The 461373-nt window shown below is 31.6% G+C and carries 399 protein-coding genes, 3 tRNA genes, 1 pseudogene and 1 riboswitch (2 of these 404 cut by a window edge); of the genes and pseudogenes, 179 read left to right on the forward strand and 224 right to left on the reverse strand.

The features are described 5' to 3' along the window. Positions 1 to 72, reverse strand: partial view of a carboxypeptidase-like regulatory domain-containing protein gene (locus J1D01_RS04185; RefSeq protein WP_372936320.1) — the beginning only. The gene continues 732 nt to the left of window position 1, outside the view; only the first 72 of its 804 coding nucleotides appear in the window; its start codon is at positions 70 to 72; its stop codon lies off the left edge, out of view. Positions 73 to 194: 122 nt separating this feature from the next. On the opposite strand from J1D01_RS04185, the gene pepE reads away from it, so the two are divergent. Next, positions 195 to 902, forward strand: coding sequence for a dipeptidase PepE (gene pepE, locus J1D01_RS04190; RefSeq protein ID WP_421149941.1), 708 nt, complete (start codon positions 195 to 197; stop codon positions 900 to 902). A 32-nt stretch (positions 903 to 934) separates the two neighbouring features. Here the strand turns inward: pepE and J1D01_RS04195 are convergent. Both J1D01_RS04195 and J1D01_RS04200 read right to left on the reverse strand, forming a co-directional pair. Further along, a tRNA-Gly gene (locus tag J1D01_RS04195) sits at positions 935 to 1007 on the reverse strand. Positions 1008 to 1057: 50 nt separating this feature from the next. Next, on the reverse strand, positions 1058 to 1483 hold the full coding sequence (locus tag J1D01_RS04200; RefSeq protein ID WP_372936316.1) for a GNAT family N-acetyltransferase: 426 nt from the start codon (positions 1481 to 1483) through the stop codon (positions 1058 to 1060). A 124-nt stretch (positions 1484 to 1607) separates the two neighbouring features. Here J1D01_RS04200 and J1D01_RS04205 point away from each other — a divergent pair, with 124 nt between their 5' ends. Continuing rightward, entirely contained in the window at positions 1608 to 2375 is a 768-nt protein-coding gene (locus J1D01_RS04205; protein ID WP_421149942.1) for a M48 family metalloprotease, read from the forward strand. Between the two features lie 69 nt (positions 2376 to 2444). Here the strand turns inward: J1D01_RS04205 and J1D01_RS04210 are convergent, their stop codons facing one another. Further along, positions 2445 to 2849, reverse strand: a complete 405-nt coding sequence (locus J1D01_RS04210) for an ankyrin repeat domain-containing protein (protein WP_372936312.1) — start codon at positions 2847 to 2849, stop codon at positions 2445 to 2447. 252 nt (positions 2850 to 3101) lie between these two features. On the opposite strand from J1D01_RS04210, the gene gpmI reads away from it, so the two are divergent. The 6 genes from gpmI to J1D01_RS04240 all read left to right on the forward strand — a co-directional run bounded on the left by gpmI (position 3102) and on the right by J1D01_RS04240 (position 7940). Further along, positions 3102 to 4619, forward strand: a complete 1518-nt coding sequence (gpmI, locus tag J1D01_RS04215) for a 2,3-bisphosphoglycerate-independent phosphoglycerate mutase (RefSeq protein ID WP_372936310.1) — start codon at positions 3102 to 3104, stop codon at positions 4617 to 4619. A 119-nt stretch (positions 4620 to 4738) separates the two neighbouring features. Next, on the forward strand, positions 4739 to 5143 hold the full coding sequence (locus tag J1D01_RS04220; protein WP_421149943.1) for a BT0820 family HAD-type phosphatase: 405 nt from the start codon (positions 4739 to 4741) through the stop codon (positions 5141 to 5143). 45 nt (positions 5144 to 5188) lie between these two features. Further along, a complete protein-coding gene (map, locus tag J1D01_RS04225) occupies positions 5189 to 6007 on the forward strand; it encodes a type I methionyl aminopeptidase (RefSeq protein WP_372936306.1) in 819 nt (272 codons plus the stop codon). A gap of 1 nt (position 6008) precedes the next feature. Further along, complete coding sequence (locus J1D01_RS04230) at positions 6009 to 6791, forward strand: DUF3050 domain-containing protein (RefSeq protein WP_421149944.1); 783 nt, start codon at positions 6009 to 6011, stop codon at positions 6789 to 6791. A gap of 6 nt (positions 6792 to 6797) precedes the next feature. Further along, positions 6798 to 7562, forward strand: coding sequence for a class I SAM-dependent methyltransferase (locus tag J1D01_RS04235; protein WP_421149945.1), 765 nt, complete (start codon positions 6798 to 6800; stop codon positions 7560 to 7562). A gap of 9 nt (positions 7563 to 7571) precedes the next feature. Next, positions 7572 to 7940, forward strand: coding sequence for a DUF423 domain-containing protein (locus J1D01_RS04240; protein ID WP_372936302.1), 369 nt, complete (start codon positions 7572 to 7574; stop codon positions 7938 to 7940). Positions 7941 to 7942: 2 nt separating this feature from the next. Here J1D01_RS04240 and J1D01_RS04245 read toward each other — a convergent pair whose 3' ends face one another. Then, positions 7943 to 8920, reverse strand: a complete 978-nt coding sequence (locus J1D01_RS04245) for an FAD:protein FMN transferase (RefSeq protein WP_372936300.1) — start codon at positions 8918 to 8920, stop codon at positions 7943 to 7945. A 2-nt stretch (positions 8921 to 8922) separates the two neighbouring features. Beyond that, entirely contained in the window at positions 8923 to 9300 is a 378-nt protein-coding gene (locus tag J1D01_RS04250) for a Na(+)-translocating NADH-quinone reductase subunit F (protein WP_372936298.1), read from the reverse strand. Between the two features lie 89 nt (positions 9301 to 9389). Between J1D01_RS04250 and J1D01_RS04255 the strand changes: the two genes are divergently transcribed. The 6 genes from J1D01_RS04255 (at position 9390) to J1D01_RS04280 (ending at position 16491) form a co-directional block, all read left to right on the forward strand. Further along, a complete protein-coding gene (locus tag J1D01_RS04255) occupies positions 9390 to 10544 on the forward strand; it encodes a hypothetical protein (protein WP_421149946.1) in 1155 nt (384 codons plus the stop codon). Positions 10545 to 10588: 44 nt separating this feature from the next. Beyond that, positions 10589 to 11377: a hypothetical protein gene (locus tag J1D01_RS04260; RefSeq protein ID WP_421149947.1), complete on the forward strand. Its 789-nt coding sequence runs from the start codon at positions 10589 to 10591 to the stop codon at positions 11375 to 11377. A gap of 101 nt (positions 11378 to 11478) precedes the next feature. Further along, positions 11479 to 12066, forward strand: coding sequence for an RNA polymerase sigma factor (locus J1D01_RS04265; RefSeq protein WP_421149948.1), 588 nt, complete (start codon positions 11479 to 11481; stop codon positions 12064 to 12066). A gap of 1 nt (position 12067) precedes the next feature. Then, positions 12068 to 12802 carry a tetratricopeptide repeat protein gene (locus J1D01_RS04270; RefSeq protein ID WP_421149949.1) on the forward strand — a complete coding sequence of 245 codons (735 nt, stop codon included), beginning with the start codon at positions 12068 to 12070 and terminating at the stop codon, positions 12800 to 12802. 22 nt (positions 12803 to 12824) lie between these two features. After that, positions 12825 to 16013, forward strand: coding sequence for a CHAT domain-containing protein (locus J1D01_RS04275; protein WP_421149950.1), 3189 nt, complete (start codon positions 12825 to 12827; stop codon positions 16011 to 16013). A 28-nt stretch (positions 16014 to 16041) separates the two neighbouring features. Continuing rightward, entirely contained in the window at positions 16042 to 16491 is a 450-nt protein-coding gene (locus J1D01_RS04280) for a Na(+)-translocating NADH-quinone reductase subunit F (RefSeq protein WP_421149951.1), read from the forward strand. 65 nt (positions 16492 to 16556) lie between these two features. Here J1D01_RS04280 and nqrF read toward each other — a convergent pair whose 3' ends face one another. The 6 genes from nqrF to J1D01_RS04310 form a co-directional block, all read right to left on the reverse strand. Next, positions 16557 to 17867, reverse strand: a complete 1311-nt coding sequence (nqrF, locus tag J1D01_RS04285) for an NADH:ubiquinone reductase (Na(+)-transporting) subunit F (protein ID WP_421150198.1) — start codon at positions 17865 to 17867, stop codon at positions 16557 to 16559. A gap of 4 nt (positions 17868 to 17871) precedes the next feature. Next, positions 17872 to 18591 (reverse strand): NADH:ubiquinone reductase (Na(+)-transporting) subunit E, encoded by a 720-nt coding sequence (gene nqrE, locus J1D01_RS04290; protein ID WP_421149952.1) that lies wholly within the window; start codon positions 18589 to 18591, stop codon positions 17872 to 17874. 65 nt (positions 18592 to 18656) lie between these two features. Further along, complete coding sequence (locus J1D01_RS04295) at positions 18657 to 19304, reverse strand: NADH:ubiquinone reductase (Na(+)-transporting) subunit D (protein ID WP_421149953.1); 648 nt, start codon at positions 19302 to 19304, stop codon at positions 18657 to 18659. 3 nt (positions 19305 to 19307) lie between these two features. Beyond that, complete coding sequence (locus J1D01_RS04300) at positions 19308 to 20057, reverse strand: Na(+)-translocating NADH-quinone reductase subunit C (RefSeq protein WP_372938089.1); 750 nt, start codon at positions 20055 to 20057, stop codon at positions 19308 to 19310. A gap of 2 nt (positions 20058 to 20059) precedes the next feature. Further along, positions 20060 to 21268, reverse strand: a complete 1209-nt coding sequence (locus J1D01_RS04305; protein ID WP_421149954.1) for an NADH:ubiquinone reductase (Na(+)-transporting) subunit B — start codon at positions 21266 to 21268, stop codon at positions 20060 to 20062. Further along, positions 21268 to 22623, reverse strand: a complete 1356-nt coding sequence (locus J1D01_RS04310) for a Na(+)-translocating NADH-quinone reductase subunit A (protein WP_372938087.1) — start codon at positions 22621 to 22623, stop codon at positions 21268 to 21270. The genes J1D01_RS04305 and J1D01_RS04310 overlap by 1 nt, the downstream gene beginning before the upstream one ends. Positions 22624 to 22784: 161 nt before the next feature. Here J1D01_RS04310 and J1D01_RS04315 point away from each other — a divergent pair, with 161 nt between their 5' ends. Then, positions 22785 to 24029, forward strand: coding sequence for a DUF5103 domain-containing protein (locus tag J1D01_RS04315; RefSeq protein WP_372938086.1), 1245 nt, complete (start codon positions 22785 to 22787; stop codon positions 24027 to 24029). Between the two features lie 86 nt (positions 24030 to 24115). Continuing rightward, positions 24116 to 24502 (forward strand): Co2+/Mg2+ efflux protein ApaG, encoded by a 387-nt coding sequence (gene apaG, locus J1D01_RS04320; protein WP_421149955.1) that lies wholly within the window; start codon positions 24116 to 24118, stop codon positions 24500 to 24502. Positions 24503 to 24705: 203 nt separating this feature from the next. Here apaG and J1D01_RS04325 read toward each other — a convergent pair whose 3' ends face one another. The 4 genes from J1D01_RS04325 to J1D01_RS04340 all read right to left on the reverse strand — a co-directional run bounded on the left by J1D01_RS04325 (position 24706) and on the right by J1D01_RS04340 (position 27715). Further along, a complete protein-coding gene (locus J1D01_RS04325) occupies positions 24706 to 25263 on the reverse strand; it encodes a carboxymuconolactone decarboxylase family protein (RefSeq protein WP_421149956.1) in 558 nt (185 codons plus the stop codon). A gap of 64 nt (positions 25264 to 25327) precedes the next feature. Further along, positions 25328 to 25891: a TetR/AcrR family transcriptional regulator gene (locus tag J1D01_RS04330; RefSeq protein ID WP_372937735.1), complete on the reverse strand. Its 564-nt coding sequence runs from the start codon at positions 25889 to 25891 to the stop codon at positions 25328 to 25330. A 113-nt stretch (positions 25892 to 26004) separates the two neighbouring features. After that, positions 26005 to 26997 (reverse strand): DUF6695 family protein, encoded by a 993-nt coding sequence (locus tag J1D01_RS04335; RefSeq protein WP_421149957.1) that lies wholly within the window; start codon positions 26995 to 26997, stop codon positions 26005 to 26007. Then, positions 26990 to 27715 carry an NRDE family protein gene (locus tag J1D01_RS04340; RefSeq protein ID WP_421149958.1) on the reverse strand — a complete coding sequence of 242 codons (726 nt, stop codon included), beginning with the start codon at positions 27713 to 27715 and terminating at the stop codon, positions 26990 to 26992. The genes J1D01_RS04335 and J1D01_RS04340 overlap by 8 nt, the downstream gene beginning before the upstream one ends. 249 nt (positions 27716 to 27964) lie before the next feature. On the opposite strand from J1D01_RS04340, the gene pruA reads away from it, so the two are divergent. Then, the gene (gene pruA / locus J1D01_RS04345; RefSeq protein WP_372937738.1) at positions 27965 to 29593 is read left to right on the forward strand and encodes an L-glutamate gamma-semialdehyde dehydrogenase; all 1629 of its coding nucleotides are present in this window, start codon (positions 27965 to 27967) and stop codon (positions 29591 to 29593) included. 234 nt (positions 29594 to 29827) lie between these two features. Here pruA and J1D01_RS04350 read toward each other — a convergent pair whose 3' ends face one another. The 8 genes from J1D01_RS04350 to J1D01_RS04385 all read right to left on the reverse strand — a co-directional run bounded on the left by J1D01_RS04350 (position 29828) and on the right by J1D01_RS04385 (position 37436). After that, complete coding sequence (locus J1D01_RS04350; RefSeq protein ID WP_372937739.1) at positions 29828 to 30646, reverse strand: enoyl-ACP reductase FabI; 819 nt, start codon at positions 30644 to 30646, stop codon at positions 29828 to 29830. A 90-nt stretch (positions 30647 to 30736) separates the two neighbouring features. Then, complete coding sequence (gene recN, locus J1D01_RS04355; protein ID WP_421149959.1) at positions 30737 to 32389, reverse strand: DNA repair protein RecN; 1653 nt, start codon at positions 32387 to 32389, stop codon at positions 30737 to 30739. A 20-nt stretch (positions 32390 to 32409) separates the two neighbouring features. Then, the gene (locus J1D01_RS04360; protein ID WP_421149960.1) at positions 32410 to 33297 is read right to left on the reverse strand and encodes a DUF4835 family protein; all 888 of its coding nucleotides are present in this window, start codon (positions 33295 to 33297) and stop codon (positions 32410 to 32412) included. Then, a complete protein-coding gene (gene coaBC, locus J1D01_RS04365) occupies positions 33290 to 34501 on the reverse strand; it encodes a bifunctional phosphopantothenoylcysteine decarboxylase/phosphopantothenate--cysteine ligase CoaBC (RefSeq protein WP_372938212.1) in 1212 nt (403 codons plus the stop codon). Before coaBC ends, J1D01_RS04360 begins: the two co-directional genes overlap by 8 nt. Before the next feature lie 172 nt (positions 34502 to 34673). Continuing rightward, positions 34674 to 35003 carry a DNA-directed RNA polymerase subunit omega gene (locus J1D01_RS04370; protein ID WP_372938211.1) on the reverse strand — a complete coding sequence of 110 codons (330 nt, stop codon included), beginning with the start codon at positions 35001 to 35003 and terminating at the stop codon, positions 34674 to 34676. Between the two features lie 11 nt (positions 35004 to 35014). Next, positions 35015 to 35869, reverse strand: a complete 855-nt coding sequence (locus J1D01_RS04375; protein WP_372938210.1) for an outer membrane protein assembly factor BamD — start codon at positions 35867 to 35869, stop codon at positions 35015 to 35017. 174 nt (positions 35870 to 36043) lie between these two features. Next, complete coding sequence (gene dapA / locus J1D01_RS04380; RefSeq protein ID WP_421149961.1) at positions 36044 to 36916, reverse strand: 4-hydroxy-tetrahydrodipicolinate synthase; 873 nt, start codon at positions 36914 to 36916, stop codon at positions 36044 to 36046. Next, a complete protein-coding gene (locus J1D01_RS04385; protein ID WP_372938208.1) occupies positions 36909 to 37436 on the reverse strand; it encodes a DUF6913 domain-containing protein in 528 nt (175 codons plus the stop codon). Before J1D01_RS04385 ends, dapA begins: the two co-directional genes overlap by 8 nt. Before the next feature lie 58 nt (positions 37437 to 37494). Here J1D01_RS04385 and J1D01_RS04390 point away from each other — a divergent pair, with 58 nt between their 5' ends. Both J1D01_RS04390 and J1D01_RS04395 read left to right on the forward strand, forming a co-directional pair. Then, positions 37495 to 38250, forward strand: a complete 756-nt coding sequence (locus tag J1D01_RS04390) for a 5'-nucleotidase C-terminal domain-containing protein (RefSeq protein ID WP_421149962.1) — start codon at positions 37495 to 37497, stop codon at positions 38248 to 38250. A gap of 1 nt (position 38251) precedes the next feature. Further along, the gene (locus tag J1D01_RS04395; RefSeq protein WP_421149963.1) at positions 38252 to 39166 is read left to right on the forward strand and encodes a metallophosphatase; all 915 of its coding nucleotides are present in this window, start codon (positions 38252 to 38254) and stop codon (positions 39164 to 39166) included. 55 nt (positions 39167 to 39221) lie between these two features. On the opposite strand, the gene J1D01_RS04400 is transcribed toward J1D01_RS04395, so the two are convergent. From J1D01_RS04400 to J1D01_RS04430, 7 genes are all read right to left on the reverse strand, one after another. After that, on the reverse strand, positions 39222 to 39986 hold the full coding sequence (locus tag J1D01_RS04400) for a hypothetical protein (protein WP_421149964.1): 765 nt from the start codon (positions 39984 to 39986) through the stop codon (positions 39222 to 39224). Between the two features lie 86 nt (positions 39987 to 40072). Next, entirely contained in the window at positions 40073 to 42067 is a 1995-nt protein-coding gene (gene ligA / locus J1D01_RS04405; RefSeq protein ID WP_421149965.1) for an NAD-dependent DNA ligase LigA, read from the reverse strand. Between the two features lie 87 nt (positions 42068 to 42154). Beyond that, positions 42155 to 45247 (reverse strand): T9SS type A sorting domain-containing protein, encoded by a 3093-nt coding sequence (locus J1D01_RS04410; protein ID WP_421149966.1) that lies wholly within the window; start codon positions 45245 to 45247, stop codon positions 42155 to 42157. Between the two features lie 266 nt (positions 45248 to 45513). After that, positions 45514 to 46251 carry a LytR/AlgR family response regulator transcription factor gene (locus J1D01_RS04415; RefSeq protein WP_421149967.1) on the reverse strand — a complete coding sequence of 246 codons (738 nt, stop codon included), beginning with the start codon at positions 46249 to 46251 and terminating at the stop codon, positions 45514 to 45516. Continuing rightward, positions 46238 to 48025, reverse strand: coding sequence for a histidine kinase dimerization/phosphoacceptor domain -containing protein (locus J1D01_RS04420; RefSeq protein WP_421149968.1), 1788 nt, complete (start codon positions 48023 to 48025; stop codon positions 46238 to 46240). Before J1D01_RS04420 ends, J1D01_RS04415 begins: the two co-directional genes overlap by 14 nt. Positions 48026 to 48067: 42 nt before the next feature. Next, complete coding sequence (gene prmC, locus J1D01_RS04425) at positions 48068 to 48946, reverse strand: peptide chain release factor N(5)-glutamine methyltransferase (protein WP_421149969.1); 879 nt, start codon at positions 48944 to 48946, stop codon at positions 48068 to 48070. Beyond that, positions 48925 to 49416 (reverse strand): GNAT family N-acetyltransferase, encoded by a 492-nt coding sequence (locus tag J1D01_RS04430; protein WP_421149970.1) that lies wholly within the window; start codon positions 49414 to 49416, stop codon positions 48925 to 48927. Before J1D01_RS04430 ends, prmC begins: the two co-directional genes overlap by 22 nt. A 47-nt stretch (positions 49417 to 49463) precedes the next feature. Between J1D01_RS04430 and J1D01_RS04435 the strand changes: the two genes are divergently transcribed. Genes J1D01_RS04435 through J1D01_RS04450 form a run of 4 tightly spaced genes read left to right on the forward strand, consistent with a single transcriptional unit; the run spans position 49464 to position 52146 of the window. Continuing rightward, a complete protein-coding gene (locus J1D01_RS04435; protein WP_372938634.1) occupies positions 49464 to 49925 on the forward strand; it encodes a hypothetical protein in 462 nt (153 codons plus the stop codon). 3 nt (positions 49926 to 49928) lie between these two features. Next, entirely contained in the window at positions 49929 to 50933 is a 1005-nt protein-coding gene (gene ribD, locus J1D01_RS04440; RefSeq protein ID WP_421149971.1) for a bifunctional diaminohydroxyphosphoribosylaminopyrimidine deaminase/5-amino-6-(5-phosphoribosylamino)uracil reductase RibD, read from the forward strand. Continuing rightward, complete coding sequence (locus J1D01_RS04445) at positions 50926 to 51534, forward strand: HAD family hydrolase (protein ID WP_421149972.1); 609 nt, start codon at positions 50926 to 50928, stop codon at positions 51532 to 51534. Before ribD ends, J1D01_RS04445 begins: the two co-directional genes overlap by 8 nt. A 3-nt stretch (positions 51535 to 51537) precedes the next feature. Beyond that, on the forward strand, positions 51538 to 52146 hold the full coding sequence (locus J1D01_RS04450) for an IMPACT family protein (protein WP_372938631.1): 609 nt from the start codon (positions 51538 to 51540) through the stop codon (positions 52144 to 52146). On the opposite strand, the gene J1D01_RS04455 is transcribed toward J1D01_RS04450, so the two are convergent. Continuing rightward, the gene (locus J1D01_RS04455) at positions 52143 to 52547 is read right to left on the reverse strand and encodes an acyl-CoA thioesterase (protein WP_421149973.1); all 405 of its coding nucleotides are present in this window, start codon (positions 52545 to 52547) and stop codon (positions 52143 to 52145) included. The two genes, J1D01_RS04450 and J1D01_RS04455, sit on opposite strands and share 4 nt — an antisense overlap. A 186-nt stretch (positions 52548 to 52733) precedes the next feature. On the opposite strand from J1D01_RS04455, the gene dnaA reads away from it, so the two are divergent. From dnaA to J1D01_RS04470, 3 genes are read left to right on the forward strand one after another with little or no spacing between them, the layout of a single operon-like run. After that, positions 52734 to 54161, forward strand: coding sequence for a chromosomal replication initiator protein DnaA (gene dnaA / locus J1D01_RS04460; RefSeq protein ID WP_421149974.1), 1428 nt, complete (start codon positions 52734 to 52736; stop codon positions 54159 to 54161). Positions 54162 to 54173: 12 nt separating this feature from the next. After that, positions 54174 to 54635 carry a low molecular weight protein-tyrosine-phosphatase gene (locus J1D01_RS04465; protein ID WP_421149975.1) on the forward strand — a complete coding sequence of 154 codons (462 nt, stop codon included), beginning with the start codon at positions 54174 to 54176 and terminating at the stop codon, positions 54633 to 54635. Beyond that, a complete protein-coding gene (locus J1D01_RS04470; RefSeq protein WP_421149976.1) occupies positions 54628 to 55338 on the forward strand; it encodes an SAM-dependent methyltransferase in 711 nt (236 codons plus the stop codon). Before J1D01_RS04465 ends, J1D01_RS04470 begins: the two co-directional genes overlap by 8 nt. Here J1D01_RS04470 and J1D01_RS04475 read toward each other — a convergent pair whose 3' ends face one another. The 5 genes from J1D01_RS04475 to dapF all read right to left on the reverse strand — a co-directional run bounded on the left by J1D01_RS04475 (position 55339) and on the right by dapF (position 59352). Continuing rightward, the gene (locus tag J1D01_RS04475; protein WP_372937156.1) at positions 55339 to 55989 is read right to left on the reverse strand and encodes a peptidoglycan-binding protein LysM; all 651 of its coding nucleotides are present in this window, start codon (positions 55987 to 55989) and stop codon (positions 55339 to 55341) included. It abuts the gene before it with no gap. Between the two features lie 109 nt (positions 55990 to 56098). Then, positions 56099 to 57013: a DUF2279 domain-containing protein gene (locus J1D01_RS04480; RefSeq protein WP_421150199.1), complete on the reverse strand. Its 915-nt coding sequence runs from the start codon at positions 57011 to 57013 to the stop codon at positions 56099 to 56101. Continuing rightward, positions 57010 to 58056, reverse strand: coding sequence for an endolytic transglycosylase MltG (gene mltG / locus J1D01_RS04485; protein ID WP_421149977.1), 1047 nt, complete (start codon positions 58054 to 58056; stop codon positions 57010 to 57012). The genes J1D01_RS04480 and mltG overlap by 4 nt, the downstream gene beginning before the upstream one ends. 1 nt (position 58057) lies before the next feature. After that, complete coding sequence (locus tag J1D01_RS04490; protein ID WP_076696970.1) at positions 58058 to 58582, reverse strand: GNAT family N-acetyltransferase; 525 nt, start codon at positions 58580 to 58582, stop codon at positions 58058 to 58060. Beyond that, on the reverse strand, positions 58579 to 59352 hold the full coding sequence (gene dapF, locus J1D01_RS04495; protein WP_421149978.1) for a diaminopimelate epimerase: 774 nt from the start codon (positions 59350 to 59352) through the stop codon (positions 58579 to 58581). Before dapF ends, J1D01_RS04490 begins: the two co-directional genes overlap by 4 nt. A 150-nt stretch (positions 59353 to 59502) precedes the next feature. Here dapF and J1D01_RS04500 point away from each other — a divergent pair, with 150 nt between their 5' ends. The 3 genes from J1D01_RS04500 to J1D01_RS04510 all read left to right on the forward strand — a co-directional run bounded on the left by J1D01_RS04500 (position 59503) and on the right by J1D01_RS04510 (position 63233). Further along, positions 59503 to 60909: a Do family serine endopeptidase gene (locus J1D01_RS04500; RefSeq protein ID WP_372937152.1), complete on the forward strand. Its 1407-nt coding sequence runs from the start codon at positions 59503 to 59505 to the stop codon at positions 60907 to 60909. A 138-nt stretch (positions 60910 to 61047) separates the two neighbouring features. Continuing rightward, positions 61048 to 62496: a glyceraldehyde-3-phosphate dehydrogenase gene (locus J1D01_RS04505; RefSeq protein ID WP_421149979.1), complete on the forward strand. Its 1449-nt coding sequence runs from the start codon at positions 61048 to 61050 to the stop codon at positions 62494 to 62496. A gap of 116 nt (positions 62497 to 62612) precedes the next feature. After that, positions 62613 to 63233, forward strand: coding sequence for a tRNA (guanine-N1)-methyltransferase (locus J1D01_RS04510; protein ID WP_421149980.1), 621 nt, complete (start codon positions 62613 to 62615; stop codon positions 63231 to 63233). Positions 63234 to 63324: 91 nt separating this feature from the next. Here J1D01_RS04510 and J1D01_RS04515 read toward each other — a convergent pair whose 3' ends face one another. The 16 genes from J1D01_RS04515 to J1D01_RS04590 form a co-directional block, all read right to left on the reverse strand. Continuing rightward, the gene (locus J1D01_RS04515) at positions 63325 to 63990 is read right to left on the reverse strand and encodes an SCO family protein (protein ID WP_372937149.1); all 666 of its coding nucleotides are present in this window, start codon (positions 63988 to 63990) and stop codon (positions 63325 to 63327) included. Next, positions 63987 to 64616 (reverse strand): toxin-antitoxin system YwqK family antitoxin, encoded by a 630-nt coding sequence (locus J1D01_RS04520; RefSeq protein ID WP_421149981.1) that lies wholly within the window; start codon positions 64614 to 64616, stop codon positions 63987 to 63989. Before J1D01_RS04520 ends, J1D01_RS04515 begins: the two co-directional genes overlap by 4 nt. Position 64617: 1 nt before the next feature. Next, positions 64618 to 65364, reverse strand: a complete 747-nt coding sequence (locus tag J1D01_RS04525; protein WP_421149982.1) for a YHYH protein — start codon at positions 65362 to 65364, stop codon at positions 64618 to 64620. Between the two features lie 61 nt (positions 65365 to 65425). Continuing rightward, complete coding sequence (locus J1D01_RS04530; protein ID WP_372937146.1) at positions 65426 to 65947, reverse strand: EF-hand domain-containing protein; 522 nt, start codon at positions 65945 to 65947, stop codon at positions 65426 to 65428. 25 nt (positions 65948 to 65972) lie between these two features. Then, the gene (locus tag J1D01_RS04535) at positions 65973 to 67424 is read right to left on the reverse strand and encodes a CotH kinase family protein (RefSeq protein WP_421149983.1); all 1452 of its coding nucleotides are present in this window, start codon (positions 67422 to 67424) and stop codon (positions 65973 to 65975) included. 28 nt (positions 67425 to 67452) lie between these two features. Beyond that, complete coding sequence (locus tag J1D01_RS04540; RefSeq protein ID WP_421149984.1) at positions 67453 to 69183, reverse strand: carbohydrate-binding domain-containing protein; 1731 nt, start codon at positions 69181 to 69183, stop codon at positions 67453 to 67455. Further along, positions 69170 to 69898 carry a DUF2490 domain-containing protein gene (locus J1D01_RS04545; protein WP_421149985.1) on the reverse strand — a complete coding sequence of 243 codons (729 nt, stop codon included), beginning with the start codon at positions 69896 to 69898 and terminating at the stop codon, positions 69170 to 69172. Before J1D01_RS04545 ends, J1D01_RS04540 begins: the two co-directional genes overlap by 14 nt. Before the next feature lie 15 nt (positions 69899 to 69913). Next, entirely contained in the window at positions 69914 to 70516 is a 603-nt protein-coding gene (locus tag J1D01_RS04550; RefSeq protein WP_372938642.1) for a DUF4956 domain-containing protein, read from the reverse strand. 5 nt (positions 70517 to 70521) lie between these two features. Continuing rightward, on the reverse strand, positions 70522 to 71271 hold the full coding sequence (locus J1D01_RS04555) for a polyphosphate polymerase domain-containing protein (RefSeq protein WP_372938641.1): 750 nt from the start codon (positions 71269 to 71271) through the stop codon (positions 70522 to 70524). A 116-nt stretch (positions 71272 to 71387) separates the two neighbouring features. Continuing rightward, positions 71388 to 72653, reverse strand: coding sequence for an arylsulfotransferase family protein (locus J1D01_RS04560; RefSeq protein ID WP_421149986.1), 1266 nt, complete (start codon positions 72651 to 72653; stop codon positions 71388 to 71390). An 18-nt stretch (positions 72654 to 72671) separates the two neighbouring features. Continuing rightward, positions 72672 to 72998: an EF-hand domain-containing protein gene (locus tag J1D01_RS04565; RefSeq protein WP_372938115.1), complete on the reverse strand. Its 327-nt coding sequence runs from the start codon at positions 72996 to 72998 to the stop codon at positions 72672 to 72674. A 98-nt stretch (positions 72999 to 73096) separates the two neighbouring features. Beyond that, on the reverse strand, positions 73097 to 74908 hold the full coding sequence (locus J1D01_RS04570; RefSeq protein WP_421149987.1) for an FAD-binding protein: 1812 nt from the start codon (positions 74906 to 74908) through the stop codon (positions 73097 to 73099). Beyond that, the gene (locus J1D01_RS04575; RefSeq protein WP_421149988.1) at positions 74892 to 75533 is read right to left on the reverse strand and encodes a ferric reductase-like transmembrane domain-containing protein; all 642 of its coding nucleotides are present in this window, start codon (positions 75531 to 75533) and stop codon (positions 74892 to 74894) included. Before J1D01_RS04575 ends, J1D01_RS04570 begins: the two co-directional genes overlap by 17 nt. A 10-nt stretch (positions 75534 to 75543) precedes the next feature. Next, positions 75544 to 75759: a 4Fe-4S dicluster domain-containing protein gene (locus J1D01_RS04580; protein WP_372938118.1), complete on the reverse strand. Its 216-nt coding sequence runs from the start codon at positions 75757 to 75759 to the stop codon at positions 75544 to 75546. Positions 75760 to 75971: 212 nt separating this feature from the next. Then, entirely contained in the window at positions 75972 to 76133 is a 162-nt protein-coding gene (locus J1D01_RS04585) for a hypothetical protein (RefSeq protein ID WP_372938119.1), read from the reverse strand. 89 nt (positions 76134 to 76222) lie between these two features. Continuing rightward, on the reverse strand, positions 76223 to 76507 hold the full coding sequence (locus tag J1D01_RS04590; protein WP_372938120.1) for an EF-hand domain-containing protein: 285 nt from the start codon (positions 76505 to 76507) through the stop codon (positions 76223 to 76225). A 185-nt stretch (positions 76508 to 76692) separates the two neighbouring features. On the opposite strand from J1D01_RS04590, the gene J1D01_RS04595 reads away from it, so the two are divergent. Next, complete coding sequence (locus J1D01_RS04595) at positions 76693 to 77748, forward strand: sensor histidine kinase (protein ID WP_421149989.1); 1056 nt, start codon at positions 76693 to 76695, stop codon at positions 77746 to 77748. Further along, positions 77745 to 78416: a LytR/AlgR family response regulator transcription factor gene (locus tag J1D01_RS04600; RefSeq protein WP_421149990.1), complete on the forward strand. Its 672-nt coding sequence runs from the start codon at positions 77745 to 77747 to the stop codon at positions 78414 to 78416. Before J1D01_RS04595 ends, J1D01_RS04600 begins: the two co-directional genes overlap by 4 nt. Positions 78417 to 78467: 51 nt before the next feature. On the opposite strand, the gene guaB is transcribed toward J1D01_RS04600, so the two are convergent. The 3 genes from guaB to J1D01_RS04615 all read right to left on the reverse strand — a co-directional run bounded on the left by guaB (position 78468) and on the right by J1D01_RS04615 (position 83874). Beyond that, positions 78468 to 79940: an IMP dehydrogenase gene (gene guaB, locus J1D01_RS04605; RefSeq protein ID WP_421149991.1), complete on the reverse strand. Its 1473-nt coding sequence runs from the start codon at positions 79938 to 79940 to the stop codon at positions 78468 to 78470. Positions 79941 to 80059: 119 nt separating this feature from the next. Further along, on the reverse strand, positions 80060 to 82822 hold the full coding sequence (locus tag J1D01_RS04610; RefSeq protein WP_421149992.1) for an outer membrane beta-barrel protein: 2763 nt from the start codon (positions 82820 to 82822) through the stop codon (positions 80060 to 80062). Between the two features lie 188 nt (positions 82823 to 83010). Continuing rightward, a complete protein-coding gene (locus J1D01_RS04615; RefSeq protein WP_372936537.1) occupies positions 83011 to 83874 on the reverse strand; it encodes a hydroxymethylglutaryl-CoA lyase in 864 nt (287 codons plus the stop codon). Positions 83875 to 83971: 97 nt separating this feature from the next. Here J1D01_RS04615 and J1D01_RS04620 point away from each other — a divergent pair, with 97 nt between their 5' ends. Beyond that, positions 83972 to 84892, forward strand: coding sequence for a spondin domain-containing protein (locus J1D01_RS04620; RefSeq protein ID WP_421149993.1), 921 nt, complete (start codon positions 83972 to 83974; stop codon positions 84890 to 84892). A 95-nt stretch (positions 84893 to 84987) separates the two neighbouring features. Next, positions 84988 to 86913: a T9SS type A sorting domain-containing protein gene (locus tag J1D01_RS04625; RefSeq protein WP_421149994.1), complete on the forward strand. Its 1926-nt coding sequence runs from the start codon at positions 84988 to 84990 to the stop codon at positions 86911 to 86913. On the opposite strand, the gene J1D01_RS04630 is transcribed toward J1D01_RS04625, so the two are convergent. Continuing rightward, positions 86906 to 87940 (reverse strand): quinone-dependent dihydroorotate dehydrogenase, encoded by a 1035-nt coding sequence (locus tag J1D01_RS04630; RefSeq protein ID WP_421149995.1) that lies wholly within the window; start codon positions 87938 to 87940, stop codon positions 86906 to 86908. The two genes, J1D01_RS04625 and J1D01_RS04630, sit on opposite strands and share 8 nt — an antisense overlap. Before the next feature lie 121 nt (positions 87941 to 88061). On the opposite strand from J1D01_RS04630, the gene pepT reads away from it, so the two are divergent. Then, positions 88062 to 89300, forward strand: a complete 1239-nt coding sequence (pepT, locus tag J1D01_RS04635; protein WP_421149996.1) for a peptidase T — start codon at positions 88062 to 88064, stop codon at positions 89298 to 89300. 61 nt (positions 89301 to 89361) lie between these two features. Then, positions 89362 to 90273 (forward strand): cysteine synthase A, encoded by a 912-nt coding sequence (gene cysK / locus J1D01_RS04640; protein WP_421149997.1) that lies wholly within the window; start codon positions 89362 to 89364, stop codon positions 90271 to 90273. 73 nt (positions 90274 to 90346) lie between these two features. Here cysK and yajC read toward each other — a convergent pair whose 3' ends face one another. From yajC to nusB, 3 genes are all read right to left on the reverse strand, one after another. Continuing rightward, positions 90347 to 90634: a preprotein translocase subunit YajC gene (yajC, locus tag J1D01_RS04645; protein WP_372936549.1), complete on the reverse strand. Its 288-nt coding sequence runs from the start codon at positions 90632 to 90634 to the stop codon at positions 90347 to 90349. Between the two features lie 8 nt (positions 90635 to 90642). Then, positions 90643 to 91119 (reverse strand): DUF1573 domain-containing protein, encoded by a 477-nt coding sequence (locus J1D01_RS04650; RefSeq protein ID WP_372936551.1) that lies wholly within the window; start codon positions 91117 to 91119, stop codon positions 90643 to 90645. An 86-nt stretch (positions 91120 to 91205) separates the two neighbouring features. Continuing rightward, positions 91206 to 92150, reverse strand: coding sequence for a transcription antitermination factor NusB (nusB, locus tag J1D01_RS04655; protein ID WP_421149998.1), 945 nt, complete (start codon positions 92148 to 92150; stop codon positions 91206 to 91208). A 208-nt stretch (positions 92151 to 92358) separates the two neighbouring features. Here nusB and J1D01_RS04660 point away from each other — a divergent pair, with 208 nt between their 5' ends. Then, on the forward strand, positions 92359 to 94116 hold the full coding sequence (locus tag J1D01_RS04660; RefSeq protein ID WP_372936555.1) for an ABC transporter ATP-binding protein: 1758 nt from the start codon (positions 92359 to 92361) through the stop codon (positions 94114 to 94116). Between the two features lie 154 nt (positions 94117 to 94270). Beyond that, a complete protein-coding gene (locus J1D01_RS04665; RefSeq protein ID WP_372936557.1) occupies positions 94271 to 94660 on the forward strand; it encodes a PUR family DNA/RNA-binding protein in 390 nt (129 codons plus the stop codon). Between the two features lie 48 nt (positions 94661 to 94708). Here J1D01_RS04665 and J1D01_RS04670 read toward each other — a convergent pair whose 3' ends face one another. Continuing rightward, positions 94709 to 95917 carry a PDZ domain-containing protein gene (locus J1D01_RS04670; protein WP_372936559.1) on the reverse strand — a complete coding sequence of 403 codons (1209 nt, stop codon included), beginning with the start codon at positions 95915 to 95917 and terminating at the stop codon, positions 94709 to 94711. Positions 95918 to 96175: 258 nt separating this feature from the next. Between J1D01_RS04670 and J1D01_RS04675 the strand changes: the two genes are divergently transcribed. The 4 genes from J1D01_RS04675 to J1D01_RS04690 are packed head-to-tail and all read left to right on the forward strand — an operon-like array spanning position 96176 to position 99766. Beyond that, entirely contained in the window at positions 96176 to 97366 is a 1191-nt protein-coding gene (locus tag J1D01_RS04675; protein WP_421149999.1) for a pyridoxal phosphate-dependent aminotransferase, read from the forward strand. Then, positions 97366 to 98379: a UDP-N-acetylmuramate dehydrogenase gene (gene murB / locus J1D01_RS04680; RefSeq protein ID WP_421150000.1), complete on the forward strand. Its 1014-nt coding sequence runs from the start codon at positions 97366 to 97368 to the stop codon at positions 98377 to 98379. Before J1D01_RS04675 ends, murB begins: the two co-directional genes overlap by 1 nt. 56 nt (positions 98380 to 98435) lie before the next feature. Then, positions 98436 to 98966 (forward strand): RNA polymerase sigma factor, encoded by a 531-nt coding sequence (locus J1D01_RS04685; protein ID WP_372937042.1) that lies wholly within the window; start codon positions 98436 to 98438, stop codon positions 98964 to 98966. An 11-nt stretch (positions 98967 to 98977) separates the two neighbouring features. Beyond that, positions 98978 to 99766, forward strand: a complete 789-nt coding sequence (locus J1D01_RS04690) for an anti-sigma factor domain-containing protein (RefSeq protein ID WP_372937041.1) — start codon at positions 98978 to 98980, stop codon at positions 99764 to 99766. An 80-nt stretch (positions 99767 to 99846) separates the two neighbouring features. Here the strand turns inward: J1D01_RS04690 and aqpZ are convergent, their stop codons facing one another. Beyond that, positions 99847 to 100533 (reverse strand): aquaporin Z, encoded by a 687-nt coding sequence (aqpZ, locus tag J1D01_RS04695; protein WP_372937040.1) that lies wholly within the window; start codon positions 100531 to 100533, stop codon positions 99847 to 99849. A 140-nt stretch (positions 100534 to 100673) separates the two neighbouring features. Here aqpZ and J1D01_RS04700 point away from each other — a divergent pair, with 140 nt between their 5' ends. From J1D01_RS04700 to J1D01_RS04725, 6 genes are all read left to right on the forward strand, one after another. Further along, on the forward strand, positions 100674 to 100877 hold the full coding sequence (locus J1D01_RS04700) for a membrane or secreted protein (RefSeq protein ID WP_076700272.1): 204 nt from the start codon (positions 100674 to 100676) through the stop codon (positions 100875 to 100877). A gap of 6 nt (positions 100878 to 100883) precedes the next feature. Beyond that, complete coding sequence (locus J1D01_RS04705; protein ID WP_421150001.1) at positions 100884 to 101996, forward strand: glycosyltransferase; 1113 nt, start codon at positions 100884 to 100886, stop codon at positions 101994 to 101996. Next, positions 101987 to 102532 carry an RNA polymerase sigma factor gene (locus J1D01_RS04710; protein ID WP_372937038.1) on the forward strand — a complete coding sequence of 182 codons (546 nt, stop codon included), beginning with the start codon at positions 101987 to 101989 and terminating at the stop codon, positions 102530 to 102532. Before J1D01_RS04705 ends, J1D01_RS04710 begins: the two co-directional genes overlap by 10 nt. 120 nt (positions 102533 to 102652) lie before the next feature. Beyond that, positions 102653 to 103531, forward strand: coding sequence for a lipoyl synthase (gene lipA, locus J1D01_RS04715; RefSeq protein WP_372937037.1), 879 nt, complete (start codon positions 102653 to 102655; stop codon positions 103529 to 103531). 2 nt (positions 103532 to 103533) lie between these two features. Further along, a complete protein-coding gene (gene gap, locus J1D01_RS04720) occupies positions 103534 to 104550 on the forward strand; it encodes a type I glyceraldehyde-3-phosphate dehydrogenase (RefSeq protein ID WP_421150002.1) in 1017 nt (338 codons plus the stop codon). 64 nt (positions 104551 to 104614) lie between these two features. Further along, positions 104615 to 106822, forward strand: a complete 2208-nt coding sequence (locus J1D01_RS04725) for an ATP-binding protein (RefSeq protein ID WP_372937035.1) — start codon at positions 104615 to 104617, stop codon at positions 106820 to 106822. Here J1D01_RS04725 and lpxK read toward each other — a convergent pair. After that, on the reverse strand, positions 106812 to 107822 hold the full coding sequence (gene lpxK, locus J1D01_RS04730) for a tetraacyldisaccharide 4'-kinase (protein WP_421150003.1): 1011 nt from the start codon (positions 107820 to 107822) through the stop codon (positions 106812 to 106814). The genes J1D01_RS04725 and lpxK overlap by 11 nt on opposite strands. 53 nt (positions 107823 to 107875) lie before the next feature. On the opposite strand from lpxK, the gene J1D01_RS04735 reads away from it, so the two are divergent. From J1D01_RS04735 to J1D01_RS04745, 3 genes are all read left to right on the forward strand, one after another. After that, positions 107876 to 108970 (forward strand): Nif3-like dinuclear metal center hexameric protein, encoded by a 1095-nt coding sequence (locus J1D01_RS04735; protein WP_421150004.1) that lies wholly within the window; start codon positions 107876 to 107878, stop codon positions 108968 to 108970. Positions 108971 to 108973: 3 nt separating this feature from the next. After that, positions 108974 to 109753, forward strand: a complete 780-nt coding sequence (locus J1D01_RS04740) for a zinc ribbon domain-containing protein (RefSeq protein ID WP_421150005.1) — start codon at positions 108974 to 108976, stop codon at positions 109751 to 109753. A 285-nt stretch (positions 109754 to 110038) separates the two neighbouring features. Then, positions 110039 to 111007 (forward strand): tetratricopeptide repeat protein, encoded by a 969-nt coding sequence (locus J1D01_RS04745; protein ID WP_421150006.1) that lies wholly within the window; start codon positions 110039 to 110041, stop codon positions 111005 to 111007. Here the strand turns inward: J1D01_RS04745 and rsmG are convergent. After that, complete coding sequence (gene rsmG, locus J1D01_RS04750) at positions 111004 to 111633, reverse strand: 16S rRNA (guanine(527)-N(7))-methyltransferase RsmG (RefSeq protein ID WP_372938742.1); 630 nt, start codon at positions 111631 to 111633, stop codon at positions 111004 to 111006. The two genes, J1D01_RS04745 and rsmG, sit on opposite strands and share 4 nt — an antisense overlap. Before the next feature lie 146 nt (positions 111634 to 111779). Between rsmG and J1D01_RS04755 the strand changes: the two genes are divergently transcribed. Both J1D01_RS04755 and J1D01_RS04760 read left to right on the forward strand, forming a co-directional pair. Beyond that, a complete protein-coding gene (locus J1D01_RS04755; protein ID WP_372938741.1) occupies positions 111780 to 112877 on the forward strand; it encodes a fatty acid desaturase family protein in 1098 nt (365 codons plus the stop codon). A 35-nt stretch (positions 112878 to 112912) separates the two neighbouring features. Further along, a complete protein-coding gene (locus J1D01_RS04760) occupies positions 112913 to 114097 on the forward strand; it encodes a pyridoxal phosphate-dependent aminotransferase (RefSeq protein WP_421150007.1) in 1185 nt (394 codons plus the stop codon). 60 nt (positions 114098 to 114157) lie between these two features. Here J1D01_RS04760 and J1D01_RS04765 read toward each other — a convergent pair whose 3' ends face one another. The 3 genes from J1D01_RS04765 to trkA form a co-directional block, all read right to left on the reverse strand. Then, positions 114158 to 114418 carry a hypothetical protein gene (locus J1D01_RS04765; RefSeq protein WP_421150008.1) on the reverse strand — a complete coding sequence of 87 codons (261 nt, stop codon included), beginning with the start codon at positions 114416 to 114418 and terminating at the stop codon, positions 114158 to 114160. Positions 114419 to 114621: 203 nt separating this feature from the next. Beyond that, positions 114622 to 116115 carry a TrkH family potassium uptake protein gene (locus J1D01_RS04770; protein WP_372937867.1) on the reverse strand — a complete coding sequence of 498 codons (1494 nt, stop codon included), beginning with the start codon at positions 116113 to 116115 and terminating at the stop codon, positions 114622 to 114624. Between the two features lie 9 nt (positions 116116 to 116124). Continuing rightward, positions 116125 to 117474, reverse strand: coding sequence for a Trk system potassium transporter TrkA (gene trkA / locus J1D01_RS04775; protein ID WP_372937868.1), 1350 nt, complete (start codon positions 117472 to 117474; stop codon positions 116125 to 116127). Between the two features lie 203 nt (positions 117475 to 117677). Here trkA and ubiE point away from each other — a divergent pair, with 203 nt between their 5' ends. Both ubiE and J1D01_RS04785 read left to right on the forward strand, forming a co-directional pair. Beyond that, positions 117678 to 118406, forward strand: a complete 729-nt coding sequence (gene ubiE / locus J1D01_RS04780) for a bifunctional demethylmenaquinone methyltransferase/2-methoxy-6-polyprenyl-1,4-benzoquinol methylase UbiE (RefSeq protein WP_421150009.1) — start codon at positions 117678 to 117680, stop codon at positions 118404 to 118406. A 2-nt stretch (positions 118407 to 118408) separates the two neighbouring features. Continuing rightward, positions 118409 to 119137 carry a porin family protein gene (locus J1D01_RS04785; RefSeq protein ID WP_372937870.1) on the forward strand — a complete coding sequence of 243 codons (729 nt, stop codon included), beginning with the start codon at positions 118409 to 118411 and terminating at the stop codon, positions 119135 to 119137. A gap of 31 nt (positions 119138 to 119168) precedes the next feature. Here J1D01_RS04785 and J1D01_RS04790 read toward each other — a convergent pair whose 3' ends face one another. Next, complete coding sequence (locus J1D01_RS04790) at positions 119169 to 119891, reverse strand: TrmH family RNA methyltransferase (protein ID WP_421150010.1); 723 nt, start codon at positions 119889 to 119891, stop codon at positions 119169 to 119171. Between the two features lie 274 nt (positions 119892 to 120165). On the opposite strand from J1D01_RS04790, the gene J1D01_RS04795 reads away from it, so the two are divergent. The 3 genes from J1D01_RS04795 to accD all read left to right on the forward strand — a co-directional run bounded on the left by J1D01_RS04795 (position 120166) and on the right by accD (position 125049). After that, positions 120166 to 122685 carry a BamA/TamA family outer membrane protein gene (locus tag J1D01_RS04795; RefSeq protein ID WP_421150011.1) on the forward strand — a complete coding sequence of 840 codons (2520 nt, stop codon included), beginning with the start codon at positions 120166 to 120168 and terminating at the stop codon, positions 122683 to 122685. A gap of 130 nt (positions 122686 to 122815) precedes the next feature. Beyond that, positions 122816 to 123883, forward strand: coding sequence for a class II fructose-bisphosphate aldolase (gene fbaA, locus J1D01_RS04800; RefSeq protein ID WP_372936650.1), 1068 nt, complete (start codon positions 122816 to 122818; stop codon positions 123881 to 123883). Positions 123884 to 124188: 305 nt separating this feature from the next. Then, positions 124189 to 125049 (forward strand): acetyl-CoA carboxylase, carboxyltransferase subunit beta, encoded by an 861-nt coding sequence (gene accD / locus J1D01_RS04805; protein WP_372936652.1) that lies wholly within the window; start codon positions 124189 to 124191, stop codon positions 125047 to 125049. Between the two features lie 28 nt (positions 125050 to 125077). Here accD and J1D01_RS04810 read toward each other — a convergent pair whose 3' ends face one another. Beyond that, complete coding sequence (locus tag J1D01_RS04810) at positions 125078 to 126187, reverse strand: PAS domain S-box protein (protein WP_421150012.1); 1110 nt, start codon at positions 126185 to 126187, stop codon at positions 125078 to 125080. 180 nt (positions 126188 to 126367) lie between these two features. Between J1D01_RS04810 and rpsO the strand changes: the two genes are divergently transcribed. The 6 genes from rpsO (at position 126368) to rpe (ending at position 132956) form a co-directional block, all read left to right on the forward strand. After that, entirely contained in the window at positions 126368 to 126637 is a 270-nt protein-coding gene (gene rpsO, locus J1D01_RS04815; RefSeq protein WP_372936656.1) for a 30S ribosomal protein S15, read from the forward strand. 199 nt (positions 126638 to 126836) lie between these two features. Further along, on the forward strand, positions 126837 to 129083 hold the full coding sequence (locus tag J1D01_RS04820) for a polyribonucleotide nucleotidyltransferase (RefSeq protein WP_421150013.1): 2247 nt from the start codon (positions 126837 to 126839) through the stop codon (positions 129081 to 129083). 150 nt (positions 129084 to 129233) lie between these two features. Continuing rightward, positions 129234 to 130598: a glycosyltransferase gene (locus J1D01_RS04825; protein ID WP_421150014.1), complete on the forward strand. Its 1365-nt coding sequence runs from the start codon at positions 129234 to 129236 to the stop codon at positions 130596 to 130598. Positions 130599 to 130801: 203 nt separating this feature from the next. Continuing rightward, positions 130802 to 131665: a sigma-70 family RNA polymerase sigma factor gene (locus J1D01_RS04830; protein WP_027137161.1), complete on the forward strand. Its 864-nt coding sequence runs from the start codon at positions 130802 to 130804 to the stop codon at positions 131663 to 131665. A 170-nt stretch (positions 131666 to 131835) separates the two neighbouring features. Further along, positions 131836 to 132243 carry a BLUF domain-containing protein gene (locus J1D01_RS04835; RefSeq protein ID WP_421150015.1) on the forward strand — a complete coding sequence of 136 codons (408 nt, stop codon included), beginning with the start codon at positions 131836 to 131838 and terminating at the stop codon, positions 132241 to 132243. Between the two features lie 50 nt (positions 132244 to 132293). After that, complete coding sequence (rpe, locus tag J1D01_RS04840; RefSeq protein WP_421150016.1) at positions 132294 to 132956, forward strand: ribulose-phosphate 3-epimerase; 663 nt, start codon at positions 132294 to 132296, stop codon at positions 132954 to 132956. A 149-nt stretch (positions 132957 to 133105) separates the two neighbouring features. On the opposite strand, the gene J1D01_RS04845 is transcribed toward rpe, so the two are convergent. The 39 genes from J1D01_RS04845 to J1D01_RS05035 form a co-directional block, all read right to left on the reverse strand. After that, complete coding sequence (locus J1D01_RS04845) at positions 133106 to 133525, reverse strand: CBS domain-containing protein (protein ID WP_372936665.1); 420 nt, start codon at positions 133523 to 133525, stop codon at positions 133106 to 133108. 80 nt (positions 133526 to 133605) lie between these two features. Further along, positions 133606 to 134442: a zinc-dependent peptidase gene (locus J1D01_RS04850; protein WP_372936667.1), complete on the reverse strand. Its 837-nt coding sequence runs from the start codon at positions 134440 to 134442 to the stop codon at positions 133606 to 133608. Between the two features lie 209 nt (positions 134443 to 134651). Further along, the gene (locus J1D01_RS04855) at positions 134652 to 135416 is read right to left on the reverse strand and encodes an SDR family NAD(P)-dependent oxidoreductase (RefSeq protein WP_372936669.1); all 765 of its coding nucleotides are present in this window, start codon (positions 135414 to 135416) and stop codon (positions 134652 to 134654) included. A gap of 43 nt (positions 135417 to 135459) precedes the next feature. After that, positions 135460 to 136746 (reverse strand): MFS transporter, encoded by a 1287-nt coding sequence (locus J1D01_RS04860; protein ID WP_372936671.1) that lies wholly within the window; start codon positions 136744 to 136746, stop codon positions 135460 to 135462. Positions 136747 to 136800: 54 nt separating this feature from the next. Continuing rightward, positions 136801 to 137508 carry a FadR/GntR family transcriptional regulator gene (locus J1D01_RS04865; RefSeq protein ID WP_421150017.1) on the reverse strand — a complete coding sequence of 236 codons (708 nt, stop codon included), beginning with the start codon at positions 137506 to 137508 and terminating at the stop codon, positions 136801 to 136803. Positions 137509 to 137728: 220 nt separating this feature from the next. Then, entirely contained in the window at positions 137729 to 138646 is a 918-nt protein-coding gene (locus J1D01_RS04870) for a polysaccharide lyase family 7 protein (protein ID WP_421150018.1), read from the reverse strand. 92 nt (positions 138647 to 138738) lie between these two features. Then, a complete protein-coding gene (locus J1D01_RS04875) occupies positions 138739 to 140232 on the reverse strand; it encodes a PKD domain-containing protein (RefSeq protein WP_421150019.1) in 1494 nt (497 codons plus the stop codon). A gap of 22 nt (positions 140233 to 140254) precedes the next feature. Then, positions 140255 to 141463, reverse strand: coding sequence for a hypothetical protein (locus J1D01_RS04880; protein WP_421150020.1), 1209 nt, complete (start codon positions 141461 to 141463; stop codon positions 140255 to 140257). 13 nt (positions 141464 to 141476) lie between these two features. Next, the gene (locus J1D01_RS04885; RefSeq protein ID WP_421150021.1) at positions 141477 to 143030 is read right to left on the reverse strand and encodes a RagB/SusD family nutrient uptake outer membrane protein; all 1554 of its coding nucleotides are present in this window, start codon (positions 143028 to 143030) and stop codon (positions 141477 to 141479) included. A 6-nt stretch (positions 143031 to 143036) separates the two neighbouring features. Next, positions 143037 to 146264, reverse strand: coding sequence for a SusC/RagA family TonB-linked outer membrane protein (locus tag J1D01_RS04890; RefSeq protein ID WP_421150022.1), 3228 nt, complete (start codon positions 146262 to 146264; stop codon positions 143037 to 143039). 420 nt (positions 146265 to 146684) lie between these two features. After that, entirely contained in the window at positions 146685 to 148220 is a 1536-nt protein-coding gene (locus J1D01_RS04895) for a RagB/SusD family nutrient uptake outer membrane protein (protein WP_421150023.1), read from the reverse strand. 24 nt (positions 148221 to 148244) lie between these two features. Beyond that, positions 148245 to 151301 (reverse strand): SusC/RagA family TonB-linked outer membrane protein, encoded by a 3057-nt coding sequence (locus J1D01_RS04900; RefSeq protein ID WP_372937889.1) that lies wholly within the window; start codon positions 151299 to 151301, stop codon positions 148245 to 148247. A 428-nt stretch (positions 151302 to 151729) separates the two neighbouring features. After that, positions 151730 to 152104, reverse strand: coding sequence for a cupin domain-containing protein (locus tag J1D01_RS04905; RefSeq protein WP_372937888.1), 375 nt, complete (start codon positions 152102 to 152104; stop codon positions 151730 to 151732). Between the two features lie 10 nt (positions 152105 to 152114). Further along, positions 152115 to 154391 carry a heparinase II/III domain-containing protein gene (locus J1D01_RS04910; RefSeq protein ID WP_421150024.1) on the reverse strand — a complete coding sequence of 759 codons (2277 nt, stop codon included), beginning with the start codon at positions 154389 to 154391 and terminating at the stop codon, positions 152115 to 152117. Between the two features lie 22 nt (positions 154392 to 154413). Then, entirely contained in the window at positions 154414 to 155004 is a 591-nt protein-coding gene (locus J1D01_RS04915) for a hypothetical protein (protein ID WP_421150025.1), read from the reverse strand. 211 nt (positions 155005 to 155215) lie between these two features. Next, positions 155216 to 156145, reverse strand: a complete 930-nt coding sequence (locus tag J1D01_RS04920; protein ID WP_421150026.1) for a polysaccharide lyase family 7 protein — start codon at positions 156143 to 156145, stop codon at positions 155216 to 155218. Between the two features lie 109 nt (positions 156146 to 156254). Continuing rightward, positions 156255 to 158561: a chondroitinase-B domain-containing protein gene (locus tag J1D01_RS04925; RefSeq protein ID WP_421150027.1), complete on the reverse strand. Its 2307-nt coding sequence runs from the start codon at positions 158559 to 158561 to the stop codon at positions 156255 to 156257. A gap of 89 nt (positions 158562 to 158650) precedes the next feature. Next, positions 158651 to 159619 (reverse strand): T9SS type A sorting domain-containing protein, encoded by a 969-nt coding sequence (locus J1D01_RS04930; RefSeq protein ID WP_421150028.1) that lies wholly within the window; start codon positions 159617 to 159619, stop codon positions 158651 to 158653. A gap of 225 nt (positions 159620 to 159844) precedes the next feature. Then, positions 159845 to 162535 carry a chondroitinase-B domain-containing protein gene (locus J1D01_RS04935; RefSeq protein WP_421150029.1) on the reverse strand — a complete coding sequence of 897 codons (2691 nt, stop codon included), beginning with the start codon at positions 162533 to 162535 and terminating at the stop codon, positions 159845 to 159847. A 191-nt stretch (positions 162536 to 162726) separates the two neighbouring features. Continuing rightward, the gene (locus J1D01_RS04940; protein ID WP_421150030.1) at positions 162727 to 164139 is read right to left on the reverse strand and encodes a hypothetical protein; all 1413 of its coding nucleotides are present in this window, start codon (positions 164137 to 164139) and stop codon (positions 162727 to 162729) included. A gap of 77 nt (positions 164140 to 164216) precedes the next feature. Beyond that, on the reverse strand, positions 164217 to 166172 hold the full coding sequence (locus J1D01_RS04945; RefSeq protein WP_421150031.1) for a hypothetical protein: 1956 nt from the start codon (positions 166170 to 166172) through the stop codon (positions 164217 to 164219). Positions 166173 to 166387: 215 nt separating this feature from the next. Beyond that, complete coding sequence (locus J1D01_RS04950) at positions 166388 to 167428, reverse strand: LamG-like jellyroll fold domain-containing protein (protein ID WP_421150032.1); 1041 nt, start codon at positions 167426 to 167428, stop codon at positions 166388 to 166390. An 18-nt stretch (positions 167429 to 167446) separates the two neighbouring features. After that, complete coding sequence (locus J1D01_RS04955; protein ID WP_421150033.1) at positions 167447 to 169888, reverse strand: C10 family peptidase; 2442 nt, start codon at positions 169886 to 169888, stop codon at positions 167447 to 167449. A gap of 56 nt (positions 169889 to 169944) precedes the next feature. Next, entirely contained in the window at positions 169945 to 171954 is a 2010-nt protein-coding gene (locus J1D01_RS04960; protein ID WP_421150034.1) for a C10 family peptidase, read from the reverse strand. A 93-nt stretch (positions 171955 to 172047) separates the two neighbouring features. After that, positions 172048 to 172941 (reverse strand): LamG-like jellyroll fold domain-containing protein, encoded by an 894-nt coding sequence (locus J1D01_RS04965; protein ID WP_421150035.1) that lies wholly within the window; start codon positions 172939 to 172941, stop codon positions 172048 to 172050. Positions 172942 to 172974: 33 nt separating this feature from the next. Beyond that, positions 172975 to 174480, reverse strand: a complete 1506-nt coding sequence (locus J1D01_RS04970; protein ID WP_372937382.1) for a RagB/SusD family nutrient uptake outer membrane protein — start codon at positions 174478 to 174480, stop codon at positions 172975 to 172977. A gap of 4 nt (positions 174481 to 174484) precedes the next feature. Further along, positions 174485 to 177922 carry a SusC/RagA family TonB-linked outer membrane protein gene (locus J1D01_RS04975; RefSeq protein ID WP_421150036.1) on the reverse strand — a complete coding sequence of 1146 codons (3438 nt, stop codon included), beginning with the start codon at positions 177920 to 177922 and terminating at the stop codon, positions 174485 to 174487. 25 nt (positions 177923 to 177947) lie between these two features. Beyond that, entirely contained in the window at positions 177948 to 179165 is a 1218-nt protein-coding gene (locus J1D01_RS04980) for a FecR family protein (protein WP_421150037.1), read from the reverse strand. 144 nt (positions 179166 to 179309) lie between these two features. Further along, a complete protein-coding gene (locus J1D01_RS04985) occupies positions 179310 to 181862 on the reverse strand; it encodes a M14 family zinc carboxypeptidase (protein ID WP_421150038.1) in 2553 nt (850 codons plus the stop codon). Between the two features lie 109 nt (positions 181863 to 181971). Further along, positions 181972 to 182550, reverse strand: a complete 579-nt coding sequence (locus J1D01_RS04990) for an RNA polymerase sigma factor (RefSeq protein WP_421150039.1) — start codon at positions 182548 to 182550, stop codon at positions 181972 to 181974. A 514-nt stretch (positions 182551 to 183064) separates the two neighbouring features. Further along, positions 183065 to 183688 carry a CatB-related O-acetyltransferase gene (locus J1D01_RS04995; RefSeq protein ID WP_421150040.1) on the reverse strand — a complete coding sequence of 208 codons (624 nt, stop codon included), beginning with the start codon at positions 183686 to 183688 and terminating at the stop codon, positions 183065 to 183067. A 5-nt stretch (positions 183689 to 183693) separates the two neighbouring features. After that, a complete protein-coding gene (locus J1D01_RS05000; protein ID WP_421150041.1) occupies positions 183694 to 184944 on the reverse strand; it encodes a S41 family peptidase in 1251 nt (416 codons plus the stop codon). Between the two features lies 1 nt (position 184945). Beyond that, the gene (locus J1D01_RS05005; protein ID WP_421150042.1) at positions 184946 to 186085 is read right to left on the reverse strand and encodes a serine hydrolase domain-containing protein; all 1140 of its coding nucleotides are present in this window, start codon (positions 186083 to 186085) and stop codon (positions 184946 to 184948) included. 49 nt (positions 186086 to 186134) lie between these two features. Beyond that, positions 186135 to 186731 carry a hypothetical protein gene (locus J1D01_RS05010; RefSeq protein ID WP_421150043.1) on the reverse strand — a complete coding sequence of 199 codons (597 nt, stop codon included), beginning with the start codon at positions 186729 to 186731 and terminating at the stop codon, positions 186135 to 186137. Positions 186732 to 186840: 109 nt separating this feature from the next. After that, positions 186841 to 187485, reverse strand: coding sequence for a hypothetical protein (locus tag J1D01_RS05015; RefSeq protein ID WP_421150044.1), 645 nt, complete (start codon positions 187483 to 187485; stop codon positions 186841 to 186843). Positions 187486 to 187570: 85 nt separating this feature from the next. Next, complete coding sequence (locus J1D01_RS05020; protein ID WP_421150045.1) at positions 187571 to 188440, reverse strand: SDR family oxidoreductase; 870 nt, start codon at positions 188438 to 188440, stop codon at positions 187571 to 187573. Between the two features lie 11 nt (positions 188441 to 188451). Continuing rightward, on the reverse strand, positions 188452 to 189558 hold the full coding sequence (locus J1D01_RS05025) for a serine hydrolase domain-containing protein (RefSeq protein ID WP_372936870.1): 1107 nt from the start codon (positions 189556 to 189558) through the stop codon (positions 188452 to 188454). A gap of 100 nt (positions 189559 to 189658) precedes the next feature. Further along, a complete protein-coding gene (locus J1D01_RS05030; protein WP_421150046.1) occupies positions 189659 to 191428 on the reverse strand; it encodes a tetratricopeptide repeat protein in 1770 nt (589 codons plus the stop codon). A gap of 291 nt (positions 191429 to 191719) precedes the next feature. Continuing rightward, positions 191720 to 191793 (reverse strand) — tRNA-Arg (locus tag J1D01_RS05035). A gap of 82 nt (positions 191794 to 191875) precedes the next feature. On the opposite strand from J1D01_RS05035, the gene J1D01_RS05040 reads away from it, so the two are divergent. The 6 genes from J1D01_RS05040 to J1D01_RS05065 all read left to right on the forward strand — a co-directional run bounded on the left by J1D01_RS05040 (position 191876) and on the right by J1D01_RS05065 (position 196100). Then, positions 191876 to 192511, forward strand: coding sequence for a Crp/Fnr family transcriptional regulator (locus tag J1D01_RS05040; RefSeq protein ID WP_372936868.1), 636 nt, complete (start codon positions 191876 to 191878; stop codon positions 192509 to 192511). Between the two features lie 59 nt (positions 192512 to 192570). After that, positions 192571 to 193128 (forward strand): YeeE/YedE family protein, encoded by a 558-nt coding sequence (locus tag J1D01_RS05045; protein ID WP_421150047.1) that lies wholly within the window; start codon positions 192571 to 192573, stop codon positions 193126 to 193128. A gap of 3 nt (positions 193129 to 193131) precedes the next feature. Then, entirely contained in the window at positions 193132 to 193545 is a 414-nt protein-coding gene (locus J1D01_RS05050) for a DUF6691 family protein (protein ID WP_372936866.1), read from the forward strand. Continuing rightward, the gene (locus J1D01_RS05055) at positions 193546 to 194337 is read left to right on the forward strand and encodes a sulfite exporter TauE/SafE family protein (RefSeq protein ID WP_421150048.1); all 792 of its coding nucleotides are present in this window, start codon (positions 193546 to 193548) and stop codon (positions 194335 to 194337) included. A 78-nt stretch (positions 194338 to 194415) separates the two neighbouring features. Then, complete coding sequence (locus tag J1D01_RS05060) at positions 194416 to 195825, forward strand: MBL fold metallo-hydrolase (RefSeq protein ID WP_421150049.1); 1410 nt, start codon at positions 194416 to 194418, stop codon at positions 195823 to 195825. Positions 195826 to 195833: 8 nt separating this feature from the next. Beyond that, positions 195834 to 196100 carry a heavy-metal-associated domain-containing protein gene (locus J1D01_RS05065; RefSeq protein ID WP_372936863.1) on the forward strand — a complete coding sequence of 89 codons (267 nt, stop codon included), beginning with the start codon at positions 195834 to 195836 and terminating at the stop codon, positions 196098 to 196100. A 1-nt stretch (position 196101) separates the two neighbouring features. Here the strand turns inward: J1D01_RS05065 and J1D01_RS05070 are convergent, their stop codons facing one another. From J1D01_RS05070 to J1D01_RS05105, 8 genes are all read right to left on the reverse strand, one after another. Then, complete coding sequence (locus tag J1D01_RS05070) at positions 196102 to 196377, reverse strand: ATP-dependent Clp protease adaptor ClpS (protein ID WP_372936872.1); 276 nt, start codon at positions 196375 to 196377, stop codon at positions 196102 to 196104. Between the two features lie 30 nt (positions 196378 to 196407). Further along, a complete protein-coding gene (gene prmA, locus J1D01_RS05075; RefSeq protein ID WP_421150050.1) occupies positions 196408 to 197241 on the reverse strand; it encodes a 50S ribosomal protein L11 methyltransferase in 834 nt (277 codons plus the stop codon). A 107-nt stretch (positions 197242 to 197348) separates the two neighbouring features. After that, entirely contained in the window at positions 197349 to 198098 is a 750-nt protein-coding gene (gene tpiA, locus J1D01_RS05080; protein ID WP_372936861.1) for a triose-phosphate isomerase, read from the reverse strand. A gap of 50 nt (positions 198099 to 198148) precedes the next feature. Then, a complete protein-coding gene (locus J1D01_RS05085; RefSeq protein ID WP_421150051.1) occupies positions 198149 to 198634 on the reverse strand; it encodes a TlpA family protein disulfide reductase in 486 nt (161 codons plus the stop codon). A gap of 54 nt (positions 198635 to 198688) precedes the next feature. Further along, a complete protein-coding gene (locus J1D01_RS05090; protein ID WP_421150052.1) occupies positions 198689 to 199765 on the reverse strand; it encodes an ABC transporter permease in 1077 nt (358 codons plus the stop codon). Between the two features lie 22 nt (positions 199766 to 199787). Then, the gene (locus J1D01_RS05095; RefSeq protein WP_421150053.1) at positions 199788 to 201095 is read right to left on the reverse strand and encodes a BT_3928 family protein; all 1308 of its coding nucleotides are present in this window, start codon (positions 201093 to 201095) and stop codon (positions 199788 to 199790) included. Between the two features lie 66 nt (positions 201096 to 201161). Further along, positions 201162 to 201518 carry a four helix bundle protein gene (locus J1D01_RS05100; protein WP_421150054.1) on the reverse strand — a complete coding sequence of 119 codons (357 nt, stop codon included), beginning with the start codon at positions 201516 to 201518 and terminating at the stop codon, positions 201162 to 201164. Between the two features lie 29 nt (positions 201519 to 201547). Then, complete coding sequence (locus J1D01_RS05105) at positions 201548 to 202093, reverse strand: DUF1599 domain-containing protein (protein ID WP_421150055.1); 546 nt, start codon at positions 202091 to 202093, stop codon at positions 201548 to 201550. Positions 202094 to 202197: 104 nt separating this feature from the next. On the opposite strand from J1D01_RS05105, the gene folP reads away from it, so the two are divergent. Genes folP through J1D01_RS05125 form a run of 4 tightly spaced genes read left to right on the forward strand, consistent with a single transcriptional unit; the run spans position 202198 to position 205311 of the window. Further along, the gene (gene folP, locus J1D01_RS05110; RefSeq protein WP_372936855.1) at positions 202198 to 203019 is read left to right on the forward strand and encodes a dihydropteroate synthase; all 822 of its coding nucleotides are present in this window, start codon (positions 202198 to 202200) and stop codon (positions 203017 to 203019) included. A gap of 1 nt (position 203020) precedes the next feature. Beyond that, on the forward strand, positions 203021 to 203701 hold the full coding sequence (locus J1D01_RS05115) for a hypothetical protein (protein ID WP_421150056.1): 681 nt from the start codon (positions 203021 to 203023) through the stop codon (positions 203699 to 203701). Between the two features lie 36 nt (positions 203702 to 203737). Continuing rightward, entirely contained in the window at positions 203738 to 204523 is a 786-nt protein-coding gene (gene cdaA / locus J1D01_RS05120; RefSeq protein ID WP_421150057.1) for a diadenylate cyclase CdaA, read from the forward strand. Next, positions 204523 to 205311 carry a DUF3667 domain-containing protein gene (locus tag J1D01_RS05125; RefSeq protein WP_421150058.1) on the forward strand — a complete coding sequence of 263 codons (789 nt, stop codon included), beginning with the start codon at positions 204523 to 204525 and terminating at the stop codon, positions 205309 to 205311. Before cdaA ends, J1D01_RS05125 begins: the two co-directional genes overlap by 1 nt. Positions 205312 to 205313: 2 nt before the next feature. On the opposite strand, the gene J1D01_RS05130 is transcribed toward J1D01_RS05125, so the two are convergent. Both J1D01_RS05130 and truA read right to left on the reverse strand, forming a co-directional pair. Then, positions 205314 to 207080, reverse strand: a complete 1767-nt coding sequence (locus J1D01_RS05130) for an ABC transporter ATP-binding protein (RefSeq protein WP_421150059.1) — start codon at positions 207078 to 207080, stop codon at positions 205314 to 205316. Then, complete coding sequence (gene truA, locus J1D01_RS05135; protein WP_372938394.1) at positions 207073 to 207822, reverse strand: tRNA pseudouridine(38-40) synthase TruA; 750 nt, start codon at positions 207820 to 207822, stop codon at positions 207073 to 207075. The genes J1D01_RS05130 and truA overlap by 8 nt, the downstream gene beginning before the upstream one ends. Before the next feature lie 389 nt (positions 207823 to 208211). Between truA and J1D01_RS05140 the strand changes: the two genes are divergently transcribed. Continuing rightward, positions 208212 to 208718, forward strand: a complete 507-nt coding sequence (locus J1D01_RS05140) for a metallophosphoesterase family protein (protein WP_421150060.1) — start codon at positions 208212 to 208214, stop codon at positions 208716 to 208718. Between the two features lie 87 nt (positions 208719 to 208805). Continuing rightward, positions 208806 to 209234: an FKBP-type peptidyl-prolyl cis-trans isomerase gene (locus J1D01_RS05145; RefSeq protein ID WP_421150061.1), complete on the forward strand. Its 429-nt coding sequence runs from the start codon at positions 208806 to 208808 to the stop codon at positions 209232 to 209234. 137 nt (positions 209235 to 209371) lie between these two features. On the opposite strand, the gene J1D01_RS05150 is transcribed toward J1D01_RS05145, so the two are convergent. Continuing rightward, positions 209372 to 209782 (reverse strand): DUF4293 domain-containing protein, encoded by a 411-nt coding sequence (locus J1D01_RS05150; protein WP_372938678.1) that lies wholly within the window; start codon positions 209780 to 209782, stop codon positions 209372 to 209374. 199 nt (positions 209783 to 209981) lie between these two features. Here J1D01_RS05150 and rho point away from each other — a divergent pair, with 199 nt between their 5' ends. Beyond that, positions 209982 to 211631 carry a transcription termination factor Rho gene (gene rho / locus J1D01_RS05155; protein WP_421150062.1) on the forward strand — a complete coding sequence of 550 codons (1650 nt, stop codon included), beginning with the start codon at positions 209982 to 209984 and terminating at the stop codon, positions 211629 to 211631. A gap of 68 nt (positions 211632 to 211699) precedes the next feature. Here the strand turns inward: rho and J1D01_RS05160 are convergent, their stop codons facing one another. The 5 genes from J1D01_RS05160 to proS all read right to left on the reverse strand — a co-directional run bounded on the left by J1D01_RS05160 (position 211700) and on the right by proS (position 215787). After that, positions 211700 to 212461, reverse strand: a complete 762-nt coding sequence (locus tag J1D01_RS05160; protein WP_421150063.1) for a helix-turn-helix domain-containing protein — start codon at positions 212459 to 212461, stop codon at positions 211700 to 211702. 45 nt (positions 212462 to 212506) lie between these two features. Continuing rightward, positions 212507 to 213649, reverse strand: coding sequence for an MFS transporter (locus tag J1D01_RS05165; RefSeq protein ID WP_421150064.1), 1143 nt, complete (start codon positions 213647 to 213649; stop codon positions 212507 to 212509). 198 nt (positions 213650 to 213847) lie between these two features. Then, positions 213848 to 214099, reverse strand: a complete 252-nt coding sequence (gene rpsT, locus J1D01_RS05170; protein WP_372937707.1) for a 30S ribosomal protein S20 — start codon at positions 214097 to 214099, stop codon at positions 213848 to 213850. 24 nt (positions 214100 to 214123) lie between these two features. Next, a tRNA-Glu gene (locus J1D01_RS05175) sits at positions 214124 to 214195 on the reverse strand. 113 nt (positions 214196 to 214308) lie between these two features. Beyond that, a complete protein-coding gene (gene proS, locus J1D01_RS05180) occupies positions 214309 to 215787 on the reverse strand; it encodes a proline--tRNA ligase (protein WP_372937708.1) in 1479 nt (492 codons plus the stop codon). 99 nt (positions 215788 to 215886) lie between these two features. On the opposite strand from proS, the gene J1D01_RS05185 reads away from it, so the two are divergent. The 7 genes from J1D01_RS05185 (at position 215887) to J1D01_RS05215 (ending at position 223336) form a co-directional block, all read left to right on the forward strand. After that, positions 215887 to 217062: a hypothetical protein gene (locus tag J1D01_RS05185; protein WP_421150065.1), complete on the forward strand. Its 1176-nt coding sequence runs from the start codon at positions 215887 to 215889 to the stop codon at positions 217060 to 217062. Positions 217063 to 217090: 28 nt separating this feature from the next. Next, the gene (locus J1D01_RS05190; protein WP_372937710.1) at positions 217091 to 218623 is read left to right on the forward strand and encodes an OmpP1/FadL family transporter; all 1533 of its coding nucleotides are present in this window, start codon (positions 217091 to 217093) and stop codon (positions 218621 to 218623) included. Between the two features lie 182 nt (positions 218624 to 218805). After that, complete coding sequence (gene folE / locus J1D01_RS05195) at positions 218806 to 219483, forward strand: GTP cyclohydrolase I FolE (protein WP_372937711.1); 678 nt, start codon at positions 218806 to 218808, stop codon at positions 219481 to 219483. A gap of 36 nt (positions 219484 to 219519) precedes the next feature. Then, positions 219520 to 221001 (forward strand): cysteine--tRNA ligase, encoded by a 1482-nt coding sequence (gene cysS / locus J1D01_RS05200; protein ID WP_421150066.1) that lies wholly within the window; start codon positions 219520 to 219522, stop codon positions 220999 to 221001. Between the two features lie 40 nt (positions 221002 to 221041). Beyond that, on the forward strand, positions 221042 to 221263 hold the full coding sequence (yidD, locus tag J1D01_RS05205; protein ID WP_421150067.1) for a membrane protein insertion efficiency factor YidD: 222 nt from the start codon (positions 221042 to 221044) through the stop codon (positions 221261 to 221263). A 29-nt stretch (positions 221264 to 221292) separates the two neighbouring features. Continuing rightward, a complete protein-coding gene (locus J1D01_RS05210) occupies positions 221293 to 222249 on the forward strand; it encodes a bile acid:sodium symporter family protein (protein ID WP_421150068.1) in 957 nt (318 codons plus the stop codon). A gap of 307 nt (positions 222250 to 222556) precedes the next feature. Then, the gene (locus J1D01_RS05215) at positions 222557 to 223336 is read left to right on the forward strand and encodes a sulfite exporter TauE/SafE family protein (protein WP_421150069.1); all 780 of its coding nucleotides are present in this window, start codon (positions 222557 to 222559) and stop codon (positions 223334 to 223336) included. Positions 223337 to 223529: 193 nt separating this feature from the next. On the opposite strand, the gene J1D01_RS05220 is transcribed toward J1D01_RS05215, so the two are convergent. Further along, entirely contained in the window at positions 223530 to 224990 is a 1461-nt protein-coding gene (locus J1D01_RS05220) for an aminoacyl-histidine dipeptidase (protein WP_421150070.1), read from the reverse strand. Between the two features lie 176 nt (positions 224991 to 225166). Here J1D01_RS05220 and J1D01_RS05225 point away from each other — a divergent pair, with 176 nt between their 5' ends. Continuing rightward, positions 225167 to 226234, forward strand: a complete 1068-nt coding sequence (locus tag J1D01_RS05225) for a DUF3810 domain-containing protein (protein WP_421150071.1) — start codon at positions 225167 to 225169, stop codon at positions 226232 to 226234. A 1-nt stretch (position 226235) separates the two neighbouring features. On the opposite strand, the gene J1D01_RS05230 is transcribed toward J1D01_RS05225, so the two are convergent. Continuing rightward, positions 226236 to 227042 carry a DUF6503 family protein gene (locus J1D01_RS05230; protein WP_421150072.1) on the reverse strand — a complete coding sequence of 269 codons (807 nt, stop codon included), beginning with the start codon at positions 227040 to 227042 and terminating at the stop codon, positions 226236 to 226238. A 61-nt stretch (positions 227043 to 227103) separates the two neighbouring features. Between J1D01_RS05230 and J1D01_RS05235 the strand changes: the two genes are divergently transcribed. The 9 genes and pseudogenes from J1D01_RS05235 (at position 227104) to J1D01_RS05275 (ending at position 236361) form a co-directional block, all read left to right on the forward strand. After that, entirely contained in the window at positions 227104 to 227898 is a 795-nt protein-coding gene (locus tag J1D01_RS05235) for a TrmH family RNA methyltransferase (RefSeq protein ID WP_421150073.1), read from the forward strand. A gap of 96 nt (positions 227899 to 227994) precedes the next feature. Continuing rightward, positions 227995 to 229227 carry a M48 family metallopeptidase gene (locus tag J1D01_RS05240; RefSeq protein ID WP_421150074.1) on the forward strand — a complete coding sequence of 411 codons (1233 nt, stop codon included), beginning with the start codon at positions 227995 to 227997 and terminating at the stop codon, positions 229225 to 229227. 138 nt (positions 229228 to 229365) lie between these two features. Then, a complete protein-coding gene (locus J1D01_RS05245; protein WP_421150075.1) occupies positions 229366 to 229923 on the forward strand; it encodes a hypothetical protein in 558 nt (185 codons plus the stop codon). Between the two features lie 59 nt (positions 229924 to 229982). Then, entirely contained in the window at positions 229983 to 230573 is a 591-nt protein-coding gene (locus J1D01_RS05250) for a hypothetical protein (RefSeq protein WP_421150076.1), read from the forward strand. A gap of 42 nt (positions 230574 to 230615) precedes the next feature. Continuing rightward, positions 230616 to 230840, forward strand: a pseudogene (locus tag J1D01_RS05255) (M48 family metalloprotease); the annotation flags it as partial. Between the two features lie 216 nt (positions 230841 to 231056). Further along, positions 231057 to 234386 carry a caspase family protein gene (locus tag J1D01_RS05260; protein ID WP_421150077.1) on the forward strand — a complete coding sequence of 1110 codons (3330 nt, stop codon included), beginning with the start codon at positions 231057 to 231059 and terminating at the stop codon, positions 234384 to 234386. 248 nt (positions 234387 to 234634) lie between these two features. Next, a complete protein-coding gene (locus J1D01_RS05265; protein ID WP_421150078.1) occupies positions 234635 to 235021 on the forward strand; it encodes a hypothetical protein in 387 nt (128 codons plus the stop codon). Between the two features lie 12 nt (positions 235022 to 235033). Further along, positions 235034 to 235564, forward strand: coding sequence for a hypothetical protein (locus J1D01_RS05270; protein ID WP_421150079.1), 531 nt, complete (start codon positions 235034 to 235036; stop codon positions 235562 to 235564). 170 nt (positions 235565 to 235734) lie between these two features. Then, positions 235735 to 236361, forward strand: coding sequence for a hypothetical protein (locus J1D01_RS05275; RefSeq protein WP_421150080.1), 627 nt, complete (start codon positions 235735 to 235737; stop codon positions 236359 to 236361). 726 nt (positions 236362 to 237087) lie between these two features. Here the strand turns inward: J1D01_RS05275 and J1D01_RS05280 are convergent. Both J1D01_RS05280 and J1D01_RS05285 read right to left on the reverse strand, forming a co-directional pair. Further along, complete coding sequence (locus J1D01_RS05280; protein WP_421150081.1) at positions 237088 to 237321, reverse strand: hypothetical protein; 234 nt, start codon at positions 237319 to 237321, stop codon at positions 237088 to 237090. Positions 237322 to 237342: 21 nt separating this feature from the next. Beyond that, positions 237343 to 237621, reverse strand: a complete 279-nt coding sequence (locus J1D01_RS05285; RefSeq protein ID WP_421150082.1) for a carboxypeptidase-like regulatory domain-containing protein — start codon at positions 237619 to 237621, stop codon at positions 237343 to 237345. Between the two features lie 818 nt (positions 237622 to 238439). Here J1D01_RS05285 and J1D01_RS05290 point away from each other — a divergent pair. After that, positions 238440 to 240188 (forward strand): DEAD/DEAH box helicase, encoded by a 1749-nt coding sequence (locus J1D01_RS05290; protein WP_372936786.1) that lies wholly within the window; start codon positions 238440 to 238442, stop codon positions 240186 to 240188. 192 nt (positions 240189 to 240380) lie between these two features. Then, entirely contained in the window at positions 240381 to 241151 is a 771-nt protein-coding gene (locus J1D01_RS05295) for a carboxypeptidase-like regulatory domain-containing protein (protein WP_421150083.1), read from the forward strand. A 5-nt stretch (positions 241152 to 241156) separates the two neighbouring features. On the opposite strand, the gene J1D01_RS05300 is transcribed toward J1D01_RS05295, so the two are convergent. Beyond that, positions 241157 to 241807, reverse strand: a complete 651-nt coding sequence (locus J1D01_RS05300) for a TrmH family RNA methyltransferase (protein WP_421150084.1) — start codon at positions 241805 to 241807, stop codon at positions 241157 to 241159. Between the two features lie 39 nt (positions 241808 to 241846). Here J1D01_RS05300 and J1D01_RS05305 point away from each other — a divergent pair, with 39 nt between their 5' ends. Both J1D01_RS05305 and J1D01_RS05310 read left to right on the forward strand, forming a co-directional pair. Further along, positions 241847 to 243079: a tetratricopeptide repeat protein gene (locus J1D01_RS05305; RefSeq protein WP_421150085.1), complete on the forward strand. Its 1233-nt coding sequence runs from the start codon at positions 241847 to 241849 to the stop codon at positions 243077 to 243079. Then, the gene (locus J1D01_RS05310) at positions 243079 to 243753 is read left to right on the forward strand and encodes an SIR2 family NAD-dependent protein deacylase (protein ID WP_421150200.1); all 675 of its coding nucleotides are present in this window, start codon (positions 243079 to 243081) and stop codon (positions 243751 to 243753) included. Before J1D01_RS05305 ends, J1D01_RS05310 begins: the two co-directional genes overlap by 1 nt. A gap of 3 nt (positions 243754 to 243756) precedes the next feature. Here J1D01_RS05310 and J1D01_RS05315 read toward each other — a convergent pair whose 3' ends face one another. Both J1D01_RS05315 and J1D01_RS05320 read right to left on the reverse strand, forming a co-directional pair. Continuing rightward, entirely contained in the window at positions 243757 to 244995 is a 1239-nt protein-coding gene (locus J1D01_RS05315; protein WP_421150086.1) for a glycosyltransferase, read from the reverse strand. 10 nt (positions 244996 to 245005) lie between these two features. Continuing rightward, positions 245006 to 245479: a heme-binding domain-containing protein gene (locus J1D01_RS05320; RefSeq protein WP_372936776.1), complete on the reverse strand. Its 474-nt coding sequence runs from the start codon at positions 245477 to 245479 to the stop codon at positions 245006 to 245008. Between the two features lie 49 nt (positions 245480 to 245528). Here J1D01_RS05320 and J1D01_RS05325 point away from each other — a divergent pair, with 49 nt between their 5' ends. From J1D01_RS05325 to J1D01_RS05335, 3 genes are all read left to right on the forward strand, one after another. Continuing rightward, positions 245529 to 246098, forward strand: a complete 570-nt coding sequence (locus J1D01_RS05325) for an adenylosuccinate lyase (RefSeq protein ID WP_372936774.1) — start codon at positions 245529 to 245531, stop codon at positions 246096 to 246098. Between the two features lie 93 nt (positions 246099 to 246191). Then, positions 246192 to 247535, forward strand: coding sequence for an adenylosuccinate lyase (purB, locus tag J1D01_RS05330; RefSeq protein ID WP_421150087.1), 1344 nt, complete (start codon positions 246192 to 246194; stop codon positions 247533 to 247535). Positions 247536 to 247544: 9 nt separating this feature from the next. Beyond that, positions 247545 to 247751, forward strand: coding sequence for a hypothetical protein (locus J1D01_RS05335; protein ID WP_372936770.1), 207 nt, complete (start codon positions 247545 to 247547; stop codon positions 247749 to 247751). 60 nt (positions 247752 to 247811) lie between these two features. Here J1D01_RS05335 and J1D01_RS05340 read toward each other — a convergent pair whose 3' ends face one another. From J1D01_RS05340 to J1D01_RS05355, 4 genes are all read right to left on the reverse strand, one after another. Continuing rightward, positions 247812 to 248354 (reverse strand): DUF4252 domain-containing protein, encoded by a 543-nt coding sequence (locus J1D01_RS05340; RefSeq protein WP_421150088.1) that lies wholly within the window; start codon positions 248352 to 248354, stop codon positions 247812 to 247814. A gap of 17 nt (positions 248355 to 248371) precedes the next feature. Further along, entirely contained in the window at positions 248372 to 248959 is a 588-nt protein-coding gene (locus J1D01_RS05345; protein ID WP_372936766.1) for a DUF4252 domain-containing protein, read from the reverse strand. Between the two features lie 115 nt (positions 248960 to 249074). Next, entirely contained in the window at positions 249075 to 249557 is a 483-nt protein-coding gene (locus tag J1D01_RS05350) for a hypothetical protein (RefSeq protein ID WP_372936764.1), read from the reverse strand. Next, positions 249544 to 250053, reverse strand: coding sequence for an RNA polymerase sigma factor (locus J1D01_RS05355; RefSeq protein ID WP_421150089.1), 510 nt, complete (start codon positions 250051 to 250053; stop codon positions 249544 to 249546). Before J1D01_RS05355 ends, J1D01_RS05350 begins: the two co-directional genes overlap by 14 nt. Positions 250054 to 250200: 147 nt before the next feature. Between J1D01_RS05355 and J1D01_RS05360 the strand changes: the two genes are divergently transcribed. The 3 genes from J1D01_RS05360 to J1D01_RS05370 are packed head-to-tail and all read left to right on the forward strand — an operon-like array spanning position 250201 to position 253924. Further along, positions 250201 to 251721, forward strand: a complete 1521-nt coding sequence (locus J1D01_RS05360) for a S41 family peptidase (protein WP_421150090.1) — start codon at positions 250201 to 250203, stop codon at positions 251719 to 251721. A 12-nt stretch (positions 251722 to 251733) separates the two neighbouring features. Then, positions 251734 to 253215, forward strand: a complete 1482-nt coding sequence (locus J1D01_RS05365) for a S41 family peptidase (RefSeq protein ID WP_421150091.1) — start codon at positions 251734 to 251736, stop codon at positions 253213 to 253215. Beyond that, a complete protein-coding gene (locus J1D01_RS05370) occupies positions 253208 to 253924 on the forward strand; it encodes a diphthine--ammonia ligase (RefSeq protein WP_421150092.1) in 717 nt (238 codons plus the stop codon). The genes J1D01_RS05365 and J1D01_RS05370 overlap by 8 nt, the downstream gene beginning before the upstream one ends. A 94-nt stretch (positions 253925 to 254018) precedes the next feature. Here the strand turns inward: J1D01_RS05370 and J1D01_RS05375 are convergent, their stop codons facing one another. After that, a complete protein-coding gene (locus J1D01_RS05375) occupies positions 254019 to 255890 on the reverse strand; it encodes a TonB-dependent receptor plug domain-containing protein (protein WP_421150093.1) in 1872 nt (623 codons plus the stop codon). Positions 255891 to 255957: 67 nt separating this feature from the next. After that, a riboswitch (cobalamin riboswitch) is annotated at positions 255958 to 256177 on the reverse strand. Positions 256178 to 256382: 205 nt separating this feature from the next. On the opposite strand from J1D01_RS05375, the gene J1D01_RS05380 reads away from it, so the two are divergent. The 7 genes from J1D01_RS05380 to J1D01_RS05410 all read left to right on the forward strand — a co-directional run bounded on the left by J1D01_RS05380 (position 256383) and on the right by J1D01_RS05410 (position 262854). Then, positions 256383 to 257531, forward strand: a complete 1149-nt coding sequence (locus J1D01_RS05380; RefSeq protein WP_421150094.1) for an ABC transporter substrate-binding protein — start codon at positions 256383 to 256385, stop codon at positions 257529 to 257531. Then, a complete protein-coding gene (locus tag J1D01_RS05385; RefSeq protein ID WP_421150095.1) occupies positions 257532 to 258563 on the forward strand; it encodes a FecCD family ABC transporter permease in 1032 nt (343 codons plus the stop codon). Then, entirely contained in the window at positions 258563 to 259357 is a 795-nt protein-coding gene (locus J1D01_RS05390; RefSeq protein WP_372935603.1) for an ABC transporter ATP-binding protein, read from the forward strand. The genes J1D01_RS05385 and J1D01_RS05390 overlap by 1 nt, the downstream gene beginning before the upstream one ends. 75 nt (positions 259358 to 259432) lie before the next feature. Continuing rightward, positions 259433 to 260818 (forward strand): DNA recombination protein RmuC, encoded by a 1386-nt coding sequence (rmuC, locus tag J1D01_RS05395; RefSeq protein WP_421150096.1) that lies wholly within the window; start codon positions 259433 to 259435, stop codon positions 260816 to 260818. A 181-nt stretch (positions 260819 to 260999) separates the two neighbouring features. Beyond that, the gene (locus tag J1D01_RS05400; RefSeq protein WP_372935607.1) at positions 261000 to 261614 is read left to right on the forward strand and encodes a transcriptional regulator; all 615 of its coding nucleotides are present in this window, start codon (positions 261000 to 261002) and stop codon (positions 261612 to 261614) included. Continuing rightward, the gene (locus J1D01_RS05405) at positions 261611 to 262312 is read left to right on the forward strand and encodes a DUF3307 domain-containing protein (protein WP_372935609.1); all 702 of its coding nucleotides are present in this window, start codon (positions 261611 to 261613) and stop codon (positions 262310 to 262312) included. The genes J1D01_RS05400 and J1D01_RS05405 overlap by 4 nt, the downstream gene beginning before the upstream one ends. Positions 262313 to 262317: 5 nt before the next feature. Beyond that, positions 262318 to 262854: an acyl-CoA thioesterase gene (locus J1D01_RS05410; protein WP_372935611.1), complete on the forward strand. Its 537-nt coding sequence runs from the start codon at positions 262318 to 262320 to the stop codon at positions 262852 to 262854. 44 nt (positions 262855 to 262898) lie between these two features. On the opposite strand, the gene carB is transcribed toward J1D01_RS05410, so the two are convergent. Together carB and rpmH are read right to left on the reverse strand one after the other, a co-directional pair. Continuing rightward, entirely contained in the window at positions 262899 to 265751 is a 2853-nt protein-coding gene (carB, locus tag J1D01_RS05415) for a carbamoyl-phosphate synthase large subunit (protein WP_372935613.1), read from the reverse strand. A gap of 113 nt (positions 265752 to 265864) precedes the next feature. After that, on the reverse strand, positions 265865 to 266026 hold the full coding sequence (gene rpmH, locus J1D01_RS05420) for a 50S ribosomal protein L34 (protein WP_027878648.1): 162 nt from the start codon (positions 266024 to 266026) through the stop codon (positions 265865 to 265867). 208 nt (positions 266027 to 266234) lie between these two features. Between rpmH and J1D01_RS05425 the strand changes: the two genes are divergently transcribed. Both J1D01_RS05425 and J1D01_RS05430 read left to right on the forward strand, forming a co-directional pair. Then, complete coding sequence (locus J1D01_RS05425) at positions 266235 to 266813, forward strand: DUF2892 domain-containing protein (protein WP_372935615.1); 579 nt, start codon at positions 266235 to 266237, stop codon at positions 266811 to 266813. Between the two features lie 189 nt (positions 266814 to 267002). Beyond that, positions 267003 to 268127, forward strand: coding sequence for a PepSY-associated TM helix domain-containing protein (locus J1D01_RS05430; RefSeq protein ID WP_421150097.1), 1125 nt, complete (start codon positions 267003 to 267005; stop codon positions 268125 to 268127). On the opposite strand, the gene J1D01_RS05435 is transcribed toward J1D01_RS05430, so the two are convergent. The 4 genes from J1D01_RS05435 to J1D01_RS05450 are packed head-to-tail and all read right to left on the reverse strand — an operon-like array spanning position 268128 to position 271205. Further along, positions 268128 to 268622 carry a phospholipase D-like domain-containing protein gene (locus J1D01_RS05435; protein ID WP_421150098.1) on the reverse strand — a complete coding sequence of 165 codons (495 nt, stop codon included), beginning with the start codon at positions 268620 to 268622 and terminating at the stop codon, positions 268128 to 268130. 39 nt (positions 268623 to 268661) lie between these two features. Beyond that, on the reverse strand, positions 268662 to 269582 hold the full coding sequence (locus tag J1D01_RS05440; protein ID WP_421150099.1) for a phospholipase D-like domain-containing protein: 921 nt from the start codon (positions 269580 to 269582) through the stop codon (positions 268662 to 268664). 1 nt (position 269583) lies between these two features. After that, positions 269584 to 270504: a lytic transglycosylase domain-containing protein gene (locus J1D01_RS05445; protein WP_372935648.1), complete on the reverse strand. Its 921-nt coding sequence runs from the start codon at positions 270502 to 270504 to the stop codon at positions 269584 to 269586. Positions 270505 to 270539: 35 nt separating this feature from the next. Further along, on the reverse strand, positions 270540 to 271205 hold the full coding sequence (locus J1D01_RS05450) for an alpha/beta hydrolase (RefSeq protein WP_421150100.1): 666 nt from the start codon (positions 271203 to 271205) through the stop codon (positions 270540 to 270542). A gap of 121 nt (positions 271206 to 271326) precedes the next feature. Between J1D01_RS05450 and J1D01_RS05455 the strand changes: the two genes are divergently transcribed. After that, entirely contained in the window at positions 271327 to 271623 is a 297-nt protein-coding gene (locus tag J1D01_RS05455; protein ID WP_372935623.1) for a GNAT family N-acetyltransferase, read from the forward strand. 63 nt (positions 271624 to 271686) lie between these two features. Here J1D01_RS05455 and J1D01_RS05460 read toward each other — a convergent pair whose 3' ends face one another. Beyond that, on the reverse strand, positions 271687 to 272070 hold the full coding sequence (locus J1D01_RS05460; protein WP_372935625.1) for a hypothetical protein: 384 nt from the start codon (positions 272068 to 272070) through the stop codon (positions 271687 to 271689). Positions 272071 to 272175: 105 nt separating this feature from the next. Then, positions 272176 to 273510: a tRNA (N(6)-L-threonylcarbamoyladenosine(37)-C(2))-methylthiotransferase MtaB gene (gene mtaB / locus J1D01_RS05465; protein WP_372935627.1), complete on the reverse strand. Its 1335-nt coding sequence runs from the start codon at positions 273508 to 273510 to the stop codon at positions 272176 to 272178. A gap of 85 nt (positions 273511 to 273595) precedes the next feature. Here mtaB and J1D01_RS05470 point away from each other — a divergent pair, with 85 nt between their 5' ends. Further along, a complete protein-coding gene (locus J1D01_RS05470; protein ID WP_421150101.1) occupies positions 273596 to 275215 on the forward strand; it encodes an ABC transporter substrate-binding protein in 1620 nt (539 codons plus the stop codon). On the opposite strand, the gene J1D01_RS05475 is transcribed toward J1D01_RS05470, so the two are convergent. The 3 genes from J1D01_RS05475 to J1D01_RS05485 form a co-directional block, all read right to left on the reverse strand. Further along, positions 275212 to 275544, reverse strand: coding sequence for a hypothetical protein (locus J1D01_RS05475; RefSeq protein ID WP_372935631.1), 333 nt, complete (start codon positions 275542 to 275544; stop codon positions 275212 to 275214). The two genes, J1D01_RS05470 and J1D01_RS05475, sit on opposite strands and share 4 nt — an antisense overlap. Positions 275545 to 275650: 106 nt before the next feature. Continuing rightward, complete coding sequence (locus J1D01_RS05480) at positions 275651 to 276826, reverse strand: GlmU family protein (protein WP_372935633.1); 1176 nt, start codon at positions 276824 to 276826, stop codon at positions 275651 to 275653. 145 nt (positions 276827 to 276971) lie between these two features. Beyond that, complete coding sequence (locus J1D01_RS05485; RefSeq protein WP_347925314.1) at positions 276972 to 277223, reverse strand: type B 50S ribosomal protein L31; 252 nt, start codon at positions 277221 to 277223, stop codon at positions 276972 to 276974. A 160-nt stretch (positions 277224 to 277383) separates the two neighbouring features. Here J1D01_RS05485 and J1D01_RS05490 point away from each other — a divergent pair, with 160 nt between their 5' ends. From J1D01_RS05490 to J1D01_RS05520, 7 genes are all read left to right on the forward strand, one after another. After that, positions 277384 to 277917, forward strand: a complete 534-nt coding sequence (locus J1D01_RS05490) for a DUF4199 domain-containing protein (RefSeq protein WP_421150102.1) — start codon at positions 277384 to 277386, stop codon at positions 277915 to 277917. Positions 277918 to 277960: 43 nt separating this feature from the next. Then, complete coding sequence (locus J1D01_RS05495) at positions 277961 to 278908, forward strand: glycosyltransferase family 2 protein (RefSeq protein ID WP_421150103.1); 948 nt, start codon at positions 277961 to 277963, stop codon at positions 278906 to 278908. A gap of 110 nt (positions 278909 to 279018) precedes the next feature. Further along, positions 279019 to 280749, forward strand: coding sequence for a phospho-sugar mutase (locus J1D01_RS05500; RefSeq protein ID WP_421150104.1), 1731 nt, complete (start codon positions 279019 to 279021; stop codon positions 280747 to 280749). Continuing rightward, positions 280749 to 282608, forward strand: a complete 1860-nt coding sequence (locus J1D01_RS05505; protein ID WP_421150105.1) for an ABC transporter ATP-binding protein — start codon at positions 280749 to 280751, stop codon at positions 282606 to 282608. Before J1D01_RS05500 ends, J1D01_RS05505 begins: the two co-directional genes overlap by 1 nt. Positions 282609 to 282903: 295 nt before the next feature. After that, positions 282904 to 283446, forward strand: coding sequence for an RNA polymerase sigma factor (locus J1D01_RS05510; protein ID WP_372935644.1), 543 nt, complete (start codon positions 282904 to 282906; stop codon positions 283444 to 283446). 33 nt (positions 283447 to 283479) lie between these two features. Beyond that, positions 283480 to 283971, forward strand: coding sequence for a hypothetical protein (locus tag J1D01_RS05515; protein WP_421150106.1), 492 nt, complete (start codon positions 283480 to 283482; stop codon positions 283969 to 283971). A gap of 16 nt (positions 283972 to 283987) precedes the next feature. After that, positions 283988 to 284431, forward strand: a complete 444-nt coding sequence (locus tag J1D01_RS05520; RefSeq protein ID WP_421150107.1) for a hypothetical protein — start codon at positions 283988 to 283990, stop codon at positions 284429 to 284431. A 28-nt stretch (positions 284432 to 284459) separates the two neighbouring features. On the opposite strand, the gene J1D01_RS05525 is transcribed toward J1D01_RS05520, so the two are convergent. From J1D01_RS05525 to J1D01_RS05540, 4 genes are all read right to left on the reverse strand, one after another. Further along, on the reverse strand, positions 284460 to 285554 hold the full coding sequence (locus tag J1D01_RS05525) for a WD40/YVTN/BNR-like repeat-containing protein (protein ID WP_372937135.1): 1095 nt from the start codon (positions 285552 to 285554) through the stop codon (positions 284460 to 284462). Positions 285555 to 285832: 278 nt separating this feature from the next. Then, complete coding sequence (locus J1D01_RS05530) at positions 285833 to 286330, reverse strand: Spy/CpxP family protein refolding chaperone (RefSeq protein WP_372937136.1); 498 nt, start codon at positions 286328 to 286330, stop codon at positions 285833 to 285835. Continuing rightward, positions 286323 to 286652, reverse strand: coding sequence for a hypothetical protein (locus J1D01_RS05535; protein ID WP_372937137.1), 330 nt, complete (start codon positions 286650 to 286652; stop codon positions 286323 to 286325). Before J1D01_RS05535 ends, J1D01_RS05530 begins: the two co-directional genes overlap by 8 nt. Positions 286653 to 286692: 40 nt before the next feature. After that, positions 286693 to 287271, reverse strand: coding sequence for an RNA polymerase sigma factor (locus tag J1D01_RS05540; RefSeq protein WP_421150108.1), 579 nt, complete (start codon positions 287269 to 287271; stop codon positions 286693 to 286695). Positions 287272 to 287351: 80 nt separating this feature from the next. Here J1D01_RS05540 and J1D01_RS05545 point away from each other — a divergent pair, with 80 nt between their 5' ends. The 8 genes from J1D01_RS05545 (at position 287352) to J1D01_RS05580 (ending at position 301073) form a co-directional block, all read left to right on the forward strand. Beyond that, positions 287352 to 288563 (forward strand): RsmB/NOP family class I SAM-dependent RNA methyltransferase, encoded by a 1212-nt coding sequence (locus tag J1D01_RS05545; RefSeq protein ID WP_421150109.1) that lies wholly within the window; start codon positions 287352 to 287354, stop codon positions 288561 to 288563. Between the two features lie 3 nt (positions 288564 to 288566). Further along, positions 288567 to 290387, forward strand: a complete 1821-nt coding sequence (locus J1D01_RS05550; RefSeq protein ID WP_421150110.1) for an endonuclease — start codon at positions 288567 to 288569, stop codon at positions 290385 to 290387. A gap of 67 nt (positions 290388 to 290454) precedes the next feature. Further along, complete coding sequence (locus tag J1D01_RS05555) at positions 290455 to 291315, forward strand: fructosamine kinase family protein (RefSeq protein WP_421150111.1); 861 nt, start codon at positions 290455 to 290457, stop codon at positions 291313 to 291315. A 112-nt stretch (positions 291316 to 291427) separates the two neighbouring features. Next, complete coding sequence (purL, locus tag J1D01_RS05560) at positions 291428 to 295165, forward strand: phosphoribosylformylglycinamidine synthase (protein WP_421150112.1); 3738 nt, start codon at positions 291428 to 291430, stop codon at positions 295163 to 295165. Positions 295166 to 295205: 40 nt separating this feature from the next. After that, positions 295206 to 297230, forward strand: a complete 2025-nt coding sequence (locus J1D01_RS05565; protein WP_421150113.1) for a tetratricopeptide repeat-containing sensor histidine kinase — start codon at positions 295206 to 295208, stop codon at positions 297228 to 297230. 5 nt (positions 297231 to 297235) lie between these two features. Continuing rightward, complete coding sequence (locus tag J1D01_RS05570) at positions 297236 to 297868, forward strand: response regulator (protein ID WP_421150114.1); 633 nt, start codon at positions 297236 to 297238, stop codon at positions 297866 to 297868. A 9-nt stretch (positions 297869 to 297877) separates the two neighbouring features. Continuing rightward, positions 297878 to 298429: a hypothetical protein gene (locus J1D01_RS05575; RefSeq protein WP_421150115.1), complete on the forward strand. Its 552-nt coding sequence runs from the start codon at positions 297878 to 297880 to the stop codon at positions 298427 to 298429. Positions 298430 to 298481: 52 nt separating this feature from the next. Further along, entirely contained in the window at positions 298482 to 301073 is a 2592-nt protein-coding gene (locus tag J1D01_RS05580) for a choice-of-anchor Q domain-containing protein (RefSeq protein WP_421150116.1), read from the forward strand. A gap of 156 nt (positions 301074 to 301229) precedes the next feature. Here J1D01_RS05580 and ppdK read toward each other — a convergent pair whose 3' ends face one another. The 4 genes from ppdK to pflB form a co-directional block, all read right to left on the reverse strand. After that, positions 301230 to 303959: a pyruvate, phosphate dikinase gene (ppdK, locus tag J1D01_RS05585; protein WP_421150117.1), complete on the reverse strand. Its 2730-nt coding sequence runs from the start codon at positions 303957 to 303959 to the stop codon at positions 301230 to 301232. 287 nt (positions 303960 to 304246) lie between these two features. Further along, positions 304247 to 305749, reverse strand: a complete 1503-nt coding sequence (locus J1D01_RS05590; protein ID WP_421150118.1) for a DUF3360 family protein — start codon at positions 305747 to 305749, stop codon at positions 304247 to 304249. Between the two features lie 152 nt (positions 305750 to 305901). Next, positions 305902 to 306624, reverse strand: a complete 723-nt coding sequence (gene pflA, locus J1D01_RS05595; RefSeq protein ID WP_421150201.1) for a pyruvate formate-lyase-activating protein — start codon at positions 306622 to 306624, stop codon at positions 305902 to 305904. A gap of 97 nt (positions 306625 to 306721) precedes the next feature. Next, positions 306722 to 308947, reverse strand: a complete 2226-nt coding sequence (gene pflB / locus J1D01_RS05600; protein ID WP_421150119.1) for a formate C-acetyltransferase — start codon at positions 308945 to 308947, stop codon at positions 306722 to 306724. A 414-nt stretch (positions 308948 to 309361) separates the two neighbouring features. Here pflB and J1D01_RS05605 point away from each other — a divergent pair, with 414 nt between their 5' ends. From J1D01_RS05605 to J1D01_RS05635, 7 genes are all read left to right on the forward strand, one after another. Continuing rightward, positions 309362 to 311131, forward strand: coding sequence for an AMP-dependent synthetase/ligase (locus tag J1D01_RS05605; RefSeq protein ID WP_421150120.1), 1770 nt, complete (start codon positions 309362 to 309364; stop codon positions 311129 to 311131). Between the two features lie 171 nt (positions 311132 to 311302). Continuing rightward, positions 311303 to 311743, forward strand: a complete 441-nt coding sequence (locus tag J1D01_RS05610) for a MarR family winged helix-turn-helix transcriptional regulator (RefSeq protein WP_372936966.1) — start codon at positions 311303 to 311305, stop codon at positions 311741 to 311743. A gap of 15 nt (positions 311744 to 311758) precedes the next feature. After that, positions 311759 to 314167, forward strand: a complete 2409-nt coding sequence (locus tag J1D01_RS05615) for a 3-hydroxyacyl-CoA dehydrogenase NAD-binding domain-containing protein (RefSeq protein ID WP_421150121.1) — start codon at positions 311759 to 311761, stop codon at positions 314165 to 314167. A 51-nt stretch (positions 314168 to 314218) separates the two neighbouring features. Then, positions 314219 to 315409, forward strand: coding sequence for an acetyl-CoA C-acyltransferase (locus J1D01_RS05620; protein ID WP_372936968.1), 1191 nt, complete (start codon positions 314219 to 314221; stop codon positions 315407 to 315409). Positions 315410 to 315428: 19 nt separating this feature from the next. Beyond that, a complete protein-coding gene (locus J1D01_RS05625; protein ID WP_421150122.1) occupies positions 315429 to 317240 on the forward strand; it encodes an acyl-CoA dehydrogenase family protein in 1812 nt (603 codons plus the stop codon). Positions 317241 to 317330: 90 nt separating this feature from the next. Further along, positions 317331 to 318971 (forward strand): M1 family metallopeptidase, encoded by a 1641-nt coding sequence (locus J1D01_RS05630; protein WP_421150123.1) that lies wholly within the window; start codon positions 317331 to 317333, stop codon positions 318969 to 318971. 3 nt (positions 318972 to 318974) lie between these two features. Then, positions 318975 to 319550: a YdeI/OmpD-associated family protein gene (locus J1D01_RS05635; RefSeq protein ID WP_421150124.1), complete on the forward strand. Its 576-nt coding sequence runs from the start codon at positions 318975 to 318977 to the stop codon at positions 319548 to 319550. Here the strand turns inward: J1D01_RS05635 and J1D01_RS05640 are convergent. From J1D01_RS05640 to J1D01_RS05655, 4 genes are all read right to left on the reverse strand, one after another. Beyond that, a complete protein-coding gene (locus J1D01_RS05640) occupies positions 319547 to 320431 on the reverse strand; it encodes a carbohydrate kinase family protein (RefSeq protein WP_372935321.1) in 885 nt (294 codons plus the stop codon). The two genes, J1D01_RS05635 and J1D01_RS05640, sit on opposite strands and share 4 nt — an antisense overlap. A gap of 11 nt (positions 320432 to 320442) precedes the next feature. Further along, positions 320443 to 321720 carry a glycosyltransferase gene (locus tag J1D01_RS05645; protein WP_372935319.1) on the reverse strand — a complete coding sequence of 426 codons (1278 nt, stop codon included), beginning with the start codon at positions 321718 to 321720 and terminating at the stop codon, positions 320443 to 320445. A gap of 18 nt (positions 321721 to 321738) precedes the next feature. Continuing rightward, complete coding sequence (locus tag J1D01_RS05650) at positions 321739 to 323832, reverse strand: HAD-IIB family hydrolase (protein ID WP_372935317.1); 2094 nt, start codon at positions 323830 to 323832, stop codon at positions 321739 to 321741. A 350-nt stretch (positions 323833 to 324182) separates the two neighbouring features. Further along, entirely contained in the window at positions 324183 to 324860 is a 678-nt protein-coding gene (locus J1D01_RS05655; protein WP_372935315.1) for a Crp/Fnr family transcriptional regulator, read from the reverse strand. Positions 324861 to 324965: 105 nt separating this feature from the next. Between J1D01_RS05655 and J1D01_RS05660 the strand changes: the two genes are divergently transcribed. The 12 genes from J1D01_RS05660 (at position 324966) to J1D01_RS05715 (ending at position 339087) form a co-directional block, all read left to right on the forward strand. Then, complete coding sequence (locus J1D01_RS05660) at positions 324966 to 327341, forward strand: heavy metal translocating P-type ATPase (protein ID WP_421150125.1); 2376 nt, start codon at positions 324966 to 324968, stop codon at positions 327339 to 327341. A gap of 171 nt (positions 327342 to 327512) precedes the next feature. After that, entirely contained in the window at positions 327513 to 327713 is a 201-nt protein-coding gene (ccoS, locus tag J1D01_RS05665; protein WP_372935311.1) for a cbb3-type cytochrome oxidase assembly protein CcoS, read from the forward strand. 2 nt (positions 327714 to 327715) lie between these two features. Beyond that, positions 327716 to 329914 (forward strand): cytochrome-c oxidase, cbb3-type subunit I, encoded by a 2199-nt coding sequence (gene ccoN, locus J1D01_RS05670; protein WP_421150126.1) that lies wholly within the window; start codon positions 327716 to 327718, stop codon positions 329912 to 329914. A 21-nt stretch (positions 329915 to 329935) separates the two neighbouring features. Beyond that, on the forward strand, positions 329936 to 330121 hold the full coding sequence (locus J1D01_RS05675; protein ID WP_372935308.1) for a CcoQ/FixQ family Cbb3-type cytochrome c oxidase assembly chaperone: 186 nt from the start codon (positions 329936 to 329938) through the stop codon (positions 330119 to 330121). Further along, a complete protein-coding gene (locus tag J1D01_RS05680; protein ID WP_372935306.1) occupies positions 330118 to 331047 on the forward strand; it encodes a cbb3-type cytochrome c oxidase N-terminal domain-containing protein in 930 nt (309 codons plus the stop codon). The genes J1D01_RS05675 and J1D01_RS05680 overlap by 4 nt, the downstream gene beginning before the upstream one ends. Positions 331048 to 331104: 57 nt before the next feature. After that, positions 331105 to 332529 carry a cytochrome c oxidase accessory protein CcoG gene (gene ccoG, locus J1D01_RS05685; RefSeq protein WP_372935304.1) on the forward strand — a complete coding sequence of 475 codons (1425 nt, stop codon included), beginning with the start codon at positions 331105 to 331107 and terminating at the stop codon, positions 332527 to 332529. Between the two features lie 178 nt (positions 332530 to 332707). Next, complete coding sequence (locus tag J1D01_RS05690; RefSeq protein WP_372935302.1) at positions 332708 to 333154, forward strand: FixH family protein; 447 nt, start codon at positions 332708 to 332710, stop codon at positions 333152 to 333154. Between the two features lie 2 nt (positions 333155 to 333156). After that, a complete protein-coding gene (locus J1D01_RS05695; RefSeq protein ID WP_421150127.1) occupies positions 333157 to 333858 on the forward strand; it encodes a sulfite exporter TauE/SafE family protein in 702 nt (233 codons plus the stop codon). Between the two features lie 138 nt (positions 333859 to 333996). Further along, entirely contained in the window at positions 333997 to 334671 is a 675-nt protein-coding gene (locus tag J1D01_RS05700; RefSeq protein ID WP_372935298.1) for a TetR/AcrR family transcriptional regulator, read from the forward strand. Next, positions 334671 to 336338, forward strand: a complete 1668-nt coding sequence (locus J1D01_RS05705; protein ID WP_421150128.1) for a peptidase domain-containing ABC transporter — start codon at positions 334671 to 334673, stop codon at positions 336336 to 336338. The genes J1D01_RS05700 and J1D01_RS05705 overlap by 1 nt, the downstream gene beginning before the upstream one ends. 2 nt (positions 336339 to 336340) lie before the next feature. Next, the gene (locus J1D01_RS05710) at positions 336341 to 337693 is read left to right on the forward strand and encodes an HlyD family secretion protein (RefSeq protein WP_372935294.1); all 1353 of its coding nucleotides are present in this window, start codon (positions 336341 to 336343) and stop codon (positions 337691 to 337693) included. A 2-nt stretch (positions 337694 to 337695) separates the two neighbouring features. Continuing rightward, positions 337696 to 339087 (forward strand): TolC family protein, encoded by a 1392-nt coding sequence (locus tag J1D01_RS05715; RefSeq protein WP_421150129.1) that lies wholly within the window; start codon positions 337696 to 337698, stop codon positions 339085 to 339087. An 83-nt stretch (positions 339088 to 339170) separates the two neighbouring features. Here the strand turns inward: J1D01_RS05715 and J1D01_RS05720 are convergent, their stop codons facing one another. Continuing rightward, complete coding sequence (locus J1D01_RS05720) at positions 339171 to 340001, reverse strand: universal stress protein (RefSeq protein ID WP_421150130.1); 831 nt, start codon at positions 339999 to 340001, stop codon at positions 339171 to 339173. 19 nt (positions 340002 to 340020) lie between these two features. Next, positions 340021 to 341385, reverse strand: coding sequence for an oxygen-independent coproporphyrinogen III oxidase (gene hemN, locus J1D01_RS05725; RefSeq protein WP_421150131.1), 1365 nt, complete (start codon positions 341383 to 341385; stop codon positions 340021 to 340023). Between the two features lie 213 nt (positions 341386 to 341598). Here hemN and J1D01_RS05730 point away from each other — a divergent pair, with 213 nt between their 5' ends. From J1D01_RS05730 to J1D01_RS05750, 5 genes are all read left to right on the forward strand, one after another. After that, positions 341599 to 342225 carry a YceI family protein gene (locus J1D01_RS05730; protein WP_421150132.1) on the forward strand — a complete coding sequence of 209 codons (627 nt, stop codon included), beginning with the start codon at positions 341599 to 341601 and terminating at the stop codon, positions 342223 to 342225. Positions 342226 to 342238: 13 nt separating this feature from the next. Beyond that, positions 342239 to 343399, forward strand: a complete 1161-nt coding sequence (argE, locus tag J1D01_RS05735) for an acetylornithine deacetylase (RefSeq protein WP_372935283.1) — start codon at positions 342239 to 342241, stop codon at positions 343397 to 343399. Between the two features lie 57 nt (positions 343400 to 343456). Then, positions 343457 to 344629 carry an LETM1-related biofilm-associated protein gene (locus J1D01_RS05740; RefSeq protein ID WP_421150133.1) on the forward strand — a complete coding sequence of 391 codons (1173 nt, stop codon included), beginning with the start codon at positions 343457 to 343459 and terminating at the stop codon, positions 344627 to 344629. Between the two features lie 146 nt (positions 344630 to 344775). Continuing rightward, a complete protein-coding gene (locus J1D01_RS05745) occupies positions 344776 to 345018 on the forward strand; it encodes a type II toxin-antitoxin system ParD family antitoxin (protein WP_372935279.1) in 243 nt (80 codons plus the stop codon). Further along, positions 345015 to 345317, forward strand: a complete 303-nt coding sequence (locus J1D01_RS05750; RefSeq protein WP_421150134.1) for a type II toxin-antitoxin system RelE/ParE family toxin — start codon at positions 345015 to 345017, stop codon at positions 345315 to 345317. Before J1D01_RS05745 ends, J1D01_RS05750 begins: the two co-directional genes overlap by 4 nt. Before the next feature lie 147 nt (positions 345318 to 345464). Here J1D01_RS05750 and J1D01_RS05755 read toward each other — a convergent pair whose 3' ends face one another. The 7 genes from J1D01_RS05755 to J1D01_RS05785 all read right to left on the reverse strand — a co-directional run bounded on the left by J1D01_RS05755 (position 345465) and on the right by J1D01_RS05785 (position 351098). Then, entirely contained in the window at positions 345465 to 346220 is a 756-nt protein-coding gene (locus tag J1D01_RS05755; RefSeq protein ID WP_372935329.1) for a LytR/AlgR family response regulator transcription factor, read from the reverse strand. A 10-nt stretch (positions 346221 to 346230) separates the two neighbouring features. After that, the gene (locus J1D01_RS05760; RefSeq protein ID WP_421150135.1) at positions 346231 to 346560 is read right to left on the reverse strand and encodes a 2TM domain-containing protein; all 330 of its coding nucleotides are present in this window, start codon (positions 346558 to 346560) and stop codon (positions 346231 to 346233) included. A gap of 2 nt (positions 346561 to 346562) precedes the next feature. Next, positions 346563 to 346877 (reverse strand): 2TM domain-containing protein, encoded by a 315-nt coding sequence (locus tag J1D01_RS05765; RefSeq protein WP_372935273.1) that lies wholly within the window; start codon positions 346875 to 346877, stop codon positions 346563 to 346565. Positions 346878 to 346889: 12 nt separating this feature from the next. After that, positions 346890 to 348236: a histidine kinase gene (locus tag J1D01_RS05770; protein ID WP_421150136.1), complete on the reverse strand. Its 1347-nt coding sequence runs from the start codon at positions 348234 to 348236 to the stop codon at positions 346890 to 346892. Between the two features lie 26 nt (positions 348237 to 348262). Further along, positions 348263 to 348886 (reverse strand): tetratricopeptide repeat protein, encoded by a 624-nt coding sequence (locus J1D01_RS05775; RefSeq protein WP_421150137.1) that lies wholly within the window; start codon positions 348884 to 348886, stop codon positions 348263 to 348265. Between the two features lie 198 nt (positions 348887 to 349084). Beyond that, entirely contained in the window at positions 349085 to 349813 is a 729-nt protein-coding gene (locus tag J1D01_RS05780; protein ID WP_372935267.1) for an energy transducer TonB, read from the reverse strand. Between the two features lie 280 nt (positions 349814 to 350093). After that, entirely contained in the window at positions 350094 to 351098 is a 1005-nt protein-coding gene (locus J1D01_RS05785) for a sugar kinase (protein ID WP_421150138.1), read from the reverse strand. A 216-nt stretch (positions 351099 to 351314) separates the two neighbouring features. Between J1D01_RS05785 and J1D01_RS05790 the strand changes: the two genes are divergently transcribed. Both J1D01_RS05790 and J1D01_RS05795 read left to right on the forward strand, forming a co-directional pair. After that, entirely contained in the window at positions 351315 to 353603 is a 2289-nt protein-coding gene (locus J1D01_RS05790) for a type IA DNA topoisomerase (RefSeq protein WP_372937783.1), read from the forward strand. Continuing rightward, entirely contained in the window at positions 353590 to 354183 is a 594-nt protein-coding gene (locus J1D01_RS05795) for a pseudouridine synthase (RefSeq protein WP_421150139.1), read from the forward strand. The genes J1D01_RS05790 and J1D01_RS05795 overlap by 14 nt, the downstream gene beginning before the upstream one ends. A 56-nt stretch (positions 354184 to 354239) precedes the next feature. Here the strand turns inward: J1D01_RS05795 and J1D01_RS05800 are convergent, their stop codons facing one another. Both J1D01_RS05800 and J1D01_RS05805 read right to left on the reverse strand, forming a co-directional pair. Beyond that, positions 354240 to 354869 (reverse strand): hypothetical protein, encoded by a 630-nt coding sequence (locus J1D01_RS05800; RefSeq protein ID WP_421150140.1) that lies wholly within the window; start codon positions 354867 to 354869, stop codon positions 354240 to 354242. Between the two features lie 3 nt (positions 354870 to 354872). Beyond that, a complete protein-coding gene (locus tag J1D01_RS05805) occupies positions 354873 to 355367 on the reverse strand; it encodes an RNA polymerase sigma factor (RefSeq protein WP_372937786.1) in 495 nt (164 codons plus the stop codon). Positions 355368 to 355553: 186 nt separating this feature from the next. Between J1D01_RS05805 and J1D01_RS05810 the strand changes: the two genes are divergently transcribed. Further along, positions 355554 to 357707, forward strand: a complete 2154-nt coding sequence (locus J1D01_RS05810; protein WP_421150141.1) for a TonB-dependent receptor — start codon at positions 355554 to 355556, stop codon at positions 357705 to 357707. Positions 357708 to 357717: 10 nt separating this feature from the next. Here the strand turns inward: J1D01_RS05810 and J1D01_RS05815 are convergent, their stop codons facing one another. From J1D01_RS05815 to J1D01_RS05830, 4 genes are all read right to left on the reverse strand, one after another. Further along, complete coding sequence (locus J1D01_RS05815) at positions 357718 to 358722, reverse strand: sugar kinase (protein ID WP_421150142.1); 1005 nt, start codon at positions 358720 to 358722, stop codon at positions 357718 to 357720. Between the two features lie 61 nt (positions 358723 to 358783). Further along, positions 358784 to 360043: an NRAMP family divalent metal transporter gene (locus J1D01_RS05820; protein ID WP_421150143.1), complete on the reverse strand. Its 1260-nt coding sequence runs from the start codon at positions 360041 to 360043 to the stop codon at positions 358784 to 358786. Positions 360044 to 360243: 200 nt separating this feature from the next. Continuing rightward, the gene (locus J1D01_RS05825; RefSeq protein WP_372938290.1) at positions 360244 to 361041 is read right to left on the reverse strand and encodes a lysophospholipid acyltransferase family protein; all 798 of its coding nucleotides are present in this window, start codon (positions 361039 to 361041) and stop codon (positions 360244 to 360246) included. Positions 361042 to 361096: 55 nt separating this feature from the next. Continuing rightward, on the reverse strand, positions 361097 to 361717 hold the full coding sequence (locus J1D01_RS05830) for an NUDIX hydrolase (protein WP_372938291.1): 621 nt from the start codon (positions 361715 to 361717) through the stop codon (positions 361097 to 361099). 23 nt (positions 361718 to 361740) lie between these two features. On the opposite strand from J1D01_RS05830, the gene J1D01_RS05835 reads away from it, so the two are divergent. Beyond that, positions 361741 to 362445 carry a peptidylprolyl isomerase gene (locus J1D01_RS05835; RefSeq protein WP_372938293.1) on the forward strand — a complete coding sequence of 235 codons (705 nt, stop codon included), beginning with the start codon at positions 361741 to 361743 and terminating at the stop codon, positions 362443 to 362445. Here the strand turns inward: J1D01_RS05835 and J1D01_RS05840 are convergent, their stop codons facing one another. Both J1D01_RS05840 and J1D01_RS05845 read right to left on the reverse strand, forming a co-directional pair. Beyond that, entirely contained in the window at positions 362446 to 363048 is a 603-nt protein-coding gene (locus tag J1D01_RS05840; RefSeq protein ID WP_372938292.1) for a trimeric intracellular cation channel family protein, read from the reverse strand. Next, positions 363048 to 363794: an RDD family protein gene (locus tag J1D01_RS05845; RefSeq protein WP_421150144.1), complete on the reverse strand. Its 747-nt coding sequence runs from the start codon at positions 363792 to 363794 to the stop codon at positions 363048 to 363050. The genes J1D01_RS05840 and J1D01_RS05845 overlap by 1 nt, the downstream gene beginning before the upstream one ends. A 92-nt stretch (positions 363795 to 363886) precedes the next feature. Here J1D01_RS05845 and J1D01_RS05850 point away from each other — a divergent pair, with 92 nt between their 5' ends. The 6 genes from J1D01_RS05850 to J1D01_RS05875 all read left to right on the forward strand — a co-directional run bounded on the left by J1D01_RS05850 (position 363887) and on the right by J1D01_RS05875 (position 370205). Continuing rightward, the gene (locus J1D01_RS05850; RefSeq protein WP_372937500.1) at positions 363887 to 364864 is read left to right on the forward strand and encodes a stage II sporulation protein M; all 978 of its coding nucleotides are present in this window, start codon (positions 363887 to 363889) and stop codon (positions 364862 to 364864) included. After that, on the forward strand, positions 364851 to 365792 hold the full coding sequence (locus J1D01_RS05855) for a hypothetical protein (protein WP_421150145.1): 942 nt from the start codon (positions 364851 to 364853) through the stop codon (positions 365790 to 365792). Before J1D01_RS05850 ends, J1D01_RS05855 begins: the two co-directional genes overlap by 14 nt. Continuing rightward, positions 365785 to 366531: a DUF4129 domain-containing protein gene (locus J1D01_RS05860; RefSeq protein WP_421150146.1), complete on the forward strand. Its 747-nt coding sequence runs from the start codon at positions 365785 to 365787 to the stop codon at positions 366529 to 366531. The genes J1D01_RS05855 and J1D01_RS05860 overlap by 8 nt, the downstream gene beginning before the upstream one ends. After that, positions 366528 to 367724 (forward strand): DUF4350 domain-containing protein, encoded by a 1197-nt coding sequence (locus J1D01_RS05865; RefSeq protein WP_421150147.1) that lies wholly within the window; start codon positions 366528 to 366530, stop codon positions 367722 to 367724. Before J1D01_RS05860 ends, J1D01_RS05865 begins: the two co-directional genes overlap by 4 nt. A 3-nt stretch (positions 367725 to 367727) precedes the next feature. Then, entirely contained in the window at positions 367728 to 368801 is a 1074-nt protein-coding gene (locus J1D01_RS05870; RefSeq protein WP_421150148.1) for an AAA family ATPase, read from the forward strand. Positions 368802 to 368873: 72 nt separating this feature from the next. Further along, positions 368874 to 370205 carry a DUF58 domain-containing protein gene (locus tag J1D01_RS05875; protein ID WP_421150149.1) on the forward strand — a complete coding sequence of 444 codons (1332 nt, stop codon included), beginning with the start codon at positions 368874 to 368876 and terminating at the stop codon, positions 370203 to 370205. A gap of 4 nt (positions 370206 to 370209) precedes the next feature. Here J1D01_RS05875 and J1D01_RS05880 read toward each other — a convergent pair whose 3' ends face one another. Both J1D01_RS05880 and J1D01_RS05885 read right to left on the reverse strand, forming a co-directional pair. Continuing rightward, positions 370210 to 371442 (reverse strand): OmpP1/FadL family transporter, encoded by a 1233-nt coding sequence (locus J1D01_RS05880; protein ID WP_421150150.1) that lies wholly within the window; start codon positions 371440 to 371442, stop codon positions 370210 to 370212. 10 nt (positions 371443 to 371452) lie between these two features. Further along, complete coding sequence (locus tag J1D01_RS05885; protein WP_372937507.1) at positions 371453 to 372778, reverse strand: DUF4270 family protein; 1326 nt, start codon at positions 372776 to 372778, stop codon at positions 371453 to 371455. 262 nt (positions 372779 to 373040) lie between these two features. On the opposite strand from J1D01_RS05885, the gene J1D01_RS05890 reads away from it, so the two are divergent. From J1D01_RS05890 to J1D01_RS05900, 3 genes are all read left to right on the forward strand, one after another. After that, on the forward strand, positions 373041 to 374024 hold the full coding sequence (locus J1D01_RS05890; protein WP_421150151.1) for a Kelch repeat-containing protein: 984 nt from the start codon (positions 373041 to 373043) through the stop codon (positions 374022 to 374024). 409 nt (positions 374025 to 374433) lie between these two features. Beyond that, on the forward strand, positions 374434 to 375234 hold the full coding sequence (locus J1D01_RS05895) for a sensor histidine kinase (protein ID WP_372937171.1): 801 nt from the start codon (positions 374434 to 374436) through the stop codon (positions 375232 to 375234). Beyond that, the gene (locus J1D01_RS05900) at positions 375231 to 375944 is read left to right on the forward strand and encodes a LytR/AlgR family response regulator transcription factor (RefSeq protein WP_372937170.1); all 714 of its coding nucleotides are present in this window, start codon (positions 375231 to 375233) and stop codon (positions 375942 to 375944) included. Before J1D01_RS05895 ends, J1D01_RS05900 begins: the two co-directional genes overlap by 4 nt. Positions 375945 to 376018: 74 nt before the next feature. Here J1D01_RS05900 and J1D01_RS05905 read toward each other — a convergent pair whose 3' ends face one another. Continuing rightward, a complete protein-coding gene (locus tag J1D01_RS05905) occupies positions 376019 to 376498 on the reverse strand; it encodes a Dps family protein (RefSeq protein WP_372937169.1) in 480 nt (159 codons plus the stop codon). Between the two features lie 102 nt (positions 376499 to 376600). Between J1D01_RS05905 and J1D01_RS05910 the strand changes: the two genes are divergently transcribed. Further along, entirely contained in the window at positions 376601 to 377533 is a 933-nt protein-coding gene (locus tag J1D01_RS05910; RefSeq protein WP_372937168.1) for a hydrogen peroxide-inducible genes activator, read from the forward strand. Between the two features lie 48 nt (positions 377534 to 377581). Here J1D01_RS05910 and J1D01_RS05915 read toward each other — a convergent pair whose 3' ends face one another. The 7 genes from J1D01_RS05915 to J1D01_RS05945 all read right to left on the reverse strand — a co-directional run bounded on the left by J1D01_RS05915 (position 377582) and on the right by J1D01_RS05945 (position 382699). Further along, complete coding sequence (locus J1D01_RS05915; protein ID WP_421150152.1) at positions 377582 to 378583, reverse strand: hypothetical protein; 1002 nt, start codon at positions 378581 to 378583, stop codon at positions 377582 to 377584. After that, on the reverse strand, positions 378558 to 379601 hold the full coding sequence (locus J1D01_RS05920; RefSeq protein WP_421150153.1) for a cytochrome-c peroxidase: 1044 nt from the start codon (positions 379599 to 379601) through the stop codon (positions 378558 to 378560). Before J1D01_RS05920 ends, J1D01_RS05915 begins: the two co-directional genes overlap by 26 nt. Positions 379602 to 379662: 61 nt before the next feature. After that, a complete protein-coding gene (locus J1D01_RS05925; protein WP_421150154.1) occupies positions 379663 to 380460 on the reverse strand; it encodes an MbnP family protein in 798 nt (265 codons plus the stop codon). Positions 380461 to 380584: 124 nt separating this feature from the next. Beyond that, on the reverse strand, positions 380585 to 380899 hold the full coding sequence (locus J1D01_RS05930; RefSeq protein ID WP_421150155.1) for a hypothetical protein: 315 nt from the start codon (positions 380897 to 380899) through the stop codon (positions 380585 to 380587). Positions 380900 to 381054: 155 nt separating this feature from the next. After that, positions 381055 to 381252 (reverse strand): hypothetical protein, encoded by a 198-nt coding sequence (locus J1D01_RS05935; protein WP_076699917.1) that lies wholly within the window; start codon positions 381250 to 381252, stop codon positions 381055 to 381057. A 133-nt stretch (positions 381253 to 381385) separates the two neighbouring features. Continuing rightward, positions 381386 to 382186 (reverse strand): TIGR00266 family protein, encoded by an 801-nt coding sequence (locus tag J1D01_RS05940; protein WP_372937163.1) that lies wholly within the window; start codon positions 382184 to 382186, stop codon positions 381386 to 381388. 57 nt (positions 382187 to 382243) lie between these two features. Then, positions 382244 to 382699: a DUF4442 domain-containing protein gene (locus J1D01_RS05945; RefSeq protein ID WP_421150156.1), complete on the reverse strand. Its 456-nt coding sequence runs from the start codon at positions 382697 to 382699 to the stop codon at positions 382244 to 382246. Between the two features lie 158 nt (positions 382700 to 382857). Here J1D01_RS05945 and J1D01_RS05950 point away from each other — a divergent pair, with 158 nt between their 5' ends. From J1D01_RS05950 to J1D01_RS05965, 4 genes are all read left to right on the forward strand, one after another. Further along, positions 382858 to 383304 carry a DUF4870 domain-containing protein gene (locus J1D01_RS05950; RefSeq protein WP_421150157.1) on the forward strand — a complete coding sequence of 149 codons (447 nt, stop codon included), beginning with the start codon at positions 382858 to 382860 and terminating at the stop codon, positions 383302 to 383304. A 146-nt stretch (positions 383305 to 383450) separates the two neighbouring features. Then, positions 383451 to 383789, forward strand: coding sequence for a PadR family transcriptional regulator (locus tag J1D01_RS05955; RefSeq protein ID WP_372937160.1), 339 nt, complete (start codon positions 383451 to 383453; stop codon positions 383787 to 383789). After that, entirely contained in the window at positions 383789 to 385558 is a 1770-nt protein-coding gene (locus J1D01_RS05960) for a PspC domain-containing protein (protein ID WP_421150158.1), read from the forward strand. Before J1D01_RS05955 ends, J1D01_RS05960 begins: the two co-directional genes overlap by 1 nt. Positions 385559 to 385667: 109 nt before the next feature. Next, entirely contained in the window at positions 385668 to 386396 is a 729-nt protein-coding gene (locus J1D01_RS05965; RefSeq protein WP_421150159.1) for a head GIN domain-containing protein, read from the forward strand. Positions 386397 to 386476: 80 nt separating this feature from the next. Here J1D01_RS05965 and J1D01_RS05970 read toward each other — a convergent pair whose 3' ends face one another. The 6 genes from J1D01_RS05970 to J1D01_RS05995 all read right to left on the reverse strand — a co-directional run bounded on the left by J1D01_RS05970 (position 386477) and on the right by J1D01_RS05995 (position 392579). Continuing rightward, the gene (locus J1D01_RS05970) at positions 386477 to 387064 is read right to left on the reverse strand and encodes a YceI family protein (RefSeq protein WP_372935447.1); all 588 of its coding nucleotides are present in this window, start codon (positions 387062 to 387064) and stop codon (positions 386477 to 386479) included. A 120-nt stretch (positions 387065 to 387184) separates the two neighbouring features. Next, positions 387185 to 388450 (reverse strand): hypothetical protein, encoded by a 1266-nt coding sequence (locus J1D01_RS05975; protein WP_421150160.1) that lies wholly within the window; start codon positions 388448 to 388450, stop codon positions 387185 to 387187. A 38-nt stretch (positions 388451 to 388488) separates the two neighbouring features. Then, positions 388489 to 389073, reverse strand: a complete 585-nt coding sequence (locus J1D01_RS05980) for a YceI family protein (RefSeq protein WP_372935450.1) — start codon at positions 389071 to 389073, stop codon at positions 388489 to 388491. Positions 389074 to 389226: 153 nt separating this feature from the next. After that, on the reverse strand, positions 389227 to 390555 hold the full coding sequence (fucP, locus tag J1D01_RS05985; protein WP_372935452.1) for an L-fucose:H+ symporter permease: 1329 nt from the start codon (positions 390553 to 390555) through the stop codon (positions 389227 to 389229). A gap of 44 nt (positions 390556 to 390599) precedes the next feature. Next, positions 390600 to 391379, reverse strand: coding sequence for an SDR family oxidoreductase (locus J1D01_RS05990; RefSeq protein WP_421150161.1), 780 nt, complete (start codon positions 391377 to 391379; stop codon positions 390600 to 390602). Between the two features lie 153 nt (positions 391380 to 391532). Then, positions 391533 to 392579, reverse strand: a complete 1047-nt coding sequence (locus J1D01_RS05995; RefSeq protein WP_372935456.1) for a GntR family transcriptional regulator — start codon at positions 392577 to 392579, stop codon at positions 391533 to 391535. Between the two features lie 150 nt (positions 392580 to 392729). Here J1D01_RS05995 and J1D01_RS06000 point away from each other — a divergent pair, with 150 nt between their 5' ends. The 4 genes from J1D01_RS06000 to J1D01_RS06015 are packed head-to-tail and all read left to right on the forward strand — an operon-like array spanning position 392730 to position 398964. Then, a complete protein-coding gene (locus J1D01_RS06000; RefSeq protein WP_372935458.1) occupies positions 392730 to 394835 on the forward strand; it encodes a bifunctional aldolase/short-chain dehydrogenase in 2106 nt (701 codons plus the stop codon). Between the two features lie 44 nt (positions 394836 to 394879). Continuing rightward, positions 394880 to 396160: a sugar isomerase gene (locus J1D01_RS06005; protein ID WP_372935460.1), complete on the forward strand. Its 1281-nt coding sequence runs from the start codon at positions 394880 to 394882 to the stop codon at positions 396158 to 396160. Between the two features lie 8 nt (positions 396161 to 396168). Then, positions 396169 to 397542 (forward strand): FGGY-family carbohydrate kinase, encoded by a 1374-nt coding sequence (locus J1D01_RS06010; protein ID WP_421150162.1) that lies wholly within the window; start codon positions 396169 to 396171, stop codon positions 397540 to 397542. 24 nt (positions 397543 to 397566) lie between these two features. Then, the gene (locus J1D01_RS06015; protein ID WP_372935463.1) at positions 397567 to 398964 is read left to right on the forward strand and encodes a purine-cytosine permease family protein; all 1398 of its coding nucleotides are present in this window, start codon (positions 397567 to 397569) and stop codon (positions 398962 to 398964) included. Positions 398965 to 398974: 10 nt separating this feature from the next. On the opposite strand, the gene J1D01_RS06020 is transcribed toward J1D01_RS06015, so the two are convergent. The 32 genes from J1D01_RS06020 to J1D01_RS06175 form a co-directional block, all read right to left on the reverse strand. Further along, on the reverse strand, positions 398975 to 401191 hold the full coding sequence (locus tag J1D01_RS06020) for a GH92 family glycosyl hydrolase (protein ID WP_421150163.1): 2217 nt from the start codon (positions 401189 to 401191) through the stop codon (positions 398975 to 398977). Between the two features lie 29 nt (positions 401192 to 401220). Then, the gene (locus tag J1D01_RS06025; protein ID WP_421150164.1) at positions 401221 to 402879 is read right to left on the reverse strand and encodes a hypothetical protein; all 1659 of its coding nucleotides are present in this window, start codon (positions 402877 to 402879) and stop codon (positions 401221 to 401223) included. Between the two features lie 24 nt (positions 402880 to 402903). Beyond that, positions 402904 to 405207, reverse strand: a complete 2304-nt coding sequence (locus J1D01_RS06030; RefSeq protein WP_421150165.1) for a family 20 glycosylhydrolase — start codon at positions 405205 to 405207, stop codon at positions 402904 to 402906. Between the two features lie 10 nt (positions 405208 to 405217). Beyond that, on the reverse strand, positions 405218 to 407257 hold the full coding sequence (locus tag J1D01_RS06035) for a right-handed parallel beta-helix repeat-containing protein (RefSeq protein WP_421150166.1): 2040 nt from the start codon (positions 407255 to 407257) through the stop codon (positions 405218 to 405220). Positions 407258 to 407341: 84 nt separating this feature from the next. Continuing rightward, on the reverse strand, positions 407342 to 408871 hold the full coding sequence (locus J1D01_RS06040; RefSeq protein ID WP_421150167.1) for a sulfatase-like hydrolase/transferase: 1530 nt from the start codon (positions 408869 to 408871) through the stop codon (positions 407342 to 407344). A 4-nt stretch (positions 408872 to 408875) separates the two neighbouring features. Beyond that, on the reverse strand, positions 408876 to 411203 hold the full coding sequence (locus tag J1D01_RS06045) for a GH92 family glycosyl hydrolase (protein WP_372935475.1): 2328 nt from the start codon (positions 411201 to 411203) through the stop codon (positions 408876 to 408878). Between the two features lie 34 nt (positions 411204 to 411237). Further along, positions 411238 to 412719 (reverse strand): sulfatase family protein, encoded by a 1482-nt coding sequence (locus J1D01_RS06050; RefSeq protein ID WP_421150168.1) that lies wholly within the window; start codon positions 412717 to 412719, stop codon positions 411238 to 411240. A gap of 2 nt (positions 412720 to 412721) precedes the next feature. Next, a complete protein-coding gene (locus J1D01_RS06055) occupies positions 412722 to 414587 on the reverse strand; it encodes a beta-N-acetylhexosaminidase (protein ID WP_421150169.1) in 1866 nt (621 codons plus the stop codon). A gap of 3 nt (positions 414588 to 414590) precedes the next feature. After that, positions 414591 to 415379 carry an SGNH/GDSL hydrolase family protein gene (locus J1D01_RS06060; protein ID WP_421150170.1) on the reverse strand — a complete coding sequence of 263 codons (789 nt, stop codon included), beginning with the start codon at positions 415377 to 415379 and terminating at the stop codon, positions 414591 to 414593. Between the two features lie 3 nt (positions 415380 to 415382). Then, complete coding sequence (locus tag J1D01_RS06065) at positions 415383 to 416819, reverse strand: glycoside hydrolase family 30 protein (protein WP_421150171.1); 1437 nt, start codon at positions 416817 to 416819, stop codon at positions 415383 to 415385. An 11-nt stretch (positions 416820 to 416830) separates the two neighbouring features. Next, positions 416831 to 419521: a glycoside hydrolase family 3 C-terminal domain-containing protein gene (locus J1D01_RS06070; RefSeq protein ID WP_421150172.1), complete on the reverse strand. Its 2691-nt coding sequence runs from the start codon at positions 419519 to 419521 to the stop codon at positions 416831 to 416833. A gap of 11 nt (positions 419522 to 419532) precedes the next feature. Next, positions 419533 to 421107, reverse strand: a complete 1575-nt coding sequence (locus J1D01_RS06075) for a sulfatase family protein (protein ID WP_421150173.1) — start codon at positions 421105 to 421107, stop codon at positions 419533 to 419535. Further along, positions 421107 to 422501, reverse strand: coding sequence for a sulfatase (locus J1D01_RS06080; protein WP_421150174.1), 1395 nt, complete (start codon positions 422499 to 422501; stop codon positions 421107 to 421109). The genes J1D01_RS06075 and J1D01_RS06080 overlap by 1 nt, the downstream gene beginning before the upstream one ends. After that, positions 422501 to 424834, reverse strand: coding sequence for a glycosyl hydrolase family 95 catalytic domain-containing protein (locus tag J1D01_RS06085; protein ID WP_421150175.1), 2334 nt, complete (start codon positions 424832 to 424834; stop codon positions 422501 to 422503). The genes J1D01_RS06080 and J1D01_RS06085 overlap by 1 nt, the downstream gene beginning before the upstream one ends. Positions 424835 to 424848: 14 nt before the next feature. Then, positions 424849 to 426624, reverse strand: a complete 1776-nt coding sequence (locus J1D01_RS06090; RefSeq protein ID WP_421150176.1) for an arylsulfatase — start codon at positions 426622 to 426624, stop codon at positions 424849 to 424851. 9 nt (positions 426625 to 426633) lie between these two features. Next, a complete protein-coding gene (locus tag J1D01_RS06095) occupies positions 426634 to 427959 on the reverse strand; it encodes a sulfatase (protein WP_421150177.1) in 1326 nt (441 codons plus the stop codon). Between the two features lie 30 nt (positions 427960 to 427989). Then, positions 427990 to 429570: a sulfatase gene (locus J1D01_RS06100; protein ID WP_421150178.1), complete on the reverse strand. Its 1581-nt coding sequence runs from the start codon at positions 429568 to 429570 to the stop codon at positions 427990 to 427992. 12 nt (positions 429571 to 429582) lie between these two features. Beyond that, positions 429583 to 432177 (reverse strand): glycoside hydrolase family 3 C-terminal domain-containing protein, encoded by a 2595-nt coding sequence (locus J1D01_RS06105; RefSeq protein ID WP_421150179.1) that lies wholly within the window; start codon positions 432175 to 432177, stop codon positions 429583 to 429585. 19 nt (positions 432178 to 432196) lie between these two features. Then, entirely contained in the window at positions 432197 to 433591 is a 1395-nt protein-coding gene (locus J1D01_RS06110; protein ID WP_421150180.1) for a glycoside hydrolase family 30 protein, read from the reverse strand. A gap of 7 nt (positions 433592 to 433598) precedes the next feature. Next, positions 433599 to 435197, reverse strand: a complete 1599-nt coding sequence (locus tag J1D01_RS06115) for an alpha-L-fucosidase (RefSeq protein WP_421150181.1) — start codon at positions 435195 to 435197, stop codon at positions 433599 to 433601. A gap of 30 nt (positions 435198 to 435227) precedes the next feature. Further along, the gene (locus J1D01_RS06120; protein WP_372938155.1) at positions 435228 to 436763 is read right to left on the reverse strand and encodes a sulfatase-like hydrolase/transferase; all 1536 of its coding nucleotides are present in this window, start codon (positions 436761 to 436763) and stop codon (positions 435228 to 435230) included. 36 nt (positions 436764 to 436799) lie between these two features. Further along, the gene (locus tag J1D01_RS06125) at positions 436800 to 439100 is read right to left on the reverse strand and encodes a DUF5703 domain-containing protein (protein WP_421150182.1); all 2301 of its coding nucleotides are present in this window, start codon (positions 439098 to 439100) and stop codon (positions 436800 to 436802) included. A gap of 21 nt (positions 439101 to 439121) precedes the next feature. Continuing rightward, positions 439122 to 440678, reverse strand: a complete 1557-nt coding sequence (locus J1D01_RS06130) for a sulfatase (protein WP_421150183.1) — start codon at positions 440676 to 440678, stop codon at positions 439122 to 439124. Positions 440679 to 441025: 347 nt separating this feature from the next. Then, complete coding sequence (locus tag J1D01_RS06135; RefSeq protein ID WP_421150184.1) at positions 441026 to 442204, reverse strand: PNGase F N-terminal domain-containing protein; 1179 nt, start codon at positions 442202 to 442204, stop codon at positions 441026 to 441028. Beyond that, positions 442201 to 444432 carry a GH92 family glycosyl hydrolase gene (locus J1D01_RS06140; protein WP_421150185.1) on the reverse strand — a complete coding sequence of 744 codons (2232 nt, stop codon included), beginning with the start codon at positions 444430 to 444432 and terminating at the stop codon, positions 442201 to 442203. Before J1D01_RS06140 ends, J1D01_RS06135 begins: the two co-directional genes overlap by 4 nt. Before the next feature lie 13 nt (positions 444433 to 444445). Then, on the reverse strand, positions 444446 to 446782 hold the full coding sequence (locus J1D01_RS06145; protein WP_421150186.1) for a family 20 glycosylhydrolase: 2337 nt from the start codon (positions 446780 to 446782) through the stop codon (positions 444446 to 444448). Between the two features lie 9 nt (positions 446783 to 446791). After that, positions 446792 to 447802: an isoaspartyl peptidase/L-asparaginase family protein gene (locus J1D01_RS06150; RefSeq protein ID WP_372937346.1), complete on the reverse strand. Its 1011-nt coding sequence runs from the start codon at positions 447800 to 447802 to the stop codon at positions 446792 to 446794. 12 nt (positions 447803 to 447814) lie between these two features. Further along, positions 447815 to 448930, reverse strand: a complete 1116-nt coding sequence (locus J1D01_RS06155) for a family 10 glycosylhydrolase (protein ID WP_421150187.1) — start codon at positions 448928 to 448930, stop codon at positions 447815 to 447817. Between the two features lie 13 nt (positions 448931 to 448943). Beyond that, positions 448944 to 450014: a carbohydrate-binding family 9-like protein gene (locus J1D01_RS06160; protein ID WP_421150188.1), complete on the reverse strand. Its 1071-nt coding sequence runs from the start codon at positions 450012 to 450014 to the stop codon at positions 448944 to 448946. A 6-nt stretch (positions 450015 to 450020) separates the two neighbouring features. Beyond that, complete coding sequence (locus J1D01_RS06165; protein ID WP_421150189.1) at positions 450021 to 450989, reverse strand: glycosidase; 969 nt, start codon at positions 450987 to 450989, stop codon at positions 450021 to 450023. Further along, complete coding sequence (locus J1D01_RS06170; RefSeq protein ID WP_421150190.1) at positions 450961 to 452907, reverse strand: sodium:solute symporter family protein; 1947 nt, start codon at positions 452905 to 452907, stop codon at positions 450961 to 450963. The genes J1D01_RS06165 and J1D01_RS06170 overlap by 29 nt, the downstream gene beginning before the upstream one ends. Then, entirely contained in the window at positions 452907 to 455159 is a 2253-nt protein-coding gene (locus J1D01_RS06175) for a GH92 family glycosyl hydrolase (RefSeq protein ID WP_421150191.1), read from the reverse strand. The genes J1D01_RS06170 and J1D01_RS06175 overlap by 1 nt, the downstream gene beginning before the upstream one ends. Before the next feature lie 126 nt (positions 455160 to 455285). Between J1D01_RS06175 and J1D01_RS06180 the strand changes: the two genes are divergently transcribed. The 4 genes from J1D01_RS06180 to J1D01_RS06195 form a co-directional block, all read left to right on the forward strand. Further along, positions 455286 to 456359, forward strand: coding sequence for a sensor histidine kinase (locus J1D01_RS06180; RefSeq protein ID WP_372937189.1), 1074 nt, complete (start codon positions 455286 to 455288; stop codon positions 456357 to 456359). A gap of 47 nt (positions 456360 to 456406) precedes the next feature. Continuing rightward, positions 456407 to 457114 (forward strand): LytR/AlgR family response regulator transcription factor, encoded by a 708-nt coding sequence (locus tag J1D01_RS06185; RefSeq protein ID WP_372937190.1) that lies wholly within the window; start codon positions 456407 to 456409, stop codon positions 457112 to 457114. Between the two features lie 453 nt (positions 457115 to 457567). After that, the gene (locus tag J1D01_RS06190; RefSeq protein ID WP_421150192.1) at positions 457568 to 460879 is read left to right on the forward strand and encodes a SusC/RagA family TonB-linked outer membrane protein; all 3312 of its coding nucleotides are present in this window, start codon (positions 457568 to 457570) and stop codon (positions 460877 to 460879) included. Between the two features lie 19 nt (positions 460880 to 460898). Beyond that, positions 460899 to 461373 carry the 5' end (the start) of a RagB/SusD family nutrient uptake outer membrane protein gene (locus J1D01_RS06195; RefSeq protein WP_421150193.1) on the forward strand. It continues 1223 nt past the right edge of the window, so the window shows 475 of its 1698 coding nt (coding positions 1–475); its start codon is at positions 460899 to 460901; the stop codon falls past the right edge of the window.

The raw sequence follows: 461373 nt of genomic DNA on the forward strand, positions 1-461373 counted from the left end.
TCTATCTATATTTTGTGCTTCAACAAAAAAAGTGATTAACAATAAACTAGATAAAAAAATTACTTTCTTCATATGGTTTGGTTTGAATTATAAAGTTCGGTTTATTATCTTAATTAAATTTAAAAATGGTTCTAAACTTTTGTTAAATCATAGAATTAACTAGTTTTACCTAAATACCTTATTTTACAAAACAAATGAAAAACATTCTTATTGCTAGTACCTCAACCATTCACGGCAGTGGTTACTTAGAATATATTTTAGATGAACTAGCTATTTTCTTTAAAGATACTGAAGAAATTTTATTTATCCCATATGCAAGACCAAGTGGTATTTCTTATGATGACTACACAAAAACTGCTAAAAATGCCTTTAAAAAAATAAATAAAAAAGTAAAAGGCATTCACACCTATAACAACCCTGCTGAAGCTATAAAACAAGCCAAAGGTATTTTTGTAGGTGGCGGTAATACCTTTGTTTTAACTAATAACCTTTATAAAAATAATTTAATTAATGCATTACAAAAAGCTGTAAATAATGGCACACCTTATTTAGGTACTAGTGCAGGCAGTAATATTTGTGGGTTAACCATTAAAACAACCAACGACATGCCTATTGTATACCCACCAAGTTTTGATGCTTTAAAATTAGTTCCTTTTAACATTAACCCACATTATTTAGACCCTGATAGCAATAGTAAACATATGGGTGAAACTAGAGAAACTAGGATAAAGGAATTTCATTATTTTAATACCCCTCCTGTTGTTGGTTTAAGAGAAGGTAGTTGGTTACATGTAAAAAATGATTCTATTCTTTTAAAAGGAAAACTAACTGCAAGAATTTTTAAGGTAAATGAACTACCTTATGAAGTTGAACCTGGCACAGAACTAAATAACTTAAAATAAAAAAGTCTCATTTAATAAATGAGACTTTTTAGAGCGGGAGACCAGGTTCGAACTGGCGACATTCAGCTTGGAAGGCTGACGCTCTACCAACTGAGCTACTCCCGCCTTTGTGGGTACAAATATAAATAAACTGTTTTATTATATGCAAAAAAAACCTACAACTTTTTTAAAAAATGATACCCTAAAATTTTAAAGCCTTCATTAAAATAAAATTTGTGAGACGCACTATTTGATACATAGGTATTTAGCTCCATAACTTCGTAACCTTTATCTCTTACATAATTGTAAATCCAATCAAAAAATTGCTTACCTAATCCTTGATTTCTGTAATTCTCATCTATATAAACATGATCTGGCTCAACACTTCTTCCTGAATAATGCCTAGTACAAAACCACAAACCACAAACTCCAACCAATTTTTCATTATCATAAATAACTGCGCATTCATAGTTATTAGAAATCATTTCTGAAAAACGTTGTTTTAAAATGGTTTCTGAAATTCTACCTTCATTAAGTTTTGAAACCAATGGTATTACAGAGTATATTTTTTCTTTCTCTAGAATTTTGAAGATATATGCCATTAGATTTTTTTTAAACAAAAATAAGTGACTTTTAATAAAATAAAGTGTCTAAATTAAACTTACAAGTTAAATTTAACACTAAAACTGAGTAAATTTTGTAAGTTTAGTACCTACACATTATAATATGAGAGGAAGAAATCTTAAAATTAGATTAATAATAGGAGCTGCTATTGCTATATTTTTTGTAATAAAAAGATGTAGTCAAAGAGAAGTTAATCCATATACAGGGCGTACCCAAACTATTTCTATGAATGCTAATGAAGAAATTGCTATTGGTTTACAAAGTGCCCCCCAAATGGCAGAACAACATGGTGGTTTATATCCTAATAACGAATATCAAGCATTTGTTGATAATGTTGGCAACAAATTAGTTAATAATAGTATTGCTAAAGAAACACCTTATAAATATGAATTTCATTTACTAGCAGACGCTAACACAATTAACGCTTTTGCGCTTCCTGGAGGACAAATTTTTATAACTTATGCGCTATTTTCTAAATTAGAAAATGAAGATCAATTGGCTGGAGTTTTAGGTCATGAAATAGGTCATGTTTTGGGCAGACATAGTGCAGAGCGTATTGCCGAAAGCGAATACTGGCAGGGTTTAGCTACAGCAGGTTCTGTTGGTGCAGATATGGGGGGCTTAGTTAGTGGTATTGGGCAACAAACTTTACTTACAAATGGTAGAGATGATGAGTTAGAAAGTGATGATTTAGGAGTGCTCCTTATGTTAAAATCTGGTTACAATCCTGAAGAAATGGTTGGAGTTATGGAAATTCTAAAAGCCGCTGCTGGCCCAAATAGAGTACCTGAGTTTCAAAGCACACACCCAGATCCTGATAATAGAATTAAAAAAATAAGAGAAGCTATAAATAAATATAAGAACCAATAAAAAAAGCCTCGGAAACCGAGGCTTTTTTTTGACTAACTAACTCAAAATAATTATATAAAATTATTATAATTACTTTTTCTTTTTCTTCTTTAAACTTTCTTTAATAATAGCAGCAGCTTCATTAGCCCCATGTAATTCGGCATATTTAAGCGCTGTATAATTTCTATTAGAACATCTCAATTTTAAATTTGCCCCTTTTTCAATTAAAAGCTTTAAAATTTCTGTTCTGTTAAATTTTGCTGCATACATTGCTGGGGTCATTCCGTTAGAGCGTTGATTAATATCTGCTCCTCTTTCAATTAGTTTCTTTACCGTATCAAAATCGCCTTTAGCAATAGATACACAAAAAGAATTTACTTTAAAAAAATACTCAACAGAACTATTGTTATCAATAGTTGAAGTGGCAGAATTTGCATTAACCGAAACAACGGTAACACACAAAGCAAGTGCGGTGGTAATGATTGTTTTTTTCATGATGAAAGATTTAAAAGTTTGATTAATATGATTCGTTTCTTGATATACTAAAGAGACGATTATTTTTTGACATTGTTACACCTTTTCTTTTTTATAACACTTTTTTAACGTTCATTTCACAAACTATTAACGAAAACGTTTTCTTTGATAACTTTAATAAAAAGCTAGAAAAATTAAGGTTTTTCAGCGTTTTTTATACACTTAATTAGAGCTAACTTCTGTATCTTTGTATAGTTTTAAAATTTATCAAAAATGAACAAAAAAGTTATCTTAATGATACTTGATGGATGGGGAAACTCTCCTGATCCTAAAGTTTCGGCAATAGACCATGCCAATACACCTTTTATAGATTCTCTTTACACCAAATACCCCTACGCTACTTTAAGAACTGACGGACTTCATGTTGGGCTTCCTGAAGGACAAATGGGAAATAGCGAAGTTGGACACATGAACCTAGGTGCCGGTAGAATTGTGTATCAAGATTTAGTAAAAGTTAATTTAGCCGTAGAAAACAAAACACTAAATAAAGAAAAAGTACTAGTTGATGCTTTTAAATACGCCAAAGAAAACAACAAAGATGTTCATTTTTTAGGGCTGCTAAGTGACGGTGGTGTTCATTCTCATATTAACCATTTATTAGGTTTAGTTGATGCCGCTAATGATTTTGGTATTGAAAACTCATACGTTCATGGATTTACAGACGGTAGAGATGTTGATCCTAAATCTGGAGCTGGTTTTGTAAAAACATTACAAAATCATATTAAAAACACAAACACCCAAATAGCAAGTATTTCAGGGCGTTATTATGCCATGGATAGAGACAAACGTTGGGAACGTATTAAATTGGTCTATGATGCGCTTGTAAATGGCAGTGGCGTAACTTCAACAGATATTATTGGTACTATTGAAAATAACTATGCAAATGATGTAACCGATGAATTTATTAAACCAATAGTAGCTGTAAATGATAATAATGAACCTGTTGCTACTATTAAAGAAGATGATGTGATTATCTTTTTTAATTTTAGAACAGACCGTGGGCGAGAATTAACCGAAGCTTTATCGCAAACTGATTTTCCTGAGCATAATATGAAAAAACTTAAATTATATTATGTTACGCTCACAAATTATAATGACACTTACAAAAACATTAACGTAATTTTCAATAAAGAGAATTTAACAGAAACTTTAGGCGAAGTTTTAGAAAAGAACAACAAGAAACAAATAAGAATTGCTGAAACCGAAAAATACCCACACGTAACATTCTTCTTTTCTGGCGGACGTGAAGAACCTTTTAAAGGCGAAAAACGCATTTTAAGAAACTCTCCAAAAGTTGCTACTTACGATTTAAAACCAGAAATGAGTGCTTACGAATTACGTGATGCATTAGTGCCAGAATTAGAGAAAGGTGATGTAGATTTTGTTTGTTTAAACTTTGCAAATGGTGATATGGTTGGACATACCGGTGTTATGGAAGCTGCCATAAAAGCCTGTGAAGCTGTTGATGAATGTGTTAAAGATGTAGTTACAACTGCCTTAGAAAATGATTATACAACCCTTTTAATAGCAGATCATGGAAATTGTGAAACCATGATTAACCCTGATGGCACACCAAATACCGCTCACACAACCAACCCTGTACCTGTTATTTTAATTGATAAAGAATTAACAGAAATTAAAGATGGTATTTTAGGTGATATGGCACCAACCATTTTAAAACTTATGGGAGTTAAACAGCCAGAAGCTATGACACAACACGCTTTAATATAGTTACAAACTCCTCATTATATAATTAAAAACCTCGCTTATTTGCGGGGTTTTATTTTTACTTTAATATCAAAAAAATCTCTCATAAAAAATATTGTATTTTTGTGTAAACTCAAGTCTAAATGAATTTCAGCAAACACTTAATTATTGCAGTAGATTTTGATGGTACCATTGTAGAAGATGCTTACCCAAGTATTGGTAAACCCAAGTTATTTGCTTTTGAAACTCTAAAAAAACTGCAAGATAAAGGTCATAGACTTATTTTATGGACATATAGACATGGCTCTAAACTTGATGAGGCTGTAAATTTTTGCAAAGAAAATGGCATTCATTTTTATGCTATAAATAGTAGCTTTCCCGAAGAAAACTTTAATAATGATGTAAGCCGAAAAATTCATGCAGACATTTTTATTGATGACAGAAACTTTGGTGGTTTCCCCGGCTGGGGAGAAATTTATCAACAATTAACAAATGCTACGCCTCCTAAATTTCAAAAGAAAAAAGGATTTTTAGGATTGTTTAAATAATCTTTTTTTACATATTTAGAGTATCTTTGCCATTATTTTTGAAGTATGATAGTAATAAAAACTAAAGAAGAAATTGAGTTAATGCGCGAAAGCGCACTAATAGTATCTAAAACATTAGGTGTTTTAGCTAAAGAAATAAAACCCGGTGTTACCACTTTACAATTAGATAAAATTGCCGAAGAACATATAAGAGACCATGGTGCAGAACCCGGTTTTTTAGGGTTATATGATTTTCCTAACACGCTTTGTATGAGTCCTAATGAGCAAGTAGTTCATGGTATTCCCAATGGTACACCCCTAGAAGAAGGTGATATTATTTCTATAGATTGTGGCGCACTAAAAAATGGATTTTATGGAGACCACGCCTATACTTTTGCTGTTGGAAATATAGATTCTGAAACTGAAAAACTATTGAAAGTTACCAAAGAATCACTTTATGTTGGTATTAGAGAATTTAAAGCTAATAACCGAGTTGGTGATGTAGGTTACGCTATTCAACAATACTGTGAAGCTCATGGTTATGGTGTTGTTAGAGAATTAGTTGGTCATGGTTTAGGTAAAAAAATGCATGAAGATCCTGAAATGCCAAACTATGGCAGACGCGGAAAAGGAAAAAAATTTATTGAAGGTATGGTAGTTGCAATTGAACCTATGATTAATTTGGGAACACACCGAATTAAACAACATAGAGATGGTTGGACCATTACTACTTTAGATAATAAACCCAGTGCCCACTTTGAGCATGATGTAGCTTTAGTTGATGGTAAACCAGAACTACTTTCAACCTTTGCCTATATATACGATGCCTTAGGAATTGAAAGTGATGAAGAAGCTGAATTTAGACAAGAAGCTTTAGTATTATAAAATGAACAATATAAAACTATTAGAAAACGAATTACAACCATTACTAACTCAACTCAATAATCATAGACTTTACAATAATTTAAAAACTATAGACGATGTAAAAATCTTTATGGAACACCATGTATTTGCTGTTTGGGATTTTATGTCGTTATTAAAAGCACTTCAAAATAAATTAACTTGTACAACTTTCCCTTGGATTCCCGTTAAAAACCCATCTACTGCACGTTTTATAAACGAAATTGTATTGGGTGAAGAAAGTGATGTAAATGAGAATGGGGAAGCTAAAAGTCATTTTGAAATGTATTTAGATGCTATGAAGCAAGTTGGGGCTAACACTAGTCAAATTAAAAGTTTTGTTAATTTTGTTACAAAGGGCATACCTCTAAAAAAGTCAGCTCAATTAAGTGAACTTAATAATGAAACTTTTAAGTTTACAGAATTTACTTTTAATGTAATTGCTTCAGAAAAAACACACCTAATAGCTTCGGCATTTACTTTTGGTCGAGAAGATGTAATTCCTGATATGTTTTTTCAGATTATAAATCAGTCGGAAACAAATCATAAATCATACAGTAAATTAAAATATTACTTACAACGTCATATTGAATTAGATGGTGACGAACATGGTCCTCTTTCATTAAAAATGATTGAAGAGCTTTGTGGAACCAACCAAAACAAATGGGAGGAAACAAAAAACATAGCTGCACAAGCTATAAAACAACGTATTGCTCTTTGGGATAATATTGCCAATTTAATAGAAGCCAATAAGATTATTGAAGTCTAAACTCTTTTGAAATCACTTTTTAAACTTATACTAAATTTAATTCCGAGACCTATTTTAATTAGGTTAAGTTACCTAGTTAGACCAATTTTAGCGTTCATATTAAAAGGAAAAAAATACACCGACCCCATTGATGGTAAAAGTTTTAAATCCTTTTTACCATACGGTTATGGTAACCAACGCAATAATGTACTATCACCCTCTACCCTTTCATTAGAAAGACACAGATTACTTTGGTTATATTTAAAAAATGAAACCAATTTTTTTACTTCGCCTAAAAAAGTGCTTCATTTTGCACCAGAACAAGCATTTTATAAAAGGTTTAAAAAAATGGAAAATTTAGATTATGTTACTACAGATTTAAATTCGCCTTTAGCCGATGTAAAAGCCGATATTTGTAACCTTCCTTTTGAAAATAATGAGTTCGATATTATTTTATGCAATCATGTTTTAGAGCACATTCCTGATGACACCAAAGCCATGGAAGAATTATTTAGAGTTTTAAAAGTAGGTGGCATGGGTATATTTCAAATACCACAAGATTTATCAAGAACAACTACTTTTGAAGACAACAACATTACAGATAAAAAGGAACGCGCTAAAATATTTGGACAATATGATCATGTTAGGGTGTATGGACGTGATTACTTTGATAAACTAAGAAGCATTGGTTTTAAGGTAAAAGAAGTTGATTACACCTTGCAATTTACTCAACAAGAAATTGAAAAATATTGTTTAGCTAAAGGAGAAATAATTCCAGTTGTTTACAAATAACTTAAAACCATGACTCAAAATATTGTTATTATTACTGGAGCCCTATTTGGTATGCTATCAGTAGTTTTTGGTGCCTTTGGCGCACATGCTTTAAAAAAAACATTATCTAATGAGCAATTAAAAAGTTTTGAAACTGGTGTAAAATACCAAATATATCATGCTTTAGTGTTACTAATGTTAGGGTTTAATTTTGATTATTGCACACAAGCTATGTATTGGTGCTTTACTTTAGGCATCATCTTTTTTTCATTTAGTATTTACGGATTGGTTTTAAGCGATGCTAAAGGAAATAAATTACGTTTTTTAGGTCCTATTACACCTTTAGGTGGTTTACTTTTAATTATTGGATGGGGACAAATTATAATTAATCTTTTATAGAATTATTCCTCTGGAAAACCATTTAAAGCTAAAGTTTCAAAGTCTTTATTTTCATTTTCAAAAATTAAAAACACTTTAAGTTCTGGATGTGATTTTAAAAATGATTTCACCCTATCAATACCCATGGCTTTAAAAGCAGTAGCATAGGCATCAGCCGTCATACAGTCATTAGCAATTACAGACACGCTTAACAAATTGGTTTTACTTGGGTACCCTGTGTTGGTATCAATTATATGAGAGTATCTATTGCCATTTTCATCTATTTTAAATTTTCTATAAGTGCCTGAAGTTGCCATGGCAGCATCTTTTAATTTAATAGCTTTTAAAATAGATTGTTGTCCGTCAAAATGAGGTTTTTCTACACCAAGTGTCCACGGTAATTGTTTTTCAGCATTTTCGCCTTTTACTCTAATTTCTCCACCAATTTCAACTAAGTAATTATTTACATTTTTACTTTCTAGAAACTCTCCTACAACATCAACACCGTAGCCTTTAGCAATGGCGTTAAATTCTAAATAAATATTTGGGTTAGTTTTTTCAATTGAATTTTCATGTCTTTGGGTTTTGTTAAAACCAACAAACTGCATTAAACTATCAATTTTTAAACTATCTACTTTTTTTATGGTGTGGTCTGCTCCAAAACTCCATGCGTTTACAATGTTTCCTATGGTTGGGTCAAAAGCACCATTTGTTTCATTAAAAATCACTTTTGAAGCATCATAAACCCTGATAAAATGAGAATCAATCTCAATACTCTCATTTCGGTTTAATTTTGAAATATCAGAATTTACTTGATAAGTAGATAATGATTTGTTTAATACATAAAACAAACTATCAAACTCTTGTTGAAAATTTATTTCAGAATCATAAATTACAGAATAGGTGGTACCAAATACAGACCCCGTTATTTTGGTGTTTTTAATATTCTGAGCACAAGAAGTAAATAATACCCCTAAACAGATAAATACAATTTTCTTCATAATTAATTTAAGTGTGTGTCTAAAACTTGTATTCCGTTGTACTCTAACAAGTATTCTTCATTTAAATATACGGGTAAACTTTCTCCTTTGGGGTTCCCCAAGCCAACTCCTGCATATAATACTTTAGCTTCATGTTCTCTAGCGTGTTTTTTAAAAGATTCCATCCAAACAACATCATAATTATTTGGGTTATCTGGCAGTAACACAGCTTTTACTATAACAAAATAATACTGGCTATTCTTATCAATACACACAAATTGCGGATGCTTTTTAAGCTTACTATTAACAGCTATAAACTCAAAACCACGTTGCTCTAAATCTTTACCAACATGATTCATTGCCAAATTATGTAACTCTTGTTCTGTAAGTGGTTTACTCATACTGCAAATTTACATTTTTTAAAAAAAGATGATGACATTTTTATACAGTTTCGATGTGTAGGTATAAAACGATATTAAATCTAGTTATTATGAAAACTTTATGCCGCCTCCTAACATTAACATTATTAATTTTTTCTTGTGGAAATAAGCAAAACAAAAATGATTTTACTGATGCTGATTTTGAACCTAATTCTTTTTTTAATAAAGAAATGGTAAATAATTACGAACCTACTAATAAAGTAAATAAACCAACTAATACGCAAAACAAATTAAAAGGATACAAAGTAATGAGCAAACAGTTTGGTATTCCTGTTGGAGTAATGCCAATACCAAAAGACTGGAAAGTAAAACATGAAAATAAAGAAGGGCTTTTATTTGAATCTGATAATGGTGTAAAAGTCTATGCAGAACGTTTTATATCATACTTTTATTCAAATAATCAACAACTTAATTATTTTACTCAACAAAGTGGTAGACCTATAGCACCTGTAAAAAACATAAACAGGGTAGTAAGTGAAGATATTTTACCTCATGCTGAATCTCAAGGATTAAAATTAATAAACCAATATCCCTTACCTAAATTGGCACAATTTGATAAACGCTTTGATAGTTACTTATTTAAAGGCTTACCAGAAAACAAACAGTATGAGTGTATTGCTACAGAATGGGTAGATAAAAACGGGGAGAAATCAATTGGTATTATTCGCTATTTCACAAATCAATATCCAACTACTGGAGGAATGGATTGGGGATACACTTTAAATGCTATGGGTGCACCTGCACAAGAATACGAAACAGCTAAGAAAGCATTCATTAATGCATTGGTTAATTTTCAAATTAATCCGCAATGGGTACAAACCAGTAACAATTACTATTCACAAAAAACAAAACAAAGTAGCGAGCAACACCAACAACGAATGGCTGCCATAAGAGCCCAAAGTCAATATAATAGAAACATTGGAAACACCTATAGTTCTATTAACGACAGTAGTTTTGAAAGCTGGAAACGTAGAAATGCTATGAATGATGCAGGACACTCAAAAACTATAAACAATGGCATTTGGGAACGCACTACAGTTACTAACCCTAATACCTCACAACAATATTACGTACAAGGACAAGACAATCATTATTGGATGAATCAAAATAACGAGTACATAGGTACAAATAATTCATTATACAACCCCAATATTGATAATTCTATGAATAATCAAGAATGGACGCAATATGATGTAGAAAATTAATTATAGAAAACACAGCCTTTGTAAAACATTAAAAAAACATAAAAATGAAAGCATTAAAAATTTACAGTATTCTAGCCTTATTAATACTACTAATATCATGTAGTAATGATGGTGAAAATAACGAAAATAATAATTTAATAGGTTTTTCAACTGCTGATAATTGCCCTGAATTACCCATAGGTCCTACGTCTGCATATTGGGAATATGCCAAAGGAAATGCAATTCCTTTAAATAAAGTACCTGTACTTAAAAACCCTCAGGCAGCCTTTTCTTATGCTCATAGCAACACATCACTCCCCCCATTAACACTAACACCCCCACAAGGTTATACTGCTTTTGATTATACAAACCCTAATACAAACCCGTTTGGGGTAAATGTTATTAGAAATGATGGTGCTGCCGTTTGGAGATATGTTCCTATTTCAACTTATCCTGCTAATTTTTCAGATTCAAATATTTTAGATATTGAAGTTAATAATGTTACCGCAGCTTTTGGCTTTAATAGCAACTATAACATACTTTGTGAAGCTACTCCAAAAGTTTTTAGTGAAAACGGTATTGCTAGAGTTTTTAGAGCCAGAACTATACAATTTAATAACACCATAGCGCTAGTTTGGATTGCCGCCACATACGTTGAGAGCTTAGGAACTGTAAGCGTAGCATCATCTGTGTCTGCTGGACCAGTGAATGAATACGACACCTTAGTTACCGATATATTTTTACCTCTTAGTTTTCAGTTATTAATAAGTGATAGAGAATCTTTGTCTGATAGAGATAATGATGGTGTTCCTGATATTTATGATACCGCTCCAGACAATCCAAACATTCAGTAAATACATTAAATATTGAATTACTCAAAGTTTGAAATTATTTAAAGTAAACTTATTTGTTTCAAAATGAAATAATTGTATATTTCCCATGTATAGTTATTAACATGGGGGATTCTAATAACAAGATTCAATTCACAGAGCATCTTATAGCACAAATTAAAAAAAACAACTCAGCCACATTAAAAGAGTTGTATATATTAAATTATCCTAAAATTGAAAACTTTGTTTTAAAAAATAATGGTAATAAAGCTCAAGCTAAAGATCTGTTTCAAGAGGCCTTTATTGTTTTTTGGAAAAATATAAAAGAGGATAAGTTTACAATTCAAAGTAATTCAAGTTTGCATGCTTATTTATACACCATTTCAAAAAATAAATGGATGGATTATTTACGTTCTAGTAGCTATAAAAAAACTGTAAATGATTCAACAATTATTGAATTTAATACTACTGATGAATATTTAACAGATAATGATGATGACATTTTAAAAGAAAAACGATTAGAAAATATAATGCTTGCGTTTAAAGATTTAGGAGAACCCTGTAAATCATTATTAAAAATGTTTTATTATGAAAAAAAATCTTTAAGCTACATAGCAGAAGTTATAAATGTTAAAGAAAATACCATAAGAAACAAAAAGTATCGCTGTATGAATACATTACGTAACATGGTATTAGCTTCAAAAAAGAATTAAATTGAATAATAGCAAAGACATATCAGAAGAATTAATTGAAACCGTTGAGCGTTACTTAAACAAATCAATGGATAAAACGGATCTACAAGATTTTGAAAAAAAACTTGAAGATTCAAATTTTAGAACTTTAGTAAATGACATTAAAGAAATAATTCTTGGAATAGAAACCTATGAGTTAAAAGAGCAACTCAATGAGTTTCATAAAGAAATTGATGCAAAGCCAAAAACATATATTACATCTAAACTTAGGTTTTTACATTTAAAAAGAATAGCGGTAGCTGCTGTATTAATAATATCCTTAGGTAGTTTATGGTATTTCACTAGTAACACTAATACCAGACTATACAATAAATATTTTACACCAGACCCTGGATTACCAACAACCATGAGCAGCACTTCTAATTTTGATTTTTATGATGCAATGGTAAATTACAAACATGGCGACTATGATGTAGCTATTAGTAAATGGAAAACATTAGCTGAAAAAAAACCTAATAACGATACACTTAATTACTTTTTAGGCGCCGCTTATCTTGCCATAAAAAAAGAAACCCAAGCTATTCCCTTTTTAGAAAAAACAGTACAATCTAAAACAGATTTCTATTTAAAAAATGATGCTTATTACTACTTAGGACTTGCCTATTTAAAAGAAGGTAATATAGAATTAGCCATTAAATACTTAGAATTAAGTAAAAAAGAAGTTAGCACAGAAATTCTTTCTAAGCTAAAAAAATAAAAATTCAATAAAAATGTTAAGATTGCAAAAAATACAGGGATGGGTTTTATTCATTCTATTACTTAGCATACTTAATATTGGTGCTCAAAATTTAGAAACTAACTTAAAAACAATACACACATTAATTGAATTAGATTCTTTACAAAAAGCTGAATCTGCTATAAATTCAAATATTCAACATTTAAAAGAAACAAAAAATTACGAAGCATTATCTCATTACATTTTTATAATAGGGAAAATTGATGTTTTAAGAAAAGACTTTAACAAAGCAAGTTTTAATAGCAATGAATTATTGGTTTTTATTTCACAACACACATCTAATTCAAAAACACTTTATCTAGCAAACCTAGAATATTCAAAACTATGTTTAGATGTTGGTAACCTACCCAGAGCCTATAAATTTGCAGAAAAAGCTAAAGCATTTGCTAAAAAAACTTCAAACCCAAATTATTTACTAGAAAGTGAGTATTATTTAGCCGATTATAGCATGAAATTAGGGCAAATTAATGTTCTAAAAAAACATATTCTTAAAGCAGAAAATATATTAAAAAACAACCCAAATAAAGAATTTAAAATAACCGCTAGAGTATACAATTTACTTGGAGCGCTTATGTTTTTTTCATCTAAACAAGATAGCGCTCTACATTATTTTGACAAAGCCCTAAAATATATTCCAAATTTAGAAGAAAATGCCGAAAATAAATTTTATCTACCTGCGGCCATACAGGGTAATATGGCATTAATAAAGCTTAATCAAGGAAAACCTTCTGAAGCAAAACCCTTAATTCAATCCTCTATAAAACTATCAAAAGGTTTTCTAAGCAACTCAAAAAATCATCCTTTAGAAAACAGAGTAAAACGAAATTTAATTATTGGTTTTAGTACACTTAACGGATTACATTTTGATTTAGGAGATTTTGAAAAAGCCAACCTTATATCAGATCAGGCCTATAATTATACAAAAAAACATTTTCCTGAAAATTCTCAAGAATTCTTTATGGCTGCTTTAACACTAGCTGAAGTGAAAATTCAAAAAAGAGATACTAAAAGTGCCTTACATTTTTTAGAAATAGCTAAAAACAGTTTAGAAAAAATATCTGGAGATAATTTTCAATTAAAAGCATTTTTAAATGGAGAATATGCAAACGTGTACTATATGAATAAGGAATTTGAAAAAGCCTTAGAATACAGAGAATCTAGCAACATTAATTACACAAAATCAAACCCTAACTCTTTAGACCCCAACAAACTATACAACACCATGAATTTGGCAATTTCTTATTCGGAAATAGGAAAAAAAGATAAAGCTATAAAAACAACCAAAGATATTTATAACTATATTTTAAAAACAAAAGGCGAACAAGATTATTTTACCAATGCCTTAATGCTTACCTTTTCTAGAGTATATTTTAACTTAAAAATGTACCAAGAAAGCCTAAATTGGAGTAATAAAAGTATAAAACTTTATAACGAAAATGCTTCAAAACAAAACATAGATAAAATTTATTTTGAAGAAAACAAAGCCGAAATATATAGCTTAAATGCCCAAGCCAAATATTATTTAACCACAATAAAAGACAGCTTATTCTTAAAAAGCCTTTTGCCTATTGTTGATGCTGCTATTGAAGCACTTAAAGAAAGAAAAACAACCATTACCTCTTTTAATGATGTTAGTAATTTAATTGAAGACAACAAAAAAGTGTTCAGTTTTGCAAAAAAAATAAACCTAGAATTATACAACTTAACCCATAATATTTCTTATTTAGAAAACACTATAAACCTACATGAATCAGCCTTATACAACAGAATTAGAGCAAGATTAAACGCTAATCCTAATATTTCTTTTTCAGGAATACCAAAACATATAGCTACTAGAGAAAAAACACTGTTACAAGCTTTAAAAAACAAAGACACTAATGTAGACTCTATTACAACAAACACTTATAAATGGCATACCTTTTTAGATACACTTAAAACGCAATATCCTAAATACTATAAAATGCGCTATGCCATTATTGAAAAGCCAATAAACAAATTATATCATAAAACTCCAGAAAACACTACTGTAATAAGGTATCTATTTATAGATGAAAATTTATATGCTTTTGTACTTTCTTCAAAAGAAAAGAGTCTTATTAAATTAAATTCAGACAACCTCGAAGATTCTATTTTAAAACTATCTAAGAATCAATTTAATATTGAAAATACAAGCACAAAATTATTTAAGTTATACCAAGAACTCTGGCAACCCATTAAAAACAAAATAACTACAGATAAAGTTATAATAATTCCAGATGGCTATCTATTCAATTTAAGTTTTGAAAGTTTAACACCAAATAAAATAAGTACATTTAAAGATTTAGCAACAAATAGTCTTTTAGCAAAACACAATATATCATACAATTACAGCTTATTATTAATTGGCAATAAAAAAGTAATTAATTACGATAAAGATTTTATAGCATTTGCCCCAGAGTTTAATGCAAAAATGAAAAAAGATTACAGCATTACAATTACAGATTCTATTTCTATTGATAAAACCTACTTAAGCTTACTACCACAACCCTTTAGTGTAGATTTAGCCAAAGAATACTCTAAGTATTTTAATGGTAATTATTTTATAAATGAAAATGCCTCTAAACAAGTATTTAAAAATGAAGCTAACGAACATAAAATTATACACATAGGTACACATGCAGAATCTAATAATATTACACCAGAATTGTCTCGACTAATTTTTGCCAAAACCAATAAAAACCAAGACAACTCACTATACACTTACGAAATTTATAACCAAAGCTTAAACTCTAATTTAGCTATTCTAACAGCTTGTGAAACAGGAAAACCAACCTACCAAGCAGGTGAAGGCATGATATCTCTTGCACATGCTTTTAATTATGCAGGTAGCGAAAGTATTTTAACTAGTTTATGGAAAATAGATGAAAAATCTAGTGCAAAAATTGTAGAGCTTTTTTTTGAGAACATAAAAAAAGGAATGTCTAAAGATGTGGCACTTAAAAATGCAAAATTAAGCTATATAGCTAAAGCCAAAGGTAGAATAATTTCTCCTGAGTATTGGGCCGGTTTAGTACTTATTGGAGATACAACTCCTATAGCTTTAAACTCAAGCTCAAACTTGTTATATTGGGTTATTATAATATGTATTGTGTTGTTGATTTTAGTAATTAGTTTACGTACAAAAAGAAAATAAAAATTATTTTTTTGTAACTTAACGTTCTATGGAAACCACACCACGTTTAGAAAAAGCCATTAAAAAGCTTTATATCGCATTTCATAATAACACGCTTAATCCTGAATGTTGTAAGCAATGTGCAGTTGGTAATATTTTAAATAATACAGATAACTGGAAACATTTGTCTGATTTTCATGGGAGTGTTACACTAAATTACGTTGGAAAAGTCCATCAAAACCTAGGAAGAAAATTTAATGGATATACTCCTCTAGAATTATTACAAATTGAAGCTATATTTTTAAAGGCTTGTGGATATGAGTTACCTATTCATTTTAAAAATAAAAAGCCAAAAAACCCAACTGATAAAGATAGATTATTTAAAGGGTTATGTGCTGTAATTGAGTATCTATGCTCTTTAGACGGTGTAAAAAATGTAATGAATTACACCAAACTTTTTGAAAACCTGCATAGTAAAACAAAGTGTAAACTAATATAACAATTAAAAAAATTCATAAAAAAACCAACTCTAATTGAGTTGGTTTTTTTATGAATTCTTAGAGATTAACCTCCAAAATCATCAAATCTTATATTCTCATCTGGGATACCAAAATCTTCTCCCATTTTCTGAACCGCTTTGTTCATTAAAGGAGGTCCACAGAAATATAATTCAATATCTTCTGGAGTTTCATGATGATTCAAATAATTATCAATCACACAATTGTGAATAAATCCTACAAAACCATCACCTTCTTCATCATTAATATCTTTTTTAACTTTCCAATTATCTTCTGGTAAAGGCTCTGATAAAGCTAAGTAAAACTTAAAGTTTGGAAAATCTCTTTCTAATTCTCTAAAGTGTTCAATGTAGAACAACTCACGTTTAGAACGACCTCCATACCAATACGTTACTTTACGACCGGTTTTTAAAGTTTTAAACAAATGGTATAAGTGTGAACGCATTGGCGCCATACCAGCACCACCACCAACGTATAACATTTCTGCATCACTCTCATTAATAAAGAATTCTCCGTAAGGCCCAGAAATAGTTACTTTATCACCCTGTTTCCTAGAGAAAATATATGAAGATGCTATACCAGGGTTTACATCCATCCAACCATTTTTAGCTCTATCCCAAGGTGGAGTTGCTATACGTACATTAAGCATAATTTCACGTCCTTCTGCTGGATAAGAAGCCATAGAATAGGCACGCTCTACTACTTCATCGTTTTTCATTACCAGTGGCCAAAGACCAAATTTATCCCATTCAGCTTGAAATTTATCTGGTGTTTCGTGCTCTTCGGGATGTGCTGTAATATCTATATCAGAATACTTTATTTCACAAGGAGGAATTTCAATTTGAATATAACCACCTGCTTTATAGTTCATATCCTCAGGAATTTCTACAACAAACTCTTTAATAAATGATGCTACATTGTAGTTTCTTACAACAGTTGCCTCCCATTTTTTAATACCAAACACTTCTTCTGGAATGGTTATATCCATATCTTGTTTTACCTTAACTTGACATGCTAATCGGGCACCTTCTTGTAATTCTTTTCTTGTAAAGTGAGGGGTTTCTGTAGGTAGAGCCTCTCCGCCTCCACTTAACACATGACATTCACATTGAAGACATGTACCACCACCACCACAAGCAGATGGTAAGAAAATTTTATTTCCTCCAAGTGTAGATAATAAACTTCCCCCAGAAGGTACTTCTATTTCTTTTTCTTTATTTATAGTTATTTTAACAGGACCTGAAGGTGCTAATTTCTGTTTTACAACCAATAACAGTACAACCAATAATAATATTATTATTAAAAAGGCTATTACTGTAACTAAAATTGTTCCTGCCGTACTTGCTGCTAATAAAATCATACTACTCAATTTCTTTAATTGTGTTATCAGCTAATGCTTTTGTTTCCTTTATGTTTTTATCTACTTCAGCTTTAGCTGTAGTTTCTTCTTGTTTACTATCATCACCTCCGGTTAGCATTCCTCCAAAACTCATAAAACCAATAGCCATTAACCCTGTTATTATGAATGTAATTCCTAATCCTCTTAACGCTGGCGGAACATTTGAATATCTAATTTTTTCACGTATGGCTGCAATAGCAAGAATTGCTAAAAACCAACCAATACCAGACCCTAGACCATAAACTGTTGCTAAGCTTATGGTTGGAATTTCACGAGACTGCATAAATAAAGATCCTCCTAAAATAGCACAGTTAACAGCTATAAGTGGTAAAAAGATACCTAATGAATTATATAATGATGGAGAAAATTTCTCAACTATAATTTCTACTAATTGTACCATGGTAGCAATAGTAGCAATAAACATAATAAAAGAAAGGAAACTTAAATCATAATCTGCATATTCTGCTCCTAACCATTCTAAAGCACCAGGTTGTAAAAGATACTGATCTAATAACCAGTTTAAGGGTACTGTTATTGCTAATACAAAGATTACTGCTGCACCAAGCCCAACAGCTGTTGCAACTTTTTTAGATACAGCTAAGTAAGAACACATTCCTAAGAATGTTGCAAATACCATGTTATCTATAAATATCGATTTGAAAAATAACTCTATATATTCCATATTTTTTTAGTTTACGGTTTTTAACTTATTTAACAGTTAAATAAAAACCGGTTCCTGCATACTTTTTAATGATCTTCTATTAATGCTTTGTTTCTAGTACGTTGTACCCATATTATTATACCTACAACAATTAATGCCATAGGAGATAATAACATGAATCCGTTATTTTCATAACCAATTGCATACAATCCTGTTTTTTCAATTGGATCGCCCAATACTTTAAATCCTAATAAGGTTCCTGAACCTAAAAGTTCTCTAAAGAATCCAACAATTACAAGTATTAAACCATAACCTGCTGCATTTCCAATACCGTCTAAAAAAGATTTCCACGGTCCATTTCCTAACGCAAACGCTTCAAAACGTCCCATAATAATACAGTTGGTAATTATTAATCCAACAAATACAGAAAGTGTTTTACTTAACTCATAAGCATAGGCTTTTAAAACCTGATCTACTATAATTACAAGAGCTGCAACTACAACCAATTGAACTATAATTCTAATTTTTGAAGGAATAATATTTCTCATAAGAGAAATTACTACGTTTCCTATACCTAAAACTGCCATTACAGAAATAGCCATTACAATTGATGCTTTTAACTCTGCAGTAATTGCTAAAGCCGAACATATACCTAATACCTGAATAGTTATTGGGTTATTATCTGCTAAAGGATCTGTGATTAACTTGGCGTCTTTTTTTGATAAAAGTCCCATAAATTAATTATTTTTTAAGTTTTTGAAGAAAGGTACGTAAAGCTTTAAATCGCTTTTTATCATTGCAGAAACACCATTTCCTGTAATTGTTGCTCCTGCAATAGCGTCAACTTCATTATCTGTTTTATCGGTATTTTTAGGGTCTGCATTTCCTTTAGCCACATCTATACCTTTAAAATTACCTGATGCATCTAATAGGTGCTCTCCTATAAAATCATCCATAAAGAAACGTTCTTTAATATTAGCTCCTAATCCAGGTGTTTCTCCTGCATGATCAAAAAAGGCTCCTTGTACTATCATATTCTCATCCATAGCAACATATGCCCAAATAGCATCCCAAAGCCCTTTTCCTCTAATTGGAGCTATGTAGAATGTTTTTCCATCTTTCTCACCTTCAAATAATGGCAAGCGTCTAACTTTACCTTCATTTGCTTTTGCTTGTTCTTTTTTTACATCAATTAAATAAGCTTCATCATCTTCACTTACTTTATCTCCTTCAATGACCAATTGTTTCTTAATATATTTCTTAAACAAATCCGATGCTTCAGAAGTAGAAACAAAAACTGCACTACTCTCATCATTTTCATTTACACCCATAGCGTATAGAATATTTTGTTGTTTTTCTATACGTTGATTTTCTTTAATTGTGGGTTTTAATGAAGATGCTGTAAAAGCTAATAAAGACCCAACTATTAATACCATACCAATAGCAAATAGTATAGTGTATGAATTTTTATCTGTTCTATTTTCCATGGTTATGCCATTTTTGCTTTTAAACGTTTCATTCTTTTCTTAACATTTCCTTGAACTACGTAATGATCAATAGTTGGTGCAAATACATTCATTAATAGTATTGCTAACATAACGCCTTCTGGGTATGCAGGGTTGAATACACGAATCATAATTGAAATAAAGCCAACTAAGAAACCATAAATCCATTTTCCTTTATTTGTTTGTGAGGCTGTAACAGGGTCTGTAGCCATAAACACCGTACCAAAAGCAAAACCACCAATTAATAAGTGATGCCACCAAGTTGTACTCATTAACCCATAAAACTTACTGCTTTCTGTTATAACACCAGCGTCTACAACCCAATTGAAGATTAACCCCATAGCTATAGCACCTAAACAAGATGATAGCATGATTCTCCAACTACCTATTTTAGTGAAGATTAAAAATAAACCTCCTAACAGTATTAGTAAGGTTGATGTTTCACCAACAGAACCTGGTATAAATCCTAGAAACATATCCATAACACTATAACCAACGTCATTGTTTTGTGCTAAAGTACCTAAAATAGTTTCTCCTGAAATAGCATCTGGAGTTCCTGCTCTTTCTACCGCTTCATGTACCCAAACTTTATCTCCACTCATCCAAGTAGGATATGCAAAGAATAAAAATGCTCTTATGGTTAAGGCAGGGTTTAAAATGTTCATTCCTGTACCTCCAAATACTTCTTTACCAATAACAACACCAAAAGCAACTGCTACTGCTAACATCCAAAGTGGAATATCTATAGGCACAATTAATGGTACTAACATACCTGTAACTAAGTAACCTTCTTCTACTTCATGTTTCTTTATAATTGCAAAAAGGAATTCAATTCCTAATCCAACACCATAAGACACTACTACTAAAGGTAGGATTTTAACTAATCCTACTAAGAAGTTATCTAGTGTCCAGAATTCAGCACTTAAAAACCCAGCAGAAACTGCTTCTATATCTCCAATTGCTAAATAATGTTGATAACCAGCGTTAAACATACCAAATATTAAACATGGTACCATGGCCATAATTACTGTATTCATGGTACGTTTTAAATCATCGGCAGCTTTTATATGAGTACCTCCGTGTGTGGTCTCATTTGGTAAGAATAAAAATGTATGAATAGCTGAAAATGCTGGTAGCCATTTTTTATTTTTATTTTTCTCTTTAAAATTATGCAAGTTTTGTTTTAAGCCCATTATCCTATTTCTTTAAGCATTAAGTCTAAACCTTCTCTTATAATCTTTTGATGTGGTTGTTTAGACACACATACAAATTCTGTTAACGCAAAATCTTCGGGTGCTACTTCGTACATCCCTAAAGCTTCCATCTCGTCTAAATCTTTATACATACATGCTTTTAAGATTTGTAATGGATAAATATCTAATGGAAAAACCTCTTCATATGCACCTGTAACAACAAATGCTCTATGTTCTCCGTTAGTATTGGTATTTAAATCGTATTGTTTTTTAGGATTTAACCAAGAGAAAGTTAAAGCTCTGGATGTAGATATTTTATTAAAGATTGGTTTTGTCCAACCAAAAAATTCATAATCATCACCTTCAGGAATCACAGAAATAACATTACTGTAATAATCTAGTTCACCATCTGGTTTAATTTCTTTTCCACTTAATACGTTTCCAGAAATAATTCTAGCATTAGCATCTTTAGAGATACCTTTATCATAAATTAAAGTAGATACTTCACTACCAATTTTGGTAAGTAAATATCTAGGTTCTTCAATTTCAGATCCTACTAAAGCAACTATACGTTCTGCGTTAAACTTTCCTGTTAATAGCAACTCTCCAATTATTACTAAATCTTGGGCGTTAACTGTCCAAACTATCTCCCCCTTATTTATAGGGTCTACTTTGTTTATTAAAGTTCCTACATTACCTGATGGGTGCGGACCAGACACTTTGTGAATAGTAACCCCTTTAAGTGTTGCCAAAGGCGAATTAGAATTTTTACCCACAGAAATATGAACAGCACCATCGGTAAGTTTACCTAAGGCTGTAACTGCTGCTTGCAATTCTGCTTCTTTACCTTGCAATGTAAAATCTAAATCGGCTGCTAATGGTGCACTGGCATACCCAGAAACAAAAATAGCTTTAGGAGATTTGTCAGGATTTGCAATAACATCATACGGACGCTGTTTTACAAATGGCCAACACCCCGAAGCTAATAAATGCGCTTTTACATCATCTGCTTTGGCTGAATTTACATCAATCTTACCATTGTCTTGGTAAGTTTGTGTTTTATCTGCCTGAATTTTAATAGCTAAAATTCGCCTCTTTTCACCACGTACAATTTCTGTTATTTCTCCAGAAACAGGAGAAACAAACTTTACATTTTCGTTAGATTTATCATAAAAAACAGCTTCACCTGCTTTTACTTTAGCTCCAACTTTTAAAATCAATTTTGGAATAACGCCGTGGAAGTCCTCTGGTCTAATGGTACAAAAATTGCTTACTATAGCTGTGTCTAACTTTTTTTCAGCTGCACCTTTAAGATTTATGTCTAGACCTTTTTTAATACGAATGTCGTTTGACATATTTTTTTTTATTGAAATTAGTTGTCTAAAAATCGCAGCAAAAGTACAAATTTAATATGCAGTTTTCACAAAAAATTATGCAGAAATTTTCAACCTTTAACATAACTTAAATTTTAGGCATTAAATTTGATTATATTTACACCTCACAGAATTTAATTTACATGAAAATTATTCCAATTTTTATACTCGCACTCTCACTTCAAGTGGCTAATAGTCAGGTTAAAGAAATTAATCCACCAGACTATATTAAAACCATTAACTTTAAAGGAGATACAGACCAAACACAATTACCTGTTTTAAAACTTGGTGAATACTTAGTATTAGAATTTGATGCCTTAAACGGCAATGAAGAAGATTTCTATTACAAAATACAGCATTATAATTTTGATTGGACTCCTTCTTCTTTGGCTAAATCTGAATATTTAGGTGGGTTTGACAACCAACGCATAAGAGATTACCAAAACTCATATAACACCCTTCAAATTTATTCTCATTATAAACTCACCATTCCTAATCAGTTTACTAAACAATTAAAAAAATCTGGCAACTATATTATAAGCATTTTTAATAACGATGATGAACTTGTTTTTACCAGAAAATTTATGGTTTATGAAGACAAAGTAGATGTTGGTGTTACTATAAAACGTACCAGAGATATCCAGTACATACAAGAAAAACAACGTGTTGAAATAATTATTTCACCAAGTTCAATTCAGTTAAATAACCCTATGCAAACTGTAAAAACACTAGTAGTACAAAATAATAATTTAAACTCTGCTATTGTAGGCTTAAAACCGCAATACACCATTGGCACTCAACTTATATATAGATATGATAATGAATCTAGTTTTTGGGGTGGTAATGAGTATTTGTATTTTGAAAATAAAGATATTAGAGCTGCCAGTAACGGTGTGCAAAGAATAGATTTACAAGACTTATATCATAATTACCTATTTACCAACATACAACGTAGTACTAAACCATACACTTACAACCCAGACATTAACGGAAACTATTCAATTACTAATGTAAATGATGTTGATGTTAGTATAGAATCAGACTATGCTTGGGTACATTTTTCATTTAAACCCAATCCAGATTTCAATACTAACACTTCGGTCTTTATTTATGGTAACTTTAATAATTATACTCTAAATGAAAGTAATAAAATGACTTATGATGCCCAAAAAGGCATTTACACTGGTTCTTTATTACTAAAACAAGGTTTTTACAACTACAAATATGTAACCTTAGATAACGATATTATTAATGAAGGAGCCATTAGTGGTAACTTTTACCAAACCGAAAACAATTACAAAGTTTTAGTATATTATAGAGATTTAGGAGGTAGATACGACAGAATTATAGGACTAGGAGAAGCCAGTTCTGTTAATATTAGCAATTAAAAACTGTATTTTAACTATTATTTTAATTGTAGCTATTAAAAAACACTATTTTTGCTGTTTAAACATATTGTATATCAACAATTAAGATGGTACAACAAGTAACAAAAGGCATAAAAATTTCGGTAGAAACCACTTATGAAGGCTCATTTTATAGAAACTATAAAATACAGTATGCTTTTGGTTATAAAGTTACCATAGAAAACCAAAGCAAAGACTCTGTACAATTACAATCGCGCCATTGGGAAATTCTAGACGCTCTAAACAACGCAGAAATTGTTGATGGCGAGGGTGTTATAGGTAAAAAGCCCGTTTTAGAACCCGGTGAATTGTACACCTATACATCTGGCTGTTTATTAACCTCGCCATTTGGTGCTATGCAGGGGCATTACACAATGGTAAACTTTACCACTACCAAAAAGTTTAATGTAGACATTCCTACTTTTAAATTAAGTGCACCATTTGCTATTAATTAGGGCGTTACCCTCCGGGTCAGGCTTTTCACTATATCTTTTTTCTCGTTCCTCAAAAAAAGGATGCCGTTTCAATCCTTAACGCAAAAAAGAATTATATTAAGAATATCATCGGCACATTATTTTTAATTGTTTCAAGTTAATACCTAACCAAAATATCTGCTATTTTTTGTAAATCAAGTTTTACAATGTCAGTTTTGGTAGAATTAAACGGTCTCTGCTTTCCAAGCAAATTGTTGAAAAGGTACATCTACAGGTGTATTGGCAATATGGTTTGTATAATTGCTTATTACTTTTTGAGATAAACCTAAAATGATTTCCAGTACATGTTGCTCTCCGTATCCAGCTGCATAAAATGCATTTAAATCGTCTTGGGTTACATGACCACGATTTTTAACAATGGTTAATGCCATAGTTCTTAAGGCTTCTAATTTGGCATCTTCTAGAGGAGTTTTGTTACGTAATGCTTCTGTAATATCATTATCAACTTTCATCATATTTGCAATACCCGTATGCGCAGGTACACAATAATGGCATTCATGCTCTACGTTAATGGTTTGCCAAACCACAGTTAATTCTTCTTCATTAAATGATGTTTGTGTAAATAGCTCATGTAATGTTTGGTAAGCTTCTAAAATTTTTGGTGCTCCAGCCAATACTCCGTGTAAGCCAGGTATCATACCGTACGCTTTTTGAGATTTTTCTAATAGAGCTTTACTTTCTTTTGGAGCTGTTTCGAAGTTGTGAACTTTTAATGTTGTCATAATCTTAGTTATTATTAAATATTACATAACTAACCAATCAGTTAGTTATAGGTTAAAAAAAATGTTACATGTTTATAAAAATGTTTTCAATATAATTGTTAAGCTGTTTTTTAGTAAATACTCGTGTAGCTGAAGATAAACCAAACATAGATATAATTAGATAATCAGCTTGTTGCTCAATAGTTATTGAGTCTTTTGTTTTATCTTGTTTTAAAATTTCTTTAAAAACTTGTTTTACTTCTTCTGTAAATTGTGATAAATAATCTTTTATTTTCTGGTCTGAATCTTCTCCAATTTCATTCGCTGTATTGGTAACTAAACAACCTTTACCAAATTCTGTTTCTTTTGTAAACTCAATAAAATTGTAAAAATATTGTTTAATAGCTAAAACTCCATTTTCAGACTTTTTTAATTTGTTTAAAAGTTTATTAAGCTTTTGTTTATAACATTTTAAACTTTCTAGAAATACACCATTTTTACTTCCAAAACTTGAATAGATTGAGAATTTATTTATTCCCATTTCCTTTTCTAGCATTTGCATAGAAGTTGTTTCATAACCATTTCGCCAGAATAAATTCATAGCTTTTTCTATAACTTCTTGCTCATTATATTTCTTTATTCTTGGCATTTAATTACAATTACAGTACAAAACTAAACAATCGGTTAGATATAAAAAAACATTTTAACTTTATTTTATAACTTCAACATTTGGTTGAATTTTTAATTAAAATAATATCATGATTATTGAATTCTATCAAATCTAAAAATACGCTCTTGCTGTTTTACATGGAAAAATTTACAGTTAGAATGATGTACAAATTCAAAGGTTTTATGATACGTAAACCCATGGTCTATTACTTTAAAAATAGCATCTACATCAATATTACCATACGGTGAAAGTCGCCTAAAACGATATTTATGTCTGTGCTTTGTTTGGTGTAATTCAAACCAAGCACCTGCAGCAATTCCAGAAAGCCATTGTCCATTTTCATGAACTTTATCATGATGCTTTGGCTTTAAAGTTCCCACTAAATTTACTTTATGGTTTTTGAGTTTATCTAAAAAACAACGCATATTTTCACTCTTTTGAGACCCTGTAAACTGGCTTATTTTACCAGTTTTTAACACCTCATAAACATAATTTTCGGTATCTGCTAAAAGCACATTGCCAACGGTACTTGGTGTAAACCATTTAGATTTTATGAGTCGTTTTTTTATCACTTCATCAGTAACCGAAGCTATTAAACTATCGGTTACAAAACGCGCACAGTTACAAGCATCTTTAATAAATGCAGCATACCTTATAAAATGCTTTTCCTGCATTTGAGTAATGTGGGTTCTAGCCTTTTTGTAATCAACAGCATTACATACCGATGCTACTAACTTACCTTCACCATGGGTTAATTTTGGGTGCGTTGCTAAAAACTCTAATATTTCATTAAGGTTTTTAATTTCATTGTTTTCAATTTTGGCTTTTTTTGGAAAATGTAGTTCGTTATCGGTGTACCTTCCACGCACTCTTCCTGTTGGTTCTGGTGTAATGTAACGCCCAAAATCATGATACTCTAAAATTCCCGTTTGCTTATCTATAAGTACTAAAGCAGCATGACCTGCACGTAAATAGTTTTTCTTACCAACACCTAAATATCTTAAAAAGGGAGAAAACCATTCATCTGAAACCATAACAATAGTTTCAGGGTATGCTAAGGTTAAAATAATTCCTGTATTATTCATTGACTTTCTGAGGCAAACTAAAGGTTTTACTTGTATTTGTACTGTTTTGAAGATTTTCATGAAACATGACAACAGTATCTCTTTGCTTTTCAACTTGGGTAATACTTGTTGTTTTTACAAAACCACGATCTATTAAAACCCCATAATCTAAATTTTTGTTTCCGCCTTCTTTATGGAATTTTATTAAAGAATATGCATTAAAATTATTGTTAGCTTTAAAATCATTGAACCATTGTTGGCGCTCCGCTTTCATATTCTCATTATATAATGTAGAAGAAGACCAAAGTTTAGGTTCTAAGGCTAATTCAGAAGTATGTTTTTTATTGCCATCCCACACCAGTTCTGTAAGTTTTAAATTGTTATTCCAATCTACAATTACAATAGTAAACGGTTCAATATCATCTAAATTATATGCTCTTATATAAGAAGAAATACAAGTAGCAATCATTAAATCTTGAGCCACAATACCTCTACTCTTTCGGTATTTTTCTTTTCGTTTATGAGTTTTAAAACCACCATTCAATACACAAACTAACCTATTTTTTTCACTAATACCTATCCATGTTCCACCCGATAATTTATCTTTAGGAAAAAGGGTTTTTACACCTTGAATCTTATAAAAATTTGGAGATGACGATATCCTATTAGGAGCTTCATCTCTGTTAGAAGTAAGAATAAAATCATTGTTAGATTTTGGAATAAAAGTTACAGTACACATGAATGATGTAGTCTATATACAAAGTACCAACTTACAAAAAATTCATAATTAGTAAGAAATCCTTTTTACATAATTATAAAACAATAAATTATTTTCAATCTAAATATTTGAATTATAAATTAAAACTATATAACAAATAAAGCAGAAAAATTAACGCTAATTTATACGTTTTTCAGCTAATTAATAATTTTAATATTCTTAAATTTGCTACCTATTCACTGAATATTTTTTAATAAAAACTCACTAATTATGGGAAAAGGCTTTTTCAATGTACCAATTGCAGTTAACGAACCTGTAAAAAGTTATGCTCCAGGATCTCCAGAAAGAGATGCTGTTTTACAAGCATATAAAAACATGTTTAATAGCAAAATAGAGGTACCTTTATATATAAACGGCAAAGACGTTAAAACTGGAAATACCAGAACCATGTCTCCGCCACACGATCATAAACATGTAGTTGGAACTTATCATTTAGCAGAACAATCTCATGTTAAAGATGCAATAGCTACTGCTTTAGAAGCCAGAAAAACTTGGTCTCAAACACCTTGGGAACAGCGTGCAGCTATATTTTTAAAAGCTGCCGAATTAATTGCGGGACCATACCGAGCAAAAATAAACGCTGCAACCATGATAGCTCAATCTAAAACAATACACCAAGCCGAAATTGATGCTGCTTGTGAGTTTGTAGATTTCTTGCGTTTTAATGTACAGTTCATGACCGACATTTATGCAGAACAACCAGAAAGCACAAATGATGCATGGAACCGTGTTGAATATCGCCCTTTAGAAGGTTTTACTTATGCTGTAACACCATTTAATTTTACTGCTATTGCCGGAAACTTACCATCTTGTATGGCTTTAATGGGTAATGTAGTTGTTTGGAAACCAAGCGATAGCCAAGTATATTCTGCTAAAGTAATCATGGATGTTTTTGAAGAAGCTGGAGTACCTCCTGGGGTTATTAATGTAGTTTTTGGAGACCCTGTAATGATTACAAATACAGTTTTAGCGAGTCCTGATTTTTCAGGATTACACTTTACTGGTTCTACATTCATTTTTAAAGAACTATGGAAACAAATAGGAACAAATATTCATAATTATAAAACGTATCCTAGAATTGTTGGAGAAACTGGTGGTAAAGATTTTATTGTAGCTCACAAATCGGCCAATGCAAAACAAGTAGCTACAGCTATTGCTCGTGGAGCCTTTGAGTTTCAAGGACAAAAATGTAGCGCCGCATCTAGAGCTTACATTCCACAAAGTTTATGGGCAGATGTAAAAAAGTATGTTATAGAAGATGTTAACTCTTTTAAAATGGGTTCTCCAGAAGATATGAGCAACTTTATTACTGCTGTAATTCATGAAGGCTCTTTTGATAAACTAGCTAAATATATAGACCAAGCTAAAGCAGATAAAGATGCTGAAATTATTGCTGGAGGAAATTATGATAAAAGTAAAGGCTATTTTATTGAACCTACAGTAATTGTTACCACAAACCCAAAGTACGAAACCATGTGTACTGAGTTATTTGGACCAGTAATTACTATTTATATTTATGAAGATGATGCTTACGCAGAAACTTTAAAACTAGTAGATGAAACTAGTGAGTATGCTTTAACTGGTGCTATTTTAGCAAAAGATAGATACGCTATTACAGAAGCTACAGAAGCTTTACAAAATAGTGCTGGTAATTTTTACATAAATGATAAACCTACTGGCGCTGTTGTTGGCCAACAACCTTTTGGTGGTGCTAGAGCTTCTGGTACAAATGATAAAGCAGGAAGTGCTCAAAACTTACTACGTTGGGTATCTCCTAGATTAATTAAGGAAACTTTTGTAACTCCTACAGATTATCGTTATCCGTTTTTAGGGGAATAAAAATGAATCGTTTTAAAATAAATTAACAGTTTATAATAAAATTTAATTTAGCCAGAGAAGTTTCTTTCTCTGGTTTTTTTATGTTTATAAGGTGAACTTGTTAAAATCAAATGGAGTCTTAATGTAATTATAAGGCTTCATTTGATTTTTCTACTCATAAAAATACCCCCAAATAGTGTCTAACTTTTTGGGGGCACTTCATAAAAAGTGGCTTATAATGCTATACTTTTATTATTATTCTCCGTTCATAAAGGTTTCCATAACAGCATCGCTTACGCCCATGTTACTAAAACCGCCATCGTTATAAAGGTTTTGCAATGTAACACGCTTAGTTAAATCGCTAAATAAAGTTACGGTATAATTTGCACAGTCTAAAGCCGTTGCATTACCAAGTGGCGACATTTTTTCGGCATAAGCAATAAATCCATCAAAACCTTTTACACCACTACCAGCTGTTGTTGGTGTTGGAGATTGTGAAATGGTGTTTACACGCACTTTTTTATCGCGTCCAAAAAAGTAACCAAAGCTACGGGCAACACTTTCTAAATATGCTTTATTATCTGCCATATCGTTATAGTCTGGGAACACACGTTGTGCTGCCATATATGTTAAAGCTACAATACTTCCCCATTCATTCATAGCATCTGCTTTGTAAAGTGTTTGCATTACTTTATGGAAAGACATAGCAGAAACATCGGTTCCTTTTTGTGTCCAACTATAATTTTGGTCTGTGTAACTTCTTCCTTTTCTAACGTTTATAGACATTCCAATAGAGTGTAAAACAAAATCTATTTTTCCACCCAAAATCTCCATAGATTTTTCAACTAAATTTTGCAAATCTTCTTCAGAAGTAGCATCGGCAGGAATAATTTGAGAACCTGTTTTTTCTGCAAGCTCATTTATTTGTCCCATTCTCATGGCTACTGGTGCATTAGTTAATACAAATTCACCGCCTTCTTCATGAACACGTTCTGCTGTTTTCCAAGCAATAGAGTTAGAATCTAATGCTCCAAATATGATTCCCTTTTTTCCTTTTAATAAATTATGCGACATATCTTGGCTAGTTAATTTTAAATGTTAATTCCTTTTTTGTTTAAATAGAGCTCAAAAATACTAAACTTTAGCTTGAAACTCTTATTTTTTTTAATTGAGCAATTCTTTTGCATGAGCAATTGCAGACGATGACATATCTGACCCTCCCAACATTTGTGCAATTTCTACAACACGCTCATCATGATTAAGCTTTACGAGGTTGGTTTGAGTAACATTATTTACATCTTCTTTATATACTTTAAAGTGCGAATGCCCTTTAGCTGCTATTTGGGGTAAATGGGTAATAGAGAAAACCTGCATTGTTTTACTCATTTGTAGCATAATGTCTCCCATTTTATTTGAGATTTCTCCAGAAACCCCTGTATCAATTTCATCAAACATAATAGTTGGTAACTGAATATATTTAGACAAAATAGACTTTATAGCTAACATTATTCTTGATAGTTCTCCTCCAGATGCAGCTTTTTTAAGTTCATTAAAATTTCCTCCTTTATTGGCTGAAAATAAAAATGATAACTCATCTTTTCCGTTAGAAAGGAAATTATCAGACAATGAAACATCAATATTAAACTGTGCGTTTGGCATACCTAAATCTCCCAAAATAGTTTCTAATTGTGTTTTTAAACTTGGTATAGCTTCCATCCTGTTCTTATGAATAGATTTAGCTATAGTATTTAATTTTTCTGTTTTAATGTTAATGTCTTGTTGCTTTTTAGCAATAGTATCATCAAGGTTTTCTGTAACAGCTACCTTTTCTTTTAGCTGGTTTTTTATATCTATTAATTCTGAAATATTACTTGCTACGTGCTTTTGTAGTAAATCATTTAATGTTTTTAATTTAGCATCTACTACTTGAAGTCTGTTGGGGTCTGCATCTAAATTTTCTTGCAATGCATTTACTTCTGTAAAAACATCATCCATTTCAATTAAACTGCTATTTACACGGTTAAAAATATCTTCGTATTTAGAAGACATTCCTACCAGCTTCTGAAAAGCATTTTTTATGGCTGTTAATGTTGATAAAACGCCTATTTCTTCATCACTAAATAATTGATATGCTTCTGATAATTTTTCTTTAATTTCTTCTACATTATTAAGTGTTTCATACTCTTCTTCTAAGGCTTCTAGCTCTCCTTCTACCAAATTAGCATCTACAAGTTCTTTTAATAAAAAAGCATTATAATCATGCTCTTTTATTGCTTCGGCTTGAAACACTAATAGCTCATTTAACTCTTTTTGAAGTTTTTTATAAGCTTTTAATTCTACTTGATATTTACCTAGTAAAATATCATTTTTAGCTAGGGCATCAATAATTTTAAACTGAAACGTATCGTTGATAAGTTGTAGTGTTTGATGTTGTGAATGAACATCTATTAACTGTTCTCCTAAAAGCTGAAGACTACTTAAATTTACAGGTGAATCATTAACAAAAGCTCTAGATTTACCCGATGGAAGTATTTCTCGTCTAATTATAGTTAGTGGTTCATAATCAAAATCTTCTGCTTCAAAAAGCGCTTGTAATTTATAGTTTTCAACATTAAAAACTGCCTCTATAATACATTTTTTTGATGCATCTTTTAAACTACTTAAATCGGCACGTTTACCTAGTATTAAAGATAAACCTCCTAATAAAATAGATTTTCCCGCCCCTGTTTCACCTGTAATTATTGAAAATCCGTTATTGAAATCTACTTGTAGATTATCAATTAAAGCGTAATTTTTTATTGAAAGTGATGTTAGCATGTCTTTTTAAGTATGGATTATTAATACTTAATTGTTTGCCATTTACTACTATGCATTGGAGCAACCTTTTGAAGTACTTCTTTTAAACTAGCAATGTTTACATTAGGACCACCGCTAAATATTTGTGCAATTTCATCGGCTTTAGCATCAAAAAATGTACGTTGTAAAAAAGAATTTGGCCTTCTGCTATTCATGGTTTGAAATAGCTTAATAGCTGCTGCAATTTTTTCTTTACCTTCTTTTGCGTTTTCAGACATTATATCTAACCCTTGCCTGTGGTAATTATTCATTACTTGCCTGTACTCTTTAAAAGTAGCAGACATTACGTTATCTATTAATGTAAACCTACTTTGTAAACCATCTTCTAGTTTCCACCCCTTAAAATTTCCTTGTTGCGAATAATTAGCAATAGTTTGAGCTTGTTTAAAATAAGGATCTCCTCCATTTTCGGCAAAAGAATCGGCATCTAAAGCCAAAATCATGTATACGTGAAAGGCTATAACAGACACCAGATTAGATTGGAATTGTGTTGGATTAAAAACTAAATTTTGATATTCTAAATATGTAAAATTAAAATCTTTATCATTAAAATTATACACTGGTGTATTATATGACGACCCATATACCGGACGAGACGATTGCACTTGTAAAGTTGCCTGAAAAGATTCACTACTATAATTGTTTATAGTAATTACCATACTGCAATCTATACGCTCTTGAGGTAAAAACGTTTTGTCTGTCCACTTTGTGTTATTAACAAACTCATTTAATTGTTTTTCTAAGGTTTTAAAAATTGAAAAATTTTCGTTACCCGTTAATTCTGCATTAACTATTACTTTACAATTTAGTTCTTGCGAAACCCCTGTAATAGCTATAAAAAAAGTTAAAACAATAAAAATATTACGCATGAATTTGTTCTGTTATTTTGTTTAATAAATCTTTAGCTACCTCTGCCTTAGATTTTAAATTAAATTTAGTGATATTTTCGTTGTCATCAATAAATGTAACCTTATTAGTATCTCCTTTAAAACCAGCTCCTTTATCGTTTAACGAATTTAAAACAATTAAATTTAAATTCTTTCCTTTTAATTTGGCTTTTGCATTTTCTAACTCATTGTTGGTTTCTAATGCAAAACCTACTAAATACTGATGCTTTTTTATTTTTCCTAAAGAAGCCAAAATATCTTTAGTCTTTTCTAACTCTAAAGTTAACGTTGCGTCTTTCTTTTTTATTTTCTTAGAAGCTACTTCTTTAGGCTTAAAATCGGCCACTGCAGCTGAAAGTATAGCAACATCTGAAATACCAAAATATTCATGTACTTTGGTATACATATCTTCTGCTGTTGTAATTGGCACTACATTTATTAAACTATGTGAAACGCTTTCATTAGTTGGTCCTGTAATTAAAATAACTTGAGCCCCAAAATTGGCTGCAGCCTTTGCTATTTCAAAACCCATTTTACCGCTAGAATGATTTCCTATAAACCTAACAGGGTCTATAGGCTCATAGGTTGGACCCGCTGTAATTAAAACTTTCTTACCTTTTAATGGTAATTTGTTTAAAATATCATTCTCTATAAAGGTTATAATATCCTCTGGTTCTGCCATTCTACCCTCTCCTACTAATCCACTAGCTAATTCTCCACTAGTTGCAGGAATCATAATATTCCCAAAAGATTTTAATCTTTCAAACGAATTTTTAGTAGTTTGGTGTTTATACATATCTAAATCCATAGCGGGAGCAAAATACACTGGGCATTTAGCAGACAAATAGGTAGCTAACAATAAATTATTACAAACTCCATTTGCCATTTTAGATAGCGTATTTGCTGTTGCTGGTGCCACTAAAAACAAGTCTGCCCACAGACCTAAATCTACATGGCTATTCCATACGGCATTATCATCTTCTTCATTTGTGAAAGATGAATATACTGGATTTTTTGATAAGGTGGATAAGGTTAACGGTGTTACAAACTCTTTTGAAGCGGGTGTCATCACAACTTTTACATTAGCGCCTGCTTTAACAAATAACCTAACTAATGAAGCTGTTTTGTAAGCAGCTATACCTGCACTTACGCCTAATAGTATATTTTTACCGCTTAGTATACTCATAAAAAAATAGCTTTTCAGAATTTTAGTTTAAACGTCTTTTTTCCTGATTTTCATCTGCAATTTTATAACCGTAACTTTTGTTATGTTCCAAAATTTGCGCTCTGAAAAAGAAAATTAAAAGTACTAAATTCTCCTGAAAAGCTACTTGTTAAAGTATTTACTTTTTAAAAAATTAATCCTGAGAATCTTCCTCAGTATTTCTGAAGTAAATTTTATCTGTTAACCATTCTTGAACGGCTAACGCATGAGGTTTTGGTAATTTTTCATAAAATTTAGAAACCTCAATTTGCTCTTTATTTTCAAAGATTTCTTCAAGACTATCATTGTAAGTAGCAAACTCCTCTAACTTATCAATAAGCTCTTTTTTAATCTCAGTGTTAATTTGTTCAGCTCTTCTTGCTATAATTGAAATAGACTCATAGATATTTTCTGTTGGCTCATCTATTTGATTTCTATCATAAGTTACTGTGTTAACAGGAGCATTGATTTTTTTTAAATCCATTGTGATTATGTTTAACTTTTTGTGCTATACTTTTTTAATTCTTGGTCAACAACTTTTGCCATTTCTTTTACTTGCTCTACATACTTAGAATTAGCAAAAGATTTAATAAATGACGTACTTGCTTCTTTAGCGTTCTCTAAACGCTGTTTTCTTATATGAACAACCTCTCCTTCTATAGAACGGTTATACTCAACACTATTAACAGCTTGTTGATATATAGCATCTAACCTATAAAAATTAGCATCTTCTCTTAGGCTAGAACCTGGGAAATCATATAAAAAATTATCAAAAGATTTTATGGCTGCATTAAAATCGTGTGTAAAACCAGGAGCAATTAAACTATATTGTTTAGCAATAGCAAAGGCTTTTTGCTCTAGTTTAAATTCTAATTCTTTAACTAATTTATTTGCTTCTGGTAAGTATTCTGATTCTGGGTATCTATTAATAAACTCTTGTATTTTTTCTATAGCTTCTGTTGTTTCTGTTTGATCTTTAGTGTAAACAGGAGAAAGCATATAATAACTCTGAGCACTTAAAAACGAAGCCTCTTCTCTTTTTTCACTCTTTGGGTATGCTGTTGCAAACTGCTCAAACCTGTAAGATGAAATGTAATAGTCTTTCATTTTATAAAAGGTCATAGCGTATAAGTACATTAGCTTTTCTGCTTGAGGTTTCCCTCTGTACTCTGGCACTATTTGACCAAAAAGCCTATTGGCTTTAGCAAATTTCCCCTCATTGTACAGCGCTTCACCCATTTTAAATTTTTCTGCTGTGGCTCCTTCTCCAGAGGCTTTAAGTACCTTTTGGTACTCACTACACGAACTAAAAACGACTAACGCTACTAATATGTAAAAAAACTTCTTCATAGATTTTAAACAGAATGCAAAATTAAGTTATTAATATGGATTTTAAAAATATTATTTAACTGCTAAAATAACTGCTTAATCTTAGTAACGATAAGGATTAAGTAATATTTAACTTTTTTACTTAAAAAGCTACAACTTTACTCTATAAATATTGCAAAATAGTTTGATATAAAATTAAGCTAAATAGGCTTTAATTTTCTTTTTTAACGCACTTGATGCTGGTACAACAGGTAAACGCACAGTATCTTGACATAGGTTAAGCGCTTCAAAAACAGCTTTAATACCTGCCGGATTATTTTCTTCAAAAATGTACCCAATAATATCCATTAATTTAAAATGCAGCTTATAAGCTTCTTTGGCATTTCCTTTTAAACCTAAACGAATCATTTCAGTAAAATCTTTAGGTAGAGCTTGACCTATTACAGAAATAACACCGGCGCCACCGGCTAGAACAACACCTAAAGCTAAATCGTCATCGCCAGAAATTACTAAAAAATCATCTGGTTTATTTTTTAACAGTTCTAAATATTGAGACATATTATTTCCTGCTTCTTTAACTGCAATAATATTTTTAAAATCATTAGCTAATCTTAAAGTGGTTGATGGCTCCATGTTTTTTGCAGTTCTACCTGGTACATTATATAGAATAACATCAATTGGAGATGCTTCTGCAACCGCTTTAAAGTGTTGATATAAACCTTCTTGGGTTGGTTTATTATAGTATGGAGACACAGACAAAATAGCATCTATACCACTAAAGTCTGTAGATTTTATTTCTTCTACCACTTGTGCTGTGTTATTTCCTCCAATTCCTAAAACTAATGGCAAACGCCCATTATTAGTTTGAGAAATAGTTTTTATCACCTCTTTCTTTTCTTGTTTTGTTAGTGTAACACTTTCGCCAGTGGTTCCGCATATTACAAGGTATTCTACTCCATTTTCAATATTGTAATTTACAATATTAGCCAATGCTAAGTGGTCTACAGTTAAATCTGAATTAAATGGTGTAACCAATGCAACTCCAGTTCCTAAAAACTTACTACTCATTTTCAATTTTATTTAATATAGTCAAGTACTTAAAAATTTCATTTTTAAATACGTCAAATTCTTTTATATCGGTTTTAATAATTAAATCATTTAGCCGCTCATCACTAACCAAAATACCTACTTTAAATTTTGCTTTAGATGCGGCTGTCATTAACTTTAATTCTATATTATCATGTAGATAATAACTTATTAAAACATCAAAATCTTTATCTAAAAAAGATTGCAATTCTACATTCTTTACAACACCTCTCCAACCAAAATCTTTAGAAGTAAAGCAATCATCCCAAGAGTTTAAATTTTCTTTATTAGTTTCAGAAAAAGCTACAATTTTAAGTTTATTTGTTCTAACTTTAATTAAATCAGCTAGCTTTCTAAAGCTTTCCAAATCATCAAACTCATCAATATTTAAGATAATACCTAAACTTTTCACTTCACTTTTGGTAGTATTTACCTCTCTTTCAGTTAACAATTTGTTTAAGTACTTTTTATTAGATTTTTCTTTAAAACCCTTTAAAATCATTTATCTTTATACTTTGCGCAAAGGTAGCAAAAGTACATTCAAAAAATTGATTTTACACATGAGGTTTACACATTTATTTATTTTGTTAAATTTTTTAATTCTTTTTAGTTGTAAAGACCAAAATTTACACTTATCAAAAATTGAAGGCAAACAAATTTTAATATCAGATTCTATACCTTCTAACACTGATATTGAAGCTTTTATTAAGCCCTTTAGAGAACATATTGAAAAAGATTTAGACAGTGTTTTAGCTTACTCTCCCAAGACTTACACTAAAAATGATGCCGAATTAAACACCGCTATTGGCAATTTGTTGGTAGATATGGTTTATACCGAAGGAAACCCCATTTTTAACAAAAGAACCGGAAATAACATTGATATAGTTGTTTTAAATCATGGAGGTATTCGCGCTCCTATTTTTAAAGGCCCTCTAACTGCAAGAACTGCTTATCAAATAATGCCGTTTGAAAATAAAATAGTTGTAGTTGGCCTTAAAGGAAATAAAATAAAAGACGTAGTTAACTACTTAGTTTCTAGAAAAAAAGCTCACCCATTTTTAGGATTAAAAATTCTTTTAGACCAAGAATACAACCTTATTGAAGCTACAATAAACAATAAACCCATTGACGAAAACAAAATATATTACGTAGCTACTAGTGATTATTTATATAATAATGGTGATGGTATGTCTTTTTTTAAACCTAATGAAAGCATGATGAATTTAGACTACAAAATTAGAAATACCATTATTGATTATTTAAAAAAAGTAGACACTATTAGCCCCGTAAGAGACGATAGATTTATTAGAAAATAACATGAAAAGAAGAAATTTTATACAACAAATATCTGCTGGAAGTGCTTTAGCTATTAGCGGTTTAGGGTTGCAATCTTTTGTAACAACTCCAAAAACAACTAAAATAACTATTCTACACACCAATGATGTGCATAGTCATATAGACCCTTTTGGACCTAATGATGGAAGAAATGCTAACACAGGCGGTGTAGCAAGACGTGCTAATTTAATTGAATCTATAAGAAATGAAAACCCCAACACGTTATTACTTGATGCTGGCGATATTTTTCAAGGAACCCCTTACTTTAATTATTATGGTGGCGAATTAGAATTTAAACTAATGAGTATGCTTAAATATGATTTAGCAACCGTTGGTAATCATGACTTTGATAATGGTATTGATGGTTTATTCACCCAATTACCACATGCAAAATTTGAATTTGTTTCTGCTAACTATGATTTTAGCAATACTATTATGGATACTCATGTAAAACCATATAAAGTATTTAAAAAAGACGGCATTAAAATTGGAGTTTTTGGCTTAGGCATTAAATTAAGCGGACTAGTTGAAAAGTCTTTATACAAAGAGACTAAATACCTAGATCCCATTGAGATAAGCCAAGATATGAGCAGAATTTTAAAAACTGAAGAAAAATGCGATTTAATTATTTGTCTTTCGCATTTAGGGTATCATTATAAAACTGCACCAGACAACATTAGTGACTTAAATCTTGCTGCAGCTACAAAAGATATTGATCTTATTATTGGAGGACACACGCATACCTTCTTAAAAAAACCTACGGTTGTAAAAAATGTTGAAGGCAAAAATATGCTTGTAAATCAGGTTGGATGCTACGGAATTAATCTGGGTAAAATAGATTTTTATTTTGACAATGATAAGAACAAAACAGCTAACGGAACATCTATAATAGTTTAAAACTCGTTATAGAGTGTTTTAAGTTTATTACCTGTTTTAAAACACCTATAATTTTTTAAAGTTTAGATGATTTTGATGATTCTATATAAATATCATCAAGCTCTTCCTCTTTATCGTTAGATAAACTTATTTGCTTGCATAAAAAATAAAAAGCAATAAGTACAAGTGTTGTTGCTATAAAGTTTAATAAACTGCGTTGTGTTATGTATATATAAGCTACATCAATTACCTCAGAAAAAACCAAACACAAGGTACCCAAAAACATATATAAAGCTTTTTTATTATCTCTGTAAAAATAATTTAATAAAGAGACTGATAGCAAAAGCAACATTATTATGTTATAAATCAACTCTAAATAAAAGTCTACTTTAAGTAGTTCTTTTTCTGGGTCTACAATTACCTGTAATACATATACTAAATAAATATTAAGCATTGTAAGCACAATTATATGTATAGTATAATTCTTTAAAACATGTAAAAAGTTAAGCGATTTACATATCTCTATTATTAAAAACACATAAGATAATACATACATAATATTACCCACATAATAATCTATTTTAAAAAATAAAGATGACGATTCACTGTAGGGTATAAGGTTTGTAATTAATCCCATTAAATCTGATAAAGCGTAGAATATTAAAAACAATGAAAAATATCTTGTTTTATTTTTATAAAACACAAAGTATGCAATAGCTATTACTGGTAAGATTAAAGCATCTAAAGTAAAGGCTACAACCTGATCTCCCATAAACCCAAAAATGGTAAATAGTGCGTAAATTATAATGACTAAGCTTGCTAAAACTTTAGACTTATTCATTTCTTTAAATTTGATTAGAAGACAAATATAAAGAAATTTTACAAATAAACGATAAAAAATTACACTTTATCGATATTTGATTTATTTTAATTTATTTTTTGTAAGAAATCATATTCAGAAATAATATCTATCTTTAATTTTTCAGCTTTTAGTTTTTTACTTGGCCCCATATTATCTCCTGCTACAATAAAATTGGTTTTAGAAGAAATAGAACTACTTACTTTTCCTCCATTATCTTCTATAAGTTTTTTAAGTTCATTTCTTGAAATGGATTCAAACACCCCAGAAACCACTATAGATTGTCCTTCTAAAATATTAGTTTTCCCTTCAAGTTCTTTAGCAGATATCTCTAATTGAACTCCAAAACCTTTTAACCTTTCTATTATATTAATATTTTGCTCTGATTTAAAAAAGTCTATAACACTTTCTGCTATTTTAATACCAATTTCATCTACGTTTACTAAATCTTCTTGAGAAGCATTAGCAATAGCATCTATACTTTTATAATGTTTAGCCAACTTTTTAGCAACTGTTTCTCCTACATATCTAATACCCAATGCGTATAAAACACGCTCAAAAGGAATATTAACAGATTGCGCAATGCCTTCTATTAAATTATCGGCACTTTTTTCTGCCATTCTCTCTAAAGGAACCACCTGCTCCTTAGTTAATTCATATAAATCTGAATAGTTTTTAATGAGTCCAGCATTAACTAATAAGGCTACAGTTTCTCCCCCTAAACCTTCAATATCCATAGCTTTTCGTGAAATGTAATGCTGAATACGACCTATAACTTGAGGCTTACAACCATTGTAATTAGGACAATAATGTTGAGCTTCTCCTTCTTGTCTTACCAATTCTGTATTACATTCAGGGCAATGAGTTATGTATTGGGTAGGTTCTGAGTTTTTTGGGCGCTTACTTAAATCTACTCCTAAAATTTTAGGGATTATTTCACCTCCTTTTTCAACATACACCTCATCTCCTACTCTAACATCTAATTTTTCAATTTGATCTGCATTGTGTAATGAAGCTCTTTTAACGGTTGTGCCTGCTAGTTCTACAGGTTCTAAATTAGCTACAGGTGTAATGGCTCCGGTACGCCCAACTTGATAAGTAATACTATTTAACCTAGTTGAAACTTGTTCTGCTTTAAATTTATAAGCCATAGCCCAACGTGGTGCCTTAGCTGTATACCCCAATTCTTCTTGTTGTTGAAAACTGTTTACTTTAACAACTACTCCATCTGTTTCATATGGTAAATTATGCCTATGAACATCCCAATACTCAATAAATTCTAAAACCTCATCAATAGAATTAACTAATTTAGCTGCATCTGGTACTTTAAACCCCCAATCTCTTGCTTTTTGCAAACTTTCAAATTGAGTTGATACTGCTACATCTTCTCCTTTAATACTGTATAACAAACACTCTAAAGGTCTTTTAGCAACTTCTGAACTATCTTGTAGTTTTAGACTACCAGAAGCTGTGTTTCTTGGGTTTCTATAAGGTTCTTCACCATTAGCAATACGTTCTTCATTCATTTTATTAAAACCATCAAATGGTAAAACTATTTCTCCTCTTATTTCAAATTTAGGCGGATAATCTCCTTTTAATTGAAGTGGTACAGATTTAATAGTTTTTACATTTGCCGTAACATTGTCTCCTTGAAAGCCATCTCCTCTGGTAACTGCTTTAACTAGTTTACCATTTTCATAGGTTAAACTCATAGAGGCACCATCATACTTTAATTCGCAAGTATATTGAATGTCTCCATCTACCAGCTTTTTAATACGCGTTTCCCAGTCTTGTAAGTCTTCTTTAGAATAAGAATTATCTAAAGAATACATACGGTTTTCATGAACTACTGTTTCAAAATTTTTGGTTACTTCTCCGCCAACGCGTTGTGTTGGGGAATTAGCATCAAAAAACTCTGGGTGTTTTTCTTCTAAAGCTTGAAGTTCTTTTAGTTTTAAATCGAACTCGTAATCTGAAATGGTTGGATTATCTAAAACATAATAATTATAATTATGTTCTCTAAGTTCATTCCTTAGTGATTCTATTTGGCTTTTTATAGACATTAAATATTAATTCTTTTTGAATGTCTAAATATACTAAAATGGCAAAGAATCTTTTTTTAAAGTTTCTAATTTTAAATCATAAAAAAATTATTCAACAATAAGCTTTTTAACTATACTATTGTTAGCAACTTCAATTTTAACAAGATATAAGCCAGATTTTAAGTTTCTAACATTTACGTTAGAAAAATTTCTTGGTGTTAACACTTTTTTACCTAAAGTATTATAAATATTTATATCTGAAATTGTAATAGATTCATGAACTTTAAACATTACATAGTTTTTTACCGGATTTGGATACATATCTATCTTTTTATCCAATGTTAAGCTTGCAATATCTAATGTGCCACAACTTTCAGCAAATGTTGCTCCTGAGTCTATGTTTGTCCAATTTGTTGTACTATAAGTAGCATTATCAACCTTAACACAATATAAATTAGGGCAATTTAGCGCATTAAAATATGTTATAGCGTTATTATTTCCATTGCTAATATCTATTCCAACAAGTTTACTATTATCATTAAAACTAACTGCAGTTAAATTAGAATTGTTTGAAAAATTTAATTGTTCCATTTGGTTATACGAACAGTTTACAATCTCTAAAGCGCTTAATGCGTTTACATTTAAACTAGATAATTTATTGTTGTAAACACTTAGTTCTTCTATAAGTGTATTAGCAGACACATCTATGCTTCCTAATTGATTTTCTGAAACTCCTAGAATTTCTAAAGCTGTATTATTGCTTATATCAATGCTTGTTAATAAATTATCATTTAAATAAAGATGAGTAAGCACCGTATTTTGTGATACATCAATATCTGTTAAACTATTATCTGTTAAATTGATGTAGGTAAGGTTTTTGTTTTGACTAAAATTTGCGGTGGTTATTGAATTTGTTGAAGCCAAAAATGTTTCTAAAGCCGTAAAAGCCTCAATACCTGTTAAATCTGAAATGTTTTTTGAAGATATATATAAAGTAGTTTCTCCTTCAATATTACTTGTGAGCACGTAATCATCTAAAGTTCCTGAATCTAAACCTAAATCAATCAAAGCTTGTTCAAAATTATCATCTGGCACATAAGTTTCATTGTAATGACAGTTTTCACTAAAGCTAGTTTGTGCATCAATAAAAGTCCAATTGGTTGTGCTATACGTTACATTATCTACTTCAATACAAGTTAAATTTGGGTTGTTAAGAGCGTTTAAAGTAGTAATTAACGTATTGTTGCCATTCTTCATATTTAAACTTGCTAATAATGGGTTGGAATTACAATCTAATACTTCTAAATTAGTATTTTGGCTTACATCTAAACTGGTAAGTAAGTTATTTTCACAAACAAAGGTTACCAGTGCATGGTTGTTACTTACATCTATACTTGTTAATTGATTTGATAGAAGATTTAAATAAGTAAGTGCCGTATTTTGACTTAAATCTATACTAGTTAATTGATTGCCCCTACACTCTAAAGACTGAAGCATTGTATTTTGACTAATATCTAAACTTGAAATATCTATATCAATACACTCAATGTGTGTGAGGTTTATATTTTGACTTACATCTAAATTACCTATTGGGTTATCATTACACTTTAAAACTGTTAAATCTAAATTTTGTGAAATATCTAAACTAGTTAATTGGTTAGCACTACACTCTAAAGTTTCTAACGCCAAATTATTGCTTAAGTTTATTGTAGTTAAATTATTTGCAGTTATAGTAAGGGTTTCTAATGCTAAAAAATCTTCTATTCCTGTTAAATCATTAATTCCTTTATTATGTAAATTTAGGGTAGTAAGTGAACTAATGTTAGTTGTAAACACATAATCATCTAAAACAATATCATAGCCCAAATCTATCAATGCTTGTTCAAAATTATCATCTGGAACATAAGTTTGTGCACTACAATCTTCGTTAAAAATGGTTTGGGTATCTATTATCGTCCAATTAGCTGTACTATACGCTACATCATCTACTTGAATACAAATTAAGTTTGGATTATTAGCAGCTGAAAAGGTTGTAATTGATGTATTGTTGCCATTTTTAACATTTAAACTTGTTAACTGGTCATTATAATTAACATTTAAAAATGTAAGTTGGGTATTTTGACTTACATCTAAACTTGTTAATTGATTTTTATGAACTTGCAAATTCTTTAATTGTGCATTTTGGCTTACATCTAAACTTGTTAATTGATTTGCTGAGCAATAAAAAATTTCAAGCTGAGTGTTTTGGCTTACGTTTAAACTTGTTAAATTATTAGTATGACAACTTAATTCTGTTAATGCCGTATTTTGACTTACATTTAAATGAGTTAAGTTATTTAAACCACATTGTAATACTTCTAAAGATACAAAATCTTCTATTCCTGTTAAATCATCAATATTGCTAAATTCTACATTTAGTAGAGTAATTGAACTAATGTTTGATGTTAACACGTAATCATCTAAAGTGGTATCGTAACCTAAATCTATCAACGCTTGTTCAAAATTATCATCTGGAACATACGTATTAAGTTGTGAAGAACAGCTTAATGAAAAACTTGTTTGTGCATCAATATTAGTCCAATTTGTATTAGAATAAGCTACATCTTCTACTTGAACACAAAGTAATCCTGGGTTATTTGTAGCATCAAAAGTAAGTATACTTGCGTTATTTCCATTCTTAATTGATAAGGCTCCTAATTTATTACTTTTAACATTTACTACTGATAATGCAGTATTATGATTAAGGTTTAGCAGCGTAATTAAATTATCTTCTAAAGTTAATATTTGTAGTGATGTATTCTGTGATAGGTTTAAATCTGATAATTGATTAAAACGTGCATCTAAATACCATAATGATGTGCTAGAAGACACATCTAAATCAACCAGATTATTATTAGTACATGATAATAATGTTAATGCTGTATTTTGAGATAAATTTAAGCTAGTTAAATTGTTATTATCTACATACAGTTCTTGTAAGGCTAAAAAATCTTCAATGCCTTCAAAATTTGATATACTTTCATTTTGAACGTCTAAAGATGTTATTCCTGAAATATTAGATGTAAGCACTTCACCATCTAAAGCAGTATCATAACCTAAATCTATTAAGGCTTGTTCAAAATTGGCGTCTGGAATATTAGTGGTTTGAGCAAATAGTAATGAATGAGTAAAAAAAACAAATAATAGCGTAATTCTTTTCATAGACCTAAATTTAATTTTGTTAGTTTTTAAAATTTAGGAGTTATTTTATGTCTTAATAGTTTTGCTTTTTTAGAGAGAAATATTCAACTTTCAGTATTATAATGTTGTAATTAACTAAATGCTTGAAAATTGAACCTATTATTAATATTGCATTAAAAAATAACCCCACTAATCAAAATTAGGCACTTGAAGTGTTACATTACTAGAGTTTATGGCGAAGCAACGTATATATTTAGTGAACACACCGTTTTTTGGTGCGAACGGTTTTAAAGCATATTAAGAGACGCCATTAATTTTTCTTTATGTAGTTTACTAACAGATATTTTATGCTTACCTATATAAACATACCCTTCGTTTATAGAATCTATTTTAGATATGTTTATTACATAAGAACGGTGTACTCTTAAAAATTTTTCTTTTGATAATTTTTGTTCTACACTTTTTAATGAGTGGCTTATTAAGTGTTTATTAGTATTTGTATACACATAACAGTAATTATCATAAGCTTCAAAAAACAAAATGTCATTTTTATCAATTTTTATAAATTCACCTTTGGTTTTTATAAAAAAAGCATCTTTTTCTTTTGTAACAGATTCTAACTTTGAAGTTATTTTTACACTTTGTTTATGTAATGCTAACTCTATATTGGCCAACAGTGTATTTTCATTAAATGGTTTTACAATGTATCCTGAAGGATTTGTGTTTTTTACACGTTTTAGTGTTTCTTCATCAGATAATGACGTTAAGAATATAAATGGAATATTGTTTTTTGCTTTAAGCCTATTTATTAAATCTATACCATCTAAATCGCCACTTAACATAACATCTACTAGAATAAGGTTTGGTTGGAATTTTTCTATTTCTATAATTGCATCTTTTACATTATTATTAGATCCGCATACTTTATAACCACCTTCTTCTACAATTACTTTTATGGTCTCTAAAATAAGAGGTTCATCTTCTACTATATAAACTTTTATGGGTTCTCTGTTATAGTTTTTCATATTTAGAAATATTTAAAACCACTTCTGTTCCTCTATTTATTTTAGATGTAAAAGAAATATTGGCTTTTAAATTTTTTATCAAGGAATCTATAAGCTTTAATCCAAATGAATTGTGATCTCTTTTTTTATTAATACCTATTCCATTATCTATTACTTTTAGTAAAAGTTCATTTGAATTTTCTTTAAAAACAACCTGTAACATATTATTTTTTTCTACACCATCTTCAAACGCATGCTTTAATACATTTGTAATCAATTCATTTAAAATAAGACCTATTAATGTTATAGTTTCTATACTTAAGATAATAGATTGAATATCTAATACTTTTTCTAGGCTATTAGATTTTTCACTATAACTTTTACAAATACTATCTACTAAATCTTCAAAATACTCTTTAGTATCTACTCCTGCTAATTGATTTTTAGTGTATAGTTTTTGATGAATAATAGCCATAGAATGCACTCTGTTTCTAGCTTCATCTAAAGCTTTTTTAGCTTCAACATCTGTTAATGTTCTAGATTGTAAAAACAATAAAGAAGCTACCATTTGAAAACTGTTTTTTACTCTGTGATGTGTTTCTTTTAACAACACATTTTTATCATCAATAGCAGTTTCTAATAAAACTTTTTGTTTATTTAACAACACCCTTCTTCTTTTGCTTTTAAACAGAAAAAAACTTACAATAGCTGTTATTAAAACACCTAAAAAAGCAATAACTAAATATAGCTGTTTTTGCTGTTCTTTTTTCTCTGTTTCAAGTTTAAGGAATTTTAATTCAGAATCCTTTTTTTCGGTTTCAAATTTAGTAAGTGCTTCTGCCATATTTTTATCTTGTTGCGCAGATAACACAGAGTCTTTTAACTTTTGAGATTCTATTGATAAATTATAAGCTTCTTTAAATTTTTTAGTTTTTGCGTAATATTCTGCTAGAGCATTGTAAGACTCTAATAATTGTTCTTGATGGTTTATTTCTTTTGAAATCTCTACACCTTCTAAAAGTGGATTTAAAGCCAATTGCATTTTATCTTGTTTTGTAAATGCAATTCCAATTCCTGTTTGAGAAACCGCATGCAATAAAGGAATTTGATTTTTTTCTACATATTTTTTTGCTTCATTATAACTGGTTATTGCTTCTGCATACTCGTTTTTTTCTATTTTTAAATTGCCATAATTTAAATAAGCAATTCCCAAATTTATATTGTTATTTACTTCCTTATAATAGTTTATAGCTTTAATTAACATGGTATCTGCCTTATCATACATTTTATTTTCTGTGTATAACATAGAAAGGTTATTCCAAGAGACAGCTTGAAATTTATCTAAATTAGCTTTTTGTGAAACTTGTAATGATTTTAGATAGTACTTTTCTGTATTAATAAAATCTTTCCTGATTTTATAACAAGCTGCTAAGTTGTTGTAAACTGTGGTTAAGTCTTCATAATCACTACCTAATTCAAGAATTCGTAGGGCTTTTAAATACAACTCAATTGCTAAATCATGTTCTTTTAGTAGATAATGACTTATACCTTTATAATTATAAGCTCTTGCTTTATAAATAGGTTTACTCTCTAATGAAGCAATAGAATCATAAACCTTAGAATATACTAAAATAGCCTGTACATCTGAAAACCATTTAGCAGTTATTTGTTGATATAAAAACGATAGTTTTTCTTGATTAGAAGGTAATTTTGAAACTTTAACTAAAACACTATCTATCTGGGAAAACCCATAAAAAGACAATAAAAATAATAATATAAAAAATAGGCGTTTCAAACAAAAATAGCTTTTTAATTAATTAAAAATAGCAATTTAAAATTACCTTATACCTAAAGCCATTCTATCTTTATTAAAAATATCTTGTTTCAATTTAATATTTTTAAAGTTATAATCTTTAAGTAGTTGCGTCATTTCTTTTCCTAAATATTCGTTTATTTCAAAAAACAACTTTCCGCCTTCTTTTAAGTTTTTGTTTGAAAACTCACATATAGCTTTATAAAACAACAATGGATTATCATCATCAACAAACAACGCTAAATGAGGTTCATTATCTAATACATTGGGTTTCATTAATTCTTTTTCAAGCTCACGAACGTATGGCGGATTGGAAACAATTACATCAAATTTTAAATCCTCTGAAAGTAATTTTGAGTTCTTAACATCTAAAATGGAATCCTCAATAAGCTCAATATCTACATGGTTTAACTCCGCATTTTGTTTCGCTATTCTTAACGCTTCAGCGGAAACATCTAGCGCATAAACTTTAGCATTTGGCAAGTTTTTGGCTAAAGAAATAGCAATACAACCACTACCTGTACCAATATCTAAAAGAGTTATTGGCTGTTGGTTGTTAGTTTTTGATTCATTTAAAATCCAATCTACTAATTCTTCGGTTTCTGGTCGTGGAATTAACACATTTTCATTCACTTTAAATGGTAGGCCATAAAATTCTGTTTCACCTAAAATATATTGAATGGGTTTTTCTTCTTTTAGTAATTTCAAAGCATACAGAATAGATTCAGAATTTTCAATATTAACATCTGGCTCTAATGCTAATTTTAATCTATTAATTCCAAAATAAAACTCTATTAATATAAAAAAAAAGTTATCAATTTCTTCTTTATTATAAATTGAATTTAACTGGTTTTGAAATGTTTTTTTAATATTCTTTAGCTTCATAAATCCTTTATCATCCAAACACCACAATTAAAATGTCCGGTACCTCCAATTCCTCCTTCTAAATGCCTAAAACCAAAACTTTCATAAATATGTATTGCAGCCTTAAGTTGTGATGCAGACTCTAAATAACATTGCTTATAGCCCATGTTTTTAGCTGCTTGCAAACAGGTTTCAAACATTTTTTTGCCGTAACCTTTACCTCTTACTTTAGGTGAAAAGTACATTTTGTTAAGCTCGCAAATTTCAGTTTCAAAACCTTTTAATGGTTGAATACCAGCACCCCCTAAAACCTCACCTTTATTGTCTATTACATAGTAAACCGTGTTATCATTTTGATAAGATTGAAACATTCTTGGGGTTTCTTCATCTTCATAAGCCGTTCCTGTTAATGGAATTTTAAACTCATGAAAACATGTCCTAATTATTTGTTCTACTTGAGTGTTATCTTCTGGCTTTATTTCTCGAATAACAATAGTATCTTTACTCACTTTAAATTGGTACTTTTACGCAAGTGAAGATACTTAAATATGAAACAATGAAATTAAAGCTATTCATTATTTTATCAACAATATTATTAGCTGTTTTTAGCTGTTCAGTAAAAGAAAAACCCGAGTTTTTAAGGATTGAAAACATTAAAGTTTTAGAATCTACCTCTAAAAATATTACGTTTACTGCAGATGCCTTGTTTTTAAACCCTAATGATATTGGTGGCAAACTAAAAACAGATGCCATAAAAGTATTTGTAAATGATAATGAAATGGCTACGGTATCTACCAAAAGTTTTGATGTACCTGCAAAAAATGAGTTTTCTATACCATTAAAAGCTGTTATTCCTACCGATAGTATTTTTAGTAATAAAAGTATTAGCGGCTTAATAGGAAGTTTATTTAGCAAAAAAATTAAAGTGCAGTATAAAGGCGATATTATTTATAAAGTCTTTGGTTTTTCATACACCTATAATGTTAATGAAACCCAAAATGTAAAAATTAAATTATAAACATTGAATCAAAACGAAATTTACATAAAGCGTTGCATTGAAATTGCCAAAAACGGTTTAGGTAGCACCAGACCAAACCCTATGGTAGGAGCTGTTATTGTTAACAATGAAAAAATTATTGGCGAAGGTTACACCAGTGCTTATGGTGGTCCTCACGCCGAGGTAAATGCTATTAATTCTGTTAAAAATAAAGAGTTTTTAAAAACAGCTACTCTATACGTAACTTTGGAACCTTGCTCTCATTTTGGTAAAACACCTCCTTGTAGTGATTTAATTATTGAGAACGAAATTCCTAATGTTGTTATTGGATGTATTGACGACAATAAGCAAGTGGCAGGAAGAGGTGTAAAAAAACTTATTAACGCGGGTGTAAATGTAACTGTTGGTGTTTTAGAAACCACCTGTAAAACACACCACAAACGCTTTTTTACATTTCATAACAAAAAAAGACCTTACATAATACTAAAGTGGGCAGAAACCTCCGATGGCTTTATAGCTCCTAAAACCAAAAACGAACAAAAACCAGTTTGGATAACCAACAAACATTCCAGACAATTAGTACATAAATGGCGCACCGAAGAACAAGCTATTTTAGTGGGCACCAACACCGTTTTACAAGACAACCCTAATTTAACAGTACGAGACTGGACTGGACAAAACCCTATTAGAATTGTAATTGATAAAGACAACACACTTTCTAAAAATTTTAATGTTTTTAATAATGAAGCAAAAACTATTCTAATAAACAGTAAGAATGCAGATTTCTCTAAACCTTTAGCTAAACAAATTTGTAATGTACTTTTTAAAAATGATATAAACTCTGTTATAATTGAAGGTGGCACAAAAACACTTCAAACATTTATAAATGAAAACCTGTGGGATGAAGCACGAATTTTTTACGGAAAAACCTCTTTTAAAGAAGGTGTTAAAGCCCCAAAACTTATTGGAAGTTTAATTTCAACCGAAAACGTAAAAGGAGATATTCTTAAAATTTATAAGAATGATTAGTACTATTATTTTCGACTTTGGCAATGTTTTCATCAATCTTAATGATGCTTACACACTAGATTATATTAAACATTTTGAATCATCAGAACATTTTGAAGATATCATAAAAACCAACCTTTCTTATGAAAAAGGACTAATATCAACAAATGAATTTTTAGACAACTATGTACGTTATTTCCCTAATAAGTCTAAAGAGGACATTAAAAACAAATGGAATTCAATTTTAGATGACTTTCCTAAACATAGATTAGATTTTTTAATAGATTTAAAAGAAAACACCAATTATAACCTTATTCTTTTAAGCAACACCAATGAGCTTCATATAAATTGGGTTAAAAAAAATATTTCGTTTTATAACGAATTTAAAAATTGTTTTAACGCATTCTATTTATCACATAAAATACACCGAAGAAAACCAGATAAAAATATTTTTAATTTTGTTTTAAACACAAATCAGTTAAAACCAGAAGAATGCTTGTTTATAGATGATAATAAAGACAATATTAAAACCGCAAAATATTTAAACATTAACACATGGCATTTAAAGCCTAAAAAAGAAGATGTTAGCAACTTGTTTAACATAAAAAGTAGTTTATTCTAAGTTTTGGAAGAAAAAGATACATATAAAACCATTACTTCTAGTACCAAAAATATTTTATTTAAAGATAAAAACAGTAAGTTTTTTGGTTATGCTTACCCTGTTTTAAATGAAGACCAAGCTAAAAACCACATAGAACAATTAAAAAAAGAACACCATGCCGCAAGACACTGGTGTTACGCCTATAAAATAGGAACAGAAAACATTTTATTTAGAGCTAATGATGATGGCGAACCTAGTAATTCTGCAGGCATGCCAATTTATAACCAGATACTTTCTTTTGATGTTACTAATATTTTAATTGTTGTAGTGAGATACTTTGGAGGTGTTAAATTAGGTGTTAGCGGATTAATTAACGCCTATAAAACTACTGCACAATTAACCTTAGAAGCTTCCAATATTATTGAAAAAACCATTAATATTGATTACCTAATAACTTTTGATTACAAAAACATGAATACTGTAATGCGAGTTATTAAAGAAAAGAAACTAAACGTTATTAATCAAGTTTTAGAATTAGATTGCAAAATCACAATTTCAGTTAGAAAAAAAGAAGCCAAATCAGCATTCAATATATTCAACAATCTTTACGAAATTGAAATAAAAAAACTTTAATCTAAGCTATCAATAGCATCTAAAATATATTGTGGCGCTTTAGTAGGTCTATTGGTTTTAGTATCAATAAAAACTAACGTAGTACTTGCTGTAGTTAAAATTTCTCCTTTTTCATTAGTAATTTCATAATCAAATTCAATCTTTGCGGTAGGCCTACTTTTTAGTTGAGTTTTTACATTAATTACATCATCATAACAAGCTGATTTTTTATAATTTACATTTAATGAAACTACTGGTAACATAATACCATTTTCTTCCATAGATTTATAAGAGATTCCTAACTTTCTTAGCCACTCAATCCGCCCCATTTCTAAGTATAATGCATAATTTCCATGATACACCACACCCATTTGGTCTGTTTCACCGTATCTCACTCTTATTTGTATTTCGTCGAATTTCATTGTTATATTTAAATATTTTTTTGTAGTTTCGGAAAGCAGATAAACATGAGGAAAAATTTCCAAAAATTCAATAGAATTTGATTTTTTTTTTAAGAATTTTGTTCACATATTTGCCACAGAGAACGGGACAAATGTATTGGGGATCTCTTTCTAATTTTAGCTAACTATAAACCTTAAAATTTAACAATGAGCAAAACTGCGCAATCGGTATGGGATAACTGTCTTAAGTTTATAAAAGATAATATTCAGCCGCAAGCATATAAAACTTGGTTTGAACCAATTGTTGCAGTCAAGCTTACTGATAAAGCTTTAAGCATACAAGTTCCTAGCAAATTCTTCTACGAATGGCTAGAAGAACACTACGTTAAAATTTTAAAAGTAGCACTTACTAAAGAATTAGGTGAACATGCCAAATTGGTTTACATTATTAAAATGGAAAACACCTATGGCAACAAACAACCTTTTACAGAAAAAATTCCTAGTTCTAACAGAACAGCTGTAAAATCTCAAGATGTTGATATACCTTTAAATAATAAAAGCCCAGAGTTACGCAATCCATTTGTTATTCCTGGTATTAGAAATGTAAAGGTAGAATCTCAACTAAATCCAAATTATAGCTTTGATAACTTTTTAGAAGGAGACTCTAACCGCTTAGCAAGAAGCGCAGGTTTAGCTGTTGCTAGTAAACCAGGAGGGACATCATTTAATCCTCTATTAATTTTTGGTGGTGTTGGCTTAGGTAAAACCCATTTAGCACATGCTATTGGAGTTGATATAAAAGACAAATACCCAGAAAAAACGGTTCTTTATATTTCTGCTGAAAAATTTACACAACAATATATAGACGCTGTAAAAAAGAATAATAGAAATGATTTTATTCATTTTTATCAAATTATAGATGTTCTTATTATTGATGATGTACAATTTCTTTCTGGAAAAACAGGAACACAAGATGTTTTCTTTCACATATTCAACCATTTACACCAAAATGGTAAACAGGTTGTTTTAACAAGTGACAAAGCTCCTGTTGATATGCAAGATATAGAACAACGCTTACTATCTCGTTTTAAATGGGGACTTTCGGCAGAATTGCAAACACCAGATTTTGAAACTAGAGTTTCTATATTAAACAACAAGTTATACAGAGATGGTGTTGAAATGCCTGAAGAAATTGTTGATTACGTAGCTAAAAACATAAAAACTAATGTAAGAGAGTTAGAAGGTGCTATAATTTCTTTAATTGCTCAATCATCTTTCAATAAAAAGGAAATTACTCTTGATTTAGCAAGAATTATTGTTGAAAAATTTGTTAAAAACACAAAACGTGAAGTTTCTATAGATTACATTCAAAAAGTAGTATCAGACTATTTTCAAATGGATATAGACACTCTACAATCTAAAACAAGAAAACGTCATATTGTACAAGCACGCCAATTAGCCATGTTCTTTGCTAAAAAATTCACCAAAGCCTCATTAGCAAGTATTGGTTCCCAAATTGGTAAACGTGATCATGCCACTGTTTTACATGCTTGTAAGACAGTAGACAACCTATCTTCAACAGATAAACAGTTTAGAAAATACGTTGAAGATATTACCAAAAAACTTTCAGTATAAAATTTAATTCAAATGACTAAAATATTAATGGTTTGCTTAGGCAATATTTGTCGCTCACCATTAGCCGAAGGTATATTAAAATCAAAACTTTCATCTGATTTTTTTATTGTAGATTCTGCAGGAACAGCTAGTTACCATGTTGGCAGCAAACCAGATAAACGCTCTATTGCAGTTGCAAGAAAATATGGTTTAGATATATCACACTTAAGAGGGAGACAATTCACCGTTGATGATTTTGATAATTTTGATTACATCTATGTTATGGACGAGTCTAACTACCAAAATGTTATTAAACTAGCAAGAAATGACAATGATAAAAACAAGGTAGAAATGATTTTAAATTTGGTTTACCCAAATCAAAACTACGATGTACCAGACCCTTATTACGGTGGTGACCAAGGTTTTGAAAACGTTTATAAAATGTTAGATGAAGCATGCTCTTTAATTGCTGAAAATTTAAGTCTAAATGAATAAGGGTAGTCTTTATTTAATTCCTTGCACATTAGGTGACAATGACCCCTTAGAAGTTTTACCTATTACGGTTAAACAAACTATAGAACGTTTAAATATTTTTATTGTTGAAAACGAAAAAACAGCAAGACGTTTTATAAAAAGAATTTATCCAGAAAAATCACAACCATCTTTACAATTCTTTATTTTAAACAAACATACTGAAATTACAGATTTACCAAGTTTTTTAAATCCTTGTTTAAAAGGAGAACATGTTGGTTTACTTTCAGAAGCTGGTTGCCCTGGAATAGCAGATCCTGGTGCCGATGTTGTAAAAATAGCACACCAAAAAAACATAAAAGTTATACCTTTAGTAGGGCCTTCTTCTATCTTATTAGCACTAATGAGTTCTGGTATGAACGGACAAAGCTTTGCTTTTAACGGCTACCTTCCTATTGATAAAAATGAAAGAAAAAATGAGTTAAAACGCTTAGAGCGTTTATCGTTTGAAAAAAAACAATCTCAAATTTTTATAGAAACGCCTTACCGAAATAATAAAATGCTAGAAGACATTACCAATACTTTAGCTGGTAATACCAATATATGTGTGGCTTGTGATATTACATTGTCTTCAGAATTTATAAAAACAAAAACTGTAAGTGATTGGAAAAAAAATATGGTAGACCTTCATAAAAGACCTACCATATTTATTATACATAAAAGCTAATTACATAGCTTTTGCTTTCTTGTTTGGTTTAATAAAAGAAGTATCGTAACCAGAAAAACGTTTCATGTAAGTATAAACCGTTGTTCCAAAACCATCGGCAAAATTATTTAAGCCGTAACTTCTTAAGTACTTTTTCACACTCCCAGGGCCAGCTAAATGAGCTGCTGCTAAAATTCCAGATTCTGTAACAACAACACCATTAATTCGTTTTCCAACAAAATTTCTAATGTCTCGTCTTAAAATCCATTTGTTTCTTTCAGCATTAGCTATAAAAGCTTTTTCCTGTAGTTTTGGGTCATTTAAAAACTCATTAGGATTATTAATCCCTATAAGTTTTAAAGTTTCCTTTCCAAATTGGTATTTACCTAAGTAACCAAAGGTATTTACACAAGCATAATCACCTCTTGATTCTTTAAAAGCTACTGCTTCTTTAAAACCAACAAAAGATTTACCTAAATAAGGTGAGAAAACTTCGTTTGATGCTATAAGATCCCTGTCTTTAGCAACGTCTGGACTAACCGTATAGTTTAAATCCAGTCCTTTTGTAGAATACTTACTCAAGTCTACTGTTTCGTTAGATGTAAACGAAACACACAATAACATACATATTGTAAGCCCGAGGGTAAAATAACTTGCAATATTCTTTACCATAGTTCTAAATTTTTTCAGCATAAATTACAAAAACTATGCCTTGAAATTTGAGCGTGCAAAATTATAAAAAAATCTAATAACTTCAAAACTACTCGTTTAAATACTATATTTAATAGTAGAATAGATGAAAAACACACTTTTTGTTACTTAATTCTAACGTAGGAAAAGGCATTTTTATCATATTAAAAATGCTAAAAACAGATCTTAACAGGGGAAAATTTGTTTTAATCTTTTTCAAATTTACATCAAAACTTAAATAGAATTGACGTTTCCTATTATAACTTGTTAACAACTGATTGTCAATATCTTCTGTTCCTTTAAGCATACCTTCGGCACCATAACCTACAGCTACATTTAACCACTTAGGAATTTTTGTTTCTTTTAAAAAAGAATGAAGGTTAACGCTTAGCCAATACGTCTGTCCGTTATAATCTTTTAAAATTTCTTCTAAAAGGCCTTCTCCTAACTTTTCGGGGTTTTGAGAAGCGTATTTTGTTTGGTGAAATGAGTACTTAACGTCTATTCGTTGTTCTTTCCACAGTAATTCTTGACTAATATAGAGTCCTGTTCCCGTTGCATTAGCTAAAACATCACCCCAAGAAAAACCCCATTCTTTAGAGAAACCATCTAGCACTTCAACAGCTGTTAAAAACCCAAAACCTAATGTGGCGCCATATAATAATTGGTCTTTTTTACGCACACCACTCCAATTTAATACATTGGCTCCTACTCTTCCTAATTGATAAGAAGTAAATACATGCCCCATTTTATCCATCTGCAACCACTCATTATTATCATTTAGCGTATGAAACTTAGAACGGTCATAGTCTGAATACCACAATTGGTTTAGTCCTATTAATGACATTGAAGCCAAAGTAGTTTCAGAAATTACAACAACATTGCGCCTAGACTTGTTTAAAGTGTCACTTGGTGTTAAAAAAGCATTTAATTTAGATTGAGAAAATGATGCTGTTGATGTAAAAACAGTAAAAAAAAGATATATAAAACTAAGCCATTTCACTATTTATTAATTCCTTGTGAAGATAAATATCGTTGATATGCTCTAGCGTTTACATTATGTTGCGCCAAGGTTTTAGCAAATTTGTGATAACCAATACGTTTAGCATCTGCAGCAAAATATAAGTACTTGTGTTTTTCATAATTTAAAACAGCATCAATAGCAGATATATCTGGCATTGCTATAAGCCCTGGGGGCAAACCAGCATTTTTGTATGTATTATAAGGTGAATTAATTTCTTTATGAACATTTAGCACACGTTTAATAACGGTATTTTTATACTTAGGTAATTGATACGCTGCAAACTTTAGAGTTGGGTCTGCTTGTAGTGGCATACCAATTTTCAACCTATTTATATATACACCTGCAATTCTTGGTTGTTCTGAAGGTTGCTTAGATTCTTCATAAACAATAGATGCTAATGTCATGACTTCATCTTTAGATAAACCAAGTGCTTTTGCCTTATTTAAACGCGATTCATTCCAAAAACGATTATATTCTTTTAGCATACGGTCTCTAAAGGCTTCTGCTGAAGTATTCCAAAAAAACTTATAACTATTAGGTAAATACATACCTAAAGCTGTTTCTTTTTTAAAATTATTTTTAGCGTAAAATGTTTCGTCTTTCATAGCATTTAATAAGGAAACACTATCTGCTTCTATTTGCAATGCTATTCTACCGGCTAGTTTTTCTAATGAACTTTGATTATTAAATGTTACATTAATTTCAACTCCATTTTTTATTCTTATAGAGTTAATAATATCATTATTACTCATGTCTTTTTTTATAACAAACTTACCTGCTTTTACATTACTTATATATTTTTTTTGTTTAGCTAAGGCATCAAACTTATTGATGTTTTTTAGTAAGGGTTCTAATTGTTCTCTAACATCTTGATAGGTATCGGTAGATTTTACATAAATATAAGCTTCATCATTATTAAAAGCTGTATTGGGCACCATCATTGCAGAATAAATATAGTATGCCAAATAAGCTGCAACCGCTAGCCCAATTAAAGCAATAGCCCAAAGAATTTTTTTAATGTACATATTAATTATTTATAAGCTGAAATAAATATTCGTTTTTATATGAATTATTAACGTAGTTCCAGTCTTTTTTAAGCCCTACTTGTTTAAAGCCTTCATTTTTAAAAAGCTTTATGCTAACTTCATTCTCTTCTGAAATGTTGCAATACAATTGGTGCAACCCTAAATGTGTAAAACAATAAGAAACTAGTAGTTTTAAAGCTTCAGAACCATACCCTTTTCCTCTAGCTTCGGTATCTTTTATTAAAATACCTATTCCGGCTCTACTGTTTTTAAAATCGAAATCAAAAATATCAATCATTCCTAAAGGCGCATCATTATAATTTGAAATTACCAACCTAAGTTGTTTCACCTCATAAATATCTTTATGTGCGTTTTCTAAATATTGTTTTATTATAAATTTTGAAAATGGTGTTTGAGTATTGCTAACCTCCCATATAGATTCGTCATTTTCAACCGCATGAACAAACTCTAAATCTTCTGGCTCTAAAGCACGTAGGTAAATATTTTTTCCTTTTAACGTAATCATACAGTTCCTTTAAACACTAATTTTGCAGGACCAATAAGCCATACGTTTTTATAAGCTTCATTTACAACATCAAAAGTAACTTTTAGTTCACCTCCTTGCACTTTTAACGTTATGGTGTTATCTTTTGTTTGTTTTGTTGCATTCATAGCTATTGCTACAGCAGTTACTCCAGTACCGCACGATAATGTTTCATCTTCAACACCTCGTTCATAGGTTCTAACCAAAAACGTATCATCTGATATCTTCTTAACAAAATTTACATTAGTACCAACATCATTATAGGGCGCTCCATAGCGAATTTTGGCTCCTTTTTCTTTAATATTAAAAGTATCTATATGGTCTTCAAACTGCACATGATGTGGCGAACCGGTATCTAAAAACACATGACTGTCATATTTATTAACCTCATCAACATCTTGCATTTGTAACTTTACAATATCATCATCAATGCAGGCGTGATGTAAACCATCAATAGCTTCAAAAGTAGCTTTGTTTTTTATAATTCCTAAATCTCTAGCAAACGCCACTAAACAACGCCCTCCATTACCACACATGGTACTTTCGTTTCCGTCAGAATTGTAATAAACCATTTTAAAATCGTACTCATCATGGTTTTCTAGTAAAATAAGACCATCTGCACCTATGCCAAAACGTCTGTCACATAAGAAAGCAACACGTTTGGTATTATTTTTGTCGAATTTTTGTTGACGATTATCAATCATCACAAAATCGTTTCCTGTTCCTTGATATTTATAAAATTCTTGTTGCATAATATGGCACAAATATATGAATATAAAACCGTTTTATTGATTGTTAAGTTGGCGTTAAAGTTGGCGTTAAAAAACAGTTAAATGAAAATATTAAACTAATAAATATTTAATTTTAATCGTTCATTAAATAAAACTTAATACTGAAAAATTATGAAGAAGATTTTATCGTTAGTACTGATTTCGGCCTTAGGTGGTGTTTTAACACTAGGAGGATATAAATTATTTTTAGAAGAGGAAAACACGGTAGTTGTAGATAATAATACACAAACAACCCCTACGTTTTTACCAACAAGTAATATAAACACCTTATATAACACTACCGAAGCACCAGATTTTGTTGAAGCTGCAGAAAACACAGTTCATGCAGTAGTACATGTAAAAAACTTATCTATGAGTTCTGGACAAATGACTTTTGAAGATTTCTTTTTTGGAAGAAGTTCTCAGCGTCCGCAAGTAGGCACAGGTTCTGGTGTAATTATTAATGCAGATGGATATATAATTACCAATAATCATGTTATTAAAAATGCACAAGAACTATCTGTAACCTTAAACAATAATAAAACTTATGAAGCTGAATTGGTTGGTGCAGATGCTAAAACAGATATTGCGCTTTTAAAAATTGATGCCGATGAAGATTTGCCTTTTGTTACTTTTGGAGATTCTGATAATGCCAAAGTAGGCGAATGGGTTTTAGCTGTTGGTAATCCGTTTAATTTAACCTCAACAGTTACCGCTGGAATTATTAGCGCAAAGGCTAGAGATCTATCTGGCAACAGTTCACAATCTTTCATTCAAACCGATGCCGCTGTAAACCCCGGTAATTCTGGTGGTGCTCTTGTTAATACTAATGGTGAACTTATTGGTATTAATACAGCTATAACATCTCAAACAGGATCATACATTGGATACTCCTTTGCTGTTCCTAGCAATATTGCTAGAAAAGTAATTGAAGACATTATGGAGTATGGTAATGTTCAAAACGGTATTTTAGGAATTAGAGGCGGTACACTTAATAGTAAAGCTTCTGAAGAATTAGGCGTTAATGATACTGAAGGTGTTTATATAGCAGAAGTTGTTGAAGATTCTGGAGCTGATAGAGCTGGTTTAAAAGAAGGTGATATTATTAAGAAAATAAATAATATTAAAATTTCTAAATTTTCAGATTTAACAGGTCAAATAAGCTCTAAAAGGCCAAATGATGTTGTTAATGTAACCTACTCTAGAGACGGAAAATTATACACCACACCTGTTACTTTGCTAAAAAATGAAACTTATACCATGCCTTTGGTTGGAGAAGTTAAAAATGCAAAAGAAAAAGATTTGAAAAAACTTAAGGCAGAACATGGTGTAAAAATTATTAAACTAGATGATAAATATGCCGATTATTGGAAAAATAACGGTGTAGAAGAAGGAAGCATTATAACATCAATTAACGGAGTAAAAGTAAATTCTGTTGATGATGTACAAAATGCACTAAAAAACAAATCAGAATACGAATCGTTGAGAATAGAACTAATTAATTCTCGTGGAGAAAAAGAACGATTCAATTTTAGATAATTAATATAAAACATTTAAAACACGCCAATAACCTCTTTAAAATTAAAGAGGTTATTTTTTTTATGTAAACACACTACGAAAACGTTTGAAATATGATAATTTTGCTAAAACTAAACATACAACTAAAACTATTTAAGCATGAATTTTAACAAAACTTATGAAAAAGAATTAGCCTTTCAAGCAGACCGTAGAAGAGCCACTGTAGAGTTTATTAAAACTGTAAACGACTTATGGTATGACAAATCTATAGAACTAGTGCTTTTTAGAAATCAGCTAATAGATAGAACCGTAAGTCAAATATTAAATTTACATGAATACGCAGGTAAATTTGTGCAAAAACCTATTTCTATTTTTGATTCTGTAGAAATTGCCAGAGCTATAAAAACTCTAGATATTCCACCAGCAAAACTTGATATTGGTAAACTAACTTATGAATTTCATTTAGACGAAAACAAACATGCAAACGCCACTGCTTTTGTTGCAAGAAAACTTAAAGATGCTAATAAAAGTAACGGTATTGAGCCCAAAGACGTAGTACTATATGGTTTTGGTAGAATTGGCAGATTGGTAGCCAGAGAATTAATGGCTAGAACCGGAAAAGGCAGTCAATTACGCCTAAGAGCTATTGTTACTCGAGGTGAAATTAATGAAACCATTCTTGAAAAAAGAGCAGCTTTACTCCGCAATGACTCTGTACACGGAGATTTTCCAGGAACCGTTTTAGTTGATACTAAAAATAGCGCCTTAATTATTAATGGCACTACGGTTAAAGTAATTTCATCTAATGCTCCAGAGGATATAGATTATACTAAATTTGATATTAAAAAAGCTTTAGTTATTGATAATACAGGCGCTTTTAGAGATAAACAATCGTTGAGTAGACATTTAAAATCAAAAGGTATTGATAAAGTATTATTAACAGCACCAGGAAAGGAGATACCAAACATTGTTCATGGTGTAAACCATAATGAGTATAACCCAGACAAAACCAAAATATTTTCGGCTGCTTCTTGTACTACTAATGCCATTACACCTGTTTTAAAAGCTATTGAAGATTCTTTTGGTATAAAATCGGGGCATTTAGAAACCATTCACGCATACACAAACGACCAGAATTTGGTTGATAATTTTCATAAAAAATACCGAAGAGGACGTGCAGCTGCTCTAAATATGGTAATTACAGAAACCGGTGCTGGTAATGCCGTTGCTAAAGCATTACCTAGTTTAAAAGGCAAATTAACATCAAATGCTATTCGGGTTCCCGTTCCTAACGGTTCATTAGCTATTTTAAATTTAGAACTTGAGAAAGAAACCTCTTTAAATGGTATAAATACTGTTTTAAAAAAATATGCTTTAGAAGGTGATTTAGTTGAGCAAATTAAGTACGAATTAAGTGATGAATTAGTATCAACCGATATTGTTGGTAGTTCTGCTCCATCTATTTATGATAGTAAAGCAATTATTGTTAGACCAGATGGTAAAAATGCCATATTATATATTTGGTATGATAATGAATATGGGTATAGTCATCAAGTTATAAGGCTTGCAAAATATATTTCTAAAGTAAGACGTTATACTTACTATTAAAATGTAACATCTGAGGTTTAATTTTAAACGTATATACTGAAGCTTCATTATAAGTGGCTATATAATTTATTTTTTTAACTTCGTAATCCAAATACAACCATTTAAACCCAAAATAAATGAATCCGATTAAGCAATCTACTTTTATTTTTCTTTTTTTATTAGTTTCTTTAACATCGTTAAATGCTCAAGGAAAACTAGAACCTCAATCTATTAATGAAGGATCTATAAATGATAAGTTTGAATATGTTTTAAGAAAATCTGGAAACTTTAAAGGCACCAACGGACTACCTTATGAAGCTGTTAAACGTAGTATGCTACTAAGTTTACAAAAACAGACCAACGATTCTATAAATACTTTAAAGAGTAAATTATTAAAGTCAAATACCACTATAATAAATCAGAACAAAGAAATTAATGATTTAAAAAGCAATTTATCTAAAACACAAGCTACTTTAGATAATACAAATAAAGAAAAAGATAGTATGGCTTTATTTGGAATGCAAATGAGTAAAACAGGATATAATATGCTTATGTGGACTATTATAGCAGCTTTACTTGCATTGCTTATTTTATTTATATATAAGTTTAAAAACAGTAATGCCATTACAAAAAAAGCAAAACAAAATTTAGCTGAAATTGAAGAAGAGTTTGATGAGCATAGAAGAGTTGCTTTAGAAAGAGAACAAAAAGTAAGACGCCAATTGCAGGACGAAATTAATAAGCAAAAAGGAGCTTAATTACAATTTATTTACTAGAAAACGAAAAGCTGCAATTAAATTGCAGCTTTTCTAATTATAACCCCTCAACAGCTATTAATCAAAAAAAATATTATTCTTTAAGAAGCGCTTTTACATCAATAATTAATTGTGCAATTGAAGCCCTGTTTAACCCATTATATATGCCCCTTATATGCTTATTCTTATCTATTAACAAAAAGTTTTCTGTGTGTAAAAAATCATTTATATCTGTTTCTTCTCCTAAGTTATTTTCAACAAAATAATGATTTCTTCCAAGGTTGTAAATTTCATCTCTATTACCTGTAACCAAGTGCCATTTATTATCAATAACTTTATTGTTTTCGGCATAAGTTTTTAAAACAGATACAGAATCTGTGGTTGGCATAACAGAGTGAGACAGTAATAGTACCTGAGAATTATTTTTAAACGCTTCCTGTACCTTAAACATGTTGTTTGTCATTTTAGGACAAATACCCGGACAGGTTGTAAAGAAAAAATCGGTTATATAAATTTTATCTTTAAAAGTGTTTTGGGTTACTGTATCTCCTAATTGATTAACAAATTTAAAATTTGGTATTTTATGAAACTGCTGCTCTTCTTTAGTACCTGGCACTAACCAATTTGGTGTAAAAGATTCATTGTTATAATATGGCAAATATGCTACCCTACTAGAATCTACATCCTTAATATTTTCTTTTTTAGCCTGTTCTTTACATGCAAAAACAAATATTATTAAAAACAGTGTAAGGTATTTCATTTTGTATTCTTGTTTTTTATTACCACTTCATCTTCAAGTTTATAACATGAGTTGGCTCGTTTCATACCAAATATGCGTCCATTTTTAGCTTCGTAATTCACGTAAAGTTTACCGTTTTGTAACCATGCTTTTTGCAAACCATGCTCTTTATCATCAACCAATTGCCTTAGTTTTGCTAGTTTACCATTAGGATACCACTTTTTTTCTTCACCTTGCTTTAGGCCATTAACGTAATTTATTTCTGCTTCTAAAACACCGTTATCCCACCACATTTTATAAGTACCATCTAACCTGTTATACTTATAATAAAATTCTTCTCTTAATACACCAGTTTTAGACCATCTTCTACCAACGCCCTCTCTTTTACCTTTTATAAACCCAAGCTTTTCAGCTAAAGCCCCATTAGCGTAATATTTAACAGAATAACCGTTGAAAGGATTGCCTTTATAATACCATTTTCCTTCTATTGGGTTTAAAACCAAATCTGTTTTTAATACCGTTAAAGAATCTATAAGAATAGACTGTTCTTCATTATTAGCTATATCAACTTTTTTATTTGATTCTTGCTTACAACTAACAATACAACTTATTAATATGATAATAAATGTTAATTTTAAAACATTCATTTTAATACCCTTGGTAAGGTCCTGCAAATGCTATATAAGAACCTGTGTTTGAATATAATTCATTTATTATATGATAATGATATTCTTCTTCTCCATTGGTGTATTGTGTAGTAGAAGTATGCCCTCCTGAAGCATCTAAATCTGTTGGGTAGGTACCTGTTGAGTTACATTTTCTACCATACAAGAAAACACCATCAAGTAATATTCCTACTAAATTATCATCATCATCAGTAAATGCTTTTGGTTCTAAATGATAATGGTAAACACCAGGACCAATGTGTGCTCCTGTCCAATCTAAACTAGCAGCTGCTTGATCTAAAGCGCCACCACCTTCTTGGTCGTTAAAAATTGAGGCGCCACTTACCGCAATACCAATTGTATTTAGTTGAGTTTCTACAGTACTTCCTGTTAAATTAGGAGTAGCATCTACTCTAATTGTTGTGGCATTATTATTACTACTCATAATACTTGGTGTTGTAGCAACATCGGGTTCATCTATATAAAGTGCATTACCCTCACCCCAATACACGGTTTCGTGATTTGGTAAGCCTGTTGTTTCTATAACCACCTTACTACCATCTAAATAAATGGTTGTAGCCTCTGTATTGAATGCAGAAAAAGCGGCATGTAACTCTGTAACTATCTCTTCTTCTACTTCATTTGTAGTTTCGTTATCACTTGAGCATGCAATAAAAGTTAGTGCTAACAAAAAAACAAATAACAGAGATATTTTAAATAAATATTTCATAGCTTAATTTTTGTATTTTTTATTTTAGATGCTTTTTTAAGTTAAATCTTGTAAGACTTAATTAATTTCTCCTTTTACGTTTCTTATTGTTTTCTTTAGATTCATAAAAAGCTTTTAATTCATCTATATCAAGTTCTTTATCATCATTAGTATCTATTGCTTCAAAATTTTCTACTAATTCCTGTTGTTGTTTTGCTGCAACTTCTAACTCATTTAAAGTACCATCACCATTATCATCAACCTGTTCTATAAGTTTTTCTGGTGACATCATTTTTGGTCCTTTTCTATTATTTAAAAATGCTTCTAATTCTTCTAAATTTATAAAGCCATCATCATCGGTATCAATTTCATCAAAATCTTCAGCTATTTTACCTCTTTTGTCTTCTGCTGCTTCATCTTTATCAATTAAATCATCACTGTTAGTATCTAACATTGATAAAATTTCAGAAGCATCTGGTCTTCCTCCTCTTTGCTGATCACCACCTTGCATTCCGCCTCTTCCGCCACCAGGAGGTCCTTGAGCAAAAAGTGTTACACAAATAAGCATTGAAAAAATTGTTGTTAAGGTTTTAATGTAATTCATTGTATTATTTTTTATTTTGTTACTGTTAATTTAAATAGTTACTTACTGCCGTATTACGAGATACAACATGAGAGTTTAAAGTACTTACTGCTGAGTAAAAATCTGAACTGCTCTCTAAAAAAGTATAACCGCTTATTTCTGAGGTTGCATAAGATTCAATTAATGCAGAATAGGTTGTGTATTGTGCTTGAATATTGCTTACGCTAAAGGCATCATTTACTATTTCTTGAACATAGGCATCATATTTAGCTTTATAAACGTCATCTGCGTACAAATAACCAATTAAAGGCCAACTACTGCTGCTTAATCCCGAAAAATTTAATGGTAATGAGCCTCCCATATTTCCTGTTTGTAAGGCTTCATTATTATCCCAAGGAATCCATGTTAGTTTATTTGTGTTTGGATTGTTGTACAGATAATAATTATGTGTCATTCTTCCATAAGTATCCCAGTTTTGAATGACGGTGTTTGCTGCTAAATATTTTAAAAACACATCGGTATCAAAAACGGCTTCTAAATTTGCTCTCCAAGTTTCAGGATCTGTGGTTCTAGTATCATCATGTAAAACTGATAATAGATTTTGCACATCTGAAAAATCATCATCATCTTCATTGTTCTTTTTTACATATTCATCTTCATCATAAGTTCCGTAGGCAAAACTTGCTGCATCACCATCGGGTTTGTATAAGTTTCCATTATTATCACCAAAATAATCATCTAAAAGGGTATCTTCTACATCTTCAACTAAAGTATAAACGCCAAAATATGTTGGACCATCACCATAGTCTACATACAATGTATAAAATGCTGTACGTGAGGCAGCTAAACCTGCGTTTCTAAATACATCACCAGCTACTTTCTCTCTCATCATAGACTCATCATTGTAATTATTTTTAAGATGAAGTTTTTTAAATCCGTAAAAACGTTGATTATCTATTTGTGGATAATCATCTTCAAATTCATCAAAATCTAACTTGAATGATAATTTTAAATTACCACTTTGCCATGTAGATTGTAAGCTAGAATTTCCTTTAAATCTAACTCCTACTCTATACCATTCTATACCGTTATAAAACACTTCGGCTGGCACAAAAACAGGGTCTTCATCTGTATCTGACAATCCTGATCCGCCTGAAAACCTTCCAAAGGTACCATAGGTATCTGTCATATCATCTAACATAGTTTCCCAACGCTCTTCTGTTATAACAATATCTATTCGTTTTATGGCTTCGTCTTCAAAGACTTCATCATAATTTGGGTCTGCATCTTTACTGTGTGTTTCTGTAGTCCAGTCTGTAGCTTCAAAATCGGTATCGTCTATTACAACTACATCATCATCGTCATCGTCGTCGTCATCGTTATCTGAAATAATTTCTGAAGTATTTTCATCAGAACCACAAGAGGAATAGGTTACTATTGTAGCACCAAATATTAATGCTACAAAAAGTAATTTGATTTGTTTTATATTTTTTTTCATAGTACTGGTTAATAATTAAATGTTATATCTAGTTAACGGTTGTGGTTTTACTTGAAATTGTAAAACTTTTATAGAGTGTTCCAGGAGTATATGTTTCGTTTTCATATAAACCATTGGTTTCGGTTCCGGTAGAGCTTCCTCCTAAATAGATATTATATGTATCTGTACCTAAACTAGAAGATGAAAATACTACAGATTTGTATTTTTTTGCTGGCTTAAATGTTAAAATACTTTCGCCGGAACTGTTTTGAATATGAAATAAACTGCCTGCTGATTGGGTAGATGATAATTTAACAAGTACAGAATACTGATCTGACGAGCTACTACCTGCTTCATCCATATTAGACGCATAACCTGTTGCTACTAAAAAACCTCCATCTAAACTTAATGTGCCATCACAATCTAAGGGACTGTTGCTTTGAGCTGTTGGCCCGTTTAAGATTACGGTTCCTCCGGTCATTGTTAAATTGCCATTAGAGTCTAACCCATCTCCAGAACAATCAATAACTATATAACCTCCTGTGATGTATAAATTATTACTAGTAGCACCAGCTGCATTAATAGCATCATCACTTGTGTTTATATTTAGTGTGCCATTATTAATGGTAATATCTGGAGCTTCAATACCTTCAACACCTTCTGTAATGGTAATTTCTCCACCATTTATTTCGATAGTGTCATCTGAATGAATGGAATCATCTCCTGTTTCTAAAGTAAAGGTTCCTTCATTTATTGTAATATCATATGATGCGTGAATATTATCATCGGATGAATTTATATTAAAAACACCGTCTTCAATTAAAATAGCCATATTAGATTTAATGCCTTTTGCTGAATCATCTGAACTTAAATAGCTGCTGCTACCTCCGCCTGTTTCAATAATAAAGTCTCCAGAATTTATTTCTATATAAGTTTCTGCAACAATACCATCGCCTTCGGCAGTGATTTTAAACTCTCCAGAATCAATAATAATCCATCCGTTGTTTAAATCTTCATCATTATCTGATGTTATACCATCTCCTTCGGCATTAATAGTAATATTTCCGTCTTTAATAATTAGGTAATCTTTTCCTCTTATACCTTCATCTACACTTGTAACATTAATAGTGCCACTAGCTATTATTAAACCATCTTTACTAGCAATTCCATCATTATAATTAGCATTTACAATTAGTGTTCCTTCGCCATAAATTGTTAGGTCATCATCACTAAAAAGTGCTGCATTAGGTTCATCGTCATCATCTTCAAAAACATAACTACTGGCATCTGTTAAATAATTGGTTGTGTTTTCTGTAAGAATTACAATTGTTTTTTCTGAGCTAGCAATATTAATAGGTGCGCTTGTAGTACTTGTAATATTTACTTCGTTTAAAATAAGTCTTACGGTTTCATCATCATCTGTATCTACTACTATTTGCCCATCATTAAGAGTGCCCGACACCTCATAATTTCCGGCAGAATTTATTGTTACAGTAGTTCCGCTAACCGTGGCACCTTCTCCTGTTACTGTAATAGATGTTCCGTTTAGTGTAATATACACCACGCTGGAACTGTCCCAAACATAATCGCTACTTTCCTCGTGGTTTTCTCCTATTTCTGATACACTTGTGTCATTTCCATCATCTTCATTGTCATCATCATCTTCAGAGGTTGTTTCTGTTAAGTCTGAATCTGAACTGCAAGCACTAAAAGTTAATGTTGAAACACCAAAAAATAATAGTACTGAAAGAAAATATATATTTAATTTATTTCTCTTCATTTTTTTTGTTTTTAAAGGTATACGTGTATTTTAATCCAATAATATTAGTGGTTTCTGGAAACTCTTCGTTTAGTTCTTTTTGAAACCTATAGAACACCCCAATGGTTCCTACTTTTTTTAGTTTGTATTCTGTACCAAAGGTTAAACGGTATTTACTAAATTCATTCTCTGCTTCTTTCCCAAATCGATTAAATATTTCTGCTGAAATTTCTGGATCTAATTTCCAGTTGCTAAAATTGTATTCTAAAGATGTTTTAAAACGTAGGGTTTGTTTTGCGTAATCGCCTTCGGAAGTACTTACTCCTAATTCATTTTTGTTTTGATAACGTAATCTGTATTTAAGTGACAGGTCGTTTATTTTGTGTTTGTAAGACGCATCTATATTATACCGAAAATGATTTTCGTAACCTTGAACATTTCCTACGTTATCATTTTCTCTTATGTACCGAAGTCCTGCTCCTAGTTTAAAGCCTTTAAACACTGTGTAGGTAGCACCAAGTTCTGAGAAATATTCATCAACTTCTGATATATCTTCTTTTAATCTTAATTGCCCCTCAAGGTTAAATGCCCATTTTTCATCTAGCTTATACTTTAAATTTATAGCTGTCCAGCTAGCTAAATCATTAGTGTCATCTTGTGAAAAACCAAATGAAGTAAAAAATAGGCCTACAAAAACCACTAAAATTTTCATATGTTTCATTCTATTAATATCCATTTAAGTGATTTTTAATTAATTTGATTTGAAATAAAAGATGGTTACTTCGGCAGTGTCTTTTAAAAAGTCTACATTACCAATAGTTACTTTATTTATAGTTAACCCTGTTCTGTTTTCTAAATCTTCTTTTAAAAGTTGGTAATTTTCGGGTTTAATGTTTTCTATATTTTCGTAAAGAATAGCTTTAGACTCCTCTTGTTTTAAAGCCCAATATTTTTCAATAGCAACTAACACAAAAATTACAAGTGCGTTAGCGGCTATAATTTCGGCGTAACTCATTTTTTTGTTTGCTAAGGAATTGATTACAGACACACCAATTACTACAAATAAATAAGTCATTTCTTTAATAGGAATGGCATCTGTTCTGTAACGGATGATGCCGAAAATGGCAAATAACCCAAGTGCCATACCAATGTCTAGTTCATATTTTTTTAAGGTAAAACATAGAAAAAATACAATAGCACTAATTAGGTAATAAGTAAAAACATAGTCTTTACGCTTTGCTATTGGGTAATAAATAAACCTAATGATGATGGTTAAAAATGTAAAGTTAATGATGAATCTAAACATCATTTTAAAAAAATCGTCATCAAAAATTGGTATCTCTAAAAATTCCATGGGTATTATGCTATTAATTTGTTAACTTTCATTAGTTTGCTTTTAAACCTGTTGTATTTCAAATCACGATAAACACTTATCATGCCAATACAATACTTGCTGATTTTGTAAGGGTTAATTTGTTTTAATTTTAACTGTTTTACTATTGGAGAAGTTCTGGAGAATCGTTCTTGTTTTACTTCAATAATCACCAAATTTTTGTAGATTTTATAAGCCTTTTTTATTTTAAAAGAAAGGTTTAAATCTATTGTTAACCGTTCTTTATTTTCAATATTTACTAAGGTTATTCTATTGAATTTATTCCAAATAATGGGTTCTAAATCAAACGATTCTTGGGTAGTATTTTCTATAAATTCTATTGAATTATCTGATAAATCTGTCTCAAAATCGTCAATTGGTATTCTAGATTTTGTGGTTTTTCCTTTACCATCTTTTTGTTTTATTTCTAGAAAACATAAATCTGATTCTACATATTTACGCATTCTAACCTTAGTTCTATTTACTTTTCTGTTATGATGATCTAAGTAGAACTTTTTAGATGGTGTATCAAAATACAATGATGAGTATGTTAAAATTCTATTATTATTTATTTCTAGAACTCTGTATTTGTTTTGAATGCTTTTTAAAACAGAAATTAAATCTTTTTCATGAATAATGAATTTAGTATCGGTACGCTTCATTAACGCTACTGAATCCATTTCTGCTAAAGAAATGGGTTCTAACCCTTTAACTATATTTACTATTTGCTTATTCATTTAAAAATACTTTTCTATTTAAAAAAAAGCTCCATAATTATTTTTGTTATGGAGCTTTTCAACTAACTAACCAAACAATTCAAAAAACTAAGTTTCACTTTAATTTTGTGTATATTTTATAATCCTAATGCAGTTATAGCAGGAGAATCTATTTCAAACGGATAAGTTCTCCAAATACTATTGTAATTTGTATTTTGCCATAAAACCTCACCACTTTCACTAACTTCCCAAATGGTTCCTGCAGTTCCTTCTCCTATTAAAGTATTGCCGTTGCTCATTCTACTAGCACTACTTGTTGTTAAACTATATAGACTAGAGTCTGTAAATTCCCAAGTTACTGAAGGTTCATTATCTTGACCAGCAACCAATGTATAAGGTGGACTTAATTCATATTCTATAGCAGCTGATTGTCCATTATATATGTTGTTAGAGAATACTAACATATTACCTGTATCTAAAAGGTTTGGATAATGAACACGGTTTAAGGTTACTTCTCCTGTATTATCGTACGTTAATGGGTTTCCAAAACGATATACTAAATCTCCACCTAAATTATAGTTTCCTCCAGTACTAGATGCTGCTTCTGTTGTAGAGGTGCTATGATCTATTACCCATACTTCGCTATAATAATTTACTGTTACATATAGTAAATCATTTGTCTCATCTATTGTGATACCATTGGCATGCATAATGTCTCCATCTGATTGACTACTATTGTAATTAATATCAATCTTATTAGGATTATCTGCTATAACTCCATAATTAGCTTTTGAACTGTCATAATCTTGTACAAAATGATCTTTGGCATGCCATTCCCAAACAACTTCGTTGGTAAGTGGATTTAACTCTACAATAGACTCTGGATATATAGCATTATTTCCAGAAAAGCCCATTTCTTGTGCTTCTGTAGTAGTTACTCTTTCCCATACTAGGAAAATGATATTACCATTGGATAAATAATCAAAATCATGATGTGCCCTATAATCTGTGTCGGAATAGGTAACTTCCCAATCTATTGATTGGTCTGCGTTTATTTTTCTAAACTTTCCACCATAACCACCAAATGTAATATTAGAGTTAGATGATCTTAATTGTGCTATTAAACTACCATCATCTAAAAGTTGAGCATCATCTCCTAGCTCTTCTCCATCAAAATCCCATTCAAAAAGTTCATCGCCGTCATGGTTTATTAAAAATGCACCATCAAAACCAGTATCAACAACTAAGATGTATGAATTTGTATCTAGTGTACTATCATCCTCATCATTACTTGTTGTACTTGTATCATCATCACTACATGCTACTACTAATGCTATTAATAAAAATAGTTGTAGTAACATACCTATTTTATTTTTTTTGATTTTTACTGTTAATTTTTTCATGATTTTTTATTAAAATGATTAATTATTTCCTGGTCCTCCCTGAGGTCTTCCCTGGCCTTGTCTTTCTGGTTTTGGAGCATTTTCTAATTCTTCTTTTGAAAGAAAACCATCCTCATCTGTATCTATTTTAGAAAAATCATTTTTTAAAGGCCCTTTAACTTCAGATTCTGATAATTTCCCATCCTTATTGCTATCCATTTCTTCAAGTAATTGTGTTATACTTGGTTGCCCACCTTGTCCTCTTTGTTCATTACCTTGTTTTTTATCTGTTTCTGAAGATTTACATGATGTGAATAACGCTATGGTTACTACTGTAATTACTAGTTTTATTGTCTTTCTTTTCATAATTATTATTATTTTTATGATAATTTCTAATTCAAATATCTATAAAAATCAGGCTTCATCTTTGTGTTTTCTGTGAACACACTTAAGTTTTCAGTAGACTAGCTAATCTGTTCTATTTCCTTGTTTTCTGAGGTTGTTGCCCAAGTGTTAAATGGTTGTTTTTCTAGCTTCATTTTACCATCTTCACCTTTAAAAATATTAATCCATGCTTGCCAGTTTTCATTATCCATTTCTGGGTAATCTAACCTATAATGACTGCATCTACTTTCGGTTCTCATTAAGGAAGCTCTCAACTTCATTTCGGCACTTATTACCATATTTTTTGTTTCATGAGCTAAACGCAATTCGTGTAAGTTTGAAGCTCTTAAATGTGGCACATGATGATCTCTAAGTTCTTCTATATATGCCAAGGCAGCTTTCATTAAATTTTCCTTTTTTATATACAAAACAAAGTTGGGTATCATAATACTCTGTAACGTTTGGGTTACCCATGCAGGACTATAGCCTGCTTCTCGTTTTAAGGGAGCTAAAATGTCTTCTTGAATACTTTTTAGTTTTGACGCAGATACATTCTTGTTTTTTACAGTTTTGCTATAATTGGCAGCTGTTTCTCCTGCAATAGCACCTTGTACCGCCGATCCTGATAACGACGAACCAATTTGCGTATAAATTCCGCCAGCCATATAAGAGCCTAAGGCATCTCCTGCTGCATATAAGCCTGGAATTGTAGATTCACATTTATCATTTATGGGCACCAACCCCTCTGCTTTATGTATAGACATACCTGCGGTAGATCCTCCCACTACATTACCTCCCATTCCTGGAGGTGCACCTTTTCCATCTTTTCTTGGAGGACGTTTTCTTTCTCTGTCACCAGGAGGAGGCCCTTGTCTTTCTTCTCCATCTTGTGGAGGGCCACCACCCGGAGCGCCTTGACTTGAAAACTCTTCGGGTCTATATGGTCCTCCTGATACTGTGTTATTTTGATTTCCTCTTCCTGGAGGTCCCATTTGTGCTGCTCCACCATTTACATATGCCATGTAATTCATATCCACACCCAAATCGTGCCTAATTTCAATGCTTGTTGTACTGGGTTTTTGTTCAAACATATCACCCCACCCATCATAACATGCTGCAGGATTTTCTGATCTTGCTGGGTGGCCATCATTCCATTCTTTACCTGTTACTTTTGCACCAATATTGTAGGCCATTACAGTGCCATCATGGGTTAAATCGCCTATGGGAAATCCGTTTGGTTTAAAACCTCCAGCACCTGTGCATAAAATCACGCTTTTAGCTTCATAAAAAAGTACTTTTTGTTCATCTATACTAAAACCTGCAGCCCCTACTACTCTATCGTCTTCTTTAATTAAATGTGTTATGGTAACCCGCTCTTGAACCGGTATGTTTCGTTCTTCTATAGGTTTGCTAAAACTTTTGTTATACAATGAAGATTCAAAAAAGCCCCAGTCTTTTAATTCGTTTACTCTTGCTAATGAATTTTCGGCTAGTTGTCTGGTATAAGCTTTATTATTGGTACCTAGTGCCGAACGAGATACTTTAGCAACAAATTCATCTATACTTAACTTTTCTTTGTCTTTATTATAAGCAAAAATACCTTTGGCAAAAGGTGTTTGACCAGAAGCCCCTAATCTGCCTTTTGAAACCATTAAAACATTAGCACCTGCATCATGAGCCTTTACAGCAGCAAACAAACCTGCCATACCGCTTCCTACTACTAATACATCTGTACTTATTGTGTTATTTTCCAAAGTTTCAGCATCAATTTCTTGATTATTTATAGCCCAATCCATATTCATTCCAAATCCTCCCATGGCAACAAAACCAGCTGCTCCTCCTGTTAAGGTTATAAATTTTCTTCTCGAAATATTTTTAGTGTCTTTTTTCATTTTTCTTAGTTTTAAAAAGATATTTTCTTATTACATAATAAATGCCAATAACCACAACCAATAAATAGAACAATGAAAATGAGTTATTGCTATGTCTACCCATATTAATAACATGCCAAGTAGCTATAGCCACAAACAACAAGGTTAAATACCCATGAAATCTTCTCCAAGTTTTATATTTAAGATGTATTTTAAATCTGAAGAAAGCTGTAATCATTAAAATAAGCATGATAGCATAAGCAATTATTCCTAAGATAACGCCAGTACTACTAAAGGTTGTAATTAATCTTATAAAAGCATCGGTTGGTGTAACACCATTATCAAAGAACTTTGGAATTATGATAAAAAATGGGTGAAGTAATATTACAGAGATAAAAAAGTACCCTACAAATCTATGAATAGCTAAAATATTAACCATTCTAATTTGCTTCATCAATTTATAGTTTAATCTAGATGTGAAAAACTGAGATAGCAACAGTGAAAAGGCTAAAATTGTAACTATTGATAAGGTTTCCATTAAATTGGTTCTTCTTTGAAAATTCCCAGAGAAATACAAGAATAAGGGCACCATTATAAATGTGATAATTAGTACTGAAAACTTGATTATGTAACTACGTATTTTCATAACTTTAAATTTAGCCCCAAGAAACAATGACAGGTATAGATTTATCTGGTGTGATTGTGATAGCATCTACAGGACAATACATCCTGCATAAATGACAAATTTGGCAGTCTTCTGCATACACTATTTCTGCCTTTTTAGTATTAGGACTTAACCTAATAACATCGGTTGGGCAACTTTTTATACATTCTTCACAACCGATACAACCGTTTATACTTTTTATTGGCATGCTGATACGTATTTTAGCTTTAGAGAATAAATTTCGTAGAATTTTTAAAGCCAAATGAGTCCTTTCTGTGAATGACAATAACTTTTAAGTGTATGGCTATTTTTAATATGAATTTGGTTTTTATTAAAAAATTAAAGCTTCGCGATTTCTCACGAAGCTTACTGCTATTAACCAAACACTCCAAAAAACAAATGTTCTTTTATAATTTAACTTTATTTCTTATCCTCAGTTGATTTAAATTTTAAAACTACCCCAACAGCTATTGCTATAATGATGACAATTAAAACAGTATAAATAATAGTTGAAAAACCAGATAAATCATCTTGAGAATTCAGTAGATTAGACTGTTCATTATCTAATACTAATGGTATCATAAAGTTATTTTAAATTTTGTTTTATCTTTTACTTTTAACCCAAATTACTGCTTTCCACAAAGGTTAAATTACAATAAAACACATATAAATTAATATTTAGGTCTTTTATCTTCTGGTTTTGGAGCATTCTCTATCTCTTCTTTAGAAAGATATCCATCTTCATCACTATCTATTTTTGAAAACATCTCTTTAAGAGGCCCTTTAACTTCTTTTTTTGAAAGTTTTCCATCTTCATTGGCATCCATTTCCTTAAAAATTTCATCTACAGAAGGAGGTTCTTGGTTTCTTTCTCGGTTACCAGACTCTTGTGCATATGATGTAAAAGTGATTAAACCACTTGCTACTATTCCAAATAAAATTGATTTTGTTTTCATTATTAAAATTTTAAATTAATTTTTATACAAAGGTGGTGGTTACTTTAATACCAATGTTAGATTTTCTGTAAATAGCCTTAACTTTTCTGTAAATAATCACTTTAACTCTGTTACTTACATAAATACCACCCTTTTTTAGAGCTTTTTAAAATATTCATAGATTTTTTTTTGCTTTACTTTGCAATATGAATAGAACTATAAGACTCATTATTCAATCTGGATTGTGGTTGATAATAGGCAATATTATTTGGTTAAATCAAGACGCAAACATTGAAATACTCAAGGAAAACTTGGTTGTTTTAATGTTTCAAATACTACTTATTAGTGCGCTTATTTACTTTGCTGCTCCTAAATTGTTATTTGAAAAGAAACATTTACTTTTTGCTGTTTTTTCAATTTTATTAATTGGCCTTTTTGTTTGGGTTTTATCCCATATTTTTCATGCGCCTTTAGAAGAAGTACAACCAGCTATTAGACCAGAAATGAGGCCTCATCCTACTCCAGAAATGAGACCTCGTCCTCTAGAAATGAAAAAACCACCAACTCACTATTTACTTTATTCTTTAATACTATCTATTACTTATGTTCTAGCTTTATCTATAGAGGTTTATAGCTATTTAAAACAGAAAGAAAAAGAAACAATAAAGGCTTTAAATGTTAATTTACAAAATGAACTTAAGCTTTTAAAGTCTCAAATAAATCCTCATTTTTTATTCAATTCATTAAACAATATTTACACTTTAGCAGGAATAGATTCTAACAAAACACAAAAAAGTATTATTCATTTATCTGATATGTTACGATACGTATTGTATGAATGTGACCAAGAAACCGTTCCACTAAAAAAAGAGATTGAGTATATAGAAAACTACCTAAAATTATTTACATTAAAAAGCAGCAAAACGTATCCTATATCAACAGAGTTCACCATATCTAATCATGCTGCTACCATAGCTCCCATGTTGCTAATTCCTTTTATAGAAAATGCTTTAAAACATAGTAATATTGATGATATTAACAACGCTTTTATAAAAATAAAAATAGAAGCAGATGAAAAATCACTTAATTTTGAAGTAGAAAACAGTAAACCTCAAAAAATAATAATAAAGGACAAAGTTGGCGGTATTGGTTTAGAAAATGTAAAGAAAAGATTAGCTATATTGTATCCTAAAAAACACCAATTAATAGTAAGTGATAACGAAACCTTTTTTAAAGTTAAGCTTCAATTAAAATTAACATGAATAAAGTAAAATGTATCATTATTGATGATGAAGAATTAGCAAGAACCCTCATACAATCTTACATTGATAAAATTGATTTTTTAGAAGTAGTTGATTCTTTTGAAAACCCCTTAAATGCAATACCAATCTTAAAAGAATCTCATGTTGATATTATTTTTCTAGACATTCAAATGCCCGAATTAAAAGGCACTGATTTTGCTAAATTAATTAACCCAAAAACAAAGATTATTTTTACCACTGCCTATTCTGAATATGCCTTAGAAGGCTACAATTTAAATGCATTAGACTATTTATTGAAGCCAATAACTTTTGAGCGTTTTTTACAAGCAGTAAATAAATTTAAAAAAGAAGATACCTTCATTGAAGATTCCATTACTGTAAAGTCTGGATATGATTTGCACAAATTAAAGTATGATGATATTCTTTATGTTGAAAGCGATAATGAATATGTTGTTTTCTTTACTAGCGAAAAGAAAATAATGAGTCACCAAACCTTAAAATCGCTCGAAAAGAAATTACCTGCTTCTTTATTTTTAAGGGTACATCGTTCTTACATTGTGAATAAGCAAAAAGTATCTGCTTTAAAGGGAAGAGACTTATTAATTTCTGAAGTTAAAATTCCTGTAAGCGATAGTTATTACGATACGGTTAAAACCGAATTATTTTAAAACAAAAAACCCTGATTTATTCAGGGCTTTTGTTTATTAATATGCTACTTTTTATCTAGAATAATTTGGAGACTCTTTAGTGATAGTAACATCATGCGGATGGCTTTCATTAATACCACTAGCGGTAATTTTAACAAATCGGCCATTTTCTTTTAAAGTTTCAATATCTTTTGCTCCGCAATACCCCATACCAGCTCTTAATCCGCCAATAAATTGGTGAATGCTTTCATATAAATCACCTTTATAAGGCACACGCCCTACAATACCTTCTGGTACTAATTTTTTAATATCATCTTCAACATCTTGAAAATAGCGGTCTTTACTACCTTGTTTCATAGCTTCAACCGATCCCATTCCTCTATATGATTTAAACTTTCTTCCTTCGTATATAATAGTTTCTCCTGGAGATTCTTTAGTTCCTGCTAAAAGCGAACCTAGCATTACAGAATCTGCTCCTGCAGCAATAGCTTTAGGAATATCGCCCGTATAACGAATTCCGCCGTCTGCAATTACCGGAACACCACTTCCTTTAATGGCTGCGGCCACTTCTAAAACTGCTGAAAACTGAGGAAAACCAACCCCTGCTACCACACGTGTAGTACAAATAGAGCCTGGACCAATACCAACTTTTACCGCATCTGCTCCGGCTTCAACCAAATATTTTGCTGCTGAGCCTGTAGCTATATTTCCAACAATAACATCAAGTTCTGGGAATTTTTGTTTTATTTCTTTTAAAACAGCTACTACCCCTTTGGTATGTCCGTGCGCGGTATCTATTACAACCGCATCTACACCTGCTTCAACTAAAGCATCGGCACGCTGTACAGCATCTGCAGTAACACCTAAAGCTGCAGCTACACGTAAACGTCCATAACTATCTTTGTTAGCTATGGGTTTCTGAGTCACTTTGGTAATATCTCTAAAGGTAATTAATCCAGATAGTTTATAATTATCATCTACTATAAGTAGTTTTTCAATTTTATGCTCTTGAAGAATAATTTCTGCATCGGATAATGATGTGCCAATAGGGGCAGTAATTAGGTTTTCGCCTGTCATTACCTCTACAATTGGTTTTTCATTTTTGTGTTCAAAACGTAAATCACGATTGGTAACTATACCTTTTAAAGTACCGTCTTTTGCAACAATAGGAATACCTCCTATGCTATGTTCTGCCATAGCACGTTTAGCGTCTGCTACCACAGCGTTAAGAGGTAATGTAACAGGGTCTATTATCATACCGCTTTCGGCACGTTTTACACGTCTTACCTTAGTGGCTTGAGCCTCTATGGTCATGTTTTTATGAAGTACCCCTATACCACCTTCTTGAGCCATGGCAATAGCCATTTTACTTTCAGTAACAGTATCCATAGCTGCCGAAATAATAGGCACATTAATGGTAATATTACGAGTGAATTTGGTTTGAATATTAACTTCGCGTGGAAGTACTTCAGAAAATGCTGGAACTAAAAGGACGTCATCGTAGGTTAAGCCTTCTCCTACTATCTTGTTTTGATGTGCAGTCATGATGCAATTACATTAATAATTGCGTGCAAATATACAACTATTATCTAAGATATTACACCCCTTTTAAACTTAACTCTTATTTAACATTTAATTATAAAAATTAAAAGAAGTAAACTTAATTATCTACCGCGTCCAGAGCGACCTCCATAACCTCCTCTACGGTTGCCTCTATCGCCTCTTACGTTCATGTTTTGACCCGCAATTCGTCCGAACTTGTAAACAAAAGTTGCCATAAAATATTGCTTTAAAATTTTATTTTCAATGTCTTGAATATAGGTTTCTGTAACAGATCTACTAAAGCCATTATTCATATCTAAAATATCATATCCTACAAGGGTTAAAGTAGCTTTATTATTCCATAGTTGAACTCCTAAACCTGCATTCCAAAATACGGCATCTCCATCAAATTCATCTCCAACCCTACTGTTATAATTATAGGCTACTTTATTTGAGAAAAATGCATTTTTTAAGAAAAACACAGAGGCTTCAAATCTTAAATTTTGAACAAAATAATCTGTATCGCTAAAGGCATCTGTATCAAAAATTGTGTGATTTGTTGAATAGCTGTAGGTAGCGGTTAAATCTAATTTACTATCATAGGCATATCTAAAAGAAAACGATGGTGTTAATGTGGTGTTTTTAGCTGTAAATTTCACTCCATTCTGTAAAGAGATGTTATTTTTGTAACCTGCCGAAAATCTAAAATTTAAATTGAGATTTGTTTTTTTACTGTAATAAGATTTTGAAATGGCTGTATTTCCAGACAAAGAATAATCGCCATTAATATTGGTATAAGTAGTGTACTTTATTAAATCTTCATTAGTTAATGTAGAATTAATTATTTTATCTTCAACAAAGTTTGCTCTAGCACTACCTGTTATATTAATATTATTATACGCTAAATTATTTTGGTACTCAAATCTTAAAGAATGATTAACTTCTGGATTTAACAAAGGATTCCCTACTTTAATGTGGGTGATATTACTAACATCTTCAACGGGTTGTAATTGGGATGAAGATGGTAAATCTACACTTTGGGTATACCTTAAATCTATTCTTTTATACCCATTTTTATCTCTATAACGCACTCTTCCTGAGTAAGTAAAAAAATCAAAATCTGCATTGAAATTACGTTCATTAATTAACTCATCGGTAAATTTTCTGTATGTATTGGTGTAAGCCCCTTCTACCTCAAAGCGTATATCTTTGTATTCATACCTTAGCCTTAAAGCTGGTTTTAGAGTTGTTGTAATATATTTACTTTCAAAACTTTGCGCATCATTAAAACTAGTATAATCACTATCATCTTCATCAAAATCATAAACGTATTTTTCGTTTTTATTATGGTTTACAGTAGCGTTATACTTTGGCATTATTCTAAAATTAGGAAACAGTTCTTTTACCCAAATAGCATTTAAATTTATATTAGAGCTAAGATTGTCTGTATCTTGAATTTGATCTTGTGTTATGGTCTCATCTTTTTCATATAGAACATTTTCTGAAAAATTATTAGCTTCAGAATTTGAGTTATTAAACGTTGTGTTTAAGGTAACACTAAAAAAATCAATACCTCTACCTGTACTTGATGTAACTCTAAAACTATTTTTAAACTGATTGCTTGTGGAAGTTGATGTACTATTTGAAAAATAATCGCTTATTAAATCATCATCAATAGATTTTGAAGTTGTACTAGATTGCGAAAAATTATCAGATGTACTACTATTAAACTCAAAATCATTTGACAATTGTACTCTAGCCTTTGATAGCTTATTTTTTGATGGAATTATTAGTTTTACATCCATACTTCCGTTATGGCTATCGGTATCACTACTACTGTTACTTTCAGTTTCTGTTATATAATTTAAATCGGGCAAAAAGTTTTCTCTATAGCTTCTGCTTTCATGGTCTTCATTATTAGCATTAAAGTTATAATTACCATTTACTCTAGTTTCATTCCATTTACCTTTAGAATAATTGGCTCCTAAAAAATCTGATTCTATATACCCTTTACTAGACCGGGCATCGGGTAAGGCATTAAAACCTCTTTTCATATTAATATTATTGGTACCAGAAATTAAACCTATTTGTTTACCTGAAATTAACTGAAATAAATTTGCATTGGCTTGGTATTTTTCATCGGTTCCATAACCAAGATTAACATCACCAAAAAAAGCAGTATTTTTACCTTTTTTAATTTTTAAATTAATTTCTTTGGTTCCAGAATCGGATTCTTCTCCAGTAAATTTTTGTCTATCTGTTTTATAATCGGTTACTTGTACTTTACTAATCACATTACTAGGTAGATTTTTTAAAGCTATGTCTCCGCTTTTTTCTCCAAAAAAGCGCATACCATCTACATTAACAGCCTCTACTTCAATACCATTAACGGTTATATTACCATCTGTATCAATTTCTACACCTGGTAATTTTTTTAATAAATCTTCTGCCCTATCATTAGGTAGGGTTTTAAAACTATCGGCATTATATTCTATGGTATCTTTTTTTATAACTACAGGAGGAGTTCTTGCTATAATTGAAATTGAATTTAGTTGTTCTATTTCTTCTTCTAGAATAATAAATCCAACATCTAACATGTCTGTTTTAGGGACTTGTATTTCTTTAGAGTATGGTTTATAGCCTAAATACCCAATATTAAATAAAACTGAAGAAGATGTTTCGGCGTTAACTTTTATGGAAAACTTACCGTCTTTATTAGTAATTCCGTAGGCTACAACAACACTATCTTTAATATCTTGTAAATAAACAGTTGCGGCTTCTAGAGTAATGTCGTTCTTATCTTTTACAATACCTTCTAAGGTAAATCTTTGAGCAAATATTGATACAGAAAATAATAGAAACAGTAGAAATAGTAATGTTTTCAATCTGAATATAGTTTAAGTTAGTTACAGTTTAGACTAAAACAAATATTGATAGTTTAATGGATTTTAAATTTTAAGTTTTTTTTAACAATTGACTTAAAATAGTTGCTATTGTAACAAAAAAATATGTGCTTTTACCATCTCTAAACATAACAATATGCTTCTACTTAATACATTTAAAACAAACCTAATTAAAAATAATTTTTAAAAATCTTAGAAGCCTCATTATAAGCACTTTCAAAGCTAAGTGCATTTAAAGAGTTAAGGTGTTTTGCTGTAAAATAAGAAAGTAATTTTTCTGTTGGCATATTGCCGGTAAGTTCATCTTTAGCCATAGGGCATCCGCCAAAGCCTTGTATGGCTCCATCAAAGCGTTTACATCCTGCATTAAAAGCAGCATTAACCTTTTCGTGCCATGTACTTGGGGTAGTATGTAAATGAGCTCCAAATTCTATATTAGTGTATTTTGGAATTAAATTTGAAAACAAATAAGTTATACTTTCTGGAGTTGAACTACCAATGGTATCACTTAATGATAGAATTTTAACTCCCATTTTGTTTAATTTTTCAGTCCACTCTCCTACTATGTCAACATTCCAAGGGTCTCCGTATGGATTTCCAAAACCCATAGAAATATAAACTACCACTTCTTTATTAAACTTATAGGCTAATTCTAAAATATTATTTAAAATCTCAACAGATTGTGCAATGGTTTTATGTGTATTACGCATTTGAAAATTTTCTGAAATTGAAAAAGGATATCCTAAATAATCTATTTCAGAATGTTTACAAGCATTTTCTGCGCCTCTAACATTGGCTACTATAGCTAGTAATTTACTGGTGGTTTTGCTTAAATCTAATTGCGATAAAACCTCTGCCGTATCTCTCATTTGCGGAATAGCCTTAGGAGAAACAAAACTCCCAAAATCTATGGTATCAAAACCAACACGTAATAATGCCTGAATGAATTGTACCTTTTTGTCTGTTGGAATAAACTGTTTTATTCCTTGCATAGCATCACGGGGGCATTCTATTATTTTAATCTGTTCTGGCATTGATTAATTAAATTTCAAGGTTAAAAATACTACTAATTTTTTGTAAGGCAATTATAATTATTGAGACTTTAATAAAGGTTAACGAGCAAAAAATGGTATGAAAAAAAATACTTTCTTTTTAATATTTTCAATTTTAAGTTTCAATTTTTTGTTCAGTCAAAGTATTGCTACATATGATATTGTTTTTGAAAGTATTTGGGATTCTGCAACAAACGATCCTGTAAATGGATGCAGCACCATTAATTTACCTAGTAATGCGCATTGGTCTTCTTTGGTTGGCGCTACACATGCTACCAATAATACCTTTTTAGAAATTGGCCAAATGGCTACTGCCGGAATAGAAAGTGTTGCAGAAACTGGCGCTTATAATATTTTTCAAACTGAAGTTTCATCAAATTTAGATGCAAACCAATTTATTAATGCTGGAGGTTTAAATACTGCTAAAGGCACTATAACAATTAGTAATTTACAGGTAAATGAAAATTATCCGTTACTTACACTTATTTCTATGATAGCCCCAACTCCAGATTGGTTTATTACACTTAATAGCTTTAACTTAAGAAATGGTGATACTTGGGTTACTTCTGCTTCAATAGATTTGTTTCCGTATAATGCGGGTACCGAAGAAGGTTCTGAGTATTCAACTACCAATCCTGATACTACCCCAAAAAATATTATCTCTAGCTTAATAAACACAACGCCTTTTAATGATAAAAAAATAGGCACCATTACAATAACCCTAAATTCGGTTTTAAATAATGTAGAATTTAATTTAAACGATATTGAAATTTACCCTAACCCAGCAAAGGATAATATTGCAATAGCTACTCCAAAACATATTGAATTAAAAACTGTTGAAATTTACAATGTAATTGGAACTCTTAATAAAAATATCATAATTAGAGAGAATAAACTTCCTTTAAAAATTGATGTATCAAATTTAAATACAGGCATTTACTTAGTAAAACTAAACACAAAAAACAATAAAAGTTTAACCAAAAAACTAATTATTAATTAACCTAAATTTAATATATCCATAAAATCCTACGCTTAAACGGTTTTATTAGTTATCTTTTTTTATAAGATATACATTTGAGTAAATATTTCGCCCCAATGAAATTATTTACCTACAAATGTGTTTATTTTCCTTTGTTGATATTTTTATTATCAACAGATATTTTGTCTTCTCAAAATAACACTACCCAATGTGGCAATAAGTTTTCATTAGAAGAAATAGCTTTATTAAATACTATTAAGCCACAATTAGTTCCTTTTGAACAAAAATTTTTATCAAATAAAACTAATAAATCTAGTATTAAAATGGTTAATTCCATTCCAATAAAAGCACATGTAATTAGGTATTCTAATGGCTCGGGTGGAATTTGTGAATCAGACTTAAACAAGGCTATTAATAACCTTAATGAACAATTTGCAGATGCCTATTTAAACTTTTTTCTTTGTGATGACATTAACTATATTAACAGCGATACACTATGCCATTATAAAAAAGGAGACGAAAGTGATTTAATAGATGATATCAATGTTTCTAATGTAATAAACATTTACTTTACAGAATATTTAGAAAACACTGACGACGAAGAAATTTGTGGCTATAGTAATAATAAGAGAAATAAAGATTTTATTGTAATTAAAAATAGTTGCGCTACAAATCCTTCTTCGCTTGCTCATGAAATGGGGCATTTTTTCTCATTAATACACACACATGGTCCAGATAACAACACTCTTACTACAGAGTTAGTTGATGGTAGTAATTGTGATACCGACGGTGATGGTATATGTGATACACCAGCAGACTCTAAACTTACTTGTGAAAATGTAAATAACTTTTGCCAATATATTGGTACTGAAACCGATGCTAATGGACATGCCTTTACCCCAGACACAGGTAATATTATGTCTTACGCCTATAAAGCTTGTAGAACACATTTTTCTGAACAACAGCTGGCTCGTATGTATGCTTTTTATAACACACAAAAAAACTATTTAGCATGCCCTTCGTTTAATGCCAATTTTAGTGTAGATGTTAGTCAAACTTGCGGTGAAAACTTATTAGTAAAATTTAATAGTACATGTAATAACATCACCAAATGGGAGTGGGATATAAATTCTGATGGTATTATAGATTATACTACCCCAAACCCTACACATAACTTTATTGCTGGCATTTATGATGTTACATTAACCGTTTCTAACAAGTCTAATTCAATAAGTAAAACATACACTAACCTTATTAAAGTTGGAGTGACTACAGAACCTTTATTTGATGAAAACTTTGATGAATTTGATATTGCCAACAATAATGGTTGGACAAATAACGATGTGTCTAATACTGGTTTTAATTGGTTAATTAATCATGGTGAAACCTCATCAGAAGAAACAGGTCCTGCTCATGACAATACTAGTAATAGCATTTTAGGAAACTATATTTATACCGAAGCATCTAACGGAAACACAGGTGATATTACAGAATTTATTTCACCCTGTATAGATGTTATTTACGAAAACTCTGAAATTGAATTTGCTTACCATATGTTTGGTAAAAATATTGGTGAACTACACGTAGATATTAAAACAAGTAACGGTTATATTAATGATGTTATTGAACCCCTAATTGGGCAGCAACAAACAAACCAAACAGATGCTTTTCTTACTAAAAACATCAACTTATCATCATATTTAGGAGAAACCATAAATATTAGATTTAGAGCCATTAGAGGCAACGGCTGGAAAGGAGATATTGCTATTGATGATATTTTCTTAAAAACAATAATTACACCCATTTCTGACGATTCTGTTAAACTATACCCTAACCCTGTACAAAACGATGTGTTATTTGTAAAAACTAATAACAATAAGCAAGAAAACTTAGTTTTTGAAATATCAAATCTTGTGGGGCAAAAATTTGCTTCGGGTGTAGTTACAAATCAACCTATTAATGTTAGTAACCTATCAAGCGGAACTTACCTATTAACCGTTTTAGGTGAAAATTCTAAGGTAGTAAAACGTTTTATTAAGTAGTTTTAAGTAAGGCTTTATTGATGGCTTTTATTAAGCTAGGACCTTCATAAATAAACCCTGTGTAAACTTGAATTAAATCGGCTCCTGCCTCAATTTTTTCAATAGCATCTGTTGCTGAATGAATACCCCCAACACCTATTATAGGGAACGCTTTATTACTATTCTCTGCTAAATATTTAATGACTTTGGTGCTTTTTTCTTTTATAGGTTGCCCACTTAAACCACCATTACCAATGGCTTCCAATTTCTCTTTTGATGCTTTTAAACCTGTTCTATCAACCGATGTGTTACTGGCAATTACCCCATCTAAACCTGTGTTTTTCACCAGTTCTATAATTTCATCTAACTGGCCATTATTTAAATCTGGAGCAATTTTTAATAAAATTGGCTTTTGTTCTTTAAAAGAAGTATTAGCCTTTTTAACTTCGTTTATCAATTCTTCTAAATAATCCTTATCACTCAGTTTTGCATGACTTCCTACATTGGGGCAACTTACATTTAATACAAAATAATCTACATAAGGATGTAAAGCATTGAAACAAGTTAAATAATCGGCTGTGTAGTCTTCTGGTTTGGTAGCTGTATTTTTACCAATATTGCCCCCAATAATAAGTTTTCCTTTATTTTTCTTAAGTTGTTCAATAGCAGCTTCAAGTCCTTCGTTATTAAAACCCATTCGGTTAATAATTCCTTGGTCATCTTTAAGTCTAAACAAGCGTTTTTTAGGATTTCCGGGTTGCCCCTTGGGTGTTACTGTTCCTATTTCAATAAATCCAAATCCAAAATTTGCCAATTCATTATATAAAACCGCATTTTTATCAAACCCTGCAGCCAATCCTACCGGGTTTTTAAAGGTTAAACCAAATAAATGGCGTTCTAATCGTTTATCTTCAATGGCATATAAATTTTTAAATAATGCTGAAAAACCAGGTATTTTAGAAGTTTGCTTTATTAAAGAAAATGTAAAATGATGTATTTTTTCAGGATCAAATAAAAAGAAAATTGGGCGAAGCAGTAATTTGTACATCTGTTTTATTTGTGCAAAAATACTCCTAAATAATCTAAATAAAAAATTAATAATTGTACTTTTGAAATACCTTATTTCAGGTAATAATTATCTTTTTATTCACACAAAATTTATCCTAAAAATGATATCAAAAGAACACATAATAAAGCGTTTTGTAAGCTATATAACTATTGACACAGAATCTGACCCAAACTCTCAAACAACACCTAGTACAGAGAAACAATGGGATTTAGCAAATAAACTTGCAGAAGAATTAAAAGCCATTGGTATGGAAGATGTTTCTATTGATGATAACGCCTACATTATGGCAACCCTACCTAGTAATGTTGCTTATGAAGTACCAACCATTGGTTTCATTGCGCATTTTGACACATCGCCAGATTTTACAGGTGCTAATGTTAAACCACAGATTCATGAAAATTATTTAGGTGGCGATATTTTACTTAATAAAGAAGAGGGTATTGTACTATCACCAAACTATTTTGAAGATCTTAAACTTTATATAGGGCAAACGCTTATTACAACTGATGGCACTACCCTTTTAGGTGCCGATGATAAAGCAGGGATTTGCGAGATTGTAAGTGCTATGGAATACTTAATTAATCATCCAGAAATTAAACACGGGAAAATTAGAGTTGGATTTACACCTGATGAAGAAATAGGTAGAGGCGCTCATAAATTTGATGTTGAAAAATTTGGAGCAGATTGGGCTTATACAATGGATGGCAGTCAAATTGGTGAATTAGAATACGAAAACTTTAATGCAGCTTCTGCAGTTGTTAAAATTAAAGGTAAAATAGTGCACCCAGGATATGCTAAAGGTAAAATGATAAACTCAATGTATATTGCTACAGAATTTATAAACTCTTTACCTAGAATGGAAACCCCAGAACATACCGATGGTTACCAAGGCTTTTTCCATTTACATAACATGAAAGGTAGCGTAGATGAAACCGTTTTAGAATATATAATAAGAGATCATGATCGTCAGCACTTTGATGCTAGAAAAGAAGTCTTATTAAAACTAACCAATGAGTTAAACACTCAATATGGAAATGATACAATTAAAACCGAAATTAAAGATCAGTATTTCAATATGCGTGAAAAAATTGAACCTGTAATGCATATTGTTGATATTGCTGAAGAAGCTATGAAACAACTAGATATAGAACCACTAATAAAAGCTATTCGTGGAGGAACTGATGGTTCTCAACTAAGCTATATGGGATTACCCTGCCCAAATATTTTTGCTGGTGGACATAACTTTCATGGCAGATATGAATACGTACCTGTAGAAAGTATGGTAAAAGCTACAGAGGTAATTTGTAAGATTGCTGAACTAACAGCTTTAAAAAAATAACACAAATAAAAAACTATTTACACAAAAAAATAATCTCAATTTCCAGTAATAATAATAATTTATGAAATTCAATAATATAATAGAAAGTATAGGAAACACACCTGTTGTAAAACTAAATAAACTATTCCCTAATGCTAATGTTTGGATCAAACTTGAAAAAGCAAACCCAGGAGGAAGTATAAAAGATAGAATAGCCATAGCTATGATAGAAGATGCCAAAAATAAAGGCTTAATTACAAAAGACACAGAAATAATTGAACCTACTTCTGGAAACACAGGTATTGGGTTAGCTATGGTAGCAGCGGTAAAAGGTTATAAACTCACTTTGGTAATGCCAGAATCAATGTCTATAGAACGCAGATCTTTAATGGCTGCCTATGGTGCTAATTTGGTATTAACACCAAAAGAACAAGGTATGGGAGGTGCTATAGTAAAAGCAGATGAAATAGTAGCCAATAGTGAAAATGCATGGATACCTTCACAGTTTACAAATCCTTCAAATCCACAAATTCATGAAAAAACAACAGCTATAGAAATTATTAATGATTTTCCTGAAGGTATAGACTATTTGATTACAGGAGTTGGAACTGGAGGTCATATTACAGGCATGTCAAAAGCTTTAAAAGAAAAACTACCCAATTTAAAAGTATTTGCAGTAGAACCAGATGATTCTGCTGTAATTTCTGGCGATGAACCAGGTCCGCATGCATTACAAGGTATAGGAGCTGGTTTTATTCCAGAGGTATTTGAAAAAGATTTAATTGATGGTGCTATTAGAATTACTAAAGATGAAGCTTTTACAGAAGTAAAAAATATAGCAAAATCTGAAGGTATTTTAGTTGGTATTTCTACAGGAGCATCTTTGGCTGCTGTTAGAAAACAATTAAAAAATATAAACAGCGAAAAAACTGTTTTAACAATGAATTATGATACGGGTGAACGCTACCTCTCTGTTGAAAATCTTTTGCAATAACCAAAAAGAAAAAATAAAAAAGGCTTCCTATTTAAAAGTAGGAAGCCTTTTTTTATAAACATATAGTTTATTTTTATTTTGCTGGTGCATTTAACTTAGTGCTCATTTCCATAGAAATTGCAGAACGCTCAAATTTTAACTTTCCAGACAAAGTCTCTATAACACATGTGCCATCTTTGTCATTTAGTTCTAAAATTTTACCGTGTAAACCACTTTTGGTAATTACTCTATCACCTTTTTTAAGTTCTGCTGCAAACTTCTTTTCTTTTTTTGCTTTCTTCATTTGTGGTGCAATCATAAAGAAATACACTACTACAAACATTAAAATAAATGGCATAAATGCCCCAATTCCTTCTCCCATTTTATAAATTATTTTACTGGTTTATCAGCTGTTTTAGCATTTGGATCTTTTACAAATGCTGTTATTTTTACTATTTCTTTTCCCTTTTCTGTATTGGCTGTTACAGTAATAGTTTTAGTAATTTTATTAGCTCCACTACCATTAAAAGTAACTGTAAATTTACCAGATTCTCCTGGTGCTAATGGTTTTCTACTCCAATCTTGAGGAACAGTACAACCGCAAGAAGTTTTTATATCTGTAATAACTAAAGGGGCATCTCCTGTGTTTTTGTAATTAAAAACAGTTGATACTTTTTTTCCTTTTTCAATCTCACCAAAATCATGCTCGGTTTCTTCAAACTCAATAACTGGAAATTTTGAAGCCTCAGCATCTCTTTTTGCTGCTACTGCAATATTTTTTTCATCAATTTTTTTTGCTGCATTTTCTTTACATGATGTAAAGGCTACCATGCATAAAACACTAATACCTAAAAATATTTTCTTCATTTTATTTATTTTTTTCTATTAATCGCTGTAAAAGTAATAATTATTTAAGCGATTAAAAACTTTTAAAAAAACAACTTAACAAGAATTTATAATAAACCTCTTCCTACTTTTTTTAAAGTTTTAGAATCTGTATATTCTTTTACTAATTTATCTAATATTCCATTAATAAATATGCTACTTTTTGGGGTAGAATATTCTTTAGCAATTTCTAAATATTCATTTATGGTTACTTTTACTGGTATTGATGGAAAATTTTGTAACTCGCATATTGCCATTTGCAGCAAAATATAATCAACATTTGCAATTCTATCAGAATCCCAATTTTTGGTTTTCTTTTCTATTTCTGTATTTAAAGCAGATCTATTTAATAGTGTTTTCTTAAACAAATCAATTGCAAACTGTTTGTCATCTTCTTCTTTATACAATTTAGGCACAAAATGAGAATCGTTAGAGTTTGGTTTGGCTTTTCTTAAAAGTTTTAAAATAGCAGTATTAACAGTAGGCAAATCATCTAACCAAGTTAAATTTTTATCTTCTATATATTCATAAAGCTTATCATTGGGTGCCAATATTTCTTTAAACAAATCTATTACAAATTGTTTATCTTCTTTAAAATCAGACACCCTAGTCTGCATATAGTCTTTATATAAATCACTAGATCTTATTGCTTTAAAAATAATATCAACATACTCGTCATCTAGCTCCCAGTTATTTATTTTATGGGTTTCTAATTGATCTTTAAGCTTTATATTATTACCTAAAAGTTGAAGTAATTGATTATTAATAAATTTTCTATTAGGATCTTTGTCTTCTGGAGTTGCAAGATACTTTTGTTGTTTTTTAAGTAAATCTTTCTCTGCTCTTTTTCTAACTTCTGGTAGTAAAGAGATTAATAATAAGTATAAGTTATACATGTTATCTATACTAAACAGTAAGAATTTCTGATCTCTACTAAAATCATCACTTTCGCCTCCTTTATAGGCATATAAAGTTTGCATTACTTTTATACGAATATGTCTTCTGTTTAGCATAATTACAAAGAACTTAAATTTAAATAACGTAAAACATTTGCTTTTTTTACGCTGCAAAAGTAATATTATTTTAAAAAAGTAACTCTATTTTCAATCTTATATTATTGTGATTATAACTTTATGCTATTTTTAACAGTTACTAAATACCTAACAAAGCTAATTATAGTTTATATGCCCTATCTTTGCTTTTCTTGTTGATTTATTTTTAATGAAAGAATTACAGCATTTAAATAAGTATTTTTTAAAATATAAAACGCATATTCTACTAGGTAGCGTTATCACTGTAGCTGCTAGAATTTTTTTACTCTATACGCCTAGGTATGTAAAAAAGATTTTTGCTACTGTTGAAAGATTTTTAGATGGCTCTATTACTAAAGAAGTATTTAGATCTGAGTTAGTAGAAGCTATACTTTGGATAATTGGAGCCGCATTAATTGCCGGAATACTTACCTTTTTTATGAGGCAGACCATTATTAACGTGTCTAGGTATGTAGAATTTGATTTAAAAAATGAAGTTTATGAGCACTACCAAAAATTATCTTTAAACTTTTATAAAAAGAATAGAACTGGCGATTTAATGAATCGTATTACAGAAGATGTAAGCAGAGTTCGTATGTATGCAGGACCCGCCATTATGTACAGCATCAACACCGTTGCTCTGTTTGTTGTGGCGCTTATTTACATGTTTAACGAAGCGCCCAAATTAACATTATACACTATATTACCACTACCTATACTTTCTATAATTATTTATAAACTTAGTAGAGAAATTCATAACAGAAGTACTATTGTACAAGAATATTTGTCAAAATTATCAACCTTTACTCAAGAATCATTCAGTGGTATTACCGTTATAAAAGCCTATGGTATTGAACCTCAAACGTCATCAAATTTTACATCATTGGCTGATGAAAGTAAAGAAAAACAAGTAAATCTGGCTAAAATACAAGCTTGGTTTTTCCCCATGATGATATTACTTATTGGTACTAGTAACCTCTTAGTTATTTACATAGGTGGTATGCAATATATTAACGGAGAGATTGAAAGTTTAGGTACCATTGCAGAATTTATTATTTACGTTAATATGCTCACATGGCCTGTTGCTACTGTTGGTTGGGTAACCTCTATTGTGCAACAAGCAGAAGCATCTCAAAAACGAATAAATGAATTTTTAAAAATTGAACCAGAAATTAAAAACACCGTTACTAAAACAACTAAAATTACAGGTGATATTGAGTTTAAAAACGTTTTTTTTACCTATGATGACACTAATATTGAAGCATTAAAAGGCATTAATTTTAATGTAAAAGAAGGAGAAACACTTGCTATTTTAGGTAAAACGGGTTCTGGAAAATCAACAATTTTAGACTTAATAGGCAGGTTGTACGATATAGACAAAGGTTCTATTTTAGTTAACAACACAAATATTAAAAATCTTAATCTATACAATTTAAGAGACAGTATTGGCCACGTACCACAAGACGCATTTTTATTTTCAGACACCATAAAAAACAACATAAAATTTGGTAAAGAAGATGCTACAGATGATGAAGTTATACAAGCTGCAAAAAATGCACAAGTACATAAAAACATTATAAAATTTAACAACGGGTACGAAACAGTTTTAGGTGAAAGAGGTATTACATTATCTGGCGGACAAAAACAGCGAATTTCCATTGCTAGGGCTATTATAAAATCTCCTAAAATATTACTATTTGATGATTGTTTATCGGCTGTAGATACTGAAACTGAAGAAAAAATATTAAAAAACCTTAAAAAAATAACTAAAGGTAAAACATCAATTATTGTAAGTCATAGGGTATCATCTGCAAAAAATGCAGATAAAATTATTGTTTTAGAAGATGGGAAAATTGTACAAAAAGGCACTCATAAATCTCTAATAAAAGAGGATGGCTATTACAAACATTTATACCTTAAACAAAAAAGTGAAACAAACACTAAATAAACATAAAATCAATATTTTAACTCTCAATTTTGTTAAAATAAATTCAATAAAAGTGAATATTTAAAAAAGAAACTTTAGAATTTGTTGGTTAGTATCGGTTTTTTTTAGATTTTTGATACGCAAACGATAAATTCAAATAAATATTTATTTAACTATGAATAATAATGATATGATGGAGAGAGAAGAGATATTTTCTAAAGTTTTAAGAGCAGGAAGACGCACATATTTTTTTGACGTTAGAGCTACTAAAGCAGATGACTATTACTTAACAATTACTGAAAGTAAAAAATTCACTAATGATGATGGCTCATTCCACTACAAAAAACATAAAATTTATATATACAAAGAAGACTTTGCCGAGTTTAAAGATATTTTAGCTGAAATGACAGATTTCATTATTGAGCAAAGAGGAGATGAAGTTATTAGTGAACGCCACCAAAAAGATTTTAAAAAAGAATACAACAATAATAATTCTGAATCTCAATCTGAAGATACCATTAAAACCACCGAGAGTTTTACAGATGTAGATTTTGATGATATATAAAAATATAAATTAAAGAAGAAAGGCTTAAATCTTAGATTTAGGCTTTTTTTATTTTAATAAACTTTTTAACCTAAAACTATAGGTTGAAATAATAGCTCCTCGCTGTACTTTTAGCCTTATTAATTTTCCTGATTTGCCATAAAACATGAGCATAATTTGTTGTAATGTTAAATTATCAGAAACCTTTCCATTAATTGATAATATTATATCTCCTTTTAACAAACCTGCTTGTGCTGCTGGCGAACCTTCTCTTAGTTCTACAATAGAATAAGTGGGTTTTAACACCATTTTTGACTTTCTGTCAAATAAAACACGCACTCCTTTATTATTTGAGTTTTGCGCATTTTTATCAAACTTATAATTTTCATTTTCATATTCTCTAACAAACCTAACACCATCATGAGCTAATTCTATACCACTTTTATTATAGCTAAAACTTTCACGAAAATTACTATTTTTCTTTAGCGTTATTAACTTATTTCTGTAATCCATAATAATATTAAAGCGCTTTAAAATATTTCCTGCTATACTACCGTTTCTATCTTCTACTTTTTTTGCAAAAAATATTGACGTTGAATCTGGAAATGCTACATTAGATTCTTTTAATGTAAAACTTTTTAAAAAGAACGCATCTGATTTTCCGCGTTTACCATAAACACTTCCACTTAAACCATGCCCCAAAAAATCTCTAAAATAATTATCCCCAGACGTTATACCTAATGAATCATCTTCAAACAACCACAAGCTATCACTACCACCCGAATCAATTAATAGTTTTAAGGGAATTCTTTTATTATTAAGACTTACCTCGGCATTCAAATAAGGTTTGTTATTATAAAATTCAAGATTAAACTGCTCGCATTTAGTACACTTTTTATATTTATATATATCAGGATTAAAAAGCTTAATATTTTTATGAATGTAATTTATTTCAACAACAAAATCTCTAAAAACATCTAAACCAATAATACCATGAATTGGTACTCCTAATCTTGAAGCAAAATTTATATTTAAACCAAAAATAGCGTACAAATCTTGTCTTAAACTAACCGCATCTCCAATTTTAAAAATATTATCTCTAGATTTTAATGCTTCTATAGGTTCTCCTTCTCCTAAACCGCGTAAAAAAATTTTTTCTGTATTTTTAACTTTTAATGTATCGGTTCCATGTAAAAAATTGAAAATTATAGGTTTACTAACTCCTGTATCTAAAATAAAAGACAACTCTACCCCATTAACTTCAACAGGAACAATCATTAAATTATTAATTAATTTAAATTTTATTTTGTCTGTTTCATTCTTATTTTGAATAATGAACCTGTTGTTCTGAGCAACCAAAATAACTATACAACCACAAAAAAAACATAAAAAAAATACAAGCCTTTTCATTAACTATCAGGTATCATTTACTTAATGAATTTACAAATCTTTTAGTTAGACTTAAGTATTTAAGACTATTTTTTAAAAAAACTTTAAGATAATTTTCTCAAATTTGCACACTAAATTAAAAATTAGATGCCAACAATATCTAAAAAGGGACAATTAATGCCCGAGTCTCCCATACGTAAATTAGTACCATATGCAGAAGATGCAATTAAAAAAGGGAAACATATATACCATCTTAATATTGGTCAACCTGATATTAAAACCCCAGAAGTGGCACTACAAGCCGTAAGAGATAATTCTGTTGAAATTTTATCTTATTCGCGTTCTGAAGGCTCAGAAACATACAGAAAAAAACTTGCTAATTACTATAGCGGTCATAATATAAACGTGTCTCATAAAGACATTGTTGTAACCACTGGAGCTAGTGAAGCCATTGCTTTTATTTTTGGAAGCATTATGGATGTTGATGACGAAGTTATTATTTGCGAGCCTTTTTACGCTAATTATATTGCTTTTGCTACTGCAGCAAGCGTAAAAGTAGTTCCTATTGTTTCTAAAATTGAAGACAATTTTGCTTTACCTGCTATTGAAGAATTTGAAAAACTAATTACGCCTAAAACAAAGGCAATTATGATTTGTAATCCAGGAAACCCAACCGGATGTCTTTATTCTGAAAAAGAAATAAAACAATTAGCAGATATTGTAAAACGTAACGATTTGTTTTTAATTTCAGATGAAGTATACAGAGAGTTTACTTATGATGGTTCATCTCATTATTCTATTTTAGAATTAGAAGACTTAGATGAACACACCATTATGATAGATTCTGTTTCTAAACGCTACAGTATGTGTGGCGCAAGGGTTGGCTGTTTAGTAACTAAAAATGAAACCATTAGGCACACTGTGTTAAAATTTGCACAAGCTAGGTTGAGCCCTCCTACCTACGCTCAAATTGCAAGCGAAGCTGCATTACAAACTCCTTCAAGTTATTTTGAAGAAGTAAAAAACAAATACCTTAACAGAAGAAATACTTTAATTACAGAGCTAAATAAAATTGATGATGTTAAAGTGGTTACTCCAATGGGTGCTTTTTATTGTATAGTTGAACTCCCTGTAAAAGATGCAGACCACTTTGCTCAATGGCTATTAGAGTCTTTTGATGTTGATAATGAAACTGTAATGGTTGCTCCTGCTAGTGGATTTTATTCTACACCAAACATAGGAAAAAACCAAATAAGGATTGCATACGTACTTAACAGAAGAAGTTTAGTTAAAGCAGTAAACATTATAAAGGAAGCCTTAAAAGTTTATAAAAACTAGTGCATATTAAACAAAACATATCATTAAAAGCTTATAATACTTTTGGTATTGATGTAAACGCTAAATACTTTGTTTCAGTTTCAAGTTTTGACGAACTAAACCAGGTTTTAAAACTAGAAAACTACCAAAAAAAACTAATACTTGGTGGCGGCAGTAATATGTTACTTACCAGTAATTTTGACGGACTTGTAATTCATATAAACATAAAAGGAATTAACATCATTTCTAAAGACCAGCAATCTGTTATAGTAAAAGCTAATGCTGGCGAAAATTGGCATAACTTTGTCTTATGGTGTTTAAAACATAATTTTGGTGGTATAGAAAACCTATCACTTATTCCTGGTAATGTAGGTACTGCCCCTATACAAAATATTGGTGCTTATGGGGTAGAGTTAAAAGATACGTTTGTGTCTTGCGAAGCTATATCTTTAGAAACTAAAACCCTAAAAACATTCAATAAAGAAGATTGTAATTTTGGATATAGAAACTCTATTTTTAAAAATAACGCTAAAGATAAATATATTATTACCAGTGTAACTTTTAAGCTAAGTACACAAAATCATAAATTAAACATTAATTACGGAGCAATAACTTCAGAATTAGAAAATATGGGCATTAAAAACCCAACCATACAAGACGTTTCAGAAGCTATTATTACTATTAGAAAAAGCAAATTACCAGACCCAAAAAAAATAGGCAATAGTGGTAGTTTCTTTAAAAACCCAATAATTCCTAAAGAGTTATATAATGAGTTACGCAAAAATTTTGATGACATTCCTAATTATCCAGTTTCTAAAACTCAAGTAAAAGTTCCTGCAGGTTGGCTTATTGAAAAAGCTGGATTTAAAGGCAAACATTTTGGTAATTACGGGGTTCATAAAAATCAAGCTTTAGTACTAGTTAATTATGGTAATGCAAAAGGAAAAGACATATTAAAACTCTCAAAACTAATTCAGAAAACTGTTAAGAGAATATTTAACATTTCTATTGAAGCAGAAGTAAATATCTTATAATCTCAAAGAAATTTCTATTTTTGGCATATTAATACAATATATAAATTAAACTTACTTTGATAACTCCTATTGAAAAAGAAATAGTAAATCTCCTAGAATCTGGCGATAAAAAAGCTATTTCTCTGTTATACGAAAATTATGCAGATGCTCTATATGGAGTTATTAGAAAGGTAATTACAGACGAGGAAACAGCTCAAGATGTACTTCAAGAAAGTTTTGTAAAAATTTGGAGGTACGCTAAAAAATATGATTCTAGTAAAGCCAAACTATTTACTTGGCTCTACAGAATTGCTTATAACACAGCTATTGATAAAGTAAGATCTTTAAAAAACAAAAGCGGTAAAGAAGTCCAAATTGATACTTCTGTCGTATATAAATTTACAGCAGATAGTATTAATCAAGACGTTTTAGATATAAAAAAGCATCTAAACACCCTTGACGAAAAATATCAAATAGTAATTAATGCGCTCTTTTTTGAGGGTATGACACAGCAAGAAGCTAGCGATGAATTAAATATTCCGCTAGGTACTATAAAATCGAGATTAAAAATTGGATTGCGAGAATTGAAAAAAATTTACAATCCGTAATTAATAAAGTCATGAATGAGAAAATAACTTCTTTTTTAAATTCTGGCCTTTTAGAAAAATATCTAATAGGTGAAACTACTTCTGCCGAAACGGAAATGGTTGAATCTTATATTTCGAAATTCCCAGAAGTACAGAATATGTACGATACCTTACAGCAAAACTTAGAGATTGTAGCTAAAAGTAACGCTGTTGAAGCTCCTAAACATATTTTAAATAATATTTTAGAAGAACTTGATGAAGCCCCTGTGGTTAAAATGAACACAACTAGATCTAGAAAAACTTGGTATAAATACTCTATAGCCGCTAGTGTTGCTGCTATTATTTTTGCTAGTACATCGTATTTCTTATACAATCAAAATCAAAAACTAGCAGAAGAAAATCAAGTTGTTGTTGATGAAATCTTTGATTTACGTAGCGATATTGAGCAAAACAATAAAATGTTAGACAATGTCATGCGTCAGTTATTAAAGCTTAACAACCCAGAAACAGAGAAATATATTATAAACGGTAATGAAAGAGCCAAAGAATTAAAAACGGTGGCGTACATAAACCCTAAAGAAAAAACATCTATGATTGATGTAGTTTCTTTACCAGAATTACCAGAAGAACAATGCTATCAAATTTGGGCAGACATTCAAGGTAAAATGGTAAGCTTGGGTATTTTAAATGAAACCGATAGAAAGCTCATGAATATTCCATATGCAGAAGACGCATTAGCTTTAAATATCACTATTGAACCTAAAGGAGGTAATAAAATAGCTTCATTAGATAAAAAAGTAGCAGAAATTAGTTTGCACTAAGCAAATATTAAATACTTCAAATAAAATAGCCTCGTTTTAATTATTTAAGACGAGGCTATTATTTTCAAATAGATTATAAACTACTCTTTATCAAATAAAGTTTTATGTATAAATCCAGCAACAATAGCACCTGCAATAGGTGCAACCCAAAATAACCAAAGTTGTGCTGTATATTCACCACCTGCAAATAACGCTTGACTAGTAGAACGAGCAGGATTAACAGATGTATTAGTAATTGGAATACTAATTAAATGAATTAAAGTAAGTGCTAAACCAATAGCTATAGGAGCAAACCCTTTAGGTGCTCTTTTATTTGTGCTTCCTAAAATAATTAATAAGAAAAAAGCTGTTAGCAAAAATTCTGCTATTAAAGCGGCTGTCATAGAATAACCATCTGGAGAAAGCGCGCCATAACCATTGGCTGCAAACCCTCCAATAGAATTAAAACCTGCTTTATTAGTTATTATTAAATATAAACATCCGGCAGCGGCCAAACCACCAATTAATTGAGCAATAATATAGCCTACTAAGTTTTTAGCTTCAAACTTACCTCCTGCCCATAAACCAAAAGATACAGCAGGATTAAAATGACCTCCAGAAATATGCCCAACAGCAAAAGCCATAGTTAAAACAGTTAAACCAAATGCCAATGCAACACCTGCAAAACCAATACCCAGTTCTGGGAAAGCTGCTGCAAATATAGCACTACCACAACCACCAAAAACAAGCCAAAATGTTCCAAAAAACTCTGCAAATAATTTTTTCATAATTCAAATTTAATTAGTTAGTATTTGTTAATAAATTATATATATGACACTAAAACAGGCAATTAGTCACATAGTTAATGTTTATTTCATTAAGCAGAAATAATTGATAAAAATGTTACCTTTGCGTAAAATATTTTCCAATGAAACTTTTTTTAATCACCGTAGCAATATTAGGATTAGCCATAGCTGGAATTGCCATTAAAATTTGGGCAAAAAAAGACGGTAAATTTTCAGGAACATGTGCTAGCCAAAACCCCATGTTAAACAAAAATGGAGAAGCCTGTGGCTTTTGTGGTAAAACACCAGATCAATTTGCCGATTGTAATGAACCTCAACACTCATAAATCTGCATGAGTCTACTTGATATTATTTACTATGCATTTATTAGTGTAGTTTGTATTCAAGTTATTATTTACTTTTTTTTATTCGGTAAATTTTCATTCTCTAAGCAAAAAACACAATCTGTAAAAAAGATTCCTGTTTCAGTTATAATTTGTGCCAAAAATGAAGCTGAAAATTTAAAGAAGTTTTTACCCTTTATAATCAATCAAGATTATTCAAATTTTGAAATAGTTCTCATTAATGATGCTTCAACAGATAATACTCTAGAAGTAATGAAGACTTTCAAAAAACAGAGCAACAACATTAAAATAGTTGACGTAAAAAATGTAGAAGCTTTTTGGGGTAATAAAAAGTACGCTTTAACACTTGGTATAAAAGCCTCTACTAACGAGTTTCTTTTATTTACTGATGCCGATTGCAAACCTCTTTCAAAATACTGGATTAGTGAAATGGCTTCTCATTTCAACAATAATAAAAGTATTATTTTAGGGTATGGTGCTTATTCAAAAATTAAAAAATCTTTACTAAATAAACTAGTTAGGTTTGAAACATTGGTTACTGCAATTCAATATTTTTCATTTGCAAAATTAGGAATGCCATATATGGGAGTGGGCAGAAATTTAGCCTACACTAAAAAAGAATTTTTTAAGGCTAATGGCTTTATAAATCACATTCAAATAAAATCTGGTGATGATGATTTGTTTGTAAATCAAATTGCTACAAAAAATAATACTGCCACTTGTTATTCAGAACCAAGTATTACTATCTCTAACCCTAAAACCACCTTAAAAGATTGGTATAAACAAAAAAGAAGACACATTTCTACAGCAAATCATTACAAACTAAAACATAAAGTTTTATTAACACTTATTTACTGTACACAATTTTTATTTTGGCTTTTAGCGTTTATACTAATTTCAACACTTTATAATTGGCAAATAGTATTAACACTATTTATTTTGAAAATAATAATGCAATATGTAGTTTACGGATTATCAGCTAAAAAACTAAACGAAAAAGATGTACTTTGGTTACTCCCTTTTCTAGAAGTTTTTTTAATTATTACACAATTAACTATATTTATAAACAATCTTATTTCAAAACCTAACCATTGGAAATAAATAATGCTATTAAACGCGCAAAAGAAAATGACCAAAAAGCGTTTAATTACCTACTAGATACCTTTTGGGATGATGTTTACGGCTTTCAATTAAAACGCGTGGAAAACGAAAGTGATGCCGAAGATATTACAATTCAAACTTTTTCTAGAGCTTTTGACAGAATTGAAACTTTTGATAATAAATATAAATTTAAAACTTGGTTAATAACCATTTCTAAAAACATTCATATTGATTTATTACGAAAAGAAAAGAAATCAATTTCTCAAGTAATTTCTAATGAAGAAAAATCTGTACTTGAAATTTTAGATGAATCGCCTTCTATTGAAGACAAATTAATTACAGAACAACATTTAGCCAAATTACTTAGAGATATAAAGAAATTAAAACCACACTACCAAAAAGTGATTCACCTGCGTTATTTTCAAGAGTTAAGTTATAAAGAGATATCAAATGAATTAAATGAACCTATTAACAATGTTAAGGTTAAATTACTAAGAGCTAAAAAGTTATTAGCAGAAATTATTCAAAAATCTTAGTACTAAAATAACCTCTTCTTTTAAACTCATTTAATTTAGGCTTTTAACGGCATTTACCCTACGGCTATTTACCAAATTTTAAAAGAATACTTTGTATCTTTGCATCTCATTTTTTTAGCAATGCAAAAAGAAACAACATCTAATATATTACCAGAAAAAAAACCTAAACCAAAATGGCTCCGTGTAAAACTTCCTACCGGAAAAAAATACACAGAGTTAAGAGGTTTGGTAGATAAATATAAATTAAATACCATTTGTACTTCAGGAAGTTGCCCTAATATGGGTGAATGCTGGGGCGAAGGTACTGCAACCTTTATGATTTTAGGTAATATATGCACGCGCTCTTGTGGTTTTTGCGGTGTTAAAACTGGCAGACCAGAGTCTGTTGACTGGGACGAACCCGAAAAAGTAGCACGCTCTATAAAATTAATGAATATTAAACACGCCGTTTTAACCAGTGTTGATAGAGATGATTTAAAAGATATGGGAAGTATTATGTGGGCAGAAACTGTTAAAGCTGTACGCAGAATGAACCCTGAAACAACTTTAGAAACTTTAATTCCAGATTTTCAAGGTGTTGAACAACACATTGACAGAATTGTTGATGTAGCCCCAGAAGTGGTATCTCATAATATTGAAACTGTAAGACGTTTAACTAGATCTGTTAGAATACAAGCTCAATATGATAGAAGTTTAGGCGTACTTAAATACTTAAAAAAACAAGGACAAAGACGTACAAAATCTGGTATTATGCTTGGTTTAGGAGAAACCAGAGAAGAAGTTATTGAAACACTTCATGATTTAAAAGCACATGATGTAGATGTTGTAACTATTGGTCAATACCTTCAACCAAGTAAAAAACATTTACCAGTACAAAAATTTATTAATCCAGATCAATTTAAAGAATACGAAGAAATTGGTTTAGAACTAGGTTTCCGTCATGTAGAAAGTAGTGCCTTAGTACGTTCATCATACAGAGCTCAAAAACATATCAATTAAAAATGATTACTGTTGCTATAAACGGTTTTGGAAGAATAGGCAGACGCGTTTTTAAATTACTTCAAGATTATAAAAACATCAAAGTAGTTGCTATTAATGATTTAGCAGATGCCAAAACTTTAAGCCATCTTCTTAAATACGATAGTGTTCATGGCCTTTTTAACGGTACTATTTCTTCAAATGAAAATAATTTCATTGTAAATGAAAATACAATTCCGTTATTAAACAAAAAACATCCAAAAGACATTGACTGGACACCCTATAATGTTGATTTTGTAATTGAATCTACCGGAAAATTTAAAACTACAACAGACTTAGAATACCATTTAAAAAATGGTGCTAAACAAGTAATTTTAAGTGTGCCACCTCTTGATGATGATATAAAAACCATTGTTTTAGGAGTAAATGACCACATTTTAGACGGTACAGAACGTATTGTTTCTAACGCATCATGTACCACCAACAATGCAGCACCTATGTTTGATGTTATTAATAAATTTTGTGGTATAAATGAAGCATACATAACAACGGTGCATTCATATACTACAGATCAAAGTTTACATGATCAACCTCATAGAGATTTACGTCGTTCTAGAGCTGCAGGACAATCTATAGTTCCAACAACAACAGGTGCTGCAAAAGCATTAACTAAAATTTTCCCAGAACTATCAAGTGTAATTGGTGGTTGTGGTATTAGAGTTCCTGTTATAAATGGCTCTTTAACAGATATTACTTTTAATGTAAAAGATTCTGTTACTATTGCAGATATTAATAATGCTTTTAAAAGCGCTTCCGAAAATAGTTATAAAGGTATTTTAGAATATACCGAAGACCCTATAGTTTCAATAGATATTATAGGGAATAAACATTCTTGCATATTCGATTCTCAAATGACATCGGTTATTGGTAATATGGTTAAAATTATAGGTTGGTATGATAATGAAACTGGTTATTCTACACGAATAATTGACTTATTATGCAATATATCGGAAAAAAAGTGTGTTTTGTCGATAAAATAATTATATTTGTCGGTAATATTGAAATAATATGTCCCAAATTAAGCAATATATATTCGGTTTAACAATGTTATTTAGCGTTGTTGTTTGGTCTCAAAAGACCATTAATGACGACCCTGAAATTCAACAAAACAACATTAATCATCGTATTGAACAAGCTCAAATTAAGTTGGAAAATTTCGACTATTTTGATGCTCAAAGAAATCTTGATGAAGCTCTTAAACTAGCTGAAGATGCAGATAACAAAAAGAGCATTGGAATTATTTATGCTATAAAAGGAAAACTTCAACTTATTATTAAAGAAAATGATAATGCGCTTCAATCATTAAATAAAGCTATCAAAATTCAGCGCGAAAATAAAGACGATGCAAATTTAGCCAACTCATATAAAATTTTAGGTGAAGTTTATATTAGTAAAGGAGATTATTACCAAGCTTCAGATTATTTTAAATCTGCTAAAAACCTTTTTGAACAAGAAGGCTTAGATGAAGGTATTGCCAAAACACTACTTTTAGAAGGTAAAACCTTTATGCTATTAAAAAACTACAAAAAAGCAAGAGCCATTTTAGAGCAAGCAACAGCTCAAGCTAAAAAAACGGGCTTATTAAAAACCCTAAGTGAAGGGCTTTTAAACCACGCTTTAGTTTATGACAAACTAGGAGATAACCAAAAAGCTATTGATCTTGCTAACGAAGGGTTACAAATTGCCAAAGACAACAATTTTACAGCTATTTTAAATGACGCCTATATTATTACTAGTGATTTATATAACAACATAGGTAACTATAAGCTTTCTAGAGACTACCTAAGTAATTACATAAAATTATCAGATTCTATACGAAATTTAACAAGAGTAAGCTCTAGTAAAGAACAAGAAACCCAATACTTATTAAACGAAAGCAACGATAGAATTAAAGAATTAGAAGCCCAGGCCAAAGAAGAAAAAGAAGATGATGGTGTAAGAACTCTAATATCAATTTTAAGTGTGGCTCTTATTACTATTTTATCGCTTTTAACCTTATCATTATACAAAAACAATAACATTAGGTTAAAAACCAATAATATGCTTCATAAGAAAAATGGAGAACTTATTATTGCAAAAGAAAAAGCAGAATTAGCCTCTAAAACTAAAGCAAATTTCCTTTCTACAGTAACACATGAACTACGTACACCGCTTTATGCTGTTACAGGTTTAAGTAATATGCTATTAGAAGAAGATCCCAAACCATCTCAAATTCAACATTTAAAATCACTAAAATTCTCAGGAGATTATTTATTAACTTTTATAAATGACATTCTTCAAATAAATAAAATTGAAGCCAATAAAGTTGATTTAGAGCCAGAACCTTTCAACCTTAAGAAAAAGATAGACAATATTATTCTAGCACTAAATAATTCTGCAGAAGATAACAATGTTAATATTCATTTTGAATATGATAAAAAACTACCAGAAAACTTTATTGCAGACCAAATAAAGATATCTCAAATTCTTATAAACCTTATAGGTAACTCCATAAAATTCACCAAAGATGGTGATATTTGGATTAGAGTGTATCAAATGGAAATAAAAGACAAAATGTACACTCTTAGGTTTGAGGTTGAAGATAATGGTATTGGTATTAGCCAAGAAAAACAAGATAAAATGTTTGAGAGTTTCTCTCAAGGCTCAATTCAAATTAACCGAAAATATGGTGGTACAGGTTTAGGTCTTTCTATTGTAAAAGGGTTAATTGATATTTTAAAAGGAGAAATTCATGTTAAAAGTGAATTAGGAAAAGGAACCACATTTTTCTTTGACATTCCCTTAGAATTTACCGCTATTAAAGAAGAAGAAGCTAACGAAACTAAACCTTCTTATTTTGATAAAGATAATGATGCATTAGATTTAACTAATGTTAAAATTTTAGTGGTTGAAGACAACAAAATAAACCAAATGATAACTAAAAAGATTCTTACAAAAATGAATCTCAAATGTGATATCATTGATAATGGTACAGATGCGGTAGATATGATTAAAAACAACAACTACAATGTTATTTTAATGGATATACACATGCCAGGAATTAGCGGTATTGAAGCTACTAAAATTGTAAGAACTTTTGATAAAGAACTAACCATTTTTGCCTTAACAGCTGTTACTATTGAAGACAAAATGCATGAGTTTGAAGAAGCTGGATTTACAGATATAATTCCAAAACCATTTAAACAAGAAGAGTTTGAGAAAAAACTTTATAATGCCTTAGTATCTAAAGAAGATCAATCTGCTACAGCTTAATTTTTACAAAATCTTTTACCAAATTATTAAACACCTCTTCATTTTCAATGGTTGTTTTTATTGGCAAATAATACACTTTGTTTTGTAAAGATGGATATTCTTTTAATCGCATAAAATCTTTTTCGGTAGTAATTATAAGCGCTTCTTTAGTTAAATCTTCAACTTCATTTTGCGTGAAATTATGATGATCACTAAAATTTAAATGCTTAAAATTTAAACCTATATTTTTTAAATAATTTACTAAAGGGTTAGCATTAGCAATACCAGTAAGCAAAGTAAATTGTTTTAAACTGCTCAACTCAATAGTGTTACTTTCAGAAAAAACCTTATCAGAATAACTAATAGAACTAAAAAATACCTGTTGATGTTTCTTTGGCTTAATCTTTTTTAAAACATTATGCTTTTCGGTTTCACTTAAATTATCAGGACATTTGGTTACAACAATTATATTGGCTCGTTCTGCTCCAATTCTAGGTTCGCGTAAATTACCTGTTGGTAATACAAAATCATTAAAATAAGGGTTTTTATAAGTAGTAAGTAAAATATTAAAACCAGCTTTTACTTTTCTATGTTGAAACGCATCATCTAACAAAATTATTTCAGGAGCAACTTCAGAAGAAATTAAATTTTTAATACCATTATTTCTATCAGCATCAACAGCTACAAGAATGTCATCTTTAAATTTATAATAAAACTGAAAAGGCTCATCACCAATAGTATCGGCATTAGCAGTTGTATTTGCCAATTGAAATCCATCAGTCTTTCTCTTATACCCTCTACTTAGTGTAGCAATCTTATAATCATTTTTTAATAAGTTAATTAAATACTCAATCATTGGTGTTTTGCCTGTACCACCAACACTTAAGTTTCCAACACAAATTACGGGAAACGTGTACGAAACAGATTTTTTAATACCCCTATCATATAGTTTATTCCTTAAACTAGTTACCATGTAATAAATAGGTACAATAGGAAAAAAGATGTATCTAATAATTTTCATTACAGCAAAGTAAATATTTTATATTTGTTTAATAATCAAATCATGAAAATATTATGATTATTCAAGATGTTATTAATCATTTAGAAGAATTAGCACCTTTAGCTTACGCTGAAGATTTTGACAATGTTGGCCTTTTAGTTGGTGATAAAAACAAAAAATTAACAGGCATATTAGTTACTTTAGACACATTGGAAACCGTTGTTGATGAGGCCATTGAAAAAAACTGCAACTTAATTGTGAGCTTCCACCCTATTATTTTTAAAGGTTTAACAAAAATAACAGGAAAAACATATGTAGAACGTGTTGTTTTAAAAGCCATAAAACACAATATTGCTATTTATGCCATTCATACAGCCTTAGACAATGCTTTACAAGGAGTAAATGATATGATTTGCAACCAACTAGGTTTAGTAAATAAAAAAATACTAATTCCACAAGCTGCAACTATTAAAAAGCTAACAACTTATGTTCCTAAAAATGAAGCAGAACAATTAAGAAACGCTCTATTTAAAGCTGGCGCAGGTCATATTGGCAACTATAGTAATTGCAGTTTTAACACTAATGGTATTGGTACCTATCAAGGCAATGAATACTCTAACCCTACGCTTGGTGAAAAAGGAAAAACGCATCAAGAAGAAGAAACACAAGTCTCTGTAATATTTGCTAAACATTTAGAGTCAAAAATCATTAAAACCTTATTAAACACACATAGTTATGAAGAAGTAGCTTATGAGGTGGTTACTATAGAAAATAAAAACCAAACTATTGGTATGGGCATGATGGGTGAGTTAGAAAAACCTATCTCTGAAACCAATTTTTTAACCTTATTAAAATCTAAAATGAAAACAGGTTGTATTAGGCACTCCTCATTTTTAAACAAACCCATTAAAAAAGTGGCGGTTTTAGGTGGCTCAGGAAGTTTTGCTATTAATGCAGCAAAAGCCTCTGGGGCAGATGCTTTTGTGTCGGCAGATTTTAAGTATCACGACTTTTTTATGGCAGAAAACAACATTCTTTTAACAGATATTGGACATTATGAAAGTGAACAATACACAAAAAACCTTTTAGTAACGTATCTTACAAAAAAAATTACTAATTTTGCAGTCGTTTTATCAAACACCAATACCAATCCTGTTAAGTATTTTTAAAGTATGGCTAAAAAGAAAGAAGTAACTGTAGAAGAGCGCTTAAGAGCTTTATACGATTTACAACTCATAGATTCTCGTATAGACGAAATTAGAAATGTACGTGGAGAACTTCCTTTAGAAGTTCGCGATTTAGAAGATGAAGTTGCCGGATTAAACATTAGATTAGAAAAACTTGTTGCTAGCTTAGAAGTAATTGATAACGATATCAACTCTAAGAAAAATCTAATTGAAGAATCTAAAGCTTTAATTAAAAAGTACGGTGAACAACAAAAAAATGTTAGAAATAACAGAGAATACAACTCACTTACCAAAGAAATTGAATTTCAAGAATTAGAAATTGAACTAGCTGAAAAGCATATTAAAGAATTTAAAGTTCAAATTGAACAGAAAAAAGAAGTTATTGCTGAAACTAAAGAGCGTTTAAAAGAACGCGAAACGCATTTGAAACACAAAAAAGGTGAATTAGACGCAATTTTAGCAGAAACCGAAAAAGAAGAACAAGCTTTAATTGAAAAGTCTGAAAGCTATAAAGGACAAATTGAAGAACGCCTTGTTGCTGCTTATGACAGAATTAGAAATAGTGTAAAAAACGGATTAGCAGTTGTACCAATTGAAAGAGGTGCTTCTGGTGGTTCTTTCTTTACCATTCCGCCACAAGTACAAGTTGAAATTGCTTCTAGAAAAAAAGTGATTACAGATGAACACAGTGGTAGAATTTTAGTAGACCCTGTTTTAGCTGAAGAAGAAAAAGCAAAAATGGAAAAGTTATTTGCTAAACTTTAATCCATTTAATCATAAAATTTTAAGCCTTCACACAAGTGGAGGCTTTTTTGTATTTTGAATTTTAGAAATTTGTAAGCTAACTTCAATAATGAAAAAATTCATTAAAACTAACAATACCTCTAAGGTTACTTAATATATTGATATGCGTTTAAAATAACAATAAATGTACTAGAGAAAAGCATCTTAAAAAAATAAATTAGTTTTCATTCAACTTTCATTTTAAATAAAAAATAATGCTAACTTTATTACATAATAAATGGCATATTATTTGATGCAATAGTGCTTATGAAAAAACAATTACTTATCTTATTAGTAACTCTACTACCAATCCTTTCATTTGGTCAAGCTAACAAGTTTTACAGAAAAGCACTTAGAACCATAGACTTAAATGAAAAGATAAAATTGCTTAATCAGGCCATAGATGAAGACCCTAACCATTTAGATTCTTATTTTTTAAGAGCACTAACAAAAAATGATTTAGGTGATTATAGTGGTGCAATTGTAGATTATTCTAAAATAATTTTAAAAAAACCCGATGCCGACAGTTACTTTAATAGAGGTAATTCTAGATATAGTTTAAAAGATTTAGTTGGAGCTAAAAATGATTACGCAAAAGCTTATGAACTAGATCCAAACTTTATTGATGCTCTTTATAGTTTAGCTTGCGTAAAATACGACTTAGAAGATTTTAAAGGAGCTATTCAAGATTTTGATAAAATATTAAAAGCCAACCCTAATTTTTTAAAAGCGTATTTACTTAGAGCTTCATCATACAAAGCACTTGAAAACCACAAAAAAGCACTTGCAGATTATACTTTAGCCATCATGATTAGTCCAGATGCCAACACCTATTATAATCGCGGAGTATTTTTTATGGATATAAATTATTACGATAGAGCAAATGAAGACTTAACAAAATCTTTACGGTATAATAGCTATAACACCTTTGCTCATTTTTACAGAGGCGCTTCCTTTTTACTTTTAGGAAAATTTCAGAAAGCTATTAATGATTTTTCTAATGCTTTAAAATTAGACCCATTAGATTTTGATGCACATTTAGGATTAGCTTTAACCTATTATAAAATGGGAGATTTAGCCAATTCTAAAGTTCATTTTATAAAAGCTAAAGAAATTATAAACCCAGAAAACAAAATAGCTTTTCCAGATTTATATGAAAACACCTACTGGTATCAAAGCCATTATTATTACTTTGTAAACAATATTAAAGAACTAGAAAAATTGTTACAAAATTAGATTTTAAATTTTTGAGGAAGATGCACTAACTTTTTGGTTTCAAAGAAATCTTCAGAGTAAAAATCTGATAAATTATAAATAGTTGCCGTTGTATAATTTTTTAGCTCTTCTGTTAAATCACCTCCTTTTAAATACAGAATGCCATTTTTTAAATCGTTTCTTTGTTTTTTAGCAATTTTACCTTTTATCCAATGTACAAAAGTTGGCATTGCAGCCACAGCCCTACTTACAATAAAATCATAAGTATCATTAATAGCTTCTACTCTACTATGAGTTGTCTTTACATTAGTTAAGCCCAAACCATCTACAACCTCATTAACAACTTTTAACTTTTTAGCAATACTATCAACTAAATGAAATGAACACTCAGGAAACATAATAGCCAAAGGGATTCCAGGAAAGCCTCCGCCAGTACCTACATCCATTATTTTAGTACCTGGTTTAAAAGTTATCAGTTTTGAGATGGCTAAAGAATGTAATACATGACGCAAATAAAGTTCATCAATATCTTTTCTAGACACCACATTTATTTTCAAATTCCAATCTTGATAAAGGTCTTCCAACTTTTCAAATTTTGAAATTTGGTCATCAGTAAGATTTGAAAAATATTTTAATATGAGTTCCATTCTGTTAAATTTTCAACAAAAATATGTTTTTTATATGCATATTTTTACAAAAAAACGTTATAGTTTATATTGGTTTATACCTATCTTTGCGCGTTGTAAAGTTTAAACCATAAATAGAGAAATTTTACAAAAACTAAATTAATAGTATGACAAAACAAGCACTTTCTTTTTCTAGAACAGATTCTGCAAAATTTTTTAGAACCTTAAATAAAAGAGTTAACAATTACTTTAAAGAAAACAATATTAAAAGAACAGGTAACTGGAAATTATATACTAAAGCCTTTTTTATGTTCGCTTTATTTATTACTCCAGTGGTTTTAATTTTAACAATTAGAGACTTACCCGGTTGGTCTCAAGCATTATTAATGGTTGTAGTTGGTATTGGAATGGCCGGTGTTGGTATGAACGTTATGCACGATGCAAACCACGGCTCATTTTCTAGTAAAAAATGGGTTAACAAATTAATGGGTAGTAGTATTTACATTTTAGCTGGAAATGATTACAACTGGAAAGTTCAGCATAATGTTTTACACCATACATATACTAATATTCAAGGCCATGATGAAGATATTGACGCTGGTAGAATTATTAGATTTTCAAAACATGCTAAATGGTTTAAAATACATGAATACCAAAGATATTACGCTTTCTTTTTATATGGTTTATTAACAGTTAATTGGGCTATTACAACAGACTTTACCCAAACTTACAATTACCTAAAAAGAAAATTAGCCTATGGTAAATTTCCTAACCCAGCTACACAATGGACCAAATTAATTATAGGAAAAATTGTTTATTATGCAGTGTGGATTGTTTTACCTCTTGCATTAGGCTTCCCTTGGTGGAAAGTGCTAATTGGTTTTCTTATTATGCACTATACCGCAGGTATCATTTTAAGTGTTATTTTTCAATTAGCACACGTTATGCCTAACACAGATATGCCTCTTCCTGATGAAAATGGAAACATGAAAAATACATGGGCAATTCACCAATTATTTACCACATCTAATTTTTCACCTAAAAGTTGGTTAGTAGGATTTTACACTGGTGGGTTAAACAGGCAAGTAGAACATCATTTATTTGCTAATATTAGCCATATTCATTACAAAAAAATTGCAAAAATTGTTAAAGAAACTGCCCAAGAATTTAGCTTACCTTATAACGAATACAAAACGTTTTGGAAAGCAGTTGCAGAACATTACAATCAATTAAAAGAGCTAGGAAAAAAACCTAGTTTAGCCTAAAAACATATAATTTACCTTATAAATAATTAACTAAAATGAGCTTACTATCTGACAGAATTTTAAACATGTCAACATCTGCAACTTTAGCCATGGCTGCTAAAGCTAGAGAACTTAGAGGAGAAGGAAAAGATATTATTGGTTTAAGTCTTGGAGAACCAGACTTTAACACACCAGATTTCATTAAAGACGCTGCTATAAAGGCTATTAATGATAATTACAACTCATATACACCTGTTGATGGTTATGCAGATTTAAAAGAAGCTATCATTACTAAATTTAAACGCGATAATAATTTAACATACAACCCATCTCAAATTGTTGTATCTACTGGTGCTAAACAAGCTTTATTTAACGTAGCTGGAGTTATGCTTAATGATGGGGATGAAGTTATTTTACCGTGTCCGTATTGGGTAAGCTATTCTGATATTGTTAAATTATTTGGGGGCGTTCCTGTAGAAGTTAAAACGTCTATTGAAACAGACTTTAAAATGACTGCTGAACAATTAGAAGCAGCTATTACACCAAAAACCAAAATGATGTGGTTTAGTTCTCCATGTAACCCAAGCGGTTCTGTTTATAGCAAAGAAGAGCTACAAGCTTTGGTTGATGTTTTTGCAAAACACCCAGATATTTACGTAGTTTCTGATGAGATTTATGAACACATTAACTACGGAAAAGGACATACAAGTATTGCTGAATTTGAAGAAATGTATGATAGAACCATTACCGTAAATGGTGTATCTAAAGCATTTGCTATGACTGGATGGCGTATTGGTTATATTGGTGCTCCAGAAAAAATAGCACGTGCGTGTAATAAGTTACAAGGACAAGCTACTAGTGGCGCTAACTGTATTGCTCAACGTGCAGTAATTACAGCTTGTAATGAATCTCCTGAACGCGTGCAATATATGGTGAATGAATTTAAAGAACGTAGAGATTTAATTTTAGATTTATTAAATGATATTGAAGGATTTAAGTCTAATGTACCTGATGGTGCATTTTACGTATTTCCAGATGTAACTTATTTCTTTGGAAAAACCTTACGTGGTAAAAAAATAAATAACGCAACAGATTTTTCTTTATACTTATTAGAAGAAGCTCTTGTTGCAACCGTAACTGGTGAAGCCTTTGGTAATCCTGATTGTATTAGAATTTCTTATGCTGCTTCTACCGAACAAATTACTGAAGCTATTAAACGTATTAAGGAAGCTGTTAGCTAGAAGAATAGTACAAACAAACCATATTTATTAAAAGCCACTTTTTTTAAGTGGCTTTTTTAATTATAGATAATTGTATCCTATTAATATTACTATAATTAATACTACAAAAACAAAAATTTGCTTTCTTATTAAAAGTTTATTTTCTAACTGTATTTTTCTTTGAATAGCTAAAATTTGACTTTCTGTTGCTTTAGGAAATTTTTTTATTTGGGTATAAGCGTAGCTTCCTTTTAGAACAGATTTACCTGCTCTTTTATTTAACATACTTCGGTTGTTTTTTAACGAAGTAGTTGCTGCCATAGCAGAACCTTCACCTCCCATAATTTTAAAATTTAAGTAAGTATAAATATTAGTAGCAAACCAAACCAAAATGTTACATTTTGTAAACACCCACAGCAAGTAGCTGCGTTAGGGATTGTAGTGGCATCCTTTTTTGAGGCACGAAAAAAAGATATAACGGAAAGCCCGACCTGTTTTTAATTAAAAACAGGGAACGCCCAAAAAAATAAAATCTTAAAAGTTGTTTAACGGTTTCGCCAGAAGAAAGGTGTAAATAAAATGAGTACCGTAAAGAGTTCTAAACGCCCAATAAGCATTAAAAAGGAAGCCCACCATTTTGCTAAATCTGGTAGTGCCGCATAATTATTTACTGGACCAAAATCTCCTAATGCAGGTCCTACATTACCCAAAGTTGAAGCAGATAAACCTACGGAAGATTCAAAGTCAATACCAAACATTGAAAACACCAAACTACCCGTAATAAAAAACAACATGTATAGAATGAAAAATGCTAAAATGTTAAATACAATAAACCTGTTTATAGCCTTTTTATTATACCTAACTGGTACTATGGCATTGGGATGTAAGGTGCGTTTAAATTCTAAAAAACCATTTTTTATAAGAATTAAATGGCGTACTACTTTTACTCCACCAGAGGTACTACCTGCAGACCCGCCTAAAAACATAAGTCCAAAAAAGAACACCACTAAAAAGGGAGTCCAAAGGGTATAATCTGCGGTTACAAAACCAGTTGTAGTAATAATGGCTAAGACCTGAAAAAGGGCATGTCTAAAAGCACTTTCGCCAGCTCCTAAAACCATAGGATGCTCTATTGAAGAGGCGCTTAAATCTGCTCTAAAATAAATAATAACTGCTGCTATAATGGTAAAAACTGCAATAAACTTAAAGTAGAGTTTAAACTCTTCGTCCTGAATTATTTTTTGCACTTTACCTTTAAACGCAAAATAGCTCAATACAAAATTGGTTCCTGCTAAAAACATAAACACTATAATAATGTACTGAATAACTGGTTGGTCATTCCAATAGGCTACACTAGCGTTTTTAGTTGAGAAACCACCAGTTGAAAGTGTACATAGGGCGTGATTAATAGCATCGAAAAATGACATACCAGCTACTTTTAACAGAATAGTTTCGGCAGCAGTATACCCAAAATAAATGAGCCATAAACGTTTAGCTGTATCTGTAATTCTGGGATGCAGTTTATCGCCACTTGGTCCTGGGGCTTCGGCAGCAAAAAGTTGCATGCCACCAATACCTAGTAATGGTAAAATGGCTATTGCTAAAACAATAATTCCCATACCACCAATCCAATGAGTCATACTTCTCCAAAATAATACGCCTTTAGGAACTGCTTCAATATCATTTAAAATAGAAGCTCCTGTAGTGGTATAACCAGACATGGTTTCAAAAAAAGCACTAGAAAACTCAGGAATACTTTGTGTGAAAATATAGGGTAAAGCACCAGTTAAAGACATAACAATCCACCCAAAAGTTACTACTATATAGCCTTCTCTTTTATTTATCTCTTTTTTGTGGTTTTTGGTAAACAACATACTAACAACTCCTATCAGCAGTGTTAAAATACCTGCCAAAGATATTTGTAGCGTTACACCATCTTTATAAATTAGGCTTATTAATGAAGACAATAGCATAAAACCGCCATTAAATAACATTAGCAGGCCTAAAAAATGAAAAATGATTTTGTAGTTAAGTTTCATTAGATGTGTCTAAAGGAATAATTTTTCAACCCGTTTAATAGATTTTAGTAAACAGCATACTACCACTCTATCTCCTTCTTGAATTACAAAGCTACCTAAGGCTATCATACCTACTCCGTTTCTTATTACACCTCCAATAATGGCTGTTCTAGGAAAATCTATAGATTTAATAGCTTTATTACAAACTGCTGATGTTTTTTTAACCTCAAACTCTAATAATTCTGCATTAAGGTTACTTAGTTTGGTCATGGCAACCACTTCTCCTCTACGTATATACCTAAAAATATTATTTGCTGCTAATAATTTTTTATTAATAAGTGTGTCTATACCAATAGAGTGTGAGAGATCAAAATAATCCATATTTTCAACCAAAGCTATGGTTTTTTTAACCTCTTTAGATTTGGCTACCAAGCAAGACATGATGTTGGTTTCTGAGTTTGGACCTACCGCTATAAAAGCATCCATATCACTAATATTTTCCTCATCAAGCATATCTACGTTACGTCCGTCGCTATTTATTACCAAAACTTTTGTAAGTTCTTCAGCAACATCAAAAGCTCTATCTCTGTTACCTTCAAAAAGTTTAACATTAATACCCTTTTCACTTAAATCTCTTGCTGTTTTAAATGCTATTTTGGTTCCACCAAGAATCATAACATTCTTAATTTCCCTATTGTGTTTGCCTGTTAGCCTGCAAAGTTCATCGGCACCACCTTCAGAAGTAATAAAAACTACATTATCTCCACGTCTAAACTCTGTATCTCCTCTAGGTATTATGGTATATTGTGTACCAAAACGTTGAATAGCAATAGGAACAAAGTGAATTTCTGGAAAAATTTCGGCAGCTTCTTTTACTGTTTTCCCAACAAAAGATGCCGTTCTAGAAAGTGTTAAACCTGCCATAGTTAAAGCGCCTTTTTCAAACTCGTAATTTTCATTAAAAGACGATTGCTTTAATGACAGTTCAATTTCTGCAGCGGCTAAAGCCTCTGGAGAAATAAGTTCATCTATTCCAAATTTGGTAAATCCTACCTCATCTTTAAGGTGAATAAATTCTGTATTAGCAATTCTAGCTATAGTTTTTCCAGCTCCTAGTTGTTTAGCTAAAACACAAGCTGTAATATTTGTTGTTTCACTAGATGTAACTGCAATAAATAAATCGGCATTACCAATACGTGCTTCTTTTAAAATAGCTATAGAAGTAGCGTCTCCTTTTACTACTCTAATATCTAAATGAGCATCGGCGTAAGCTAAGCTTTTTTTATTGGTATCAATTAAAGTAATTTCTTGAGATTCGTATGACAACAACTTTGCCAAATGAAATCCAACTTCACCAGCTCCAGCAATTATTATTTTCATTTCTGATTAATCATAAAAAGTAGAACAAAGATAGTATAATTCATATGTTCGTTTAAAATTAATTCGATAAAATCAACATATGTTCTAGTTTATGTAATACTTATATGAGTTTTAAACAATAATTATATATTTTTTATTATGCTTAATAAAATCACATTAGAATAAATCTTATAAAAGATTATCTTTGACCAAAAATAATTGGTTTGTCAAAAATAAAACCCTACAAAAACAGCAATTTAGGAAAGAAAGAACAAGTAACTAAAATGTTTGATAACATTTCTGGTGATTACGATGGTTTAAACCGTGTAATTTCTTTTGGAATAGATATTAAATGGCGCAAAAAAGTTGTTAAACTTGTTAAAGCAACAAACCCAGAGTCTATACTTGATATTGCCACTGGCACTGGTGATTTAGCTATTAATTTAGCCGAAACTGATGCTTCTAAAATTGTTGGATTAGATATTAGCAGTGGTATGCTAGAAATTGGTAAAGAAAAAGTTACTAAAAAAGGGCTAGCAAACAAAATAGAAATGGTTTTGGGTGATAGTGAAAATATGCCTTTTGAAGACAATACGTTTGATGCAATAACCGTAGCTTTTGGTGTTAGAAATTTTGAAAATCTAGAAAACGGTTTAAGAGAAATTCTACGGGTGTTAAAACCAAAAGGCACTTTTGTTATTTTAGAAACTTCTGTTCCTACAAAAACACCTTATAAACAAGGTTATAACTTTTATTCTAAAAATATTTTGCCGCTAATTGGAAAAATATTTTCTAAAGACCGAAATGCTTATAAATATTTAAGTGAATCTGCATCTGTTTTTCCTTATGGTGAAGCTTTAAACAATATTTTACGTAATATTGGGTTTATAAATGTTGAAGATTTTCCGCAAACCTTTGGTGTTGCAACAATTTATAAATCGTCTAAGCAATAAATATGAAGCAGTTTTTTGCATTAACACTACTTGTATTTGCATTACAAACCACTAATGCTCAGTTATTTAAAAAAGAAAAAGTAACCTATGATGCCAATCAAGGTAGAGGTTCTACAGACAATAATTTATTGCGCTGGGGCTATTTTTTAGGCTTTAGCCAATATGATTTCAACTTTGATTATAATGAAGATTTACGTGATATTTATGTAAAAAGAAACCCCGGATTTAACGTAGGGCTAATTGGAAATTTACGTATTAATAGCTTTTTAGATTTACGCTTAGAACCTGGTTTATTTATCACTAGCAGAGAATTGTATTATGCTCAAAGTCATTTTACTACCACAACTCCCTCTGCAAATGATTTAACTAGAGAAGTTAAATCTACATACATTCACATACCGTTGCTTTTAAAGGTTTCAACTAAGCGTATTAATAACTTTAAACCTTTTATTGTAGGCGGATTTTCAACGGCTTTAAACCTGTCTAGTAACGAAGATAACCCTGAAGATAATAGTAACGGGCAATTTAGAACCACAAAAAATTCGTTTTTCTATGAGTTGGGGTTTGGTATAGATTTATACTTGTATAATTTTAAATTTACACCTTCAATACGCGGCGTATTTGGAATTAACGACGAGCTTGTTAAAGATGAAGACCCAAATAGCCCTTGGACAAGTAATATTAACAGTATGAAAACAAGAGGTGTATTTGTTAATTTCACATTTCAATAACGTTTATTATTACATTATAAACACAAAACAATTAAGTTCTTCTTTTAAACTCACTCAACAAAACAGCTGTAGCAGTAGCCACATTTAAGCTTTCTGTTTCTTGAATATCTCCAAATTTTGGTATAGAAATTTTCTTTTTAATAATACTTTTAATAGCTTTAGATATTCCATTTGCCTCATTTCCCATTATTAAAACACCACTATCTGGCAGTTGGGTTTCATATACATTATTTCCATCCATAAAAGCTCCAAAAGAAGTTAGTTTAGATTCATTTAAAAAATCAATTAAATTAACATAATTTATGTTCACTCTAGTAATAGACCCCATAGTTGCTTGTATTACCTTTGGGTTAAAACAATCTACCGTTTCTTTACTACAAACTAAATCTTTAACACCAAACCAATCACACAATCTAATAATTGTACCCAAATTACCTGGGTCTCTAACATCATCTAAAGCTATAATTAACTGGCTTTCATCAATGGGTTTTGGTTTAGGAATTTTAAAAATTGCTAATGCTTTATTAGGGGTTTTTAAAAAACTAATTTTTTTTAATTCTATTTCTGTTATTAAAATTTCATTTTTGGCATCAATATTGAACGTCTCTGTCGTATATAAAACATGAAGTTTTAAATTAGATTGCAGCAGTTCATTTATTGTTTTAACCCCTTCAACAACAAATAAACCATGTTGCTGTCTATATTTTTTTTGCTTTAAGCTCGTTATTAATTTTATCTGGTTTTTAGATAGCATATGCCTACAATAGTTTCATTTTTTTATAAAGAAAAGAAAATATATGTTATGATTATCTAAGAATCAAAATATTTAAATAAAACAAAAAAAGACTGTGAATTTTCTTTATTTTAAATTAATTAAAATTCATGTAAATACAGGATATATTCATTTTTTTTGAAAATTCAGAAATCAAAAAAATTTAAACAAACGAAATAGTGTATTTTTGAGCCAGTATTGCATACAGTATTTTTATTAATTATTAAAATCGCAACATAAATAATTGTAATTTGATTTGAAAAAATTTCTTTCTAAAATATTAGTTTTTTTATTAATTATAGATTGTTTTATGGGGTGTGAAACTACCAAAAGAGTAGCAGAAAACGAACATCTACTAACAGATAATACAGTAATAATTAATGGTAAAAAAGAAAATACCGAAACTATAAATAACTTAATTGCTCAACACCCAAACAGGAAAATTTTAGGCATACCGTTAAGACTTCATATTTACAATTTAGCTAGAAAAAACAGAGATTCTTTGTTTGAAGTTTGGTTAGATAAAAAGCCAAATCGCAGAGAGCGTTTAACAAGAAAACTTTCTAAAAAACAGATTGATAATTTAAAAGAATCTTCTATTGGGTTTAATAATTGGTTAAAAAAAACAGGAGAAGCACCTGTTATTTTAAATGATGAAAAAATAGAAAAATCTGTTAGGCATTTTCAAGATTACCACATAAACAATGGTTGGTTTAATGTAAATACTACTTACAATGTAGAAAAGAATAATAACAAAAGAGCTCAAGTAAAGTATAACATTGATACAGGAAAACCATTTATAATAGATTCTATTAAATATGACGTTAAATCTAAACTGGTTGACTCCATATATCAAACATTCAAAAAAAATAGTTTAATAAAACCAAATGAACAATACAGAACGGCAAACTTTGAACAAGAACGAGAACGAATTTCTAATGAGTTAAGAAATACTGGGTTCTATCATTTTAATCAAGATTATGTAACTTTTGAAATTGATACAGTAGGTACTAATAAAAAGGTTAATGTTGGAATAAAAATTCAAAATAGAGCCATTACAACACAAGATTCTATAAAAAGAGTGCCTTTCAATATTTACGATATTAGAGAGGTTAATATTATTACAGATTACTCCTTTGAAAAGCGTAATCAACCTTTTAAAGACTCTATAAGGTTTGGTGGGTACAATTTATATAGCTACGGAAAAATGCGTTATAAACCCAGAGCTTTAACAGATGCTATTTTTATAACACCAGGAGATATTTTTAGAGATAAAGACCGCACATTAACATACAGACATTTAAACCTATTGCGCACCTTTAAATATCCAAATATTGAATATTCTGAGAATTTAGATAATTCACTTTCTAGCACTATTAAACTTTCACCTTTAAAAAAGTTCAGCTTAAGCTTAGGTACCGATGTTTCTACTAGCAACATTCAAACCGTTGGGTTTTCAGTTAACCCAAGTTTACAAATTAGAAACATTTTTAGAGGTGCCGAAACCTTACAAGTTTCGGCAATAGCTTCTATTGGTGCTTCTAAAGAAAAAAATAATCCAGACGACCCATTTTTCGACATCAATGAAATAGGAGTTGATGTTAAACTCACCATTCCTAGATTGCTATCTCCTTTTTACACAGAGCGCATTATACCTAAACATATGTCTCCTAACACTAAAATTAGTTTAGCAACCACAGGACAAACAAATATAGGGTTAGACAAACAAACATTTAGTGGCACCATCAATTACAATTGGCTCCCTAATAGCAAAAAAACCAATAGCTTAGACTTATTCAACGCTCAGTATGTTAGAAATCTTAACATTGATAATTATTTTGATGTTTATTCTACTTCATACAGTTCTTTAAATGAAATAGCCCAAGATGTTAATTATACCACAGAAGACTTATCTAAACCAGATGGAGCTAATGCTTTTATAGATTATGCACTCTCAGATCCTACCCCAGATGAAATTTCAGAAGACCAATTAAGCACTATAAACAGTATTGATGAAAGAAAAGAACGACTAACAGAAGATAACCTTATTTTATCTTCTAGCTTTAGTTTTACCAACGATGGAAGAACAAATTTGTTTGATGAAAACTTTTCAATTTTTAGGTTTAAAATAGAATTTGCAGGCAACCTTCTAGCAAACACCTCTAAACTTTTAGGACTTAAAAAAGATGATAATGACCGCTATGAAATATTCAATGTAGCCTTCTCTCAATATGCAAAAACCGAGTTAGAATATACTAAACACTGGGATTTAGGAGACAAAAACGTACTTGCAATTAGAAGCTTTTTTGGTATAGCCATTCCTTACGGAAATTCTACCAACATACCATTTTCTAAAAGTTTCTTTGCTGGTGGCCCTAATGATAACAGAGCGTGGACTGCCTACCGCTTAGGCCCAGGTAGTTTAGAATCTTCTAATGAATTTAACGAAGCTAACTTAAAACTTGCTTTTAATGTAGAACAACGCTTTAATATTTTTGAAAACTTAAATGGAGCCATATTTGTTGATGCCGGAAACATTTGGAATGTTCTTGATGATGTAGAAGATGAAAAAGCAACTTTCACTAAACTAAGCTCTTTAAAAGACATTGCTGTAGGTTCTGGTTTTGGACTTAGATATGACTTTAGCTTTTTTGTTTTTCGTTTTGATATAGGTTTTAAAACCTATAACCCTGTTTATGAAGAAAGCAACCGTTGGTTTAAAGATTACAACTTTTCTAATGCGGTTTACAACATAGGTATAAACTACCCTTTTTAGTCTTTTTGCTTAACCGCATCACTAAAACGTTTTAGTGATATTTTCACTTTAACATTATAAAAAACAAAGCATTATTACATAAAATTTAATTACTTTTGAAGCTACAAATACTAATTTAATTTAAAACAATATGGCACACAATATAAAACCAGGAGTTGCTACAGGATATGAGGTACAGGAAATCTTTAAACTAGCAAAAGAAAAAGGATTTGCCTTACCCGCAGTAAATGTTATAGGCTCAAACACCATTAATGGTGTATTAGAAACAGCTGCAGAATTAAATGCTCCGGTAATTATTCAATTTTCAAATGGAGGCGCACAATTTAATGCAGGGAAAGGACTAAGTAATGAAGGACAAAAAGCCGCAATTCACGGAGCTATAGCAGGCGCTAAACACGTACATACTTTGGCAGAGGCTTACGGCGTTCCTGTAATTTTACATACAGACCACTGTGCTAAAAAATTATTACCTTGGATAGATGGTTTATTAGACGCAAGTGAAAAACATTTTGCAGAAACAGGAAAATCACTTTTTAGTTCACACATGATTGACCTTTCTGAAGAACCTATAGAAGAAAACATAGAAATTTGTAAAACATACTTAGAGCGTATGAGCAAAATGGGTATGACTTTAGAAATAGAACTTGGTATTACTGGTGGTGAAGAAGACGGTGTAGACAATACTGATGTAGACGACTCTAAACTATACACCCAACCAGAAGAAGTAGCTTATGCTTATGAAGAATTAAGTAAAGTAAGTGACCAATTTACAATTGCCGCTGCATTTGGTAATGTACACGGAGTTTACAAACCAGGTAATGTAAAATTAACGCCAAAAATCTTAAAGAATTCACAAGAATATATCTCAAAAAAATACGGTGTAGGCCATAACCATATAGACTTTGTATTCCACGGTGGTTCTGGTTCTTCGGTTGAAGAAATTAGAGAAGGAATTAGCTATGGTGTAATTAAAATGAACATTGATACAGATTTACAGTATGCATTCATGACGGGTATTAGAGATTATATGAGCAACAAATCAGATTACTTACAAGCTCAAATAGGAAATCCAGAAGGCAGTGATGTTCCTAACAAAAAATTCTACGATCCACGTGTTTGGGTTCGTGAAGGTGAAAAAACTTTTGTAGAACGTTTAAAGAAAGCTTTTGAAGATCTTAACAACGTAAACACTCTATAATAAAAATACATATAAATACTAAAAGGTTCTGTTTATTCAGAGCCTTTTTTATTACCCAAATATTTTAGTAAATTATAATTAAACATGCATGGTGTTACCCCAAAATTAAAAAAAGGGTTAATTTTGTGGTCTAGTTTTTAGCAGTTGCTTTTATTAAGAAAATTTAAAAAGCCTATATAAAAGCTTAAATACTGTGTATTAAACATTTGGTTGCTTATACTGTTAAAATGTATAAGTAACCTTAACACAAACAGTGATAAAATCATTATTTCTTTTTATCATTGTAAAACTAAAATTATACAAGTATGTCATCTTGGTTTAAAAGAAAAGCAAAAGGAATCACCACATCTACAGAGGAGAAAAAAGACACACCTAAAGGTCTTTGGTATAAAACCCCAACCGGTAAAATTGTAGATACAGAAGAATTAGAACAAAACTTTTACGTAAGTCCAGAAGACGGATATCACGTTCGTATTGGCAGTAAACAATATTTTGAAATACTTTTTGATGATAATAAGTTTAAAGAATTAGATGCCAATTTAGAATCTAAAGATCCTTTAAAATTTCAAGACACTAAAAAATACCCAGACCGTTTAAAAGCCGCTCAAGAAAAAACAAAATTAAAAGATGCCGTTAGAACAGCTGTTGGAAAATCTAAAGGAAAAGATTTAGTAGTTGCCTGTATGGATTTTAGCTTTATTGGTGGCTCTATGGGTAGTGTTGTTGGCGAAAAAATTGCTAGAGCTGCAGACTACTCTTTAAAAAAGAACATTCCTTTAATGATAATCTCAAAATCTGGAGGAGCTAGAATGATGGAAGCAGCCTTATCTTTAATGCAATTAGCAAAAACATCGGTTAAATTAGCGCAATTAGCTGATGCTAAAATACCTTACATTTCATTGTGTACAGATCCAACAACTGGAGGTACCACAGCTTCTTTTGCCATGTTAGGAGATATTAATATTAGTGAACCAGGAGCGTTAATTGGATTTGCAGGACCACGTGTTGTAAAAGACACTACCGGACAAGATTTACCTGAAGGCTTTCAAACCTCAGAATTTTTACTAGAGCATGGTTTTTTAGACTTTATAACTTTACGTAAAGATCTAAAAGATAAAGTAAATCAATATTTAGATTTAATATTAAATCAGCCTTTAAGAGCATAAAAAAAGCGACCTAAAATGGTCGCTTTTTTTATGCTTTTTTAAAATAAATTATAAATTCAGAACCAACATCTACCTCACTACTAACTTCTACCCTACCTCCTATAGATTCTATTTGATTCTTTGTAATAAATAATCCCAACCCAATAGAATCACTATTAGTGTGAAAAGTTTTATACAACTGAAAAAGTTTATCTCCATACTTTTTTAAATCAATTCCCAAACCATTGTCTGCTATTTTTAATTTTAAATAATCACCTTCTTCTTCAGTTGTCAATTCTATTTTTGATAACCTATCTTCTGCTCTGTATTTTATTCCATTGGTTAAAAAGTTAAGTATTATACTATCTAAATAAGCAGGAATACCTTTAATATTAACGTCTTCATTTACTCTATTAATTATGTTAGTATTAGTATTTTTTGCAACTCCCAACACATTATATATTGCTTTTTCAACATAATCATATAAATTTAAAGATTTTAGCTGGTTGCTTTCTATAGGTTTAATTTTCGCAACCTCTGTAAGGTGCTCTACTGTTTCCTGTAAATTTTCTATAGCTATAGATAGCAAATTAAAATTTTCATTGTCTTTTAACCAACCAAATTCTTCCGTTAAAAAATCCTTAATAGTTTCTAAGTTTCCAGAATGCGAACGCAAATTATGCATTATTATATCGGCAAAAGAAGATAATCTTTCGTTTTGATCCCTAACAACCCTAAGCATGAGTTTAAGCTTATCTTGATTTAATTTGCGGCTAGTAATATCAGAAAATTGCCATATCATTTGGTTTGGTTTACCATCTAAAGCTGTAATTAAAGACACAGATATTAAAAACCAAATAATAGAACCATCTTTACAAAAATAACGCTGCATTACCCGATATCTATCAATTTTCCCCTGCATTAAACGATTGTATTTTGTGACATGTGCACCCAAATCATCTCTAAAAATAATATTCTCAATACTCATGTTGTATAATTCATTTTTAGAATAACCCAACATATCACAAATACTATTATTAACCTTTATCCAATCTCCATCTAAAGACAAAATAGCAATACCATTATAAGTGTTATTAAAAATTTTTTCGAGGGAATCATAAGAGTCCGGGAAGCTTTCTTTACGGAAAAGTGATTTCATAAAATTTCAACAATAAATTAATTAATTTTATTGCTCTAAATTTGCCATCAGGGAGAATAACAAGAATAAATCACAACAAAAGTTACGCAAAAAAACTTTTAAACCCAAAAAAGTTAGTATATTTGCAGCTTGAAAGAAAGACTTTCATAGTACATAAAAATCATTTACAATAATATTAGCATGTATTTAACAAAAGAAAAGAAAGAAGAGATTTTTGCAAAACACGGTAAAGGAAAAAACGATAGCGGTACTGCAGAAGCTCAAATTGCGTTGTTTACGTATAGAATTAACCACTTAACAGAACACTTAAAGAAAAATCGTAAAGATTATAACACAGAACGTTCTTTAGTGAAATTAGTAGGAAAACGTAGAGCACTACTAGATTATTTAACTAAAAAAGATATTTTAAGATATCGTGCCATAGTTAAAGAATTAGGATTAAGAAAATAACAAAAAGAGGCTTTTATAGCCTCTTTTTTGATTAAATATAACTCTAAACGAAAGAGTATAAATCTCGTTAAATAAGAAGCTAATTATAGTTTTTCATTGGTCAAGACATCAAATGTCATTTTACAACACTACAACAACACAACGACCATTGTTTAACAAGATTCAAGCATAGGTTTGCTTGAACGAGAAGAAAAAATTTATGATTCCAAAAACATTTAAAGAGGTCATAGACCTTGGCGACGGTAGAGAAATTTCTATCGAAACCGGAAAATTAGCAAAACAAGCGCATGGTAGCGTTGTTGTGCAATCAGGAAAATGTATGCTTTTGTGTACTGTTGTTTCCAATTACAAATCTGCCGACGTAGATTTTTTACCACTTACAGTAGATTACCGTGAAAAATTTGCTGCTGCAGGAAGATACCCAGGAGGTTTCTTTAAAAGAGAAGCAAGACCAAGTGATGGTGAGGTACTTACAATGCGTTTAGTAGACCGCGTTTTACGTCCATTATTCCCAAAAGATTACCATTCTGAAACTCAGGTGATGATTCAATTAATGTCTCATGATGAAAATGTAATGCCAGATGCTATGGCAGGTTTAGCTGCATCTGCTGCAATTCAATTATCAGACTTCCCTTTTGAATGCCCAATTTCTGAAGTAAGAGTTGGTAGAGTTAATGGTGAATTTATAATCAATCCTTCATTTGCTCAATTAGAAGAAAGTGATATTGATATGGTTATTGGTGCTTCTGCCGATTCTGTAATGATGGTAGAAGGTGAAATGGATGAGATTTCTGAAGAAGAAATGACTGAAGCTATTAAGTTTGCGCACGAAGCTATTAAAGTGCAATGTGCTGCTCAAGTAAGATTAGCTGAAGCATTTGGTAAAAAAGAAACTCGTGAGTACGAACCAGAAAGAGAAGACGAAGAATTAGCTAAAAAAATTCACGATATGGCATACGATAAAGTGTATGCTGTAGCAAAAGCAGGTTCATCTAAACACGAACGTGGTGCTGCATTTGCTGAAATTAAAGAAGAAATTATAGCTTCTTTTTCTGAAGAAGAAATTGAAGATTTTGGAGATTTAATTTCTAAATACTACTCAAAAGCTGAAAAAGTAGCTGTAAGAGATTTAACTTTAAACGAAGGTTTACGCTTAGACGGACGTAAAACAACTGAAATTAGACCAATTTGGTGTGAAGTAGATTATTTACCGTCAACTCACGGTTCTTCTATATTTACACGTGGTGAAACTCAAGCATTAGCAACCGTTACTTTAGGAACTTCACGTGAAGCTAACCAAATTGATATGCCTTCTTATGAAGGTGAAGAACGTTTCTATTTACACTATAACTTCCCTCCTTTTTCAACAGGTGAAGCTAGACCAATTCGTGGTACTTCACGTCGTGAGGTGGGGCATGGTAACTTAGCACAACGTGCTTTAAAAGGTATGGTTCCAGAAGATTGTCCTTACACAGTACGTGTAGTTTCAGAGATTTTAGAATCTAATGGTTCTTCATCTATGGCAACCGTTTGTGCTGGTACAATGGCTATGATGGACGCTGGTGTACAATTAAAAAAACCCGTTTCTGGTATTGCAATGGGATTAATTACTGATACAGAAAGTGGTAAATACGCCGTTTTATCTGATATTTTAGGTGATGAAGATCATTTAGGTGATATGGACTTTAAGGTAACCGGTACTGCTGATGGTATTACCGCTTGCCAAATGGATATTAAAGTAAAAGGTTTAAGTTATGAGATCTTAGTTAATGCTTTAATGCAAGCCAAAGAAGGCCGTTTACATATTTTAAACAAAATAACCGAAACCATTTCAGAACCAAATCCAACTGTTAAAGCACATGCTCCTAAAATGGTAACTGCTACTTTACCAAACGATTTAATTGGTGCCTTTATTGGTCCTGGCGGAAAAGTAATTCAAGAATTACAAAAAGAAACCGGAACAACAATAGTTATCAATGAAGACCCTGTTACAGAAGAAGGTATTGTTGAAATTTTAGGTACAGACCAAGAAGGTATAGATAAAGTATTAGCATCTATAGATTCTTTAATGTTTAAACCTGAAGTTGGTAGTGTTTATGAAGTTAAAGTTATTAAAATGCTAGATTTTGGTGCTGTAGTTGAATATACTGAAGCTCCAGGAAATGAAGTATTACTACACGTAAGTGAATTAGCTTGGGAACGTACAGAAAATGTTTCTGATGTAGTTAAATTAGGTGATGTATTTGATGTAAAATACTTTGGCATTGACCCTAGAACCCGTAAAGAAAAAGTTTCTAGAAAAGCTATTTTACCAAAACCAGAAGGTTGGGTAGATAGACCAAAACGAGACAACAATAATCGTGGTAGAGACAACAGAGGTAGAGACAATCGTGGTCGTGATAATCGTAATAGAGACAACCGCAGAAACGATAAAAAAGAAGACTAATTCTTTTTAAGAATACAATGTAAAATCCTCAATTAAAACGTTTTAATTGAGGATTTTTTTTTCACATTCAATGTTAAATAATCATTAAATAAAATCTAAAACCAATAGTATAGCGTACATCAATTAAAAGAAAAAATCTCAATCAACACTATGCTATCAAATTATCGCTTAACAAACAACAAAATCAAAAACTCTTCAAATTTAAATATACTTATAAGTACATTTTTACTAATAGGTTTAGGTATTCTATTTTTTTATGTATTTCATACAGACTTCAAAGAATTTAATGAACAAAGACAGAGCTCAACATTTGGATATTTATTTATGCTAATTGCACTAGGTTTATTTATATACAAAGTATTCTTTTTCCTTTTTATGTTTTATAAATATTTTAAATATAAACCTATTGAAGCAGTAAGTAATAAAGAACTACCTAAAATTACTGTAATTGTACCTGCTTATAACGAGAGCCAACAGGTTTTTGATACTTTAATGAGCTTAAATAAAAGTGACTACCCAAAAGATAAAATTCAATTAATTTCGGTTGATGATGGCAGTAAAGATGATACTTGGCTATGGATGCAAAAAGCTAAAACTATTTTAGGCGAGAATTTAGAACTACACAAGCAACCTAAAAATATGGGTAAGCGCCATGCTTTATATTATGGTTTTAATAATGGAACAGGTGATGTTTTTGTTACTGTTGATAGCGATTCTATAGTAACTAAAAACACATTAAAAAACTTAGTAAGTCCTTTTATAAAAGATGAAAACTGTGGTGCTGTTGCTGGTAATATTCGCGTACTAAATAAAGCTAAAGAATTATTACCAAAAATGTTAGATGTAAGTTTTGTTTTAAGTTTCGAATTTGTACGTTCAGCAGAAAGCACCTTAAAATCTGTGTTTTGTACCCCAGGAGCCTTAGCCGCATATAAAAAAGAAAATGTACTAAATTGCTTAAATGAATGGATTAACCAAACCTTTATGGGAAAACCATCAGACATTGGTGAAGATCGTGCATTAACCAATATGATTTTAAAACAAGGTAAACATGTATTATTTCAAAGAAATGCTGTAGCTTTTACTAATGTACCTGATAAATATACTGGACTTTACAAAATGTTTATTAGATGGGGTCGTAGTAATGTAAGAGAATCTATAGAAATGTCTAAATTTATCTTTACAAACTTTAGAAAAGGCAGCAAAATAGGTAGTAGGTTACTATTTATAAGTCATGTAACAGAGTTAATTATGAGTTTTCCGTTTTTAATATTTATGCTATTTTTCGTAGCAGTTCATCCATTATTATTTTTAGGCTCAACTTTGGTAACTATTTTAATATATTCTACATTTTCTGTGGTATTTTATGCTTATAGATATGAAATAAAAGAAGCTGTTTGGGCCTATACCTATAGCATTTTATATACCTTTGGTTTGTTCTGGGTTACTCCATACGCTATTGTTACAGCAAGCCGTAGAGGATGGCTAACTAGGGGGTTAGCCGAAAAAAAATAAGTTTTAAATTAATTTTAACAGAAAACCATTTAACACATAATATAATTTATTGTTCTATTTGTAATGTGACTTAAACACCCATTTTGTATCTAAAAGTTATAGAAAAAAATATTATGCTACTTTTTTGTAACAAAAAGTATCAATTATACGTATAACTATTGAAAGCCCTATTAATTCACAATTAAATTACAGGAGAACATTAAATGAGACAACTTAAAATTACGAAGCAGGTAACCAATAGAGAAACCGCTTCCTTAGATAAATATTTGCAAGAAATTGGCAAGGTAGACTTAATTACTGCCGATGAAGAAGTAGAATTAGCACAACGTATTAAAGCTGGAGATCAAGTAGCTTTAGAGAAGTTAACCAAAGCTAATTTACGTTTTGTGGTGTCGGTAGCAAAGCAATACCAAAACCAAGGTTTAACATTACCAGATTTAATTAATGAAGGTAATTTGGGTTTAATAAAAGCAGCTCAACGTTTTGATGAAACCCGTGGTTTTAAATTCATTTCTTATGCTGTATGGTGGATTCGTCAATCTATTCTTCAAGCATTAGCAGAACAATCTAGAATTGTACGTTTACCATTAAACAAAATTGGTTCTATTAATAAAATTAATAAAACATTTGCCTTTTTAGAGCAAAGTCATGAGCGTCCACCTTCTGCCGAAGAAATCGCTAAAGAATTAGATATGACTATTAATGACGTTAAAGAGTCTATGAAAAACTCTGGTCGTCATGTAAGTATGGATGCTCCATTAGTTGAAGGAGAAGACTCTAATTTGTACGATGTATTGAATAGTGGTGAATCTCCAAACCCAGATAAAGAGTTATTGCATGAATCTTTACGTACAGAAATTGAACGTGCTTTAGAAACCTTAACACCTCGTGAGGCAGATGTTATTCGTTTGTACTTTGGATTAGGAAACCAACACCCTATGACACTTGAAGAAATTGGTGAAACTTTTGATTTAACTCGTGAGCGAGTAAGACAAATTAAAGAAAAAGCTATTCGTAGATTAAAGCATACATCTAGAAGTAAAATATTAAAAACTTATTTAGGATAATATTTAAATTACTCCTAAATTACAGCAACAGCAGTTACACACATAACTGTTCGTTTTTTGATTGATGAAAGAACCTCCGGCTGATTACCGGGGGTTTATTTTTTTCAAAAACAGTACAAAAATATTTGTGAATTTTTATTACTTTAGAAGTGACTAACTAAACCATACCCATGATTAAAACCATATGTTATATAAGTGATTCTGTTGAACATAAATCCATAGAAAAATTAAAAAAACTTTATCTAAAAGCTAAAAAAAACAACCATGAACTGAATATTACTGGCGTATTAATCTATAAAAACAAAAACTTCCTACAAGTTTTAGAAGGAGATGTTAGTTCTGTAAATACAACCTTTGAAAAAATAAAATTTGACAAAAGGCATAGAAATATTTTTGAAGTAATAAACACTACAACTGACGTACGAATTTTTCAGGATTATAATTTTGGCTTTACAATTGTAGATAATCAAGAAGGTATTAAAAATCTATATGAATATTTAGATTGGCTAAAAGTTGCTGAAAATCAATTAGCTAATGAAGTTATTACAATGGTTGAAAATTTTCTTAACAAGTTATAAGAAACTCAATGACAAAACCTCTATTTTTGCCGTAAATAAAATGCAACAACATGAGTTCTAAACTAATTGCTCCTTCAGTTTTAGCGGCAGATTTTGCAAATCTTCAACGTGATATAGAAATGGTTAATGCAAGTGCTGCTGATTGGTTTCATATTGATATTATGGACGGAGTATTTGTTCCTAATATTTCTTTTGGTATGCCTGTTTTAGAAGCCATTAATAAACATGCTAAAAAAACGATAGATGTACACTTAATGATAGTAGATCCTGATAGATATATTAAAACATTTGCCAATTTAGGAAGCCATATTTTAACCGTACACTTTGAAGCTTGCACGCATTTACACCGTACACTTCAAGCTATAAAAGCTGAAGGAATGAAAGCTGGTGTTGCTCTAAATCCGCACACCAATGTTAGTTTATTAGAAGACACCATTAATGATATTGATTTGGTTTGTTTAATGAGTGTAAACCCTGGTTTTGGTGGGCAAAGTTTTATTAAAAACACCTACAATAAAATTGTTCAATTAAAAGAAATGATTATACGTAAAGGTGCATCTACTCTTATTGAAATTGATGGTGGTGTTACTAACAAAAATGCGAAACAATTAGTTGATGCCGGAGCCGATGTTTTGGTTGCTGGTAGCTATGTTTTTAAAAGTAACAATCAAACCAAAACTATTAAAGACTTAAAAGCTTTAGCAAATTCTTAAACCTTTTTTTAAAGTAATTTAATAAGTCTGATGTGGCTACAATACCTATAAGGGTATTATTATCTACAATGGCAATACACAAAATTTTTTATAGGTATCGTAACTGATTTTGTAACTATATCTTTTGCCATACTAATAATATTCTAATATTAAAATTGCTTTAAAAGGTATCTAATTAAATCGGTAGTTGTTACAATGCCTACTAACTGATTATTATCTGCAACTGGTAATGCATGAAATTCTTTTTGGGCAAAAATTTCTGCAACTTCTTTTATTGAATTTGAAGGAGCAACACTCTGCACCTTTTTTTTCATGACTTGGTTAATAGTAAACATATTGTAAACCATAGCATCTGCATCATTATTGTCTTCATTAGTTATATCAGAAAAACTTAAACGAAGTAAATCTGTATAACTTAACATTCCAATTACGGTTTTGCCCTCAACAACAGGAATATGTCTTATATGGTGCTGTTTAAATAGCCTTTCGGCTTTTTCTAAATCGTCTGTTTTTTTTAATGTTATGACATGCTCGGTCATTATCGTTGAAATCGGTGCTTTTCGTATCATGACATTTAATTTTTAGCTTAGTTATCTCTAAATTTATTAAAGATTAGCTTATTAAATCATGATAAAAATCATGTACACCTCTAGTAACCAGTAAAATTAAAATTCAGCATTTGCTTAATAACTTTATATATTTGAGGAAACTGACTTTTAAACTCCTTTGGTGTTTCTATAAAATTCTCTATTGCTACAGCTAAAAATTCAAATCTATTAGTAAAAGCGTATTTTCTAAAATAATTTGATGTTATGAGCTCATTTTTTAATGATTCATTATGTGCTAAGGTTTTTGATAATTCATTAAAAGAATCACTAAAAATTGTAGAGCTAATATCTCGTTCTTTTATACTATTTAAGTGAATGGCATGGGTGAACTCATGAATTCCTAAATTAATGTTGTCATGACCATCTTCAAAGCCTTTTTTAAAATCTTCCCAAGACAATACAAGCGCTTTTAATTTAGGGTTAAACTCTCCTTTATGGTAAGCGTCATTAGTTTTAGAATAAAACTCACTAGGGTAAATAACTATTTTAGATATTAACCCTATATAAAAATCTCTAAAGCCAAAGGTTAACATTACTGCTGTAGCTGAAATTAAGACTTTCATTTCTTCTGAAACTTTTACGCCTTGTCTTCCTATAAAATCTTTATCTTCTATAAAAGACGCCAACCTGTGTTCAAAATAAGATTTATAAGGTTTAGAAAGTTTATTATAGAACGAAAAATCTTTTTTTAATATTGCTTTTTGAGAAGCATTAAGCTTTCTTTTTAACAAATAAGAATGCGTGTATAGTGGTTTTTTATGCTTGATAACATATAACAACTCTAATAATTTAAAAATATAACGTAAAACAATATAAAATAAAACAGCAAAAATTATTGCTAAAATTATCTTGCTACCAGAAGAGTATGTTTCTATCACTAAACTAATTTGTATATAAAATTATAAAAACTAATTAAGTTTTAAACAAAAAAGCAAGTTTAAAATAAACTTGCTTTTTATTTGGATCTCCTAAAAAATTCAAAATTGTAGTGTGAGAGAAGATTAATTTGAACAAAAATTTGGAGCTTTATTCCCTCTGTTGTTATCTATTATATACTTAAATTAGGATATAATAGACAATAAACTTATTAAATTCCTAAACCTTGACCTCCTCCTACTTGAATTGTCTCAGCAGTTAAAAATGATGCATCATCACTTACTAAAAATGAAATAACAGATGCCACTTCTTCTGGTTGCCCTAATCTTCCTAATAAAATATTGTTTTTCCAAGAAGCAAATACTTCTGGTTTAGTTGATTTTATTTGTGCATGGAAAGGCGTATCAATAGTACCAGGAGATACTGCATTAACTCTAATTCCATATTCTGCAAGATCTTTGGCTAATGCTCTAGTTATAGCGTGGACTGCTGCTTTAGAAGTACCGTAAATACCTGCTCCAGGTCCTCCTGCATTCCATCCTGCTATAGATGTATAATTGATAATAGACGGATTTTCTCCTTTTTTAAGAAACGGAATAGCTGCTCTTGAGGCAAAAAATGTTGAATCTAAGTTTAGAGCCATTACAAATCTATAAAATTCAGTAGTCATATCTTCAAACCTAGATCTACCACCTAATCCTCCTGCATTATTTACAAGAACATCTATTTTACCATATTTTTCACCAATTTTATTAATATTTGAAGTTACAGCTTCTTCATCTGTAACATCAAATCCATAATACTCAGATTTTATTCCTTCGGCTTTTAATTCTTTAACTCTTTCTGCTCCAGCTTCATCTTCAATACCGTTTAATACAACTGTATATCCATCTTTACCTAGCCTTTTAGCTACTTGAAAACCAATTCCGCCTGTTGCACCAGTTATTACTGCTACTTTTTCATTTGAATTACTCATACTATTTAAATTTAATTTTTTTTGTTTATTATTTTAATTGTTTTTATTCTACTGATTTAATATTTCTTGCAAAGAAATATATTGCTCCCACACCAAGTGGAACAAATATTGCAATTGCAATAAAAATTGGTGTATATGATAACTTATCTACTACTATTGGAACTAAAAAGTTCATTACAATTACTGAAAACACACCTATCATACCACCAAGCCCTGCTAATGAACCTACAGATTTTCCACTGAAAAAATCACTAGGCAAAGTTTGTACGTTACTAATTGCAAATTGAAATCCGAATAACACTACAAAAACAATGGCTACAAATTTTTCGGCCGTATTACCTATAAGTACTGTTGCTATTAAGCCTAATAACATGATAACGCCTCCTATTAAAATAGTTGTTTTTCTTCCTTTATCTATTGAATTTGTTTTAGCTATTATTTTTCCTGAAACATAGCCTCCTGCAATACTACCAATTGCTGCTCCTACATATGGTACCCATAAAAACATACCAACTTCTTTAACATTAAATCCGTAAACATCAAATAGGTAAATTGGCATCCACCCCACAAACAACCACCATATTGGCTCTAAAAAGAAACGTCCTATAACAACTGCCCAAGATTCTTTAAAGGAAAGAATTTCTGTTAAGCTTTTACCTTTTGTTTCTTCTGTGGCATTTTGGTCTGCTTCACTTTGCCCTTTTAGTATAAATTTTTGCTCTTCTTCTGTAATCCAAGGATGTTTTTTTGGTCCTGCCTTATTAATTAATAACCACGGAATAACCCATAAAATACCAAAAGAACCAATTACCATAAATGTAATTCTCCAACCAAAAGCTACAAACAAAGCTGCAATAAGAGGTGGTGCTACAACAGAACCAATAGAGGCTCCTGCGTTAAATAATCCTTGAGCTATTGCTCTTTCTTTAATAGGAAACCACTCTGCATTACTCTTTACAGCTCCTGGCCAGTTACCAGCTTCTGATATACCTAAAGTACTTCTAAAAAATGCGATAGAGAATAAACCACTTACTGTAGAGTGTAAAAAAGAAGATAAACCCCATACACCTATACTTATTACATAACCTATTCTTGTACCTACTTTATCAAAAAGTTTTCCAGAAAATAATTGTCCTAAAGCATAAAACACCATAAAGATGTTTAATATTAAAGCATAATCATCTTTTGTTAATTGCAGTGCGTGTGCAATTGTGCCTTCCTTATCAATTCCTCCCCACATTATACCCAGTGCACTTCTATCTATGTAATTGATAACTGTAGCTAAAAATATTAGCCCAATTATTACCCATCTTAATCCTTTAATTTTCATATGATTCCTTTTTAGTTTTGGTTGTTAATTCTTTAATTATCTCCCCTTTATTACTTATTTTTCTACGTTATAGCAATATTGATATAATGCTTTAAAATGAACTTTCATTTTTTCTTTTGCTAAAGTTGGTTGTTGATTTTTAATAGAATCATAAACATCTTTATGCTCCTTAATGCCAATAAAAGCCTGATTTTCATCACATACGTGATATTTATTAAAGTTTGTTATAATTTCTGGTGTTATACTTAACATTAACGCATTCATTGTTCTATTGCCACTTGCTTTAGCTATGGCCAAATGGAATAATAAATCTTCTTGAACGGCATCTTCACCAGAGAGCACCTTTCTCTCGTAAGCATCTAGAGCATCTTTAATACGTTTTAAATCTTTTTCAGTTCTTCTCAATGAAGCTAAACGAACAGTTTTAAGCTCTAATAATATTCTTGTTTCTACTAACGATTTAAAATCTGGTTTATCTAAATTTAAAATATCTTCAATCATACCATTTAATGCTATAACTCCAATATTTTCAAGGAAAGTTCCACTTTGTGGAATAGATTTTAAAAGTCCGTAAAACTCTAATTTATGAATAGCATCACGCACATTACTTCTTGTTACTCCAAACTTTTCAGCTAACATCCTCTCTGAAGGCAATTTATCCCCTGGTTCGAGATTTTTATAGTTTATCAAATCTCTAATCTTAGCAATGATTACATTTTGCACTTCCTGATTATCATTTATTGATATTGCTTCTATCTTCATATTTTAAAAATTTATATAAGAGACTGTTTAAATAGATGCTATTACTTAACAACTCCCCCCTTTGTTATTAACTAAAACTAATATTTAACCTCAATTTAATTGGTTGAAAAACATCGGTAAATGTACCAAAATTGGTTAAATGGTAATACCACATATATGGCAGAGTTTTACTATTACTATTAACAAATATTAAAAACGTTCTTTTATTCTAATTAGTTCTTTAATGGCTAACCTCTAATTCATAAAACCTAACTTTAGAAAAAGCTCCTTGGTCTCTAGACTGAAAATAGTTTCCTGCTTTAAAATAGTTTTCAAAAATACCCCATCTTTTTATATGTATACTATCATACACCTTATATTCATTGCCATTTAATATTATTACCATTTTACCATCAGACACTTTTACCTCTAAAGTAAATTTTCTAAACCCAACCTCTTGTTCAAAGTTAAACCCTTCATCATCATCCCAAGCATCTTCATGTAAAATTTCATTATCTGTGGCACTTAAATTCTTAAGTACTTTTGTTTTTACACGAATTTTACCTTTATCCCAATATATTTTTAATATTGGTGGTGCATTATTATCATCTTCTCCTATTAAATCTCGTTGCTCATTGGTGAGTCTACCATGAATTTGCATAATGATAGTTCTATGATAATTTCCGTTTGAGTCTTTAGAGGATGCCTCCATCTGAATTTCTCCCTTCATATAAGCTCCATCTGCAAAGGTCCAGTTTTTATTGTTGTTGCCTGGTTCCATTTGTTCTCTAAGCTCAGACCTTGTATATTTTGTATTTCGTGTTTTAGATTCGGTTGGCATTGCATGAAATACAATGGCTCCTTTTGTTGAATCTATGTACATATAAGGTTTTGCTATTGGATTATTGGCAAAATCTAATATCTCTGGTGGTTCAATTTCGTAAGGTTTCCCCTTTTCATTAGTTACTGGTAATGTTACTTTCCAGTGGCTTAAATCTATTTCTGGTAACTTTACTTTCTTTTTTTTCTTCTTTTTCTTCTTTTTAACTTTTTCTGTTTTAGAAGATTTATTTTGATCTGACTGTGCATTAGCAACGTTGATGTTAAAGCTCAACAACACAAGAAGAAAATTAAGTAAAGTTATTTTTAAATATTTCATTTTTGTTTTAATTTATTGATTATTGGGTCTATAAATTGTAGACCCAATAATCAATATTCAACAACTATACCAGGTTGCCAATTAATTGTTTATTAGAATCCTGGTGTAATTATGTCTATATTATCATAAAATACTTCAGTACTACTATCAACCGCATTTAACGCTCTAACATAAATTACAGCAATGTTTGACGATGCTTTAAATGTAAATGTTGTTGTTGTAAAGGTATCATTACTACTTGAAGATTTAGAGCTATTAAAGTCATTATCTATTACATAATAAGCATCTGTGTTAATAGCACGTGCTTCTTCTGTATTAATAGCTTCTTCTGTAGTAATTTCATTGTTTAAAATGAATACTTCTGTATTAACTCCTTCAGCTTCTGAACGAGAATCAATAGTAAAGGTATATTCTACACCTGGTTCAACTTCAACTAATTGATATAAACGACGGCAACTAGCATAAATTTTAACACCTCTACCACCACCTGCTAGTGGCCCAAATTTATTACCATCACTTGTAGATCCTGGTTGTTCATTTGTACAGAAATTAGCATCTATATAGGCGTTTAATTCTGTGTTATTCCAAAGTGCTCTATAAGGACTATCTATAGTTCCTAAAACATCATCAACTACAGTACTTCCAGGAGTCATATCCCAAGCATCTGCATTATCACTTGTAGTTCCTGTATGATCATTACAGGTACTATTTTGTACTATAACTTTAAAGGTAGGTTCTACACCACCAACTGGAACTGGTTTTGTAACGCTTCTTGATACACCAGCTTCATTAGTTGTTGTTAAGGTAACATCATAAGTACCTGCAACAGCATATGTGTGTGAAGGGCTAGCCTCTGTTGAAGTGTTTCCATCTCCAAAATCCCAACTATATGATACTGCTAAAATTGAAGTATCGGTAAAATCTACGTTAAGTCCAGATACATCAAATGTAAAATCTGGCACAGTTGATAACACTAAACCTTCTACATTTTTACTTACTGATACTTGGTCTCCTAAATAGTTTGTAGCTGTTAAAGTAACAACAAAGGTTTCAGCGGTTTTATATGAATGAACTGGACTAAAATTTGGATCTTCTTCTGTATCTTCAACATACCACTCTACAGATTCACCATCTCCAAAATCCCAAACTAAGCTACTAGCTCCTGTAGTTGAATTTGTAAATGTTACTTCTGAATCAATAGATGTAAAATCAAAATCAACAGAAACCGGTGATACATCAACCGAAGCTGTTGCTTCTAAACCATCGGAACTTACAGTAGTTAAACTTACTGTATATAAACCTCCTGCTGCATAGGTATAATCTGGATTAGCTTCTGTTGAAGTGTTTCCATCTCCAAAGTCCCAAAGATATGATACGGCGTCTGTTGAATAACTTCTAAATACTATTGTTAGATTGTTGTCTGCACTTGTACTTGTTGTAAATAACGTGTTAGGCTGTATATTATTTACATTTCCTGTAGGCGCTTCAAACGCTTCAAACCCGCTGTCATAGCATGATATAAATGCAAGCGTTAGTGCCAATATAAAAATACCAGATAAGTATTTTCTTTTTATTGTGTAAGTCATAATATTAAATTTTAAAACTTATTTATTGTTTTACTGTTATAGAAAATGCATCTAATCTAGCTTCGTCTCCAGAGTTAGTGGCAAATATTATTACTGATTCGTTTTCACCAGCCTCAAATGTTAGAGCATGTTGTTTGAAAACATCAACCGTTCTACCTTCGTTAGTATCTGTTCTAGTTGCAAGAATGTTTGCTTCTAGTTGTGCTTCAGCGTATGAGGATGTATTAGGAGTTAGAATAGAAACCGTCATTTGTCCTTCTGCATCAAGGTTAAAAGCACTAAAGTAAGTTATTACATATTCTGCACCTGGAGTTACCTCTATTTCTTGGTAAGCAACTCTTTCTCCTGTAGAAGGGAATTTGGCAGCTTGAACACCGTCTGGTAAAATTCCTTCTTCTGATTTGGAGTTAATTTGTATTACAGTGGTTCCACCTCCTACTGGGCTCCATGCATCATTGCTTGGTACTCTCCAAGAATCTCTACCATCTCCAGTACCATCAAATAAACTATTGTCTTCAAAACTTGGTTCTGCAATTTCAGGCACAGGAATTGTTGGTACTGCTTGAGTAACAGTTACTATTTTTTCTGTTGTATCAAATTTACCTAAGTTATCTGTTACTGTTAAATAAACTATATAATCTCCTGGTTCTGGAAATTCTATAATTAATTCTTGATCTTGAAGTGTTGCTGGTTCTAATGCGGCTATTTGAGCTTCGTAAGCTGCCACATTTAGTATAGTTTCATCTGAAAGACCATCTTCTGCTGCGATTAATTGAGCTTCTAAGGCTTCTATTTCTGCTTCCATAACCGCTACTTTATTAGGATCATCTTCACAAGGAATTTTAAATTCTAAATCGGCTATATCTTCTTCAATAGCTACAACAGAGGCTAATTCTGCATCTATTAATTGTTCTAAAACTTTTAAATCTGGATTAACTAAATTGATATCATCAACTGTATTACCATTAATATCTGTTATTGCCCATTGATATTGGGTTCCATTAACAGCTAAGTTTGATCCTGCTTGAAAGTTATATTCATATTTAGCCCATAATTCTACATCTTCGCAATTAAATTCTGAAGAGGAAACATCTGTTACGTTATAAAATGGTGTAGGGCCAGTTATATCTTCTAAATCCCCAACATCGGCTAAATCATCACTCACACATGAAGCTATAGATATAAAAGCCACCAATGCTATAGATTTTATATTTAATAAGTATCTTTTCATAATTTTTCTTTTTTTAATAACCACTGTTTTGTGAATAAAAATTAGGTAAATTATCTATCTCTCTTTGTGGGAAAGGAAGATATTTCATGTCTGGATTATAGTTTAAACTATTTTCATCTGAGAATGTTTGTAATACATCATCTGCTTCTCCAAATCTTATTAAATCATATAATCTTTGGTTTTCATAAACAAACTCTACGCGTCTTTCATCTAATAAATCTTGCTTAGTTAAATTAACAACTTCTTCTAAACCAGCTCTAACTCTTACTTGGTTAAAGGCATTAATAGCTCTTGTATCTGTAGTACTGTCTCCTCCGGCTAAAATAGCTTCTGCATATAATAAAAGTACATCGGCATATCTTAACACAATCCAGTCATTGTCTCCTATTTCACCATCTGTAGGGAATTTAGCATTAAATGTATCGTTTGTTATATCTGTTGGGTCATATGATAGTGCTTGTATACTTGCGTAAAACCTAACTGGTTGCAATTCTGGTGTCATTACCTCTAAGAAATCTAATGACGCTATGTTTACTCCATTTGATGGGCCTTGTAATGTCATTGCAAAACTAAATGATTCTGAGTCTGTTTCAACTTGATCATCTAAACCACTATCACTGGTTACGTAGTTATCGCTACTTTCTAAATCGTAGGCAATGGAGAATATAACTTCATCATTAATTTCATAACCTGGGTTATTAGTCCATGTTCCATCTGGAGTTCCATCGGCATCAGAATATGTTCCTATAAATTCATTGCCAAATACATTACCATAATCTAAAACTAGGTTATAATTATTTTCTCCTTCAGAAAGTGAAGGATCGTTTTCAGTGTATAATAAATCTAAATTATAAGAGCTATTGTTTTCTATAACTGAAGCTAACAACAATTCTGCTTCTGTATAATTAGGGTTTGGTTGACTTAAATAAGCCTTTGCTGTTAAACATATTGCTGCGGCTTCTGAAGGACGGTATCTGTTTTGATCTACACCGTTTAAATAAGCTATTGAAGTTTTAAAATCCTCAATAATTTTTTCATAAACTTCAGATTCTGGTAATTGCGGATAGTCTAAAGCTTCCTCTGTTGTAACATCTAAAACTTTATCAATATATGGTACATTTTTATAAGCTCTAACCAAATTAAAGTGGCATAATGCTCTCATAAAATAAGCTTCTCCAACAGTATATTGTTGATCTTCTGGAGCCAAAAACCTATTATCTATAATATTATTGGCATGCTTAATAGTTGCCATATTATTTGAATAGTATGTTGCAACATCTCCGTTATTTGGATCTACAAGATAAGCGTTAATGTTAGGGTAATTACCATTTTCTGTATTTGCTCTTACGTTATCTGACCGTAACTCTGTTAATAAAAACTCATTAGCGGGTACTTTTTGATAAGCATCTAAAACACCGTTGGCTAATAACTCAAACCCATTATTTGTTTGTAGTAGCTCTTCTAAAGAAAGTGCTGTTGGATTACTAAGATCTAATTCTTCTTTGCAGCTTGAAAGTAGTGCTAAAAAAGAAAAGCAAAGTAGTATATTTTTGTGTATCTTTTTCATAATTAATTAAAATTGAAAGTTAATTCCTGCTGAAACAGTTCTTACTACAGGTCCATCACCTCTTTGATAACCAGCTGTTAATGGTGTGTTAGCATTATTTGATGTTTGACCTTGAGCTTCTGGATTGAAACCTTCATAACCACTAGCAGTAAAGAACAATAAATTCTCACCTGTTATATAAAATCTTAGTCTGTCAATATCATATTTAGACGTAAATGATTCTGGTATTGTGTAACCTAATGTTACGTTTCTTAATGCAATAAATGAAGCATCTTGAATATGATCGTCTGTATACCTTCTATGTACTGTTAAATCTAAATCTGGGAAATTTGATAATGGGTTTACAGCAGACTCACTAGCGTAATACAGTTGGTCTAGATCTGCAACTCTAACCTCTGCCCCATGAGACCCTTGCCATAGAAATGAAAAATCAAAATTATTGTAAGTGATATCTGAACTTAAACCCCAAGTAAAATCGGGATAAGGGCTTCCTAATTCTGTTCTATCTTCATCATCTATAACACCATCATTATTTAAATCTTTTACATAAACATGGGCAAAGTCATTATTGAATCTGTTAAAAGGATTATCAATCCATTCTAACGGAACTTCTTTATCATAAACCCATCCATAAAAAGATGTAATAGGCTGCCCTACTTTTGCAATAAATTCTGTTGGTCTAGTATCTTGATCTATTCTTGAAATAATTTGTTCATTATTACCAAGACTTACAACTTCATTTCTATTTAAAGCAAATTGACCTGAAAGTCTCCAGCTAAAATTTTCTGATGTTAATACTCTAGAATCTAATTCTAATTCAACACCATAATTTTTAACCTCACCTATATTTTGCAACCAATTATCTGTACCATATACGCCGGCTACAGGTGCAAATAGAATTAAATCTTCACTGGTTCTTGTGTAGTAATCTGCAGAAAAGTTAAATAAGCTTTTACCAAAAGTAATATCTATACCTGGGTTAAACTCTATTAATTTTTCCCATCCTAAATTTGAATTTGCTAAAGTGGTTCCTTTAACTCCTGTACTACCGTTATAACCAATGGTACTATAAGTTTCTTCAAACCTGTAAAGTGATTCATATATATTATTTGATATTTCGTTAGATCCTGAAACACCATAACTGGCTCTTAGTTTCAAGAATGTTATAACGTCACTTGAAGATAAGAAGTCTTCGCTAGATAAAATCCAGCCAACTGATGCTGCAGGGAAAAACCCAAACCTTGTATTAGAACCAAACCTAGTACTTCCATCTGAACGTGCAGAAATTTGTAATAAATACTTTTCGTCATAATTATAATCTAATCTACCAAAATAAGATACTAATTTATCTGTACCGTTATTAGTAAAGGTGGTTCCTCCATCTGCTAAGGCTATATTATTATTAAAATCGTCTGTAAAACCAACAGCCTCAGATTCTTGTATATAAAAATCTCTGCGCGTATATTCAAATCCTAAAACAGAGTTGAAGCTATGCTTTCCAAAGCTCTTGTTGTATTTAAGAATAGACTCAAAAGCATATTGGTTTAATTCATCTCTTCTTTCTAGTCTGTAAGCCTCTTGATCTCTATTTTCTTGTCCGTAATAATAATCAGCTTCATTCGTTTTATTGTGTCTAAACACGCCTGAGATAGTTTGTCTAAAATTAAGCCCTTCTGCTAATTCAAAATCAATGTATGAAGAAGCGTTTAAACTTAATTTTCTTTTTACTCTAGATCTCTCAAGAAAATGCACTAAAGGATGTACATTTTTTGTAGTTGATAATGTTAATCCTCCAGAAGTTAACCCACTTGCAATTGGCACTCCATTAGCGTCTCTTAATATGTCTCTTGGGTTATTTGGATCTACTGTAAAGGTATGATCAAAAGCTCTAGAGAACCCATAACTTCCAACACCTAAGTTTTCAAAAAGTTTACCAGCATCTGTACTAACACCTACTGCTGTAGAAAATGGTGTAACATAATCTAAATGATCTTCATTTAAATACAATGGTATATGTCCATATTGTCTTATTGGGTCTGTAAACCTTGAAGGTAATTTATCTTGATCATTATAGTTAACACGTAAAGTTCCTCCAAACTTAATTTTTTTGTTTTTTGATTTACTATCAACTTTTATTCTGGCATTGTATTTCTTAAAGTTATCAACTAAAGCTATACCTTCATCTTCTAAATAACCTAGAGAAGCCGAATAGCTAGTTAAATCTGAACCACCTCTAACGGCAAATGAGTGACTTATTATTGTACCTCCATTAAAAATTTCATCTTGCCAGTTTTTCCAACCACCACCTAATGAAGCTATAAAATCCATAGCTTCTAATTCTGCATAAGCTGTATTATAATCATTAATAATTCTATCGTAATTTTGACTATCAACCGAGATACCACTTACAATACTCTGTAACCCATCTAAACGAGATCTTTCTTGGGATATTGAAGTATTAAAATTTTCATTAATTGTGGCATATTTAAAACCAGTAAAAGTATTATAAGAAAATCTTGTTTTTCCTGAAACACCTTTTTTAAGTGTTACTAAAATTACACCATTTGCACCACGAGAACCGTAAATAGCAACTGATGAAGCATCTTTTAAAACACTTATTGATTCTATATTATTATTATCAATTGAAGCCAATATATCAGCATCATTACCCAATACAACACCATCAACAACAATTAATGGTGCAGATTCACCTGTGATAGACCCAGGCCCTCTTAAAGTAATTTTAGGATCTCCTCCTGCTTCAGAAGCAACTGTCTGAATTCTAAGTCCAGCCACTTTACCTCTAAGAGCATCTTCAACACGAGATACTGCTACATCTTGAATATCTTTAGCTGTTACCTTTGTTAAAGCACTTGTTACATTTTTTTGCTTTTGGTCTCCATAGGCAACAACAACTATTTCGTCTAATTCTGATACATCTTCTGATAGCGAAACATTAATAGTTTTTTGATCTGCTACAATTACATTTTGAGATGCATATCCCACGTATGAAAATTGTAGCACATCACCAACTTTTACTTTAATTTCATAATTCCCATCAAAATCTGTGGTAGTACCATTAGTTGTTCCAACTACAATTACATTAACACCTGGAATTGGAAAATTATCTGTAACCGAAACAACAGTACCCTTTATTGTGGTTTGATTTTGAGCATTTATAGTAACACTCAACAACAATAGAACCACTAATATTAGCTTAGTTTTTAAGTTCATAATTAAACTTGTTTATGTTTAAAATGTTTAGTTTTATTTGAATTAATAGAATATCTTTATTAGTTTATGTCTTTTTGATATTTCTCTTTTAAAATGCTAACTTGTTATCTCTAGCAATCTCTTACTATAATGCACAAACTAGCTTAAAATAATTATTAGGACTATAGTTTTACTTCATAATATTAATGGTTTTAAGAGATTAAACACTTTATTTGGTGAACCAAATTGGTAAACCAATTTGGTTCACCAAATATATATTAATTTTTTGTTAAAAACAATTAAAATTGAATTTTAACATAATTTGTAAGCGAATATTTTTAAAAGAAAAAATGACATGAATTAATTCATTTAAAACCATTAAAAAACAAACCCTATGTTTATTAAACACAGGGTTTTTTAATTAATTAACTTCTAAAAAACTTAATTTGTAAGATTAGGATTTCTATCAATCTCATCTTGAGGTATTGGAGTGTCATAATCTACAGAAGCATTCCAATCTGGCTTTTCTCCTTCATAACCAGAAGCACTAAATACTACATCTCCTAACTGTCTTCTTTTTATATCATACCATCTTTTTCCTTCAAAGGCAAGCTCTATTCTGCGTTCTTCTAACACATCATCAACAGTTATTGAAGTAAGATTTTCTGGAACTGTACTTGCAGGAATGGTTTCTTCTACATAACCTCCATTTGTAGATTGCCCACCGTTTCTTGCTCTTTCTCTCACCATATTAAGAAAATCTATTGCATCAGCAGCACCTATTTCTACACCAGCTTCGGCAGCAATTAATAATACCTCTGCATAACGAATCATAGAATAATTATGACTAGTTGCTCTTTTATTACTTCTAGCATATGGTCCAGGATAACGTGTATATTTAGCTATGTAAGGTTGATTAACAGCGTGTTCGTGTCCACTTCGTTGAAAGTCAGTATAATCTACAGTAACACCACCAATTGTAGCTTCTGTTTGAAAACTAACACGGGTTCTATAATCATCTGGGTCAAATGAGTCATAAACAGCCATTGTAGGACTTGCAACAGACCATCCTTGATCATCATCATCACCTCTAATACCTGTCATAGGTGCTGTTTGGTCATAAGCATTATCAGGAGCTTCCACGTTATTATAATCTAATGCAAATATAGGTTCTATAGAAGCATCTATTTTGTTTGCATTAAATAAAGTTTGAAAATCTGGATCTAAATCTATATTGTAATCTCCCTTATTAACGATTAACTCTTTAGCTTTATCGTAAGCCATTTGGAAATATGGGCTTCCTGAAGTATTACCAGCCATTGTTAAATACACTAAAGCTAAATAAGCCTTAGCTGCTGCTTTAGATGGTGTAGCCCTAGATGTAACAATATATGGTAACCATTCTTCAGCATACTCTAAATCTGCAATAATTTTTTCATAAACTTCTGCTTCTGGAGTACATGATATAGAACTTAAAGAAGCTAAATCATCCGTTGGTTGATCTATATATGGTACATCTCCAAATAATCTTACTAAATGAAAATAATAAAATGCTCTTGCAAAATAAGCTTGTGCTGTAACTGGATTTTTAAATTCATCATCAGCTGAAACATCTTCGGCTCCAGCAATAGCATAATTAGCTGCCGCGATTCCCATGTAAATTCTATTCCAAGGGTCATATACCATTTCATTGTCACCTGTAATGGAATGCATATTCATCTCAACCCTATGAGTTTGAGAAGAATTAAGGTTTACCATGTCTGAGCGTAACATTAATGCTATAGAAAGTTTTCTTCCCCAAATTTCTTCATTTATAGCGTGGGTTAAAGATGCATTTACAGCTAATTGAATATCATCTGTAGTTGAAAAGAATCCTTCTGGAGACAATAAGCCCACTGGCTCTTCTTCTAAATCAGAGCACCCTATCATTGATAATCCCATTATCAACGATAATAATATATATTTAGTTTTTTTCATTTTATACGTTTTTTAAAATGGTTTTTAAAATGTTAAATTAAGGCTGAAACTTACAGATCTTACAGTTGGGTAATTTCCAAAATCAAACCCTCTTGTTGTGTTACTTGCTTGGTTATTACCATTTTGCCCACCCTGGCTACCATAATAATTAACTTCTGGATCTAAGCCTGAGTAATCAGTTATTGTAAATAAATTTTGTGCACTTACTGATAATCTTAATTTCTCAATACCTAAATCATCTATAATTTCTGAAGGGAAATTATAACCTAAAGCTATATTTTTTAATCTAATGTAACTTCCATCTTCTACAAAGCGAGAAGAGATTTCTCTAAAACTATTATTACCTACACGTGGCTGATTAGTATCTGTATTTGTAGGGGTCCAAGCATTATTATAATAGTCGTATGTAGTATTAGAGTCACCATTATTTAACTGAACGTTAGTCATATTAAAAATTTCTCCACCTTGAGATCCTTGAAAAAAGATGTTCATGTCAAAATCTTTATATCTAAAATTATTAGTAAGCCCCCATGTAAAATCTGGGTTAGGGTTACCAATAATTGTTCTATCATCATTAGTTATGTCTCCACTGCCATCTAAATCTAAAAATAAAGGATCACCAGCTACACCTCCAGAAATGGTAGCAGTACCCTCTGGTAAAGTTCCGCCTTGATACACACCTGCATAATCAAAACCATAGAAAAGCCCCACTTCTTCACCTTCTCTTAGTATATAGGTATTATTTACACTAAAATAACTTGGAGCTCCGTTACCAAACCAGTCGTCTCCATTAACTAAAGACGTTACTGTATTTTTATTTTTAGAAAATACAAAATCAGTAGTCCAGCTAAAATTGTCATTTGTTATGTTTCTTGTACTTAAAAATATTTCAATACCTTCATTTTTAATTTCCCCAACATTTTTTAATATTTCATCATTATAAAAACCTAAATACTTAGGCAAACCTCTGTCAACCATAATTAAGTCTTTGGTATCAATATTATAATAATCTAATGAAAGTGTAATTTTATTATTTAATAACCCTAAGTCTACACCTAAGTTAGTTTGATAAGAAGACTCCCATTTTAAATCTGGGTTAGCAGGTTGATTAGGAGTAACCGCCTGTACAGTTGAACCGTTACTAGAGGCATAAATATTCTCTAAACTTGCTAAAGATTGATAAGGGTCTATAGCAGGGTTACCAGTAACACCGTAACTTGCTCTTAATTTTAAGTTAGAAATGGTTTCACTATCTTTTAAAAAATCTTCGTTAGAAACTTTCCAACCTAAAGCTCCTGAAGGGAAAATGGCATACTTTTCATTTTCTGCAAAGTTTGATGCCCCATCTCGTCTAACTGTAGCTGTTAGTAAATATTTATCATCATAATCAAAATTCACTCTTCCAAATTGCGATTGAATTTCTTTTTCTGTAACATAAATATCACCAGATTGTGGTTGTATTAAGTTTGTAGCTGTCCATAAACCATAGTATGAAAAAGAATCTGAAATAGTACCTGTACCTTCATTATAAGAGCCTTTATTGGTTGTTTTTTGATAAGAAACACCCGCTAATAAAGTTAAGTTACCTTTACCTATTTCTTTGTTATAAGTTAAATAGTTTTCTGCTAATACATTTTTTGTTTTGCCTTCATCTATTATAGCTCTACCATTAATTCCTCCTGCGGTTACTTGCAACGTACGAGGCATATAGATTCCTCTAAATTGATTTCTAGAACTAAGACCGAAGGTTGTTTTAAAAGTTAATCCTTCAATAATTTCATAAGTTCCATAAAAATTAGCTCTAAAATTTTCTATTTCAGTATCGTCATCTCTTTGTGTTGCAACAGCCCAAGGGTTATCCACTTCATCACCAATTTGGTCATTTGTTGTAAATGAACCATCATCATTATAAACTCCTTTGTCTGGAGCAAAACGCATTGCTAAAGACACAACATCATCACCACCTACTGTAACAGAACCATTTGATTGTGTAGTAACACCACTTTTCTTACTTAAACCACCTGTTAAGTTAAGACCTACTTTTAATTTATCTGTTACTTGTGCATCTAGGTTTGATAGAAATGTTACTCTTTCATAATCAGAGTTTACTAAAATACCATCTTGTTTAAAATATGTACCAGAAGCATAGTAGTTAACTTTTTCTGAACCTCCTGAAACGGATAATTGATGATTTTGTGTACTACCAGTTCTATAAATCATTTCCTGCCAATCTGTATCAGCATCACCCTGTACATAAGGTGTACTATTTCCTTGATTAGCTCTTATTTGGTTTTGATAATCTGCAAAATCATTTGCATTTAATAAGTCTAACTTATTTGCGGTGCTTTGAACAGAAAACGTAGAATTAACATCTATATTTAACCTACCACTTTTACCTTTTTTTGTGGTTACTAACACAACACCATTTGCACCTTGAGAACCATAAATAGCTGTTGCAGAAGCATCTTTTAAAATCTGCATAGATTCAATATCACCTGCTTGTGGCATATTGGCTCCAACAAATCCATCAACAACAATAAGCGGACTACTACTTGCATTAATAGAAGTATTACCTCTAATTTTAATGCTAATAGGCGCACCTGGCTCTCCACCATTATTTGATTGTACATCTACACCAGCTGCACGCCCCTGAAGTGCTTGCGATGCATCTAACACTGGAAATGCTGTTAATTCTTCCGTTTTCACAGAAGAAACAGAACCTGTTACATCACTTTTTTTACGAGCACCATAACCTACTACTACTACTTCATCAAGTTCTGCTAAGTCTTCAACTAAAGTAACATTAATTGTTGTTTGATCACCTACGGTAACTGTTTTACTTACAAAACCAATATAAGAAAACTTCAAAGCATCTCCTTTAGAAACCTGAATAGAATATTTTCCGTCAAAATCTGTGGTAGTACCATTTGTAGTATTTACCACAATTACATTTACACCAGGAATAGGAACATTATCAGTACCAGATACAACCGTACCTTTTACAGTAATTCCACCCTGCGCAATCATTACAGCATTGAATAACAATACTGCGATTAGAGTTAGTTTAATTTTAAAATTCATAATTTGTCTTTTTAGTTAAAATTGTTTCAGTTTGAATTAGTTTTTACCAATTCACTTATTAATCAATTCACACTAATTGCTAAACAAAACTGAACCTTAAACTTTTTTTTGTAGTTTTGAGGCTTCATGTTATTGTATAACAATACGTGTATTAATTTTACTTCCATTTAGACAAGAAGTAGATAGTTCAAAAAAGGATAGGCGCGCACCTGTCCTTTTTTATTTTTTGTTCATAATAGGATGGTGGTTTTTTGAAAAGTTATACATTTAGTTTAGTTTTTTTTGGAGAACCAAACTGGTTTCCCAAATTGGTTTTCCAGATTGGTTCTCCAAATATATGTTATTTTTTTGTTAAAAAACAAAAAAATATCAAAATTAACTTTTTACTGTACAGAATATTAACAGATACAGTTAAAAGAATTTAATTACTATTTTTTGTCTCCAAAATAAGATACTTCTCCTCCACTTAAGAAATCTTCTCTTACAGGGCTAAAAGTATCAATTAATATACCTTCTTCTAAACAAACGGCGCTATGCATTAAATTAGGTTCTATATACACGCCATCTCCTGCCTCTACAATTTTTTTTACACCATCTATTTCAAATTCAAATTTACCAGCAGCACAATATGTGGCTTGTGTGTGAAAGTGTTGATGTGGCGTTCCTAATGCTCCTTTCTCAAATTTTACTTTAACCATCATTATTTGGTTATCATAACCTAAGAATTTTCTTGATACTCCGCCACCAAGCTCTTCCCATTCCATGTCTTTTGTAATAATGTACTTTTCACTAAATCGTTTCATAATTTATAATTTATTTGTTTTCAGTAAATATATAAGAACCTTTCCAGGTATAATCTTTATTGTTAATTGTTAATTTATGTTCTGCATCTTCATCATTATTTTCATTTGAAATGATAAAGACTTTTATTTTGCCGTTTTTCATTTCAATCTTAACAGCTGTATAAGCGTTTGAGTTATATAAAACATCAATATTTTTGATATTGCTATATGCATTAACTGCTAATTCTGTTACTGGATTATATGTTCCGTGAGACTCTACAGTTGAAACAAATAACGCATCTTTAGCATTCTTTTTTCTTAGAATTAATGTAGGTTCATTTCTTAAGTTGTATTCTGGGTCATTGGCTCCAATTCTTCCAAGAATAACTTCATCATCTTTTGAAGTGATTGCAGAATATGAATAAAACTTGTTATTGTGTAACCAATTAAGTTTAATATTCTCGCCATTAGTTGTGGCACTAGCTTCTTTATACAAGTGTTGATATCCTGATTTTGTTCCTAGTACTTCTGGTCTATTCAATTTTGAATATTCAAAACTTGTTTGCATTATATGTCCTAAATAATAAAATGGTAAATCGTACTGGTTATAATTTTTAGAGGTTACCCTCATAATATCTAATAAGTAAGGTTTATTATAATCAGCATCTTTTATAAATACCATTGTTCTGTGTAACTTAGTTCCTGGATATGCGTTTTCTTCCTTAGCGCTAGCTACTTGTAAGTTTTCATTTTCTACACTAAAAATATATTTATTGGAGTGATATTGACTTCCAATATCATATTTACCTTCAAAATGGGAAACTTCATTTTGCACTAATGTATTATGTGCTATAGTTTGTTTAGCCCATGTTTTATTTTCTTTTAAATAGTTACCTCCTCCTTTTTGTTCAATATTAACAAAACGTGCTAAACCGTAATCTTGAACCACCTCATCTCCTTCTTCAAATAAAGAATAAGATAATTTATCAAAATGCCCATGACTTAACCCGTGAGCTGTGTATTTGAATACTAGCTCTAAACCACTACTTCTAACAATACCTACTGCTCCTTGATCTCCATTTGGGCCATCTGACAGTTCTATAGATTTTTTAACAAATGGTTTTGTTTTACCTTCTTTTATACCCAAAGCAACAGCTAAACCTGCATCATCTAAAGCTACCTTTTCTTGTTTTTCTGCTATACTTAATAATTCTGGGTTATTACCCCCAAAGTGATATGCAATATCAACTGCAGATACTAATGCACTTGTATAATAAGACATTCCTTTTTGAGCATCATTTAACAGAAAGAATTCTCCATCGGCATCAGATAGGTTAATTAAAGCCGTAACACTTTTTAAAAGTACGCTGTCTTTATACTGAAATACCTTTAATTCTGGTTTTTTATTTTGAAGTGCTTGTGCAAAAATTAAAAAAGGATAAGATGCATAACGCTGATAGTAAGGACCTTCTGTAAAATAACCATCTGGGGAAAATGGTTCATCTAAATTTGCAAAAAAACCTATTTTTCCATCTTTGTTTATAAATCCGCCATCATTATCTTTTGCATTAGGATTAATTTGTACATCTTTTAAACCATAAAGTGCTCTTTGTAAAAGGCTATCATCATCCATTGCAAGGGCAATCATTCCTACAGCTACATTACCCCAAGTACTATGATTATGCACACGATTAAAAAATTGCGGGTTTTCTTTAGAAATGAAATCTGCAAAAGGTTTAAATAAATCTGTTTCTAAAATGTTACGCTCTTCTTCTGTAAGAAAATCATAAATACAATCGTAAGCTTGACTTGTGTAAACCAACCAATTAGAATCATTTAAACATTGCCAAAATAGTTTACCTCTTGCATATGATCTTGGTTTTGGATGAACAGGTAGTGTAGGATACATTTTGGCATATTGCATTAACATATCTTTTACATAGTTAGCATATTTTTCATCTCCTAAAATTTGGTAAAGTGCGCCCGCTTTTTGAAGTACTACAAAATTTCTTTTATGCCTTTCATGAGTATAACCCCCTGAATAATCTTTAGGAATTGGAACATCTATACCTTTCTTAATTTCAGCATCAACCTCTTTTTGAGTTGTAATTAAAGATTTATCAAAAACTGGAATATTCCCTAAATTAGCTTTTATATCTTTTACACCTTGTTGTGTTAAAATTAAGCTTGGGTGTCCAGAATTTGAAGTTCTACTAGTTTCTAATTTTGGTTGCTCTTTACAAGACACAAAAAAAGTACCTATTAATACTAAACAAAAACTGGTTTTTATGAGTTTTGAGATTTTCATTAGTCTTATTTAAAATTTAATCTTAAGCTAAAATTGTTGGCATGTTCTCTTTTAAAAATAAACCATTTTGAAGTTGAAATGATTGTTTTTTTAAAATAGAGCTTAAATTATAGAGGTTTTTTACATTACACTTTTGTTCTCCTAGTTGAGAATTATTAGCAGCATCAAACAAACTATTCAATCCCGCTTTTACATGAATAGATTTTCTGCTGTTTAATGCCACTAACGACTCTTTTTTTGAATACTGAACAAACCTTGTGTTTTCCTTTGCTGTAATACAAGAATTATTTGGTTTCTCTTGCTTACTATTTTTAGAAACAGGAATTAAAAAGTTTTGTGGATTGTTGACTAACTCTAATTCTGATTTTATAAAATCTTTTATAATTCCTGTTTCTATATTTTTTTCTACTATATTATATTTAAATGCATTTTGAATTGGTTTGTTTAGAATAATTTCATATTCATCATCACACCTATCAAACTCTAATATAATTGTGTTTTCCAACGCATAATGGCTAGCACCAAATCTTAACGTTTCACCTAGTTCTTTACAAAAAAGAACAGCTGAAAACAGAAAATAAAAAGTTAAAAATAGTGGTGTCTTATTGTTCATTTTAATTGGTTAACCAATTTGGTTTACCAAATATATGCATATTTATTAAGTTCTACAAAATATTACGTGACTATATTTAATAGATTTAACATTTTAACTTTCAGAAAAATAAAAGAAATTAAAAAATATTATCTTTCATTATAATTTTACTCAAACAAAAGTTCACATTGAGGTTTACAGTAATAATATTTTTGTTGAAATTCTTTAAATATTAAGGTTTAGAACCTTCTCCAACAGTAGCTTTTTTAAACCAAACTTCTGCATAACTACCATTTGCATATTGTTTTGAAATATCACCCCCATAGGTTTCTGATTTGGTACTTTTTCCGTTGGCTTGATTATAAGCACCTTGTTTAAAAAATTGTTTTTCGCCTGTATAAGCACTATCTAGTTCTATACCAACACGTCTTTTTAATGAGTATCTATCAATAACTTGTTGAGGAATATTTCTTTTACTTGTAAAATCAGATTTTAATAAATTTTTAGTGAAAGTTTTTGTTTCATGGCCATCACTAATAAATGTAAGATACATAACACCTTCAAAAACATTAACTTCATAACTAAATTCTTCACCTAAAGCTATACCATCTTCTGGTTCATCTGGATAAGAATTTGGACTACTACCTACAACAGAAAAATCATACCCCCATACAGCGGTAGAATAATCCCATCTACCATCATTACTGCCTTTTGTGTTAATCTCATAATTCCAAAAAACAGAGCCTTTTTTGTGACCAGGAAATTTTTTGTAAAATATCTTTAAAGGTTCATTTTCATGACCTTCATCACTATGTATTTGTCCCACTACTACAGAGTACGAAGATGAAACTGTAGCATCTCCCGAAGTAGAAACGTGTTGCACTTTTAAAGTTCCTGTTAGCTTCCCTCCTGTTTTTGGTATCCAACGTTTTTTTTGCCCAAGCTCTGTTCTTGTATTACTTGAATTAGGTGATGTAATTCCTGAATTAGGAGTTTTATAAACTACCCAATTTGTGTTATCTTCATGTTCAACATAAAAAAAACCTTCTTTTTCAAAGTTTAATAATGAATCTGTACGCGTACCATCTCCTAAAAGAATTTTCCATTTTTCCATAAAAGGAATAACTTCACTAGGATACTTTTTTGCAAGTTTTGTTTGCATAAAAGATTTTATTACCTCATTATTTTCAGCCTTATTTTTACATGAAAATAAAGCTGAAAATACTATAACAATAGTTAGATACTTTTTTATTTTATTCAACTTATAAGTTTTAATACATGAGTGTTAATTTCAAATTCTCTTCAACTTTAATTATTCCTGAATTTGATATTTCGTTATTTGAATGTGAATTATTTTTAGCTCCCCAAAGAAGTGCAACCAATTTTACTGGGTTATTTTTAAACGTATTGTTTGAAATATCAACATTTACAATACCTCTTGTATTTAATAAAATGCCATTTTTTTCTTTACTACCACTGTTTGAGAATGTTGAATTTTTCACGATAAGATTTCCACCAATTGTAGACTCATCATACCCACCACGGTAGTAGTCTATTACGTTTTGTTTTACATTATTAAATGTACAGCTATCAACGGTTAAATACTCTGTATTATAATCGCCTTTATCGTTAGTTTCTTCAGATAATTCCAGTCCGTTTTCACAATTTGTAATAGTTGTATTTTTAAAAGTTATACGTTCTGCAAATGATTGTTTGTAAACTTTTAAAGCAAAATTAAATTCACTAATCTCACAATTTGAAACTGTTAAACCAAAATGTGTGTACATATTTTCTTTTAAGGTTGCAAAAGCTTGTTGAGTTCCTGTGCCTTTAAGAATAACACCATCTAAATTTAGAAACCCTTTTGGTTGCAACTGAAATAAGGATGTATTGGCATCTCCAACAAAATTTAAAATTGCTTTTGACTCCTTGTTTGATTTTATTTTAATCTTCTTTTTGATAATTAAAGATGTTTTAACAGTAAACTCACCTTCACCCAAAGCAATAATATCTCCATTCTCTGCTTCATTTATTTTTGATTGAAGGTTATCTGTTGTATTAACCACTATTGTTTTTGGTTCTCTTGGTTCAGCTTCATCTGAATACCAACTTGGGCCATATTTTGATTTATCTAAAATTGAAGGGGTAATAGCATTGGTGTTTACCACGGCACCAATGCTATTATTAGAGGTTCTTGAGTTACCAAATAAATCTTTTGAAATAGTTTCAAATTCAAACCCAATGTATGGCTCGACCTCAATTTTAGATGATGGCATAAAAATATATTCTGCGATTTCCTTCATCTCAAAATCTAAACTTTTAAGCCCTTCATATTCTTTAAATGAAACCCCTTGATTATTAATTACATTACTTTTAAACGTTACATCATCGGCCTTATCATGCTCTATAATTGGTGCTATATCACCTTCTTTATTATATAATACATTGTTTGCTACAAGTGTTCTTAATGGTCTTGCTGAGCGAATTTCTGAAGCTGGTAACACATCTTTTTGAGCTAAATTTTGTCCTACTCCAAATTGCCATGGCGAATTACAATTAACATAGGTGTTATAAGCTACCACAACATCGGTTACTTGGTTATACCTGTTTAATGGCGATTTTGGAATACCATTCATAACAGCTAACGGACTTCTAAAATTCTTTCCTTTTAAATTGTAGAAATAATTGTTGGTTACCCAATGTCCTGTATTTATAATTCTTATACCACCTATATTTTCATTTTTACCGTCTCCAATAAAATAGTTTCCATCAATGGTACAGTAGTTTCCGTGTCTTGTTACTAAAGAACCTTCGCTTTTATAAAACACATTATTTCTAAACTCATTAAAATTAGTTTTGCTTGAAATAATTTCTACTTCTCCATTACATTCTTCAAACAAATTATTAGCAACTAATGTATGGCTAGGAGACATTGATGAAAAACTATCGCCTATTTGAATTGTTTCACCACTAGCACCACCTTTTGGTGGGCGCGGACCAAAGTGGTTATTTATAATTTGATGGTAATTATTAATATGCTCATTTCCTTTTAAATCAACTCTAATTGTTGGACCTCTGTTAGTTTTACCTGCAATGTAACAGTTACTTACGGTGTTATGTCTGCCCCAAAATTGTACCCAGCGATCTGAGTCATCTCGATTCATTTTATTAAAATCTTCTATAACACTATTTGTTATTGTACAATGATTTCCTATGGTTTCATTATCAATTTTAAATTCTACAACAGCATCACTAGGTGAATAGCCATTTCTAAAATGTAAACCATCTACCACTAAGTACTTCCCGCCAAATTTAATATCTGATACGCCTTCTATAAAAACCTCTCCAGGGGTTTCTGCTTCTATTTTTATTGGAGCTTTTTCTGTTCCTTGGCCCGTAAACTTAATTTGAACATCTTTCCAAACGCCATTAGACATAACAATATTATCTCCTGGGTTGGCATTTTTAATAGCTTCATTTAACTCATTAATGTTACCAACAATTATTTTTGATTGTTGGGTATTATTGCATGACAGAATACTAAATGACAATAAAAAAAACAGAAAAAAAGGTCTCATAAACATGATTAAATTTTGAAATTTGAAAAAAGAAAGTCTCTATTTTTATATGAAAAACAAAGACTTTCTATAACTAAAAACTAACTAAACTATTCAATAATAATTTTTTTATTTAGGCTACCGCTATTGGTATCTAATTTTAATAAGTACAACCCTGAATTAAGTTGCGAAACATTTATATTTTTACTTACTAAACCTTTTTGAGCGTAAACTTGCTTTCCTAAAAGGTCATATATTTTTACTGAAGATACTTCAATATTATTAGAATCTATTGTTAAAACATCATCTACTGGGTTAGGGAATATTTTGAATTTTGAGGCTAATTTATCTTCAACAGATGCAGTTTCATCTAACATAAGAGAAAAATTATCATAAAAAACTTCAGTATCTGTGTTTACAGAGTTAAGAGACCGAATGTAAACTACAACAAAAGTATTAGTTGCTGTAAAGGTGATAGTACTGGTTGTCCAATCATCATAATCTGTTGTAATATTTAAAAAACCATCTACACTTGTATCTGAACCACCATTTGTATTAATACCTACCTCATTTGTGATTTCTGTATTTAATATATATACTTCAGAAGGAGTTCCTGTTGCTTCAGAATACGAATCAACAGAAAAAACATAATCATTACCAATTGTAAGCCCTTCAACTTTTTGATAAATTCTACGAGAACTGCCTGTTATCACAGGATCTCCATCATCATATAACTTAACTCCTCTCGTACCATCTTTTCCGTTACTTGTAGAACCTGGTTGTTCATCTAAAGAACCTGCTGCTCCCAAGTAATATACTTCTAACCAATCCTCTAATGCGTCATTTTTCCAAATAGCCTGATAAGGACTAGGTATTTCTATACCAGAATTATCCTTTATTGTGCTATTTGGTGTCATATCATAGGCATCTGCATTATCACTTGTTGTATTCGTCCAATCATCGCAAGTTGGATTTAACATGAGATTTTGCCCCAAAGCAAAATTAAAGCTCAAACACAATACCAATAAACAATATAATGTGCTAGATTTTTTGTTTGTAAAAAGTAAAGTTTTTTTCATAATAATTAGTTTAAATTGGTGAATAAAAAATAACACTCTTAGGTTAAATAGTTTTGTTGGTTTTGTTGGATAACCAAATTGGTTAACCAATTTGGTTATCCAAAATTAAACAATTTTTTGATATGACCAAAATTTTTAACAGTAAATAATAGACAAATAAAAAAACCGCTTATAAAAAAAGCGGCTTTAAAATTATTCACATAGAAACATATGATTATCAGTTATTTAATGAGAAATAATTATCATTTTAGACTCATTTAAATGATTATTATTTTTAAAATTTACTAGATAAGTTCCATTTGATAATGATGAAGTATCTATAGTAATTTGTGATTTAGGTGTATTGTAAATTTTATTAACAACTCTCCTTCCATCTAAACTATAAATATTAATTTCTTTAACATCAACTCCCGATGTTATTACATTTAAAATATTATTTGATGGCACTGGATACATTGTTATTTTTCTTGAATTAAGTTCATCTATAGACAAACTACTTTTTTCTCCATAAAATTCTATTTCAGTAATATTATTCCAAGCACTTTTTCTTGTATCCCCTTCTGCATTAAATCTTCCAAATCCAACTAATTTAACATAACGTGCATTAGCAGTAATTTCAAACTGATCGTAATCTGTACGTGTGCCAGTTGTTGTAGTAATTACCAAATCTCCAGATGTTGGCAACAACATTGTAAAATCTGAAGGATCTGTTCCGGTATTAGATATCCAAATTTGTAACCCATAAGGATCTGATTTATCATCTGTAGCAATTCTAATTAAATCTAAGTTGTATTCATCTCCTAAATCAAAAATTATATACTCACCATCTCCTTTATAATCGCCTGCTAATATGTCTCCATCATCTGCTGCCCATTGCGTACCCGTATCTTTATCAAGTGTGTTTGATGCATAGTTAAATTTTGATGATCCATCCACCTGTTCTTTTGAGAAAGAATGAATGGAAACAGGGCCTCCACCAACTTCGTCATTAATAAGACTGTAAAGATCTGTTAAGTCTGCCCCCTCTTGAGTAACCGTTAAGGTTCTAACAATATCATCTCCTCCAGGGTCTTGTGTAAACGTTACAGTGCCAACTCTTTCTGTTGTTTCTGTATTTTCAGTTACAGTTACTGAAACGGTGGCTGCACCAGAACCAGAAGTAACATCAATAGATATCCAAGTATCGTTAGATTGCGCTGTCCAACTCACGTTAGCATTAACAGAAACATCATAGCTACCTGCATCTGGCGAAAGAGGTGATAAACTACTAACAGTTAAAGTTTCTATGGCTTCTATAGTACAATCGCCATCTGTAATACCAGCTCCTGTATAATCTAGAAAACAAGCCCCAATACCATAACCAACCATAGCATCGGTTACAGGTGTGTAAGATCCCATATTGGCTCCTTTACCTGCCGAACCTGTTCCTGAAAAAGTAAATATTTCTCCATCTGCGGTAGCTGTAATTCCTGTTTCTTCAGAAAAGCCAGTAGTAGTTGCTCCTAAAGTAGTACCTGTGTAAACATTACCTGTGTAAGTTAGTGATGTACCAAGATTATCAAAGGCGGTTGCACTATCACCAGATATTACATCGGATAAATTAGGATTAGAATTAGTAAAATAAATTAAGTTATTAGATACTGTTCCTGTTGGGTCTGTAGAGCCTTTGTCTTCATTATAAAATAAAGGTGCATTGGTATTAACAATTGTATTGTTAGATAAAATGAGGTTTTCTACTTTTTGGTAATCACTAGACGTATCATCGGTATTACAATCTACATCTGCATTCGCACTGCCTCCTAAAAAAGTAATTCCGTTATTCCATTTTGCATTGTCTTGTACTGTAATACAATCTTGAATATAATTATTTGTAATGGTATGGTTACTATCAACAATTCTTATACCTCCTGTACCATCTACATTTTCACCTAAAAAATAATTACCGTCTACGGTAGCATAAGAGCCATGACGTAGTACTAAGGAGCCTCTACATCTTCTAAAGGTGTTATTTGTATAGGTGTTACCTTTACTTTTGTTGGTTATGATTTCATTTTCTCCATCTGCCTGAACAAAATAGTTGTTACTAACTGTTACATTACTATTTACCATTTGATAAGAACTAGTACCTATACGAATAGTTTCACAGTCTCCACTATTGGAATAAGGATCTCCGTTTGCTTTTGTATAGGGATATAGTTCTGTAATTTTTTTATAATTATAGAAGTAGTTATTCATTATGGTATGACCAACTTCTGCACAACTGTTATTTATTTCGGGTTCACCATCTGGCACAACAGGGAATGCATTGTATGCATATTCACCTAGAATAATAGCCCCAGAACTTTCCTTATTAATAAACGTACAGTTAATTACGCTGTTGTAAGTACCGTAAAGCACAATCCATCTGTGTTTAGGAATTTGCTCATCTAATAAGTCTTCTGCTAATTCATCTGGTTCTATTCCTAATCCATCAATAGCACAATTTCTAATAGTACTATGATGTGCATAGTTTGTACCATTTCTAAATTCAATAAAATTGCTTGCGCCGTAGCCTCCTTTCCAATGAAAACCATCTACAATTAAATATTCTCCAGTTGCAATTACTTCTCCTGTATCATCATCTGTTTCACCACCAATAGTTAATCTTGGTCCACCTGTAAAAATGACACCACCAGGTGTTTCTGCTCTAAAAACAACTGGATTTTCTGCTGTACCAGAGCCTAAAAACCGCATACGTTCATCGGTAGTGTAAGTACCGTTTTTTAGTATAATAACATCTCCTGGTTGGTAAATAACATCCCTTAATTTTTCAGGATCATCAATGTTATAAGTAATGTTTTGAGAAAAGACATTTGAGGTAATAAAAAAAAGGAATAACCCACATATTACCTGTGAGGGCATGGTAATTTTTTTCATCTTTAGTTTAGTTTAAAAGTTGGTTAACCAAACTGGTTAACTAAATTGGTTAACCAAAAATAAAAATATTTTAGATATGTCCAAAAAATTTTATGTTAAAAACCTACAATAGTGAATAAACGTGGTAAAAGATAAAAGCTACCAAATTTTGGTAGCTTTTATAAGGTTTTATTTTTAGAAAGTTAATGCTGTTACATGTGAGTAACTATATTTTTAACCTCTCCTTCACTTTTAATATCATTATTCTTAGCACCTTCAAATAACATCACCTTAGCTGTTGTTTTATTTTCAAGTTTAATATTGGTTGCGTGCATTTTAGCTTTTGGATTAAAATTTCCGTAGCCCTCCCAAACAGAGAGTTTTATTGCCATTGTGTCTGGTATAAAATTATTATCTGCTGTTTTTAGCACAACATGATGCCCTGTGCCATTAATTTTTGCCAATAAGTTGTTTGCTAACCCATTTCTGCTATCTAAAATATTTATTTCTACCGATGCGTTTTTTGCGTTGGTATAAGGTATACAAACAGCCTCTGCAAATTTAGCATCTGCACTGCAATTGATTAACACATCTTCATTACCCACATTAAATCCTGTTGCTACACAATTTCTTACAACACAATCAATCACCTTATCTCCAGAAGAACTTAATCCTGTACAAATACCTCTTCGCATTTGGGTTACCGTACAACTTTTAATGGTTGTATTTTTAGTTTTATGACCGTTATACTCAGGATACATTCTAATACCATCTTCACTTAATGATACTATTTCTCCTGGTAAAATTTTCCCATCTTCACCAATAATAGTCCCTTCTACATATCCTTTTTTATGGGAATGTCTCGGTTTTTTAGCGTAAAAATTTCTATCAAACCCATAGCCAGAGGTTTCTGCTAAAATAGCATCGGTAGTACGTAGTAGACCATCTACATGACAATCTTCTATTAAGGTGTTTTCTGCTCCTTGTAAAAAAATGGCATGCCCCATGGCTCTCATGTGTACTTTACAACCAATTAACTTTACGTTTTTAGCTGGATACCCAATACGAATACCATTCATTTTTCTAACGTCTCCCCCACCTAAACCATACAAGCTTCCATACCCCCATGGATTAGAACCTGTTGTACGCACCTCTACATTTTTAAGAGTAACATTTTCTCCTACAAGATTAAAGATTTTATTTTTGCTTTGTCTTCCTGGTGTATCACCATAAGTTTCAATATACAATCCTTCAAGCGTTGTATTATTTCCCGATATTTCAATGGCGCAATACATGCTATTTCCATCATCAGTTTTTTCTAAATCTTTACGACTAAAAAGTTTGGTATCTACCATAAACCGTACTCCTGTTAAATTGTAATATGAGTTATTACCTGTAATTTCAATAAACCTGATTTTTTCTGCATCATCAATTTGGTAGTTTCCTTCTTTGAGTTTGATTTTAACATTATCTTTATTGATGTAGTTTTTAAAATCTGCTAAAGAAGTTACCGTAATAAAGTTCTCCTGAATGTTTATATCTGCTTCTTTTTTAGTTGCTTCTTGACAAGCCGTAGCCATTGAAATAATTGAAAATGTAGCAAGGAATAATTTTATTAATTTCATGTAATTTTTATTGTTTTTTTAGATTTAATTGGATTATTATAGTGATTAAAATTTTAAAAGAAATTAGAGGTACTTTTTTAAAAAACTGGTGTGAACCTAATTGTTAATTTTCCTTTTTTTAGCGGTTTAGTAAAATCTACTCCTATTCTAAATGCTGGCCCTCCTTCTCTTAAATGCTTAACAGGTACACGTTCATCTTTAATTACTAAATCACCATCTTCACTAAATACTTCTGCTTTTAATGTTTGATTTTTAGTTTTTAGAATTACTGTATTTGCATCTATAATGTCATAATCTGATAAGGTCATGATTGCAACGCCAAAAATACTAGGTTCTGTAAGAGAGAACTCATCGGTTATACTTATGCTTCCCAATCCAGCTTTATTATTTTCTATAGTTCTAACTAAAGTGGTTAAAGATGGGATTTCATAAGCTTCTTTTATGTTCATCACTACTTTATCTAAACTATCGGTAAACTCGGTTTCGGTTATCTCTCCCTTAAATTTTCTTCCTTTAGACTGTAGTTTATTATTTATTCTAGGTACCGGATGCCCCCATGAGCTACGAGCTGGATTATTATCTGAAAATGCCCCAGCAGTGTAAGATGGTGCTCCAATATCTCCTGTTATAATATCTTTACCTAACACAATAGTATAAGTACCAACATCCATATGGTTATGATTTTCTCTGTTATGACCAGCTTTAATAGCAATAGATAATGGTACTTTTTGATTTCCTCTAGAAATTACCATACCAAATTCATTAAAATATGTGTGATTAGGTAAAGTTTCTACTTTTTTTTCTGATTGATTGTTTACAAGTTCTGTTTTCATATACTCCCATTCTATTAATTGAAAGGCGGCTGAAAACGAGTCTACTCCTCCTTTTTTTCTTCGGAAAGGTGGTGTTTTGGCATTATACTTTCTTACAGACATTTTACTTGCAAAACCATCATCATTCCAAACGGAAGAAACTCCATCTGCAAATGGAGCACAGACACTCTCTGATATTTGGTAGCGAAATGGAAAATTTGCAACATTTTTTAATTTCTCTTTATTATTAAACTCAAATAAATTGATGGCTCCATTGGTGTAGTTATAAAGAATTTCTGCTAGATAAAGGTAGTGACCAAAACCGTAGTTCCAATAACCCGCTCCTTCTGAACAATAACCATCATCACCAAATCCGCTAAGGTAGTTTTTCATGCTGTTTATGGCAGTTCCAATAGCTTGAAGGCGTTCGTTAAAATTTTGAGAAGCACTAATGGTAACAAACACTGAGCCACTAGTACAAACAGAATTCCAATTACTTGTTCCGTTAAACCAAGTGAGGTGTGTTTTTGTTTTTCCGCTAGTAGCGTTAAGATAAGCGTCTATTATTCTACTTCGTAAGTTTTTTTGAATTTTTTGCCTTGTTTCTGATGATAGTTTTTCACCTAAAAGTACTTCTGCCAACGCTAAATCTGAACCAAACCTACGCGAACCTAAATCTATGGCCATACTTTTACCTTCTAAAACATCATTTGATTTATTATCATGATTTGGATGTAACCACGATTTCATACTTATAATTGCGTTAAGATATACTTCTATTTGAGGTAAAAACCTGCCTTTGTTTTCTATACATTCAGCCAACATGAAATGCTCTAAACGCGTCATTGTTCGGTAATATCTTGGTTTATAAATTCCTCTATTACCTTGTTTATTAGCTAATCTGTAAATAGAATCTGTAATGGGTACTTCTGGTTCTATCTTAATATCTGAAATAGCATCTTTTAAATATTCTTTTCCATAGTTGGTTGTGGCTATTTCATTCCAATAATTTCTATCTGTAATTGGTGGTGCAGGCTTAAAAGTTTCTTCTGGAATAATAGCTTTTAACATTTCAACTTGGGCATCACTTGGGCTTAAGTTATCTGAACTTGCTGCTGCTAAAAATTTGTTTATGTTTAATGTTTTGTGTTCCTCTTTGCTGTTACAACTGATTAAACACATCAGTGTCATAAAAAACCATAATGATTTTAATAGATTCATAGTTTATTTTCTTCTGGATAATTAAAGATTTATAAACTTAGAAACTATTTAAAATTTGTTATATAAATCAATATTCAATTGATATAAACTATTAACGATTTTAACAATAAAACAAGTTACATTACCAAAAAGTCTACAGAAGTATGATTTACTAACAAAAAGCCTTATGTAAATTAAACTTACATAAGGCTTTTTATTTAGTATTTTGCTAAAAGCTATTTTAAAATTAATTTTTGAGTTCCAACGCCTTTACTTGTATTTACCTTAACAAAATAAATACCTGATTTTAAATTATTAACACTAACATTAGCATAAAAAGTAGTGCTTTTAAAATCTTCTTTTTTTACTGTCTTACCTAAAACATCATAAATTGTCATTCCTAATAAACTTTCGCTGTTTTTTGCTTGAACTATAAATTGTTTGTTTTTAGCAGGGTTTGGAAATAATTTAAAACTAGTAGTATTAAATGTTTTAGAGGTTAACGTAGAACTTAAATCAACCCACCAAGTTTCACCAGCAATACAATCTCCTGCATTACACTGAAAAATTCCATTTTCAGAATCTGCTTCATTTACAGAGGCCAACCCAGTGCCTTCATCAAAATTATACAATACCGCTGTGTTGGCGTCTGTTGTATATGCAGCATCTGTTACAGACGTTTGTAAACTTGCAATAGATTCGGCTGTATTTTTTATTCTTATTTTATCTACCTGTGCTGTTAAATATGTTCCTGTTCCTCCATACCCCACATATAAATTTGAAGCACTAGGGGCAGTATCTAATGGTAGTGCTGTTTGAGTGGTTGGGTTCCCAGAAAAATCTCCTGTTACTTCTACTCCATTAGCATATAGTTTTAAAGTATTTGCAGTTCCATCATTAATAACTACTAAATGATTCCATTCATTTATATTAATTACGTTGTATTTTGTGTTAACGTATGTATTAGTACCAGTTGTAGATGGTGCGTAATGAGTAAAGTAAAATCTTTTGTTATCATCTTGGTATAAGGTTAAAGCAAATTGATTCCACCTTTTTAAGATTACATTATTATGAATATCTGTACTTGTTGGTTTTACCCATACTTCTATAGTGTAATCTGTTGCACCATTTAATTTTGTGTCTAAAATATCTCCTGAAGTTGTCAAGTACCTTACTCTTTGTGCATTTGCTTCATCAAGTTCAAGACAATAATCTTGAGAATGAGAAACCAAAATTAAACACATAACTGTTAAAAATGTTAGTAATTGTTGTTTCATATTTTAAGGGTTTAAGGATTAATTTTTAATAAATTTTGTTTTGTACTTTTTTCCTAGAGAGTTCAACTCTAAAAAATAAAGACCAGATTCTAAGTTGATTACGTTTACATTTAATTCATTTTCACCTTTTTCAAGGTTAACTTCCTTACTCATAACCAATTGACCCAAACTATTATAAATCAAAATATTATATTTTTGAGATATATCAATTTTAACTTTACCTGTTATGTCAATAAATGCGGGATTCGGGTAAAAGTGAATTCTATTTTCGTCGACTATATTTTCATTTGTGTTTAACACTTTTGCATTATTACTTTTCTCACTTAAATCTTCATCGCCAAACATCCAATTAGGTTGGTTTGGGGAGGACCTCAACTGAACCACACTAAAGTTGCCTGCACCATCTGTTAAATCGGTTCCAGCCCCCTCATCTAAAGCCAGTAAGATTATGGTATTGTTATCTGCGGTATATTTCTCTTTTAAGTCAGGTACAAACCCAGAAGTATATACAGCACTGTTACTTATTCTTATCTTATCTATTTTACCATCTAAATAACGTTCGTACCCACCCCAATACCTAGCGCCTACATTAAGTGCTTTCGTTGAAGCAGTCAACTCAAAATCGCTATCAGTAGAGCTGTCTACTTGAGTTCCGTTAACAAACAGCTTAGTTACTCCGTTATTTCTAGAAACAGCAACGTGTACCCAATCGCCAAAACTCAAGTTTTCTGAAGAACTGTCGGATTGCACAGATGCAATAATGTTTCCAGAGCTATCCCTTGCCGCAAACTTAACAGCATAATCGGCATTGGCATCGGCAATCAAAAACAACGAAAAGACGGTTTGGCGGTCTAAAATTACTGGATAGGTACCAGTAGTTCTAGAATCTATATTAATCCATGTTTCAATGGTATATGTATCTGAAATATCAAAATCGTTATTTGAATTGTCGTAAACAAAAAAGGAATCGTTTCCGTCGAAATCCAAATACACATAATCGTAAGGAACGGTAACCTCAATAGGCTCTGAATAACTATTGGCATAAAAGAAACCATCAACTTTAGAACGCACCCTGTATTTGTAAGTTCCTCCTTCTAAGACACTTACCGTGTAAGTTGTATCTGTTATGGTGCTACTTACTGTGGAATATGTAGTCCCTCCATCTGTACTTTCCTGTAATTCAAAAGCATCCCAGTTTATTTTGTGGCTTGTTTTCCAATTTAAGGTAAAAGTTTTATCTGTGGCATCTATAGAGGTTTCTGTAAAGGCTGGTTCAGGCAAAAGATCAAAAACAGCTGCAGTAACACTGGTATATCCACCCGCACTGAACGACCCCTGTAACCTATACCAAGCATTACTGGTTCCGTACCACCCCATGTTTAAATGGTAGTAATACTCACTCTCTGGATCGCCTTCATAATAACGATACCCATCAACTACGGGAGCATGGCCGGCACCACTACTGGTTTCAATGGCAACAGGTACTGGATGGCCATTTTCTAAATTTTCGTGCATTCTGGACCAAAAGCTGGACCAACTGGAATACTGGTGGTGGCCAGAAAACCTAAAATACGAACCTGCTGCCGAAGGTATTCTATTGATATTACTTGTAGAACCATCAGGCTCATAATCCATATCCAAAGCTGTGGCTGCATGAAAGGATATATACCCCATAGCTTTTTGCTGGGTTAAAGTTGATGGAACCCCATAATACTCATCCAACATATTGTCCCAATCGTAATTGGCATTGCCAAAGTTGGCGGTCCAACTGGTTTGCGAACTCCCACTCGTGTCGTAATTAGTATGAGCCCCCACACCCGTTTCGGGCCATTTATAATAATGCATAACCATACTTAAAGAAGTAGCCACACAACCTGGAGAGTAATTATTGGGAGTATAGTAATTCCCCACATTTATACCGTTGCCTTGGTCGTCGTAGCAATTAACTCCGCCCCAAACACTGCTTAAATGTGCACCGTACTGTATCAAAGAGGCTGAAGCTGCTGTGGTTTCTGTTTTGATGCTTAAACTTGACGACTTGTTGACACCTATTGTAACCAACTGTTCCCAGGCCCTATGGTCTTTGGTTACTGCGGCATCCTTTATCCTTTTCATTTCCCTTCCCATATCTGCTTTTACCATATTTAAAAGGTAATTTTCCTGTGAAGCCGAATAGTCGAAATTAGATTCTGTAGAAAAGGAAAGTACCGGGTACATTTTTTTTGATGAAGAAAACACTATAAATCCCTTAGGTTTTAAATTAACAACGTAGGCACAAATAGTACCGTCATCAAATTTTAACTCGTTAACATCACTTGGTTCCAACAACCTTTTGTTATCAAGTTGCTGCTTCACCATAAATGCTTTGGCATAATCTAAAAAAGCATTTTTGTTGACCTGTGAATGGACAGAAAGTAAACTTGATAAAACCAAGCTTGCTAAAATTAAAATTTTACTCATAATCGATGTGTTTGTGTATTATCATTCCATATATTCCAACTAATAATCAATATTTATCATTTAACAATTATTTTTTTACTAGCCGAAAAGCCTTTGCCGCTTACCTGCAAAACATACATTCCCGAAGTTATATTGGGCAGTGTAATGCTCCAACTGTTAAGCGCCTTTTCAAAAGCCTGCACTTCTATGCTTCGCCCTTGTAAATCGAACACCCGAACCGCTACCTCGGGTAAGTTTAAGCTGGGACTTAATGCAAGCTCAAATTGGTTACCCGTAACTGGGTTAGGATACATGGTAAGTGATGATTTTATAAGTTCAAAATCTTCATTCGATAAAGATTTGCTGGTTTCCTCAAAATTCCACTCTACATATCCCTCCTCGTTTTTCACAATAAAACTAATATTAGCGGCATAGTCTGTTAACCTAACATTATGTACATTTTGAAAGGGTAGATATAGAATGGTATTGGCATCAACCTCATAAATCTGTTCCCTTATTGGCGTAAAGTTTGATGTATATCTTGCTATATTGGAAATCCTTACTTGGTCCAAATCGGCCTTAATCATTCCTGAATATCCACTGCTATAGCGTTCTGCCATATTGAGTGCTGAGTTAGAACTGGTTAAATTAAAATTAGTACTTGTATCTTCCTGTCTTAACACCCCGTCAATAAAAAGCTTTGTGGTGTTGCCCGTGTGGGCAATGGCCACATGTACCCATTGGTTATTTTGAAGCTTTGCCCCGCTAGCGTTAGAGTTTAATTCTGCCCCTGTTGAATGCGAAATAAACTTAACCGAATAGTCTGAAGCAGTTACATCGGTTATTTCTATGCCAAAAACAGGCTGCTGATCTATAATTACATTACCATTACTATTACCATCTTTTAATCGTATCCAAGTTTCAAAAGTGTAATCATTAGTAAAGTCTAAATCATTATTAGGTGTTTGTCTAGCATAAGCATACTGACTTCCACCAAACTCAGCATAACCATCAAAACCACCTTCAACGGCATAGGCTTCGGTTTCAGACCAGGAATCGTCGTAATACACCCCATCAATCATAGACTTCACCCTAAATTGATAAACGTGTCCCGTTGGATTGTTAATCGTATAGCTTTTAGAGGTTATACCAGAGGCCACTTCAGTCCAATCGCCTTGGTCTACCTTTTGTTCCAATGTAAACTCATTCCAATTGATACGCTGACTAACTTCCCAGGAAACGGTAAAATCGTTGCCCGTTCCTGTTGGCTCTATAGCTGTAATTTGAGGGTTGGGCAAAACATCAAAAACAGCTCCTGTTATGGTGTTGTACCCTCCAGTACTGCTTGTCCAACCTTGGATATTATACCATCCATTAATGTTGTTATCGTTGTACCACCCCCAATTTATATGATAGTAGGGCGTTCCGCCTATTTCTTTGTACCCATCGGCAACAAACACATGTCCATCCCCTGTTCTGCTTGCACTTACGGCAATTGGCACAGGGTATCCGGCCAAAATATTCTCCTTTAACTTTGTCCAAAACGATGCCCAAGTTACATCTTCGTAATGTCCTGTAAACCGAAAGAAGTTTTTATATACAAAAGGCGTTTTGTTTATGTTTGAAGTAGAACCATAAGGCTCAAAATCCATTTCCAAGGCACAGGCAGCACTGTAAAACAATTCGCCTATGGCACGCTGCTCAACATCGGTTGAGGCTTTGCCTTGGTATTCGTCGAGCATATTGTCCCAGTCGTATTCAATATTTTCAAAAAAAGAAGCATGTCGTGTTAACGTTCCGTTGAAATAATCCATGTACACCTGGCTGCCTACCCCTTTAATAGGCCATTCGTAGTAGTGTAAAATTTGCGACATTGAAATGGCCACACATCCTGCCGAAGAATGGCTTGGTGTATAGTAATTGCCCGGATACACCGGATTGCCATTATTGTCGTAACAGTTTACACCGCCCCAAACATCGGTTAAAAAAGGTCCTATGGTTTGAGAAAACGACATAGCACTGACAAAAAACAGAAGCATTAGAGCAGTATTTTTAATGAATTTAAAGTTTGTAATTTGTTTTATCATACGCTTTTTCTTTTAAAATTTGATATACAACCCCCTTGACAACTACAACATAAAGTTGATTGTCAGTTATTTAACAAGACTCTATGCTTTTTATTAATCTGTTTCTAGAACATAATCCTCACTCGTCCAAAAAACGGTGTTTATTACTTGAATGTAATAGGAATAAACCCCCTTTATTTCTACTTTATCATAGTCACTCACGGGATCAAAAGGCGTAAGATTATTATCCAAATCCATTTGTAAAAAGGTATTATTATCTACCGTGAATCTTTCAAATTGATCTGGTTCAAACTCGGTTGGGTATCTATCTATATATGAAATGCGTATATTATCAAAAGATCCTTTAAAGAAATTCATATTGCCACCTCTATACATATAATTAAAATCTAACCAAGTGTCATTTACAGGTTGTATCCAAAGTGGGTCTGAGCTAGAATCAATCAATGTACCATTTATGTAGAATTTTGCTAAACCATCTGTTGAAGAACGCGATATGGCTACATGTACCCATTCATCAAATTTAAGATTGATACCAGAATTACTAGATTCCATAGTACCTAATGGTAAATTATCATCATCTAACCTATTGTATTTAATGGCATAATCGGCATTACTATCTTCTATTAAATACAACTCAAAGTTTCTAGAGCGTTCACTAATAGATGCACCACCTGCGGTTTGTCCTGATGGTTCGTTAGGGTCTCCAATTAATGCTTCTGGATCTACTTTAATCCAAAGTTCATAAGTCCAATCTGTACCAGACATTGAACTGAAATCTGTAGAACTAGAGCCACTAAATGCGTAAAATCTATCTCCACTAGTATCAGACCCAGTAAATGTAGGATAAGTTAAGTTAGCACCTTCTACAAAAACTGTATCAATTTGTACAATAGTTCCTGGATATACGGGCAGCGCTTCTCTTTCACAAGAAGTAAACACTAAACTGCCAAAGGTTATAAAAAAAGCTATAAATGTAAATAGTTTCATATTTTTTAAATTTTGTTTTAGTATAATTTATTTTTAAGGATTAAACCAACCATTAATTGCTACATCTTGGTTAGGAACACCGTACTGAGGGTCTATTCCTCCGTAGGTATAAAATGGTTCTGATAATATTTCTAGTTGTTGTGCTGGAATTGGAAAATGCAACAAAGATCCATCTTGTAATTGACCTGTTCTACGCATATCAAAGTATTCAATTCCCATACCGGTTAATGGGAGTTCTATGGTACGCTCATACATTATAGCACTTTCTATTTCTTCAGCGTCATCTGATATTGAAGGTAAATTACCCCTTGTTGTTCTTGTTCCTAAGTTGATGATATCTGCAGCTTCATCAAACCTATTTAAACGCCATAAAGCTTCTGCTTTAAATAAATCTATTTCTGCTTGACGCATCATGATAACTGGTGCAAAAAAATTGGCATTTATCCAATCATCTAATCTAGAATATCTGTAGGTAGACCATCTGTAGGTACCACGTTCTGGTCTGCTATTTGATGAATCATACTGAAAATCTGTTTGAACTCGTTGGTCATTAGAAACTATACGTCCATCATTTGGCAAATCATTTATACCTCCCTCTGGCCAATTAGCTGGGATAGATTCATCTAACATATGAATTACTCGCATATCAACTTTACCCCAACCAGTTCTTGCCATATAATACTTATACCAAGACATCCATTTTCTATCAGAGGCATTACCATCTCCTTCAACATTAAAATCTTCGGTTATTCCTTTTTCAGCATGATATAAAACCTCTTCCCAATCTATAGCATTTGTTTCATCTTCATTTCTTGCAGAATAAACCAAAAGTCGAGCAATGAATGAATGTGCTAATTTTGACATTTCTTGATTAGTGAACGCATTACCATTAATCCAATCAGATGGAAGTGTAAACTCATTGGCATCAAAAACCTGAATAGCTTTTTCTAACTGACTAATAGCTAGTGTTATTGATGTTTGATAATCTGTGACTTCTAGTGTAGCTAAATCCGTGTCTTCATCTGATGGAAAAGCTTTATCAAATACCAAGCCTATATAGCCATTACCTAAACCCTGCATAAAATAGGCGAAACCTTTAACCATTTCTGTTTCTTCTCCGTCATCACCTATTTGTACTCCGTTATTTATACCTACAAGTACATCATTGGCTGTTGTTACAACTCTGTACATATATTGCCAATAATTTCTAATAATGGAATGGTATGCATATGAAGGCGAATTATCCATAAAAATTCTTGGTTCTTCACTCATATCTAGCGTGCCATAATTTGCAAATGTTACGGTACCCCAATCTGCCATAACCCACATAGCGGGACCGGGAGATCCGAAATTATGCTGCTCTTGGGTAAACCAAGTATTAAACAGTCCTGAGGCTAAACTTCTTATACCATCAGATGTTGATAATACTATCTCTCTATCTGGGTCATTGTAATTTTCTACATCTAAATCACTACAGCTATTAAAAAGTAAGCCTGTTAGTACCAATAAAAAATAGTTATATGTTTTTCTTTTCATCATATCATTAAAATTTTACTTGAACAGATATTGAGTAGTTTCTAAAGTTTGGGTATCCAAAATCATCAAAAAGGAATCCGTCTGATCCTACTTGAGGGTCATAACCTGTATAGTCTGTTATTGTCCAAAGGTTTCTACCAATAACACCTATTTTTATTTCTTCAATATAATCTACATTAAAACCTTTAGATTTTTTGTTTAATGTGTAATATAAAGAAGCTTCGTTTAATTTTATGTAGGTTGCATCTTCTACCCAAAAACCGTTTATGGCATCTGCATCATACAGTGCTTGGTAATAGTTAACTGTTTTCTTGTTTTCTGGTTTGGTATGAATTTGATCTATAATACCTAGACGATTATCTCTTACCAAATATTGAGCTGTATGATTATACAAATCGCCTCCTTGTTTCCATTGCCACAGCATGTAAGCCGAAATGTTTTTATAGCTAAATGATGTGTTTAAACCTAAATTAAAATCTGGATTAATATCTCCTATTTTATGAACCAATTCAGCTCCACTCTCACCGGTAAGTACAAATGGCTTTTCATCTACAGTTCCTATATCACTGGTTAATACTACAACACCATCTCTATTTACAGAGTAATTATTAATGTTATCTCCTTCAGGAAGTTGTTGTTCCATTTGCTCTAAGGTTCTAACAAAGTCTACCCCATACATGGTTCCAAAAGTTTCACCTTCCTTTATTCTAAAGGTATTTCTTGGTCCTGTTCTATATTCTGGTATTGTTAATTTGGTAATCTTTTGTCTAGTACGATCAAAAGTAATAGCTGCATTCCAACTAAACTTTTCATTAGAAATTATTTTAGCATCTAAAATAGCTTCAAATGTTTTACTTTCTAGTTCTCCCGCATTTACATTTTGATAAGGGAACCCACCTGCATGAGAAGCCAATGGTGCTAATAAATATTGGTCTGTTACCTTGGTGTTAGAGTATGTAGCTTCTAACCTTAATTTTTTAAGAAATGAAGCCTCTAAACCAACTTCTAACTCTGCAGACCTTGATGGTTTTAAATTTTTATTACCCAAGGTGTTTTTAGTTGCTATTCCATCGTCTAGAGAAAAAGTTTCATCTTTATCGCCAAAGCCTGGTCTTAAGCCAGATGTTCCGTACGCTCCTCTAATTTTCAACTCTTGTACACCTGGTATTTGTAAGTCTTTTGTAATACGATAGGCACCAGAAATACGGAAATAATTTTGCCATCTTTCATTTTCACCAAAAAGTGAAGAACCATCTCTTCTAAACAAACCATCTAAAATATACCTGTCTTTAAACACAAATGAAGCAATTGCAAAATAGTTTTGGGCTCTTATATCTCTGGTATAATCTGTAGCATCAATGGTTTCAGGGTCAAAATTGTCAAATATTGGAAAGTCATTTAATACAAAAGACGTTCCGTTTGTAGTAACACTTTCAAAATGGCTATCTTCATTTAAATAGCTTAATTTCCCATTAAAATCTAAATCTCCCCAAGTTTTTTTAAAATTAATAGTAAACCTAAAACTTTCATTTAGTGCTTTATAATTTCTTTTACTTAATGCACCTCCTGTATATGCCACTGTGATAGGGTCTGCATAATCTACTTCTAAAGGGTCTGCATTTGGGTCTATATAATTGGGCAGTAAATCACTAATTGTTGTTTTTGGTGATAAAATTTTATTATTAAAGTGTTCTAGTTCAAATGCGTAAGATGCTTTAAAACTAATAACATCATTCATTTTGTAGTTTACATCATACGAGCCTAAAAATCTACTTTTTTCTGCAGTACTTTCTTTTTTCCATAGGTCATATAAAGGATTTGCAAATTGTGTGTTCCACTGGTTTGGATAGAAATTATACTCTTGCCCATCAACATTTTTTTGAAACAAATCTACATCGGGTTCTGTTGAAGCCACTTCAAAAAAGGCTGCTGTTCCACCGCCTAAATAATCGTTATCTGTTCTAATATAATTATTACTAGCAGATAAATTTATTTTTTTTGAAATGGCATGATCTATATTAAGTCTAAAGCTTTGGCGTTGATACCCTCCGGTTTCAATAACTACACCTTCACTTTTATTATTTTCAAAAGATGTGTATAAATTAGTTTTACCAGATTTGTGACCTACCCCAATATAATTGGTTATATAAGTACCATCTGTAAACATTTCTTTTTGTAAATCATTGTTTACCCTATATGGCATATCTTGATAATGATCATCTTTTTCAACTCTATTCCCAGTAATTCTCGGGTCCCAACCAGAAACATAATCATCTGGATAATTTACAAATTGGTATTTAGTATAAGTATCGGTTTCTAACCAAGTAGGATCAAGACGATAATGATGTGAAGTAGATAAATCTAGAAGGTTAGCTACTCTTTGAAACCCTAATTCATTTCTAATAGTTACTGTTGTTTTACCATCTTCTAAGTTTTTACCTCTTTTTGAAGTTACAACTATAACACCATTTGCTGCTTGAGAACCATACAGAGATGATGCTGCTGCGCCTTTTACTACTTCTATACTTTCTACATCATCTACGTTAATATCGGCTAGAGAGCCTCCCATTATAACACCATCTACCAAAATCATAGGACTATTACCACCACTAATAGATGTAGAGCCTCTTAAAACAATATTAGAACTTCCTCCTGGAGAACCACTAAATGAGTTTACTGTAACTCCAGGTATTTTACTTTGTAATGAAGAAGACACAGATGTTTGTGGTGCTTTCTCTAAGACTTCAGAATTTAATTTAGCTACCGAAACAGACATTTTTTTACGTGAAGTTCCTGAGGCAACACCAGAAATTATTACTTCATTTAACACATTAGTATCTGGTTTTAATTTGATTTCAAAAGACGTTTTATTATTAACAGGAATTGTTTCTGTTTGAAAACCCATATATGAAAACATCAATACATCTGTAGGGTAAACGTTTATTGCAAAAACCCCATCAAAATCTGTTGTAACACCTATGTTAGAATCTCTAACAATAATGTTTACCCCTGGTAATGGCGTACCTAAATCATCATAAACTACACCTGTTACTTTTATTTTATTTTGTGGTAATAAATTAGTTTCCTTTTTTCTTATTAAAATATCATTACCTTGAATGGTATATTCTATACTCAAATTCTTAAAAGCTATATCTAAAATTTGAGATACAGAAGCGTTTTCTATTTCTATGAAAACTTTCTCATTCAACTCCTCTAATTGGCTGCTGTAGAAAAAATCATAACTTGTTTTACTAGAAATTAAATTAAATAGTTCTTGAATTGTTAATTCTTGGTGAACTGATAATGATTTCATTTTATTTTGATTAATGGTATTTGCAGCATAAATATTTACTGAAAATGCACATGCACCAATAAGACCAAAAACAAAAACTAATATTGGTTTCTTTAATCTTTTAAAATGTGTTGTTTTTAAATTGTTCTTCATAAATAAGATTGTAGTTATTTAGATTTTACTCAAAAAATAGGGTTACTTCGTCATTATTAATTTGATAACTAATTCCCTGTGTATATTTAAGCATTTGTAAAAAATGGGTTAAATTGTTTTGCTTTTTTAGGGTACCTGTAAACCTGTATTTTTTAATATTTTCATCATTTAGAATAAATTTCTCTGGGTACCAAGCGTTGATTTTTTGAATAATGTTTTCTAAAGTTTCATTTTCAAAAATCATTCTATTAGTAGTCCAAGAAACTGCTTCTTGTACATTTACTTTTTTAACAATTAAATGCCCTTGGTTGTGAAGTAATTTTGCTTGACTACCTGGTTTTATAATTTTACTTTCTCCTTGTTGGTTTGAAACGTTTATAGAGCCATCAATTAAAGTTGTACTGGTGTAGCCATTGGCTTTATAATTAGACACATTAAATTCTGTTCCTAAAACCTGAATTTTTAAATCTGATGATTGCACAATAAATGGACGTTTTTCATCATGTGTTACATCAAAAAAGGCTTCTCCCTCTAAATCTATGTGTCGTTCTTTTGTATTTACAGAGTTTGTAAAGGTTATAGTTGTATTAGAGTTTAACTCTACATTAGTACTATCAATCAGGGTAACAAGGTATTTTTTATCTTTTGGAACTATTACTTTATACTTTGCATCATTAACTGATTTTGAGTTTTCAGTAAACTTAAAACTAATACCTTCTGTATCAATATTTACCTTAACACCATTTTCATCTAGTAAAGATTCATTCTTAACATTTGAAATCACGTAATATTTATTATCTGGTGTTTGCAATAGTAATTCTGAAGGATTATAATTTGTTTCAACCAAATTATCGGCAAGATTTTTATTAGACTGATTAGTAACAAAAACCAAACCTGCAATTGAAATTAAAAGAACCAATACAGCTGCATACTTTAACAAGCTCTTAAGCTTAAATACTTTTGGTTTTTTAACAACACTGTTGTTATAATCATCTATCAACTTATTATATTGCTGCTGAATAAAATCTTCAGATAGATTCGATTTATAATCGTCTATGTTAAGTGCTTTTAATTTTTTTAATATATCAACTGCTTTATTGAATACTGCTTTTTCTGATTTATTCAAGTCTGCTTCAAATGAAGACCAATACCCATCATTTGTTTTAAAATTAGACATTACCCATGCAATGAAACTATCATTATTTAGCAAATCATTAAGGGTGTTTTTTTCTGAACTTGACATTGTTTTATTTCCTTTTGTTATACCTATGAGTTAATATTTAAATTTTGTACTATACTTTTTTTGTTAATTTTAAGAATTTTAACAAAAAATATTTATTGTTTAACCTAAAATGTTAGATTATTCTTAATAAACAGTGGATTTTATTTATTTTATAATACCACCAAAAAACACCGCATTCATAAATAATTTATTAGTACCGTACCAGGCCCCTCTAAAATTAGGGTTATCGGCAAACATTATTACGTTACCTTTTCCTATTCTACTTGTTAAAATAGAAGCTGATTTTGTAATGTAATTATCTATATTCTCTTGAGAAACAAATCCATCTATATGAGGATTTTGCGTATACTTAGCTACTGTAGAAAATCTATTTTTAATTGGTGCAATAAAAATTGTATTATTCTTATAAACCGGAAGGTTTTTATCATGATATCCGTAAGCAATTGGATGTGTAATATCTAAATCTACATTAAAAATAGCTCCTCCAATTCTTTGTTTTCCAAGTGTTCCTCTCTTGTCGGCATAATTTAATCTTGAAACAACAGAATCTTTTACGGTTTTAACAAAACTCTCATTAACTATTTTGTTATTAATAGCCCAACTACTTGCTGTTCTAATGGTAATTAAAGTATTACCTTGAGCTACCCAATTCTTAATTCTATCATAGCTAATTTTTGAAAGCGAATTATAACTACCAGATACCAAAACCAATACGTTATACCTATTTAGATTTACTCTTCCAAACATATTATTATTAACTTTGGTTATTGGCATTTGCATGCGTTTTTCAAATAAGTGCCACACCTCTCCAGACTCATAAGCAGATACCCCAGAGCCAACAAGCATCATAACTTTAGCTTGTTTTAAAGTTGCAAAATTTGAACTTCCTAAATCTATACCAGTTACACTATAACCTGAATTAACAGAATAAGCCTGAATATTATAGACCCCACATAAATCATTAAGTATTTTAAATAAGTCTTTACTATTACAACTTTGCAAACCAACAGGTACTAATAAAGTTCCTCTATCAAAAGACTTTACATCTGTATTAGTATTTATAGAAAATGGTTCTTGAGCTGTTTTAACAACAATATTTTTCTCTTGTAATTTATTTAAAAGAGCAGGTGCATAATAATCATCCCAAGGTATTAAATATGCGTAATTACTAGGTTCTAATTTTTTAGCAGTTATAATATTACTCTGCTCTGTAATTTTATTTTTTAAAACAGGTAATTTTGAAAGTGGTTTATACTTCATGTTATAGAAATTGGCCATAGACCAAGAAGAGGCATCATAAAACACGCTATCTCTATATTTTCTATGGGTTTCAAACATGGTTTTAACCATTAAATACTCTTTTTGAGCTGTTGGCACTACATAAGAATATCCTTTTTTAAAAGTTTCATCATCTACTTTTAAATCATTTTGTAGCGGATAAACACTTATTTTGTGCTTCAACAATAAGTCAACAAAAGCTTTATTTCTATTTTTATCATAATTATCACCAAAAACATAAGCCTTTATTTTACTTTTGGTTGCTTGGTTTATGGCATTTTTAAAAAACTTGTTTTGGTAAGCATACAACAACTCTTTGTTTTTTACCGCCGCTTTTATGGTGGCAATGGTGCCTACGTATTGATTTCTAATTGTGAAAGCAAAGGTTTTAGTTCCGGTTTCGGTTTCTTGAATATGTCCTTTAGAGCCTCCTTGTTCAAACAGCAATGATAATGACCCTTGTAAATCGCCATAGGTTGAACCATACCCTGGATACGTAGCATCATATTTTTCTTTAGTAAAATACAAAGAACCTATGCTGTCAAAATCTGCTACATAATCTTTAGCAAACGCAGTATTTAAAATTTCGCAATTTTCTGCTGGTGTGACCGGATGTAATGAAGCCGATGGCTGTTTGGGCTCAAAAAAGAAAGTACTATTTGTTCCCATTTCATGGAAATCTGTCACCACATTAGGATACCATTCATGAAACCATTTTAATCTAGCATTACTTTCTGGTTGAACAGCGAGCAACAAATCTCTATTTAAATCAAATAGATAATGATTGGTTCTGGCATAAGGCCATTGTTCGTTATGCTGAATATCATATTTATCTGCAATTAAAGGATTACCTTTATATGAGTTTGCCCAATTAGCGTATCTATCTCTACCATCTGGGTTAATTGTTGGTTCTATAAATAAAACCGATTGATTAAGGTAATTTTTTATAACAGAACTTTCTGAGGCTACTAAGGTATATGCTGCCAATAAAGCTGCTTCTGTACCAGAAGGCTCATTACCATGAACATTATATCCTAAATTAATGAAAACAGGAAGACCTGTAAAATCAGTAATATCCTTATTTTCATCAACTACTTGTAAGTGCTTTTCTTTTATTGAGTCTAAGTTGTTATGGTTTTTAGCTGAAGTAATTGTTAACATTACAAGCGGCCTATTTTCGTGTGTCTTACCAATAACTTGAAATGAAGCTCTATTTGAAAGTTCTGCAAGTTTTTTAAAATAGGCCACTACCAAATCATGCCTTGTATAAGAATCTCCTATGGCATAACCCAAAAACTCCTCTGGACTTGGAATACTTTGGTTAAATGGTTTAAAATCTTCAAAATAATAGTCTTGTGAAAAAACTATGGATTTCATTAAAAGAAATACCACAGCTGTTAGTTTAGAAATTTTACTCATTTAGTACTTATTTAATTTTTTTACAAATCGGTTAAAAAACCCGTTATATATTTAAATAGAGCACCAAATCAATAAATGTACTATAAGTTAAATGTTAAAAAAGTAAATTTTATTCATTAAACAGTATAAAAAGTAATTCTATATAATTCTCTCCAAGCACACGGAGCTTCTTTATTGCATTTGCCAAAATATTTCTAACTGTTTGATAGTTAATATCAAGCAATTCTGAAATTTCAATATTATTAAAGTTTTGAAAATATTTTAGATAAACAATCTCACGCTCACGAGGGCTTAACTCTTTAATTATTTTCTTTAATTGTTTTAAAATTAATTCTTTGTCTTTGTTATCTTCTTCATACGGAATTGTTCCCTCATTTAAATCAAATTCTAATTGTGTGTTTTTCTTAACTTTAAATACCTGATTCCTAAAACACTTAAACAAATAGGCCTTTACATTTTTTACTTCTAAAGAAGATTCTTTGTACTTTAAAATATTTAAAAAGGTATCATGAATACAGTCTTCAATTTCAGAAGCGCTTAAAAAACGTTTTCCGAAATTATATAACATTTGGTAGTAATAATTGTATATAATTTTAAAAGCCTCTTGATTACCATTAACATATGAAGTCCATAACTCGCTATGACTTTTTTGAGAAGAATTATTATGAGAGTTTAAAGATTTTTTCAATTAGCCAAATGAATTTTAGACTATCAAAAGTACAATATTTGAATAGAAATCAAAAAATCATTGCACTATTCTCATTAAAATTAAAATAACACTAAAAAAATTACATCTAGAATAAGGTTTTACAAAAAACAACCAATTAAATTATTTATCCATTGAAAAAGACTTTTAGAAATTAAAAAATAAAAGCACAACATTAACTAACTAACTAACTAACACAAACAACTTCTTATATACTAATTCTTAAAAATTCCAGCAGATTTTCAATTTGTTCTGTTTTTACTACATTAATAGTTTAAGTACAAAGCTATATTAAACAAAAGTAGCAGGTGTTATTTTCTGTTATTCACATACTAGAGGGTGAAATTTTTAGAGTAATAAAAGCAAAAATGATTACCTCTGCTTTTCCTGCTGGCATTAAGCTTGTGTTTGAAAAATTAATACAACTTATAAAGCGGTTTAAGTGATTACTTAAATTGCTTTTTATATGAATATTAAAATTAAATTCACATAAAGATTATTCTTTTAAATCACTTACATTTTCACCAGTTAGTTGCTGGATATTAGCTGTAATTTTTTCAATGCTCCAGTTCCACCATTGTAAACGCAATAGTTCTTGTATTTTATCTTCCTCAAACCTTTTTCTTATTAATTTAGCAGGATTCCCTCCTACTATAGCATAAGGTTCTACATTTTTGGTAACAACTGATTTTGAAGCTATTATAGCACCATCACCAATTTTAACACCTGGCATTATTGTAGCATCATGCCCAATCCATACGTCATTTCCAATTATGGTATTACCCTTTGATGGATAACTTTTTCCACACATAGCATCTTGCCAATCGCCTCCAAAAACTGCAAAAGGAAATGCACTAATAGATTCTGTTAAATGGTTGCCTCCATTCATAATAAATTGAACTCCCGAAGCAATCATACAAAACTTTCCTATTACAAGTTTATCTCCTATAAAATCAAAATGATACTTTACATTTTTTTCAAAATTATTAACATCTTCAAAATCATCATAATATGTATAATCTCCCACCAAAATATTGGGGTTTTTAATAATATTTTTTAAAAAACATAATCTGTTATAGTTTTCTAAAGGAAACGGCGTGTTAGGGTTTGGTACTTTCATCCTATTTATTTTTTTAACTTATTAATTAATGTTGCCAAAACAGTATCTTTTCCCAACAATAAATCTGCTTCACTTTGATTAATAACAACATCTGGTTTTAGGGCTGTATTTTGTATTTCAGATAACCTAAATAATCGTTTGGAATAGGTTACAACCAATTTAGAATTTGGTAAAGTAAACGTATCCATATCCTGATATCCGTTGGGGTTTGAACCTGTTGGCTGCCCAACAATTTTGGCATTTAACAACTGTTTAAAAAGTGCCGCATTACTAGTAGCCGCAGAAAAAGTATGATTACTGGTTAGCACATAAACTCCATGTTCCCAATCTATAGAATCTGCAAGGTTTAAAGCATAAGCTAAAACGGTGCCCACGTATAAATCGCCGCCTCCGTTTTCTCGCATATCAATAATAATTTGTTTAATATTATGTTCTTGAATATACCCCACTAATTGTTCACCAATACTTTGCATAGCTTCAAACGTAGGATATGATTTAAAGTTTATATACAACGCGTTAGTTTCTAAAATGGGTACATACCACAAATCAAATCTTCCTTCTACGGGCTTTTTTATTTGAGAAACCTGCAATACTGCTTCACTTAAATTGGTTTGCTTATACCAATATTCTTTTTCTACTGTATGCTGCAAAAGAGACATCTTTTTATTGTTTTTATCTAAAAAACTAAAGTTGGCAGCCTGTAAATCATCTATAATATTTAGATTAAAAAGTAGTTCTGCAGTGATTAAATAACTACCCGTTCGTTCTTTTAAAGAATATTTGTTTTCTACAAATTGAGCTACTTCTGAAATTTGTTTTGCAACTTGCTGAATTGGGATATTGTTTATAGACTCTAAGCTAGCATAAAGTAAATGTTTATATTCTTTTAGAGTTTTAATAACGCGCCATTTACCTTCAATATTTTTTATTTCAAAAGGAAATTGATGCCATGAAACATTGCTTAAAGATATTGATGTATGCCCATCATTAATACGCCTTGTTAAACGCATTAATTTTGTGATAACGTCTAAATTTTCTAAAGAATTTAGATTGCCATAGATTTCTTCCCACTCTTTAGTAAACGCTTCCTTAGTAACTGTATGATATAAATTTATATGCTTTTCCTCTAATAAAGACTTATAAATTTCTAAATCTTCTTTCCAATTAATTTTGGTGTTAGACTGGGCTTTTGCTCCATATATACTCAATACCATAAAGCAAAAAACCGTTAGTACTATGTTTTGAAAAGTTTTCATACTAGTATTTTTTTTGAATTAAATTAAGGATTTTAAAAACCATTAATAAAGCGTTTTTGTTGGCTTCTGTTTGGTTTAAGGTTCCAGAGACATAAGTATCTGTTTGTGGACAATACCATAAAAAAGATGCTGTACTACCAGAATGCCCAATAACCGTTAAATTGGTGTTTTGGTTCATTAATTTTCTAAAAGATACTTTTCTTACCCCAAAACCATAATCCATTCCGTAAGTTTCTAGCTCCCAGTTTTGCATTTGTAAACGGGTATCATTTTTAACAATTTTGTTTTTATTGAATGCTTCTAAAAAACGAATTAAATCTTCAGTTGTAGCCACTAAACCTCCCCCGCTCCAATCTGCACTTAAACTCTGTAATGACGATATTTCTGTATCACTGGCATAAAACTTCATTAAGGGTAAAGTTTCATTAATTGGAGTAGATTTTAAGTTTATATATGAATGGTTCATTTTTAAAGGCTTAAAAATTTCCTGTTTAAAAAATGCATCTAATTTTAAACCACTAACTTTTTCAATTATTAAACCTAAAAGCAAATACTCGGTGTCTGTGTAATGGTAACCTTTACCCGGAATAAAATGAGGCGTCATGTTAATTTTAGTAAACTCAATAATTGCCTCAGGTGTCCATATTTTATCTGGGATTATAAATAATTGCGAAATTATGTTTGGAGTACCATTTGTAGTTTGATCTTCAAAATAATCTGGCAATCCTGATGTGTGCTGTAATAAATGGGCTATGGTTATTTTTTTTGAATATTCTTCTCCTTCAAAAACATGAAGCCCTTTAAGAAGTTCATCTGGTAAATATTTGCTTATAGTATCATTAAAACTTAAAAGCTTTCTATCATTTAAAATACCAATAGCCGTTGCTGTTAGTATTTTGGTAATACTTGCCGTATAAAACGGAGTGTTTGCTGCTACAGTCTCCTCTGCGTTAAGCTCATTTTCAAATAACTGAATATTAATTCCTTTAGATTTAGAATACACATGCAGAACAGCATTAGAAATTATTTCGTTTTTTAACTCGGCTTTAAACAATTCTTTAAGATCTCCATCTATGGTTTGCTGACCAAAAGAGAATATAGATGTAAAGAGTAATAAAGCTAGTACTAAATTATTTTTCATTTTACCGCTTTAGTAGTGTTAATAGTAAATCTAAAATAGTTCTTTATTTTTATAACCAACTGAAACCTAGACCTAAATTAAAGGTTACAGCATCTCTATGGGCATCTCCATCTAAAAAAGCTCTTCCCATAAATACATTAGACTGAATGTTTAATGCAAAGTTTTTCTTTTTATAAATCTCATAACCAGAACTGGCCATTACCGCACAACCAAAATTCCAATCTTTATTACCATCCTTAATATCATACAATGCTGGAGAATCTAGAGCCAAACCTACACCACCATGAATCCACCAACAATCTTTTACCCAATATTGAACAGAAGGAACAAAACCCCCAAAATGCCTATCAAAATCTGCTACATCATATATCATTCCAGGCATTGAGACTGTAAGTGCAAGTTTATCATTTAACAGATACCCAAATTTAAAGTCTGGAAAGGTAAAAGCGCCTTGAGAGTCGTCAAAACTTTGTAAACCAGCACTATCTTCTAAACTAATAACGCCCGCGCCAAGACTAAACTCAAACATAAAACCTTGTCTGCTTGTTGTGTTTAGGTTATCATTTTGAGCATTTATAGTTAAACTAAAAAAGTAAATTACTGCTAATACTATTAATTTTAAAGTAGATAAATTAAGTGTTTTCATTACTGTTTGTTTTTTTGATTGATTTAAATTTGATGCTAAAAAGTTGTCACATCTATTGAAGCGAATTGTTTTGAGTGATACTTCAACCTCAACAACTTTACTATATGTTTTAAAGTTTTATACCTATATAAAGGTTAGGTTCAAAAAGGAAATAGGATTTCCATTTCTTATCTAATACTTTGAATTCATCTGGTGTATTTGTATCAAACATCCAGTTTTGACAATGAATTTGAGGTTCTATAAAAATGCGTTTCTTTTTACCAAAAGCAATATGGTAACCCACATGATAAGAGGTATACAGTTTGAAACCGTTTGCTATTTTTTTATCGTTTAAATCTAAATAGGTTTTGTATTGCGGTAAAACTTCTACAGATGCAAATAATCCTTTCCAAAGCATGCGTTGATACGATATTCCTATACCTGTTTCGCGTAAATATCCTGGATAAAATTCACTTTTAGAATCTATTTTATCTTTGAGTCCGTCCCACCACTGAATTCCCATAGGTTGAAACAACCTCCAGGTAGCAAATTTTACCCCAACAATGTTTTTATCATCAAGCTCACGTTTAACGTGTAATTCGATGTGTTGTGTATTGGTTCTTTTGCCTCCGTCGCCAATATTAGCTAAGATAATGGCAGGAAAACTCACTCTGTATTTTAAATCGTTTTCGCTTTGTTTTGATGATTCTGATATTTGTTGAGCGAAGACATTAAGAGTAAAAAGTGTTAAACAGATGATTAATAGTTTTTTCATTGTGATTGATGTTAAATTGTTTGTTTTTTGATTAATAATTTGATGATGCAAAGATGTATTATAAGTGAAGGCCAATCGTCCTGAATTATGATTTGAAACCTTTTTTAGCTTCTTCTATATAAAAATCTTTTAAATGGCACTTACCATAAGTTGGAGCAATATTATCTTCTGCCATTAAGATTAAGAAAAACTCAATTGGCCCATAGGTTTTAACACTTGTAAAATTTCTAAGAATCCAAATAGTGAACCTCCTAAAAAAATCAGGCAAATGAGTTATTTTATTTGATTTATTAAAAGCGTTTAAAGCTAATTGGCTTATTTCATTTAAACTTAACACATCTGGACCTCCAACTGTAAATTCTTTAACGTCATTATCAAGTGTTTCTATTATAGCTCTTGCTAAATCTTCTCCGTGGATAGGGTTAAATTTTTGATTGCCCGAACCAAATAAATACACTCTCCCCGATTTAGCCATTTGCAAAAAGTCTTTCATATCAGAGAAAAAACCATTGGGTCTTACTATGGTATAGTTTAATCCTGAAGCTTTTAAAGCATCAACAAATTTTTCTTTGGCTTCAAATATTTTTAAATGTCTGTATTTATCGCCATTAATAGCAGATACATACACGAAGTTTTTTACACCAGCCTTTTTAGCTTCTTCAAGCAAATTCATATTAGCCTGATAATCTACATCCATATAAGTTACTCCGTCTTTTTGTCTGGTAATACCTATGGTAGAAATTACGGTATCTATACCTTTACATATGTCTCGTAAGGTTTCAGGATTTGTTACTTCGGCTTGTTTAACCTCTAAATAGTTTTCATTACTATTTTTAAGTTTATCTGGGTTACGCACTATAGCAACTACCTGGTTTTGTTTTTCAATTAAAACCTTTAATAAATACCCACCCAAATAGCCTGTAGCTCCTGCTAATAATACATTAGTATGTTTCATTATTAATAAGTTTAATTAAACTCGTTTGTTAACAATTGCTCAATAATGGTATTACGTTGTGCTCCTGTATCATCTTGGTTGTTACTTAACAGCACAATGGTTGCATTGTATTCTGGTATAAAACCAATCATACTCCAATAGCCATTAATATCGCCACCATGCCAATACAATGTGGTATTACCTTCTTGTGTAGTAAACCAGCCCAAACCAAAATCTACATAGCCACTTGGTACGTCTTCTGCAAATATTTCTACTTTTTCAGCTTCTGTAAACCAGTTTGTTTTTACTGCGTTTACCCACGTTTCCATGTCTTTGGGAGTACTACTAAAATCTCCTGCACCAAAAGCAATGGTCATTGGATAAGTACTATTAATGCTACCATTTTTATAACCTTCGGCATGTATATCTGTATTAATAACATTGGTACCTTTATAGGTATTTACCATTTCTAATGGACTAAAAATGTTTTGCTGAATGTACTCGTGGTAAGACATTTGAGATAATTCTTGAACTAATAAAGCAGCAATAAGAAAGTTAGAATTACTATACTGTTTATTAGAACCTGGTGTAAAATTGAGACCGTTTTCAGAAATCATTTCTATAATAACTTCATAGATATCTTCTTCATCTAAAGTTGCTCCCTGTTCGTAGGCTTCTTCAACTATAAATTGATAATCTGGAATACCAGATTGATGCGATAATAACTGTGCTATTGTAATTTGGTTTCCGTTTGGAAATTCGGCATCAAATTCATCTAAAGTTTGGTTAAAACTAGTAATTAAACCATCTCGTTTTAATTGCACCATAGCTGCTGCTGTTAGTGTTTTAGTAACAGAACCTATTCTATATGCTAGGTTATAATCTTGAGGTAATACGGTGCTTTTATTGGCTAACCCAAAACCTTGACGTACTAAATCATTACCGTTTTTAGTTACAATGGCATAACCTTGAAAATCAATGTCGGTTAATAAATTTTCAACGGTAGTATAGTTTATTGTTGGAGAGTTTACATCATCATCACTTGAACACGATGATACTAACATTGTTATAGCTAATAAAAGAACTAATACTAAATTGTTTGTTAAATAATTATTGAATTGTTGAATGGATGTTTTCATACTTGTTCGTTTTTTGATTATTAATTTTGATGCAAATATTCATCAGAAAAACAAGTCAATCGTTCTGAATTATAATCTGAAACGAACTAATTAAGATTTACTACGCATTGGCTTTCATCCAAGCTCTTGGGGTAGTATTCTCTATTTTTTTAAAATAAGTATTGAATACACTTTTTGAGTTAAAACCGCTATCATAAGCCAAACCAAGAATGGTTAAGTGGCTGTTTTTGGGGTTAAGTGCTATTTTTTTAAAATGCTTTAAACGATAAGCGTTTACAAAATCATTAAAATTAACATTAAAGGCTTCATTAATTAAGTAAGAAATTTTGTTGGTGTTTAAGTCTAAAACTTTTGCTACAGTACTTAAATTTAATTGGGGATCTAAAAACGGTGCTTCTTGTTCAAAATAAGAAATAAGGTTTTGTTTTAACTCAGAAATTTGATTCGCATTTAAAACACCTGTGAGTGGTTTAGTTTTGTTTTCTGATAAACTAATATCAGACTTCAATAAATTAGATTGATGCAATTGTTTGAAGTCTTTGTAATTTCTTAACTGATCTAAAAATGGCTCCTGCCTAAAGTTAATGACTTGTCCTCGTCTGTGATTTATTTTATACTGCAATATATTAAAAGCTAAGTCTTTATGCTTTGAATTAGCCAAAATGTATAAATCATAAGGCGTTAATAGATTCCCTTCACTTTTAAAATCACTCCATTTAGCAATTAAATTAGAAGGAACTTCAACATCAGATTCATTTATAGCTTTAAACAACAGTATTTTTTCCTGCTGTAAAGGCATATTTTTAATAGCTTCTTTAAACTCTAATTCTTTGTTTAACCAAATAAAACAAAAGCATTGTAAGTGATGAGCTAACTCTAATTCTGGATTTAACTGTAAAGCATATTCTATTTTGCTTAATGCCTTATTGTAATCTTTTTTATAGTAGTAAATATGAGCTAAAGTGTAATGGTTATTTGCCGAAAGCGGATCTACCTCTAAGAGTTTGTGTGCATAAAATAAAGCATCATCAAAAAATCCAAGAGCAATGAACAATTCGGTCATAGCTTCTAGACCATCAATATGTTTTGGGTTTATAGCGAGTACTTGATTAATATGAATGTAAGCATTCTTAAAATCCCATTCTTGCCAAAAAAACTTACCTACAAAAGATAACGGATATTCTGGTAGTGTAGCATCAATATCTTTTGCTATTAAAAGATTATTTATAGCAAGTTCCATAGCTTCATTAAACGGCATATACCCCCACATTGCCAATAAACCATAGCACTGCAAATTGGCATAATAGGCTTTGGCATAGTTTTTATCTAAGTTTATAGCTTTATTATAATAAGATATTGCTCCGCTGAGACTTTGGGGTGTCCATTTTAATTGCAATGAGCGACCTTTTAAAAACAATTGATAAGCATTAATATTATTAGTAGGTTGTTCTATTAAATGCTCTTGAACTTCAAAATGCCCAAAATTGTTTCTAACTTCATCTGCAATAGCAAGACTAATTTCATCTTCTAAATCAAAAATATCTATTAATTGTCTATCAAATTTTTTAGACCAATAATGTATTCCATCATTAACATCAATTAACTGTGCAGTTATTCTAACCTTATCTTGAGATTTTTTAATACTTCCTTCAAGAATTGTATTTACCCCTAATTGTTTTCCAACGTCTCTTATATCAACTTCTTTTCCTTTAAATGCAAATGATGAAGTTCTTGCTATAACTTTAAGTTGCTCAATCTTTGTAAGAGCATTTATAATTTCTTCTGTAATGCCGTCGCAGAAATATTCATTTTCTGAATTATTGGTCCTGTTTACAAATGGCAGTACAGCTATTGATTGTACTTCTTTCATTTATTATAAGACTAGCAACATTTTGTTTTGTTACAAACTTGATGAGATAATTTTAATGCTATTATAATCAAAAAAATCTTAAATGGTGTTTTAAATAAGCAATATTGAGTTTTTGTTGCTAATTTTCATTTAATATCAAAAGCACATTGTAGATTGAAAATTAGAATAAACTGTTGTTATAATGATTTTTGAGTATAAATTTCTAATTAAAAACAAATAAAGCATAAAAAAATAAAACCTTGCAAATCTAAGATTTTACAAGGTTTTAATTTATTTTATATATTCTTCTAGTGACCACGGCAGGATTCAAACCTGCAACCTTCTGAGCCGTAATCAGATGCGCTATTCAGTTGCGCCACGTGGCCGTTTTTGTGGGTGCAAATATACTATTTATTAAAACTTTACCAAACTATTTATTTCAAATTTATAAATCCGTATTTTTGAAATATGGATAAAGAAATACTGTACCAAAAATTTAACTACATCTTAGATAAGAATCTTATTGATGAAATATCAGAAGTTGGCATATTTAAATCATTCTCTAAAGATGATATCATTATAGATATTAACCAACCCATGCTCCACATTCCGCTATTATTAAGTGGAAATATTAAAATTTTAAGAGAAGATGATGAAGGTAACGATTTACTTATTTACTTTTTAGAAGCTGGAGAAACTTGTACCATGTCTTTAACCTGTTGTATGGGAACATCTAAAAGTAAAATTAGAGCTGTAGCAGAACAAGACTCTACTCTTATAATGGTTCCTGTACAAAAAATGCAAGAGTGGTTTCATAGTAATGAGAGTTGGCGAAATTTTATTTTAGAAAGTTACCAAACTCGATTTGATGAAATGCTTGATGCTATTGATAGTATTGCTTTTCTTAAAATGGACGAGCGCCTACATAAATACTTAGTAAACAAAGCAATGCTTAATGACTCTGATACTATTTTTATAAAACACCAAGATATAGCCGAAGATTTACATTCTTCTCGGGTTGTAATATCGCGTCTTTTAAAACAGTTGGAAAATGAGAAAAAAATTCAACTTGGTAGAAACAAAATTAAGATTCTCTCTGCTTAAGTAACATATGTTACATAGCTCATTATACAACATCATACTTTTACACTAAAAAAAGAAAAATGGAAATTATTTTAAATCCGTGGCCTTGGTATATATCAGGACCACTAATTGCATTTGTAATGGCTTTATTGTTCTACTTTGGAAAAACATTTGGCATGTCTTCAAACCTTAGAACCATGTGTACTGTTTTAGGAGCTAATAAATTTTCAGACTTTTTCAAATTCAATTGGAAAGAACAAAAATGGAACCTTATTGTAGTATTAGGTGCTATAATTGGCGGATTTATTGCAACCCAATTTCTTTCTAACGGGTCTCCAACAAATTTAAATCCAATTACAATTGCAGAACTACAAAATTTAGGTTTAGAAAATCCGGGAGCAACACTTTTACCTAATGAAATGTTTTCTATAGAGGCCTTAACATCAATAAAACCAATTATTCTATTGATAATTGGAGGTTTGTTAGTAGGCTTTGGTACCAGATACGCTAGCGGATGCACATCGGGTCATGCCATTACCGGTCTTAGTAGTTTACAAAAGCAATCTCTAATAGCTGTTATTGGTTTCTTTATTGGTGGTTTAATAATGACCAACTTTATTTTACCCTTAATATTTTAACATATGAAGTATTTAAAATTTTTACTGATTGGTATTTTCTTCGGAATTGTTTTAGTAAAATCTGAAGCTGTTTCGTGGTTTCGTATATACGAAATGTTCAGGTTCCAATCATTTCATATGTATGGAATTATTGGTACAGCTATAGCTACAGGTGTTATTTTTTTACAAATTTCTAAACGAAAACAATTAAAAAATACAGAAGGCTTACAAATTGATGCTCCTAAAAAAGAAAAAGGATTTACCAGATATATATTAGGAGGCATCATTTTTGGATTAGGTTGGGCTTTAATAGGTGCCTGCCCCGGCCCCATGTATATTTTATTAGGCACTGGCGTATATAGCATGATAATTGTAATTGCAGCTGCCTTAGTAGGTACTTTTATTTACGGCGTTTTAAAAAGCAAACTACCACATTAAATGGATAACACCCTAATATTAGGATATATAGGCGCTTTAGTTGTTGGCTTAGTTTTAGGGCTTATTGGTGGTGGTGGCTCCATTTTAACAGTACCTTTATTAGTATATCTTTTAGGTTACAACCCAATTCTTGCAACAGCATATTCTTTATTTGTAGTTGGTACAACATCATTAGTAGGTACCTTTCAAAAGTATAAAAAAGGGTTGGTTGATATAAAAACAGGATTAGCATTTTCGTTTCCTTCTTTTCTTGCTGTATATCTATCAAGACGCTTTTTAGTACCCAATATACCTAATACACTTTTTGCTTTAGGAAACTTAACTCTAACCAAAGAAATGGGAATCATGATATTCTTTTCTATTATCATGCTAATTTCTTCCATTTCAATGATTAAAAACAAGAAGGGCAATAAAATTTCTGATGAAAAACAAGCCTATTACAAAACATTTATTCAAGGTTTAATAATAGGAACCATTACAGGAATTATTGGTGCTGGCGGTGGTTTTTTATACGTACCTGCATTAGTACTTTGGGCAAATATTCCAATGAAAAAAGCGGTAGGAACATCATTAATAATAGTTTCAATTAACTCCTTAATTGGTTTTATAGGAGATGTTCAAACTTTAGAAATTGAATGGACATTCCTAATTTTATTCACCTTAACATCCGTTTTAGGTATTTTAATTGGCGTATTTTTATCAAAATATATAAGTGGTAAAAAACTAAAAAAGAGCTTTGGTTTTTTTACGTTAATAATGGCCATTTATATTATTTACAGAGAAACAAACTAGAAGCAATGTGACAAAAGTCACAGAATTAACATTAACAATTTTGTAATTTTGCAAAAGTTTTAAAGACTAAACTTAACAATGAAAATAGAACAAATATATACAGGGTGTTTAGCTCAAGGGGCTTACTACGTTGAGTCTAACGGAGAGGTAGCAATTATTGACCCACTACGTGAAACACAACAATATGTAGATAAAGCCAATAGAGAAAATGCTAAAATTAAATACATATTTGAAACCCATTTTCATGCAGATTTTGTTTCAGGTCATTTAGATTTGGCTAAAAAAACAGGCGCAACTATTGTTTTTGGGCCAAAAGCACAAACAAATTATAAAGCATATATTGCTAAAGACAATGAAACTTTTAAACTAGGCAATGTTACTATAAAAGTTTTACATACACCTGGGCATACTTTAGAATCTTCTACATTTCTTCTAATTGATGAAAATGGAAAAAACCATGCTATTTTTTCTGGAGACACCTTATTTTTGGGTGATGTTGGCAGACCAGATTTAGCTATTAAATCTGATTTAACTAAAGAAGATTTAGCAGGCATGTTATATGATTCTTTACGAAACAAAATAATGCCTTTAGAAGACAACATTATTGTATATCCTGCTCATGGTGCAGGTTCTGCTTGCGGAAAAAACTTAAGCAAAGAAACTGTTGGTATTTTAGGAGAACAGAAAGAAACCAATTACGCGCTTAGAGCAGACATGACAAAAGAAGAATTTATTAAAGAAGTTCTTGACGGTATTTTGCCACCTCCTCAATATTTTGCAAAAAACGCCATGATGAATAAATCTGGTTATACAGATTTTGATACCGTATTAAAAAAAGGCGATGTTGCTTTGACCCCAGAGGAATTTGAAACAGTAGCAAATCAACAAGATGCTTTAATTCTAGATGTTAGAACAGAGCAAGAGTTTGTAAAAGGGCATATTCCTAATTCTATTTTTATAGGAATTAATGGAGCCTTTGCCCCATGGGTAGGTGCTTTAATTACAGATTTGCAACAACCCATTTTGTTAATTGTTCCTGAAGGAAAAGAAGAAGAGACTGTTACCCGATTATCGCGTGTTGGTTATGATAATACTTTAGGCTATTTAAAAGGCGGAATGGAATCTTGGAAAGCTGCCAAAAAAGATATTGAAACTATGGAGTCTATATCTGCTGAAGAATTAGCTAAAAGAAATGAAGAAAGCAGTATAAAGATTTTAGATGTAAGAAAAGAGGGCGAATATAAATCTGAACATATAGAAGGTGATAATGTATTACATTTTCCGCTAGATTATATAAACAATAATATGAATTTAATTGACCAAAAAACCACATACTATTTACATTGTGCGGGTGGTTACCGGTCTGTCATTGCTGCATCTATTTTAAAAGCCAGAGGCTTTGATGTAGTTGACGTTGCAGGTGGTTTTACTGATATTAAAAACACCAATATACCAAAAACTAATTACGTTTGTCCTTCAACTTTATAAATTAAATTATGGAAATAACTTTAGAAATACAAAATTTAAAATGTGGTGGTTGCGCTAATACAATTACCTCTAAACTATCAGGGTTAGATTTAATTAACAATGTACAGGTTAATCCAGAAAAAAATACTGTATCTTTTTCTTATGAAAATGACACCGTGTTAGACGAGGCTAAAACACTATTGGCTAAAATTGGTTACCCTATTTTAGGAGACAAAAATGCACTAACTACAAAAGCAAAATCTTTTGTAAGTTGCGCTATTGGAAGAATGAAGTAATTTAAACTATTTCTGCACTTAAGCCTGCGTTTAATAACATGGTACAACGTGGTTTTAAATCATCATACGCACCTGTTTTAACGGTACATTTACCTTTGTAGTGAACAATAATAGAGCATTGTTCGGCTTGTTCTGGTGTATGATCACAGGCATTGATGAGGGTTTCTATAACATGATCAAAAGTGTTTACCTCATCGTTATACAACACAATTTCGTTTAAATTAGCTTCGTTTTCTAAAACGTCTAATTCTTCTTGTATTTTCTCTTTAGTATTCATCATAGCTTACACCAAATTTAAAAAAAAATCTTAAATATACTTTACAGCTACCCAATTATTACGTTCAATAACTTGGTCTATTTTTAAATTATATTTTGAAACTTCGGCATCAATTACTGGTATATCATCATTATAAAAACCACTTAAAAGTAGCGTACCTCCTTTATTCAAGCTAGCGGTATAAGCTTGCATATCTTTAAGCAAAATATTTCGGTTAATGTTAGCTATTATAACATCATAAGTTTTTCCTTTTAATAAGGTAGCATCGCCTTCTAAAACACTAATTTGTTTACAATTGTTTCTTTCTACATTTTCTAAACTATTCAAATAACACCAATTATCAATATCTATAGCGTCTATAGATTTAGCTCCTTTTAACTCTGCTAAAATGGCTAAAACACCTGTACCACATCCCATATCTAAAACCGTTTTACCTTTAACATCAGCCTTTAAAATATGCTGTATCATCATGTGTGTAGTTTCATGATGCCCCGTACCAAAACTCATTTTAGGTTCTATAACTATATCATACTCTGTATTAAACTTTTCATGGAAAGGTGCCCGAACTGTACAAATATCATCAACTACAATAGGGTTAAAATTCTTTTCCCATTCGGCATTCCAATTGGTTTGCTCTATTTCTGAATATGTATAGGTAATTTCAAACTCATCAGAATTTAGTATTTGAATATTGTCTAAAATATTCTCATGCCATTCTTCTTTTTGAATATATGCTGTAACGCCTGTTTCTGTTTCTACAAAGCTTTCAAAACCGGCGTACCCTAATTCTGCTATAAGAATTTCGGTAGCTGGTTGTAGCGGTTGTACTTCAAATTCGTAACTTATATATATGATGTTTGACATACTTTCTTTAAATTAAAAACCTCACGAATATAATAATTCGCGAGGTTATTTTGAAGTTATTACTGAAATGCTACAACTAATTCAGCATAACAAATAAATTTTATTTATTAAAATGCATTTACTATTGCAAAGAAATCTTCTGCTTTTAATGATGCGCCACCAATTAATCCACCATCTACATCTGGTTTAGAAAAAATTTCGTTGGCATTTGCAGGTTTTACACTACCCCCATAAAGAATTGAAACGCTGTCTGCTACATCTGTTCCATATTTATCGGCTAATGTTTTTCTTATAAATGCATGCATATCTTGTGCTTGCTCTGGTGATGCTGTTTCACCAGTACCAATAGCCCAAACAGGCTCATATGCTAATATGATATTTTTAAATGCTGTGGCTTCTAAATGGAATAAAGCGTTTTTTATTTGATTGCCAACAACTGTTTCTTCTTTACCTGCTTTTCTATCGGCTAATTCTTCACCAAAACAGAAAATTATACGCATATTATTAGCTAAGGCTGCATCAACTTTTTTAGCTAACATGTCATCTGTTTCATTAAAGTATTCTCTACGCTCACTATGCCCTAAAATAACTGTTTTAACACCAATACTTTTTAACATACTTGCACTTATTTCTCCTGTATAAGCTCCATTTTCTGAAAAATGCATATTTTGAGCTACTACCTCAATATCTGTAGTTTTTAATACTTGATAAGCTTGATAAAGATTAGTGAACGTTGGTGCTACCATAACCTCTGCATTTGAGGTTTTTGTTTGATTTTTTAAATCTGCTAATAACGTTTCAGTTTGAGATAAATCGTTATTCATTTTCCAGTTACCGGCAACAATATTTTTTCTCATTAGATGATGTATTTATGATTATATGAGTTATAAAACTGATGCTAAAATACTTATTTTTTTAGAGCTTCAATAAGTTTTTCGTCATTAGCTTCAATAACTTTAAATACAACGATTTCGCCAGCTTCATTCACCATCATATACCTAGGAATCCAATCTAATTTTATAAAACTTCCAAAGGGTCCTTTCCAACCAGATTTCATAAAATAATGGTCTCCTACTACATCATATTTTTTTATACCTTTTTTCCATGCATCTTGTGTTTTATCTAACGACAAAAACACATACACAACATCTTTATGAGCTGCTTGTAACTCTTTTACTTTGGGCATGCCTTTTAAACAATCACCACACCAAGAGGCCCAAACATCAATAACAATAGTTTTGCCTTTGTTTTTTTCTAAAATAGATTTAAACGAAACCTCATTGCCTTCTAAAGTTATAAAAGTATCATTTAAAGCGGCTTCACTAAATTGTGTGGGTGTTTTTTCTGTGTTACAACTAAACAAGCTTATTAAAAGTATTAATAGGTAATGCATATTCTTCATTTTTATTATTTAATATTGAAATTTTGAGCTTAGCAGAAATAAAACTTAACTAAGTTTTACTTTAGGATCTAACCAAGCATAAATTAAGTCGACAAAAATATTAATCATTACAAACATAGTTGCAATTACTAGAACAGAACCCATAATAACGGGTAAATCTAGAGTATTTAATGCGTTTACTATTTCTTTTCCTAATCCGTTCCACCCAAAAATATACTCTACAAAAACAGCACCTGCTAACATAGAAGCAAACCAACCTGAGATGGCTGTAACTACAGGATTCATAGCATTTTTAATGGCATGTTTTTTAATAATTTGGAATTCGCTTAAGCCCTTAGCTCTGGCGGTTCTTATATAATCTTGGTTAAAAACTTCTAAAAGTGAATTTCGCATTAATTGAATAACTACTGCTAACGGACGAATACCTAGAACTACCGCAGGAAGGATTAAATTCTTCCACTTTATATGCATAGCTTCACCAAAATCATCTAATTCATAAAGACTCCCTGTCATTTCTAAATTAGTGTATTTATGCAATACAAAGCCAAACAACCACGCAAACAAAATGGCACTAAAAAATGATGGTACACTCATACCTAAAGTACTTACTAGTTGAATTACTTTATCTAACCACATATCTTTATAAAGTGCTGAAACAATACCTAAAACAACGCCTAAAAATATGGCTATTAATATTGCCGTTACTGCTAAAACAAAGGTATTTGGTAGGGTTTCGCCCAAAACTTCGGTAACTCTTTTCCCTTGCTTGGTAAACGATTCTCTTAGGTAAGGAAACTTTATAACCGTTGTTGTATTACCTATTGTGAATAATTTAGAAGCAGCGTATTTTCCGCCTTCTAAAGATGTATAATCTTCTTTAGAATTAGAATGGAATGACAAGGGTGACAAATCATTTAAATAATATAGATATTGTGTAGAAATAGGTTTATCAAATCCGTATTTCTGTTTTATCAGTTTTAACTGTTCTGTATCTTCATTTTGCCCCAACATCATTTGAGCAGGGTCTCCTGGAAGGACATTAAATAATAAGAAAATAACGGTTATTACCCCAAATAATGTGAGTATAGCGTAAGTAATTTTATTTAATAAGTAGCTAATCAATAATATTATTTGTTGATTTTTTTTACTCTTTTAACTTAATATCTATAATTCCTGTATATGAAGTATTATTTTGAGAATTCAATTGGTTTAATTGAACAGAATCTTTAATTACATTAATACTTTCAATTATAGAAGCATCTATTGCTTCTACTTTTTCTTTGGTAGAAATACTATCATTAACTCTATATAGTAATATTTCTTTTTTTTGCTCAACAGGAGTTTTTCTTTCAACTTTAGGTAATTTAAAATCTTCTAAATCATTCCAATGTACTTTTTGTATCACGGTACCTTTGTCTAATTCTAAAACACCAGGATTTGAACGCACTATTGTTTTAAGGGCTTTTTCGTCACATAAATACCAATTAAAACTTAAACCATAATCTTTATTAATTTTTTGTTTAGTGTCTTCACCAGATGCCGTTAAACCAATAACCTGATAGCCATTTTTAATGGCTGTTTCTGTAAACGATTTCAGCTTTTTTGCACCTTCTTTTTCAATCTTTTCTAAACTATAAGATACTATAACTATGATATTTTCTTCATTTAAAAAATATTCTGTTAAGTCTTCTTCTTCATTTTCTATTGAAAAATCATAAATAGGCGGTTCATAGCCTTTTTCTATTTCTTTTGTTTCTACTCCAATAAAATCGCCTTCAACAGTAGGGTAAGTTCCGTTAGTTTTTATAACTTCTTCTTTTCCGTTTACATTAAATTTCCAAGAATATTCTACTACTGGCTTTGGAGCATCTTCTGGAATAGTCATGCCTTCAGTTATATTTTTACCTATGGCATAGCCTCTAAAATCTATAGCTGGTAAATGCATTAATACGTGGTACCCAAACCATAAACTTATTATAAAACTTAACAATGCTAACACTGTAGTTGGTAATTTACTAAATAAGGGCTTTATGTATTTTTGGCCAACAAATAGTACTAAAATAAAAACTAGTAAAACAACATCTTTGGTAAAACTGCCCCAAGGTGTTAGTTTTAAAGCATCTCCAAAGCAACCACAGTCTTTTACCTTATCAAAATATGCCGAATAAAAAGTTAAAAACGTGAAGAAAACTATCATTAAAAGCAAGCTCCAAACAGTGAATTTTGGTTTGTATCCTATAAGTAAAAATACGCCTAAAACAACTTCAAAAACTACTACAAATATTGAAAACCCAAGTGCGTAGGGCTCTAGAAAAGGAAGGTTTAGTACATCTGGACTAAAATATTCTTGTAGCTTATATGAAAACCCTAAAGGGTCGTTCAATTTTATAAAGCCCGAAATAATGAATAATACTCCAACAAATACTCTTGAAATGTTTACTAATAGTTTCATAAATTTTTTAAATTACAAATAACAAAAAATAAATCCCATAATGTTACTCTGCTTGATATAACTCAATTAACCGTCTAACTTATTGATAATTGCAGAAAGTATTTTTCTAATTTCAGCAGCTTCAATTATTAATTTCTCAATATCATTTGAATGACTAGGGTTCTGTGATTTCAACAATTTTAACCAATATTCACTTTCTTTGGCTTCCTTTCTTGAAATTTTAATTCTATATTTTAAATCTTTTTCTCCTAGCTTCTCATTTCCCTCTATATAATTTGCTCCAACAGAACCAGATGCCCTAACCAATTGCTTAGCATCCTCAATATTTGAAATTGTCTTTGACAAATTTTTGATTAAAAAACGACAATCTCTTGCAAATTCAAACGTTCTATCTTCTAAATTAAATGACTTTTGATTACTCAATATTTTGGGTTTTTACTTTTAAAATTTGATTATTGCTTTAATTCTCCCAAATGAATTAAAGCAAAAACCGCATAATTAATCATGTCTTGATAATTAGCATCTATACCTTCACTAACTAAAGTTTTACCAGCATTATCTTCAATTTGTTTAACTCTTAGCAATTTTTGCAAAATTAAATCGGTTAAACTGCTAACTCTCATATCTCGCCATGCTTCACCATAATCATGGTTTTTATCTTCCATTAACTTTTTAGTTATAGCTATGTGTTTTTCATATAACTCTACAGCCTCTTCTGTAGATAAATCTGGTTGCTCTACCACACCTTTTTCAATTTGAATGAGTGCCATAACGCAATAGTTAATAATACCAATAAATTCGCTTTCTTGCCCTTCATCTACCTTCTGAACTTCATTTTGTTGCAAACCTCTAATACGTTGTGCCTTAATAAAAATTTGATCGGTTAAAGACGGTAAACGCAATATTCTCCAAGCACTTCCATAATCTGTCATTTTCTTAATAAATAAACTTTTACACGTATCAATTACCGCGTTGTATTGTTTTGAAGTATCTTGCATGAATAAATATGAATTTTGTGTAAATTTCGCATAAAAAAGTTTAATCATCAAGGTTTATGCTTTAAATTTTAAAACAAGTACAAACACCACACATAACTGTATAAATGACCATTAATTGCAAAGGAAAACTTATTGATTTATCATCGCCAAAAGTAATGGGGATTTTAAACATTACACCAGATTCATTTTATGATGGCGGTAAGTTTATCAATGAAAAAGACATTATAAAACAGGTTGAAAAAATGCTACGCGAAGGTGCTACTTTTATTGATGTTGGCGCTTATAGCTCTCGCCCTGGAGCAGATTTTGTTAGTGAAGCAGATGAACTAAAGCGTATTGTTCCCATTGTAAAATTAATTCTTAAACATTTCCCCAAAACTTTTATTTCTATTGATACCTTTAGAAGTGAAGTTGCAAAACATTGCATTGAAGCTGGAGCTGCTTTAATTAATGATATTTCTGCAGGAAAGCTAGATGAAAATATGCTACAAACGGTTGCTAAATTACAAGTGCCTTACATTATGATGCACATGCGCGGAACCCCTAAAACCATGCAACAACAAACAGATTATAATGATTTAACCAAAGAGGTTCTCCTCTATTTTTCAGAGCGTATAACTTTAGCAAAATCATTGGGCTTAAATGATATTATTATTGACCCCGGTTTTGGATTTGCAAAAAATTTGGAGCAAAACTATGAGCTTTTAAATAATTTAGAATTATTTAAAATAATTGAAAAACCAATGCTAGTTGGAATTTCTAGAAAATCTATGATATATAAACTTTTAAATTGTACACCAAAAGAAGCATTAAATGGTACCACTGCTTTAAACACCATTGCTTTACAAAAAGGAACTTCTATTTTGAGAGTGCATGACGTAAAAGAAGCTATGGAATGTGTTAAATTGAATTCTATGTTAAGTTAATATGAAAAAAACCACCTTACTATTTGCTCTTATTTTAATCTTTTCGTGCAATAAAAAAGTAGTTGAATTACCAGAAATTAATCATTCTAGCATCACAGAAATTGAAGATGTTTCGGCTGCCTATTTATTTTATAACGAAACCCAACCCGATAGCGTTGAGTTAAACCGAAAAAACCTTATTAGCACTACCAATTGGTTAGTAAACGTTGATAAACGGCTATCTTTAAAACAAGTAATTCCTCACATTAAATTTTTACAAGAAAAAAAGGCTAAAGCTGGACATAAAAACGAAAAGGCTAAAAACTATTTTACCTGCCATGATACTAGTATAAATAATTTAGGATTTGTAGAGTTTACAAATATAATTTACTCTAATAAAAATTTGGCTAATTTAATAACAGACAACTTATCTGTAGCTAGTAAAAATGTTATAGTTGATTTTAATTCAATTAACAATATTAAGATATACACTTACAAAGAAAAAGTAACTATAAATCATTCAAATATTAAAGAATTCACAAACCTTTTAAACACAATAAAAAATCAAGCTACACCTATTCTCAACATTATTGTAGCCTTCAATAAAAACCTTTCTTTTCAGAATTACATCACAATAAAATCTAAATTATTAGAATTAGATTTAGAAAATATAATCATATTAAAAGAGGAATTTATTTATTAACTCTAATTTCTTAAATTTACAAAAAACCTATTTCTATTGGACATCTTTAAAGACATTTTAAACCTACGTTTTATAGATTATCTAGATGTTGTTCTGGTAGCACTACTACTCTACTACCTTTATAAATTAGTAAAAGGTACTGTAGCTATTAACATATTTTTTGGCATTATTATCATTTATGTGGCTTGGAGATTAACTGAGTTTTTAGACATGAATCTTTTAAATGGTCTTTTAAAAGGTTTTATTGATGTTGGAATTATAGCTTTAATTGTAGTATTTCAACCAGAAATTAGAAAATTCTTACTTATGGTTGGTTCTACTAATTTTGGTAGGCGTGTAAAGTTTTTTCAACGTTTTAATTTTTTAAAAACCGAAACCTCTAATAGTACAGATGTAGATGCCATTGTTTCTGCTTGTAGCAAAATGTCCATGTCTAAAACAGGTGCTTTAATTGTTTTTGAACGTAATAATAACCTTGATTTTTTATTAACATCGGGTGATGAAATGAATATTAAAGTAACCCAACCAATTATAGAAAGTATTTTTTTTAAGAATAGTCCGCTGCATGATGGTGCAATTATTATAAGTAATAATATTGTTAAAGCTACCAGAGTTATCCTTCCTGTTAATAATGAAAAAAACATTCCTAAACGATTTGGATTACGTCATAGAGCCGCCATTGGAGTTTCAGAAAAAACAGATGCTGTAGCTTTAGTTGTTAGTGAAGAAACTGGACACATTTCTTATTTTAAAGATGGCGAATTTGTTGCTTTTGAAGATACTAATCACCTAATATCTATGATAAAAAATGATCTGGTTTAATGAACTGTAAAAATTGTAATAAAACGCTAAGAACAGATTATAGTTTTTGTCCAGATTGTGGTGCCAAAATAATAAGAAATAGAATTTCTGCTAAAAGCCTATTTTTTGATTTCTTTGAGCGCTATTTTAATTTAGACAATACCTTATTAAAAACACTGTGGCACATGATTGTTAAGCCACAAGAGGTTTGTGGTGGTTACATATCTGGTTTACGTAAAAAGTATTTAAACCCAGTTAGCATGTTAGCCATTTCACTAACACTATCTGGTTTTATTCTTTTTTTAACCAAAAAATTAGCTTGGGATAGTATTGATTTTTCTAAAATTGGATATGTTCAAACAAGTAATGGAGGCTCTGGATCTGAAAAAATAATAGCGGCATCCTTAGAATACGGTTCTTTGCTTTATTTCTTATACATTCCAATTATAGCATTTTCTAGTTATTTAATTTTTAACAAAAAAAATTACAACTATGCAGAGCATTTTGTAATTTCAATATATTCACTTACTAGTTTTGGCATTATTTCTACCGTTTATGCAGTTATTTTACTTTTAGTAAATCCGCAATTTTATTTTAACTCTGCACTAACGTATTCTTTAATAATGATTTTGTTTTGCATATACATAGCTTATAAAAATTCTCAATATAAATTATCATCATTACTTTGGCGTATCCCCTCATTTATAATTATTTTCTTTATAGGATATATGGGAGTTTCAATAGCTACAATTGTAATGCTTTTTTTAACGGGCGATATTTCTACTCAAGATTTTGTTCCTCAAAAATAAAACTAAACTGCTGCTGCTTCTTGTAAAAACTGAACTTCATAAAGATTTTTATAATACCCATTCTCTTTTTTAAGTAATTCTGTGTGGGTACCTTGTTCTACAATTTCACCTCCATCCATTACAATAATTTTATCGGCTTTTTTTATTGTTGCTAACCTATGCGCAATAACAATAGAAGTTCTTCCTTTAGTAATTTTATCTGTAGCTTTCTGGATGAGCTGTTCAGAATACGAATCAACCGAAGATGTTGCTTCATCTAACACCAAAATACTTGGGTTGGTTACATAGGCTCTTAAAAAGGAAATAAGCTGTCTTTGACCTGAGGATAACATTACTCCTCTCTCTTTTACGTTGTAATTATAGCCATTTGGCAAACTCATGATAAACTCATGAATACCAATATCTTTAGCTGCTTGTTGTACTTGTTCTTCTGTAATTTCTGGATGATTTAGGGTAATGTTACTTAAAATAGTATCGGCAAATAAAAACACATCTTGTAATACAATAGCAATTTGAGTTCTTAATGATGCCAAAGTAACCTCTCTTATATCGGTTTCATCTACTAAAATAGCACCTTCATTTATTTCATAAAACCTATTTAATAAATTAATAATAGTAGATTTTCCAGCACCAGTAGCACCTACAATAGCAACTGTTTCTCCTGCATTTACGGTAAATGAAACACCTTTTAAAACTTCTTCATCTTCAACATAGCTAAAGCTAACATTATTAAACTTTATATTTCCTTTAAAATGATCTGCAACTTTAGTGCCTTTATCGTCAATTTGTGAAGTGGTGTCTAAAACATTAAAAACCCTATTAGCTGCCACCATTCCCATTTGTAATGTATTAAATTTATCGGCTATTTGACGCAATGGCCTAAACAACATAGGTATATACATTATAAATGCTATTAAAACTCCTTGTGTTACAGTACCCTCTATTACATTAAGACCACCGTACCAAGCCACTAAACCTATGGTTACGGACGATGCTAAATCTGCTATAGGAAAGAAAATGGAATTATACCACACAGTTTTTAACCATGCCTTTTTATGACGCTCATTTATTTCTTTAAAGTTTTTATGTTCTGTTTTTTCTCGTGTAAAGAGTTGTAAAATTTTCATTCCTGTTAATCGTTCTTGAACAAATGAATTTAGGTTAGACACCTCATTTCTAACTTCCTCAAAGGCTTTTTTCATGTATTTTTGAAACAACCGTGTTGCATACAATAAAATAGGAAGCATTATAAAAACAATTAAACTAAGTTTCCAGTCTGTAAACACCATAACTCCAAAAACAACAGCCATAGTTAGAACGTCTCTAAAAATCATAAACAGCCCCTGCCCAAAAATATCTGCAATACGTTCCATATCGGTTACAGAACGAGTAATTAAAACCCCAACCGATGAATTATCATAATACTTCATTTTAAACCGAAGTAAATGATTAAATAACTTTATTCTAACATCCTTTACCAAATTTTGGCCCAACCACGCTGCATAATATATAAACGCAAGCTGAAATATAGTTTGTAGTATTAAAGCCGCAAACATTAAAACCACAAAAAACAAAAAAATGCTAGATTTATTTACACTAATACCTTTATCTATAGCTTCTTTGGTTAAATAAGGAGTTGCAGCCCCTAAACCTGCCAGTAGAATTACCAAAATAAATAACCCAATAAAAACACCGTTATAAGGTTTTATATACTGAAACAAACGTTTAAATAGTACAAAGTCAAATATATTTTCTTTCTTTTTAGTCATCTATTTTTATGCTGTCTGGGTATTCTACATGAGTTAAATATAAGGCATGTGCAGGTACAGAATAGCCCGCTTTACTCCGGTTTTTAGATTTTATAATGGCATGTAAATCTTCTACATTAAATTTCCCTAAACCTATGTTAATCATTGTACCAACAATGGCTCTAACCATGTTACGTAAAAACCTATCGGCTTTTATTACAAAATGAAGTTCTTCATCATTAAAAAACCAATCGGCTTTCATTATAGTACAATTATACGTTTTTACATCGGTATTACTTTTTGAAAAGCATTGAAAATCTATATATTCAAATAAAATTTTTGAGGCCTCTTTCATCTTATCAACATCCAAATCTTGCTTCATAAAAAGCGTATTGTTAAATGTAAACACGTTTTTCTTTAAGGTAATTCTGTATAAATACGTTCTGCTTAAAGCATCAAATCGGGCATGAGCATCTGCTTTTACCTTAAAAATATCCTGAATAGCAATATCCTTTGGTAAAAACGAATTAAGTTTATAAACCAAATGTTTTTCTTTAAAATGTACATTGGTGTCAAAATGTGCAAACATTTGCAATGCATGTACACCGGTATCGGTTCTACCAGCACCAACAATAACTATAGTTTCTTTTAAAAGTGTTGAAAGGGCTGTTTCTATAACCTCTTGTACTGTTATGGCTGTAGGCTGATTTTGCCAACCATGGTAAGCGCTACCGTTATAAGAAAGTTCTATAAAATACCTCAAACTACTTTTAAGCTTTTAAAACAACAAAGATAGACAGTTTTGTTTTTAAACCGAAGGTAGAAGTCTTAATTAAATATTAAAACATATAATGAATTAATTAAGTATTATTAATCAATTTCAAGCTGAATCAAAAAGTGGGCGTTTCCTTTCAGGTCGGGCTTTCGGTAGTCGCTCCCTCCTACGTCGGGGAGCTTCAACAAATACCTCAATCCCTAACGCAAATATTTACTAACTTATTTATTTACTTTTTTTCACTTTTGTTATTGTTCCTACTCTTCATCAGTTACCTTAATATAGTTTCTATTTTTGTCTTTATGCATCCCTAAAAACAAACAGCATATTCAAACAATTATCAATACTTTTACAATAGTTTTCACAATAGTATATAAATGACCAAAATACTCTTACTTTCAGACACCCACGGATATATTGATAATAATATTCTAAAGTATGTAAAACAAGCCGATGAAGTATGGCATGCTGGAGACATTGGTAATTTAAAAGTAACCGATGCTATAAAAAATTTAAAACCCTTAAAAGGGGTTTATGGCAATATTGACGATGCTAAAATTAGAATTGAATTCCCAGAACACAACCGGTTTATGTGCGAAGATGTTGATGTTTGGATTACCCATATTGGCGGCTATCCACCAAAGTACAATACACGTGTTGCAAATACAATAAAACAAAACCCTCCAAAACTTTTTATTTGTGGGCACTCGCATATTTTAAAAGTCATGCCAGATAAAAAATTAAACCTTATTCATATGAATCCGGGAGCTGTTGGCAAACATGGTTTTCATAAACAACGTACCATGTTACGTTTTACAATAGATGGCAAAAAAATAGACAATTTAGAAGTCATAGAATTCCCCCTAAGACACCCCAAAACGTAAAGCACAGAATTAACAAGTATTTATAACTAAAAGCCGTAGTTTTTGTTTGTTAATACGTACTTTTGTAGCTATTTAAAAAATATAATTATGAGTCAAGTTAAAAAAAATGATACCGTAAGAGTACATTACACAGGAAAGTTAAGTAACGGTCAAATTTTTGACAGTTCTTTAGAAAGAGAACCATTAGAGGTTACTTTAGGTCAAGGAATGCTTATTCCTGGTTTTGAAAAAGGTATTATTGACATGAAATTAAATGAGAAAAAAACCATAAATATTCCTGTTAACGAAGCCTACGGTGAAGTGCAAAAAGAATTATTTTACGAAGTAAAAAAAGAACAATTACCGCCAGAAATGACTCCAGAAGTTGGCATGGGATTAGCTTCTAAAGGACCAGATGGTAGAGAAGTACAATTTCGTGTAGCCGAAGTAAATGAAGACCATATTATTGTAGATGCTAATCACCCATTAGCAGGACAAGAATTAATATTCGATTTAGAGCTTATTGAAATAAAATAAAAAATTGCTTTGGTACAAAAATTTAAAAGCCTAGAATTAAATTTAATTCTAGGCTTTTTTTATACATTTTATAAAACAAAAAAAGCCCAAGATCTTCACCTTGGGCCTACGCACTAATACTACTAAGATATTAGGTTTTATCGTAATCTATCTACAGATTTTACAAGATCTTCATCCTTTTTAATGGCTTTATTGGCCAAAGCCAAAAATACGATAGAAAAAATAGGAATGAACATCCCAATACCTTTCTCAGAAACGTTAGTTTCTCCAGATAAATTTAGAGATTGATATACAAGAAATCCTAGTAAAATAAAGTTTAATATGATATTAAGACGCCCCAACATAAATTGAGACTTCCTGTTTTTATATCTAAAAATTGCTACAATAGAGAAAAAAGCAGACGTTAAAAACGCTGCAAACACATAATTAATATCTTGCGCAAATACCTTAACACCATCCTCTAGCGTCCATAATTCAAAAAGGAAAATTAAACCTCCTGAAACACCTGCTGCAAGTAAAAGATAAACTGTTTGTATTCTTTGTAACATGTATGTTTTTTAAAACTGGACAGCAAAAATAATGGTTTCTTTAAAAAATAAGACTAAAAATTAAAATAAAGTTGTATAATTGCAGTAATAATTCTCAACAATCGCTATTATAAGCGGTTAATTCTCCAGAATAAATCAAATTTTTTCTTAGAATTACTACAAAAATTACATTCAAAAAAATATATTCAATTAAACATCAATGTTTGAAATTTCACAACTAAAAGAAAAGAAGCTCTCAGAATTACAAGAGATAGCGAAAAAATTAAGTATTCCTAAATACCGTTCTTTAAAAAAATTAGATTTAGTATATCAAATACTAGATCACCAAGCGGCTAACCCTAAGGCAGTATCAGAATCTTCTGAAAAATCAGAAAAGAAAGATTCTACACAAGAAACTAAGCCAAAAGCAAGAAGACCAAGGCAACGTGTACAAAAACCTGCTCAAAAACCTCAAGCCGAAGAAAAAGCGGCTCCTCAAAAGAAAGAGGATAATAAACCAGCTGAAAAAACCGTAACCGTTGAAAAATCTGAAACTCCTACGCCTGCCAAAAAAGGTAGTCAAGAGAAAAAACAAGATAATACAAAGTCTCAGCAAGATAACACCAAGCCTCAGAATAATCAGCAAAAACATCATCAGCATAAAAATCAACAAAGAAATCAACAAAATAAAAAAGGTAATGTTGAAAACGGTAATAAAGACAATAGAAACCGCTACCGTGAGCCAGATTATGAGTTTGATGCTATTATTGAGAGCGAAGGCGTTTTAGATATTATGCAAGATGGCTATGGGTTTTTACGCTCATCAGATTATAACTATTTATCATCACCAGATGATATTTATGTATCACAATCTCAAATACGATTATTTGGACTTAAAAAGGGAGACACCGTTTTAGGTAATGTTAGACCTCCTAAAGAAGGTGAAAAATATTTCCCTTTAATTAAGGTTACTAGAATAAATGGGCAGAAACCTGAAGTAGTTAGAGACCGCGTTTCTTTTGAGCATTTAACCCCTTTATTCCCACAAGAAAAATTCAATATTGCAGAAAAACAAAGTACCATTTCTACTAGAATAATGGACTTATTCGCTCCTATTGGTAAAGGGCAACGTGGTATGATAGTATCGCAACCAAAAACTGGTAAAACTATGTTACTTAAAGATGTGGCCAATGCTATTGCTGCCAATCATCCAGAGGTATATTTAATGATTTTATTAATTGATGAACGCCCTGAAGAAGTAACAGACATGCAACGTAATGTAAGGGGAGAAGTTATTTCTTCAACCTTTGATAAAGAAGCTCATGAGCACGTTAAAATAGCCGATATTGTTTTAGAAAAAGCAAAACGATTGGTAGAATGTGGCCATGATGTGGTTATTCTTTTAGATTCTATCACACGTTTAGCAAGAGCATATAATACTGTTCAACCAGCTTCTGGTAAAATACTAAGTGGAGGTGTAGATGCCAATGCATTACACAAACCAAAACGTTTCTTTGGAGCTGCCAGAAATATTGAAAACGGAGGGTCTTTAACCATAATAGCTACAGCCCTTACAGAAACTGGTTCTAAAATGGACGAAGTTATTTTTGAAGAATTTAAAGGAACTGGTAATATGGAACTACAATTAGATAGAAAAATATCTAACCGTAGAATTTTCCCTGCTATAGACCTTACATCTTCAAGTACACGTAGAGATGATTTATTACTAGATGAAAATACCATTCAACGCATGTGGGTATTACGTAAATACCTTGCAGACATGAATCCGGTTGAAGCTATGGAGTTTACAAACGACCGTTTTAAACAAACCAGAAATAACGAAGAATTTTTAATATCCATGAATGGATAACTTTACTAACTAAACTAAACCAGGAAAAGCCTTAACAGTGTTGTTAAGGCTTTTTTATATAAATAAATTTAGTTATGCTTCTTAAAATCTGATGGACTAATTCCCACATGCTTCTTAAAAAACCTCGAAAAACTACTTACAGAATCAAACCCTAATTTAAAAGCTAATTCCTTGGTTGATATGTTACTTTTAATAAGTACACGTTTAGCTTCCGTTATCTGCCGTTGGTTGATGATTTGTTTAGCTGTAAGATTTAATTTCTCTTTTAAAATTTGATTTAACCGTTTTACACTAATCCCAATAGTATTGGCATAAAATTCAGCATTAGTTTCATTTAAAAAATGAGTTTCCATTAACTCTAAAAATTTAAACACCCGTTTTTGATGTAAATCCTGCTTTAAAAAATTATTATTTTGATACCTTATTAAATGTAACAGCAAAACCTTCAACAAAGTTTTAAGCATAATATAAGATGCCTCATCATTATAAAATTCAGCTTTCAACAAATGAATTACTTGTTGAACTTTAACAACCTCATCTCTATGTGTTAAAACAAATTGTGGATATTTATTAAATAACGACATAACATCGAGCGCATATTCAATATCATCTTCATCAATTAAATCTCGCTCAAAATTTACTAAAAGACCACTTTTAGATATAAATACTTCTTTAGAAAAAACTTCATTTAAGGGTTTAAAATGAATAATTATTTTGTGTTTATCAATAAAATCAAAGTAAATACCCATTGAATTTCCAGAAAGTAAAGACTCATTACTTTTAAATTCCCTTACAATTTGTATTTTATTTCTCCTATTAACTACACTCATTTACTCTTAAAGTATACTTCAAAAGTAAGAAGAAATTAATCAATATTAATTTTTAGAAAGTTTTTGAAACATCACATACATAACACCTCCTATAACAAGAGCTAAAACCATCGCTACACCATAAATAGCGATATAATTACGAGAAACATAATCAATAAAGGTAGACAAAAACTGTCCTCCAAAAACCCCCATAGAGAATAATCCTAAATTTTTACCCTGATTTTGCGGTGTACTAACTTCAACCATCATATGATTTAATAGAGGAATAGTAAACCCAAATCCTATACCAATAAAAATCACTATAAATACTAAAAAAACGGCATTAGTTGTTATAGCTAAAACTAAATAGCCTAACATAAAAAACATAAAACCAAGTGCCACCGTTTTACCATCGCCTAAAAACTTTACCATTTTAGGCATTTGACTAGCTGTTATAATAGCGACCACAGAAATTAATGCCATTAAATAACCCGTTTGAGATTCACTAAACCTAAAAGTTTTTGGCAAATACAATGGCAAGGTTACAAAACTTACAAAAAACAACATCATAGCTAATAATGAGGCGATAAAAATAAGTTGTACTTTAGGCTTATTTTTATTTTTTAGTCCCAATGTTTTTGTTTGGTCTATAGTATTAAACTCAGGTTTTGGCAATGTTTTAGCCACTAGTAATAAGCACAACAAGGCTATAAGATATATGTAAAACGGAAACTTCCAATTAATTTCACCCAAAACCCCGCCAATAGCAAGAAAAACAACACCTCCAAACTCAATACTCATACCTTGCCAAGCTATAATTTTCATTCTTTTTTCTCCCGAGAAACAATCGGCAATGTAAGCAGTAGCAGCAACCTGAACCGCTACAGTTGCTCCTCCTAAAAGGACTCTATCTATAATTAGCAAATAGTCATTTAAAACAAAGGCACCCAAAAAGCCTAAAATAGCATACGGAATTAGGCCAAAATACAACATTTTTAAAGCTCCACATTTTGGTAACAGCCTACCTATTAAAGGTGCAAATAAAACTACTCCTAACGATGGCAAAGTAATTAACCAACCTGGTGAAAAACCAAAATTCACATTGTGTACAATAGCTGATAATGAAGGGGCTATAACTGAGCCAACCATAATAGTTAAACTACTAACTAATAGTATGGTAAAAACACCTAAGTTTGATATCTTTTTCATTCTGCAAAATTGTCACTAATATGGCAGAAAAAGTTTTCTTATTTTCTAAAATAGTTGTCTAAAATGGAAATACACTTTATCATTTTAAATAAGCGTGAGTAACAACTTATTATAGGTGACTAATACTTAAATAAAATCAATACATAAAAAAGGCCTTTCTTTTCAGAAAGGCCTTTAATATATTCTTTTTGGCTTATTCTATAAAGCAGCTACATGCTTAGCTAAACCAGATTTTAAGTTTGCTGCTTTATTAGCATGAATAATATTTTTCTTAGCTAATTTATCTAACATAGAAACAACTTGAGGATATAAAGCCTCTGCCTCTTTTTTATCAGTTAACTCACGTAACTTTTTAATAGCACCACGTGTAGTTTTGTGTTGATATCTATTTAAAACACGTTTAGCTTCGTTACTTCTTATTCTTTTTAATGCTGACTTATGATTTGCCATTTGCTTTTTTTTATTAAAAAATTGTAGCCCGTAGGGGAATCGAACCCCTCTTACCAGGATGAAAACCTGGCGTCCTAGCCGATAGACGAACGGGCCATTTGGTTACTTCATTTATTTAATGAACTTGCAATTCGTGATTGCGGATGCAAAAATACAACTATTTTTAAATGTTGCAATACTTATTCAATTTTTTTTCAAAAAAATTTAAACTAGTAAGCTTTTGCAAATAAAACCCTACCTTTTGAAGGCTTGCCAGAGTACACACAAACGCCATCTTCTGCTTCCATATCTAATGGAATACATCTAATGGTTGCTTTTGTTAGCTCTTTTATTTTTTCTTCGGTTTCATTGGTTCCATCCCAATGTGCCGATATAAAACCGCCTTTACTTTCTAATACTTTTTTAAACGCTTCAAAAGTATCTACCTTAGTTATATGGCTATTTCTAAATTCTAATGCTTTATTAAATAGATTTTTTTGAATCTCTTCGAGTAAATCTTCAATTACAACACTTATTCTATCTAAAATTACGGTTTGTTTAGTTAAGGTATCTCTTCTTGCTACTTCAACTGTTTCATCTTCTAAATCTTTTGGTCCAATTGCTATACGTAATGGAACCCCTTGTAATTCATGTTGTGCAAATTTTGCTCCTGGACGCAAAGTGTCTCGTTTATCAAACTTAACAGAAATATTTCTTTCTCTTAAATCGCTTATAATATCTTCTGCTACTTTACTAATAGCTTCAAATTGCTCTTCATTTCTATAAATAGGAACAATAACTACTTGATAAGGCGCTAAGTTTGGTGGTAACACTAATCCGTTATCATCACTATGAGTCATAATAAGTGCTCCCATCAACCGGGTAGAAACTCCCCAAGAAGTTGCCCAAACATAGTCTTGCTTGCCTTCTTTATTAGCAAATTTAACATCAAAGGCTTTTGCAAAATTTTGTCCCAAAAAGTGAGATGTACCTGCTTGTAGTGCTTTACCATCTTGCATTAAAGCTTCTATACAATATGTATCTTCGGCTCCGGCAAAACGTTCACTTTCGGTTTTAACTCCTTGAATAACTGGAATAGCCATAAAATTCTCAACAAAAGTGGCATAAACATTATTCATTTGTTTAGTTTCTGCTATTGCCTCTGCTTTAGTTTCATGAGCTGTGTGCCCTTCTTGCCATAAAAACTCTGCTGTACGTAAAAATAAACGTGTACGCATTTCCCAACGCACTACGTTTGCCCATTGGTTTACTAATATTGGTAAATCTCTGTAAGATTGAATCCAATTTCTATAGGTATTCCAAATAATAGCTTCACTGGTTGGTCTTACAACTAACTCTTCTTCTAACCTTGCTTCTGGATCTACTCTTAACTTACCTGGTTTATCTGGGTCGTTTTGTAACCTGTAATGTGTTACAACAGCACATTCTTTTGCAAATCCTTCAGCATTTTTTTCTTCTGCTTCAAATAAACTTTTGGGTACAAAAAGTGGAAAATATGCATTTTGGTGCCCCGTTTCTTTAAACATTCTATCTAATTCTGCTTGCATTTTTTCCCAAATAGCATAACCATAAGGTTTAATTACCATACAACCTCTAACTGCCGAATTCTCCGCTAAGTCTGCTTTTACAACTAATTCGTTATACCATTTAGAATAATCTTCTGCTCTACTAGTAAGTTTTTTACTCATATAAAAGTTTTGGCACAAATATTGTGACTATGTTAAATAAAAAAATAGTTCAACAAAACTAACTATTTTTGTTATGTCCAACAATAAAATCTTATAGATATGCGCTTAAATAACTCCTCTAATAGAAAAGTGTCATTCATAGCCTTAATAGGTTTAATGTTTGGCTTGGTATCATGTGGTTCTTATCAATACGTTGGTGTAGATGATGATGGTATTTATGGAGATTCTCAAATAGTGGTAACTAATACACCTACAGAAACAGTTATTGAAGTGCCTAATCAATCTAATAGTAATTATTACAAAAATTACTTTAGAAATAAATCTTTACAGTCAGAATTATTAATGGAAGACGAATCTATTTTTACTGACATAGATTCTTATGAATCTGACAATTATGCTACTAATGACACCATATATAATGACTACCAAGGTTATGCAGGTTGGGGTCAAAACAGTAATTCTGTAACCATAAACATCTATTCTGATTGGGGTTGGAACAATTGGGGATGGGGATGGCACAGACCTTACTCTAGATGGGGTTGGGGATGGAATAACTATGATTGGTATTTTGGGTGGAATAGCTGGAACAGTTGGGGTTACTATGACCCATGGTACTCGCCTTTTTATGGAGGATACTACAGAGGTTGGGCATACAGCCCATGGAGGTATGGACACCCTTATAGATATTATGGTGGCTATTACGGAAATAGATACTATAACAATCGTGGTTTAGCTTACAACTCAAGCAGAAGAGGCAGTTATTATTCTGGTACTTCTAACAGAAACAATTATACATCTTCTAGAAGAAGCAGTATATCTAGTACAAACGGCTCAACCTCAAAATACAATACAGCACGTAGAAGTAGTGTATCTAGTACATCTAGTAGAGGAATAACTAGTAACACCTCTCGTATTAGTACTGTAAATAGAAATTCTACTAATAGTTACAATAGAAGGTCTACAGCATCTAGTACTGTAAGCAGGTACAGTAACTCTCAAGGTAGAACATCTACAGTATCTAGAACACCATCATCAAATTCAACTAGTAGATCATCATCTACAACTAGCAGAAGTTATAGTACATATAAACAACCTACATATAGTCGTTCGTCAAGAAGATCATATTCAACACCATCTTCTTCTTCGTCTTCATCTAGAAGTACGTACAGTTCTTCTAGTAGCAGAAGTTCTAGTTCTGGTTCTGTATCTAGGTCTTCAAGCAGCAGTAGAAGTTCATCTGGTAGCAGAAGTTCTTCTAGTGGTAGACGCCGATAATCTTAATAAAACAAACAAAAAGTTACACATGAAAAAGATAAATTTACTAGTCATAGGTTTATTGTCTATGTCTTCAATTTACGCACAAGATTTAACAGATGCCTTACGATATTCCCAAGATAACATTCAAGGTACAGCGCGTTTTAGAGCCTTAAGTGGTGCTTTTGGAGCCTTAGGTGGAGACATGAGTGCTGTTAGTTTAAACCCTGCAAGTTCTGCAGTTTTCACAAGAAGTCATGCCTCTATATCTGGTGTAAATATCGATACTGAGAATAATTCTAACTACTTTGGAAGTTCTGTTAACACTAATGAATCTAATTTCGATATAAATCAAGCAGGAGCTGTTTTTGTTTTTGCTTCTAATACAAATTCACCTTGGCGAAAATTCTCTTTAGCAGTTGCTTATGAAAGAACCAATAACCATGATGACAACTGGTACGCTTTTGGAACAAACAATACAAACGACCCAGATTTTAGCAATTCTATAGCTAGCTATTTTTACGATTTTGCAGACGGTAAAAGATTAGATGAAATTTCTGCTTTTCCGGGTGAATCTTTAAGTGATGCATATCAAGATATTGGTAATGTTTATGGTTTTGCACATCAACAAGCTTTTTTAGGTTTTGAATCTTTTATTCTTGAACCAGATGACATTGATAATGATGCTAACACCATTTATACTTCTAACATTGCTCCTGGAACTTTTGTGCACGATTACTCATATGTAGCAACTGGATACAATGGTAAAGTATCTTTTAATATTGCAACCCAATATGAAGACAATTTATATTTAGGGTTAAACTTAAACTCTCACTTTATAGACTACCAACGCTCTACTCTTTTGTTTGAAGACAATAACTCTACTCAATCTACAGTTAATTATGTAGAGTTTGAAAATGCTTTAAGTACTACTGGTAATGGCTTTTCTTTTCAAATAGGTGGCATTATGAAATTAACACCAGAGTTTAGAGTAGGTATAACTTATGACTCCCCAACTTGGTATACTATTGAAGAAGAAACCTCACAATATTTGGCCACCAATGGAGATAATGGTTTTGTAGAAATTTATCCGCAAATTACAAACGTATATCCTCAATACAAACTACAAACACCTGCCCAAATTACAGGAAGTTTAGCATACGTTTTTGGTAAACAAGGCTTAATAAGTTTTGATTATTCTAGAAAAGATTATGGTAACACAAAATTTAAACCAGAAAATGACGCTTATTACCAAGACCTAAACGCTGATATTAGCAATACATTTACTGAAGCCTCTACATATAGATTTGGCGGCGAATACAAACACAAACAATTTAGTTTTAGAGGTGGCTACCGCTTTGAAGAAAGTCCTTATACCGATGGTATTACTGTTGGAGACCTTAACGGATATTCATTTGGTTTAGGTTATAACTTTGGAAATACCAAACTAGATTTTACTTATGATTACGCCGAAAGATCTTTTATTAATGAACTGTATCATTTAGATTTTGGTGACGCACCACAGGCTACGGTAGATAGAAAAAACTCTAACATTACAGTAACATTGAGCTTTAATATTTAATAAAACACATAGATAAACTTAAAAAGCTTGAGTATTTTTTCTTATTCAAGCTTTTATTTTTTGTGTAATTATTATAATACAATATAGACTAATACACAAATGCTAATTATTTGCTAAGTTAAAGCATTACAAAAGTATAATGCTTATCTTTGCCCATTATATATTTCAATCATATAGTTCATATGAAATTTGATAAAGATTTAGAAGATTTTGATGCTCTAGGAGATGAGCATATAGGCACATCGCAAGACACACCCATGCGTAGTGATGCCTTTAAATTAACAAACGAAGAAAAGATAGACATCATAAAAGACGATGTACGTCATATTATGGAAACCCTAGGTTTAGATTTAAATGACGATAGTTTAAAAGGCACTCCTAACCGGGTTGCTAAAATGTTTGTAAAAGAAATTTTTAGTGGCTTAGACCCTCAAAAAAAACCAAGCGCCTCTACTTTTGATAATAAATATAAATATGGTGAAATGCTTGTTGAAAAAAACATCACAGTTTATTCAACTTGTGAACACCATTTACTCCCTATTGTTGGTAGAGCTCACATAGCTTACATATCTAACGGTACGGTAGTTGGTTTATCTAAAATGAACCGAATAGTAGATTACTTTGCAAAACGTCCGCAAGTACAAGAGCGTTTAACTATTCAAATTGTAAAAGAATTACAAGAAGTTTTAGGCACTAAAGATGTAGCTTGTGTTATAGACGCTAAACACCTTTGCGTAAATTCTAGAGGTATTAGAGACATTGAAAGTAGTACCGTTACTTCAGAATTTGGAGGTCGTTTTAAAGACAAAGCTACCCGTAGAGAATTTTTAGATTACATCAAACTAGAAACAAAATTTTAAGTTAAATACTTCTAACAGATTTCCCAATTACCAACCATGCAACTTTATAATCATCAAGAGATAAAAATATACAACTCAATTAGCGGAAAAAAAGAAACATTTAAACCTATTAACGAAGGACACGTAGGCATGTATGTTTGCGGACCAACCGTTTATAGTAATGTACATTTAGGTAATGTAAGAACCTTTATGTCTTTTGATGTGATTTTTAGATATCTTAAACATTTAGGATATAAAGTTAGATACGTAAGAAATATTACAGATGCTGGTCATTTAGAAAATGATGCCGATGTTGGTGAAGACAGAATTGCTAAAAAAGCACGTTTAGAACAAATAGAACCTATGGAAGTTGTACAACGCTATACCGTTGATTTCCATAATATTTTAAACGCTTTTAACTTTCTACCTCCTAGCATTGAGCCTACCGCTACAGGTCATATTATTGAGCAAATAGAATTAATAAAAAACATTATTGATAACGGATTTGCTTATGAAGTAAATGGCTCTGTGTATTTTGATGTTCATAAGTTTAACGAAACTAACGAATACGGAAAATTAAGTAAACGTAAACTTGATGATTTAATTCACAACACACGCGAGTTAGACGGACAAAGCGACAAAAAAAACCCTCAAGATTTTGCACTTTGGAAAAAAGCCGAACCACAACACATTATGCGTTGGCCATCTCCATGGAGTGATGGGTTCCCTGGCTGGCATTTAGAATGTACTGCCATGAGCACCAAATACTTAGGAGAACATTTTGATATTCACGGTGGTGGTATGGATTTAAAATTTCCGCATCACGAATGTGAAATTGCTCAAAATGAAGCTGCTAAAGGGCAATCGCCAGTAAATTATTGGATGCACGCCAACATGCTTATAATGAATGGTAAAAAAATGGCAAAATCTACAGGTAATTATATTTTACCTGGTGAAATTTTTACAGGCGAAAATCCAAATATAACCAAGGCTTTTGCTCCGGGAGTAGCGCGCTTTTTTATGTTACAAGCCCACTACCGAAGCATTTTAGATTTTACTAACGAAGGTTTATTAGCTAGTGAAAAAGGCTTTAACAAACTTATGGATGCTATAGGCATGTTAGAAAAACTAAACGCTTCTAAAACATCATCAATAGATATTGCTGACTGGAAACAGAAATGTTATGACGCCATGAATGATGACTTTAACACGCCTGTGCTAATTGCTAATTTATTTGAAGGCGTTAAATATATTAATCAAATAAAAGAAGGCTCTCAAACTCTAACTACAGAAGATTTAAACACTCTAAAAGACACACTAAAGGCTTTCACTTTTGATATTTTAGGTTTAGAAAACAGTACACAAAGTAATTCTGGTGATGATAAATTATCAGGAGCTGTTGATGTTCTTATTAAACTAAGGCAAGAGGCTAGAGCTAATAAAGATTTCGCATTATCTGATAAAATACGTGATGAATTAGCTGAAGTTGGAATTATATTAAAAGATGGAAAAGATGGCACCACCTTTTCTGTAAATTAAAATGCCTCATAAATTCTGAAATAATTCAGAATAACAAAGCATGAAAAAAATACTCATAGCACCGTTTTTATTCTTAATAAAAGTATACCAAGTACTTATATCTCCTTTAACACCTGCTAGTTGTAGATATACTCCAACCTGCTCACAATACAGTAAAGAAGCCTTACAAAAACATGGTTTAATTAAAGGTGGATGGCTAGCTTTAAAACGTATTTTTTCTTGTCATCCTTGGGGTGGTTCTGGTTATGACCCTGTACCTTAACACTTACATTTAATAGCTTCTCTAAATCTATGAAACTAAAAATAGATGGTTTTATCCTTGCAATTATAAGCATTATAATCATAGCTTATTTTTTTCCGTATTGGGGCACAGATAAAAGTAATATTCCTATTAATACCATTAGCACTATAGGTGTTTCGTTAATTTTTTTCTTTTACGGTCTTAAACTTAACCCTTCAAAATTAAAAGCCGGACTTAAAAACTGGAAATTACATTTACTTATACAACTGTCTACTTTTTTAATATTTCCTTTATTAATTTTATTTCTCTATCCTTTTATTAAAACTCAAGAGCAAGAAACAATTTGGTTAGCTTTCTTTTTTTTGGCCGCTCTTCCTTCTACAGTTTCGTCATCTGTAGTTATGGTTTCAATTGCAAAAGGAAATATACCAGCAGCTATTTTCAACGCTAGTATTTCTGGCATTATTGGCATTGCAATTACACCGTTATGGATGGGTTTATTTATTAATAACACACAAACAGATTTTGACTTTACAAGCATTTACACAAAACTTATAATACAAATTATTTTACCAGTAATACTTGGCTTATTTTTACAACGTTTTTTAGGCCACTATGCCCAAAAGCATAATAAAAAACTTACGCTTTTTGATAAAGCTGTTATACTTTTAATAATTTATAAAAGTTTTGCAAAATCATTTGATGAGCATATTTTTAACTCGGTATCATTTTGGGATTTAACGTTACTTCTTACAGGGGTATTACTGCTCTTTTTTTGTGCCTTTTTTATAACTGGATTTTTAGCAAAAAAATTACAGTTTAACTATGAAGATAAAATTACAGCGCAGTTTTGCGGAACAAAAAAGTCATTAGTACACGGTACTGTTTTCTCTAAAATACTATTTGGAAACATTGCTTCTATAGGTATTATTCTACTACCTCTTATGTTATTTCATGCCATACAATTATTGATAATTAGTATGGTTGCTACTAGAAAATCACACTAATTATCTATAATTTATAAGCAAACTAGTTCTTTTATTTTTTTGGAATATGATTTAAAATTTCTAAAACAAAATTTTCAATATTTTTGAGTTAAAAAAATTAAAATACGCTTACCTCCTATATGCTGAATCTTTTTATTAATGCACTTGTTTATAAAGTAAGTAAAAAACATTTTCTATCAATATATTTATGGGGGTTTTGGGTCTACCTCCATAGCCTACAAACTTGATTTTATAAAAATTTTCAACTACTTTCGTTTATCGTAGAATATAATTCATTTAAACGATTGCCTAAATTAAAAGCATATAAATGAATATTTGGTTTTTAGCACTAATTATATTAGCAATAGCTGCTATCATGACAATGTCTGGTCGTGGGGGTGGAAATTTTTACATTGTGACGCTTGCCTTAACAGGATTTAGTATGCATGAAGCAGCTACAACTGGCCAATTTATTTTAGTTTTATCTTCTTTATTTGCAACTATTTTTTTTGGTAAGAATAAAGTTGTTAGCTGGAAACTGGTATTAGTTATTGGCGTTATGACATTCGTATCTGCTTTTTTAGGTGGTTTTTTATCTGATATTTTTAATGATAAAATACTAAAAATTGTTTTTGCTATATTTATTTCAGTAGCAGCTTTTTTGATGTTACAACCAATAAAAACAGAAATAAAAACAGCAGGCAGATTTTTCATTAAACTACAATCAAAAAATGAAACATATAATTTAAATCTGCTTGTTGTAGTCCCAATTGTTTTATTTACTGGTTTTGTTTCTGGAATGGTTGGCATTTCTGGCGGCTCTTTTTTGGTTCCATTAATGGTATTGCTCATTAGAGTTCCAATAAAAATTGCAGTAGGAACATCAACAACATTAGTTATGATTACTGCATTAGCAGGGTTTTTGGGACATTTTAGCTCTGGACATTTTGATACAGAAGTAGCTATTCCTTTAGCTATTGGTGGAATTATTGGTGCAATAATTGGAACTAAATTAACATTGAAAACAAATCCTAAAACCTTAAAAATTATTTTTGCTACAACTTCTCTTATTGCTGCATTATTAATGATATATAATGTTTTACGATAAACAAATAAGATGATTCATAAAAAAATTAATAGAAATAAACACGAAACGCTAACAACGATGAATATAAGTAACTGCTTGTTCTCAACTACTTAAAAAAAACTTGCAGATTTTCAGCTTAGTACGTACTTACAAAGTTAAGCGCCAACCTGAACAACTACTGATAGCTGAAACCTATAAACAAATCTCTAAAATTTTATGCCTCTGGAATATGCTTTAAAATCTCCAGTACAAATTTCCAATACTTTTGAACTGATGAAATTTGAGCACGTTCATCTGGCGAGTGAGCTCCTTTTATGTTAGGACCAAAGCTAATCATTTCCATATCTGGGTAATTAGTTCCAAGAATACCACATTCTAACCCAGCATGACATGCAGCTACATGTGGTTTTTCGCCATTTAAATCTTCATAAAGTTTAGTCATTACTTTTAAAATAGAAGAATTCATATTAGGTGTCCATCCTGGGTAATCTCCAGAAAATTCTACCTCGCAACCTGTTAACTCAAAAGTAGCTCTTAAAGTATTAGCCAAATCCATTTTAGCACTTTCTACCGAGGAGCGTGTTAAACATAAAATTTTAATTTCACCTTCCTTAATAAGTACTCTTGCTAAATTATTAGATGTTTCAACCAAATCTGGAATATCAGCACTCATTCTATAAACACCATTTTGTGCCGCATACAAGGCCCTTGTTATACCTTCTTGCACTCCTAAATCCATGATTTTTTTTGGAGTGTCGCATTTAGATATTACAACATCTAAATCGGGTTCTGTGGTTTTAAACTCTTTTTTTATAGCTTCTGTAATATTTGAAATTTCTAACAAAAAAGCCTCTTCATGAACAGCATCAATGGCTACTATAGCTTTACTTTCTCGGGGAATAGCATTGCGCAATCCGCCACCATCAATTTCAGAAATACGCAAACCAAAATTTTCAAAACCATCAAAAAGTAGGCGGTTCATTATTTTATTGGCATTCCCCAATCCTTCGTGAATTTGCATGCCAGAATGTCCTCCTTGTAACCCTTTTACTTCTATGGTAAACCCTATTTTAAACTCGGGTGTTTCTTCTTCATTATAAGTTCTGGTCGCTGTAACATCAATACCTCCAGCACACCCTACACCTATCTCGTCATCTTCTTCGGTATCTAAATTTAAAAGAATACCGCCGGTTAAAAGTCCGCCTTTTAACCCCATAGCACCAGTCATACCTGTTTCTTCATCAATAGTAAATAAGGCTTCAATGGCAGGATGTGGAATATTGGTACTTTCTAAAATGGCCATAATGGTTGCCACTCCTAAACCATTATCGGCTCCCAAAGTGGTGCCTTTTGCTTTTACCCAATCTCCTTCAACATACATGTCTATACCTTGGGTGTCAAAATCAAAATTGGTATCGTTATTTTTTTGATGTACCATATCTAAATGCGACTGCATAACCACAGTGGTTTTGTTTTCCATTCCAGCTGTGGCTGGTTTTTTAATAATTACATTTCCAACCTCATCAACTAGGGTTTCTAATCCTAGATTTTCACCAAAAGTTTTCATAAAAGCAATAACGCGTTCTTCTTTTTTTGAGGCTCTTGGTACAGCATTTAAATCGGCAAATTTATTCCAAAGTTGTATTGGTTGTAATTGTCTTATTTCTGAGTTCATATTTTTATTTATAAAGATTTTCAAAGATAGCAAATACACATTGAAATTGGCAGTTACTCCTGATTGAAGTGGTATCCTTTTTTGAGGTACGAAAAAAAGATTTAACGGAAAGCAGGAAGAAACCTTAATTAGTACACAACTACGCTGCGGTACTTTTTTTTATTATTTTTGAATTTATGTTGAAAGACAAAAAACTTGTTATAGTCCTAAGTTTAATTCCGCAATATTTACTGATTTTGTGGTTATCTAAACACCCTGAGTTTGTAGATGCTTATTATAGTAACGGACTTTACATTTACATTTCTAAAGTTTTTAGATACATGTTGGGCTGGATGCCATTTTCATTTGGCGATTTGGTTTATACCTTAGGTACTATTTATACGTTACGGTGGCTCTATAAAAACAGAAAACGCATACTGAAAGATACTAGAAGGTGGTTTATTGATATTGCTAGTGCGCTTGCCGTTTTGTACTTTGCTTTTCATTTGTTTTGGGGCTACAATTATTACCGTTTGCCTTTACACAAAAACTTAAATTTAGAGGCTGATTATACTACTGAACAACTAGTTTCTGTTACTAAAAAATTAATAGAAAAATCTAACGCTTTACATTTAGAAATAACCAAAAATGATACTTTAAAGGTTACTTTACCATATACAAAACAAGATATTTTTAAAAAAACACCTAAGGGGTATGATAACTTAAAATCTGATTTTGCCCAATTGGAGTACACCCCTAAAAGCATAAAAAAATCGTTGTTTAGTTACCCTTTAACTTACATGGGTTTTAGTGGATATTTAAACCCTTTAACTAATGAAGCGCAGGTAGATGGGTTAATTCCAACCTTTAAATTTCCTACTACATCGGCACATGAAATGGCGCATCAATTGGGGTATGCTGCCGAAAATGAAGCTAATTTTATTGGGTTTTTAGCTTCTATACATAATGATGATATTTACTTTAAATACTGCGGATACACTTTTGGCTTACGCTATTGTTTAAACGAAATTTACAGACGCGATGAAGCACTTTTTGAAGACATTACAAAAACTGTAAATAAAGGCATCTTAAAAAACTACGAAGAAGTTAGACTTTTCTGGGAGACACATGAAAACCCCGTAGAGCCTTTTTTTAAAATATTTTACAGTAATTTTTTAAAAGCAAATAATCAACCAAAAGGGATGGAAAGCTACAGCTATGTAGTGGCCCTTTTGGTTAATTATTTTGATACTAAAACAATATAACTTACTCTATAATTTTAGCACTTTCAGGTTTAATAAAAATATCCTGATTTGGTTTTTCTTTAGAAATTTTAATATTGCTAAAATGGTTTTCGCTATGTACTGTTGTTGGTAAATTATTGGCATATTTATACCTAACAATTGATTTTGGCAATAATACTCCTCCTACTTCTTGCCAATTGTTATAACGTCTAAAATGTAATTCTTTGCCTTTTTCATTGGTAAAAAACGTAACGGTATAACCCAACCATTCCATTCTATAAGTATCAGGATTATAATAAAGTACATATTCATCTTCTGAAGACTCTCCTACGCCATCATGGTAAGAAATACTAATTCCCGGATAGGTTTCCCCCTCAAACTCTAAGGGTTTTGCATCACCATAAATAATACCATCATCGGCCAAAATAAAGGGCATTGCATAAAAATAAAACATAAGATTGTAGTAAAACTTAGGGTTTGCTCCTTTAAATTCAGTACCCTCTTTACTGTTTAACCAAACATTTTCTCCATCGAAACCAATGGTATGATTTGGCATTTCTATTAGAGCCTTTCTGTTTTTTAAATCGGTTTTGGTTATTTCATTACCATCGGGTTTTTCCATGGTAAATTCTAAAAACTGAAATTGTCTCCAAGCATCAATACCGCCATGAGCATCAAATACTTTGGTTAAGTTTTCTGGATAAATACTGGTAGTAACATCAAGGGTTTCGGTTTTGTAATCTGTGATTTCAACGGGTTCTTTTTCTGAATTTTTTTTACAAGAAACAATGGCTAAAGCCAAAACAATAACTAATTTGGTAAACTTCATATAATATATTTTTTTTGGTTTGACGAAGTTATTCCAAAATACTTACTTTTACTTTCATTTTATGAAAGAAATAACAAGTACTCAAAACGCTTTTGTAAAGCAGTTGGCTCAATTAAAAGACAAATCGCGTGAGCGAAGAAAAACAGGCACATTTTTAATTGAAGGGCAACGCGAAATTTCTCTAGCCATAAAAGGTGGTTATGAGTTAGAATCTATTTTGTTTTATTCAGAACTATTTTCTAAAGAAGAATTACATGGTTTAACCAAGCAACCCATAAACCTTATAGAGATTTCAAAAGAAGTCTATCAAAAATTGGCATACCGAGAAACTACCGAAGGAGTTTTAGCCGTTGCTAAATCTAAAACAAACAGCTTAGAGCATTTAAAATTTACTACTAAAACCCCATTAATTTTGGTTGCCGAAGCCCCAGAAAAACCAGGAAATATTGGAGCACTTTTAAGAACTGCCGATGCCGCCCATGTTGACGCTGTAATTATTGCCAACCCTAAAACAGATTTATATAACCCAAACATTATTAGATCTAGTGTAGGCTGTCTGTTTACAAATCAAATAGCTACTGGCTCAACCACAGAAATTATTGAGTTTTTAAAACAAAATAGCATTAATATTTACGCTGCAATTTTACAAGAATCTGTTGCATACCACACTCAAGATTTCACAAAACCAACGGCTATTGTTGTAGGAACAGAAGCAACGGGCCTAAGTAAAGAATGGCGATTACATGCTACACAAAATATTATTATACCCATGCAGGGAGAAATAGACTCTATGAATGTGTCTGTTGCTGCTGGAATTCTTATTTTTGAAGCCAAAAGACAACGGAATTTTAAATAATGTTATACTGAACTTGTTTCAGCTTCTCTTTTATTATTAAAATCTCTTGAGACCCTGAAATAAGTTCTGGGTGACAATAAAATATAGTTTACAAACATGACAGCAACTACACTTTTCTATATCATAATAGCCATAATCATCATTAATTTTATAGTAGATAAAGTTTTAGATGCTTTAAACGCTAAACATTTTAATGATGCTTTACCACCAGAATTACAAGATGTGTATGATGAAACCGAATATAAAAAGTCGCAAAACTACAAGGCTACTAAGTATAAATTTGGATTAATCACTTCTACCTTTTCAATAGTATTAACACTTGGTTTTTTATTATTAGATGGTTTTGAATTTGTAGATAATATTGCTAGAAGTTACAGTACAAACCCTATAGTTGTAGCTTTAATTTTCTTCGGATTTATTATGATTGCTAGCGATATTTTAACAACCCCTTTTTCATACTACAGCACCTTTATAATTGAAGAGAAATTTGGTTTTAACAAGACCACTAAAAAAACCTTCTTTTTAGATAAACTTAAAGGTTGGCTTATGATGGTTATTTTAGGCGGTGGTATTTTAGCCTTAATTATTTGGTTTTACCAAGCCACTGGCAAACATTTTTGGTTGTATGCTTGGGGGCTAATTACTGTTTTTACAGTTTTTATGAATATGTTTTACTCTAAATTAATTGTGCCTTTATTTAATAAGCAAACTCCTTTAGAAGCCGGTGATTTACGAAATAAAATTTCGGCCTATGCAAAAACAGTTGGGTTTAAACTAGATAAAATTTTTGTTATTGATGGCTCTAAACGCAGCACCAAAGCCAACGCCTATTTTTCTGGTTTTGGAAGCGAAAAACGTGTAACGCTTTTTGACACGTTAATAAACGATTTAAATGATGAAGAAATTGTAGCTGTGTTGGCTCATGAGGTTGGACATTACAAAAAGAAACACATTATTTTTAATTTGGTAGCTTCTATTTTACTAACGGGTTTAACCCTTTTTATTTTATCGTTGTTTATTTCAAATCCGTTATTATCTAATGCTTTAGGTGTTGAAAAAGCCAGTTTTCATGTGGGGCTTATTGCTTTTATGTTGCTCTACTCGCCTATTTCTGAAGTTACCGGATTAATAATGAACACATTCTCTAGAAAATTTGAATACCAAGCCGATGATTATGCTAAAAACACTTATAAAGGTGAACCGCTAATTACTAGCCTTAAAAAGCTTTCTAAAAATAGTTTAAGTAACTTAACACCTCACCCTGCTTATGTGTTTATGCATTACTCACATCCTACTTTGTTGCAGCGGATTAAGAATTTAAGGAAGTAATTTTATACTTCAATTTAGATTTGAACCACGCTTGATTTTGTACGAAAATTTAACTACTTTCGTTTAACGTTGGATATAAGTCATTAAAACGACGTATATCCTTTAAGTTGTCAGTAATTTGGGACTATGAATAAACCAATGAAAAAGATAATTGCAAGAGAAATTTTAATTTTTTTTTCTTCGTTCGTTATTTATGGAATAATAATTTTAATATGGACATTTATCAATCATAGATTTGAAAAAACTGTATCAGAAGAAAATAAAAATTTAAGATCTTTGAAAATTCAACAAATTGAATCAAATGAAAATCTTGATTTACTAATTAATGATTTTTATGGAAAATATTATAATCAAGTAATAAGTAGCAAAAAAAAAGATAGTATAAAAAAAATATATAAATATAATCCTGACACCTTACTTATAAACGCTTATAAAGATTTAAATAAGTCATTACCTCTTTCTCAACTTCAAAAGATAAAAAAGACCTACAATCTAAACAATCTTATTGCTTTTAAAGATTTATCAAAAATAAACGAATTACAAAAAAAACTGGATAATAGAAAAACATCATTCTTTTACAAACAAAAAGCAAACGAAAACTACACAACATTAGCTATTATAATATTTCTATTATTTTTCATTTTACGTTATTTCTATTATATCATAAAATGGAGTTTAAAAACAGTTAAAGAATAATGGAACATAATAGAATGATTTATAGACCAGATATACGAATAAACAATCCTATATATTTAATGAAACAAGTAGAAGCATTAATGCAACTTGGTTTTCAAAATAAAAATACATCTTCAATTATATATTCTTGTTTGGAATGCAGAATTGCACTTGAACTTTTAGATTTAAATAAAATATTATTATCTGTTAAACCAGAAGAAAAACTGAAAATCATTGAAGAATCAAAACCAAAAAATGGAATTGATAAATTAGGTCAAAAAAAAGAAATACTGAAAGAAAGGTATCAATTGTTTTTTCAAGCTATGAATGAAGTATTGTGCTTAAACTCTAAATATTATAACTTCAAAAAATCAAAAAGCTTACAATTTGAATTAAGCACTTATATTCACTCTTATCATATGGCTGACGAAGATTTAAATTTTGATTCAAAAAACATTCAAAATGCAATATTGTTAATCAACGAAGTTGACCCTTTTATAAAATCTTCCCTTATTAAAAAAAATAATGAATATCTATGTGTTGGAATGGAAGTTGAGTCTTTGCCTGTTGAAGATAAAAAGTTATTGATAAAATGGAAAAATGATTTCAAAATGGATTATGATGAATTAAAAAAAAACTTGAAGAAAAATGTAATTTCAAGAAAAAAATAAAAACTACTGGCAACACCGTATTTAATTTATTGCTAGTTCTAGCCTACTTCTGAAGTTACCGGATTAATAATGAACATATTCTCTAGAAAATTTGAATACCAAGCCGATGATTATGCTAAAAACACTTATAAAGGTGAACCGCTAATTACTAGCCTTAAAAAGCTTTCTAAAAATAGTTTAAGTAACTTAACACCTCACCCAGCTTATGTATTTATGCATTACTCACACCCTACCCTTTTACAACGGATTAAGAATTTAAGGAAGTAATTTTATACTTCAATTTAGATTTGAACCACGCTTGATTTTGTACGAAAATTTAACTACTTTCGTTTAGCGTTGGATATAAGTCATTAAAACGACGTATATCCTTTAAGTTGTGTGCTATACGACCCAACCTTAGAAAATGATTGAAATATATGATAAGCTCAGAATTTTGTTATGAATATTAAATAATTTGTATATTAGAAATCATTTTTTGATAAAATGAATAAACGCTACTTACTTCATTTATTGCTTGGATTCTTTTTTTCTTATTCTCTACTTTCATATAGTCAGGAATTTGAAATAGGTTTACCAATAGGACATTCTTCATCAGTTTCAAGTTCCAAATTAATACAAGATGGTAAACTATTAGTAACAACTTCTGATGATGGGAGTATTGGAGTTTGGGATTTCAATTCTGAAAGATTTTTGTATCAATTATTACATAGGGAAAGTGAACAAAGCTTTAATCTTGATTCAGAGATTAGTCCAGATGAAACTACAATTGTTACATGGGAACGGGGAAAAGATGTAATTAAAGTTTGGGATATAAATGAAGGAAAACTTAAATTTAGTATTGAACTAAATGAAGAAGAGAACAATACTGAAGAGAACAACTTTCTTTTAGTAGATGACGATATTAATGTTCATGACATTAAATTTTCAGCAGACGGAAAGCACATTGTCTTAGCAGACCTAAATGGTTTTATTTCACTTTGGAATATTGAAACTGGTTTAAAAGAAAAGGAATTCAAGACCAATATAGATTACATAGAATCAATTGGTGTAGCAGAAAATAATCAATTAGTGAAAGTTTCAGGTGATACAATAACAGAAATATGGAATATAAAAAACAGCAAGCTAATACAGTCGTTTTCTTCATCTTTAGATTATACAAAGCCTGCTTATAGTAAAGACAGTAAATTAATTGCTTTTCAAAGTTTGAAAAACACAATTCAAGTTTTTAATATTAAAAAAGGAAAATTAATACATGAGTTTGAAACAGGATTTAATGATGAAAATTATCATGAAAAAATTATAAATATCAGTCCAAATAACAAGTATCTAGCCTGCTCAAGTGTTAATAATGAAGAGTTTAAAATTTGGAACCTTAAAACTGGTGAATTAGATTTTGAATGTGATGCACATGAAAGCACAATTTACTCACTAAAATTTAGTAATGATAGTAATTATATTGCTTCATCTTCTTTGGATAATACTGCAATAGTATGGAAGTTAGATGACAAAGAAATAAGTTGGAGAGTTTTTAGTAAACATATTAAAGCTGTAAATGATGTTGAATTTAGTGAAGACGATAATTATATAATTACATCTTCTTATGATAATTCTTCAATAGCCTGGGATTATAAAGGTAAAAGAAGCCCAAAAATATTTAGAAATAAAACAAATACTGTGTCTTCAATAGAGCTATATAAAGATGACCAAAGGATAATTACAGGAATAAATAACTATGTTTTAATTTGGGATTTAAATGCAGGGAAATTAATGCAGATTTTAGAGAATGAGTATCCAGTTGTTCATACAGAATTAATAAAATCAGACAAAAAATTACTTGCTACTACTACAGAATATTTAACCTTTTGGGATTTAAAATCAAACGCTAAAGAAAACAGATTTCATTCAAAATTATATAGTAATATCATAATGGAGTCATCACATTTTTTAGATGGTGCATCAAAAGATAATTCTAAGTTTTATGCAGGTACTGATGACTATGTTTGGATACTTTTTGGAGATAGAACAAAAACTACTTGGAATGTCAATTCTGGTGTAGAAAATTATGTTTTGTTTGAACCTTCCTATGTTCTAGGTTCATATTATATTAATCAGTATGATGCTAACTCGTTGGATCTATATCGTAAACGTAAAGATCTAACTAATTTTGATGAAAAAGATGTTCTCATAAAGCAATTTATTGGTGATAAAGGTTTTATAGACAAAAAAGAAAAATTTGTTGCAATATTAGATTTTAATACTGTTTTAATCTGGAATATAGAAGAAGGAAAGCAACAAAGTTTAATAGAAAATAAAAATAGTAGAATTACTAATGTTGAGTTTACAAATGATGGTAAATATATTATAACATCATCAAAGGATGGAAGTCTCACGTATTGGAATTTAAAAACTGGTGAAAAAATAATTACGCTTTATGTACTAGATGATAATGAATCTATATGGCTCCTTCCAAATGGATATTATTTTGCTTCCAAAGCAGCAGCTTCCAAACTCTATTATAAAAAAGGATTAGAAACCATTGGATTTGAACAGTTAGATGTAAAATACAATCGTCCAGATAAGGTGTTAGAAGTATTAGGAGAAATTACAGGCGCAGATAATAGTAAAATGATAAATGCTTACAAAAAAGCTTGGGAAAAACGTATAAGAAAGCTAGATATTGATACAACCAGTTTTAGACAAGGTTTTTCTGTTCCAGAAAGTGAATTTTACAACAGAGATAAAATTGCTTATGAGCTAAATAAGTCAGAACTAAAACTCCACATTAAAGGTTCTGATAAAACGTATAAACTAGACCGTTTTAATATTTGGATAAACGAAGTACCTGTTTATGGTCGTAAAGGGATTTCTTTAAAATCTAGAAACACTAATGCTATTGATACTACACTTACTGTAAAGCTGTCTAAAGGCGAAAATAGAATAGAAACATCCATACTTAATGTTAATGGTATTGAGAGTTACAGACAACCACTTTATGTAAACTATACACCAAAAGAAGACATAAAAGAAAAACTATATTTTGTTGGTATTGGAGTAGATAAATACCAAGAAAAAGGAAACGATTTAAATTACTCAGTTAAAGATATTAAAGACTTATCTGTTCAGCTTAAAGAAAAGTATGGCAATCAGATTCAAATAGATACGTTATTCAATCAAAATGTAACTGTATCAAACATTAAGAAGCTTAAACAGCAATTAGAATCGTCTAAAGTAGATGATAAGGTGATTATAAGTTTTTCAGGACATGGTTTGCTTAGTGAAGATTTAGATTATTATCTAGCAATGTATGATGTAAACTTTAGTTCACCAGAACAAAACGGATTGCCTTACAAAGATTTAGAGTATTTGTTAGATAGTATACCTTCCAGACATAAACTATTACTTATAGATGCTTGCCATAGTGGAGAAGTAGATAAAGAAGAAATAGAAACTATAGAAGAAGTAGAAAAACTCAAAGAAGGCTTAAAAGGATCTATTGTTATAAAAGCTAAAAAGCCAAAAATGGGCATGAAGAATAGTTTTGAGTTAATGAAAGAACTGTTTAATAATGTGGATAGAACAACTGGAGCTACAGTTATATCTGCAGCAGCAGGAACAGAGTTTGCACAAGAACGAGGCAATCTTAAAAATGGTGTGTTTACCTATTGTATTTTAAACCAGTTAAAAGAAAAAGAAACCATTTCTGTAAGCGAATTAAAACAATTGGTAAGCGAACATGTAAAAGAGATTACTAACGGTTTACAACAACCAACAAGCCGAAATGAAACTATTGAAAATGATTGGAAAATTTGGTAAAAACTAAATGCACACAACTAATGGTAACCGTTGCACAATCCATTAAAAACAATAAATTTTAGTTCAAAAACTCGTTTTTAAGGAGCTTTTATTTATTGCAATTTATTTATTGTTAAAAAATAAAAGACGGCCAAAAGCCTTATTTGGAGCACCAATGCACTTTTAACCGTAAAACAAAATGACGTATATCCTTTAGGTTGGTAACAACCTAAACAAAACCAGAACTTTAGAACAAAATTCAGATAATTATGTTTGATTATGGAATTGACACATATAAGTCGCTGACAAAAATCATTAAGCTAAAATTCAATGCAGAATTGAAAGATAGCGGAATTGAACTTCAAGGAATTTACTCAATGAAAAATTTGGTAACAGAAAAAGAATTTTATCTTCTTGAAGTTAATGGAAAACAAATAAGATTTGCTAACCAAAAAAGTTTTGTAGTTTTATTTGCGGATTTTTTAAATAAAAATATTAAAGAGTTAAACGACAGATATAAATATCTCGTAAATCGACCGACAGACGAATTTAGTGACGAAGTTGGAATTAAAATGGCTTATAAACAAGCAGAATACTATTCAATGAAACAAACTGAATTACTAAAAAAAATGATTGATTTTAGGAATAAACTGTAATTCAAGTAGAAAATGGAAAATCCAGAAAACAACTTATCTTTTATTCCAATTTTGACCGTTTTTTTATCAGGTTTATTTGGTCTTTTAGTTGCAGTTGTAACTTGGAATTTAGCAAGCAAACGTGAAAAGGAAAAATTTAAACAAGATTTAAAGCTACGAGAACTTAAAGAAAAAGAGGAATTATATATTTCTATACTTTCTTCGCTTGATAAAACCGTGAGATTTACAAAAATTGGAAAAGATTATGTGGAATTATACAACGACTTTACTTTTATCACAGCCAAATCACAATTACTTGCGACAGAAAGTATAAATAAGAAATTTAGTGAAATAAGCGACATTTTATATGTTTGGTCTTCTAAATACAAACAAAGTCTTCCGAAAAAAGTTGGTGGAACTGATTTTGGAATAGTAACAAATTTAGACAACGAACACAGAGAAAAAGCAGACGAAATATATCCTGAATTAATAAAGTCAATCAATGAACTTGTTGCTTTAATTAAAAAGGAATTGAATTACTTGAAAAACGAAATTAAAAAATAAATACTTTTGCCAACAAAGACGTGTATAATTAATTGCTAGTTCTAGCCTACTTCTGAAAATCCTCTCGGATTTTCAGTTTAGTCTGTACTTTCTAAAATCAGTGCTAAACCACACAACAAAATCATAGCCGAAACAGTTGTGTATAATTAATAACATTTTAATATTATAACATGAGTAATATAACCTTAAAATTATTATTGAGTAGTTTTTTAATAATTAGTTCTGCATTTAAATCCTATACTCAAGAAAATTTAAATCCTATAAATAAGGTTAAGTATACTATCTTAGATTCAGACTCTAAGAGTTTTAGACCATTTTTTGGAACTGACTTCCGTGAAATCACGTTTAAACTAATTGAATTAAAGAATCTTGAAACAGATTCAACTATATACGGTGTCGAAGTGAATATAAATACCCATGAAATTATACAAGCTGGCACATCAATCGCATTTGCAAATGTTAGTAATTTGTGGGGAGTGTCTACAAGTACTACTTATAATAATATTGAAAAAAGTGGATATATCTTTCTAGATAAAAATGATATGAATAATATTTTAAATTTCCTTAATGAAATTATTAGGTTTTCAAATCAACCACAGGAAAAATTCACTCTTTACAAAATTTCAGTTAGAGACAAATTTCAAATTGGGATGATATATGACCCTGAGACTAACAATAATAATAAATGGGAGTTTGTTTTCGAAGCAAATGATGCTGCATACAGAATGAAATATGATAAAGGATTTTCTCTGTTATTAAGTTTGTCAAAATTCAATAAGTTTTTAAATGAAAATTAAAAATATTAAAAATACCCAACACCTGTTAAATTAATGTGGATTCTGTGCTTTCTCAAAGTTTTGTGTTTATATTTATAAGTCTCCAAAAAAAGAAACAAAACCAAACTAAAAACTAAGGCTTAGAATTTTGGCGATTTTATTCCCACACTAAATCTAGCCAAACACGTTAACCCAACCTCTCCAAAACAACACAAACGTCTATTAAAAACAAATACCAGCAAACACACCTGCGTTAGGGATTGCGGCATTTGTTGGAGCTCCTCGTAGAGAGCGACTGCCAAAAGTCCGACCCCTTGTGGGTAACGCCCAAAAAATTAAAAATGGAGAACTTGTTATTGGTAAAGGACAGAAATCTGTCATTTGAACTTGCATCGAAAAAAGAACATCCAAATATACCTGTCTTATGTAACTAAAAAACAGAAAATCTCACTACTGTAACAAATCAATTTATCAAAGAATTTTAAACCTTTGGAATATTAACTAATCTATGGCTTATGACAATGGTCTTGAAATGGCACATCTCAAAAAACTAACTTAACAAACAATAGCCATTGTATATTATTGGATATCCTTATGATTTCCAGAAAAGAGAAACAAATAAAAACACTCATAATCTAATCAGGCGTTTTCCTCTAAAGGTAGACACATTAATAACGCAACTGAAACTGAACAACTAAAAGCTGTTAAAATTCGTTAAACAACAGACCTGTAAAGTCTTAAATAATTTTAAAACTCCTCTCCAATAATTAAATTCGAAAACTCGAATGCATTATCGTTATCAAAATCAGAAATGTGAAATATATTATATTCTGATAATATAAATCTATCAAATTGAGGTTTTAGAGCTTTATTTGAATATTGACTATTTTTATTTAGCAATATTTCATTCTCATCAGTAACACAACTGCAAAAAATTAAAATAGTTATTAATAAAATAGGGTAAGTGAATTTTGCTTTCATAATAAAAATATTTATTTTAAACTATGCCTTTATACATTCTAACTCAACGTAAAGTATTCTTGTACAAGGTGTATTTTGTGGACAACCATTAAAAGTCACAGTAACAGGTATTTCCTTAGTATAATACCCAAACGCACTAACAACTATAACATCTCCTGTATTAACAGGAGAAATACTGTAATTCCCTTCAAAATCTGTTATGGTAGTTATAGGCTTATTTTTAATAACTACAGATGCCCCTACAATAGGATTATTATCACATTTATCAGTAACTCTTCCAATTACAATGTTCAAATACATACTCTGCTTTGAATTATAATTTTTCTCTAATAAATCACCCAAATTTTCATTTAAATCATTAAATGTGTAGAAATCTAAAGAAAGAAAGAAAGAAAGAAAGAAAAAAGAAAGAAAGGAAAGAAGAAAAATGTTTTCATAATTAATAATATACTATCAAATATAACAATTAAATTTTAAACTGTAATACAAAAGTTATACTTTCTTAAATTAGTTTAAGAAGTGTAAACATCTAAAATGAGCAATTAAAGGTCCTTTTATTTAAAAATAAACTTTTGCTTATGACCTCTAATTTTCATCTTTCGTTACTTAATTCTAATTCTAAAAGCATTATTAAGGACTTGGTCATTTCTTAAATTTATTTTCAAGATAAAATTGAAATACAACAATAATCCAAAAAATTCAAGTTAAAAAGAAAGCTACTATTGACAACAACAACTATAGTTCATTGATCGCGGATTTTATATTTTGCTTGTATTTACTAAATTGGGTGCTTAAACACAGATTATGCATATATCAAACATTAACCAACCTCTCCAAAACAACACAAACACCTATTTAAAAACAAATACCAGCAAACACGCCTGCGTTAGGGATTGCGGCATTTGTTGGAGCTCCTCGTAGAGAGCGACTGCCAAAAGCCCGACCCCTTGTGGGTAACGCCCAAAAAATTAAAAATGGTAAATTTCAATTATTAATGTATCTTTGCAACTTTAAATTCCTCAGGGTGAGGATGTGTTACTAGAAGTTTAAGGTTTAAGTATGTCGATTCGCTTCTTTATGTAACACCACATAACATAATCGAATACTTACTTAAAGTAATGAACACATTCCAAGATTTAGGTTTGCAAGACAACCTATTACAAGCTATTAACGACTTAGGTTTTACAAAACCAAGCGAAGTACAAGACAAAGCCATACCAATTTTATTAAATTCTGAAACCGATTTAGTGGCATTAGCACAAACGGGCACCGGAAAAACAGCAGCCTTTGGTTTCCCTATGCTGCAAAAAATTAATATTAATAGCCGCACTACGCAGGGTTTAATTTTATCGCCTACAAGAGAGCTTTGTTTACAAATAACCAATGAAATGAAACTTTACGGTAAATACTGTAAAGGATTAAATGTTGTTGCCATTTATGGTGGCGCAAGCATTACAGAACAAGCTAGAGAAGTAAAACGAGGCGCGCAAATAATTGTAGCTACACCAGGGCGTATGAAAGATATGATTAGCAGACGATTGGTTGATATTTCTAAAATAGAATACAGCGTTTTAGATGAAGCCGACGAAATGCTAAACATGGGCTTTTATGAAGATATAACTAGTATTTTATCTCATACACCAAATGATAAAAACACTTGGTTATTTTCTGCCACCATGCCCAAAGAGGTGGCTACTATTGCCAAAAAATTCATGTATAGTCCACAAGAAATTACTGTAGGACATAAAAATGAAGGTAGTAAAAACGTATCTCATGAGTATTACATGGTAAACTCTAGAGACCGCTATCAGGCTCTAAAACGTTTAGCCGATGCTAATCCAGATATTTTCTCAGTAGTTTTTTGTAGAACCAAACGAGACACCCAAAAAGTAGCCGAAAAGCTAATAGAAGATGGGTATAACGCAGGTGCATTACACGGCGATTTAAGTCAGAACCAACGCGATTTGGTAATGAAATCGTTTAGAAATAAACAAATTCAAATGCTAGTTGCTACAGATGTTGCAGCGCGTGGTATTGATGTAGATGATATAACTCACGTAATAAACTACCAATTACCAGATGAAATTGAAACCTACACACACCGTTCTGGTAGAACAGGACGTGCCGGAAAAACAGGCGTTTCTATGGTAATTATTTCTAAAAGTGAGGTTAGAAAAATTAAAAGTATTGAGCGTATTATTAAAAAAGAATTTGTAAAAAAAGATATTCCTGATGGTGCTGTAATTTGCGAAATACAATTAATGTCTCTTGCAAATAAAATTCATAATACACAGGTTAATCATGAAATTGATAAACACCTAGAAAGCATTAACGAATTATTTGAAGACACTAGTAAAGAAGAATTAATAAAGAAATTTTTCTCTGTAGAGTTTACGCGTTTTCATAATTATTACAAAAAAGCTCAAAACCTTAATGTTTCTAGTGGTGGTAGAGAAGAAAGTGATTCTACTTCTACCCGCTACTTTATAAACGTTGGAAGAAAAGATGGCTTTGATTGGATGAGCTTAAAAGACTTTTTAAAAGAAGTTTTAGAGCTAGGAAAAGATGATGTATTTAAAGTAGAAGTTAAAGACAGTTTTTCATTTTTTAATACTGAAAATGAGCAACAACAAAAAGTTTTAGACTTTTTTACCGACTTTAAACATAACGGACGCTTTGTTAATGTTGAAATCTCTGAGAACAGAAGTAAAAGTAGAAAACGTGATGGTAGAAGAAGCGGAGGAAGACGTGATGACAGGCGTAATGGGTCTAAACGAAATGACTCTAGACGTTCTTCTGATAAAAAATCTAAACGCTCTAACTCTGGAAACTTTGCTGCATCAAGACCTAGACGCTCTAGACGCTAATAGTTTTTAGATATCTTATCTGTTTTTTCTCCTATGTTAGATTTAATTTAAAGAAATTTCAGATATTTAACTTTTAAAAAAGTACTTTTAACGATACAGTTTTGTTAATTTTAAGTCAAATAATGCCACAAAACGTATCGTTACTTTTTAGTTTAGTACTTTTACATTAAAATTTAGAATATATTTAATATTATGAAAGGTTACCTGTTAGTTATTTGTTTACTGTTTACATCTGCTGTAGTTATGGCGCAAGATGGTGAAATAGCTATTGGTGTTGTTTTAAATTCGGCTAACGACAAACCTTTAGAAAGTGTAAATATTGTTAACCTAAATTCTGTTAAAGGAACTACCACAAACAGTAAAGGTGAATTTAAAATTCCTGCAAAGGTTAATGATACCTTGCATTTTTCTTATTTAGGATTTAAATCTATAAAAGTACGTGTTACTAACGACTGGTTAAAGTTTGGAAGTTCTGAAATTAAATTAACAGAATTAGCCCTTGCTTTAGAAGAAGTAGTTGTAAACCAACTTAGGCTTACTGGTTATTTAGAAGTAGATATTAAGCAAGTACCAGAACCTAACAATAATTACCGTTATCAAATTTCTGGATTGCCAAGTGGTTATGAAGCATCTAAACCATCTACAATTAATAAAATTATTGGATCTATTTTTAACCCTGCCGATTTTTTACATCGTATGTTTGGAAAAAAACCAAACGAATTGAGAAAGTTAAAAAAGATGAAAGAAGATGATGAGATTAGAAACCTTTTAGCATCACGTTTTGACAGAGAGATGCTTACGGCGCTTTTAAAGGTTGAAAAGGTTGATTTAGATGAAATTGTAAGCCAGTGTAACTACTCTAAAGGATTTATTCAAACCGCTAACGATTTACAAATTCTTGATGCCATTAGTGAATGTTACGAAGAATATAAATTACTTAGTAGAGGCAGAAAAAGACTCTAGAAACCCTACTTGTAAAACCGCTTAACAATATCATCATAACTTTTAATTGTTTTAGCAATCCAATCTAGTTTTTTTTCTTGTATCTTGGTTTCACTAAGTTGCCAATTTATATTAGTTTGTCTTAACTTGGTTGTTACATGTTGCAGTATAATAGCTGCTGAAACCGATATATTTAAACTCTCTGTAAAACCAAACATAGGGATTTTTAAAAAGCAGTCTGCAGACTCTAAAACTTCTTCAGATAAACCTTCGGTTTCTCTTCCAAAGAAAAAACAAGATTTTTTAGTAACATCAAAATCATGCAATTCACAATCGTTTGTATGCGGTGTAGTTGCTACTATTTGATACCCTTCTTTTTTTAAATCTATAATGCAATCTTTAACAGAATGATATCTGTTTAAATCTACCCATTTTTGGGCTCCCATGGCTATTTCTCTATCAATCCGCTTAGTATTTTGCTCTTCAATAATATTAACCTCCTGTATTCCAAAAACATCACAACTTCTTATAACTGCACTAGTGTTATGTAGTTGGTACACATCTTCTGTAGCAACTGTAAAATGTTTAGTACGTTGAGATAATACTTTATTAAAACGGGTTCTTCTATTTTCGGTTAAATAGCTTTCTAAATACTCTACTAATTTTATGGAAGTCATTAAAATAAAATTATATTTATAAAATAAATATACAAATACATGAACAGTCTCAAAATAACCATATTTTTTGTAATTAGCCTACCCTTTTTTTGGGTTTCAACCGCATTTTCTCAAAATAAATACAACACCCAGAGTGCCAAACTTTCTAATAACACAATTTCTATAATTGCTAACTCTGAGGCCAATGATGAAAAAGTACTAGCACTGGGTAGCGAGCTTCAAAATGCCATTTTTGAAAATAGTGCAGAAAACTATTTAAATCTGCTAGATTATGAATCTTTTGGAAACTTAATTACTAAAGATATTAAAGAAGATGAGGATATTAAAGAATTTAAAACCGGATTTCTTAATGGCTTAAAACAAGGCATGAAATCTATTCCTAATAAAATTATAGAAGAGGTAAATGGTGCTGGGTATTATGATTTTGTTAATTACAGATATGATGAAAACACCCAAACCTACCACATGCTTTTTAGACTTTATTCTTCTTTAACGGGAATAAATTATCATGACTACAGAGTGTCTCGTATAAACGGTAAGTTTATGTTTAATGATATTTACATTTACTTATCTGGTGAAGAATTAAGCAAAACTTTTAGACGTTTTTTTATATATAACCTCCCTAAAACAAGCTTATTTGATTTATTTGGAGAAGATAACACAGACGAATTTATTAAAATGGCTAATGCTGTTAACTATCATAACCAAGGGCAGTTTGAAAAAGCGCTTAATATGTTTAATAAAATAGAAGGAGATTTACAATATGATAAGTTTCTCTTGGTTATTAAAGCTGTTTGCGCTTCAAATGTTAACGAAGAAGCTTATAAAAAAGCTATGAAAACTATTGCCGACAAATATCCTGATGATTCCTCTCTATATTTAAGTCAAATAGATTATCATTTAATGAACAAAAATTACGAGACTGCTTTATCGTTAATATCAAGATTAGAAAAAGATACAAATGATGATTTTTTAAACCTTTTAAAAGGAAACCTAGAATTTGATAGAGCTAATTACACAGAATCTTTAAAATATTTTAAGTATATATCTGATAACTACCCAGATTTTTTTGAAGGGCATTCATCTTACTTAACCGTTTTATCTATTGTTGGAGATTACAATAAATGTGTTACTTTTTTATCGTCTCTAACAGCAGACGGCTTTAATAAAACAGACCTTATTGAATTTGTTGAAGAAACCGATGAAAACGGAGAAAATAATCTTTTAAACTTAGTTAATTCTGTTGAATATAATAAATGGAAAAAGATTTAATAAAACATATAGTAGTACTTACAGGAGCAGGTATGAGTGCCGAAAGTGGTGTTAAAACCTTTAGAGATCATGATGGTTTATGGGAAGGACATGATGTTATGAAGGTTGCGTCTCCGCAAGGTTTTTTAGAGAACCCAGAATTGGTGCTAGATTTTTATAATAAAAGACGTCGCCAACTACTTGAAGTTAAACCTAACAGCGCACATATTGATTTAGCTAAATTAGAAAACAAATATAAAGTATCTATAATCACCCAAAATGTTGATGACTTACATGAACGCGCTGGCAGTACTAATGTATTGCACTTACATGGCGAATTGTTAAAGGTTAGAAGTACTTTTGATAAAACCGATATAAAAGAATGGAAAACCGATTTGGTTTTAGGTGATTTATGTAATAAGGGCTATCAATTACGTCCGCATATAGTTTGGTTTGGCGAAGATGTACCCATGATTAACAAAGCTATAGAAGTATGTGAAACAGCTGATATTTTACTCATCATTGGAACCTCAATGCAAGTGTATCCTGCAGCAAGTTTAATGCATTATGTTCCACAAAACACCTCTATTTTTTATATAGACCCAAAACCTGCATTGTCAAATAATAAAGATATAATGGTTATTCCTGAAGTTGCTACAGTTGGGGTAAAACAATTAATTGAGAATTTCTTGTAATACTTACTGTTTCATATTTTTCTCCTCAATCCATTTACTCATAAACTTAGTGCTATTAAGTATATGATGCTGAAGCATTTGCCCTGTGAAATTATGCAACCTTCGGTCATTTAACTCTAGACTTATTATTTCTACTTGTTCAATAAATTCTTTTTGAAAATACTGTTTATTGAATCTGTTATTTATAGTTTGAAATCCATTTTGTTGCTTTTCTTTCCAAAGGGTTTCGTTTTGATATAATTGAACAGCTTTATTAGCAAAGGCTTCTGGAATGCCTTCTATAAATCCGTTTGCTTCTATATCGCCAAACATCCCCTCTGCTCCAACAGTTGTGGTTACACAAGGCGTACCGTTTTGCATAGCATCTACTAATTTCCCTTTTAAACCTGCTCCAAACCTAATAGGTGCTAAACACACTTTAGCACATTGCATAACCTGGTTAACATCATATGCAAAACCTTTAATTAAAAACCCTTGTTTTTCATTATTCAATTGGCTTATTTTATTTGAGCAGTAAGCACCATAAATATGTAATTCTGCTTCAGGAAGTTTCTTTTTAATTAAGGGCCAAATAGTTTCTTTTAAATATAAAACCGCATTATAATTAGGCTTATGTAAAAAATTACCAATGGTTATAAAATGCTTCCGTTTATTAAACTTTGGCAAACTTTTTATTTCTTCAATAGAAATTTCACTTAACATAAATGGCAAATACATTAAAATTGATTTATCTACTTTAAAATCATTTTTAAGAATTTCTATTTCAACTTCTGAAATAATTAAACTTAAATCGCATCTATAAATACTGGCTATTTCTCGTTTTGAAGTATCGTTAAACAGGTGCTTTTTCTCAAAAGGGAGTTGCTCTTTATAGGCTTGCTCTCTACCACGCCTTAAACAATGTAAATCTTCGGTATCTAAAATTCTTATTGCATTAGGGCATTGTTCTGCAACGCGCCATCCAAATTGTTCTTCGGTCATAAACCTATCAAACAATACTACCTCTGGATTTAAAGCTTTAACAAAATCATCAAAACTAGAACTATTTAATTCTATAGAAACTTGCGAAACTCCAATACTTTCAAGGTTAAAAGCATTATCTGATTTTGCACAAGCAGTGGCAAAAGTTATTTGATATTTAGCCAGTAGGAATGCTTCAATTAATTGCATCATCCTACTACCGGCTGCAGAACTTTTAGGCTCTGGCCATACAAAACCAATAATCAATAAGTGTTTTTGCATAGACTTTAACCTATTCTGGTTTAGGTTTCATACTGTACATTAAGCGTACATTTTTTGCCCAATCTACAACAGATTGAATTTGTGCATCAGTTAATTTAGCATTAGCATGCGTCCATGTATAAGACTTCAACGGCATTTCTTTTCCTTCAACCTCTTCTATTAATTCTTCAAATTTATGGTCTTTTCGTTTTACAGAATTACCTTCCCAGTTTGAGACATTAAAATGTTTTTTTCCATCTTTAACATGATTTGCTAACCAATAATTTATGGGTGTAATATTGTTGTACCACGGATATCTTGTTACATTGCTATGGCAATCTAAACATGCTTCTTTCAAAATTAATTTTACTTCTTGTGGGGGTTTGGTTTCTGCTAAAAAAGGTTCAATACTTGCTATATCGCCGCTATTTTTTTCCGGCCTAAAAAATTGAGCAATCACAAAAACAATTAACAACACTAACAAGATTTTATTTGAGGTTTTCATTCTAAAATATTTCTTATAAATTTACTTTTTAAAAGTAATAAAATTCCGTTTGAACACCACCGAACTTTACAAAGAATTAAGTTATGTAAATCACTCGCGTGAAAAAAGAACTTACTACGCCAGTTTAGTAATAAATAACCCAAATTTAGTTCCTAAATTATTAGAAATACTTTTTAAAGTAAACGACAAAATATCTCCGCGTGCCGCTTGGGTTTTTGAGTTTATGTGTTCTGATGATATTGAAGCTATTATACCACATCTAGATTATTTCACAAAAAACATACATAAAGTTCATTTAGATTCTGCTGTAAGGCCTGTTGCTAAAGTTTGTGAACTTATAGCTAATGCTTATACTAGTAAAAATGACAATAAGATTAAAACTGCATTAAATACAACACATAAAGAACGTATTATTGAAACCTGTTTTGATTATATGATTAATGATGAAAAAGTAGCTCCTAAGGCTTATAGCATGTCTACACTTTTTCTTTTGGGAAAAGAATATAACTGGGTTTACCCAGAATTAATTACCATTCTAGAACGGGATTTTTCTAGTCAAACTGCAGCATTTAAAGCTAGAGCAAGACATATTCTAAAAAAAATTAAAAAAGCTAACTAAAGAAGTTTCCAATATTAAAAAACTTAGGGTAACAAGCTTCTAGCTTCCATCTAAAAATTATATCTTTGCAACTTCTTAAAATTCACATTAAATATGTCATTATCTGTATTAAATGCCATCTCTCCAATAGATGGACGTTATAGAAGTAAAGCAGACGCTTTAGCTCCTTTTTTTTCTGAAGAAGCCTTAATAAAATATCGTGTTTTAGTTGAAATTGAATACTTTATTGCGCTTTGCGAAATACCTTTACCACAACTAACAGATGTTGACAATGCTCTTTTTGATGAATTAAGAACTATTTATAAAGATTTTTCTTCGGAAGATGCTTTAGCTATTAAAAAAATTGAAAGTGTTACCAACCATGATGTTAAAGCGGTTGAATACTTTATAAAAGAAAAATTTGATGCTTTAGGATTATCTCAATACAAAGAGTTTATCCATTTCGGGTTAACCTCACAAGACATTAACAATACAGCCATTCCTTTAAGTATTAAGGAAGCCATGAATGAGGTTTATGTTCCTGAATATTTCACCGTTTTAGAAAAACTAAAAGAATTAACCAAAGAATGGGCAGAGGTTCCTATGCTAGCAAGAACACACGGACAGCCAGCATCTCCAACCCGTTTAGGTAAAGAAATTGCGGTTTTTGTAACCCGTTTAAAAGAACAATTTAATTTATTAAACGATATACCTAGTGCTGCAAAATTTGGTGGCGCTACTGGAAATTTTAATGCCCATCATGTAGCTTACCCAAATATTGATTGGAAAGCCTTTGGAGACACTTTTGTACAAGAAAAATTAGGATTACACCACTCGTTTCCAACAACGCAAATTGAGCATTATGACCATATGGCGGCGTTATTTGATTGTTTAAAACGTATTAATACCATACTTATTGATTTAGATAGAGACGTATGGACATACGTATCTATGGACTACTTTAAACAAAAAATAAAAAAAGGTGAAGTAGGAAGTTCTGCAATGCCACATAAAGTAAACCCTATTGATTTTGAAAATAGTGAAGGAAACTTAGGTATTGCCAATGCCATTTTTGAGCACTTGTCTGCTAAACTACCAATTTCTAGATTACAACGCGATTTAACTGATAGTACTGTTTTACGTAATGTAGGTGTACCTTTTGGACATACCATTATTGGTTTTAAATCTACTTTAAAAGGTTTAAACAAATTATTATTAAACGAAAGTAAATTTGCTGCAGACCTTGAAAACAATTGGGCTGTTGTAGCAGAGGCTATTCAAACTATTTTACGTAGAGAAGGATACCCAAATCCATATGAAGCATTAAAAGGATTAACAAGAACTAACGAAAAAATTAATCAAGATTCTATTTCAAATTTTATTGATACTTTAGAGGTGTCTAATACAATAAAAGAAGAATTAAAACGTATAACACCTAGTAACTATACTGGAATTTAAAATTTAATTATGCTAACTGATAAACAATCTTTATTATTCTGTGGCCTTTTGGTTGGAGGTATATTTGTTTGTGGTATGTTGGATATTTTAGATAATTTTTTAGTTTTAACTATTCTTACCATCATTTTTTTAGCCATTATTATTAACCTAATAACTACTAAAACTTTTAAAGTTAAAGAAGAAAAAAAAGGGGAAGAATTTATAGTAGAGAAATAAAAAAAGGCTTGCTATATAATTATAGACAAACCTTTTTTATTAACATTTAAAATATAAGATCTACTTAAAGAAATTCATGATATCTTGCACTTGATTTTCATTTACATTTGCGTTTTGTAAACTATGCAACAAAACCCCCATTTTTTCTGGACTCATGTTATTTCCTAATATTCTAATAATAGCAAACCCCATTTCTTTAGCGCTTCCAAAAACTACAATTTCATCGGCTTCATCATCATCTCCTATATATTTTACAACTATTTTTCTGCCTCTATCACTAAACTCTATTAAGTCTTGATATTTATCATCACTCAAAATGGTTTTAACCGTTGCTAACTCTGTGTTGTAAGTATCAATATTTGTATCAGATGCTTTATATCCTAAGAAATTTAATCGTTTTACAGAGTTGTAGGCTTCATGCTGTTCTTCTGTAAAATTTGTTTTATCTAGCTCTACCATAGAAATTGGAATATCTTGAGTAATAAAATTTTTAGTTTCCTGGTTATCTACGTAATAGCGCTGTAAGCTAACACCATCACCGCAGCTTACTAAAAAAGTTGCGGTTAATATGGTGCATAAAATATATTTAATTGTTCGTTGCATGATTGATGATTAGTTGTTTATTTTTTTTCTAAATGTTGTCCTGCTGGAATATTCATTTTCTCTGTAAGTTTAGATATTTCATTTAAATCAATATCGCCGGTAAATGATACTACTACGGTTTCTATTTTTCGTTCTTTACCGTTAATTTCTATTTTATCTTCCATTACTTTGTCTATTCCATTTACAAAAATTAGAAGTTCTTTTACGTGGTCTGCATCTTTTCCTTCTTTTACATAGAATTTTACTTCACTCCCATCATCTCTTACTTCCATCAATTCTTCTAATGAGTTAGAGCGAGATTTCACCCATTTAGAAATATCAGATGAAATATCTTTATTATCTGTTACTATGGTTTTAAAACTGGTAATACTTTTTACCATATCCATAAATGCTTTTGCTTCAGGATCGCTTGTATCTACTCCTACTTTGGCAATCATCTGGAACATTTTAGGTTTTATGTTAACATAGGTAACATTAGGGTTATCGCTATATTTATCAAAAATGTTCTTTTGTGCCATTCCTGTTAATGGCACTAATAGTATAGCCATTATAAACATTATCAATCTGTTATTCATCTTTATTTTATTTGAATTTATTGTTTTCATTTTTATAAATTTTTAATTGTTCTTAATCGTTAAAATGCAATTCGCATGGTATTCTTCTATATTCAACTTGTGAAGCTTTCTACAATGCTCACTTCATTTTGTTCTTTTTTAACTGTTATTTTTTAAAAATAATACTGGTAGTATTTTCAACCTCATTTAAGTAACCTAAAGCGGCTGTTCCTTTGTCTACTTCTTTTAAATATCCAACTGCTTGTGTACCTTTATTGAAGTGATTAGAAATCATTGCCAATTGTTTTGTTACTTCTTCTAGAGCTTGTTCTGGTTCACAATAAGTTCCTAATTCGTTACAATCATCTGTAATTATTGAGTTATTAAAGTAAAACCCTAACATAAGAACGGCTACGGCTGCGACAGAAATCCATTTATAATTAAATATGCGCTTAGTTTTTAATGGAACGTCTTTGGTAAACTGCTCTTGTTTATTTACTAAAAAATAATTGAACATGGGTTTATACATTTCTAAATGTGGCGCTACAGTTTCTTGAGAAAAATAGTTTTTTAACTGCTGCTCTTCTTTTAGAGTGGTTTCCCCATTCTCGTATTTTTCTAGTAATTTTTCTATATTATTTAATACCATAATTATGTGTATTAGTTAATTTTTCTCTTATTGTTTTTCTTGCTCTTGATAAGGCTACACGTACTGCGGTGTTGTTCATATCAAGCATTTTTGCTATTTCGTCTAAATCGTACTCTTCAATATCTCGTAATTGAATTATCATACGTTGTTGTTCTGGTAATTCTTCTATAATTTTTCCTACCCAATTTACACTATCATTTAACTCAACTTGTTTTTGTAGTGGTGTATTTTTTTCTTCATAATTACTATGAACAATTTTTAAATTTTGAGCTTGTTTAGATTTTAATTTATCAAAACAAAAATTCTTAGTCATAGTCATAGAAAACGCCTCTACATTTTTATACTCTTTAATTTTGGCTTTGTTATTCCACAATTTTAACAGAACTTCTTGAGTTGCATCTTCAGCCTCTTCTGTAGATACAAGTAAACGTTTTGCTAACCGAAACACTTTATCTTTAAAAGGCATTACTATATTTAAAAACTCTGTTTGAGTCATTTTTGGTTTGGTTTGGTTGAGTTAATAGCTTTTTCTGCTATTTGTTATTACGACGACTCACTTTTTAAATTGTTACAAAAATTTTTTATTAAACAATAATGTACGTAATTTTAGGTTTTTATATCACAATAATAGCATTTTAAAAATATGAAAGACAAGTTTTATAACTCCCTGTTCTTAAGTTTTTTTCTAAGTTTTACTATAATTCTTTTTAATTGTAGTTCTAATGATGATAACAATAATGATGACGATGAAACTGAAATTGAAGAACCCATTACCCTAGATAATGAAGTAAACGACTTTGTTTGGTTAGGTTTAAATGAAATTTATTTATGGCAAAGTGAAGTTCCTAATTTACGAGATAATAAATTCATAGATAATGATGCATACTATACTTTTTTAAACGGCTATAGTACACCAGAAAGTTTATTTGATGATTTACTTTATCAAAAAGATGTAGTTGATAAATTTAGTTTTATTGTAGATGATTATGTTGAACTAGAAAATTCTTTTAGTGGCACTTCTAAAAGTAATGGATTAGATTTTCAGCTTTTAAAACTATCTTCTTCATCTGATGATGTTTTAGGTTATGTTAGATATGTTGCAAACAATTCTGACGCAGCAACAAAAGATATTTCCCGCGGAGATTTTTTTCTAACCGTAGATGGAGAACAATTAACTGTAAATAACTATTATGACTTATTGTTTGGAAGCAATGACACCTATACTCTAGGTATGGCAGATATAACTGATAGTTCGGTTTATTTAAATGGTAAAACCGTTTCTCTTACTAAAACAGAATTTACAGAAAACCCCATTTTAATAAATAAAGTAATAGAAACAGATGGTTATAAAATTGGGTATTTAATGTACAACCAATTTATTGCCGATTTTGACGAAGAACTTAATACTGTTTTCACAAATTTTAAAGCAGAAGGTGTTACAGAACTAGTCTTAGACCTAAGATATAACCCAGGCGGTTACGTAAGTTCTGCTATTAATTTAGCTAGTATGATTACTGGACAATTTACAAACCAAGTTTTTTCTAAAGAAATTTGGAATAATAAATACCAAGCTTATTTTGAAGCTTACAGCCCAGAAAGTCTTATAAATAATTTTACCGATACATTATCAGATGAAACAAGTCCAATTTCATCATTAAATCTAAACAAAGTGTATATTTTAGCAACAAGCAGTTCTGCTTCTGCAAGTGAGCTTATAATTAATGGGTTAAGCCCTTATATAGATGTAATACACATAGGCACAACTACAACTGGAAAATACACTGCTTCTGTTACACTCTATGACTCTAGTAATTTTAGTAAAGAAAATGCTAACCCTAACCACAAATATGCTATGCAGCCACTAGTATACAAGTCGGCTAATGCAAATGATGAATCTGACTATTATGATGGACTTACACCCGATTATACCATTACTTATGAAACCAGTTCGGGCAATGTCTATGAAGGTGAAAATATTAATAATTTAGGTGTACTTGGTGATGTTTCAGAACCTTTTTTAGCTAAAGCCATAGAACTTATTACAGGTGCTACATCTAAATTATCTAAAAAAGATATCAAAGGAATTGACGCTAAAATCTTAGCAGACTCAAAAGATTTTACTTTACTAGGAAAAAACATGTATAAAGATTTCCCTGTAAAATAACCAAAACACTAAATGAAAATATTAAAATATAGTATTCCTCTTTTTTGTTACTTATTACTTTTTACATCATGTTTTGAAGACAATGATGACAGCGAAATTTCTGCTAGTGAAATAAATGATTTTGTTTGGAAAGGCATGAATGTTTTTTATCTATATAAAGATGAAATTCCCGATTTGGCTAACAATCGTTTTTCAAATAATGAAGAATATACAGAGTATTTAAACACTTACTCTTCACCTGAAGAATTGTTTGAAAGCTTAATTTATGAACGCGAAACTATTGATAGATTTAGTTGGATTACAGACAATTATTTTGAAAATGAGGCGCTTTTAAACGGAACAACACTTACTAATGGCATGCAGTTTACCACTATTAAACGGTCTGATACAGATCCTATTAGATATGGCATAGTTTTATATGTATTACCTGGAAGTAGTGCAGATTTACAAGGTTTAAAAAGAGGTGATATTTTTTATACTGTTAACGGTTCTCAATTATATTACAATTCATCATTAGATAATAATTATTCGTTATTCAATGCAAATAGTTACAGTATAGATTTAGGCACCTATAACACTAACGGCACTACAGAAACTGATGATGATATTGTAACACCTTTAGACACAAGTGTAACACTTACAAAAGAAGAATTTACAGAAAATCCTATTCATACTACTAAAGTTTTAAATGTTGATGGACAAAAAATTGGGTATCTAATGTATACTGGATTCAACGGAAGTTCTTCTGAACTCAACGATGTATTTTCAACTTTTAAAAGCGAAGGCATTACCAATTTAGTACTAGATTTAAGATACAACTCTGGAGGTTACAACTCTAAAGCTATTTTAATGACCAGCCTAATTACAGGGCAATTTACAGGAGAAATTCTTAATAAAAGATTTTACAATAACGAATTACATACACTGTTTGAAAATGATGACCCCGAATATTTATTAGATAGATTTATTGATAATGAAGACGGCATGTCTCTAAACAGTTTAAACCTAAATAATGTATATGTTTTAACAACCTCTTGGACTGCCTCTGCCAGTGAGCTAGTAATTAACTCTTTAAGCCCGTATATTAATGTTGTTCAAATTGGTACCAATACAAGAGGTAAATACCAAGGGTCTACTACATTATATGATTCATCAGATTTTGGTAAAGAAGGCGCTAACCCAAACCACACTTACGCATTGCAACCTTTAATTTTTAAATACGCCAATGTTGATGATAATACTGATTTTTTTGATGGCTTAGAACCAGACACCTACCTAAACGAAACAAGAACCAATTTAGGTATTTTAGGTGATGAAAACGAGCCCCTGTTAGCAGAAGCTATTAGCCAAATAACAGGAAATAGCAAACTAAGTAATAAAAATAAAAGCCTTACACAAATTGATGATATTGTACCTATAAATTCTGTTCAAGGCAAACTTATAAATGATAAATCATTACCCAAAAACATAATAAACCAACTCATTTTTGATTAAACATAAAACCTACTTTAACTGGAGCTCTGGTAAAGATTCTGCACTTGCATTATACCACTTGTTACAAAATGAAAATTATACGGTAGATGAATTAATTACTACAGTTAATAGTCATTACAATAGGGTTTCTATGCACGGACTTAGAAATGAATTGTTACAAGCGCAAACAAACGCTATTGGTATTAAATCTAGCTTTATAGAATTACCAGAAATGCCAGATATGGCAACCTATGAAACTATTATGAATAAAACAATTTCTAGGTTAAAAAATGAAGGCTTTACACATGCTGCCTTTGGTGATATTTTTTTAGAAGATTTAAGAACTTACCGAGAAAACCAATTAGCAAAACAAGGTTTTAAAGCTGTCTTCCCTATTTGGAAACGCAATACAAAAGAACTATTAAATGAATTTCTAGATTTAGGTTTTAAAACCATTGTGGTTTGTGCCAATTCTAAATATTTTAATAAAGATTTTGTTGGCACTGTTATCAACAAAGATTTTATTAAAAACCTACCAAAAGGCGTTGACCCTTGTGGTGAAAATGGCGAGTTTCATACCTTTTGCTTTGATGGCCCAATATTTAAAAACCCTATTAATTTTGAAATGGGCGACAAAGTTTACCGTGAATATACTAATCCTAAAACTAATAATTCTGATTGCGAATCTGATAACTACGGTGTTTGGTATTGTGATTTAATACCAAAATAAAAGTCGCTACAACTTAAATTATAACGACTTTTATTGTTTTTGTTATTCTGAGTATATTTCAGAATCTTAATGAAATTCTAGATTAAATTCAGGTTTACAAATTCAAGTTTAAACCTAAACTTACATTTCTTCCTTTTGTGGTATAACCTAAAATTTCAAAATAATCTTCATTAAATAAGTTTGTAATACTTGCAAAAAGTTTCACTTTATTCTTTACTAATTTTTGGCTAAAATATAAATCTACTAATGAGAAATTATCTAAATCTACATTTTGATACGTTGAAAAATCAGTATCTGCTCGCTCTCCCACAAACTGATAATTCACAGAAGCAAATGTGTTTTCACTAAAATTATAACCTAATCCTGCATTAATTTTTTGCTTTGGTATTCTTAATCGTACGCCATCTTTTACTTCAGTAAAGGTATAATTTGCGTTTAAAGATAAATTTTCAATTAATTCTATTTGAGTTTCCACCTCTACACCATGTACTGTAGCATCTGTAGTAGCATTTTCATAACCCGTTGTGTAAATGATGGTATTCTCTTCTTTTCTATTAAAATAAAGTGCATTAACCTGTAATCCTTTTTTATTATTAAACTCTAAACCTCCTTCAATAGTAACATTTTCCTCTGGTTCTAAATCTGGATTAGCCCCATAAAATCCAAATAATTGAGATAAATTAGGCGCAATAAAAGAAGTAGCATAAGACCCAAATAATTTAGCATAACCATCATTAACATCTATTTTATATGATGGGTTTAAACTGTACACAAAATGAGAACCATACTCACTATGGTTATTTAAACGAGCTCCTGCATTTAAATTAAATCCGTAATCAGACACGTAAACCACATTTAAATACGGGTCTGTTGTTGTATAATTTTTGTCTTCTGAAAAAAAACTGGAGTAATCTCCATAATTTAAACCAACAATGGTATAAAATTTATTATTGAAATTATACTTATTAAAAGCATCTACAACAAAACTTTCTGCTTCATAGGTACTACTATAATCTGAAATAGTTTCTCTATCAATTTTAGTAAAAGCGGCATTTACATTAATACTCCCATTCTCATAAGTGTATTTAGGAGACACCCCTACCCTTGTTTGTTTTGAAATATATTTATCTTCTGTATCTGCAAATGTATAGGTAGGTGCAGGATACCCGTCAATATCGGTTTTAAACTTATCATGACTAGCAAAAGCTGTAACTTCTAAGTTATCACTTATTTCATAGCCTAATTTCAAATTTGTATTATATCTAGAGAACACATCTTCCTCTGGATTATCAGATTTAGCTGCCGACAAACCATCGGCATAATTATTACCAAAACCTGCTATATATGTAAACTTGTTTAACTTACCATTCACTGTAACATTATTAGTGAAATTAGAAGCGTTGTAATTTTGATTGTCTTGGGTTTGATTAGTACCTACTACCGTTAAAAAACTTCCAGAAATTGTATTATCTGAGGCTTTTTTAGTAGTAATATTAATTACTGCTGTGGCTGCAGCATTTCCGTATAAAACACTTGCTGCTCCTTTTATAATTTCTATAGATTCTATAGAATTTAAGTCTAAAAACCTTAAATCGAAATCATTTGAAACTGCCGATGGATCATTAATTTGAACCCCATCTATTAATACTAAAACTTGCCTGTTACTACCACCTCTTATGTAACTTCCTATGTTTTGTCCTGCTACACTTCGAGACCCATTAATCTCAATACCACTTTTTGTATTAATTAATTCTGCAACCGTTTTGCCTTGGTTATTTTCAATTTCTTTTTTAGTTATTTTAATAACCGTTTTACCAGAGTTTTCACGTTTTAATGCAAATCGTGAATCTGTAATAACAACCTCATCTAATTGCTCTACTTTTGCTGAATTAGCTTGTTTTTCTTGTGCTAATCCAAACATTGATATACCTAAACACAGTATACCAAAAACATTTGTTTTTTTCATTTAAAAAATAATTTAATCGAGAATCGCATGGACTATCATACGCAAACTTTTATCCCGAAAGTTTAACTTAATTGTTTTTGAAAATGGCAGGTCTCCTGACTTGTTTTATGTTATCTTACCTTCCCAGTGTTAACCAGTGGTTTTGTAGATGATAACATCCTTTTTTATTAAGGTACTGAACGCATTCAGCATAAACTTACAGTTGCGGGAACAGTCCTGGATTTGCACCAGATTCCCTTTTAATCTGCTTAGAAAAACTAAGCCGAACCAAATTTCGCTGCAAAAATACTTCTTTTAATTATTTCAGTAATTATAAAATTACTTTTTCTTATTCATTTTATAAATAAGATAAATAAAACCCACAAGAAAATGAGCTATTATAACTCCAGCTACTATATATATTGTTAAATTTGAACCGTCTCGCATGGTTTATTTTTTCCAAAAGTAGATATCTTTAAATTGAAAAAACGTGACAATTGTCACACAACACAAATGAAATACAAACTCTACATTTTATTGCTTTATATTGTTTTTTTAGGATGCAAAAATGAGCCTAAAAAACAAATAACAGAATCTATTACTGGCACCACTTTAAACTTAAAATACGCAACTGGCTTTTCTTGTAAAGACTATGATTCTTATAAAATTATTGAAGTAAATAAGCCTTGGCCAAATTCTGAAAACACATATAAGTATGCCTTATTAAAACCAAATTTTAACGCTGATGTTTGGAAGTTAGAAAAGTCTAAATTTAATGATGTAATAAAACTGCCAATTGAAAACATAGTTGTTACTTCTACTACACATATTCCCGCTTTAGAATTATTAAACATTGAAGAATCTTTAATAGGATTCCCTGAAACTAATTTTATTTCTTCTAAAAAAATAAGAAAACGAATTGATGAAGGTTTTATTAAAGAAATAGGTAAAAATGAAAGCTTAAATACAGAAGTATTATTAGAACTTCAACCAGATGTAGTAATTGGTTTTGGTATTGATGGTACTAACCGCGCATTTGAAATTTTAAAAAAATCGGGAATTCCAATAATATATAATGGCGATTGGGTAGAAAGTTCGCCGTTAGCAAAAGCCGAATGGATAAAATTTTTCGGGGTATTATTTGATAAAGAAAAGGAAGCCGATTCTATTTTTATTCAAATTGAAAAAAACTATTTAAACGCTAAAACAATTGCAAAAAAAACAAAAAACAACCCCACCGTTCTTAGTGGCGCTATGCATAACGATGTATGGTATTTACCAAACGGAACAAGTACAGAAGCTCAATTATTAAAAGATGCCAATGTAAATTATCTTTGGGCAGATTCTAAAGGTAACGGCAGCTTAAAACTTAATTTCGAAGCGGTTTTTGATAGAGCTAAAAATGCAGATATTTGGTTAAGTCCTTCAAATTATAGTAGTTTGCAAGCACTTAAAAATGCAAATACACATCATAGCATGTTTAAAGCTTTTCAAAATAAAACTGTCTATTCTTTTACCAATACCACAGGTAGCACAGGTGGAGTTACATATTACGAATTAGGGTTTGCCAGACCCGATTGGGTTTTAAAAGACATCATAAAAATTTGCCATCCCAATGTATTAAAAAATTACAAACCACACTTTTATAAACCTCTACCTTAATTGCCAAACAGAAAAAAACATAATATTTTATTTCTAGGGTTAACCATTATCCTAGTTATTGGATTCTTTACCAATATTAGTTTGGGTTCGGTTTCTATACCTTTAAAAGATGTATTTAATAGTCTTATTGGTAGTAATGTAGATAGAGAAACTTGGCAACATATCATACAAAATTACAGGCTTCCAAAAGCTATAACTGCTATTTTAGTAGGTTCTGGCTTAGGCATTTCTGGGTTATTAATGCAAACGCTGTTTAGAAATCCGTTAGCAGGACCATTTGTTTTAGGTATTAGTTCTGGTGCTAGCCTTGGTGTAGCGCTAATTATTTTGGGTACCGGACTCTTTGGGGGTATTTGGGCAGCAGCAATTACATCAAAATGGAGTATTGTAATTGCAGCCAGTTTAGGAAGTTTTTTAGTGCTTTTAGCTGTTATGGTGGTATCTTTAAAAGTAAGAGACACCATGGCAATTTTAATTATTGGTTTAATGTTTTCTAGCATTACAGCTGCTATAGTAAGTATACTATCATATTTTGGTTCTGCAGACCAATTACAACAATACATTTTTTGGGGCTTTGGTAGTTTAGGCAATTTAACTTGGAACGAGATTTTAATTTTTGTCATAATTTATACCATTGGTTCTTGCCTGAGTGTATTATCAATAAAACCTTTAAATAGTTTACTTTTAGGTGAAAACTATGCTAAAAGTTTGGGTTTAAATATTAAAACAAACAGATTAACCATAATTATTGCTACCAGTTTATTAGCAGGAACCATAACTGCTTTTGCTGGTCCTATTGCCTTTATTGGGTTAGCTATACCGCATATGGCTAGACAAATTTTTAATACATCAAACCATAAAGTTTTATTGCCTGCCGTATTTCTTTTTGGAGCCATTGTTATGTTAATTTGCGATAGTATAGCACAATTACCTAGCACCGAATTTACCTTACCTATAAATGCCATTACCTCTTTAGTTGGAGCTCCAGTAGTTATATGGCTTTTGGTTAAAAAACAAAAAATGATGTTTTAATGCTAAATGAAAACCAACATATGGTGCTTAAAACTGAAAATCTTTCGGTTGGTTATACTACAAAAAATGAGCAAACTATTGTAGCATCTAACATTAATTTTGAATTACATAAAGGTGAATTGGTAGGGTTAATTGGCGCCAATGGCATTGGTAAGTCTACACTACTTAGAACCCTAACACAAGTACAACCTAAATTAACCGGAAGTATTGCCATAAATGGAAAACGGCTGCAAAACTACTCTAATTTAGAATTAGCAAAAGTGCTTAGTATAGTACTTACAGAACCTTTGGCTTCAAAAAATTTAACGGTTTTTGAACTTGTTGCTTTGGGTAGACAACCTTATACTAATTGGGTGGGGAATTTATCTATAAAAGATATTTCTATAATTGAAAACGCATTAGAACAAACCAATATTTCAAGCCTAAAGAATAAAAAATGCTTTGAACTAAGTGATGGCCAATTACAAAAAGTAATGATAACCCGTGCCTTGGCTCAAGACACCGATATCATTATTTTAGATGAACCTACCACGCATTTAGACATGTACCATAAAGCTTATGTTTTAAAGCTTTTGCAACGCTTAGCAAAAGAAACCAATAAAACCATTTTATTTTCGTCTCATGAAATAGATTTAGCTATTCAACTATGTAATAAGTTGGTAGTAATGACTAAAAATGAAGTTGTTTGCGACCAACCCTGTAACCTCATTTCAAAAGGAACATTTAATAGTCTGTTTCCCGAAGATTTAATTGCATTCGATAAAAGCACAGGAAGTTTTAGGGTAAAAAAATAATGTAAAAAACTTCCAGAATCCTGCTTTCATCATCAGTCTAAAAAAATTATCTTTGATTAAATCAGAATTTATAAAATGAACAACAACCTAATCATTATTCTTACAATTATTATTTCCGGTAGCATTGGCGCCTACTTAGGTATGCTATTTACAAAGTTAAAAAGCAAAACTGATAAAAGTACGTTAGAAGAACGTAACAACAATTTACAGCAACAAATAACCGAGCTTAAAACATTTCACAATTCTGAAAACGAAAAACAGAATGAACTATTTAACCGCCAAATAAACGAATTAAAAGAAACGGTTTCTAAAATTGAAAACGAACGCGAAGAAATACGCAGAGAAAAAGAATTTTTAAATGCCGAATTAACCAAAAAGAATACAGAGTTTGAAAACCTTCAACATAAAAATAATGAGCAAAAACAAGAAGTTGAAAAACTACAAGAAAAATTCACTAAAGAGTTTGAAAACTTAGCCAATAAAATACTAGAAGAAAAATCTAATAAATTCACAGAACAGAATAAAGAAAACATCAAAAACATATTAAATCCGCTTCAAGAAAAAATCCAAGGTTTTGAGAAAAAGGTAGAAGAAACACAGTTTAAAAGTGTAAAAATGCACTCTGCTCTAGAAGAACAATTAAAAGGTTTAAAAGACCTTAACCAACAAATGACCAAAGAAGCCACTAACTTAACCCGTGCCTTGAAAGGCGATAGCAAAATGCAAGGTAATTGGGGCGAATTGGTATTAGAACGTGTATTAGAAAAATCTGGTTTAGAAAAAGACCGTGAATATTTTGTACAGCAAAGTTTTACCAGAGATGATAATTCTCGAGTAATGCCCGATGTGGTATTACATTTACCAGACGGTAAAAAAATGATTATTGACTCTAAAGTATCTCTTACCGATTACGAACGTTTAGTAAATGCCGATGAAGACGATAAACCTCAATTTTTAAAGGCACATGTTAACTCTGTAAAAAGACATGTAGAACAATTATCAAATAAAAATTATCAAGATTTATATGATATAGAATCGCCTGATTTTGTTTTAATGTTTATCCCCATTGAACCTGCTTTCGCAGTGGTTGTAAATGAAGATAACAGTATTTACAATAAAGCTTTTGAAATGAATATTGTTATTGTTACACCTTCTACCCTTTTGGCTACACTACGAACCATTGACACCATGTGGAACAATGAAAAACAACAACGTAATGCCATTGAAATTGCAAAACAAGCAGGTGCTTTATATGATAAATTTGAAGGCTTAGTTAAAGACCTCACAGGCGTTGGCAAAAAAATAGATGCAGCTAAATCAGACTATTCTGCCGCTATGAATAAGCTGGTTGACGGACGTGGAAACCTAATTACAAGCGTTGAAAAACTTAAAAAAATGGGTGCTAAAGCCAAAAAATCACTCCCCGAAGCCATTATAAAACGTGCTGAAGAAGATTTATAATATTGTTCTTTAATGTGATATTTACACTTATCACATAAAAACATGATACTCTTGCTTATCACGTAAATATATGATATATTTGATTATTCCCTTTTAAAGGAATATGCATATTTATTCCTTATTTAAGGCATATATTTTAATATTCTTTAAATAAGGAATATTTAAATTAATTGAATTTATCATGACAAGTGTAATTACAGGTGATATTATAAAATCTAGAGAAGAACATCCAGAAAAATGGATGACTACTCTTAAAAACACCCTATCAATACTTAGCCCAGATTCATCTAATTGGGAAATATATCGTGGCGATAGTTTTCAAATTGAAATAGAAGATATAGCGCAAAGTTTTTTAGCAGCCGTATATATTAAGGCTTGCATAAAAATGATTAAAGGCTTAGATGTTAGATTAGCCATTGGTATTGGAAACAAAACCTATCAGGGTAAAGATGTTACAGAATCAAACGGAGAAGCTTTCATATTTTCAGGTGAAACTCTAGAAACCTTGAAGAAAGAAAAACAAAACCTTAGAATTAAAACTATCTATTCTGAAATAGATTACGAACTCAATTTATACTTTAAATTGGCACTTATAGCTATGGATAATTGGACTGTAAATACAGCTGAAATAGTTAAATTAAGTATAGATAACCCTAATGCTCTACAAAGTGAGCTAGGAAAATTAATTGGTATAAATCAAAATGCCGTAAGTACAAGACAAAAACGTGCTCACCTGAATGAGATTTTAGAACTAGACCAAATGTATAGAGAAAAAACAGCAACTTTTTTACTATGATTTTATTAAAACTATTCTTAGCACATACAATAGGTGATTTCTTTTTACAACCCTACAAATGGGTAAAAGAAAAAGAAAAAAAGAAACTGAAATCACCTAAACTTTATATTCATGTATTAATTCATGCAGCGCTTACAGCTGTATTGCTTTGGAATCTTTCGCTGTGGCCAATTATATTAACTATTGGCTTATCTCATTTTATAATTGATGCTATTAAACTTCTCATTCAAAATAAAAAAACAAAACGTATATTATTCTTTATAGACCAATTATGCCATGTTTTAGTAATTTTTGCTTGTTACTTTTTCTTTTCAAAAGAAGCAACTTCACTTCAATTTGAAATCACCAAACCCACACTTTTACTGATAACGTGTTTGCTTTTTTTAACCGTTCCAGTATCTATTATTATGAAAACTATATTCTTAAAGTGGAATATTTCAGAACTCACTAAAAATAACCAATCGCTTAAGGATGCTGGTAAATATATTGGTATTTTAGAGCGCATTTTAGTGTTTATTTTTATTATTGTAGACCATTGGGAAGCCGTAGGCTTTTTAATAACTGCAAAATCGGTATTTCGTTTTGGAGACCTAAAAGAATCTAAATCTAGACAACTAACCGAGTACATTTTAATAGGCACTTTAATTAGTTTTGGCATAGCCATAATTACCGCTATAATATATATTTTATTAAAATAGAACACATGTTTAAACACCCAAAAGAATCGCAAGTAACCATTACTCAACTTATGCTACCAGCAAATTCTAACTTTAGTGGAAAAATTCATGGTGGTTATATTTTAAATTTAATGGATCAAATTGCATTTGCTTGTGCATCTAAACACTCAAGACATTACTGTGTTACGGCTTCGGTTAATCGTGTTGATTTTTTAAACCCTATTGAAGTTGGTGAATTAGTAACACTTAAAGCATCGGTTAACTATACAGGTAGAACATCAATGGTTATTGGTGTTAGGGTTGAAGCAGAAAATGTACAAACAGGAGAAAAAAAACATTGCAACTCATCTTATTTTACAATGGTTGCTAAAGACGAAGATGGAAATAACGTACCTGTACCTGGATTAATTTTAGATAGCAAACAGAGTGTTCGTAGGTTTTCTAGAAGTATAGCTAGACAAGAACAAGCTAAAACTAGAACAACCAAGTTTAAATCTGAAGAATTTCAAATACAAGATTATTTAGAACTTTTAAAAAAGCATAACGCTAAAATAGAGCTATAACAAAATCATAAATAAAAAATCCGCTAATTAGCGGATTTTTTATTTTATTTACTCAAGTACATTTTTCGTCTTGAATATAAATCGTAAAACTGATCATCTTTTAAACTATCTATAAATAAGATACTTTCTCCAGTACTCTTCATTTCTGGTCCTAATGTTTTATCTACATTAGGAAACTTATTAAACGAGAACACAGGTTGTTTAATAGCATATCCTTTTAATTTAGGTTCAAATTTAAAATCTTTAATTTTCTTTTCACCTAACATTAATTTAGTGGCATAATTTACATAAGGCTCCCCATAAGCTTTGGCTATAAATGGCACCGTTCTAGAAGCTCTTGGGTTGGCCTCAATAATGTAAACCATATCATCTTTTACAGCAAATTGAATATTAATTAACCCAACCGTATTTAAAGCCAACGCAATCTTTTTAGTATGATCTTTAATTTGTTGCATTACAAATTCACCTAAATTAAATGGAGGCAAGGTAGAGTTACTATCGCCAGAGTGAATTCCACAAGGTTCAATATGCTCCATAATTCCTATAATGTACACCTCTTCACCATCACAAATGGCATCTGCTTCGGCTTCAATAGCTCCTTCTAAATAATGATCTAACAATAATTTGTTGTTTGGAATTTTATTAAGAAGACTAACCACATGCTCTTCTAATTCCTTTTCATTAATTACAATTTTCATTCCCTGTCCACCTAGTACATATGATGGCCTAACTAATATTGGGAAATCTAATTCTTTAGCAACAGCTAAAGCTTCATCGGCAGTTTCTGCAGTATCAAATTTAGGATACGGAATATTATTTTCTTTTAACAAGGTTGAAAAACTTCCTCTATCTTCTGCTAAATCTAATGCTTTAAAACTTGTTCCTATAATTTTAATACCATATCTGTCTAATTTTTCAGCAAGTTTTAAAGCGGTTTGTCCGCCTAATTGCACAATAACACCTTCTGGTTTTTCGTGCTTAATGATATCATAAATGTGTTCCCAAAAAACAGGTTCAAAATATAATTTATCGGCTGTATCAAAATCAGTTGATACGGTTTCAGGGTTACAGTTTATCATAATAGTTTCATAACCGCACTCTTTAGCGGCATAAACCCCATGCACACAACAGTAATCAAACTCAATACCTTGACCAATTCTATTTGGTCCAGAGCCTAAAACAATTATTTTCTTTTTATCTGTAACTATACTTTCATTATCTGAATATCGTTCACCATTGGCAGTTTGCATATCACTTTCAAAAGTAGAATAGTAATATGGTGTTTTGGCTTCAAACTCTGCAGCACAGGTATCTACTAGTTTATAAACACGGTTTATACCTAATTCTTCACGCTTGTTATACACCTGACTTTCTAAACACCCAAGCATATGCGCAATTTGTCTATCGCCATAGCCTTTTTGTTTTGCCTCTAGCAAAAGTGGCTTTTCAATAGTATCTATATTGAAAGTAGATATTTCTTTTTCAAGGAAATAAAGCTCTTCATACTGCTTTAAGAACCACATATCAATTTTGGTAATATCGTGAATTCTACTTAACGGAATTCCCATTTTTATGGCATCGTAAATGATGAATACACGATCCCAAGATGCAAACTTTAACTTTTCAATTACCTGATCGTAATTGGTATTTTCTTTACCATCAGCTCCTAAACCATTACGTTTAATTTCTAAAGATTGTGTAGCCTTATGTAGTGCTTCTTGGAACGAACGCCCAATACCCATTACTTCTCCTACGGCTTTCATTTGAAGTCCGAGTGTTCTATCAGAGCCTTCAAACTTATCAAAGTTCCAACGCGGTATTTTAACTATCACATAATCTAAAGTTGGCTCAAATAAAGCAGAGGTAGATTTTGTTATTTGGTTGTTTAACTCATCTAAATGATAACCTAAAGCTAATTTAGCAGCAATTTTTGCAATAGGATATCCGGTTGCTTTACTTGCTAGTGCCGAAGAACGAGATACACGCGGATTAATTTCAATGGCAATAATATCTTCATTTTCATCTGGACTCACTGCAAATTGTACGTTACATCCTCCTGCAAAATCTCCAATACTACGCATCATATGAATTGCCATATCTCGCATTTTCTGGTAAGTTCTATCACTTAAAGTCATGGCTGGAGCTACTGTTATAGAATCTCCTGTGTGGATTCCCATAGGATCCATATTTTCAATAGAACAGATAATTACAACATTATCATTAGAATCTCTTAATAACTCTAACTCATATTCTTTCCATCCTAAAAGTGCTTTATCTATCATAACCTCATGGATTGGAGAAATTTCTAATCCACGACGCATTAATTTATCAAAGTCTTCTTCATCATAAACTATAGCTGCACCTGCCCCTCCAAGAGTAAACGAAGAACGAATACATAAAGGAAATCCAAATTCTTGTGCAATTTCTTTTCCTTTTAAGAAGGATGTTGCCGTAGCTTGAGGCGCCATAGGAACCCCAATTTTGGCCATTAATTCTCTAAATTGTTCTCTATCTTCTGTAATATTAATAGCATCAATATCTACACCAATAATTTCAACACCAAAATCTTTCCAAATACCTTTTTCATCGGCTTCTATACAAAGGTTTAAAGCGGTTTGCCCTCCCATTGTTGGTAAAACGGCATCAATTTGTGGATGTTCTTTTAAAATCTGAAGAATAGATTTAGTATTTAATGGCAATAGATAAACATGATCTGCCATAGAAGGGTCTGTCATGATAGTTGCTGGATTTGAATTAATTAAAATTGTCTCAATTCCATCTTCTCTTAACGAACGTAATGCTTGCGACCCGGAATAATCAAACTCACATGCTTGCCCAATAATTATAGGCCCCGAACCAATAATTAGTATAGATTTTAATTTAGGATTTTTTGGCATTTTTAAAAAGTATTCTAGTGTAAATAAATTAGTTGCAAAATTAGTAATTACAAAACATAAAAAAAGGCGTTACAGTCAAGCAACACCTTTAATTTATAAACAATTGTTAATCATTATTTCTTATGTCTAGTTTCAGACGATACAGACAATTTCTTTCTTCCCTTAGCTCTTCTACGAGCTAAGACTTTCCTTCCATTAGCAGAAGCCATTCTTTCTCTGAAACCATGTTTGTTTCTTCTCTTTCTCTTTGATGGTTGAAATGTTCTTTTACTCATCGTCTTATATCTTTAAATATCTGAAATCTATTATTTAATTTTTGTTTTGACCCTTACTCAAAACTGAGCGCAAATATACAACAGTTTTTTATTTCACAAACCTATTTTAAAAATATTTTTTATAGAAAAATTTAGTTTCTTTGCATTTTAAAACAAAATTGTTGAAAAAGAGGCTACCTTGCCTCTAAATAATATTCAAAATATAGATATGTACAATAAAATTATTAAACTTATTATTGCTGCTGGAATTATTGCCTATGCAATTTATCAGTTTACAGAAGGTTATATAGGAAATGGAATTGCTTTAATTTTATTAGCGGGTGTTTTTGTTTTTCTATATTTTAAAAATGAATTTATTCTGCTTGCTTTTTTAAGGTTAAGAAAACAAGATTTTGTTGGCGCTAAAAAATGGCTAGATAAAATTAAGAATCCTGAAGGTGCTTTAGTAAAAAAACAACAAGGTTATTACAATTATTTACATGGCTTAATGACTATGCAGGATAATATGAACGAATCTGAAAAGTATTTTAAAAAAGCTATCTCATTGGGTCTTTCTATGAAACATGATTTAGCTATGGCTAAATTAAACCTTGCTGGTATTGCTTTTTCTAAACGTAGAAAACAAGAAGCTCAAAAATTATTAACTGAAGCTCAGCAATTAGACAAACATGGTATGCTTACAGACCAAATAAAAATGATGAAGCAAAACATGAAACGCGCTGTTGGTCCTAACCAACATTTTGGTGCAGGAGGCTCTTTAAGATCTCAAAAAAGACGAAGTAGATAAAACCAAATATTACATACAAATTATAAAAAAGTAAAGCTCAATGCTTTACTTTTTTATTTGTAATTAATTGAAATTAAAATTTCTACAAAAAAACTATTTATAATTAGTCTAAATAAATTTTGAAGATATGTTTTTAAAATATAGATTTGCCTAAAATAATTAACTCAGGCTTAAAGTGCTCATTTTAATATGAAAAAAAACACATATACATTTAGAAAACTTATAAATGATATTCACCTGTGGCTAGGTATTGGTAGTGGCATTATTATATTTTTAGTTTGTTTTAGTGGCACTATTTTAGCTTTTGAACATGAAATAAAAGATCTATTTTCAAACAAATTACAAATTGAAAAAACTGAAAACAAAAAAAGCGTTACAGAGTTAATTAAAATAGTAAAAAACAGCAATAAAGGTTTTGTTACAGGCTTAAGCATACCTAACAACAGCAACGAGGCATATACCTTTTCAGTTAAAAAAGACCCTAAAGAAAGGCGTGGTAGTTCGGTATTAGTAAACCCTTATTCTGGTGAAATACAAACGGTTAAAAAAACAAGTGCAGATGCCTTTTTGTTAAGTATGTTTAAATTACACCGATGGCTATTACTTGATATGAAAATAGGTAGACCCATTGTAGGGGTTGCCACAATAATATTTTTAATACTATCAATTTCTGGAATTATATTATGGTTTCCTAGAAAGTTAAAATGGAAAAACTTTAAACATGGATTTAAAATTAAAACCAATGCTAACTGGAAACGTATTAATCATGATTTACACAATACACTAGGGTTTTACGCTTGTATTTTTATTGTTATTATGGGTATTACAGGTTTATGCTGGTCTTTTGAAGGCTACCGAAACGGGTTAAGTAGTTTAATTGGTGCTAAAATTTTTAATAGGTCTTCGCCTGAGTTGACAATATCTAATTCAAATAAAAACATTATTTCTATAGATGAGGCTATACAAACTGCTAATAATACACTTAATTATAATGGTAAACTTAGCGTCTCTTTACCAAACAAAAGAAATAATTACTACTCCTTTAGAAAAACCGATGAAAACAATTGGTCTCCTGTAACTACTGATAAAATTTATATAGACCAAACAGGTGCTGTTTTAGCTGTAGATATTTTTAACAAAAAACCGTTAAATGTTAAAATAGCCTCTCTTATTAAACCATTACACACTGGAGAAATTTACGGAACCTTATCAAAAGTATTATATTTCTTAGCATGCTTAATTGCTACTAGTTTACCCGTTACTGGTACTATTATTTGGATTAATAAACTTAAGAAGAAGAAAAAGAAAAAATAATTAAATTAAGGGCGACCACAATCTACAATAAGACTCCTTTAGTTTTTCAAATTTTGATCGTTTGGCATAGGTGTTATAATCTACCGCATTGCTATGTTTTAAATCTTCTAAAAAATGCGCTTTTAATTGTTTACTTTTTTCAACATTATAAATTACTGAATTGATTTCAAAATTAATATTGAAGCTCCTATAATCCATATTAGAAGTACCTACCATGGCAAATATATCATCTACTACAATGGTTTTTGCATGTATAAAGCCTTTATAATATTTATACACCTTAACATTGGCTTTAAACAAAGCCTCTAAAAAGGAATTTGACGCATGTTTTACCATCCAAGAATCTGATTTTTCAGGAATAATTAAACGTACATCTACCCCACTTTTAGCTGCAATTTGAATGGCAGATATCATTTCATCATTAGGAACAAAATACGGTGTTGTAATATAAACATAACTTTTAGCTGTAATAATAGCTGTTATGGATAATTCCATAATATTAGCCCAATCTGTGTCTGGACCACTACCTGCAATTTACAATCCTATTTTAGTATTTAAAGTCTTTAGTTTTGGAAAAAATGGTTTAAACTGAGTTATGGTTTCTTTTGAAACAAATTTCCATGTTGACAAAAAGTGAATTTGCAACGATTTTACGGCATCTCCAACAATTCTTAAATGTGTATCACGCCAATATCTGGTACCATTATCATTTACATATACATCACTAATATTTATACCGCCAACATAGCCTATTTTTCCATCAATAATTACTATTTTTCTATGATTTCTGTAATTCATTTTCCCGGTAAGCGTAGAGAAAAATACCGGCATAAAAGGATAATGATGAACACCTGCATTACTTAGCTTCAACTTCATTTTCTTTGAAATTTTGCTTCCTACATCATCATAACTCAATCTAACTGTAACACCTTCTTTCGCCCTATCACAAAGTAAATTTAGCAATTGGCTACCTATAGTATCATCTTTAATAATGTAATACTCTAAGTGTACATGGTGTTTAGCTTGCTTAATATCGGCTAGTAACTTTTCAAACTTATCATTACCATTAATTATAATGTCTACGTCATTATTTAATGTTAATAGTTCATTTTCATTGCTATATAAAAGCCTTACTAACTTAACTTTTTCATCTAAATAATTATTTACATCATTAAGTTCATCACTACTTAATTCTAATTCTTTATGAATGGATTTTATAACAGTTTTATTTAGTAAACCTTTTTTGCTAAATATTTTATTTTTACGGTATTCTTGACCAAATAAATAATAAACAATAAGCCCCAAAAAAGGAAAAAACACTAAAACTACAATGTAGGATAGTGTTTTTGTTGGGTTTAAATTTTTAAGTATTATAGTAATAACAGCAGACGCCGCTATTAAGTAATTAAAGATAATTAATATACTCCACCAGTTATCTTTTACATACTCTAGCATTTTATTGATAATACCCTTCTTTGGGTATTTCTATCTGGTAAAGTTTTCTTGATTTGTTGTTAAGATGTGGTTCTCTTAACCAAGGATTATGTAGCTTTAGTATTTTGTAATTAATACCAAATTTTTGTGCAAAACTTGAAAAATCGGTTACAGCAGTATCTACTTCAACTTTATAAGTTGGAATATTGGTGTATAAATCTTTATCTCTAAAATTAAAGCCATATTTATTTGGGTGAGATAAAATTTCTTTAAAGGCTACAATTCTAAATATGTAGCGGCCTGTTTCTTCACCTAATAATAAATCGTAATAATTTGAAACTTTTTGTTCTTTTAACCTACGTGCTATTCCTGCTTGTCCTGCATTATATGCAGCTGCAGCTAATGTCCAAGAACCTAATTTCTCTTTAGCCTTTAACAAATATTTACATGCAACTTCTGTAGCTTTTTCTAAATGATAACGTTCATCTACATTAGTATTAACCTCTAAACCATTTTCTTTTCCGGTGGCTTTCATAATTTGCCACACACCTCTTGCCCCTGCTGGAGACACGGCATTTGTTAACCCACTTTCTATAACGGCTAAATATTTAAAATCATCTGGAATGCCATATTTAGCTAAAATAGGCTCTATAACAGGAAAATATTTTTTAGAACGTTTAAACATTAATAACCCGTTAGATTGCCAATAGGTATTTACCAATAGCTCTCTATCCATTCGTTCTAAAATATCAGGATTATTTAAAGGCAATGGTTCTCCTGCAAAATCTAAATTTTCAGGAACCTGAAGTGCATAAACATTATAATCGTTTATGAGTTTTTTTTCAAAATTTTCATCAGTAGGTGCATCTTGAAGGGCATAAATAAATAGAAAACATAAACTTAACAATCCCACGCACGCTAAAAGGCGTTCTACTATCTTCATCATAAAAAGTTTTGTCTAAAATTACTAAATGTGAATTAATTTTCAAGTATAATATCGGCTAAATGTTTATTAAACCACTTATATTTATTAATAATCATAATATGTGTTCCCTTTGGTATTGTAATACAATCTGTTATATTACTAATTGAAAAAACAGCATCATGTTCTCCGTGAATATGAATAATACCCGCTGGCGGTTCTGCTTGATTCCAATTAACCATTTGTTTTATTGCCCAACTTAAGTATTGATTATCATTAACAGAAAGGTATTTTTTATACAATTTTAAGCGCTTGGTAAAATTTTTTCCAAAAGCATATTTTTCTAAAACATCAATCTTACTTGCTAATTGGGTTGGCAATAATTTATATGCACCTGTAACTGCTGCTAGCTGCATGTGTTTTGGTATTTCATTTTTAGATTTTACACTAGAAACAATTATTAGTTTTTTAATGTTAATATGTTTACTCATTTCTTGAACCAAAACACCGCCAAAAGACACCCCTATTAAAACTACGTTACCATATTTTATAAATTTTGTCATACGCAATGCGTAATTAGTAAGCGATTCGTTTTCAAAAGGAATAACCCATTCTAAATGATGAATTTTAAACTTATCATTAGGAAGTTTTATGTTTTCAAAAATTAAAGGGCTTGCTGCCATACCTGGCATTAAATACACATGGATTAGTTCTTGACTCATAGGGCATTAACTTAACTTTTTCTTTACATTAAGGTTTTTTTTTAGTAATTTTGCACAGAAAACTAAGACAAACATAGTTTGCTTGTTTTAATTCTCCGCTTAAATTAAAAAATTTATACAAATGGTTGATGTTGCTGAACTAGTAGATAATGATTTTTTACGCCAATTTGAAATTAAAGTTGATAATCATTTAGCAAAAATTGAATATTCGCTTCAAGAGCGTAAAATCTTTTTAACGAAGCTTATCATTCCAGAGGAAATTAAAGACGAAAATTTTAGCAAAGAGTTTATTTCTGCTGTTTTTGAACAAATTAGAGAACGTAATTTAAGTGTGGTACCTACAAGCCCCGAAATTGCAAAATTTGTTAGAAGTAACAGAAAGTACAAACGTATGCTACCTGTTGGAGTGAGAATTTAAAAGTTTTATTTAAATATAAAACATAAAAAAAGCCGAAACATAATTTATATCTCGGCTTTTTTATTAGTAGTTATCTACTACATCTGAAATTTTATTATAGAGTAAGTTTTGTTGTTCATCATTTAACACCAATTGAGAGTTTGCTGTAATTGCATAAACCCATTGGCTCTCACCATCATTTACAGTTATTGAGTTACCATCAATACTCCAATCATAAATAGCTGTACTTGAAGTTATTTCTCCTGATAATTCCTCTATTTTAAGAATACTCTTAACTGTTTTATTTGAGGCAAATGTTAAGCTGCGTGTTGTATTGGTGTTGTTTGAAACTTCTAAGTTTTCCCAAACACCTATTACATTATTATACTCATCAACTTGTTCTGTAGAACAAGATAGAAAGAACGCAGAAAAAAGTAATAATATTAATATTGGGTTGTAGGTTTTCATTGGTTAGGTTATTTGGGTGAAATTAATTTCGCAACTAACATACTACCAACTACCCTTTTGTATCAAAAAAAATCGTTTAACCTTAATAAAAACAGATTAAAGCAACTATTTATCTAAAACTAAAGTATTTATAAACTCAAAACGCACCAATCCGTCGTCATCAATTTTAGTTAGTTCAACCTCATGAAGGGTATTAACTAACTCAGGATTCCAAGGCGCTTTTACCTTAACGTAATTTTCTGTAAATCCGTGAATGTAACCTTCCTTATTTTCGCTCTCAAATAATACGGTTCTCTTACTTCCTATTTGACTTTCATAAAATGCACGACGTTTTTTAACTGATAAACCTCTTAACATTTTGCTACGTTTACTACGCACATTACTTGGCACTACACCATCCATTTCTGCAGCCTCGGTATTATCTCTTTCAGAATAAGTAAATACGTGTAAATATGAAATATCTAGCTCATTCAAAAAATTGTAAGTTTCTAAAAAATGCTCATCGGTTTCTCCAGGAAAACCAACAATAACATCTACCCCTATGCAGGCATGTGGCATAACTTCTTTTATTTTAGCAACCCTGTCTACATACAATTCACGCATGTATCTGCGCTTCATTTTTTTGAGAATTTCATTGCTTCCACTTTGTAATGGCACATGAAAATGCGGTACAAATGCTCTAGATTTAGACACTAAATCTATAGTTTCATTTTTTAGTAAATTGGGCTCAATTGATGAAATGCGTAAACGCTCAATACCCTCAACTTTGTCAAGCTCTGTAACTAAATCTAAAAAGGTGTGTTCGTGTTTTTTATTACCAAATTCGCCTTTACCATAATCGCCAATATTAACACCTGTAAGTACAATTTCTTTAATGTTCTTTGCTGAAATTTCTTTGGCATTTTTAAGCACATTTTCCATGGTATCACTCCTAGAAATACCTCGCGCTAACGGGATGGTACAGTAGGTACATTTATAATCACAACCATCTTGAACCTTCAGAAAAGCACGGGTTCTATCGCCTATTGAGTAAGACCCAACATAAAAATCAGCTTCTTCAATTTCACATGAATGTACTTCGCCAAAATCGTTTTTGGTAAGATCATTTAAATAGTCTGTTATCTTAAATTTTTCGGTGGCTCCAAGCACCAAATCTACTCCATTAACATCTGCTAACTCTTTAGGTTTTAATTGTGCGTAACACCCAACCGCTGCAATAAAAGCTTTATCATTAGCTTTTTGTGCTTGCTTAACAATACTTTTAAATCGTTTATCGGCATTCTCAGTTACAGAGCATGTGTTAATTACATATATATCGGCTTTTTCAGAAAAATCTACCCTATCAAAACCTTCGTTTACAAAACTTCTGGCAATGGTAGAGGTTTCAGAAAAATTCAACTTACATCCTAATGTATAAAATGCTACCTTTTTGTTATTCACTTTAAATGAGCCCAAACTTGTTTCAGGGACTTTTTAAATTTATATTTACAGCTAAAAGACTGCAAATTTACAACTAATAAGTTACATGATAAAACGTATTACAAACCTATTAACAAACTACTTTTCAATTAGTTGTATAGTAATCCTTTTTGTTTCTTGTGGAAATAACAACAACAATAGTAGAGACCATTTAGTTTTTAGATATAATGAATATGCTAACATTAATACTTTAGACCCTGCTTTTTCAAGAACACTTCAAGACAACTCTATAAACAATCAACTCTATAATGGCTTAGTACAATTAGACAGTGCTCTGAATATAAAACCCTGTATTGCAAAATCTTGGTCTATTTCTGATGATGCTACTACTTACACCTTTGTTTTACGTAATGATGTTTATTTTCATAAACACCCTCTTTTTGGAAAAGACTCTACTAGAACTGTTAATGCTAAAGATTTTGAATATAGTTTAAACCGATTAAGGGATGAAAAAATAGCAGCTCCAGGAAGTTGGGTTTTAAACAAAGTAAAAGACTTTAAGGCTATAAATGATACTATTTTTAAAATTGAATTAAAACAACCTTTTCCTGCTTTTATTGGTTTACTTACCATGAAATATTGCTCTGTAGTTCCTAAAGAAATTGTTGAACATTACGGTATTGATTTTAGAGCAAACCCTATTGGCACAGGTCCTTTTAAATTTAAAAGATGGGAAGAAAATATAAAACTAGTTCTTAGAAAAAACGAGCTTTATTTTGAAAAAGATAGTATTGGAAACCAACTTCCCTATTTAGAAGCTGTTGCATTAACTTTTTTACCTGACAAGCAGAGTGAATTTTTACAATTTGCACAGGGTAATATAGATTTTATTTCTGGTTTAGATGCTTCTTATAAAGACGAACTATTAACTGCCGATGGGAAACTTAGAGATAAATACGCTAATAGCGTAAATATGATTAGAGGCCCTTACCTAAACACCGAATATCTTGGGTTTTACTTAGATTCTGAAACTCCCGAAATACAATCTAAACTTATTAGAAAAGCCATTAACTACGGTTTTAACCGAAAAAAAATGATGCTTTACTTAAATAATGGTGTTGGTAATCCTGCTAATGGAGGGTTTATTCCCATTGGGCTAGCAGGTTATAATGCATCTAACGGTTATACTTATAAGCCAAAAAAAGCAAAACAACTTATAGACCAATTTAAAGAAGAAAGTGGCATAAAAACCCCAGAAATTACATTGGTAACCACTAGTAATTATTTAAGTTTTTGTGAGTTTATTCAAAGAGAATTAGAAAAAGTTGGCTTAACTATTAATGTTGACGTAATGCCCGAAGCCTCTTTACGAAGTGCACGCTCTAACGGAAAAGTTGATATGTTTAGAAGCTCTTGGATTGCCGATTATTTAGATGCCGAAAACTACCTTTCTATTTTTTACAGCAAAAATTTTGCACCTAATGGCTCTAATTATTTTCATTTTAAAAACAAAACCGTTGATAGCTTGTACAACAAAGCCTTTACCATTACTGATATTAATGAGCGTAAACATTTATATAAAACCATAGATTCTATAGCCATGGACCATGCTATTATGGTGCCTTTATACTATGACGAAGTAATACGTTTTACCAGAAAAAACATAAAAGGTTTAGGCATAAACCCTATTAATCTATTAGATTTAAGGCGGGTTGAAAAACACTAATCTTCTTCTGTTTTTTTACCAATATCTTGAATTTCGTCTTTAACAATTACAACAGATTTTTTCCATTTGGTTTCTAGTATTGTGTAAAATCCCCAAACGGCTAGTAAACCTGCAGGAATGCCTAATAAACTCCAACCAAAACTATTATCCCAATCAATGCCCCAGTCAAACAAAGCATCTAAAATTCCTAATATAAACCCCAAAACTAAAGCAGCAGCATAATACACCACTACACTTAAAATAGCGTATAACCATTTTTTTTGGTTGTACTCAGTTGCCAAATCATAAAATCTTTTCCCAATAAAATATAGAAGTAGTAGATGTAACATAATTTTAATCCTTTTAATAATTAACAGAGGTTTTATTGCGTTAGGGATTGCAGCAAGTTACCGTGTAACGCGGAAAGCCCGACCCGATAGGGTAACGCCCAAAAAACTAATCTCTTCGGTATTTTTTTGTTTCTTGAAAAACGTGTTCTAATATTTGTTTGTCTTGTTCTGTAAATTCTTGATTACGTCTTGCCATTACAACTTTGGCTACTTCAAATACTTTTTTTGTTAAATAAGTTGTAAAACCTGCACTACCGCCCCAACTAAAACTTGGTATAAAATTTCTGGGGAAACCGCTACCAAACACATTGGCACTAACACCAACTACTGTACCTGTGTTAAACATAGTGTTGATACCTGCTTTACTATGATCTCCCATTAACAGACCGCAGAATTGTATGCCAGTTTTTACAAAACTTTCTGTTTGGTAATCCCACAATCTAACTTCGGCATAATTATTTTTTAGATTAGAGGTGTTGGTATCTGCTCCTAAATTACACCATTCTCCTAAAACCGAATTTCCTAAAAACCCATCGTGTCCTTTACTGGAGTAGCCAAAAATAACAGCATTATCTACTTCTCCTCCAATTTTACTATGTGGGCCAATGGTTGTTGGCCCGTAAATTTTTGCTGCCATTTTTACAATAGCATTTTCACACAAAGCAAACGGACCTCTTATCATGGCACCTTCCATAATCTCTGTGTTTTTTCCTATATAAATTGGGCCTTTTTCGGCATTTAAAGAACATAATGGAAGTTTGGCTCCTTGTTCTATAAAAATGTTTTCTGAGTGAAAGGCTACTGTTGTTTCTGGTATGGGTTGAGATGTTCTGTTTTTAGTAATTAAATTGAAATCTTCTTGAATGGCTTCATCATTTTTAGAAAAAATGTCCCAAGTATTTTCAACCTTTAAACAATCGTCTTCAAACTCTAATGCTTGGTAGGTATCAAAATTTATGTCTTCTTCTCCTTCTTTTGCATAAAAAGCTATAACATCTTCTCCTTTAAAAATAGCTTGGTTTTCTTTTAACGCCTTAACCATTTCAACCAATTCTAAGTTTGGAAGGTAAGATGCATTTATCATCACATTAGTTTCCATTTCAACCATAGGAAATTTATCTGATAAATAATCTTCTGTTATTGTGGTTGTGGTGGTATCTAAGTAGGTTTCCCATTTTTCTCTAATGGTTAAAATACCTATTCTAATATCGGCTACCGGTCTTGTATAAGTAAATGGTAATAAATTATTCCGTGAGGGGCCATCAAAAAGGATATAATTCATAGCAATTTAAAAGTTAAAGGTTAAGTTAAAAGCATATTACTTTATAGCTTAATTGCTGTTTTGTAGTCAAATGTATGTTAAAAGCATAAAATAAAAAAGCCTTTCTGCAATAGAAAGGCTCAATGGTATAATATATTCGTTAAGTTTACTTTTTAAACTTAGCGTATTTATTTTTAAACTTATCAATACGTCCTGCTGTATCTACTAATTTAGATTTACCAGTATAGTATGGATGCGATGTTCTTGAAATCTCCATTTTTACAAGTGGATACTCAACACCATCAACTTCAATAGTCTCATTAGTATCTGCAGTAGACTTTGTTAAAAACACATCATCGTTAGACATATCTTTAAATGCTACTAATCTATAATTTTCTGGATGTATACCTTTTTTCATCGCTTTACGCTTTAAATCTTTAATTTTTCGAGGTGCAAATTTAAGTATTCTTTACAAATAAACAATACTTTTTTGTTAATTTTTATTTCTGCTTTTTGTGTAACTATTTGGTATCTTTGAATACTAACCGTACAACTAACATTTTAAACAAAAATATATAATGGAAAAATCTTTTAAATCTATAGCTAAAGATTATGGTATTTACCTTGGCGCAACTTTAGCTGCTGTAACAGCTATTGGATATGCTGTTAGCTTAGACTTATTTACTCAAATATGGCTAGGACTCTCTTTAATAGCTATTATTATTGTTTTTGGAATTATTTCAATTTTAAAATCAAAAAAGGCATCAGGTGGCTATATTAGTTTTAAAAATGCTTTTACATCTTATTTTATTACCATATTATTAGGTTTAGTTATTAGCTCTTTAGTTAGTATCATTATTTTCAATTTTATTGACCCTGAAGCTGCTACTACATTGCAGGAGAAAATAATGGACGCCCAAGTACAAAGGTTAGAAAACTTTAATGTTCCTGCAGAAGTTATTGCTGAAACCGTAGAGAAAATGGAAGCTCAAGGCAATATGTATTCTATTAGTAATATAGCTCAATCTATTATTTGGCAACTTGCAGGCTTTAGTGTTGTAGGGTTAATTATAGCTCTAATAATGAAGAAAAATAAACCCGAGACAGAATAAATTCATTATTTTTGAAGCTATCAAATTTTTTGAAATTTCTTAAATGAACATATCTGTAGTTATACCACTACTTAACGAACAAGAGTCTTTAAAAGAATTACATGATTGGATTGCCAATGTTATGCAGTCCAATCATTTTTCTTATGAAATTATTTTTATAGATGATGGTAGTACGGATAATTCTTGGCAAACTATTAAAAAACTTGCTTCTAAAAACAAAGCTGTAAAAGGAATTAGATTTTTAAAAAACTTTGGAAAATCTCAAGCTTTACATGCTGGTTTTGATAAAGCTGTAGGTAATGTTGTTATTACTATGGATGCCGATTTACAGGATAGTCCCGAAGAAATTCCAGAATTATATAATATGATTGTTAATGATGATTATGATTTAGTTTCTGGATGGAAAAAAAAGCGTTACGACTCTGTAATTGCAAAAAACTTACCCTCTAAACTATTTAATTGGGCTGCAAGAAAAACCTCTGGTGTAAAACTTCATGATTTTAACTGTGGTTTAAAAGCCTATAAACTTGATGTTGTTAAAAACATTGATGTTAATGGTGAAATGCACCGTTACATTCCTGTACTTTCAAAAAATGCTGGATTTACAAAAATTGGTGAAAAAGTTGTTCAGCATCAAGCTAGAAAATATGGTGTTACCAAATTTGGCATAGATCGCTTTATCCATGGTTTTTTAGATTTAATAACCATTTGGTTCTTATCGCGTTTTGGTAAACGCCCCATGCATTTATTTGGTGCCTTAGGGGTTATTATGTTTATAATTGGTTTTGGTTTTGCCTTTTATTTAGGCATAGACAAATTATTTTTAAATCCAACAGGAAGACTCATAACCCAACGCCCACAATTTTTTATAGCCCTAACCACAATGATTATTGGCACACAGTTTTTTGTTGCTGGCTTTTTAGGCGAAATTATTTTACGAACCAAACAAGGCAAAAAACGATATACCGTTAAAGATAATTTGAATTTATAGAAATTTAAAACAACCTTTTAAGTAAAGCTTTCTAACGTTTTATTACATTTTTTTAAACCTAAGTTTCAATCTATTTAATTACTTTTGTAGTATAACTTTATAACTAAGCTATGATTCACATTGAGCCAAAAATTTTAGAGAGAATAAACACTTGGTTAACCCCAACTTTTGATGAAGACACACAACAAATCATAAAAGAAAGTATAGCCAATAATCCTAAAGACATTCAAGAAAGTTTTTATAAAGACCTAGAGTTTGGTACAGGTGGCATGCGTGGTATTATGGGTGTTGGCACCAACAGAATTAACAAATACACCTTAGGAAAAAGCACACAAGGTTTAAGTGATTATTTAAAAGAATCTTTCCCTAATGAAAAACTTAAAACCGTTATTGCTTATGATTGTAGACACAACAGTAAAACTTTGGCGAAAGTTGTTGCCGATGTGTTTTCTGCCAACGGTATTGAAGTATATTTGTTTGAAGATTTACGTCCTACTCCAGAGTTATCTTTTGCAGTAAGACATTTAAATTGCCACTGCGGAATAGTGTTAACAGCATCTCACAACCCACCAGAATATAATGGTTACAAAGTTTATTGGCAAGATGGCGGACAATTAGTTCCACCTCATGATGCCGCAGTTATTGATACTATTAACAAATTAGATTATGCAGACATCAAGTTTAAGGCTAATGATAGCTTAATTAACTACGTTAGCGATAAAATAGACAATGTATTTATAGAAGCCTCTGTAAAAAACGGAAGCTTAGGGTTAACTCAAGAAGCCAAAGACAATTTAACCATTGTATTTACCTCGCTCCATGGAACTTCTATTACAGCAGTTCCAGAAACTTTAAAACGCGCTGGCTATAAAAATGTTCACATTGTAAAAGAACAAGAAGTTCCTAATGGTGATTTTCCTACCGTAGCCTCTCCTAACCCAGAAGAACCTGCTGCCTTAAAAATGGCTTTAGAATTAGCCGAAGAAGTTAATGCCGATATTGTAATTGGGACAGACCCTGATTGCGACAGATTGGGAGTAGCTGTTAGAAATCGTAAAAACGAACTTGTACTTTTAAACGGTAATCAAACCATGGTTATGATGACCGATATTCTTTTAAAATTATGGAAGAATGAAGGTAAAATTACAGGCAAAGAATTTATAGCATCAACAATTGTTTCTACTCCAATGTTAACCAAAATGGCTGAAGCCTACGGTGTAGAAAGTAAAATAGTTTTAACAGGCTTTAAATGGATAGCTAAGTTAATTAAAGATTATCCAGAATTAAACTTTATTGGTGGTGGAGAAGAAAGTTTTGGATTTATGGTTGGTGATTTTGTTAGAGACAAAGATGCCGTAACCTCTACTCTATTAGCCATAGAAATTGCTGCAAATGCAAAAGCCAATGGTAGCTCTGTTTATGAAGAACTTATAAAACTTTATGTAGAACATGGTTTCTACAAAGAAAAATTAGTATCATTAACTAAAAAAGGAATAGAAGGTGCCCAGGAAATAAAACAAATGATGATTGATGCTAGAAAAAATCCTTTAACAGAAGTTAACGGATCTAAAGTTGTAAAAGTTGAAGACTATCAATTGTCGATTGCTAAAAACATGGTTACTGGCGAAGAAACAGCAATAGATATTCCAAAGTCTAACGTATTAATTTATTACACCGAAGATGGAAGCAAAATAGCGCTTAGACCTAGTGGAACTGAGCCAAAAATAAAATTTTATGTTAGTGCAAATACCAAATTAAATTCAGTTTCTGATTTTGAAGTAACCGAAAAAGCACTAGACTCTAAAATTGATTCCATACTTAAAGACATGAATCTCATTTAATGAATCACTTTTTTAATATACTAAGGTACGCTAAACCTTATAAACGTTTTGCAATAGGACACATTATTTCTAATGTGTTTTTTGCTTTATTTGGCACCCTTTCGTTTGTAGCTCTCAAGCCTATGCTTGACGTTATATTCGAAAAAAACATAGATCCTTGTACCGGAGAACCTATTATTTCTAACCCAACAGAACCTATTTATACAGGTATCTGGGAAATAGGAGATTATTTTGGCGACTTATTAGCCTACCAAATGCATGTTTTTACTGGCGGAGACAAATCTAAAGCATTAATTTTTGTTATATTCTTAATAGTAATAGCGTTTTTACTCAAAAATATTTCTGGCTATTTAGCCAACTATTTTATGGTATTTTTAAGAAATGGCGTTATAAGAGATATAAGAAATACTGTTTACAAAAAGATATTAGATTTACCATTATCTTATTTTTCAGAAAAAAGAAAAGGAGATATTATGGCCCGTGTTACTGGTGATGTTAACGACCTACAATATTCAATGTTACCCGTTCTTGAACTTATTGTTAGAGAACCTCTAACCATAATTTTCTCTTTAATAGCTATGCTAATTATAAGTACAAAACTTACTGTGTTTGTATTTATTTTTATTCCTATTGTAGGATTTGTTATTTCTAAAATTGGCAAAAGTTTAAAACGAAAATCAGATCGTGTTCAAAAAGAACAAGGGCTTTTCTTATCTACTTTAGAAGAAACACTAGGCGGGCTAAGAATTATAAAAGGATTTAATGTTGAAAAAATCTTTAACAATAAATTTAAAGCATCAACTCAACGATTTTATAATTTTTCTAACAAACTTTTAATTCGCCAAAGTTTAGCATCACCTACAAGTGAGTTTTTAGGTATTTGTATGATTGCAGTTATTTTATGGTACGGAGGCAATCTTATTTTAAGTGACGATTCTGGCTCTTTTTTAACAGGAAGTAAATTTTTGGTTTATATTGGTTTAGCCTATAATATACTTACACCTGCTAAAGCTTTTTCAAGAGGATTAGTTAATGTTAAAAAAGGAGGATCTGCTGCAGAGCGTATTCAAGAAATTCTTGATGGAGAAACCCCTTTAAAAGACAAACCTAATGCCATAGTAAAAACAGATTTTAACTCTCAAATTGAGTTTAAAAACATATCGTTTAAATATGATGATGAGTATGTTTTAAAAGATTTTTCTTTAACTATTCCTAAAGGAAAAACGGTTGCCTTAGTAGGACAATCGGGAAGTGGAAAATCTACATTAGCTAACTTAATAACAAGGTTTTATGATGTAAACAAAGGCAGCATTTTAATTGATGGTAAAGATATTAAAAATCTAACAATGACTTCATTACGAAAACAATTAGGTATTGTTACACAAGATGCTATTTTGTTTAACGACAGTATAAAAAACAACCTAAAATTAGGAAAAGAAAACGCTACCGACGAAGAAATTATTGATGCCCTAAAAGTAGCTAACGCCTGGGAGTTTGTAAAAGAGTTACCAGATACTATTGAAACAAATATTGGCGACTCTGGAAACAAATTATCTGGTGGTCAAAAACAAAGACTAAGCATTGCTAGAGCAGTACTTAAAAGTCCTCCTATTATGGTTTTAGATGAGGCTACTTCTGCCCTAGACACAGAAAGTGAACGCTTAGTACAAGTAGCACTAGAAAACATGATGAAAAACAGAACATCTATTGTTATTGCTCACCGCCTATCAACTATTCAAAATGCCGATGAAATTGTTGTTTTAAACAAAGGTGAAATAGTAGAACAAGGAAAACATAACCAACTAATTGCCAAAAATGGCACCTATAAAAAACTTGTTGACATGCAAAGCTTAGATTAAGTAAGTATACACATTATAAAAATAAAAAAGGATAGAGATTTGGGCTTCTATCCTTTTTTTTATTCATTGATAGACTTGGGGACGACTATCAACACAAGTAGGTTTCTGATACAAACATATAACAAATAGAAACACACAGCAAGAAAAAAATGCATTTTATCGTTTTTTAATGTATTTCATCGATTTTATAATTCGTAATAAACTGATTAACAACCCATTAGTATTTAATAAAATTTTAAACCATTTAAGCTTAAACTTTTACTATATTTAGTAGTCTAAAGTTTAAATTTTGTTAGTGCAAAACGAAGAAGAATTATTACAACAACTACAATCTAGCACCCATAAAGAACAGGCTTTTAGAGCGTTAATTACGCAATATAAAGAACGTCTTTATTGGCACATCCGTAATATTGTTAAGTCTCATGATGACACTGACGATGTATTACAAAACACCTTTATTAAAATTTATAAAAATATTAATAACTTTAAGGGAGATAGTAAGTTGTACTCTTGGATGTACAGAATTGCAACTAACGAGTCTATTACATTTATTAATAAAAATGCTAAAAGATTACAAATTACTAGTGAAGAAGCTCAACAACTAGCAATAAATAATTTAAAATCTGACACCTATTTTGAAGGAGATGAAATTCAATTAAAATTGCAAGAAGCCATAGCCACACTACCAGAAAAACAGCAATTAGTTTTTAACATGAAATATTTTCAAGACTTAAAATACAAGGAGATGTCTGATATTTTAGAAACTTCTGAAGGCGCTTTAAAAGCATCTTATCATATTGCAGTAAAAAAAATTGAAACCTATTTAACTAAAAATTAAACCTTTATAAAGTTTATTAGTCTTACATATAAGATGAAAAAGAATAGAATACATAATATAAAAGAAAGCGGTTTTAAAACTCCTGAAGGGTATTTTAATTCACTTGAAAATAATATTATGAGTGAGTTAAAATTAAAAGAACTTGCTACCAAGTCTGGTTTTAATACACCAAACAATTATTTTGACACTCTAGAAAACAGCATTCTAGATAAAGTAACAGAAGAAAAGGCTCCCAAAGTAATTCAATTATTTAGCAGAAAAAATATTATTTACGCATCTAGTATTGCTGCTGCAATTTTATTACTATTTAATCTTTCAATCTTTGAAAACAAGCCCTCTTTTGATAACTTAGATAATGAAACAGTTGAAAATTATATTTTAAACGAAAATATAGAAACCTATGAAATAGCCTCTTTATTGTCTGATGATGAATTAACAGAAGAGAATTTTGTAGAGTTTAATTTTGAAGAAGAAACTGTTGAAAACTACATTCTAGACAATATAGAATTAGAAGATTTATATTAACAGAAAAAAAATTAAAATGAAAAAGCATATACTCCCTATCTTAATCTTTTTATTTTCATTAAATATTACTGCGCAGAAAGACCGTGATAAAATACATGCGCTTAAAGTATCATTTATAACAGAACAATTAGATTTAACTGAACAAGAAGCTCAAAAATTTTGGCCTGTTTACAATGACCACAATAAAAAAATGTCTAAACTTAAATACCAAGACATGCGAGCTTTAAGAAAAGAATTAAAAAGTAATATTGAAACTTTAACTGAAGAGAAAGCCTTAGAATTTATTAAAAAAATAAATAGTATAGAATTAAAGGAACATAAATACAAACAAGAATACGCAGCAAAATTAAAGACAATATTATCTGCAAAAAAAATAATTAAACTTAGAGTTGCTGAAGAAGATTTTAAAAGAAAAATTTTAGAACGGTGGAAAAACCGTAAAAATGAAAATAGAAAATAAAAAAAAGAGAAGTTTTACTTCTCTTTTTTTATTCTATAAATGTAAGTTTAGAAATGCTTCCATTTCCAGCAGCATAAGCAACAGAATCATTTAAGAATCTAATAGTATAAAAACCCTCATCACTTAAATGCTTCCAGTTTTCACCAGAATTATTACTATAATCAATCCCTTTAAAACCAACAGCAACCAATTCTTTACCGCCACTATTAGGAATATATTGCACACAACTTCTATATCCTGGATTTTTATTTTTAGCTACTAGTTGCCATGTTTTACCTCCATCAACAGTTTTAATTTTATTTGCTGTATTATCATCTGGTTTAGTATAATCACCACCAATAGCAAAACCATTTAACTCATCATAAAAATCAATTGAAAAAATACCTGTAGTTTCTTTTCCTTGCATGATAGGTGTGTTATAAACCTCCCATGTTTTACCTTTATCTGGCGAATACAAAACTCTACTCACCTTGCCCCCTGTAGCTACCCAAGTATGGTTACCTACTATTGCTATATTGGTGTCACTTGCTGCAAATGCTGCTTCACCTTTTTTTGCTTTTGGTAAATTATCACAAGGTAATTTTGTCCAGGTTGTTCCTGCATCTCTTGTTATTATAATACTCATGCAATCATCTGTTGGATCTCCAATGGCAATGCCTTCATTTTCGTTCCAAAAATCCATAGAGTCATAAAAAGCTTTAGGGTGATTTTCTTGATAAACCAATTTGTTTTTATTCAAATCAGCATTTAAACTGTATAATAATGCTGGACTCCCTATAGTGATTCCATAACCATTATTTTCATTAACAGCTAAGGCTCTAAAATTTAGTTTATGAGTATTAGATGATAAGTTTGTTTTATGAATGTAAAAAGGCCTATTTTTTAATGAATCTACATGATTATAAACTAGGTTAGGCGTGATAATTCCTAATTCGCCTTTTGAAGTTAAATAAATAGGCGCTGTAAATTTAGATCTAATAATCTCTAAAGCTCTTACGTTTAAAGTTGAATCTTTTATTAAAGTTTCAATTTTAACATCATTGAAATTTCTATCTTTTTGTAATAATTCGTTTTTAAAAGAAAAAAAACAAAATACTATTACTACTAAAACAAATGGTTTCATAAAAATTAGTTTTTTATAAAAATATGAAACCTTTTGAAAAAAGTAACTTTCTTCTACTAGAAAAACATTACGCTTTATTTATCAATATAATATTCAAAATCAACAACATAATCACTAAAAACACCAGACTTATCACTAAAGCCTTTTTATTAACCTTCATCTTTTACATTTACGTTATAATATATTGATGCGAAAATTGTGAAAAACTTGCGCCCATATTAAACATTTTCAAAAAAAACTCTCATAACTAAATGAGAGTCTAATTAAATTATAGAAAACTAAGGCCTAGGAATTGGAGGTCCATGTCTTTCTTTAGGTGGTCTTGCTCCTTTCCCTCCTCGTTTAAATACATCTTTTAATATTTCTTTAAGTTGCTTTTTTTGCTCTTGGTTGCAAATATTCCTAATATCTCTTAGATAATAGAATTTCAATTTTTCGCGTTTCATATCTAATTCTGCTATTGAATTCATAACAGAGTCTATATCACTTTCTGTTGCATTTTCATTAAAAACAAGATTAAAAAGCTCATCTCTAAATTGCATTGTATTTCCTGATAAAGATTGCATCTCTTCATGATGTCTATTATTAATTTCTTCAAATTTCATCATTTGTTTATCAGAAAAATGCAATTCTTTTGCTATAAATCCGTTAGGCCCGTTAGAACCTCTTCTAATATCTTTTCCTTTTGGATGCACTAAATAGTTATACAAGAAAAAACCATTTACAACAACTAAGAAAGCTAATAATATATATAATAGGATATTTTTTTTATTCATCTTTTAAATTGATTAAAATTGATGTTTCTGAATCATAAAATAACCCATATAAATTTGTTGATTCATTTACATTAACATCATATTTGTTAGTAGAGTTTAGCCTAATGAGAGCCAAAGCGTTTAACACCACAAAACACAATAAGGTTGCTAACTGTAATTTAGTTGCAAACCAAGACGAATATACTGTTTCTTCTTCTTTTTCTTCAAACAAACGTTGCATGGTCTTGTCTTTAAAAAAAGGAGATACCTTTACATCACCAATAGTATCGCAAACACTAAGCGTACTATTAATTTTTTCATGTATGTTATTAGTTGTTTTCATGTTATATTTTTTTAGATGCAATATTTTTTAAAAACTTGCGTTACATATTTTTTTTGTAATAATTTTCTAAAAGTTTTTTTAAATTCTTTTTAGATCTAAACATTAAAGACTCTACAGAAGACACACTTTTATTAGTAATTTCACTTATTTCTTTATTACTAAAACCATCTATTTTACTTAAAGTAAATACTACTCTTTGGTCTTCAGGAAGTTTATTAATTGCTTTAAAAAGTATTTCACTTTGCTCTTGATTTTCTAATAATATACCCGGATGATTCATTTCTGTAAAATACTGTGTTTTATCAAAAGGGATTTCATTTCCTAAAATAGATTGCAAAAACGCAAAGCGCTTTTTAGTATTTTTTTTCCTAATAAACTCTAAACATTTATTAGTGGTAATTCTATAAATCCAAGTAGAAAGTTTTGAGTTCTCTTTAAACTTGTTTATAGATTTAAAAACCTCAACAAAAACTTCTTGGGCAATGTCTTCGGCATCTTCTTTATTTGGAACAAATGAAATACAGGTAGTAAAAACCTTTTGCTCAAACAGCTCTATTAATTTACTATACGCAAATTTCTTACCATCCTTTAATTCTTGTATAAATTTTTCTTCTTCCAAAAAAGCAAGTTTAAACCGCTAAAATAGTTAAAATTAATACACTAATTAACCTTACCTTTGCTCCCTGATTAAGTAAAAAAATGAGATTACATAGAAATTTATGTTTTGCAGTTATAGATGGTTTAACCTCTATTTTTAACGAAGGCAATTATGCCGACAAAGTTATACAACAACTTTTAAAAAGAGATAAACGCTGGGGAAGCAGAGACCGTGCTTTTGTTGCAGAAACCACCTACGACATCGTACGCTGGAAACGATTATATGCTGAAATTGCTGAAGTTAAAGCACCTTTTGATAGAGATAATCTTTGGCGTATGTTTGCAGTTTGGGCAACATTAAAAGGTATTAAATTACCAGATTGGAAATATTTTGAAAACACGCCAACCAGAAAAATTAAAGGACGTTTTGATGAACTTTCTAAAATAAGGGTTTTTAGAGAATCTATCCCAGATTGGATGGATGCCATTGGTGTAGATGAATTAGGCGAAGAAAAATGGACCAAAGAAATTGCTGCTCAAAACCAACAAGCCGATGTAATTTTAAGAGTAAATACACTTAAAACAACTAAAGAACAATTACAAAACGAATTGTTTGATTTAAATATAGAAACAGAATTCATTAAAGGTTACCCCTATGCATTGAAGTTAAAAGAACGTGCTAATGTTTTTGTAACCGATGCTTTTAAAAAAGGATTTTTTGAAGTACAAGACGCTTCATCTCAATTAGTTGCTGAAATGCTTGACGTAAAACCCGGTATGAAAGTAGTAGATACTTGTGCTGGCGCCGGTGGAAAAACCTTGCATTTAGCTTCTTTAATGGAAAACAAAGGACAAATTATTGCTATGGATATTTACGAAAGTAAACTCAAAAAATTAAAAATTAGAGCCAGACGTAACGGTGTTCATAACATAGATTTGAAAGTAATAGATTCAACTAAACCCATTAAAAAACTCTACAATAAAGCAGACCGTGTTTTAATTGATGCCCCTTGTTCTGGCTTAGGTGTTTTAAGAAGAAACCCCGATGCTAAGTGGAAATTAGAACCAGAATTTATTGATAGAATTAAAGTTGTTCAACAAGAGGTTTTACAAAAATATTCTAAAATGGTTAAACCAGGCGGAAAACTAGTTTATGCTACCTGTTCTGTGCTACCTTCAGAAAACGAAAAACAAGTTAACACCTTTTTAACCACAGATTTAGGAAAAGAGTTTAACTTTGTAAAAGACAAAAAAGTGCTAGCACACGAATCTGGTTATGATGGTTTTTATATGGCACTTTTAGAAAAAAAATAATTTATGAAACACCTTTACATTCTTTCTTTTTTATTTTCTTTTTTAGGATTTTCACAGATACCATCAAATTATTATGATAGTGCAGATGGTTTATCTGGTTATGCGCTTAAAACAGAATTAAAAAACATTGTTACCAATGGCCACACATGGGATTCTAACCCTAACACAGCCTATGACAATTTATATACAGCATATTTAACAACCCATACAGATAATTATTATGAGAATGATGGAACTGTACTAGATTTCTATTCTGAAAACCCAATTCCAAGCGCAACAAATAATGACTCTTATAATTATACTCATGGAGATAGACAATGCGGTTCCTATGACTCAGAAAATGATTGTTATAATAGAGAGCATTTATTCCCTCAAGGTTTTTTTAATGAACAACTCCCCATGAGAGCAGATGTGCATCATGTAATTCCTACTGATGGATATGTAAACAACAGAAGAAGTAACTATCCTTTTGGAGAGGTAAGTAACGCAACATGGACATCCAATAATGGTTCAAAAGTAGGTCCAAATACTTTTGGAAGTTATTCAGGAACCGTTTTTGAGCCTATAGATGAATTTAAAGGCGATATTGCAAGAGCTTTATTATATTTTGCTGTTAGATATGAAGATAACTGGGATGATTCAGGATGGGATGAACACGAAACCCCTAATAACCCACTTAATGGAACAAGCAATCAATTCTATGAAGATTGGTACATAGACCTCCTCCTAGATTGGCATGCAAATGACCCCGTGGTACAAGCTGAAATTGATAGAAATAACGCTGCCTATAACTTTCAGGGAAATGCCAATCCTTTTGTAGATCACCCAGAATTTGCAGAAATGATTTGGAACTCAGCAGTAGATAATGAGGCGCCTTCAGCTCCTACTAATTTAGTAGCTTCAAATCCAACAGATAATAGTATAAACTTAAGTTGGAATGCTTCTAGTGACAATATTGGTGTTGCCTCATATGATATTTATGTAGATGGTTTAAATTCATTTAATACCTCTAACACCTACTTTACCGTAACAGGACTAATTTCAAATACTAATTATTGTTTTACAGTAAAAGCAAGAGACGCTGCTAATAATGTATCTAATTTTAGCAATCAGGATTGTGAAACAACTACTAACAATGGCTCTAGTGGAGGTACAGATTGCCTTACCGAATCTTTTGCTAATATCACTACTGGTTCTAGCTCTTATTCAATCAGAAATTGGACAGGAGATGATGGTGGATCTTGGTCTGCAACCGATGCAAGAACAGATCAATCTATAAATGGTAGCGAAGCTATAACCATTAGAGACGGTTCTCTTTCAACACCAACTGTTAGCGGAGGAATAGGCAATCTAACTATAACTACATTAAGAGTTTTTAGTGGTAGCGGTGGTACATTTAATCTTAAAGTAAATGGCAATACAGTTGGCACTATTGCGTATAGTGGTACTGAACAAACTATTACCATACCTAATATTAATGTATCAGGTGATGTCTCGATTATTATAGATGGTAATTCTGTTAGCAGCAACCGTGTAATTTTTGATGACTTATCTTGGACTTGTTACACCTCTTTAAGTACAGAATCCAATGAGTTAATCAGCCTTAAAATGCATCCTAATCCTGTAAAAGGGAATAGACTATATTTTGAAACAAACAAGGATTTAGATATTAAAATCTATGATATTCTTGGAAAACTCATAATTGACAAATCTGTAATTTCTAATAGTAATTTTATAGATGTATCTAATATAAAAAAAGGAATATATTTAGTTAAAATAACAAACAATAATCAAAGTATCACTAAAAAGTTAATTAAACAGTAAAAGCTCAATATCTATATAATTTTTACAAAAAGACCACTTTAAAAATGGTCTTTTTTATTTTTACAATATGTTACATCATGATTTCAAAACCCATATTGAAGACTTAATTTCAGAAAAAACACAAACTATAAAACCTGTATCTGGTGGAGATATTTCTGAAGCTTTTGTTATAACTACTGCAAAACAAAAGTATTTTTTAAAAACCAATACTTCTAATAAACTTTCTATGTTTAAAGAAGAAGTAAATGGGCTTAATGCCATTGCTAAAACCAAAACTATTGCCACCCCAAAGGTTTATCAATATGGTATTTTTAACAATAAATCGTATGTATTAATGGCGTGGATTGAAACCAAAACGCCCACAAGTAACGATTTTAAAAATTTAGCAACCCAACTAGCTAACCTTCATAAATCTACAACCAATTGCTTTGGTTTTGAAAACAATAATTTTATTGGAAGCCTAACACAATCAAACAAAAAGCATCAAAATTGGACTAATTTTTATGTTGAAGAACGCCTTCAACCTCAACTCAATTTAGCAAAAAGTAAAAAATTATTAAATCCAGTAGAAATTCCATCAACAGACCAATTAAAAAATTCTTTAAAAACACTATTTACAAACGTTAAACCATCTCTCATACATGGTGATTTATGGAGTGGTAATTATATTATAGCCTCTAACGGAACCCCTTATTTAATAGACCCAGCCGTGTATTACGGACATAACGAAGTTGATATTGCCATGACCAAACTTTTCGGAAGCTTTTCTAATCATTTTTACAATGCGTATTTTGATATTTTTCCAACAGATTCACACACATATCAAAGAATTGAAATCTATCAACTCTACTATTTATTAGTGCATTTAAATCTATTTGGCAGTAGTTATTACGGTTCTGTAAAAAGCATTCTTAAAAAACTCTTTTAACCAATGTTAAAATAGTTGTTAATAACGCCAAAGGTTTTCTAAATAATTACGCTTCAAATTGCTATAAAAAAATGTATTTTTGCTCTTTCTTTAAACGTACAAAACAATAATAATGATTCATTTCTTTGGAAACATAAATAGCAAGGTATTTGCTGTTCAAACTACAAAAGAATTATCTACTGAAACCATCTCAAAATTAACATGGTTATTTGGCAACCAGCCTAAAATAGAACAAGCATCAATCGATGCTTTTTTTGTTGGCCCTCGTGCTGCAATGATAACACCATGGAGTACCAATGCTGTTGAAATTACCCAGAATATGGGTATTGAAGGTATTATCAGAATTGAAGAATTTTATGCTGTTTCAGAAGATTTTAAAGATTATGACCCCATGATTTCAGAGAAATTTAACGGGTTAAATCAAGAATCATTCACTATTAACATCCAACCTGAACCCATTTTAAACATTGAAGATATTGCCGCTTACAACCAACAAGAAGGCTTATCGTTAAGCGATGAAGAAGTTGAGTATTTAGAGGGCGTTTCAAAGAAAATTGGACGCCCATTAACAGACTCTGAAGTGTTTGGGTTTTCACAAGTAAATAGTGAGCATTGTCGTCATAAAATATTCAATGGCACATTTATAATTGATGGTGAAGAAAAACCAACGTCATTATTCAAGTTAATCAAAAAAACATCTGAAGCAAATCCAAACGATATTGTTTCAGCATATAAAGATAATGTGGCGTTTATTAAAGGCCCTGTGGTAGAACAGTTCGCTCCCAAAAGAGCCGATATTCCAGATTTTTACACAACTAAAGAATTCGAATCGGTTATATCATTAAAAGCCGAAACACACAATTTCCCAACAACTGTAGAGCCTTTTAACGGTGCCGCAACAGGTTCTGGTGGTGAAATTAGAGATAGACTAGCAGGTGGTAAAGGTTCTATTCCTTTAGCTGGAACAGCGGTTTACATGACTTCTTATTCTCGATTAGAAGCAAACCGCCCTTGGGAAAAGGCCTTTCCAGAACGTAATTGGCTCTATCAAACACCTATGGATATTTTAATTAAAGCATCAAATGGTGCTTCAGACTTCGGAAATAAATTTGGGCAACCGCTTATTTGCGGATCGGTGTTAACTTTTGAACATGACGAGAATAATGACGTCATTGCGAACGAAGTGAAGCAATCTGCTTCTTCAAACGACGAGATTACTTCGTCGCAAGCGCCTCGTAATGACCTGAGGAAACTAGGTTTCGATAAAGTTATTATGCTTGCCGGCGGTATTGGTTACGGTAAAAAAGACCAAGCTTTAAAAGATACGCCTAAAACAGGTGATAAAATTGTAATTCTAGGTGGTGAAAACTACCGTATTGGTATGGGTGGTGCCGCTGTTTCTAGTGCCGATACTGGAGAATTTGCTTCTGGAATAGAACTTAACGCGGTACAACGTTCTAACCCCGAAATGCAAAAACGTGCTGCCAATGCGGTTCGTGGGATGGTAGAAAGTGAAGAAAATTACATTGTTTCTATTCACGACCACGGTGCTGGCGGACATTTAAATTGTCTGTCAGAATTGGTTGAAGATACCGGTGGTAAAATTGATTTAGATGCACTGCCTGTAGGAGACCCTACACTTTCTGACAAAGAAATTATTGGTAACGAATCTCAGGAACGTATGGGATTGGTTATCTCTGAAAAACATATTGATATTCTAAACAAAATTGCCGATAGAGAGCGTTCGCCAATGTACACTGTTGGTGATGTTACTGGTGATGATAGGTTTACATTTCAATCTAAAACCAAAGGCAACACGCCAATGGATTTAGCTATGGAAGACATGTTTGGCAGCTCACCAAAAACAATCATGACCGATAAAACGGTTGAGAGAAACTATGCTGATGTAAGTTACAATTCTGATGATTTCTATACCTACCTAGATCAAGTTTTACAACTAGAAGCTGTAGCCTGTAAAGATTGGTTAACAAATAAGGTAGACCGTTGTGTTGGCGGAAAAGTTGCAAAACAACAATGTGTTGGTCCGTTACAAATTCCTTTAAACAATGTTGGTGTTATGGCTTTGGATTTTAAAGGAAAAGAAGGTATTGCAACCTCAGTAGGGCATTCGCCTATTTCTGCTTTAATAGACCCTGTAGCAGGAAGTAGAAACTCTATTACTGAGGCTTTAACCAATATTATTTGGGCACCTTTAAAAGACGGATTAAAAAACATTTCATTATCTGCTAACTGGATGTGGCCCTGTAAAAACGAAGGTGAAGACGCCCGTTTATATAAAGCTGTTGAGGCAGTTTCAGAGTTTTCTATCAATTTAGGCATCAACGTTCCTACAGGAAAGGATTCGCTTTCCATGAAACAAAAATATCCTGATGGTGATGTAATATCTCCAGGAACTGTAATTATTTCTGCAGGAGCTAATTGTAATGACATCAATAAAGTTGTAGAGCCTGTTTTAAAGAAAAATGAAGGAGATATTTATTATATCAATATTTCACAAGATACATTTAAATTAGGCGGAAGTTCGTTTGCTCAAATAGTAAACAAAATTGGAAATGAAGCGCCTACGGTAAAATCTGCAGACTATGTTAAAACCGTTTTCAATACCATTCAAGATTTAATAAGAGACGAGCAAATTGTTGCAGGACATGATGTGGCTTCGGGAGGTTTAATTACTACGCTGTTAGAAATGTGTTTTGCTGATAATAATTTAGGAGCAGAACTAGACCTTACAGCTTTAGCTGAAAAAGATTCGTTTAAGTTATTATTTTCTGAAAATGCAGGTATTGTAATTCAAGCCAAAGACAAGTCTATTGAAACAGTATTAAACAACGCCGGAGTTACATTCCATAATATTGGAAAAGTAACCAACGCTGACGTATTGAGCGTCATTAACGGAACTGATGTATTCACTATGACAATTTCGAGATTACGTGATGTGTGGTACAAAACATCGTATTTGTTAGACCAAAAGCAAACCGCAAATAATTTAGCTGAAGTGCGCTTTAATAATTATAAAAATCAGCCACTTCAATATAAATTTCCTAAACATTTTACAGGAAAATTACCTGAAGTAGGACATAAAAGACCCAAAGCAGCAATTTTACGAGAAAAAGGAAGCAACTCTGAACGCGAAATGGCTAACGCTATGTATTTGGCTGGATTTGATGTAAAAGATGTTCATATGACCGATTTAATCTCAGGGAGAGAAACACTTGAAGACATCCAATTTTTAGGTGCTGTTGGTGGTTTTAGTAATTCAGACGTTTTAGGTTCTGCAAAAGGTTGGGCAGGTGCTATAAAATATAACGAAAAGGCTAACAAAGCCATTCAAAATTTCTTTAATAGAGAAGACACACTTTCGGTTGGTATTTGTAACGGTTGCCAGTTATTTATGGAATTGGAAGAGATAAATCCAGACCATGACATTCATGGAAAAATGCATCATAACAATTCTCATAAACATGAAAGCGCATTCACTTCGGTAAAAATTCAAGAGAATAACTCGGTGATGCTGTCTACATTAGCAGGTAGTACTTTAGGGGTTTGGATTTCTCATGGCGAAGGTAAATTTAGCTTACCGTATTCTGAAGATAAATATCATATAGTAGCAAAATATGGGTATGCAGAATATCCGCACAACCCAAATGGTTCCGACTTTAACACAGCCATGATGTGTGACAAAACAGGGCGTCATTTAGTAACTATGCCACATATTGAACGTTCTACATTTCAATGGAATTGGGCATATTACCCAGACGGACGTAAAGACGAAGTGTCTCCTTGGCTAGAAGCCTTTGTAAATGCTAGAAAGTGGATTGAGAAGAAATAGTTATTTATTTTAAATAAATTAGCAGAGAAAATTACCCCAAATGAAACAATTTTCGCTCATATTTTCTTTACTATTTTTTTTATTTTTAAATTCACAAGAATCTGATTTACAAACGCTCGTAGATCAATTAAAAACCCAAATACATTCTGAAAATAATAAGACTAAAAAGTTAGTTCTTCTAGATAGTTTAACAGCGGTTGTAAGAGATAAACCCAATTTTGGTTACGACTCTATTGCGCGCACTACTATAGATCTTGCCATAAAACTAGACTCCTTTAATATGGCTGCTTACAACACTGCAAATCTAATTAACTATCACAATAATGTTTTGGGAAAACCAAAAATAGGTCTTAATATTTTTAAAACTTATTTTAAAACTCTCAAAAAAAATATAAGCGCTAGAAACTTAGCAAGTTTGTATATAGATTCTGGTGATAGTTTTTACTTTACCAAACAAGTAGATTCGGCAATGGCTCATTACGAAAAAGCTATTACTTATGCCGAAAAAGCCAAGGACCATCATCTTAAAGGATCTGCTATTCTGTATAAAGGCTATGCCTATTCCGACGAAGGAAAATTTGCGCTCGCATCTCAAACCTTAAAACAAGCTTCAGAAATTTTTATTCAGGAAAAAGACACCTTTAATATTATTGCTGCTAAAAACGCATTAGCAATACTGTATAGTGTTAATGGTTTTATAGATGAAGCACAACTAGAACGCAGAGAAACTATCGAATTAGCTACCAAAATTAAAAGTTACGGACAGCTCATTTCGTTGTATGCTAATGAAGCTAGCGATTTAAAAAAGCAAGGATTAGAAACACAACGTATTGAAAATCTACACAAAGCTATTGCTGTAAATAAAAAATCGAAGTACTCCAATTACTTTAACCCTATTCTATTAAATGCATTAACTATTGCTTATGCCGAAAACGATAGTTTAGAAAAAGCCAAATTCTATTTAAAAGAAGTTGAAAAAGACAAGCAAAACACAGAAGGTATTCATAAAGCAATATATTGTAAAGCTTTAAAAAAAGTAGCCTTTGCTGAGCAAGATTACAATAAAGCAAAGAAACTTGGTATTGAACATTTAAACATTATTTCTGAAAGCAACGATATTGAAGGCAAAATATTAGCTCAAAAGTTCTTAGCTGAAGTTTATGAAAAGTTAAATAAACCCAATAAGGCGCTTAGCTTTTACAAAGCTTCAAAAAAGATTGAAGATTCTATACAATCGATACAAAAAACAAAAGCACTGGCCTATTACCAAACGCTTTATGAAACCGCCAAACGCGATAAAAAGATAGAAGAACAAAACAGTAAAATTGCACTTCTTGACGAGCAAAACAAACGAAAAAGACAAACGTTATGGTTTGGTGGTTTGGCACTATTGGCTTTATTTAGCATTATCTTTTTATGGAATTCGCGACGATTTTCCCAAAAAAAAGCACAACTACAAGAAGCATTTTCTCAAGATTTAATTAGAAATATAGAAACCGAGCGCAAGCGTATTTCAAGCGAATTGCACGATAGCGTTGGGCAAAGTCTACTTCTTATAAAAAACAAAGTGTTACTAAACGATATGCAAAGCCAAGACACAAAAATTATAGACGACACCATTAATGAAGTAAGACATATATCCCAAAGCCTTCATCCTTTTCAGTTTGAAAAATTAGGCTTGTTGGCTTCAATCAAAAATACCATTGAAAATTTCCAGAAGCATTCCGATATTTTCTATTCTGAAACTATAAACGTTGAAAACATAGAAATTTCAAAAGACAAAGAAATTTTTGTTTTTAGAATGTTGCAAGAATGTCTAAACAATGTTGAAAAACACTCGCAAGCAAAAGCCTGTAATATTACAATTGAAGACGGTAATACTTCCGTTTTATTTCAAGTAAAAGATAACGGAATTGGTTTTGATGTTTCCGAAAGTAACGGAATTTTAAATAGCTTAGGCTTAAAAACACTTAAAGAACGTGCCCAAATTATTGGTGCTCAATTAAGCATAGATTCTACAAAAGGAAAAGGCACAACTGTACAAATAAAGGTTTTAAAACACTAAAAACAATGCCCACAACTATTATACTTGCAGACGACCATCCGCTTATACTTAACGGCACAAAAGCGTTTTTAGAAAAAAAATGGTTTGAAATTCTAGACACCGCTACCGATGGAAATACAGCTTATAACAAAATTTTAAAGCACCAACCAGATGTGGCTATTTTAGATTTTGATATGCCTATTCTTAACGGATTGGAAGTGGCACAAGGACTAAAACGCAACCTCATACCTACACGGGTTGTTCTTTTAACCCTTCATAAGCAAGAAGCCTTACTAAACGAAGTTGGTAACACTATACATGGTTATTTAACTAAAGATAGCGCTTTAGAAGAACTAGAAGATTGCTTAAATCACATTACTAAAAACAACACTTATATTGGCAAAAAACTAAAAAACAACATTCATTTTAGTAGCGACACCAATACAGCAATAAATGTCTTAACGGCTACAGAGCTAAAAATACTTAAATATTTAGACAAAAACCTTAACAGCACACAAATTGCCGAAGCACTTTTTATCTCTAAACGTACGGTAGAAAAGCACAGAAGTAACATTATAAAAAAGCTAAAAATAGATTCTTCTAGCCATAATGCTCTTTTTATTTGGCTTAAGCAACACCCTAATCTTTTTAATACGTAAACCTACGTATTGCAATACTTAACAGAGTATTATAGTTTTAAAACACTAAAACTACAGCTAACTATTATCTCAAAACACAAATACTATTTACCTATTAATTATTGGGTCGTTGATGTCTTTTATATAAGCCTAAGCAATAATGACCATTATCAATTGCAACCCGATGGATTTAGCTATATTTTATATACTGAAGAAAACAAAATAACCTATCACAAACCGTTTGTTAATCCTTTAGAATTAAAGTCTTCACAATTTATTGTAAAATGCAGACCTACCTATATAAACTACCTTCAGCAAAACAATATAACTATAAAAGCCAGTAATCCTGATGAATTTTTAACACAATTTAACACACCCAAACTTAAAAACTTCACACCTTCAGTATTAGATTATATTATTTTTCATCTACACTTTTTAAACAAAAAAACCTCGCTAAACCAACTCTCTAAACGCTATCAATGTAATTCTAAAAAAATTGAAAAACAATTTAAACGCATCATTGGACTTTCTTTTATTCAATATGAAAACATACTAATTACACTACGTAGACCTACGTATTGATGTTATTTACCTTTCATTATAATTTTGTATTCCCAATCAAACCATTTATATCATGAAAAAAACACTACTATTTATGGCATGGTTCTATTCTATAGGCCTTACTGCACAAAACACTATTTACGTAAACATTAATGTTTCTGGAGGAAACAACGATGGCACGTCTTGGGCAAATGCCTATGGCAACCTTCAAGATGCATTAACAGATTCCAATTCTGGTGACCAAATCTGGGTCGCTGCAGGTACTTATGCCCCAGGAACTTTAGAAACCGATAGCTTTAGTATTCCCAGCGATGTGACCGTTCTTGGTGGTTTTAATGCCACCGAAACCACAGCCGATGAACGCAACTGGGCTACAAACCCTACTATTTTGAGTGGGGACTTAAACCACTCTGGTTCATCAGACCCCGGGGATAGCCATACCATTGTTACCATGATCGGTAATAACGCTGAAATCAATGGGTTTTATGTGCAATGGGGCCATGCCGATGACCTGACGGATAACACGCAACCGGCCATTGGAAGCTCTGGTGCCGGAATTTACAACAATGGAAACAACAAAATATTTAACTGCAACATAAGAAACAACAAAGCAGGAGTTTTTATTGATGATCTAACCACTGATGGTATTGGTGCAGGTTTGGTTTCTTATGGAGGGACTCTAGGGATTGTCAATACGCTTTTTGATTCAAACACAGCTAGTGCAGGTGGTGCCATATCTGCAGAAGGTGGCAACATCAACATGACCAATTGTACCATTGCGAACAACCATGCCAACAAAGGCGGAGGAGTACACTTTTACAGCGGTAGCATCAATGTTACAAATTCCATATTTACCGATAATAGTGGTACCAATGGCAATATAAATGACGATGGACCGGGAACGGGAACAGCAAATTATTGTCTGTTTTATAATACAACTACGGACAATGATGGTTCCTTGCCCCCTAACATTGCAGGAAGCAACAATATAGAGAACGCTGATCCAATTTTTACAAATGGGTATCAATTAAATTACAATTCCCCTGCCATAGAGACGGGCAACAATGCCGCATACAGCAATGCCGGAGGCGATGTAAGCGGCGATTTGGATTTGGCCGGGAGCCCGCGATTGCACGCTTCGACCATTGACATGGGGGCTTATGAGAACCAGCGACTTTTGCTCGCTCCCGATACCGACAACATCCTTTATGTGGATCGGAACGTTAGCGGTGGCACGGCAGATGGCAGCTCTTGGGCAAACGCCGTCCCTGAACTTTCCGATGCGCTTCTTTGGGCCAAGCAAAACGAAAGTAGTTGGACCACCGCCGAACCGTTACAGATTTGGGTTGCGGAAGGAACCTACAAGCCTACTGCCACAACGGACCGGACCATCGGTTTTGAGCTCTTTGGCAACCTACAGCTCATTGGTGGCTTTTCACCCGGCAACGGAAGTACGGATTTGGCCACCCGCGATTTTAAAACGTATTCTACCGTACTGAGCGGGGATATCGGCACCCTTGGGGACAACACGGATAATTCATATTCGGTGGTCCGTACCAACGGCCATATCCCTAACTTAACCGTAGATGGCATTACCATAGAGGAAGGATATGCTTCAAGTGCCTCTGGGCCCCAGGACGAACGCAGAGGGGGAGGGTGGTTTCATTATGCCACAGGTAGTGGTGTCGTGTCCCATATTACCTTAAAAAATTCCATAATTAAAAATAACACCAGTCTTCGCTATTCTGGTGGTGGTATGGCAAGTTATATTTGGGACTATGCAGAGGTCCATTGGACCATAGAAAACTGTATTTTTAAAGGCAATACCACACCGGATTCCTACAATGGTAGGGGTTCGGCTTACATCAGTCTTTCTGGATTGGGCGCTACATCAGAAACAAACATTGTCAATTCCTTGTTTTATGACAACCATTCAGGTAGATCGAATGATCCTGGTGCAGGGACCATTCATTTTTTTGCTAATGCAGGAAATTCGATCAATACCATAACCAATTCCACTATCGCCAACAACACGGTAGCTTCAAATGAAGGGAAGGCGTTAGGCCTATACCATGCTACAGTATCTATTTACAATAGTATCCTGTGGAATGGCGGGAATGAAATACATCTTGATAATGGAGCAACGGCCTCTGTCCACAGTTCTTTGGTGGAGGACCTTGACAATACGCCCAATGGAGGTCTGGACGGTACGGATGCAAGTATGGCCCCGGGATTTGCAGACACGGCCAATAATGATTTTACCTTATTGGACACCAGTCCAGCCGTGGATGCGGGCAACAATACCGCATACAGCAATGCTGATGGTGATTTGAGTAACGACTTGGATTTAGCAGGAAATCTACGTTTACATGCTTCTACTATTGACATGGGAGCTTATGAATTTAATCCTGCTCTAAATACAACCCCGTCATTAACTGTTTCAACGTTTACTATTTTCCCTAATCCTGTGAAAAACAACTTAAATATTAAAACAATATATCAATTGTATAATTATACAGTGTATAACATTCAAGGGCAAAAAGTCATGGAAGGTTATAATAATACTTCAAATAGTATAAATGTATCAAAATTACCATCCGGAATATACTTACTAAAACTACGAAGTGGAAATAATTCACAAAATTTTAAAATTATGAAAGAGTAATTTATCACATTTTATTTAGAAGAATTAAAATTTCCTTTATGGAAACAAATTTTATTGAGATGCAGAAACAAATTCAGCATAACAAATAGAAATAAAAAACCCTCAAAGCCACATATGCCTTGAGGGTTTCAATCAAAAAAAGAAAAACGGAAAACACTATAAAGTTGTTTTTATGGCTGCTTGAGCAGATACTAGTCTAGCTATAGGTACTCTATAAGGAGAACAACTTACGTAGTCTAATCCTGTATTATAGCAAAACTCTATAGAGCTAGGTTCTCCACCGTGCTCACCACAAATCCCAACTTTTAAGTTCGGTTTAGTACTTCTACCACGTTCGGTACCAATTTTAATTAATTGGCCTACACCTTCTTGGTCTAGTACTTCAAAGGGATCTACTTTTAAAATTCCTTTTTCAATATATATTGGTAAAAATTTACCTGCATCATCACGAGAATATCCAAAGGTCATTTGGGTTAAATCATTAGTTCCAAATGAGAAGAAATCGGCTTTTTCAGCTATTAAATCGGCTATTAAAGTCGCTCTAGGAATTTCTATCATGGTACCTACTAAATATTCTATAGTATCATTTCGCTCTTCAAAAATGGTACTGGCTGTACTTCTAATAATTTGCTCTTGCGCTTCAAACTCTTTAACAGTTCCTACCAATGGCACCATGATTTCTGGTTTACAAATGATTCCTCTTTCTTTAAGATTTAAAGCCGCTTCAATGATGGCTCGTGTTTGCATTTCTGTAATCTCTGGATATGTATTACCTAATCTACAACCACGGTGCCCCAACATTGGGTTAAACTCTTCTAACTCGGCTACTTTATTTTTTACTGCTTGCAATGTAATGTGCATGTCTTCTGCCAATTCTTTTTGAGTAGCTAATTGATGTGGCACAAACTCATGCAATGGCGGGTCTAAAAGACGAATAGTAACTGCCGAACCTCCCATAGATTCAAATAGCCCTTCAAAATCGGCACGTTGCATTGGCAGTAACTCTTCTAAAGCATGTTTTCTTCCTTTAACAGTTTCGGCAAGAATCATTTCACGCATAGCTTTAATTCTATCTACTTCAAAGAACATGTGCTCTGTTCTTGCTAAACCAATACCTTGCGCTCCAAAATTGCGTGCTACTTTGGCATCTTTTGGTGTATCTGCATTGGTTCTTACTTTTATTTTTCCGTACTTATCAGCAAGTTTCATAACCTCAGCAAACTCTCCGCTTAACTCGGGTTCCATAGTAGCTACTTTACCTTCAATAATATTACCGGTAGAACCGTTTAAAGAAATCCAGTCTCCTTCGTGATACTCGTGCCCATTAACAGTTAGGGTTCTTTTCTTATAATCAATTTTTAAAGCTCCAGCTCCAGATACACAGCATTTACCCATACCTCTAGCAACCACTGCTGCATGCGAAGTCATACCACCTCGAGCTGTTAAAATACCCTTGGCAATATTCATACCTTCTAAATCTTCGGGTGAGGTTTCTATACGTACCAAAATGCTACTTTTATATTTATCTGCTTCATCTGCAAAAAAAACAATTTTGCCCGTGGCAGCCCCAGGAGAAGCGGGTAAACCCTGAGCAATAACGTGTGCTCTTTTTAATGCTTGTGGATTAAAAACAGGATGCAACAATTCATCTAGTTTATTAGGTTCTATTTGTAGTAATGCTTCTTTTTCATTTATTAAACCTTCTTTTAATAAATCCATAGCTATTTTAACCATGGCCGCACCTGTACGTTTACCATTTCTTGTTTGAAGTATCCAGAGTTTTCCGTCTTGAATGGTAAACTCCATATCTTGCATATCACGATAGTGTTTTTCTAAAATATCTTGATATTTATTTAACTCTTTAAAAATTGAAGGCATTAATTCTTCTAAAGAAGGGTACAATTCTTTTCGTTCTGCTTCGTCTATTTGTGCTAATTCTGCCCAACGTTGAGACCCAATTTTTGTTATTTGTTGTGGTGTTCTTACCCCTGCTACTACATCTTCTCCTTGTGCATTAATTAAATACTCACCATTAAATATATTTTCTCCTGTTCCAGCATCTCTTGTAAAACACACACCTGTACCAGAGTTATCACCCATATTACCATACACCATAGCTTGCACATTAACAGCTGTTCCCCAATCTGCTGGATATCCGTTCATGCTTCTGTAATAAATAGCTCTATCACCATTCCAACTATCAAACACAGCTATTATTGCTCCCCATAATTGATCCCATGGGTTGGTTGGAAAAATATGTCCGGTAGTTTTTTTAACTATATCTTTAAAATCATATACTAAATCTTTTAAATCTTGAACTGTAAATTCGGTATCTAACTTAATACCTCTTTTTTCTTTTAGGTGTTCTATAATTTCTTCAAAAGGATCTATATCTTCTTTTGATTGTGATTTCATACCAAGAACAACTCCCCCATACATTTGAATAAAACGACGGTAAGAATCCCACGCAAACTGTTCATTATTAGTTTTTTTTGCCAAACCTAAAACAACCTCATCATTTATACCTAAATTAAGCACGGTATCCATCATTCCTGGCATAGAAACTCTGGCACCTGAGCGTACTGAAATTAGCAATGGGTTTTCTTTGTTTCCAAATTCTGTTCCCATTAAATTTTCAATATTGGCAATAGATGCTTCTACTTCATTTTTTATTAAATCTAAAACTGCTTCTTTTCCTAAAGTGTTATATGCTGTACAAACTTCTGTTGTTATTGTAAAACCTGGTGGCACAGGTATACCTATAGAACTCATTTCTGCTAAATTTGCTCCTTTCCCTCCAAGTAAATTCTTCATCTCACGATTACCATCGGCTTTTTTATCACCAAATTTATAAACGTGTGGCTTCACATTTTCTAGTAATTCCATGATTTATTAATTTAAGTTGATACTTTTTTGAAGTTCCTATAAAAATACATCTATTCTTACACACGTTTTATGATATAAATCATATAATAATCTTAAACCATTAGATTGCAATTAAATAGCATGAACAAAAAATCCCGGGGTAATTATACTTTACCACGGGATTCTTCAATAAAAAAGAAAAAAGGAAATTTTTAAAATTTACGCTAACGCAAATTTTATTTTTTGAGTATGATTTATTTTAAATCATGTATATAATTTAAGTTTTAAAAATAATTTCTAATGTATAACTAAATAAAGGGATGAATTCCATAGTCTCCTTTAAGCATTCCTACCGTTAATATTGCAGAAACGCAAATAATTAAAATACTTAGAGGAATAACAAGTTTATCTATTAGCGATAAACTCTTAGCTCTATCTTTATCACCTATTAACCCATTATTATCTAAAAACATGGCTAATGCCCATGCTAAAACAGGGTTTGTTACCATAGCTGTAAACACGCAAATTCCTGCTGCTTGCGCACAAGTACTTCTTTTAACCATTTGTACTCCTGCTTCAATCATTGGTAAAAACACACCAACAAGTAAAGCTATACACCTAACAGGTGGCCAAACAGCAATATCCATTGGCGTTCCTAAAATAGCAACTGCCATAACCATTAACCCTAAAAGAATAGCGCCCCCAGGAATTGGTCTTTTAGCAATAGCTGCGGGTATCATATAAGTTCCCCAAGATGAAGTAATATTACCACCACCTACTGCGGTACCTACCATTTGCCTGAAAGAACACATAGTCATAGTATCATCAACATCCATTAAAACTTTCTCTGTTTTCTTTGGATAATTCATTTCTTGAAATATTCTATGACCTAAAAAATCTGGAGACCACATAGCAACAGCTAAAATGGCAAAAGGTAAAGACGCTATAAAATGCTGCATGTTGGGCAAACCTAACATCCAACCCTCTTCTGTACTACCCCACCAATGTACAGGATTAAGGTTTGGTAATCCCATTTGGGTTGTAAATTGAAGATCAAAACTTGCGCCTCCAATTAATGCTATTAGTAATGCCACAATAGCACAGGCTGGTATTGCTAACCACCGTTTATCTATTCTGGCTAAATAACTATACAAAATTACGGTAACAGCTAAAATTATTAAGCCTAGAAATCCCATAGATCCCGCTTGAACGGTTGAGGATTCTAGCCCCATACCCCATGATTGTATGGTTTTTATTTGACTTAAGGAACCTGTAAACCCGAGAAAAATTAACAATCCTCCAGCAACACCTTTACTGGTTAGATTTACAAGACGAGAACCGCCTTTAAATATACTTAACAAAAGCCCTAAAACACCTATTAAAATAGCTAAAGCTAGTGGATGTGCCCCAGCAAGAGCAATACTTGCTATAAGAGGAATCATAGGCCCATGGTTACCTGCCAAATTTGCTCTTGGGTTAATAAAACCTGAGGCTAAAATAACAAACAAAAATGCAGGAATTATCATTTCTACTCTTGAAACCTCAATAGCAAATTCTTTTCCTAGTGTAACATGGTCCCATGCTTCTGTTAAACCATTTGCCCATGCCATCATTACAGATGAATACATGGCAATAATACCTAGAGTTCCTGCTAAGGCTGGTACTAAATCTTCAAATTCAAACCTAAAATCTCTACCTGGAAGATTTAATCTATATCTTTTGGGCTTCATAATTTGTAATTCGTGGTCTAAATATTCAGACCTACTCTCAAATTCTGATGCTGGTTTGTGTAGTTCTTTATAAGTTTTCATGGTAATTATTAATGTTTATAGTGTTTAATTGGCTATCATGAAAACTTACTTTAGATGCTTTTTAGGGTACTAATTAATAGTAGCTCTAAACGTATTTTCTTTATTTTTTATGCCAATAAAACTGTGATTTTTTATAATACTTAATATTTTTATTAGTTTACTTTAACCTCTTTAAAATAATTTCCTAAAATTTTTACAGCTTCTTCAATTTCTTCTTGGGTATTTTCTCTAGCATCTTTTAATTGGTATTCCCAACCTAAGGATTCCCATTTATGAATACCTAATTTATGGTAAGGCTGAATTTCAATTTTTTCAATGGTTTTGTAGTCTTTAAAATAGTTACCCATTTCGTGTAATAACTCAGGGGTGTTTGTAATTCCGGGTATTAATACATAACGCAACCACATAGGTTTACCAGAGGCTTCCCTGTGTTTAGCAAAATTGAATGTGGTTTCTTTGTTTTTCTGACCAGTAAGCATTTGATAACCATCTTCACGCATGTGTTTTATATCAAGCATTACTAAATCTGCGTAATTGTCTAGTAGTTCTTTTGTAAAATTATTTAAAACTCTTCCGTTAGTATCAATATTGGTATGGATATCTTCTTCTTTTAGCCTTTGAAAAAAATGAAATAATTCTTTTGATTGCAGCAAAGGTTCTCCTCCTGAAACGGTAACACCACCAAACCTACCAAAATAAGATTTCATATTAATAGCTCTTTGCACTAAGCTTTCAATAGGGTATTCCTCACCACCGTGCGTGTTTATAGTATCGGGGTTGTGGCAGTACAAACATTTTAGTTTGCACCCCTGTAAAAACACCACCATTCTTATTCCGGGACCATCATGCGTTCCAAACGACTCAACAGAGTGCACCCTCAATGTATTATCTGAAGTTTTGATAAGGCAAGTATTTAAATTAGAACTCCCGAAAATAATAATTTTTCGGAAGTTCTGATTTTACTAAATATAGTTACATTGAATCGTGAAACGATCTTGTTATAACCTCCATTTGCTGTTCTTTAGTTAACCTAATAAAGTTAACAGCATATCCAGAAACTCTAATAGTTAACTGTGGGTATTCTTCTGGATTTTCCATAGCATCTAATAATGTTTCTTTATTTAGAACATTTACATTTAAATGCTGTGCATTTCTAGAGAAATAGCCATCTAAAGTAGCTGCTAAGTTTACTATTCTATCTTCTTCTGTTGAACCTAAAGATTTAGGTACAATTGAGAATGTGTTAGAAATACCATCTTGAGAATCTTGATAGTCTATTTTAGCTACAGAGTTTAAAGATGCAATAGCTCCGTTAGTATCACGCCCGTGCATTGGGTTAGCCCCAGGAGCAAAAGGCACACCTTTAGCTCTACCATCTGGAGTAGCTCCTGTTTTTTTACCGTAAACTACGTTTGAAGTAATAGTAAGCACAGACATAGTAGGTTCTGCATTTTTATATACTGGTAAAGCTTTTAATTCATTATTAAAATCTTTAACAGCATTACGAGCAAATACATCTACTCTATCATCATCATTTCCATATTTAGGAAAATCTCCTTCAATTTCAAAATCTACAGTTAAACCTTCTTCATTTCTTATTGGTTTAACTTTAGCATGTTTGATTGCCGAAAGAGAATCTGCTACAATTGATAAACCAGCTACACCATAAGCAATATTTATATCTGGATTGGTATCAATTAATGCCATTTGAGCTTTTTCGTAGTAATACTTGTCATGCATATAGTGAATAATGTTCATAGAATCATTATATACACGTGCTACTTCTTTCATGGCTTTCTTAAAGTTAGCCATTACTTTATCAAAATCTAAATATTCATCTTCTAATGTTTCAATACCTTCAACCATTTGAGTTCCGGTATTTTCACATCGACCTCCGTTAATAGCTAATAACAATGTTTTAGCTAAATTGGTTCTTGCTCCAAAGAATTGAATTTGTTTACCTACCGCTTGGTAAGATACACAACATGCAATACCGTAATCATCAGACCCTCTTGTTTTACGCATCATGTCATCATTTTCAAACTGAATTGAAGAGGTATCTATAGCTACCTTAGAACAGTAGTTTTTAAAGTTTTGAGGCAAGCTAGTTGACCAAAGAATTGTAATATTTGGCTCTGGTGATGGCCCTAAGTTATATAAGGTGTTTAAGAAACGGAATGATGTTTTGGTTACTTTAGTTCTTCCGTCTGCAAACATACCACCAATAGCTTCTGTTACCCAAGTTGGGTCTCCTGCAAAAATTTCATCATAAGCACTCATTCTTAAGTGGCGCACCATTCGTAATTTCATTACAAATTGGTCTATATATTCTTGTGCTTCAACTTCGGTAATTAAGCCTTTTTGTAAATCGTTTTCAATATAAATATCTAAGAAAGAAGATACATTACCTAAAGACATAGCAGCTCCATCTTGCTCTTTTACTGCTGCTAAATACCCCATGTAGGTCCATTGTACTGCCTCTTGAGCGTTTTCAGCAGGACGAGATAGATCTAGGTTGTACTTTTTACCCATTTCTATCATATCATACAAGGCTTTAATTTGCTCTGATACCTCTTCGCGTAAACGAATAACAGCATCAGTCATTGGGCCAGTTATATTTTTATGATCTTGTTTTTTAGCTTCAATTAATTTATTTATTCCATATAAAGCTATACGACGATAATCTCCAATAATTCTACCACGCGCATAATTATCTGGTAACCCTGTTAAAAGTCCTAGAGAACGGAATCTTCTAATTTCTTCGTTATAAGCAGAAAACACACCATCATTATGTGATTTTACATATTTAGAAAACAACTCTGTAACCGTATTACTAGGTACTAAACCTTGCTCACTTAAAGCTTTTTGTACTACTTTAAAACCTCCAAAAGGCTTCATGGCTCGTTTAAGTAATTCATCTGTTTGTAAACCTACAATTACTTCATTTTCTTTATCAATATATCCTGCTTCAAAGTTATTTACACCAGAAATAGTTTCTGTATCTACAGAACGTACACCATTGTTTTGACGCTCTTCTTTCATAGCTTCAACACAGACATTCCATAGTTTTTTAGTTTTTTCGCTTGGTCCTACTAAAAACTCATCATTTCCGTAATATGGTATTATATTATTATATACGAAATTTCTAACATCAACCCTTTCTGTCCAGATTCCTTTTTTAAACTCTTTTACTTCCATTTTTTACTTTTTTTATTTGACTAATTTTATGCTACAAATTTACATCTGGACACTAAGTATAAACCTGACTTTTATCATAAAACCCTGATATAGCAAGGTTTTACAATTACTTAACCTACGAAAACGTTTGAATATTTTCGCTCTTGAGAATAATTTTTAACCCTTTCACTCTTAATCTTATTAAATACATGAAATTAACATTACTTTAAGTAATTATTGTTAATTTTTTGGGTTAAAATTTGTTATTTTCATAAAAATCACGAAAATTGTCGTTAAATTGAAAAAAAAATAAAAAAAGAAGTCTTGAAATAAATGATTCACAGATATTTAAATATGGTTATCTATTTTTAACCTATTTATCTAATTTTAAAATCATTTTAATTTCATACTTTGCAACACCGCATTAACAAATAAATGAGAAAGATTAGTAGGATTTTTGATTTCCCTTATTACCAACTAGAGAAATTCAATTTAAAAAAAGCATTTACATCAAAATATAATGGAGAATGGATTAGTATTTCTACTCAAGAATATATTAATCAATCTAATAAAGTAAGCAGAGGCTTATTAAGACTAGGTATAAATCCCAATGATAAAATAGCAGTAATTTCATCTAATAACCGTACAGAATGGAATGTATTAGACACAGCAATTTTACAAATTGGCGCACAAAACGTACCCATTTACCCAACCATTTCTAAAGAAGAATATGAGTATGTCTTAAATCATTCTGAGTCTATATACTGCTTTGTTTCAGATGATTCTGTTCTAGAAAAACTTAACCAAATAAAAGGAAATACCAGAATTAAAGAGATTTTTACTTTTGATGACGTTAAAGGAGAAAAAAACTGGAAAGAAATATTTGAGTTAGGAGAAGACGAATCTAACCAAAACGAAGTAGAAGAAAGAAAAAATAATGTAAAACCAGAAGATTTAGCTACCCTTATATACACCTCAGGAACAACAGGAACCCCAAAAGGCGTTATGCTTTCTCACAAAAATTTAGTCTCTAATGTTATTGATAGTTCTCCGCGAGTTCCTATGGAACACGGTAAATCAAAATCGTTAAGTTTTTTACCCGTTTGTCATGTATTTGAACGTATGATTCTTTATTTATACATGTATTGCGGTATAGAAGTGTATTTTGCCGAAAGTATGGAAACTATAAGTGAAGACCTAAAAGAAATTAAACCACATGTAATGACCGGTGTTCCTAGACTTTATGAAAAAGTTTATGATAGAATTATAGCCAAAGGTGCAGAACTTAATGGTATTAAAAAGATGCTGTTCTTTTGGGCTGTAAACTTAGGATTAAAATACGAACCCTACGGAAAAAACGGTTGGTGGTATGAATTTAAATTAAAAATTGCTAGAAAACTTATTTTTAGTAAATGGAAAGAAGGTTTAGGCGGCAACTTAAATACATTAGTTTCTGGTAGTGCAGCCTTACAACCAAGACTTATTAGAATATTTTCTGCTGCCGAAATGCCAATATTAGAAGGTTACGGACTAACAGAAACATCGCCCGTAATTTCTGTTAATTGCCCATTTGATATGGGAATAAAAATAGGAACCGTGGGCAGAATTATAAACAATGTGGATGTTAAAATAGCAGAAGATGGCGAAATTTTGGTAAAAGGCCCCAATGTAATGATGGGCTATTATAAAGATCCAGAAAGAACTGCCAAAGTAATGACAGGAGATTATTTTCACACGGGCGACATTGGAGAAGTAAGTGATGATAATTTCTTAAAAATTACAGATCGTAAAAAAGATATGTTTAAAACCTCTGGCGGTAAATACGTTATACCAGCACTTTTAGAAAATGAGTTTAAACAATCGCGCTTTATTGAACAAATAATGGTTATAGGAGAAGGCGAAAAAATGCCTGCTGCATTAATACAGATTAATTTTGAGTTTGTAAAAGAATGGGCTAGAAGACATGATATGGTTTTTAAAGATAACGAGGCCATTATTAAAAGCGAAAAACTACATGAACGCATACAAGCAGAAATAGACGAAGCCAATACCAATTTTGGAAAATGGGAACAAATTAAAAAATTTGAAATTACACCTGATGTTTGGACTATTGATGATGGTCATCTTACTCCAACCATGAAAATAAAACGAAAGGTCATTAAAGAAAAATACAAAGATCTTATTGAAAAAATTTACAGAAACTAACAACACACATTAGTTAATTTAAAGTGTATCAACTAATTAACAAAAAAAAATAAATATTAACTAAAATGCTTTACATAATTGTAAAGCATTTTTTATTTTACAGTATTATTTTAAAAAATATTATGCATGCATAATAAATTTTTATATATTTGAGAACATCAACAATTATATATGAAGGACCAAACAATTGATTATGTACTAAGAACCACGTGGCTTGCGGTTCAAAAAATGTACAATGAAGAGGCCGCTAAATTTGACAGTACAATGGCTACCGGTTTTACACTTTTAAGTATAGATCCAGAAAATGGAACTCCATCAACAGCATTAGGTCCTAAAATGGGAATGGAAGCTACAAGCTTATCAAGAATTTTGAAAACCATGGAAAAAAGAGGTTTAATAGAAAGACACCCAAACCCTAATGATGGTAGAGGTGTTATTATTCATTTAACTGATTTTGGAAAAGAAAAAAGAGACTATTCTAAAGAAAGAGTACTAACTTTTAACAACACCATTAGAAAACACATTCCTGAAGAAAAAATTAACCATTTCTATGAGGTTGCAGAAATTATTACAGAATTAGTATGTAACAAAAAAATTTACACAAAAAAGTAATTAGACTAAACAAGAATGAGTAAACGAATTATTAAAAAAGTTGCAGTCATTGGCTCTGGAATTATGGGCAGCGGTATTGCATGCCATTTTGCCAATATTGGTTTAGAAGTTTTACTTCTAGATATTGTACCAAGAGAACTAAATGATGCTGAAAAAGCTAAAGGTCTTACTTTAAAAGACAAACTAGTAAGAGATGGATTAGTTAATGATTCTCTAAAAAAAGCTTTAAAATCAAAACCCTCACCAATTTATCATCAAAAATTTGCTGGCAGAATTACCACTGGTAACTTAGAAGATGATATAGCAAAAGTTAAAGATGTAGATTGGATTATTGAGGTTGTTGTTGAAAGATTAGACATTAAAAAACAAGTTTTTGAAAACCTCGAAAAACACCGTACTCCAGGTACCTTAATAACATCAAACACATCTGGTATTCCTATAAAATTTATGAGTGAAGGCAGAAGCGAAGATTTCCAAAAGCATTTCTGCGGCACACACTTTTTTAATCCTGCCAGATATTTAAAACTGTTTGAAATAATTCCTGGTCCAAACACCTCTCAAGAAGTTTTAGAATTTTTAAATAATTATGGTGAGCAATTTCTAGGAAAAACATCTGTTGTAGCCAAAGACACTCCTGCTTTTATAGGTAACCGCATTGGTATTTTTGGTATTCAATCCTTATTCCATCAGGTTAAAGAATTAGGATTAACTATTGAAGAGGTTGATAAACTTACTGGCCCAGTAATTGGCAGACCTAAATCAGCCACTTTTAGAACTGTTGATGTTGTTGGCTTAGATACACTTGTACATGTAGCAAACGGCATTTATGATAACTGCCCTAATGATGAAGCTCATGAGCTGTTTAAACTACCAGATTTCATTAATACTATGATGGAAAACAAATGGTTAGGCAGCAAAACAGGTCAAGGATTCTACAAAAAAGTTAAAGGAGAAAATGGTAAAAGTGAAATTTTATCGTTAGACCTAAATACTTTAGAATACCGTTCTAAAAAAAGAGCAAAATTTTCAACTTTAGAACTTACGAAATCGATTGAGAAAGTAATCGATAGATTTAAAATATTAGTCTCAGGTAAAGATAAAGCTGGTGAATTTTACCGTAAAAACTTTGCTGCTATGTTTGCCTATGTTTCTAACAGAATACCAGAAATATCAGATGAACTCTACAAAATTGATGATGCTATGAAAGCTGGTTTTGGTTGGGAACATGGTCCTTTCCAAATCTGGGACGCTATTGGTGTTGAAAAAGGTATTGAAATCATGAAAGCAGAAGGCTACCAACCTGCTGCTTGGGTAAATAATATGCTTGCCGCTGGTAGCACTTCATTCTACTCTGTAAAAGATGGAGCAACCTATTTTTATGATATTTCTAGTAAATCGCAAACTAAAAAACCAGGACAAGACGCCTTTATTATTTTAGATAACATTAGAAAAAGTAATGAAGTATTTAAAAACTCTGGGGTAGTAATAGAAGATTTAGGCGATGGTATTTTAAACTGTGAATTTCAATCTAAAATGAATACTATTGGTGGCGATGTTTTAGCAGGGTTAAATAAAGCTATTGATATAGCCGAAAAAGATTTTGAAGGCTTAGTTATTGGAAACCAAGGCGCCAATTTTTCAGTTGGAGCCAATATTGGTATGATTTTTATGATGGCTGTAGAACAAGAATATGATGAGCTAAACGCTGCTATAAAATACTTTCAAGATACCATGATGCGTATGCGCTACTCCTCTATTCCAACAGTTGCTGCTCCACACGGTATGACACTTGGTGGTGGCTGTGAATTGTCACTTCATGCAGATAAAGTTGTGGCTGCCGCCGAAACCTATATAGGTTTAGTTGAATTTGGAGTTGGCGTCATTCCTGGTGGTGGCGGTTCTAAAGAAATGGCGCTTAGAGCATCAGATTCCTTTAGAAAAGGTGATGTAGAGTTAAATGTACTACAAGAATATTTCTTAACTATTGGAATGGCAAAAGTATCAACATCTGCTTACGAAGCCTTTGATTTAGGTGTACTTCAAAAAGGTAAAGATGTAATTGTCGTTAATAAAGACCGCCAAATTGCTACTGCTAAAGCTCATGCTAAATTATTAGCTAATGCTGGTTATTCGCAACCCATAAAACGTAAAGATGTAAAAGTACTTGGTAAACAAGCTTTAGGAATGTTTCTAGTAGGAACAGATGCTATGGAAGCTTCTAATTATATTAGTGAACACGACCAGAAAATAGCCAACAAACTAGCCTATGTAATGGCTGGTGGTGATTTATCTGAACCAACACTAGTTACAGAACAATACTTACTAGATTTAGAAAGAGAAGCCTTCTTAAGTTTATGTACAGAACGTAAAACACTTGAACGTATTCAGCATATGCTTAAAACAGGAAAACCACTACGTAATTAGAAAACAGAACCAAGACACTTTGATTCTTGATTCCTAAAACACAAAACTAAAATGAAAACAGCATATATAGTAAAAGCATACAGAACTGCCGTAGGAAAAGCTCCTAAAGGTTTGTTTAGGTTTAAACGAACTGATGAATTGGCAGCCGAAACCATACAACACATGATTAAAGAGCTACCTCAATTAGATAAATCAAGAATTGATGATGTAATTGTTGGTAATGCAATGCCCGAAGGCTCACAAGGGTTAAATATGGCAAGATTAATTTCTTTAATGGGCTTAAATAGTGTTGATGTTCCTGGAGTAACAGTAAATAGATTTTGCTCTTCAGGTGTTGAAACCATTGCTATTGCAACTGCTAAAATTCAATCCGGAATGGCAGAATGCATCATAGCAGGTGGTGCAGAAAGTATGAGTGCTGTACCCATGACAGGTTTTAAACCAGAACTTAATTATGATATTGTTAATGCTGGTCATGAAGATTATTACTGGGGCATGGGTAACACAGCCGAAGCGGTAGCAAATCAATTTAAGGTTTCAAGAGAAGACCAAGATGAGTTTGCATATAATTCTCATATGAAAGCGCTAAAAGCTCAAGCTGAAGACAGATTCCAAGATCAAATTGTTCCTATTAAAGTTGAACAAACTTATATTGATGAAAATGGTAAAAAAGCAACAAAGAACTACACCGTTACAAAAGATGAAGGCCCTAGAAAAGGCACTAGCCTTGAAGCATTAGCTAAACTACGTCCTGTATTTGCTCAAGGTGGTAGCGTAACTGCTGGTAACTCTTCTCAAATGAGTGATGGTGCTGCTTTTGTTATGGTTATGAGTGAAGCTATGGTAAAAGAGTTAAATCTTGAACCTATTGCTAGATTGGTAAATTATGCTGCTGCCGGTGTAGAACCGCGTATCATGGGTATTGGACCAGTTAAAGCCATTCCAAAAGCTTTAAAACTAGCCGGTTTAAAACAAGCTGATTTAGAACTTATAGAATTAAATGAAGCCTTTGCTTCACAATCTTTAGCAGTAATAAGAGAATTAAACCTCAACCCAGATATTATAAATGTTAATGGTGGCGCTATTGCGCTAGGACATCCTTTAGGGTGTACAGGTGCTAAACTTTCCGTTCAACTTTTTGATGAAATGAGAAAACGAAACATGAAAGCAAAATATGGTGCTGTAACCATGTGTGTTGGAACTGGTCAAGGCGCTTGCGGAATTTTTGAATTTTTAAACTAAAAAACTAAAACTAAATAAAATGGCAGAAACTGAAAAAGACATTCTACGTGGTGGTCAATTCTTGGTAAAAGAAACCAACTGTGAAGACACTTTTACACCAGAAGATTTTAACGAAGACCAGCTTATGATGAAAGAAGCTGTTACCGAATTTGTTGACCGAGAAATTTGGGCTAAAAAAGCTCAATTTGAAAAAAAAGATTACGCCTTAACCGAAGCTTGCATGCGTAAAGCAGGTGAACTTGGTTTTTTAAGCGTTGCTGTTCCTACTGAATATGGTGGTATGGGTATGGGCTTTGTTGATACTATGCTGGTATGCGATTATATTTCTGGTGCAACTGGCTCTTTCAGTACCGCATTTGGGGCTCATACAGGTATTGGTACAATGCCAATTACATTATACGGAACCGAAGAACAAAAACAAAAATACGTACCTAAATTAGCTAGTGGTGAGTGGTTTGGCTCCTATTGTTTAACAGAACCTAGTGCGGGTAGTGATGCCAATTCTGGAAAAACTAAGGCTGTACTTTCTGAAGACGGAAAAAGCTATAAAATTACAGGACAGAAAATGTGGATTTCAAATGCTGGTTTCTGTAATTTAATGATTGTTTTTGCTAGAATTGAAGATGATAAATACATTACAGGTTTTATAGTAGAATATGACCCTGAAAACCCAAACGGTATTACTTTAGGCGAAGAAGAACATAAATTGGGCATTCGTGCTTCATCTACTCGTCAAGTATTTTTTAATGACACCGTGGTACCTATAGAAAACATGCTTTCTACCAGAGGTAATGGTTTTAAAATAGCTATGAATGCTCTAAATGTTGGTCGTATTAAATTAGCCGTAGCCTGTTTAGATGCACAACGAAGAACTATTACAGAATCTATTAAATATGCCAATGAGCGTATCCAATTTAAAACACCTATATCTAGTTTTGGTGCTATTCGCCAAAAAATTGCAGAAATGGCTACCAACTGTTGGGTAGGTGAAGCTGCTTGTTATAGAGCTGCAAAAAACATTCAAGATAGAATTGAACTTAGACAAAAAAATGGTAAAGACACACATCAAGAAGCAGAACTTAAAGGTGTTGAAGAATATGCTATAGAATGTTCTATATTAAAAGTTGCAGTTTCAGAATTTGTTCAAAGATGTACAGATGAAGGCATCCAAATTTTAGGTGGAATGGGATTCTCTGAAGAAACCCCAATGGAATCTGCTTGGAGAGATGCACGTATTGCTAGGATTTATGAAGGCACCAATGAAATCAATCGTATGTTAAGTATTGGTATGCTTATTAAAAAAGCTATGAAAGGACATGTTGATGTATTAACACCAGCCATGGCTGTTAAAGATGAATTAATGGGAATTCCATCTTTTGATACACCAGATTTTTCAGAATTATTTTCTGAAGAAAAAAGCATAATTAAAAACCTTAAGAAATTATTTTTAATGGTTGCCGGTGCTGCTTTAGAGAAATATGGCGAAAAAATTGAAGAACAACAGCAGCTCATGTTAGCATCATCAGATATTTTAATTCAAATCTATTTAGCCGAATCTGCCATTTTAAGAGCAGAAAAACTAGCCAAAAAAGAAGGCGAAGACAATGTTAAAGAACAGATAGCCATGGCTAAACTAAATCTTTTTCATGCCATTGATGTTATAGAAACAGCAGGAAAACACTCTATAATTTCATTCTCTAGTGGCGATGAACAACGCATGATGTTAATGGGCTTAAAACGTTACATTAAATATGTAAATATGCCAAACATTATTGAACTAAGAAATATTATTGCTAACAAAGTAACAAAAGAAAATAAATATTGCTTTTAATTAAGTAGGTGACTAATTCAATTGTTTAAACGCTTCAATTAACTTTTTTGAAGCGTTTATTTTTTTTCAGTACTTTAGAAAAAAAATTATATGAATTATAAATTAACCTTCATCATACTTACGCTTCTTTCAGTAAACATTACTCAATGTCAGCTACTTAACAAAAAAGACACATTCACTAGACAAGATACACTTCGTGGTAGTATAACACCAGAACGTGCATGGTGGGATCTAACCTATTATCATCTAGACATTAAAGTAAATCCCGAAGAAAAGTTTATTTCTGGTAAAAACACCATTCAATATACAGTTTTAAGCAAAAACAACGTTATGCAAATTGACTTGCAAACACCTTTAAAACTTCTTAAAGCTACCCAAAATGGTAAAGAGTTAAAAATAAAACATGATGGTAACGCTCATTTTATAACTCTAAATGAACCACAAAAAATAGGAAATATAAATTCTATAGATGTTTATTACGAAGGAAACCCAAGAGAAGCCGTTAATGCTCCTTGGGATGGGGGAATTTCTTGGGAAAAAGACAAAAACGGCAACCATTTTATAGCATCATCTTGTCAAGGTTTAGGTGCCAGTGTTTGGTGGCCATGTAAAGACCATATGTATGATGAAGTAGATAGTATGCTTATTAGTGTAAACGTTCCTGATAATTTAACAAACGTTTCTAACGGAAGATTGAGAAGTGTTGAACAATACGGTAACACAAAAACCTACCGATGGATTGTTAAAAGCCCCATTAACAATTACGGTGTAAATATTAATATTGGTGACTATGTTAACTTTTCTGAAGTTTACAATGGTATGGCAGGCCCCCTTGATATGAATTATTACGTTTTAAGTTATAATCTTGAAAAAGCCAAAGAACAATTTAAACAAGCTCCAAAAATGATGGAAGCTTTTGAACATTGGTTTGGGCAATACCCCTTTTACAGAGATAGCTATAAACTGGTAGAAGCACCATATTTAGGAATGGAACACCAAAGTTCTGTTACCTATGGAAATGGTTATAAAAATGGTTATAGAGGAAGTGATTTATCAGGAACAGGATGGGGTTTAAAATTTGATTACATTATTATTCACGAATCTGGTCATGAATGGTTTGCAAACAATATTACAGATAAAGATATCGCTGATATGTGGATTCATGAAAGTTTCACTACTTACTCTGAAAATCTATATTTAGATTACCATTTTGGTAAAAAAGCAGCGGCTGAATATGTAATTGGCACCCGTAGAGCTATAGTTAATGATAGACCAATAATTGGTAAATATCATGTAAACAAAGAAGGTTCTGGAGACATGTATTTTAAAGGAGCCAACATGCTTCATACATTGCGTCAGCTTATAGAAGACGATGAAAAATGGCGTAAAATTCTTACTGGTTTAAACACCACTTTTTATCATCAAACAGTAACTACACAACAAATAGAAAACTATTTGAGTGAACAAACAGGTATAGATTTAACTGAGTTTTTCAATCAATACTTAAGAACAACAAAAATTCCAACGCTAGAATATCAAATTAAAGGCAAAACTTTAAAATACCGCTGGACAAATATTGTTGATAAATTTGATATGCCTATTCAAATTAAAATAAACAACGAAGAACAATGGCTATTCCCAAAAGCAGAATGGAATGCTCTTTCTGTTGAAGACTCCATTAAGCTATTTGAAATTGACCCTGATTTTTACGTAGAATCTAAAAAGATTTAAGGTTTGAAAGATTTACCCGAACTTTATTTTGAACGTGATACCGACTGGTACGATTGGCTACTAAAAAATCATCATAAAGAAAAAGGCGTTTATTTAATTTTTTACAAATTAGAATTAAATACTCCCACCATGCGATGGGAAGAAGCTGTAAAAGTAGCTCTATGTTTTGGCTGGATAGATTCTACTGTAAAAAGTTTAGGTGATGGAAAACGCCGGCAATACTTTAGTAAACGAAATCCTAAAAGCACTTGGAGTGCCTTAAATAAAAAGTATATTGAAGAATTAGAAGCCTCTGGATTAATTCAAGAAGTAGGTTACCAATCTATAGCTGTAGCTAAAAAAAATGGAGCTTGGTTTGCTATGGATAATGTTGAAAATGGTATTATTCCTAATGATTTACAAAAAGCATTTAACCAAAACCCCAAAGCATTTAAAAACTATAAAAACTTTGCAAAAGGGTATCAAAAAAGCTACCTATCTTGGTTAAATAATGCCAAAAGAGCCGAAACAAAACAAAAGCGAATTTTAGAAATTATAAAATATTGTGAGGCCAATATTAAATCTAGAAGCAATTATTAAGGGTTAGCAAAATTTTTAATTTCACTTAATGTAAATTTAGGATTAGCACCTTCGCTTTGCGCCACCATAGCTCCAACTGCACAGGCAAAATCAATAGCCTGCTGAGGAGCAACACCTTTTAACAACTCACTTATAAGAGATGCCAAAAACGAATCGCCCGCTCCCACGGTATCTGCTACTTTTATTTGATAACCACTGTTATAATACAAAATATCATTGTGCAATAAAACAGCTCCATGCTCTCCTTTGGTTACACATATATATTTAGCTTTCGTTTTTTGAGCCATTAATTTTAAATTTTGCTCTAAACCATTATACTTAGAGTTAAAATAACCTGCCACTTCATATAGCTCTTCATCATTAAATTTTATAAAATCTGCCTTATTCATTAATTCTTTTAAAATTTCTGGTGAATAATGAGGTGGCCGTAAATTCAAATCAAAAACTTTATAAGGCGCTAAATCTATGAGTTTTAATAGTGTTTGCCTTGAGACTTCATCTCTAGCTATTAGGCTTCCAAACACAAGAGCATCACAAGTTTTAACTTTTTTTATAATACCATCAGTTATTTCAATTTTATCCCAAGCTCTTGGATGCATTATTTCATAAGTAGCAACCCCTTTTTTATTAAGAGTAACTTGAACCTCTCCTGTAGTATAATCCTCTTTTTTCTGAATATCACTAGTGTTTAAACCATTTTCATTTAAATACTCACATAGCAAAGTTCCATTAATATCGTTACCAATAGCGCTTACCATAGTTACCTCATGATTAAAAGCATGTAAACGCAATGCTACGTTTAATGGTGCTCCTCCAATTTTTTTTTCTCCATTAGGAAATATATCCCATAGAACCTCACCAAAACATACAATCTTAGACATTATTTTATCTTTTAATACACATTAGTTTCCATGGTTTGTTGATTGATAGAGCTTCTGAATATTTGTAACATACGTTTAGCTATTCCTGTCCAACCAAAATTACGACGAGCAAAACGAGCGCCTTCAACAGATAATTCGTTACGCATTTTAGGATATAAAAGTGGCATTGCCATCATAGCACCAAATTCTAAAGGTCTATGCGGGTCTGCAAATAATGCCTGATTACCAAAATCAATTAAATCATATAACCCACCATGAACAGTAATAATACTTGGTGTACCACAAGCCATAGCTTCTATAGCTACCATACCAAAAGGTTCATATCTTGAAGGCATTGCAAAAATATTGGCAGACCTGTATACATTAGCTAAATCTTCATCGGCTATATAACTTTTCCAGTGTATTTTATCTGCAACTCCTAATTCTGTAGCTATTTTTTTTAGTTTTGCTACACCCTCGTCATCTTGATTAGAGCCATCACTACCAACGGCTGCTACTAATCTTGCTTCAGGACAAAGTTCAAAAACAGTTGGTAATGCCTTTATTAAAAGATCATACCCTTTGTTATGTGCCATTCTACCTAATGTTAAAATATCTGTAGGATGAATATCATATTTTGCTCGTATTTTGTCATTCTCTTTTGAAGGTACTGGGAAGAATCTGTTTTCATCAATTCCTGGAGGAATCATGGTGCAATTTTTAGGAAGTACATCGTATTGTTTGGTTAACAAATCTACCTGTGGGATTGTTGTTGCTATAATATGGTTACACATTTGATAAACAAAATACTCCTTTCTTATCCGTTCTTTAAAGCGATATGTTTTTTCCATTTCTTTTTCATCCATATCACTACCCATGGTGTGCTGTTTCCACCAACCAACTGAATGAGGTGTATGCACATGAGATACCCCTAGCTCTTCAGCTATTTTTTGTCCTGCCCAACCTGCATCCCAATAATGAGAATAAACCACATCATATTTTTTACCTTCTTTTTTTATTGCTGCCAATGTATTGGTTACAAACTTTTTAAGGTGGTCATGCATATCTTCTTTCCTGATGAATTTTTTACCTCCAAAAGGAATTCGCCATACGCTATAATTTTCATCTACATGGTCATATTCTGGTTGGTCTTCAAATTGGCGCGTAACTAAATCCACCTTTTTTCCAAGTCGGCTAAATCGTTCTGCAAGCTCTAGAACATATACAACTTGACCTCCAGTATCGGGTTTACCAAGTTCTGGGTTTGCAGCTACATATCCGTGTAAAGAGATCATTAAGATAGATTTCATAATTTTTAATTTTATAGTTTATTTATCAATAATTTTTAAATCATGGCAAGCCGATATATACTGAGCTGCAGACCATGCTTGGTATGCTTTACCCATAGGTTTACCTGTTGTACCGTGTGCCCATTCTGTAAATTCCCATTCGTTATTAATTCCTTCTTTATTCATTTGGGCTAACTTGTATAATTCGGCAACAGCCATTTCTTTAAAGCCAAGTTTATTTACAAACTTTACCCAAAACCCACCTACAAAAGGCCAAATACCTCCATTGTGGTAATGATTTGGTAAATTAAGTAAGTTAACGGTATAATAAGGTCTCCAATCTGGATCACCAGGACTTACCACTGGGTAAACATTGGCAACAGGAAACGGATCATTAACACCAACACCCAACATAAAACGAAAAGTTTGTTTTGCTTTTTCTACATCTAAGGCTCCATGTAAAAAGGCTAAAACATTACCTAAAACGTCACATCGCCAACTAAAATCAAACGGTGTTGTTTGAGCTATAAGGTACGAAGTATCTCCTAAAGTAAATTGTTTTTCTGCAAAAGAAACCGATTGAAATAACTGTTGTTGAGTTGTTGGCCAAAAGTTTTGTAGTATTTCTTTTTTTACCACCTGAGACCACCTAATGTACTCTCCTGCTTCTTCATGATCTCCTAACATTTCTAGCATTCTTCCGTAGCAAACATTAGCTCTGTACCAAAGAATTTCATCATAAAGAATATTGTAACTTCTACCAAAAAGATCTGTCCAGTCTCCTGCTTCTGGTATTTCTAATAGGGCATCATTATTACTATCATGAGCTCCTAACCATCGCATGGTTTCTTTCAAATCTTTAATATATTTTCTTAAAAATTTAATATCTTTTGTAACATTTACGTATTCATAGAATGCAATAACAACCCAAATACCACTATCTATAGAACAAATACCACCTACGCCTGAATAATCTGGTACGTTATCTTTAATTCTAACATTTGATGGTATTTGTCCGTTACGTGAAATATGCTCAAATAAAGTCTCTAATGTTTTACGTTGACATTCATGAATTTCTTTATCGTGTACTAACGGCAATGATCCTATTAAGGTAATGGCTCCATCTCTAGCCCAAACGCTATAGTAATTCTCATCTGTACCATTAGCTTCATTATCTTTAATAGAGCATGCCGAAAACCCTAAAGGTGTAATGTTTTTTTTAAGGGCTTCTATAGCTTTTTTATAACCCTCTTTTATAAAGTTAATTTTCTCGTTTTCATCTTCATCTTCTAAAGCAATTTGATCTAGCTCTTGTTTAACAAAAAAGTCTTCTTCACTTTGGTCTATGCTTGTAGCATCTAAAGCCACTTGTGGTAATACCGAGTAGTAAACTAACCCTTCTACAACACCGTCTCCTTTTTCTTTTTCAGAATGGTATACTTGTCTGTGTTTTGTGTATTGATAAAGCTCTTCATGAGCATTAGAAACTACAATACCTTTTATATCTTTTAAATCGAACATAGCAGAATCATTGCCACTATCTCCTGCCACCAATGTTTCTTCTGTTTTAATTTTTAACTTTTTAAGCAACCATTGTAGAGCATTTTTTTTATTGGCATACTTTGGTAGAATATCTAAAAATTTTTCTCCAGAATATACCACACTAACGTCCATGTTTGCATTGTTAAAATTTTCTTCTATTTCAAGTATATGATCTGGACTGGCATCATGAAAAAAGTAACTCCGTTTATATGCATGCTGAAATTTTGTGGGCTGTTCACTAATGGGATGATCTATTTTATTAATTATAGACTCTACAGTTTTTAAGTCCCAACCATCATCAAGCACATTATTAAATTCTTTTACTACCCTTTTTTCTTTGTAGTTATATATATGTGTACCCACACCAGAAATGATATAATCTGGTTCTGGAATAATGTCTTTTTTAATTAAATCTAAAACATCATCTATAAGTCTACCCGTGTTATAGGAAAGCTTTACCTCTGCTGGCTTATATTTTCTCCATATTTTATTAAAATTACTTTTAAAAGTGTGAAAATCTATTAGTGTATTATCAATATCAAACGAAAGGAGTTTTATATTGCTTTGAGAGCTATTTTTAGCATCGTTCATGTGTTATAATAGTATTTGGTTCTTAATTAGAATTTCAATTAATTTCACCAAAATCTAAGGTTTTAAATAATGAATTCCAAGAAAATAAACGTTTATATCTAGATATTTAGTAAGTACTAAATTAACTATAACAGCTTTAAGAAATTCTGAATTTTATCAGTTCAATATTACAAATCTTGTAATTAATTTGATTTTAACCTACAAGCGTTTTTGAAAGCAGAATATTAGCTATTTGGTGTATTTGCTTCTAAAATAACCGTAATGCAATACAACAATAACACTCTGTGGCTTAATAGAATTTAAAAAGTCAAAGTCTTTACACTAAAACGTAGAAATCAATTAATATAGAACTACTCTACTCGTTTTAACCCCTCTAAATCTTCAATTTTTATCCGCTTACCAATGGTAGAAATCAAGTTTTCTTTTTTAAATTGAGACAATACTCTAATGGCAGATTCTGTAGCGGTGCCAACAATATTTGCATAGTCTTCTCTAGAAAGCAATACACTAAGTGTTCCGTCTGGATTTACTCCAAAACTATCATGAATATAAATTAAGGTTTCGGCTAAACGCTGTCTTACAGATTTTTGAGCCATATTAACAATAACATCGTCTGATTCTTTTAAATCTTTGGCCATATCTTTTAAGACGTCAAAGGTGAAATTTGGGTTTTTTTGTAAATCAGATAATATTTCACTTTTAGGTATAAAGCAAACCTCCATATCATTTAAAGCTGTAGCTTGCAAGTTAGACCTTTCTTCACTTATAATAGAACGCTGACCAAGTAAATCTCCCTTCACCACCATTTTTACTATTTGGTCTTTACCATTTTCACTTAGCTTAGTTAGCTTACAAATACCATCTTTTACACAATAAACACCATTTAGCATCTCGCCCTCTTCAAAAATAACTTGACCTTTTTTTATTGTTTTTGAAGTTTTACAAGCCGAAATTCTAACTAATTCATCTTTTGTAAGTGCTTTAAGAGAATTAAACTGCTTAATAATACACTGTTCACATTTACCCATACCTTATAATTCTAGATTTGTAAAAATAAACAAATCATGACAATTATCATATTTTAATTTTCACTAACTTTCCACATTTGCAACAGGTAAAATTGAGCAAATATTATGGAGCATAAAACGTGTTTCCACTGCGGATTAGATATAACATCTTCCGAAATTGTTTATGACAATAAATCATTTTGTTGTAATGGTTGTAAAACTGTTTACGAGATTTTTTCTGAAAACGATTTAACTTGTTATTACGATTTACAGGAGGCTCCAGGAGCTACGCCTAAAGAGGTTGCTGGTAAGTATAATTTTCTTGAAAATGAAAAAATTGTTGAGCAACTTTTAGAGTTTAATAGCGATGATACTCAAATTGTAAATTTATACATTCCGCATGTACATTGTAGTTCTTGTATTTGGATTTTAGAAAACTTAAATAAATTAAACCCCGCCGTAAGTTCTTCTATAGTTAATTTTGGTAAAAAAACCGTTAGAATAACTTTTAACGCAAAAAAAATCACACTTAAAGAGCTAGTAATTTTACTAAGTAGTATTGGTTACGAACCTTATATAAGTTTAGAAGATTACAGTGTTGGAAAAAAGAAAACAGATAGATCTTTAATTTATAAATTAGGCGTAGCAGGTTTTGCCTTTGGTAATGTAATGTTTTTATCATTTCCAGAGTATTTTGAAGTTGGCGAATTTTGGTTAGAACAATACAAACACCTGTTTAGGTGGCTTATGTTTGCTTATAGTTTACCCGTTGTATTTTACTCTGCGCAAGACTATTTTATATCTGCCTACAAAGGTTTAAGGTCTAAAATATTAAATATTGATGTACCCATTGCTCTGGGTGCTTCTGTTCTATTTATTAGAAGTTCTGCAGAAATTATACTAGATACAGGTTCTGGCTTTTTTGATAGCTTAACAGGACTTATTTTCTTTTTACTAGTTGGTAAATTTTTTCAGCAAAAAACCTATTCATTTTTATCGTTTGAACGAGACTATAAATCTTATTTCCCCATAGGAATTACTAAAATAACAAAGGAAGGAAAAGAAACTGCCATACAAGTTTACGATATTAAAAAAGGAGACAGGCTACTTATAAGAAATGAAGAACTTATACCCGTTGATTGTATTTTAATTAAAGGAAATGCAAGAATTGATTATAGTTTTGTTACAGGAGAATCTAAAACAGTTACCAAACAATCTGGAGACAAACTATTTGCAGGAGGCAAACAAGTTGATGGCAATATTGAGGTAGATGTTTTAAAATCTGTTGAGCAAAGTTACCTTACCCAACTTTGGAGTAATGATGTGTTTAAAAAAGACAAAGAATCATCATTTACTACCCTTACAAATAGTATTAGCAAAAACTTTACTATCATTATTTTGTTAATTGCTTCGGCATCTACCATGTTTTGGATGTTAACAGATTCTAGTAAAGCTATAAATGTATTTACATCTGTATTAATAATTGCATGCCCGTGTGCTATAGCTTTGTCTGCTCCTTTTACTTTTGGCAATATTTTACGTATATTAGGTAAGAAAAAATTCTACTTAAAAAACGCAAACGTTATAGAACAACTAGCCAAAATAAACACCATTATTTTTGATAAAACGGGTACTATTACATCTAACAAAGAAGCATCTATAGATTATGATGGCGAGACTCTTTCACCTCAAGAAGAGGCTTTGTTAAAAAGCACATTAAGAGGATCTAACCACCCGTTAAGCAGGTCTTTATATGAGCTTTTAAATAAAAATGATATTCACACCTTAGATAGCTACGAAGAATATATAGGCAAAGGTATTGAGGCTCAATATAATGATGAACATATTAAAATAGGATCTGCTCCTTTTGTTGGTTTTACAGAAGAAAAAACAACCTTAAACACTACCGTTCACGTTAGTACAAATAATAAATACAAAGGAAAATTTACGTTTTATAATGCCTATAGAAAAGGCTTATCGCAATTATTTAATACACTAAAAAAAGACTACGATTTAGCAATACTATCTGGTGATAATGAAGGTGAAAAAGAAAACCTAACTAAATTATTACCATCAAAAACTAAACTGTTGTTTAATCAGAAACCAAAAGATAAGTTAGAGTATATAGAATACCACCAAAGTGAAGGGGCTAATGTATTAATGATTGGTGATGGTTTAAATGATGCTGGTGCCTTGGCACAGAGTAATGTTGGTATTGCTATTTCAGAGAATGTAAACGTGTTCTCCCCTGCTTGTGATGCTATTTTAGATGCTTCTAAGTTTAATGAACTGGCTAATTATTTAAAGATATCAAAATCTGCTATAAAAATTATAAAATGGAGTTTTATACTCTCTTTCATCTATAATATAATAGGTTTGTATTTTGCTGTAACAGGGCAATTAGCACCTGTAGTTGCTGCAATTTTAATGCCTTTAAGTTCTATAAGTATTGTGGTGTTTACAACCATTTGCACCAACATTGTTGGTAGAAAATTAAAATAGTTATAGAACAGGTTTTGGCAGGATAGTGCGTTAGGGATTGAAGCTAGTTACCGTGTAACGCGGAAAGCCCGACCCGATAGGGTAACGCCCAAATTATTAAAACAAACATGACATTTGTCATGTTTTGAAAAAACATATGAAAGTATTTTTGAACCGTAACTTCAAGTAGGTATGAGTGTTATATATATTTTACTAGCTATAAGCGTAATTGTAGCTGTTGGTTTTTTTATAGCCTTTATTTTGGCCGTTAAAAGCGGACAATATGATGATAGTTATACACCTTCAGTTAGAATGCTTTTTGAGGATGAATTAATTAAAGAGAAATCAAATAAATCAAAATCAATACTAACCAAAAAAAAGATTAACAATTAATTATGGAGATGCAACAATTTCATTACGATAATAAAATCGTTACTAAGTTCATTTATGCCACAATAATTTTTGGGGTTGTAGGTATGCTGGTGGGATTACTACTAGCATTTATGTTTTTATTCCCTAACCTTACTGATGGTATTTCATGGCTTAGTTTTGGGCGTTTAAGACCACTACATACTAACGCTGTAATTTTTGCCTTTGTTGGTAATGCTATGTTTGCGGGTATTTACTATTCTTTACAACGATTACTAAAAACTCGTATGGCAAGTGACCTTTTAAGTAATATAAACTTTTGGGGTTGGCAATTAATTATTGTTGCTGCTGCAATATCATTACCTTTAGGTTATACTACATCAAAAGAATATGCAGAACTAGAATGGCCTATAGATATTGCTATTGCTGTAATTTGGGTTGTTTTTGGTGTAAATATGATTTGGACGATTTTAAAACGAAGACAACGCCATTTATACGTTGCTATTTGGTTTTATATAGCCACTTTTGTTACCGTTGCTGTTCTTCATATTTTTAATAGTTTAGAATTACCAATAGCGTTTACAAGCATGAAAAGTTACTCTGTTTATGCTGGTGTACAAGATGCTTTAGTGCAATGGTGGTATGGTCATAATGCCGTAGCATTCTTCCTTACTACACCATTTTTAGGCTTAATGTATTATTATGTTCCTAAAGCTGCTAATAGACCTGTGTATTCTTATAGACTTTCTATTGTACACTTTTGGTCGTTAATCTTTATATACATTTGGGCAGGACCTCATCACCTTTTATATACCGCATTACCTGAATGGGCTCAAAATTTAGGGGTAACATTCTCTATAATGTTATTAATGCCTTCTTGGGGTGGTATGATTAATGGTTTATTAACTTTACGTGGTGCTTGGGATAAAGTACGTACGGACCCTGTTTTAAAATTTATGGTAGTAGCTATTACAGGTTATGGTATGGCTACTTTTGAAGGACCAACCTTATCTCTTAAAAATGTAAATGCTATTGCCCACTTTACCGACTGGATTATTGCTCACGTACACGTAGGTGCCTTAGCTTGGAATGGTTTTTTAGCCTTTGGTATGATATACTATCTAGTTCCTAGGCTTTTTAAAACTAAACTACACTCTACTCCTTTAGCAAACTTACATTTTTGGTTAGGTACTTTGGGTATTATTATGTATACCTTACCTCTATACGTTGCTGGATTTACTCAAGCAAGTATGTGGAAACAGTTTAACCCAGACGGAACATTAGTTTATGGTAACTTTTTAGAAACGGTTACCGAAATTATACCTATGTACTTAATGCGTGCTATTGGAGGTAGTTTATATGTTATTGGCTTATTAATTTTAGTATATAACATTATTGTTACTATTAAAAAAGGCAGCAAAGTAACCGATGAATTAGCCGAAGCCCCTGCGCTAGAACGTGTAACAAAAAGACGTACTGCCGGAGAAGGGTTCCATACTTGGTTAGAACGCAGACCTGTACAATTAACTATTTTAGCTACGATAGCTATTTTAATTGGTGGTATTGTTCAAATTGTACCAACCATCATGGTTGAATCTAATATTCCGACCATTGCAAGTGTAAAACCATACACACCTTTAGAGTTAGAAGGTAGAGACATCTATATACGCGAAGGTTGTGTGAGTTGCCACTCACAAATGATTCGTCCGTTTAGAAGTGAAGTAGAACGCTACGGAGAATACAGTAAAGCCGGAGAATATGTTTATGATCATCCATTCTTATGGGGTAGTAAACGTACCGGACCAGATTTACACCGTGTAGGAGGCAAATACTCTGATAATTGGCACTTTAACCATATGTATGATCCACAAAGTACATCATCTGGTTCCATCATGCCTCGTTACCCATGGCTAATTACAGGTTCATCAAGTACGCTTGATAAATCTCAAACCGAAGCCAAAATGCGTACTATGGTGTCATTAGGTGTTCCTTATTCAGAAGAAGATATTGCCAATGCACAACAAAGTATGTTAGAACAAGGAAGCCAAATAGAAGAGAACCTTTATACAGATCCAGACTTTGCTAAAAACTACGAAGCAGACAAAAAATATGCTGCCGAAAATGGTGAAGAATTTGTTGAAATGAAAAACAGAGAAATTGTTGCCTTAATTGCTTATTTACAGCGTTTAGGCACCGATATTAAAGTTGAAACTGCACAACAATAACCCTCAAAAAAATTAGAAACTATGTTAAAATTTGTAAAAAATCATATGGAGACTATAACAGGGGTTGAAATTTTCCCTATCATCTCCCTACTTATCTTTTTCATCTTTTTTGTAGCGCTGTTTTGGTGGGTTATTACCGCAAAAAAAGACTACATAAAAACTGTTAGCAATATTCCACTAGACAACCAAAACAACGACACATTATGAGAAAATTAGTTCCATCTTGGGTAAGAGTACCCGTAGTATTCTTCATCATCTTCGGAATTGTAGAATTTTTTATAGACTCAGGCGAAAAACCAGCCTTTATAGAATATCCCGCAGTACTTTTATTTCTCTTATTAGTATTGTTAATACTTATTGCTATTGAAGCTATTATAGGAGCTCTTGAAAATGTAATGCTTCATAAACTAGATGAAGAAGCAAAAGCAAGATTCTTAGCTGAAAAAGAAAAAGCATATCAGTTCACTTGGTTTAAAGAAACTTACAAAAAGCTTTTAGGACAAAAACCTATAGAAGAAGAAAGCGAAATTATTTTAGACCATAACTATGACGGTATAAAAGAATTAGACAATAACTTACCTCCTTGGTGGCTATATGGCTTTTATTTTAGTATAATTTTTGCTGTGGCTTACCTAATAAGATTCCATGTTTTTGATGGTCCTGGACAAATTGATGAATTAGAAACTGAATTAGCAGATGCTAGAATAGCTATTGAAGAATACAAAAAAACTGCTAAAGATTTAGTTGATATAAATACCGTAACACTTTTAACTGATGATGCAGATTTAAAAGCTGGTAAAGATATATTTAACACCAACTGTGTAGCTTGCCATATGGCCGATGGTGGTGGCGGTATTGGACCAAACTTAACTGATAACCACTGGATTCTAGGTGGTGGTATTAAAAATGTTTTTAATACGGTTTCAGAAGGAGGGCGTTCTGGTAAAGGTATGATTGCTTGGAAAGCACAACTTAAACCATCTCAAATAGCACAGGTTGCTAGTTATGTATTAAGCTTACAAGGAACTACGCCTGCAAATCCTAAAGCTCCAGAAGGCGATGTTTGGGTAGAAGAAGGTACTGAAGCTGTAACAGAAACTACAGTAGACTCAACATTAACAACAACAAACTAAAATTAGATCAAGTATCCTTCACTTTAAAAGTGAAGGATACTATAAAATCAAATTAAATTGGAAACCCCAGAAAACGAAAACTTTAGAGATTCAATTGGTACTGTTACCGAGGAAGGTAAACGTGCTTGGGTATATCCAAAGAAACCAAGCGGCAAGTATTATGACAGAAGAAAGCTTGTTAGCTATTTTCTATTAATTTTTTTATTGGTTTCTCCATTTATAAAAATTAATGGCAACCAATTTTTAATGTTTAACGTACTAGAAAGGCGTTTTAATATTTTCGGGTTTCCGTTTTGGCCACAAGATTTTCATTTGTTTGTAATATCAATGATAATTGGTGTGGTTTTTATCACACTATTTACCGTAGCTTTTGGTAGAATTTTCTGTGGATGGATTTGTCCGCAAACCATTTTTATGGAAATGGTTTTTAGACGCATAGAATATTGGATTGAAGGTGATAGAAATAAACAACGCAAACTAGCAAGACAAAAATGGGATGCCGAAAAAATTAGAAAGAAAGGATTAAAACTTACCATATTTTTAATTATTTCATTTTTAATTGCTAATGTGTTTTTAGCTTATTTAATTGGTGGAGACAGACTAATTCAATACATAAAAGATGGTCCGTTTAGCCATATGGGCACCCTAATTCCGTTAATCATTTTTACAGCGGTATTCTATTTTATTTTTGCATGGTTTAGAGAGCAAGTTTGTGTAATTGCTTGCCCATACGGAAGATTACAAGGTGTTCTTTTAGATACAAAATCAATAGTTGTTGCTTATGATTATAAACGTGGTGAAGGGCCAAACGGTAGAAAGAAATTTAGAAAAAACGAAGATAGAGAGGCTTTAGGTCATGGAGATTGTATAGATTGTTTACAATGTGTGCATGTTTGCCCAACAGGAATTGATATTAGAAACGGCACACAATTAGAATGTGTAAATTGTACGGCTTGTATTGATGAATGTGACCATATAATGGAAAGCATTAATTTACCTAAAGGATTAATACGTTATGCCAGTGAAGAAAACATTAAAAACAAAGTACCTTTTAAGTTAACTGCCAGAATGAAAGGCTACATTGCCGTATTAACAATTTTAATTGGTCTTTTAACTGGTATGCTATTTTTAAGAAATGAAGTAGAAGCCAATGTTTTAAGGTTACCAGGGCAATTATATGAACATAAAGAAAACAACATTATTAGTAATGTGTTTACCTATAAACTGGTAAATAAAACTACTAAAAATATTGAAAATGTTACTTTAAAATTACTATCACACAAAGGAACTTTAAAATTGGTTTCAACAAGCGATAATTTTGTGGTACCAAGTCAAGGAATTGCAGAGGGCACTTTGTTTATTGAAATAAATAATTCTGCATTAACTGGCGATAGAAATAAAATTAAAATAGGTGTTTACGCCAATGATAAATTAATTGAAACTTGTACCGCTAACTTTTTAGGACCTAGAAGTTACAAGTAAAAAATACGTTTTGAATAAAAAAAACAAAACCAGAAAGTGCATTAAGGATTGAGGTATTTTTGGAGCTCCTTGAAAAGAGCGACTACCGAAAGCCTGACCCGAGTTTAAGCGAGGGTAATGCCATAAAAAGAAAAATAAAACTCCTAAACTAATTTTAGGATAACAAAACTTAAGAAAGATGAAACTAAATTGGGGAACAGGAATTGTACTTGCTTTTATTGGGTTTATTACGTTTATAATGTACTTTATTATTACAATGAATGTTAATGATAAATATGACCACGATTTAGTAACTGAAGATTATTATGCAGAAGAATTAGCTTATCAAAAAGATATAGATAAATTAAAAAACGCTAAGAATTTAAGCCAAAATATTACATATAAAAAAACCGATGAGGGGTTAATAATTATGTTTCCCAGTAATATAGATTACAAAAAAATTACAGGAAAAATGTTCCTATATAGGCCATCTAACAAACAACTAGATTTTGAAACTACAATTTCATTATCTAATCCACATTTGCTCATACCTGACTCTCGTTTGGTAGATGGCCGTTGGAACATTAAGATCGATTGGCAATATAATGCAAATTCTTATTTATTTAAAGAATCTATAGATTATTAATTATGCTAGTATCGGCATTTGTTTTAGGCTTATTAGGTAGCTTCCACTGTATTGGCATGTGTGGACCTATAGCTTTTATGCTTCCTGTTGATAGAACAAACGCGGTTAAAAAAGCTTCTCAAATTACAATTTACCACATTGGTAGATTACTTGCTTATAGCCTTATTGGTTTAGTATTTGGTTTAATTGGTAAGAGTCTTTATTTATTTGGTTTTCAACAACAACTATCAATCATTATTGGGATTTTAATGATTGTGCTTGTTTTAGTTCCGCAAAATAAACTGAATAAATACAATATATCTAAACCCATTTATAGATTAATTTCTAAAGTTAAATCTGCTTTAGGTTCTGCACTAAAAAGAAAAACAGCCGATACTTTTTTAACAATCGGATTTTTAAATGGTTTTTTACCTTGCGGATTAGTTTATATAGCTGTTTTTGGAGCTATTAGCGGCGGTAACGCTCTTCAAGGTAGTTTATACATGGCTTTATTTGGTTTAGGTACAGTTCCGTTAATGACAACCACTATTTATGCCAGTCATTTTTTAAAAGTCTCTGCTAGACAAAAAATACAGAAAGTAATCCCTGTTTTTGTTGTTATTATTGGTGCTTTATTTATTCTTAGGGGTCTTGGTCTTGGTATTCCTTACTTGTCTCCTGCACCAGTTTATGATGTTGTTAATAGTTCTATAGACTGCCATTAAAAACTAAGCATTTAAACACTCTTTTTACCCTTTTTTTTAAATAATAATATTTATTGATTAATAGCATCAATAAAATCAATAGTTTAATTTTTTAAAATAATAGTATTACTATTATATTTGCGACTAATTTAATTGAATATGGATAAATTACTCTCAAATATTAAAATTACTGTTCCAGAAAAAATTTATGTAAAAGACCCAGAATCATCCAATCTAGGGAAAAAAATATTAGAACACAGTATAATTTTAATTGATGAAATTGGATTTGAATCATTCACATTCAAAAAATTAGGAGACATAATTGGTTCTAATGAAAGTTCAATTTATAGATATTTTGAAAGCAAACATAAATTATTGCTTTACTTAACATCTTGGTATTGGTCTTGGATTGAATATCAATTAGTTTTTAAAACTCAAGGTTTAAACGCACATGATAAACTTGTAACTGCAATTAAAATTATATCTAAAAAAATAAAAAAAGGGTCAAACTTTTCTCATATTAATGAGGCCATTCTTAACAAAATAATTGTTAGTGAAAACTCTAAATCTTATCTAACAAAAGAAGTAGACCAAGAAAACAAAGAAGGTTATTTTATTATTTATAAACGTATTGTGCACAGGTTAAGAGATATAATTAAAGAAATAAACCCTAATTACAAATACCCAACTAGTCTTGCTAGCTCAATTCTAGAGGGCAGCTTACATCAGCATTTTTTAAAAGATCATTTTTCTTCAATAACAGATTGTAATGAAAATATACCTCCTTCTGAATTTTATATAAACTTAACCATAACCCTACTAAAAAACCAATAATGGCTGTACCTACAATGACCCCATGGCAAAGACTAATTGGATTACTACAATTAGAAAAAAAAGATATTTTTCAAATATTTTATTACGCCATTTTTGATGGCTTAGTAGCCCTATCCCTACCTTTAGGTATTCAAGCTATAATCACCTTAATACAAGGTGCCCAAATATCAACATCATGGGTTGTTTTGGTTATTCTTGTTACTATTGGTGTAGCCTTTTCTGGGGCTCTAAAATTAATGCAACTTAGAATTATTGAAACTATACAACAACGTATTTTTATACGTTCTTCTTTTGAACTTAGCTATCGGTTTCCTAAAATAAAAATGTCAGAATTACGTAATTTTTACCCTCCAGAATTAGCAAACCGCTTTTTTGACACTCTTACTATTCAAAAAGGATTATCTAAAATTCTTATTGATGTGCCCTCGGCTCTTCTTCAAATTGCTTTTGCTTTATTATTATTAGCTTTCTATCATCCATTTTTTATAATTTTTGGTATCCTTCTACTAATTTTAATATTAATAGTCTTTAAATTCACAGCCAAAAAAGGGCTAGAAACTAGTTTAATAGAATCAAAAAACAAATATAGAGTTGCCCATTGGATTCAAGAAATTGCACGTACCGTTGTTAGTTTTAAACTATCTGGAAGCACTAATTTAGGTTTAAATAAAAACGATGCTTTAGTAAGTGACTATCTAAAATCTAGAGAAAGTCACTTTAAAATTTTAATTCTGCAATTTATTCAAATGATAAGCTTTAAAGTAATTGTTACTGCAAGTTTATTATTAATTGGTGGTGCTTTAGTTTTAAACCAAGAAATGAATATTGGCCAGTTTGTAGCTGCAGAAATAATTATTTTACTAGTCATAGCTTCTGTTGAAAAACTAATTTTAGGACTAGAATCTTTTTACGATGTATTAACCTCTATTGAAAAAATTGGCCAAATTGTAGATAAAGATCTCGAAGCTCAAGATGGCGAAAAACCAATACTTAAAAACGGTTTTAACATTGAGCTAGATAATGTTTCTTATAGTGTTCCTGATAGAGAAAAACCTATTTTAAACAATATTTCACTTAAAATAAACAAAAAAAGTAGAATTTTAGTTAATGGTGAAAGTGGTTCTGGTAAGTCTACCTTATTTCGCATTATTTTAGGAATAAATCAACCTACCTCAGGAAATGTATATGTAAACAACTTTTCTATGAGTAATATAAACCCCAATTACTACAGATCTCATTTAGGAATGTCTTTATCACAAGAATCTACATTTGAAGGCAGTATAAAAGAAAACTTAACCTTTGGTAATACATCTATTAAAGACTCTAAAATTTATGAAGTTTTAGACAAAGTAGGGTTAACAAACTTTATCAAAGATCAACCTAAAGGTTTGCACACAATTATAAATGCAGAAGGCAATAAACTTGCATTTACCATTGCAAAAAAAATAATACTAGCAAGAGCTATTCTTAAAGAACCCAAAATGCTTATTCTAGAAGACCCACTAGACAGGTTTAATCAAGTTGAAATGAAAAACATCATAGATTATTTAACTGATGATAAACAGCCTTGGGCACTAATAGTAGTTAGTACCAGTAAAAACTGGAGAAATAAATGTAATGAGCATATTTTATTAGAAAAGGGTAAAGCAACCTTAAAAAAAGTATAACCATGCTAAATATATCTCACAATAGTTTAAACAAAAAAGTTGATATAAGAGCGTTCAAATCAACCAAAGAAATATTTGATATCCCTTATTACAAAAAGCTAAACAAATTCTTGCTAGCACTAGCAATCATTACTATTATAACTCTTTTTCTGCCTTGGACACAAAATATCTCAGGTCAAGGTGTGGTTACAACACTAAAACCAAACCAAAGGCCTCAACACATTATGTCTCAAATTCCAGGACGTATAGAAGAATGGTTTGTTCAAGAAGGTGATTTTGTTAATGCAGGCGACACAATTCTTAGAATTTCTGAAATAAAAAGCGAATATTTTGATGACAAGCTGGTTGAAAGAACAAATGACCAAATACAAGCAAAATCATCTTCTGTAATAGCTTATAACGAAAAAGTTAAAGCTCTTAACAGGCAAATCTCTGCTCTACAAAATGAAAGAACATTAAAATTAGAACAAACTAGAAACAAACTATTACAAACTAAATTAAAAGTACAAAGTGACAGTATTGATTTAGAAGCAGCAGCAACTAATTTTAAAATTGCAGAAATACAATTTAAAAGAATAAAAACCCTACAAGAAGAGGGTTTAAAAGCTGTAAAAGATGTAGAAGAAAAACGCCTTAAACTTCAAGAAACACAAGCAAAATACATATCTCAGCAAAACAAATATTTAACAAGTAAAAATAATGTTATTAATGCTGAAATTGAATTATCTAAAACTAAGGCTTCTTATGCAGATAAAATATCTAAAGCTCAAAGCGAGATGTTTACTGCTCAATCTAACCAATTTGACACAAAAGCACAAGTAACCAAATTAGAAAATACCTACAGTAATTACAAAAAACGAAATAGTTTATTATACGTTACAGCACCACAAAACGGCTATATTAATAAAGCCTTAAAAGGAGGCGTTGGAGTAACTTTTAAAGAAGGAGAAAATCTAGTTGGCATAATGCCTGAAAAATACGACTTGGCTGTTGAAACCTACATAAGGCCAATAGATTTACCACTAATTCATATTGGAGAAAAAGTTCGAGTTCAGTTTGATGGTTGGCCCGCTATAGTATTTAGTGGTTGGCCCAATGTATCTTACGGAACATACGGCGCTAAAATAGTAGCTATTGAAAACTTTATTAGTAACAATGGAAAATACAGAATTTTATTAGCCCCAGATTTAAATGATCAAGAGTGGCCACAAGCCATTAGAGTAGGCTCTGGAGCCAAAACAATTGCCCTACTAGAAAACGTGCCCATTTGGTATGAATTATGGAGACAAATAAACAGTTTTCCTCCTAACTATTATAACCCCCAAAACAGTAATAACGCTGTAAATAAAGATTAAAAATGAGAAATACTGTTTTAATTTTATTACTCCTTACAAACATAATTTCTGCCCAAAACAATGCTACAGTATTAACATTAGAAGAATATTTAGGGTATGTAAAGTCATTTCACCCCATCGTTAAACAAGCCAATTTAATAATAAGTGAAAGTGAAGCTAAATTAATGAAAGCTAGAGGTGCTTTTGATCCTAAGTTAGAAGTAGACTACAACCGAAAAAAATTTAAAGGCACAAAATATTATGATAAACTAAATGCCTCTTTTAAAATACCTACTTGGTTTGGAATTGAGTTTAAAGGAAATTTTGAAGAAAACAGTGGTTATTATTTAAACCCAGAAGCTAGTTTACCTGAAGATGGTTTATACAGTGCAGGTGTTTCTATACCAATTGCAAAAGGGTTACTAACCAATAAGAGAATGGCTTCTCTAAGGCAATCACAATTATATGTAAAACAAGCGCAAGCAGATAAGAAACTTCTAATAAACAATATTTTATACAATGCCACGGTAACTTATTTTAATTGGCTAAAACACTATAACGAAAAAATTGTTTATGAAAACTTTTTAAATAATGCAAAAACAAGATTTAATGGTATTAAAAAAAGCTATGAAGCTGGAGACAAACCTGCTATTGATACACTTGAAGCTAAAATTACATTAATTAACAGGAAACTAAACCTTGAAAAATCTAAAATAAAGTTTATTAAATCTTCATTAGAATTATCTAACTTTTTGTGGTTAAAAGACAACATACCCGTAGAAATTGAAGAAAACATTATACCAGACACTAATACCATTGAGATAATAGACCATGTTTTAAACACTTCTGTTATAGATATAGAACATTTTAAAATTGAAGAACACCCAAAACTAAAATCTTTAGATTTTAAATATAAAAGCTTAAATATTGAAAAACGCCTAAAAAGAAACAACCTATTACCTCAAATAGATTTACAGTATAACTTCTTATCTCAAACTCCAGATATTGTTCGTTCATTTAGTACATCTGCCTACAAAAGTGGTTTAAACATTAATTTTCCTCTATTTTTAAGAAAAGAAAGAGCAGACCTAAAACTCACTAAGCTAAAATTACAGGATACTCATTTAGAAATTCTAAATACCAAAATAAGCCTTAACAACAAAATTAAAGCTTTAGATAAAGAATTAAACTCTTATGTTTTGCAGAGTAGCTTCTCAAAAGATATAGTAGAAGATTACTCTAAATTACTAAAAGCAGAAGAAAGGAAATTCTTTCTAGGAGAAAGTTCGTTATTTTTAGTTAATTCTAGAGAAGCTAAATTAATTGAAGCCAAATTAAAAGCAATTGAAATTGAAAACAGCTTGTTTAAAACCAAAGGAAACTTGTTTAATACTTTAGCTATTTCAGGAATTTAAATTAATAAAAAAGAAAAGCGCCAAATCTAAAAAATTAGACCTGACGCCTTTCCTGAAATTAATTAACCAAATTTTAAATATTATTATATTTTATATGTCATAACTGGTAATGTAGCGTGGTTTGCTACATCTTCTCCTACGCTACCTTGAAAGAAATGCGCTAAGCCTTTTCTGCCATGAGTTGGCACTACAATTAAATCGGCTCCACATTTGTTAGCTGCGTTTAAAATACCATCTTCAACGGTATAGTCTGATACATATTTAACATCACTCATTTTATCTAAACTTCTTTCGGCTTTAGTAAAAAAGCTAACTACTTCTTTTTCTATTTCATCAGAACTTTTAAATCTATCATTAGGTAAATTAACATTTACCAAATACATTTTTGAGTTCATACTATCAAACATTTTAGATGCTTTTAGGTAAGCCTCAATGGTATCTTCTTCAAAATCGCAAGCAAATACTACTATTTCAAATTTTACTTTAGCAATATCATTCTTAACTACTAATACGGGTATTTCTGCATTACGTACAACACGCTCTGTGTTTGATCCTACAAAAAATTCTTTGGCACCACTTACCCCATGAGAGCCCATAACAATTAATTCGGCTCCATGTTCTTTAGCTATTTCATTCACCTCACTAAACACTTTAAAATGTTTAACTATTGGTGTTATTTTTATTCCGTTTAAATAATCTTTCTTTAAAAATTCATCAAAGCGTTGTTCTGCTAATTTTAAAAAGTAAATTATCTTTTGTGGTTCTTCTCCTGCTCCTGTTAACATAATATCTGACATTTCTAACATGTGTAATGCTAACAATTCTGAATTGTTTTGTTTAGCTAGTTTAGCTGCTACTTTTAAAGCATATTCTGAGTATTCTGAGAAATCAATTGGTACAATAATTTTTTTCATGGTATATAACATTAATAGGTTAAACAGTCATTGAAAACAACTGCGTATTTGGTTGTTTTCTTTGCAATAATAAATCAAAAGCCATACAAATGTTTCTAACAAATGGCTGTCCTTTTTTTGTTACTTCAATACTATTTGAATTTATATTGAGTAACCCATCTGCTTCCATTTCCCTTAATTGCGTTAAAGTTTCAGGAAGTTCATTAAAATAAAGATAATCTTTATTCCACATAGTTTTAAAATTGCACATCAAATTAAGAATATGTCTTCTAATAATCAAATCTTCTTCATTTAAAATATGCCCTCTATAAACTGGTATTGTATTTTGGTTTAAAAGTTTATAATAATCTTCAATACGCTTTTCGTTTTGAGAAAAACCATACCAACTATCGCTAATAGAAGACACCCCCAACCCAATCATAGCTTGCGTTTTAGATGCTGTATAGCCCATAAAATTTCTGTGCAATTTACCCGTTTGCATAGATTTGTAAAGCGAATCTGTTTTTAAAGCAAAATGATCCATTCCAATTTCGTGGTAACCTACTTCTGCTAATAGTTCTTTCCCTAATTCATATTGTGCTCGTTTTAATTCTGCCGATGGCAAATCTGCATCGCTAAACCCGCGTTGCCCGTTACCTTTTATCCACGGTACATGAGCGTAACTATAAAATGCCAACCTATCTGGTAATAATGTTTTTGTTTTTAAAATGGTTTCTTTAACATGTTCTAAATTTTGAAACGGTAATCCAAAAATAATATCATGACCAACAGATGTATACCCTATACTTCTTGCTTCATCTGTAGCACGTTTTACATTTTCAAAGAGTTGTATTCTGTGTATTGCTTTTTGAACAGTTTCATTATAATCTTGTACCCCGTAACTAACACGCTTAAAACCTAAATTATATAAGGTTTGTAAATGTGCTTTGGTTGTATTGTTTGGATGACCTTCAAAGCTAAATTCATAATTTTCTGCGAGTACCGAATCTTTAAGAATGCCATTAATTAATAACTCTAAATTTTCCGGACTAAAAAATGTGGGTGTGCCACCACCTAAGTGCATTTCTTTTATAACAGGTTTTTCCTCAAACAACTCTAAGTATAAACGCCATTCTTTTAAAACTGCTTTTATATAAGGAGACTCTACACTATGTTGTTTGGTAATACGCTTATTACAACCACAAAAAGTGCATAAACTTTCGCAAAAAGGAAGGTGAATATATAAGCTTATACCTTCTTTAGAATTACTTTCTTTAAAAGATTTAATTAACGAATTCTTCCAGTTTTCCAACGAAAACGTATTCAAATTCCAATACGGAACCGTTGGATAACTAGTATAGCGTGGACCCGCTATATTATATTTATTAACTAACGCTCTTGACATACCTAACATTTACACAACAAAATTATAATTAACACTCTGTTAAAAATATGATATATGTCATACCATTATTTGTAATTCTATTATTATTGATTAACTTTCGATTTCAAAAAACAATCGGAAAACAAAACCCCTTTTGGGCTTTTAACAAACAGTTATAATTACGTATGTTTTTTGTAAAACTGCAACATTTATAACTTTTTAAAATTTAAATCTATGAAAAAAATCAGTCTTATTTTATTCGCTTTAACCTTAAGTTTTGTTGCTTGTAAAAACGACAAAAAAGACACCAAAACTACTGAAAAAGAAACTGTTGAAACCGAAAAATTTGTTATTAAACCCGAAGCAACATCAGTAAAATGGACTGCCTATAAAACAACCGATAAAGTTGGAGTTGGCGGTGAATTTACATCTGTTAAGTTTGAAACTAAAACAGGTTCAACGCCTCAGGAAGCACTTAACGGTTTAGATTTTTCAATTCCTATTAGTAGCTTATTTACTAATGATGCTACTAATACCCGAGATGCAAAAATAAAAGCATCGTTTTTTGGCGTTATGTTAGATACAGATTTCTTAAAAGGTAGCATAAGCTATCTTAACGATACTTGTGTAGCTTCGCTCACCATGAACGGTGTTACACATGACATTCCACTTGACGTTAAAATTGAAGAAGGCAGACGCGTTACTTTAACAGGTGTTATGAATTTAAAAGATTGGAATGCTTTAGATGCTTTAGCATCTTTAAACAAAGCTTGTTTTGACTTACATAAAGGAGCTGATGGTGTTAGTAAAACTTGGGAAGATGTAGCTATTGAAGTTAGCACCTTCTTAAGAAAAAATTAATCATTTCTATTACATGACGGTTAATTCCATACTGGAAAAATTAGTTTCATTTCCTGTTTTAGGTGGCGAAAGTAATTTGGAGATTATCCATTGGATTAAAAATTATATTGAAGGCTTTGGTGTTAAAACTACATTAGTTTATAATGAAGATAATACCAAAGCCTCTTTACATTGCCGTATAGGACCCGCTGTAAATGGTGGTGTTATCCTCTCTGGTCATACCGATGTGGTTCCTGTTAAAGGGCAGCCCTGGGACACCAACCCTTTTAAACTTATTGATAAAGGTGATGGTAATTTATACGCCAGAGGGAGCTGTGATATGAAAGGCTTTTTAGCCTGCTGTTTAGCTGCCCTACCAGATATGGTTAATGCTCAATTAAAACTGCCTATTTATTTTGCATTTTCTTATGATGAAGAAATTGGTTGTTTAGCAGCTCCTGCTCTTGCTAAACACATTAAAAAAACATATTCTGAAACGCCTAAATATGCCATTATTGGTGAAGCATCTATGTTACAACCAGTTATTGGGCACAAAAGCATTCATATTATAGATATTACCATTCACGGTTCTCAAGGCCATAGCAGCAGAATAAAACAAGAGGTTAGCGCGGTTCATGAAGCTGCCAGAATTGTTATGTGGGCAGAACAAAAAATGAATGATTTAATAGCCTCTGGTAGTATTGATGAACGCTTTAACCCACCACATTCCTCACTTCATACAGGTATGATTAATGGTGGTATTGCTCCCAATATTATTGCCAATAAAGCCACCCTTTCCTTAGATATTAGATGTATTCCTAAAAACAATGCAAGCCAACTATACCAAGAATTAAAAGATTATTGTAAGTCTAGAGAAACGCAACAACGCACTATCTTTTCTAATTTTAAAATTGAAGTAGAAGAAAATCATCCTATTGTACCCCATTTAAATACTAGCGAAGATTCTGACGCTATTAACCTCATAGGAAAAATAACAGGAAATTATAATTGGGATACCGTTGCTTACGCTTCAGAAGCTGGTCATTTTTCAAATGCTGGTTTTGAAAGCATTATCTGTGGCCCTGGCTCTATTAAACAAGCACACAGAGCCAATGAATTTATATCTAAAGACCAACTAAACAAAGGTGCCAAAATGATTAAAAACTTGGTTAAACTTTTAGAAACTTCTATTTAATACAACTTCTTTTTGGTATTTGTAAATAAGGTGTAAATTTATCGCAAACATTGTACTATGAACCCATCGGCACAAGGTTGGATAAAAAAACTGCTTTTACACGTTTCTAAAAACAGGGCTTTTTTAGATTTAAAAGAGACCGATTTTTACGCAACGTTACGTGCTTCTGGATTTATTTATGGTAGTAATTTAAAACTGGTAATAGATTTAGACATTAAAAATGTACTTTCTGAAGAAGAATTATCTAAAACCAATTTACTTTTAGCACTTTTATTCACACACCACAAATCTAAATCTGAAGTTGACTTTATTGATAGCGTTATTAATTTTTACACCGAAATTAACGAACTAAAAACATCTTTTTTTCAAGAGCTATTAGGTGGTAAAAAATCTAGTGAACAGTTAGAAAAAATAATACACAAACGCATACAAATTGATGCTAATGTACTCACCAAAAACTTCAAGTATTTTATTATAAATGCCCTTTTGTATATTGATGTTTTAGCCTATCAAGAATACCTTAAAAAACAATCTATTTCTATAGAATATTTAAAAAATTTAGAAGCATCTATAGAATCTATTATTTTAAATGTGCTAAATTCTAAAGCCAAAATAAACACCTATGACAGCAGTTTAATTAAGCTTTTAGAATCATCATTTCGTTATCATAATAGCAACCCTTTAGAGTACAGCAATGCTATTAAAAACATAAAATCTAACCTTGAGAAAAGTTATCTTTTAGATTTGGCATGTATGGCCACTTGGACCGATAAAAAAATTGATAAAAACGAGCAACGCTTTTTAATTAAACTAGGTACCGATTTAGAAATTACAAAAGATAGGATAAAAGAATCTATAAGTTCTATTAACTTATTTTACTCTTTAAACAAAAACAATATTGCGCTATTAAGTTCTAAAAATATTGTTCAGAGTTTCTATAACAACTCTAGTAAAATGGTAACCAAGCTTATAAAAAGAAACAGCAAACGCCTATACCAAGAGTTAAAAGACAGTAAAGAACTTATGGTGCTTTTAACACAATCTACCGTAAGAGATTTAAATGATGAAGAACAAAAAAAGGTACAAGACCAATTGCTAGATATTTTTAAATCTATACCAAGTTTAGCCATTTTTATGCTACCCGGTGGCGCTTTGTTATTGCCTTTAGTAGTAAAGTTTATACCTAAATTACTACCCTCTGCTTTTGATGAAAACCGAATTGATGAGTAGCATTTGCTAACTTGATTTTGTACGAAAAATTAGCCACCTTCGTTTAACGTTGGATATAAGTCTTTAAAACGTCACATATCCCTAAGTTGTGTGTAATTTGGCTACGTTACCAAGATTTGGTATATTTAATTAAAATTTAAGTCAAAATGGGTAAAAATACATCAATATCACTCGGAGATCATTTTGAGGATTTTATCAGAGAAGAAGTAAATTCTGGAAGATATGGTTCAGCTAGCGAAGTCATTCGTTCAGCATTACGTTTGTTAGAACGTGAAGAAAAAAAAGAAAGAGAACTGATTAAAGCTCTCGAAGTTGGGGAAAATAGTGGATTTGTTGAAAATTTTGACCCAAAACAACATCTAGAAGAATTACATCGTAAACACTTATGAGTAAGATCAAATATCGCATAAGTCAACAAGCGATTGAAGATTTAGATAAAATTTGGATTTATACTTATCACAAATGGTCTAAAGAAAAAGCAGACAGATATTTTGATTTAATAATCGCAGAAATTGAATTCATTGCAGAGAACTATCTGATTGGAAAATCAGCTGAACAAACTCGAAAAAATTATCGAGTAACGAAAATCAAATCTCATCTGATTTTTTACAGAAAAGTTGAAAATGATATTGTAGAAATCGTTAGAATTTTACACCAGAGAATGGATATTAAAAAACGACTGAAATAAAAAAACTACACACTTAAGACGTGTATAAATAATGCTCAAAAATTGCTTCAATTTTTAATTCTTATATTTAAATAATTTCGAGGCAACGGAAAATCTTATAATTTTCTATCGCACGAAATCATACACAATACGTTAAACGAACTCCCCCTACTCCAACCACGCTTTAAAATCTTTTACCCGTTCTCTAGCTACAATAACATCTTGTTCTTTGTATGAGTTTAGTTTTATTTGCAAACGCGAGTTGGTATAACTCACCATATCTTTAATGGCATTAATATTTACATAAAACTTTCGGTTTATACGGAAAAAGGTTTGTGGTTCTAATTCATCTTCTAACTGGTCTAGGGTTTTGTCTAACAAATAATTTCTGCCTTCGGTTGTATACAAATAAGTGCCTTTATTTTCGCTATAAACACATTCTATATCATCTACATTTATAAGTTTTAAATGTTGCCCTACTTTTACAGAAAAACGTTTTTTATACTCTCTTTCTAATGGGTTTACTAATAACTTTTTAATGTCGGAAAAATCTAAAGTTACAGCCTCTGTTTTTGGGGTGCGTTCTTGGTATTTTTTTACAGCAATTTGTAACTCTTCTTTATCAATTGGTTTTAGCAAATAATCTATACTGTTAAGCTTAAAGGCTTGTAGTGCATACTCATCATAGGCTGTAGTGAAAATTATAGCCGACTTAACTTCTATGGTTTCAAATATTTCAAACGATAAACCATCGCTTAATTGAATGTCTAAAAATATTAAATCTGGATGTTCATTATTTTGAAACCAAGCTATAGATTCTTCAACAGAATGCAACATGGTTTCTGCTTCAATTCCTAAATTACCTAGCATACGTTGTAGGCGTCTTGCTGATGGTTTTTCGTCTTCAATTATTAGTACTTTCATCATAATTTAATTACTCCCAAATAGTTGTTTCTTCTTCGGCTTCGTTTTCTAAAAACTCTTTTATTTTTTTGTCTTCCCAATCTTTTTTAAAGATGGTTTTTCCTTTTAAAGCATACCTACCATGTAGTATTATAAAAATGGTCCAAGCCACAATGATTATAGAATTAAACCAAGTAAAGAAATTGGCATGTGGGTTATTTTCATCTAAAATATATATGTTAAATAAAAGTAGCGCTACTAAAATAAGGTACCCTACCAAATGGTAATAGAAAATTTTAATATTCCTAACCCTTTCTTTGGCTTTAATATACGGGTCTTTTTTGGCTTTTGGTGAATTCATTGTTATTCATATTTATCGGTAAACTCTTCTTTTTCCATAAACTCTCTAATTTTTCTATCTTCCCAAGATTTACTAAAAATTAGGTTTTTTCCAAAAACTGAAAGGGCATGAAAACCTAAACCTATACCCCAAAAAAGAGGAGTTGCTAGTGTTCCGAAGTGAAAAATATTACCTTCTGAATTAGATGCTATCATGATAATAATAAAAACATTTACCACAATATACCAGAAGGCATGCCAATAAAAGCCTTTAAGTTCTTTAAGGCGTTTTTGTGCTCTTAAATAAGCATCTTCTTTTTTATAATCTAGTTGTTTCATAAGACTATTTTTTTAGTTCCAACGGTTACTATCTTCTTCCTCTCTCATAAACTCTTCAATTTTGCGTTTTTCCCAGTTTCTACCAAAAGCGCCATTATTTACAAAAACTCTAAAAGCTTGAATACCTAAACCTAGGCCCCACCCAAACATAGGAAACCAAAACCATTGAAACTCCCAGTAAGTTCTATAATTAATAAATGCTAAAAATGGTATTACAAAAATATATGATATTAGGCTGTAATAAAATCCTTTAAGCTCTTCTACATGATTACGAGCTCTTAAATAACTATCGTCTATATGGTTTGATGATGTTGTTCTTTTCATGACTGATATTTGTTTTGTAAGCATTGGTATAGCAACTAAAAATTTTGAAGTTTCTTTTACTATATCTACTTTTCTTGTTGTTAATAAATTATAGCGCTGTACAATATTAGCTAACCCCACACCACTACTCTTTTTTACTATTTGTTTGGGTTGCAAATTGTTTTCTACAACCAAATAGCCATTGTCTTCATAAATTTTAATATGAAGCGGTTTGCCAGAAGTTACCATATTGTGTTTTACAGCATTTTCTAAAAGTAATTGTAGTGATAATGGTACTACTTTACTTTCTGGGTTATTGGCTTTTTCTGGGAGTGTAAAAACAATACTATCTTCAAAGCGCATTTTAAGTAAAGACATGTATGTTTTTGCAAATTTTAACTCTTCATCTACAGATACTAATTCTTTATTTTTTTGTTCTAAAACATACCTGTATACTTTTGAAAGCGATGTTGTAAAATCTTGTGCCTTATCTGGGTTTTCCTCTATTAAGCTTGTTAAAACATTTAAACTATTAAACAAAAAATGAGGATCTAACTGGTTTTTTAAAGCATCAAACTTTGCGCTAGCTGTACCTGCAATTACCTTTTGTTCTTTAATTCTGTTTTGTTGATATTTATTGTAGAAATAAATAACATGAAAAATAACTACAATGGTTAATGTTGCCCATAATCCAAACGTGTAATTATTAAAAGATTGATTTGCTAAAAACTCCTGAAATGTTATTCCTTCTAGTGTTATAGAAGTTACTAAATCTAGTACAAACAAACACAATAATGTAATAATTGTGGCTCCTAAAACACCCAGAATAACACGTTTTACGGCGTCCTTTCGTTTCCATTGCCTGCTTTCCATATACTGAAAAAAGTACATGTTAGAAAAGCCAATTACAAAAGCGTATAGTTGATAAATTACAAAGCTTAACAGAAAATCTTCGGTACTTTCATAATTAAATCCGTTAGAAAGAAAACTTCCTACTATAAATATCATAATACCAATTATGAATGAGGTAATTATTTTTTTCACAAGATCTTTCATTGTTAAACTCTCTTTTTTATACTAAGTTATTTTTTGCAAGATTCTAATAACATTTCAACACGCTCTTTTCCCCAATTAGGATAAAATGCAATTTCTGATTTAAAATTAGCAAAAAGTTCTAAGGCTTTTTCTAAATCTTTGCAAAATAACGATGTGTCTTGACCAAAAAAGCGAGCACCACCAATATTCCATTCGGCTTCACAATAAATTACCCTTGGGTTATTGGGGTCTATTGCCTTTGCTTTAGCGTATTGCTCTATAACTTTGGGAGACATGGTCATACCATAATTTGCACCATCAAAAGCTACCCAAGCAGTATATAACAAAGCCTGCATTACCATAATTTCTGGATTGTTTTTTGAAATGGCCGTGGCATCATTAATAAAATCTTGTGCCTTTTTAAGTTGTGCTGTTATTTTTTCTTTATCCTTTTCTCCAAAGCTACTTAAAATATTTACTTGGGCGGCATAATAAGGTGGCAACCAATTATCTACTTCTGCGTTAGCTATACGTTCAAATAAATTAGAAGCTTCGATAGGGTTACCACTACTCCAAATTTCAAAGGCTTTATTCATGCCTTTTTCATAATTAGTTTGAGATTGTACAAATCCTGAAACTAAAATTGTAGCAATAATAATTAAATGTTTCATGTGTTTAAAGTTTTAAATTGTTAACTGTTCGTTTTTTAATTGTGGTTCAAATATCTTACTTAAACCAAGCGTTTTAAAAAGTGAATGACCGAACTGTTATTTTATTAAGACGAACTGTAAACACACCTACTAAAACGAAAAAACCAAGAGATATATTAAATACCTCTTGGTTCCCCACATTGATATAAAGAAATCTATTTACAGTCCCTCATATTTGAAAAATATAGGTACAGCATAAGACACTTTAACAGGTTTGCCTCTTTGTTTACCTGGTTGCATTTTTGGTAATAAGCCTATAATACGTTCTGCTTCTTTTTCTAAAAGTTTATCTGGACCTCTAGAACGTATTCCTGTTACATAACCTTTAGAATCTATCATAAAAATCACAGATACTCTTCCTTGTATACCTAATTCTAATGCAGCTTCAGGATAAGTAAAATGTTTTACAACATGTTCTTGAATTTTCTTTTGAAAACATGCTTTTGTTTTTGCTTTAGACAAACCCTCGCAGCCTGGAAATACTGGTACATCTTCAATTACAGCAAAAGCTACTTGTACATCTTCTTCAACTTCTTCAACTTCAACATCACTTACTTCTACCACATCAGCAATAGCATCTTCTTGAGTAACTTCTGTACTCTCTATAATAGTTTCTTCAACCTCTACAGCATCTTCAACAATTTGCAAATTTTCTTGTATTGAAACTGGAGGTGGTGGAGGTGGTGGAGGTGCAATTTGATTTACAATAGGAATTTCTTCTTCAAACTCACTTTCTACCTCTACTACATCGATAGATACAACCTCTTTTTCGTAGGTCTTGAACTCTAACATTCGCCACGAAAGAAGTAACATCAAATTAAGACCAATAGCAAAATACAAACTGCTATTACGGCCTATCTCTACGTTTGGATTCTTTTTTGGTTTCATGACTCTAATATTTATACATTAAAGCTATGATTTTACACAAAAAAAAACTATGATAAATATCATATTAGAAGAAGACTTCACTTATGATTTAAACCTACAAAAAACAACACAAACTACTCAAAAACAATAGATTAGACCCTAACAGATTTTAAAACAACAAATAACATATTTTAAAATATAATTTTTAATGCATTGCTAAACATTAGAAACTAAAGTTGCATGCAAATAATATTAAAAACACTCAAATAAAAGCAAAATATTAAAAAAGGTTTGTTGTTTTTTACCGTTGTAACCTTCCAGAAATATTACCCTCTAATATAGCGGTAACATCTTTTACAGAAGCTAAATTAACATCGCCTTCATAAGTGTGCTTTAAGGCACATGCGGCACTAGCAAACTCCATAGCTTTATAGTCATCGTAATTTTGTAGTCCGTAAATTAAACCTCCTGCAAACGCATCACCTGTACCTATGCGGTCTACAACATGTGTAATGTCTAAATCTTCAGTTTCTCTAAACTCAACACCATTCCACATTCTTGCACGTATTTTATGCCATGAAGAATTTAAGGAAGTTCTAATTTTATCAAACACTTTTTCAATAGAAGGAAAAGTTCCCATTAACTCTTTAGAGGCTTTAATAAAATCTTCATTTGAATATGAGTAATTAGTGCCTAGTACTTCATTAATTTCATTAATCCCTCCAATAAATATTGTTGAAAGTTGTAACAATTCTGTTAATGCTTCTTTAGGATTTTTACCGTATTTCCACAATCCACTTCTATAAGTAGGGTCTGCAGAAACGGTCATTCCGCGTTCTCTAGCAAGTGTTAAGCCTTCTTTTAAAATATCAAAAGCAGCTTGAGATAATGCCGGTGTAATTCCTGTCCAATGAAACCATTCGCCTTTTCTTAAAGCCTTTTCCCAATTAACCATATCTGGTTTTATTTCAGAAAAAGCAGAATGTGAGCGATTATAAGAAATTGCACTAGGGCGCATAACAGCTCCTATTTCTAAAAAATACACACCTAACGGACGTTTAGACAGCGCTATTGATGATGTACTTACTCCAAATTTATTAATATATGCTATAGCGGTTTCTCCTATAAAATCATCAGAAACTACACTTATGTGTTTTACTTTACCTCCAAAATTGGCTATAGAAATACCAACGTTTAGTTCTGTTCCTCCAAAAAAGAATTCAATAACGTTAGACTGCATAAACTTCTTTTTACCCCTAGGTGAAATACGCATTAAAACCTCACCAAATGTTATTACTTGTCCCATTTAAATTTGTTTTAGTTTATTTTTTGCAAGATACTAAGCACAACCAAAAAAAGAATATAAATACCTAAAAATTGGTTAACCAATTTGTTAATTATATTACAAGTCAGAAAGATTATGGCTATTATCCCTTTAAATTAGTTAATAACTACTAATAACTCTACTATGTTAAAAATACCGAAATTCATATTTTGCGCTGTTAAAAATGAAGGAACATAAATGAAAGTTTGTATTGCTGAAAAACCAAGTGTAGCTAGAGAAATTGCTTCTGTTTTAGGTGCTAAAACCAAACATGATGGATATTTTGAAGGCAACGGATATGCTGTAACATACACCTTCGGACATTTATGCACACTAAAAGAACCTGTAGATTACAAACCTTACTGGAAAAGTTGGGATCTAAATAATTTACCCATGCTACCCGAAAAGTTTGAGGTGAAAGTTGTATCAAATTCAGGAATTCAAAAACAATTCAAAATTGTTAAAAGTTTATTTGAAAAAGCCGATGTAGTTATTAATTGTGGTGATGCCGGACAAGAAGGAGAGCTCATTCAACGCTGGGTAATGAATGAAGCCAATTATAAAGGCGAAGTAAAGCGCTTATGGATTTCATCTCTTACCACCGAAGCTATTAAAGAAGGTTTTGAAAATTTAAAACCCGCCTCAGATTATGATAATTTATATTATGCTGGTTTTTCTCGTGCCATTGGTGATTGGTTATTAGGTATTAATGCCACCAGATTATACACAGTAAAACACGGTGGTTACAAGCAAGTTTTATCGGTTGGTAGAGTACAAACTCCTACTTTAGCTATGGTAGTTAACCGGTTTAAAGAAATTGAAAATTTTAAACCTGTGCCCTATTGGGAACTACAAACCAAATACAGAGATACACTTTTTAGCTATGAAGAAGGTAGGTTTTTTAAAAAAGAAGACGGGCAAATTTTAGCCGATAAAGTTAAAGAGAGTGATTTTGAAATTGTTTCAATAACCAAAAAGAAAGGAAAAGAATACGCTCCAAAACTCTTTGATTTAACAGGACTACAAGTGTACTGCAATACCAAATTTGGATTATCTGCAGATGATACACTTAAAATTGTTCAAGGCTTATATGAACAAAAGGTTGTAACCTACCCCAGAGTTGATACCACTTTTTTACCTACAGATATTTACCCAAAAGTTGAAGGCATTTTAAAAAAATTAACCAATTACTCACATTTAACACAACCACTACTTGGTAAAAAAATAAAAAAATCATCAAAGGTTTTTAATGATAAAAAGGTAACAGATCACCACGCCATAATTCCAACAGGAATTCAAACTAGGCTACAAGCAAATCAACAACAAGTTTATGATATTATTGTAAGACGTTTTATTGCCGTTTTTTATGATGATTGTTCTGTTGCCAACACCAACGTAATTGGTAAAGCAGCCAATGTTTCTTTTAAAACCACAGGTAAAGAAATTTTAGATAAAGGGTGGCGCGTGGTATTTGAATCTCCAAACATTAAAGACAAAGAGCCTAATATTTTACCTAAGTTTGAAAAAGGTGAAAAAGGCCCACATGAGCCTTCGTTTACAGAAAAACAAACCAAACCACCAAATCAATTTACAGAAGCTTCATTGTTACGTGCTATGGAAACAGCAGGAAAGCAAGTTGATGATGAAGAAATGCGAGATTTAATGAAAGAGAATGGTATTGGAAGACCTTCTACCAGAGCCAATATTATAGAAACGCTATTTAAAAGAAAATATATAAAACGAAATAAAAAACAAGTATTACCCACAGAAACAGGCATACAACTAATTGATACCATTCAAAATGATTTATTAAAATCTGCTGAATTAACGGGGCGTTGGGAAAAACAATTAAAAGACATTGAAAAAGGCAAATTTAGTGCAGGCGCTTTTATAAAAAACATGAAGCGTATGGTAGATGCTTTAGTATATGAAGTGCGTAGCGAAACCAAACGTGCTAACATATCGTACGAAGCAAATGCAAAAAAAAACAAAGCTAAATCTAAAAAAAACACTGGTATTACAAATGAAACCTGCCCTAAATGCAAAACAGGCAACCTACTAAAAGGCAAAACAGCCTATGGGTGTAGCAACTACAAAAACGGGTGTAATTTTACACTGCCTTTTAAAATACATGGAAAGAAAATTTCTGAAAAACAGTTTATTAGATTGCTTCAAAAAGGAAGTACCGTTAATTTAAAAGGTTTTAAAACTGAAACAGGAGGAACCGTTGAAGGTTTATTACGTTTTGATGATAATTTTAAATTAAAGCTTGAACCAAAAAAAACGGACACTAAAGCAAAAACCAAAGAAAACATATGCCCTAAATGTAAAAAAGGCACCATTGTAAAAGGAAAAACAGCCTACGGTTGCAGCAACTACAAATTAGGATGCGATTTTAAGGTAACTTTTGATGTGGTTAGAAGCAAAATTAACGGGAGGCAAGCTACCAAAGAACTTGTTTATAGTATTTTGAATGACAACTACTAATAGACATAAACACTTTATTATTTATAAACCTTACGGGTTTTTAAGTCAATTTAGAAGTCACGATTCTAAGCAACAAAAGAAACGTTTTTTAGGAGAACTGTATGATTTTCCTAAAGGCATTATGGCTATTGGCAGGCTAGATGAAAAATCTGAAGGCTTATTACTACTTACTACCGATGGAAAAATGAGCGACTTTATTAATAGCCAGAAAGTTGAAAAAGAATATTACGCTCTAGTTGATGGTGATATAACTTTAAATGCTATTGAAAAATTACAGTCTGGTGTAAAAATTGGCTTTAATGGTAAAAAGTACCAAACCAAACCTTGTAAAGTTTTTAAACTTAATGAAACCCCTGAATTACCCGTTCGTTCTAAAAAGATAAGAGATGCTAGACACGGACCAACCAGTTGGGTTTCTATAACCTTAAAAGAAGGTAAGTTTAGGCAGGTACGTAAAATGACATCGGCGGTTGGGTTTCCTACCCTGCGTTTGGTGCGTGTAAGAGTTGGTAATATTTACTTAAATAATATGCAGGTTGGTGATGTTATTGAAGTAACTAACTTTTGCGTTAGGGATTGAAGCAAACTACCGTGTAGTGCGGAAAGCCCGACCCGATAGGGTAACGCCCAAATACACTAAACTTCTAATTTTTTAAGTTCTTTATAATTTTTGTTTAAACGCTTTAAAAGTAGCCCGTAAATAAGCCTATAAAACAACCATATTACCAGAATTAAAACACCTGTAAAAACTGCGGTTACAGCTATTAAAATCATCATACCTTTATCGCCTGTTTTTTCTAGAAATTCTATTGCATTGGGGTCTGTATGAAAAGAATAATACACTCCAATAATCATAGAAATACCAACCATAATTAAATTATACAAGACGTAGTATTTTATAATTTTTCTGGTTCTTATAATGCTTTTCATTAAACGCTTAGCATTGTCTGTTACAGATATAGATTTGTATGATGTATATAACAAATAAATAAATAGAAGAATTACTGCGTAACCAAATATGGTTAGCCCTATCATAAGTATATCTGAGTACACGGTATCTAATCTTGCCCTGTAAGTATCAGACACAAAATAGGGTACTGAGTTTACTAAAATCCAGAAGAATAATTCTGCTACACTTATATAAAACAATAGTTTTACTATTGATGATGATTTTTTATGTAACATGGGTAAGATATCTTTTGCTGATAACTTACTAACCACTTCCTGCTTGTTCCAGTCTTTCTTTAATAAATCTAATCCATCCATAGCTTAAGGATTTAAAATGGTTCTTAGTTTCTTTTTAATTCTGTTCATTTTCACTCGGGCATTTACTTCACTAATTCCCATAGTTTCACTTATTTCTCTATAATCTTTATCTTCTAAATACAAGAAAACAAGTGCTTTTTCTATATCATTTAATTGGTGTACTGCTTTGTATAGTATTTTAAGTTGTTGTTCTTCGGTATCATCATAATCTTCAGATTTCATTTTAAAAGCTACCCCATCAAAATCTTGTGTAGTAATTGTTCTTTTAGACTTTCTGTATAATGTAATAGCAGTATTAAGTGCTACCCTATACATCCAAGTACTAAACTTAGAATCGCCACGAAACTTTGGGTATGCCCTCCAAAGCTGAATGGTTATTTCTTGAAACAAATCGTTATGTGCATCGTAGTTATTGGTATATAACCTGCAAACTTTGTGCACAATATTTTGATGCTTTTCAAGCTGTTCTACAAAATTTTGTTCTGTCTCGGTTTTCAAATTGATGGTTTGGTTACTACTGTTAGTAGCTTTTTCTTTTAAAATGTTACAACGTGATGAAAATAATATTAAAATTTCAATTCATCCATAAGATTTTACAATTGAGTAGGTTTCAATTTTTAATTAAGTGGTTCTGTTACACTTTTGTGGCATCAATTAAAAAACAACAGATTAACAAACCACATCATGAAACAATTAACCATTATTTTAATTAGCTTAATTAGCTTTCAATTTCAAGCACAAACCGAAATAAACGGAAAGGTTTACAATGCAAAAAACCAACCCATTACGGGAGCTAATATTTATATTGAAGGCACTTATGACGGAAGTACCTCTGATGAATCTGGTAGCTTTTCATTTAAAACCACAGAAACGGGTACTAAAACATTAGTTGTTTCATATGTGTCTTATGAAACTCACAGAATGGTTGGGGATGTGTCTTACATGAAAGATTTAACTATTACACTAAGAGAAGATGTAAACACTCTAGACGCCGTTGTATTATCTGCCGGAACTTTTGCCGCTGGCGATAACAGTAAAGTAAATGTTTTAAAACCGCTAGATGTAGTTACTACTGCAAGTGCCATGGGCGATTTTGTTGGTGCATTACAAACCTTACCAGGCACCTCAACTGTTTCTGAAGACGGACGTTTATTTGTGCGTGGTGGCGATGCTAATGAAACCCAAATTTTTATTGATGGTATTCGCGTTTTTACACCTTACACCCCAACCACCAATAACACACCTACACGCGGACGTTACTCGCCTTTTTTATTTGATGGTATAACCTTTTCAACAGGTGGTTATTCTGCCGAATTTGGTCAAGCACTTTCTAGTGTATTATTATTAAACACTATTGATGAACCAGACCAAGAAAAAACAGATATGGGCATTATGAGTGTTGGAGCCACTTTAGGAAACACCCAAAAATGGGGAAAAAGTTCTTTAAGTGTTAATGCTTCTTACATTAATTTAGCGCCTTATATGGCTTTGTTTCCAGATAGAAATGATTGGAAAAAACCTTTTGAAACTGTTTCTGGCGAAGCCGTATTTAGACAGAAAACCGATAACGGATTATTTAAATTATATAGTGCTTTTGATGCTTCTAATTTTGAATTAACTCAAGATGATATTAATTATGATGATGGCATGCACTTTAAGCTAAATAACAATAACGTTTATATTAATGGTTCTTACAATGGTAAATTAAATAATACTTGGATTTTTTTTACCGGATTAAGTTATACCCGTGCTAATAACAGCACTAGTTTTGATGTAAATGATGTGGATAATACCGAAAACTCATTACATGCTAAAATGAAGTTTAAAAACCGTATTAGCAACCGCTTTAAACTCTATTTTGGAGCCGAATATTTTGCCACAGATTTTGAAGAAACTTTTAAAAATACATCGGTTGATTTAGAAAATTACGGGTACAACAATAACATTGCTGCTGCTTTTGCTGAAGCTGATATTTTTATTTCAAAACAGTTAGCCTTTAAAACAGGCTTAAGAGCAGAATATAGTGATATTTTTAAAGACTTTACTGTGGCTCCAAGATTATCATTGGCTTATAAAACCTCTGGTAAGAGTCAGCTATCTTTGGCTTATGGAAACTTTTATCAAAACCCTTCTAGTGAGATTTTAAAATTTGAACAGCACCTAAAACCACAAAATACTTCGCACTACATTTTAAACTATCAATACAATGCTGATAATCGTATTTTTAGAGCAGAAGCCTACTATAAAAAATATGATAATTTAGTAAAGTATGACACCGATTTTGCTAGTTTAGATAGCAATTTTAATAATAATGGAGATGGTTTTGCAAAAGGTATTGATTTCTTTTGGAGAGACAGCAACTCTATTAAAAATTTCGATTATTGGGTGAGCTATTCTTTTTTAGACACTAAACGAAATTATAATAACTACACTATGGAGGCACAACCTGATTTTGCCAATAAACACAACTTATCTGTTGTTGGAAAATATTGGGTTAATAAATGGCGCAGTCAAATAGGTTTTAGCTATGGGCACGCTTCTGGTAGAACTTATACTAACCCCAATAAATCTGGGTTTTTAAATGAAAAAACTAAAGCTTTTAATAGTTTAAGTTTAAATTGGGCTTACTTAATTTCGCCACAAAAAATATTGTACGCCTCTGTAAACAATGCGTTAGGGTTTAAAAACATTAATGGATATCAATATGCCAATACCCCAGACACAAGTGGTCATTTTAGCAGACGCGCCCTAAAACCAGCAGCAGACCAATTCTTTTTTATTGGCTTCTTTTGGACTATTAGTGAAGACAAGAAAAGTAATCAATTAGATAATTTGTAAACAGAAACAACTAGCGCTTTATAGCTCCAGAAGTATCACCTTCCATAAGGCTAAGAACATTATCTAAAGACACCAAATTCACATCACCAGGAACCGTATGTTTAAGGGCGCATGCAGCTGTTGCAAAACTAACAGCTTGGTCATCGTTATCATAATGCAATAACCCATAAATTAAACCAGATGCAAAAGCATCTCCAGTTCCAACCCTATCAATTATATGGGTAATATTAAGCATATCAGATTTTATATAATCTTTGCCATTCCAAATTTTACCTTGAATTTGGTGATGTGAAGCACTTATGGTTCTACGCGTTTTTCTTACTACCTTTTTAATTTTTGGATAATGCTCCATTAATTCTTTAGCCGATTCCTGAAACTTTCTACCTGATTCTCCAAAACCAAACATTTCTTGTATACCTCTACTACTGGTAATAACTACATCACAATTTTGAGCTAATTCTGGAATAACTTCTTGCATGGTTTTACCATAATTCCACATGTTTTTTCTAGAATTAATATCGCCAGATACAGGGATTCCCATTTTGTTAGCAGTTTTAATAGCATCAAGACAAGATTGAGCAGCTCCTTCAGAAATGGCTGGTGTAATCCCCGTCCAATGAAACCAATCGGCATCTTTTAACACATATTCCCAATTAATCATCTCTGGTTTAATTAATGAAAAGGCAGACCCTTCCCTTTCATAAATAACCTCACTTGGCCTATGTACTGCTCCTTTTTCTAAAAAGTATTTGCCCATCATTTTATCTCCATAAAAAACATGCTCTGTACTTAACCAATGTTTACGTAAAAATTGGGTAGCTGCTTTACCAAGGGCATTATCTGGAAAACGAGTAACATGAGCTGCTTTCATACCAAGGTAAGCACATGAAATAGCTACATTAGCTTCTCCTCCTCCATATACAAGTTCAAAAGAAGAGGCTTGAGAAAATTTAGAATATCCGGGTGGTGATAAACGCATCATAACTTCACCAAATGTTACAAGTTTTTTAGACATAATCTATATATTAATTAGTTAGATTCTATATTTTTACACTTTATATTTAATAATTTTTCAATCATATTCTACTTATAAGTATCCATCCATAATACATGGCTAATAATGACAAAAAGAAGATACCTGCATAAGTTAGCCACTCCATAGGTTTACTTGGTTTATATTGAGAAGGCACATCTATACTTATAACGTTTTTAAGATTCATATAACCAACAATGGGTGCTAATACAAACGACACTGCTGTGGCTACCCCTATAATTAATCCCATATTAGCTCTAAGTGAATAAAGTACAATAAAATTAACAAAAGATAAAAGAATGACACCAACAGCATAGTACTTTCTGCCTTTAAATTTTTTATGTTCTGGCATTAGCTTTTCAACAATATCAATACCCACCCGTGCAATAGCATCATGAGCCGTTAAACAAGTACTAAACATGGTTGCAAAAGCTGCTATAGCAATAAAAATATAAGCCCAATTACCTATATGCGTTGTAAAAAGTTGTACCACTTGGTCTGCAAAGGTTACAGCATTTCCACTTAATTCTGTACCCGAACCAAAAAGCGTCATGCAACCAATAATGAGAAAGAAAATAGCAAGTAGTGTTGTTATTAGGTAACCGGTATTAAATTCTTGAAGAGCTTCTTTTAATAAAGGTCTTTGATTATTAATTCTATACTTTTCGGCACTCCAAAGGCTTATCCAACTGCTTGCTTCTACAGCAGTGGGCATCCATCCAATTAAAGTAATTAGAAAAAGTACTCCCAATTCATCAAAAAATTGAGGTGGTTTAAAATTTAAAACAGGGTTTACAGATCCCTCTTTAATAACCGACACAGTAGTAACTAATAAGGCAATAAATAAAATGGGAGTTATATATTTTAAGGTAGTTTCTAATAGTTTGTACTTGCCAATGATTAAAATCAGACTATTAAAAACAAATAAAATAAGGGCTATTGTAACAATTGAAAGGTTTTCAACACCTAAAAGATTAATTATTAGACCTGCTGTGATTAAACAAAGTGCTGCCGGAGTTGCTAATGACGTTGCTAATGTAATAAATGCGTATAACCACAAATATCCTTTACCTCTATTTTTATAGCCTTCTATAATACTTTTTCCTGTGGCATTGGTGTACCGTATTCCAAATTCAAAAAAGGGATATTTTAAAAAGTTGGCTAAAATTATAGGGATTATCATTAACCAACCATATTTAGCTCCAGCCTTAGTTGAAAGTACTAAATGAGATGTACCAATGGCCATACTTGCAAACAAAAGCCCTGGCCCCAGATTTTTAAGCAGGTTTTTAATTTTAGACATTTTAGTTGGTTTAGTTTGTTGGTATTTTTAAATTTAAGTTTTATTTTATTTAATAAATACTAAAAATAAAAAGTGTGCAAAAAACTGAGCTCCTTTTTCTTAATTGGTAAACAATTAAAATTAAGCAATATACTTAAAATTAAAAATTTAAGCGTTTAAGACAAAATAACTGTTTGAAAAAAAAGAGCAGACTAAACCTACTACCACTCTCTAAGTTTATTAAGTTCTTCTTGTTCTTTAATTTGTTCTGGAGTAAGTACTTTTAAAAATGAAGGATGCTGCTCTATGGCGTACTCTATTTTTTTTACAATCTCTTCTGTTGTCTCATTATCGTAATCAATCTCTAATGGCTCTTTAATTTCCATAGATTGAAGAATATTTTTCTTTTTTATTCTAAGGCCTTTTTTATCAAATGATCTTCTAAACCCATCTATAACAATGGGCACTACTACAGGTTTATAACGTTTTATAATATGTGCTGTACCTTTTCTTATAGGTTTAAAAGGGGTTGTGGTACCTTGCGGGAAGGTAATTACCCAACCATCTTCAAGTGCCTTTCCTATATTAGAAATATCACTCATTTTTACCTGCCTTTTAACATCTTTACCTTCTGCCCTCCAAGTTCGTTCTATACTTACAGAGCCGGCATATGCTAAAAGTTTTGGTAAAAAACCAGCTTTCATAGTTTCTTTAGCAGCAACATAATAGATATTTAATTTAGGATTCCATAAATACCCAACATTTTTTATAGAATCTACTCTACCGCTTAAACTAGCATTAAACACATGAAACATGGCAACAACATCTGCAAAATACGTTTGATGATTAGAAATAAACAATACGTTTTTATCTGGAAGCGAATTTATAATATCAGAGCCCTCAATCTGTAACTCATTAAATCCGCGAAAGCGCCTATGAGTAATAGCTCCCATAATTCTAATGAGCCATTTTTTTAAAAAGAGTATGTGCCCGAAAGGGTTTCGTTTAAATAATCCCATGCATTTTAACGTCAAGTTGGTTAGCGGCTACAAATGTAATAAATCTACCTAACTCCTAAAGCTGATTTATAATGTCTTTAACTTCACTAAGCATCATGGCTGTTGCTCCCCAAACTATATGCCCATTCAATTTAAACGCAGGCACCTCAACATCAACACTATAAGATGTTGTTACTTTATTTGCAACTACATTTTTATTATCTAAAAAATGAAGTAAATCTACTTCAATAATAGCCTCTACTTCATTCTCTTGCTTTTTAAACTTAGGTGTTTCTTTTGTTATACCCATAAATGGTTGCACGTAAAAATTACTTGGTGGTATATAAACTTCTGTTAATTGTTTCACCACTTTTATATTGTTTTTTAGCACTCCAATTTCTTCAAAAGTTTCTCTAATTGCTGTATGTTTTAAGGTTTTGTCTTGTTTCTCTAATTTTCCACCAGGAAAACTTATTTGTGCAGAATGTACTCCCTTATAAGTTTTTCTTAATATTAAAACCAGTTTAGTTTTTAAATTGTTATCTGGATAAAACAAAGCTAAAACTCCTGCTTTTTTAGCCTGTTTCATAGCGCTTTTTTGGTGTTTCATTAATTCGTGACGATATGGTGGCACCATTTTAAACTGCGATGTTTCGGCTGGAAGTGGTATATTTTCTATTTTTGAAACTAATTTCAAGAATTTATAATAATCCATATAATATGCGCTACGTATTGTTTTTTAGCCTTTGTATGCTTTTACTTAATTGTGAAGATAAAAAAACTAAAAAGAAAAACATTGAAAAACTAACTGAAACCGAAACTGTAAAAAACAAAATTGCTAAAGATTCTGTAAACAAGCCAGAACGGGAGTTTCCTAAGCTTAACTCAAAAAATGCTATGGAGTTTTTCTTAAACTACAATGAAATACATAAAGAAAATAAAGTACGCATTTTTACTGATTATGGAAATATTGATATTTTATTGTTTAATGAAACAAGATTTCATCGTTCTAACTTTATTTTTTTAACCAAACAAAAATATTTTGATGGCACCCAATTTTACCGTGTAGTACCAAACTTTATTATTCAAGGAGGCAATGGAGATGATAAATTAACCCCTAAAAAACGTGCTTATATTGGTAAATATTTATTACCACCAGATACTAAAAGAGGCTTTAAACACCATAGAGGGGTAGTTTCTATGCCTAGTAGTGAAATTAAAAACCCACACAAATTAGCATCGCCTTATGAGTTTTTTATTGTACAACAAAAAGGTGGTGCTTATCATTTAGATGGTGATTATACTGTTTTTGGAAAAGTAATAAAAGGTATGGATGTAGTTGATAAAATTGCAGCAGTTGATACTGATGATGGCGAATGGCCTATGAAAAATGTATATATAAGAAAAGTAGAAATTATTGAGTAATTAATCTTTATAAATATTAGGTAGCATAATATTAAACTTTACCGCCAATAACCTAATAGCTATTACAACAAAACCAGCTACTAAAAACACAACATTTTCTTGAATAGGAAATTGATTTAATAAAAAATAAATAATACCTCCTACAATACATGCAGTTGCATAAATTTCTTTACGGAAAATAACAGGAATTTCATTACATAAAATATCTCTAATTACGCCCCCAAAGCTAGCTGTCATGGTTCCTAAAGCAATACAAATTATGGGGTGTAACTCTGCCTGTATACCCTTTTCTATACCCACAACCGTATATAACCCAATACCTATAGTATCAAACAAAAACAGCGATGTTCTTAAATAATTTATTTTACTTCTAAAAATAATAGCAAAAACTGCCGATGTGATAATTACATACGTATAGGTCATATCCTTCATCCAGCCAACGGGTGTATTACCTATAAGTAAATCTCTTAGAGTGCCTCCGCCAACTGCTGTAACAAAAGCTATGATAAGAACCCCAAACAAGTCCATTTTTTTATTGAATGCTACCAAAACTCCTGAGATAGCAAACGCAATGGTTCCCAATATATCTATAGTGTAGAACATTACATATTTTGTGTATAGTAGTTATAATCTTTTAAAATTACATCAATAAACTCAACATCTGTTTTTTGAAGAACTTCTTTAATTTCAACTACTTCAATTATTTTCTTTCTAAGTTTAATTAGCGTTGGGTAATCTTTTGAATCTTTTGCTCTTATAAAAGTATCTTTTATAATGCGTGCATCGTTATCAGATAACTTAATTACATTAGGGTAAGTTGGTACATAATCTTCTTTTAAATCTTCTAAAATGGTATGGCTAATATTAACTTTATTCTTTAATGCTATAACCGATGTACCTGCAGTCATATCGCCTAAACGCTGGTTTTTATCGCTCATAATAATAGCTATAAGCGCTACCACTCCGCTCATTATGTTTAAATCTACAATTCTAAAAAACCAGCGAATTACAAAATCTGCTAATGAAGCTTGGTAGCCATCAATTTTAACTACTTGAATTTTTAAGATGCGCTTACCAGGGGTTTGCCCGTCTAAAATACTTTCAAAAATTAAGGTATAAAAAATAACAGGTAAATAAAAAGATACATAAATAGCTGCTTGAGACCAATTATCCATATCTCTAACCAATTCATCTATCTTAAACCAATTAAAAATAAGTTGGTAGGTTACAATGATGTAGGCTATTTTAATAATCCAATCTATTATATAGGCTAAAATACGTTCGCCAACACTAGCAGCTGTAAAATTAATATTTACATTTTGAGTTGTATTTATTTGTAATTCTACCATGTATTAGGCCTCTTTTATTCTTACAAATCTATTGTAAATAATTGTAAGATATAAAGCTCATTTAATAAAATTTTGTTTAGTTTTGGTTTTGCATGAGAGAAGTAGCCTTTATTAAACAGAATAAAGAAAAATGGCTAAACTTTGAAAAAGCCATTTTTGGAAAGACCCTAAAGAATCCAGACGAACTAGCTTCACTTTACATTCATTTAGTAAATGATCTTTCTTACGCACAAACTTACTACCCTAAAAGTAAAACCGTTCTTTATTTAAATAATTTAGCTGCTAAGGCCTTTCAAAAAATTTATAAAACCAAACGACAAGACACCAACCGGTTTGTTCATTTCTGGAAAATTGAAGTACCGCTAATTGTCTATCAATACAGGCGCTATGTGCTCTATGCTTTTCTTGTTTTTTTAAGTTTTGTTGCTATTGGAGCACTATCGGCTGCTTTTGATGATTCTTTTGTTCGTCTTATTCTTGGAGATCATTATGTAAACATGACTTTAGAAAACATTGAAAAAGGAGACCCTGTTGCGGTTTATAAAAGTGGAAGTAATTGGGGTAGCGCTTTTGGTATTACTTTAAACAATCTGTATGTTGGTATTAGTTCATTTATTTTTGGAGTTTTTGGTGGTTTAGGAACAGGATATTATGTTTTAAACAACGGCATTATGCTAGGAGCTTTTCAATATATGTTTTATAAGCATGGTGTACTTTGGGAAAGTGTTCGTGGTATCTGGATTCATGGCGCTATGGAAATTTTTGCTATAATTATTGAAGCTGCCGCTGGTTTTATGTTAGGAGCCAGTATTTTATTTCCTAAAACCTATTCTAGAATGACATCATTTAAAATGGGCGTTAAAGATGGGGTTAAAATACTTATTAGCACCTTTCCGTTTACTATTGCTGCTGGCATATTAGAAGGTTATGTTACTCGTTACTCTAACATAATGCCCAATTGGTTATCGGTTGGTATAATTTTAATAACCCTTAGTATTATTTCATTTTACTATTTAATATACCCATTCATTTTACATAAAAAATTAAAAAACAAACATGCAATTATATAAGTCTAGAGGTTTTAGTGAATTTTTTCAAGACACCTTTGCCTTTCTAAAACAAAGCGGTAAACATTTTTTTAAACATTACTTTATAGTTAACGGTATTTTCTTATTAATACTAATTGTAATGGGATATTTTTTCACCAAATTTTATACCGATGTTGTTTTTGGCGGTTTGGTAGGAGGACAAAGTACTACTGCTATAGATGATTATATGAATGAGAATTTAGGTTTATTCATATTGTTTTTACTAATTTTTGTAATTGTAGCTTTAGTATCTGGCATTGTTTCTTATGCTTACGTGCCCATTTACCTAAAACTCTACGAAGAAAAAGGTGAAAAAAACTTTTCTACTAATGATATTGTTACACTCTACAAAAACAATATTGGTAAACTTGTTATCTATTTAGTTTGCTGTTTTATTTTGGCTATACCAATGTTAATTTTATTTTTAATAGGCGCTTTTGCCTTAATGATAACCATTATTGGCTTTCTGGCATTACCTTTATTAGTAGGTGGTTTTATGCTGTTTTTTACTATGACTTTAATGGAATATTTAGAAGACAAAAAAGGTATTTGGGATTGTTTTGGATACTCTTGGAGTTTAATTACTTCAAAATTTTGGGCTGCCATTGGTAGTGTAGGGCTTTTTTACCTAATGAGTTATATAGCCCAAAATGTGGTATCATTAATTCCGTATTTTTTTGGTATGGCAAGCTTTTTAACCACTATAGAACAGGGAGGACCAACCGATGAGGAATTAGGATCTACTATGATGATTGTTATGATGCTTGTGTTCTTTTTATCATTCCTTGTAAGTGCTGTTTTAGGTATTATAGTACAACTTAATCAAGGTATTGTTTTTTATAGTTTAAAAGAAGACAAAGAAAACATTAACACAAAAGATATTATAGACCAAATAGGATCTGGTGAGTAAAAAACTTTGGTTACATATTATTTTTCTAGCTGTTGGTTTTTTATGCTATCCTAAAACCTATAATAATGCTTTTGTAGCTAGCGATAGTTTAAAAGTTGATACCTCAACCCAAATATCGCCTCGCAATTTTGATGACTTAAATGAAATTTACACTGGTGAAGACTATATTTATGAGCGTACTATTGAAAGTTCTGGCTGGTGGACTCGTTTTAAACAATGGCTAAGCGATTTTTTAAAAGATTTGTTTAACATCACTAATGAAGGACAAGCCTCAAAAGCTACAGATATAGCTATTAAAATTGCTGGAGTTATCATTTTTCTTTTGGTAATTTACTTCATTTTTAAAGCCATAATGAATAAAGAAGGCTCTTGGGTATTTGGTAAATCTTCAGACAAAAAAATTATACCAGTAACCGATATTGAAAACAACATTCACACTACAAATTTTAAAAAACTTATAGAAAATGCCGAAAAAGAAAACAATTACCGTTTAGCTATTCGGTATTATTATTTATGGCTTTTAAAACAACTAACCCAAGCCGAAATTATTGAATATGATGTTGAAAAAACAAATAGCGATTATCAAAACGAAATTTCTCAAAACCAGATAAAAAAAGAGTTTGCATACACCTCTTATTTATACAATTACATTTGGTATGGCGAGTTTAATGTAACCCCTACAGAATTTAACCAAGCCAAACATGCATTTACTAAATTTTTAAAATCTGTAAAAGCATGAACAAAACATTAAAAATATATATTGGTTTATTAATACTACTTTTTGTGGTAGTTATTATTATTGATTTTTCTAAACCAAAACCTATAAATTGGACCCCCACTTACAATGAGTTACACAAAAGACCTTATGGTACATTTATTTTATATGACCAATTAGAAAACCTATTTCCTAATAGCGAGATTAAAAATATAAAAGTAACCCCTTACGAGTATTTTGATGGTTTTTATAGTTGGGAAGATAGCCTTTACAACACCAGTGGCACCTACATGCTTATTGATAATTATGCAGAAGTTGATGATGTTTCGGCACAAGAAATATTAGACTATGCATCACACGGAAATGATATTTTTATTTCGTCAAATTATCCACCAAGTAAAATTTTAGACTCCCTTTCAATAGACATTAAAAATCAATATAATTTTAAAGGAAAAGCAGAACTAAGCTTTACAAACCCCATTCTTAAAAAAGATTCTATTACTATTGAAAAAGGTTTAAGCAACTATTATTTTGCAGAATTAGACTCATCAAGAACTACTGTTTTAGGGTATCAAAAATTTGATACCATTAACAGAATTAATTATATAAAAATACAACACGGTTTAGGCAATCTCTTTTTACACTTACAACCAATAGTTTTTACAAATTACCATTTATTAAAAAAAGACAATAAAAAATATGCTTCTGCTGTATTATCGTATTTAAATGATGAAACCATTCATTTTGATTCACCTAATAAAGTAGATGCTAATTTAAGCAGATCGCCTTTACGCTTTATACTAAGCAAACCAGCTTTAAGAAACGCGTGGTGGCTTGCCCTAGCAACCTTAGTGTTATTTATGATTTTTAATGCCAAACGCAGACAGCGTATTGTGAAAATTATTAAACCTCTTGAAAATTCAACAGTGGCATTTACCAAAACCATAGGTAATTTATATTACGAAACCAAAGACCACAATACAATAATTGAGAAAAAAATAACGTATTTTTTAGAATATTTAAGACGAACGTTTTTTGTTGATACAGAATTATTAGACGATAAATTTGTAAAAAACCTGAGTTTAAAAGCAAATAAAAACAAGAAAGACATACAGCTTTTAATAACGCTTATTTTAAATTTAAAAGCCAAAAGTAACTGCACAGAGGCAGATTTACTTAAACTAAACAAAGCAATTGAAGATTTTTATACCAAATAAATTATGGAGCATTTAGAGAACCCAAATGAAGACGCTTTAGAGCCTAAAAACGAACAGCAAGAATTTGAACAAACGCTTTCTGAAAATGAAACCCAAACAGATGATAGTTTAAATTTTAAAAACCGGATTGATTTAACCGAATTACAAGAAGGCATTGCTCTTATTAAAAACGAAATAGGCAAAGTAATTGTTGGTCAAAAAAGTATGATAGATTTACTAATAGCTTCTATTTTAGCTAATGGTCACTCATTAATTGAAGGCGTTCCGGGAGTTGCTAAAACCATTTCAGCTAAACTATTGGCTAAATCTTTAGATATTGATTTTAGTAGAATTCAGTTCACGCCAGATTTAATGCCTAGTGATATTTTAGGAACTTCTGTGTTTAATATAAAATCTTCAGAATTTGAATTTAAACAAGGCCCCATTTTTTCTAACATGATTCTTATTGATGAGATTAACAGAGCACCTGCCAAAGCACAAGCTGCCCTTTTTGAAGTTATGGAAGAACGCCAAATTACTATTGATGGTAATAAATACACAATGGATTTACCCTTTATAGTTTTAGCTACCCAAAACCCAGTAGAACAAGAAGGCACTTACCGATTACCAGAAGCTCAATTAGACAGGTTCTTATTTAAAATAGATATTGATTACCCTAATTTAGATGAAGAAATTGAAATTATAAATAGAGAACAATCTTTAAAAGGAACCACAAAAACCGAAAAAATAACCGCACATTTATCAAAAGAACAAATTGGTAAATTCCAAAATTTAGTAAATAAAGTCATTATAGAATCTCATTTAGTAAAATACATTGCAGATATTATTGTAAACACCAGAAGCAATCCGTTTTTATATTTAGGCGCCTCACCAAGAGCCTCTATTGCCATTTTAAAAGCCAGTAAAGCTTTTGCCGCCATGAATGGTAGAGATTTTGTTACACCAGAAGACATTAAACAAGCCGCTATTCCTGTGTTACAACATAGAGTAATAGTTACACCAGAACGCGAAATGGAAGGCGTAACCACCAAACAAATTATAAAACAAATTATTGAAGCTGTAGAAATTCCTAGATAAACTTTTAACTTTTAACTTTTAACTTTTAACTTTTAACTTTTAACTTTTAACTTTTAACTTTTAACAAGATTAGTGAAACGTCTTAAACCATTTTACATACAAAACCGCTTCTTTTATGCCTGTATAGGTATCATAATTTTATTTATCATCAGTTTTGTATTTCCTGTATGGTTTAATACTGTACGGTTATTGCTGTTAGTTTTAGTAGCCTTAACATGTCTGGATACTTTAATTCTTTTTGCTACAAAAAGAGGAATTAAAGGCATAAGAATTTTACCCGAAAAATTATCGAACGGAGACCAAAATCCTATTTATTTAAGTATTGAAAACTTTTACACGTTTCCTATTTACATTAGAGTTATAGATGAAATTCCCGTACAATTTCAAGTTAGAAATTTTAAAATAGACCGAAAACTTACCCCTTCTAGTATTACTGAATTACAATATGAATTAAGACCCACCGAACGTGGCGAATATCACTTTGGAAAACTAAACATTTATGTTTCCTCTGTTTTTGGTTTAATATCTAGAAGGTTTAGCTTCAATGATGGCGAAATGGTACCAACCTACCCTAGTTTTATTCAATTACGTAAATATAATTTGTTAGCCATTAGTAACAACCTCAACCAATATGGTATTAAAAAAGTACGAAAATTGGGACATACTATGGAGTTTGAACAAATTAAAGAATATGTTTTGGGCGATGACTTACGTACCATAAATTGGAAAGCCACAGCTAAGAAAAACCAGTTAATGGTAAACCAATATCAAGATGAAAAATCACAACCTATTTATTCGGTTATAGACAAAGGGAGGGTTATGAAAATGCCTTTTGATGGTTTATCGCTTTTAGATTATGCTATAAATGCCGCTTTAGTTATATCAAACGTAGCCTTAAAAAAACAAGATAAAGCTGGTATTTTTTCGTTCTCTAAAAAGGTAGAAAACAGAGTGGTTGCAGAACGTAGGTCTTCTCAAATGAATTTAATTTTAGAAGGACTTTACAATGTAAATACCGATTATTTTGAAAGTGATTTTGGTAGATTATATGCCGATATAAAACGAAATATCACTCAACGCAGTTTAATTTTACTTTATACAAATTTTGAAACTTTAGATGGTTTACACCGCCAACTCCCATATTTAAAAGGTATTGCTAAAAGTCATTTACTGGTGGTTATATTCTTTAAAAATACAGAACTAAATAACTTAATACACAATAGGGCAGAAACTGTTCAACAAGCTTATGACAAAGTAATTGCCGAAAAATTTGCTTTTGAAAAACGCTTAATTGTAAACGAATTAAAAAAATATGGTATTTATTCTATTCTTACTACACCAGAAAACCTAACCATTGATACTATTAATAAGTATTTAGAAATAAAAGCTAGAGGACTGCTTTAATATACTACTGGTACTTTCTTTTATTAAACCAGTTTCCTATAAAACTTAAGTTTAAAGTGATTTTATGGTAGTTTTCTTGAACCAAATTATCTTGAATAGTTCCTTCCCTTCCATAGGAATAAGCTACATTTAACCTAGCTCTGTTAGACAAAGGTAACCCCAACCCAATTGATGCGAAATAACTATCAATTTTTTGGTCTGAAATGTTTAAAAATCCTGTATTATAATTTAAACCAAATCTATATTTAACATTTCCTAAATAGCTGTTTTTATTTAATGGTGAATACTCTGCTCCAAAGGCATAAATATCTTGGTTTGTATAACGTTCGTTATTTTGTAATTGGTCGGTGTCATCCCAAAACAATTTTTTATAATCAAAACTTGTTGTTAATGATGCGTTTAGCTTGGTTGTTAAACCTACCCCAAAAGATAACGGAAGCTCAAAATCATCAAGATCATTTTCTTCATCTGTATCTAAAACAGTAGATGTTCCATTTGAAGATGTTTTATAAGAATTTCTTTCTTGGCTACCTTTTAAATTAGTTGGCAATTCTACTACAGTACCTACTGTAATTTCTTTATTTTCAGATTTAAACACATTATATTGCAAACCTGCTTTTAGCTTCATTCCTCTATAATAATTTTCATCTGTTATATTAACATAATAGTCATAATATACATTAGTTTCCTGGTTAATAGAGCCAAAAAGGTAAGACAAGTCTACTCCTAAAGAAAGTTTATCAAATAAAGTATACCCACCTGCTACGTAAACTTTATTTAAACCTCCAGAACCTGTAATTCTAGTTAAATATGCTTCATTAGAGCCTTCTGTTGTACCGTCTATATCAATATCATAACCTACTTTTGTGTAAGGCAACAAACCAAAACTCATTCCTAAATTTTTCTTTATAGGAAAAGCCATAACCACATGAGATATGTTATAATCATAAGTATTTTCACTTACATCATGGGTTTTAATTGTAGAGTACATACCATTTAAACCAAACTCATATAAGAACGTTTTTAATTTTATATTACCTAAAGTTGCTGGATTAAATAAGTTTATTTCACCTTCATTATTTTGTGCTATTCCGGTATTACCTAATCCTGTTAAGCCTCCTGTAGCTGTTTTGTTTTCTATACCCAAACCAAACAAAGAATACGGTGTGCTTGTATCATTTTGAGAAAAACATGATACCGTTGCTATAAAGAATAGAAAAAATTGTATTTTCTTCATTTAAAATTATTTAATATTCTAAGTATGTAACACTTAGTTTTATATTGTTTTTATCTTCGTCAAGATCATCAATTATAACACTATCAACAGTTTTATTGTAGTCTATAAATTGTATCATTATAGCGTAGTTTAAATCTGTTTCAGAGTTAAAAATAGTATTAACAAAGCCACTCATGTCTATGCTGTAATAAGTGCTTTCATTAAACTCATCGTTATCTTGATTTAATATAGCATAACTTGTATTAGCATCAACATCTGTAAGCTGACTTACAATTCTGTTTTTATTATCAACAATATAAACCGCTAGAGAGTCTTGTAAAGGTCTTGTTTCATCATAACTATTTAAAAGAGGAGCAAAGGTTAATTCTGCGCTTAAGCTAGTACTTTCATCAGATAATGTTTTTAAATATTTTAGAGTAGGCATTTCTATTCTAGCTGAAACACCTATACCTCCTTGCGAAAAAATTAATTGATCTGTATCATAACTATCAATAGTAGTTTCTTGGTCATCAAGATTTTCAATAACAGTACCGCTTAAATTACTATTTATGGCATTAAAATGCTTATCTGATGATGGTATATAGAAATTTATTACTTGATCATTATCCTCACTAGTATCGTCATAATCTTCTGTATAAAATATTCTCATACCAGAATTATTATCTATGTCTGAACTGGAAGTATAAGTAAACCCTAATACATTGCTATCTACAAGTGTATCTGGTATTACAGTTAAACCATAGAAATACTGAAGAAAATCATCACTATTATTAATATCATTATCTCTTATTTTATTAAAAATCTCTTCGCCTAAATCTTTATCTAGAGGTATATATATTGAATCTGAAGTACTAGTAGGCCTAGGACTAAATGTAAACTCTCCTAGAGGTTCTTCATCATACTCTAGTTTAGACACATTATAAAACTCATCACCATCGTCTTGTGGTTCAAAATATTCTTGCAACCTATGTACCTTATAAGTTTGCACACGGGTAGTATCTCCGTAATAGTAATTATCATAATTTAAAACTAAACCAATAGAATCATAAACTGCATCTGAGCTTATAGAAAAATCAGAATTCACTACTTGAAAATACGATTGTGCTGTTAAGTTGCCAAAATAGTCATCTTTTACACTTCCTAATAAAATACGGCTGGTACTAGATGTAATTATAGAATCTAACTTAAAGGTACCTGCGTTAATGGTAAATGTATCTAGTACTTTTAAGTTAACATCATTGTCTATAAAATCACTACCTACAGGATAACTTTTTATGTCATCACTACATGAAAACATAAAAACCATAATTATAGTACCAATAAAAAATATCTTCATTTCACTTTTTTAAAGAGCAAAACTATTGGTAGTTAAAACAATTACCTGCTAAAAATAGACTAACTATTGTTTTTTATAGACGAGTATGTAAAATTTTTGTTAAAATTCTAATATTCAATTAATTAAGACTTTCGTAGATTCAAATAAGTATAATATAGACAAAAACTACTCATTGGTCTATTTTGTAATGTTTTTAAAACTAGTAGCTTCTAAATTTGCCCAATATTTAGCAAAGAAATTATTAAAAAATAAACAAAACCATATGAATTTATTAAAAAAGAATACCATTTTATGCTTAACAGTCCTATCAATATTTTCTGTTGGATGTAGTTCTGACGACGATGATGATGAATATGGAAACTGGGTAGAGAGCTCTACTTTTGATGGAGATTCTAGAGGAAATGCTGTTAGTTTTACAATAGGTACTAAAGGATATTTAATAACTGGTTATGATGGGGATGATTACTTATCAGATACTTGGGAGTATAATTCAGAAGAAGATTATTGGGTTAGAAAAGCAGATTTTCCTGGTGTAGCTCGTAGTGGAGCCGTTGGTTTTGCTTTAAACGGAAAAGGATATATAGGTACTGGTTATGACGGTAGCGATGAACTTAATGACTTTTGGGAATATGATCCAGACACCAATGAATGGACACAAAAGTCAGATTTTATAGGTACTGCAAGGTATGGTGCTATTGGGTTTGCTGTTAATGGCTATGGATACATTGGTACTGGTTATGATGGTAGTGAACAAAAAGATTTTTATAAATATGATGCCACTACAGACACATGGGAACAAATAGTAGGTTTTGGAGGTGAAAAACGCCAAAATGCTTCCGTGTTTGTAATAAACGATGTTGCCTATATAGGGACTGGTTCTAATGATGGGGCTGCAGAATACGATTTCTATTCGTTTGATGGCACTACTTGGACACAGTTAACAGATTTAGATGATGACGATTTAGACGAAACAATAACCTTTAGTAGCAGTGTTGGCTTTTCTTTAAATGGTAAAGGTTATTTTGCAACTGGCTTAAGTGGTGCCTTAACTACTGCTTGTTGGGAATATGATCCTACAGATGATTCTTGGGAAGAAGTACCAGATTTTGAAGGCACAGCAAGACAAGATGCTTCTGGTTTCACGTTCGATTCTAAAGTGTTTGTTTTAATGGGAAGAAGTAGTAGCTATTACTTTGATGATGTTTGGGAATTTAGACCTGATGAATTAGAAGACGAAGATGATTAATTATTTGATTAATAGATAGTTTGGTTTGTTTAAAATAAGGCTGAATTAAAGTATTTCTTGTAAATATCTTTATTCAGCCTTATTTTCTCAAAAAGAATAACTACTATTAAATACTTTTATAATAATGATTTACTATATTTTTGAATAAATTTTAACATTGAAAACTAATAGAAAAATACCTCCTGTAATTATCCATATTCTAGTATGGATATTTTTTTTGGTAACTAGCATTTCCCAAATTTATTTAAAAATTGGCCATATCCCATCAGATTTCATTGTACGAACATTATTGTTAATAACTGCTTTCTATTTAAACTATAGTCTTTTTGTTCCGTACTTACTATTAAACAAAAAGGTTCCACTCTTTTTTTTAGTAATAATTGCTTTTAGCCTTTTCTTCTTATTCATTATGCAAGAAACATTACCTAGACCTAATTTTAGACCTCCAGGTGATTTCGGCATGCAAGAAAATGGAATGCCTCCCAAAAAACCACATCCTTTTTTACTAAATTTTAGAGGTTTTTTCCCTTCTGGCGGTTTATTACTTTTAGTTTTTGCTATAAGTACCAGTGTAAAATTAGGTACAGAGTGGTTTAAATCTGAAAAAAAACGAGTTTTAATAGAATCTGAAAAAGTAAACTCTGAACTCTCATTTTTAAAAGCGCAGCTTAACCCCCACTTTTTATTTAATTCACTTAACAGTATTTATTCTTTAGCCCATAAACAATCTAAAGACACCACAAATGCTATTGTTATTTTATCAGATTTAATGCGCTATATGATTTATGAAGCTAATAAAGAATTGGTTCCGTTAGAAAAAGAAATTGAATACATAAAAAATTATATTTCGCTGCAACTCCTTCGTTTAAAAGACTCTAGCAATGTAAAAGTAAATGTTCATGGTAATTTAAACTATAGTATAGAGCCTTTGCTTCTAATATCTTTTATAGAAAATGCTTTTAAATACGGAACAGACTTTAAAGGCAAAACCAATATTATAATTAAAATCCATGTTGAAGATGAACTTTTAAAACTTTATGTTTACAACTCTGTATCTCACCAACAACCAAAAAACGAAAATTCTGGTATAGGTTTGGAAAACATTAAAAATAGACTGAAATTGCTGTACCCAAACCAGCATACTATTAATATAAAAGATGAAAAAAATAGTTATGAGGTAAATTTAATGCTAAAACTAAAAAAACTATGATAACTTGTATTATAATTGATGATGAGCCTTTAGCATTAGATTTATTAGAAGATTTTATTTCTAAAATATCATTTTTAGAGTTAATAGCCTCCTGCTCAAATGGGTTTGAAGCCACAAATATTTTACATCAACAAAAGATTGATTTGATTTTTACAGATATTGAAATGCCTAATTTTTCTGGAATTGACATTATTAAATCACTTGAGTATAAACCTCACTTTATTTTTACAACGGCATATTCTCATTATGCTGTAGAAGGTTTTAACCTTAATGCTATTGATTATCTTGTTAAACCCATTCCGTTTCATAGATTTTTAAAAGCAGCAACTAGAGCTTTAAATGTAATTACCGAAAAACCAGAAACTACCACTATAACCGTTGAAAAACCTAGTACAGAGCCTGAGTTTATTTTTGTTAAATCTGAATACGAGAATTTAAAAGTTAATGTTAATGAGATAAAATACATTGAAGGATTAAAAGACTACGTTAAAATTTATACAGGCAATAAAAAACCTATTTTAACACTAAACAGTTTAAAAAAGTTTGAAGAAAAGCTTGGTCAAAAAAACTTTATTAGGGTGCATAAATCTTTTATAGTATCTATTAACCATATCCATTCTGTACAGCGCAACAGAATAATTATTGATGACAAACGCATACCTATTGGGATTAGTTATAAAAACGACTTTATTAAGAAAATAGATTACTAATTTTTTCTTTATAAAAATAAAAAGCCCTTTAATGAATTAATCATTAAAGGGCTTTTTACTACTAATAAACCTAATTAAACCTCTTCACTTAACCACGCTTTCATCATCCAAACAGTTTTTTCTTGTTCTGTAATAAAATCGCTCATCATACTATTAGTTCCCTCATCATTAATATCTCCTGCTTTTTCTAGTATATCTCTTTCTATTTTAAGTAATTCTGCTAAAGAATTAACAATTAATCTTACTGCTTTTACATCTTCAGAAACATTCTTTCCAACAGGTACTTTTGCTGCCGCAGAATAATCTTCAAAAGTATGCAATGGCGTTTCTCCTAAGGTTAAAATACGCTCTGCTATTTCATCTACTTTCGTATTAGCATCTGTATAAAGCTCTTCAAACTTTTCATGTAAATTAAAAAAACTTTTCCCTTTTATATTCCAATGAATACCTCTAAGGTTTTGATAATAAATCTGAAAATTGGCTAACAATTGATTTAAATCGTTGGCTAAATCCTTTGTTTCTGCACTGTCTAATCCTATACTATTTAAAGTCATGTCTTATAATTTTTATTTATTACAAATTTAACCTATAATTACATCTTTTTATCATAATTTTTATTGATTGTTTTTATATTTTTATAACCTAAATTGATAAGAATGACAATTACACAACTATATTATGTTTTGGCTGTTGCCGAGCATCAAAACTTTACAAAAGCAGCCGAAAAATGTTATGTAACTCAGCCAACATTAAGTATGCAAATTCAAAAGTTAGAAGACCAACTTAATGTTCAAATTTTTGACCGCAGTAAAAAGCCAATTGAATTAACTGAAGTTGGAAAAAAAATAGTTATACAAGCTAGAAATATTGTTAATGAATCTTATAGAATACAAGATATTGTAGACCAGCAAAAAGGTTTTATAGGGGGTGAGTTTAAATTAGGAATTATTCCAACCATAATGCCCACACTGTTACCTATGTTTTTAAAAACTTTTATTAAAAAACACCCTAAAGTAAAACTGAAAATTGAAGAATTAACCACCGAAGATATTATTGCTAGAATTAAAGACGGACATTTAGATGCTGCTATTGCTGCCACCCCTTTAGAAGATGAAAACATTAAAGAACGTGTACTTTATTTTGAACCTTTTGTTGGTTACATACCTAAAAATCATAGATTGTACGGTAAACAAAAAATAGACAGCAGTGATTTAGAAGTTGATGATATGCTTTTACTTGAAGATGGACACTGTTTTAGAGATGGTGTTATTAATTTATGTAAGGTTTTTAAAAATAACTCTGATGATAAATTTCAATTAGAAAGTGGTAGTATTGAAACTCTCATTAAACTCTCTGATGAAGGTTTAGGTATGACCCTACTTCCTTATCTACATACTTTAGACATTAAAGAAAAAGACCATTTGCACTACTTTAACGAGCCTTCTCCAGCTAGAGAAGTAAGTATAATTTACCACAAAAGCGAACTAAAAATGCAAATTATAGAGGCTCTACAAGATGTAATAGCAGGAATAGTAAGAGGTGCTATAGCTTTTCAGGATGTAAAAATAATTAGCCCTCTACCTAAATAAAAAATAGCTGCTTAACATCTTAAAGTTTAGTTGTTAAGCAGTCCATTTTTATAAGCTATAATTTAAATATAAGGTTAGCCTGTTTTTAGACTTTACATTTCCTCCAAATAAATCTTGGTGTATTGGTTTTGTAAAATTAACCCCAAAAACAAAGGTTTTAATATTTACTTCAGCACCTAATGAAGTGTTAATTATATTACCATTAGTATCATTTAATGTTTCACCATATTGAGTTATTTTGTTGTATGTATCTCCCGAAACACCTACAAAAGGCATAAAATTTACTTTTTTGGCATTAACAACTGTGTAAACATTAGCAGAAAAACTTATTTGATCTCCAAACTTATATTCGTTTTTATTTTCACCCTTTAAATAATATGATAGTAGGGTGTTTACTCCTATTTTTTTGCCTGAATAACTATAACCTGTAGATATAATACCATCAAAACTACCAGTACCTACTTGAAATCCGGGATTAATATTATCTGCTAAAAGTTCTTCAAACTTTCCTGTTGGTAATTTTACTCCTAAACCAAATAACAATGAATGCCCTGTAGTTTGGTCTGTAGTGTTATAATCTACAGTCTCTCCACTTTCTTTCTTTTTTAAAAGTGGTAATTTATACCATGCAATTATATTAGCATCTCCAATACCATTAATATTCTCTGTTGTTTGATTTAATGTTCGGTTTAAATCTTGATACGGTAAATTAACGCTTAAATAAAAATTATTTTTTACAGGAATTTGAGCCCAAAGTTGGTAGGTATTAAAGATTTCTTTACTTTTTGGTGAATTTTGAAAAACACCATTTTGAGACTCGAATGTTTGATAAATATAACGAAACCCAATAAAATTAGAATTGTTTAATGTACCAAACCCCATGCTGCCGCTACTAGTAGAGCAACTACACAAATCACACAAAACCCCAAAATTTGTTAGTGGTTCATGTAAACATGGCTGATGTTCGCAAGCATTAGATTTAGCTAAAATTAATGCAAATAACATTGTTATCAGCCCCTTTTTATTAATACTCAGAAAATCTTTCATCATTTAAAAATTCGTTATCTGTTAATGTTTTTAAAAAAGCAATAAGGCTTTCTTTTTCGCTTGTTGAAAGTGTAATGCCAAAAGAACCATCTTCTCGTTTTAATGATTCTTCTACATTACCATTATCAACCATTCCTGAATCGTAAAAATCTAAAACGGCTTCTAATGTCGAAAATCTTCCGTCGTGCATATAAGGTGCTGTTACTTCTATATTTCTTAAACTAGGTACTTTAAACTTGTATAAATCGTCTTGATTTTCAAAAATCACGTAACGTCCTTTATCATTCAGTTTTGGGTTTATTGGTAAACCTGTATTTCTATAAGATTGGTCAGAAAAAAAATCGGTAGCATGACAAGAAGCACATTTATTTTGAAAAATTTCTAAACCGTTTAGTTCTTCTTGTGTTAATGTTATACCATCTTCATTTCTAATATACTTGTCATACTTAGAATTACCCGAAACCATAGTAATCATAAACTGAGATAGCGCTTTTAGCATGTTTGATGAATTTATTTCACCGTCTTCAAAAGCTTTACTAAATTGTTGTTTATAATAAGTATCTGCTTTGAGTTTATCTATAACATTTGATAATGTTTCACCCATTTCTATCTCACTTGTAAGCGGAATTATGGGTTGAAGATCTAAATGAGTAGCTGCACCATCCCACATAAACTCTTTCTGAAATGCCATATTTTGAATAGGTGGCGTATTACGAAATCCTATCCCTCCGTTTACACCATGGCTTAATGTATGACCATGATGGGTAAAAGCAAATGCCTGTTCATGGCAAAAAGCACAAGGTATAGCATTATTTGCAGATAGTTTCCCTTCATAAAACAAAGCTTTTCCTAAAGCAACACCTTCTTCTGTTAAAGGATTATTTTCTAAATCATATACGATTTCTGGAAAATTTGACGGTATTTCTAAACTTAAAGGTTTGGGTTCATAACCACTTTCTTCTTTAGAACAAGACACCATTAAGACCTGAACAAAAACTACTATTATAAAAATTTTTCTCATTTTTTTACGGAATAATTAGGAAGTGATGTTTAATCACTTCCTAATCTTAGCCCAATAAATTTTAGTCATTATGCACATGATGTACAGAGAAAATACCCTTTACGTTATTTGCTATAACTGGTGTTGTTTCTGCACTAGTATGAACTTGGTTATACCCATCAGAGAAGTTTACTGAAGTTTCTCCATCAAAAATCTTTGCTATATCTGCGACTATATGTATTTGCGGACTAGCATCTTCACGGACTAATACCGTATTTGGTAATGTTAATGTAACTTCTTTATAATTATCTAAAGTAGTGCCTACACTACCCATATGAATTGCTAAACCTTCATCTGTAACGGTATCGGTAGAATAAGTTCCATCTAAACGTATAAATCTATAGCCTGTAGCCCAAGCCCATAACATACCCGCTTCTTGTGCTTCTTCTAAAAAATCTCCTTGCCCTTCAGCTCCTAGTTGGTATCTTTCTTGGTCTACACCAATTCCAAAAGTAATTTCAGTATAATTAGCTGCATCAACATCTTCTAATGTTACATATATTTCTCCTGCATTATTTCCATTAGCTTCATCTACAATGAAAATATTTTTTTCAGCTGGATAGCTATATGTATTGCCTTCTGCATCTTTTAAACTAACGTTACTTATTATATACTTTAGGGTTTCTAGTTTATATGATTCGTTGTTTGATTTATCATAAGTAGTTCCAAAAATAAAATCTTGATCTCCTACCCCGTTATCAAATTTTAATATTAAAGTTCCTGTTTGACCTGTTAAATCTTCTACATCGTCATCATTTGAAGAACATGACGATATAACTGCGCATAATAAAAGCGCAAATGTAAATTTTATAATTTTCATTTTTTGTTTTTTATGTAGCTAAGCATTGCCATAGTATATGCTTACTACAGTTTTCCTTTATTTGATTAAATAGTAATTTTAAGTTGGTAAGGTAGTATGTACTTACCTTATTGCGTATAGAAAATTAAGCAACAAACCGTGGTGGTTTAAATTGAAATGATTGAAAATTATATTTATACATTATTTTGTAACTATTTGGGATATCTTTATTTATGAATTCTGAAGCATTTGGAAGGTTAAAATTGTCTGTAGCTTGATAAAAAACCACCAAAAACACATCTAATAATGATAGTACCGCTTTTCCTTCTTTTGTAGTATTTTCGGTTGCTTGTAATTGTTTTGCTAAATGACACTTACCATTACAAGCCATTTCTACCTTATCTTTATTAACGCAAAACACATCTGTTATATAATCTATATTTATTTGGTAATATGTCAAATAACATAAATTATATACAGGCTTTACTAAAAAAGCAACTAGTAATATGAAAAGAAATAGCTTTTTCAAAATCTAGCTGCAAATATAAATAACTTTGCAAGTGCATTACAAAAAAATAACTTAAATAAAAAAAGCAACCTGTAGGTTGCTTTTTTTTATGGTTTTAAATAAATTAAACATTGATTCAATTCTGGGTTTTGCTGTACAAGAGAATGGATAAAAATTTTAAGCTCTTCAATCTCAGACGGCAGTAATCTTGTTACTGCTTTTTGTACTTCTTTGCAAAACAACGTAGCGTCAAAACTAACTTTTTTAAGTATAGTTTTAGTATACTCTAACATTGCTCTCGCCATAGTTATTTTAGGGTTTTAGGTTTTTAAATTAGTAAATGTAGATTTGTAATATAGGCTTTTAAATTTTATTTTGTTGTGGTATAAATTTAATAAAAATTTGTTTTTAAAATTTAATTTAGCCTAAATTTAACATTTAAAACCTATTATCTCCATCTAGTAAATCTCCCAGACCTCCAAGTATACTTCCTTCACCTTTATCTTTACCTCCGCTTCTTGGTGCAGATGCTAAAACTCTACCTGCCAACCTACTAAAAGGCAGTGATTGTACGTAAACTGTTCCTGGCCCTTTAAGTGTTGCAAAAAACAAGCCTTCTCCCCCAAAAATGGTGTTTTTAATTCCTCCTACAAACTCAATATCATAATCTACAGTTTGATCAAAACCTACTATACACCCCGTATCAACTTTTAAGGTTTCACCAGATAATAATTCTTTTTTAGCCATGGTACCACCTGCATGTACAAACGCCATACCATCACCTTCTAATTTTTGCATAATAAAGCCTTCGCCTCCAAAAAGGCCACGCCCCAATTTTTTTGAAAATTCTATACCCACACTTACACCTTTAGCGGCACATAAAAAGGCATCTTTTTGGCAGATAAATTTTCCACCAAATTGGGTTAAATCTATTGGGATAATTTTCCCTGGATAGGGTGATGCAAATGATACTTTGCGTTTCCCTATGATTTCATTGTAAAAGGCTGTCATAAACAAGCTTTCTCCTGTTAAAATTCGTTTACCTGCCCCTAGTATTTTTCCTAAAAATCCAGAATCTTTTTGAGAACCATCTCCAAAAATAGTTTCCATTTTAATGCCTTCATCCATCATCATAAAGCTTCCTGCCTCTGCTACTACCCCTTCTTGTGGGTCTAATTCTATTTCTACGTATTGCATTTCTTCACCGTAGATTGTATAATCAATTTCGTGTGCTGTCATTTTTTGTTTTTGTTTGATTTGTTTATTTGTTGACTTGTTTTGGGTTTTGTTACAAAATCAAGACTTTACTTTTACACTCCACTCAAACTTAAAGGTTGAAACAGCAACACCTTCTTCATTTATTCCTACAGATTCTAACCAAATAGTTTGCCCTTCTCCTGTTTTTATGGCTTTATTTAAAGTTTCATTTATAAGTTCTCCTTGGTTACAGGTAAAATTTATTCTTCCGGTTGCTTTCTTAGTGTATTTAGCTTGGTTAGAAATAACTAACATAGAAATTTTTTTTCCTGTTTCTTGAATTTTTCCAATCATTATAGCGGCTGTTGAAAGTTCTGCTGCCATACCTTGTACTGCCCAAAACATAGATTTAAAAGGGTTCTGGTTAATCCAACGATGCTTTACCGAAACCATACATTTTTTTTCATCTAAATGTTTTACTCTTACCCCACATATATAAGCCGCGGGTAATTTAAACATACTGAAAGCATTTAGTTTTCTGGGAGTTAATGTCATTTTTTACCTATTTATTTTTCACTAAGTTATGAATTTAAACAGAGAATTAAAATGTTAAATTTATGTTAATTTTTAGTACTATGCGTAACAAAGTACCTGTTTTTAGACATATATTTGCATAAGAAACTATTATATGTTTTATCAATCCATAAAAAATCATGTTAACTAATCATCAAAAAAACATTGCTACGTTTATACATTTATCAACCTTTAGCAGGTTTATAATACCGTTAGGAAATTTTATTGGGCCTGCTATACTTTGGGTACTTAATAAAGATAAATCTGAGTTTATTGACAAGCATGGTAAACAAGCTATAAATTTTCAAATGAGCATTTTATTATATGCTATTATTATTGGTACATTAACTATTCCGCTTTTTATTTTTAAACTATTTAGTGGTATAGATTTTATAGATTTTCATGGGTTTCATGATTTTCATATAAATATTGGCAAGCCCTCTCCTTTACTTTACATTGGTGGGTTTTTGGGCGCTTTTGCCGTATTAGCATTTATACTTGAACTGGTATTTATTGTTATTGCCAGTTTAAAAGCCAGAGATGGTGCGTATTACAATTACCCATTTACTATAAATTTTTTAAAGTAATGAGTGAGCGCGTTAGGGATTGAAGCAAGTTACCGTGTAACGCGAAAAGCCCGACCCGATAGGGTAACGCTAAAAAAAGAAAAATAATTTCATCAAAATAATCAATCAAAAAATGAACAGTTTTAAAATATTAAACGAATGATACTATGAAGATAGAAAACACCAAAGCACAAATGCGTAAAGGCGTATTAGAATTCTGCATACTTTCTGTGTTGAAAGATAATGATGCGTATGTAGCAGAAATTTTAGACACCTTAAAAGACGCTAAGTTGCTGGTAGTTGAAGGAACTATTTATCCGCTACTAACGCGACTAAAGAATGCCGGCCTTTTGAGTTATAGATGGGAAGAATCTACCTCTGGGCCACCAAGAAAGTACTATGGTTTAACTGAAACCGGAAAATTATTTTTAAAAGAATTAGATACTACTTGGAATGAATTAAGTAATGCCGTAAATATTGTAACAAGCCAAAAAACAACAAAATAATGAATAAAACAGTCAACATAAATTTAGCGGGTATCTTTTTTCATATTGATGAAGATGCCTACCTGAAATTACAACGCTATCTTGAGGCTATAAAACGTTCATTTACAGACTCTCAAGGTCGTTCTGAAATTATAGCTGATATTGAAGCTAGAATTGCAGAACTTTTTAATGAACGTGTACAAAATCATAAAGAGGTTATAAGAATTAAAGAAGTAGATGAAGTTATTGCCATTATGGGACAACCCGAAGATTACTTGGTTGATGACGAGATTTTTGAAGATGAGCCACAAAACACTTATACTAAAAAAACAAGTGCTTCTAAAAAACTATTTAGAGATACCGATAATGCTTACATAGGTGGTGTTTCATCTGGTTTAGCTCATTACTTAGGTATAGATGCTTTATGGGTGCGTTTAGCTTGGATTATACTATTCTTTGGTTTAGGTACTGGTATATTACTTTATATTATACTATGGATTTTAGTACCTGAAGCCAAAACTACTGCCGAAAAAATAATGATGACAGGTGAACCTGTTAACATTAGTAACATTGAAAAAAAAATTAAAGACGGTTTAGATAACGTTACCGAAACTGTAAGTGATGTTGCTAAAAATGTATCAGACAGTGTCTCTGGAGCTGCTAAAAACGTAACCAAGGCTGCTAAAAATGTAGATATAAAAAAACAAACCAATAAGGTAAAATCATCATCTAGCGCTTTTTTTGATACTATTGGAGAAATATTTATGTTCTTCTTTAAAATATTTGCAAAATTTATTGGCATTCTATTAATAATTATTGGTGCCTTTACTCTTATTTCTTTAATAATTGCACTTTTTTCTGTAGGTGTTTTAAATGCTATTCCAGGTGATTTTGCAAGTATTATTAGTGCTAGTAACACTCCTATTTGGCTAGTATCTTTATTAACGCTTTTTGCGGTGGGCATTCCGTTTTTCTTCTTGTTTTATTTGGGTTTAAAAATTTTAATAAACAATTTAAAATCTATAGGAAATGTAGCTAAGTTCACCCTATTAGGTGTTTGGTTTATAGCTGTTATTTCGTTAGTTGTTGTGGGTATAAGAGAAGCTAGTGAACATGCTTTTGATGAAACTTATACTGAAAAAATCACCTTAAATATTAGAGCCAATGATACACTAAAAGTAAAAATGGTTACTAATGACGTAATACATAATTTTAACAGAAACAACAACGATTTTAAAATTGCAAAAAACGAAGACGGTGAAAAAACAATTTACAGTTCTGATATAAAAGTGCTAGTAAGATCTACCACAGACTCATTAGGCTCTATACACATTAAAAAAACAGCTGATGGTAGTAATTTTGACAAGGCCATAGAACGTGCTAAAAATATAAACTACAATTATAATTTAAAAGATAACACCTTGTTTTTAGATGCCTTTTTATCTACCCATGCTAACAATAAATTTAGTGATCAAGAAGTCACTATAATCTTAAATTTACCTGAACAAACTAGCGTTAAGTTTAATAAGAATACTAAGTCTTTTTTAAGTTATTACAAGAGTAGTAACAATATTGTTTCAGTTGAAAACATTAATCATATACTTAGAATAGTTGAAGATGATATTGAATGTTTAGATTGTCCTGTTGAGAAAAATTTAGAAGAAGAAAGCGACCTTAACGATAACACATCTGATATAAAAATAAATGACGAGGCTATAGAAATTAAAGCAGAAGATGTAAACATAAAAGTAGATAAAAAAGGGGTTGAAATTAAATCTAAAGACGAATAACAATTCAGCAATAAAAAAATACAATTCAGCAACTTAAATTATAAATCTAACCCTTAAAAAAAGATATTTGACACACCAATAACAAATCACAATCAAAAAACAAATAATCATGACAACATTAATTAAAATCATTGTAGCTGCGGTATTAAGCCTAATGCTTTCATCGTGCAATTTTGACATGAACTTTGGCTCTGGAGTTAAAGGCAACGGAAACGTTGCAACTAAAGAAAGAAAAGTATCAAAATCCTTCTCTATCATTAAAGCTAGTGAAGGTTTAGATGTGTATTTAACCCAAGGCAATGAAGAAGGTGTAACTGTTGAAGCTGATGAAAATTTACATGAGCTTATTTTAACTGATATTGAAGATGGTGTTTTAAAAATACACACCAAACAAAACATTGGTAAAGCTAAAGCTAAAAAAATTCATGTAAGTTTTAAAAATGTTTCTGCTATTAGTGCAACTAGTGGTAGTGATGTAAATTCTACAAATACAATTTCTTCTGAAGAATTAGAATTAAAAACTACAAGTGGAAGTGATATGAGTTTAGATGTTATTACTACTGTTTTAAACTGTAAATCTACCAGCGGAAGTGATCTGCGTTTATCTGGAAAAACCCAAAAACTTATTGCTGAAGCCACTAGTGGTAGTGATATTAACGCAAGAGATTTAGAAGCAAAATCTAGCCATGTTGAAGTTACTAGTGGTGCAGATATTACTGTTAATACTTCAAAAGAACTTACAGCAAATGCTACTAGTGGAGGAGATATAAAATATTACGGAAACCCCGAAATAGTAAACAAAAATAACAGTTCTTCTGGAAGTATTAGAAAGCAATAACAATCAATATACTAATTCAATCAACCAAAAAAAGGCTTCAAAATTGAAGCCTTTTTTAATACTTACTATTAACCTTAACCTTACTTTTCTTTGACATTTAATTGAAAATAAATATCAATTTCATCATTTACATATACCAATCCCATAAATTTTTTAAAAGCTTCTAAATTATAATCAGATAAATTTAATCTTAAATCTCCTGTAATAAGAATATTATCTGCTTCAGCTTCTTTTATATTAACTAAAACATTTTGATTTTTTGTAATTCCAGCAAGCTCAATATCTATTGATGCTTGAACTCTTGAAATACTATTAATTTCACTAATTTCATTTATATAAAGTGAAATTTTAGGGTATTTATCTGCTTTTAATACTTTTTTAAAATCTTTATTTATTGCCTTACCGCCGCAATCAAAACAATTAGCATCTAGAACCAAAGCGGTTTTATTAAATATCATTTTATTGCCTTCAATATAATAATCTACACTGATAGGATTTTTAAATTGATTGATATTAAAATCACACGTAAATGTACTTACATTAGTAGTTCCCCTAACCAAAACAGAACTTTCTGGTGTTACAATAACAGCAGTACTTTTTGCAATGGTATCACTATTTGTAAATGACAATGCCATTAATATTGAAATAAAAAACAAAACTCTTTTCATGTTCTCTATTTTTAAATTTAACTTAAGTAAGGGTATTAAAGTTAAAAAATAAAACCTAAAGGTATAATGTTTAATTAAAATTTAACAACTATACACTTTAGGTTTATTGTATTTTGTTTTTTAGAAACTAATTACAGCCTCTAACATAAGACCATCAAAAGAAGCACCTTCTAAAAGGTCTCCTGTTGGATAGTCTGAATATTCTTGATTTACATATTCTGCTTTTAATAGAACATTTTTTGTCATAAACCAACCTGCTCCTAACTGAAATCTATCAATGGTAACATCATCACCACTAGCTAATTCAGAGCTTACAGTATTGTAACGACCTCCTATATAGATATTTTCATTAGAACCAAATCTATAAATAGCTTCTCCTGCAAATTGTTCTGTATTTCTTCTATCTGTTTCTGCTAAACTTCTTCCTGAAGTAAGTTCAATAGTACCAAATACTTCTAATCCACCGTATTTTACAAATGGGTTAATCATTACTGCAGTTATTTTATTACCATAAGCTGGATTAAAACGACCTGATCTAAAATTATCACTTGTAGCTGCTACATCTTGTAAAACATCATAATATCTAGATCCTGCTCTATCTGCAGCGTATAAATATACATTTTGAGAATAGCCTGTATTATAAACAGATCCTGTTAATCTAACTCTTAAGTCTTCTTCAATTTGTTTATCATATCCTAATTTTGCTAAAAATACTGCACCTCCTGTAGTTCCATCAGATTCTTCAACACTTTGATTTAATTTACCATTGGTAAATCCTAACATTCCAAAGAACCCATTACCTGTGTTATAGTAAACTTCGGCTCCAACTTCAGTAGTAAAAGAATCCATAATTAAGTTTCCAATAAATGGATTGTAAATAGCTTGAGCATTATCAGATCTTCTAAAATGAGCATCTCCATAATTGGTTTCCATATGACCAATTTTAATGGTAACATGTTTCATAAAATCTTCTAAAAAACCTTTCTGAATAAAGTCTAATTTATCTACTTGAAAATAACCTCCTTTTACATATGGTTCGTTATGGTGTCTTGAAGACAAATAGGTTCTTAAATGCATGTTTACACCATCGTAAAGCGCTACATCAAAATCTAAATTAGCTGTTGCTAAATTAAAATTACTACCTATTTCTTTTAATGTTCCGCTGGCATTTTCATTATCTAAAGCCTGAAATTGAAGTGCAAAAGAACCACCTGTTCTTACTTTTAAACTTTCAAATGTTGTAAGGGTATCCTTTTGAGGTTCAAAAACGTTAATACCTCTTTGGTCTGGTTGTCTGTAATTATCTAAATTTCTATTTTGCGCAGATAATATGAATCCTATTAAAAGGACTCCTAACAACATTACTTTTTTTACATTATTCTCCATGATTTACTTTTTTTGATTGTTATTAAATTAATTTTTCTTTATGATTTTAAAACTGTGTTAAATTTTACTGTTACTTCATCTCCGGTAGTTACTGTACCAAACAGTGCTGTTGGTGGCTCTACTTTAAAATCGGTCATTTTAAATGTTTTTTCACCTTCTAAATTTACTTTGCTACCATTAATAGTTATAGTAAAATTAATTGCGACATTTTTTTTAACTCCTGCAATTGTTAAATCGCCTTGTGCTGTAAGATTAAATTTCCCATTTCCTTTAGCTTCTACCTTTTTAACCTCTGTTAACTGAAACAAAATAGATTTATAATCTGATGTTTTTAAAGCTTCATAGGTGTTTTTATCCATAGAACGCTTACCACTTTTTAAACTTTCAGCAACTATTTCTACTTCTAGCTTACCTATTTGGCCTTTACTAATATCATCAAATAGTATTTTCCCCTTTTGCTCCTCTGCTTCTACATGCCAATCATGCAAACTTGAGGTTCCATAAACTTTTAATGAAGATTCTGAGTTAACTAAATTAAACTCTTGAGCATCAATTCTATTAACTAATAAAAAAAATAAAATTGCAACGCCACATAATAGTGTTTTCTTTTTTCTTGTTTTCATTTTTTGACTTATTTTTGATTTCCATGACAAATATCTGAGAATTCTATAATTATAATCATGATAAAAGTCATTTTATTGCATTTTATATTTATTACAAAAAAAAGCAGGTTTCTTAAGAAACCCACCTTTAAAACTAAAACAGTTTATATTATATTATGAAGAAATATGAAGTGTATCATCTGCCGCTTCGTGCCTTTTAAATACTCTAAACCCATACCAAGCTATGTATACAAAACAAGCTAGTGGTAAAATGAATGAAAAATTAACTTCAGTTACTCCTAAAATTTGAGTATCTGCAACACCATTTCCTCCTGCGTCAATTATCATTCCTTGTAATTTGGGCATTAAAGCACCTCCTACAATAGCCATTACTAAACCTGCAGATCCTATTTTAGATTGTTCTTCGGTTAAATCGCCTAATGCTATTCCGTATATTGTAGGGAACATTGAAGACATAAAAAATGATATAGCGACAAGGCAATACAAACCAACTATACCTGTAATCCAGATGGTTCCTACAACACATAATGAAGCTAATAAGGCAAAATACATTAATAATTTACCTGAACTCATAAAACGTAACATATAAGTACCTACAGCTCTACCAATAAAAAATATAACAAAAACTGCTATTTGATAATAACCCGCAGTTACACTATCTACTCCAATAGCTTCTGCGTATTGGTATATGTATGTCCAACACATAATTTGCCCACCTACATAAAGTATTTGAGCTAAAACACCTAATACATATTTTGAGTTTTTACCCAATGTTTTAAACGTATCTCCTATACTAGGCATTTCACCTTCTTCTTTAGATTGTGGCATTTTACTAACCAAGAATATTACAAAAATCCCAATAAGTACTAAACCTAAACCAACGTAAGGATTTCTTATCGCCATTAAATCTGCCGTTTTTATAGCTACTTTAGAAGCTTCATCTAATAAACTAAAATCTGCTATATCATCAGATTGAAGATTTTTTAAAACAAATTGTTGTGCTGCTATAACACCTGCTATAAGTCCTAAAGGGTTAAAAGCTTGTGCTAAATTTAAGCGTTGAGTTGCTGTTTCTTTAGGCCCCATTGCTAATATATATGGGTTTGCTGCAGTTTCTAAAAAAGCTAAACCAAAGGTTAAAACATACAAGCCTAAACAGAAAAACATAAAATTCTCGGTTTGTGCTGCAGGATAAAATAAAAGAGCCCCAGTAGCATATAACGCTAACCCTATTAAAATACCTACTTTATAAGAATACTTACGCATAAACATGGCTGCTGGTAATGCCATACTAAAATAGCCACCATAAAAGGCCATTTGTACCCATGCGGCTTCTGAGTTGGTAAGCTCTAGTACTTTTTTAAATGCCTGAACCATTGGATCTGTTACGGCATTGGCAAAGCCCCAAAGTGCAAATAAAGAGGTTACTAAAATAAACGGAATTAAAACGTTCTTTGGAACTACATCTGGTTTTGTATTCATTTATAATTTATTTAAGGTTATTTCTTAGTTGGTAAAAAATAATATTACAATGCTCTATCTAAATGTGTGTAGCCTCCATCCACAAATACTAGCTGTCCCGTAGTGTGACTTGATTTATCAGACAATAAGAAAGCTACTGCATCACCTATCTCATTTGCTGTTGTCATTCTATTTTCTAGAGGAATATTATCTGTTATTTCTTTTAAACGTGCTTCGGGGTCATCAAAAGTATTAAGCCACCTTTCATAAAGAGGCGTATAACACTCTGCAACCATTACCGCATTTACTCTAATGGAATAGGGCAATAATTCTACAGCCCATTCTCTTGTTAGCGCATTACGCCCTCCATTGGCAGCTGCATAACCAGATGTGCCACCCTGACCAGTAACCGATGTTTTAGAACCTATATTTACAATGGCTCCTTTACTCTTTTTTAATTCTGGCAATGCATGGTGTACTACCAAATAATAATGAATAAGGTTACATTTTAATGAGTAAACAAAATCTTCATAATTACCATTTTCAAGGCTTACACCATCATTTACTCCTGCATTATTAACTACACCATCTATACGTCCGTATTTTTCTATGGTTTTCTCTATTGCAATTCTAATCTGCTCTGGTTCTGTTAGTTCAGTTGTTACATAAAAGGCCTCATGGCCTTCTGATAATAGTTTTTCTACCACCTCTTTTGCACTAGGTCTATTTCTACTTAATATTACAGGTATAGCGCCTTCATTAACTAAAGATTCGGTTATTCCTAGCCCAATACCCTTAGAGCCTCCAGTAACAATAATTACTTTGTCTTTAAGTTGTAAATCCATTAATCAGTCTTCTTGTTTAGTTTCTTTTTTTGATTTTGTAAATCTACAATAAAAAATAAAACTTCATTATATCTTCTTAACATTAACAAATAATGATTTTGGTAATAATTTGGTATCTAAATTTGTACCGCTTTCATTATTTATTATACGAATTTAAACAGATGCTCTATCTATAAAATTGAATGGTACTTTTATTTTACCTTGCTGTTTATTTAGAATCATTTTTGCCGCAGTTTCTCCCATTACTTTAAAATCTGTAGACACAACAGTTATACCTAACAATTCCTTTAAAGGCGTATCATTATAAGAGATAACTCCAATATCCTTTCCTATAACAAACTCATTTTCTCTTATTTGATTTACTAAATTTACCAAATCAGATTCTTCAATGGTTATAAATAAATCTCCTTTTTTTAGAATTATATCTTTATAAACTTCATCTAAAACTTCAAAATCAATTGAATTTTCAATACAAAACTTTTTAAATCCTTTTAAAATCCGCCTAGGGTAAGGATATTGTGCTTTTTCTGGATAAATTAAAAACAGTTTTGTATAATATTTTATTTTTGAAAGCCCCGAAATTAACGCATTATAAATATCATTTTCAAAATCCTGAAAAATTTCTGTAACATCAGCACTTATTTCTGGTTTGCTGTTATCTAGTATTATTAGTTTTTCAGTTGGAATTTCACTAAGTACCTTAGTTACTTGTTCTGTAAAGCTAATGTGATATAAATCTTCGGTTTTAAAATGAGGCATAATCACAAAGTAATCATAAGCTAACTTGTTTTTATCTAGTAAGTTCAAGAACAAAGACTCATCACAATGATATACATGCAAATCTGTATAAGAATTAGCTCCAATAGTATTTATAAATGAGTTATAAATGCGCATTTTATAAGAACTCAGCTTATTTACTAAAAACAAAATATTTACTTTAGAAATTAACTTAGTTCTACTAATATAATAGCCTTTTCCTCTTATAGCCGTAATAATATTACGATCTTTTAGTATTCTATAAGCTTTTTCAACAGTATCTCTAGATAAATAAAACTCTTCACTTAAACTATTAATAGAAGGTAGTTTTTGATCTATATTGAAATTACTAATAGATATATTATGAATAACAGAATCAACTATTTGTTGATACTTTGGTATTCTAGAATATTCATCTATTTTTATGAACTTTATTATATTCATATAATCTTAAAAAGAATATTTTGATTGCTGAAAATTAAGCAAATCATAATAACCCACCAAGTTTTATAATTATTTAAAACAGCAGCAGTACAGTACAGGATACATACATTTTATAGTTAAATTATATTCGTAACATAACTTACAAAATCCATGAGTTCAAAAACCAAAACTTTTAAATACGTAGATTACCTTTGGGATGATGACAAAGCTAAATCTTTAAAAAACAATCAGGTTGATTTATTTTTATACCGCTCTAATATTTTAGGAGCAGATTTAAGAATAACCAACTACGGCGGAGGCAATACCAGTTGTAAAACTATAGAAACAGACCCACTAACTAACGAAAAGGTAGAAATTATGTGGGTTAAAGGATCTGGTGGAGACATTGGCACTTTAACACGTTCCGGAATTGCTGGTTTATATACCAATAGATTACGAAATTTAAAAAACGTATACAAAGGTTTGCATGATGAAGATAGAATGGTTGGTCTTTTTAATCATTGTATTTATGATTTAAATAGTAAAGCACCATCTATAGACACACCTCTTCATGGTTTGCTTCCATTTGCCCATATAGACCATTTACATCCAGATGCATTAATTGCTGTTGCTGCTGCCAAAGACAGCAAAAAAGTAACTAAAGAAATTTGGGGAGACACTATGGGCTGGGTACCTTGGCAACGACCTGGTTTTGATTTAGGCTTACAACTAGAAAAATGTTTGAATGACAACCCCAACATTAGAGGTATTGTTCTAGGAAACCACGGACTTTTTACTTGGGGTAATACATCTTACGAATGTTATATGAATAGCTTAGAAGTTATTGAAATGGCTTCTGAATATATTGAGACAAAAATAAAACAAAAAGGAAATGTATTTGGTGGACAAAAATTAGAAAGTTTACCAGCTACCAAACGCAAAGAAAAAGCAGCTCAATTAATGCCTTTATTAAGAGGCTTATGCTCTTCAGAAAATAGAATGATTGGTCATTTTTCTGACGACGATGTTGTTTTAGAATTTATAAATAGCAATGACTTAGAACGGTTAGCTCCTATGGGAACCTCTTGCCCAGACCATTTCTTAAGAACAAAAATTAAGCCTTTAGTATTACAACTAGATAAAAATGAAGATTTAACAAATACCGATGCTGTTTTAAAACAACTAAAACCAGCTTTTGAAGCTTATAGAAAGGAATATACTAACTACTATAATACTTGCAAAAAAAACAATAGTCCTGCAATGCGAGACCCAAACCCTGTAATAATTATTTATCCAGGTGTTGGCATGTTCAGTTTTGCAAAAAACAAGCAAACAACACGTGTTGCCAGTGAATTTTACATTAATGCAATTAATGTTATGCGTGGTGCAGAAGCTATTTCTGCATATACCTCGTTGCCTAGACAAGAAGCTTTTGATATTGAATATTGGTTATTAGAAGAAGCAAAACTACAACGTATGCCAAAAGAAAAACCACTATCTAGAAAAGTAGCATTGGTTACTGGCGCTGGTGGTGGTATAGGTAAAGCTATTGCCGATAAATTAGCTAAAGAAGGAGCAAATGTAGTATTAACAGATATTGCCGAAGAAAGACTCATTGAAGCTCAAGCCTCTTATAAACAAGATATTTCAACTTATGCTGTTTGTGATGTTACAAACCCTGAATCTATTACCTCTGCCTATAAAACCGCTTGTTTAGAATTTGGTGGTGTTGATATTATTGTTCATAGTGCTGGTTTAGCTATATCTAAACCCATTGAAGATACTACAGAAAAAGATTGGGATATTTTACAAAATGTTCTGGTTAAAGGACAATTTGAATTAGCAAAACAGGGTGTAGAGATTATGCGAAAACAAGGTTTAGGAGGAGATTTCATCAACATTGCAAGTAAAAACGGTTTAGTATCTGGCCCTAATAATGTTGGATATGGTACTGCAAAAGCAGCCCAACAACACATGTCTCGTTTATTGGCCGCAGAATTAGCTAAAGATAAAATTCGTGTTAATGTTGTTAACCCAGACGGAGTTATTGTAGGTAGTAAAATTTGGGAAGGTGCTTGGGCAGAAGGAAGAGCTAAAGCTTATGGTATTACTATTGAAGAATTACCTGCTTATTATGCTAAACGAAACTTATTAAATGAAATTATCTACCCATCTGATATTGCAAATGGCGTATTCTCATTAGTTGGCATTCTTAACAAATCTACAGGAAATATTATAAATGTAGATGGAGGGATGGCTAATGCATTTGTTAGGTAAAACACATAATTATATAAGCTATTTTTAATTAATACACAGTATTTATGAAAATTACTAAAACACATGTTAATGATATAAATCAACACTTTATTACTGAACATGAAGAAGCTTTTGATTTTTTAAGCAATCAACTTACCAAAAAGGGACATGATGTAAATGTTATAATTGATAAAATATCTAACTTTCAAGTAGCTATACCTAGTTGGGCTTTAGGTGCTGGTGGTACTCGTTTTGGTAGATTTTCATTTTATGGAGAACCCTCTAGTTTAGAACAAAAAATTGAAGATATTGGTATTTTACACACACTAACACAATCAGCTGGAGCAATATCACTTCATATTCCTTGGGATGTTCCAAAAGACTATAATGCCATAAAAGAATTAGCTTCATCTTTAAACATTCAATTTGATGCAGTAAACTCTAACACCTTTCAAGATCAAAAAAACGCAAAAGAAAGCTACAAATATGGTTCATTAAGTAATACTAGTAAAACTGTTAGAGAACAAGCTATTCAACATAATTTAGATGTTATAAATATAGGAAACAAACTGGGATCTAAAAGCTTAACGGTTTGGTTGGCTGATGGAACCTCTTTCCCTGGTCAAAATAATTTTCAAACAGCCCTTAATAACACCCAAGATAGTTTAAAAGAAATTTACAAAGGTCTTCCTGAAGATTGGAAAATGCTGATTGAATACAAACCATACGAACCTAATTTTTACAGTACAGTAATTCAAGATTGGGGCACCTCTTTTATGCTTGCTAATGAATGTGGCAATAAAGCATTTTCTCTTGTAGATTTAGGTCATCATTTACCAAACACTAATATAGAACAAATAGTTTCAATTTTAATGTTAAAAGGTAAACTTGGTGGTTTTCATTTTAATGATAGTAAATACGGTGATGATGATTTAACTGTTGGCAGCATAAAACCTTATGCCCTATTTTTAATTTTTAATGAACTGGTTTATGGTATAGAAAACAATCCTCAAAATCCAGATTTAGCGTGGATGATTGATGCAAGTCACAATGTAAAAGACCCATTAGAAGATTTACTACAATCTTTAGAAGCTATTATAGAAGCTTACACAAAAGCATTACTCATAGACCAAGAAAAATTAAAATCTGCCCAACTAAATAACGATGTTACACTTTGCCAAGACATTCTCCAAAATGCTTATAGAACAGATGTAAGACCATTACTTGAAAAAGCTAGAATTAACAATGGAGGTGCTTTGAACCCTATAAATGCTTACAGAACTTTAAATATTAGAAATACACTTATTAAAGAACGTGGAAAACACACTATTGCAACAGGTTTATAATTCATAATATGACATTAAAAGTTACAGCTGTTTTTGATATAGGAAAGACCAATAAAAAATTCTTTTTGTTTGATAAGAATTTCAAAGAGGTTTATAAAGAATACATTCAATTTGATGAAATTACAGATGAAGACGGATACCCTACGGAAAACCTTCCTCAATTACAAAAATGGCTAAAAAGTGTATTTAATAAAATTTTAGACTCAAATGATTACGATGTTGAAGCTATAAACTTTTCTAGTTACGGAGCTAGTTTAGTCCACTTAGATGAAAATGGAATCCCTTTAACACCTCTCTACAATTACACCAAACCTTTAGATAAATCAATAGTAAATAATTTTATAAAAAGGTATGGCCCAAGAGAAGACTTTCTAAAAACTACTGGCTGTTCAGACTTAACTATGTTAAACTCTGGTTTACAACTCTATTGGTTAAAATATAATAAGCCTGAAGTGTTTAAAAAAGTTAAGCTCACCCTACATTTACCTCAATATTTAAGCTATATTTTTACAGGAATACCTTTAAGTGAATACACTAGTATTGGCTGTCATACCGCTTTATGGGATTATCAAAAAAAAGATTACCATTCTTGGGTTTACAAAGAAGAATTTCATAAAATATTGCCTCCAATTGTTTCAACAGAAACAAGCATTAATATGAATTATAATGGAAAACGCATTAAAATTGGTGTGGGTATTCATGATAGTTCATCTGCACTTTTACCATATGTAAGAAGCCTAAATAAAAAATTTATTTTGGTTTCAACAGGTACTTGGAGTATTAGTTTAAATCCGTTTACAGATTCTCCCATTTCAGCTAAAAGCAATGAAAGTAACAGTATTAATTATATGCGAATTAACGGAAAACCTGTAAAGGCTAAACGTCTGTTTTTGGGTAATGAATATAAGATTCAAGTAAAAAAATTAACCGACTATTTTAGAGCTCCATATGGTTATCATAGGTTAATAAAATTTGATTATGATATTTTCTTTGATATTAACAGAAACTTTAAATACCATTATAAATGGGAAAGCATTTATGATAAAAATATGCCAAAAGAAACTATGATAACTTATGATACTTTTGAGTATGCCTATCATCAATTAATGATGGAACTCGTTCAACTTCAAATTAAAAGTATAAAAAAAGCTATAGGTGATGATAAAATCTATAGAATATACATTGATGGAGGCTTCAGTGACAATGATCTTTTTATCAAACTATTATCACATAATTTAAGAGATAAAAAACTAAGAACAACAGATGCTTCTTTAGGTTCTGCTCTAGGAGCAGCCATTGCTATTTCAGACAAAAAATTAAATTCAAAATTTCTAAAGAAAAACTATGCCCTTAAAAAACATGTACCATTTATATTAAAATAAAAAACACCAACTAAACCAATAAACATGAGTAACAATAAACATATTGAAGATGTTTCTTCTAATGAATTTGAAAGAGAACCTGTACCAAAATCTAAACTTAAAGGTTGGAAAAGTTTTTTAGGCATGTATGCAGGCGAACACGCTGCAGGCACAGAATTTATGATAGGACCTTTATTTCTAACTGCAGGTGTAAGTGCTTTCGATTTAATTATTGGTTTACTAATAGGAAACTTTTTAGCGGTATTAAGTTGGCGATTTTTAACAGCTAAAATTGCAGTTGAAAACAGGCTCACACTTTATTATCAATTAGAAAAAATATGTGGCAAAAAATTAGTAACAGGCTATAATCTAGCTAATGGCATTTTATTTTGTTTTTTAGCTGGTTCAATGATAACTGTATCTGCTACTGCAGTTGGAGTACCTTTTAATATACCAATGCCTAAGCTTACAGATACCATGCCTAATGGCTTTACATGGATTGTAATTGTACTTTGTATTGGTGCCGTTATTTCTTTAATTGCTGCCAAAGGCTATGATACTGTTTCTAAAGCTGCTAATTGGATGTCTCCTATAATCGTTATTGCTTTTGTTGTATGTGGCATTGTAGCTATTAAACAATTAAATACAACTAGCTTTTCTGATTTTTGGAATATTTGGGGAGAGGGTTCTAAACCTTTTCCTGGGCAAATAAAATACACATTTTGGCACGTAGTTATTTGGTCTTGGTTTTGTAACGCAGCAATGCATATTGGAATGTCTGATTTATCAGTGTTTAGATTTGCTAAAAAAGCAAGTTCTGGATGGACAACCGCTGCAGGAATGTATGTGGGTCACTATATGGCGTGGATAGCCGCTGCATTGCTTTATGCTGTATATTTAAAATCTCCTGAAGCATTAGCTTATTTAAGTAATGGAGAAGCACCTCCAGTTGCTCCCGGACCATTAGCTTACAATACCATTGGTGTTTTTGGGATAATAGCAGTTATTTTAGCAGGATGGACAACCGCAAACCCTACAATTTACAGAGCAGGTTTGGCTTTTCAAGCCATAACACCTAAGGTTTCTACTTTTTGGGTTACTATCTTAGCTGGAGCTATTGCAACCATTGCTGGTATATTTCCTGCTTTTGCAATGAAATTATTGGGTTTTGTTGCATTATACGGATTTATATTAGCTCCCTTTGGAGCCATTATTGTTTTTGAACATTTCTTTCACAAAAAAGTTGGAATTATTAAAAATTATGCTGAAGAAAGTAATTTAAACTTTAACAAATCTGTATTATTGGCTTGGGCTATTAGCTTCGGTTTATTTTACTATATATCAATTCAATTTGATATATTTTTATCTTTTGTTATACTACCTACATGGATATTGTGTGGTATTTTGTTTTTAGCCTTCAGTAAATATTTTCAGCATAATTAGTTTAATAAAATTAATCTGTTTTAGTAGGGGTTGATCCTAATACAAAATGCAATTCACCTCCTTCCATAATCTTTTTATGGCTTATGGTTAACCTATCATACGGTTCACCATTTAAAGTTATAGACTGAATATATTGATTTTCATCCGATTGATTTTCGGTGGTAATTTTAAACTGTTTACCATTTTCCAAATTAATAGAAGCTTCCTCTACATAAGGAGAAGTGATACTGTAAATACCTTCGGCTGGATTTATTGGATACATACCCATAGATGAAAACACCAACCACGCACTCATTTGCCCACAATCTTCATTGCCACAGTAACCATTGGGTTGGGTACTGTATTGTGTGTTTATAATTTTTCTAACCATCTCTTGGGCTTTCCAAGGCTTACCAATGTTGTTGTACAAATAGGCTACATGGTGGCTGGGTTCGTTACCGTGGGCGTACTGTCCAATCATTCCTGTGCTAAAAATTGGTAACTTATCGTTTGCAGCAGGATAATAGGTAAACATTGAATCTAACTTTTCTGTAAACCTTTCTTTACCTAAGGTATCTATCAATCCATCAATATCGTGCGGTACAAACCAAAAATATTGCCAAGCATTGCTTTCACAAAATTCTTTGGTGTATTCTTTCGCAACAAACGGACTGGTAAAGTTGCCGTTTTCATCCTTTGGACGAAAAAATGTAGATTTGGAATCGTATAGATTTTTCCAATAATTGGCGCGTTCGGCAAATGTTTTTTGAATTTCTTTTTCGCCCAATGCTTCTGCCAATTGAGCAATGCACCAATCGTCATAGGCGTATTCCAGCGTTTTAGAAACCGACCAATTTTCGTGGTGTTCTCCTGTAGGCACATAGCCCAGTTTTTTATAAACATCTATCTGCCTGCCATTTTCGTTTGCCGAAGCCACACAAGCTTCCAGGGCTTTTTTGGCATCCATAGGAATGCCCTTAAAATACGCATCTACAATAACGGGTACAGCGTGGTAACCAATCATCATATTAGTTTCATTCCCAGCCATAGACCACACGGGCAACAAGCCCGTTTCGTCGTAATGCGACAGAAAGGACTTTATCATGTCTTCGGTTTCCTTCTGTGCTAAAATGGTATACAAGGGATGAGTGGCCCTAAACGTATCCCACAACGAAAAGGTATCGTATTTGTTATAACCTTGGGCAACGTGGTTTTCTCCGTCGGCGCCTTTATAAGCTCCATCTACATCACTGTGCAAAGAAGGAGTTAAAAATACATGGTACAAATTGGTATAGAACAATTCTTTTTGGGCCTCGGTTCCTTCTATGGTTATTTTAGAAAGGAATCGTTCCCAAACGGCATCGGCTTCTTCTACGGTTTTTTCAAAATCCCAATGGGGCAATTCGGCTTCTAAATTTTTTCGGGCTCCATCAATGCTTGCTGAAGACAAAGCTACCTTGACCTTAATTTTTTCGCCTTCGGAAGTTTTATAATGGGCCACTATTTTGGTAAACGTTCCTTCTACGGTCTGTTTTTTTACTTCTTCTGATTGGTTAAACAACTGTGCCGCATCAAAAGGTTTTGAAAACTGCATAACGAAATACACCCGTTGGTCATTGGCCCATCCTTTAGATTTTCTATAGCCTACAATGGTTTGCTTATCTTCAATCGTTATTTTGGTATCTACAGGTTTATCCCAATTTAAACTATAACCCAAATCAAGGATAATTTGGCTTTCATCGTCCTTGGGGAAAGTATATTGATGAAATCCTACCCGTTGTGTAGTGGTTAATTCGGCCTTAATACCCGAACTTAACAAATCTACCGAATAATAACCCGGACTTGCCTTTTCCCTATCATGCGAAAATTTCGAATACGGTCTGTAAGCACCGTCTGGGGTTAAGCTTTCGGTAAACCTGCTATTAATCGGCATAACCAATAGATCGTACATATCGCCGGCTCCAGTACCCGATAGGTGGGTATGGCTAAACCCTGCAATGGTAGAATCTGGATAAAAATACCCTGCAATCCTATCCCACCCAGGTAAACCGTTGTCTGGACTTAACTGCACCATCCCAAAGGGCAGCACAGCGCCAGGATAGGTATTTCCCGGACCATCGGTTCCCGTAAAAGTGTTTACGTAATGGGTTAGTTTTTGGGTATGACTGCTTGTTGGTTCTTGCTTTTTTTCTGTTTTGCACGAAAAAAAACCTAAAAACAACAGTAAAAAATAGCTATAATATTTCATTGTCTTTTTATCTAGAAAATAACTTTCCTTTATTGTTTTCTTAACTGATTTACTTTTTTATCGGCATTGTTAGCAATATGCCTATCAAAATCTTGGGTATAAAGCGTAGCTATTGTGCTATATTCTTTAGGTAGGTTTTTGTAGCTTTCCCAAGCTTTATCGTATTTTTTAATCCACTTTTGTACGGCGGCATCATCGCCCTTTTTATGGGCGTAAGACATGTAAACAAGAGCTCTGTAAATTTCATATAGCCTCAAACCGTATTCTGCCGACCCTACAGCGTGGTCTTTAGCCTCTTGACCATTCCAATCTATAGCTTTTGCAAGTTCAACGATTTGCTTCCATTTCGCCACAGCTTCGTCTTTTTGGGCCAAGTTTCTTTTTTGCCTTACCTCTTCTTTAGGAACGGCAGGCCATGCAATACCTTGGTCGCGGGTCCACCATGGATTCATGTCCCTATACGTACTATTTCTACCTCTAACCACAGCTTCGGCAGATAGCAAGCACAGTTTTCTATACTTAGCAACATCGTTGTCTTTTAATTTCAATCTTTCGGTAGCATATCGATTAAAAACGGCCTCTTCGGTTTGGCTCACATCTTTAGCCCATTGTGCCATTACCCAAGAATTTAAATCGCACCACATTTCGTTTTTTATGTAAGGGCCATTCCATCCGCCACCGCGAGACCAAGTCCAAATACCAGCATACAACTCCGGTTTTCTTTCAACAAATTCCCTTATGCTTTTTATTTGGTCTTTAGGCATTCTGGCATGCTCTTCAAAACCTTCTATAACCCCATTGGCGATGTAATTGGGATACGCCCCTTTTCCTTCGTATTCGCGGGCAGATTGAACTTCTATAATTTGCTTATGCCTACCCTGTCCTATAACTTTACTAAAAGGATTGGCTCTATGAAAATCTCCTTCGCAATGTTTAACACTTATAATTAAATTTTTGTGGGGTTCTATGGCGTCGCTGACTTTCATGTACGATTCTAAATCCGTATCAAAAGACCCCCAAGTCCTAAAAATCAACAACTTGTTCCTTTTTTCTGAAATTTCTTCTTTTAAAATCTTGATTAAAGGTATGATTGTTTTTTCTGGGCTTTTCTTGTTTTCTATGGCTCCCAAATGGTAAGGCGCGTCGTGCAGATAGGTTTCTCCAATACGGACCACCAATCCATCTAAATCAGGAAATTGGTCGAACATCTCATTAATCTGTGCCCTTATGAGCTTTTCTGTTAATGGATTATTGGGGTCTCCAAAGGTATCTTCAATACCATACTTTTCAATTAAGCGTTTGGGGAACAACACCAAATCTGACATGGCATAAATGGCAATATTTGAAGCTTTGCACGCTTGGTGCATTTTTTTTATCTGTGCCGCTTTTGCATCTACCCATGCCCTATCTTTTGTTCCTTTTGGTAAAATATCCTTATCTACCGATTCCCAATTAATGGCCAGTGCAGGAGATTCGAACAAAAAATAAACCTTACCATTGTACCCCATTTCCTTTATAACTTCGGGGTTGTTGTAAGCCGAATTGTAAGGAGCCTCACCAGGGTTGTGGTGCACCATATCTAAAACCAATGGTTCTGGATTTTGGGCATTTGCTCTAATACCTACAACATTTAAGAATATTAAAATGATTACTAATTTTTTCACTAATCTTAATTTTTTCTTTTTCATTATCTTAACATACATTTTTTTGTTTTAAAACCCGGTTACTTCTGAAGTTATGGGTTGCAACGGCTCTCCTTGTAGACCGTACCAAGCATTTATAGCTCTTGGTTTATCGCTAGGTCTATATTTTATGGTAATAGGATGCCAACCAGCTTTTAAGGCGACTATACCGTAACGTTTTCTTGGTCCGTGCCATCCACTATTATCTACCACTAGTGTTTGGCCAATATACAAGTGGTCGCCTCCATCGGAACGGGTTTCGAATTGATAAATCCCATCTTTTTCTGCATGGAAATATCCAGAAAACACCATATTTACCGGTTTTTTATCTTTAAATTCTGCAATGTCTACACTATCGACAACTTCCCATTTAGATGCTCTTTTAAGATTAACATCTGTAACTTTTTTAAGTTTTCCAGGAATTAAATAACGTTTTAACCCTTTTTCTTTAGGGCTTACATCTACCGACTGGATATATTCTTTTTTCTCTACTTTAGTCTTTTTAATATCGTTGTAAATATCGCCTTTATAGGCTCTCGCTTTAATTTCAACGGTATCGTTTACTACAAAAGGCTCTGTGTATTTTAACGATTTTTTTGTTGGTACGGACCCATCTATTGTATAATAAATTTCTACACCCTCCAATGGATAAGCCAAACTTAGCTTAACCTTGGTACTATCAACCATACCAATTTTTTTGTCTAACCCTTTTACAACAGGGATGTAGTAGTAAACCCCTAAATTATCCAATCTTGGGTATTGCTTTTCTACCCTTTTGTTAAAGGCCTCAAAATCTTTGTTGTTTTTTGAAGCCCAAGCATTTTCGGCCACAGCCAACATTCTGGGGAATGCTTGGTACTGCAAACGTTTAAAGCTTGGAATCCACTCAGACCAAAGATTGGCCTGAATACCCATAACACGCTTTTCTTCTTCGGCTGTAAAACTTTCTGGAACCGGCTCGTAATTGTATATTTTTTCTAAAGGGTTGCCATCATTTAGATAATCAAAATAGTAGGCATCGGTTGGCGTTATAACCAGTTCGTTACCGTTTTCTACTGCTTTTTTAGGAGCCTCTGGCCTCCAACCCCTCCACCACATTACTGCGGCATCTTTGGTTAAACCACCTTGAACAATTTCGTCCCATCCCATAAGTTTTTTTCCTTTTGAATGTAAAAATTGTTCGATATCACGGTTAAAATGCGATTGCAGTTCGTGTTCATCCTTTAGGCCGTTGTCTTTAATAGCCTTTTGGCACAAGGGGCATTTTTCCCAAGATTTGATATTAACCTCATCGCCTCCAATATGGATGTATTGGGCAGGGAACAACTCTACAATTTCGCTTAAAATATTTTTCATAAACTCGTAGGTTGTTTCTTTTCCTAAACATGTTGGGTATGTAAACACGGTATCCCAGCCAGATTCTCCGGTACACGACAAAAACGGATAGTTGTCTATGGCCGATTTAAAGTGCCCAGGCATATCGATTTCGGGTATAACGGTTATGCACCTATCTGAGGCGTAAGCTACTATTTCCTTTATTTGTTCTTGTGTAAAAAAGCCGCCGTATTTACGTTCGCCATCAATTTCCTTAAACTTGGCTTCGTCAATGGTATACAATTTATTTTCTTGGGTACGTTCCATACAAATGGTATCTTGATTATTAGGAATTCGCCATGCCCCTTTTTCGGTTAACAAGGGATATTTTTTAATTTCAATCCGCCAACCTTGATCGTCGGTTAAGTGCATGTGGTAAGTGTTTAACTTATACAATGCCATATAATCTAAAAAAGCCTTAACCTCGTCGATATCAATAAAATGACGGCTAAAATCGTTGTGCATACCACGCCATGAAAAACGTGGTTCGTCTTCTATGGTTACACTTGGCACCAACCAATTTGCTGCTACAACATTGGCGCTTTCTATCTCTATAGGTAAAAGCTGGCGAATGGTTTGTACCGCATTGAAAAACCCACTTTCTTCTGTAGCACTTACTGTTATGGAATTAGGGGTTACATTTAATTTATAAGCTCCATTTTTTAAGCCTTCGATAACCTCAAAAACAACAGCTCCTTCTGTTTTTGCACTTATCTCTTCTAAATTGTACCCGGCCGCTTTGCTAAACAAGCCCTTTAAATAGTTAATGGCCTTTTGTTGGCTTTGGTCTGATGCCACAATTTTTGTATCGGGCCCGAACTTAAAAGAACTTTCGTTTAACTGAAAACTTGTTGGTTTTGGCACCAAAGAAATATCTTCTGCTTTAAAAGAAGGATTACTAGGTTGTGAGCATGATGCCATTAGCACCGCTAAAAATAAGATGGTTAGGTAGTTTCTCATAGTTATCGTGTTATCGTTTTATGTTCATTTTCATATTTTTTTCAACAGCAAGTTTAAAAGCCTCTGTTATTGATTGGGACAGTTTGGCTTTTTCAACCCAATGTTTATCACCATAAACTCCAGCCTTTGAAAAATCAAAAGGTTTAAAACCTATTTTTTTATAGGTTGATGTTTTTTTGAACTTAAAATTAAAGTTTTGGGCATCTTTAAAATAAGGATTGACTATAAGGCTATTTTTATCAAAACCCCTACTTTGCCATTGCTTAAACGTGTGATTGTTGAAGTTGTACTCTTTTTTGGAAGTATTCCAATATAAATTGCTATCGATTTCTGCATTAACCTTATCCCAAGCGCCCTTTGCCACCATGCCTTCATTAAAAATAATAATGTTGTTGGTAAAACTAAAGGATTTATGCGCTTCTGGAACAGTACATTGCAATTGGTATTTTTTAGCAAAAGCCAAAATATTGTTCTGCACAATATTGTCCTTGCCATAATTTTGCTGGAACCCACCTGTTTTGGTATTGTAAACCAAATTGTTTTTAAAGGTAATTCCTGTAGAACCCTCATCGGCATACATTCCCCACCCACCATAAGAATAGGCATGTACATCGTGGATAACATTATGCTCTACAACCGTTCCTTCTGAAGCCCCTAGGGTGTAAATTCCAGCCATATCGCTAAGCAAATCCCAACCTATGTGATGGATATGGTTGTAAGATATAGTGTTTCGCTTGGCCAAACTTGGTTTATAGCCCCAAACCCAACCTACGGAAATACCGGTATAGTAAAAGTTAGCTATATCGTTATGCAACACAGTATTATCTGAACTGTGTCCCACCCAAATGCCCACAGCAGCAGGAAATTCCCGTCCGCCAGATTGAATAATATTATTTTTTACGGTAATGTGATGGGTGTGCTGTTTACCCTCTAAGGGTTTAAAATCGCCTAAATACACACCGCCACCTCCAACATCGTGAATATAGGTGTTTTCTATAGACGAATTACTGCAACCTTTACCAAACCAAACCGCATGTTGGCCGATTTGCGATATTTCGCCATTAGCAATCTTGATATTTTTGGCTCCTTCCACCTTAATGGCTGCACTTAGTTTTGCCGCGGCCTGATTAGGCTCAAAACCTGTTGGTGGAATTCTATAATGACAATGCTTAAAGGTTAATCCCTTAAATTCTATATTTTCAACGTATTCATTTTTTAAGGCATTACCCGAAATTGTAACCAAGTTTTCTAAAACTGGAGCAATGATTTCTGTAGTTTCAATCGATTGCCCTTCTAAGGGCTTATAAAACAAGACTCCTTTATCGTCTAAAAACCATTCGCCCACAGTATCCAGAGCCGCTTTGTAGTTTTCAAAAAACAGTCGCCTTCCCTTTTTTAAAGGGTTCCATGGTTTCATTCCTTTTCCAGAAGTAACCACCATTAAACTATCGATATTTATTGCTTCGATATGGCGAAGGGTAAAATCCCATTTATGAAAAGCTTTAAAACGTACTTTAGGAAGCGCTTCTTTTTTTATTTCTGAAATAAACTTAAAGTCTTTTTTGTTAAAAAAAATGCTTTGCTGTGCTTTTTCAGGAACTTTAGAGCTGCCCTTCTTCCATATTTGCTGTATTACCGTATCTATTTTTATAAAACCTGAATTAGGGGTTCTGGCCAATGTAGCCCTTTTATTGTTTACATAAAGTTGGTCGAACCTCCATTTATAATAAGCAGCCTCGTGTATTTTGGCTTCCCACAAACCGTTTTCGTTTTCAACAAAACCGCTTATTTTTTTTCCTCCACTAAAAATAGGATGTGCCCCCTTGGCCGCTTTGTAAACAATAGGATATTCTGCAGTACCACTATCTTCTGGTAAAAGCAATAAGGGCTCTTTCATAACATACACGCCATCTTCTACAATTACCCAAATAGCTTGTGACTTAAAGGAAGGGCTGTTTTTAAGCAACCTAATGGCATTTTTGGCCCCCGTTAATGTAGCCAAGGGCTGTGTTTTACTACCATTATTGGCATCGTTGCCATAGGGTGCCACATATAGCCGGTACTGTGCCTTTACCTTTATGCAGACCACTAAAAAAATAAACAGTATGTAATAATGTTGTTTTTTCAATTAAGGTTATTGATTGGTTTTAGTACTATTATTTTGTTCTTTTCCGCTTAATTTAAGAAAAGCCGCTTTGGTTGCCAATGGCATCATATTGGTTTTGCGATGTTTGGTACGTTCTGCCGCTTTATCCAAAAACTCCAGCTTTACATCTGTTGGTAATCCTTTTGTTTTTGTGTATTTAGGATTGTTGTCTAAATTTGGAAGTGCTTCAACTTTGGTTTTAAACGCCTTTAAAACCTGTTCCATTTCTGCATCATCAATCAAATTATTGGTTTCGTACGGATCTTTTTCCATATCGAACAAGCGAGTTATTTGTTGAAGCGTATCGACATAAACTTTATATTTTTCATTACGAAGTACGCGATCTCTAAACAGGATGGCATTTTCTAACCATCCCTCCTTGTTTATATCTCCGGGCAAACCACCCATTGATAGAATATAATTGCGTTCGCTGCTGGTTGATTTTTGGGTTAACACCTTTGCAAATGAATGCCCATCTATTTTAAAACCAGATTGTTTTTCTACCCCGGCCAAGTCCAATAACGTTGGATAAACATCTGTAAAATCAACTAACGCATTCGTTTCAAAATGTTGGTTATCTGGAGTTTTCACCATAAAAGGTGCATTAATTCCATTTTCGGTTAGGTATGCTTTTCCCCCTCTTACGTATACACCGTTTCGTTTTCCTATTATAGATGGTGTTGTACCGTTATCTGTTGTTAAAATCAAGTAAGTGTTATTAGACACCCCCGATTTTTCAAGATTATCAAGAATTTTTCCAATGATAAAATCGGTATATTCTACCATTGCTTTGTGTTTTTCATACTTAGTTTTGGCTTTGGGCTTATGAGGGGTATGCACAAAAGGAGTATGCGTTAATACCATGGGGTAGTATACACAAAAAGGCTTGTTTTTGTTTTCGTTAATAAAATCGACAACAAAATCAGAGAAGATATCTGGGCCAAATTTATCTTTATACACCTTACTCCCCGATGTTGTATAGATATACGGATTCCAATAACGGCTTTCACTTGGTTTGTTGCCCGATTCGTAACCTGTCCACATACAGAACTCATCAAAGCCCGCTTTTTGCATGGCTTTGGGTTCTATTCTAAAGTCATTAATTTGCCATTTCCCTGCAATACAGGTTTTATAACCCGCTTGCTGCAAGGCTTTTGCAAAACTTGGATTTTTATTGGCATCAAAATTAACTCCATGGCCCCACCTAGGAACATCATAGTGGTTTACCCAGCCACTGGTATATGGATATTGCCCGGTAATTAAAGCCACCCGGCTTGGGGTACATTGCGGCATGGAATAAACATTATTGAATTTTATACTTTTACTCACCAAGGCATCAATTTTAGGCGTATTAACCTCGGTAGCCCCATAACTGGGAAACCATTCTTTTCCCAAATCATCAACCATTATAAAAACGAAATTGGGTTGTGTTTTTTCGTCATTCTTCACCTGCTCTTTACATGAAAAAAAAACAAGAGATAAAATGACGAGTAATATGGTTACTTTTTTTAGGCACATTGGATTAATTTAATTTTGGTTCTGCTCCCATTTCCATTTCTAACACACCTCCTTGTGTTATTTCTTTGTGGGTAATCCAATATCTATCCAAAGGCTTTCCATTTAGTTTAATTGATTGGATATAAATATTTTCTTTAGAATTATTATTTGCTATGATTTTGAAGGTTTTCCCAGAATAATAATTATTGTCTAACTTAATTTCAATCTCATTAAATACCGGACTTGTAATTTGATACTTATTATCGCCAGGGTTGATTGGATGAATGCCAATGGAAGCCAAAACATACCAAGCCGACATTTGCCCAACATCTTCGTTTCCGCACAATCCAAAAGCGTCGATTCCGTAAGCTTTATCACAAATTTTTCGCGTATATTTTTGGGTTAAATGTGGGGCTCCAGCTTCGTTTAACATAAAGGGCACATGGTGCACAGGCTCGTTAGGGTGATTGTAATAATTGTTCCAAAGGAAATCTTCTGGAGTGTTTTCAAAAAACGAAATCAATTCATTTTTAAAAGCTTCTTCTCCTCCCATGAGTTCTTTTAAACCATCAATATCATGTGGCACAAACCACCCTTGTTGGTACGGATTGCTTTCTATGCACCCTTGCCCATGTGTGGTTTTACCTTTCCATTCTAACCAAACGCCCGCACTATCTTTTGCTCTAAACCAGTTAACCTCATCATTCCAAATATTCTTATAATTTTTGCTTCGTTTAAAGTATTCTTCGGAAATTTCTTTTTTACCTAAAGATTCTGCCATAGTAGCCAAACACCAATCTGAATAGGCATATTCTAAGGTTTTTGAAATGTGTTTATGGAAATATCCTAATTCTCCATTACCGGTGTTGTTAACGGTATTTAATGAATATTGAAATGCTTTTTCTACATCGTAATTACGAATACCTTTTTGATACGCATCATTAATTACTGAAACTGCTGGATTACCCAACATGACTCCTGAATAGGAATTAAGCATTTCCCAACGTGGTAAATATTCTCTTCCGCTTAACTCTGCCATTTGTAATAGCGAGTTTATTTCATCATTTACCAATGATGGGTTAATGATGGTTTGCAACGGAAATTGCGAACGAAACACGTCCCAACCGCTAAATATAGTACGGTAAGTAAAATCATCGGTTTGATGCACTTTTTTATCGGCGCCGATATAATTTCCATTAACATCAGAAAATGCACGAGGATCGATTAACGTGTGATACAACGCTGTGTAAAAAATAGTTTTTTCTCTATCGGTTGCTCCTTCAACTTTTATATTTTTAATGGCATCACTCCAAATGTCACGGGCTTCCTTTCGGGTTTTATCAAAATCCCAATGGTTAATGTCGTGTTCTAAATTTTCTTTAGCTCCTGCAATGCTTACAAAGGAAATACCACTTTTTACCAAAACTTCTTCACCTTCTTTTGTCTTGAAATTAGTGTAAAAACCTAAATGCTTACCTTGTAATTCTGTAGTATCGGTATAAATTTTAGCATTTTTCACTGCATCTTGATAGTTGTCCCTTCTAATAAAACGCATTTTTCTGGGTACATCAGGAATATTGGCACTCCAAATTCCATAATCTTTTAAGGGTTTGCTAAATTGACAATAAAAATACACTACATAATCGGCATTTCCTGCTCCAGCACCCCAACCACCACCTTCTGGTGGACATTTCATCCAACCTTGGATGGTGTTTTCGTTTACAATTTTAATGTATTGCTCGGTTGATGTGCCACCTACTCTACGTGATAAATCGATTTGCACACGAGAACTGTCACTTTCAGGATACGTAAAACGGATAATTCCTGCTCTTGGTGCAGCAGTAAGTTCTGTTTTCACCTTGTAATCATCCATGGTCACCGCATAATACCCCGCTTGTGTAATTTCGGTATCATGTGAATACCGCGAACGATAACCACTTTCTGGATTATCGGGTACACCACGATTGGTTTGTAATTTGCCAACGGTTGGTGTTACTAAAAAGTTACCTAAATCTCCAAACCACCCAATACCGCTCATATGTGTAAAGCTAAAACCTTCCATGGTTGGATGCTCGTATGAATATCCTGGTCCGTTATCGCCTCCTGTAAATGTATCTGGACTTAGTTGCACCAAACCAAAGGGTGTAGCTGCTCCTGGAAATGTTTTTCCAAAACCATGAGCATCTTTGGTTTTTTTACCGTAGGTTACAGCACCAATTATAGGATCTATATAATCTACAGGCTCTTTGCCATCGGCTTTGGTTTTATTATTTTTTGATGAACATGAAGCCAATACCAAAACACTTAGTACTAAGAAAAGTCTATACATTATTTGTTTTTGCTTTGTTGCCATATCATACTTAAATCTTAGTGATTATCAAACACTTTTAGTGTCCTGCTGAAGCTTTAACATTAGACGTTTTAAAAATATCTACCACAACATCGTTTTCTTGTGATGGTCCATTGGTTGTTCTTCCTTGTTCTACTATTTTAACTAACTCTTTTGTTAGTTCTTTAACTATTTCAGGATGCTTATCGTAAACGTTTGTTGTTTCTGATTGATCGGTCTCCATATCATACAACTGAATTTCAGGTAGGTTTAACTCCCTTGCTTTTTTATCTTTCGGATTAGACCATCCTCCAGAACCCGGTGTAAGTTCTAATTTCCATTTTTTACTTCTAATAGAAAATTTTCCGTTTATAGAATGGTGTACCACCAACTTGTGATTTGTTTCTGCATTTTTATCCTTTAGCATAGACAATATGCTATACGAATCTACTCCCGCATTTTCAGGAACCTGAGCTCCTGTTATTTCAGCACAAGTTGCCATTAAACTAGTTTGACAAATCAATTTATCGTTTTCTGACCCCGCTTCAATAACTCCTGGCCATTTTACAATAAACGGAATTCTATGTCCGCCTTCCCAAATATCAGATTTATAACCTCTAAAATTGGCGCTTGGGTAATGCCCAAATTCTTTTTCTAATTTTCCAGCTTTAGCGACTGGATCCGAACAACCGTTATCGCTAGTAAAGAATACAATTGTATTATCTTCTAAACCATTCTCTTTTAAAGCTTTTAACACGCGCCCTACTACATAATCGGTTTCCATTACAAAATCTGCATAAGCACCCATGCCACTTTTACCTTGCCATTCTTTAGATGGCACTACTGGACTATGCGGTGCATTCAACGCTAAATACATAAAAAAAGGTTCTTCACTATCTGCTTCTTTTGCTATGTATTCTGTAGCGTGATCTCCTAAAAATTGTAACATTTGTATTGGTGGCATTTTATCAATAACCTTATCATCTTTTATTACTGTTTGCATCTCCCTTGAATGGTGAAACCCAATATAAGTATCAAAACCACGTGTTATAGGGCCGTTTGGGACCGTTGCGCCTACAGGTGCTCCAATTATTTTTTTGTCTTCATCTTTTTTATAAGATTCTCCGTTTTCATCAACATAATCAAAACCTAAATGCCATTTACCAATTGCAGCCGTTTTATACCCCACAGTTTTTAGCATTTTAGGTACTGTTAGCAAGTTTTCTGCAATTAGGGGAGCGTCTCCTCCTTCTAAAACTCCATGTTGCAATCTAGACCTCCAATTATACCTACCCGTTAATAATGCATATCTAGATGGCGTACATACTGCCGAAGCTGAATGTGCATCGGTAAACGTCATACTTTGTTTTGCAAAAGCATCTACTTCTGGAGTTAATATCTTTCCTTTTTCTGGGTTTAAAGCATGTATGTCTCCATAGCCTAAATCGTCACAAATAATATAAACAATGTTAGGTTTTTGTTGAGCTGTTGTACAACTAGCAAATAACACTAAGGCTACTGCAAATTTTAAAATTTTCATATTTAATTGATTTTTAAACGTATTTCTGTTATAGCTCCAAGCAATTTTCCTTCCTTGTTAAATAAACCTGCTTTTAGTAATTGTTTGGCTGTTGTTGTAAAATTTCCTGTATATTTTTTTGATTTACTTGTAGGATCTGTACCATCCAAAGTATAATAAATATCGTAACCAACGGTTTCGGTATCTAAATATACTATGGCTTCATTTCGCAATTCATTAACTGCGAAAGCAGGGTATACGCTATACATGCTTTTGGCATAATTAATATTATCTCTGTCTAACCTTTTAAAATGCGAGATTTCTAATGCTTTTTGGAATCTTTCCCAATTTTTCACTTCGGGTTGACTCCATGATACTTCGGCACTTGCCAAAGTTCTTGGATAAAGCATGTATTCACAATGTTCCTTGGTTGGTGTAAACTCTGCCCATAAACAAGTTTGGTTTCCCAACACAAGACTCGCTTCTTCTTTAGTTAATTCTGAAGGAATAGGTTCATGGCTATATACTTTAGATAAAGGTAATACCACTTTTGGCCCCTCGGGTTCCATAAATCTTGGTCCTTGTACTTGACTGATGTAAGAATAGATGTATGATGTCATAATTGTTGGATACCCTTGGCGTGGAGCTTGCAGTTGCGGTTGCTGTTTGCCTCGTCTCCAAGCCATAATGGTGGCTCCTTTTACACCGTTTCCGCTTAAAACTTCATCCCAACCTATCATGGTTTTGTTTTGTTTTTCAACAATTTTATGAATACGTTGTATAAAATAACTTTGCAGTTCTTCGTAATCTTTTAAACCGTTTTCTTCCATAAGAGCAGCACACATGGCACTCTTTTTCCAGTCTTTTTTGCTACATTCGTCGCCACCAATGTGTAGATATTTTGATGGAAATAAAGCGGCTATTTCTTCAATAACATCTTCTAAAAACTCATAAGTAAATTCACTTGCCGGACAAACGGTATTATTAGGTGCTTTACCTCCAGTTGCTACTTCAAAATTAACATTAGAGGTATCGATATCTGAGCAAAATAATTCTGGATACGACGCTACCAACGCCTTACTATGACCTGGAACATCAATTTCTGGAATAATTTCTACATTTCTAACTCTGGCATACTCAATAATTTCCTTAATATCTTCCTGAGTGTAAAACCCTCCAATAGTTTTAGTTTCATTAGCAGTGGCTGCTTTTCTTTCCCACCAAGGAATGTTGCCTCTATCGGCTCTCCAAGCACCTTTTTTAGTAAGATTGGGGTACTTTTTTATTTCAATGCGCCAACCTTGATCGTCTGTTAAATGCAAATGAAATTTGTTGATTTTATAAGAAGACACTACATCAATTTGCTTCAATATAAAATCTTTTGGTTGAAAATGACGCGACACATCTAACATTAAACCACGCCAACCAAACCTAGGATTATCTGAAATTTCCATTCCTGGTATAGAATTAAGCCCTTTAATATGAATGGGTATAGCTTGTCTTAAAGTTTGAAAACCGTTAAACATACCCGCATAATCTTTTGCTCTAATAATAATTTTTGAAATAGAAACTTCTAATTGGTAACCTTCAGGACTAATGGATGGATCTTTTACCTTTTGAAAAAGTATATAATTTGATTTTACTTTCGCTTTCCCTTTATTTATCAATAAATTAAAACCTGTTTCTTTTGCTAATTGTGAAGAAATAATAGGCTTTAAATCTGCATAGTATTTAGATGGAATAAATATTTGTGTTTCACTATTAAAATTAAAATCTCCAAAAGTAAAATTAACAGATTCTGGTTGCGGAACAAAAGTATTTGTATATTCTTGTGCCTTTACTGTTATAGAAAGCAATATAATGGATAAAAAAACTAATACTCTATTCATGAATTATAAATTTTGGGCTATTACTTTGGCTACTTCTTTTCCTTGAGCTGTTTTACCAAGCTCATTATAATGTACATTATGTGGTTTTATATACCACTCCTTTTCGTGTGGTTTTGTAAAGGCATACAAATCGTTAATTTGTATTTCAGGATAATTTGCTAAAACCTCTAATGCAGCTTTATTGTATTTAACACTATCTCCAGCAACTCTCCCATCAGCTCCTTCTTCTGGTACTGCAGTTGTAGTTGCAAAAATTAATTTCGCTTTAGGGTATTCCTTCATTAAATATTTACAAATCTCATGAAGGTTTTCTTTGTATTTTTCTATACTATTTACTTGCTTTCCGTTTTCTAAATCGAGCTTTCCGTTTTTAACATATTTTAAATCGTGTAAGCCTACATTAAAATGAATAACGTCCCAAGTAAAATCCCAACCACCTTTTAAATACGGCTGAAACATGGTGGTTTTTAATTTTTCCATGAATGGAATAAATTTATTACTTGACTGTCCGTTTTTATGAAACCTAAATACATTAGCTTTACCTTCTAACTCTTTTCTAACTGTAGTTGTGTAACCAATAGAAATAGAATCGCCATAAATAAATACGTTTGGTAATTTTTTATTAGGGCTTACATAAGCAAAAGCGGCTTCTTTATTTGCTAAGTTTTTCCAAGCTTCGCGTGCCACTTCTTCATTATATTTATCTCCAAATAAATTTAAAGAGGCACATGATGAAGCACTAATACAAATTCCTGTAGCTCCTAAATATTTTACAAAACTTCTTCTATCCATGTTTTATAAGTTTACAGTTAAGGTGTTAAATGACTTGGCATCTAAACTTGCTTTAACTTCTTTATCGTTTATGTTAAATTGAACGGTTTTATTTTCACTAGCGTCGTTATAAGCTAAAATCACTACATTATTTTCTGCTTCGTTATAGAAAACAACGGTGTTTTCATCGTCTCCAGCCGTATCAATTTTTACTGAACCTGGCATAACAAAAGCACTTAAATGCTTCATTAAATAAAACTCTGGGTTGTAGGTAATGGCTTTTGTTTTACTATCAATAGAAATCATAGAATTTTGTTTCCAACCCCATTGGCTTTTTCCTGTTTCGTCTAAAACCATATTCCAATACATGTATGAATTTGCGCCGTTTTCAAAATAATGTTTCATTAAACTAAATGTGTATTCGGCAGCCTTCCAATCGTTAGAGCCATCGCCACATTCGGTTTCAGTTTGCATTAAACGCATCTCTGGATATGTAGCATGAACCGCTTCAATGGCACCTTTACCAGCCCATTGAAAACCAATACCATCAATATACTTTTTGGCATTACCATACTCAATAACATCTGTTACACGCTCTAATTGTGGACGCTCTACCGTACCTAACCAAATTTCGGTATCTAAATTTTCAGCTTCAAATTTAGGACCTAAATAATCTGAAATAAGAATTCCTAAATCTTCTGGTTTCCAAACACAAGATGGAAAGTTTTGTGCTGAGTTATATTCGTTTTGAACATGCACTGCGCTAATATCAATTCCTGCTTCTTTGTAAGCTTGAACAAACTTTGTAAAGTATAAGGCATAAGCCTCGAAATACTCTGGTTCTGTAATGAAACGAGAGACTAATTCTTCGGTAGAGCTCCATTCTTCAGGTAAATCGTTGAACTTTGGATTAGATTTACAAGCGTAATGTTTGCTGTGTTTCATCCATGATGGCGGACACCAAGGCGACGCCCAAACAGCAACATCAGGATTAATTTTTTGTGCTTCTTTTATGTAAGGAATTAATCGTTTTTTATCACGATCTATAGAAAAGTTTTCCATCGCAAAATCGCCTTCGGTTTCGTTATGGCTATACCAATCTACAGCATAATCGTTAGCACCAATTGGCATTCTACACAATGTAAATTTACAGCCTGTTTCTTGGCTAAATAAATCGTTTAAAATTTGTTGTTTTTCCTCGGGTGTAACCATGGCTAAAGCCTCCCACCCTAACTCGTTGAAACAGCCACCAAAACCATCAATAGTTTGTTGTTGATTGGTTGTATTTACAACTATAGTTGCTTCTGGAGTTACTTCTGCAGATTGTGGCTGATAGGTTTTATCAGTCCAAACACTTTGTTCTGTACTACTTTTCCAAGATACATCAAGTCCTTTTTCTTCTTGTTTACATGATGAAAAAGCTATTAATGCAACTACTATTAATCCTTTTATATGTTTCATTTTGGGTTTGATTATTTTACAGTTAAAATTTTTCTTAAACGGATATCTTTTGATGAAGCACCAATCATAATTCTAAAGTCACCTGGTTCTACTACACGGTTCAAATCAATATCTAACATTGATAATTCATCAAAACCTAATTTAAAAGTTACCTTTTTAGATTCTCCTGCTTTTAATGCTATACGTTGAAACCCTTTAAGTGATTTGATAGGTTGCGCAACAGATGATAACTCATCACGAATGTAAAGTTGCACCACTTCTTCGCCATCTAATTTACCAGAATTAGTGATGGTACAAGTTACTTCTATTGATTCGTTTGGTGCAATATTATTTTTACTGAATTCAATATTTGAATACTCAAACGAGGTGTAACTTAAACCGTAACCAAATGGAAATAAAGGTTGCCCAGTTAAATTATGATAGTTATCGCCACGACCTGTTGGTTTGTTATTGTAGTATAACGGACATTGTGCTTCATCAACCGGAAATGTAATTGGTAAACGTCCCGCAGGATTTTCATCACCAAATAAAATATCGGCAAAACCGTTACCTCCATTTTCACCAGCATACCAAGCCATGATAATACCGTCTACATCGTTTTTCCAATTCGCCATAGTAATCGCGCTACCACCAACTAACACAACAACGGTTGGTTTACCTGTTGCTGCAACGGCTTTTATTAATGCTTCTTGATGCCCTGGTAAAGCTAATAAAGCACGATCTCTAAATTCACCTTCGTGAATACCAGCGAATACAACAGCAACATCACTTTTTTCTGCAGCTGTAACCGCATCTTTAATTTGTTGTTCCCATTCTTGAGTTACATCGGCATCCCAAACAAATTTGAATTTTGCATTTCCTGCAGATTCAAAAAATTCAATTTTCACATCATATTCTCTTCCTTCAACAAAATAAAATTCTTTTAAAATGGTATTATATGATTGTTTTTGCCAATTATCAATTAACAATTTACCATCTAAATACAAACGGTAACCATCATTACCTTCAATACCAATTTGTGAAATTCCTGTTTTAGGCGCCTTAACTTTTCCTGTCCAACGCACAGAATACCAATCGTAAGGTAAATCTTTGTGAGGTGAAAATAAAGTCCAACCAAAACCAATTTTTTTATCTACACGTACCACTTTTGGCGAACCGCTTAATGTAATATTATCGAAATAATCGCCTTTTAAACCTTCAACTTTTTTACCATCTTTAGTTGACGATAAATATTTTGGAGCAATAACAGTGTAATTTTCTTCTTTAAGTGAAACGCCTTCGGCATAACTAATATTAGCTTCTCCAATTTTAGCAGCTACACCATTGTAAAAAGAAACTTTATCGTTACCAGGACCGCTATAACCACCTAAACGTACTGTTTTAGCATCGTGACCAATTAAGGCTACTTTTGTATTTGATTTGCTTACTGGTAAAACATTGTTGTTATTTTGAAGTAACACCATAGATTTTGAAGCTGCTTTTCTTGCCAACTCACGGTGTGTTTTGTGTCCGTTCCATTTGTCGGCTTCTTTAGCATCAACGTAAGGATCTTCAAATAAACCTAATTCAAATTTTATTTTTAAAATACGGCTAACAGCTTCATCAATAGCTTTAATATCAACCATTCCTTTTTCGTAAGCTTCCCAGAATAATGGAAAGTGATTGTAATTGGTTTGAAACATCACATCTAAACCGCCTTCAACCGCATCTTCTGTAGCTTCAGCATAATTTGCGGCTGTAAAATGTAACACATTGGCGCCACCAGTTGCACCAGCATCTGAAATTACAAATCCATCGAATCCCCATTCGCCTTTTAATTTATCTCTTAGCAACCAAGCGTTTGATGTACAAGGTGTTCCATCTAAAGAATTATAAGCCGTCATTACCGAACGTGCACCTGCTTTTTGAAAAACAGCTTTAAAAGCAGGAAAATAAATTTCTTCTAATAAGCGTTCGTTAAAACTAATTGGGTAACTATCGCGACCACCAGCACCTACATTGGCAACAAAGTGTTTTGGCGTAGTTATAACGCCTTCGTTTTCAAACTCACTAATAAAAGACAACCCCATTTGTGTTGTTAAATATGGGTCTTCGCCGTAAGTTTCCTCTACGCGTCCCCAACGTACATCGCGCGCAATATTTAAAACTGGCGATAAAATTTGACGAATACCACGCGTTTTAGTTTCTTTAGTTATTGCCTTTGCAACATCGCTAACTAAATTAGTATCCCAAGTAGCGGCTAAACCAATAGCTTGTGGGTACACCGTAGCACCATCGCGCGCTAAACCATGTAAAGCTTCGTTAAACGGAATGATAGGAATACCTAAACGTGTTTCTTCTAAAAAGTACTTTTGAAGTTTGTTAATTTCGTTTGCCATATCTTGAGCGCTTCCGGTAGAACCGTAATCCATAATTTGCTCTGCGGCATTATCGTTTTTTCCTTTTGATGAAATTTGAAAACCAAAAATACCGTGTTTCAATTTGTCTTTACCAATGCTTAAATCGCCAGGAATCATAAACATTTGCCAGAACTTTTCTTCTAAAGTCATTCGGCTTAACAAATCTTGCACACGTTCTTCAACAGGAAGTTTAGGGTTTTTATAAGGCGGATCTTTTTTATCTGTAAACGATAAAGAAATTGTAATAATTCCTCCTAAAAGCAAACACGTAAATACCTGTTTTATGTTTAATTTATATTTCATCTTTTTGCTAACTATAATTTTGTGTTCTTTAGTTTTTCTAATTGTGGCCAATCGCTTGTACCATCGTTTTCTTGTTTAGCACCAACAGTACTTCTGCCATCATTTATAATTTTTAATAAATCGGCTTTAAATTCCTTTACAATTTCAGGATGTTCTGCTTGTAAATTTTTGGTTTCGGCAGCATCGGTTTTAACATTGTATAATTGCACTATTGGAAGTGTATCGTAAATTGCTTTTTTAGTGTTGATATTTGGATAACTCCATCCGCCAGAACCTTTACAGAAATTAACTTTGTAATCGCCTTTACGGTAGGCAAACTCACCTAGAACTGAATGATGAACAATACTTTCGCGTTTTGGTAATTTAGAATTTGGCAAGTGACTAAAGCTATCTTCAGCAACATTATCAGCTAGGTCAATATTCAACACATCTGCAACGGTTGCAAAAAAGTCTGTAGTACAAACCAATTGTTCTGTTTTTGTTGGCTGAATGTTATTTTTCCATGTCATGATGTACGGTACACGGTGTCCGCCTTCAAAAATATCAGATTTTGTACCTCTATAAACGTAACTTGGATTATGGCCTTTAGACTTTAATTGTTTAAAATTAGCTGTAGGTGAACACCCATTATCGCTAGTAAAAACAATTAATGTGTTTTCTGAAATACCGTTAGCTTCCAAGGCTTTTGTAACTTCTCCAACAACCCAATCGACCATAATAACAAAATCGGCATACGGATTTTCTAAACCACTTTTACCTTTAAAAGCATCGGTTGGTAAAATTGGTGTGTGTGGTGCAGGAAGCGGCATATACACAAAAAACGGATCGTCTTTTTTTGCATTATCGTTAATATAACTTACGGTACGCTTTGTAATTTCTGGTAACGCCTGTTCGTGTTCAAAATTATCGGCGGTTAAACCATGACGCCAAGTCCCTTGCTTGGTTTTTCCTTTGGTATATTTTGTTGGAACGCTGGTTGGCATATCGTTTTCTACCCACACGTATGGAGGCATGTCTAAAGAACCACAAAATCCGTAGCTATAATCAAAACCATGTGTATTTGGTCCATTTTTAATAGGTGTTGTAAAATCTACCTCTGGTCTTGCTTTTAAGTTATCGATATCTAAACCTAAAGAATCTGGTTTTGTAATATCCCAATCCCAACCCAAGTGCCATTTACCTATAAAAGCGGTGTTGTAACCGTTGTCTTTTAAAACATTTGCAACAGTAGTTCGGTTTGGCTTTATTAATGATTTTGAATAGCCACTAACCACACCTTGTTTTAAAGAGGTACGCCAGTTATAACGCCCTGTTAAAATACTATAACGTGTTGGCGTACAAACTGCAGAACTTGTATGCGCATCGGTGTACATTACGCCGTTAGTTGCCAATGCATCGATATTAGGCGTTTCAATTTTAGAGTTTTCGTTGTAAATAGATACATCGCCAATACCTAAATCATCAGCAAGAATGTATATAATGTTAGGTTTTGTTGTATTTGTAGTGTTCTTTTTCTCTTCTTTTTTATTACATGAAAAGAAAACGACACTAATCAGGATAATTTGTAAGATGTTTTTAATATGCATTATTTGTTACGTAAATGTTGTTGATTTCTTTTATTCTTTTGTAATTCTTCATCAAATTTTAGCATCATTTTTTTAAGTTTTTTAACCTTTTTAGGATATGTTGAAGCTAAATTATGTTGTTCTGATATATCGTCTTTTAAATTATAAAGCGCTACATCATCTTCTATTATTCTTAATTTCCAATCGCCCTTTCTAACAGCTTCAAGTTTAAAATCTTTGTAATAAAAAAAGCCATCTTTTTTGTGTGGTGATTTCGCTTTTTCATTTCCAGAAAGTAAAAGCCACATGTTTTTACCATCTATTTTTTTCTCTGGTAAATCTGCACCTGTTAAATAGGCTATGGTAGGCAATATATCGATAGTTGAAGCTATTTTATCTGTAACAACTCCTGCTTTAATTTTACCATTCCATTGCGCTATCATTGGCACTCGAAAACCGCCTTCAAAAGTTTCATTTTTGTGTCCTCTTAAAGGTAAAGCACTTCCTCCGTGATCACCTCTTGAAGTCCAAGGACCGTTATCTGAAGTAAAAATAACTAAGGTATTTTCATCTATACCTTGTTCTTTCAAAGTTTTTAAAATTTCACCTACACTCCAATCTATTTCCTCTACAGCATCGCCATACAACCCTCTTTTGCTTTTACCCTTAAAATCTGGTGAAGCATATAAAGGAACATGGGGCATAGAATGTGCTAAGTACAAAAAGAACGGTTTGTCCTTATTGTCTTTTATAAAATTAACGGCTTGTTCTGTATAGCGTTGTGTTAGGGTAGATTGATCTACTGGGTATTCTATAACTTCGTCTTGCTTAAATAATGGCACTCTGCCTCCTCGCCATTTTTTTTCACGAAGGCTGTCTAAAGTCATACCTTCACGAAACTTAATGTTTTTGGCAATTTTTGATTTTGGGTTTACCGACATGTCGTTACTAAACGGAATGCCATAATACACATCGAAACCTTGAGATGTTGGCAAGTATTCTTGCTTATCGCCCAAATGCCATTTACCAATACAAGCTGTGGCGTAATTTTGCGTTTTTAACATGTTGGCAATGGTGGTTTCTTCATTACTTAAACCTCCAGGAAGATTTGGCCATAATACCTGAGGCACTCCAACACGATTTGGATAAGAACCTGTTAATAAAGCAGCTCTTGATGGAGAACATACCGATGATGCAGAATAAAAATCGGTGAATTTTATACCGTTTTTAGCCATGTTATCTAAGTTTGGTGTACTAATTAATGGCGAGCCAAATACACCAACATCTTGATAGCCTTGATCATCTGTAAAAACAATAACAATATTTGGTTTAGAATTTTTGGCCTGAGAAAATACTGTTGATTTAGGACTAAAAAAAGCCGTTATAAGAAGTAATATTAATGTTAATTTCTGCATTACGATTTTTTGTTTAATAAACCATCAAAATTGTAGGTTTTACCTGCTTCGGTTTCAAACTCAATAGATTTATCTCCATATTTTAACACACATGGCATGCCACTTTTTGATAAAACTGACACGTCTTTAAGTTTACCTGCTTCCCATGAAAATGACAGCTCAAATCCGCCACGTGCTAAAATTCCAGAAACATATCCTTCTGGCAACGTACTTGGTAATGCTGGTAATAATTCGATGTAGTTTAACTGACTTTGTAAAATCATTTCTAAAATACCTGAAGCCCCTCCAAAATTACCATCTATTTGAAATGGTGGATGTGCATCAAATAAATTAGGATAAGAACCACCACCAACTTTTCCATTTGGTCTTTCGGCAGGACTTAATAATTTATGTAATAATTTATACGCGTGATCGCCATCTTTAAAACGCGACCAAAAATTAATTTTCCATGCTAAACTCCAACCTGTACCATTGTCTCCTCTATATTCTAAAGATTGTTTTGCAGCTTGCATTAAATCTGGAGTCTCATCAAAATTAATTTCGTTTCCTGGATGAACTGCCCAAAGATGCGACACATGTCTGTGATGATTTTCTGGATTATCTTTATCTTCCATCCATTCTTGTAATTGCCCATGTTTACCTATTTGGTTTGGTGCAATTTTATCAATCATTGGTTGAAGCGTTGCTGTAAACTTTGCATCTTGATCTAGAATTTTTGAAGCTTGAATAGTGGTTTTAAATAAAGCCCTAATTAGTTGATGATCCATAGTTGGGCCAGCAACTAAACCTCCTATTTCTGGTGAATTTGAAGGCGAACTAATTAAATATCCTGTATTTGGATCTTCATATAAAAACTGACTATAGAATAAAGCCGCATTACGAAGTAACGGATAACGTTTTTTTAAGAATTCTTTGTCTTGAGTAAATAAGTAATGTTCCCAAATGTGAGATGATAACCAAGCGGCACCACCTAACCAAATACCATGATGCGATGCATTTACCGGAGCAGCACCTCGCCAAATGTCAACATTATGATGTACAATCCAACCATCGGCATTATAATGCACTTTAGCCACTTTTTCTCCAGTAATTGATAAATCTTCAATTAAATCAAAAAGTGGCTCGTGGCATTCACTTAAATTATACATTTCTACCGGCCAATAATTCATTTCTAAATTAATATTGGTTGTATAACTACTAAACCAAGGCGGCGTTAATTTATCATTCCAGATACCTTGTAATGTTGCAGGTTTAGTTCCTGGTCTGCTACTTGCAATGGTTAAATAGCGTGCATATTCAACGTAAAGCGCTACCAATTGTGGGTCGTTAGGTATTTGACTAAAATCGGCAATACGTTTATCGGTTGTGTTTTTAGATTTTCCGTTATCGCCAAAACTAATTTGAAAACGATTATAAAGTGCTTGATAATCGGTAATATGTTTAGCTTTAACAATATTGTAATTTACCTTTGAAACTTTAGCTAAAGTTTCAGATACTTTTTTTCCAGGCTCACCAGAAACATCATCAAAATCGACATAATTTGTGGCTGCAGATAAGTATACCGTAGCGTTTGAAGCATTGGTTATTTGTAGTTTACCATCGGTAGTAGTTACCGTTCCATCGGTTTTAATTTTCAAGGTTGAAACTCCCCACAATACACCGTCTTTTACTTTAACTACAAGGGTTTGTGTATTATTTGAAGTAACAACCGATTTATCTTCATGTATGGCATCTAACCATAAATCGAAATTTAAAGCTTTCTCTTTACTTGCCGATACATTTATTGCTATAATTTGATCTGGAAAACTAGATAATACTTCACGCTTATATGCTACATCATTAACTGTATACGAAACCGAACTTACGGCATTATTTAAATTAAGCTCGCGTTTATAATTTTTATAGTTTTCGTGATTTTTAAAATCGAAATAAATATCTCCAAAAGGTTGGTAATGCACTTGCTTTATTGGGTCGCTCATAAAATGTTCTTGAGCTAACTTTTGAGCTTCCAATTGTTCTCCTTTGGTTAACAATTCTCTTATTTCACCTAAATATTTACCAGCACCTTCGTGCGAATAATCGTGAGGTTTACCACGCCATAAGGTTTCCTCATTAAACTGAATGTGTTCTTGTGAAACACCACCATAAATCATAGCGCCTAAACTGCCATTACCAACGGGTATAGCTTCTGTCCATTTTTCGGCTGGTTCATCATATTGTAATTTGAACGTTTCTTTTTGTTGATCGCTTTTAGCGTTATTACAACTTGAAATTGTAATTGCTAAAGCAACAATACTTAGCTTTTTTATGGTATTTACTATTTGTTTCTTCATTTAAATCCTCCTGATTATCCTTTTATTTCAATGTAAAACGGATAGGTATATTTTAACTCGCCCTGTCTTTTTAAATAGGTTTTAGGCATTATGGTAACTTTGCCTTTTGGTAATTCTATATTATTAAAACTAAAACTTGTTTGTCCGTTAGCTTCAATTTTTACTGTTTTTGTTTGCGAACCTAAATCTAGTTCTAACTCGCCGGTGGTAGCTATTGGCGCATCAAAATGAACTGTGATATCAAACGTTTTTGCTTCATCTACAATAACATCCCAATAAATAAATTCTTTTTTAACACCTTCTTTTTTTAAGAAAAGGGCATCATTTTGATTTAGCATTACTGGATTTTCGTGAACCGTTCCAATTATTGGCATTGGTGAGTTTACAATATGTTCTGAAGTTTCCATGGTATTTAACCAAGTATCCATTTCGGCTTTTAATTCCTCAACTAAAGCAGGATGTTCTGCAGAAATATCGTTTTGCTCGTAAGGATCTTCATTTAAATTAAATAATTCAAATTTATCGTTACCATCTTCATCTTTACCAACACCAACTAATTTCATTTCCCCTTTTCTTGTTGATACATTTCTGTAATGCACTGGCGCTGTTCTTGCCCAATAACGGTTAATAATGCGTTCTGGTAAAGTCTCTTCTTTTTTGGTTAATAATGGTAATAAACTTTCGCCTTCAATATTTAAATTTTCAGGCATTTTTGCTCCTGTAAACTCAACCAAAGTTGGCAAAATATCGTAATGTGCAGCAGGAGTTTTTATGTCTCTGGCTTCTTTAAACGCTTTTGGATAATACCAAAAACTTGGTACTCTAACGCCGCCTTGAAAAACAGAGCCTTTTTTACCGCGCATGCCTGCAATATATCTTGGATGTTGCGGACCATTATCTGTCATGAAAATAACTAGTGTATTTTCATCTATGCCTACATCTTCTAATTTTTTAAATAATAATCTTAAGTTATCATCAATATTAGTTACCATACCATAGACTTTTCTGGAATTTTCTCTACTATGATCGGTAACATTTGGGTAAGGTTTTCCTTGGTTAATTAAACCCGCATCGATATCTACATCTTTGTACATATCGTAATATTTTTGCGGTAATTGTAATGGCCCGTGAGGCGCATTGTAAGCCAAGTATAAAAAGAAAGGGTTTTCTTTATTGTCTTCTACATAATCCATAGCAGCTTCGGTAAAAACATCGGTACAATAACCTTGGGTTTGTACTTGTTTTCCGTTTTTCCATAAAATTGGATTGAAGTAACTACTATCTCGTTTTAACGTATTTGGCCAATCTCCGTATTGTCCAATTCCGCCAGATAAATGGTTTAATGTATAATCAAAACCTTGATCCTGTGGTCGCATTGGGTAATTATCTCCTAAATGCCACTTGCCAATCATTCCGGTTTTATAACCTGCTTCTTTTAAAATTTCGGCAATAGTAACTTCTGAAGGAGCCATCATTGCACCACCTCTGTAGGTATCGTGAACGCCTGTAGTCATAGAATATTTACCCGTCATAATTGCAGAACGTGTTGGCGCGCACACTGGGTTTACCGAAAAGTCATCGAAACGTACACTTTTACTTGCTAAACTATCTAGAACTGGGGTTTTTATGTGTGGATTACCGTAATAGCCTAAATCTCCAAAACCTTGATCGTCTGTAACAATTAAAATTACATTGGGTTTGCTATCTGGTATTTTAACTTTTTTAGTTTCTTCACAACTATTAAAAAACAAAATAGCAGTACATAAAATGAAATAAAATAATTTTTTCATTATAATTTATTATTTAGTTGTTGCATAAACATCGTCGCCCCAAGCTTCTAATTTTTTAGTTAAACTTTTAACTAGTTCTGGGTGTTGTTGGGCGAGGTTATTATTTTCTCCTATATCTTCTTTTAAATTATATAATAAAGGTTCTGCGTTTTTGTTTCGAAGAATAAGTTTCCAATCGCCTTGGCGAATAGCTTTTCTTCCTGCATAGCCCCAAAACAAATCTCTTTCGGCTAAAGGCTCGCCTTTAATTAAATTATTTTTTAAACTTACACCATCTAGGTTTTCTGGTTGTTCTGCACCTACTAAATCCATAATAGTAGGAAATAAATCCATGGTTAAAACCGTTTCGTTATTTACTTGATTTGGTTGAATTGTTCCTGGATACCAAGCCATTGCAGATACACGATGACCGCCTTCCCATAATGTAGATTTATAACCTCTAAATGGTGCATTACTTCCTACTTTCTTTGATGCACCGTTATCTGAACAAAAGAATACAATCGTGTTTTTATCTATATTCAGTTCTTTTAAAGTTTTCATCACTTCACCAACGCCTTCATCCATAACTTCAACCATTTCTTTATAAATGTTGTTAAGTTCTTCATCAGACATTTTATTTTTTTGCTTAGCACCATTTTTCCAGCCTACGTAACGTTCTGCTGCAGATTTACGCCCTTGAAATGGTCCGTGAGGCGCTTCATGCGGAATGTAAAGTAAGAAAGGTTCGTCTTTATGGCGTTTAATAAAATCTACAGAATGCTTAGTAATTAAATCTGTAGAATAACCTTTTTCATTTTTAATAGTATCTCCAACCCACCAATCTTCGTAGCCTTCTTGATCGATGTGTGAGTGATAATCGACATTACCAGAAACATAACCAATATACTCATCGAACCCTTGGTTAATTGGATTAAATTCTTTTTTATACCCCACGTGCCACTTACCAAACATTCCGGTTACGTAACCTGCATCTTTAATAGCTTCGGCAAAGGTTTTTTCACTAACAGCTAAACCTTTATCACGATGATATTTTGCTGTAACCACACCATCAATACCCACTCGTTGTTGGTATTTACCCGTTAACAAAGCTGCTCTGGTAGGGCTACAAACAGGTCCATTGGCATGAAAATCTGTAAATTTAATACCCTCTGAAGCCATTTTATCAAGGTTAGGTGTATTTATTAATGTGCTGCCGTAACACGATAAATCGCCGTAACCCATATCGTCTGCCATAATAATAATGATATTAGGTTTACGGGTCTTTTGCGCATCACAGCTTAAACTGATTACTGCTAAAATTAAAAGACTAAAAAGTGTATTAAATTTTGTAATCATACTTGCTTTATTTCTAATGTATATATTAAATTAATCGTTCCAATGCTTTTCAATAATCTCAAGAATTTCTGGATTATCTGCATCTGTATCTCCAAGCATTTCGCGTTGTTTTAAGATTTCAGCTTTCATATCGGCAATAATATCTTTGTATTTTGGGTCGTTGTACGCATTGTGCAATTCGTGCGGATCTTCTTGTAAATCGTAAAAATCCCAGAATTGATTTTGAGCAGCTCCTTTAAATCCGTTTCCATAAAAGAACGCTAATTTGTAACGTTGACCACGAATACCGAAATGCCCAGGACGATCTTTGGAATGATCCCAATAACGATAATAGCCATAATCTCTCCAATCGCTAGGTGTGTTTCCTTTTAAGTTTTCACGGAAACTGCGCCCTTGCATATCACTTGGATAATCAATTCCTGCATAATCTGCGAATAATGCTGAAAAATCTACATTTTCGATTAAATCTTTATTTCTTGCTCCTGCTCTTACTTCTTTTGGATAACGAATAACGAACGGCATGTGAATAGATTCTTCGAAAATTAAACGCTTATCGAACCAACCGTGTTCACCCAAGAAATAACCTTGATCTGCTGTGTAAATTACTACGGTATTTTCTGCAAGTCCGTTGGCTTCTAAATAATCTAAAAGTTTACCAATATTATCATCTACCGCTGCACCAGAACGCATAAAATCTTTCACCATTTTTTGGTAAGTTTTATAACGTGCTTCTTCGTTAGTTAAGCCATCTACAGAAAATGGTAACCCTGGATAATTCATGAAATCTTTACGTAATTCTGGATTTGCTGTAGCATCTAAATAACGTTGCTTTAAATTATCCATAGATTGTCCTAAAAACGAACGTCCTGTTTCGGATGCACTGCTATCGTAAAATGATTCTGGAACTGGGATTTCTTCATCTTCATAAAGATGTGCAAAACGCTCTGGGTAATCGTAAGGCTCGTGTGTTGCTTTAAAATGACACATGGCCATGAATGGTTTATCCTTATCTCGATTTTCAATCCAATCAATCATCATTTCGGTAATAATATCAGTACTATAGCCTTTGTATTGCTTCCCGCCTTCGTAATAATCTTTCCAGTTATCGGCAGTTTTAATTATTGGGTCGTGATATTCACCTTGCCCCGGAAGCACTGCATAATAATCGAAACCTGCAGGTTCTTGTTTTAAATGCCATTTACCAATAATAGACGTTTGGTAACCGCCTTTTTGCATTTCTTTAGCAATGTTGTTGTATTGCGGCGATAAACCAGCATCTAAAATTTTAACGCCGTTTACATGACTGTATTGCCCTGTTAAAATAGTAGCTCTACTTGGTGTACAAATAGAGTTTGAAACTAAACAGTTTTCTAAAACCGTACCTTCATCTGCTAAACGATGTATGTTAGGCGTGTGTACATAATCTTTTAAAATACCGTCATAAATACCCCAAGCTTGTCCTGTATGGTCATCTGCCATAATGAACAAAATGTTTGGACGTTCTGTGTTAGTTTCAGCTTTAGCTGTTTCTTCTTTTTTTTGTTCTTTACAACTTGTAAAAGATGCAAAAACTAATAAACATATTGCACCTATTTTAAGTACATTTTTCATTTTATATATTGTTTAATTGGTAACGTTTAATGTTACTGTTTCAAAATTATTTGATGCTGGACCAATACCAATTTCAAATTCGCCTGGTTCAACGACGTATTTATGTAGTTCGGTATCAAAGAATTGTAAATCTTCTGGTGTAATATTAAAAGTTACTGTTGTAGATTTCCCTGGTTTTAAAGTAATACGCTTTATACCTCGTAAACTTTTTAATGGTCGTTTAACCGAACTCTTTAAATCTTTAATATACAATTGTACAACTTCTTCCCCTTGCAAATCTCCTACATTTTTCACCTTAACAGATACTTTTGTTGCCTCTGTAGTTTTAATTTGATTTTTATCTAATTTCAACTTTTCGTAGCTGAATTTTGTATAGCTTAAACCGAAACCAAAAGGATATAAAGCTTCTCCTTCGTAATACCTATAAGTTCTACCTTTCATACTGTAATTTACAAATGGTGAAAGTTCTTTATGCGATGTATAAAAGGTTACAGGTAATCTTCCTGAAGGGTTATAATCTCCAAATAGCACGTCGGCAATAGCAGTTCCACCAAGTTCACCAGGATACCAAGCTTCTACAATAGCTGGTAAATTATCGTTTTCCCAGTTTATGGCTAGCGCACTACCGTTTAATAATACTAATACAACTGGTGTTCCTGTTTCATGTAGCGCTTTTAATAATTCGGTTTGTACTTCTGGTAAATCGATGTTGGTTTTATCACCTCCATCAAAACCTTTTGAGTTTACTGGCATTTGCTCGCCTTCAACACCTGGAGAAATTCCACCAACAAAAACAACAACTTCTGATTTTTTTGCTAAATCAATCGCCTTTTCAAAGGAAGTCTTTTCTGGTGAAGCCCACATAAACTTTAGTTTTGCAGGATAACCTTCATGATAATATTTAATATCAACCTTATAAGTTTTTCCTTTTTCAAGTTGAATTGACTCATCTATTACACGTCTTTTAGGTTTGTTCGTATTATCTACAATTACTTTACCATCTATAGCTAACGTATAACCTTTATGATGACTTTGTAATCCTAATTTGTAAGTTCCTGAAACATCTACTTTAATATTTCCTGTGTATTTAATAGCAAATTTTGCTTCGTTTAAACCTTCAACAAGATTTAAATTCCAGTTTGAATTAATCACTTCTTCTATACGGGTTGCCACTGGAGTTCCTGTAAATTCGTGATTGTTATAATATTTTGCTTGCAACCCTTTTTTACCATCAAAACTTAAAACCTCACTAGGAACCAAAGACATTGTAGGTTCTTTAGAAATTAATTGTGTACCAGCTTCGTAATAAACCGTGGTGTTTTCTGAAACTTTATTTTTAATACCATCTAAAGGTGTGAAGTATTGCGAAGGAAAACCATTATAGTTTCCTAAAAGCACTTCTAAATCGTTTGCATTAGGACCAACAACTGCGATAGATTTTAAATTCTTTTTTAATGGTAATGTTTGGTTTTCATTCTTTAATAAAACAATAGATTTTTGAGCAGTTTCTAAAGCTAAAGCTCTGTGTTTTTCTGAACTTACCACATCCATTGGAATGCTTGCATAAGGCACCATTTCGGTAGGATCGAACATGCCTAATTTAAATCGTGCTTTAAAAATTCGTTTTAGAGACACATCAATTTCATCTTCTGTAATTAAACCTGCTTTAACGGCTCCTTTTAAATACTCGTAACGCGAACCACAATTTAAATCTGTTCCTGCTAAAACAGCTACTGCAGCCGCTTCTTCTTTAGAATCTACGTAATTATGATAATCGTGAATATCTCTAATAGCATTACAATCTGAAACCACGAAACCATCAAAACCCCAATCTTTACGTAAAATATCGTCTAGTAATTGATGACTTGCACAACAAGGTTTTCCCATGTATCTGTTATAAGCTGCCATTACAGAGTATGCTTTACCTTCTTTAACTGTTGCTTCAAAAGCTGGTAAATAGGTATCGTATAAATCACGTTCAGTAGTTATAGCGTCGAAAAAGTGTCTCTCTGGTTCTGGCCCACTATGCACTGCAAAGTGTTTTGGAGTTGCTACTAACTTTAAGTATTTCTCATCATCACCCTGTAAACCTTTTACAAAGCTTACTCCCATTCTTGAAGTTAAATAAGGATCTTCGCCATAAGTTTCTTGACCACGCCCCCAACGCGGATCACGAAAAATATTAACGTTAGGTGTCCAGTAGGTTAAACCTTCGTAACGTTTGTATGATTTATTACGTTGTGCTTCATGGTGTTTAGCTCTTGCTTCATCTGAAATTACAACGGCATCGTTATATATTAAATCTGTATCAAAAGTAGCCGCTAAGCCTATTGCCTGTGGGAATACTGTGGCTTTACCAGCACGAGCTACACCGTGTAAACATTCATTCCAATATTCATGCGCAGGAATATTTAATCTTGGAATAGCAGGCGCATCATTCATCATTTGCCCTACTTTTTCATCAAGAGTCATTCTTGATACTAAATCGTCTACACGTTCATCAAAAGATAAAGAGGTATCTAGATATGGTAATGTTTCTTGAGCTTTAGATGGACTAACTGCAACTAAAACTAGTACTATTAAAATTTTTAATTTAATGTGTTTCACTTTTAAATTATTCTTAGGATTATTTATAATTTACTTCAACCACAGAAATAGAATTTGCTGGAATATCTACAACTTGAGCATGATTATCTTTTAACCAAATGTCGAAAGTTTTTGTTTTGTTAGATTGATTTTTAATAAACAGATAAACATTGTTATCATCTTTAAGTGTAATTGTATCACCATACCAAGATGCCGATGCTATACGTTTCATTCCTGGTTTCATAAACCTTCCAAAAAGAGCCATGACCGCATAATCTGGATTGTATGTTACTGTTTTATCTTTTCTGTTGATTTTAATTAAACTGTTTTGTTTCCATCCCCATCCACTTGAAGAATCTTCATTTAAAATCATGTTCCAATAACAAAAGTTTGGCACCCCATGATTTATAAACCCAGCAACTTCATTAAACCTTGAAAATGCTTGATCTACACTATTTTTACCACCGTAACAATTACCTTCGGTATGTAAAAATTTAATATCTGGGTAAACCGCTTGCATATTTTCCACTTGTCTGGCATTCATGTATTGTACACCAATACCATCAACTGCTTCTCGCCATGTTGTATTTGATACAAATTCTAAACCATCCAATCGCTTTGCTGTACGGAAAGAACCCGCCCAAATTTCAGCTGGTATATTATCTTTTTCGAACTGTGGACGCAAATAATTAATTACAAACTCTCCCATTTGCTCTGGAGGCATGTGGCAAGACGGGTATTTTGTAGAAATATCTTGCTCGTTTTGAATTACAATTTTATTTACTGTAATACCTTCTTTAGCATAAGCATCTACATATTTAGAAAAATATTTAGCGTAGGCTTTGTAAATTTTAGGATCGTCTTTTAAAACATTTTTCTCAGGAAATTCTTCCCCTCTATCCATTAACCCCGATTCTTTCATCCAACCTGGAGGACTCCAAGGCGATGCAAATAATTGCATGTCTGGATTGTACTTATAAGCCATTTGAATAAAAGGAATAACGCTTGTACGTTCTCTTTCTATAGAAAACTTTTTCATTTCAAAGTCGTTTGCTACTTCGCTATAACTATAAGCATCAATTCCAAAATCACTTGCGCCAATAGCGGTTCTGCACACTGTAAAATTTGCACCATTAACATCAAAAAGGTTTTTCATAATCTCATTTTGCTGTGCTTCACTTAAAGACATTAATGCTTCGCCTCCTATTTCGTTAAAAGCACCGCCAATTCCTGTTATGGTTTGAAAAGATATATCTGGATAAATTCTAACAGAAATACCTTTTCCTTCTGATTTTGCTTCTTGTGTTTTTATTGGATTTGAAGCTATTTTTTCACCTTCAACTAATTTCACATAATGCACTTTAGCATTACGCTGTGCGTTTATTGAAAAGGTGATTGATAGAATAATAGTTAATGTTAAAACGATCTTTTTCATTTATTCTTTACTTTTTAAATTTCGCTTTTAACACTACAGGGTAACTATCTCCATTAACAGCAGGCATATTTATAGTTAATCCTTTATTAGTTTGTTTAAATGAAACTTTTCTACCATCGTACAATTGTGTTAATCCTTTAAGAGTTCCTGGACTAACTTCGCTTGATTTTGCAAAAGAAGGAATTACAAATTCACCACCTTTAGGATTCATTACTATAATGTAAAAATCGTCTCCTTTGGTTGTAAATCTAACTTCATCATTAGCAAAAGCAGGCGTTGCAGTAGTACGTTGATTAAAATGCTCGCCGTGTTTTTGGTTTTCTGTGGCATTTCTAAGTTCACCTTCAACAGTTTCAACTTCTTCTCCTCTTACACTTTTACCATCCCCAAAAACTTTCCAAGGACGTGTGCCATAAATAGCTTCACCATTAATTTTTAACCAATCGCCAACGATAACAACACTCTTTTTTATTTCGTGCGGAATAGTTCCATCAGGGTTTAATTCCATGCTTAATAATAAATTACCATTTTTACTAACCGCTTCAATTAGCATTTCAAGAATAGTACGTGCATTATGTGTTAAATGGCGATCTTTTTTGTAAAACCAATCTGTAAATGTAATTTCGGACTGCCAAGGGTATTCACGTAAAGTATTACTACCACCAGATTCTACTTCGTTTACAGTACCTTTTGCTTTACGTTTTAAAAGCATTACAGCATCAATTTTACCATTTTCGCTTAAACTATTATTATAAAGTTTACGTGTTACTTCTTTTCCGTAATCGCCATAAGTAAAGTTAAATCCATCGTTATATAATAAATCTGGCTTATACTTATCAACTAATTCTATATGACGTTTTAGCCAGTTTTTTTTGATATCTTCAATAATTTCAGGTGTACGATCTTCTGGAGCTGGACCGTATAAATCTTTTGGGTCTAAACCTTCCCACCATTTCCCTTTTCCGTCTGCTTTTGTTAAGCGTGCATCGTAAGGTACACCTGCATATTTACCTTCTTTATCTGAGCCAAATGCAGGTTTCCACCAATTTAAAAAACGGTCGTCATGACTGGTAACTCCAAATTTCAAACCTGCTTTACGTGTAGCAGCTTCAAACTCACCAATAATATCTTTTTTAGGACCAACATTAACCGAATTCCATGGATGGTAAGACGAATCGAACAAATCAAAATGATCGTGATGGTTTGCTAATGCCACAATATATTTTGCTCCATTTTCTTTTGAAAAATTAATTAGAGCTTCGGCATCAAATTTTTCGGCTTTCCATAAGTTTATAACATCTTTATAGCCAAATTCTGAAGGATGCCCATAAGTCATTAAATGATAGGGATATGCCATTTTACCAAAAGTTTGTCTACCAACATCTTGCATGTACATGTGGCGTGCATACCAACCGCCACCTTGTTCTGGCACCGCTTGTGGCCCCCAATGAAACCAAATGCCAAACTTAGCATCTCTAAACCATTCTGGGCATTGGTACTGTTCTGCTAATTCGTCCCAGGTTAATGCTTTTTCTTGTGCTGTTAGTGGAATAGCTGTTAATGTAACAAGAAGTGTACAAAGGATTAAATTACTAAGTTTTGGCATTAATTTCATCTTGTTCAAAGGGATATATTATTATTTTTTTGTTTTAAAGTTATATGCTTCTGGATTATCGAAAAGACCGAATTCACGTTTTGTTAAATCTGCAGGGTCACCAACTTCTTTAATTAATTTTTCAAGCTCTTGTTGTAAATCTTCTTTAACTTCTTTATAATTTTCATCATCTATAAGATTTACAAGTTCCCAAGGGTCATTTTTTAAATTAAATAATTGATAGGTGTAAACCTCTTTTTTAGCACTAACAATTAATTTAAAATCGCCTTTACGAACTGCTCTATGCCCACCACCATTGTTAATGTTTGGGCGTGTTTTTTCACCAGGCCATGAATTATACGCGTAAAACATACTTTCTCTAACCGCATCTTTTTCTCCTTTAATAACTGGAGTCAAATCTTTTGTTTGAACAGACTCAGGAATATCTAAACCTGTTAAGCCACATAAAGTTGGAAAAATATCGTGCAAATAAGCAAAGGCATTTGTTTTTTGATTCTTAGGAATGTTGGGGCCACAAAATACCATAGGCACACTTACACTGTGCTCATAAACATTTTGTTTTCCTAACAAACCATGCTGACCTAATGCCAAACCATTATCTCCCGCTAAAACGATTATTGTATTATCGGCTTTTCCTGAAGCTTCAAGAGCTTTTAAAATACGACCAATTTGAGTATCGGTTGCGGTAATCATTGCGTAATAATCTGAAATTTCTTTTTGAACTCTTTCAGGAGTTCTTGGGAATGGTGCTAAGCGTTCATCACGAATTTTTTCGTCTGCTAATTCAAAAGGGTGCTTAGGCATAAAGTTTTCTGGTAACGCAATATCTGCTACAGGGTACATGTCGTGATATTCTTGTGGTGCAGTTCTTGGGTCGTGAGGTGCTGTAAAAGCAACATACATTAAAAATGGATCGTCTTTTTTATAAGAATCTAAGAAATCAACCGCAGCATCAGCAAATACTTCACTACTAAACTTTTCATCATTTTTATAAGGCTCAGACCAACCTGTTTCAGGAGAATAATCTTTCACTTTAGTTCCAAAATGTCTTGTCATTCCACCTAAAAAAGCAGATTTAACTGTACTAAAACCACGTTCTACCCACTGCTCTCCGTTATGTTGTTTTCCTGTAGCAAAAGTGGTATAACCATTGGCTTTAAAATACTCTGGAAAGGTTAATTTATCGCTTTTTCCTTGATCTTCTTTATTAAATGCGAATTGCGCGTAAACATTTGGTTCAATATTAAAATAGTGGCGCCCTGTCATTAACATAGCTCTACTAGGCGAACAAACAGCGGCTGTAGTTGCTCCCAAAATATATGAATTTGTGAAAGCTGTACCGTTTCTAACTAACTTATCCATGTTTGGTGTTTGCACATTGTATTTATGCAATTCGTTAATGGTTCCGTTGCGTTGATCATCAGTGAAAAGAAATAAAATGTTTGGCATTTCTTTTTCTTTGGATACCGTTTTTTCTTCTACTTTTTCTTTACATGAATTAACACCTATAAAAAGTATTAAAACAAAAATTCTGATTAGGTTTTTAGTATTGCTCATTTTTATTGTGAACCTTATTTTAAAATTATTATTTTATTAATCTTCCCAAATTTCTGGTTTTGGAGCTTCTAATTTCTGCCCTATAACAACATCCTTTTTACGCTTTGAGGGTGTTACTTTTAAATGTTTAATTTCTCCATTAACTATTTCACCTTCAACTATAGTATTTTGTTTTGCATACAACTTAAACTCAGCACTCCAGTTTGAAGGAAACGCTGGTAAGAGTATAATTTTATTGTTTACATTTTGTAAAATCATACGTTGTAGAGCTGTTGCGGCAACCGATGAGTGTTGTACATCTGGTGTACCATCGTGTGTAGACATAAAAAAACCTGGGTAACGTTGTTCTGGAACCGGACGGTGTAATGCCCAAACCACTTCTTTCTGCACAGAATCGGTTAAACCAACCATAGCTGCCATAATGGCTTCTGGATGCCAACCTCCACGAAGATATCCTGGAGCCCATTTTGGGTTTTTACCACCAACATCATCAACTAAAGTTGTACGGTTTTTGTAGGTATCTTGAGCCATTTTTAAATCTGGCAAACCAACACCATACAAATGATACGGGAATACTGAATACAATTCGGCAACTTCTACATTGGCTTTTTTAGATTTTATTACTTCGGCATTAGCCAAAATTTTTGTTCCGTTTCTATCTCTGGTTGGAATTTCTGGAACTCTAGCTAATAGTTCCTTCCAATAAGTTCTATCTGCTTCTGTTGTTAAATGGTCAGGAAGTTTTAAGAGCCTGCCCAATACCGAACGTAATCCTGCAATAAAGGGCATTGGATTATCTGCTTTTCTAAATGTTTCTAAAACATGGACATCTGGAAAATATAATTTACCACCTTTATGTGGCCAATGCAAGTCAAAAAACTTAACCACTTCTGAAGCAAAAGGGATGAATTTTTCTTTGGCAAACGTTTCGTCTAAAGTATAATCATAATGCTCTGATAAATACCAAGCCACTTCTAAACCAGCATTCCAATGAGTTCGGTGCCATTGAGATTGTTGTTGCCCAGGTTCTAAACCTTCTCTGTTAACACCATAAACCCCAGGAGCAATAACTCCCCAAAGTGTTGTAGATTCGCGAACTACCGTACCTTCATGTCTAAAAACAGTATTGGTGTTTTCTTTCATTAAATTGAATCCTCTCATATATAAATTGATAAAAGGATTGGTGTATTTAAATTGTCCGGCAGCATTCATGGAGTAAAATGGCAACCGTACATTTTGATGCAACATTAAATTACCCCAAGAACGATGGTCTTTATCTTTAAAGTGTTTTATACCGGTATGATTGCGTTGTAAAACTTCATTTAAATCTGGGGCAAACATAGAACCGTTCCAGATTATTGGAAATTCGCCTTCGCCTGCCATAGCATTTAAATACATAGTGTATGCGTAACCTGCACTAGTTTGTTTAGCTTCTTTAAATCCGCTTAAATGAATGTAACTACTATTCCAAAAATTTTGCCACCAAGAAACGTGGTTTTCCCAATTTGTTTTTAAATTGATTTTTTTAGAAACCTGAGCATTTAATTCCTCTAACCATTTTTTAGCAGAGTTAACACGCTTGTTAAGTGTATAAATTTTTAAATGATTGCATTTTCTTGGTTTAGAAACTAAAGTTGTATCGGAAGTATTAACCATTTTATCTCCAACAATAGTTGCTCCAAAGGTTCTATTTTCTAAAACATTATCAACCTTTTCTGGGTTTTTAATTTCTAATGCTTTTAATGTCCAATCAAAGGCTTTTGTTGAACTATTTCTATGATACCAAGTAATGGCTTTTTTATTGCCGTTTACAATAACATCTGGAGATTCTGTAACGCCACCAGGAATACCTTTTAAGTTAGTTTCGTTAATTAACTTTGGGGTTTTTCTCCAATTATGAAGCGTGACATTGATTTTGAATTTTGAATCTGAATTGTTTTCAACATGAATAATATTGTTGTTCTTGTCTATCCAAATTTTAGACTTAAATCCATTATCCCCTTCTAAATAAATAACGCTTTCTGTTAAAACAAGTTCTTGTTTGAAAGTGTTTTTAAACGGATTAGGAGTTACTTCTACTTCAACATCACTCAATTTTAATAGTCGGTGAGCTTCAGACCAAGCATCAACATGTCTTACTGAAATCCAAAGATGACCATTTTCTAAAACAGAAACCAAAGCCCCTGTAGTACCGTTACCAAGGGGCATAGCATCAGAAGCTATTTTGCTTTTTTCAGTCCATGAAACATTATACGCATCAACAGATAAATTTTGACTGTTAAGTTTAACACTTATTAAACAAATGCAAATGAATATGACTGATAATTTAAGTTTCATAGGGGATTTTTTCTTCTATTTTTAATGCTTCTTTTTAATGTTTTTTTTATTTAAATATCTGTTTAAATTTTCTTCATTTAAAGCATCACTGTCACCGTACTTTTGTCTCATACGTTCTAGTTGTTCATGCATATCTTTTTGTACCGATGCATATTCTAGATTATTATATACATTATGCATTTCTGATGGGTCTTTTTCTAAATCGTATAATTCCCATTTATCAATATCATAGTAAAAGTGGATTAATTTATAACGATTAGTTCTAACTCCGTAGTGACGTTTAACCTTATGCTCTGCAGGGTATTCGTAGAATGTGTAATAAATTGCATTTCTCCATTCACTGGCTTCTCCTTTTACTAAGTCTCTAAGAGACTCTCCTTGGATTGATTCGTCTATCTCTACACCTGCATAGTCTAAAAACGTAGGAGCGAAATCAATATTTTGTACCAACTCGTCAATTACAGTTCCTGGTTTAATTTCTTTAGGGTACTTCATTAAAATTGGTGTTCTAAACGACTCTTCGTACATAAAACGTTTATCGAACCAACCGTGTTCTCCTAAGTAAAATCCTTGATCTGATGTATAAACTACAATAGTGTTTTCTTCTAAACCGTTTTCTTTTAAATAATCTAAAACTTGCCCAACGCCATCATCAACAGATTGAATAACTCTTAAATAATCGTGCATGTATCGGTTATACTTCCAAGCGGCAAGCTCTCTTCCTTCTAAATTTTGAGATTTAAAATCTTCTATAATTGGGTCGTAATAGGCATCCCAAGCGGCTTTTTGTTCATCGGTCATTCTATCATATTTTCTTTGGAACATGCCACGATATTTCGTTTTAATATCTCCATCTTTATCTAACATTTTTAAATCGTAAACGAGATCCATGTCTTTAAAAATGCTCATTTCTTGTGAAGCTGCCGCTGGTCTATCTTCGTAATCATCAAAGAAGTTTGCAGGTGGTTCAAAGTTTACAGAATCTAAAAGTGTAAAATATTTTTCCTCTGGCATCCACGTTCTGTGTGGTGCTTTTTGGTGATACATTAATAGGAATGGTTTGTCTTTTTCTCGCTTATTCTTTAACCAATCTAATGCAATGTCTGTAGTAACATGAGTTACATAGCCAGGGTATGTTTTTTTAACACCATTTTCTATAAAATCTGGCGAATAGTATTGCCCTTGCCCCGGAAGTACGTTTGAGTAATCGAATCCTTGAGGTAAACCATCTAAATGAATTTTACCAACTAAAGCCGTTTGGTATCCATTTTTTTGTAGAGCTTTCGCAAAGTTATCTTGATTCCAGTTAAATGGTTGTAAATTATCCACCTTACCATTTTTAAAACTATGTTTTCCTGTAAGAATGGCGGCTCTACTTGGAGCACAAATAGAATTATTTACAAAACCTTTATTAAAAATGGCTCCTTCTTTAGCAATTCTATCAATATTTGGTGTGTTATTTAAACCATGGCCGTAAGCACTAATAGCTTGGTAAGCATGGTCATCGCTCATTATAAAAACAATGTTTGGTTGAGTACTAGTGGTTTCTTGATTATTCTTACAACTACTAAGAGTCATGACTAGCATTAAAAAAATCAATTTGAGACCCCTATTTTTAAATAAAACTTTGATTTTTAATTGTTTATCTATCATTATTATATAATTTAACAAATATGGTTGTAACACAAAAACTATTTGAACACAAAGTGAGAAATGAAATAAGATTCTATTTCTTTTCTAAAATCTGCCCAACTTATTGTTATAAAATAAAGCACAAAATAGCATTGATTAAAATTACTTCGACCAATAACAACTCTAAAAAGGTGTTGGTAAAGAAACTACCGTTATTTATTTACCTAAGTATTTTTAGTTAAACAATACTGATAAAAACATATGTTAAGAACCATATATAAACTAATCCACAGTTAATCTTGGTAAGTTAGGTATGCAGAAACCAACCAATGATTTGCTTTTCCTTTTTCGGCTTTTGTTGCGGGAATAGAAATTCTTAATGTATGTTTTCCAGATTGTAATTTGCCTAAATTTACCGTAAACGGTTCTACTTTTGAACCTGGACACCAATTTGATCTTGAAAGGTCTGAAGATGCTAATCGCTCTTCTATTTCCTTAATCTTATATGTTTTTGTTTTTCTATCTCTGTAATAAGTAGAATCTTTCTTTAACCAAACACCAGAAGTTGGGTTAAAACGTCTAAAAGATGCGCAATCGTCACGCCACGGAATAGTATCTAAAACCAATTTATTATCAAAAAACACACTGTTTTTAATTTTAATAAATTCATCTCCTCCGCTATGGCCTCCGTGGCCTGTAGTTATATAATGTAACTTTACGTTTTTAAGGCTTTTATCAATTTCAAAAGAATAATTTAAAGGCCCTTCTGCAAAAAAATAAGGCAATGATTGCCCTTTAACATAGCTTACAGCATTTACAAGCGGCATTACTTTTCTTTGTTTTCTGGGTCTATCAGAATAAATAAGACTTAAATCTATTTTATATCCCGTTTTGGTCCATGTATCAATCCAAACACCAATATAAAATGTTCCGGTAACTAGACTTTCTAAATCTGAAATATCCTGATTCCAAACTACTTCTTTTTCCCATTTAGGAATGTATACTGGTTTTCTATGTTTTGCCTCGTTGTTACTATAATACCCAACCCCAAAAGGCGTCATAAATCGCAATAATTCTACAACGGGTTTGTAATTTTTTGTAGCTAATACACCCCCATGTTTTTCGCTCATATATGAAGCTTTTGGAAATTCTTTCTTTCCTTTAGAAACATCTATAATAGAGATTTGATTGGGATCTGTAACCACAAAACAAGAACCTGATTTATCCCATTTATCTCCGTTTGATTTTAATGTTAACTTTACAGAAACATCGGTTCCTTTAGGAAATTTAGGAACGGTTATCTTTTTTAAAACGATTCTTCCTCCTTGAAGTCTTTGAACATCTGGATTTGGATTTTCTTTTCCGAAGTTTATAATTTGATTTTTAAAAACAACCTTTTCAATAGTATTTTGAGAAATTATGTTTTGACTAGCACTTAATATTACAAATAAGGCAATTAATCTTAACTTCATTTTAAAATGATTTTTAGTGTTGTTCCTTTTACTAAATCTGTATGATTAACAAAGTAACTTTTGTGGGGTTTGCCATTTAATTGAATTTCATGTATTACCCCTTCTTTATTACCAGATTTTTCAATAACCAACTCTTTTCCTTTGTAATACTCTGCGTTTAATGAAATAGTAATTTTATCAAAAACAGGAGTTGTAATAGTATAAGTAGGTTCTGCAATAGATACTGGATAAAAGCCCATCATACTATACACCAACCACGCCGACATGGTACCTGTATCATCATTACCTGGAAGACCGTTTGGTTTATTTCTAAAATGCTTATTGGCCAATTCTCGAACCAATTTTTGAGTTCGCCATTCTTCTCCTTTTACGTAGTTAAATAAAAATGGATAAGCAATATCGGGCTCGTTAGCCATATCAAATTGATTAGTATCAAAAACGTTTTGTAATTCATTTACAAAACTCTTTTTGCCTCCATAAAGTTTAATCATTCCTTTAACATCATGAGGTGCCATAAAAGCATACTGATAGGCGTTCCCCTCTATGTAACCTACATTTTCTTCAAAATTTGCACCTGCTAAGGGGTCAAATGGTTCATAGAAAGAACCATCGGCATTTCGGGGTCTTAATAATTTATAATTTTTATCGTATAACTTCCTGTAAGAAATTGAACGTTTTTTAAAAATCTTATAGTCTTCTGTTTTACCCAATTCTTTAGCTAATACAGCAATAGCATAATCGGCAGCATTGTATTCTTGGGTAGTTGAAACAGGGCCTCTTTGTCCAACCACTAAATAGCCTTTTTCTAAATAGTTTTTTAAACCAGGGCGCAACGGATTGTTTTCTAAAGCTGTGGCACTTTTAAGCATTGCTTTGTATGCCTTATTTACATCAAAATCTTGTATGCCTTTCATGTAAGTATCTGTAATAACAATACTTGCTGGATCTCCAACCATGGTAAACGTTTCGGTAGAATTTAATTCCCATTTTGGTAACCAACCATTTTCATCGTACATATTCAACATGCTTTTTACCATGTTTGATTGTTGTTTAGGGTAAACTAACGACATTAATTGGTGTAAGTTTCTATAGGTATCCCAAAGTGAAAATACTGTGTAGCGTGTACCTTTTGTATTTCCTATTTTACCTGTTTTAATTTCTGGATAATCACCATTAATGTCGTTTAACGTATTTGGATGAATTAAGGTATGGTATAAAGCTGTATAAAAATTGATTTTATCATCTTCTGTACCGCCTTCTACTTTTATTCTTGAAAGTAGGCTATTCCATTGGTTAAATGTTTCTTTATATACATCATCAAAAGACTTATTGCCTGTTTCTTTTTCAAGATTTTCTCTGGCATTTTCAATACTTACATAGGATACGCCAATTTTTACTTCAACAGTTTCTTCCTTTTCAAATTCATACGAAAAATAAGTACCAATGCTATCGCCTACCACCATTTTTGTGTTACGTTCCATCATTCTGGTTTTACCGTTGTAAGTCATCCATTTGGCTTCTTCACCATGGTAAACATCAGGTTTTTTCCAAACTCCAAATTTTTTGGCAGGTTTAGAAAATTTAGCCACAAAATACACTGGGTAAGCATCTTCTGGACTGTTATAACAAAACGAACCTACACTTCGCATACCTTGAATTTCGGTTGGAGAGACTACTTGTACCATGGCTCCTTGCTCGTTAGTTAAGCCTAATCCTAAATTAATTAGGATATTAGATTTACCTTTTGGAAATGTAAATTTATTAACCCCAACGCGGGTTGATGCTGTAAATTCTGTTTTAATATTATATTTATCGAGTGTATTACTGTAATAACCCGCTTTTCCAATTTCGTTTGAATAGGTAGTGCCATACTCTAAATGATTGGTTTTAACCTCTCCTGTAGTTGGCATTACTAAAATTACGCCCAAATCTGGACAACCAACACCACTTAAATTTACTTGACTAAACCCTGTTAAAAAGGTGTTTTCGTAAACATAAGGGTTAGATAACCAACGGCTATCTTTTTCTAGTTTATTTTGTTTTCCTGAAACATTAAATGGCGATACGCTTGCCATACCACGTGGTGCTATTGGACCAGGATAGGTTGCCCCAAAATTAGAGGTACCAATAAAAGTGTTTACATACGTAGCACACTCTTGTGATGCTACGCATGAAACACGAAACATAAAATAAACTAAAAATAAAACTATTGAAAACTTAAACTTCATTAAAAACTAATAATTAATCTATTAAAATTTCATCTATAAATATCCAAGCTTCTTTAACTTTTATATCACTTTTATTGATTTTAGCCTCTACCTTTATATATCTGGCTTTTTGTGCTTCAAAATCAATACTAAAATCTTTTAATTTAGGTTCGTTATAAACCTTAAAAGGTTTTTCAATTTTACCAACTTCTGTGAAGTTTTCGTTATCATCAGATAGTAAAACATTTATTTCTGTTGGGTAATAAACACTGTTTTTTTGGTTTACCATGCTCCCAATGGTTACTTTGCTTATATTTTTTTCTTCGCCTAAATCTATAACAACTTTAGCGTCTTTATTTAACCAAGCTTGCCATCTGCCATCGCGAAAATCTTTACTACCACGTAACGTATTTACTAAATTAAAGGCTTGAGAACCTTGATACCTTTCATGATAATTAGTTACATAATCAACTTTACTCGCTACGCCTTTATGAAACGTAATTGTTTCTTTAAACACATGATTTATTGGTTTATCTGCTTCAAATAAACTCGCTTTAATTACTGTTGTTTTATTTACGACTATAGGTTCAGTAAACGGAATCGCTTCAGAATTTAAATCCGCATCGTTTAAAACATATCTTATATCTGAGTCTGGAAATTCATTCTGTAATGTTATTGCTACCGATTTACTCTGAATATCTGTTTTTACCTTAGAATTAATAATATAGGCGCTTTTTGCATAATTTACATCTAAATATTCAAATCTGTTCATGATGCTTTTTAAACGTCCTGAAAAATCATTCCAATTTCTTTTTTCTTTTGGACTCCAAAGGGCTTCAGATAAAGCAGTTAATCTTGGAAAAATCATGTATTGCGAATGTTCTTCGGTAGGAATATGTTCTGCCCAAACATTGGCTTGTCCGCCTAAAATATGCTTTTCTTCTTCTTGAGTTAGTTCTCCAACAATAGGTTCGAATTGATATACTTTGCTGACTGTAGTAACTGGTCCTGCTGCTTTTGGCTCTAAATCTGGTGTACCTTGGTAATAATCGAAATAGCAATAGCCAACAGGAGACATAATAGCATCATTACCATGTTTTGCAGCTTCAACACCGCCCTTTACACCACGCCAACTCATTACCGTAGCTTCTGGTGCTAAACCACCTTCTAGAATTTCATCCCAACCAATCAGTTTTTTTCCTTTAGAATTGATGAATTTTTCAATTCGTTTTATAAAGTAGCTCTGTAATTCTTCTACATTTTCAAGCTTTTCTACTGCAATTCTTTTTTTACAGTGTGGGCAAACTTCCCAATTAGTTTTAGTAGCTTCATCACCACCAATATGAATGTATTTAGAAGGAAATATATCCATTACCTCTAACAGTACATTTTCTAGGAATTCAAAAGTAGATTCTTTTCCTACACAGTAAATATCAGTTATAGGCCATAAGGCTCCAGAAGGCACCGCAATTTGCTCGCCATGACAAGATAACTCCGGATACGCTGCAATTGCACTCGACACATGCGCAGGCATTTCTATTTCTGGTATAACCTCAACACCTTTTGTAGCGGCGTAGGCTACAATTTCTTTTAATTCTTTTTGAGTTAAAAAACCGCCGTAAGTTCCTTTTTCATCAGGATTATTATCTTTTCTCGCATTCCAAGGTAAATGTTCTTGATCTACTCTCCACGCACCTACTTCGGTTAATTTTGGGTATTTTTTAATCTCTATACGCCAGCCCTGGTCATCAACTAAATGCAAATGCAAAATATTCATTTTGTGCAATGCCAACATATCAATAGTTTCTTTAATATAATTTTTACCAAAGAAATGACGCGATAAGTCTAGCATTAATCCGCGCCACTTAAAGCGTGGACTGTCGGCAATTTGAACATTTGGAATTTCCCAATCGATGTTTTTAATAAGCGTATCACTTTCTATTTCAACAGGTAGCAACTGTCTTAAACTTTGAATAGCGTATAAAAACCCTGAAGTACTTGACGCTTTTACAACAACATGGTTTGTGCTTGCATTAATTGTATATGCTTCTTGTTCTAAACTGTTATCTGTTTCTAATGAAATGTAATTTGAAGTGGGTGTTTTTGTTGTAATTTTTAAATCCCAATTGGCAGCATTTTTAAATTTATCGATAAGTAGTTTAACAGCCTGTTTTTGTTCGTCATTCGACACAACAAACACGGTGTTTTCATTAAACCGAAAAACACCTTCTGTAATATTTAAATGTGCAACTTTGGGAATAATATTTACATCGGCTTCCGTATAAACCTTAGCTGATTTTTCTTGGCATGAGTTTATTAGTATACCTGTGATAAGTAGAATAAAAAATGATATATGTGATGCTTTTTTCACTAAATAAATCTATTTTTTCTTTATTTTAAATCCTGCATCTTCCATACGATTACCGTTTTCTTTATCGTAAACGGCATAGTTAAAACCGGGCCTTATACTATAACCGGCATGTTCACCTTTTTTATTAACCGCAATAAAACCAACTTGTAAATAGGCCATATCTTTATGGTTTTTATGCTTGTTGTAAATGCGTTCTACAATTTCTTTACAAGCCTCGTAAGGCGATTTTCCTTGACGCATTAACTCTACAACCATGGCACTTCCGGCAGTTCGTATTACAGCTTCTCCTAAACCGGTTGCTGCAGCTGCACCAACTTCATTATCTAAAAATAAGCCAGCTCCAATAATTGGAGAATCACCTACTCTACCATGTAATTTCCAAGCCGCTCCACTGGTAGTACAACCACCAGAAAGATTGCCTTCTTCATCTAAAACCAACATACTTATGGTATCGTGATTTTCAATATTTATTACAGGTTGATATTTCGATTTTTCTAACCATTTTTTCCAAGATTCTTTAGATTTTTCGGTTAGTAAATTTTCTTCTTTAAACCCTTTTTCTAAAGCAAATTGTAAGGCGCCTTTACCGGTAAGCATAACGTGTGGCGTTTCATCTAAAACTTTTTTTGCCACTGCTATTGGGTGTTTTATGCCTTGTAAAAAAGACACCGAACCGCAATCGCTATTCTTGTCCATTATACAAGCATCAAGCGTTACTTTACCTTCACGGTCTGGTAATCCACCGTAACCAACACTACGTACATTTGGATCGGCTTCTGGAACACCTACACCGGCAACAATAGCATCTAAAGGTGCTGCACCATTGTTTAACTGTTTCCAGGCTTCTTCGTTTGCTGCTAAACCATGTCTCCATGTAGAAATTACCAAAGGTTTTTTTACTGGTTTTGCTTTTGAAGTGTTTTTATTAGCTTCCGCGGAAGCTGAAAAACTACTTAACAAAGCACTTAAACCAACAGTTCCTAAGGCCGTATTTTTAATAAATTTTCTTCTACTAGACATGATAAATAGACTTTATTCTTTTGAAGCTTTTATAATTTCGAATTGCTCATCAGTCATATGATAATCATCAAAAAATGCTACCCCACTTGCGCCATTATCTTTAGCGTATTGAATGGCTTGTTTTAAATCTTCTGGCGTTAGTTTTGGTGTATATAGTCCGGTATGTAACTCAACTGGTTTACCTTTTAAATCTTCTACTCCTTGTTTTGTAGCATAACCAATCCAATCTAATTCTTCGTTGTAGAAGTTGTAATAAATCATTGGTAAAACCATATCAATATTCCATTTATCCCAACGCTGACGTACCATGTGATCTGCCATTTCAGGATAAGGAAACACTGCTGCACTTAATTTCTTATCATGTTTATGTACAATGTCGTAAGCTTCGTTAACTAAGGAACGAATTTCGTTCAAACGGAAGTTTTTCCACTCAATATCGATAGCTGGGTTTTCCATTTTACGAGGATCTTTATGATGTAAAGCCATAAACTTATTTACACTAGCATCAGAATAATCGAAATCGTAATCAGGTAATTCTTCTTCTTGTTTTAAATCATATTTTGGTAATAAACCAATTGGTAAATATACATCTGGATAACGTATATAATCTAAATGTACACTAGCAACACCTTCTACTTTTGCTAAACCTTCAACAAGACTTAAAATGTGCTTTCTGGCTTCTGGGTGACTTGGTGATAACCATTGGTAATACCCAACATATGGTCTTTCTTCCTTTTTAAAACAAGATTTACCACTGCGGCTTACCATGTACCAATCTGGATGTTGTTGCGCTATAGAATCTCCTGGTCTGTTTGTAGTAAACATCCACGCGTGTACTTCTAATCCTGCTGCTGTTGCTAAAGGCGTTAAACGTTTTAATAAACCTGGATCTGCTCCTGTGTTTAATAAAACAGCATCAATACCTTTACTTTTTAATTTATTGAAGTGTGCCGTGTACGCTGAATCTGATTTTTTATGACCAACCGACATCCAGTTCCAATACTTAAAAGTTTTAGTAGTTTCTTCTTTATTTGTAGCAACAGGTTCTTCTGAAGCGGTTTCTTTAGTAGCTTGATTGCATGATACTAATGAAAGTACCAATCCAAAAAGTGCTATTTTAAGTTTCATAGGGTTAATTTTATTATTTGGTTATAAATTTTCCGTTTTGATTTACTATTAATGTTTTTCCTGAAAAAGGACTAACAATTGAAAGGTTAAAACCTGTACTATGATTCTCTAATTTTGGAACCACCGCCTTATCATCAATTTTTATACCTTTTTGAGTTAAACTATCAATAGATTTAAAATATGTGCTGTTTTTTTTAAAATGTGCGATTTGCTTTCTATACATACTATACAATTCCCACTTAATTTTTTCATCTGAAGCTATATTGAATACATCTTTAGCTCCCACTTCTTTTGATGAAAAATATACATAACCCCATTTTTCTGGTTCATGCATGTTAATTACTCCCATTGGCGACCAAACCCAATTGTATTCGTGTAACAATTTCCCTTTCTCGTCACGTTTTCTTTCGTACTTACCATCTTTAATTTGGTAATCCCAATTAACTCTTGAAAAGTTAACTCGCCAATAAGAATCTGTTGGAACGTTTTTATGAAAATAGCCTTTTTTATAAGCCTTCCAAGGAATAGCAAGTTCTAACACCCAACCTTCATCTATATCTTTAGGATTGTTTAGTGTTCCGTTAACTTTAACAGCCGATTTTAAACCAGTTATATTCCAATCGTTTAAAACCACATTATTTTTTCTGTAAGGTTGACTAACAAATAAATCCCAAGCTGTGTTTAATGCGTTAATCTCTAATTCGTAATAATTATGAGTATCGCCATCTGGATCTATAAACACCTCAAAATCATTATTATGAAAAATTATAGTATCTCTTTTAGTTAACGTTGCCCATACATGAGGTTCTTCGAGCTGTGCTAAAATATAATAGTACTTATCGTCCCACAACATTTTAACTTTTGTTTTATATTTTGGCTGTTTAACACCTTCAATATCAATAAAAGTATCGCTCCAGTCTACCTTACTCCAAGCAGCATCATTAGCTTCACCATCAATTTGTATTGGTGTGCTCGTTTTATAAGCAATATAACTTTTTGGTGCCTTGTTTTCTTTACTTTGCGAACAACCTAAAGCAGACACTACACCAAGAATTAAAACGAATATGTGCTTTTTTAACTTCATTTAATATTATAAACTATTGTTTTTTGTAAAGGCAACCACCTCACTTAGTTTACCGAATGCCATGGCTACCACAGTATCTGCAGCTCCGTAATAAACCGCTAACTTATCTTCTTTTTCATCATGCAATGCTGCACAAGGAAAAACAACGTTAGGTACATCGCCATTTTGCTCGTAATTTACTGCCGGACCTAATAAATAAGGTTGCGTTCTGTATTTTACTTTATCGGGTTCATTTTCATCTAAAAGTGCTGCGCCCATAGCGTATCTAAAACCGTTGCAGGTATTTATTACTCCATGATATAACATTAACCACCCTTCATTTGTTAAAATAGGAATAGGTCCTGCCCCTATTTTTGTGCATTGCCAAGCACTATCTTCAAAATTAGCCGCTTTCATTACACAACGGTGTTCTCCCCAATATTTCATATCTGGGCTGTAGCTTATGTAAATATCTCCAAAAGGTGTATGTCCGTTATCGCTTGGTCTACTTAACATGGCATATTTTCCATTTATTTTTTTTGGAAACAACACACCATTTCTGTTAAATGGTAAAAATGCATTTTCGCATTGAAAAAACTCTTTGAAATCGAAAGTATACCCAATACCAATCGTTGGCCCATGATAACCGTTACACCAAGTTATCCAATATCTATCTTCAATAAACACAACGCGTGGGTCGTATTTATAGGCAGATTCAATCATGTTTGTATTTCCTTCTTGGAATACAATAGGTTCATGCTCGATATCCCAATTGATACCATCTTTACTAAAGCCTGCAAAAATATTCATTTGCACTGCTTTATTATCACATCTAAAAACACCTGCAAAACCATCTTTAAAAGGCACTACGGCACTATTAAAAACACTGTTTGATGTTGGTATAGCATACCTATCTATTATAGGGTTTTCGCTATAACGCCACATAACATCGTTACAATTTTCTGGTTTATCCTGCCATGGTATGGTTTTCTTCATCTTCAACTTTTGAATATATTTTGAGTTTTTGTAAATCTTCTTCCTCGGATAAGTTACGAACTTTATTTAACCAAGTGAATTTTAAAATTATGCTTGTTATAATAAAAATTATAAGTGTTATCCACATTTTAGGGTAATCTCTAATCATAAAATAAATAGGCAACAAAATCATGCTAGACTGCCAAACAATACCAATAGCACAGTTTAACATATCCATTCCAAAATTATTGTTTTTTGAAATATTTTTATCATCCTCTTTCAATGCTTGAAATACCGGATTCCACCAGCCCCAAGGTCTTACGTTTTTGTAGAAAGCCTTTAATGTTTTCATTGAGGTTGCAGGCGTAAACCAAGTTCCTAAAAAAGAACCTGATAAGGATACAAAAAATATAATAGGGAACATATAAATGGCAGATATTTGAGACACGTTGTAAAACCAAGAACCGACTTCAAAATTATCTTTATTTTGATCTAAAATAAATTGTAATGTAGCAATAAACAACCCTGAAGTCATTCCCCAAAAATACCCCCATCCATTAAATCGCCACCAAATCCATTTTAAAAAATTTGCCGCCACATAACCTCCGTACAGCGCACTGGTAATCCAAAGTGTTATTGCATTAATAGATTCAGCAAAAAAGCCCATAATAACACCAAGCGTTACTACCCCAAAAGAAGCTAAATGACTTGCTCTTATGTAGTGCTTGGGTTCTGCATTATTTTTAAAATATTTCTTATAAATATCATTTACAATATATGCAGGGCCAGAGTTAACAAATGCCGAAAAAGTAGACATAAATGCTGCCAATAAACCTGCAAGTAATAATCCTTTTATACCTACGGGTACATGATAATTAATAACATTAGGTAAAATTATTTCTAAATCGCCAAGATTTAAAGTAGGTGATACTGCTAGCTCTGGGGCAATAAACACTAATGCCAAAACAACAATACCTCCTATTAATAAATAACGAGGAATGAACAAGATTAAATTTGTAAATCCGCTCATATAAGCAGCTTCTTTTACAGAACGGGTTGATAAAATACGCTGCATATCATAGCTTGGTGTAGGACCTGCAACACTAGCAAAAAAGCCTTTAAACAAACACATACCTATAAAGGCTCCAAACATTTTGTAACCTTGTGTATCTACTAAATTATTAAATGCTTCAAATTTTCCTGTCCATGTACCTTCTAATGTATTTCCAAAGAAAATTGTACTCCATTCTGTTGAAATTACGTTATTTATTTCAACATCAGAAACTGTTATAAAAGCATAAATTGCAATTAAAATTCCTGCTATAACCATAATGCCATACTGCAACACTTCGGTAGCTACTACCGAAAACATACCGCCTTTTATGGTGTAAATTGTAGTAAGAAAAATTATGATTAGCGCATAACTTTGACTTGATGTTAAGAGTTCGCTACCATTGAATATGAAGCTTAAATCCCAGGGCAAAATTATGGTCATAAATTTACCTACTCCTTCAAAAAAATAAGCGATAAATCCAACCGATGCTACTATAGCAAATATAGCTACAATTAAATGTGATGCTCTACCTGCTCTGTCATCTCCAAAACGGGTTAAAATCCATTCTGAGCCTGTCATGATATTGGAACGTCTAATCCAAATTGCCAGAAATACCATGATAAAAATTTGGTTCCAAATAGGCCACATCCACATGAACATAAAACTCTTAGCTCCGTATAAAAACAAGAGACCAACCATCCACGCAGTTCCAGAAACATCAAACATACCAGAACCATTACTTAAACCCAAATAATACCATTTTATACTTTTACCTCCTAAAAAGTACGAGTTTAATCCTTTTGAGGCGCGTTTGGATACCCAAATACCAACTCCTAAAGTTAATACTACATACAGTACTATTATTAATACGTCTATAATATCCATTAGTTATTTGAGTTTTTAGCTGTTCCCCATTTTTTATTAGGTGTATTTCCCATAAAAAATTGAAGTGTTCCTCCTTTTAAAATGGTTTCATGAGAAATATTTGTTTCATTAAACGGTTCATTATTTAATGTTGCAGATTGAATGTATATGTTTTCTTTAGAGACATTTTCTGCTTTAATAATGAAGGTTTTTCCATTGGGTAGATTTATACTTGATGATTCAAAAATTGGACTTCCAATTTCATACTGAGTAGAAGCTGGATTCATTGGATACAGACCAATAGAACTTAACACATACCACGCACTCATTTGTCCACAGTCTTCATTACCACTTAATCCATTTGGTGTTGTGTTGTATTGCGTATCTAAAATGTAACGTGACCAATATTGGGTTCGCCAAGGTTTATTAGCATGATTAAACATAAAAGCAATATGGTGACTAGGCTCGTTACCATGAGCGTATTGCCCTATGAGCCCAGAAATATCTGCCGAAACGTTACTACCTGTAATTTCAGAACTTTCGGTAAACAACTGTTCTAGCCTTTGTGTAAATATCTCATTTCCGCCATGTAATTTGGCTAAGTCTTCAACTGCATGAGGTGTAAACCAGCTGTGTTGCCACGCATTACCTTCGGTATAATCGGTATGTTCTCTATGGTTAGAATATTTAGGGTCGAATGGCTCATTCCAAGATTTACCATCTTCAAACTTGCCACGCATAAATCCTGTTTCTGCATCAAATAAATGCGTATAGGCTTTAGAGCGCTTTAAAAAGAATTTATAATCATCTGTTTTACCTAAAGCCTTTGCCATTTGTGCAACACACCAATCATCATAAGCATACTCTAGTGTAATGGTAACCGATTCATCTAATAAGTTATAAGGTATATAACCGTATTTTTTATAATGACTAAGCCCTCGCTCATCTTGCATCATAGTGGTTTTCATTGCTTCATAAGCTTTTTCTGCATCAAAACCTGTAATTCCTTTTAAGTAAGCTTCTGCTATTACTGGTATAGAATGATACCCTGTCATGGTGTTTGTTTCATTTGCATAAAGTGTCCAAACAGGAAGTATTTTTTTTGTTTGATAATATGACAGCATAGAATTGATGATGTCTGAAACTTTATCTGGAGAAGTAAGCGTTAATAATGGGTGTTCTGCTCTAAAAGTATCCCATAGCGAAAGTGTGGAATATGCTGTGAAATTTGTAGCAGTTTCAATAGTGTCATTCTCTTTTCTATACTCACCATTTTTATCGCTAAAAGTAACTGGCGCTACATGAGCATGGTACATTGCTGTGTAAAAGATGGTTTTTAGCGAATCTGTTTTTGTTTCAATACTAATTTTAGACAACACATCTTCCCATGATGCACTTGCTTTAGCCTTTACTGATTCAAATTCAAATCCTTCCTCTAAATTTTCTTTTGCATTTTTTATACTTACAGATGATAATGCAACTTTTACTTTTAATTCTGAATTTTCAACGTTATCAAAAAATATTTGAGCTGCCGTTTTAGTACCCACTGTTTTTTGAGAGCTTACTTTATTATTATCTGCTGCTAATTGATAATCTATTATTGGTTTAGAAAACTTAGCTACAAAAAATACTTTTTGGTTTTTAGCCCAACCTTTACTAAATCTATGCCCTGTAATAGTATAATCATCTTCTATTTGCAATGAAGAACTCGTAGCTTTATCCCAGTTAATTGCAAAACCTAAATCTATAACTACCGATTGTTGATCGTTCTTTTTAAACGTATATTTATGATAGGCTGTTCGTTTAGAAGTGGTTAGCTCTACATTTACATTACAATCATCTAGAAACACTTGATAATACCCTGGAGAAGCATTTTCGTTATTATGACTATAAGAAGACTTATAAGTTAAAGAATCTCTAGATTTTGGCATTTTAGAAATATCTACTTCTTTATTTATGGGCATAATTAACACATCTGCTAAATCACCTATTCCTGTACCACTTAAAGCTAAATGACTAAAACCAACAGCAATAGAATCTGAGTAATGATATCCAGAACACCAATCCCAACTACTTATACCATTAACAGGAGTTACTTGCAACATACCAAAGGGAACGGTAGCTCCTGGATATGTATGCCCATGCCCGCCTGTACCAATAAAAGGGTCTACATAATTTGTTAAAAACTGTTTTTTATTGTTGTTTTTACTAATATTTTTGTTGCAGCTAACCACAAAAACTACCAGTAAAATGAGTAGTGTTGTTTTTTTCATGTTAGTCGTTTAGCTTGTTAAAGTCATAAATTTTTATAAATTTAGTTATTAATAAAAGTAATTTAGACGGATAACACTTCAACTTAGTTAAACACCAAAAAAATTACAGACAAACATTTCTTTACAATGAAATTTAACACTAATCATTTTTATCGCGTATCATTAAAACATCATGTTCTTTTTTGGTTAGTTTATTTTACGCTAAACACTTTAAGATGGGGCAGCTATTTTAGTGACATTAAAGAATTTCCTTATTTATATTCCTTAACAACCAACTTAATAGGATTCCCTATTCACATGATTTTATGCTATTTAAACATTTATGTTTTAATGCCAAAGTTTGCTTTTAAGAAGAGATACACTCGCTATATTTTTTTAATTCTTTCTGCCATTTTCATAATGGTATTTGTTAAATTTAATTTAACCTACTACCTAGTTAGCACAAATGTTTGGCCAGAAGGCCCAGAACCTATAAGTGTAATGACCATTGATTACACTATAGATATGATGTTTGGAGAGCTTTACGTAATTACATTTGTAACCGCTATTAAAATAACTTTAGATTTTTTAGAAGAACACAAAAGAGTAGCCGATTTAGAGAAAGCACAATTAGAAACAGAATTACTTTTCCTAAAAACTCAAATATCACCACATTTCTTTTTTAACACACTTAATAACATCTACTCTTTGGCTGTTGAAAACTCCAAAAAAACTCCAAAAATCATATTGAAATTATCTGAATTAATGCGCTACCTTTTATATGACACAGGAAGCAAAAGACAATCTTTAGAAAATGAAATACTATGCATTCAAAACTATATTGATTTAGAACGTATTAGACATAATGATGGACTTGAAGTAAACATGTCTATTTCTGGCGATATACAAGACAAAAAAATTGCACCTATTTTGCTACTCACTTTTATAGAAAATGCTTTTAAACACGGGGCTCAAAAAAATATTGGAAAAGTTAAAATTGATATTAATTTAACAATTAATAAAGATTTTCTTTACTTTACAATCTCAAACCCTTTACCCTTAAAAACTAAGCATAAAGAACGCTTTAACAAATCCAGTGGTATTGGGTTAGAAAACGTAAAAAAAAGGCTTGCTTTGGGCTATAACAAAGAAGACTACAAACTATCAATACGAAATAAAAACAACATGTTTGTAGTAAAACTAAAAATAAAAGTTGCATAATAGCCAAAATAGCTATTAAGAAAATTTATACTTAAAAAGTTAGTGAAATGAAAACAAAATGTTTGATTATAGATGATGAACCATTAGCTATTAATGTTATTAAAAATTATTTAGAAAAGATTGAAAATTTTGAAATTGTTACAACTTTCACTAATGCTATAGATAGCTTAAATTATCTAAAAACAGAAACAGTTGATGTTATTTTTCTAGACATAAACATGCCTGTTTTAGACGGATTAAACTTTATTAAAAGTTTAGAAAATCCTCCTTTAATTATTATAACCACCGCTTACGAAGATTTTGCTCTTGAAACTTATGAGTTAGATGTACTTGATTATTTAGTAAAACCTATAGAGTTTCCTCGGTTTATGAAAGCTTTAAACAAAGTAAACCGAAGGCTAGAAAACAATAAATCTGTAAACGAATCTACTGATCGCCCTTATCTTTTTGTTAAAATAGACAAAAAGAAAATGAAAAAAATCTATCTAGATGAAATCTTAACGGTTGAATCACTAAAAGACTACCTAAAAATAAATACCACTACCGGAAAATACATTATACACAGTACACTATCAGATTTTACAAACCTGCTTCCATCTAGAGACTTTATAAGAATTCATCGCTCCTACACTATAGCCATTAATAAAATTGATGCTGTTGAAGGGAATAGTGTAGAAATAGAAGGTCTTAGATATGTAATAGGTAGATCATACTTAGAAGAAGTAAAGCAAAAAATTCTAAATTCTTCAATATAACCACCACGTTATTAAACTTTTACTTTTTTTAAATTGCACTTTACAAACACATTCAACAACTCTCTTGTTTTTCAAACTGTTAAGTTCTCTCAAGCAATATAATCAATTAAGCTTTATTTAACACATTAATTCTGTTTTAGTCGAAGCACTGAAGTTATTCGTCGAAATTTTTAATTCACAAGAAATGGAAATATTTAAGTTTAGTTAATTATTAGTACTTTCAAGGTAAAATAACCCTTAAATTAAAGTTAAAACCACGTTAATTTTTTAGCTTATTTTTTAACAAATACATTAAAATGATAATCTCAATATATAACTAAAACATAATTTATGAAATAAACAATTACCTTATTATTATACTAAAAACTAACTTACAATATAACTCAAAACAGTTTTTAGTTAAAAAAAACAAAATTTAACTAATTGTCTAACAATAATAACTAAACAGATCTTATGAAAATTAAATTAAGTAGTAGGTTTTTCTATTTAAAAAGAAGGCTGCTAATAACTATTTTTAATTCTTTTGTTTTGTTGTGTTTTACTGGTGTTTATGCATCTTCCACAAACACAATTGAAACTGAAAAAAAAATAAACAAAGCCGCTCAGCAATTACAAATAACAGGTATGGTATACGATAGTAACGGAATACCTTTAGCTGGAGCAAATGTTCTTGAAAAAAACACCACTAATGGTGTTCAAACAGATTTTGATGGAAACTTTGTAATAAATGTTTCTAGTTCAAATGCAACCCTTGTAGTTTCATACATAGGTTTTATCACTAAAGAAGTTGCTGTTAGTAACAAAACTAATTTTACCATTACTTTAGAAGAAGATGTCTCTCAACTAGAAGAAGTTGTGGTTGTTGGTTATGGTACACAGAAAAAAGTAAACTTAACGGCTGCTGTTTCTCAAATTAGCAGTGAAGCTTTTGAGAACAGACCAACAGCAAATGCAATACAGTCTTTACAAGGTGCTGTTCCTGGTTTAGTAGTTAGTAATACAGCCCTTGGTGGACAACCTGGAGCTAGCCCAGATATAAATATTCGTGGTTTTATTACAAGTGGTGGAACTGGTGATATTGATGATGCTGGACCATTAGTATTAATTGACGGCATTGAAATGGGATTAGATGATATTGACCCTGAAGACATAGAATCTGTTTCAGTGCTTAAAGATGCTGCTGCTGCTTCTATTTATGGTTCTCGTGCTGCAGGTGGTGCTGTTTTAGTAACTACCAAAAGTGGTAAAAACATGAATGGAGGTTTTAAAGTTACCTATAGTAATAACTTTCAATTCTCTAGACCTTCAGCATGGCCAAAATCAGCAAGTCCAATTAACTTCGCTTACGCAATACAAGATGCTAGACGAAACAATGGTGAAGGTGATTATTGGACAGAAGAAGAATATGGTTATATTATTCAAAACATGGAAAACCCTGGAAGTGCACCTTCTGGTATAGAAGATATTGACAATAATAATTCATGGAATGTTACTAATTTAGGTATGGGGGCAACATCTGCTACAGATTGGGAAGACTTCCTCTTTAAAGATTATGCGCTAAAAACCAAACATAATTTAAGTTTCTCTGGTGGTAATGAAAAAATAAACTATTATTTTTCTGCAGGTGCATACAACGAAGAAGGTTTGTTAGTTCATGGCGATGAAGGTTTTAACCGATACAACGTTGATGCAAAATTCTCTGCAAAAGCAAATGATTGGTTAACCATAGAGTTTGTATCTAAATTTTTAAAGAGTGACTCTAACTTCCCTTCAGATATGGGAAGAGGTAGTGTGGCAAATAATACCTCTAGAATATTAGATGCTATAACAAAATTAAAACCAACTTTACCAACAGTTGATGATTTAGGCAACCCACTACAACAAGCCCAATACCCTTTTTGGGAAAATCAACGTTATGAGACCGAGAACAATCAATTAGTATTATCTCCAAGGTTTATTATAGAACCAATTAAAGACTTAAAATTCACGGCTCAACTTAATTATAGAAGAAATAATAATTTTCAAGCATATAAATTAATTGAAACAGAATTCACAAATCCAGATGGGTCTACTTTTTCTGCGCTTTCAAGAAGTGGTTATAGTTCTGCTTATGAGCCAACCTATATAAATAACGAATACTTTTCTCCAAATTTATATGCCACTTATGATAAATCAATAAACAAGCATAATTTTAATGCTACTGTAGGATATCAAAGTGAAGCTTATAGTTATGATGCTATTTCAGCATCAGTAGCAAATCTTATTTCTGAAAACTATATATCTATTAGTACATCAGAATTAACAAATGAAGATGGTGATGTAACCAGAAGTGTAGATGACGCATTATCTCATTGGGCTATACAAAGTATATTTAGTAGATTTAGATATAATTACGACGAAAAATATTTATTTGAATTTAGTTATAGACGTGATGGTTCATCAAGATTCGAACCAGATAATAGATGGGCTGGTTTTCCTTCTTACTCTGTTGGATATAATGTAGCTAAAGAAGACTTTTGGCCTTTTGATAATGTAAACACATTTAAATTAAGAGGTTCTTATGGTACTCTAGGAAACCAAAACGTAAACAATTACCTTTATGTTTCTTCTATAGATGCCGATGGTACAGGCTCATTTTTATTCAATGGTAGTCAAGAACTCTTAGCTCAAACACCAAGTCTTACCAGTGAAAGTTTAACATGGGAACGCGTAAAAACCACCGATATAGGTTTTGATCTTGGAGCCTTTAATAACAAACTAAATGTAGGTTTCTCTTGGTACAGAACCGATATTGAGGGAATGGCCGCTCCTGGTTTAGATTTACCATCACAATTAGGAACAACATCTCCATTAACAAATATTGGAACCTCTAGAGTTCAAGGTTGGGATTTTGAGGCTTCTTGGAGACAACAATTAGGTGATTTTAGTTATAATATTAGAGCTGTATTATCTGACTATAAAAGAACCATAGTTGATTATCCTAATGAAACTAATGACTTCACTCAAACATATTGGAATGGAAAAGATTTAGGCGAAATATGGGGATTAACATGGGATGGATGGTTTATGACCGATGATGAAGCAGCAAATTATACAATAGACCAATCATTTGTAAGAACAGGTACTTGGGCTGCCGGAGATACTAAATACAAAGATTTAAATGGAGATGGAGTTATAGATAGAGGAAATTGGGTAAAAGGAGACACAGGAGATTTTAGTGTCATTGGAAATTCTACACCTCGTTACCAATATTCCTTTAACATAGGCTTAAACTACAAAAATTGGGATATGAATATGTTTGTACAAGGAGTTGGTAAGAGAGATGTTTTAGTTTCTAACCACCAAAGATTTAGAGGACCTGCACAAGGAGAATTACATGCTATGGTTTATGAAGAGCATTTAGATTATTTTAGACCTGAAGATACTGATAGCCCTTTAGGACCAAATACAGATGCCTATTTCCCTGCTCCCTACTCTAACAACCCTGGTAATAATAATAGAAATTACAGGTTTGCAGTAGATAGATATTTACAAAATGGTGCTTATGCCAGACTTAAAAATTTACAAATAGGATATACTATCCCTAATGAAATTACAAGTAAGTATCATATTTCTAAAATTAGATTATTTATTGCTGGTGAAAACCTTCTTACAATTTCAGATATGTTATTCTATGATCCTGAATTTGTTGCAGGTAGTTTTGGTAGTGCATCAGCATATCCATTATCATCAACTTTTTCTACTGGAATAAACGTATCATTTTAATCAATAAACTAATTGAATTATGAAAAATATATTAAAATTAATCACCCTTTGCTTGATGATACCTTTATCATCTTGTGAAGATTTTTTAGACAAAACCCCTTTAGATGAGGTTTCAGAGGCTGATTATTACTCTACTCCTGAAGAATTAAGAATTGCTGCTAATGGGTTTTACAGAGATTTACCTTCTTGGGCAAATGCAGGAACTGGATCTTCAGCATTACCTGATAATGGAACAGATTTAGTGATGAATCAAACTCCTTCTGATAGATTATTGGGTATATATACTGTTCCTACAGCATCAACTGCATCAATATGGAGTTGGGATGAAGTAAGAGAAGCTAATTGGTTTTTAGACCATACAGATCAAGCTTCAGGAGACCAAACAGATATAGATCATTACACCGGCGAAGGTTACTTTTTTAGAGCATACTACTATTTTAATTTGTTAATTGATTATGGTGATTTACCCATTTTCCCTGAATATTTTGACAATA

This window comes from Seonamhaeicola sp. NFXS20, from assembly GCF_049132085.1.
Lineage (GTDB): Bacteria > Bacteroidota > Bacteroidia > Flavobacteriales > Flavobacteriaceae > Seonamhaeicola.

What these genes read in the sequence shown, in the direction of transcription:
- J1D01_RS05955 (WP_372937160.1), top strand. Translation starts at nt 383,451, where the DNA reads ATGAAGATAGAAAACACCAAAGCACAAATGCGTAAAGGCGTATTAGAA.
- J1D01_RS04410 (WP_421149966.1), bottom strand. Translation starts at nt 45,247, where the DNA reads ATGAAAAGAATTACGCTATTATTTGTTTTTTTTACTCATTCATTACTA.
- fucP (WP_372935452.1), bottom strand. Translation starts at nt 390,555, where the DNA reads ATGAATACAAAACCAGATGTAGTTCCAAAGAACGTTTTAATTCCGTTT.
- J1D01_RS05355 (WP_421150089.1), bottom strand. Translation starts at nt 250,053, where the DNA reads ATGACTCAAACAGAGTTTTTAAATATAGTAATGCCTTTTAAAGATAAA.
- J1D01_RS05770 (WP_421150136.1), bottom strand. Translation starts at nt 348,236, where the DNA reads ATGAAAGATCTTGTGAAAAAAATAATTACCTCATTCATAATTGGTATT.
- J1D01_RS05410 (WP_372935611.1), top strand. Translation starts at nt 262,318, where the DNA reads ATGTTTAAACACCCAAAAGAATCGCAAGTAACCATTACTCAACTTATG.
- J1D01_RS04515 (WP_372937149.1), bottom strand. Translation starts at nt 63,990, where the DNA reads ATGAAATACCTTACACTGTTTTTAATAATATTTGTTTTTGCATGTAAA.
- J1D01_RS04755 (WP_372938741.1), top strand. Translation starts at nt 111,780, where the DNA reads ATGACAAAACAAGCACTTTCTTTTTCTAGAACAGATTCTGCAAAATTT.
- J1D01_RS05970 (WP_372935447.1), bottom strand. Translation starts at nt 387,064, where the DNA reads ATGAAAAGAGTTTTGTTTTTTATTTCAATATTAATGGCATTGTCATTT.
- J1D01_RS05745 (WP_372935279.1), top strand. Translation starts at nt 344,776, where the DNA reads ATGGGTAAAAATACATCAATATCACTCGGAGATCATTTTGAGGATTTT.
- ccoS (WP_372935311.1), top strand. Translation starts at nt 327,513, where the DNA reads ATGAGTGTTATATATATTTTACTAGCTATAAGCGTAATTGTAGCTGTT.
- J1D01_RS04200 (WP_372936316.1), bottom strand. Translation starts at nt 1,483, where the DNA reads ATGGCATATATCTTCAAAATTCTAGAGAAAGAAAAAATATACTCTGTA.
- J1D01_RS05855 (WP_421150145.1), top strand. Translation starts at nt 364,851, where the DNA reads ATGCAATTATATAAGTCTAGAGGTTTTAGTGAATTTTTTCAAGACACC.
- J1D01_RS06070 (WP_421150172.1), bottom strand. Translation starts at nt 419,521, where the DNA reads ATGAAATATAAATTAAACATAAAACAGGTATTTACGTGTTTGCTTTTA.
- J1D01_RS04660 (WP_372936555.1), top strand. Translation starts at nt 92,359, where the DNA reads ATGAAAGAATTACAGCATTTAAATAAGTATTTTTTAAAATATAAAACG.
- J1D01_RS05925 (WP_421150154.1), bottom strand. Translation starts at nt 380,460, where the DNA reads ATGAAAATTATAAAATTTACATTTGCGCTTTTATTATGCGCAGTTATA.
- J1D01_RS05240 (WP_421150074.1), top strand. Translation starts at nt 227,995, where the DNA reads ATGACAGCAACTACACTTTTCTATATCATAATAGCCATAATCATCATT.
- J1D01_RS04870 (WP_421150018.1), bottom strand. Translation starts at nt 138,646, where the DNA reads ATGAAATATTTAAAAATAACTTTACTTAATTTTCTTCTTGTGTTGTTG.
- J1D01_RS05740 (WP_421150133.1), top strand. Translation starts at nt 343,457, where the DNA reads ATGAACCCATCGGCACAAGGTTGGATAAAAAAACTGCTTTTACACGTT.
- J1D01_RS05590 (WP_421150118.1), bottom strand. Translation starts at nt 305,749, where the DNA reads ATGAAAACTTATAAAGAACTACACAAACCAGCATCAGAATTTGAGAGT.
- J1D01_RS04210 (WP_372936312.1), bottom strand. Translation starts at nt 2,849, where the DNA reads ATGAAAAAAACAATCATTACCACCGCACTTGCTTTGTGTGTTACCGTT.
- J1D01_RS05050 (WP_372936866.1), top strand. Translation starts at nt 193,132, where the DNA reads ATGAAGTATTTAAAATTTTTACTGATTGGTATTTTCTTCGGAATTGTT.
- J1D01_RS05780 (WP_372935267.1), bottom strand. Translation starts at nt 349,813, where the DNA reads ATGAAACCAAAAAAGAATCCAAACGTAGAGATAGGCCGTAATAGCAGT.
- J1D01_RS05450 (WP_421150100.1), bottom strand. Translation starts at nt 271,205, where the DNA reads ATGAGTCAAGAACTAATCCATGTGTATTTAATGCCAGGTATGGCAGCA.
- J1D01_RS04590 (WP_372938120.1), bottom strand. Translation starts at nt 76,507, where the DNA reads ATGAAAACAAAATCAATTTTATTTGGAATAGTAGCAAGTGGTTTAATC.
- J1D01_RS04825 (WP_421150014.1), top strand. Translation starts at nt 129,234, where the DNA reads ATGCTATCAAATTATCGCTTAACAAACAACAAAATCAAAAACTCTTCA.
- J1D01_RS04330 (WP_372937735.1), bottom strand. Translation starts at nt 25,891, where the DNA reads ATGCCAAGAATAAAGAAATATAATGAGCAAGAAGTTATAGAAAAAGCT.
- J1D01_RS05710 (WP_372935294.1), top strand. Translation starts at nt 336,341, where the DNA reads ATGCTAAATATATCTCACAATAGTTTAAACAAAAAAGTTGATATAAGA.
- J1D01_RS05870 (WP_421150148.1), top strand. Translation starts at nt 367,728, where the DNA reads ATGGAGCATTTAGAGAACCCAAATGAAGACGCTTTAGAGCCTAAAAAC.
- J1D01_RS05460 (WP_372935625.1), bottom strand. Translation starts at nt 272,070, where the DNA reads ATGAAAACCTACAACCCAATATTAATATTATTACTTTTTTCTGCGTTC.
- J1D01_RS05565 (WP_421150113.1), top strand. Translation starts at nt 295,206, where the DNA reads ATGAAACAATTTTCGCTCATATTTTCTTTACTATTTTTTTTATTTTTA.
- J1D01_RS05760 (WP_421150135.1), bottom strand. Translation starts at nt 346,560, where the DNA reads ATGAATTCACCAAAAGCCAAAAAAGACCCGTATATTAAAGCCAAAGAA.
- J1D01_RS06120 (WP_372938155.1), bottom strand. Translation starts at nt 436,763, where the DNA reads ATGAGCAATACTAAAAACCTAATCAGAATTTTTGTTTTAATACTTTTT.
- J1D01_RS04465 (WP_421149975.1), top strand. Translation starts at nt 54,174, where the DNA reads ATGACTAAAATATTAATGGTTTGCTTAGGCAATATTTGTCGCTCACCA.
- J1D01_RS05555 (WP_421150111.1), top strand. Translation starts at nt 290,455, where the DNA reads ATGTTACATCATGATTTCAAAACCCATATTGAAGACTTAATTTCAGAA.
- lipA (WP_372937037.1), top strand. Translation starts at nt 102,653, where the DNA reads ATGCAAAAAGAAACAACATCTAATATATTACCAGAAAAAAAACCTAAA.
- J1D01_RS04880 (WP_421150020.1), bottom strand. Translation starts at nt 141,463, where the DNA reads ATGAAAAGATACTTATTAAATATAAAATCTATAGCATTGGTGGCTTTT.
- J1D01_RS06055 (WP_421150169.1), bottom strand. Translation starts at nt 414,587, where the DNA reads ATGAATAGAGTATTAGTTTTTTTATCCATTATATTGCTTTCTATAACA.
- J1D01_RS04845 (WP_372936665.1), bottom strand. Translation starts at nt 133,525, where the DNA reads ATGATACGAAAAGCACCGATTTCAACGATAATGACCGAGCATGTCATA.
- J1D01_RS05690 (WP_372935302.1), top strand. Translation starts at nt 332,708, where the DNA reads ATGAAACTAAATTGGGGAACAGGAATTGTACTTGCTTTTATTGGGTTT.
- J1D01_RS05480 (WP_372935633.1), bottom strand. Translation starts at nt 276,826, where the DNA reads ATGAATTATATCCTTTTTGATGGCCCCTCACGGAATAATTTATTACCA.
- J1D01_RS04705 (WP_421150001.1), top strand. Translation starts at nt 100,884, where the DNA reads ATGAGTCTACTTGATATTATTTACTATGCATTTATTAGTGTAGTTTGT.
- J1D01_RS05810 (WP_421150141.1), top strand. Translation starts at nt 355,554, where the DNA reads ATGAAACAATTAACCATTATTTTAATTAGCTTAATTAGCTTTCAATTT.
- J1D01_RS04370 (WP_372938211.1), bottom strand. Translation starts at nt 35,003, where the DNA reads ATGGATTTAAAAAAAATCAATGCTCCTGTTAACACAGTAACTTATGAT.
- rpe (WP_421150016.1), top strand. Translation starts at nt 132,294, where the DNA reads ATGAGTTCTAAACTAATTGCTCCTTCAGTTTTAGCGGCAGATTTTGCA.
- J1D01_RS04315 (WP_372938086.1), top strand. Translation starts at nt 22,785, where the DNA reads ATGAAAATTATTCCAATTTTTATACTCGCACTCTCACTTCAAGTGGCT.
- J1D01_RS04375 (WP_372938210.1), bottom strand. Translation starts at nt 35,869, where the DNA reads ATGAAGAAGTTTTTTTACATATTAGTAGCGTTAGTCGTTTTTAGTTCG.
- J1D01_RS04965 (WP_421150035.1), bottom strand. Translation starts at nt 172,941, where the DNA reads ATGAAACTATTTACATTTATAGCTTTTTTTATAACCTTTGGCAGTTTA.
- J1D01_RS05935 (WP_076699917.1), bottom strand. Translation starts at nt 381,252, where the DNA reads ATGGCGAGAGCAATGTTAGAGTATACTAAAACTATACTTAAAAAAGTT.
- rpsT (WP_372937707.1), bottom strand. Translation starts at nt 214,099, where the DNA reads ATGGCAAATCATAAGTCAGCATTAAAAAGAATAAGAAGTAACGAAGCT.
- J1D01_RS04675 (WP_421149999.1), top strand. Translation starts at nt 96,176, where the DNA reads ATGCCAACAATATCTAAAAAGGGACAATTAATGCCCGAGTCTCCCATA.
- J1D01_RS05905 (WP_372937169.1), bottom strand. Translation starts at nt 376,498, where the DNA reads ATGACTTTAAATAGTATAGGATTAGACAGTGCAGAAACAAAGGATTTA.
- J1D01_RS06170 (WP_421150190.1), bottom strand. Translation starts at nt 452,907, where the DNA reads ATGGATATTATAGACGTATTAATAATAGTACTGTATGTAGTATTAACT.
- J1D01_RS06115 (WP_421150181.1), bottom strand. Translation starts at nt 435,197, where the DNA reads ATGCCAAAACTTAGTAATTTAATCCTTTGTACACTTCTTGTTACATTA.
- J1D01_RS04930 (WP_421150028.1), bottom strand. Translation starts at nt 159,619, where the DNA reads ATGAAAAAAACTTTACTTTTTACAAACAAAAAATCTAGCACATTATAT.
- J1D01_RS04895 (WP_421150023.1), bottom strand. Translation starts at nt 148,220, where the DNA reads ATGAAAAAAACTAAATATATATTATTATCGTTGATAATGGGATTATCA.
- J1D01_RS05895 (WP_372937171.1), top strand. Translation starts at nt 374,434, where the DNA reads ATGCAAGAAACATTACCTAGACCTAATTTTAGACCTCCAGGTGATTTC.
- dapA (WP_421149961.1), bottom strand. Translation starts at nt 36,916, where the DNA reads ATGAGTAGTAAGTTTTTAGGAACTGGAGTTGCATTGGTTACACCATTT.
- J1D01_RS04600 (WP_421149990.1), top strand. Translation starts at nt 77,745, where the DNA reads ATGAATAAAGTAAAATGTATCATTATTGATGATGAAGAATTAGCAAGA.
- J1D01_RS05795 (WP_421150139.1), top strand. Translation starts at nt 353,590, where the DNA reads ATGACAACTACTAATAGACATAAACACTTTATTATTTATAAACCTTAC.
- J1D01_RS04310 (WP_372938087.1), bottom strand. Translation starts at nt 22,623, where the DNA reads ATGTCAAACGACATTCGTATTAAAAAAGGTCTAGACATAAATCTTAAA.
- J1D01_RS05220 (WP_421150070.1), bottom strand. Translation starts at nt 224,990, where the DNA reads ATGAACTCAGAAATAAGACAATTACAACCAATACAACTTTGGAATAAA.
- J1D01_RS05260 (WP_421150077.1), top strand. Translation starts at nt 231,057, where the DNA reads ATGAATAAACGCTACTTACTTCATTTATTGCTTGGATTCTTTTTTTCT.
- J1D01_RS05990 (WP_421150161.1), bottom strand. Translation starts at nt 391,379, where the DNA reads ATGGATTTACAACTTAAAGACAAAGTAATTATTGTTACTGGAGGCTCT.
- J1D01_RS06050 (WP_421150168.1), bottom strand. Translation starts at nt 412,719, where the DNA reads ATGAAAATTTTAAAATTTGCAGTAGCCTTAGTGTTATTTGCTAGTTGT.
- J1D01_RS04295 (WP_421149953.1), bottom strand. Translation starts at nt 19,304, where the DNA reads ATGGGACTTTTATCAAAAAAAGACGCCAAGTTAATCACAGATCCTTTA.
- J1D01_RS05020 (WP_421150045.1), bottom strand. Translation starts at nt 188,440, where the DNA reads ATGAAACATACTAATGTATTATTAGCAGGAGCTACAGGCTATTTGGGT.
- J1D01_RS05515 (WP_421150106.1), top strand. Translation starts at nt 283,480, where the DNA reads ATGAAAAAGAATAGAATACATAATATAAAAGAAAGCGGTTTTAAAACT.
- J1D01_RS05705 (WP_421150128.1), top strand. Translation starts at nt 334,671, where the DNA reads ATGGCTGTACCTACAATGACCCCATGGCAAAGACTAATTGGATTACTA.
- J1D01_RS05340 (WP_421150088.1), bottom strand. Translation starts at nt 248,354, where the DNA reads ATGCAACGAACAATTAAATATATTTTATGCACCATATTAACCGCAACT.
- guaB (WP_421149991.1), bottom strand. Translation starts at nt 79,940, where the DNA reads ATGACTGCACATCAAAACAAGATAGTAGGAGAAGGCTTAACCTACGAT.
- carB (WP_372935613.1), bottom strand. Translation starts at nt 265,751, where the DNA reads ATGCCAAAAAATCCTAAATTAAAATCTATACTAATTATTGGTTCGGGG.
- J1D01_RS05290 (WP_372936786.1), top strand. Translation starts at nt 238,440, where the DNA reads ATGAACACATTCCAAGATTTAGGTTTGCAAGACAACCTATTACAAGCT.
- J1D01_RS06150 (WP_372937346.1), bottom strand. Translation starts at nt 447,802, where the DNA reads ATGTCTAGTAGAAGAAAATTTATTAAAAATACGGCCTTAGGAACTGTT.
- pruA (WP_372937738.1), top strand. Translation starts at nt 27,965, where the DNA reads ATGGGAAAAGGCTTTTTCAATGTACCAATTGCAGTTAACGAACCTGTA.
- J1D01_RS06065 (WP_421150171.1), bottom strand. Translation starts at nt 416,819, where the DNA reads ATGAAACATATAAAAGGATTAATAGTAGTTGCATTAATAGCTTTTTCA.
- J1D01_RS04545 (WP_421149985.1), bottom strand. Translation starts at nt 69,898, where the DNA reads ATGGATATTAATAGAATGAAACATATGAAAATTTTAGTGGTTTTTGTA.
- J1D01_RS05215 (WP_421150069.1), top strand. Translation starts at nt 222,557, where the DNA reads ATGAATATTTGGTTTTTAGCACTAATTATATTAGCAATAGCTGCTATC.
- J1D01_RS04915 (WP_421150025.1), bottom strand. Translation starts at nt 155,004, where the DNA reads ATGAACAATAAGACACCACTATTTTTAACTTTTTATTTTCTGTTTTCA.
- J1D01_RS05335 (WP_372936770.1), top strand. Translation starts at nt 247,545, where the DNA reads ATGCTAACTGATAAACAATCTTTATTATTCTGTGGCCTTTTGGTTGGA.
- J1D01_RS04490 (WP_076696970.1), bottom strand. Translation starts at nt 58,582, where the DNA reads ATGATTACGTTAAAAGGAAAAAATATTTACCTACGTGCTTTAGAGCCA.
- J1D01_RS04540 (WP_421149984.1), bottom strand. Translation starts at nt 69,183, where the DNA reads ATGAAGAGAAATAAATTAAATATATATTTTCTTTCAGTACTATTATTT.
- J1D01_RS04810 (WP_421150012.1), bottom strand. Translation starts at nt 126,187, where the DNA reads ATGAAATCACTTTTCCGTAAAGAAAGCTTCCCGGACTCTTATGATTCC.
- J1D01_RS06140 (WP_421150185.1), bottom strand. Translation starts at nt 444,432, where the DNA reads ATGAAGTTTAAGTTTTCAATAGTTTTATTTTTAGTTTATTTTATGTTT.
- J1D01_RS04625 (WP_421149994.1), top strand. Translation starts at nt 84,988, where the DNA reads ATGAAATTATTTACCTACAAATGTGTTTATTTTCCTTTGTTGATATTT.
- J1D01_RS05295 (WP_421150083.1), top strand. Translation starts at nt 240,381, where the DNA reads ATGAAAGGTTACCTGTTAGTTATTTGTTTACTGTTTACATCTGCTGTA.
- J1D01_RS06075 (WP_421150173.1), bottom strand. Translation starts at nt 421,107, where the DNA reads ATGCATATTAAAAACATCTTACAAATTATCCTGATTAGTGTCGTTTTC.
- J1D01_RS05835 (WP_372938293.1), top strand. Translation starts at nt 361,741, where the DNA reads ATGCGCTACGTATTGTTTTTTAGCCTTTGTATGCTTTTACTTAATTGT.
- J1D01_RS05800 (WP_421150140.1), bottom strand. Translation starts at nt 354,869, where the DNA reads ATGGATGGATTAGATTTATTAAAGAAAGACTGGAACAAGCAGGAAGTG.
- J1D01_RS05210 (WP_421150068.1), top strand. Translation starts at nt 221,293, where the DNA reads ATGAAACTAAAAATAGATGGTTTTATCCTTGCAATTATAAGCATTATA.
- rho (WP_421150062.1), top strand. Translation starts at nt 209,982, where the DNA reads ATGTTTGAAATTTCACAACTAAAAGAAAAGAAGCTCTCAGAATTACAA.
- J1D01_RS04975 (WP_421150036.1), bottom strand. Translation starts at nt 177,922, where the DNA reads ATGAAGAACAATTTAAAAACAACACATTTTAAAAGATTAAAGAAACCA.
- J1D01_RS05840 (WP_372938292.1), bottom strand. Translation starts at nt 363,048, where the DNA reads ATGTTCTACACTATAGATATATTGGGAACCATTGCGTTTGCTATCTCA.
- J1D01_RS04885 (WP_421150021.1), bottom strand. Translation starts at nt 143,030, where the DNA reads ATGAAAAAGATACACAAAAATATACTACTTTGCTTTTCTTTTTTAGCA.
- J1D01_RS04630 (WP_421149995.1), bottom strand. Translation starts at nt 87,940, where the DNA reads ATGTACAAATTACTGCTTCGCCCAATTTTCTTTTTATTTGATCCTGAA.
- J1D01_RS05775 (WP_421150137.1), bottom strand. Translation starts at nt 348,886, where the DNA reads ATGAAACATTTAATTATTATTGCTACAATTTTAGTTTCAGGATTTGTA.
- J1D01_RS05610 (WP_372936966.1), top strand. Translation starts at nt 311,303, where the DNA reads ATGAAGGACCAAACAATTGATTATGTACTAAGAACCACGTGGCTTGCG.
- J1D01_RS05225 (WP_421150071.1), top strand. Translation starts at nt 225,167, where the DNA reads ATGTTGAAAGACAAAAAACTTGTTATAGTCCTAAGTTTAATTCCGCAA.
- J1D01_RS04945 (WP_421150031.1), bottom strand. Translation starts at nt 166,172, where the DNA reads ATGAATCTATTAAAATCATTATGGTTTTTTATGACACTGATGTGTTTA.
- dapF (WP_421149978.1), bottom strand. Translation starts at nt 59,352, where the DNA reads ATGCAACAAGAATTTTATAAATATCAAGGAACAGGAAACGATTTTGTG.
- J1D01_RS05065 (WP_372936863.1), top strand. Translation starts at nt 195,834, where the DNA reads ATGGAAATAACTTTAGAAATACAAAATTTAAAATGTGGTGGTTGCGCT.
- J1D01_RS05675 (WP_372935308.1), top strand. Translation starts at nt 329,936, where the DNA reads ATGTTAAAATTTGTAAAAAATCATATGGAGACTATAACAGGGGTTGAA.
- J1D01_RS04950 (WP_421150032.1), bottom strand. Translation starts at nt 167,428, where the DNA reads ATGAAACAACAATTACTAACATTTTTAACAGTTATGTGTTTAATTTTG.
- J1D01_RS05960 (WP_421150158.1), top strand. Translation starts at nt 383,789, where the DNA reads ATGAATAAAACAGTCAACATAAATTTAGCGGGTATCTTTTTTCATATT.
- J1D01_RS05820 (WP_421150143.1), bottom strand. Translation starts at nt 360,043, where the DNA reads ATGTCTAAAATTAAAAACCTGCTTAAAAATCTGGGGCCAGGGCTTTTG.
- J1D01_RS05995 (WP_372935456.1), bottom strand. Translation starts at nt 392,579, where the DNA reads ATGAATATAATAAAGTTCATAAAAATAGATGAATATTCTAGAATACCA.
- J1D01_RS06110 (WP_421150180.1), bottom strand. Translation starts at nt 433,591, where the DNA reads ATGAAAAAGATCGTTTTAACATTAACTATTATTCTATCAATCACCTTT.
- prmA (WP_421150050.1), bottom strand. Translation starts at nt 197,241, where the DNA reads ATGTCAAACATCATATATATAAGTTACGAATTTGAAGTACAACCGCTA.
- J1D01_RS05455 (WP_372935623.1), top strand. Translation starts at nt 271,327, where the DNA reads ATGGTTGATGTTGCTGAACTAGTAGATAATGATTTTTTACGCCAATTT.
- J1D01_RS04855 (WP_372936669.1), bottom strand. Translation starts at nt 135,416, where the DNA reads ATGAGTAATTCAAATGAAAAAGTAGCAGTAATAACTGGTGCAACAGGC.
- ccoN (WP_421150126.1), top strand. Translation starts at nt 327,716, where the DNA reads ATGGAGATGCAACAATTTCATTACGATAATAAAATCGTTACTAAGTTC.
- J1D01_RS04205 (WP_421149942.1), top strand. Translation starts at nt 1,608, where the DNA reads ATGAGAGGAAGAAATCTTAAAATTAGATTAATAATAGGAGCTGCTATT.
- folP (WP_372936855.1), top strand. Translation starts at nt 202,198, where the DNA reads ATGACCATTAATTGCAAAGGAAAACTTATTGATTTATCATCGCCAAAA.
- J1D01_RS05025 (WP_372936870.1), bottom strand. Translation starts at nt 189,558, where the DNA reads ATGAAAACATCCATTCAACAATTCAATAATTATTTAACAAACAATTTA.
- J1D01_RS05375 (WP_421150093.1), bottom strand. Translation starts at nt 255,890, where the DNA reads ATGAAAAAAACAAATGTTTTTGGTATACTGTGTTTAGGTATATCAATG.
- J1D01_RS05150 (WP_372938678.1), bottom strand. Translation starts at nt 209,782, where the DNA reads ATGTTACAAAGAATACAAACAGTTTATCTTTTACTTGCAGCAGGTGTT.
- pepT (WP_421149996.1), top strand. Translation starts at nt 88,062, where the DNA reads ATGATATCAAAAGAACACATAATAAAGCGTTTTGTAAGCTATATAACT.
- J1D01_RS05940 (WP_372937163.1), bottom strand. Translation starts at nt 382,186, where the DNA reads ATGACAGCACACGAAATTGATTATACAATCTACGGTGAAGAAATGCAA.
- J1D01_RS05430 (WP_421150097.1), top strand. Translation starts at nt 267,003, where the DNA reads ATGAAAAAAAACACATATACATTTAGAAAACTTATAAATGATATTCAC.
- J1D01_RS05715 (WP_421150129.1), top strand. Translation starts at nt 337,696, where the DNA reads ATGAGAAATACTGTTTTAATTTTATTACTCCTTACAAACATAATTTCT.
- J1D01_RS04385 (WP_372938208.1), bottom strand. Translation starts at nt 37,436, where the DNA reads ATGATTTTAAAGGGTTTTAAAGAAAAATCTAATAAAAAGTACTTAAAC.
- J1D01_RS05620 (WP_372936968.1), top strand. Translation starts at nt 314,219, where the DNA reads ATGAAAACAGCATATATAGTAAAAGCATACAGAACTGCCGTAGGAAAA.
- J1D01_RS05910 (WP_372937168.1), top strand. Translation starts at nt 376,601, where the DNA reads ATGACAATTACACAACTATATTATGTTTTGGCTGTTGCCGAGCATCAA.
- J1D01_RS04985 (WP_421150038.1), bottom strand. Translation starts at nt 181,862, where the DNA reads ATGAGTAAAATTTCTAAACTAACAGCTGTGGTATTTCTTTTAATGAAA.
- J1D01_RS05790 (WP_372937783.1), top strand. Translation starts at nt 351,315, where the DNA reads ATGAAAGTTTGTATTGCTGAAAAACCAAGTGTAGCTAGAGAAATTGCT.
- rpmH (WP_027878648.1), bottom strand. Translation starts at nt 266,026, where the DNA reads ATGAGTAAAAGAACATTTCAACCATCAAAGAGAAAGAGAAGAAACAAA.
- J1D01_RS06060 (WP_421150170.1), bottom strand. Translation starts at nt 415,379, where the DNA reads ATGGATAGAAGAAGTTTTGTAAAATATTTAGGAGCTACAGGAATTTGT.
- recN (WP_421149959.1), bottom strand. Translation starts at nt 32,389, where the DNA reads ATGCTAACATCACTTTCAATAAAAAATTACGCTTTAATTGATAATCTA.
- J1D01_RS05040 (WP_372936868.1), top strand. Translation starts at nt 191,876, where the DNA reads ATGGATAAAGAAATACTGTACCAAAAATTTAACTACATCTTAGATAAG.
- J1D01_RS04925 (WP_421150027.1), bottom strand. Translation starts at nt 158,561, where the DNA reads ATGAGACCTTTTTTTCTGTTTTTTTTATTGTCATTTAGTATTCTGTCA.
- apaG (WP_421149955.1), top strand. Translation starts at nt 24,116, where the DNA reads ATGGTACAACAAGTAACAAAAGGCATAAAAATTTCGGTAGAAACCACT.
- J1D01_RS05280 (WP_421150081.1), bottom strand. Translation starts at nt 237,321, where the DNA reads ATGAAAGCAAAATTCACTTACCCTATTTTATTAATAACTATTTTAATT.
- J1D01_RS04620 (WP_421149993.1), top strand. Translation starts at nt 83,972, where the DNA reads ATGAAAAAAAATACTTTCTTTTTAATATTTTCAATTTTAAGTTTCAAT.
- J1D01_RS05055 (WP_421150048.1), top strand. Translation starts at nt 193,546, where the DNA reads ATGGATAACACCCTAATATTAGGATATATAGGCGCTTTAGTTGTTGGC.
- J1D01_RS05360 (WP_421150090.1), top strand. Translation starts at nt 250,201, where the DNA reads ATGAAAGACAAGTTTTATAACTCCCTGTTCTTAAGTTTTTTTCTAAGT.
- J1D01_RS05965 (WP_421150159.1), top strand. Translation starts at nt 385,668, where the DNA reads ATGACAACATTAATTAAAATCATTGTAGCTGCGGTATTAAGCCTAATG.
- J1D01_RS05085 (WP_421150051.1), bottom strand. Translation starts at nt 198,634, where the DNA reads ATGCATTACCTATTAATACTTTTAATAAGCTTGTTTAGTTGTAACACA.
- gap (WP_421150002.1), top strand. Translation starts at nt 103,534, where the DNA reads ATGATTACTGTTGCTATAAACGGTTTTGGAAGAATAGGCAGACGCGTT.
- J1D01_RS05425 (WP_372935615.1), top strand. Translation starts at nt 266,235, where the DNA reads ATGTACAATAAAATTATTAAACTTATTATTGCTGCTGGAATTATTGCC.
- J1D01_RS05105 (WP_421150055.1), bottom strand. Translation starts at nt 202,093, where the DNA reads ATGCAAGATACTTCAAAACAATACAACGCGGTAATTGATACGTGTAAA.
- J1D01_RS04255 (WP_421149946.1), top strand. Translation starts at nt 9,390, where the DNA reads ATGAAAACTTTATGCCGCCTCCTAACATTAACATTATTAATTTTTTCT.
- J1D01_RS05645 (WP_372935319.1), bottom strand. Translation starts at nt 321,720, where the DNA reads ATGAAATCTATCTTAATGATCTCTTTACACGGATATGTAGCTGCAAAC.
- cysK (WP_421149997.1), top strand. Translation starts at nt 89,362, where the DNA reads ATGAAATTCAATAATATAATAGAAAGTATAGGAAACACACCTGTTGTA.
- J1D01_RS05525 (WP_372937135.1), bottom strand. Translation starts at nt 285,554, where the DNA reads ATGAAACCATTTGTTTTAGTAGTAATAGTATTTTGTTTTTTTTCTTTT.
- J1D01_RS06040 (WP_421150167.1), bottom strand. Translation starts at nt 408,871, where the DNA reads ATGTGCCTAAAAAAAGTAACCATATTACTCGTCATTTTATCTCTTGTT.
- J1D01_RS05350 (WP_372936764.1), bottom strand. Translation starts at nt 249,557, where the DNA reads ATGGTATTAAATAATATAGAAAAATTACTAGAAAAATACGAGAATGGG.
- aqpZ (WP_372937040.1), bottom strand. Translation starts at nt 100,533, where the DNA reads ATGAAAAAATTATTTGCAGAGTTTTTTGGAACATTTTGGCTTGTTTTT.
- J1D01_RS05435 (WP_421150098.1), bottom strand. Translation starts at nt 268,622, where the DNA reads ATGGAATTATCCATAACAGCTATTATTACAGCTAAAAGTTATGTTTAT.
- J1D01_RS05495 (WP_421150103.1), top strand. Translation starts at nt 277,961, where the DNA reads ATGAACATATCTGTAGTTATACCACTACTTAACGAACAAGAGTCTTTA.
- J1D01_RS05300 (WP_421150084.1), bottom strand. Translation starts at nt 241,807, where the DNA reads ATGACTTCCATAAAATTAGTAGAGTATTTAGAAAGCTATTTAACCGAA.
- J1D01_RS05190 (WP_372937710.1), top strand. Translation starts at nt 217,091, where the DNA reads ATGAAAAAGATAAATTTACTAGTCATAGGTTTATTGTCTATGTCTTCA.
- J1D01_RS04305 (WP_421149954.1), bottom strand. Translation starts at nt 21,268, where the DNA reads ATGGGCTTAAAACAAAACTTGCATAATTTTAAAGAGAAAAATAAAAAT.
- J1D01_RS05500 (WP_421150104.1), top strand. Translation starts at nt 279,019, where the DNA reads ATGATTCACATTGAGCCAAAAATTTTAGAGAGAATAAACACTTGGTTA.
- J1D01_RS04980 (WP_421150037.1), bottom strand. Translation starts at nt 179,165, where the DNA reads ATGTCAAGTTCAGAAAAAAACACCCTTAATGATTTGCTAAATAATGAT.
- J1D01_RS06005 (WP_372935460.1), top strand. Translation starts at nt 394,880, where the DNA reads ATGAAAATTACTAAAACACATGTTAATGATATAAATCAACACTTTATT.
- J1D01_RS06165 (WP_421150189.1), bottom strand. Translation starts at nt 450,989, where the DNA reads ATGAAGAAAACCATACCATGGCAGGATAAACCAGAAAATTGTAACGAT.
- J1D01_RS05850 (WP_372937500.1), top strand. Translation starts at nt 363,887, where the DNA reads ATGAGAGAAGTAGCCTTTATTAAACAGAATAAAGAAAAATGGCTAAAC.
- J1D01_RS04535 (WP_421149983.1), bottom strand. Translation starts at nt 67,424, where the DNA reads ATGAAAAAAAATATAAAACAAATCAAATTACTTTTTGTAGCATTAATA.
- purL (WP_421150112.1), top strand. Translation starts at nt 291,428, where the DNA reads ATGATTCATTTCTTTGGAAACATAAATAGCAAGGTATTTGCTGTTCAA.
- J1D01_RS06015 (WP_372935463.1), top strand. Translation starts at nt 397,567, where the DNA reads ATGAGTAACAATAAACATATTGAAGATGTTTCTTCTAATGAATTTGAA.
- J1D01_RS05400 (WP_372935607.1), top strand. Translation starts at nt 261,000, where the DNA reads ATGACAAGTGTAATTACAGGTGATATTATAAAATCTAGAGAAGAACAT.
- J1D01_RS05010 (WP_421150043.1), bottom strand. Translation starts at nt 186,731, where the DNA reads ATGAAAACACTTAATTTATCTACTTTAAAATTAATAGTATTAGCAGTA.
- J1D01_RS04960 (WP_421150034.1), bottom strand. Translation starts at nt 171,954, where the DNA reads ATGATAAAACAAATTACAAACTTTAAATTCATTAAAAATACTGCTCTA.
- J1D01_RS04920 (WP_421150026.1), bottom strand. Translation starts at nt 156,145, where the DNA reads ATGCAAACAAAACTTGCAAAAAAGTATCCTAGTGAAGTTATTCCTTTT.
- J1D01_RS05380 (WP_421150094.1), top strand. Translation starts at nt 256,383, where the DNA reads ATGAAATACAAACTCTACATTTTATTGCTTTATATTGTTTTTTTAGGA.
- J1D01_RS05490 (WP_421150102.1), top strand. Translation starts at nt 277,384, where the DNA reads ATGGAAAAATCTTTTAAATCTATAGCTAAAGATTATGGTATTTACCTT.
- J1D01_RS04785 (WP_372937870.1), top strand. Translation starts at nt 118,409, where the DNA reads ATGAAGCAGTTTTTTGCATTAACACTACTTGTATTTGCATTACAAACC.
- J1D01_RS05865 (WP_421150147.1), top strand. Translation starts at nt 366,528, where the DNA reads ATGAACAAAACATTAAAAATATATATTGGTTTATTAATACTACTTTTT.
- J1D01_RS06045 (WP_372935475.1), bottom strand. Translation starts at nt 411,203, where the DNA reads ATGGCAACAAAGCAAAAACAAATAATGTATAGACTTTTCTTAGTACTA.
- J1D01_RS04520 (WP_421149981.1), bottom strand. Translation starts at nt 64,616, where the DNA reads ATGAATGTTTTAAAATTAACATTTATTATCATATTAATAAGTTGTATT.
- dnaA (WP_421149974.1), top strand. Translation starts at nt 52,734, where the DNA reads ATGAGCAAAACTGCGCAATCGGTATGGGATAACTGTCTTAAGTTTATA.
- J1D01_RS05030 (WP_421150046.1), bottom strand. Translation starts at nt 191,428, where the DNA reads ATGAAAGAAGTACAATCAATAGCTGTACTGCCATTTGTAAACAGGACC.
- J1D01_RS05885 (WP_372937507.1), bottom strand. Translation starts at nt 372,778, where the DNA reads ATGAAGATATTTTTTATTGGTACTATAATTATGGTTTTTATGTTTTCA.
- J1D01_RS06085 (WP_421150175.1), bottom strand. Translation starts at nt 424,834, where the DNA reads ATGAAGAAACAAATAGTAAATACCATAAAAAAGCTAAGTATTGTTGCT.
- J1D01_RS06155 (WP_421150187.1), bottom strand. Translation starts at nt 448,930, where the DNA reads ATGAAACTTAAAATAGCACTTTTTGGATTGGTACTTTCATTAGTATCA.
- J1D01_RS04580 (WP_372938118.1), bottom strand. Translation starts at nt 75,759, where the DNA reads ATGCCAATAAAAAGTATAAACGGTTGTATCGGTTGTGAAGAATGTATA.
- J1D01_RS05730 (WP_421150132.1), top strand. Translation starts at nt 341,599, where the DNA reads ATGAAAAAAATCAGTCTTATTTTATTCGCTTTAACCTTAAGTTTTGTT.
- J1D01_RS05630 (WP_421150123.1), top strand. Translation starts at nt 317,331, where the DNA reads ATGAATTATAAATTAACCTTCATCATACTTACGCTTCTTTCAGTAAAC.
- coaBC (WP_372938212.1), bottom strand. Translation starts at nt 34,501, where the DNA reads ATGAGTATACTAAGCGGTAAAAATATACTATTAGGCGTAAGTGCAGGT.
- J1D01_RS04665 (WP_372936557.1), top strand. Translation starts at nt 94,271, where the DNA reads ATGAATAATAATGATATGATGGAGAGAGAAGAGATATTTTCTAAAGTT.
- J1D01_RS06130 (WP_421150183.1), bottom strand. Translation starts at nt 440,678, where the DNA reads ATGACTCTTAGTAGTTGTAAGAATAATCAAGAAACCACTAGTACTCAA.
- J1D01_RS06135 (WP_421150184.1), bottom strand. Translation starts at nt 442,204, where the DNA reads ATGAAGTTAAGATTAATTGCCTTATTTGTAATATTAAGTGCTAGTCAA.
- J1D01_RS05115 (WP_421150056.1), top strand. Translation starts at nt 203,021, where the DNA reads ATGAAAAAAACCACCTTACTATTTGCTCTTATTTTAATCTTTTCGTGC.
- J1D01_RS05640 (WP_372935321.1), bottom strand. Translation starts at nt 320,431, where the DNA reads ATGTCTAAGATTGTATGTTTTGGTGAGGTTCTATGGGATATATTTCCT.
- J1D01_RS05320 (WP_372936776.1), bottom strand. Translation starts at nt 245,479, where the DNA reads ATGAAAACCTCAAATAAAATCTTGTTAGTGTTGTTAATTGTTTTTGTG.
- J1D01_RS05900 (WP_372937170.1), top strand. Translation starts at nt 375,231, where the DNA reads ATGATAACTTGTATTATAATTGATGATGAGCCTTTAGCATTAGATTTA.
- J1D01_RS05655 (WP_372935315.1), bottom strand. Translation starts at nt 324,860, where the DNA reads ATGGGTAAATGTGAACAGTGTATTATTAAGCAGTTTAATTCTCTTAAA.
- J1D01_RS04565 (WP_372938115.1), bottom strand. Translation starts at nt 72,998, where the DNA reads ATGAAAAGAAAGACAATAAAACTAGTAATTACAGTAGTAACCATAGCG.
- J1D01_RS05785 (WP_421150138.1), bottom strand. Translation starts at nt 351,098, where the DNA reads ATGGGACAAGTAATAACATTTGGTGAGGTTTTAATGCGTATTTCACCT.
- J1D01_RS04300 (WP_372938089.1), bottom strand. Translation starts at nt 20,057, where the DNA reads ATGGAAAATAGAACAGATAAAAATTCATACACTATACTATTTGCTATT.
- J1D01_RS05305 (WP_421150085.1), top strand. Translation starts at nt 241,847, where the DNA reads ATGAACAGTCTCAAAATAACCATATTTTTTGTAATTAGCCTACCCTTT.
- J1D01_RS04595 (WP_421149989.1), top strand. Translation starts at nt 76,693, where the DNA reads ATGAATAGAACTATAAGACTCATTATTCAATCTGGATTGTGGTTGATA.
- J1D01_RS04910 (WP_421150024.1), bottom strand. Translation starts at nt 154,391, where the DNA reads ATGAAAATCTCAAAACTCATAAAAACCAGTTTTTGTTTAGTATTAATA.
- J1D01_RS04770 (WP_372937867.1), bottom strand. Translation starts at nt 116,115, where the DNA reads ATGAAACTTAACTACAAAATCATTTTTCATTTTTTAGGCCTGCTAATG.
- J1D01_RS05315 (WP_421150086.1), bottom strand. Translation starts at nt 244,995, where the DNA reads ATGCAAAAACACTTATTGATTATTGGTTTTGTATGGCCAGAGCCTAAA.
- J1D01_RS05720 (WP_421150130.1), bottom strand. Translation starts at nt 340,001, where the DNA reads ATGAAAAAAATTATTGTACCAATTGATTTCTCAGAATACTCAGAATAT.
- J1D01_RS04830 (WP_027137161.1), top strand. Translation starts at nt 130,802, where the DNA reads ATGAGACAACTTAAAATTACGAAGCAGGTAACCAATAGAGAAACCGCT.
- folE (WP_372937711.1), top strand. Translation starts at nt 218,806, where the DNA reads ATGAAATTTGATAAAGATTTAGAAGATTTTGATGCTCTAGGAGATGAG.
- J1D01_RS04725 (WP_372937035.1), top strand. Translation starts at nt 104,615, where the DNA reads ATGTTATTTAGCGTTGTTGTTTGGTCTCAAAAGACCATTAATGACGAC.
- J1D01_RS06180 (WP_372937189.1), top strand. Translation starts at nt 455,286, where the DNA reads ATGAAATTTAACACTAATCATTTTTATCGCGTATCATTAAAACATCAT.
- J1D01_RS05245 (WP_421150075.1), top strand. Translation starts at nt 229,366, where the DNA reads ATGAAAAAGATAATTGCAAGAGAAATTTTAATTTTTTTTTCTTCGTTC.
- J1D01_RS04360 (WP_421149960.1), bottom strand. Translation starts at nt 33,297, where the DNA reads ATGCGTAATATTTTTATTGTTTTAACTTTTTTTATAGCTATTACAGGG.
- J1D01_RS05845 (WP_421150144.1), bottom strand. Translation starts at nt 363,794, where the DNA reads ATGGTAGAATTACAAATAAATACAACTCAAAATGTAAATATTAATTTT.
- J1D01_RS06010 (WP_421150162.1), top strand. Translation starts at nt 396,169, where the DNA reads ATGACATTAAAAGTTACAGCTGTTTTTGATATAGGAAAGACCAATAAA.
- J1D01_RS06080 (WP_421150174.1), bottom strand. Translation starts at nt 422,501, where the DNA reads ATGCAGAAATTAACATTAATATTACTTCTTATAACGGCTTTTTTTAGT.
- fbaA (WP_372936650.1), top strand. Translation starts at nt 122,816, where the DNA reads ATGGCACACAATATAAAACCAGGAGTTGCTACAGGATATGAGGTACAG.
- J1D01_RS05285 (WP_421150082.1), bottom strand. Translation starts at nt 237,621, where the DNA reads ATGTATTTGAACATTGTAATTGGAAGAGTTACTGATAAATGTGATAAT.
- J1D01_RS04575 (WP_421149988.1), bottom strand. Translation starts at nt 75,533, where the DNA reads ATGAAAATACGTAGTTACATAATCAAGTTTTCAGTACTAATTATCACA.
- J1D01_RS05950 (WP_421150157.1), top strand. Translation starts at nt 382,858, where the DNA reads ATGTTAACTAATCATCAAAAAAACATTGCTACGTTTATACATTTATCA.
- J1D01_RS04905 (WP_372937888.1), bottom strand. Translation starts at nt 152,104, where the DNA reads ATGAAACGATTTAGTGAAAAGTACATTATTACAAAAGACATGGAATGG.
- proS (WP_372937708.1), bottom strand. Translation starts at nt 215,787, where the DNA reads ATGAGTAAAAAACTTACTAGTAGAGCAGAAGATTATTCTAAATGGTAT.
- J1D01_RS04240 (WP_372936302.1), top strand. Translation starts at nt 7,572, where the DNA reads ATGACTCAAAATATTGTTATTATTACTGGAGCCCTATTTGGTATGCTA.
- J1D01_RS04700 (WP_076700272.1), top strand. Translation starts at nt 100,674, where the DNA reads ATGAAACTTTTTTTAATCACCGTAGCAATATTAGGATTAGCCATAGCT.
- J1D01_RS05535 (WP_372937137.1), bottom strand. Translation starts at nt 286,652, where the DNA reads ATGAAAACAACTAATAACATACATGAAAAAATTAATAGTACGCTTAGT.
- J1D01_RS05095 (WP_421150053.1), bottom strand. Translation starts at nt 201,095, where the DNA reads ATGAAACTATTAGTAAACATTTCAAGAGTATTTGTTGGAGTATTATTC.
- J1D01_RS05615 (WP_421150121.1), top strand. Translation starts at nt 311,759, where the DNA reads ATGAGTAAACGAATTATTAAAAAAGTTGCAGTCATTGGCTCTGGAATT.
- J1D01_RS04615 (WP_372936537.1), bottom strand. Translation starts at nt 83,874, where the DNA reads ATGCCAGAACAGATTAAAATAATAGAATGCCCCCGTGATGCTATGCAA.
- J1D01_RS05345 (WP_372936766.1), bottom strand. Translation starts at nt 248,959, where the DNA reads ATGAAAACAATAAATTCAAATAAAATAAAGATGAATAACAGATTGATA.
- J1D01_RS04335 (WP_421149957.1), bottom strand. Translation starts at nt 26,997, where the DNA reads ATGAATAATACAGGAATTATTTTAACCTTAGCATACCCTGAAACTATT.
- J1D01_RS04510 (WP_421149980.1), top strand. Translation starts at nt 62,613, where the DNA reads ATGAATCCGATTAAGCAATCTACTTTTATTTTTCTTTTTTTATTAGTT.
- ligA (WP_421149965.1), bottom strand. Translation starts at nt 42,067, where the DNA reads ATGTCTATAAAAAGCCAAATAGAATCACTAAGGAATGAACTTAGAGAA.
- J1D01_RS05365 (WP_421150091.1), top strand. Translation starts at nt 251,734, where the DNA reads ATGAAAATATTAAAATATAGTATTCCTCTTTTTTGTTACTTATTACTT.
- gpmI (WP_372936310.1), top strand. Translation starts at nt 3,102, where the DNA reads ATGAACAAAAAAGTTATCTTAATGATACTTGATGGATGGGGAAACTCT.
- purB (WP_421150087.1), top strand. Translation starts at nt 246,192, where the DNA reads ATGTCATTATCTGTATTAAATGCCATCTCTCCAATAGATGGACGTTAT.
- J1D01_RS06030 (WP_421150165.1), bottom strand. Translation starts at nt 405,207, where the DNA reads ATGAGAAACTACCTAACCATCTTATTTTTAGCGGTGCTAATGGCATCA.
- J1D01_RS06185 (WP_372937190.1), top strand. Translation starts at nt 456,407, where the DNA reads ATGAAAACAAAATGTTTGATTATAGATGATGAACCATTAGCTATTAAT.
- J1D01_RS04745 (WP_421150006.1), top strand. Translation starts at nt 110,039, where the DNA reads ATGAAAAAACAATTACTTATCTTATTAGTAACTCTACTACCAATCCTT.
- J1D01_RS05825 (WP_372938290.1), bottom strand. Translation starts at nt 361,041, where the DNA reads ATGGGATTATTTAAACGAAACCCTTTCGGGCACATACTCTTTTTAAAA.
- J1D01_RS05890 (WP_421150151.1), top strand. Translation starts at nt 373,041, where the DNA reads ATGAATTTATTAAAAAAGAATACCATTTTATGCTTAACAGTCCTATCA.
- J1D01_RS06175 (WP_421150191.1), bottom strand. Translation starts at nt 455,159, where the DNA reads ATGAAAAAAACAACACTACTCATTTTACTGGTAGTTTTTGTGGTTAGC.
- J1D01_RS04415 (WP_421149967.1), bottom strand. Translation starts at nt 46,251, where the DNA reads ATGAAAAACTATAACAGAGAACCCATAAAAGTTTATATAGTAGAAGAT.
- J1D01_RS04690 (WP_372937041.1), top strand. Translation starts at nt 98,978, where the DNA reads ATGAATGAGAAAATAACTTCTTTTTTAAATTCTGGCCTTTTAGAAAAA.
- J1D01_RS05165 (WP_421150064.1), bottom strand. Translation starts at nt 213,649, where the DNA reads ATGAAAAAGATATCAAACTTAGGTGTTTTTACCATACTATTAGTTAGT.
- J1D01_RS04570 (WP_421149987.1), bottom strand. Translation starts at nt 74,908, where the DNA reads ATGAAAAAAGACACTAAAAATATTTCGAGAAGAAAATTTATAACCTTA.
- J1D01_RS05160 (WP_421150063.1), bottom strand. Translation starts at nt 212,461, where the DNA reads ATGAGTGTAGTTAATAGGAGAAATAAAATACAAATTGTAAGGGAATTT.
- J1D01_RS05470 (WP_421150101.1), top strand. Translation starts at nt 273,596, where the DNA reads ATGATAAAACGTATTACAAACCTATTAACAAACTACTTTTCAATTAGT.
- J1D01_RS04790 (WP_421150010.1), bottom strand. Translation starts at nt 119,891, where the DNA reads ATGCTATCTAAAAACCAGATAAAATTAATAACGAGCTTAAAGCAAAAA.
- J1D01_RS05700 (WP_372935298.1), top strand. Translation starts at nt 333,997, where the DNA reads ATGGATAAATTACTCTCAAATATTAAAATTACTGTTCCAGAAAAAATT.
- J1D01_RS05070 (WP_372936872.1), bottom strand. Translation starts at nt 196,377, where the DNA reads ATGAATACTAAAGAGAAAATACAAGAAGAATTAGACGTTTTAGAAAAC.
- J1D01_RS05000 (WP_421150041.1), bottom strand. Translation starts at nt 184,944, where the DNA reads ATGAAAACTTTTCAAAACATAGTACTAACGGTTTTTTGCTTTATGGTA.
- nusB (WP_421149998.1), bottom strand. Translation starts at nt 92,150, where the DNA reads ATGCTAAACAGAAGACATATTCGTATAAAAGTAATGCAAACTTTATAT.
- J1D01_RS04550 (WP_372938642.1), bottom strand. Translation starts at nt 70,516, where the DNA reads ATGGAATTTTTAGAGATACCAATTTTTGATGACGATTTTTTTAAAATG.
- J1D01_RS05945 (WP_421150156.1), bottom strand. Translation starts at nt 382,699, where the DNA reads ATGACATTAACTCCCAGAAAACTAAATGCTTTCAGTATGTTTAAATTA.
- J1D01_RS04400 (WP_421149964.1), bottom strand. Translation starts at nt 39,986, where the DNA reads ATGAATAAGTCTAAAGTTTTAGCAAGCTTAGTCATTATAATTTACGCA.
- J1D01_RS04735 (WP_421150004.1), top strand. Translation starts at nt 107,876, where the DNA reads ATGATTATTCAAGATGTTATTAATCATTTAGAAGAATTAGCACCTTTA.
- J1D01_RS04935 (WP_421150029.1), bottom strand. Translation starts at nt 162,535, where the DNA reads ATGAAAAAAATTACCATGCCCTCACAGGTAATATGTGGGTTATTCCTT.
- J1D01_RS05390 (WP_372935603.1), top strand. Translation starts at nt 258,563, where the DNA reads ATGCTAAATGAAAACCAACATATGGTGCTTAAAACTGAAAATCTTTCG.
- J1D01_RS04500 (WP_372937152.1), top strand. Translation starts at nt 59,503, where the DNA reads ATGAAGAAGATTTTATCGTTAGTACTGATTTCGGCCTTAGGTGGTGTT.
- J1D01_RS05270 (WP_421150079.1), top strand. Translation starts at nt 235,034, where the DNA reads ATGGAAAATCCAGAAAACAACTTATCTTTTATTCCAATTTTGACCGTT.
- J1D01_RS05605 (WP_421150120.1), top strand. Translation starts at nt 309,362, where the DNA reads ATGAGAAAGATTAGTAGGATTTTTGATTTCCCTTATTACCAACTAGAG.
- J1D01_RS04865 (WP_421150017.1), bottom strand. Translation starts at nt 137,508, where the DNA reads ATGAAGATAGAAGCAATATCAATAAATGATAATCAGGAAGTGCAAAAT.
- J1D01_RS05765 (WP_372935273.1), bottom strand. Translation starts at nt 346,877, where the DNA reads ATGAAACAACTAGATTATAAAAAAGAAGATGCTTATTTAAGAGCACAA.
- J1D01_RS05485 (WP_347925314.1), bottom strand. Translation starts at nt 277,223, where the DNA reads ATGAAAAAAGGTATACATCCAGAAAATTATAGATTAGTAGCATTTAAA.
- J1D01_RS05625 (WP_421150122.1), top strand. Translation starts at nt 315,429, where the DNA reads ATGGCAGAAACTGAAAAAGACATTCTACGTGGTGGTCAATTCTTGGTA.
- J1D01_RS04230 (WP_421149944.1), top strand. Translation starts at nt 6,009, where the DNA reads ATGAACAATATAAAACTATTAGAAAACGAATTACAACCATTACTAACT.
- J1D01_RS05920 (WP_421150153.1), bottom strand. Translation starts at nt 379,601, where the DNA reads ATGAGAAAAATTTTTATAATAGTAGTTTTTGTTCAGGTCTTAATGGTG.
- J1D01_RS04765 (WP_421150008.1), bottom strand. Translation starts at nt 114,418, where the DNA reads ATGGGAGGTGAAGGTTCTGCTATGGCAGCAACTACTTCGTTAAAAAAC.
- map (WP_372936306.1), top strand. Translation starts at nt 5,189, where the DNA reads ATGATAGTAATAAAAACTAAAGAAGAAATTGAGTTAATGCGCGAAAGC.
- J1D01_RS05140 (WP_421150060.1), top strand. Translation starts at nt 208,212, where the DNA reads ATGACCAAAATACTCTTACTTTCAGACACCCACGGATATATTGATAAT.
- J1D01_RS06025 (WP_421150164.1), bottom strand. Translation starts at nt 402,879, where the DNA reads ATGAAAAAGAAAAAATTAAGATTAGTGAAAAAATTAGTAATCATTTTA.
- J1D01_RS05550 (WP_421150110.1), top strand. Translation starts at nt 288,567, where the DNA reads ATGAAACACCTTTACATTCTTTCTTTTTTATTTTCTTTTTTAGGATTT.
- J1D01_RS04670 (WP_372936559.1), bottom strand. Translation starts at nt 95,917, where the DNA reads ATGATTGTTCCTGTTGAAGTTAATGGGGTAGAGTTGTCTTTTATTTTA.
- J1D01_RS05445 (WP_372935648.1), bottom strand. Translation starts at nt 270,504, where the DNA reads ATGAAGATAGTAGAACGCCTTTTAGCGTGCGTGGGATTGTTAAGTTTA.
- J1D01_RS04835 (WP_421150015.1), top strand. Translation starts at nt 131,836, where the DNA reads ATGATTAAAACCATATGTTATATAAGTGATTCTGTTGAACATAAATCC.
- yajC (WP_372936549.1), bottom strand. Translation starts at nt 90,634, where the DNA reads ATGGGAGAAGGAATTGGGGCATTTATGCCATTTATTTTAATGTTTGTA.
- J1D01_RS05570 (WP_421150114.1), top strand. Translation starts at nt 297,236, where the DNA reads ATGCCCACAACTATTATACTTGCAGACGACCATCCGCTTATACTTAAC.
- J1D01_RS04760 (WP_421150007.1), top strand. Translation starts at nt 112,913, where the DNA reads ATGAGCTTACTATCTGACAGAATTTTAAACATGTCAACATCTGCAACT.
- J1D01_RS04555 (WP_372938641.1), bottom strand. Translation starts at nt 71,271, where the DNA reads ATGAATAAGCAAATAGTAAATATAGTTAAAGGGTTAGAACCCATTTCT.
- argE (WP_372935283.1), top strand. Translation starts at nt 342,239, where the DNA reads ATGACGGTTAATTCCATACTGGAAAAATTAGTTTCATTTCCTGTTTTA.
- J1D01_RS04475 (WP_372937156.1), bottom strand. Translation starts at nt 55,989, where the DNA reads ATGGTAAAGAATATTGCAAGTTATTTTACCCTCGGGCTTACAATATGT.
- J1D01_RS05005 (WP_421150042.1), bottom strand. Translation starts at nt 186,085, where the DNA reads ATGAAAAATAATTTAGTACTAGCTTTATTACTCTTTACATCTATATTC.
- trkA (WP_372937868.1), bottom strand. Translation starts at nt 117,474, where the DNA reads ATGAAAATAATAATTGCTGGAGCTGGTGAAGTTGGATTTCATTTGGCA.
- tpiA (WP_372936861.1), bottom strand. Translation starts at nt 198,098, where the DNA reads ATGAGAAAAAATATTGTTGCCGGTAACTGGAAAATGAATAACGATTTA.
- J1D01_RS05235 (WP_421150073.1), top strand. Translation starts at nt 227,104, where the DNA reads ATGAAAGAAATAACAAGTACTCAAAACGCTTTTGTAAAGCAGTTGGCT.
- hemN (WP_421150131.1), bottom strand. Translation starts at nt 341,385, where the DNA reads ATGTCAAGAGCGTTAGTTAATAAATATAATATAGCGGGTCCACGCTAT.
- J1D01_RS04250 (WP_372936298.1), bottom strand. Translation starts at nt 9,300, where the DNA reads ATGAGTAAACCACTTACAGAACAAGAGTTACATAATTTGGCAATGAAT.
- J1D01_RS04505 (WP_421149979.1), top strand. Translation starts at nt 61,048, where the DNA reads ATGAATTTTAACAAAACTTATGAAAAAGAATTAGCCTTTCAAGCAGAC.
- nqrE (WP_421149952.1), bottom strand. Translation starts at nt 18,591, where the DNA reads ATGGAATATATAGAGTTATTTTTCAAATCGATATTTATAGATAACATG.
- rpsO (WP_372936656.1), top strand. Translation starts at nt 126,368, where the DNA reads ATGTATTTAACAAAAGAAAAGAAAGAAGAGATTTTTGCAAAACACGGT.
- rsmG (WP_372938742.1), bottom strand. Translation starts at nt 111,633, where the DNA reads ATGGAACTCATATTAAAATATTTTTCAAATCTTACTGATGACCAAATT.
- J1D01_RS05980 (WP_372935450.1), bottom strand. Translation starts at nt 389,073, where the DNA reads ATGAAAACAAGAAAAAAGAAAACACTATTATGTGGCGTTGCAATTTTA.
- J1D01_RS05275 (WP_421150080.1), top strand. Translation starts at nt 235,735, where the DNA reads ATGAGTAATATAACCTTAAAATTATTATTGAGTAGTTTTTTAATAATT.
- J1D01_RS05750 (WP_421150134.1), top strand. Translation starts at nt 345,015, where the DNA reads ATGAGTAAGATCAAATATCGCATAAGTCAACAAGCGATTGAAGATTTA.
- J1D01_RS04585 (WP_372938119.1), bottom strand. Translation starts at nt 76,133, where the DNA reads ATGATACCATTAGTATTAGATAATGAACAGTCTAATCTACTGAATTCT.
- J1D01_RS04325 (WP_421149956.1), bottom strand. Translation starts at nt 25,263, where the DNA reads ATGACAACATTAAAAGTTCACAACTTCGAAACAGCTCCAAAAGAAAGT.
- J1D01_RS06100 (WP_421150178.1), bottom strand. Translation starts at nt 429,570, where the DNA reads ATGAAAAATGTACTTAAAATAGGTGCAATATGTTTATTAGTTTTTGCA.
- J1D01_RS05505 (WP_421150105.1), top strand. Translation starts at nt 280,749, where the DNA reads ATGAATCACTTTTTTAATATACTAAGGTACGCTAAACCTTATAAACGT.
- J1D01_RS05130 (WP_421150059.1), bottom strand. Translation starts at nt 207,080, where the DNA reads ATGACTAAAAAGAAAGAAAATATATTTGACTTTGTACTATTTAAACGT.
- J1D01_RS04560 (WP_421149986.1), bottom strand. Translation starts at nt 72,653, where the DNA reads ATGAAAAAATTAACAGTAAAAATCAAAAAAAATAAAATAGGTATGTTA.
- J1D01_RS06090 (WP_421150176.1), bottom strand. Translation starts at nt 426,624, where the DNA reads ATGAAAAAATTATTTTATTTCATTTTATGTACTGCTATTTTGTTTTTT.
- accD (WP_372936652.1), top strand. Translation starts at nt 124,189, where the DNA reads ATGTCATCTTGGTTTAAAAGAAAAGCAAAAGGAATCACCACATCTACA.
- J1D01_RS06095 (WP_421150177.1), bottom strand. Translation starts at nt 427,959, where the DNA reads ATGATTACAAAATTTAATACACTTTTTAGTCTTTTAATTTTAGCAGTA.
- J1D01_RS04265 (WP_421149948.1), top strand. Translation starts at nt 11,479, where the DNA reads ATGGGGGATTCTAATAACAAGATTCAATTCACAGAGCATCTTATAGCA.
- J1D01_RS05060 (WP_421150049.1), top strand. Translation starts at nt 194,416, where the DNA reads ATGAAAATAGAACAAATATATACAGGGTGTTTAGCTCAAGGGGCTTAC.
- lpxK (WP_421150003.1), bottom strand. Translation starts at nt 107,822, where the DNA reads ATGAAAATTATTAGATACATCTTTTTTCCTATTGTACCTATTTATTAC.
- J1D01_RS04445 (WP_421149972.1), top strand. Translation starts at nt 50,926, where the DNA reads ATGATTAGTACTATTATTTTCGACTTTGGCAATGTTTTCATCAATCTT.
- J1D01_RS04245 (WP_372936300.1), bottom strand. Translation starts at nt 8,920, where the DNA reads ATGAAGAAAATTGTATTTATCTGTTTAGGGGTATTATTTACTTCTTGT.
- J1D01_RS04470 (WP_421149976.1), top strand. Translation starts at nt 54,628, where the DNA reads ATGAATAAGGGTAGTCTTTATTTAATTCCTTGCACATTAGGTGACAAT.
- J1D01_RS06000 (WP_372935458.1), top strand. Translation starts at nt 392,730, where the DNA reads ATGAGTTCAAAAACCAAAACTTTTAAATACGTAGATTACCTTTGGGAT.
- yidD (WP_421150067.1), top strand. Translation starts at nt 221,042, where the DNA reads ATGAAAAAAATACTCATAGCACCGTTTTTATTCTTAATAAAAGTATAC.
- J1D01_RS05545 (WP_421150109.1), top strand. Translation starts at nt 287,352, where the DNA reads ATGAGATTACATAGAAATTTATGTTTTGCAGTTATAGATGGTTTAACC.
- J1D01_RS04955 (WP_421150033.1), bottom strand. Translation starts at nt 169,888, where the DNA reads ATGAGTAAAATTTTAATTTTAGCAAGCTTGGTTTTATCAAGTTTACTT.
- J1D01_RS05145 (WP_421150061.1), top strand. Translation starts at nt 208,806, where the DNA reads ATGAGTCAAGTTAAAAAAAATGATACCGTAAGAGTACATTACACAGGA.
- J1D01_RS04995 (WP_421150040.1), bottom strand. Translation starts at nt 183,688, where the DNA reads ATGAAAGTACCAAACCCTAACACGCCGTTTCCTTTAGAAAACTATAAC.
- J1D01_RS04435 (WP_372938634.1), top strand. Translation starts at nt 49,464, where the DNA reads ATGAAATTAAAGCTATTCATTATTTTATCAACAATATTATTAGCTGTT.
- mltG (WP_421149977.1), bottom strand. Translation starts at nt 58,056, where the DNA reads ATGTACATTAAAAAAATTCTTTGGGCTATTGCTTTAATTGGGCTAGCG.
- pflB (WP_421150119.1), bottom strand. Translation starts at nt 308,947, where the DNA reads ATGGAAGTAAAAGAGTTTAAAAAAGGAATCTGGACAGAAAGGGTTGAT.
- J1D01_RS06020 (WP_421150163.1), bottom strand. Translation starts at nt 401,191, where the DNA reads ATGAAATATTATAGCTATTTTTTACTGTTGTTTTTAGGTTTTTTTTCG.
- J1D01_RS04340 (WP_421149958.1), bottom strand. Translation starts at nt 27,715, where the DNA reads ATGTGTACTGTAACTTTTATTCCAAAATCTAACAATGATTTTATTCTT.
- pepE (WP_421149941.1), top strand. Translation starts at nt 195, where the DNA reads ATGAAAAACATTCTTATTGCTAGTACCTCAACCATTCACGGCAGTGGT.
- J1D01_RS05265 (WP_421150078.1), top strand. Translation starts at nt 234,635, where the DNA reads ATGTTTGATTATGGAATTGACACATATAAGTCGCTGACAAAAATCATT.
- J1D01_RS05125 (WP_421150058.1), top strand. Translation starts at nt 204,523, where the DNA reads ATGAACTGTAAAAATTGTAATAAAACGCTAAGAACAGATTATAGTTTT.
- J1D01_RS05975 (WP_421150160.1), bottom strand. Translation starts at nt 388,450, where the DNA reads ATGGAGAATAATGTAAAAAAAGTAATGTTGTTAGGAGTCCTTTTAATA.
- J1D01_RS04260 (WP_421149947.1), top strand. Translation starts at nt 10,589, where the DNA reads ATGAAAGCATTAAAAATTTACAGTATTCTAGCCTTATTAATACTACTA.
- J1D01_RS05185 (WP_421150065.1), top strand. Translation starts at nt 215,887, where the DNA reads ATGCGCTTAAATAACTCCTCTAATAGAAAAGTGTCATTCATAGCCTTA.
- J1D01_RS04900 (WP_372937889.1), bottom strand. Translation starts at nt 151,301, where the DNA reads ATGAATTTTAAAATTAAACTAACTCTAATCGCAGTATTGTTATTCAAT.
- J1D01_RS06125 (WP_421150182.1), bottom strand. Translation starts at nt 439,100, where the DNA reads ATGAAACTTAAATTATCAGTCATATTCATTTGCATTTGTTTAATAAGT.
- J1D01_RS04740 (WP_421150005.1), top strand. Translation starts at nt 108,974, where the DNA reads ATGGCTAAAAAGAAAGAAGTAACTGTAGAAGAGCGCTTAAGAGCTTTA.
- J1D01_RS05530 (WP_372937136.1), bottom strand. Translation starts at nt 286,330, where the DNA reads ATGAATAAAAAAAATATCCTATTATATATATTATTAGCTTTCTTAGTT.
- J1D01_RS05650 (WP_372935317.1), bottom strand. Translation starts at nt 323,832, where the DNA reads ATGAACGATGCTAAAAATAGCTCTCAAAGCAATATAAAACTCCTTTCG.
- J1D01_RS04395 (WP_421149963.1), top strand. Translation starts at nt 38,252, where the DNA reads ATGAAAAGAAGAAATTTTATACAACAAATATCTGCTGGAAGTGCTTTA.
- rmuC (WP_421150096.1), top strand. Translation starts at nt 259,433, where the DNA reads ATGAACAACAACCTAATCATTATTCTTACAATTATTATTTCCGGTAGC.
- J1D01_RS04390 (WP_421149962.1), top strand. Translation starts at nt 37,495, where the DNA reads ATGAGGTTTACACATTTATTTATTTTGTTAAATTTTTTAATTCTTTTT.
- J1D01_RS05230 (WP_421150072.1), bottom strand. Translation starts at nt 227,042, where the DNA reads ATGAAGTTTACCAAATTAGTTATTGTTTTGGCTTTAGCCATTGTTTCT.
- J1D01_RS05660 (WP_421150125.1), top strand. Translation starts at nt 324,966, where the DNA reads ATGGAGCATAAAACGTGTTTCCACTGCGGATTAGATATAACATCTTCC.
- J1D01_RS04525 (WP_421149982.1), bottom strand. Translation starts at nt 65,364, where the DNA reads ATGAAATATTTATTTAAAATATCTCTGTTATTTGTTTTTTTGTTAGCA.
- J1D01_RS05520 (WP_421150107.1), top strand. Translation starts at nt 283,988, where the DNA reads ATGAAAAAGCATATACTCCCTATCTTAATCTTTTTATTTTCATTAAAT.
- J1D01_RS06160 (WP_421150188.1), bottom strand. Translation starts at nt 450,014, where the DNA reads ATGAAGTTAAAAAAGCACATATTCGTTTTAATTCTTGGTGTAGTGTCT.
- J1D01_RS05755 (WP_372935329.1), bottom strand. Translation starts at nt 346,220, where the DNA reads ATGAAAGTACTAATAATTGAAGACGAAAAACCATCAGCAAGACGCCTA.
- J1D01_RS05815 (WP_421150142.1), bottom strand. Translation starts at nt 358,722, where the DNA reads ATGTCTAAAAAACTTGTAACATTTGGTGAAGTTATGATGCGTTTATCA.
- J1D01_RS04280 (WP_421149951.1), top strand. Translation starts at nt 16,042, where the DNA reads ATGGAAACCACACCACGTTTAGAAAAAGCCATTAAAAAGCTTTATATC.
- ppdK (WP_421150117.1), bottom strand. Translation starts at nt 303,959, where the DNA reads ATGGAATTACTAGAAAATGTGAAGCCACACGTTTATAAATTTGGTGAT.
- J1D01_RS05475 (WP_372935631.1), bottom strand. Translation starts at nt 275,544, where the DNA reads ATGTTACATCTACTACTTCTATATTTTATTGGGAAAAGATTTTATGAT.
- J1D01_RS05405 (WP_372935609.1), top strand. Translation starts at nt 261,611, where the DNA reads ATGATTTTATTAAAACTATTCTTAGCACATACAATAGGTGATTTCTTT.
- J1D01_RS04860 (WP_372936671.1), bottom strand. Translation starts at nt 136,746, where the DNA reads ATGAAAATTAAAGGATTAAGATGGGTAATAATTGGGCTAATATTTTTA.
- J1D01_RS05695 (WP_421150127.1), top strand. Translation starts at nt 333,157, where the DNA reads ATGCTAGTATCGGCATTTGTTTTAGGCTTATTAGGTAGCTTCCACTGT.
- J1D01_RS05250 (WP_421150076.1), top strand. Translation starts at nt 229,983, where the DNA reads ATGAAACAAGTAGAAGCATTAATGCAACTTGGTTTTCAAAATAAAAAT.
- J1D01_RS04350 (WP_372937739.1), bottom strand. Translation starts at nt 30,646, where the DNA reads ATGTCGCATAATTTATTAAAAGGAAAAAAGGGAATCATATTTGGAGCA.
- J1D01_RS04970 (WP_372937382.1), bottom strand. Translation starts at nt 174,480, where the DNA reads ATGATGAAAAGAAAAACATATAACTATTTTTTATTGGTACTAACAGGC.
- J1D01_RS05440 (WP_421150099.1), bottom strand. Translation starts at nt 269,582, where the DNA reads ATGCTAGAGTATGTAAAAGATAACTGGTGGAGTATATTAATTATCTTT.
- cysS (WP_421150066.1), top strand. Translation starts at nt 219,520, where the DNA reads ATGCAACTTTATAATCATCAAGAGATAAAAATATACAACTCAATTAGC.
- J1D01_RS06190 (WP_421150192.1), top strand. Translation starts at nt 457,568, where the DNA reads ATGAAAATTAAATTAAGTAGTAGGTTTTTCTATTTAAAAAGAAGGCTG.
- J1D01_RS05015 (WP_421150044.1), bottom strand. Translation starts at nt 187,485, where the DNA reads ATGAAAAAACTATTAATCATCTGTTTAACACTTTTTACTCTTAATGTC.
- J1D01_RS04650 (WP_372936551.1), bottom strand. Translation starts at nt 91,119, where the DNA reads ATGAAGAAAATATTTTTAGGTATTAGTGTTTTATGCATGGTAGCCTTT.
- J1D01_RS04820 (WP_421150013.1), top strand. Translation starts at nt 126,837, where the DNA reads ATGATTCCAAAAACATTTAAAGAGGTCATAGACCTTGGCGACGGTAGA.
- J1D01_RS04940 (WP_421150030.1), bottom strand. Translation starts at nt 164,139, where the DNA reads ATGAAATTAATAAAATTATTCCTTGCTACATTTTCAATTATTTCAATG.
- J1D01_RS04220 (WP_421149943.1), top strand. Translation starts at nt 4,739, where the DNA reads ATGAATTTCAGCAAACACTTAATTATTGCAGTAGATTTTGATGGTACC.
- J1D01_RS04530 (WP_372937146.1), bottom strand. Translation starts at nt 65,947, where the DNA reads ATGAATTACATTAAAACCTTAACAACAATTTTTTCAATGCTTATTTGT.
- J1D01_RS05580 (WP_421150116.1), top strand. Translation starts at nt 298,482, where the DNA reads ATGAAAAAAACACTACTATTTATGGCATGGTTCTATTCTATAGGCCTT.
- J1D01_RS05680 (WP_372935306.1), top strand. Translation starts at nt 330,118, where the DNA reads ATGAGAAAATTAGTTCCATCTTGGGTAAGAGTACCCGTAGTATTCTTC.
- J1D01_RS05045 (WP_421150047.1), top strand. Translation starts at nt 192,571, where the DNA reads ATGGAAATTATTTTAAATCCGTGGCCTTGGTATATATCAGGACCACTA.
- J1D01_RS05880 (WP_421150150.1), bottom strand. Translation starts at nt 371,442, where the DNA reads ATGAAGAAAATACAATTTTTTCTATTCTTTATAGCAACGGTATCATGT.
- J1D01_RS04455 (WP_421149973.1), bottom strand. Translation starts at nt 52,547, where the DNA reads ATGAAATTCGACGAAATACAAATAAGAGTGAGATACGGTGAAACAGAC.
- J1D01_RS05915 (WP_421150152.1), bottom strand. Translation starts at nt 378,583, where the DNA reads ATGATGAAAGATTTTCTGAGTATTAATAAAAAGGGGCTGATAACAATG.
- J1D01_RS04890 (WP_421150022.1), bottom strand. Translation starts at nt 146,264, where the DNA reads ATGAACTTAAAAACTAAGCTAATATTAGTGGTTCTATTGTTGTTGAGT.
- J1D01_RS04875 (WP_421150019.1), bottom strand. Translation starts at nt 140,232, where the DNA reads ATGACTTACACAATAAAAAGAAAATACTTATCTGGTATTTTTATATTG.